Origin of the sequence: Actibacterium sp. XHP0104, assembly GCF_025751515.1 — a bacterium.
Lineage (GTDB): Bacteria > Pseudomonadota > Alphaproteobacteria > Rhodobacterales > Rhodobacteraceae > Actibacterium_D.
In genome coordinates, this window is record NZ_JAOWLE010000001.1 from 112,993 (window position 1) to 553,556 (window position 440,564).

General features: G+C 64.1%; 453 protein-coding genes, 8 tRNA genes, 2 other RNA genes and 1 pseudogene (2 of these 464 only partly in view). 256 read left to right on the forward strand and 208 right to left on the reverse strand.

The genetic code is table 11. The annotated features are described in order from the left end of the window. Positions 1–1,147: the 3' portion of a formate--tetrahydrofolate ligase gene (locus tag OE856_RS00535; RefSeq protein ID WP_263714093.1), read on the forward strand. 527 nt of this gene lie to the left of the window's left edge; only the last 1,147 of its 1,674 coding nucleotides appear in the window; the start codon falls outside the window, past its left edge; its stop codon occupies positions 1,145–1,147. A 98-nt stretch (positions 1,148–1,245) separates the two neighbouring features. Continuing rightward, positions 1,246–2,151, forward strand: a complete 906-nt coding sequence (gene folD, locus OE856_RS00540; RefSeq protein ID WP_263714094.1) for a bifunctional methylenetetrahydrofolate dehydrogenase/methenyltetrahydrofolate cyclohydrolase FolD — start codon at positions 1,246–1,248, stop codon at positions 2,149–2,151. A gap of 6 nt (positions 2,152–2,157) precedes the next feature. Here folD and OE856_RS00545 read toward each other — a convergent pair whose 3' ends face one another. Further along, the gene (locus OE856_RS00545) at positions 2,158–2,598 is read right to left on the reverse strand and encodes a PaaI family thioesterase (RefSeq protein ID WP_263714095.1); all 441 of its coding nucleotides are present in this window, start codon (positions 2,596–2,598) and stop codon (positions 2,158–2,160) included. A gap of 110 nt (positions 2,599–2,708) precedes the next feature. Between OE856_RS00545 and OE856_RS00550 the strand changes: the two genes are divergently transcribed. Beyond that, the gene (locus OE856_RS00550; protein ID WP_263714096.1) at positions 2,709–3,482 is read left to right on the forward strand and encodes a LytTR family DNA-binding domain-containing protein; all 774 of its coding nucleotides are present in this window, start codon (positions 2,709–2,711) and stop codon (positions 3,480–3,482) included. Between the two features lie 60 nt (positions 3,483–3,542). On the opposite strand, the gene OE856_RS00555 is transcribed toward OE856_RS00550, so the two are convergent. The 15 genes from OE856_RS00555 to OE856_RS00625 form a co-directional block, all read right to left on the reverse strand. Beyond that, complete coding sequence (locus OE856_RS00555) at positions 3,543–4,853, reverse strand: ATPase (RefSeq protein WP_263714097.1); 1,311 nt, start codon at positions 4,851–4,853, stop codon at positions 3,543–3,545. Positions 4,854–4,943: 90 nt separating this feature from the next. Next, a complete protein-coding gene (locus tag OE856_RS00560) occupies positions 4,944–5,429 on the reverse strand; it encodes a prepilin peptidase (RefSeq protein ID WP_263714098.1) in 486 nt (161 codons plus the stop codon). A 15-nt stretch (positions 5,430–5,444) separates the two neighbouring features. Further along, positions 5,445–6,305 (reverse strand): tetratricopeptide repeat protein, encoded by an 861-nt coding sequence (locus OE856_RS00565; RefSeq protein ID WP_263714099.1) that lies wholly within the window; start codon positions 6,303–6,305, stop codon positions 5,445–5,447. Between the two features lie 27 nt (positions 6,306–6,332). Continuing rightward, the gene (locus OE856_RS00570) at positions 6,333–6,896 is read right to left on the reverse strand and encodes a tetratricopeptide repeat protein (protein WP_263714100.1); all 564 of its coding nucleotides are present in this window, start codon (positions 6,894–6,896) and stop codon (positions 6,333–6,335) included. 7 nt (positions 6,897–6,903) lie between these two features. Then, complete coding sequence (locus OE856_RS00575) at positions 6,904–7,911, reverse strand: type II secretion system F family protein (RefSeq protein ID WP_263714101.1); 1,008 nt, start codon at positions 7,909–7,911, stop codon at positions 6,904–6,906. 10 nt (positions 7,912–7,921) lie between these two features. Further along, positions 7,922–8,890 (reverse strand): type II secretion system F family protein, encoded by a 969-nt coding sequence (locus OE856_RS00580; RefSeq protein ID WP_263714102.1) that lies wholly within the window; start codon positions 8,888–8,890, stop codon positions 7,922–7,924. 6 nt (positions 8,891–8,896) lie between these two features. Then, complete coding sequence (locus OE856_RS00585) at positions 8,897–10,330, reverse strand: CpaF family protein (RefSeq protein ID WP_263714103.1); 1,434 nt, start codon at positions 10,328–10,330, stop codon at positions 8,897–8,899. A gap of 18 nt (positions 10,331–10,348) precedes the next feature. Then, positions 10,349–11,593: an AAA family ATPase gene (locus tag OE856_RS00590; RefSeq protein WP_263714104.1), complete on the reverse strand. Its 1,245-nt coding sequence runs from the start codon at positions 11,591–11,593 to the stop codon at positions 10,349–10,351. A gap of 229 nt (positions 11,594–11,822) precedes the next feature. Next, positions 11,823–12,488 (reverse strand): OmpA family protein, encoded by a 666-nt coding sequence (locus tag OE856_RS00595; RefSeq protein WP_263714106.1) that lies wholly within the window; start codon positions 12,486–12,488, stop codon positions 11,823–11,825. 5 nt (positions 12,489–12,493) lie between these two features. Then, the gene (locus OE856_RS00600; RefSeq protein ID WP_263714107.1) at positions 12,494–13,918 is read right to left on the reverse strand and encodes a type II and III secretion system protein family protein; all 1,425 of its coding nucleotides are present in this window, start codon (positions 13,916–13,918) and stop codon (positions 12,494–12,496) included. A gap of 208 nt (positions 13,919–14,126) precedes the next feature. Next, positions 14,127–14,969 carry a Flp pilus assembly protein CpaB gene (cpaB, locus tag OE856_RS00605; RefSeq protein ID WP_263714108.1) on the reverse strand — a complete coding sequence of 281 codons (843 nt, stop codon included), beginning with the start codon at positions 14,967–14,969 and terminating at the stop codon, positions 14,127–14,129. 155 nt (positions 14,970–15,124) lie between these two features. Continuing rightward, positions 15,125–15,313 (reverse strand): hypothetical protein, encoded by a 189-nt coding sequence (locus tag OE856_RS00610; protein WP_263714109.1) that lies wholly within the window; start codon positions 15,311–15,313, stop codon positions 15,125–15,127. Between the two features lie 200 nt (positions 15,314–15,513). After that, entirely contained in the window at positions 15,514–15,708 is a 195-nt protein-coding gene (locus tag OE856_RS00615; protein WP_263714110.1) for a Flp family type IVb pilin, read from the reverse strand. Between the two features lie 303 nt (positions 15,709–16,011). Beyond that, complete coding sequence (locus OE856_RS00620; protein WP_263714110.1) at positions 16,012–16,206, reverse strand: Flp family type IVb pilin; 195 nt, start codon at positions 16,204–16,206, stop codon at positions 16,012–16,014. A 303-nt stretch (positions 16,207–16,509) separates the two neighbouring features. Further along, positions 16,510–16,704 (reverse strand): Flp family type IVb pilin, encoded by a 195-nt coding sequence (locus OE856_RS00625; RefSeq protein WP_263714110.1) that lies wholly within the window; start codon positions 16,702–16,704, stop codon positions 16,510–16,512. Positions 16,705–17,018: 314 nt separating this feature from the next. Between OE856_RS00625 and OE856_RS00630 the strand changes: the two genes are divergently transcribed. Beyond that, entirely contained in the window at positions 17,019–17,843 is an 825-nt protein-coding gene (locus OE856_RS00630) for a lytic transglycosylase domain-containing protein (RefSeq protein ID WP_263714111.1), read from the forward strand. A gap of 51 nt (positions 17,844–17,894) precedes the next feature. Here OE856_RS00630 and OE856_RS00635 read toward each other — a convergent pair whose 3' ends face one another. The 5 genes from OE856_RS00635 to tldD form a co-directional block, all read right to left on the reverse strand. Next, complete coding sequence (locus OE856_RS00635; RefSeq protein ID WP_263714112.1) at positions 17,895–18,524, reverse strand: CoA transferase subunit B; 630 nt, start codon at positions 18,522–18,524, stop codon at positions 17,895–17,897. Positions 18,525–18,536: 12 nt separating this feature from the next. Further along, the gene (locus OE856_RS00640) at positions 18,537–19,235 is read right to left on the reverse strand and encodes a CoA transferase subunit A (RefSeq protein WP_263714113.1); all 699 of its coding nucleotides are present in this window, start codon (positions 19,233–19,235) and stop codon (positions 18,537–18,539) included. Positions 19,236–19,351: 116 nt separating this feature from the next. Continuing rightward, the gene (gene topA, locus OE856_RS00645) at positions 19,352–21,880 is read right to left on the reverse strand and encodes a type I DNA topoisomerase (RefSeq protein ID WP_263714114.1); all 2,529 of its coding nucleotides are present in this window, start codon (positions 21,878–21,880) and stop codon (positions 19,352–19,354) included. A gap of 133 nt (positions 21,881–22,013) precedes the next feature. Then, positions 22,014–23,135 carry a DNA-processing protein DprA gene (gene dprA, locus OE856_RS00650; RefSeq protein WP_263714115.1) on the reverse strand — a complete coding sequence of 374 codons (1,122 nt, stop codon included), beginning with the start codon at positions 23,133–23,135 and terminating at the stop codon, positions 22,014–22,016. A gap of 158 nt (positions 23,136–23,293) precedes the next feature. Beyond that, entirely contained in the window at positions 23,294–24,715 is a 1,422-nt protein-coding gene (tldD, locus tag OE856_RS00655; RefSeq protein WP_263714116.1) for a metalloprotease TldD, read from the reverse strand. A 170-nt stretch (positions 24,716–24,885) separates the two neighbouring features. Between tldD and coxB the strand changes: the two genes are divergently transcribed. The 10 genes from coxB to OE856_RS00705 all read left to right on the forward strand — a co-directional run bounded on the left by coxB (position 24,886) and on the right by OE856_RS00705 (position 33,805). After that, the gene (gene coxB / locus OE856_RS00660) at positions 24,886–25,743 is read left to right on the forward strand and encodes a cytochrome c oxidase subunit II (protein WP_263714117.1); all 858 of its coding nucleotides are present in this window, start codon (positions 24,886–24,888) and stop codon (positions 25,741–25,743) included. 65 nt (positions 25,744–25,808) lie between these two features. Further along, positions 25,809–26,744: a heme o synthase gene (gene cyoE, locus OE856_RS00665; protein WP_263714118.1), complete on the forward strand. Its 936-nt coding sequence runs from the start codon at positions 25,809–25,811 to the stop codon at positions 26,742–26,744. A gap of 1 nt (position 26,745) precedes the next feature. Next, positions 26,746–26,937 carry a hypothetical protein gene (locus tag OE856_RS00670; RefSeq protein ID WP_263714119.1) on the forward strand — a complete coding sequence of 64 codons (192 nt, stop codon included), beginning with the start codon at positions 26,746–26,748 and terminating at the stop codon, positions 26,935–26,937. Beyond that, positions 26,934–27,521, forward strand: coding sequence for a cytochrome c oxidase assembly protein (locus OE856_RS00675; protein ID WP_263714120.1), 588 nt, complete (start codon positions 26,934–26,936; stop codon positions 27,519–27,521). Before OE856_RS00670 ends, OE856_RS00675 begins: the two co-directional genes overlap by 4 nt. 30 nt (positions 27,522–27,551) lie before the next feature. Further along, a complete protein-coding gene (locus tag OE856_RS00680; RefSeq protein WP_263714121.1) occupies positions 27,552–28,352 on the forward strand; it encodes a cytochrome c oxidase subunit 3 in 801 nt (266 codons plus the stop codon). Positions 28,353–28,442: 90 nt separating this feature from the next. Continuing rightward, positions 28,443–29,114: an SURF1 family protein gene (locus tag OE856_RS00685; protein WP_263714122.1), complete on the forward strand. Its 672-nt coding sequence runs from the start codon at positions 28,443–28,445 to the stop codon at positions 29,112–29,114. Between the two features lie 15 nt (positions 29,115–29,129). Further along, positions 29,130–30,521, forward strand: a complete 1,392-nt coding sequence (gene thrC / locus OE856_RS00690) for a threonine synthase (protein ID WP_263714123.1) — start codon at positions 29,130–29,132, stop codon at positions 30,519–30,521. Continuing rightward, a complete protein-coding gene (locus OE856_RS00695; protein WP_263714124.1) occupies positions 30,518–31,780 on the forward strand; it encodes a M16 family metallopeptidase in 1,263 nt (420 codons plus the stop codon). The genes thrC and OE856_RS00695 overlap by 4 nt, the downstream gene beginning before the upstream one ends. Next, the gene (locus OE856_RS00700; protein WP_263714125.1) at positions 31,780–32,370 is read left to right on the forward strand and encodes a GNAT family N-acetyltransferase; all 591 of its coding nucleotides are present in this window, start codon (positions 31,780–31,782) and stop codon (positions 32,368–32,370) included. The genes OE856_RS00695 and OE856_RS00700 overlap by 1 nt, the downstream gene beginning before the upstream one ends. 19 nt (positions 32,371–32,389) lie before the next feature. Further along, a complete protein-coding gene (locus OE856_RS00705; RefSeq protein WP_263714126.1) occupies positions 32,390–33,805 on the forward strand; it encodes an FAD-binding oxidoreductase in 1,416 nt (471 codons plus the stop codon). On the opposite strand, the gene arsC is transcribed toward OE856_RS00705, so the two are convergent. From arsC to OE856_RS00720, 3 genes are read right to left on the reverse strand one after another with little or no spacing between them, the layout of a single operon-like run. After that, positions 33,802–34,149: an arsenate reductase (glutaredoxin) gene (arsC, locus tag OE856_RS00710; protein WP_263714127.1), complete on the reverse strand. Its 348-nt coding sequence runs from the start codon at positions 34,147–34,149 to the stop codon at positions 33,802–33,804. The genes OE856_RS00705 and arsC overlap by 4 nt on opposite strands. After that, on the reverse strand, positions 34,146–35,204 hold the full coding sequence (locus tag OE856_RS00715) for a quinone-dependent dihydroorotate dehydrogenase (protein ID WP_263714128.1): 1,059 nt from the start codon (positions 35,202–35,204) through the stop codon (positions 34,146–34,148). The genes arsC and OE856_RS00715 overlap by 4 nt, the downstream gene beginning before the upstream one ends. After that, on the reverse strand, positions 35,201–35,539 hold the full coding sequence (locus tag OE856_RS00720; RefSeq protein ID WP_263714129.1) for a DUF952 domain-containing protein: 339 nt from the start codon (positions 35,537–35,539) through the stop codon (positions 35,201–35,203). The genes OE856_RS00715 and OE856_RS00720 overlap by 4 nt, the downstream gene beginning before the upstream one ends. Before the next feature lie 139 nt (positions 35,540–35,678). Between OE856_RS00720 and OE856_RS00725 the strand changes: the two genes are divergently transcribed. Continuing rightward, positions 35,679–37,244: a bifunctional metallophosphatase/5'-nucleotidase gene (locus OE856_RS00725; protein WP_263714130.1), complete on the forward strand. Its 1,566-nt coding sequence runs from the start codon at positions 35,679–35,681 to the stop codon at positions 37,242–37,244. Between the two features lie 57 nt (positions 37,245–37,301). On the opposite strand, the gene OE856_RS00730 is transcribed toward OE856_RS00725, so the two are convergent. The 4 genes from OE856_RS00730 to lgt all read right to left on the reverse strand — a co-directional run bounded on the left by OE856_RS00730 (position 37,302) and on the right by lgt (position 41,275). Continuing rightward, complete coding sequence (locus tag OE856_RS00730; RefSeq protein WP_263714131.1) at positions 37,302–38,096, reverse strand: Hint domain-containing protein; 795 nt, start codon at positions 38,094–38,096, stop codon at positions 37,302–37,304. A 496-nt stretch (positions 38,097–38,592) separates the two neighbouring features. Then, positions 38,593–39,354: a peptidoglycan editing factor PgeF gene (gene pgeF / locus OE856_RS00735; protein WP_263714132.1), complete on the reverse strand. Its 762-nt coding sequence runs from the start codon at positions 39,352–39,354 to the stop codon at positions 38,593–38,595. Then, positions 39,351–40,415 carry a class I SAM-dependent methyltransferase gene (locus OE856_RS00740; RefSeq protein WP_263714133.1) on the reverse strand — a complete coding sequence of 355 codons (1,065 nt, stop codon included), beginning with the start codon at positions 40,413–40,415 and terminating at the stop codon, positions 39,351–39,353. The genes pgeF and OE856_RS00740 overlap by 4 nt, the downstream gene beginning before the upstream one ends. After that, entirely contained in the window at positions 40,412–41,275 is an 864-nt protein-coding gene (gene lgt / locus OE856_RS00745; protein ID WP_263714134.1) for a prolipoprotein diacylglyceryl transferase, read from the reverse strand. Before lgt ends, OE856_RS00740 begins: the two co-directional genes overlap by 4 nt. 95 nt (positions 41,276–41,370) lie before the next feature. Here lgt and OE856_RS00750 point away from each other — a divergent pair, with 95 nt between their 5' ends. Next, positions 41,371–41,619, forward strand: a complete 249-nt coding sequence (locus tag OE856_RS00750; RefSeq protein WP_263714135.1) for an accessory factor UbiK family protein — start codon at positions 41,371–41,373, stop codon at positions 41,617–41,619. Here OE856_RS00750 and OE856_RS00755 read toward each other — a convergent pair. Continuing rightward, complete coding sequence (locus tag OE856_RS00755) at positions 41,616–41,852, reverse strand: hypothetical protein (RefSeq protein WP_263714136.1); 237 nt, start codon at positions 41,850–41,852, stop codon at positions 41,616–41,618. The two genes, OE856_RS00750 and OE856_RS00755, sit on opposite strands and share 4 nt — an antisense overlap. A 252-nt stretch (positions 41,853–42,104) precedes the next feature. Between OE856_RS00755 and OE856_RS00760 the strand changes: the two genes are divergently transcribed. From OE856_RS00760 to OE856_RS00780, 5 genes are all read left to right on the forward strand, one after another. Then, positions 42,105–42,698 (forward strand): hypothetical protein, encoded by a 594-nt coding sequence (locus OE856_RS00760; RefSeq protein ID WP_263714137.1) that lies wholly within the window; start codon positions 42,105–42,107, stop codon positions 42,696–42,698. 215 nt (positions 42,699–42,913) lie between these two features. Continuing rightward, the gene (locus OE856_RS00765) at positions 42,914–43,417 is read left to right on the forward strand and encodes a YbjN domain-containing protein (RefSeq protein WP_263714138.1); all 504 of its coding nucleotides are present in this window, start codon (positions 42,914–42,916) and stop codon (positions 43,415–43,417) included. Positions 43,418–43,447: 30 nt separating this feature from the next. After that, the gene (proC, locus tag OE856_RS00770; protein WP_263714139.1) at positions 43,448–44,260 is read left to right on the forward strand and encodes a pyrroline-5-carboxylate reductase; all 813 of its coding nucleotides are present in this window, start codon (positions 43,448–43,450) and stop codon (positions 44,258–44,260) included. Further along, positions 44,257–44,592 (forward strand): tRNA-binding protein, encoded by a 336-nt coding sequence (locus OE856_RS00775; protein WP_263714140.1) that lies wholly within the window; start codon positions 44,257–44,259, stop codon positions 44,590–44,592. The genes proC and OE856_RS00775 overlap by 4 nt, the downstream gene beginning before the upstream one ends. Next, positions 44,592–45,554, forward strand: a complete 963-nt coding sequence (locus OE856_RS00780; RefSeq protein ID WP_263714141.1) for a 2-hydroxyacid dehydrogenase — start codon at positions 44,592–44,594, stop codon at positions 45,552–45,554. The genes OE856_RS00775 and OE856_RS00780 overlap by 1 nt, the downstream gene beginning before the upstream one ends. On the opposite strand, the gene OE856_RS00785 is transcribed toward OE856_RS00780, so the two are convergent. Continuing rightward, on the reverse strand, positions 45,551–46,138 hold the full coding sequence (locus OE856_RS00785) for a thymidine kinase (RefSeq protein ID WP_263714142.1): 588 nt from the start codon (positions 46,136–46,138) through the stop codon (positions 45,551–45,553). The genes OE856_RS00780 and OE856_RS00785 overlap by 4 nt on opposite strands. 345 nt (positions 46,139–46,483) lie before the next feature. Here OE856_RS00785 and OE856_RS00790 point away from each other — a divergent pair, with 345 nt between their 5' ends. The 3 genes from OE856_RS00790 to OE856_RS00800 all read left to right on the forward strand — a co-directional run bounded on the left by OE856_RS00790 (position 46,484) and on the right by OE856_RS00800 (position 48,169). Next, the gene (locus OE856_RS00790) at positions 46,484–46,942 is read left to right on the forward strand and encodes a hypothetical protein (RefSeq protein ID WP_263714143.1); all 459 of its coding nucleotides are present in this window, start codon (positions 46,484–46,486) and stop codon (positions 46,940–46,942) included. A 125-nt stretch (positions 46,943–47,067) separates the two neighbouring features. After that, the gene (locus OE856_RS00795; protein ID WP_263714144.1) at positions 47,068–47,445 is read left to right on the forward strand and encodes an antitoxin Xre/MbcA/ParS toxin-binding domain-containing protein; all 378 of its coding nucleotides are present in this window, start codon (positions 47,068–47,070) and stop codon (positions 47,443–47,445) included. Between the two features lie 22 nt (positions 47,446–47,467). Beyond that, positions 47,468–48,169: an RES family NAD+ phosphorylase gene (locus OE856_RS00800; RefSeq protein WP_263714145.1), complete on the forward strand. Its 702-nt coding sequence runs from the start codon at positions 47,468–47,470 to the stop codon at positions 48,167–48,169. Here the strand turns inward: OE856_RS00800 and OE856_RS00805 are convergent. After that, positions 48,144–48,749, reverse strand: a complete 606-nt coding sequence (locus tag OE856_RS00805; protein ID WP_263714146.1) for a flavin reductase family protein — start codon at positions 48,747–48,749, stop codon at positions 48,144–48,146. The two genes, OE856_RS00800 and OE856_RS00805, sit on opposite strands and share 26 nt — an antisense overlap. 84 nt (positions 48,750–48,833) lie before the next feature. Here OE856_RS00805 and OE856_RS00810 point away from each other — a divergent pair, with 84 nt between their 5' ends. Both OE856_RS00810 and OE856_RS00815 read left to right on the forward strand, forming a co-directional pair. Beyond that, entirely contained in the window at positions 48,834–49,325 is a 492-nt protein-coding gene (locus OE856_RS00810) for a GNAT family N-acetyltransferase (RefSeq protein ID WP_263714147.1), read from the forward strand. 40 nt (positions 49,326–49,365) lie between these two features. After that, a complete protein-coding gene (locus OE856_RS00815) occupies positions 49,366–50,139 on the forward strand; it encodes an EcsC family protein (protein ID WP_263714148.1) in 774 nt (257 codons plus the stop codon). Between the two features lie 44 nt (positions 50,140–50,183). Here OE856_RS00815 and OE856_RS00820 read toward each other — a convergent pair whose 3' ends face one another. The 5 genes from OE856_RS00820 to OE856_RS00840 all read right to left on the reverse strand — a co-directional run bounded on the left by OE856_RS00820 (position 50,184) and on the right by OE856_RS00840 (position 55,147). Beyond that, a complete protein-coding gene (locus tag OE856_RS00820; RefSeq protein WP_263714149.1) occupies positions 50,184–50,702 on the reverse strand; it encodes a hypothetical protein in 519 nt (172 codons plus the stop codon). Beyond that, positions 50,699–51,013, reverse strand: coding sequence for a hypothetical protein (locus OE856_RS00825; RefSeq protein WP_263714150.1), 315 nt, complete (start codon positions 51,011–51,013; stop codon positions 50,699–50,701). Before OE856_RS00825 ends, OE856_RS00820 begins: the two co-directional genes overlap by 4 nt. Before the next feature lie 93 nt (positions 51,014–51,106). Continuing rightward, positions 51,107–53,365, reverse strand: a complete 2,259-nt coding sequence (gene ptsP, locus OE856_RS00830) for a phosphoenolpyruvate--protein phosphotransferase (RefSeq protein ID WP_263714151.1) — start codon at positions 53,363–53,365, stop codon at positions 51,107–51,109. Between the two features lie 12 nt (positions 53,366–53,377). Then, positions 53,378–54,616 carry an aspartate kinase gene (locus tag OE856_RS00835; RefSeq protein WP_263714152.1) on the reverse strand — a complete coding sequence of 413 codons (1,239 nt, stop codon included), beginning with the start codon at positions 54,614–54,616 and terminating at the stop codon, positions 53,378–53,380. Positions 54,617–54,721: 105 nt separating this feature from the next. Further along, positions 54,722–55,147, reverse strand: a complete 426-nt coding sequence (locus tag OE856_RS00840; protein ID WP_263714153.1) for a DUF1178 family protein — start codon at positions 55,145–55,147, stop codon at positions 54,722–54,724. Between the two features lie 118 nt (positions 55,148–55,265). Between OE856_RS00840 and OE856_RS00845 the strand changes: the two genes are divergently transcribed. Both OE856_RS00845 and thpR read left to right on the forward strand, forming a co-directional pair. Continuing rightward, positions 55,266–56,396, forward strand: a complete 1,131-nt coding sequence (locus OE856_RS00845) for an acetoin utilization protein AcuC (protein WP_263714154.1) — start codon at positions 55,266–55,268, stop codon at positions 56,394–56,396. Next, a complete protein-coding gene (gene thpR / locus OE856_RS00850) occupies positions 56,393–56,932 on the forward strand; it encodes an RNA 2',3'-cyclic phosphodiesterase (protein ID WP_263714155.1) in 540 nt (179 codons plus the stop codon). The genes OE856_RS00845 and thpR overlap by 4 nt, the downstream gene beginning before the upstream one ends. Here thpR and OE856_RS00855 read toward each other — a convergent pair. Beyond that, the gene (locus OE856_RS00855) at positions 56,910–58,139 is read right to left on the reverse strand and encodes a 3-deoxy-D-manno-octulosonic acid transferase (RefSeq protein ID WP_263714156.1); all 1,230 of its coding nucleotides are present in this window, start codon (positions 58,137–58,139) and stop codon (positions 56,910–56,912) included. The genes thpR and OE856_RS00855 overlap by 23 nt on opposite strands. 591 nt (positions 58,140–58,730) lie before the next feature. On the opposite strand from OE856_RS00855, the gene OE856_RS00860 reads away from it, so the two are divergent. The 7 genes from OE856_RS00860 to OE856_RS00890 all read left to right on the forward strand — a co-directional run bounded on the left by OE856_RS00860 (position 58,731) and on the right by OE856_RS00890 (position 66,515). Next, positions 58,731–59,402, forward strand: a complete 672-nt coding sequence (locus OE856_RS00860) for an adenylate kinase (RefSeq protein WP_263714157.1) — start codon at positions 58,731–58,733, stop codon at positions 59,400–59,402. 61 nt (positions 59,403–59,463) lie between these two features. Then, the gene (locus OE856_RS00865) at positions 59,464–59,724 is read left to right on the forward strand and encodes a DUF4212 domain-containing protein (protein WP_263714158.1); all 261 of its coding nucleotides are present in this window, start codon (positions 59,464–59,466) and stop codon (positions 59,722–59,724) included. Between the two features lie 14 nt (positions 59,725–59,738). After that, positions 59,739–61,523: a sodium:solute symporter family protein gene (locus tag OE856_RS00870; protein ID WP_263714159.1), complete on the forward strand. Its 1,785-nt coding sequence runs from the start codon at positions 59,739–59,741 to the stop codon at positions 61,521–61,523. A gap of 155 nt (positions 61,524–61,678) precedes the next feature. Next, positions 61,679–63,517 carry a putative nucleotidyltransferase substrate binding domain-containing protein gene (locus tag OE856_RS00875; RefSeq protein WP_412174843.1) on the forward strand — a complete coding sequence of 613 codons (1,839 nt, stop codon included), beginning with the start codon at positions 61,679–61,681 and terminating at the stop codon, positions 63,515–63,517. 18 nt (positions 63,518–63,535) lie between these two features. Then, positions 63,536–64,045 (forward strand): hypothetical protein, encoded by a 510-nt coding sequence (locus OE856_RS00880; protein ID WP_263714161.1) that lies wholly within the window; start codon positions 63,536–63,538, stop codon positions 64,043–64,045. An 18-nt stretch (positions 64,046–64,063) separates the two neighbouring features. Then, positions 64,064–64,450 carry a response regulator transcription factor gene (locus OE856_RS00885; protein ID WP_263714162.1) on the forward strand — a complete coding sequence of 129 codons (387 nt, stop codon included), beginning with the start codon at positions 64,064–64,066 and terminating at the stop codon, positions 64,448–64,450. Continuing rightward, positions 64,443–66,515: an exonuclease domain-containing protein gene (locus OE856_RS00890; RefSeq protein WP_263714163.1), complete on the forward strand. Its 2,073-nt coding sequence runs from the start codon at positions 64,443–64,445 to the stop codon at positions 66,513–66,515. Before OE856_RS00885 ends, OE856_RS00890 begins: the two co-directional genes overlap by 8 nt. Before the next feature lies 1 nt (position 66,516). Here the strand turns inward: OE856_RS00890 and urtE are convergent, their stop codons facing one another. The 5 genes from urtE to urtA form a co-directional block, all read right to left on the reverse strand. Beyond that, positions 66,517–67,212 carry an urea ABC transporter ATP-binding subunit UrtE gene (gene urtE / locus OE856_RS00895; protein WP_263714164.1) on the reverse strand — a complete coding sequence of 232 codons (696 nt, stop codon included), beginning with the start codon at positions 67,210–67,212 and terminating at the stop codon, positions 66,517–66,519. Between the two features lie 3 nt (positions 67,213–67,215). Further along, positions 67,216–67,956 (reverse strand): urea ABC transporter ATP-binding protein UrtD, encoded by a 741-nt coding sequence (urtD, locus tag OE856_RS00900; protein WP_263714165.1) that lies wholly within the window; start codon positions 67,954–67,956, stop codon positions 67,216–67,218. Continuing rightward, positions 67,953–69,185 carry an urea ABC transporter permease subunit UrtC gene (gene urtC / locus OE856_RS00905; protein ID WP_263714166.1) on the reverse strand — a complete coding sequence of 411 codons (1,233 nt, stop codon included), beginning with the start codon at positions 69,183–69,185 and terminating at the stop codon, positions 67,953–67,955. The genes urtD and urtC overlap by 4 nt, the downstream gene beginning before the upstream one ends. A gap of 3 nt (positions 69,186–69,188) precedes the next feature. Continuing rightward, on the reverse strand, positions 69,189–71,150 hold the full coding sequence (gene urtB / locus OE856_RS00910) for an urea ABC transporter permease subunit UrtB (RefSeq protein WP_412174844.1): 1,962 nt from the start codon (positions 71,148–71,150) through the stop codon (positions 69,189–69,191). A gap of 70 nt (positions 71,151–71,220) precedes the next feature. Continuing rightward, a complete protein-coding gene (urtA, locus tag OE856_RS00915) occupies positions 71,221–72,486 on the reverse strand; it encodes an urea ABC transporter substrate-binding protein (RefSeq protein ID WP_263714167.1) in 1,266 nt (421 codons plus the stop codon). A 136-nt stretch (positions 72,487–72,622) separates the two neighbouring features. On the opposite strand from urtA, the gene OE856_RS00920 reads away from it, so the two are divergent. Next, on the forward strand, positions 72,623–73,531 hold the full coding sequence (locus tag OE856_RS00920) for a LysR family transcriptional regulator (RefSeq protein ID WP_263714168.1): 909 nt from the start codon (positions 72,623–72,625) through the stop codon (positions 73,529–73,531). Here the strand turns inward: OE856_RS00920 and dtd are convergent. From dtd to OE856_RS00960, 8 genes are all read right to left on the reverse strand, one after another. After that, entirely contained in the window at positions 73,528–73,965 is a 438-nt protein-coding gene (gene dtd / locus OE856_RS00925) for a D-aminoacyl-tRNA deacylase (protein WP_263714169.1), read from the reverse strand. The two genes, OE856_RS00920 and dtd, sit on opposite strands and share 4 nt — an antisense overlap. A gap of 208 nt (positions 73,966–74,173) precedes the next feature. After that, positions 74,174–75,292 carry a TFIIB-type zinc finger domain-containing protein gene (locus tag OE856_RS00930; RefSeq protein WP_263714170.1) on the reverse strand — a complete coding sequence of 373 codons (1,119 nt, stop codon included), beginning with the start codon at positions 75,290–75,292 and terminating at the stop codon, positions 74,174–74,176. 9 nt (positions 75,293–75,301) lie between these two features. Beyond that, positions 75,302–76,411 (reverse strand): SPFH domain-containing protein, encoded by a 1,110-nt coding sequence (locus OE856_RS00935; RefSeq protein WP_263714171.1) that lies wholly within the window; start codon positions 76,409–76,411, stop codon positions 75,302–75,304. A gap of 30 nt (positions 76,412–76,441) precedes the next feature. Continuing rightward, complete coding sequence (locus OE856_RS00940; RefSeq protein WP_263714172.1) at positions 76,442–77,377, reverse strand: DUF2927 domain-containing protein; 936 nt, start codon at positions 77,375–77,377, stop codon at positions 76,442–76,444. Between the two features lie 3 nt (positions 77,378–77,380). Next, positions 77,381–78,574, reverse strand: coding sequence for a toxic anion resistance protein (locus OE856_RS00945; RefSeq protein WP_263714173.1), 1,194 nt, complete (start codon positions 78,572–78,574; stop codon positions 77,381–77,383). A gap of 3 nt (positions 78,575–78,577) precedes the next feature. Beyond that, positions 78,578–79,447: a 5-bromo-4-chloroindolyl phosphate hydrolysis family protein gene (locus OE856_RS00950; RefSeq protein ID WP_263714174.1), complete on the reverse strand. Its 870-nt coding sequence runs from the start codon at positions 79,445–79,447 to the stop codon at positions 78,578–78,580. Between the two features lie 138 nt (positions 79,448–79,585). Then, the gene (locus tag OE856_RS00955) at positions 79,586–80,407 is read right to left on the reverse strand and encodes a TerC family protein (RefSeq protein ID WP_263714175.1); all 822 of its coding nucleotides are present in this window, start codon (positions 80,405–80,407) and stop codon (positions 79,586–79,588) included. Between the two features lie 63 nt (positions 80,408–80,470). Continuing rightward, positions 80,471–81,271, reverse strand: coding sequence for a pseudouridine synthase (locus tag OE856_RS00960; protein WP_263714176.1), 801 nt, complete (start codon positions 81,269–81,271; stop codon positions 80,471–80,473). Between the two features lie 75 nt (positions 81,272–81,346). Between OE856_RS00960 and OE856_RS00965 the strand changes: the two genes are divergently transcribed. Then, complete coding sequence (locus OE856_RS00965) at positions 81,347–81,799, forward strand: nucleoside deaminase (RefSeq protein WP_263714177.1); 453 nt, start codon at positions 81,347–81,349, stop codon at positions 81,797–81,799. Between the two features lie 69 nt (positions 81,800–81,868). On the opposite strand, the gene OE856_RS00970 is transcribed toward OE856_RS00965, so the two are convergent. Further along, positions 81,869–82,561 (reverse strand): metal-dependent hydrolase, encoded by a 693-nt coding sequence (locus OE856_RS00970; protein WP_263714178.1) that lies wholly within the window; start codon positions 82,559–82,561, stop codon positions 81,869–81,871. A gap of 141 nt (positions 82,562–82,702) precedes the next feature. On the opposite strand from OE856_RS00970, the gene gatC reads away from it, so the two are divergent. The 4 genes from gatC to OE856_RS00990 are packed head-to-tail and all read left to right on the forward strand — an operon-like array spanning position 82,703 to position 85,815. After that, complete coding sequence (gene gatC / locus OE856_RS00975) at positions 82,703–82,990, forward strand: Asp-tRNA(Asn)/Glu-tRNA(Gln) amidotransferase subunit GatC (RefSeq protein ID WP_263714179.1); 288 nt, start codon at positions 82,703–82,705, stop codon at positions 82,988–82,990. Next, positions 82,990–84,471 carry an Asp-tRNA(Asn)/Glu-tRNA(Gln) amidotransferase subunit GatA gene (gene gatA, locus OE856_RS00980; RefSeq protein ID WP_263714180.1) on the forward strand — a complete coding sequence of 494 codons (1,482 nt, stop codon included), beginning with the start codon at positions 82,990–82,992 and terminating at the stop codon, positions 84,469–84,471. The genes gatC and gatA overlap by 1 nt, the downstream gene beginning before the upstream one ends. 31 nt (positions 84,472–84,502) lie before the next feature. After that, a complete protein-coding gene (locus tag OE856_RS00985) occupies positions 84,503–85,138 on the forward strand; it encodes a hypothetical protein (protein WP_263714181.1) in 636 nt (211 codons plus the stop codon). Positions 85,139–85,143: 5 nt separating this feature from the next. Continuing rightward, positions 85,144–85,815, forward strand: a complete 672-nt coding sequence (locus OE856_RS00990) for an N-acetylmuramoyl-L-alanine amidase (protein WP_263714182.1) — start codon at positions 85,144–85,146, stop codon at positions 85,813–85,815. On the opposite strand, the gene OE856_RS00995 is transcribed toward OE856_RS00990, so the two are convergent. Next, positions 85,800–86,165, reverse strand: coding sequence for a hypothetical protein (locus tag OE856_RS00995; protein ID WP_263714183.1), 366 nt, complete (start codon positions 86,163–86,165; stop codon positions 85,800–85,802). The two genes, OE856_RS00990 and OE856_RS00995, sit on opposite strands and share 16 nt — an antisense overlap. A gap of 103 nt (positions 86,166–86,268) precedes the next feature. Between OE856_RS00995 and rnpB the strand changes: the two genes are divergently transcribed. Both rnpB and rpmG read left to right on the forward strand, forming a co-directional pair. Continuing rightward, positions 86,269–86,655, forward strand: an RNA gene (gene rnpB, locus OE856_RS01000) — RNase P RNA component class A. Positions 86,656–86,786: 131 nt separating this feature from the next. Then, a complete protein-coding gene (gene rpmG / locus OE856_RS01005; protein ID WP_009159342.1) occupies positions 86,787–86,954 on the forward strand; it encodes a 50S ribosomal protein L33 in 168 nt (55 codons plus the stop codon). 206 nt (positions 86,955–87,160) lie between these two features. Here the strand turns inward: rpmG and OE856_RS01010 are convergent, their stop codons facing one another. Then, positions 87,161–87,901 (reverse strand): Bax inhibitor-1 family protein, encoded by a 741-nt coding sequence (locus OE856_RS01010; RefSeq protein ID WP_263714184.1) that lies wholly within the window; start codon positions 87,899–87,901, stop codon positions 87,161–87,163. Between the two features lie 398 nt (positions 87,902–88,299). On the opposite strand from OE856_RS01010, the gene OE856_RS01015 reads away from it, so the two are divergent. After that, a complete protein-coding gene (locus OE856_RS01015; protein WP_263714185.1) occupies positions 88,300–89,181 on the forward strand; it encodes a LysR family transcriptional regulator in 882 nt (293 codons plus the stop codon). Here the strand turns inward: OE856_RS01015 and OE856_RS01020 are convergent. Continuing rightward, complete coding sequence (locus OE856_RS01020; RefSeq protein ID WP_263714186.1) at positions 89,168–90,130, reverse strand: NADPH:quinone oxidoreductase family protein; 963 nt, start codon at positions 90,128–90,130, stop codon at positions 89,168–89,170. The genes OE856_RS01015 and OE856_RS01020 overlap by 14 nt on opposite strands. Positions 90,131–90,449: 319 nt before the next feature. Between OE856_RS01020 and OE856_RS01025 the strand changes: the two genes are divergently transcribed. The 3 genes from OE856_RS01025 to OE856_RS01035 all read left to right on the forward strand — a co-directional run bounded on the left by OE856_RS01025 (position 90,450) and on the right by OE856_RS01035 (position 93,048). Beyond that, entirely contained in the window at positions 90,450–90,821 is a 372-nt protein-coding gene (locus OE856_RS01025) for a helix-turn-helix domain-containing protein (protein ID WP_263714187.1), read from the forward strand. Between the two features lie 85 nt (positions 90,822–90,906). After that, complete coding sequence (locus tag OE856_RS01030; protein WP_263714188.1) at positions 90,907–91,707, forward strand: inositol monophosphatase family protein; 801 nt, start codon at positions 90,907–90,909, stop codon at positions 91,705–91,707. Between the two features lie 3 nt (positions 91,708–91,710). Then, positions 91,711–93,048 (forward strand): 8-oxoguanine deaminase, encoded by a 1,338-nt coding sequence (locus OE856_RS01035; RefSeq protein WP_263714189.1) that lies wholly within the window; start codon positions 91,711–91,713, stop codon positions 93,046–93,048. 10 nt (positions 93,049–93,058) lie between these two features. Here OE856_RS01035 and guaD read toward each other — a convergent pair whose 3' ends face one another. Beyond that, positions 93,059–94,351, reverse strand: coding sequence for a guanine deaminase (gene guaD, locus OE856_RS01040; RefSeq protein WP_263714190.1), 1,293 nt, complete (start codon positions 94,349–94,351; stop codon positions 93,059–93,061). A 118-nt stretch (positions 94,352–94,469) separates the two neighbouring features. Between guaD and mgtE the strand changes: the two genes are divergently transcribed. The 7 genes from mgtE (at position 94,470) to OE856_RS01075 (ending at position 101,263) form a co-directional block, all read left to right on the forward strand. Continuing rightward, positions 94,470–95,855: a magnesium transporter gene (gene mgtE, locus OE856_RS01045; RefSeq protein ID WP_263714191.1), complete on the forward strand. Its 1,386-nt coding sequence runs from the start codon at positions 94,470–94,472 to the stop codon at positions 95,853–95,855. Beyond that, positions 95,852–96,406 (forward strand): 5-formyltetrahydrofolate cyclo-ligase, encoded by a 555-nt coding sequence (locus tag OE856_RS01050; protein WP_263714192.1) that lies wholly within the window; start codon positions 95,852–95,854, stop codon positions 96,404–96,406. Before mgtE ends, OE856_RS01050 begins: the two co-directional genes overlap by 4 nt. A gap of 37 nt (positions 96,407–96,443) precedes the next feature. Beyond that, positions 96,444–97,256: a TIGR00282 family metallophosphoesterase gene (locus OE856_RS01055; RefSeq protein WP_263714193.1), complete on the forward strand. Its 813-nt coding sequence runs from the start codon at positions 96,444–96,446 to the stop codon at positions 97,254–97,256. A gap of 82 nt (positions 97,257–97,338) precedes the next feature. After that, positions 97,339–99,117, forward strand: a complete 1,779-nt coding sequence (locus OE856_RS01060) for an SLC13 family permease (protein WP_263714194.1) — start codon at positions 97,339–97,341, stop codon at positions 99,115–99,117. 77 nt (positions 99,118–99,194) lie between these two features. Beyond that, positions 99,195–99,935: a YebC/PmpR family DNA-binding transcriptional regulator gene (locus OE856_RS01065; protein WP_263714195.1), complete on the forward strand. Its 741-nt coding sequence runs from the start codon at positions 99,195–99,197 to the stop codon at positions 99,933–99,935. A 90-nt stretch (positions 99,936–100,025) separates the two neighbouring features. Beyond that, entirely contained in the window at positions 100,026–100,937 is a 912-nt protein-coding gene (locus OE856_RS01070; protein WP_263714196.1) for a DMT family transporter, read from the forward strand. A 77-nt stretch (positions 100,938–101,014) separates the two neighbouring features. Continuing rightward, on the forward strand, positions 101,015–101,263 hold the full coding sequence (locus tag OE856_RS01075; protein WP_166499753.1) for a YdcH family protein: 249 nt from the start codon (positions 101,015–101,017) through the stop codon (positions 101,261–101,263). A 32-nt stretch (positions 101,264–101,295) separates the two neighbouring features. Here the strand turns inward: OE856_RS01075 and OE856_RS01080 are convergent, their stop codons facing one another. Together OE856_RS01080 and OE856_RS01085 are read right to left on the reverse strand one after the other, a co-directional pair. Then, positions 101,296–102,699 (reverse strand): helix-turn-helix domain-containing protein, encoded by a 1,404-nt coding sequence (locus OE856_RS01080; RefSeq protein ID WP_263714197.1) that lies wholly within the window; start codon positions 102,697–102,699, stop codon positions 101,296–101,298. A gap of 63 nt (positions 102,700–102,762) precedes the next feature. Next, a complete protein-coding gene (locus tag OE856_RS01085; protein ID WP_263714198.1) occupies positions 102,763–103,989 on the reverse strand; it encodes a multidrug effflux MFS transporter in 1,227 nt (408 codons plus the stop codon). 178 nt (positions 103,990–104,167) lie between these two features. Between OE856_RS01085 and OE856_RS01090 the strand changes: the two genes are divergently transcribed. The 6 genes from OE856_RS01090 to OE856_RS01115 all read left to right on the forward strand — a co-directional run bounded on the left by OE856_RS01090 (position 104,168) and on the right by OE856_RS01115 (position 109,993). Next, positions 104,168–105,700 (forward strand): acyl-CoA carboxylase subunit beta, encoded by a 1,533-nt coding sequence (locus OE856_RS01090; RefSeq protein ID WP_263714199.1) that lies wholly within the window; start codon positions 104,168–104,170, stop codon positions 105,698–105,700. 425 nt (positions 105,701–106,125) lie between these two features. Then, positions 106,126–106,257, forward strand: a complete 132-nt coding sequence (locus OE856_RS01095) for a hypothetical protein (RefSeq protein WP_263714200.1) — start codon at positions 106,126–106,128, stop codon at positions 106,255–106,257. Positions 106,258–106,326: 69 nt separating this feature from the next. Continuing rightward, positions 106,327–106,686 (forward strand): hypothetical protein, encoded by a 360-nt coding sequence (locus tag OE856_RS01100; RefSeq protein WP_263714201.1) that lies wholly within the window; start codon positions 106,327–106,329, stop codon positions 106,684–106,686. A 325-nt stretch (positions 106,687–107,011) separates the two neighbouring features. Continuing rightward, positions 107,012–107,212, forward strand: coding sequence for a hypothetical protein (locus OE856_RS01105; RefSeq protein WP_263714202.1), 201 nt, complete (start codon positions 107,012–107,014; stop codon positions 107,210–107,212). Between the two features lie 132 nt (positions 107,213–107,344). Next, positions 107,345–109,390 carry an acetyl/propionyl/methylcrotonyl-CoA carboxylase subunit alpha gene (locus OE856_RS01110; RefSeq protein ID WP_263714203.1) on the forward strand — a complete coding sequence of 682 codons (2,046 nt, stop codon included), beginning with the start codon at positions 107,345–107,347 and terminating at the stop codon, positions 109,388–109,390. Between the two features lie 3 nt (positions 109,391–109,393). Beyond that, complete coding sequence (locus OE856_RS01115; protein WP_263714204.1) at positions 109,394–109,993, forward strand: hypothetical protein; 600 nt, start codon at positions 109,394–109,396, stop codon at positions 109,991–109,993. 40 nt (positions 109,994–110,033) lie between these two features. Here the strand turns inward: OE856_RS01115 and OE856_RS01120 are convergent, their stop codons facing one another. Next, positions 110,034–110,501 (reverse strand): DUF4174 domain-containing protein, encoded by a 468-nt coding sequence (locus tag OE856_RS01120; RefSeq protein WP_263714205.1) that lies wholly within the window; start codon positions 110,499–110,501, stop codon positions 110,034–110,036. A gap of 102 nt (positions 110,502–110,603) precedes the next feature. On the opposite strand from OE856_RS01120, the gene scpA reads away from it, so the two are divergent. Next, the gene (scpA, locus tag OE856_RS01125) at positions 110,604–112,736 is read left to right on the forward strand and encodes a methylmalonyl-CoA mutase (protein WP_263714206.1); all 2,133 of its coding nucleotides are present in this window, start codon (positions 110,604–110,606) and stop codon (positions 112,734–112,736) included. A 66-nt stretch (positions 112,737–112,802) separates the two neighbouring features. On the opposite strand, the gene OE856_RS01130 is transcribed toward scpA, so the two are convergent. Further along, complete coding sequence (locus tag OE856_RS01130) at positions 112,803–113,426, reverse strand: RNA ligase family protein (RefSeq protein ID WP_263714207.1); 624 nt, start codon at positions 113,424–113,426, stop codon at positions 112,803–112,805. A 254-nt stretch (positions 113,427–113,680) separates the two neighbouring features. Here OE856_RS01130 and OE856_RS01135 point away from each other — a divergent pair, with 254 nt between their 5' ends. The 3 genes from OE856_RS01135 to OE856_RS01145 are packed head-to-tail and all read left to right on the forward strand — an operon-like array spanning position 113,681 to position 115,780. Next, entirely contained in the window at positions 113,681–114,364 is a 684-nt protein-coding gene (locus OE856_RS01135; RefSeq protein ID WP_263714208.1) for a molecular chaperone DjiA, read from the forward strand. Next, complete coding sequence (locus tag OE856_RS01140; protein WP_263714209.1) at positions 114,364–115,407, forward strand: endonuclease/exonuclease/phosphatase family protein; 1,044 nt, start codon at positions 114,364–114,366, stop codon at positions 115,405–115,407. The genes OE856_RS01135 and OE856_RS01140 overlap by 1 nt, the downstream gene beginning before the upstream one ends. A 37-nt stretch (positions 115,408–115,444) precedes the next feature. Continuing rightward, positions 115,445–115,780 carry an AAA+ family ATPase gene (locus tag OE856_RS01145; protein ID WP_263714210.1) on the forward strand — a complete coding sequence of 112 codons (336 nt, stop codon included), beginning with the start codon at positions 115,445–115,447 and terminating at the stop codon, positions 115,778–115,780. Between the two features lie 6 nt (positions 115,781–115,786). On the opposite strand, the gene OE856_RS01150 is transcribed toward OE856_RS01145, so the two are convergent. Genes OE856_RS01150 through OE856_RS01160 form a run of 3 tightly spaced genes read right to left on the reverse strand, consistent with a single transcriptional unit; the run spans position 115,787 to position 119,133 of the window. Next, positions 115,787–117,340, reverse strand: a complete 1,554-nt coding sequence (locus OE856_RS01150; protein ID WP_263714211.1) for a Ppx/GppA family phosphatase — start codon at positions 117,338–117,340, stop codon at positions 115,787–115,789. 52 nt (positions 117,341–117,392) lie between these two features. Beyond that, entirely contained in the window at positions 117,393–118,064 is a 672-nt protein-coding gene (locus tag OE856_RS01155) for a chromosomal replication initiator DnaA (protein ID WP_263714212.1), read from the reverse strand. A 1-nt stretch (position 118,065) separates the two neighbouring features. Further along, positions 118,066–119,133 carry an AI-2E family transporter gene (locus OE856_RS01160; RefSeq protein ID WP_263714213.1) on the reverse strand — a complete coding sequence of 356 codons (1,068 nt, stop codon included), beginning with the start codon at positions 119,131–119,133 and terminating at the stop codon, positions 118,066–118,068. Between the two features lie 132 nt (positions 119,134–119,265). Here OE856_RS01160 and proS point away from each other — a divergent pair, with 132 nt between their 5' ends. The 10 genes from proS to modC all read left to right on the forward strand — a co-directional run bounded on the left by proS (position 119,266) and on the right by modC (position 127,562). After that, positions 119,266–120,603 carry a proline--tRNA ligase gene (gene proS / locus OE856_RS01165; RefSeq protein ID WP_263714214.1) on the forward strand — a complete coding sequence of 446 codons (1,338 nt, stop codon included), beginning with the start codon at positions 119,266–119,268 and terminating at the stop codon, positions 120,601–120,603. A 98-nt stretch (positions 120,604–120,701) separates the two neighbouring features. Next, the gene (locus OE856_RS01170; RefSeq protein ID WP_263714215.1) at positions 120,702–121,694 is read left to right on the forward strand and encodes a Hint domain-containing protein; all 993 of its coding nucleotides are present in this window, start codon (positions 120,702–120,704) and stop codon (positions 121,692–121,694) included. Between the two features lie 134 nt (positions 121,695–121,828). After that, positions 121,829–123,076 carry a lipoprotein-releasing ABC transporter permease subunit gene (locus tag OE856_RS01175; protein ID WP_318527618.1) on the forward strand — a complete coding sequence of 416 codons (1,248 nt, stop codon included), beginning with the start codon at positions 121,829–121,831 and terminating at the stop codon, positions 123,074–123,076. Beyond that, entirely contained in the window at positions 123,069–123,746 is a 678-nt protein-coding gene (locus OE856_RS01180) for an ABC transporter ATP-binding protein (RefSeq protein WP_263714217.1), read from the forward strand. Before OE856_RS01175 ends, OE856_RS01180 begins: the two co-directional genes overlap by 8 nt. Positions 123,747–123,820: 74 nt before the next feature. Then, positions 123,821–124,222, forward strand: coding sequence for a c-type cytochrome (locus tag OE856_RS01185; RefSeq protein WP_263714218.1), 402 nt, complete (start codon positions 123,821–123,823; stop codon positions 124,220–124,222). Positions 124,223–124,246: 24 nt separating this feature from the next. After that, positions 124,247–124,690: a potassium channel family protein gene (locus OE856_RS01190; protein WP_263714219.1), complete on the forward strand. Its 444-nt coding sequence runs from the start codon at positions 124,247–124,249 to the stop codon at positions 124,688–124,690. After that, the gene (locus OE856_RS01195; RefSeq protein ID WP_263714220.1) at positions 124,680–125,045 is read left to right on the forward strand and encodes a winged helix-turn-helix domain-containing protein; all 366 of its coding nucleotides are present in this window, start codon (positions 124,680–124,682) and stop codon (positions 125,043–125,045) included. Before OE856_RS01190 ends, OE856_RS01195 begins: the two co-directional genes overlap by 11 nt. A 57-nt stretch (positions 125,046–125,102) precedes the next feature. Continuing rightward, positions 125,103–125,825, forward strand: a complete 723-nt coding sequence (modA, locus tag OE856_RS01200; protein WP_263714221.1) for a molybdate ABC transporter substrate-binding protein — start codon at positions 125,103–125,105, stop codon at positions 125,823–125,825. Next, on the forward strand, positions 125,818–126,489 hold the full coding sequence (modB, locus tag OE856_RS01205) for a molybdate ABC transporter permease subunit (protein ID WP_263714222.1): 672 nt from the start codon (positions 125,818–125,820) through the stop codon (positions 126,487–126,489). The genes modA and modB overlap by 8 nt, the downstream gene beginning before the upstream one ends. Then, entirely contained in the window at positions 126,486–127,562 is a 1,077-nt protein-coding gene (gene modC, locus OE856_RS01210; RefSeq protein WP_263714223.1) for a molybdenum ABC transporter ATP-binding protein, read from the forward strand. The genes modB and modC overlap by 4 nt, the downstream gene beginning before the upstream one ends. Here modC and OE856_RS01215 read toward each other — a convergent pair. From OE856_RS01215 to OE856_RS01225, 3 genes are read right to left on the reverse strand one after another with little or no spacing between them, the layout of a single operon-like run. Then, positions 127,559–128,182, reverse strand: coding sequence for an ATP-binding cassette domain-containing protein (locus OE856_RS01215; protein ID WP_263714224.1), 624 nt, complete (start codon positions 128,180–128,182; stop codon positions 127,559–127,561). The genes modC and OE856_RS01215 overlap by 4 nt on opposite strands. After that, positions 128,179–129,858 carry an ABC transporter permease gene (locus OE856_RS01220; RefSeq protein ID WP_263714225.1) on the reverse strand — a complete coding sequence of 560 codons (1,680 nt, stop codon included), beginning with the start codon at positions 129,856–129,858 and terminating at the stop codon, positions 128,179–128,181. The genes OE856_RS01215 and OE856_RS01220 overlap by 4 nt, the downstream gene beginning before the upstream one ends. A 1-nt stretch (position 129,859) precedes the next feature. Further along, positions 129,860–131,071, reverse strand: a complete 1,212-nt coding sequence (locus OE856_RS01225) for an ABC transporter substrate-binding protein (RefSeq protein WP_263714226.1) — start codon at positions 131,069–131,071, stop codon at positions 129,860–129,862. Between the two features lie 229 nt (positions 131,072–131,300). Between OE856_RS01225 and OE856_RS01230 the strand changes: the two genes are divergently transcribed. The 6 genes from OE856_RS01230 to OE856_RS13715 all read left to right on the forward strand — a co-directional run bounded on the left by OE856_RS01230 (position 131,301) and on the right by OE856_RS13715 (position 135,317). Continuing rightward, positions 131,301–131,933, forward strand: a complete 633-nt coding sequence (locus tag OE856_RS01230) for an ATP-dependent Clp protease proteolytic subunit (protein WP_263714227.1) — start codon at positions 131,301–131,303, stop codon at positions 131,931–131,933. 138 nt (positions 131,934–132,071) lie between these two features. Next, a complete protein-coding gene (clpX, locus tag OE856_RS01235; protein ID WP_263714228.1) occupies positions 132,072–133,340 on the forward strand; it encodes an ATP-dependent Clp protease ATP-binding subunit ClpX in 1,269 nt (422 codons plus the stop codon). Between the two features lie 153 nt (positions 133,341–133,493). Further along, a complete protein-coding gene (locus tag OE856_RS01240; RefSeq protein ID WP_263714229.1) occupies positions 133,494–133,883 on the forward strand; it encodes a RidA family protein in 390 nt (129 codons plus the stop codon). A 70-nt stretch (positions 133,884–133,953) separates the two neighbouring features. Continuing rightward, positions 133,954–134,337 (forward strand): NADH:ubiquinone oxidoreductase subunit NDUFA12, encoded by a 384-nt coding sequence (locus tag OE856_RS01245; protein ID WP_263714230.1) that lies wholly within the window; start codon positions 133,954–133,956, stop codon positions 134,335–134,337. Between the two features lie 6 nt (positions 134,338–134,343). Next, positions 134,344–134,814 (forward strand): outer membrane lipid asymmetry maintenance protein MlaD, encoded by a 471-nt coding sequence (gene mlaD, locus OE856_RS01250; RefSeq protein ID WP_263714231.1) that lies wholly within the window; start codon positions 134,344–134,346, stop codon positions 134,812–134,814. After that, complete coding sequence (locus tag OE856_RS13715; RefSeq protein WP_318527609.1) at positions 134,811–135,317, forward strand: DUF2155 domain-containing protein; 507 nt, start codon at positions 134,811–134,813, stop codon at positions 135,315–135,317. The genes mlaD and OE856_RS13715 overlap by 4 nt, the downstream gene beginning before the upstream one ends. Here OE856_RS13715 and aat read toward each other — a convergent pair. The 4 genes from aat to OE856_RS01275 form a co-directional block, all read right to left on the reverse strand. Beyond that, positions 135,281–135,913 (reverse strand): leucyl/phenylalanyl-tRNA--protein transferase, encoded by a 633-nt coding sequence (aat, locus tag OE856_RS01260; RefSeq protein ID WP_263714827.1) that lies wholly within the window; start codon positions 135,911–135,913, stop codon positions 135,281–135,283. The genes OE856_RS13715 and aat overlap by 37 nt on opposite strands. 15 nt (positions 135,914–135,928) lie before the next feature. Then, complete coding sequence (gene accC / locus OE856_RS01265; protein ID WP_263714232.1) at positions 135,929–137,278, reverse strand: acetyl-CoA carboxylase biotin carboxylase subunit; 1,350 nt, start codon at positions 137,276–137,278, stop codon at positions 135,929–135,931. Between the two features lie 10 nt (positions 137,279–137,288). After that, the gene (gene accB / locus OE856_RS01270; protein WP_263714233.1) at positions 137,289–137,780 is read right to left on the reverse strand and encodes an acetyl-CoA carboxylase biotin carboxyl carrier protein; all 492 of its coding nucleotides are present in this window, start codon (positions 137,778–137,780) and stop codon (positions 137,289–137,291) included. A 180-nt stretch (positions 137,781–137,960) separates the two neighbouring features. Beyond that, positions 137,961–138,575 carry a TetR family transcriptional regulator C-terminal domain-containing protein gene (locus OE856_RS01275; RefSeq protein WP_263714234.1) on the reverse strand — a complete coding sequence of 205 codons (615 nt, stop codon included), beginning with the start codon at positions 138,573–138,575 and terminating at the stop codon, positions 137,961–137,963. A 179-nt stretch (positions 138,576–138,754) separates the two neighbouring features. Here OE856_RS01275 and OE856_RS01280 point away from each other — a divergent pair, with 179 nt between their 5' ends. Beyond that, on the forward strand, positions 138,755–140,080 hold the full coding sequence (locus OE856_RS01280) for an aspartate aminotransferase family protein (protein WP_263714235.1): 1,326 nt from the start codon (positions 138,755–138,757) through the stop codon (positions 140,078–140,080). Between the two features lie 59 nt (positions 140,081–140,139). Continuing rightward, entirely contained in the window at positions 140,140–140,355 is a 216-nt protein-coding gene (locus OE856_RS01285) for a hypothetical protein (protein WP_263714236.1), read from the forward strand. 127 nt (positions 140,356–140,482) lie between these two features. Here OE856_RS01285 and acs read toward each other — a convergent pair whose 3' ends face one another. From acs to OE856_RS01315, 6 genes are all read right to left on the reverse strand, one after another. Further along, positions 140,483–142,435 (reverse strand): acetate--CoA ligase, encoded by a 1,953-nt coding sequence (gene acs / locus OE856_RS01290; RefSeq protein WP_263714237.1) that lies wholly within the window; start codon positions 142,433–142,435, stop codon positions 140,483–140,485. A gap of 71 nt (positions 142,436–142,506) precedes the next feature. Further along, positions 142,507–143,262, reverse strand: a complete 756-nt coding sequence (locus tag OE856_RS01295; protein WP_263714238.1) for an ABC transporter ATP-binding protein — start codon at positions 143,260–143,262, stop codon at positions 142,507–142,509. A 21-nt stretch (positions 143,263–143,283) separates the two neighbouring features. After that, positions 143,284–144,039 (reverse strand): ABC transporter ATP-binding protein, encoded by a 756-nt coding sequence (locus OE856_RS01300; protein ID WP_263714239.1) that lies wholly within the window; start codon positions 144,037–144,039, stop codon positions 143,284–143,286. Between the two features lie 12 nt (positions 144,040–144,051). Then, positions 144,052–145,260: a branched-chain amino acid ABC transporter permease gene (locus tag OE856_RS01305; protein ID WP_263714240.1), complete on the reverse strand. Its 1,209-nt coding sequence runs from the start codon at positions 145,258–145,260 to the stop codon at positions 144,052–144,054. A gap of 3 nt (positions 145,261–145,263) precedes the next feature. After that, entirely contained in the window at positions 145,264–146,295 is a 1,032-nt protein-coding gene (locus tag OE856_RS01310; protein ID WP_263714241.1) for a branched-chain amino acid ABC transporter permease, read from the reverse strand. A 105-nt stretch (positions 146,296–146,400) separates the two neighbouring features. After that, on the reverse strand, positions 146,401–147,747 hold the full coding sequence (locus OE856_RS01315; protein WP_263714242.1) for a substrate-binding protein: 1,347 nt from the start codon (positions 147,745–147,747) through the stop codon (positions 146,401–146,403). A 222-nt stretch (positions 147,748–147,969) separates the two neighbouring features. Between OE856_RS01315 and OE856_RS01320 the strand changes: the two genes are divergently transcribed. The 5 genes from OE856_RS01320 (at position 147,970) to OE856_RS01340 (ending at position 153,737) form a co-directional block, all read left to right on the forward strand. Continuing rightward, the gene (locus OE856_RS01320) at positions 147,970–149,271 is read left to right on the forward strand and encodes a short-chain fatty acyl-CoA regulator family protein (protein ID WP_263714243.1); all 1,302 of its coding nucleotides are present in this window, start codon (positions 147,970–147,972) and stop codon (positions 149,269–149,271) included. A gap of 83 nt (positions 149,272–149,354) precedes the next feature. Beyond that, the gene (locus OE856_RS01325; RefSeq protein ID WP_263714244.1) at positions 149,355–149,723 is read left to right on the forward strand and encodes a response regulator transcription factor; all 369 of its coding nucleotides are present in this window, start codon (positions 149,355–149,357) and stop codon (positions 149,721–149,723) included. After that, the gene (locus tag OE856_RS01330; RefSeq protein WP_263714245.1) at positions 149,720–150,019 is read left to right on the forward strand and encodes a hypothetical protein; all 300 of its coding nucleotides are present in this window, start codon (positions 149,720–149,722) and stop codon (positions 150,017–150,019) included. The genes OE856_RS01325 and OE856_RS01330 overlap by 4 nt, the downstream gene beginning before the upstream one ends. Further along, the gene (locus OE856_RS01335) at positions 150,006–152,708 is read left to right on the forward strand and encodes an ATP-binding protein (protein WP_263714246.1); all 2,703 of its coding nucleotides are present in this window, start codon (positions 150,006–150,008) and stop codon (positions 152,706–152,708) included. The genes OE856_RS01330 and OE856_RS01335 overlap by 14 nt, the downstream gene beginning before the upstream one ends. Before the next feature lie 69 nt (positions 152,709–152,777). Then, positions 152,778–153,737, forward strand: coding sequence for a FliM/FliN family flagellar motor switch protein (locus OE856_RS01340; protein WP_263714247.1), 960 nt, complete (start codon positions 152,778–152,780; stop codon positions 153,735–153,737). On the opposite strand, the gene OE856_RS01345 is transcribed toward OE856_RS01340, so the two are convergent. From OE856_RS01345 to OE856_RS01355, 3 genes are read right to left on the reverse strand one after another with little or no spacing between them, the layout of a single operon-like run. Continuing rightward, positions 153,734–154,153 carry a DUF6691 family protein gene (locus OE856_RS01345; protein ID WP_263714248.1) on the reverse strand — a complete coding sequence of 140 codons (420 nt, stop codon included), beginning with the start codon at positions 154,151–154,153 and terminating at the stop codon, positions 153,734–153,736. The two genes, OE856_RS01340 and OE856_RS01345, sit on opposite strands and share 4 nt — an antisense overlap. Further along, positions 154,153–154,578 (reverse strand): YeeE/YedE family protein, encoded by a 426-nt coding sequence (locus OE856_RS01350; protein ID WP_263714828.1) that lies wholly within the window; start codon positions 154,576–154,578, stop codon positions 154,153–154,155. The genes OE856_RS01345 and OE856_RS01350 overlap by 1 nt, the downstream gene beginning before the upstream one ends. 20 nt (positions 154,579–154,598) lie before the next feature. Beyond that, complete coding sequence (locus tag OE856_RS01355) at positions 154,599–155,462, reverse strand: MBL fold metallo-hydrolase (RefSeq protein WP_263714829.1); 864 nt, start codon at positions 155,460–155,462, stop codon at positions 154,599–154,601. 147 nt (positions 155,463–155,609) lie between these two features. Here OE856_RS01355 and OE856_RS01360 point away from each other — a divergent pair, with 147 nt between their 5' ends. The 3 genes from OE856_RS01360 (at position 155,610) to OE856_RS01370 (ending at position 158,148) form a co-directional block, all read left to right on the forward strand. Next, on the forward strand, positions 155,610–155,927 hold the full coding sequence (locus OE856_RS01360) for a TraR/DksA family transcriptional regulator (RefSeq protein WP_263714249.1): 318 nt from the start codon (positions 155,610–155,612) through the stop codon (positions 155,925–155,927). A 27-nt stretch (positions 155,928–155,954) separates the two neighbouring features. Further along, positions 155,955–156,167 carry a hypothetical protein gene (locus OE856_RS01365; RefSeq protein WP_263714250.1) on the forward strand — a complete coding sequence of 71 codons (213 nt, stop codon included), beginning with the start codon at positions 155,955–155,957 and terminating at the stop codon, positions 156,165–156,167. Between the two features lie 124 nt (positions 156,168–156,291). Continuing rightward, entirely contained in the window at positions 156,292–158,148 is a 1,857-nt protein-coding gene (locus OE856_RS01370; RefSeq protein WP_263714251.1) for an enoyl-CoA hydratase-related protein, read from the forward strand. Here the strand turns inward: OE856_RS01370 and OE856_RS01375 are convergent. Further along, positions 158,145–158,360 (reverse strand): hypothetical protein, encoded by a 216-nt coding sequence (locus tag OE856_RS01375; protein WP_263714252.1) that lies wholly within the window; start codon positions 158,358–158,360, stop codon positions 158,145–158,147. The genes OE856_RS01370 and OE856_RS01375 overlap by 4 nt on opposite strands. A gap of 133 nt (positions 158,361–158,493) precedes the next feature. Here OE856_RS01375 and OE856_RS01380 point away from each other — a divergent pair, with 133 nt between their 5' ends. Then, positions 158,494–158,751, forward strand: a complete 258-nt coding sequence (locus tag OE856_RS01380; protein ID WP_263714253.1) for a DUF2312 domain-containing protein — start codon at positions 158,494–158,496, stop codon at positions 158,749–158,751. 167 nt (positions 158,752–158,918) lie between these two features. Further along, positions 158,919–160,082 carry an isovaleryl-CoA dehydrogenase gene (locus OE856_RS01385; RefSeq protein WP_263714254.1) on the forward strand — a complete coding sequence of 388 codons (1,164 nt, stop codon included), beginning with the start codon at positions 158,919–158,921 and terminating at the stop codon, positions 160,080–160,082. A gap of 59 nt (positions 160,083–160,141) precedes the next feature. On the opposite strand, the gene OE856_RS01390 is transcribed toward OE856_RS01385, so the two are convergent. After that, on the reverse strand, positions 160,142–160,744 hold the full coding sequence (locus tag OE856_RS01390) for an OmpW/AlkL family protein (protein WP_263714255.1): 603 nt from the start codon (positions 160,742–160,744) through the stop codon (positions 160,142–160,144). Between the two features lie 134 nt (positions 160,745–160,878). Here OE856_RS01390 and OE856_RS01395 point away from each other — a divergent pair, with 134 nt between their 5' ends. From OE856_RS01395 to OE856_RS01540, 30 genes are all read left to right on the forward strand, one after another. After that, complete coding sequence (locus tag OE856_RS01395; RefSeq protein ID WP_263714256.1) at positions 160,879–161,385, forward strand: lysozyme inhibitor LprI family protein; 507 nt, start codon at positions 160,879–160,881, stop codon at positions 161,383–161,385. 16 nt (positions 161,386–161,401) lie between these two features. Next, the gene (locus OE856_RS01400) at positions 161,402–163,009 is read left to right on the forward strand and encodes a carboxyl transferase domain-containing protein (RefSeq protein ID WP_263714257.1); all 1,608 of its coding nucleotides are present in this window, start codon (positions 161,402–161,404) and stop codon (positions 163,007–163,009) included. Positions 163,010–163,020: 11 nt separating this feature from the next. Beyond that, on the forward strand, positions 163,021–163,524 hold the full coding sequence (locus OE856_RS01405; protein WP_263714258.1) for an O-acetyl-ADP-ribose deacetylase: 504 nt from the start codon (positions 163,021–163,023) through the stop codon (positions 163,522–163,524). Next, the gene (locus tag OE856_RS01410) at positions 163,517–165,472 is read left to right on the forward strand and encodes an acetyl/propionyl/methylcrotonyl-CoA carboxylase subunit alpha (protein ID WP_263714259.1); all 1,956 of its coding nucleotides are present in this window, start codon (positions 163,517–163,519) and stop codon (positions 165,470–165,472) included. Before OE856_RS01405 ends, OE856_RS01410 begins: the two co-directional genes overlap by 8 nt. Then, entirely contained in the window at positions 165,469–166,131 is a 663-nt protein-coding gene (locus OE856_RS01415; RefSeq protein ID WP_263714260.1) for a glutathione S-transferase family protein, read from the forward strand. Before OE856_RS01410 ends, OE856_RS01415 begins: the two co-directional genes overlap by 4 nt. Before the next feature lie 3 nt (positions 166,132–166,134). Continuing rightward, positions 166,135–167,001, forward strand: coding sequence for a hydroxymethylglutaryl-CoA lyase (locus OE856_RS01420; RefSeq protein ID WP_263714261.1), 867 nt, complete (start codon positions 166,135–166,137; stop codon positions 166,999–167,001). 19 nt (positions 167,002–167,020) lie between these two features. Beyond that, entirely contained in the window at positions 167,021–167,806 is a 786-nt protein-coding gene (locus OE856_RS01425; protein ID WP_263714262.1) for a crotonase/enoyl-CoA hydratase family protein, read from the forward strand. 220 nt (positions 167,807–168,026) lie between these two features. Continuing rightward, positions 168,027–168,392 carry an NADH-quinone oxidoreductase subunit A gene (locus tag OE856_RS01430; RefSeq protein WP_263714263.1) on the forward strand — a complete coding sequence of 122 codons (366 nt, stop codon included), beginning with the start codon at positions 168,027–168,029 and terminating at the stop codon, positions 168,390–168,392. Continuing rightward, positions 168,383–168,916 (forward strand): NuoB/complex I 20 kDa subunit family protein, encoded by a 534-nt coding sequence (locus OE856_RS01435; RefSeq protein WP_263714264.1) that lies wholly within the window; start codon positions 168,383–168,385, stop codon positions 168,914–168,916. Before OE856_RS01430 ends, OE856_RS01435 begins: the two co-directional genes overlap by 10 nt. A 3-nt stretch (positions 168,917–168,919) precedes the next feature. Continuing rightward, entirely contained in the window at positions 168,920–169,522 is a 603-nt protein-coding gene (locus OE856_RS01440) for an NADH-quinone oxidoreductase subunit C (RefSeq protein ID WP_263714265.1), read from the forward strand. Between the two features lie 13 nt (positions 169,523–169,535). Next, positions 169,536–169,892, forward strand: a complete 357-nt coding sequence (locus OE856_RS01445; RefSeq protein ID WP_263714266.1) for a hypothetical protein — start codon at positions 169,536–169,538, stop codon at positions 169,890–169,892. A gap of 5 nt (positions 169,893–169,897) precedes the next feature. Continuing rightward, positions 169,898–171,112, forward strand: coding sequence for an NADH-quinone oxidoreductase subunit D (locus tag OE856_RS01450; protein ID WP_263714830.1), 1,215 nt, complete (start codon positions 169,898–169,900; stop codon positions 171,110–171,112). 118 nt (positions 171,113–171,230) lie between these two features. Beyond that, entirely contained in the window at positions 171,231–171,542 is a 312-nt protein-coding gene (locus tag OE856_RS01455; protein WP_263714267.1) for a hypothetical protein, read from the forward strand. Beyond that, positions 171,542–172,615: an NADH-quinone oxidoreductase subunit NuoE gene (gene nuoE / locus OE856_RS01460; protein ID WP_263714268.1), complete on the forward strand. Its 1,074-nt coding sequence runs from the start codon at positions 171,542–171,544 to the stop codon at positions 172,613–172,615. Before OE856_RS01455 ends, nuoE begins: the two co-directional genes overlap by 1 nt. Before the next feature lie 140 nt (positions 172,616–172,755). After that, positions 172,756–172,998 (forward strand): DUF5337 domain-containing protein, encoded by a 243-nt coding sequence (locus OE856_RS01465; RefSeq protein WP_263714269.1) that lies wholly within the window; start codon positions 172,756–172,758, stop codon positions 172,996–172,998. Positions 172,999–173,008: 10 nt separating this feature from the next. Continuing rightward, positions 173,009–174,307 carry an NADH-quinone oxidoreductase subunit NuoF gene (gene nuoF, locus OE856_RS01470; protein ID WP_263714270.1) on the forward strand — a complete coding sequence of 433 codons (1,299 nt, stop codon included), beginning with the start codon at positions 173,009–173,011 and terminating at the stop codon, positions 174,305–174,307. A 118-nt stretch (positions 174,308–174,425) separates the two neighbouring features. Further along, a complete protein-coding gene (locus tag OE856_RS01475) occupies positions 174,426–174,842 on the forward strand; it encodes a DUF5333 domain-containing protein (RefSeq protein WP_263714271.1) in 417 nt (138 codons plus the stop codon). Between the two features lie 6 nt (positions 174,843–174,848). Continuing rightward, positions 174,849–176,858, forward strand: a complete 2,010-nt coding sequence (nuoG, locus tag OE856_RS01480) for an NADH-quinone oxidoreductase subunit NuoG (protein ID WP_263714272.1) — start codon at positions 174,849–174,851, stop codon at positions 176,856–176,858. A gap of 11 nt (positions 176,859–176,869) precedes the next feature. Next, positions 176,870–177,277, forward strand: coding sequence for a hypothetical protein (locus OE856_RS01485; protein ID WP_263714273.1), 408 nt, complete (start codon positions 176,870–176,872; stop codon positions 177,275–177,277). 14 nt (positions 177,278–177,291) lie between these two features. After that, complete coding sequence (gene nuoH, locus OE856_RS01490) at positions 177,292–178,329, forward strand: NADH-quinone oxidoreductase subunit NuoH (protein ID WP_263714274.1); 1,038 nt, start codon at positions 177,292–177,294, stop codon at positions 178,327–178,329. Positions 178,330–178,331: 2 nt separating this feature from the next. Further along, the gene (gene nuoI / locus OE856_RS01495; RefSeq protein WP_263714275.1) at positions 178,332–178,823 is read left to right on the forward strand and encodes an NADH-quinone oxidoreductase subunit NuoI; all 492 of its coding nucleotides are present in this window, start codon (positions 178,332–178,334) and stop codon (positions 178,821–178,823) included. After that, entirely contained in the window at positions 178,820–179,227 is a 408-nt protein-coding gene (locus OE856_RS01500; protein ID WP_263714276.1) for a carboxymuconolactone decarboxylase family protein, read from the forward strand. Before nuoI ends, OE856_RS01500 begins: the two co-directional genes overlap by 4 nt. After that, positions 179,224–179,838: an NADH-quinone oxidoreductase subunit J gene (locus OE856_RS01505; protein ID WP_263714277.1), complete on the forward strand. Its 615-nt coding sequence runs from the start codon at positions 179,224–179,226 to the stop codon at positions 179,836–179,838. The genes OE856_RS01500 and OE856_RS01505 overlap by 4 nt, the downstream gene beginning before the upstream one ends. Before the next feature lie 88 nt (positions 179,839–179,926). Further along, positions 179,927–180,232, forward strand: coding sequence for an NADH-quinone oxidoreductase subunit NuoK (nuoK, locus tag OE856_RS01510; protein ID WP_263714278.1), 306 nt, complete (start codon positions 179,927–179,929; stop codon positions 180,230–180,232). Positions 180,233–180,238: 6 nt separating this feature from the next. Continuing rightward, positions 180,239–182,611: an NADH-quinone oxidoreductase subunit L gene (gene nuoL / locus OE856_RS01515; RefSeq protein ID WP_263714279.1), complete on the forward strand. Its 2,373-nt coding sequence runs from the start codon at positions 180,239–180,241 to the stop codon at positions 182,609–182,611. Next, positions 182,611–184,158, forward strand: coding sequence for an NADH-quinone oxidoreductase subunit M (locus tag OE856_RS01520; protein ID WP_263714280.1), 1,548 nt, complete (start codon positions 182,611–182,613; stop codon positions 184,156–184,158). Before nuoL ends, OE856_RS01520 begins: the two co-directional genes overlap by 1 nt. 11 nt (positions 184,159–184,169) lie before the next feature. Then, positions 184,170–185,609 (forward strand): NADH-quinone oxidoreductase subunit NuoN, encoded by a 1,440-nt coding sequence (gene nuoN / locus OE856_RS01525; protein ID WP_263714281.1) that lies wholly within the window; start codon positions 184,170–184,172, stop codon positions 185,607–185,609. After that, the gene (locus OE856_RS01530; protein WP_263714282.1) at positions 185,599–186,375 is read left to right on the forward strand and encodes a biotin--[acetyl-CoA-carboxylase] ligase; all 777 of its coding nucleotides are present in this window, start codon (positions 185,599–185,601) and stop codon (positions 186,373–186,375) included. Before nuoN ends, OE856_RS01530 begins: the two co-directional genes overlap by 11 nt. Beyond that, positions 186,376–187,155 carry a type III pantothenate kinase gene (locus OE856_RS01535; protein WP_263714283.1) on the forward strand — a complete coding sequence of 260 codons (780 nt, stop codon included), beginning with the start codon at positions 186,376–186,378 and terminating at the stop codon, positions 187,153–187,155. Beyond that, entirely contained in the window at positions 187,152–188,828 is a 1,677-nt protein-coding gene (locus tag OE856_RS01540; protein WP_263714284.1) for a ribonuclease J, read from the forward strand. Before OE856_RS01535 ends, OE856_RS01540 begins: the two co-directional genes overlap by 4 nt. 39 nt (positions 188,829–188,867) lie before the next feature. On the opposite strand, the gene OE856_RS01545 is transcribed toward OE856_RS01540, so the two are convergent. The 4 genes from OE856_RS01545 to OE856_RS01560 all read right to left on the reverse strand — a co-directional run bounded on the left by OE856_RS01545 (position 188,868) and on the right by OE856_RS01560 (position 194,471). Further along, positions 188,868–190,301: a DEAD/DEAH box helicase gene (locus OE856_RS01545; RefSeq protein WP_263714285.1), complete on the reverse strand. Its 1,434-nt coding sequence runs from the start codon at positions 190,299–190,301 to the stop codon at positions 188,868–188,870. A gap of 144 nt (positions 190,302–190,445) precedes the next feature. Then, entirely contained in the window at positions 190,446–192,053 is a 1,608-nt protein-coding gene (locus OE856_RS01550) for a peptide chain release factor 3 (RefSeq protein ID WP_263714286.1), read from the reverse strand. A gap of 44 nt (positions 192,054–192,097) precedes the next feature. Next, positions 192,098–193,366 (reverse strand): pentapeptide repeat-containing protein, encoded by a 1,269-nt coding sequence (locus OE856_RS01555; protein WP_263714287.1) that lies wholly within the window; start codon positions 193,364–193,366, stop codon positions 192,098–192,100. 64 nt (positions 193,367–193,430) lie between these two features. Beyond that, positions 193,431–194,471, reverse strand: a complete 1,041-nt coding sequence (locus OE856_RS01560) for a Hint domain-containing protein (RefSeq protein ID WP_263714288.1) — start codon at positions 194,469–194,471, stop codon at positions 193,431–193,433. A 152-nt stretch (positions 194,472–194,623) separates the two neighbouring features. Between OE856_RS01560 and OE856_RS01565 the strand changes: the two genes are divergently transcribed. The 6 genes from OE856_RS01565 (at position 194,624) to OE856_RS01590 (ending at position 199,324) form a co-directional block, all read left to right on the forward strand. Continuing rightward, positions 194,624–195,403, forward strand: a complete 780-nt coding sequence (locus OE856_RS01565) for an SDR family oxidoreductase (RefSeq protein ID WP_263714289.1) — start codon at positions 194,624–194,626, stop codon at positions 195,401–195,403. 117 nt (positions 195,404–195,520) lie between these two features. Continuing rightward, positions 195,521–196,567 (forward strand): ABC transporter ATP-binding protein, encoded by a 1,047-nt coding sequence (locus OE856_RS01570; protein ID WP_263714831.1) that lies wholly within the window; start codon positions 195,521–195,523, stop codon positions 196,565–196,567. A 156-nt stretch (positions 196,568–196,723) separates the two neighbouring features. Further along, positions 196,724–196,933 (forward strand): twin-arginine translocase TatA/TatE family subunit, encoded by a 210-nt coding sequence (locus OE856_RS01575; protein WP_263714290.1) that lies wholly within the window; start codon positions 196,724–196,726, stop codon positions 196,931–196,933. A 32-nt stretch (positions 196,934–196,965) separates the two neighbouring features. After that, the gene (gene tatB / locus OE856_RS01580) at positions 196,966–197,529 is read left to right on the forward strand and encodes a Sec-independent protein translocase protein TatB (RefSeq protein ID WP_263714291.1); all 564 of its coding nucleotides are present in this window, start codon (positions 196,966–196,968) and stop codon (positions 197,527–197,529) included. After that, complete coding sequence (tatC, locus tag OE856_RS01585; RefSeq protein WP_263714292.1) at positions 197,526–198,485, forward strand: twin-arginine translocase subunit TatC; 960 nt, start codon at positions 197,526–197,528, stop codon at positions 198,483–198,485. Before tatB ends, tatC begins: the two co-directional genes overlap by 4 nt. Further along, on the forward strand, positions 198,482–199,324 hold the full coding sequence (locus OE856_RS01590) for an ATP-binding protein (protein WP_263714293.1): 843 nt from the start codon (positions 198,482–198,484) through the stop codon (positions 199,322–199,324). Before tatC ends, OE856_RS01590 begins: the two co-directional genes overlap by 4 nt. A 96-nt stretch (positions 199,325–199,420) precedes the next feature. On the opposite strand, the gene OE856_RS01595 is transcribed toward OE856_RS01590, so the two are convergent. From OE856_RS01595 to OE856_RS01610, 4 genes are all read right to left on the reverse strand, one after another. After that, positions 199,421–200,566: a peptidoglycan DD-metalloendopeptidase family protein gene (locus OE856_RS01595; RefSeq protein ID WP_263714294.1), complete on the reverse strand. Its 1,146-nt coding sequence runs from the start codon at positions 200,564–200,566 to the stop codon at positions 199,421–199,423. Positions 200,567–200,615: 49 nt separating this feature from the next. Further along, on the reverse strand, positions 200,616–201,257 hold the full coding sequence (locus OE856_RS01600; RefSeq protein ID WP_263714295.1) for a protein-L-isoaspartate(D-aspartate) O-methyltransferase: 642 nt from the start codon (positions 201,255–201,257) through the stop codon (positions 200,616–200,618). Further along, positions 201,254–202,039 (reverse strand): 5'/3'-nucleotidase SurE, encoded by a 786-nt coding sequence (gene surE / locus OE856_RS01605; protein WP_263714296.1) that lies wholly within the window; start codon positions 202,037–202,039, stop codon positions 201,254–201,256. The genes OE856_RS01600 and surE overlap by 4 nt, the downstream gene beginning before the upstream one ends. Positions 202,040–202,106: 67 nt before the next feature. Next, positions 202,107–202,763: an SDR family NAD(P)-dependent oxidoreductase gene (locus OE856_RS01610; RefSeq protein ID WP_263714297.1), complete on the reverse strand. Its 657-nt coding sequence runs from the start codon at positions 202,761–202,763 to the stop codon at positions 202,107–202,109. 85 nt (positions 202,764–202,848) lie between these two features. Between OE856_RS01610 and OE856_RS01615 the strand changes: the two genes are divergently transcribed. Beyond that, positions 202,849–203,508, forward strand: coding sequence for a histidine phosphatase family protein (locus tag OE856_RS01615; protein WP_263714298.1), 660 nt, complete (start codon positions 202,849–202,851; stop codon positions 203,506–203,508). 29 nt (positions 203,509–203,537) lie between these two features. Here OE856_RS01615 and purF read toward each other — a convergent pair whose 3' ends face one another. The 4 genes from purF to OE856_RS01635 all read right to left on the reverse strand — a co-directional run bounded on the left by purF (position 203,538) and on the right by OE856_RS01635 (position 208,029). Beyond that, entirely contained in the window at positions 203,538–204,995 is a 1,458-nt protein-coding gene (purF, locus tag OE856_RS01620; RefSeq protein ID WP_263714832.1) for an amidophosphoribosyltransferase, read from the reverse strand. Between the two features lie 118 nt (positions 204,996–205,113). Continuing rightward, on the reverse strand, positions 205,114–205,671 hold the full coding sequence (locus OE856_RS01625) for a CvpA family protein (protein ID WP_263714299.1): 558 nt from the start codon (positions 205,669–205,671) through the stop codon (positions 205,114–205,116). A gap of 21 nt (positions 205,672–205,692) precedes the next feature. Next, positions 205,693–207,060, reverse strand: coding sequence for a DNA repair protein RadA (radA, locus tag OE856_RS01630; RefSeq protein ID WP_263714300.1), 1,368 nt, complete (start codon positions 207,058–207,060; stop codon positions 205,693–205,695). Between the two features lie 87 nt (positions 207,061–207,147). Beyond that, positions 207,148–208,029 carry a LysR family transcriptional regulator gene (locus OE856_RS01635; protein ID WP_263714301.1) on the reverse strand — a complete coding sequence of 294 codons (882 nt, stop codon included), beginning with the start codon at positions 208,027–208,029 and terminating at the stop codon, positions 207,148–207,150. An 89-nt stretch (positions 208,030–208,118) separates the two neighbouring features. Between OE856_RS01635 and OE856_RS01640 the strand changes: the two genes are divergently transcribed. The 6 genes from OE856_RS01640 to OE856_RS01665 all read left to right on the forward strand — a co-directional run bounded on the left by OE856_RS01640 (position 208,119) and on the right by OE856_RS01665 (position 214,986). Beyond that, positions 208,119–209,570: an aldehyde dehydrogenase family protein gene (locus OE856_RS01640; RefSeq protein ID WP_263714302.1), complete on the forward strand. Its 1,452-nt coding sequence runs from the start codon at positions 208,119–208,121 to the stop codon at positions 209,568–209,570. After that, positions 209,567–210,580: a dipeptidase gene (locus OE856_RS01645; protein WP_263714303.1), complete on the forward strand. Its 1,014-nt coding sequence runs from the start codon at positions 209,567–209,569 to the stop codon at positions 210,578–210,580. The genes OE856_RS01640 and OE856_RS01645 overlap by 4 nt, the downstream gene beginning before the upstream one ends. A 35-nt stretch (positions 210,581–210,615) precedes the next feature. After that, on the forward strand, positions 210,616–212,163 hold the full coding sequence (locus OE856_RS01650; RefSeq protein ID WP_263714304.1) for a BCCT family transporter: 1,548 nt from the start codon (positions 210,616–210,618) through the stop codon (positions 212,161–212,163). Positions 212,164–212,229: 66 nt separating this feature from the next. Then, positions 212,230–213,906 (forward strand): hypothetical protein, encoded by a 1,677-nt coding sequence (locus OE856_RS01655; RefSeq protein ID WP_263714305.1) that lies wholly within the window; start codon positions 212,230–212,232, stop codon positions 213,904–213,906. After that, the gene (locus tag OE856_RS01660; RefSeq protein ID WP_263714306.1) at positions 213,903–214,613 is read left to right on the forward strand and encodes a DUF3726 domain-containing protein; all 711 of its coding nucleotides are present in this window, start codon (positions 213,903–213,905) and stop codon (positions 214,611–214,613) included. Before OE856_RS01655 ends, OE856_RS01660 begins: the two co-directional genes overlap by 4 nt. A gap of 16 nt (positions 214,614–214,629) precedes the next feature. Then, complete coding sequence (locus OE856_RS01665) at positions 214,630–214,986, forward strand: RidA family protein (protein WP_263714307.1); 357 nt, start codon at positions 214,630–214,632, stop codon at positions 214,984–214,986. A 58-nt stretch (positions 214,987–215,044) separates the two neighbouring features. Here OE856_RS01665 and OE856_RS01670 read toward each other — a convergent pair whose 3' ends face one another. The 8 genes from OE856_RS01670 to pyrC all read right to left on the reverse strand — a co-directional run bounded on the left by OE856_RS01670 (position 215,045) and on the right by pyrC (position 222,559). Further along, complete coding sequence (locus OE856_RS01670) at positions 215,045–215,491, reverse strand: paraquat-inducible protein A (protein ID WP_263714308.1); 447 nt, start codon at positions 215,489–215,491, stop codon at positions 215,045–215,047. 3 nt (positions 215,492–215,494) lie between these two features. Next, positions 215,495–216,463, reverse strand: a complete 969-nt coding sequence (locus OE856_RS01675) for a DUF2971 domain-containing protein (RefSeq protein ID WP_263714309.1) — start codon at positions 216,461–216,463, stop codon at positions 215,495–215,497. Between the two features lie 21 nt (positions 216,464–216,484). Then, positions 216,485–217,231 carry an ABC transporter ATP-binding protein gene (locus tag OE856_RS01680; protein ID WP_263714310.1) on the reverse strand — a complete coding sequence of 249 codons (747 nt, stop codon included), beginning with the start codon at positions 217,229–217,231 and terminating at the stop codon, positions 216,485–216,487. Then, the gene (locus OE856_RS01685; protein WP_263714311.1) at positions 217,228–218,007 is read right to left on the reverse strand and encodes an MlaE family ABC transporter permease; all 780 of its coding nucleotides are present in this window, start codon (positions 218,005–218,007) and stop codon (positions 217,228–217,230) included. Before OE856_RS01685 ends, OE856_RS01680 begins: the two co-directional genes overlap by 4 nt. Continuing rightward, a complete protein-coding gene (gene alr, locus OE856_RS01690; protein ID WP_263714312.1) occupies positions 218,007–219,056 on the reverse strand; it encodes an alanine racemase in 1,050 nt (349 codons plus the stop codon). The genes OE856_RS01685 and alr overlap by 1 nt, the downstream gene beginning before the upstream one ends. A gap of 54 nt (positions 219,057–219,110) precedes the next feature. Further along, positions 219,111–220,601 (reverse strand): replicative DNA helicase, encoded by a 1,491-nt coding sequence (locus OE856_RS01695; protein ID WP_263714313.1) that lies wholly within the window; start codon positions 220,599–220,601, stop codon positions 219,111–219,113. 193 nt (positions 220,602–220,794) lie between these two features. Beyond that, on the reverse strand, positions 220,795–221,475 hold the full coding sequence (locus tag OE856_RS01700; RefSeq protein WP_263714314.1) for an orotate phosphoribosyltransferase: 681 nt from the start codon (positions 221,473–221,475) through the stop codon (positions 220,795–220,797). 46 nt (positions 221,476–221,521) lie between these two features. Continuing rightward, positions 221,522–222,559, reverse strand: a complete 1,038-nt coding sequence (gene pyrC / locus OE856_RS01705) for a dihydroorotase (RefSeq protein ID WP_263714315.1) — start codon at positions 222,557–222,559, stop codon at positions 221,522–221,524. A 198-nt stretch (positions 222,560–222,757) separates the two neighbouring features. Here pyrC and OE856_RS01710 point away from each other — a divergent pair, with 198 nt between their 5' ends. From OE856_RS01710 to ureG, 13 genes are all read left to right on the forward strand, one after another. Further along, positions 222,758–223,588, forward strand: a complete 831-nt coding sequence (locus tag OE856_RS01710) for an urease accessory protein UreD (protein ID WP_263714316.1) — start codon at positions 222,758–222,760, stop codon at positions 223,586–223,588. 9 nt (positions 223,589–223,597) lie between these two features. Beyond that, the gene (locus OE856_RS01715; RefSeq protein WP_263714317.1) at positions 223,598–223,900 is read left to right on the forward strand and encodes an urease subunit gamma; all 303 of its coding nucleotides are present in this window, start codon (positions 223,598–223,600) and stop codon (positions 223,898–223,900) included. 10 nt (positions 223,901–223,910) lie between these two features. After that, the gene (locus tag OE856_RS01720) at positions 223,911–224,084 is read left to right on the forward strand and encodes a hypothetical protein (protein WP_263714318.1); all 174 of its coding nucleotides are present in this window, start codon (positions 223,911–223,913) and stop codon (positions 224,082–224,084) included. Next, complete coding sequence (locus OE856_RS01725; RefSeq protein WP_263714319.1) at positions 224,081–224,392, forward strand: urease subunit beta; 312 nt, start codon at positions 224,081–224,083, stop codon at positions 224,390–224,392. Before OE856_RS01720 ends, OE856_RS01725 begins: the two co-directional genes overlap by 4 nt. Before the next feature lie 17 nt (positions 224,393–224,409). Then, the gene (locus OE856_RS01730) at positions 224,410–225,120 is read left to right on the forward strand and encodes a hypothetical protein (protein ID WP_263714320.1); all 711 of its coding nucleotides are present in this window, start codon (positions 224,410–224,412) and stop codon (positions 225,118–225,120) included. Next, positions 225,117–225,458: a hypothetical protein gene (locus OE856_RS01735; RefSeq protein ID WP_263714321.1), complete on the forward strand. Its 342-nt coding sequence runs from the start codon at positions 225,117–225,119 to the stop codon at positions 225,456–225,458. The genes OE856_RS01730 and OE856_RS01735 overlap by 4 nt, the downstream gene beginning before the upstream one ends. Before the next feature lie 21 nt (positions 225,459–225,479). Then, a complete protein-coding gene (gene ureC / locus OE856_RS01740) occupies positions 225,480–227,189 on the forward strand; it encodes an urease subunit alpha (protein ID WP_263714322.1) in 1,710 nt (569 codons plus the stop codon). Positions 227,190–227,352: 163 nt separating this feature from the next. Continuing rightward, complete coding sequence (locus tag OE856_RS01745; protein ID WP_263714323.1) at positions 227,353–227,586, forward strand: hypothetical protein; 234 nt, start codon at positions 227,353–227,355, stop codon at positions 227,584–227,586. 119 nt (positions 227,587–227,705) lie between these two features. Next, on the forward strand, positions 227,706–227,912 hold the full coding sequence (locus tag OE856_RS01750; RefSeq protein WP_263714324.1) for a DUF1127 domain-containing protein: 207 nt from the start codon (positions 227,706–227,708) through the stop codon (positions 227,910–227,912). A 142-nt stretch (positions 227,913–228,054) separates the two neighbouring features. Beyond that, positions 228,055–228,192 (forward strand): hypothetical protein, encoded by a 138-nt coding sequence (locus OE856_RS01755; RefSeq protein WP_263714325.1) that lies wholly within the window; start codon positions 228,055–228,057, stop codon positions 228,190–228,192. Positions 228,193–228,261: 69 nt separating this feature from the next. Then, on the forward strand, positions 228,262–228,720 hold the full coding sequence (locus tag OE856_RS01760; protein WP_263714326.1) for an urease accessory protein UreE: 459 nt from the start codon (positions 228,262–228,264) through the stop codon (positions 228,718–228,720). After that, on the forward strand, positions 228,710–229,360 hold the full coding sequence (locus tag OE856_RS01765) for an urease accessory protein UreF (RefSeq protein WP_263714327.1): 651 nt from the start codon (positions 228,710–228,712) through the stop codon (positions 229,358–229,360). The genes OE856_RS01760 and OE856_RS01765 overlap by 11 nt, the downstream gene beginning before the upstream one ends. Beyond that, positions 229,357–229,968 carry an urease accessory protein UreG gene (ureG, locus tag OE856_RS01770; protein ID WP_263714328.1) on the forward strand — a complete coding sequence of 204 codons (612 nt, stop codon included), beginning with the start codon at positions 229,357–229,359 and terminating at the stop codon, positions 229,966–229,968. Before OE856_RS01765 ends, ureG begins: the two co-directional genes overlap by 4 nt. On the opposite strand, the gene OE856_RS01775 is transcribed toward ureG, so the two are convergent. Continuing rightward, the gene (locus tag OE856_RS01775) at positions 229,969–230,928 is read right to left on the reverse strand and encodes a GAT domain-containing protein (protein WP_263714329.1); all 960 of its coding nucleotides are present in this window, start codon (positions 230,926–230,928) and stop codon (positions 229,969–229,971) included. It lies immediately after the preceding gene. A 234-nt stretch (positions 230,929–231,162) separates the two neighbouring features. Here OE856_RS01775 and OE856_RS01780 point away from each other — a divergent pair, with 234 nt between their 5' ends. The 3 genes from OE856_RS01780 to OE856_RS01790 are packed head-to-tail and all read left to right on the forward strand — an operon-like array spanning position 231,163 to position 234,335. Beyond that, positions 231,163–232,413 (forward strand): efflux RND transporter periplasmic adaptor subunit, encoded by a 1,251-nt coding sequence (locus tag OE856_RS01780; RefSeq protein ID WP_263714330.1) that lies wholly within the window; start codon positions 231,163–231,165, stop codon positions 232,411–232,413. Further along, positions 232,413–233,123 carry an ABC transporter ATP-binding protein gene (locus OE856_RS01785; protein ID WP_263714331.1) on the forward strand — a complete coding sequence of 237 codons (711 nt, stop codon included), beginning with the start codon at positions 232,413–232,415 and terminating at the stop codon, positions 233,121–233,123. Before OE856_RS01780 ends, OE856_RS01785 begins: the two co-directional genes overlap by 1 nt. A 3-nt stretch (positions 233,124–233,126) precedes the next feature. Continuing rightward, the gene (locus OE856_RS01790; protein ID WP_263714332.1) at positions 233,127–234,335 is read left to right on the forward strand and encodes an ABC transporter permease; all 1,209 of its coding nucleotides are present in this window, start codon (positions 233,127–233,129) and stop codon (positions 234,333–234,335) included. A gap of 314 nt (positions 234,336–234,649) precedes the next feature. Here the strand turns inward: OE856_RS01790 and infC are convergent, their stop codons facing one another. After that, on the reverse strand, positions 234,650–235,195 hold the full coding sequence (infC, locus tag OE856_RS01795; protein ID WP_263714833.1) for a translation initiation factor IF-3: 546 nt from the start codon (positions 235,193–235,195) through the stop codon (positions 234,650–234,652). Positions 235,196–235,389: 194 nt separating this feature from the next. Here infC and OE856_RS01800 point away from each other — a divergent pair, with 194 nt between their 5' ends. Beyond that, the gene (locus tag OE856_RS01800) at positions 235,390–235,965 is read left to right on the forward strand and encodes a hypothetical protein (RefSeq protein WP_263714333.1); all 576 of its coding nucleotides are present in this window, start codon (positions 235,390–235,392) and stop codon (positions 235,963–235,965) included. Between the two features lie 60 nt (positions 235,966–236,025). On the opposite strand, the gene OE856_RS01805 is transcribed toward OE856_RS01800, so the two are convergent. Further along, a complete protein-coding gene (locus OE856_RS01805; RefSeq protein WP_263714334.1) occupies positions 236,026–236,847 on the reverse strand; it encodes a ferredoxin--NADP reductase in 822 nt (273 codons plus the stop codon). A gap of 227 nt (positions 236,848–237,074) precedes the next feature. On the opposite strand from OE856_RS01805, the gene OE856_RS01810 reads away from it, so the two are divergent. The 6 genes from OE856_RS01810 (at position 237,075) to OE856_RS01835 (ending at position 244,055) form a co-directional block, all read left to right on the forward strand. Next, positions 237,075–237,536 carry an Lrp/AsnC family transcriptional regulator gene (locus tag OE856_RS01810; RefSeq protein WP_263714335.1) on the forward strand — a complete coding sequence of 154 codons (462 nt, stop codon included), beginning with the start codon at positions 237,075–237,077 and terminating at the stop codon, positions 237,534–237,536. A gap of 51 nt (positions 237,537–237,587) precedes the next feature. Beyond that, entirely contained in the window at positions 237,588–239,381 is a 1,794-nt protein-coding gene (locus OE856_RS01815; protein WP_263714336.1) for a sensor histidine kinase, read from the forward strand. Beyond that, complete coding sequence (locus OE856_RS01820; RefSeq protein WP_263714337.1) at positions 239,378–240,616, forward strand: sigma-54-dependent transcriptional regulator; 1,239 nt, start codon at positions 239,378–239,380, stop codon at positions 240,614–240,616. Before OE856_RS01815 ends, OE856_RS01820 begins: the two co-directional genes overlap by 4 nt. Before the next feature lie 255 nt (positions 240,617–240,871). Next, positions 240,872–241,876, forward strand: coding sequence for a DctP family TRAP transporter solute-binding subunit (locus tag OE856_RS01825; protein WP_263714338.1), 1,005 nt, complete (start codon positions 240,872–240,874; stop codon positions 241,874–241,876). A 91-nt stretch (positions 241,877–241,967) separates the two neighbouring features. Continuing rightward, entirely contained in the window at positions 241,968–242,654 is a 687-nt protein-coding gene (locus tag OE856_RS01830; RefSeq protein WP_263714339.1) for a TRAP transporter small permease, read from the forward strand. Positions 242,655–242,657: 3 nt separating this feature from the next. Then, positions 242,658–244,055, forward strand: a complete 1,398-nt coding sequence (locus tag OE856_RS01835; protein WP_263714340.1) for a TRAP transporter large permease — start codon at positions 242,658–242,660, stop codon at positions 244,053–244,055. A 54-nt stretch (positions 244,056–244,109) separates the two neighbouring features. On the opposite strand, the gene tpiA is transcribed toward OE856_RS01835, so the two are convergent. The 5 genes from tpiA to rimK form a co-directional block, all read right to left on the reverse strand. Next, complete coding sequence (gene tpiA, locus OE856_RS01840; RefSeq protein WP_263714341.1) at positions 244,110–244,850, reverse strand: triose-phosphate isomerase; 741 nt, start codon at positions 244,848–244,850, stop codon at positions 244,110–244,112. A gap of 77 nt (positions 244,851–244,927) precedes the next feature. After that, positions 244,928–245,278, reverse strand: a complete 351-nt coding sequence (locus tag OE856_RS01845; RefSeq protein ID WP_263714342.1) for a HesB/IscA family protein — start codon at positions 245,276–245,278, stop codon at positions 244,928–244,930. Between the two features lie 90 nt (positions 245,279–245,368). Continuing rightward, positions 245,369–246,583: a glycerophosphodiester phosphodiesterase family protein gene (locus tag OE856_RS01850; protein WP_412174845.1), complete on the reverse strand. Its 1,215-nt coding sequence runs from the start codon at positions 246,581–246,583 to the stop codon at positions 245,369–245,371. Positions 246,584–246,662: 79 nt separating this feature from the next. After that, positions 246,663–247,025, reverse strand: coding sequence for an SUF system Fe-S cluster assembly protein (locus OE856_RS01855; protein WP_263714344.1), 363 nt, complete (start codon positions 247,023–247,025; stop codon positions 246,663–246,665). A gap of 66 nt (positions 247,026–247,091) precedes the next feature. Continuing rightward, positions 247,092–248,501, reverse strand: coding sequence for a 30S ribosomal protein S6--L-glutamate ligase (rimK, locus tag OE856_RS01860; protein WP_263714345.1), 1,410 nt, complete (start codon positions 248,499–248,501; stop codon positions 247,092–247,094). A gap of 167 nt (positions 248,502–248,668) precedes the next feature. Here rimK and tgt point away from each other — a divergent pair, with 167 nt between their 5' ends. Then, entirely contained in the window at positions 248,669–249,799 is a 1,131-nt protein-coding gene (gene tgt / locus OE856_RS01865; RefSeq protein WP_263714346.1) for a tRNA guanosine(34) transglycosylase Tgt, read from the forward strand. Here tgt and OE856_RS01870 read toward each other — a convergent pair. Further along, positions 249,796–250,218, reverse strand: a complete 423-nt coding sequence (locus tag OE856_RS01870; protein WP_263714347.1) for a hypothetical protein — start codon at positions 250,216–250,218, stop codon at positions 249,796–249,798. The two genes, tgt and OE856_RS01870, sit on opposite strands and share 4 nt — an antisense overlap. A gap of 331 nt (positions 250,219–250,549) precedes the next feature. Between OE856_RS01870 and lon the strand changes: the two genes are divergently transcribed. The 9 genes from lon (at position 250,550) to OE856_RS01915 (ending at position 258,353) form a co-directional block, all read left to right on the forward strand. Beyond that, positions 250,550–252,958, forward strand: coding sequence for an endopeptidase La (gene lon, locus OE856_RS01875; protein WP_263714348.1), 2,409 nt, complete (start codon positions 250,550–250,552; stop codon positions 252,956–252,958). Between the two features lie 156 nt (positions 252,959–253,114). Then, positions 253,115–253,462, forward strand: a complete 348-nt coding sequence (locus OE856_RS01880; protein WP_263714349.1) for an HU family DNA-binding protein — start codon at positions 253,115–253,117, stop codon at positions 253,460–253,462. 19 nt (positions 253,463–253,481) lie between these two features. Beyond that, positions 253,482–253,556: transfer RNA gene (locus OE856_RS01885), tRNA-Val, on the forward strand. A gap of 690 nt (positions 253,557–254,246) precedes the next feature. Further along, positions 254,247–254,783, forward strand: coding sequence for a hypothetical protein (locus OE856_RS01890; protein ID WP_263714350.1), 537 nt, complete (start codon positions 254,247–254,249; stop codon positions 254,781–254,783). Positions 254,784–254,987: 204 nt separating this feature from the next. Continuing rightward, complete coding sequence (gene ade / locus OE856_RS01895; protein WP_263714351.1) at positions 254,988–256,682, forward strand: adenine deaminase; 1,695 nt, start codon at positions 254,988–254,990, stop codon at positions 256,680–256,682. Positions 256,683–256,768: 86 nt separating this feature from the next. Beyond that, positions 256,769–257,701, forward strand: coding sequence for a pirin family protein (locus tag OE856_RS01900; protein ID WP_263714352.1), 933 nt, complete (start codon positions 256,769–256,771; stop codon positions 257,699–257,701). 235 nt (positions 257,702–257,936) lie between these two features. Further along, positions 257,937–258,013 (forward strand) — tRNA-Asp (locus OE856_RS01905). 29 nt (positions 258,014–258,042) lie between these two features. Next, positions 258,043–258,119: transfer RNA gene (locus OE856_RS01910), tRNA-Asp, on the forward strand. 18 nt (positions 258,120–258,137) lie between these two features. Continuing rightward, entirely contained in the window at positions 258,138–258,353 is a 216-nt protein-coding gene (locus OE856_RS01915; protein ID WP_263714353.1) for an RND transporter, read from the forward strand. Here the strand turns inward: OE856_RS01915 and OE856_RS01920 are convergent. After that, positions 258,350–259,708 (reverse strand): dipeptidase, encoded by a 1,359-nt coding sequence (locus OE856_RS01920; RefSeq protein ID WP_263714354.1) that lies wholly within the window; start codon positions 259,706–259,708, stop codon positions 258,350–258,352. The two genes, OE856_RS01915 and OE856_RS01920, sit on opposite strands and share 4 nt — an antisense overlap. Positions 259,709–259,827: 119 nt before the next feature. Here OE856_RS01920 and OE856_RS01925 point away from each other — a divergent pair, with 119 nt between their 5' ends. The 4 genes from OE856_RS01925 to ispG all read left to right on the forward strand — a co-directional run bounded on the left by OE856_RS01925 (position 259,828) and on the right by ispG (position 264,451). Beyond that, positions 259,828–260,403, forward strand: coding sequence for a 5-aminolevulic acid synthase (locus OE856_RS01925; protein WP_263714355.1), 576 nt, complete (start codon positions 259,828–259,830; stop codon positions 260,401–260,403). Positions 260,404–260,742: 339 nt separating this feature from the next. After that, positions 260,743–261,966: a 5-aminolevulinate synthase gene (gene hemA, locus OE856_RS01930; protein WP_263714356.1), complete on the forward strand. Its 1,224-nt coding sequence runs from the start codon at positions 260,743–260,745 to the stop codon at positions 261,964–261,966. A gap of 115 nt (positions 261,967–262,081) precedes the next feature. Further along, positions 262,082–263,260, forward strand: a complete 1,179-nt coding sequence (locus tag OE856_RS01935; protein WP_412174846.1) for a helix-turn-helix domain-containing protein — start codon at positions 262,082–262,084, stop codon at positions 263,258–263,260. A 66-nt stretch (positions 263,261–263,326) separates the two neighbouring features. After that, positions 263,327–264,451: a flavodoxin-dependent (E)-4-hydroxy-3-methylbut-2-enyl-diphosphate synthase gene (gene ispG, locus OE856_RS01940; protein ID WP_263714358.1), complete on the forward strand. Its 1,125-nt coding sequence runs from the start codon at positions 263,327–263,329 to the stop codon at positions 264,449–264,451. Here the strand turns inward: ispG and OE856_RS01945 are convergent, their stop codons facing one another. From OE856_RS01945 to OE856_RS01970, 6 genes are all read right to left on the reverse strand, one after another. Next, entirely contained in the window at positions 264,452–265,132 is a 681-nt protein-coding gene (locus OE856_RS01945; RefSeq protein ID WP_263714359.1) for a M48 family metallopeptidase, read from the reverse strand. Between the two features lie 52 nt (positions 265,133–265,184). Beyond that, positions 265,185–266,369, reverse strand: coding sequence for a vWA domain-containing protein (locus OE856_RS01950; RefSeq protein WP_263714360.1), 1,185 nt, complete (start codon positions 266,367–266,369; stop codon positions 265,185–265,187). 4 nt (positions 266,370–266,373) lie between these two features. After that, a complete protein-coding gene (locus OE856_RS01955; RefSeq protein WP_263714361.1) occupies positions 266,374–266,538 on the reverse strand; it encodes an apolipoprotein acyltransferase in 165 nt (54 codons plus the stop codon). Further along, on the reverse strand, positions 266,535–267,890 hold the full coding sequence (locus tag OE856_RS01960) for a DUF2927 domain-containing protein (protein WP_412174854.1): 1,356 nt from the start codon (positions 267,888–267,890) through the stop codon (positions 266,535–266,537). The genes OE856_RS01955 and OE856_RS01960 overlap by 4 nt, the downstream gene beginning before the upstream one ends. Positions 267,891–267,895: 5 nt before the next feature. After that, on the reverse strand, positions 267,896–268,342 hold the full coding sequence (locus tag OE856_RS01965; protein ID WP_263714363.1) for a GNAT family N-acetyltransferase: 447 nt from the start codon (positions 268,340–268,342) through the stop codon (positions 267,896–267,898). A 94-nt stretch (positions 268,343–268,436) separates the two neighbouring features. Continuing rightward, complete coding sequence (locus tag OE856_RS01970; protein WP_263714364.1) at positions 268,437–269,279, reverse strand: AAA family ATPase; 843 nt, start codon at positions 269,277–269,279, stop codon at positions 268,437–268,439. Positions 269,280–269,469: 190 nt separating this feature from the next. Between OE856_RS01970 and dksA the strand changes: the two genes are divergently transcribed. The 6 genes from dksA (at position 269,470) to OE856_RS02000 (ending at position 274,828) form a co-directional block, all read left to right on the forward strand. Beyond that, a complete protein-coding gene (gene dksA, locus OE856_RS01975) occupies positions 269,470–269,892 on the forward strand; it encodes an RNA polymerase-binding protein DksA (RefSeq protein WP_263714365.1) in 423 nt (140 codons plus the stop codon). A 71-nt stretch (positions 269,893–269,963) separates the two neighbouring features. After that, positions 269,964–271,133 (forward strand): FAD-dependent monooxygenase, encoded by a 1,170-nt coding sequence (locus OE856_RS01980; protein ID WP_263714366.1) that lies wholly within the window; start codon positions 269,964–269,966, stop codon positions 271,131–271,133. Positions 271,134–271,194: 61 nt separating this feature from the next. Continuing rightward, positions 271,195–272,157 carry an agmatinase gene (gene speB / locus OE856_RS01985; RefSeq protein WP_263714367.1) on the forward strand — a complete coding sequence of 321 codons (963 nt, stop codon included), beginning with the start codon at positions 271,195–271,197 and terminating at the stop codon, positions 272,155–272,157. A 30-nt stretch (positions 272,158–272,187) separates the two neighbouring features. Beyond that, on the forward strand, positions 272,188–273,240 hold the full coding sequence (prfA, locus tag OE856_RS01990) for a peptide chain release factor 1 (RefSeq protein ID WP_263714368.1): 1,053 nt from the start codon (positions 272,188–272,190) through the stop codon (positions 273,238–273,240). Beyond that, positions 273,237–274,073 (forward strand): peptide chain release factor N(5)-glutamine methyltransferase, encoded by an 837-nt coding sequence (gene prmC / locus OE856_RS01995; protein WP_263714369.1) that lies wholly within the window; start codon positions 273,237–273,239, stop codon positions 274,071–274,073. Before prfA ends, prmC begins: the two co-directional genes overlap by 4 nt. 221 nt (positions 274,074–274,294) lie before the next feature. Next, positions 274,295–274,828, forward strand: coding sequence for a DUF4167 domain-containing protein (locus OE856_RS02000; protein ID WP_263714370.1), 534 nt, complete (start codon positions 274,295–274,297; stop codon positions 274,826–274,828). A 6-nt stretch (positions 274,829–274,834) separates the two neighbouring features. Here the strand turns inward: OE856_RS02000 and rsmA are convergent, their stop codons facing one another. The 6 genes from rsmA to lptF are packed head-to-tail and all read right to left on the reverse strand — an operon-like array spanning position 274,835 to position 282,274. Beyond that, positions 274,835–275,677, reverse strand: coding sequence for a 16S rRNA (adenine(1518)-N(6)/adenine(1519)-N(6))-dimethyltransferase RsmA (gene rsmA, locus OE856_RS02005; protein ID WP_263714371.1), 843 nt, complete (start codon positions 275,675–275,677; stop codon positions 274,835–274,837). Between the two features lie 12 nt (positions 275,678–275,689). Beyond that, the gene (pdxA, locus tag OE856_RS02010; RefSeq protein ID WP_263714372.1) at positions 275,690–276,661 is read right to left on the reverse strand and encodes a 4-hydroxythreonine-4-phosphate dehydrogenase PdxA; all 972 of its coding nucleotides are present in this window, start codon (positions 276,659–276,661) and stop codon (positions 275,690–275,692) included. Beyond that, positions 276,658–277,869 (reverse strand): peptidylprolyl isomerase, encoded by a 1,212-nt coding sequence (locus OE856_RS02015; protein ID WP_263714373.1) that lies wholly within the window; start codon positions 277,867–277,869, stop codon positions 276,658–276,660. Before OE856_RS02015 ends, pdxA begins: the two co-directional genes overlap by 4 nt. A 24-nt stretch (positions 277,870–277,893) precedes the next feature. Beyond that, positions 277,894–280,041 carry an LPS-assembly protein LptD gene (locus OE856_RS02020; protein WP_263714374.1) on the reverse strand — a complete coding sequence of 716 codons (2,148 nt, stop codon included), beginning with the start codon at positions 280,039–280,041 and terminating at the stop codon, positions 277,894–277,896. Next, the gene (gene lptG / locus OE856_RS02025) at positions 280,041–281,141 is read right to left on the reverse strand and encodes an LPS export ABC transporter permease LptG (protein WP_263714375.1); all 1,101 of its coding nucleotides are present in this window, start codon (positions 281,139–281,141) and stop codon (positions 280,041–280,043) included. Before lptG ends, OE856_RS02020 begins: the two co-directional genes overlap by 1 nt. Beyond that, complete coding sequence (gene lptF, locus OE856_RS02030) at positions 281,138–282,274, reverse strand: LPS export ABC transporter permease LptF (protein WP_263714376.1); 1,137 nt, start codon at positions 282,272–282,274, stop codon at positions 281,138–281,140. The genes lptG and lptF overlap by 4 nt, the downstream gene beginning before the upstream one ends. A gap of 125 nt (positions 282,275–282,399) precedes the next feature. Here lptF and OE856_RS02035 point away from each other — a divergent pair, with 125 nt between their 5' ends. Together OE856_RS02035 and OE856_RS02040 are read left to right on the forward strand one after the other, a co-directional pair. After that, positions 282,400–283,869: a leucyl aminopeptidase gene (locus OE856_RS02035; RefSeq protein WP_263714377.1), complete on the forward strand. Its 1,470-nt coding sequence runs from the start codon at positions 282,400–282,402 to the stop codon at positions 283,867–283,869. Further along, positions 283,869–284,330, forward strand: a complete 462-nt coding sequence (locus tag OE856_RS02040) for a DNA polymerase III subunit chi (protein ID WP_263714378.1) — start codon at positions 283,869–283,871, stop codon at positions 284,328–284,330. The genes OE856_RS02035 and OE856_RS02040 overlap by 1 nt, the downstream gene beginning before the upstream one ends. A gap of 93 nt (positions 284,331–284,423) precedes the next feature. Here the strand turns inward: OE856_RS02040 and OE856_RS02045 are convergent, their stop codons facing one another. The 4 genes from OE856_RS02045 to OE856_RS02060 are packed head-to-tail and all read right to left on the reverse strand — an operon-like array spanning position 284,424 to position 287,855. Next, positions 284,424–285,005 (reverse strand): TIGR02281 family clan AA aspartic protease, encoded by a 582-nt coding sequence (locus tag OE856_RS02045; protein WP_263714379.1) that lies wholly within the window; start codon positions 285,003–285,005, stop codon positions 284,424–284,426. 58 nt (positions 285,006–285,063) lie between these two features. Then, positions 285,064–285,684 carry a MarC family protein gene (locus OE856_RS02050; RefSeq protein WP_263714380.1) on the reverse strand — a complete coding sequence of 207 codons (621 nt, stop codon included), beginning with the start codon at positions 285,682–285,684 and terminating at the stop codon, positions 285,064–285,066. A gap of 4 nt (positions 285,685–285,688) precedes the next feature. Beyond that, positions 285,689–287,539 carry an ABC-F family ATP-binding cassette domain-containing protein gene (locus tag OE856_RS02055; protein ID WP_263714381.1) on the reverse strand — a complete coding sequence of 617 codons (1,851 nt, stop codon included), beginning with the start codon at positions 287,537–287,539 and terminating at the stop codon, positions 285,689–285,691. Between the two features lie 31 nt (positions 287,540–287,570). Continuing rightward, positions 287,571–287,855, reverse strand: a complete 285-nt coding sequence (locus OE856_RS02060) for a hypothetical protein (protein ID WP_263714382.1) — start codon at positions 287,853–287,855, stop codon at positions 287,571–287,573. 158 nt (positions 287,856–288,013) lie between these two features. Here OE856_RS02060 and ndk point away from each other — a divergent pair, with 158 nt between their 5' ends. After that, entirely contained in the window at positions 288,014–288,436 is a 423-nt protein-coding gene (ndk, locus tag OE856_RS02065) for a nucleoside-diphosphate kinase (RefSeq protein ID WP_263714383.1), read from the forward strand. 54 nt (positions 288,437–288,490) lie between these two features. Here ndk and OE856_RS02070 read toward each other — a convergent pair whose 3' ends face one another. The 5 genes from OE856_RS02070 to OE856_RS02090 form a co-directional block, all read right to left on the reverse strand. Further along, on the reverse strand, positions 288,491–289,462 hold the full coding sequence (locus OE856_RS02070) for an MBL fold metallo-hydrolase (RefSeq protein WP_263714384.1): 972 nt from the start codon (positions 289,460–289,462) through the stop codon (positions 288,491–288,493). A 35-nt stretch (positions 289,463–289,497) separates the two neighbouring features. After that, a complete protein-coding gene (locus tag OE856_RS02075) occupies positions 289,498–289,701 on the reverse strand; it encodes a DUF2892 domain-containing protein (protein ID WP_263714385.1) in 204 nt (67 codons plus the stop codon). Positions 289,702–289,807: 106 nt separating this feature from the next. Then, complete coding sequence (locus OE856_RS02080) at positions 289,808–290,278, reverse strand: MarR family winged helix-turn-helix transcriptional regulator (protein ID WP_263714386.1); 471 nt, start codon at positions 290,276–290,278, stop codon at positions 289,808–289,810. A gap of 145 nt (positions 290,279–290,423) precedes the next feature. Continuing rightward, positions 290,424–291,173, reverse strand: coding sequence for a DsbA family protein (locus tag OE856_RS02085; protein ID WP_263714387.1), 750 nt, complete (start codon positions 291,171–291,173; stop codon positions 290,424–290,426). Between the two features lie 89 nt (positions 291,174–291,262). Next, a complete protein-coding gene (locus OE856_RS02090; RefSeq protein ID WP_263714388.1) occupies positions 291,263–292,612 on the reverse strand; it encodes a M48 family metalloprotease in 1,350 nt (449 codons plus the stop codon). Positions 292,613–292,670: 58 nt separating this feature from the next. Here OE856_RS02090 and OE856_RS02095 point away from each other — a divergent pair, with 58 nt between their 5' ends. Both OE856_RS02095 and OE856_RS02100 read left to right on the forward strand, forming a co-directional pair. Next, on the forward strand, positions 292,671–293,816 hold the full coding sequence (locus tag OE856_RS02095) for a pyridoxal phosphate-dependent aminotransferase (protein WP_263714389.1): 1,146 nt from the start codon (positions 292,671–292,673) through the stop codon (positions 293,814–293,816). Further along, on the forward strand, positions 293,813–295,033 hold the full coding sequence (locus OE856_RS02100; protein ID WP_263714390.1) for an N-acetylmuramoyl-L-alanine amidase: 1,221 nt from the start codon (positions 293,813–293,815) through the stop codon (positions 295,031–295,033). The genes OE856_RS02095 and OE856_RS02100 overlap by 4 nt, the downstream gene beginning before the upstream one ends. On the opposite strand, the gene OE856_RS02105 is transcribed toward OE856_RS02100, so the two are convergent. Next, complete coding sequence (locus tag OE856_RS02105) at positions 295,023–295,619, reverse strand: class I SAM-dependent methyltransferase (RefSeq protein WP_263714391.1); 597 nt, start codon at positions 295,617–295,619, stop codon at positions 295,023–295,025. The two genes, OE856_RS02100 and OE856_RS02105, sit on opposite strands and share 11 nt — an antisense overlap. 152 nt (positions 295,620–295,771) lie before the next feature. Here OE856_RS02105 and OE856_RS02110 point away from each other — a divergent pair, with 152 nt between their 5' ends. From OE856_RS02110 to OE856_RS02120, 3 genes are all read left to right on the forward strand, one after another. Then, a complete protein-coding gene (locus OE856_RS02110) occupies positions 295,772–298,324 on the forward strand; it encodes a penicillin-binding protein 1A (RefSeq protein WP_263714392.1) in 2,553 nt (850 codons plus the stop codon). Positions 298,325–298,401: 77 nt separating this feature from the next. Continuing rightward, entirely contained in the window at positions 298,402–299,529 is a 1,128-nt protein-coding gene (gene prfB / locus OE856_RS02115; protein ID WP_263714393.1) for a peptide chain release factor 2, read from the forward strand. Between the two features lie 108 nt (positions 299,530–299,637). Beyond that, positions 299,638–300,408 (forward strand): DUF2189 domain-containing protein, encoded by a 771-nt coding sequence (locus OE856_RS02120; RefSeq protein ID WP_263714834.1) that lies wholly within the window; start codon positions 299,638–299,640, stop codon positions 300,406–300,408. A gap of 75 nt (positions 300,409–300,483) precedes the next feature. Here the strand turns inward: OE856_RS02120 and OE856_RS02125 are convergent, their stop codons facing one another. From OE856_RS02125 to bcp, 4 genes are all read right to left on the reverse strand, one after another. After that, positions 300,484–300,999 (reverse strand): bactofilin family protein, encoded by a 516-nt coding sequence (locus OE856_RS02125; RefSeq protein WP_263714394.1) that lies wholly within the window; start codon positions 300,997–300,999, stop codon positions 300,484–300,486. Beyond that, positions 300,989–302,314: a M23 family metallopeptidase gene (locus tag OE856_RS02130; RefSeq protein ID WP_263714395.1), complete on the reverse strand. Its 1,326-nt coding sequence runs from the start codon at positions 302,312–302,314 to the stop codon at positions 300,989–300,991. The genes OE856_RS02125 and OE856_RS02130 overlap by 11 nt, the downstream gene beginning before the upstream one ends. Positions 302,315–302,477: 163 nt before the next feature. Next, a complete protein-coding gene (locus OE856_RS02135) occupies positions 302,478–303,323 on the reverse strand; it encodes a ferritin-like domain-containing protein (RefSeq protein WP_263714396.1) in 846 nt (281 codons plus the stop codon). Further along, entirely contained in the window at positions 303,320–303,781 is a 462-nt protein-coding gene (gene bcp, locus OE856_RS02140) for a thioredoxin-dependent thiol peroxidase (protein WP_263714397.1), read from the reverse strand. Before bcp ends, OE856_RS02135 begins: the two co-directional genes overlap by 4 nt. 108 nt (positions 303,782–303,889) lie before the next feature. Between bcp and OE856_RS02145 the strand changes: the two genes are divergently transcribed. From OE856_RS02145 to lpdA, 5 genes are all read left to right on the forward strand, one after another. Next, positions 303,890–307,177, forward strand: coding sequence for a DUF3971 domain-containing protein (locus OE856_RS02145; protein ID WP_263714398.1), 3,288 nt, complete (start codon positions 303,890–303,892; stop codon positions 307,175–307,177). Further along, positions 307,174–308,223 carry a tRNA preQ1(34) S-adenosylmethionine ribosyltransferase-isomerase QueA gene (gene queA, locus OE856_RS02150; protein ID WP_263714399.1) on the forward strand — a complete coding sequence of 350 codons (1,050 nt, stop codon included), beginning with the start codon at positions 307,174–307,176 and terminating at the stop codon, positions 308,221–308,223. Before OE856_RS02145 ends, queA begins: the two co-directional genes overlap by 4 nt. Positions 308,224–308,312: 89 nt before the next feature. Then, positions 308,313–309,575, forward strand: coding sequence for an MFS transporter (locus OE856_RS02155; protein ID WP_263714400.1), 1,263 nt, complete (start codon positions 308,313–308,315; stop codon positions 309,573–309,575). Positions 309,576–309,639: 64 nt separating this feature from the next. After that, complete coding sequence (locus OE856_RS02160; RefSeq protein ID WP_263714401.1) at positions 309,640–310,212, forward strand: DUF924 family protein; 573 nt, start codon at positions 309,640–309,642, stop codon at positions 310,210–310,212. Between the two features lie 230 nt (positions 310,213–310,442). Then, a complete protein-coding gene (lpdA, locus tag OE856_RS02165) occupies positions 310,443–311,837 on the forward strand; it encodes a dihydrolipoyl dehydrogenase (RefSeq protein ID WP_263714402.1) in 1,395 nt (464 codons plus the stop codon). Positions 311,838–311,891: 54 nt separating this feature from the next. Here the strand turns inward: lpdA and OE856_RS02170 are convergent, their stop codons facing one another. Further along, the gene (locus OE856_RS02170) at positions 311,892–312,179 is read right to left on the reverse strand and encodes a DUF1330 domain-containing protein (protein WP_263714403.1); all 288 of its coding nucleotides are present in this window, start codon (positions 312,177–312,179) and stop codon (positions 311,892–311,894) included. Between the two features lie 101 nt (positions 312,180–312,280). Here OE856_RS02170 and OE856_RS02175 point away from each other — a divergent pair, with 101 nt between their 5' ends. Then, a complete protein-coding gene (locus OE856_RS02175) occupies positions 312,281–313,174 on the forward strand; it encodes a LysR family transcriptional regulator (RefSeq protein WP_263714404.1) in 894 nt (297 codons plus the stop codon). On the opposite strand, the gene OE856_RS02180 is transcribed toward OE856_RS02175, so the two are convergent. Continuing rightward, positions 313,171–313,533 (reverse strand): rhodanese-like domain-containing protein, encoded by a 363-nt coding sequence (locus tag OE856_RS02180; RefSeq protein WP_263714405.1) that lies wholly within the window; start codon positions 313,531–313,533, stop codon positions 313,171–313,173. The genes OE856_RS02175 and OE856_RS02180 overlap by 4 nt on opposite strands. Before the next feature lie 245 nt (positions 313,534–313,778). Here OE856_RS02180 and uvrA point away from each other — a divergent pair, with 245 nt between their 5' ends. Next, on the forward strand, positions 313,779–316,640 hold the full coding sequence (gene uvrA / locus OE856_RS02185; protein WP_263714406.1) for an excinuclease ABC subunit UvrA: 2,862 nt from the start codon (positions 313,779–313,781) through the stop codon (positions 316,638–316,640). 122 nt (positions 316,641–316,762) lie between these two features. Here the strand turns inward: uvrA and OE856_RS02190 are convergent, their stop codons facing one another. The 8 genes from OE856_RS02190 to OE856_RS02225 form a co-directional block, all read right to left on the reverse strand. Beyond that, positions 316,763–317,086, reverse strand: a complete 324-nt coding sequence (locus tag OE856_RS02190; RefSeq protein WP_263714407.1) for an excinuclease ABC subunit A — start codon at positions 317,084–317,086, stop codon at positions 316,763–316,765. A 90-nt stretch (positions 317,087–317,176) separates the two neighbouring features. Next, complete coding sequence (locus OE856_RS02195; protein ID WP_263714408.1) at positions 317,177–317,383, reverse strand: DUF2892 domain-containing protein; 207 nt, start codon at positions 317,381–317,383, stop codon at positions 317,177–317,179. 83 nt (positions 317,384–317,466) lie between these two features. Beyond that, positions 317,467–318,132 carry a Crp/Fnr family transcriptional regulator gene (locus OE856_RS02200; protein WP_263714409.1) on the reverse strand — a complete coding sequence of 222 codons (666 nt, stop codon included), beginning with the start codon at positions 318,130–318,132 and terminating at the stop codon, positions 317,467–317,469. Further along, a complete protein-coding gene (gene mmsB, locus OE856_RS02205; RefSeq protein WP_263714410.1) occupies positions 318,132–319,004 on the reverse strand; it encodes a 3-hydroxyisobutyrate dehydrogenase in 873 nt (290 codons plus the stop codon). The genes OE856_RS02200 and mmsB overlap by 1 nt, the downstream gene beginning before the upstream one ends. Beyond that, entirely contained in the window at positions 319,001–320,047 is a 1,047-nt protein-coding gene (locus OE856_RS02210; RefSeq protein ID WP_263714411.1) for an enoyl-CoA hydratase/isomerase family protein, read from the reverse strand. The genes mmsB and OE856_RS02210 overlap by 4 nt, the downstream gene beginning before the upstream one ends. Beyond that, on the reverse strand, positions 320,047–321,192 hold the full coding sequence (locus tag OE856_RS02215; RefSeq protein WP_263714412.1) for an acyl-CoA dehydrogenase family protein: 1,146 nt from the start codon (positions 321,190–321,192) through the stop codon (positions 320,047–320,049). Before OE856_RS02215 ends, OE856_RS02210 begins: the two co-directional genes overlap by 1 nt. Before the next feature lie 111 nt (positions 321,193–321,303). Then, complete coding sequence (locus OE856_RS02220; protein WP_263714413.1) at positions 321,304–321,876, reverse strand: L,D-transpeptidase; 573 nt, start codon at positions 321,874–321,876, stop codon at positions 321,304–321,306. A 77-nt stretch (positions 321,877–321,953) separates the two neighbouring features. After that, positions 321,954–323,087 (reverse strand): carboxylate-amine ligase, encoded by a 1,134-nt coding sequence (locus OE856_RS02225; RefSeq protein WP_263714414.1) that lies wholly within the window; start codon positions 323,085–323,087, stop codon positions 321,954–321,956. A 191-nt stretch (positions 323,088–323,278) separates the two neighbouring features. Between OE856_RS02225 and OE856_RS02230 the strand changes: the two genes are divergently transcribed. Beyond that, positions 323,279–323,635 carry a YkgJ family cysteine cluster protein gene (locus tag OE856_RS02230; RefSeq protein ID WP_263714415.1) on the forward strand — a complete coding sequence of 119 codons (357 nt, stop codon included), beginning with the start codon at positions 323,279–323,281 and terminating at the stop codon, positions 323,633–323,635. Positions 323,636–323,793: 158 nt separating this feature from the next. Continuing rightward, the gene (locus OE856_RS02235) at positions 323,794–324,480 is read left to right on the forward strand and encodes a VPLPA-CTERM sorting domain-containing protein (protein WP_263714416.1); all 687 of its coding nucleotides are present in this window, start codon (positions 323,794–323,796) and stop codon (positions 324,478–324,480) included. 64 nt (positions 324,481–324,544) lie between these two features. Here OE856_RS02235 and OE856_RS02240 read toward each other — a convergent pair whose 3' ends face one another. Then, positions 324,545–326,044, reverse strand: a complete 1,500-nt coding sequence (locus OE856_RS02240) for a CoA-acylating methylmalonate-semialdehyde dehydrogenase (protein ID WP_263714417.1) — start codon at positions 326,042–326,044, stop codon at positions 324,545–324,547. Positions 326,045–326,146: 102 nt separating this feature from the next. Between OE856_RS02240 and OE856_RS02245 the strand changes: the two genes are divergently transcribed. The 3 genes from OE856_RS02245 (at position 326,147) to coaD (ending at position 328,124) form a co-directional block, all read left to right on the forward strand. Further along, on the forward strand, positions 326,147–327,067 hold the full coding sequence (locus tag OE856_RS02245; RefSeq protein ID WP_263714418.1) for a LysR family transcriptional regulator: 921 nt from the start codon (positions 326,147–326,149) through the stop codon (positions 327,065–327,067). A gap of 54 nt (positions 327,068–327,121) precedes the next feature. After that, on the forward strand, positions 327,122–327,556 hold the full coding sequence (locus OE856_RS02250) for a CBS domain-containing protein (protein ID WP_263714419.1): 435 nt from the start codon (positions 327,122–327,124) through the stop codon (positions 327,554–327,556). Between the two features lie 67 nt (positions 327,557–327,623). Then, the gene (gene coaD, locus OE856_RS02255) at positions 327,624–328,124 is read left to right on the forward strand and encodes a pantetheine-phosphate adenylyltransferase (RefSeq protein WP_263714420.1); all 501 of its coding nucleotides are present in this window, start codon (positions 327,624–327,626) and stop codon (positions 328,122–328,124) included. Here the strand turns inward: coaD and OE856_RS02260 are convergent. The 3 genes from OE856_RS02260 to tkt all read right to left on the reverse strand — a co-directional run bounded on the left by OE856_RS02260 (position 328,121) and on the right by tkt (position 331,559). Continuing rightward, positions 328,121–328,264 (reverse strand): hypothetical protein, encoded by a 144-nt coding sequence (locus tag OE856_RS02260; RefSeq protein WP_263714421.1) that lies wholly within the window; start codon positions 328,262–328,264, stop codon positions 328,121–328,123. The two genes, coaD and OE856_RS02260, sit on opposite strands and share 4 nt — an antisense overlap. A 38-nt stretch (positions 328,265–328,302) precedes the next feature. Continuing rightward, positions 328,303–329,301, reverse strand: coding sequence for a type I glyceraldehyde-3-phosphate dehydrogenase (gene gap, locus OE856_RS02265; protein WP_263714422.1), 999 nt, complete (start codon positions 329,299–329,301; stop codon positions 328,303–328,305). 242 nt (positions 329,302–329,543) lie between these two features. Next, a complete protein-coding gene (gene tkt, locus OE856_RS02270; RefSeq protein WP_263714423.1) occupies positions 329,544–331,559 on the reverse strand; it encodes a transketolase in 2,016 nt (671 codons plus the stop codon). Between the two features lie 194 nt (positions 331,560–331,753). Here tkt and OE856_RS02275 point away from each other — a divergent pair, with 194 nt between their 5' ends. Both OE856_RS02275 and OE856_RS02280 read left to right on the forward strand, forming a co-directional pair. Continuing rightward, on the forward strand, positions 331,754–332,230 hold the full coding sequence (locus OE856_RS02275; protein WP_263714424.1) for a hypothetical protein: 477 nt from the start codon (positions 331,754–331,756) through the stop codon (positions 332,228–332,230). Then, a complete protein-coding gene (locus tag OE856_RS02280; protein ID WP_263714425.1) occupies positions 332,223–332,609 on the forward strand; it encodes a cell division protein ZapA in 387 nt (128 codons plus the stop codon). Before OE856_RS02275 ends, OE856_RS02280 begins: the two co-directional genes overlap by 8 nt. Before the next feature lie 76 nt (positions 332,610–332,685). Here OE856_RS02280 and grxD read toward each other — a convergent pair whose 3' ends face one another. From grxD to OE856_RS02300, 4 genes are all read right to left on the reverse strand, one after another. Further along, positions 332,686–333,048 (reverse strand): Grx4 family monothiol glutaredoxin, encoded by a 363-nt coding sequence (grxD, locus tag OE856_RS02285; RefSeq protein ID WP_263714426.1) that lies wholly within the window; start codon positions 333,046–333,048, stop codon positions 332,686–332,688. A 21-nt stretch (positions 333,049–333,069) separates the two neighbouring features. After that, positions 333,070–333,306, reverse strand: coding sequence for a BolA/IbaG family iron-sulfur metabolism protein (locus OE856_RS02290; protein WP_263714427.1), 237 nt, complete (start codon positions 333,304–333,306; stop codon positions 333,070–333,072). Between the two features lie 79 nt (positions 333,307–333,385). Then, positions 333,386–335,545, reverse strand: a complete 2,160-nt coding sequence (gene purL, locus OE856_RS02295) for a phosphoribosylformylglycinamidine synthase subunit PurL (protein ID WP_263714428.1) — start codon at positions 335,543–335,545, stop codon at positions 333,386–333,388. A gap of 447 nt (positions 335,546–335,992) precedes the next feature. Further along, the gene (locus OE856_RS02300; protein WP_263714429.1) at positions 335,993–336,898 is read right to left on the reverse strand and encodes a LysR family transcriptional regulator; all 906 of its coding nucleotides are present in this window, start codon (positions 336,896–336,898) and stop codon (positions 335,993–335,995) included. Between the two features lie 155 nt (positions 336,899–337,053). Between OE856_RS02300 and OE856_RS02305 the strand changes: the two genes are divergently transcribed. The 12 genes from OE856_RS02305 to OE856_RS02360 all read left to right on the forward strand — a co-directional run bounded on the left by OE856_RS02305 (position 337,054) and on the right by OE856_RS02360 (position 348,835). Beyond that, positions 337,054–340,455 (forward strand): indolepyruvate ferredoxin oxidoreductase family protein, encoded by a 3,402-nt coding sequence (locus tag OE856_RS02305; RefSeq protein WP_263714430.1) that lies wholly within the window; start codon positions 337,054–337,056, stop codon positions 340,453–340,455. A gap of 97 nt (positions 340,456–340,552) precedes the next feature. Beyond that, positions 340,553–341,365 (forward strand): glutamate racemase, encoded by an 813-nt coding sequence (murI, locus tag OE856_RS02310; RefSeq protein WP_263714431.1) that lies wholly within the window; start codon positions 340,553–340,555, stop codon positions 341,363–341,365. 57 nt (positions 341,366–341,422) lie between these two features. Then, the gene (gene argC, locus OE856_RS02315; RefSeq protein WP_263714432.1) at positions 341,423–342,451 is read left to right on the forward strand and encodes an N-acetyl-gamma-glutamyl-phosphate reductase; all 1,029 of its coding nucleotides are present in this window, start codon (positions 341,423–341,425) and stop codon (positions 342,449–342,451) included. 11 nt (positions 342,452–342,462) lie between these two features. Next, the gene (gene ccmE, locus OE856_RS02320) at positions 342,463–342,909 is read left to right on the forward strand and encodes a cytochrome c maturation protein CcmE (RefSeq protein ID WP_263714433.1); all 447 of its coding nucleotides are present in this window, start codon (positions 342,463–342,465) and stop codon (positions 342,907–342,909) included. Between the two features lie 84 nt (positions 342,910–342,993). After that, positions 342,994–343,605 (forward strand): holin-associated N-acetylmuramidase, encoded by a 612-nt coding sequence (locus tag OE856_RS02325; RefSeq protein WP_263714434.1) that lies wholly within the window; start codon positions 342,994–342,996, stop codon positions 343,603–343,605. Then, on the forward strand, positions 343,596–344,138 hold the full coding sequence (locus OE856_RS02330; RefSeq protein ID WP_263714435.1) for a holin family protein: 543 nt from the start codon (positions 343,596–343,598) through the stop codon (positions 344,136–344,138). The genes OE856_RS02325 and OE856_RS02330 overlap by 10 nt, the downstream gene beginning before the upstream one ends. Continuing rightward, on the forward strand, positions 344,135–344,284 hold the full coding sequence (locus tag OE856_RS02335) for a hypothetical protein (RefSeq protein WP_263714436.1): 150 nt from the start codon (positions 344,135–344,137) through the stop codon (positions 344,282–344,284). Before OE856_RS02330 ends, OE856_RS02335 begins: the two co-directional genes overlap by 4 nt. A gap of 87 nt (positions 344,285–344,371) precedes the next feature. Next, positions 344,372–346,345 (forward strand): heme lyase CcmF/NrfE family subunit, encoded by a 1,974-nt coding sequence (locus OE856_RS02340; protein ID WP_263714437.1) that lies wholly within the window; start codon positions 344,372–344,374, stop codon positions 346,343–346,345. Positions 346,346–346,349: 4 nt separating this feature from the next. Then, positions 346,350–346,808: a cytochrome c-type biogenesis protein CcmH gene (locus OE856_RS02345; RefSeq protein WP_263714438.1), complete on the forward strand. Its 459-nt coding sequence runs from the start codon at positions 346,350–346,352 to the stop codon at positions 346,806–346,808. Positions 346,809–346,880: 72 nt separating this feature from the next. Then, entirely contained in the window at positions 346,881–347,657 is a 777-nt protein-coding gene (locus OE856_RS02350) for an enoyl-CoA hydratase-related protein (RefSeq protein WP_263714439.1), read from the forward strand. 64 nt (positions 347,658–347,721) lie between these two features. After that, on the forward strand, positions 347,722–348,288 hold the full coding sequence (locus tag OE856_RS02355; protein WP_263714440.1) for a YceI family protein: 567 nt from the start codon (positions 347,722–347,724) through the stop codon (positions 348,286–348,288). Positions 348,289–348,295: 7 nt separating this feature from the next. Next, on the forward strand, positions 348,296–348,835 hold the full coding sequence (locus OE856_RS02360) for a cytochrome b (RefSeq protein WP_263714441.1): 540 nt from the start codon (positions 348,296–348,298) through the stop codon (positions 348,833–348,835). 60 nt (positions 348,836–348,895) lie between these two features. On the opposite strand, the gene gltA is transcribed toward OE856_RS02360, so the two are convergent. Then, positions 348,896–350,191 carry a citrate synthase gene (gene gltA / locus OE856_RS02365; protein WP_263714442.1) on the reverse strand — a complete coding sequence of 432 codons (1,296 nt, stop codon included), beginning with the start codon at positions 350,189–350,191 and terminating at the stop codon, positions 348,896–348,898. 67 nt (positions 350,192–350,258) lie between these two features. Further along, positions 350,259–351,662 (reverse strand): glutamate--tRNA ligase, encoded by a 1,404-nt coding sequence (gene gltX / locus OE856_RS02370; RefSeq protein ID WP_263714443.1) that lies wholly within the window; start codon positions 351,660–351,662, stop codon positions 350,259–350,261. A gap of 77 nt (positions 351,663–351,739) precedes the next feature. Here gltX and OE856_RS02375 point away from each other — a divergent pair, with 77 nt between their 5' ends. Next, positions 351,740–353,767, forward strand: a complete 2,028-nt coding sequence (locus OE856_RS02375) for a ComEC/Rec2 family competence protein (protein WP_263714444.1) — start codon at positions 351,740–351,742, stop codon at positions 353,765–353,767. Here the strand turns inward: OE856_RS02375 and lexA are convergent. The 6 genes from lexA to OE856_RS02405 form a co-directional block, all read right to left on the reverse strand. Next, positions 353,761–354,450: a transcriptional repressor LexA gene (gene lexA / locus OE856_RS02380; protein WP_263714445.1), complete on the reverse strand. Its 690-nt coding sequence runs from the start codon at positions 354,448–354,450 to the stop codon at positions 353,761–353,763. The two genes, OE856_RS02375 and lexA, sit on opposite strands and share 7 nt — an antisense overlap. A 92-nt stretch (positions 354,451–354,542) precedes the next feature. Continuing rightward, entirely contained in the window at positions 354,543–355,715 is a 1,173-nt protein-coding gene (glp, locus tag OE856_RS02385; protein ID WP_263714446.1) for a gephyrin-like molybdotransferase Glp, read from the reverse strand. Next, positions 355,712–356,185 carry a cyclic pyranopterin monophosphate synthase MoaC gene (gene moaC, locus OE856_RS02390; RefSeq protein ID WP_263714447.1) on the reverse strand — a complete coding sequence of 158 codons (474 nt, stop codon included), beginning with the start codon at positions 356,183–356,185 and terminating at the stop codon, positions 355,712–355,714. Before moaC ends, glp begins: the two co-directional genes overlap by 4 nt. Continuing rightward, complete coding sequence (trpC, locus tag OE856_RS02395; protein ID WP_263714448.1) at positions 356,185–356,985, reverse strand: indole-3-glycerol phosphate synthase TrpC; 801 nt, start codon at positions 356,983–356,985, stop codon at positions 356,185–356,187. The genes moaC and trpC overlap by 1 nt, the downstream gene beginning before the upstream one ends. Beyond that, entirely contained in the window at positions 356,982–358,007 is a 1,026-nt protein-coding gene (gene trpD, locus OE856_RS02400) for an anthranilate phosphoribosyltransferase (RefSeq protein WP_263714449.1), read from the reverse strand. The genes trpC and trpD overlap by 4 nt, the downstream gene beginning before the upstream one ends. Then, entirely contained in the window at positions 358,004–358,585 is a 582-nt protein-coding gene (locus tag OE856_RS02405) for an anthranilate synthase component II (RefSeq protein WP_263714450.1), read from the reverse strand. Before OE856_RS02405 ends, trpD begins: the two co-directional genes overlap by 4 nt. A 138-nt stretch (positions 358,586–358,723) precedes the next feature. Between OE856_RS02405 and OE856_RS02410 the strand changes: the two genes are divergently transcribed. Further along, positions 358,724–360,148 carry a divergent polysaccharide deacetylase family protein gene (locus OE856_RS02410; protein ID WP_263714451.1) on the forward strand — a complete coding sequence of 475 codons (1,425 nt, stop codon included), beginning with the start codon at positions 358,724–358,726 and terminating at the stop codon, positions 360,146–360,148. 221 nt (positions 360,149–360,369) lie between these two features. Here OE856_RS02410 and OE856_RS02415 read toward each other — a convergent pair whose 3' ends face one another. The 6 genes from OE856_RS02415 to fabI all read right to left on the reverse strand — a co-directional run bounded on the left by OE856_RS02415 (position 360,370) and on the right by fabI (position 366,234). Continuing rightward, on the reverse strand, positions 360,370–360,711 hold the full coding sequence (locus OE856_RS02415; protein ID WP_263714452.1) for a hypothetical protein: 342 nt from the start codon (positions 360,709–360,711) through the stop codon (positions 360,370–360,372). Positions 360,712–360,807: 96 nt separating this feature from the next. Further along, positions 360,808–362,322 (reverse strand): anthranilate synthase component I, encoded by a 1,515-nt coding sequence (trpE, locus tag OE856_RS02420; protein ID WP_263714453.1) that lies wholly within the window; start codon positions 362,320–362,322, stop codon positions 360,808–360,810. Between the two features lie 11 nt (positions 362,323–362,333). Further along, complete coding sequence (locus OE856_RS02425) at positions 362,334–364,175, reverse strand: peptidyl-prolyl cis-trans isomerase (RefSeq protein ID WP_263714454.1); 1,842 nt, start codon at positions 364,173–364,175, stop codon at positions 362,334–362,336. 85 nt (positions 364,176–364,260) lie between these two features. After that, positions 364,261–364,779: a xanthine phosphoribosyltransferase gene (gene gpt, locus OE856_RS02430; RefSeq protein ID WP_263714455.1), complete on the reverse strand. Its 519-nt coding sequence runs from the start codon at positions 364,777–364,779 to the stop codon at positions 364,261–364,263. An 11-nt stretch (positions 364,780–364,790) separates the two neighbouring features. Further along, positions 364,791–365,408 (reverse strand): LysE family translocator, encoded by a 618-nt coding sequence (locus tag OE856_RS02435; protein ID WP_263714456.1) that lies wholly within the window; start codon positions 365,406–365,408, stop codon positions 364,791–364,793. 7 nt (positions 365,409–365,415) lie between these two features. Then, positions 365,416–366,234 (reverse strand): enoyl-ACP reductase FabI, encoded by an 819-nt coding sequence (gene fabI / locus OE856_RS02440; RefSeq protein ID WP_263714457.1) that lies wholly within the window; start codon positions 366,232–366,234, stop codon positions 365,416–365,418. Positions 366,235–366,401: 167 nt separating this feature from the next. Between fabI and pdxH the strand changes: the two genes are divergently transcribed. The 6 genes from pdxH to OE856_RS02470 all read left to right on the forward strand — a co-directional run bounded on the left by pdxH (position 366,402) and on the right by OE856_RS02470 (position 372,960). Beyond that, complete coding sequence (pdxH, locus tag OE856_RS02445; protein ID WP_263714458.1) at positions 366,402–367,007, forward strand: pyridoxamine 5'-phosphate oxidase; 606 nt, start codon at positions 366,402–366,404, stop codon at positions 367,005–367,007. Between the two features lie 118 nt (positions 367,008–367,125). Next, positions 367,126–367,674: a cold-shock protein gene (locus tag OE856_RS02450; RefSeq protein WP_263714459.1), complete on the forward strand. Its 549-nt coding sequence runs from the start codon at positions 367,126–367,128 to the stop codon at positions 367,672–367,674. After that, entirely contained in the window at positions 367,632–368,117 is a 486-nt protein-coding gene (locus OE856_RS02455) for a DUF192 domain-containing protein (RefSeq protein ID WP_263714460.1), read from the forward strand. Before OE856_RS02450 ends, OE856_RS02455 begins: the two co-directional genes overlap by 43 nt. Before the next feature lie 40 nt (positions 368,118–368,157). Continuing rightward, positions 368,158–368,234: transfer RNA gene (locus OE856_RS02460), tRNA-Pro, on the forward strand. Between the two features lie 495 nt (positions 368,235–368,729). Beyond that, entirely contained in the window at positions 368,730–372,419 is a 3,690-nt protein-coding gene (locus tag OE856_RS02465) for a vitamin B12-dependent ribonucleotide reductase (RefSeq protein ID WP_263714461.1), read from the forward strand. A 295-nt stretch (positions 372,420–372,714) separates the two neighbouring features. After that, positions 372,715–372,960, forward strand: a complete 246-nt coding sequence (locus tag OE856_RS02470; RefSeq protein ID WP_263714462.1) for an EF-hand domain-containing protein — start codon at positions 372,715–372,717, stop codon at positions 372,958–372,960. 50 nt (positions 372,961–373,010) lie between these two features. Here the strand turns inward: OE856_RS02470 and aroQ are convergent, their stop codons facing one another. Then, positions 373,011–373,451 (reverse strand): type II 3-dehydroquinate dehydratase, encoded by a 441-nt coding sequence (aroQ, locus tag OE856_RS02475; protein WP_263714463.1) that lies wholly within the window; start codon positions 373,449–373,451, stop codon positions 373,011–373,013. 54 nt (positions 373,452–373,505) lie between these two features. Further along, positions 373,506–374,417, reverse strand: a complete 912-nt coding sequence (locus OE856_RS02480; RefSeq protein ID WP_263714464.1) for a pirin family protein — start codon at positions 374,415–374,417, stop codon at positions 373,506–373,508. A 322-nt stretch (positions 374,418–374,739) separates the two neighbouring features. Here OE856_RS02480 and OE856_RS02485 point away from each other — a divergent pair, with 322 nt between their 5' ends. Continuing rightward, a complete protein-coding gene (locus OE856_RS02485) occupies positions 374,740–374,997 on the forward strand; it encodes an EF-hand domain-containing protein (RefSeq protein ID WP_263714465.1) in 258 nt (85 codons plus the stop codon). A gap of 47 nt (positions 374,998–375,044) precedes the next feature. Here OE856_RS02485 and ilvN read toward each other — a convergent pair whose 3' ends face one another. The 6 genes from ilvN to OE856_RS02515 form a co-directional block, all read right to left on the reverse strand. Beyond that, complete coding sequence (gene ilvN, locus OE856_RS02490) at positions 375,045–375,608, reverse strand: acetolactate synthase small subunit (protein WP_263714466.1); 564 nt, start codon at positions 375,606–375,608, stop codon at positions 375,045–375,047. 13 nt (positions 375,609–375,621) lie between these two features. Further along, positions 375,622–377,376: an acetolactate synthase 3 large subunit gene (locus tag OE856_RS02495; RefSeq protein WP_263714467.1), complete on the reverse strand. Its 1,755-nt coding sequence runs from the start codon at positions 377,374–377,376 to the stop codon at positions 375,622–375,624. A gap of 333 nt (positions 377,377–377,709) precedes the next feature. Continuing rightward, a complete protein-coding gene (locus OE856_RS02500; RefSeq protein WP_263714468.1) occupies positions 377,710–378,057 on the reverse strand; it encodes an antibiotic biosynthesis monooxygenase family protein in 348 nt (115 codons plus the stop codon). After that, positions 378,054–378,761 carry a hypothetical protein gene (locus tag OE856_RS02505; RefSeq protein WP_263714469.1) on the reverse strand — a complete coding sequence of 236 codons (708 nt, stop codon included), beginning with the start codon at positions 378,759–378,761 and terminating at the stop codon, positions 378,054–378,056. The genes OE856_RS02500 and OE856_RS02505 overlap by 4 nt, the downstream gene beginning before the upstream one ends. Next, positions 378,758–379,402 carry a response regulator gene (locus OE856_RS02510; RefSeq protein ID WP_263714470.1) on the reverse strand — a complete coding sequence of 215 codons (645 nt, stop codon included), beginning with the start codon at positions 379,400–379,402 and terminating at the stop codon, positions 378,758–378,760. Before OE856_RS02510 ends, OE856_RS02505 begins: the two co-directional genes overlap by 4 nt. Next, positions 379,399–380,814 (reverse strand): cache domain-containing protein, encoded by a 1,416-nt coding sequence (locus OE856_RS02515; protein WP_263714471.1) that lies wholly within the window; start codon positions 380,812–380,814, stop codon positions 379,399–379,401. The genes OE856_RS02510 and OE856_RS02515 overlap by 4 nt, the downstream gene beginning before the upstream one ends. Positions 380,815–381,060: 246 nt before the next feature. Between OE856_RS02515 and OE856_RS02520 the strand changes: the two genes are divergently transcribed. The 3 genes and pseudogenes from OE856_RS02520 (at position 381,061) to OE856_RS02530 (ending at position 385,415) form a co-directional block, all read left to right on the forward strand. Further along, positions 381,061–382,146 (forward strand): TRAP transporter substrate-binding protein, encoded by a 1,086-nt coding sequence (locus OE856_RS02520; protein WP_263714472.1) that lies wholly within the window; start codon positions 381,061–381,063, stop codon positions 382,144–382,146. Between the two features lie 93 nt (positions 382,147–382,239). Next, positions 382,240–383,052 (forward strand): annotated as a pseudogene (locus OE856_RS02525) (TRAP transporter small permease subunit); the annotation flags it as partial. Positions 383,053–383,063: 11 nt separating this feature from the next. Further along, entirely contained in the window at positions 383,064–385,415 is a 2,352-nt protein-coding gene (locus tag OE856_RS02530) for a TRAP transporter large permease (protein ID WP_263714473.1), read from the forward strand. 49 nt (positions 385,416–385,464) lie between these two features. Here the strand turns inward: OE856_RS02530 and OE856_RS02535 are convergent, their stop codons facing one another. The 4 genes from OE856_RS02535 to OE856_RS02550 all read right to left on the reverse strand — a co-directional run bounded on the left by OE856_RS02535 (position 385,465) and on the right by OE856_RS02550 (position 387,862). Then, positions 385,465–386,292 (reverse strand): arginyltransferase, encoded by an 828-nt coding sequence (locus OE856_RS02535; protein ID WP_263714474.1) that lies wholly within the window; start codon positions 386,290–386,292, stop codon positions 385,465–385,467. A 69-nt stretch (positions 386,293–386,361) separates the two neighbouring features. Beyond that, a complete protein-coding gene (locus OE856_RS02540; protein WP_263714475.1) occupies positions 386,362–386,820 on the reverse strand; it encodes an RDD family protein in 459 nt (152 codons plus the stop codon). Between the two features lie 56 nt (positions 386,821–386,876). Beyond that, positions 386,877–387,281, reverse strand: a complete 405-nt coding sequence (locus tag OE856_RS02545) for a DUF2852 domain-containing protein (protein WP_263714476.1) — start codon at positions 387,279–387,281, stop codon at positions 386,877–386,879. A 110-nt stretch (positions 387,282–387,391) separates the two neighbouring features. Further along, on the reverse strand, positions 387,392–387,862 hold the full coding sequence (locus OE856_RS02550; protein WP_263714477.1) for a YbaK/EbsC family protein: 471 nt from the start codon (positions 387,860–387,862) through the stop codon (positions 387,392–387,394). Between the two features lie 88 nt (positions 387,863–387,950). Between OE856_RS02550 and OE856_RS02555 the strand changes: the two genes are divergently transcribed. Together OE856_RS02555 and OE856_RS02560 are read left to right on the forward strand one after the other, a co-directional pair. After that, positions 387,951–390,746, forward strand: a complete 2,796-nt coding sequence (locus OE856_RS02555; RefSeq protein WP_263714478.1) for a bifunctional [glutamine synthetase] adenylyltransferase/[glutamine synthetase]-adenylyl-L-tyrosine phosphorylase — start codon at positions 387,951–387,953, stop codon at positions 390,744–390,746. Then, positions 390,743–391,006: a hypothetical protein gene (locus OE856_RS02560; RefSeq protein WP_263714479.1), complete on the forward strand. Its 264-nt coding sequence runs from the start codon at positions 390,743–390,745 to the stop codon at positions 391,004–391,006. Before OE856_RS02555 ends, OE856_RS02560 begins: the two co-directional genes overlap by 4 nt. Here OE856_RS02560 and eda read toward each other — a convergent pair. From eda to OE856_RS02580, 4 genes are all read right to left on the reverse strand, one after another. Further along, positions 391,003–391,644, reverse strand: coding sequence for a bifunctional 4-hydroxy-2-oxoglutarate aldolase/2-dehydro-3-deoxy-phosphogluconate aldolase (eda, locus tag OE856_RS02565; protein ID WP_263714480.1), 642 nt, complete (start codon positions 391,642–391,644; stop codon positions 391,003–391,005). The two genes, OE856_RS02560 and eda, sit on opposite strands and share 4 nt — an antisense overlap. Before the next feature lie 75 nt (positions 391,645–391,719). Beyond that, positions 391,720–392,463: a hypothetical protein gene (locus tag OE856_RS02570; protein WP_263714481.1), complete on the reverse strand. Its 744-nt coding sequence runs from the start codon at positions 392,461–392,463 to the stop codon at positions 391,720–391,722. A gap of 37 nt (positions 392,464–392,500) precedes the next feature. Then, on the reverse strand, positions 392,501–393,793 hold the full coding sequence (gene serS / locus OE856_RS02575; protein WP_263714482.1) for a serine--tRNA ligase: 1,293 nt from the start codon (positions 393,791–393,793) through the stop codon (positions 392,501–392,503). A gap of 21 nt (positions 393,794–393,814) precedes the next feature. Continuing rightward, positions 393,815–395,293: a pentapeptide repeat-containing protein gene (locus tag OE856_RS02580; protein WP_263714483.1), complete on the reverse strand. Its 1,479-nt coding sequence runs from the start codon at positions 395,291–395,293 to the stop codon at positions 393,815–393,817. A 207-nt stretch (positions 395,294–395,500) separates the two neighbouring features. Here OE856_RS02580 and yajC point away from each other — a divergent pair, with 207 nt between their 5' ends. The 11 genes from yajC to OE856_RS02635 all read left to right on the forward strand — a co-directional run bounded on the left by yajC (position 395,501) and on the right by OE856_RS02635 (position 403,715). After that, positions 395,501–395,827: a preprotein translocase subunit YajC gene (gene yajC / locus OE856_RS02585; RefSeq protein ID WP_263714484.1), complete on the forward strand. Its 327-nt coding sequence runs from the start codon at positions 395,501–395,503 to the stop codon at positions 395,825–395,827. Positions 395,828–395,836: 9 nt separating this feature from the next. After that, on the forward strand, positions 395,837–397,498 hold the full coding sequence (gene secD / locus OE856_RS02590; RefSeq protein ID WP_263714485.1) for a protein translocase subunit SecD: 1,662 nt from the start codon (positions 395,837–395,839) through the stop codon (positions 397,496–397,498). 10 nt (positions 397,499–397,508) lie between these two features. Continuing rightward, positions 397,509–398,477, forward strand: coding sequence for a protein translocase subunit SecF (gene secF, locus OE856_RS02595; protein ID WP_263714486.1), 969 nt, complete (start codon positions 397,509–397,511; stop codon positions 398,475–398,477). Then, complete coding sequence (locus tag OE856_RS02600; RefSeq protein WP_263714487.1) at positions 398,470–399,222, forward strand: TSUP family transporter; 753 nt, start codon at positions 398,470–398,472, stop codon at positions 399,220–399,222. Before secF ends, OE856_RS02600 begins: the two co-directional genes overlap by 8 nt. Positions 399,223–399,230: 8 nt before the next feature. Further along, a complete protein-coding gene (locus OE856_RS02605; protein WP_263714488.1) occupies positions 399,231–399,584 on the forward strand; it encodes an Mth938-like domain-containing protein in 354 nt (117 codons plus the stop codon). A gap of 61 nt (positions 399,585–399,645) precedes the next feature. Continuing rightward, positions 399,646–400,263: a heme ABC exporter ATP-binding protein CcmA gene (gene ccmA, locus OE856_RS02610; RefSeq protein ID WP_263714489.1), complete on the forward strand. Its 618-nt coding sequence runs from the start codon at positions 399,646–399,648 to the stop codon at positions 400,261–400,263. Beyond that, positions 400,260–400,916, forward strand: coding sequence for a heme exporter protein CcmB (gene ccmB, locus OE856_RS02615; RefSeq protein ID WP_263714490.1), 657 nt, complete (start codon positions 400,260–400,262; stop codon positions 400,914–400,916). The genes ccmA and ccmB overlap by 4 nt, the downstream gene beginning before the upstream one ends. A 56-nt stretch (positions 400,917–400,972) precedes the next feature. Next, positions 400,973–401,704 (forward strand): heme ABC transporter permease, encoded by a 732-nt coding sequence (locus OE856_RS02620; RefSeq protein ID WP_263714491.1) that lies wholly within the window; start codon positions 400,973–400,975, stop codon positions 401,702–401,704. Further along, positions 401,704–401,865: a heme exporter protein CcmD gene (gene ccmD / locus OE856_RS02625; protein WP_412174847.1), complete on the forward strand. Its 162-nt coding sequence runs from the start codon at positions 401,704–401,706 to the stop codon at positions 401,863–401,865. The genes OE856_RS02620 and ccmD overlap by 1 nt, the downstream gene beginning before the upstream one ends. Further along, positions 401,852–402,391 (forward strand): DsbE family thiol:disulfide interchange protein, encoded by a 540-nt coding sequence (locus OE856_RS02630; RefSeq protein ID WP_263714492.1) that lies wholly within the window; start codon positions 401,852–401,854, stop codon positions 402,389–402,391. The genes ccmD and OE856_RS02630 overlap by 14 nt, the downstream gene beginning before the upstream one ends. Before the next feature lie 595 nt (positions 402,392–402,986). Further along, positions 402,987–403,715, forward strand: a complete 729-nt coding sequence (locus OE856_RS02635; protein ID WP_263714493.1) for a DUF1223 domain-containing protein — start codon at positions 402,987–402,989, stop codon at positions 403,713–403,715. Here OE856_RS02635 and OE856_RS02640 read toward each other — a convergent pair. The 9 genes from OE856_RS02640 to OE856_RS02680 form a co-directional block, all read right to left on the reverse strand. After that, positions 403,712–404,638, reverse strand: coding sequence for a lysophospholipid acyltransferase family protein (locus OE856_RS02640; protein ID WP_263714494.1), 927 nt, complete (start codon positions 404,636–404,638; stop codon positions 403,712–403,714). The genes OE856_RS02635 and OE856_RS02640 overlap by 4 nt on opposite strands. A 14-nt stretch (positions 404,639–404,652) precedes the next feature. Beyond that, positions 404,653–405,525 carry a DMT family transporter gene (locus OE856_RS02645; RefSeq protein ID WP_263714495.1) on the reverse strand — a complete coding sequence of 291 codons (873 nt, stop codon included), beginning with the start codon at positions 405,523–405,525 and terminating at the stop codon, positions 404,653–404,655. 81 nt (positions 405,526–405,606) lie between these two features. Then, positions 405,607–406,662 carry a flagellar motor switch protein FliG gene (locus OE856_RS02650; protein WP_263714496.1) on the reverse strand — a complete coding sequence of 352 codons (1,056 nt, stop codon included), beginning with the start codon at positions 406,660–406,662 and terminating at the stop codon, positions 405,607–405,609. Between the two features lie 60 nt (positions 406,663–406,722). Continuing rightward, a complete protein-coding gene (locus tag OE856_RS02655) occupies positions 406,723–406,866 on the reverse strand; it encodes a hypothetical protein (protein WP_263714497.1) in 144 nt (47 codons plus the stop codon). Between the two features lie 76 nt (positions 406,867–406,942). Next, the gene (gene purB, locus OE856_RS02660; RefSeq protein WP_263714498.1) at positions 406,943–408,250 is read right to left on the reverse strand and encodes an adenylosuccinate lyase; all 1,308 of its coding nucleotides are present in this window, start codon (positions 408,248–408,250) and stop codon (positions 406,943–406,945) included. Positions 408,251–408,322: 72 nt separating this feature from the next. Further along, positions 408,323–409,546, reverse strand: coding sequence for a bifunctional alpha/beta hydrolase/OsmC family protein (locus tag OE856_RS02665; RefSeq protein WP_263714499.1), 1,224 nt, complete (start codon positions 409,544–409,546; stop codon positions 408,323–408,325). 162 nt (positions 409,547–409,708) lie between these two features. Then, a complete protein-coding gene (locus OE856_RS02670) occupies positions 409,709–410,728 on the reverse strand; it encodes a hypothetical protein (RefSeq protein ID WP_263714500.1) in 1,020 nt (339 codons plus the stop codon). Between the two features lie 198 nt (positions 410,729–410,926). Next, entirely contained in the window at positions 410,927–412,333 is a 1,407-nt protein-coding gene (glnA, locus tag OE856_RS02675) for a type I glutamate--ammonia ligase (RefSeq protein ID WP_263714501.1), read from the reverse strand. 74 nt (positions 412,334–412,407) lie between these two features. After that, the gene (locus tag OE856_RS02680; protein ID WP_263714502.1) at positions 412,408–412,746 is read right to left on the reverse strand and encodes a P-II family nitrogen regulator; all 339 of its coding nucleotides are present in this window, start codon (positions 412,744–412,746) and stop codon (positions 412,408–412,410) included. Positions 412,747–412,924: 178 nt separating this feature from the next. On the opposite strand from OE856_RS02680, the gene OE856_RS02685 reads away from it, so the two are divergent. Next, on the forward strand, positions 412,925–414,502 hold the full coding sequence (locus OE856_RS02685) for an NAD(P)H-hydrate dehydratase (RefSeq protein ID WP_263714503.1): 1,578 nt from the start codon (positions 412,925–412,927) through the stop codon (positions 414,500–414,502). On the opposite strand, the gene OE856_RS02690 is transcribed toward OE856_RS02685, so the two are convergent. Further along, positions 414,499–414,825, reverse strand: coding sequence for a Hint domain-containing protein (locus tag OE856_RS02690; RefSeq protein ID WP_263714504.1), 327 nt, complete (start codon positions 414,823–414,825; stop codon positions 414,499–414,501). The two genes, OE856_RS02685 and OE856_RS02690, sit on opposite strands and share 4 nt — an antisense overlap. Positions 414,826–414,972: 147 nt before the next feature. Between OE856_RS02690 and OE856_RS02695 the strand changes: the two genes are divergently transcribed. The 3 genes from OE856_RS02695 to OE856_RS02705 all read left to right on the forward strand — a co-directional run bounded on the left by OE856_RS02695 (position 414,973) and on the right by OE856_RS02705 (position 416,482). Next, positions 414,973–415,057: transfer RNA gene (locus OE856_RS02695), tRNA-Leu, on the forward strand. 51 nt (positions 415,058–415,108) lie between these two features. Next, positions 415,109–416,242, forward strand: a complete 1,134-nt coding sequence (locus OE856_RS02700; RefSeq protein WP_263714505.1) for a DUF5677 domain-containing protein — start codon at positions 415,109–415,111, stop codon at positions 416,240–416,242. Positions 416,243–416,367: 125 nt separating this feature from the next. Next, positions 416,368–416,482 (forward strand) — tRNA-Leu (locus OE856_RS02705). A 150-nt stretch (positions 416,483–416,632) separates the two neighbouring features. Here the strand turns inward: OE856_RS02705 and OE856_RS02710 are convergent. Continuing rightward, positions 416,633–416,707: transfer RNA gene (locus OE856_RS02710), tRNA-Asn, on the reverse strand. 70 nt (positions 416,708–416,777) lie between these two features. Further along, the gene (locus OE856_RS02715) at positions 416,778–417,680 is read right to left on the reverse strand and encodes an MBL fold metallo-hydrolase (protein ID WP_263714506.1); all 903 of its coding nucleotides are present in this window, start codon (positions 417,678–417,680) and stop codon (positions 416,778–416,780) included. A 44-nt stretch (positions 417,681–417,724) separates the two neighbouring features. Here OE856_RS02715 and OE856_RS02720 point away from each other — a divergent pair, with 44 nt between their 5' ends. Beyond that, positions 417,725–419,065, forward strand: coding sequence for an ATP-binding protein (locus OE856_RS02720; RefSeq protein WP_263714507.1), 1,341 nt, complete (start codon positions 417,725–417,727; stop codon positions 419,063–419,065). A 5-nt stretch (positions 419,066–419,070) separates the two neighbouring features. Here the strand turns inward: OE856_RS02720 and OE856_RS02725 are convergent. Next, positions 419,071–419,146: transfer RNA gene (locus tag OE856_RS02725), tRNA-Ile, on the reverse strand. Positions 419,147–419,258: 112 nt separating this feature from the next. Here OE856_RS02725 and purM point away from each other — a divergent pair. The 3 genes from purM (at position 419,259) to rnd (ending at position 422,107) form a co-directional block, all read left to right on the forward strand. Next, on the forward strand, positions 419,259–420,305 hold the full coding sequence (gene purM, locus OE856_RS02730) for a phosphoribosylformylglycinamidine cyclo-ligase (RefSeq protein ID WP_263714508.1): 1,047 nt from the start codon (positions 419,259–419,261) through the stop codon (positions 420,303–420,305). Beyond that, complete coding sequence (gene purN, locus OE856_RS02735; RefSeq protein WP_263714509.1) at positions 420,302–420,892, forward strand: phosphoribosylglycinamide formyltransferase; 591 nt, start codon at positions 420,302–420,304, stop codon at positions 420,890–420,892. Before purM ends, purN begins: the two co-directional genes overlap by 4 nt. A 63-nt stretch (positions 420,893–420,955) precedes the next feature. Further along, complete coding sequence (gene rnd / locus OE856_RS02740; protein ID WP_263714510.1) at positions 420,956–422,107, forward strand: ribonuclease D; 1,152 nt, start codon at positions 420,956–420,958, stop codon at positions 422,105–422,107. A 6-nt stretch (positions 422,108–422,113) separates the two neighbouring features. Here the strand turns inward: rnd and OE856_RS02745 are convergent, their stop codons facing one another. Continuing rightward, positions 422,114–422,581 carry a hypothetical protein gene (locus OE856_RS02745; protein ID WP_263714511.1) on the reverse strand — a complete coding sequence of 156 codons (468 nt, stop codon included), beginning with the start codon at positions 422,579–422,581 and terminating at the stop codon, positions 422,114–422,116. A gap of 130 nt (positions 422,582–422,711) precedes the next feature. Here OE856_RS02745 and OE856_RS02750 point away from each other — a divergent pair, with 130 nt between their 5' ends. Next, on the forward strand, positions 422,712–423,140 hold the full coding sequence (locus OE856_RS02750) for a SufE family protein (protein WP_263714512.1): 429 nt from the start codon (positions 422,712–422,714) through the stop codon (positions 423,138–423,140). On the opposite strand, the gene OE856_RS02755 is transcribed toward OE856_RS02750, so the two are convergent. The 10 genes from OE856_RS02755 to OE856_RS02800 all read right to left on the reverse strand — a co-directional run bounded on the left by OE856_RS02755 (position 423,137) and on the right by OE856_RS02800 (position 430,997). Then, complete coding sequence (locus tag OE856_RS02755; protein ID WP_263714513.1) at positions 423,137–423,364, reverse strand: ribbon-helix-helix domain-containing protein; 228 nt, start codon at positions 423,362–423,364, stop codon at positions 423,137–423,139. The genes OE856_RS02750 and OE856_RS02755 overlap by 4 nt on opposite strands. Further along, on the reverse strand, positions 423,361–423,537 hold the full coding sequence (locus OE856_RS02760) for a DUF4169 family protein (RefSeq protein WP_263714514.1): 177 nt from the start codon (positions 423,535–423,537) through the stop codon (positions 423,361–423,363). The genes OE856_RS02755 and OE856_RS02760 overlap by 4 nt, the downstream gene beginning before the upstream one ends. Positions 423,538–423,700: 163 nt before the next feature. Further along, the gene (locus OE856_RS02765; RefSeq protein ID WP_263714515.1) at positions 423,701–424,318 is read right to left on the reverse strand and encodes a VOC family protein; all 618 of its coding nucleotides are present in this window, start codon (positions 424,316–424,318) and stop codon (positions 423,701–423,703) included. A 201-nt stretch (positions 424,319–424,519) separates the two neighbouring features. Continuing rightward, positions 424,520–425,911, reverse strand: a complete 1,392-nt coding sequence (gene fumC, locus OE856_RS02770) for a class II fumarate hydratase (RefSeq protein ID WP_263714516.1) — start codon at positions 425,909–425,911, stop codon at positions 424,520–424,522. 81 nt (positions 425,912–425,992) lie between these two features. Beyond that, on the reverse strand, positions 425,993–426,463 hold the full coding sequence (locus OE856_RS02775; RefSeq protein ID WP_263714517.1) for an SspB family protein: 471 nt from the start codon (positions 426,461–426,463) through the stop codon (positions 425,993–425,995). Positions 426,464–426,545: 82 nt separating this feature from the next. Beyond that, positions 426,546–427,790 (reverse strand): chromate efflux transporter, encoded by a 1,245-nt coding sequence (gene chrA / locus OE856_RS02780; RefSeq protein WP_263714518.1) that lies wholly within the window; start codon positions 427,788–427,790, stop codon positions 426,546–426,548. Positions 427,791–427,894: 104 nt separating this feature from the next. Further along, positions 427,895–428,245, reverse strand: a transfer-messenger RNA (tmRNA) gene (gene ssrA / locus OE856_RS02785). After that, on the reverse strand, positions 428,238–428,945 hold the full coding sequence (locus tag OE856_RS02790; RefSeq protein WP_263714519.1) for a DUF1287 domain-containing protein: 708 nt from the start codon (positions 428,943–428,945) through the stop codon (positions 428,238–428,240). Before OE856_RS02790 ends, ssrA begins: the two co-directional genes overlap by 8 nt. 168 nt (positions 428,946–429,113) lie before the next feature. Beyond that, positions 429,114–430,160, reverse strand: coding sequence for an ABC transporter substrate-binding protein (locus tag OE856_RS02795; RefSeq protein ID WP_263714520.1), 1,047 nt, complete (start codon positions 430,158–430,160; stop codon positions 429,114–429,116). A gap of 96 nt (positions 430,161–430,256) precedes the next feature. Then, complete coding sequence (locus OE856_RS02800; RefSeq protein ID WP_263714521.1) at positions 430,257–430,997, reverse strand: FadR/GntR family transcriptional regulator; 741 nt, start codon at positions 430,995–430,997, stop codon at positions 430,257–430,259. Positions 430,998–431,092: 95 nt separating this feature from the next. On the opposite strand from OE856_RS02800, the gene OE856_RS02805 reads away from it, so the two are divergent. From OE856_RS02805 to OE856_RS02850, 10 genes are all read left to right on the forward strand, one after another. Continuing rightward, complete coding sequence (locus OE856_RS02805) at positions 431,093–431,863, forward strand: DUF2182 domain-containing protein (RefSeq protein ID WP_263714522.1); 771 nt, start codon at positions 431,093–431,095, stop codon at positions 431,861–431,863. Between the two features lie 15 nt (positions 431,864–431,878). Beyond that, positions 431,879–432,502 (forward strand): DUF1326 domain-containing protein, encoded by a 624-nt coding sequence (locus tag OE856_RS02810; protein ID WP_263714523.1) that lies wholly within the window; start codon positions 431,879–431,881, stop codon positions 432,500–432,502. A 163-nt stretch (positions 432,503–432,665) separates the two neighbouring features. After that, positions 432,666–433,532 carry an alpha/beta fold hydrolase gene (locus OE856_RS02815; RefSeq protein ID WP_263714524.1) on the forward strand — a complete coding sequence of 289 codons (867 nt, stop codon included), beginning with the start codon at positions 432,666–432,668 and terminating at the stop codon, positions 433,530–433,532. A 17-nt stretch (positions 433,533–433,549) separates the two neighbouring features. After that, entirely contained in the window at positions 433,550–434,542 is a 993-nt protein-coding gene (locus OE856_RS02820) for an MDR family oxidoreductase (protein ID WP_263714525.1), read from the forward strand. A gap of 200 nt (positions 434,543–434,742) precedes the next feature. After that, a complete protein-coding gene (locus OE856_RS02825) occupies positions 434,743–435,165 on the forward strand; it encodes a universal stress protein (protein WP_263714526.1) in 423 nt (140 codons plus the stop codon). 43 nt (positions 435,166–435,208) lie between these two features. Continuing rightward, complete coding sequence (locus OE856_RS02830; RefSeq protein WP_263714527.1) at positions 435,209–436,846, forward strand: BCCT family transporter; 1,638 nt, start codon at positions 435,209–435,211, stop codon at positions 436,844–436,846. 60 nt (positions 436,847–436,906) lie between these two features. Then, entirely contained in the window at positions 436,907–438,313 is a 1,407-nt protein-coding gene (locus tag OE856_RS02835; protein WP_263714528.1) for a cryptochrome/photolyase family protein, read from the forward strand. 82 nt (positions 438,314–438,395) lie between these two features. Then, complete coding sequence (locus tag OE856_RS02840; protein ID WP_263714529.1) at positions 438,396–438,839, forward strand: TrgA family protein; 444 nt, start codon at positions 438,396–438,398, stop codon at positions 438,837–438,839. Positions 438,840–438,843: 4 nt separating this feature from the next. Next, on the forward strand, positions 438,844–439,935 hold the full coding sequence (locus tag OE856_RS02845; protein WP_263714530.1) for an NUDIX domain-containing protein: 1,092 nt from the start codon (positions 438,844–438,846) through the stop codon (positions 439,933–439,935). 51 nt (positions 439,936–439,986) lie between these two features. After that, positions 439,987–440,564 carry the 5' portion of a cysteine synthase A gene (locus tag OE856_RS02850; RefSeq protein ID WP_263714531.1) on the forward strand. Its footprint extends 454 nt past the window's final position, so only the first 578 of its 1,032 coding nucleotides appear in the window; the start codon lies at positions 439,987–439,989; the stop codon falls past the right edge of the window.

Sequence of the window (440,564 nt, forward strand, 5' to 3'; positions counted from 1 at the left end):
CGACATCGTCACCAGCCTGGGCGGCGTGGCCAACGGCTTTCCGCGCCAGACCGGGTTCGACATCACCGTCGCCTCCGAGGTCATGGCGATCTTGTGCCTGGCGCGCGATCTGGATGACCTCGAGCATCGGCTGGGCAATATCATCGTCGCCTATACCCGCGACCGAGAGCCGATCACCTGCCGCGATCTCAAGGCCGATGGGGCGATGACGGTGCTGTTGCGCGACGCGATGCAGCCCAACCTGGTGCAGACGCTGGAACATACCCCGGCCTTTGTGCATGGCGGCCCGTTCGCCAATATCGCGCATGGCTGCAACTCGGTCATTGCCACCACCACGGCGCTGAAGCTGGCCGATTACGTGGTGACCGAGGCGGGGTTCGGTGCCGATCTGGGGGCCGAGAAATTCATGGATATCAAGTGCCGCAAGGCCGGGCTGGCGCCGTCGGTGGCGGTGCTGGTGGCCACGGTGCGGGCGCTGAAGATGAACGGCGGCGTCGCGCGCGCCGATCTGGGGGCCGAGAACGTGGCGGCCGTGCAAAAGGGCTGTGCCAACCTGGGCCGCCATATCGAGAACCTGAAATCCTTTGGCGTGCCGGTGGTGGTGGCGATCAACCATTTCACTGGCGACTCTGAGGCTGAACTGGCCGCCGTGCAGGCCTATGCCACGACCAAGGGGTCCGAGGCGATCTTGTGCACCCACTGGGCCGATGGCGGTGCCGGGACCGAGGCCCTGGCCCGGCGGGTGGCGCAGATTGCCGATGCCGATCTGGCCAGTTTCGCCCCGCTTTATGCTGACGACATGCCGCTGTTCGAGAAAATCGAAACCATCGCCAAGCGCATCTATCGCGCCGATGAGGTGCTGGCCGACATGAAGGTGCGCAAGCAGCTGCGCGAGTGGGAGGCCGCCGGTTATGGCAACCTGCCGATCTGCATGGCCAAGACCCAGTACAGTTTCTCGACCGATCCCAACCTGCGCGGTGCGCCCACCGGCCATTCCGTGCCGATCCGCGAGGTGCGGCTAAGCGCGGGCGCCGGGTTCGTGGTGGTGATCTGCGGAGAGATCATGACCATGCCGGGCCTGCCGCGCGTGCCCTCGGCCGAGGCGATCGGGCTGAACGACGCCGGGCTGGTCGAGGGGCTTTTCTGACACGTGATGGCGAAAAGGGCGGCTGGTGCATGGAAACTCGGGCCGAGATGCTGTTAATGGGCGCCAACGACTCGGGCATGACTATCGGAGGCCTTGGCATGGCATCAGCGCAAATCATCGACGGTAAGGCATTTGCTGCAAATGTGCGGGAAAAGGTGGCGGCCCATGTCGCCCGCCTGAAAGAGGTGCATCACATCACCCCCGGCCTGGCCGTGGTGCTGGTGGGCGAAGACCCGGCCAGCGAGGTTTACGTGCGCTCGAAGGGCAAGCAGACGGTCGAGGTGGGGATGAAGTCGGTCGAGCACAAGCTGCCCGAGCAGACCTCGGAGACCGAGCTGCTGGCGCTGCTGGATCAGCTGAATGCCGATCCGTCGATCCATGGGATCCTGGTACAGCTGCCGCTGCCCAAGCATCTGAACGAAGACCTGGTGATCAACCGCATCGACCCGGCCAAGGATGTCGACGGGTTCCATATCTCGAATGTGGGCCGTCTGGCGACCGGGCAAAAGGCGATGGTGCCTTGCACGCCGTTGGGTTGCCTGATGATGCTGCGCGAACAGCACGGGTCGTTGGCGGGGCTGAATGCCGTTGTGGTGGGCCGCAGCAACATCGTGGGCAAGCCGATGGCGCAGCTGCTGCTGCGCGACAGTTGCACCGTTACGATCGCCCATTCGCGCACCAAGGACATTGAAGAGATCTGCCGCCGCGCCGATATCGTCGTGGCCGCCGTGGGGCGCCCGCAGATGGTGCACGGCGACTGGATCAAGCCGGGCGCGACGGTGATCGACGTGGGCATCAACCGCATCGACGCGCCCGAAAAGGGTGCTGGCAAGACCCGTCTTGTGGGTGATGTCGATTTCGACAGCGCCGCGCAGGTGGCCGGGGCGATCACGCCCGTGCCGGGCGGGGTGGGGCCGATGACCATCGCCTGCCTGCTGGCCAATACGCTGACCGCCTGTTGCCGGTCGCATGGCCTGCCCGAACCCGACGGGCTGACCGCCTGATACCGCTTATTTCAGCCGCATCGGAATGATGGTGCCCAAAAGGGTCGCGACATGGGTTTCGCGGCCTTCGGCGTCGCGCGCGTGAACATCGGCGCGGGTGATGATCAGCCGGCGGCCCGGGCGGATGACCTCTCCGCGTGACACCAGCTCGACGCCTTGCGCGGGGGCCAGCAGGTGAATCTTCATCTCGCTGGTCAGCACATCATGCTGATCGTCCAGCAGGCTGAGCGCCGCGTAGCCACAGGCGTTGTCGCCCAAGGCGAATGTCGCGGCGGCATGGGCAAAGCCGTGCTGCTGGCTGAATGCGGGCTGCACCGGCGCCGCCAGAGAGCAGTGGCCGGGCGCCAGATTCTCTAGCCGCGCCGACATGCTTTGCATCAGCCCCTGGGCGGCAAAGCTTTGCTCGATCCGTTGTCGCGTGGACGGGGTCAGCGTCTGTTCGGTCATCTCAAGTTCCTTCCCCTTTTGTTTCCACCATGGCATAAATGTATGGGAAAGATGTGTAATTTCTTCGGCTGCGGTTGCATGGCCGACTGAACGAGTGAACCGGGACGGGAATGACTGAACTGAAAGAGGCGCTTTGGGCGGCGTTTTTCTCGCGCAAGCCATGGCTGATATGGGCGGTCTTATCCGTCATTGTCACGTTTCTGGGGCCTTTCGGCACCTATACGGACATGCCGCTGGTACCGCGATTCATCTATTGGTTTGTCGTGGTCGGTGTGTCGGTTGTGATCGGCATGACCGTTCGCATCACCCTGTCACATCTGATGAAGGGCTTTCCGTACTGGCAACTCACACTGGTGACGGCGGCGGCGGTTTCGGTGATTCTGTCGGGGCCGCTTTACTGGTTCAGCCAGTTCTATCTGTCCATGAACCGCAGTGCTGCGCCAGTGCTGCAAGAGCTGATGTTCATCGTGTTCAATGTGTCGGTCATGGTGGGCACCGTGCGTTGGCTGCTGCGCGAGGCGCCTTGGCGGGCAAGTAGCGCCACCACGCCCGAGATCAGAAGCGTGCGCCTGATCGAGAGGCTGGAGCCCGAGATGCAGGGGCCGATCCTGCGTTGCTCGGCCGTGGGGCACCTGGTCGAGGTGCAGACCGACAAGGGCGTATCCAAGCTGCGGATGCGGTTCTCGGATGCCTTGGCAGAGCTGGATGGTATTGCAGGAATGCAGGTTCACCGGTCTCATTGGGTGTCGCGTCATGCAGTTTCTGGACATCTGCTCGAGAAAGGTCGGGTGTTTCTCAAGCTACAGGATGGCAGCCTGATCCCGGTCAGCCGGAATTTCCGCGATAATGTCGCGGAGAACGGCCTGCTTGGCGGCTCTGAATAGGTATATGCGCAAAGCAACCAGGGGATTTCCCGTCGTCGCTTTGCGAAATTTTGCCTGCGATCAGTGGATGATCTCTTCGTCGCTGACGAACATGTTGGCCCAGGCGCGGTCGATCAGGTCGGGGTTCATCTGGTAGGGGATGCCCTCGAATTCGCAGATCGACATCATCTGGTCGATCAGGAAGACCGGCTGATAGTTGGCATATTCGTTGTTGATGGTCGGGTATTTCTCTTTCAGCAGATAGATCAGCGTGCGCTCGTCCAGCGGCATCTTTTTCTTGCGCGCGACCATGGCAAAGATTTTCAGGTAATCGTCCTGGCAGGGGCCGTCGATCTTGATCTTGAAGAAGATCCGGCGCAGCGCGGCGCGGTCGAAGATCTCGTTCGGGTGGAAGTTGGTCGAGAAGATCACCAGCGTGTCGAACGGCACCTCGAATTTCTCACCCGATTGCAGGGCCAGAATATCGCGGTTTTCTTCCAGCGGAACGATCCAGCGGTTGACCAGCGACTGCGGCGGTTCGGTCTGGCGGCCAAGGTCGTCGACGATGAACACGCCACCGGTCGATTTCATCTGCAACGGCGCCTGATAGGTGCGGGCCGTGGGGTTGTAGACCAGGTCCAGCATCGACAGCGACAGTTCACCGCCGGTGATCACGGTGGGGCGGTCGCACAGCACATAGCGCGTGTCATAGCGCCCCGAACTGCGGCGCAGCGAGGTCGGGTCATCCTCTTGCTCTTGCGCGGCGGTATGGACGATCGGGTCATAGACGGTGATCACCTGACCGGCATATTCGACGGCGCGGGGGATATAGATCTTGTCGCCCAGGGCGTCGCGGATACCGTTCGAGATCGACGATTTACCGTTGCCCGGCGGGCCATACATCAGGATCGAGCGCCCGGCCGACACGGCGGGGCCCAGGTGGCTGAGCAGCTCGTTCGGCAGGATCAGATGCCCCATCGCGCCGGTCAGCTGGTCGCGGGTGACCTGGATGTTGCGGATCGACTGGCGTTTGACCTGTTCCGAGTAGACCTCCATCGGAACGGGCATGGCGCCGTAATATTCGGACTGCGCCAACGCATCCAGCGCGCGGGCCTTGCCGGCATCGGTCAGCTGATAGCCCATCTCGTTGCCAGAGTTGGCGTGCAGGGTGCCGGTGGCCTCGATCAGCTTTTGGCCGCGGGCCATGTCGATCAGTTCCTGCGTTACCGGAATGGGCAGGCAGATCGCCCGGGCGATGGCCGAGACGTTTTCGACGTTCTTGCGAAAGATGGTTTTCAGAACGATGTCACGCATCATCACGATCGGCAGGCGCATCTCTTCGATGGTGCGCGGGGCCGGGGGCGCGATGACGTTGTTGACCTGCATATTCATGACGGTGCCTCAATCCGGTTTTTGTTCCGGATCGTGATACCGTGCCGGTATGGCAAATTTTTGGCGCCTAACGGAGGAGTTTGCGGCGCCTCAGATCAGTGGCAGGGCAAGATGCAGGAACAGCGACACCCCTAGCGCCAGGCCCATGGGGAAATCCTTGCGCTCCCACGACTCCCAGCCGGGCGCGGTGTTGCGCAGGGCGGGGACGCGCCGCGCGACGCGGTGCAGCAGGAAGGTCGCCACCAGGACAACGGCGAAAAGCGTAGCGAAATCAGGTAGATCTGCGATTGCGATGAAGGGGGCCATGACGGCCGCGAACTTGGCATCACCGGCGCCGATCGCACCGATCATGTTCAAGATAAAGCCCACGATCAGCACGACAACCAGGTGGGCATAGCGCCACAGATAGGCGTCAAAGGGCAGGGCGATCAGGCCGACCACGGCAAAGACCACGAACAGGGCCAGCACGGCCTTGTTGGGGATCAGCATGGTTTTCATGTCGCTCCAGGCAACCCAAAGCGCGATCGGGGTAACAAAGGGAAGGAACCACATGGCGGTGGAGATTGTGGTGCTCATGTCAGGCCCGTTTGGTTAGTTGCCGATATTGGATTCAAGCGCTTTCAGCGCGCGTGCTGCCGCTTCGAAATGCTGCGGATGGGTGTCGATCGCGTCTTCCAGCAGGCCCTGGCCGATCGCCACATCGCCTTGCTTGATCGCGGTCAGCGCCATCGTATAGAGCAGTTGCGCCCGCTCGGTCTGGCTGACCTCGATCACCGGCATCTGATAGTTGCGCTGCGCGCCGCGGGCCAGGATCAGGTTGTTCTTGGCGGTGAACAGCGTGTCATCATAGGTGATTGCCTCGATGAACAGGCGCTCGGCCTCTTTGTAGTCGCCGCGGCTAAGTTTCGAATAACCCCAGTTGTTCAGAACGCCCGAGGGTTTCGTGGTCAGACCGATGGCGATTTCATAGAAACTGTCGGCCTTTTTCCATTCCTTGTTGGCGTCAGCCACCATCGCCTCGAGGCGATAACGCCGGTAGGTCTCGTAGGTGGGCGGGGTGTTGTCGAGAACCGTTTCGGCCTTGTCCCAGTTGCCGGCGCGGATCAGCGCATCGGCATATTCGACGCGGTCGTCATTGGTGGCCTCGGGGTGTTCGATGACGCGGCCCCAGGTCGCGGAGGCCTCGGTGTATTGCTTGGCGCGGACCAAAGCGCGGCCCAAACCACGTTGAAAATCAATGCGTTCCGGCTGGCTGGCATGGGCGCTTCTGAAATAGGCGACAGCTTCGGACGGGTCGGCGACCGCCAGCATCAGCTCGTTCATGCTGTTTTCGTCCGAGGCGATCACGTCCTGGATCGCGCGCTCGACGTCTTCCTGGCTTTGCTTGGTGGCACAGCCCGCAACCGTCAGCGCGGTGCCGACGCACAGGGAAATAAGGGTAAGATGGCGCATTTTTGCGTCCTACTTGCTGCTCTGTCCTCACGGTGTCGAGAGAAGAAGGTATCGCCCGTCGCCCCTCCGCACCAACTCGAAATTATCTTTATTGCCGTCATCATAGGCAGAAATTTCGGTTTTAGCGATAGCTAAGCGCAGATTGTCACGGATTTGGTCCGAATTGCCACTATCCAGCGCAAAGGCCACTTCGAAGACGCGACGAGCCTCGCCGGTCTTGCCCTGTTCCATCAGGGCGGCGCCCAGATTGTTCCAGGCGGGCACGAATTTCTCGTCCTTTTCGATGGCGCGGCGCAGCAGGGCCTCGGCCTGGCCAAGGCGGCCCAGTCGCAGGTTGGCCGACCCCAGCGCCGACAGCACATCCGCCGTCAGCCCCTGGTCGCTGCCCGCGCGCAGATAGGCGCGCAGGGCCAGCTCGTATTCGCCCGCCGCCATCAGGCGATGCCCCACGATCAGGCCATCGACGGCCTCGTCAACGGCGGGGGTGCCGGGGGGCGGTTCAAGACCCTCGTAAATGGGATCAAGGCCGCCCGTCGATTGACAGGCGGCCAGTAAGACAAACAGGGCCGGGGCCGTAAAACGTATCAGCATAAAAGCCTTATCGTGACATCATGTCGCCCATCTGGGCCACACGGTAAACCGCAGGTCCGATCAGAATAACAAGCAATGGCGGCACCGTGAACAGCATCGTGCCCAAAGTCAGCTTTGTCGGCAGTTTGTTGGCCTTTTCCTCGGCACGCATGACGCGTTTGTCACGCATCTCGGCGGCGTAGACGCGCAGCGACTCGGCGATCGAGGTGCCGAAGGTGGCCGATTGCACCAGCACGGTCACAAAGGCCGACACGTCGTTCACGCCGCAGCGTTCGCCCATGTCTTTCAGCACCTGCACCTTGTCCTTACCGGCCTTCATCTCATGGCTGACCATTTCATATTCCTCGGCCAGGGCCGGGAAGCCGGCGCGCATTTCGCGGGCCACGCGGACGATGGCCTGATCCAGCGACTGGCCGGCCTCGACGCAGACCAGCATCATGTCGAGACTGTCGGGAAAGCCGTTGACGATTTCCTCTTGGCGCGACTGCAGGCGGCGTTCGACCCAGTATTTGGGCAGGTAGTAACCCACGCCGCCCGGGATCAGGATCGACAGGATCATGGCCTGGGTTTCCATGCCGCCCTTGGAAATCGAGGTCAAAATGGCATAAAGCACGCCCAGCATGAGGAAGCCGATGCCAAGCGCGAACTGGGCAAAGTGAAAGGCCCGAACCGCCGATTTCGAGCGATAGCCGGCACGCATCAGCCGCAGGCGGGCGGCCGACATTTCCTCTTCGTCCTTGGGTTCAAGGAAGTTGGCGTATTTGTCCAGCTTCTGCGCCGATTTCGATTTCTGGCGCAGGGTTCTCTCGTTCTTCTCGCCCTTGGTGGGTTTGGCGACCTTTTGCTTGGTGCGTGCCTCGCCCTTGAGGCGGTCCAGCGGATCGACGCGTTTGCGCAGAAAGATCGGCAGGGTCACCGCGATGAAGGCCACGCCCAGCAGGCCCATCGCATAAAGCGGCCCCAGTTCGCCGAAACGGGCGGTGAGGGCATCGTTCAGGGGTTGCATAATGCTCATGACAAATGCCTCAGACTTTGATGTTGACCATGATCTTCATGAAAATGAAGTTGATCGCCAGACAGACCCCCACGGCCAGGGCCAGCGGGATGAACAGCGAGGTCTCTTTGACCTCGTCGTAATAGTCGGGTTTCAGGATGCTCAGGCCGATCACCACGATCACCGGGAAGGCCGACAGGAAGTTGCCCGACCATTTCGATTCAGCGGTGATCGCCTTGACGCGGCGGAACAGCTTGAACCGGGCACGGATCACACGGGCCAGGCCTTCGAGGATCTCGGCCAGGTTACCACCCGATTGCTGTTGGATGGTCACGGCCACGGCCAGAAAGCGCAAATCCTGCATGTCCATGCGTTCGGCCAGGTCTTTCAGGCTGTCGGAAATATCGCGGCCATAGGCGGCCTCGTCCGAGATCATGCCGAATTCCGAACCCAGCGGGTCGGCCACCTCTTTGGCGACGATGGCCACGGCCGACGAGAACGGGTGCCCCACGCGCAGCGAGCGCACCATCAGTTCGATCGCCTCGGGCAGTTGCTCTTCGATCAGCGCCAGACGCTTGCGCGCCTTGTTCGACACCCAAAAGAACACGCCGCCCACGCCCATGGCCACGGCCACCAGCGTGCGCACGGGTGCGCTGGCCTGTGTGCCCACGGTCATGCCCATAAAGGCAATGGCCGTCAGCAGGATCATCACCATGATCAGCTGTTTGGGGCTGAAGGCGATGTTGGCCTTTTGCGCCTTGTCGGCCAAAAGCGAGTAGAGCGGAATGCCCTTGGCATTCATGTGCTGCGACATTTCCTTGCGCAGCTGTTCCAGAACCTCTTCGCGTGCGGCGCCTTTTTCCAGCATGTCCAGGCGGCGGTTGACGCGGCTGTTCAGGCTGATCGACTTGCCGAAAACCGTCAGATACAGGCCCTCGACCAGGGCCAGCACGCCCAGGAAGATCAGAAGATAGATGATTGGTTCGGCGCTCAGTTCCATGTCTCGTTACTCCGCTGCGACCGGTTCAAACAGGCTGGCCGGCAGGTCGTAACCCCACTGGCGGAACCGTTCCGAATAATGGGACCGCACGCCCGTGGCGTTGAAACGGCCGATGATCTTGTTGTCGGGGGTGATGCCGAGGCGCTCGTACCGGAAGATTTCCTGCATCGAGATCACTTCGCCCTCCATGCCGGTGATTTCGGTGATCGACACCATTCGGCGTGAGCCATCTTGCAGACGGCTGGCCTGCACGATCAGGTTCACGGCCGAGGCGATCTGGCTGCGCACCGCTTTCAGGGGCATCTCGATCCCGGCCATGGCGACCATGTTTTCCAGACGGCTGACACCGTCGCGGGCGCTGTTGGCGTGGATCGTGGTCATCGAGCCGTCGTGGCCGGTGTTCATGGCCTGCAACATGTCGATGACTTCCTCGCCGCGGGTCTCACCCACGATGATGCGGTCGGGGCGCATCCGCAGGGCGTTGCGCAGACAGTCGCGCTGGGTCACGGCGCCCTTGCCCTCGACGTTGGCGGGGCGGCTTTCCATCCGGCCCACATGGGTCTGTTGCAGCTGCAATTCGGCCGTGTCCTCGATGGTGAGGATGCGTTCCGAGTTGTCGATGAAAGACGACAGCGCGTTCAGCGTGGTGGTCTTACCCGAGCCCGTCCCGCCCGATACGATCACGTTTAGCCGGCAGGCCACGGCGGCTTGCAGGTAAACGGCCATTTCCTCGGTAAAGGCGCCGAATTTCACCAGGTCATCAATGCCCAGCTTTTCCTTTTTGAACTTACGAATCGACACCAGCGAGCCATCGACCGCGATCGGCGGCACCATGGCGTTGAAACGCGAGCCATCAGCCAGGCGGGCGTCGACATAGGGGTTCGATTCATCGACGCGGCGGCCCACGGCGGTCACGATCTTGTCGATGATCCGCAGCAGGTGCCGTTCATCCTTGAAGGTGATGTCGGTAATTTCCAGCTTGCCGGCGCGCTCGACAAAGATCTGCTGCGGGCCGTTGACCAGAATATCGTTGACGCTGTCGTCTTTCAGCAGCGCCTCGAGCGGGCCAAGGCCCATCACCTCGTCGAACAGATCCTGGTGCAGCGCGGCGCGTTCGTCCTTGTTCAGGACGATGCCCATTTCCTGCAAGGCCTCGCCCGAGATCGACTGGATCTCGGCCTTGAGGTCGGTCTCGCTGGCATGTTCCAGCGCGGCGAGGTTCAGGTTTTCCAGCAGGCGCTTGTGCAGTTCGACCTTGATTTCGGCCATGCGTTCCTTGCGCTTGCGCTCTTTGTCCATCGGCGCGGGCGCGGCTGCCACCTTGGGGGTGACGGGCGCGCGTTTGATCGTGGCGCGGGGCTTGGACGCGGTGGCGGTGGCAGACTGAGCGGCAGCAGGGGCGCCGCCGGTCTCAGAGGGCTTTTTGTAGCGTGAAAACATGGTCGGTTCCCGGGCGAATTAAGCTGTTTCGGCATGCGAGCGCGCATGCTCGTACAGCGACTGGGCCAGTTTCTGAATTTCCTTGCGCAGCGGCAGCTTGCCGGCGGTTTCCGACAGCGGCAGGCCATGGTCGGCGGCCTGGACGACCGCCTTGCCGCCCTCGGGCAGTTGCAGTTCGATCTCGATGTCGAGGTTCTCGGCCAGACGCTTGACGCGGCTCTTGCCGGTCAGGTCGGTGAAGCGCGGGGCGCGGTTCAGGGCGAATCGCAGCTTTTCATAGGGCAGGTCTTCGCTTTTCAGCGCGCGGATCAGGCGCAGGGCGTTCTGGGCCGAGCGCATGTCCAGCTCGAGCACCGCGAAATAGACCTGCGACAGGCCCAGCACGGTTTCGGTCCACTGAACGAGGGTCTTGGGCATGTCGACGATCACGAAATCGAACTGCCGGCGGGCGGTTTCGATAATGGTGGTGACGTCGTCGGGGCCCAGCATATCCAGCGGCAGCATGTCGGCCGGGGCCGTCAGCACATGGAGCTTGTCGTTAAAGGTCATCAGGGCCTGCTGAAAGCTGGAATCATCCATCGACGCGGTGTCGGACAGCAGTTCATACACGACCTCACGGCGCGGCAGGTCGAGATAGGTCGAGGCCGAGCCGAATTGCAGGTCGAGATCCAGCAGGCAGACACGCGGGCCGCCTTCTTTTTCCAGCGTGGCCAATTCCCAGGCCAGGTTCACCGCCAGCGTCGAAGAGCCGACGCCCCCCGCCAGGCCATGCACCGGCAGCACGACGCCTTCGCGATCGCGGCCGCCCAGCATGGCAGATGCGCCACCCTGCGGCGCCATCGCGGCAGCGGGTGCAGGTTTGCGCAGGTTCTCGATGGCCTCGTGCAGCGCGTTCTCGGGCAGGGGGTAGGGCACAAAAGTGTCGGCCCCCATCCGCAGCAGCTGGTGCAGCGCCATCGGGCTGACTTCTTCGGCGATCAGGATCACATGGATGCGGGCCTTTTTCGCGGTGCGGATCAGGTCGCCGATTGCTGGCAGCTGATCCTCGTCGCGGTCATCCACCGCGATCGCGATGAATTCCAGCTCGGCGGCGTCGGGCTGTGACAGAAAGGCGGCGGCGTCGTCGAAGGACAGATCGCCCCAGGCCTCGCCCAGCTCGTTCTCCATGTCTTCGATCAGCAGATCAAAGTTCTGAACATCCCGCGAGACCGTGCAGGCAATGATTCTTGCCGGTTCTGGCTGCAATGCTGCGCTGCTCGTCATTCCCCAATTCCTTCCAAGTTCGTTGGGCCCTGAAATTCACGCCCTGAAATCAGGGGTTTGGTCCGGGGCCATGGCACCGCACATGGCGATGCCTCTGCTACCTCAAGGGAAAAGATGAATAGAAATCTGGGCAACATTACGGCTGAAATTCCGTAATTGTTTGGATTTCAGAGAAAAGGGCGGGCCGTTATGGCCCGCCCTTTCCCAGCGTAGATATAAGATTCGCGGTTTAACGCTCTTCCGAATTGGCCTCGGGATCGTTCTCGGCCGAGTAGCCCGGGATCTCTTCGTAGGCGCTGCGGACATATTCATCGTAGATGAACAGCCCGTATTTGCCGTCAAGGCGCTGTTCGCGCGGCTTGATGAAGCCCGACACCTCGGTCACGGTGCGGCGGTTGGCGCGTTCGCGGCCCTCGGTCACGATCAGAGGCTGTGTCTCGCCATACGAGACGACCGCTTCGAGGCGTTCACGCTCAATGCCTTGCGACACCAGGAAGTTCACCGCAGCACGGGCGCGGCGCATGCCCAGGGCCTTGTTGTAGGCATCCGAGCCGACCAGGTCGGTGTGACCATAGACGCGGAACTTGACCTGCGGGTATTGCGCGATCCAGGCGGCCTGCTGGCGCAGGGCCTCTTCGGCGGCGGCGTCGAGATTTGCCTTGTTGAACTCGAAGTTCACGGTGCTGGGCACCTCGTCGGCAAAGCGGTTCGACAGGTTCACGATGGCACGACGTTCACCAGTCATCACCTGGATGTTGTTCATCGTCGCGTTGCCAAAGTTGCCGTCGTCGATCGAATCGCCGGCGGGCGAGTAGAAATCGACGACACCGCTGGGGGTACAAGCGCCAAGTCCGATCAGGGATGCGGCCGTGAGGAATGCAATCTTGGTTTTCATGGTGCTTACTCCATCACATAGCCGTAGGAGCCCGAGAAGTCCTGACGGGCGACTTCACCGGCGGCGCCGGTTTTCGGGCGACGCTGCTCGGCGACCTTACCACCAAGGAACAGCTCGCTTTCGGTCGGCGGGCGAATGCGGTCGGTCGGCAGGGCATAGGCCTCGCCGGTGGTCGGCGTCACCAGATGGGCCGAGATGATGATCACCAGCTCGGTCTGGTTGCGCTGATAGCTAGAGCTGCGGAACAGCGCGCCGATGATCGGGATGTCGCCCAGCCAGGGGATCTGGCCGATATCGGCGTTGAAGTCATCCTTGAGCAGGCCGGCGATGGCGAAGCTTTCGCCATCATGCATCTCGACGGTGGTTTCCGTGGAGCGGGTCGAGAAGCCCGAGATCGACAGGCCGCCGTTCTGGTAGGAAACGGTCGGGTCGATGCCGCTGACTTCGGCCATGAGGTTCAGGTTGATGTTCTTGCCAACCACGCGCGGGGTAAAGTCGAGGCTGATGCCGAATTCCTTGAACTCGACCGACACGTTGCCGCTGTCGTCAACCACCGGCACGGGGTATTCGCCGCCGGCCAGGAAATGTGCGCGCTGACCGGACAGGGCGGTCAGGTTCGGCTCTGCCAGGGTGCGGACAAAACCTTTGGTTTCAAGAGCTTCGAGAAGCATATTGAATTGCAGGCTGCCCGAGCCAAAGCCCAGCGACAGAACGCCGGCGGATTCATCGCCCAGCGTGACGTTGGTCGTCGGGTCGCCGTCGAACAGGTTCACCAGGTTGTCGCCGTCGATGTAGGTGCCCGATCCGCCCAGAGCGCCCCATTTGCCCGAGCTGCCACTGATGGCGATGCTCGACGACAGGCTCTTGCGCACGGCGCGGTTCATTTCGGCAAAGCGGACCTTGAGCATGACCTGCTGGCTGCCGCCGACGGTCATCAGGTTCGACACCCGCGAGGGGGCGTAACGCTGGGCCAGGTCCAGAGCGCGGTCAACGACGGTGACCGACGAGACCAGCCCCGACAGCACGATGCCGTCATTGGCCGGACGCACCTCGATTGCCTCGCCGGGCAGAACCTCGCGCAGACGTTCTTTCAGCTCGGTGACATCGGCGGTGACGCGGACATCGACGTTGGTGATCAGGCGACCATCAGGCCCCAGCAGGGTCAGAGTGGTCAGGCCGGGCTGTTTGCCCAGCACATAGATCGTGCGATCCGACAGGGTGGAAATGTCTGCGATCGAGGGGTTTGCAATCGACAGTTCCGAAAACACGACGTCGCTTTCGATCACGACTGCCCGGTTCATCGGTACGTTCAACTGCGAGTTCGTCCCCCCCTCCATCACGCGAAGGGTTTCGGCAGCAGCCCCGCCAAGGGTTGCTGTCGCTACAACGACGCCAAGCAGCGCCGCCTTGAAAAGCGTTCCAATTTTCATGTGATCTTGCCTCTCTGATCACGCCTCGTTCGTGGGTCTGAATGCCCTTATGCGGGTGAGGATGCGCCAGTTCCCCTTTTTTTGCAATAATCAAGCGCTTGCACGGGGGTGCTTATGTGGAGAACCTGCAACGGATGCAGGTGCAGAAAATAACGATGGCGCGCCGTCCGGTCGGGATGCGGCGCGCCATCTTCATGATTTTTCTGGCTCAGTTGGTGCAGGGAATCTTGATCTCTACAACATCTGCCCCTTTCCGGGTGCGGATTACGCAATCCTCTTTTTCGGGGGCAGAGGCCACTTCTTCGATGCCCAACAGCTCGCGCTGGTCGACCTCGACATCGCCGGAAACGGTTTGATCCAGCGCGCCGACCAGCGAAAGCGACAGCTTGCCGCTGGATTGGGCCTGCGCCAGGGCGGCGGCCTGTTCGGCGGTCGCTTCGGCGGTTACGGTGCGGGCGATGGTGGGTTCGCCACGCTCCAGGTCGGTCGATTGGTCGACGGCGACCAGGTAAACATTCGCCTCGATCAGCTTGGTGACCTGCTTGCGGTCACGGCCATTGCCGACGATGCCGGTCCAGTAGACATCAACGCGGTCACCGGGGCGCAGGAAGCCCGAGACACCCGAGGTGGCATCGACGTTGATCGTGAAGGCGCGCTTGCCAGAGCTGAGGCGCGAGGTGATGCCCGCATCCTTGCCCGGTTCGGACACCTTGTTCGCCAGCAGGGGCTCGTTCGCCTTCATCGCGGTCATCACCGTGCGGAAGATCGGCGACCCCTCGGGGAACAGATCCTCGGCCTTGAAGAAATTGCCCTCGGGCAGAGAGTCGGCGGGCCATTTCATCAGCTTGGCGTTTTCCAGGGTAAGCCGCTGGCCAAAGTTCAGATCTTCTTTCGCGACATAGATGTCGACCAGTTTGATCTGCTCTTCCTTGGCCGCGTTCGCTTTCGCCAGTTGCACCTGATAGTTCGAGAACAGGCCCTGGGCCATATAGACGGCAAAACCCGCAAGCCCCAGCCCGACGATGAGAACCACCCCAAAGATCAATCGCATGACGTTTCCTTTCACTGCTCGCCCGGCCGTTTCCCGGCACGGGCGCACCCATCTTGAGGATCATCATTCCCTGCAATTGAGGCAAAATATGGAACGAAGCGCGGCGATTAGGCGGATTTTTTCCATTCCGTCAACGCTGCGAGTTGTATCGTGCCTCAGTTGCCTGCATCAGGAGTGATCGCAGCCACCTTGCCCGACATGGAGTCGGCCAGCGTGGTGTTGCCATCGGCGAAGATATAGACCAGCGAGAACGCCAGTCCGACCACCGCAGCGGTGAGCACGACCCAGTCGACGGTTACCGCGCCGGTCTGATCATGCAAAAAGTTTTTCAACATAACGCGCATGGCGTCCCTCTTCCCAAAATGCGCCCCGATTCGTCTGGTCTGGCAGGCAGGCAGACTTCACCACGATCAGTATGCTGCACGATTGTGGAGATTCTGAGGCGGGTCGCGGTATGGCCCGTGATTGGGCGGAAACCCGCAAGGAAAACGCCGCGCCCGGTTTGGGCGCGGCGTCAATGGCTTGGCGTATCGCCGATGCGGGCTTAGTTGCCGGCGTCGGGGGTGATGCCGCTCAGCTCGGTGGTGATGGCGGTGGCCAGGGTGGTCATGCCGTCGTCGGCGGCATAGATCACTGCAAAGCCCAGGCCAACCACGGCTGCGGTCAGAACGACCCAGTCAACGGTCACGGCGCCGGATTCGTCATTGTGGAATTTCTTGATCATGTCGAACAGTTTCATTTCAGGTCCCTTTCCAGGATTTCAGGTCAAAGTCTCTTACCGCGACGGACCTTGCTCCAACCTGAGTTTGTGGTCGGTCACCGCCTTGGTATGAGGCTATTTAGCCGCGACTTTGAGGCGGGATTTGGGCAGGTCAACGAAAGTTTTCGTATTATTTTACGGAAAATTTACGCAATCAGGCCCGGATTCAGGGTTTGTTAACTCAGAGTAAACAACCGGGGGCGCACGAGGGATCGGGCAAAAGAAAACGCCGCGCCCGGTTGGGGCGCGGCGTCAATGGCTTGGCGTATCGCCGATGCGGGCTTAGTTGCCGGCGTCGGGGGTGATGCCGCTCAGCTCGGTGGTGATGGCGGTGGCCAGGGTGGTCATGCCATCGTCGGCGGCATAGATCACTGCAAAGCCCAGGCCAACCACGGCTGCGGTCAGAACGACCCAGTCAACGGTCACGGCGCCGGATTCGTCGTTGTGGAATTTCTTGATCATGTCGAACAGTTTCATTTCAGGTCCCTTTCCAGGATTTCAGGTCAAAGTCTCTTACCGCGACGGACCTTGCTCCAACCTGAGTTTGTGGTCGGTCACCGCCTTGGTATGAGGCTATTTAGCCGCGACTTTGAGGCGGGATTTGGGCAGGTCAACGAAAGTTTTCGTATTATTTTACGGAAAATTTACGCAATCAGGCCCGGATTCAGGGTTTGTTAACTCAGAGTAAACAACCGGGGGCGCACGAGGGATCGGGCAAAAGAAAACGCCGCGCCCGGTTTGGGCGCGGCGTCAATGGCTTGGCGTATCGCCGATGCGGGCTTAGTTGCCGGCGTCGGGGGTGATGCCGCTCAGCTCGGTGGTGATGGCGGTGGCCAGGGTGGTCATGCCGTCGTCGGCGGCATAGATCACGGCAAAGCCCAGGCCAACCACGGCTGCGGTCAGAACGACCCAGTCAACGGTCACGGCGCCGGATTCGTCGTTGTGGAATTTCTTGATCATGTCGAACAGTTTCATTTCAGGTCCCTTTCCAGATTAAGACACGTCTAGATCCTCGACCCCATTCCTTGTTCGAGGTCTGTCGACATTTGGCTCTGGCTTTGTGGCCGGAATTTGGCGCGCTCGGGACAATTTGAAAGCGAGTGCTGAAATTCACTAATATCTTGATAATGATGTGAAAAAATATGTGCGCTTGCATCGTTTCCCGCCTGAGATCGGCGCCAAACACGCCTGACGTGTGGGTTTTGGGGCGATTCCGCCGTTGGGGATGGCTTTTCAACAGTGATTCTGCGACTCTGTGCGAAAGTCACAACGAGGGCCGGGCAGGGCGCATGAAGCAGGTGGCAGCAACAGCCGCAATCGCGGCGGTGATCATCACGGCAGGGGCGGCGCTGGCCGAGACCCCGCCGCCTTATCCCGATTTCACCTTTCGGCGGGTCAAGCCGCCCGCCTCGCAGGCGGAAAAGCGGATTACCGTTCAGATCGCGCCGCAGGTCGTGGTGCCCGATCTGCCGCCGGTGGTGCATATCCCCGACACGCCGTTTACCCCGGGCGGGCCGGTCGGATCGCTGGCCTGGTATTGGGATGTGGTGTCGCCTGCGATGACCGATAGCGGGCCGGGGCGTCTGGCACCCGCGGTCGAGGCGTTGCGCAATGGCCCCGGTGGCAGCAATGTGCCCGCGCCGCGTTTGCAGATGATGCAGAACCTGGCCACCGCCTATCGCGCCGAGATTCTCAAGGCCACGATCGGCACGCGGGTGTCGCCGGCGTTGGTGCTGGCGGTGATGGGGGTGGAAAGCGGCGGGCGTGCCAATGCGGTTAGCCCCAAGGGCGCCACCGGCCTGATGCAGCTGATGCCAGCCACGGCCGAGCGGTTCGGCGTGACCGATATATCGGACCCGGCCCAGAACATCCGCGGCGGCGTGGCCTATCTGGATTGGCTGATGAAGGAATTCGAGCGCGACCCGATTCTGGTGCTGGCCGGGTATAATGCGGGCGAGGGGGCGGTGAAGGGCAACAATGGCGTGCCGCCCTATGCCGAAACCCGTGATTACGTGCCCAAGGTTCTGGCCGCCTGGGCCGTGGCGCGCAGCCTGTGCGCGACCCCGCCCGAGCTGATCACCGACGGCTGTGCGCTGAACATTCCGGGGCAGTGAAACGCGAACGGGGGCCCGAAGGCCCCCGCTGTCAGCCATATCGGGCCCAGATCAGTTGACGATGGTCGCCTCGGTCGAGGCGCGCAGCTCGTCCTCGGTGACGCCATCGGCGCATTGGACGATCTTCAGCCCACCTTCGACCACGTCGAACACGCCCAGGTTGGTGATGATGCGATCGACCACCGCCTTGCCGGTCAGCGGCAGCGTGCATTCACGCAGCACCTTGCTTTCGCCATGCTTGTTGGTGTGGTCCATTACGACGACCACGCGGCCGACGCCGGCCACCAGGTCCATCGCGCCGCCCATGCCCTTGACCAGCTTGCCGGGGATCATCCAGTTCGCCAGGTCGCCGTTCTCGGCCACTTCCATCGCGCCCAGGATGGCCATGGCGATCTTGCCGCCACGGATCATCGCAAAGCTTTGCGAGCTGTCGAAATAGGCCGAATGCGGCAGTTCGGTGATGGTTTGCTTGCCGGCGTTGATCAGGTCGGGATCCTCTTCGCCCTCATAGGGGAAGGGGCCGATGCCCAGCATGCCGTTTTCCGATTGCAGCGTCACGTGCACGCCATCGGGGATGTGGTTGGCCACCAGCGTCGGGATGCCAATCCCGAGGTTCACATACCAGCCGTCTTGCAGTTCTTGTGCCGCCCGCGCGGCCATCTGATTGCGGTCCCATGCCATGATGAGGTCTCCTTAGGCTGCCGGGCGCGTGGTGCGCTGTTCGATGCGTTTCTCGTGCTCGCCCTGGATCAGGCGGTGCACATAGATGCCGGGCAGGTGGATGTGATCGGGATCCAGCGAGCCGGTGGGCACGATTTCCTCGACCTCGACGACGCAGATCTTGCCACAGGTCGCCGCCGGCGGGTTGAAGTTGCGCGCGGTCTTGCGGAAGATCAGGTTACCGGTTTCATCGGCTTTCCAGGCCTTCACGATCGACAGGTCGGCAAAGATGCCCTCTTCGAGGATGTATTCCTTGCCGTTGAAGATCTTGCTTTCCTTGCCCTCGGCAATGACGGTGCCCACGCCGGTCTGGGTGTAGAAACCGGGGATGCCGGCGCCGCCGGCGCGCATGCGCTCGGCCAGGGTGCCCTGCGGGTTGAATTCCAGCTCCAGCTCGCCCGACAGATACTGGCGCATGAACTCGGCATTCTCGCCCACATAGGACGACATCATTTTCTTGATCTGCTTGGTGTCCAGCAGCTTGCCCAGGCCAAAGCCGTCAACGCCGCAGTTGTTCGACGCGATGGTCAGATCCTTGACGCCGCTGTCGACGACCGCGTCGATCAGCAGTTCGGGAATACCGCACAGGCCAAAGCCGCCAGCGGCGATGAGCATGCCGTCGAACAAAAGCCCGTCGAGGGCCTCGCTCGCGCTGCCGTAAATCTTCTTCATGGATATCTCCCCAGTTCCTTTCGGCGAAGTTGTGACGCGGCTGTCGGGCAGAGTCAAATATTTGTCGTCCGAGAGGTCAGACAATGGCGCTTTGCCGGTCCGACCCTGCCAGATGCCTATGATTTCTTCTTGCGGCCACCCTTTTTGGTGGCTTTTTCCGCGATCAGCTGCAGGGCCATTTCCATGGTCACATCCGCGGGCTCTGTGCCCTTGGGCAGTGTCGCGTTGACCTTGTCCCATTTCACGTAGGGGCCATAGCGCCCGTCCATCACGTTGACGGGGCCGCCCTTTTCGGGGTGCTCGCCCAGCTCGCGCAGCGGCGCGGCTGCGGCGGCGCGGCCCCTGCGGCCCGGATTGGCGCGCTTCTCGGCCAACAGCTCGACCGCGCGGTTCATGCCCAGTTCGAACACGTCGTTGGGGTCTTTCAGGTTGGCATAGACCGGTTTTGCCTCGTCGGGCAGCTGATGCATCACATAGGGGCCGTAGCGGCCGAAATTGGTCGACATCATGCCGCCCTCGGGATGCATCCCGATCTCGCGCGGCAGGGTCAGCAGCATCTGCGCCTTGTCGAAATCCATCGCCTCGGGCTCCCAGCCCTTGGGCAGGCTGGCGCGGGGCGGTTTGGGGGTGTCTTCGGTGGCTTCGCCCTTTTGCACATAGGGGCCAAAGCGGCCCATGCGCAGGGTGATCTCATCCTCGCCGTCATGGCCCAGAACCTTGCCGTCCAGCTCGGCGGCGGCCTCGTCGACCTGGGTCGAGAGCGCGCGGGTATAGCGGCATTCGGGATAGTTCGAACAGCCGATGAATGCGCCACCAGAGCGCGCGGTTTTCAGGTTCAGACGACCGGCGCCGCATTTCGGGCAGACGCGCGGGTCGCTGCCATCGGCCGTGGGCGGGAAGAGGTGGGGCGCAAGCACCTCGTCGATCTTGTCCAGCACCTCGGTGATGCGCAGATCGGCGGTTTCGGCCAGCGCGGCCGAGAAATCGCGCCAGAACCGGTCGAGCACGTCGATATAATCACGCTCGCCGGCCGAGATATCGTCCAACTCGTCCTCGAGGTTGGCGGTGAATTCGTAGCCCACGTAGCGCTTGAAATAGTTGCTGAGGAACGCCGTGACCAGGCGGCCCTTGTCTTCGGGGATCAGACGGTTCTGATCCTTGTTTACATAGCCGCGATCCTGGATCGTGGTGACGATCGAGGCATAGGTCGAGGGTCGGCCGATGCCCAGTTCCTCCATCCGTTTCACCAGCGTGGCCTCGGTATAGCGCGGCGGCGGCTGGGTGAAATGCTGTTCGGGGGTCACGCTGCGCTTGTCGGTGGGCTCGCCCTCGGACATCTGCGGCAGGCGCTTGTCGTCGTCATCGACGACCACGTCGTCGCGGCCTTCCTCGTAGATCTTGAGGAAACCGTCGAACAGCACCACCTGGCCGGTGGCGCGCATCTCGATCTGGGCGTCCTTGCTGGCGATATCGACGGTGGTGCGCTCCATCCGGGCGGCTTCCATCTGGCTGGCCAGGGTGCGTTTCCAGATCAGGTCATACAGCTTGCGCTGATCGGCGTCGCTGATCTTGAGGCTGGCGGCATCCATCGTCATGTCGGTCGGGCGGATACATTCGTGCGCCTCTTGCGCGTTTTTGGCCTTGTTCTTGTAGATGCGCGGGCTGGCGGGCACGTAATCGGCGCCATAGCGATCCTTGATCGCGTCGCGGGCGGCGGTCACGGCCTCGGGCGCCATGTCGATGCCGTCGGTTCGCATATAGGTGATGTGCCCGGCCTCATAGAGGCGTTGCGCGGCGCTCATGGTGTGGCGGGCGCCAAAGCCGAACTTGCGGCTGGCCTCTTGTTGCAGGGTCGAGGTCATGAACGGCGCGCTGGGGTTGCGGTTGGCGGGCTTGGCCTCGACCGATTTGACTGACAGGTCGCGGCTGTTGATCGCCTGCACGGCCAGTTCGGCCGAGGTGGTGTTCTCGAGGTCGAACTTGTCCAGCTTCTTGCCGCCCAGAACGGTCAGGCGGGCCTCGAATTCCTGCCCGCGCGGAGTGCCGAGCAGGGCCTTGACCGTCCAGTATTCACGCGGCTTGAAGGCCTCGATCTCCATCTCGCGTTCGACGATCAGGCGCAGGCAGACCGATTGCACCCGGCCGGCCGATTTCGCGCCGGGCAGTTTGCGCCACAGAACCGGCGACAGGTTGAAGCCCACCAGGTAATCCAGCGCGCGGCGCGCCAGATAGGCATGCACCAGCGGTTGGTCGACCTGGCGCGGGTTCTTCATCGCCTCGGTCACGGCCGATTTCGTGATGGCGTTGAACACCACGCGGCTGACGGCGGTGTCTTTCTTGATGGCCCGGCGCTTGCGCAGGGCCTCTTCCAGGTGCCAGCTGATCGCCTCGCCCTCGCGATCGGGGTCGGTTGCGAGGATCAGTTCGTTGTCGTCCTTCAGCGCGTCGGCGATGGCCTTGACGTGCTTGCGCGAGTCGTTGGCGATCTCCCATTTCATGTCGAAATCGTTGTCTGTGTCGACCGAGCCATCCTTGGGCGGCAGGTCGCGGACATGACCATACGAGGCCAGAACAGTGTAGTCGCTGCCCAGATACTTGTTGATCGTTTTGGCTTTGGCAGGGGACTCAACAACGACGACCGGCATGAAAATCCTTTCGAGTCGGGCAATGCAATCGGCGGGGATAGATGTGCGGGTGTCGCGGCGGTTGTCAATGCGCCGGGGAACATTGCCGCGCGCCGCCCCTACGGGGCGAATAATTTTCGCCCGATCGCGCCGCTTAGGACAGGCGGGTCTTGGTGGCGGGGATGGCGGCCAGCATGCCGCCGGGCTGGCGCGCGATGCGTCCGTCCAGTTCCAGGGTGACAAGTTCGGGCGCGACCTGCCGTGCGGGCAGGTTCAGATCGCGGATCAGCTGGTCCTCTGCCAGGGGGCTGGGGCCCAGCCGGTTGAGGATCTGCGCATGCAGGGCCGGGATGTCGGCCACGCGGGTCGAGCGGCGCGGCGGGCCTTCGGGGATGTCTTGGAACAGCGTTCGCTGCGGCTCGGGCTGGGGTTCGGGCCGGGGCGCGATCGGGGTCAGCGCCTCTAGCACGTCATCTGTGCCCCGCACCAGCGTGGCGCCATCGCGGATCAGCATATTGCAGCCCGAGGCGCGCGCATCCATCGGGTGGCCCGGCACGGCCAGCACCTCGCGCCCCTGGTCCAGGGCGTTGCGCGCGGTGATCAGGCTGCCCGATCGGGCGGCGGCCTCGATCACGATGACCGCTTGCGCGAGGCCCGAGATGATCCGGTTGCGGGCGGGGAAATGGCGGGCCTGCGGGGTGGTGCCTGGGGGCTGTTCGCTGAGCAGCAACCCGCGTTCGGCGATTTGTCGGGCCAGATCGGTGTTCTCGGCCGGGTATATAATGTCGATGCCCCCGGCCAGCACGGCGATGGTGCCGGTGTCCAGCGCAGCCGTATGGGCGGCGGTGTCGATGCCGCGCGCCAGGCCCGAGGTGCAGACCAGCCCGGCCTTGCCCAGCCCTGCCGCCAGGCTGCGCGCCATCCGCGTGCCCAGCGACGACGCGTTGCGCGCGCCCACCAGCGCGATTTGCGGGCGCATCAGCAGTGACAGGTCGCCCCGCGCCCAGATCAGCGGCGGCGCGTCCGAGATTTCGGCAAGGCGGGCGGGGTAGGCGGCAGACCTGAATGCCACCAGCCGCGCGCCGGCCTCGCGGCCCGCCTCGATCTCGCGCAGGGCCAGATCACGGGGGCAGGGAGAGTAATCCTTGACGCCGGCGGCCCGGGCAATGTCGGGCAGGGCGTCCAGTGCCGCCTCGGCCGACCCGTGTTCGCCCATCAGGCGGTGAAAGGTCGTGCTGCCGACGCGGCGAGACCGGATGAGACGGAGCCAGGCCACCAGGTGGTCTTCCTGGGTGGGTGGTGCGAGGGGGTGGGTGGAAGAATTAATGTCCACTGGTCGCTAGGCTCCGCTCATCCGTGGGGCCACACTGAACCGGGGAAGGTTAACGGCGGGTGAACAGCCGCAAATTTTTTTCAAATCCGACGATTTTTTTGTCAGGTGGCCGAACCGCCCACCGTCAGCCCGCCGATCATCAGCGTCGGTTGCCCCACGCCGACCGGCACCCACTGACCCGCCTTGCCGCAATTGCCGATGCCGGGGTCCAGCGCCAGGTCGTTGCCGATGGCGCGGATCTGGTTCATCGCGGTGGCGCCGTCGCCGATCAGGGTCGCGCCCTTGACCGCCGCGCCGACCTTGCCGTTCTGAACGCGGTAGGCCTCGGTGCAGCTGAAAACGAACTTGCCATTGGTGATGTCGACCTGCCCGCCGCCAAAGCCCACGGCATAGATGCCATCCTTGAGGTCGGCCAGAATGTCGGCGGGGTTAGCATTGCCCGCTTCCATGATGGTGTTGGTCATGCGCGGCATCGGCGCGTGGGCATAGCTTTCGCGGCGGCCATTGCCGGTGGGGGCGACGCCCATTAGGCGGGCATTCTGGCGGTCTTGCATATAGCCGACCAGGATGCCGTCTTCGATCAGCACGGTGCGCGAACTGGGCGTGCCTTCGTCGTCGAAACTGAGGCTGCCGCGCCGGTCGGGGATGGTGCCGTCATCGACCACCGTCACCCCGGGCGAGGCCACGCGTTCGCCCATACGGCCGGCAAAGGCCGAGCTGCCCTTGCGGTTGAAATCGCCTTCCAGCCCGTGGCCCACGGCTTCGTGCAGCAGGATGCCGGGCCAGCCGGAGCCAAGAACAACGTCCATCTGCCCGGCGGGGGCGGGCTGGGCGCCAAGGTTGACCAGCGCGATGCGCAGGGCCTCGCGGGTGGTGGCCTGCCAATGCGCGGGGTCGATCAGCCCGGTCAGGCCAGCGCGCCCGCCGCCGCCATGGCTGCCGGATTCGCGGCGGCCCTGGTCTTCGACGATGACCGAGACATTCAGCCGGGTCATCGGGCGGCTGTCTTGCAGCAGGGTGCCGTCAGGGCGCAGGATGACCACCTCTTGCAGCGAGGCCGCCAGCGTGGCCGAGACCTGCACAATTCGCGGGTCAAGGTCGCGGGCAAAGGCGTCGATCTCGCGCAGGGTCTCGATCTTGACCGGAAACTCGGCATCGGCCATCGGGTCGGCGTCGCTGTAAAGCCGCCGGTTGGTGGATTGCGGGGGCGGGGCCATGGTGCCGCCGCCATCGCCCACGGCCAGACGCGCCGTTTCGCTGGCCCGCGCCAGGGCCGCGTTGCTGATTTCCGACGAATGGGCATAGCCCGCGGTTTCGCCTTTGACCGCGCGCAGGCCGAATCCCTCGGTTGCGTCGTAGCTGGCGGTCTTGATTCGCCCGTCATCGAACACCAGAGCCTCGGATCGGCGGCGTTCGAGGAACAGCTCGCCATCATCGGCCCCATCGGTGGCCTGTCGCAAGGTCAGCAGGGCGCGATCCAGATCAAGCGCGTCATTGAAAGGGCTGAAACGGCCGTTCGGCATGGATTGGTCCCGGTTTTATGGGGCATTCGAGGGCGCCAGAGGCCTTCGCATGCACAGAATATCTTGTCTCATCCGGCCTAATATGGTTTTTGGGGGCCGGGAACTCAACGGCTAACCTACTGGAAGGCCGTTCAGCGGCCGTTGGGCCGTACATTGGACAGGGAATGACAATGCGGATTTTTAACAAGCTTTCCGGCCTTTGGGCCGCAGGTGCGGCTACCGTTTCGGCCTCGGCGGCCTATGCTCAGAATCTTGAGGTGATCGGCAAGCCGCTGCCCGGCCTGACCGGGTTCCAGCCCCCCGCGACCGAACTGGCGCGTGATATCCAGGGCCTGGACGACATGATCAACCTTATCATCGCGGCCATCGTGGTCTTTGTGATGGTGCTGATGCTGATCGTGATCGTGCGCTACAACCGTCGCGTCAACAAGACGCCGGCAACCTTTACCCACAACACCCCGGTCGAGGTGGTCTGGACCATCGTTCCGATCCTGATCCTGGTGTTCATCGGCGCGTTCTCGCTGCCGGTTCTGTTCAAGCAGCTCGAGATCCCCGAGGCTGACGTGACCGTCAAGATCACCGGCTACCAGTGGTACTGGGGCTATGAATATGTCGACCACGAATTCGCCTTCGACAGCTTCATGCTGCCGCGCGAAGAGCTGGCTGAAAACGGCTATACCGATGACCTGTATCTGCTGGCCACCGACACCGCCATGGTGGTGCCGACCGGCAAGAACATCGTGATCCAGGTGACCGGCGCCGACGTGATCCATTCGTGGGCGATCCCTGCATTCGGTGTGAAACAGGATGCCGTTCCGGGTCGCCTGGCCGAGCTGTGGTTCAATGTCGACGAAGGCATGGAAGGCATCTACTTTGGTCAGTGCTCGGAACTGTGCGGCAAGGACCACGCCTATATGCCGATCACCGTCAAGGCCGTTACCCCGGCCGAGTACGAGCGCTGGCTGGCCGGCGCCATCGAGGAATATGCGGGCAAGCCGCGTGACCTGACCGTGGCTGCGGCCAACTGAGCAACCGTTGTAAGGGCAGGGGCCGTGCGTCCGCACGCGGCCCCGTTCCCGTTTCGGAGCAAGTGATGACCGACGCGACCAACATCTATGATCATGCTGGCGAGCCCAGCTTTGGCGACTATGTCGCGCTGCTCAAGCCGCGTGTCATGTCGCTGGTCGTGTTCACCGCGCTGGCCGGGCTGATCGTGGCCCCGGTCGCGGTGCATCCGTTCATCGCCTTCATGTCGATCCTGTGCATTGCCGTGGGCGGCGGCGCCTCGGGCGCGCTGAACATGTGGTGGGACAGCGATATCGACGCGGTGATGAAACGCACCAAGGGCCGTCCGGTGCCCTCGGGCCGCGTGACCCGCCAAGAGGCGTTGGCCGTCGGCCTGGCCCTGTCGGGCTTTGCCGTTGTCATGCTGGGGCTGGCCGCCAACTGGGTGGCGGCGGGCCTTTTGGCCTTTACCATCTTCTTCTATGCCGTGGTCTATACGATCTGGCTGAAACGCTCGACCCCGCAGAACATCGTGATCGGTGGCGCGGCGGGCGCGTTTCCTCCGATGATCGGCTGGGCCGTGGCCACCGGCGGCGTCAGCATCGAAAGCGTGCTGATGTTCGTGTTGATCTTCATGTGGACCCCGCCGCATTTCTGGGCGCTGGCCCTGTTCATGAACGATGACTACACCAAGGCCGGCGTGCCGATGCTGACCGTGACCCACGGCCGCAAGGCGACGCGCGTGCATATCCTGGTCTATACGCTGCTGCTGGCCCCGATGGCGCTGGCGCTGGCGGCGACCTCGATCGGCGGGCCGGTCTACCTGGCGACCTCGCTGGTGCTGAACGCGCTGTTCATCCTCGGGGCGATCCGCCTGTGGCGCCGTGACGAGGATCAGGCCGGCGCCGACAAATACGCTGCGGAAAAGAAATTCTTCCGCTTCTCGCTGCTCTACCTGTTCCTGCATTTCGTCGCGCTGATGGTGCAGTCCTGGATCGCGCCCTTTGGCCTGGGGGGCTGGTAAGATGTCGTTCCACCCCGAGCATGAACTGCACAAGCGCCGTTTCGGCCGTAACCTTGGGCTGCTGGCGGTTCTGTGCGGCTTTGTCGCGCTGGTCTTTGTGCTGACCATCGTCAAGGTGTCCGAGGGCGGCAAGATGGAGGCGTTCGATCACAGCGTGCGCCCGTCGCTGACCACGCCGGAGGCCGGGCAATGACCGGCGCCAAGAACAAGACGCTGATCCGCCTGCTGGCGGTGGTGGTGATCATGGGCGGCCTGTCCTGGGCGGCGGTGCCGATGTACGACCTGTTTTGCAAGGTGACCGGGTTCGGCGGCACGACCGTGCAGGCCGATGCCGGGTCGGACGTGGTGCTGGATGAAACCGTGACCGTGCGGTTCGACGCCTCGAAAGAGGCCGGGTTTGAATGGGAGTTCAAACCGATGCAGCGCACGATGGAACTGAAGCTGGGCGAAACCGGTCTGGCCTTTTACGAGGCCTACAACCCCACCGACCGCGTGATCGCGGGATCGGCCAGCTATAACGTCACCCCCTTTGCGGCGGGTGGCTATTTCACCAAGATCGACTGTTTTTGCTTTACCATGCAGGTGCTGCAACCGGGCGAACGGGTGCAGATGCCTGTGACCTTTTACGTCGATCCGGAAATTTTGCAGGATCGTGAAGCAAAGTATGTGCATACGATCACTTTGAGCTATACGTTCCATGAGGCCGATCTTCCGGCCGAAGAGGGACAGGAACAGGCGGCGCTGGATCAGGGAAAATCCAGCACCGTGAAACGTTGACGGCACGTCAGGACGAGGGAGCGTAACGGAATGGCGCACGAAAAGAACCACGATTATCATATTATCAACCCGTCGATCTGGCCCCTTCTGGGTTCGGTCGCGGCTCTGGTCATGCTGTATGGCGCGGTCCAGATGTTCCATGACAACGGCCCCTGGATGTTCCTGATCGGCCTTGTCGGCGTTCTGTACGTCATGTTTGCCTGGTGGTCCGAGGTTGTGGCCGAAAGCCATGCGGGCGATCACACTCCGGTGGTGGTCATCGGCCTGCGCTATGGCTTCATCCTGTTCATCATGTCCGAGGTGATGTTCTTCTCGGCCTGGTTCTGGAGCTTTTTCAAGCACGCCATCTACCCGATGGGCCCCGACAGCCCTGGCATTGACGGCCAGTTCCCCCCGGCGGGTATCGAGACCTTCGACCCCTGGCACCTGCCGCTGATCAACACCCTGATCCTGCTGTGCTCGGGCGCCGCGGCCACCTGGGCGCACCACGCCCTGGTGCATGAGAACAACCGCAAAGACCTGCGCAACGGCCTGATCCTGGCGATCCTGCTGGGCCTGGTTTTCACCTATTTCCAGGCTTACGAATACAGCCACGCCGCCTTTGGCTTCTCGGGCAACATCTATGGCGCCAACTTCTTCATGGCCACCGGCTTTCACGGTGCGCATGTGATCATCGGCACCATCTTCCTGTTCATCTGCCTGCTGCGGGTGCTGCGGGGCCATTTCACCCCCGAGCGTCACGTCGGTTTCGAGGCCGCCGCCTGGTACTGGCACTTTGTTGACGTCGTGTGGCTGTTCCTGTTCGCCGCCGTCTACGTCTGGGGCCAGTAAGGCCGTTCTGCCCGGCCGCCACGGCAGGGCAGGGACAACATTCAAGGCGCGGGGGGAAACCCTCGCGCTTTTTCACATCGGGGAACGAGCATGAACAAACGGATGATCCTACCGCTGATCTTTGGGCTGGTGGGCGCGGCGATCCTGGTATCGCTGGGCACATGGCAGTTGCGGCGGCTGGACTGGAAGGAAACCGTGCTGGCCGAGATCGACGCCCGCATCACCGCCGCCCCCGTCGCGCTGCCCGCGCAACCTGACCCTGAACAGGACCGGTTTCTGCCGGTGACGGCCACCGGCACGCTGTTGCCAGGCATTCAGGTGCTGTCCAGCGTCAAGAAGGTCGGCGCCGGGTTTCGGGTGATCGACGTGCTGGACAGTGACGGCCGGCGGGTGCTGGTCGATCGCGGGTTCCTCAAGGTGCAGGACGACCCCGGCCCGCGCCCTGATGGCCCGGTGACGATTATCGGCAACCTGCACTGGCCCGATGAGGTCGACAAATACACCCCCGCGCCCGATATCGAAAAGGGCGACTGGTTTGCCCGTGACCTGCCGGTCATGGCCGATCACCTGGGCGCCGAGCCCGTTCTGATCGTTGCGCGCGACATCACCCCCGCCAGCCCCGCCATCCGGCCGCTGCCGGTCGACAGTTCGGGCATTCCCAATGATCATCTGCAATACGCGATCACGTGGTTTTCGCTGGCTTGTGTCTGGCTGGGGATGACAGCGCTGTTTCTGTGGCGTATCAGGCGTGGAACCGAGTGAAGGCAGACGAATACAATGCGCTATGTGTCGACCCGGGGGCAGGCCCCGGTACTGAGTTTCGAAGAGGCAATGCTGACGGGTCTGGCCCGTGATGGCGGGCTGTACCTGCCCGAAACCATCCCCACCCTCAGCTCTGACGAGATCGCCGCGCTGGCGGGCAAAACCTATGAAGAGGTGGCGTTCACCATCATGCGCCCCTTCATCGGCGACACGTTCACCGATGATGAATTCCGCGCCATCATCGCCCGCGCCTATGAGGGCTTTGGCCATGACGCCCGCGCGCCCCTGGTGCAGCTGGGCGCGAACCATTTCCTGCTGGAACTGTTCCACGGCCCCACGCTGGCCTTCAAGGATTTCGCCATGCAGCTGATCGGTCAGCTGTTCCAGGCGGCCCTGTCGCGCTCGGGCAAGAAGGTCACGATCGTGGGGGCCACCTCGGGCGATACCGGCTCGGCGGCGATCGAGGCCTTCAAGGGCCTCGACAACGTCGATGTCTTCATCATGTTCCCGCATGGCCGCGTGTCCGAGGTGCAGCGCCGCCAGATGACCACGCCGCCGGAAAGCAACGTGCATGCGCTGGCGCTGGATGGCGATTTCGACGATTGCCAGGCGCGCGTCAAAGACATGTTCAACGATTTCGATTTCCGCGATGGCGTGGGCCTGGCGGGTGTCAACTCGATCAACTGGGCGCGGGTGCTGGCACAGGTGGTCTACTATTTCACCTCGGCCGTCAGCCTGGGCGCGCCGCAGCGCAAGATCAGCTTTACCGTGCCCACGGGCAATTTCGGTGACGTGTTCGCCGGCTATATCGCCCAGCGGATGGGCCTGCCGATCGAGCAGCTGATCGTTGCCACAAACCAGAACGACATCCTGCACCGCGCGCTTAGCACCGGCGGCTATGTGACCAGCGGCGTGACGCCCTCGATCAGCCCGTCGATGGATATCCAGGTCAGCTCGAATTTCGAGCGGGCGCTGTTCTATGCCTATGGCGGTGACGGCAAGGCCGTGGCCCAGCTGATGGACGAGCTGAAAACCAAGGGCGGGTTCCAGATCAGCCAGGGCGCGTTGCAGGCCCTGCGCGAGATCTTTGCGTCGGGCCGCGCCTCTGAGGACGAAACCAGCGCCACCATCACCGGCATGTTCGCCCATACCGGCGAGATCATGTGCCCGCATACCGCCGTGGCCGTGAAGGTCGCCAACGAACAGCCCGTGACCGCGACGCCGATGATCTCGCTGTCGACCGCGCATCCGGCCAAGTTCCCCGACGCGGTCGAGGCCGCCACCGGGCAACGCCCGCCGCTGCCCGCGCGCATGGCCGATCTGATGGATCGCCCCGAACGCGTGACCCGCATCGCCAATGACCTGGCCGCCATCGAGGCGCTGATCCACGAAAGGCGCCGTGCGTGAGCGTAGAACTGCATCGCCTGTCCAACGGGTTTCGCATCGTCACTGAAAACATGCCGGGGCTGCAATCGGCCTCGCTGGGCATCTGGGTGACGGCGGGCGGCCGGCACGAACGGATCGAACAGAACGGCATCGCGCATTTCCTTGAACATATGGCGTTCAAGGGCACGCGCCGTCGCAGCGCGCTGGAAATCGCCGAGGCGATCGAGGATGTGGGCGGCTATATCAACGCCTATACCGGCCGCGAGATGACCGCCTATTACGCCCGCGTGCTAGAGGCCGACGTGCCGCTGGCGCTGGATGTGATCTCTGACATCGTGCTGAACCCGGTCTTTGACCCTGCCGAGATCGAGGTCGAGCGCGGCGTGATCCTGCAAGAGATCGGCCAGGTTCTCGATACGCCCGATGACGTGGTCTTCGACTGGCTGCAAGAGGCGGCTTTCCCCGAGCAGGCGCTGGGCCGCACCATTCTTGGCCCGGCCGAGCGCGTCAGCGCCTTTTCGCGCGACGATCTGGCCGGGTTCGTGCGCGAACGTTACGCGCCGGGCCAGATGATCCTGGCCGCGGCCGGCGCGGTCGATCACGATGAAATCGTGCGCCTGGCCGAGGCGCTATTCGGCCATCTGCCCGCGCAGGATGTCGATCAGGCCAGCCCCGCCCTGTTCACCGGTGGCGAGCGCCGCGAGACCCGCGCGCTGGAACAGGCGCATTTCGCGCTGGCGTTCGAGGGGCCGGGCTATCGTGATGACGCGATCTATGCCGCGCAGATCTATGCCAGTATCATCGGCGGCGGCATGTCCTCGCGGCTGTTTCAGGAGATCCGCGAAAAGCGCGGCCTGTGCTATTCGATCTTTGCCCAGGCTGGCGCCTATGCCGATACCGGCCTCTTGACGCTTTATGCCGGCACAAGCGAGGCCCAGCTGGGCGAGCTGGCCGAACTCAGCGTCGTTGAAATGGCGCGCGCCGCGCAGGATCTGACCCCGGTCGAGGTCAGCCGTGCCCGCGCGCAGATGAAGGCCGGTTTGCTGATGGGGCTGGAAAGCCCGTCGTCGCGCGCCGAGCGCCTGGCGCGGCTGATGGCGATCTGGGATCGTGTGCCCGAGGTCGAGGAAACCGTCGCGCGCATCGATTCTGTCACCACCGATGACGTGCGCGCCTTTGGGGCCGGGCTGATCACCGGTGGCAAGGCGGCGATGGCGCTATATGGGCCGGTGGCCAATGCGCCCCTGCTGGCCGATCTCAAGGGGCGTCTGGCGGCCTGATGCTGACACGAAAGCGTAAAGTCCGGATCGAGACCGAGCGCATGTCGCTGCGCCTGCCGCAGCAGGGCGACTATCACGCCTGGACCGGGCTGCGCGCCGAAAGCCGCGAGTTTCTAAAGCCGTGGGAGCCGATCTGGGCCGATGATCATCTGGCGCGGCGGGCCTTTACCAACCGCGTCTACTGGGCGCAGCGGGCGGTGGGCAACGGCTCGGCCCTGCCGCTGTTCCTGATCCGGCGCGACGACCAGGCGCTTTTGGGCGCGATCACGCTGGACAATATCCGCCGCGGCCCGTCGCAGGCCGGGATGCTGGGCTATTGGATCGGCGAACGCTTTGCCCGTCACGGCTATATGCGCGAGGCGATCAAGGCCGTCGTGCATTACAGTTTCACCCAGCTCGACCTCAGCCGGATCGAGGCCGCCTGCCTGCCCGAAAACCAGGCCTCGCGCGGGGTGCTGGAAAGCTGTGGCTTCAAGTATGAGGGCGTGGCGCAAAGCTATCTGCAAATCAACGGGCGCTGGCGCAATCATGTGCTCTATGCCAACCTGCGGACCGACCGGCGGGGCCGCACCGAGATCGGGCCCGCCTGAGCTATCCGAAAGGCATCCGATGCCCCTGAACGCCGCCGATGACGCTTTTGCCGCCCGTTTGCGGGCTGCGCTGCCGGATGTGATCCGCCCGCTGACGCCTGCCTATCTGCAAGAGCCGCGCGGCCGGTTTGCCGGGCAGGGCGGGGTGCTGGTTGCGCCGCGTTCGACCCAAGAGGTGGCGCAGGTGGTGCGCCTTTGCGCCGAGGCCGGCGTGGGCGTCGTGCCCTATGGCGGCGGCACGGGGCTGGTCGGCGGGCAGGTCATGCCCGATGGCCCCGCACCGGTGATCGTGTCGCTAGAGCGGATGCGCGCGGTGCGTGCGGTGCACCCGACCGAGAACGTGATCGTGGCCGAGGCGGGGGTGATCCTGGCCGATCTTCAGGCCGCCGCGTTTGATGCCGACCGGCTGTTCCCGCTGTCGCTGGCGTCCGAGGGATCGGCGCGGGTGGGGGGTGTTTTGGCCACCAATGCGGGCGGGGTGAATGTGCTGCGCTATGGCAATGCGCGCGATCTGTGCCTAGGCATCGAGGCGGTGCTGCCCGATGGCTCGGTGCTGAATACGCTGGGCCGTTTGCGCAAGGACAACACCGGCTATGATCTGCGTAATCTGCTGATCGGGTCAGAGGGCTCGTTGGGCATCATCACCGCCGCTGCGCTGAAACTGTATCCGCGCCCCGCGGTCGAGGGCGCGGCGCTGTTCGTGACGCGCGACCCGCAGGCGGCGGTTGACCTGCTGGCCATGGCGGGGCGACGGCTGGGCGGGGTGATCTCGGCGTTTGAGCTGATCTCGGGCGTCAGTTTGCAGTTTTTGGCCGAAACCATGCCCGATATCCGCCAGCCCTTTGCGAAAATGCCCGACTGGATGGTGCTGATCGACCTTGGGATGGGCGCGGGCGCCGATGCGCAGGTGGCGCTAGAGGGCCTGTTTGCCGAGGCCGTGCAGGCCGGGCTGACCGACGACGGCGTCATCGCGCAATCGGGTCAGCAGCGGGCCGAGTTCTGGGCGCTGCGCGAACATATTCCGCTGGCCAACCGGGCGATCGGCGCGATCGGGTCGCATGACGTGTCGGTGCCGATCAGCCTGATCCCCGAATTCATCACGCGCGGCGGCACGGCCCTGGCGGCGCTGGGTGACATGCGGGTCAATTGCTTTGGCCATCTGGGCGACGGCAACCTGCATTACAACGTCTTCCCCGCCCGCGGAAAAACCCGTGACGACTATGATGCGCAGCGCAGTGCCATCAAGACCTGCGTGCATGATCTGGTGCATCAGATGGGCGGATCTGTCAGTGCCGAGCACGGGGTGGGACGGCTGAAGGTCGATGACCTTGAACGCTATGGCGACCCGGCGAAACTGGCCGCGATGCGCGCGATAAAGGCGGCGCTTGATCCGCGCGGCATCATGAACCCCGGCGTGATCTTGCGCGCGGGTTAAAGGATATCCAGCACCGCCTCGGGCGGGCGGCCAAGCGCGGCCTTGCCATTGGCGATCACGATCGGGCGTTCGATCAGTCGCGGCGTGGCGGCCATGGCGGCCAGCAGCGTGGCGTCGTCATCGGTTTTCGACAGGCCGGCCTCGGCGAATTCCTTGTCGTTGACCCGGCAGAATGCGGCGGCGGGCAGGCCAAGGGCCTGTTGCACCGCTTGCAGCTCGGCCAGGCTGGGCCCGTCGGTCAGGTAAACCCGCACGTCGGGCTGGATGCCATTTTCTTCAAGCAGGGCAAGAGTTTGCCGCGATTTGCTGCAGCGCGGGTTGTGCCAGATGGTGACGGTGCTCATAGCCAGTCCTCTCGTTTGCTGCCGACCGCATCGGCGACAGTGGCGTGGCCGTCGCGGGCCAGCAGATCTTCCAGCCCGTGCACGATGCGCGGCACCAGCGACAGGCCCTGATAGACCATGGCCGAGTAAAGCTGCACCGCGCTGGCCCCGGCACAGATCTTGGCATAGGCCTGTTCGGCCGAGCCAACGCCCCCCACGCCGATCAGGGGCAGCTTGCCCTCGGTCAGGCGCGACAGCTGTGCCAGAACGCGGGTGGATTTCTCGAACAAAGGCGCGCCCGACAGGCCGCCGGCCTCGCCCTTATGGGCGCTGGCCAGCCCGTCGCGCGAGAGGGTGGTGTTGGTGGCGATGATCGCGTCCAGCCCCGAGTCCAGCGCGACTTCGGCGATTTCGGCCAGCTCATCGGCGTTGAGATCCGGTGCGATTTTCAGGAAGACCGGGATCGGGCGCGCCAGTTCGGCGCGGGTGTTCATAACACCGGCCAGCAGGGCCGAGAGCGCCGCCTTGCCCTGTAATTCGCGCAGTTTTTCGGTGTTGGGCGAGCTGACATTGACCGTGGCAAAATCGATATGCGGGCCGCAATGGGCCAGCACGCGGGCGAAATCGGCGGCGCGGTCGTCGCTGTCTTTGTTGGCGCCCAGGTTCAGCCCGACGATCGGGCCGGGCTGGCGGGCGGCAAGGCGGGTGGCGATGGCCTCCATGCCTTCGTTGTTGAAGCCGAACCGGTTGATGACGGCGCGGTCCTCGGTCAGGCGAAAGAGGCGGGGGCGCGGGTTGCCCGGTTGCGGGCGCGGGGTGGCGGCGCCGACCTCGATGAAACCGAACCCGGCGCGGGCCAGCGGCGCCAGCGCGACGGCGTTCTTGTCATAGCCCGCCGCCAGACCCAGCGGGTTGGGCAGGGCCAGACCGGCCACATTGGTCGCCAGCCGGGCCGAGCTGTGCACGCCCGGCAGCGGCACCAGCCCCGTGTTCAACGCGTTCAGCGACAGGCCATGCGCGCGCTCGGGGTCGCATTTGTGCAGTAGCGACAGGCCCAGTTTTTCGATCAAGCTCATACGACACCCATCGGGAAAATATGGCCGGTGGCCCCCAGCGGCAGGGATTTGTCCCACACAACATCCTTGATGCTAAGCGCCCGGTAAAGATGCGGGAACAGCGCCCCTCCGCGCGAGGGTTCCCACCGCAGCTGCGGGCCCATGACATCGGCCTCGCAGGCGACCAGAACCAGGTCGCTTTCGTCAGCGAAATGCTTGGCGGCGGTCTCGGCCACCTGCTGGGCGGTCGAGAAATGGATATAGCCGTCAGCCAGGTCGACCGGCGCGCCCAGCGTGTTGCCGTTCTGACGAAGCTCGTCCCATTCGGGGCGGCGGAGGATCTTGAAAATCAGCATGTGCCTGACATGCCCTGTGGCGCGCGCACCGTCAATGCCGCGACGTTACTGCGCGGGCGTCAGGACGAAGGTTTTGACAGCTTTGCCGCAAGGGCGCAGCCTTGGCGCATAACAGCGAAAACCAACCCGGAGAGTTCCCATGTTCGCACGCGTTCTGGCTGCGACAACCGCAACGCTGGCCCTGACGGCTGGCATGGCGGTGGCCGATTACCAACTGACCATTCTGCACACCAATGATTTCCACGCCCGGTTCGAGCCGATCTCGAAATACGACTCCGGCTGCTCGGCCGAAGACAATGCCGAGGGCAAATGTTTCGGCGGCACCGCGCGGCTGGTGACGGCAATCGCCGATGCTCGTACGCGCAGCAACAACGTGATCCTTGTCGATGGCGGTGATCAGTTTCAGGGCACGCTGTTCTACACCTATTACAAGGGCAAGGTCGCGGCCGAGTTCATGAACAAGCTGGGCTATGACGCGATGACCGTGGGCAACCACGAATTCGACGACGGCCCCGAGGTGTTGCGCGGCTTTATGGATGCGGTCAGCTTTCCGGTGCTGATGTCGAATGCCGATGTGTCGGGCGAACCGGCGCTGGCCGATGTGCTGATGAAATCGACGGTGATCGAACGGGGCGGAGACCGGCTGGGTCTGATCGGCCTGACGCCGCAGGACACGCCCGAACTGTCCAGCCCGGGCGCGAATATCGTCTTTACCGATCCCTCTGATGCCGTGCAGGCCGAGGTCGACAAGCTGACGGCGGACGGGGTGAACAAGATCATCGTGCTGTCGCACTCGGGCTATGGGGTCGATCAGGTGGTGGCGGCCAATACCACCGGCGTCGATGTCATCGTGGGCGGGCATACCAACACCTACCTGTCCAACAGTTCCGACCGGGCCGAGGGGCCATATCCAACCATGGTGGGCAGCACCGCGATCGTGTCGGCCTATGCCTATGGCAAGTTTCTGGGCGAGTTGAATGTGACGTTTGATGATGCCGGCAACGTGACCGCCGCCAGTGGCGAGCCGCTGATCATGGACGGCGCCGTTGCCGAGGATATGCCCACCAAGGACCGCATCGCCGAGTTGGCCGTACCGCTGGACGAGATCCGCAACAAGGTCGTGGCGCAGGCGGCGGACGCCATTGATGGTCAGCGCGAAAACTGCCGGGTCAAGGAATGCGCGATGGGTAATCTGGTGGCCGATGCGATGCTGGCACGGGTGGCCGATCAGGGTGTCCAGATCGCCATTCAGAACGGCGGCGGGCTGCGTGCCAGTATTGACGCCGGCGAGGTGACGATGGGCGAGGTCTATACCGTTCTGCCCTTCCAGAACACGCTGGCCACGTTCCAGACCAGCGGCCAGACGGTGATCGACGCGCTTGAAAACGGGGTCAGCCAAGTCGAAGAGAGCGGTGGGCGGTTTCCGCAGGTGGCGGGGCTGAGCTTTGTGTTCGATCCGGCGGCCCAACCCGGCAGCCGGGTGTCGCAGGTGATGGTCGGCGGCGCGCCGATCGACCCGGCGGCGACCTATGGCGTGGTGACCAACAACTTTGTCCGCAATGGTGGGGATGGCTATAAGATGTTCACCGCAGACGCGATGAATGTCTATGATTTCGGCCCCGATCTGGCTGATGTGGTGGTGGCCTATATGGCGGAAAACGCACCCTATTCGCCCTATCTGGATGGGCGGATCGCGGCAAAGTAGGCCTGAGAAAATGAAAAGGCCCGGATCAGTGTCCGGGCCTTTTTCAATGCGGTGCGATCAGGCTGCGCGCAGATCGTGTAGGTCGTCGATGCCGATGCGCGGCAGGGTCATCGGCCCGAAATCATGCAGGCAGCGCGCATGCGGGAACATGGTCAGGAACAGCTCCCAGCTTTGCGGCACCATCTCCAGGTCGGCGGTGCGGCCGGGGTGAAAGCTTTCAACCTCTAGCCCGTTGGCGCGGATGATGTGCTGGCCGTGCAGCGCCAGGTGATAGACGCGCACCGGGGACATCGGGCGGATCGACAGGGCGGTAAACCCGTCCTCGAACCCTTGCGCGGGGGTAAAGGCGGCCTGGGTGCCCAGGCGATCGGCCAGGCCGGAATTGCGATAAAGCAGCCGGGCGCCGGGGCCCAGCATCAGGTCGGACATCGGGCGCGACAGGCCAAAGGCATCGGCGGTGACGCGGGTCAGATGGGTGCGCGAGCTGTCGAGGCCCGGCATGTCGGGAAACAGCATCATCGACCCCGACCACAGCAGCATCTTGGGGCCGGCATCGACGGTTTCGATCATCATGCCCGGTTCAAGATCCTGAACGGCCACCGGGCCGCTGTCGGTGTTGATCAGCGTGCCATGGGCAAAGCTGCTGCTGGTTTCCTCGAAGGCAGGGGTGGCAGGGGCAACGATCCCGAATTCGGCGATCTGGCCGTCGCGCGTCAGGCCGCGCACCTCATAGCGGCGGGTGATCGGCGTCGCAAGCGGCGCCTTGCCCGGCCGGTGGGTCGGGTTCGGATTGACAGATCCAACGCTCTTGCCCTTCGCGATCTGCGTCGCGGGCAGGTGGGGATACGACATGTGCTCAGTCCCTTCAGGTCTGGTCACATCTGCAACGGCCCCCACCGTGCAAGCAGAATGACTGTCCCAATATTGCCTTAATTTCCTTCAAACTGTCAAAATTCCCCGGCTATTGGACGGTGGCTTGTGACCAGTTCCCGCGAGGCGAAGATACTGTTTCGCGAATCTTGGGAAACGCTGCCACATTTCACCGACCCGGATATTCGAATCGATCAGCCCGGCCTGCGAATGCGGCCTAGGCTGCCTTCTTTGCCTGTGCGCGTTGCGGGCGATTGCTGCGGGTCCAGGGCATTGCGGGGGTTTGCTTGGCGCTTTCTTCCAGCACCCAGGTCATCCAGCGGCGTTTGGCTTTCATTGTCGTTCTCCTGCTCGGTTTCCGGCCTGATCGGGCCAGAGGGCGTAATCCCATGGGATCAATATCCATGCGATTCTGGGCAGGTTCGTGGCCGCGAATGTGTCGTTTCTGGGTGAGTTTGCGGTCGAATTGGGGCGCGGGTTACAGTCGGATGACCGAAATTAGACGTCCGTAATCGGCCTCGCCGGCATGGGTGGTGCGACGATAGGAATAGAACCGGGCGGGGTCGGCATAGGTGCAGTAGCGAATCCACTGGGCCTGTCCGATACCGGCGGTGCGCAGCCGGTGCAGCCCGTAGGCGGGCAGGTCGAACTGTTTCTTGTCGGGGCTGGCCCCGTTGGCGAAAAACCGTTGGTTGTCAGAGTCGTCGGCCATGAAGTTCTCGAAGAATTCCTGGCTGACCTCGTAGGCCTCTTGGCTGATGCAGGGGCCGATGACGGCGGTGATGTCCTGGCGGCGGGCGCCCAGGCCCTCCATCGCGTCCAGCGTGGCCTCAAGCACCCCGTCCATCGCCCCGCGCCAGCCCGCATGGGCCGCGCCGATCACGCCCGCCTGGTGGTCGGCGAACAGCACCGGCTGACAGTCGGCGGTCAGGATGGCCAGCGCCACGCCCGGCGTTGCGGTCACCAGCGCATCGGCCACGGGCGGCGCGCCGTCTTGCGGGCCGTCGATGACGGCGACATCGGCGGAATGCACCTGATGCACATGCGCCAGATGCGGCAGGTCGACCTCCATCGCCTTGGCGACGCGGCTGCGGTTGATCTGCACCACTTCGGACAGGTCGGATGACCCCTGACCGCAGTTCAGCCCCTCGAACACGCCAGACGATGCGCCGCCGCGACGGGTAAAGAACCCGTGGCGGATCGGGTCCAAGGCGTCGGCGGTCAGAATCTCTAGGGTCATGCGGCGAATCCCGGTGGCATGGGGGTATCATGCGGCACAAGCGCCAGCGATTTAAAGAGGCTTCCCATCTCATCGGCATGGATCAGGCGGCGATGCGCCGCGATATGGCTGTCCAGCGCGGGCCCCGACAGGTTGCGGGCCAGGGCTTGGGCGCGCTGGGTGATGCCGAGGCGTTCAAGAAACACGCCTTGCGGTGTCATTGGCGTGACCTGAACGCCCTGGGCGGCGCGGGCGAGGGCCTCGAAATCGACATGGGCGGTCAGGTCGGCCTCGCCGCAATGGGTCAGCGGGTCGACCATCTGATGCGCCTTGAGCGCCTGCAACGTGTCGCCCAGCGAGTGCCAGCCGCCATAGTCAATGAACAGCGCCGCGCCGCCATGGGCCGCGATGCGGGTGGCGATCTGGTCGACGATGGGCGCGGCGGCGGGGCAAATTTCCACCAGGTCGCCGGGGCTTGTGTCGTCCAGCCGGTGATCCAGCAGCGCGATGGGCGCGGGGGCAGACAGGCCCATGGCCAGCACCCCGCCCGATTGCGTGACCTGCACCTCGCGCCAGCCGGCGGCATCGCGCTGAAACTGGCGGATGGGCAGGGCGTCGAAAAATTCATTCGCCACCAGAAACAGCGGCGCGTCGGGCAGGGCGCCGGCGCTGTCCAGCCATGTCACCGGGTGATCGCCCAGCGTCTGGCGCTGCACCTGCCGCAAGGTGGCCGAGGCCTCGACCAGGTGCACCTGAGCGGCATCAAGGAACCCCGGCGCCGCGCGGCCCACCCGCAGGATATCGGCCATCAACGTGCCGCGGCCGGGGCCGATTTCCGCCAGGGTAAAGGGCGCGGGGCGGCCCTGGTCCATCCAGACCTGCGCCAGCCACAGGCCCAGCATTTCACCGAACATCTGGCTGATCTCGGGGGCGGTGGTGAAATCGCCCGCCGCGCCGAAGGGATCGCGGGTGGCGTAATAGCCGTGCTCGGGGTGCAGCAGGCAGTCGGCCATATAGTCGGCCAGGCTGATCGGCCCGGTCTTGGCGATGCGCCGCAGGATGATCTCGGTCAGCGGGGTCATGCGGGGTTGCGTCGCGCGACCAGCCACAAGATTACCCCCAGCCCGATCATCGGCAGAGACAGAACCTGGCCCATGGTGATGCCCATGCCGCCGGCTTGGATGACCCAGCCGGCCGGGTTCTCGGCGGAGATGTAATGCGCGTCGGGCTGGCGAAAGAATTCGACGATGAACCGCGATAGGCCATAGCCCACAAAGAACGTGCCCGCCGTCATGCCGGGGCGTTTCAGCAGCCCATGCCGATAGACCAGATAGAGCAGCACCGCGCCCAGCAGCAGGCCCTCTAACCCCGCCTCATACAATTGCGAGGGGTGGCGGGGCAGGCCCAGCGGATCGGTGGGAAACACCATCGCCCAAGGCGCGTCCGTGGGGCGGCCCCAGAGCTCGGCGTTGATGAAGTTGGCCAGCCGCCCGAACAGCAGCCCCGGCGGGGTGGCCAGCGCCAGCGCATCGGCGGCGGGCAGCAGCGCGATGGAATGCTTGCGGGCGAACAGCAGCAGCGCCACCATCACCCCGACCAGCCCGCCGTGAAAGGCCATGCCGCCCTGCCACAGCATCGGGATCTCGGCCGGGTTCGACAGGTAATAGCCGGGCTTGTAGACCAGCACATAGCCCAGGCGCCCGCCCAGGATGATGCCGAAAATCACCCAGGTCAGCAGTTCCTCGACCTGGTCGGGTGTCATGGGGGGGCGATTTTGCGGCCACAGCCCGTCATTGCGCACCAGCCGCACCACCAGCCGCCAACCGATCAGGATGCCGGCGATATAGGCCAGCGCATACCAGCGCAGCGCCAGGTCAATGCCAAACAGCGAGATCGAGAAGATCTCGGAGCCGATATCGGGATAGGTAATGATTGCCTGCATGGGGGCCTCTTGCCTGTTGAAACGGGGGCAAGTCAACCTTGAGCTTGCCCCCTGTTACGCCCATATAGGCATGGAGCGAAACACCGGAGGCGGCAATGCAGACGCGCAACAAATTTTTCGAAGATATGTCCCAGCTGATGACCAATGCCATGGGCGTGGCTCAGGGCGCGCGGGAAGAGGCCGAGAGCGCATTCAACAGCATGATCGAGCGCTGGCTGGCCGATCGCGATTTCGTCACCCGCGAGGAATTTGACGCCGTGCGCACCATGGCGCAGAAGGCGCGCGAGGAAAACGAGGCGCTGAAGGCCCGTATCGAGGCGCTGGAAGGCGCCGCCAAGGGCTAATCGCCCCGGCCCGGTGCAGGGCGGCTGAGGGCCGACAGGCCCACCCCGCGCCGCATGGCCTGTAACTGCATGAACATTTTGTCCAGCATCCGGGCGTATCGTACGGCGGCGATATCGCGTGCCTGCGGGTCTGTGGTGTTGCGCATGACGTATTGCGCCAGTTCCGCCGCGCGCAGGGTCTGATCCAGCGCGCCCAGGTCTTGTGGCGGGGGGCTGTTGGGTGGCTGTGTCATGACTATGCGTCTTAACCTCGTGTTCATGGCGGCCGCGCAAACTGCCCGAAAGAGAATTTTCCAGCTTGCCGCACAACTCAAGGCATATTTATCTTGTATCATCAAGATAAATATGCCTTATATGCGTTGTCCGATTTATTTGTCGTGCGCGCCGTGCCATTCTGCGCCGCGATGATGCTGAATTCGATGCGCACTGCGGCCATGGCCGCCAGGGTTCGTGAGCTTGTGGAAGACGGGCTTGCGCGGAAAGGTGTGTCCGCACGCCGCGCGTCGATGGATGTGGTCGGGCATGATGGGTTGGTTCGCGATATTCGCGCCGGGCGTATGCCCAGTTTCGACCGGCTGATCGCATTGTTCGAGTATCTCTCTGTGCCTTTCGACTTTGGCGAGGTCACAGAGCCCAAGGTTGCTGGTATGGCCGAAGGCGAAACTTCCTCTCATCACAGCGATTTCTCGCGGCCCGAAGGGCTGAGGGCGGGGTTTTTGCCTTTTCCCTGGCACCCTGCGCTGATGCGCCGCGGGGTGGGGCCGGTGGCCCTGTCGGCCGAATGGCTGGCCTCGCGCAATCTGGCGCCCGACAGCCTGGCCGTGGTCGAGGCCCGGCATGACGGCGCTCAGATTCTGGCGCTGGTGGACGGCGCCGCTTCGCGCCAGGGGCAATCCGATCTCTGGGCGACGCTGGAAAACGGTGTGTGCGCCCTTTGTCGCGTCAACTGGCAGGCACCGCAGGTGGTGGTTCTGGCCGGTGACCGCGATCACCCGGCCCGCGCCCTGACCGGGGCCGACCACGGTGTGCGTTTCCTGGGCCGCGTGGTCTGGATGGGCGGGGCCCCGTCGCAGATCTAGCGCCCGGCCCGGCGATTTCCCTGATCCTCTCTGTTGTGGTGTTAACTTTTTCATCCACAACTTGCTGTGGTTATCCACAAAATAATGCTTTACAGCTGCGCCCTTTCATCACACCATATCTTGTAAGGACGGGGTGCAAAGCATCTGTCCCTTGAGCAGGCACCAAGGCGTTGTGGGGCTGCCACCCCGCTGAGCTATAATGAATGAGGCCGGGCATGTCACTTTCCGAAGATTTCCTTCACACCGAGGAATTGCATCCGATCGATATCGTCGAGCATCTTGCCGAACACCACGACTGGGAGTTCGACCGCGTTGCCGATGATCAGATCGCCATGGCGGTCGAAGGGCAGTGGCGGACCTATTCGCTGACGCTGGCCTGGTCGGGCTATGACGAGACGCTGCGGCTGATCTGCACCTTTGAAATGGAGCCGCCGCAGGACAAGCTGCCGGCGCTTTACGAGACCCTGAACCGCACCAATGACATGTGCTGGTCCGGCACCTTCACCTATTGGAACGAGCAGCGGCTGATGGTCTTTCGCTATGGTTTGGTTCTGGCGGGCGGGCAGCTGGCCAGCGCCGAACAGATCGACCGGCTGATCGGGGCCGCCGTGGTGAATTGCGAACGGTTCTACCCGGCGTTCCAGCTGGTGTCCTGGGCCGATCAAAGCCCCGAAGAGGCGCTGAATGTAGCCATTGCAGAGGCCTACGGTCGCGCCTAACCTGCCCCCGAGGCAATATCGGGGGTCACCATGGATATCAACGAACGCGGGCTTGTGCTGCTGGGCTGTGGCAAGATGGGGTCCGCCATGCTGACCGGCTGGCTGGCGCAGGGCGTGCGTCCCGATGCGGTCTGGGTGGTCGATCCCTATCCGTCCGACTGGCTGCGCGATCTGGCGGCTCAGGGGTTGCGGCTGAATGTCGGTCTGCCCGCCAGCCCCGCCATCGTTCTGGTCGCGGTCAAGCCGCAGATGATGGCCGAGGCTCTACCGCAGCTGGTGGCGCTGGGCAATGGTGACACGCTGTTCCTGTCGGTCGCCGCAGGCACGCCGATTTCCTATTACGAGGGCGTTCTGGGCGCCGATACGCCGGTGATCCGCGCCATGCCCAACACGCCCGCCGCCGTGGGCCGGGGCATCACCGCGATCATCGGCAATGACCGCGCCTCTGACGCGCATCTGCGCGCGGCCGAAACCCTGCTGGGCGCGGTCGGGCAGGTGGTGCGGCTGGACGACGAGGGGCAGATGGATGCGGTGACGGCCGTGTCGGGCTCTGGCCCGGCCTATGTGTTCCACCTGATCGAAACCCTGGCCGCCGCTGGCGAGGCCGAGGGGCTGCCCGCCGATCTGGCGATGGCGCTGGCCAAGGCGACGGTGGGCGGGGCCGGGCAGTTGGCCGAAGATGCCTCTGACGACCCCGCGCAACTGCGGGTCAACGTGACCTCGCCCGGTGGCACGACGGCCGCCGCGCTGGGCGTTCTGATGGATGCCGACACCGGCTTTCCGGCCCTGCTGCGCCGCGCGGTCAAGGCCGCCGCCGATCGCAGCCGGGAGCTGGGCCAATGACCATCACATTCGACGATTTCCTCAAGGTCGATATCCGCGCCGGCCGCGTGACCCGGGCCGAGCCTTATCCAGAGGCGCGCAAGCCCGCGATCAAGCTGTGGGTCGATTTCGGCCCTGACCTGGGAGAGCGCAAGTCCTCGGCACAGATCACCCGGCATTATGCGCCAGACGAACTGGTCGGCCGCATGGTCATGGGGGTGGTGAACTTTCCGCCGCGCCAGATCGGCAAGTTCATGTCCGAGGTTCTGGTGCTGGGCGTGCCTGATGACGACGGCGAGGTGGTGCTGCTGGTGCCCGATCAGACCGTCACCCCCGGCGCAAGGATGTTCTGATGACCCGTATTCTGATCACCCGCCCGCTGCCCGAGGCGATTTGCGAGGCCGCGCGCCTGTTGCCCGGTGTCGAGGTCGAGGTGCGGCAGATGACCACCCCGATGAAGCCGGGAGAGATGCGCGGCGCGCTGGTCATCTTTGATGTCATTCTGCCGACGCTGGGCGATCTGTTTGCCGCCGATATCTTTGCCGATGTGCCCGAGCCACGCACCAAGCTGCTGGCCAATTTCGGGGTTGGCTATAACCATATCGATGTTGCCGCGGCCCGCGAGGCGGGGGTGGCGGTGACCAACACGCCCGGCGCGGTGACCGATGCGACGGCCGATATCGCCATGACCCTGATGCTGATGACCTGCCGCCGCGCGGGCGAGGGCGAGCGTCTGGTGCGCGCTGGCAACTGGCAGGGCTGGCACCCGGCGCAGATGCTGGGCACCCATGTGACGGGCAAGACCGTCGGCATCATCGGCATGGGCCGCATTGGCAAGGCCGTGGCGCGGCGCTGTCATTATGGGTTTGGCATGGATGTGGTGTTCTTTAACCGCTCGGCTGTGGCTGATCCGGGGATGCCCGCCGAACAGATGGACTCGATCGAGGCCGTGGCCCGCCGCGCCGATATCCTGGTGATTGCCGTGCCCGGAGGGGCCGAGACCCGCCACCTGATCGGGGCGCCGGTCTTTGCTGCGATGAAACGCTCGGGCATTCTGGTCAATATCTCGCGCGGCGATGTGGTGCATGAATCCGCGCTGGTCAAGGCGTTGCAGGCCAACCGGATCGCCGGTGCGGGGCTGGATGTCTACGAGTTCGAGCCGCAGGTGCCCGAGGCGCTGAAGCTGATGGAAAACGTCACCCTGCTGCCGCATCTGGGGACTGCCGCACAGGATGTGCGCGAAGCCATGGGCCTGATGGCGGTGGAAAACATCCGCGCCCATCTGGCGGGCCAGCCGTTGCCCAACGCGGTTTAAGCCGGGCTGTCGCCGACCGCTTGTCGCCAGTGACGCCGGCAAAGCGAGACGTAGGTCTCGTTGCCGCCGATCTGCACCTGCGCCCCGTCGCGCAGCGCCGTGCCGTCGGCGCCCTTGCGCATCACCATCGTGGCCTTTTTCCCGCAATGGCAGATGGTGCGCACCTCGCGCATTTCATCCGCCAGCGCCAGAAGGGCGGCAGAGCCGGGGAAAAGTTCGCCCCTGAAATCGACGCGCAGCCCATAGCACATCACGGGTATGCCCAGGTCATCGACCGCGCGGGCCAGTTGCCAGACCTGGCCGTGGCTCAGGAACTGGGCCTCGTCGATAAAGACGCAGGCGCAGGGCGCTTGCGACAACCGGTCGCGGATCATGTCGAAGAGGTTCGTAGTCGCGTCAAAGGTCTGGGCGTCTTCACCGATGCCGATGCGCGATTCAATGCGCCCCGGCCCGGCCCGGTCATCCAGGCGCGCGGTGATCAGCAGGGGCTGCATCCCGCGTTCGCGATAGTTATGCGCGGCCTGCAACAGGATCGTCGACTTGCCGGCATTCATGGTGGAGTAGTGGAAGTATAGCTTGGCCATGGCCGCTTATCCCGCCGGTGACGCGATCAATCAAGCGGCAAACCGAGATGCCCGGACCCCGGCAAATGGGGATGAGACCAAAGGCCCGGACATCTCGTAATAAATACTGTCACCAATACTGAATGGGTAGGACCGCCGCCCATGCCGATACCGGCTGGAGCATCCCCCCTAGATGCTGAACGACGCTCCCCAACCTCAATACCAGCGGCGGGGTCGCTGGACACTCGCACCGATCTTCATCTCCTGAAGACCTATTTCTATATGACAAATCCTTCGCGGGCGATTAATGGGAAAAGGGGGGCGAGTTTCCCCGTAGCGGTAACAATGTTGAATTGGATGAGGTAGATGGCTGGTATCGGGAGTTACCTGAAGAAGCACACCGAGGCGTTGGTCAAGGATGTCGGCATCGAGACAGCGTGCCGTCTGACCGGGCGATCCAAGGCGACCCTTGGTCGTTACTATTCGGATTCCGAGGAACATACCGACCGTTTCATGCCCATTGATGCCGTTGCCTCATTGGAAAAAGAGGCGCGTTTCCCCCATGTCACCACCGCCCTGGCCGAGCTGCAGGGCATCACGCTGTCGTATAACGAGGGCGCCAAGAAGAACACCGAAACGGGTGGGGTGAACTCGGATGTGGTGGCGCTGTCGCAGCGGTTTGCAATGCTGATGGCCGAATACAACCAGTCGATCGAGGATGGCATCATCACCATCAACGAGGCCAAGCGCCTGCTGCGCGAAACCAACGCGTTGCAGCATGTTTTGCTGGATATGAAGCTGCATCTCGAGGAAGAGGCGACCTGATTGCGGGCATGTGACGCAACGAAATCTGTCTGGAAAGGCGCTGCGGCGCCTTTTTTCTTGGCTGATTGTTGATTTGTAAACTTTACCGCCTAATATTACACATGTAGACAATTCTAGGGGTGATCATGCAATCTGCCGTCCTCCGACCCGCGCCCGATCCGGTTGCCGTGCTGACCAAGGCGGTTTGGCGCGCCTCGCGTATCCTGCGTCTGTCGCAAAGCGATCTGGCCGCCGTTCTGGGCGTGTCGCGATCGGCCGTGTCGAACGTGGCGACCAAGGGCGCGCTCTTGCCGCGCGATCGCAACACCCAGGAACTGGCCAAGACCTTTCTGCGTATCTTTCGGTCGCTGGATGCGATCGTGGGGGGCGATGAACGGGTCGCGGGCGACTGGCTGCGCAACCACAATACCGTGCTGGGCCGGCCGCCGCTTGAGGCGATGAAAACCATCGCCGGTATCGTGCATGTGATGGATTATCTCGACCAGCGCCGTGCCCCGCTTTGAGTTAAGCGCCGCCTCCGGGCGGGTGGCCCGTTTCGCCGAGGCGCAGCACCGCGTCGCCACGATGAAGCTGGTCGATGATCTGGACGAACAGGCGCTGCTCGAGGATCTGCTGGATGACAGCAAGCCGCCGGTGCCGCGCGACTGTGCACATCTGCACTATCTGTTCTACACGCCGTTCCGTTACGTTCCACACAGCGCCTCGCGGTTTCGCGGGGCGGGGGATGCGCGTGGGGTGCTTTATGCCGCCGAAACCCTGCGCACTGCCGCGGCCGAGGCCGCGTTTCATCTGTTGCGATTCTATATCGAAAGCCCCGACACGGGCTTTCCGTCGGGGCCAACGGAAAAGACCGCGTTCCGGCTGGGCTATGAAACGGCGGCGCGGTTCGATCTGACCGGCACGACCGACCCGGCGCTGACCGACCCGGTTGATTACACCGCCACCGTCGCCCTGGCCGAGGCGCTGCGGGCCGAGGGGGCCGAGGTGATCCGGTATCGGTCGGTGCGCGACCCGGATGCGGGGGCGAATATCGCCATCCTGACCTGCGCCGCCATCACCAGCACCGCGCCCGAAGACCGCGCGATCTGGCATTTCTGGCTGAAATCCGACCGGGTGATCGCGCGCGAACATGCGGGTGGCGGCGAAAGCCACGAGTTTTCGCACACCGCGTTTGACGGTGACCCGCGCGTGCGCGACTGGCTTAGTCGTCGGGACGCGTCAGGGTAAAGGTCTCGGTAATCGTGGCATAGTCGCGATAGCCCAGCCGGGCCAGCGCGCCGAATGTGGTGATGTCGAACTTGCCGTCGCGCAGGCAGTCGTCACGCAGATGCACGCCGGTGACCTGGCCAAAGATCACGTTGTTCGACTTGCCCTCAAGCTGCACGATCTGGGTCAGCTTGCATTCCAGGCTGGCGGGCGCGCCGGCGATGCGCGGGCAGGGGATGGTTTCGCAGTCGGCCTTGGCGATGCCGGCCTTGTCAAACTCGTCGACCTCGCGCGGCCAGCCGCCCGAGCTTTCGTTCATCGGGTGCATCATCGCGTATTCGACCATGTTCACGCAGAACACGCCGGTGGCGCGGATATGGGCCAGCGTGTCTTTCTCGGGGGTGCCATCGGGCTTGGTGCCGGTGGTGGCGAACATGATCTGCGGCGGCGAATAGGCCGCGCCGTTGAAGAACGAGAACGGGGCCAGGTTATCCTGCCCGTCGGCGCCGCGGGTCGACACCCAGGCGATCGGGCGCGGGGCGATGATGGCGTTGAACGGGTTATGGGGCAGGCCGTGGCCGTCTTGCGGGCGATAGAACATCGGGTTTCCTTTGCGCGTCCTGTTTGCCCAAGACCTAGCCCCGTGATAGGCCGGATTCCAGAAGGAATGTGAACGGGGCAGGGCGTGATCCGTCTTGAGCAGGAAACACCCGCCGACTGGTGGGAGGTCGAGGCACTTTATGACCTGTGCTTTGCGCCCGGGCGCGAGGCGCTGTCGTCCTATCGTCTGCGCGACAATGTGGCGCCGGTGCCCGAGCTGTGCGTCGTGGCGCGTGACGAACATGAGATCGTCGCGGGGGCCATCCGCTATTGGCCGGTGCTGGTGGGCGGACAAAAGGTGCTGTTGCTGGGCCCGGTCGCCGTGCACCCCACCCATCAGGGCGAGGGGCTGGGCGCGTTCCTGATCCAGGATTCGCTGGATCGCGCGGGGCGCGCGGGCTGGGCACGGGTGATGCTGGTGGGCGATGCCCCCTATTACAGCCGCTTTGGGTTCTCTCGGCTAAGCGAGGTCGAGATGCCGCCCCCCACCAACCCCGACCGGGTGCTGGGATACGAGCTGGTCGACGGCGCCTGGGATGGTGTGACCGGCACGGTCACCCGCTTTGAGGCGCCATAGCAGGCTTGCAGCACCGGCCACGCGGCCCCATCTTGGGCGCATGAGCAACCTAGTTCCCCATAACCCGATTCCCGATGTCGATGCGGCGCTGGATGCGCTGGCCCGGCGCTATCGCCAAGCCGGCGGGTTCGGGATAGAGGCGCTGAACATGGTCGGCGGGCAGGCCGAAAACCTGCTGGAACGCCTGCCGGCCCCGGTCAGGTCGCGGCTGGACACGGCCACCGCGCAAGCCTTGCGCGCGGCCTTTGACGTGGCGCATCTGTCGCGCGGCGGGCGCATTCCCGATGGCACGGGCTGGCAAAACACGCTGGTGACGGGCGCGATGGGCGCGGCGGGTGGTCTGGGTGGGTTGCCCACGGCGCTGGCAGAGCTGCCGGTCACGGTGACCGTTCTGTTGCGCGCGATTCAGGGGATCGCCGCCAGCCACGGCTTCGACCCGGCCGACCCGGCGGTGCGCGCGGCCTCGGTGCAGGTATTCGCAGCGGCGGGGCCGCTGGCGCGCGATGACGGGGCTGATCTGGGGTTTGTTGCCACGCGGGTTACGCTGACCGGCCCGGCGCTGAACGGGCTGATCGCGCGGGTTGCGCCCCGGTTGGCGGCGGCGCTGGGGCAAAAGCTGGCGGCGCAGACCGTGCCGGTGCTGGGCGCGGTGGCGGGTGCGGCGACCAACATGGCCTATACGCGCTATTACCAGCAGATCGCGCATGTGCAGTTCGGGTTGATGAACCTCAGCCGCGACAGCAACATCCCGCTAGAAGAGCTGAACGAGCGCCTGCGTCGCAGGTTGGAACGCCGGATCCCGCTGCGCTCGTAAAGCTGCGATTAAGGTCGCAAATGACAAATGGCTATTGGATTTCGCTATGCAGCTGCACCGTTGAGGCAGTGAATGGATTTCTTGTCGGCAACCTTTTTGACTAGTTGGGCAGTGTACGGCGTGAAGCGCTCGTCTCTTACAACCCGCTTCCCTAAGGCGTTACGGATCAGGAATCTAGCGAACAAATTCTTGTTCGAGACAAAGAGAACCCAACCATGAACTAGATCAGTGAATACCTTTTCCAGCTCAGTTCTCATGGGCTTTGATTGTAGAGGTGACGGACGGTGTCGGGTGTTGTTTCCGTCCTGCAAGGAAGCAGCAAGTATGAACTCGATGCCTTTGATATTAACACTTTTTATCATCCATGATGCTAGTACCAAGATCTCATCGGGAACATCCTGAGACCTTTTGGACTTCGCTTCGATTAGAGTGTTAAGGTTTTTAAACATTACTTCTATCGCATCGCCCTTATGGGCTTCGGCGCGAAGCTTCTGCTCGTTTCGCTTCTGGAGCAAGATGGCCAGAACAACAGCGATCAAGGTGCAGATAAGAAGTTCACTCATAGATGCTTCCCGTATTCTGAATCGAGGCTGCCATTCCCCTTAAATTTGGATTTTCGTTCCAGTTTCTCTTCCATCAGTTTGAGCTTATGATCGGTCTTCTTGTCAAGATTGTTATATTTACGCTTGGTTTCGTATTTCTGAACATGAATCTGATAAATCCCCTTTGCGTTCATCAGTAGAACGATACCCAACATCAGGAATATTAGTTGCCAGGGTGTAAAGTCTGCGTTCTTAACGGCTTCGGCAAGGGACTTGGATACCTCATCGAGCGTGCTCGCAGATACATCTGTGGAAGTAGAAGCCTTCGACAATACTTGCTCTCTAAGTTGTGAGTTCTGGGGTTGTACTAATAGCAGGGTTCACAATTACGTCGATAGTGAACTTTAGAATCTCTGGCGCCGCGCCTAAAGCGCCCAGCCGCCCTTGCTGAGATGTTCGATCACCGCGCCGCGGGCCGAGGCCTGACCCAGCCGCCCGGCATCGTCGATCACCGCTTTCAGCTCGCCCAGATGAACCTTGCGCAGCAGGTGCTTGACCGGCCCGATCGAGGCCGGGCGCATCGACAGAATACGGAACCCGATCGCCGCAAGGCACAGAGCCTCGACGGGGCGGCCGGCATCCTCGCCACAGAAAGACAGCGCCGTGCCCGTGGCGTTGCAGCGCTCGACGATCTGTTCAAGGAATTGCAGGAAGCTGACATTCAGCGTGTCATAGCGCCGCCGTACCAGCTCGTTTTCGCGGTCGGCGGCGAAAAAGAACTGTTTCAGGTCATTGCCGCCGATCGAGATGAAATCGACCGACTCGAAGAAACGGTCGGGCGCGTAGGCCAGGCTGGGGGTTTCCAGCATTGCGCCGATCTCGATCTTTTCGGGCACCGGGCGGCCCAATTTCTGCTCCTGTTTCAGAACATGGTCGAGATGACCCTTGGCCTCGTAGAATTCCGACGCCTCGGCGACAAAGGGGAACATGATGGTCAGCGGTCGCGTGCCTGCCGCGCGCACCAGCGCCTGCAACTGCATCCGCATCACGCCGGGCTTGTCCAGGCCGACCCGGATCGCGCGCCAACCCAGGGCGGGGTTGGGTTCCTCTTCGCGCTTCATATAGGGCAGCACCTTGTCCGACCCGATGTCGAGCGTGCGAAAGGCCACGCGTTTGCCGCCCGCCGCGTCCAGCACCCGCGAATAGAGCGCGGCCAGCTCGGCCCGCTGGGGCATCTGGCTGCGGACCAGGAATTGCAGCTCGGTTCGGAACAGGCCCACGCCCTCGGCGCCTGAGCCCGACAGCGACGGCAGATCGGCCATCAGCCCGGCATTCATATGCAGCGCGATGGTCTGGCCATCGAGTGTGAGCGCAGGCTTGCGCCGGATCGAGACATAGCGTTGCAGCGCCTTGGCATGCATGGCCATCTTGTCGTGAAAGGCGGCCGCGACGCTTTCCTCGGGGCGCAGATGCACCACGCCCTGTTCGCCGTCCAGCAGCACATAGTCGCCGTTCAGCGCCTCGGTGGTGATGCGCTCGGCGTGGATGATCAGCGGAATGGCCAGCGCGCGCGCCACGATGGCGGCGTGGCTGCCGACCGAGCCCTCTTCGAGGATGATGCCCTTCAGCTTGCGGCCATAGGACAGCAATTCGCCGGGGCCGATGTTGCGGGCGATCAGAACCGGGTCTTTGGGCAGGCTGGCGCCGGTGTCATGGCCCTGGCCGGTCAGGATGCGCAGCAGGCGGTTCGACAGGTCGTCGAGATCTTGCAGGCGCTCGCGCAGATAGGGATCGGGCACGGTTTCCATGCGGGCGCGGGCGGCGGATTGTTCCTTTTCCACGGCCGCTTCGGCCGACAGGCCGCGGGCGATGTCCTCTTCCATGCGGCGCATCCAGCCGCGGGAATTGGCGAACATGCGATAGGCCTCGAGCACCTCAAGCTGCTCGGCATCGCCCGATCCGGCGATCGACAGCATGTCATCGACCGACAGGCGCAGCTGATCGACGGCGGCGTGCAGGCGGATGCTTTCGGCCTCGGGGTCGTCGGCCACAAGGTTGGTGATGACCACGCGCGGCTCGTGCAGCCAGACATGGCCGGCGGCCACACCTTCCTGGCCGACGCCGCCGCGGAACATGACGGGCTGTTGGTGCAGGGCGGCCATGGCGGGGTCGTCGCCGACAAAGGCGCCCAGCTCGGTCATCTCGGCCACGACCATGGCCACGACTTCCAGGGCATAGACCTCGTCTTCGGAATATTGCCGGGCCTCTTTCGACTGCACGACCAGCACGCCCAGCCGTTCGCCAAGGCGCTGGATCGGCACGCCCAGGAACGAGGAATAAATCTCTTCCCCGGTTTCCGGCATATAGCGGAAACCCTTTTCGGCGGGGGCGTTGCCCGAGTTGATTGGACGCTGTTCACGCGCAACGCGGCCGACCAGGCCTTCGCCCACGCGCATCCGGGTCTTGTGCACGGCTTCGGGCTTGAGGCCCTCGGTCGCGCACAGTTCCAAAGTATCGGCGTCGCGGAACAGGTAGATCGAGCACACCTCGGTGCGCATCGAGTCGGCGATGATATGTGTGATGCGGTCAAGCCGTTCCTGCCCCTTGCCCGGTTCGGCAAGGGTGTCCCGCAAACGGCGTAGCAGTTTGCGGCTCTCGCTTTCACTGTCCGTGCGTTCGGACATTCACTCCGTCACTCAGGCTGTTTTTTCCAGTCCGAACGCATCATGAAGGGCTTGGACGGCAAGTTCCATATATTTCCGGTCGATCAGCACGGAAATCTTGATTTCCGAGGTCGAGATGACCTTGATGTTCACGCCTTCGGCAGAAAGCGATTCAAACATCTTGGCGGCAACGCCGGTATGGCTGCGCATGCCGATGCCCACCACCGAAACCTTGGCGACATCCTTGTCGGCGACCAGGCCGTGGAAATTGATCTCGCCGTCATCCTTGGCCTTCAGAACGGCCTGTTCGGCGCGGGCGACCTGGTTGACCGGGCACGAGAAGGTGATGTTGGTGCGGCCTTCTTCGCTGATGTCCTGAACGATCATATCGACGTTCACGCCGGCCTCGGCCAGCGGGCCAAAGATCGCCGCGGCGACGCCGGGGCGGTCGGCGACCGAGATCAGGGTCATTTTGGCCTCGTCGCGCGAGTAGGCGACACCGGAGACTACATTGCTTTCCATGATTTCCTCCTCCGAGCAGACCAGAGTGCCGGATGTTTCATCGTTGTCTTCAAAGCTCGACAGCACGCGCAGGCGCACGTTGAACCGCATCGCCAGCTCGACCGAGCGGGTTTGCAGAACCTTGGCGCCGAGGCTGGCCAGTTCCAGCATTTCCTCGAACGCGATCTTGTCCAGCTTGCGGGCCTTGTCGGTGATGCGCGGATCGGTGGTATAGACCCCGTCCACGTCGGTATAGATGTCGCAGCGCTCGGCGTCGAATGCGGCGGCAAAGGCCACGGCGGTGGTATCGCTGCCGCCCCGGCCCAGCGTGGTGATGCGGCCCTCGGGGCTGATGCCCTGGAACCCGGCGACCACGGCCACCTTCATGCCTTCGGCGAACTTGGCGTCGATATTGTCGCGCGGAATTTCTTCGATGCGGGCGGCGGCGTGGGCGCTGGTGGTTTTCAGCGGCACCTGCCAGCCCTGCCAGCTGCGGGCGGGTACGTCCATTTCCTGCAGGGTCAGCGCCATCAGGCCGGCGGTGATATTCTCGCCCGAGCTGACCACCGCATCATATTCGCGCGCGTCATACAGGGGCGAGGTGGTCTCGACCCAGTTCACCAGCTCGTTGGTCTTGCCCGACATGGCCGATACGATGACGATCACGTCATAGCCGCGCTCGACCTCGCGTTTGACCTTTTCGGCCGCGTTCTTGATGCGGTCGAGGTCGGCAACCGAGGTGCCCCCGAATTTCATAACTAGAAGCGGCATCACTTGCCCCTGTGCTTTTCCGTCGGGCGCTCTCTAGGTCAAGAGGGGCCTCAGGGCAAGTGGGCACAGGGGGGATTCGCGCCGCGGGGGGCCGAAAATCAGGGCCTAGTTGGTCTTGCGGCCCGACATGAAGGGCAGGGGGGCGATCGGCACGCCTTCTTCGATCAGGGCGCGGGCCTCGTCCAGCCTGGCCTCGCCGTGAATCACGCGTTCCGGCGCGTCGCCGGAATGGATGCGCCGGGCCTCGTCGGCAAAGTTGTCGCCCACGTAATCCGAGTTTTCCTCGATCTTGCGGCGCAGTTCGGCCAGGGCCTGTTCGGCGGGGCTGGCGGGGGCACTGAGCGGGCGATCGGGGGTGTCGTCGCGCGATTGCGACAGGCGCGGCGCCATCAGGCCCTTGGTCACCTCGGTGCCGCCGCAGACCGCGCAAGACACCATCCCCGCCGCCAGCAGCTTGTCAAAGGCGTCGGCGGACTGGAACCAGCTGTCAAAGCTGTGGCCCTTGTCGCAATTCAGCGCGTAACGGATCATCGGTCTTCCCGGTTTGGTGCGGACTCTTAAAATAAGCATTCCGCGGGCGCGATCAATCCGTCAGGCGCGTAGTGGACAATCGGCGCACGCGGGCTAGCATGCCCGGCAGGAGGCGCGGATGCCGGAACAGAGCAGCGATATTCCCCGGTTCATCGGGTCCGAGATCTATCGGAATTCGAGCTATGGCAAGTGGCATCCGCTGCGGGTGCCGCGGGTATCGACGGTGATGGATCTGGCGCGCGCCATGGGCTGGCTGGCGCCGGGGCAGTTCGTGCAAAGCCCGCGCGCCAAGCCCGAGGCGCTGGCGCTGTGGCATGACCCTGATTACCTGGCGGCGCTGGTCCGAGCCGAGGACCGGCAAGAGGTCACCGAGGCGGATAGGGCGCGGTATGGTCTGGGCACGGCCTCGAACCCGGTCTTTGCCGAGATGTACCGCCGTCCGGCCACCGGGGCGGGCGGGTCGCTGCTGGCGGGCGAGATGCTGGCCGGGGGCGGGGTGGTCTATCACCCGGCCGGGGGCACGCATCACGGGCTGCGCGGGCGGGCCAACGGGTTTTGCTACCTCAACGATCCGGTGCTGGCGATCCTGTCCCTGCGGCGCAACGGCGCCCGGCGGGTGGCCTATGTCGATATTGATGCCCACCACCCCGACGGCGTCGAAGAGGCCTTTGCCGATGACGGCGACGTGCTGATGATCAGCGTTCACGAAGAACACCGCTGGCCCTTTACCGGCGCGCTTGAGGATCAGGGGGTGGGCAACCTCTTTAACCTGCCGGTGCCGCGCGGGCTGAATGATACCGAGTTCGCGGCCATTCTCGATCAGCTGATCTTGCCGTGCGTGGCCGCGTTCAGGGCCGATGCGGTGGTGCTGCAATGCGGGGCTGACGCCGTGGACGAAGACCCGCTGTCGCGGCTGGCCCTGTCGAACAACGCGCATTGGGCGGCCGTTGCGGCGCTGCGGCCCATGGCGCCACGGTATCTGGTGCTGGGCGGGGGCGGCTATAACCCGTGGTCGGTGGGGCGGCTTTGGGCCGGTGTCTGGGCGACGCTGGCGGGGCATGACATTCCCGACCGTCTGCCCCCTTTGGCTGAGGCGGTGCTGCGTGGCCTGACATTCGAGGGCAACAGCCGCGGCCGCAACCCGCCCGATCATCTGTTCACAACCCTGCGCGACACACCGCGCCCGGGCCCGCTGCGTGACGAGATCCGCACCCGGCTGGCCCGGCTTGGCGAAAGGCCCGCCCCATGATCCGCAGCTTTGTTGCCCTTGCTATCCCCGATCCGGCCACTGACGCGCTGGCCGATCTGCAACGGCATCTGCCCGCGCCGCGCCTTGTGCCGCCCGAGAACATGCACCTGACGCTGGTGTTTCTGGGTGATCTGAATGACGGCCAGCTGGACGAGCTGCATATGCAGCTGTCGGCCATCCGCGCCAAACGGTTCGATCTGTGCGTAGCCGGGCTGGACGTGTTCGGCGGCGACCGGCCCCGGCAGGTGCATGCGGTGCCGCATCGCTGCGAGGCGCTGGATATGTTGCAGGCGGCGGTGACGCGGGCCGCGCGGCGCGCCGGTCTGACGCCCGAGCGGCGCCGGTTTCGCCCGCATATCACCTTGGCGCGGCTGAACCTGCAGGCCGATTTTGCTGCGATCGGGCGGTTCGTGGCCACGCGGGCGGTGCTGCCGGGGCCGCAATTCGGGGTGGATGCGTTTCATCTTTATTCATCGCACCTGTCACCCAAGGGGCCGCGCTATGACGTGATGGCTAGTTATCCGCTGAGTGAATGACGTTCAAAATGCGGTCGGCCAGATCGCCCAGGGCCTCGGTGCCGCGCATCGGGTCGATCACGGCACGGGCGCGGTCGGGCAGGGGATCGGTGCGGGCCGGGTCGCGCAGGATGTCGGCCAGATCGACCGCGTCACGCACCAGTAGGCTGGCCCCGGCCTGTTGCAGGGCCGCGTAGGCGTCGGCGAAATTGTCCAGATGCGGGCCATGCACGATGGCACTGTCATAGGCGGCGGGCTCGAACGGGGTGTGGCCGCCGCGCGGCACCAGCGAGCCGCCGACGAATGTCACCCCGGCCAGCGCATACCACAGAGGCATCTCGCCCATCGTGTCGGCCAGATGCACGGGCTGATCGGGCATTTGCCCCGCCGATTGACGTGAACATCCCAGCCCGCCCTCGGTGATCATCGTGGCCAGATCATCGCCCCGTCGCGGGTGGCGCGGGGCCAGGATCAGCCTTAGCTCGGGCCGGTCGTGGCGGGCGCGGACAAAGGCGCTGAGGATGATCTCGTCCTCGCCCTCGTGGGTCGAGGCCGCCAGCACCGTCGCCGCGCGTGGCAGCAGCGGGCGCAACCGCGCCAGCGTGTCGGCCGGGGGGGCGGGGATGTCCTGGGTCAGCTTGAGGTTCACCACAGGCGCGATGCGGTCAGGTGTCAGGCCCAGCTGGGCAAAGCGGCGTTGCGACGCGGTATCTTGTGCCGACAGCAGAGTGATCGCCGACATGATGCGCTCAGCCATCGCCGGGCGGCGGGCCCAGCCGCGGGCGCTGCGCTGTGACATCCGGGCCGAGGCCACGATCACGGGCTTGCCAGCGGCCTGCATCATGGTCAGGCGGTTGGGCCAAAGTTCGTTCTCGATCACGATCAGCGCTTGCGGGCGCAGGTTTGCCATGAACCGGCGCAGCGCCCAGCGGAAATCCAGCGGCGCCAACCGGGCCGCGACACCGGGCAGCCCCCAACCCGCGACCAGATCACGCCCGGTGGTGGTGTTGCAGGTGACGGTGATGGTCAGGTCGGGGGCCTTGGCCAGCATCGCCTCGATCAGAGGGCGGGCGGCCATGGCCTCTCCGTTCGAGGCGGCGTGCAGCCAGACCGTCGGGGCGGGTTCCCGGTCGCCGCCGCCCAGCCGTTGCGACAGCCCGCCTGCCCGCGCCGCGCGGATCAGCAGGGCGGGTGCCAGAAAGCAAAGCAGAAGGCGGTAGAAAAGCACGTCGGGCCCCGGAACAGTTCGTCCCCAGCACTAAGCCCAGCCACCGGGCCATGCAAGCGATGCGGTGCCCGTGTTCGAATCGAGATTTCCGCTCAATGGGTTCGCGCCGAGGATGAAGGTGCGGAGCTTTGATCGGGTTTTGCGTGGGATTTGCCCGCCCGCCGGTCCGGCGCGGGAAACTATCTGTCGTGTCGCCGCAGTAAAGTTTCGTTGTATTTCAAGGAGAATTTGAAAGGATGTGAAGAAATTTACACAAATTTTCAGGTAAGCGGTAAGTAAATTCACAAAATACTGTAAGAAATTCAGAGCCTAATTCCTTGCGGGGGGTGTGTTTGGTAAAGTGACCGTGATTTTTTGCTGTGCAATTGGCGAAAATTGGCCGATTGTGGGCCGGCATGCGCCGATTTCGAGGGGGAAGCTTTATCCGAGCGATCCGATAGGCATGAGTAGGCGGGCTGCCGTTTGCTTGTCTGTCGTGATGCGGACCTGAAAACGGCAATTCACCTGCGGTCCGCGACCCGATGATCGGGCGGCGCCGCAAAAGAAAAGAATACCTGGCGCAAACGCGCCTCGACGGGAGGACAGACCGGCATGAGTGCCACCGACACCGCTACCAACGTGATTCTTTTGGGCCCCCCGGGGGCCGGCAAGGGCACCCAGGCCCGTATTCTGATGGACAAGTTTGGTCTTGTTCAGCTGTCGACGGGCGATCTGCTGCGTGGCGCCGTTGCCGCCGGCACCGATGCCGGCAAGGCGGCCAAGGCGGTGATGGAAGCGGGCGGCCTTGTGTCCGACGACATCGTCATCGCCATCGTGAACGACCGCCTGGACGAGCCGGATGTCGCCAGCGGTGTGATCTTTGACGGCTTTCCGCGCACCGTTGCCCAGGCCGGCGCGCTGGACAAGCTGCTGACCGACAAGGGCATGAGCCTGGACGTGGTGATCTCGATGGAAGTCGACGATGCCGCGATGGTCGAACGTATTTCCGGTCGTTACACCTGCGCCAAATGCGGCGAAGGCTATCACGACACGCACAAGAAGCCCGCGAAAGAGGGTGTGTGCGACAGCTGTGGCGGCACAGAGTTCAAACGCCGCGCCGATGACAATGCCGAAACGGTGGCAGAGCGTCTCAAGGCCTATCACGCCGAGACCGCCCCGTTGATCGCCTACTACAGCGATTCCGGCAAACTGAAGGCCATTGATGCAATGGCCGATATCAACCTGGTTTCTCAGTCCATGGCCGACGCGCTCGGGAATGGCTGAAACGTCCTGATCGTCGCGGCAGGAGGGCTGCGGCTTCAGATCAAAAGTAAGGGAGACTTTCATGGCAGAAACATCCGCTAGCGATAAGGCCTATTGGGCTGCCAACATCCGCATTGTGAAGTGGTGTATGGTGCTCTGGCTTATCGTTCCGTTCGGATTCGGTATTCTCCTGCGGCCGATGCTTTCGGGCATCTCCGTGGGTGGTTCGGATCTTGGCTTCTGGGTTGCTCAGCAGGGTTCGATCCTGCTGTTCCTGGGAATCATCTTTTTCTACGCCTGGCGTATGAACAAGCTCGACGCCGAATACGGCGTTGAGGAATAAGAGGGACAGCAACGATGAGTCAGTTTGCAATTAACTTGATCTTTGTGGGGGCGTCGTTCGCGCTCTACATCGGGATCGCAATCTGGGCCCGCGCGGGCTCGACCTCTGAATTCTACGCCGCTGGTCGTGGCGTTCACCCCGTCGTCAACGGTATGGCGACTGGCGCTGACTGGATGTCGGCGGCGTCGTTCATCTCGATGGCGGGTCTGATCGCCTTCGTCGGTTACGACAACTCGACCTTCCTGATGGGCTGGACCGGTGGTTACGTGCTGCTTGCACTGCTGCTTGCCCCCTATCTGCGCAAGTTCGGCAAATTCACCGTGCCGGAGTTCATCGGCGACCGCTTCTACAGCCCGACCGCGCGCCTTGTGGCCGTGATCTGTCTGATCGTGGCGTCGGTGACCTATGTTATCGGTCAGATGACCGGTGTTGGCGTGGCCTTCGGTCGCTTCCTGGAAGTGTCCAACACCACCGGTCTGCTGATCGGTGCCTGCGTGGTGTTCGCCTACGCTGTGTTCGGCGGCATGAAGGGTGTGACCTACACCCAGGTGGCCCAGTACTGCGTGCTGATCACCGCCTACACCATCCCGGCGATCTTCATCTCGCTGCAGCTGACCGGCAACCCGATCCCGGCCCTGGGCCTGTTCGGCGATCACGCTGCTTCGGGTGAACCGCTGCTGGCCAAACTGGACGCCGTCCTGCTGGAGCTTGGCTTTGCCGAGTATACCGTGCACAGCGCCGATACTCTGAACATGGTGCTCTTCACCCTGTCGCTGATGATCGGTACCGCTGGTCTGCCCCACGTTATCATGCGCTTCTTCACCGTGCCGCGCGTGGCTGACGCCCGTTGGTCGGCTGGCTGGGCGCTGGTGTTCATCGCGCTGCTGTATCTGACTGCCCCGGCTGTTGGTGCAATGGCTCGCCTGAACATCGTCGACCAAATGTGGCCGAACGGTACCCAGGGTGAACCCGTCTCGCTGGCCCAGATCGAAAGCGATCCGGCCTACCAGTGGATGGAAAACTGGGAAAAGACCGGCCTGCTGGGTTGGGAAGACAAGAACGGCGACGGCAAGATCCAGTTCTACAACGACGCTTCGCCCGCTATGGCTGAACGCGCCGCTGCGAACGGTTGGACCGGTAACGAACTGACCAAGTTCAACCGCGACATCCTGGTTCTGGCCAACCCCGAAATCGCCAACCTGCCCGGCTGGGTTATCGGTCTGGTGGCTGCGGGTGGTCTGGCTGCTGCTCTGTCGACGGCTGCCGGCCTGCTGCTGGCGATCTCGTCGGCCGTGTCTCACGACCTGATGAAGGGTCAGCTGACCCCGAACATGTCGGAGAAAAACGAGCTGCTGTCGGCACGTATCGCCATGGCCGTTGCCATCGGTGTTGCGACCTACCTGGGTCTGAACCCCCCGGGCTTCGCCGCTCAGACCGTGGCTCTGGCCTTTGGTCTGGCTGCTGCGTCGATCTTCCCGGCTCTGATGATGGGTATCTTCAGCAAGCGCGTGAACAACAAGGGTGCCGTTGCCGGTATGCTGGTTGGTCTGGGCGTGACCATCGTCTACATCTTCCTGCACAAGGGCTGGTTCTTTGTGCCGGGCACCAACAGCTTTGACGACAGCGACCCGCTGCTGCTGTCGATCAAGTCGACCTCGTTCGGCGCTGTTGGCGCGGCTCTTAACTTCCTGGTTGCGATCGTTATTTCGAACGCCACCGAAGAGCCGCCGGCAGAGATCCAGGAGCTGGTCGAAAGCGTCCGCATCCCGCGTGGTGCCGGTGCCGCTGTCGATCACTAAGGTTCGATAAAAAGCCGGAGAGGACATTCTGTCCTCTCCACCTTTCCGGCGGTGTGGGCTAGACTCATGCCGCCGGAATGCCCTCTAGCCCCTGGTTGGTCTGGGCCGCCGCGATGGCCCGGCAGACGCACACGCGACCCCACAAGTGCAGGAGGATGTCCGTGCAGGACGATCAAAGCCGAATTCTCGCCAATCTGTTGCAATATGCGCCCTTCGACGCCCTTCCGCGCGAACTGGGTGCGGACCTGGCGCCCAAGCTGGAATGCCGTGATGTCGATCAGGGCAACGTTCTGTTCGCCAAGGGTGATGCGCTGAGCGGCCTTTTCCTGGTCACGACCGGCCGTTTCGACGTCATCGGCGATGGCGATGAGGTCGTGTCGCATCGCGGCCCGGGTGATATCACCGGCGAACGCGGGCTGCTGCGCGATGGCAAGGCCATCCTGACCGTGCGCGCCGCGGTCAAGTCGCGGGTCATCCTCATCCCGTCGACCTCTTTCCACGATCTTCTCAAGCGCGACGACGGTTTTGCCGCCTGGTTCGAACGCTCGGCCCCCACTGCGGTGGTCGAACCCGACACCGCCGCCACCGGTCTGACCGCGCTGCATGTGTCCGACCTGATGGTCAACACGCCGATCACCTGTTCGCAAAACAGCACCATCACTGAGGTCGCGCGGATCATGCGCGATAACGGCATTTCGTCCGTGATGGTCACCGAGGGCGATGCCCTGAGCGGGATCATCACCAAGCACGACCTGACCAACAAGGTGCTGGCCGAGGGCCTGAGCGGCGACACGCCGGTCTCGCAGGTGATGACCGCCAACCCGATCACCGTATCGCCCGCCGCGCTGGGGCTGGATGCGCTGATGATCCTGGCCGAGAAAAAGATCAATCACCTGCCGGTGCAGGACCACGGCCGCCTGGTGGGCCTGATCGGCACCACCGACCTGGTGCGCCAGCAGGCCACCACGGCCAGCCATATGGTGGCAGAGATCGCCCGCTGCGACAGCGCCGAGGACATGGCGCGGCACATGAAGAACGTGCCCCAGTTGCTGGTGCAGCTTGTCGGCTCGGGCACCCGGCACGAGGCGATCACCCGCCGCATCACCGATATCACCGACGCCATCACCCGGCGACTGCTGACGCTGGCCGAACAGAAATTCGGCCCCGCGCCCGTGCCCTATCTGTGGGCCGCCTGTGGCAGCCAGGGCCGGCGCGAACAGACCGGGGTGTCGGATCAGGACAACTGCCTGATCATCGACGACAGCATGTCGCCCGGCGACGACGCCTATTTCAAGGAGATGGCGAGTTTCGTGTCCGACGGGCTGGATACCTGCGGGTTCGTCTATTGCCCCGGCGACATGATGGCCACCGCCGACCGCTGGCGCCAGCCGATGCGGGTGTGGCGTGACTATTTCTCGAAATGGATCGGGCAACCCGACAACGAGGCGCAGATGCTGGCCTCGGTCATGTTCGATCTGCGACCGATCGGCGGCAACGGTGCGCTGTTCGATGCGTTGCAGGACGAGACCCTGCACATGGCGCGCGGCAACTCGATCTTTGTTGCGCATATGATCGCGAACTCGCTGAAACATACGCCGCCGCTCAGCCTGTTCCGGGGGTTCTCGCTGATCCGCTCGGGTGAGCATAAGAACATGGTCGATCTGAAACATAACGGCGTGGTGCCGGTGGTCGATCTGGGCCGGGTCTATGCGTTGCAGGGTGGGCTAGAGGCCGTGAACACCCGTGACCGGCTAGAGGCCGCCCGTGATGCGGGCGTGGTATCGGCCTCGGGCGCGCAGGATCTGCTGTCGGCCTATGACCTGATCGCCGAAACCCGGCTGCGCCATCAGGCCGCGCAAATCCGTGCGGGCGCCAAGCCCGACAACTTCATGGCGCCCGATGCGCTTTCAGACCTTGACCGAAGCCACCTTCGCGATGCCTTTATGGTGGTCAAGACAATGCAATCGGCGCTGGGCCAAAGCCGCGGCGCCTAAGAAAAAGACGGGACAGGGATGTTTATTGAACTGATTGCCACCGTGGCCGCGGGGCTGGGCGCTGCGGGCATTATTCTGCTGCTCAACAAGATTCTGCGCGGGATGCTGCCGCGCTGGTTTCTGCCTGCGGGCGCGGGCCTGGCAATGATCGGTTTTTCGGTCTGGTCGGAATACACTTGGGCCGAGCGCACCATCAACCAACTGCCCGAAGGGGTGGTGGTCGTGCGCGAGATCGAACAGACCGCCGCGTGGAAGCCCTGGTCCTATGCCAAGCCGCAGATCACGCGGGTGATCGCGGTTGATCTGGCCGGGGTGCAACGCCGCGACGACATGCCCGATCTGAGGCTTTTCACCATGCTGCTATACGGGCGGTGGCTGGCTCCCAGCCAGGTTCCGCAGCTGTTTGACTGTTCCGCGCCCGCACGCGCGGATGTGACCGACGCCGCCTTGGCCAATCCGATGGAGGATGCGAATTGGCAACCGGTGCCGGCTGATGACGAGTTGTATGAGGTGCTGTGCAACGCCTGAGGAAAGAGGAGGTTCCGAATGGCGCAGAAAAAAGTTCTTCTGGTAGAAGACGAAGACAATATCGCCCTGGCTTTGGGCTATCTGATCGGCAAACAAGGCTATGAGATGCACCGCGTCGCTGATGGCGATGCCGCGCTGACCGCAGTCGAAGAACACAAGCCCGATCTGGTGGTTCTGGACGTGATGCTGCCCGGGCGGTCGGGATACGAGGTGTGCCAGGTCATTCGCCGCGACCCGGCGTTGAACAACATGCGTATCCTGATGATGACCGCGCGCGGAGGAGAGGTCGAACGCCGCAAGGGGCTGGCGCTGGGGGCGGATGCCTTCATGACCAAGCCGTTCTCGGCCAAGGATCTGGCCGCCAAGATCGACGAGTTGCTGTCGGGAGGGGTTGCCGATGGCTGAGAAACTGGGGCTGCGCGCCCGGTTCGCGCTGTTCTTTGCAGCGCTGGCGCTGGGCGGGACGGTGGCGATTGCCGCTGGCCTGTGGTGGGGGCACAGCCGCTCGGGCGGGGCCGCGCCGATCGACAGCTACATCATTGCCGGCGTGGCCGCGGTGGCGGGGTTGATCGGGCTGACCGTCTGGGTCGCCTTTCTGTTCGATGAAAACGTGGCCAAGCCCATTCTGGGGCTTGCCTCTGACCTGCACACCCGGGCGCAGGCCGATGTCTCGATAGAGATCGACCAGGCCCAGGGTCGCTATCTGGGCGCGCTAGCACCGGCGGCCAATGCCATTCACCACGCCCTGGCCGAGACCCGCGCCGCACAAGAACGTCTGATCGCCGAGGAGACCGCGCGGCTGAACAGCGAAAAGGCGCTGTTCGCGGTGCTGTTGCGTGACCTTGCCGAAGGCGTTGTCGTGGCCACGCCCGACCTGCGGGTGATGCTGTATAACCGCGAGGCCCACGGCCTGTTGGGCAATCTGGGGCTGGGGCGGCCGGTCAAGGCGTTCTTGCGGCCCGAGCCGCTGCTGCACGCGCTGGACCGGCTCGAGGCGCAGCTGGCGCGCGGGGTGGAAGAGGCCGAAAAGTTCCTGACCGCCAGCGCCGACGGATCGCGCATGTTGCTGGCCCGGGTCAGCCCGGTGATCAGCGAGGGCGAGCGCAAGGGCTATGTGCTGATGTTCCACGATGCCACCGAGGATCTGGAATCCCATGCCGAGCGCGACCACCTGTTTAACACGCTGCTGGAACGCGTGCGCCGGCGCACGGCGGCGCTGAACATGGTGCTGGACGTGGTGGATGCCGAACCCGACATGGCCGCCGAGGCGCGCGGCGTGTTCCGCACCGCGATGATGGACGAAGTGGCCGAGATGACCGACACGCTCAGCGAGATGAGCGCCCGCCACGAAGAGGCGCTGGCGCGGCACTGGCCGATGTCGTCTGTGGCCTCGAGCGACATTTTCGACGCGCTCAAGGCGCGGCACGACCGGGTGTTCACCATCGAGGGCGACGAGCAGTTCCTGAAATGCGACGGCTTTGCCGTGCTGGAAATGATGGACATGATCGTGCGCGGGCTACGGTCCGAGGACGGGCGCGAGGGCTTTACCCTGCGGGCCGAGCCGCAGGGCAAAGAGGTTTGGCTGATCCTGGAATGGGCCGGGGCCGAGGCCAGCGACGGCATGATCGACCGCTGGCTTAGGGCGCCCTTGTCCGAGGGCTATGGCCAGTATTCGGGGCGTGACGCCCTGGAAGGGCACCGCACCGAGATCTGGCCCGAACGCGGCAGTGACAGCAACAGCCACCGCATCGTTCTGCCGCTGCATTCGGCGCAGGTGCGCGAGCTGACGCCGGTGGATGCGCGGCCCGAGTTCTATGATTTCAACCTGTCGCAGGTTGAGATCGATTCCGACTGGGCCGATCAGAAGCTGTCGGAAATGAGCTTTGTCGTGTTCGACACCGAAACCACCGGTCTGACGCCCCGCCAGGGCGACGAGATCGTGCAGATCGCCGGGGTGCGGATCGTCAACGGGCGGATGCTGAAGGGCGAGGAATTCGACACGCTGGTCGATCCCAAGCGCAACATTCCGGCCGCCTCGACCGCAGTGCATCACATCAGCAATGACATGATCAAGGGCGCGCCCGATATCGCTACGGCGGGGCGCGAGTTCCATGATTTCTGTCATGGCTCGGTTCTGGTCGCGCATAACGCGCCCTTCGACATGACCTTCCTGAACCTCAAGGAAGAGGTGATCGGCCGCAAGTTCGATCAGCCGGTTCTGTGTACGGTTCTGCTGTCGGCGCTGCTGTTCGACCACTCGTCCCAGCATACGCTCGACGCGCTGGCCGAACGGTTCGGCGTGGTGATCCCGCCAGAGCTGCGGCACACGGCGATGGGCGACACCCGGGCCACGGCCGAGGTGTTCCTGCAGCTGATCCGCCTGCTTGAGGCTGACGGGATCACCACGCTGGGCGAGGCGATCAACGCGGCCAACCGCATGGCGCAAATCCGCAAGATGCAGAACTACTAGGTCAGACCGAGACCGCCGCCAGCAACCTTTCCTCAGCGACGTCAGCCTTGGCGCCGCTGAGGGTCACACGGCCCTGGTTCAGCACGTAGAACTCGTCAGCCAGCCCATAGGCGAATTTGAAGAACTGCTCGACCAGCACGATGGCCATCGTGTTCTGGTCGCGCAGATATTCGATCACGCGCCCGATCTGCTGCATGATATTGGGCTGGATGCCTTCGGTCGGCTCGTCCAGCAACAAGAGCTTGGGCTTGGTGATCATCGCGCGGGCGATGGCCAGCTGTTGCTGTTGGCCGCCTGACAGATCGCCACCCCGGCGGTTCTGCATTTCCTTCAGCACCGGGAACAGCTCGTAGATCTCATCAGGGATCATGTGTTCGCCACGGGGCAGGCAGGCATAGGCGGTTTCCATGTTTTCCCTGACGGTCAGCAGCGGAAAGATCATCCGCCCCTGCGGCACGTATCCCACGCCCTTGTGTGCCAGGTGATGGGCGGGCGGCCTGGCCAGGGTTTCGCCGTTCAGTACGATGTCGCCGCCTGATCGGTGATGTGTGCCCGACAGCGCCTTAAGCAGGCTGGTCTTGCCCACGCCATTGGTGCCCATGACGCAGGTGATCTTGCCGGTCTCGGCCACCATGTCGATATCATAGAGGATCTGGCTGCCGCCGTAATGCAGGGTCAGGGTCTTGGTTTCCAGCATGGTTCAGCGTCCCAGGTAAACGTCGATGACGTGTTGATTGGCGGTCACGTGGTCCAGGCTGCCTTCGGCCAGAACCGAGCCTTCGTGAAAGACCGTGACCTTGCAGTTCAGCCGGCGCACGAATTCCATGTCATGTTCCACCACGACAACCGCGCGGGTCTTGGCGGCCTCGACCAGCAGGGCGGTGGTGTGCTCGCGCTCGGCCGGGCTCATGCCGGCGGCGGGTTCGTCGACCAGCAAAAGGCGCGGTTCCTGGGCCAGCAGCATGCCGATTTCCAGCCACTGCTTTTGCCCGTGCGCCAGCTCGCCCGATTTGCGCGGCAGCTCGGCGCGCAGGCCGATCTCATCCGCCAGGGCTTCGACCCGGTCGATATCGTCACTGCTGCGGCGATAGCCCAGAACCGACAGCGGGGTGCGGGTCTTTTTCAGCGCCATCACCAGGTTTTCAAGAACGGTCTGATCCTCGAACACGGTGGGGCGCTGGAACTTGCGGCCGATCCCCGCGCGGGCGATCTGGCTTTCGTTCATTTTCAGCAGGTTGATGGATTTTTCGCCCCAGATCACCCGGCCCTCGTCGGGGCGGGTCTTGCCGGTGACGATATCCATGAAGGTGGTCTTGCCCGCGCCGTTCGGCCCGATGATCGCCCGCATCTCGGCCGTGCCGATGCGGAACGACAGGTTGTTGATGGCGCGGAACCCGTCAAAGGTGACAGAGATGCCGGAGACTTCGAGAAGGGTGCTCATTTCTCGGCCTCCTGTTCGCGCAGCGATCCCATGCCGGGCCCCAGATCGGCGCCGTGGCGGTTGGGTGCGATGCGGCCCGAGATCAGGTCAAAGAGGCCGCCGATGCCCTTGGGCGCGAAAAGCGTGACCAGCACAAAGCTGAGCCCCAGCAGAACCAGCCACCAGTCGACCCATTTGACCGTGTAGAACCCCAGCGGGATGTCGGGGGCCTGACCGCCGGTGAACCAGGTCGACACCAGCGACACGAACCCCGCGCCGATCACCGCGCCATAAAGCCGCCCACGCCCGCCGATCGCCACCCAGACAGCCAGGTAGATGCTGGCGATGGGGGCCATTTCGGCCGGGTTGATGATGCCGGCCTGCGGGTAATACAGCGCACCCGCGATGGCTGCGATGATGGCGGTGACGGTAAAGATGAACAGCTTGTAGCTTTCGACGTGATAGCCAAGAAAGCGCACGCGGGCCTCGTCATCGCGGATGCCGCGGATCACGCTGCCGAACTTGCCGCCGACGATCCAGGCCGCCAGAACATAGCCCAGCCCCAGCGCCAAAGCCGACGCCCAGAGGAAATAGACCGACAGTTCCGATTGCGGCACGCCCTCGGCTCCGGGGATGTTTTGCAGCCCCGACAACCCGTTGTTGCCGCGCAGCCCGCTGTCGTTCTGGAACAGGTAGAGTGCCAGCGCCAGCGTCATCGCCTGGGTCAGGATCGACAGGTAGACGCCGGTCACGCGCGAGCGGAAGGCCAGCCAGCCAAAGACAAAGGCCAGGATGCCGGGGATCAGCACCACCAGCGCCAGCTGCATGGTCAGGCTGTCGGCAAAGACCCAGATCGGCGGGATCTCGGCGCCGCCCACCACACCAAAGATTTGGGTGCCGATGCCTTCGCGGATCTCGTTCGGGGTCGGGGGCAGGGGCGCCTCGGCCAGCGAGTTGACGACGATGGCCTTGGTGCGCTCATACATCAGCCACATGCCGACCATGTAGCCGCCCAGCCCGAAAAAGGCGAAATGGCCCAGCGACAGGATGCCGGTGTACCCCCAGACCAGATCCATCGCGAGGGCGATCAGGCACAGGCAGAGCGTCTTGCCCAGCGTCTTGACCATCGAGGTCGAGATCACGTCGATGCCAAAGCCTTGGCTAAGGATGGTCACGCCGATGGTAAAGGCGGCCAGCAGGGCGACAAAGATCATCACCGACGGGTTGCGGATAAAGAAGGGTTTCTGCATGGCTCAATCCCCCGCCGCGCGGCCCTTGAGGGCGATGATGCCCTTGGGGCGGAACTGGATGAAGATGATGATGAAGATGATCATGTAGGTCTGGGCGGCCAGCGTGTTGCTGGGGTTCAGCCACTCGATGCCCTTTTGCAGGAAGCCGATCATCGTGGCGCCCAAGAGGGTGCCCCAGATGTTGCCCACGCCGCCCACGACCACGGTCATAAAGCTTTGGACGATATAGTCGGCGCCCAGCTCGGATGTGACCTTGGCATAAAGGCCGATGGCCACGCCGGCGATGCCCGCGATGCCCGAGCCCAGGCCAAAGGTCAGCATGTTCACCTTGTCGGGGTTGATGCCCATGCTGGCCGCCATGCGCGGGTTCTGCGTGACCGCGCGGGTTTCAAGGCCCAGGCGGGTCTTGTTCAGCACGAACAGCAGCAGCACCAGGAAGATCAGGCTGAGCCCGAAAATCGCGATGCGGATATAGCTGATCGACACGACATCGTTCAGCACCAGCGCGCCGTCCAGCCAGCCGGGGCTGGTCAGCGGGCGGGCCTGGGTGCCAAAGATGTTCTTGGCGATCTGTTGCAGGGCAATAGAGATGCCAAAGGTCGCCAGCAGGGTTTCCAGCGGCCGGTTATACAGCCAGCGGATCACCAGACGCTCCATCGCGACACCGGCGGCAAAGGTCACCGCAAAGGCCAGAGGCAGCGCGACGATGATCGACACGGTGTAGTTCGGGATGAACTGCTGAACCACATAGCCGGTATAGGCGCCCATCATGATGAACTCGCCATGGGCCATGTTGATCACGCCCATCACGCCAAAGGTGATGGCAAGGCCGATGGCGGCCAGGAAATAGATCGAGGCCAGCGACAGCCCGTCCAGCGCGAGGTCCAGCGCCTGGTTCAGGCCGACGCGGGTCTTGATCGAGGTCAGCGCCTTTTCGGCGGCATCGGTCACGGCGCTGTCGGGTTCGGTGTAGAGGTCGTAGAACACATGGCGGGCCAGCGCGGCGTCGATATCGGCCTCGGTCACGGTCGGGGGCGCCAGCCCTTGACCCGCGAGTGTGGCATAGGCGCGGGCGCGGGCCGCGTCATTGTCCAGTTGCCGTAGTTTAATACCCCCCACCTGGCCATTTTCGATATTTGCGATCAGCGCGGCCTTTTGCTCGGAAAGCGGCACCAGAGGCGGGGCCAGCCTGGCCTCGACCAACAGGTCATAGGCGGCGCTGCGGCTAAGGTCGTCCGAGCCGGGTTTCAGCGTCTTGGCCACGTTCTGGCCCTGCGGCAGGCCGGGTGCGGCCTTGCGGGTGGTGGCCAGCAGAGGGTTCAGCGCGGCGCGGGCATCGACGCCCAGATCGGTTGAAAAGCTTTCAATCGCGGCCACGCGCGCGGCGCTGTCTGTGTCATAGGAAATCGTCAGGATACGTTCCAGCCGCTGTTTGCGGGCCAGCAGGGTGGGGTCGTCCTCGCCGTCGATCGAGGCGCGCAGGGCCTTCAGGTGCGAGGGCTCGGCGTTGCGTTCAATGGCTTGCAGACCCCTGGCACGTTTGATCGGGTCGGGATCGGTCAGTTGAAACTGGACCAGCGCGTTGGCGATCACACCGCGCACGCCCGCGTTCGGCTTTAGCTGGGTGACGGCCTTCCTGTCATACTCGCCGACGCTCTGCCCGGTGGCGATGTCGATCAGGCGGTAGCTGTCATTGCCGGCATCTTCGGCGAAAAAGAACAGGCCGTCCTCGTTGCGCTGAAACAGATCCTTGTTCTGCCACTTGAACAGCACTTGCCGGGTTTCCGGCAGGCCGGACGCGATCAGCGCGTCAACGACGGTGTCGATCGACTTGCGCGACGGTTTTGCAACCTCGGTCTGATAGGTTTGCAAAAGGTCCTGAATGGGCGTTTGCGCCAGCGCGACCAATGCGGTCATCATCCAGAACAGGGCCGCCCGAAGCCCGATGAGTATGAGTTTGGTCATGCTGCCCGAACCGGAGGGGGCCGTGACGCCCCCTCCTAACTTGACGTGATTGGCTAAGCCGGGGATCGGCTTAGTAGTTCGATTTCAGCTGCACGCAGCTTTCGGTCTCGGTGTTGTACATACCGCAGCCCAGATCCTTCCAATCGGACTTGAGCACCGCCGATTCCGGCAGGAAGTCGGTCCAGGCATCGCCCGGCACTTCGGCAGTCTGGCTGATGATATCGAACTGGCCATCCGCGAGGATCTCACCGATCAGAACCGGTTTCGCCAGGTGGTGGTTCGGCAGCATCACGGCGGTGCCGCCGGTCAGGTTCGGCACTTCAAGCCCGTACATCGCGCTGCGCACCGCATCGACATCGGTGGTGCCTGCGGCCTCGACCGCCTTCACCCACATGTTGAAGCCGATATAGGTGGCTTCCATCGGGTCGTTGGTCACGCGCTCTTCGCCGGCAAAGGCTTTCCACGCGGCGATGAAGTCATCGTTGGCCTCGGATTCGGCCGACTGGAAATAGTTCCACGCGGCCAGGTGGCCGACCAGGTTAGCGGTATCCAGGCCCGACAGTTCCTCTTCGCCGACCGAGAAGGCCACGACGGGGATGTCCTCTGCCGAGACGCCAGCGGCGGCCAGTTCCTTGTAGAAACCGATGTTGGCGTCGCCGTTGATGGTCGAGATCACGCCGACCTTTTTGCCGTCGGCACCCAGGGCCACGACGTCAGCCACGATTTTCGACCAGTCCGAGTGGCCGAACGGGGTGTAGTTCACAAAGATATCTTCCTCGGCGATGCCTTTGTCTTTCAGGTACTGTTCGAGGATCTTGTTAGTGGTGCGGGGATAGACATAGTCGGTGCCCAGCAGCGCGAATTTCTCGACGCCCAGCTCTTCGAGGTAATAGTCGGTGGCCGGGATGGCCTGCTGGTTGGGGGCGGCGCCGGTGTAAAAGACGTTTTTCGAGCTCTCCTCGCCCTCGTACTGAACAGGGTAGAACAGCAGGCCGTTCAGTTCTTCGATCACGGGCAGAACCGATTTGCGCGATACGCTGGTCCAGCAGCCAAAGATCACGTCGACCTCTTGGTCCGAGATCAGCTCGCGCGCTTTTTCGGCAAAGAGCGGCCAGTCGGATGCCGGGTCGACCACCACCGGCACCAGCATCTCGCCGTTGATGCCGCCCTTGGCGTTCTGCTGTTCGATCATCATCAGAACAGTGTCTTTCAGCGTGGTCTCGGAGATGGCCATCGTGCCCGACAGCGAGTGCAGCACGCCCACCTTGATGTCGGCTTGGGCGGCGCCGGCCAGGGTGGCGGTCAGGGCGGTTGCGGTAAGAAGGTGTTTGATCATCGGTTTCGTGTCCCTCGTGTCAGATCGCGGGGAAGGCCCCCGTCGCCGCATCACCCTGTTAAGAATTCGGGGTTGCCGTCTTGTTCATAATTTGCGTAATCCTGTTGCAATAATTGCAACACTTAAGGGGCAGACCATGCGACATCTGGCATTGTATCGGGCGATACGCGAGGTTGTTCGTGAGGGATCAATCCGAAAAGCCTCTGAAAAACTTGCAATTTCTCCGTCCGCCCTGAACCGGCAGATCCTCGCGCTAGAGGCCGAGATCGGCGCGCCGTTTTTCGACCGATTGCCGGTGGGGGTGCGGCTCTCGACTGTCGGAGAGATCTACTACCGCCAATTTATTGAGCATCTTGCCGATATCGACCGCGTTCTTGAAACGGTTGCCGACCTGTCGGGCACCAGAATCGGGCATGTGCGCATCGCCATGAGCCGGGTGTTTGAGCAGGGGATGCTGCCGGCGCATGTGATGGCCTTTCGGGCCGATCACCCGAATGTGGTGTTTTCGCTGTTGCCCGCAGGGCCCGAAGAATTCGCCGAATTGCTGGCCGAGGACGAGGCCGACCTGGCGCTGATCGCCCAGCCGCAATACCGCGACGGTATCGAGACCCTGCAATCAGAGGAGCTGCCGGTTCAGGTGCTGATGGCCGATCAGGGCGTTTCGGGCCCGGTTGGCCTGGCCGAGCTGATCGACCTGGATATGGTGCTGCCGCCGGGGGCGTCGGGCCTGCGGGCGCATCTGGACATGAACTTCAAACTGCAGCGCCTGCCGCTGCGCCCGGCGGTGGAAAGCGCCTATCTGTTGCCGCCTTGGGGGGCGGGGGCGGGGGGGCTGGCGCCTAGCGCGCAGTTCTGCCTGGGCCCGTCCATCGATCCGCGCTGGCTGGGCGCGATCGGTGGCGTGGTGCGCCCGGTCGCGCGGTTCCGCCCGGCGCGCGTCGCCCTATGCAAGCGCGAGGGGCGGATCTTGCCGGTTGCGGCCGAGAAATTCGCCATGCAACTGGGTGCGGCTTTGGCCGATGCAGCGACCGCGCCGCGCGCCTAGAGGTCGATCCACAGCGTTACAGGCCCGTCATTGACCAGTGACACGGCCATATCGGCGCCGAACTCTCCGGTCTGGGTCGGAATGCCCAAGGCGGCCAGGTCGGCCGCGAATTGTTCATACAGCGCCTTGCCCTGATCGGGCGGGGCGGCGGTCGAAAAGCCGGGGCGGTTGCCGCGCGAGGTGTCTCCAGCCAGGGTGAACTGGCTGACCACCAGCGCGCTGCCGCCGATATCCAGGACCGAGCGATTCATCTTGCCGGCCTCGTCCTTGAAGATCCGCAGTTTCGAGATCTTGGCCGCCATGGCGCGCGCCTGGTCGGGGCTGTCGCCCTGCATGGCGCAGATCAGGATCATCAGCCCCGGCCCGCATTCTCCGATCTTTTGACCTGCGACGTGAACTTGGGCCTGGCTTACACGTTGGACGACGGCGCGCATTGGGGGCTCCTGCCTTGGGGTGGTTTCCCTATTTGTCTTAGATCAATGACCGGGGAATGAAAAATGCTCAGAAGGGAAACGTTATTCGTGGTATCATGAACAATTGATCATGGAACAAGCACCCGGCGCAGGGAGGAGAACCGGCGCTTTCATTCGTGAACAGGGTGCTGCGCGGCCCCGGGGCAACCCGGGGTCGCAGCAGTTAGGGCTATTGGTTCTGGGCGATGATATAGCCGACGATCCCCGCAACAATGGCCCCCGCCACCACGGCCAGCGCGATCTTCCAGGCCGACCAGGGCCGTTCGCCCTGCACGCGACCGGTGCGGCCGTTGACGACAAAGCGATAGGTTTTGCCGCGGTATTTATAGGCGGCCAGCCAGACCGGCAGCAGGATATGCTTGAAGGTCACGTCCGAAATCGCGGTATCGAGCGAATGAATGCGCTGCCGGTCGCCGCCGATGTCGAATTTCACATCACGCTCGATCACCCGGTCCATCTGGGCGCGGGCTTCGGTATAGCCGTCGGTCAGTGCGACCGTATAGCCCTCGGCCTGAAAGCCTGCCAGGTATTCTGGGGTATAGGGTTCCAGCGCCGACAGATCCCAGGGCTCCAGCGCGTCGGTGAACCTTTTGGGCAGGCTGCGTGAGGCCAGAACCAGCACATCGTCGAACCAGCGCGCGACGCGGCCCGAGGCCGGGCGCCAGCGGATTTTCTGAACCTGCACTCGTTGGGGTTTGCCGTCGCGCATCACGGTGTGGGTCTCATAGTAGACCGTTCCGCGCTCGCCGCGATAGGCGGTGCGGGTGTCGGCGTCAAATGTCCAGTAAGGCACATAGATTCCCTGCATCCGCCGGCCCTTGCGGGCATAGTCCTGCAATCCGTTCGGCGCGAACCACAGCCGGCCCAGCCAGTTGGTCATCGCCTGGCGCGCGGCGGGTTCGTCCAGGGCAAAGGGCAACAGGCCCTTGGGCTTGATATGCCGGTGCGTGCCCGTATCGGTGACGATGGGTGTGGCGCAGAAGGGGCATTCGCTGGCGTGCCGGTCTTCGGTGAACTCGATCTGGGCGCCGCAGTTGGGGCATTGCGAGACGCGGGTTTCCTCGATCTCGGCCTCGGGCAGGCGGGCCTCGATCGCGGCACGGAAATCCAGCTCGCGGATGGCGCGGGGCGCGCGGGGGGCGGTGACCGGGTGTTCGTTGCCGCAATGGTCGCAAACCAGCGTGCCGCCGCCGGGCGAAAACCGCATATCCGCGCCGCATTGGTCGCAGGGAAAGCGGTGTTCCTCGATCACCCCGTTGGCAGGGGCAGGGGGCGGCATCTGGGGCATGGGCGGAGGTTACGCGCCGGGCGGCGGGGGCGGCAGGATGGTGAAGAGCTGGGCCAGCTCGGCCACCTCGCTTGCGCGTTTCCAGCCGTCCTGGCCCGGCGTCCAGACATGGCTGTCGCGGGTCAGGCTGCCATCTGCGGCCATGCGGCCCATGGCGGCCTTGGAATAGGGCCCGCGCGTTTCGCCGTTTTCGGCGATATGCCAGACATGTTCGACGGGCGGCGGCGGGGGCGGTGCGGGGTGTGCGGCTGCGGCCGGGACTGCGCCCCAGGGGCCCATCTGATGCGCCATGGCCATGCCCATACCGGCGCCGATGCCTGCGCCCATCGCGCCTGCGCCGCCGGGGTTACGGGCGGCGGCGGTCATGGCCTCGGCAGCGGAATACTGGGTGAACCGGCCCAGGTCACCCGCCATGCCCATCGAGGTGCGCTTGTCCAGTGCCTGTTCAACAGCGGGCGGCAGGCTGATGTTTTCAATATAGAATTCCGGCATGCTGAGGCCGTATTCGGCCAGCACGGGCGCCACCTGCGCGACGATCAGCTTGCCCAGATCGGCGGTGTTCGCGGCCATGTCCAGCACCGGGATGCCGGCGCTGGCGATGACGCGGCTGAACTCTTGCACGATGATGTTGCGGATCTGATAGCTGATCTCGTCCATGGTGAATTCGCCGTCGGTGCCGACGATCTCGGTCAGGAAGCGGGCGGGGTCGGTCACGCGCGTGCTGTAGGTGCCAAAGGCGCGGATGCGCACCGGGCCGAATTCGGGGTCGCGGCAGATGATCGGGTTCTTGGTGCCCCATTTCAGATCGTTGAACCGGGTGGTGTTGACGAAATAGATCTCTGACTTGAACGGGCTTTTGAACCCGTGATCCCAATGCTGGATCGTTGTCAGGATCGGCATGTTGTTGGTTTCCAGCATGTAGAGGCCGGGGGTGAAGACATCGGCCAGCTGGCCCTCATGCACGAACACGGCCGCCTGGCCCTCGCGCACGGTCAGCTTGGCGCCGTATTTGATCTCATGGTCTTCGCGCTCGAACCGCCAGACCATCGTGTCGCGGCTGTCGTCCGTCCAATGGATGACGTCGATGAATTCGCCGGACAGAAAATCGAAAATACCCATGGTCAGGTCCTCATACTTGGCGTGGCACGGTCAGCTTTCGCCGCCCATCAGGTCGGCGGCAATCTCTGGCAGGATCGGGCGCGCCTGGGCCGGGGTCATGCCGGGGGTCAGGCGCGGGTCGTATAGCATTTGCAGCAGCAATTCATCCTGGCGCGTCAACAGGGCGAATTCCTCGTCGTCATTGAAAATCGACGGGCGCGCGCTGGGGCTGTCATTGGCCAGGCCCATGCCTTGGGCCAGTTCCTCGTGGATGCAGGTCTGGCGCAGCAGGTCGGGCTGTTCGGCGCGGATGATGGCGATGGCGCGGTAATAGGTCGAGGCATTGTCGATCGAGAAGGCATAGACCGTGCAGAAGGTCGAGCGCGACATGTCGGTGATCGACCGCACCAGCCCGTCGGTCAGCCCCGGCACCAGTTCCTTGAGCGTGGGGCCAAGCGCGCGGCGCTCGTCCTCGTGCACGAAGAACACATGGAAATTGGCGGCGGTGGGTGTGGACAGCGTGACCGGGGTGCCGGTCAGGTGAGACAGTCGGCGGGCAAAGGATGTCACCTCGGCCTGATCCTTGCGGCGCTTCTCGGCCGGGACGGTTTCGCCGTAGCTGACATTCAGGCGCACCGGGCTTTCCCAGCGGCGCAGGCGGCTTTCCGAGCGGCGCGCGACCAGAAAGCCCGAGCTGACGTCATATTCGTTATACAGCGCGATCTGGACGAAATTCTCGATCAGGTGGCGACGCGAGAACGGCGTGTCGGGGCCGCCGCCATCGGTGCGGGCCAGGCCGCGATCGACCAGATCGGCCTCGACGCGGGCGTAATAGGCCTCGAGCGCCTTGCTCTCGGCCGATTGCATCGGCGGGGCCTCGGGCCGGGCCGGGGGAATGGGGGTGGGCGTGACCATCTGGCAGGCCGACAGCCCCAGCGCAAGCGCCAGGGCGGTCAGACCGCGAAAGGGGGGTACGCCCGGCTTCATGGCCTAGGCCTTGGGTACGGCGGTGCCGGCATTGTCGCCGATCCCGTCGCGGCGCGACTTGGCGGCGGCCAGGGTGTCGCGCAGCTCGGCCTCCATCTTTTTCAGCTCGATCTCGGCGGCGGCGCGGCGGGCCTTGCCTTCGTCGGCGATGGCCAGGCTTTCGTTGATCGTGTCGATCAGCGTGGCATTGGCCTGCTTGACCGCCTCGATGTCGAACACGCCACGTTCCATTTCCTCGCGCACGATGCGGTTGGCCTGTTGCAGGTTCTCGGCGTTCGAGGTCAGCAGCTCGTTCGTCAGGTCGTTGGCGGCGCGCACAGCCTCGGCCGCCTCGCGCGAACGTTGGATCGTAACCGACTGGGCCAGCTGGGTTTCCCACAGCGGCACGGTGTTCACCAGGGTCGAGTTGATCTTGTTGACCAGCGACTTGTCGTTTTCCTGCACCAGCCGGATCGAGGGCAGCGACTGCATCGTCACCTGGCGGGTCAGTTTCAGGTCATGCACCCGGCGTTCCAGGTCATCGCGCGCGGCGCGCAGGTCGCGCAGCTCCTGCGCTTTGATCACCTGCTGGTCCTCGGGTGCCTTGGCCAGCACAGCCTCAAGCGCGGGGATGTCGGTGCTGTCGAGCTCTTTCAGCTTTTCCTCGCCGGCGGCGATGTAAAGCGCCAGCTCGTCATAGAAAGTGAGAGTCTTTTCATAGAGTTTGTCGAGGGACTTGATGTCTTTCAGCAGCTTGTGCTCATGCGTCAGCAGGTTGTCAGTGATCTTGTCGATCTGGTCCTGCACCTCTTCATAGCGGGCGACGAATTTGGCGAAAGGCGCGGCGCGGCCCAGCAGTTTTTCCCACCAGCTGCGTTCGCGGCGCACGTCCAGCTCAGAGATCGAGAAGCCGCGGATCGTGGTGACGATATTGCGCAGGCTGTCACCGGCGGGGCCGACATCCTTGTTGCGCACGTCCGCCAGCATCGACTGGCTGATCTCTTGCAGCTCGGCCTGGGCGCTGGACCCGAATTCGATGATCGAGGTGGTGTTGCCCATGTCGATCTCGTTCATGCGGGCGCGGATCTCGGCGGCGACGGGGGCCTTGGCGGTGGCCAGCGGCACGATCTCGCCGGCGGGTTCGGGCAGGATCACGGCGGTGACTTCTTGAACCTCGGCCAGGGCCTGGGTGGCTTTTTGACGAATGGTGTCGGACATGGGTTACTCTCCACTCTGCGGGCGCAGGCCCTCACGCTGCAATCTTTCGCGCAGCAGTTCAATCTCGACATCGAGATCAGATTTGTCTTCCAATAGCATTTGCCGGGTGCGGGCGGCGAAATTCTGCTCAAGATCGGTCAGCAGGGCCTCGTAATCGGCACGCGCCTGCGGGTCGCGGGTGCGGCCATAGACATCGGCGAACTTGATCGTCGCGTCGCGCGCGCCCAGCAGATAGACCACCAGGAACTTGCGCGCCGAGGTCAGGTCGCGCGGGTCTTCCTCGACGCTGCGGAACATGTCGCGGGCGGTTGTTTGAAAGCCTTCGACCCGCGCGGCCAGCTGTCGGTCGCCCGCGCGGGTGATGGCGTCGCGCATGGCGGTCAGGTGTTTCTCGGCCTCGTCGATCACGCGGGCGACGCGATCTTGCTGAAAGGTATCGACGCCCTCCATCCCCTTGTCGCGCATCGGGTCCAGGCCAAAGGCAAAGCCGTGCAGCACCGTGCCCAGCACCGCCAGGATCACCGGCGCGATTGACCCGCCACCGGCGGCATAGCTGGCGACGAACAGCCCGGTACCCGTCAGCACCGCGCCAAACAGCTTGCGCGGGATGGCGGGGCGGCGGGCGATCTTGCGGGCGTGATAGGCGTCTTCGGCCTTTAGCCCCTCACGGGTCAGCCATGCGGCCAGAACAAGCAGGCCAAAGGCCCCCAGATTGGCGGCCAGCCCCACGGCATCGGATGTAAAGGCCCGCACCAACAGGGGGAAGGGCGCGAAGAACAGGAAATTCACCCGCCCGCCCGCGCGGCTGCGGCGCTTGCCGTGATAGGGGTGGGCCCGGTCGGGGCTGAACTGTCCGCCGAAACGCTGGGCCATCACATGCCCCCCGTCGCGGCGACGTAAAAGATCAGCGCCAGCAACAGGAAGAACGCCAGCTTTTGCAGGCCTGTCTCACTCATGCATACCCCCGATCCTTTCGGTCATTAGGCCCCCGCCGCAGCTGTGTGGCAAGGGTCAGCGGTGCGTCTGTTCGGCGCGGCGTTCGGCATTCAGCTTGCGCTGATATCCCGATTGCAGGAATTCCACCGCGAACAGCACCACCACAGCAAAGTAGAAGGTGGTTTTCGACATGGGAATCAAGTCGTAGCCAAAGATTTTAAGCTGCAACGTGTCGTCATGCATGGCATGTGCCGCCGCCGGGCCAGCCTCGCCCAACAGCACGACGCCGACGATCAGCAGGATGAACAGGCCCAGAACCTCGTACATGCGGTTCTTTTGAATGAAGGCCGTCACCCCGTCGGCCATCGCGATCATCGCCGCGCCGGACAACAGGATTGCCGTCGCAAGCACCGGAAAGACATCGGTGATCGCCAGCGCCGACAGGATCGAGTCGAAGCTGAAGATCAGGTTCATCGTCACGATCAGCGCAATCACCTGCAAGCCGCTCTTGCCGCTCTTGCCCTCGATGTCGTGGTCCAGATGCTCGACCGACAGCATGTGCGAAATCTCTTTCACCGCCGTGTAGATGATGAAGATGCCCCCGATGATGAACACGATCGTGGAAAAGTTCACCCCGCCCTCAAGAATACCGGGCCAGTTCAGCACGAAGAAGGGCTCTGACAGCGCCGAGATCAGCCGGATCATCACGAACAGCAGAACGACACGCAGCGCGACCGCGATGATGATGCCCCAGAACCGCACCGCCTTTTGCTGGGCCAGCGGCGCGCGCTGGCTTTCGATGCTGATGTAAAGCAGGTTGTCAAACCCAAGAACCGCCTGCAGGAAACACAGCATCACCAGGTTTCCGAGGTTCTCTAAGGTCAGTAGATCGGCCATCGTCACGCCCTCATGAATTCGTTTTCCTAACAAAGACATGATGGGCGGTGGGCGGCAAGGTGCCTATCGGCGGGGTTTTCCCCGTTGCGGCCGGGTGACGCGGGGTTTCGGGTTGGGGGCAGGTTTGAATTCGGTGTCCAGGCCCAGCTGGTCGCGCATCACCCGCGATCTGACTTCCTCAACCTCGCCCGCTTTCAGCTCGCCCAGGCGGAACGGCCCGTAAGAGACCCGCAACAGCCGGTTCACCACCAGGCCCACGGCCTCCATCGCGCGGCGGATCTCGCGGTTGCGGCCCTCGCGGATGCCGATGGTCAGCCAGGCATTGGCGCCCTGCTGACGGTCCAGCACGACCTCCATCGGCTGGAACCGCTCGCCCTCGATGGTGATGCCCTTGCGCAGCGGGTCCAGCGTGGCATCCTCGGGCGTGCCCTTGACGCGCACCCGGTACTTGCGCAGCCAGCCGGTCGAGGGCAGCTCGAGCCGCCGCTTGATTTCGCCGTCGTTGGTCAGCAGCAACAACCCCTCGGAATTGAGGTCAAGCCGCCCCACCGACATCACCCGCGGCATGCCTTCGGGCAGGTTCTCGAACACGGTCGGGCGGCCCTTTTCGTCGCGCTCGGTGGTCACCAGGCCGGTAGGCTTGTGATAGAGCCACAGCCGGGGCGGTTCGGCCTCGGCGATGGGCTTGCCATCCACGGCGATGCGGTCGCGCGCCGTGACGTTCAGCGCGGGGCTGTCGATAACCTTGCCGTTCACGCTGACACGGCCGATCTGAATCATACGCTCGGCCTCGCGGCGGCTGGCGACGCCGGCCCGGGCCAGAACCTTGGCGATGCGATCGCCCGGAGGGGTATTTGTGCTCATAGGCCCCCTTTACGCCTTTGCGCGGCCAAGCGAAAGCGCCTTGCGCAAGGCGCGGGCAGGGGGCAAGAACGACACATGACGCGCTTTACCAGCCATATGGATATCGCCTTGGCCGAGGCCCGCGCCGCTGCCGCACGCGGCGAGGTGCCCGTGGGCGCGGTGATCGTGGCGCCCGATGGCAGCGTGCTGGCCCAAGCCGGCAACCGCACGCGCGAACTGAACGACCCCACCGCCCATGCCGAAATCCTTGCCATTCGCGCCGCCTGCACGGCGCTGGGGTCGGAACGGCTGCCGGGCTGCGATCTCTATGTCACGCTCGAACCCTGCCCGATGTGCGCCAGCGCCATCAGCCAGGCCCGCATTCGCCGTCTTTATTACGGCGCGGCCGATCCCAAATCGGGCGGCGTGGCGCATGGCCCCCGCGTGCTGTCCCACCCGCAAAGTCACCACCGCCCCGAAATCTACGACGGCATCGACAGCGCCCAGGCCGAGGCCCTGCTGAAAACCTTCTTCGCCACCCGCCGCTAACCCGCCTGGCTTCTTCTTCGCGAAAATATCCCGGGGTGAATTGGCCGCAGGCCAAGAGGGGCGGCGCCCCTAAAGCTCGATTGCCTCCAGCACCTGCGGTTCGATCACATCCACCCCCGGCAGGCTGTCCTTCAGCACCTCGGCCGATTGTGCCAAAATCGGGAAGGTGCGGTAGTGGCAGGGGATGACGGTCTTGAAATCAAAGAACTCGCGCGCGGCATAGGCGGCGCGGCGCATGTCCATGGTGAAATGCCCGCCCGCGCACAGGATGCCGATATCGGGGGCGTGCAGGTCGTTGAGGATCTTCATGTCGGCCATCACGTCGGTGTCGCCCGAGAAGTAGATCGTGCGATCCTCGCCCGCGATCATGAACCCGGCCTCGGCACCGGCATAGACCGGACCCTGCGGCGAACTGATCGAGGACGAATGCACCGCGTTCACCATGGTGATGCGCAGGTCGCCCAGTTGAATCGTGCCGCCCTTGTTGAAGCCCACGGTCGCGATGCCCTCGGCCTCTTCCCAATGCGACATCAGGTCGTAGATACCGACCACCGGCACATCCAGCTCGCGCGCCAGCGCCAGCGTGTCGGCGGAATGGTCGCCATGCCCGTGGCTGAGCAGAATGGCGGTGGTGCCGGCGATTGCCTCGGCGCGGCGGTCCATGGGGAACATCGGGTTGCCGGTCAGCCAGGGGTCAACCAATAGCACCTGGTTCCCGATCTCGATGCGAAAGCCGGAATGGCCCAACCATGTGATTTTCATCTTTGCCTCCTGTTTTTCGCGCATATCGTATCATTCGCGCGGCGTCTGTCACCCGTGATTGCGGGGCGGGGCGGCCTTGCCCTTGCGGCCTGCGGATTGCGGCGCTAAACCCGTCGCGATCTCTTGGACGGAGCCTGAAACATGTCGATCGACATTGATACCGCCCGGCGCGTGGCCCATCTGGCCCGCATTGCCGTGGATGAAAAAGACCTGCCGGCGCTGGCGGGCGAGCTGTCGAACATTCTGGACTTCATGGAGCAGCTGAACGAGGTCGATGTCGAGGGCATCGAGCCGATGACCAGCGTCACCCCGATGCGGCTGAAACGGCGCGCGGATGTGGTGACCGACGGCGGCATGCAAGACAAGATCCTGTCGAACGCGCCCGACGCGCGCGAGGGCTTTTTCGCGGTTCCGAAGGTGGTTGAATAATGTCCGAGCTGTCCAAACTGACGATTGCCGAGGCCCGCGATGCGATGCGCAAGGGCGATGTGACCTCGGTCGAGATCACCGAGGCCTGCCTGGCCGAGGTCAACGCCGCCGACGCGCTGGGCGCGTTTGTGCACAAGACGCCCGAGATCGCTCTGGATCAGGCCCGCGCCGCCGATGCGCGGATCAAGGCGGGCGATGCGCCGGGCATGTGCGGCATTCCGCTGGGCATCAAGGATCTCTTTTGCACCAAGGGCGTCGACAGCCAGGCCGCGTCGAACATCCTCAAAGGCTTCAAGCCCGAATATGAATCGACCGTGACCAGCCAGCTGTTTGGCGCCGGCGCGGTGATGCTGGGCAAGCTGAACATGGACGAATTCGCCATGGGCAGCTCGAACGAGACCAGCGCCTATGGCAATGCCGTCAACCCGTGGAAGATCGACGATCGCCAGCTGACCCCGGGCGGCAGCTCGGGCGGGTCGGCTTCGGCCGTGGCCGCCGATCTGTGCCTGGCCGCGACCGGCACCGATACCGGCGGCTCGATCCGTCAGCCCGCCGCCTTTACCGGCATCGTCGGGCTGAAACCGACCTATGGCCGCGTGTCGCGCTGGGGCACGATCGCCTTCGCCAGCTCGCTGGACCAGGCCGGGCCGATGACCAAGACCGTGCGCGATGCGGCGATCATGCTGCAGGCCATGTCGGGCCATGACCCCAAGGACAGCACCAGCGCCGATCTGCCGCTGCCCGATTTCGAGGCCGCGCTGACCGGCGACATCAAGGGCAAGAAGATCGGCATTCCGCGCGAATACCGCATGGATGGCATGCCCGAAGAGATCGAAACCCTGTGGCACGAGGGTGCCGAGATGCTGCGCGCCGCGGGGGCCGAGATCGTCGATATCTCGCTGCCGCATACGAAATACGCGCTGCCCGCCTATTATGTGATCGCGCCCGCCGAGGCGTCGTCGAACCTGGCGCGCTATGACGGGGTGCGCTATGGCCACCGCGCCAAGCTGGCCGCCGGTGACGGCATCGTGCAGATGTACGAAAAAACCCGCGCCGAGGGTTTCGGCCACGAGGTGCAGCGCCGCGTGATGATCGGCACCTATGTGCTGTCGGCCGGTTTCTACGACGCCTATTACAACCGCGCCCGCAAGGTGCGCGCGCTGATCAAGCGCGACTTTGACCAGGCCTTTGCGGCCGGTGTCGACGCGATCCTCACGCCCGCCACGCCGTCGTCGGCATTCGGTCTGGGCGAGATGGCCGAGGCCGATCCGGTGCAGATGTATCTGAACGACGTGTTCACGGTGACGGTCAACCTGGCCGGCCTGCCGGGGATCTCGGTTCCGGCCGGGCTGGACAGCCAGGGCCTGCCGCTGGGCCTTCAGCTGATCGGGCGCCCCTGGGCCGAGGATGATCTGCTGAACACCGCCTATGCGCTTGAGAGTGCCGCCGGGTTTGTTTCCAAGCCCGCGAAATGGTGGTAAACCGGGCAAAACGACAAAGAGCAGGTCACTGATGCGTTATCCCGTTGCGATCCTTGCCGTTCTGGCCGCCGCCGCTTGTGAGCCCGAGATCCCGGATTCGGGCCGGGGCGTGGGTTTTGGCGATTATGACAGCTATGAGGCCCAGCGCGAGGCCCGCCTGCAAGGCGACACCACGCTGGACGAGGTGAACGTTCTGCCGCCCGAGACCATGGGCACCGCCGACGCGACCCCGGTGCAAGAGCCGCTGCCGGCCCGCACCGCTGTGGTCGATGTCAACAATCCCGGTATCTCGGACGAGCAGGATTTCAGCGCCGTGTCGGCCCGCGAAAGCATCGAAAGCGATGCCGCGCGGCTTGAGGCGCAGCGCGAGCAATATGTGGTGATCGAACCCACCGCGCTGCCGTCGCGTGTGTCGACCGGGCCGAACGTGGTGGAATATGCGCTGAGCACCTCGAACCAGGTGGGGCAGAAGGTCTATCGCCGTCTGAACCTGCTGGGCGGCTCGCAACTGGCGCGGAACTGTTCGAAATACGCCTCGGCCGATCTGGCGCAGCAGGCGTTTCTCAAGGCCGGCGGCCCCGAGCGTGACCGGCTGAACCTTGATCCCGATGGCGACGGCTTTGCCTGCACCTGGGATCCGACCCCGTTCCGCAGGGTGGCGAACTAGGGCCCATGCCGGGCCTGACGCATCCGTCGCCCAATTTCGGCCCCCGGCGCGACGGCGCCCGGCCCGATCTGATCGTTCTGCATTACACGGCCATGACCAGCGCGAGGGCGGCGCTGGAACGGCTGTGCGACCCGCTGAGCGAGGTTTCGGCCCATTACCTGATAGACGAGCGCGGGGCGCTAGCGTCGCTGGTGGATGAGGCCGAGCGCGCCTGGCATGCCGGGGCCGGGGCCTGGGGGCCGGTCAGCGACGTGAATTCACGCTCGATCGGGATCGAGCTGGCCAATACCGGCGCGCATCCTTTCCCTCAGCCGCAGATGGCGGCGCTAGAGCGCCTGTTGGCCGATGTCATGGGGCGTTGGGCGATTCCGCCCGAGCGGGTAATCGGCCATTCCGACATGGCGCCCGGGCGCAAGGGTGACCCCGGCGCGCGGTTCGACTGGAGACGCCTGGCACGGACCGGTCTGTCGGTCTGGCCCATTGCGGGAATGCCCGGTGATTTCGCGCAGGATGCGCGGGTGTTTGGTTACGCGGCGGACGTGCCGCTTGATCTGCTGTTGCAGGTGTTCCGGCTGCGGTTCCGGCCCTGGGCCGAGGGCCCGCTGGACGACACCGACCGGGCGCTGATGGCCGATCTGGCGGCGCGCTATCCGGTGGCGGGTTATCTGACGGTGTAGGTAAAGCTGCCGCCGCGGCCCTGGTCACGGGTGACGTAGAACTGGGTGTGGCGGCCATTGACCATCCACAGCTGACAGTCGGTATTGGTGGCCGGGATGATCAGCGAGCGGCACAGGTAGCCCTCGCGCCATTCCCAGGCGCCTTTCAGCTTGATGCCATCCCACTGGCCGGCGATGCGGCCGTTTTCCCGCAGGAAGATGTGGTTGTTTCCGCTCCACAGGTATTTGCCCACGGCGGCCTGGCGAAACCCGGCCTCGGACGCGATGCGGGTGAACTTGTCGGCGGCCATGGCGGCGACGGGCAGTAGGGCGGCCAGGGCGAGGGCGATCAGGAAACGGGGCTTGGGCATCGGTCGGGTCTCTTGCTGGTGGTGGGGGCCCAGTATCGTGATCTTGATGGCAATCTTATGGCGCGGTTGCCTTTGCGCCCGCGCGGGCCTAGATAGGCCGGGCGCGGATGGCCGGATGACCGCGGGGCAACTCGAGGAAAGTCCGGACTCCACGAAGCAAGGGTGCCGGGTAACGCCCGGCCGGGGAAACCCGAGGGAAAGCGCCACAGAGAAGAAACCGCCCGCGGAAAGGTCGGCCTGGCCGATACCGCCGCAGGTAAGGGTGAAACGGTGGGGTAAGAGCCCACCGCGGCCCTGGTAACAGGGACGGCACGGCAAGCCCCACCCGGAGCAATGCCGAATAGGGGTCTCACGCGGTTCGCCGCAGGGTCGCTTCGGCCCCGAGACCCGGGTTGGCAGCTAGAGCGCGTCGGCAACGGCGGGCCCAGAGGAATGGTCATCCAAGGGGGCAACCCCTGGACAGAATCCGGCTTACAGGCCATCCGCGCATATGATTTGGGGTTTTTCGCTGTTGCGGCAGGAAAACCCCGCGATAGCAGTTGACTCGGCGCGCCGGACCAGTAAAAGGCGGGCTTCAAGGATTTACCGGGCAGATTGCTGCCCGCGCGACGGAGACATGAAATGGCGAAACCCACCACGATCAAGATCCGCCTGAACTCGACCGCGGGTACCGGCCACTTTTACGTGACCAAGAAAAACGCCCGCACCATGACCGAGAAGATGGTGGTGAACAAATACGATCCGGTTGTGCGCAAGCACGTCGAATACAAGGAAGGCAAGATCAAGTAAGATCGCCCCTTTCCGGATTATGACTGAGGCCGCGCTTTGCGCGGCCTTTTTCGTTTGGGCGGTGCGCGCGTGCCGCGCGCAAGAGGGGCCTCGGCACCTGCGGTGCCTCAGGGGCCTCCGGCGGGGATATTTGTGCGAAGAAGAAGGCCGGAATCAAAAAGGGCCGGCGCTGGGCCGGCCCTTGGGATTTGTCTGGTGCGGGCGGGTTACTCGCGATTGCCGAGGAACTGCAGCAGGAACATGAACAGGTTCACGAAGTCCAGGTACAGGTTCAGCGCGCCCATGATTGCCGATTTGGCCAGCCATTCTTCGTCCATCGCGTGGGCGTGGCTGATGTAGTCGGTCTTGATGCGCTGGGTGTCATAGGCGGTAAGGCCGGCAAACAGCAGCACACCGATCACCGAGATCGCGAAGTGGATCGCGGGCGAGCCCAGGAAGATGTTCACGATCGAGGCGACCAGGATGCCGATCACACCCATGATCAGGAACGAACCCCAGCCCGAGATGTCTTTCTTGGTGGTATAGCCCCACAGCGACAGACCGGCGAAGGCGATCGAGGTGATCACGAAGGTCTGGGCGATCGAGATGCCGGTAAAGGCGATGAAGATCCAGCTGAGCGACAGGCCCATGACAGCGGCATAGACATAGAAGAACAGCTGTGCGCCGGCCGCCGACAGGCGGTTGATCACGGCGCCAAAGGCAAAGACCATGACCAGCGGCGCGAACATGGCGGCCCAGCCCAGAATGGTCATCTGGCCGGTCTGCACATTGCGGAAGATGCTGAGCAGCGCGTCGTTCGAGCCAACGGCCCAGGCCACCAGCGCGGTCATCAGCAGGCCGACGGACATGGTGCCGTAGACCTTGTTCATGTGGGCGCGCAGCCCCTGGTCAATCTGCGCGGCACGGGTGCCGGCCTGGCCTGCGCGGATCGTGTTGTAGTCAGCCATCTAAGCCTCCGAGTTGAAGTCACCACCCCGTGCGCGGCTGGCACACAGGTCATTGCCTTGGAATATCGGCAAGGGGGGCGGGTATTTCAAGGCTTTGCGCGCCGATTTCCGACGATCTTTCAGCGGGTCCAGGCGTCGGGGGCGTTCCAGCTTTGATGATGGGGGCGCGTGCGGGGCTGCGGGGGCTTTGCGGGGCTGGGTCGGCGCAGCCGCCGCAGCCAGGCCAAGGGGCGACGCAGCGGGGCGTGTCGGGGGATTCGGAGGGTGCTCATGGCGTTCTTTCCATTCCTGTATGGAATACAATGTGGGGATTTGATGGTAATGCTTGATATATTCTGCAATGTCGTGCTTGATGTATCAAACGAATGATTGTCATCCCGCCCATAAGGAAACGTGATATGCCCAGAAACCTTGACCTGACCGCGCTGCGGTCTTTCGTGGCGGTGTCCGAGGCGGGCGGCGTGACGCGGGCGGCGGGATTTCTGAACCTGACGCAATCGGCGGTGTCGATGCAGATCAAGCGGCTGGAAGAGGCGCTGGATCTACAGTTGCTGGATCGCTCTGCCCGGCAGATCGCGCTGACGGCCTCGGGCGAGCAATTGCTGGGCTATGCCAAGCGGATGCTGGCGCTGAACGACGAGATTTATGCCCGGCTGACCGCGCAGGAGTACGAGGGTGAGATCATGCTGGGGGTGCCGCATGACATTGTCTACCCGTCGATTCCGCAGGTGATGCAGAGGTTTCATGCCGATTATCCGCGCATGAAGGTGCATCTGCTGTCGTCTTTTACCAAAGAGCTGAAAGCGCAGTTCGCGCGGGGCGAGGTCGATGCGATCCTGACCACCGAGGGCCTGCCGGACGAGGGCGGAGAGACCTTGATCGAACTGCCGCTGGTCTGGGTCGGTGCGCAGAACGGGCAGGCCTGGCGGGGGCGGCCGCTGCGGCTGGCCTATGAATACAACTGCCGGTTCCGCGCCCCGGTGCAGCAGGCGCTGGATGCGGCGGGCATTCCCTGGGAGATGGCGGTGGAGAGCAATTCCAGCCGCACGGTCGAGGCCACCGTGACGGCCGATCTGGCGGTGCATACGGTGATGGAGGGGGCCGAACCGCCCCATCTGGAGCGGATCAATCATAACGGCGCCTTGCCCGACCTGCCGACCTTCAAGGTCAATCTGTATGTGGCGGGCATTGGCACCAAGGGGCCGTTGCAGGATCTGGCGGAACTGATCCGCCAGACCTATCGCAACGGGTGGTCGGCGCGCGGGCTTAGCCGGTCGTGACCACGACCTTGCCGGTCGACCGGCGGCTGCGCAGGAACTCGATCGCCTCGCCGGCCTGATCCAGCGGGAAGGTCTGGCTGATGTGGGGTTTCAGCGCGCCCTGGTCATACCAGGCGAACAGCTGTTTCATGCTGTCGGTCAGAACCGAAGGCCGGAAATTCAGGTAGCCGCCCCAATACAGGCCCAGCACCGCGATATTCTTGACCAGCAGGTGGTTGGCCGGAATTTGCGGCACGTCGCCGCTGGCAAAGCCGATGGCAAGGATGCGGGCCTCGGGGTTGCAGGCGCGGAAGGCGGCGCGGAACAGATCGCCGCCCACGGCGTCATAGACCACATCGGCGCCGCCCAGGGCCTTGAGCTGCTCGCGGATATCGGGGGCGTCGGCGTCGATCAGGTGCGTGGCACCGGCGGCGCGCGCGACCTCCAGCTTGTCGGCGCCTCGGGCGATGGCGATGACGGTGGCGCCCATGCGCGCGCCGATCTCGACGGCGGTCAGGCCAACACCGCCGGCCGCGCCCAGTACCACCAGGTTTTCGCCTGCCTGCAGATGGGCGCGATGGTCCAGCGCGACGTGGCTGGTGCCATAGGCGATCTGAAAGGCGGCGGCGTCCTCAAAGCTCATGCTGTCGGGCAGGACGGTGCAGCGATCGGCGGGAAAGGCGCCGTAATCGGCCAGGCCGCCCGATCCGGCAAAAACCGCCACCCGCTTGCCCAGCAGATCGGCCGGTGCGTCGGGGCCGACGGCGGTGACGGTGCCGGCAATCTCCATCCCCAGGGTAAAGGGGTAGGGCGGGGTGTCCTGGTACTTGCCTTGAATCATCAGCATGTCGGCAAAATTCAGCCCACAAGCGGCGATTTGCACCTGAACCATATCGCCCACGGGTTGAGGTGTGGCACACTCTGTCAGTGTTGGGGTTCCACCGGCTTCGGCAATCTGAAACGCGCGCATCCTTGTCTCCGTCTGTCGTGTCGGGCTGAACCTAGTCGGCCCGGGCGCGGTTGACCAGACAGGCAATTGGTATTCGTAAAGGTTGGGCGCTCGGGTTGTTGCAAAATGCATTGCAAAATGCAAAACACGCCTAGGGTGAAATTGCAATGTGCGTCACGCGTTAGCTGGTTAAGGTTAACCTTGTAGGCGAAATTGTGACGGCCAAAAAATAAACTTAACAAAAACATGAACGTAGTGTATTTTCGATTGATAGCACCTGTGATTTGGCACGGTTGGCATGAAACTTGCTTTAATACAGGGTAAAGACAGGAGACCGTCCATGAAGCACCCAGTAGACGTCCATGTAGGCAAGCGAGTCCGCCACCGCCGTTGGATGGTTGGCATGACCCAGCAGCAGCTGGCCGAGCGTGTCGGCATCAAGTTCCAGCAGATTCAGAAATACGAAACCGGCATGAATCGCGTCAGTGCGTCCCGTCTGTGGGATATCGCCGATGCGCTTGAAGTGCCGGTCAGCTTTTTCTTTGAAGGGCTGGATGCCAAGCAGGCCGAGCGCGAAGTGCCCGAGGGCGTTCCCGCCGATATCCTGTCGGACAAAGAGGCGCTGGAGCTGGTGCGGTCTTACTACGCCATTCCGGAAAACCAACGCCGCCGCCTGTTCGAGCTGGCCCGCGTTCTCAGCGACGCGGCCTAAGCCTATGCCTTGACGTGCCGCCCGGCGGGGGCTACCGCCAAAGGGCGGCACGGGGCTCTCCCGGCCGGATGCCGGGGTGTTTTCCATGATTGATCAAGACCGTGACCAGCTGATCGCCACCGCTCGCGCGCTGGCCGATGTCGCGCGCACCGAGACCCTGGCGCATTTCCGGGGCGGGGCGCTGGGCATCGAAAGCAAGCTGTCGGGCGGGTTCGATCCGGTCACAGTGGCCGATCGCGGGGCCGAGGCCGCCATGCGCGCCATCCTGGCCGAGGCGCGGCCGCAAGATGCCATCCTGGGCGAAGAATTCGGTACGCAGGCGGGCACGTCGGGCCTGACCTGGGTGATTGATCCCATCGACGGCACGCGCGGCTACATGTCGGGCACGCCCACATGGGGCGTTCTGATCGCCGTATCCGACGATACCGGCCCGCGACTGGGCATCATCGACCAACCCTATATCGGCGAGCGGTTGATCGGCGGCCTTGGCCTTGCCGAATTCACCGGCCCGCATGGTGCGCGCGCGCTGAAAACCATGGCGCCGCGTGCGCTGGACCAGGCGGTAATCTTTACCACCTTCCCCGAGGTCGGCACCGAGGCCGAAGGTGCGGCCTTTCACGAGCTGGCCCGCCACTGCCGCCTGACGCGCTATGGGATGGATTGCTATGCCTATGCGCTGTTGGCGCTGGGGCAGATCGACCTTGTGGTCGAGGCTGGCCTCAACCCCTATGACATTCACGCCCCCATCGCGGTGATCGAGGCCGCGGGCGGCATTGTCACCGACTGGCGCGGGCGGCCTGCTCATGCGGGCGGGCGGGTGCTGGCGGCGGCGAACCCGGACATCCACGCAGCGGCGCTGGAGTTTCTTTCACAAGCCGGCGAATAAGCCATGACACACATCCTGATCCGCGGCGCCGACACGATCCTGACCATGGACGACGCGCGGCGTGAGCTGTCGGGTGCCGACATCCGGCTGCAAGGCGGGGTGATCACCGAGATCGGGCAGGGCTTGCATCCCGGCGATGCCGAGCTGGTGCATGCGCAGGGCTGTGTCGTCACGCCGGGATTGGTGAACACCCATCACCACCTCTATCAGACGCTGACCCGCGCGGTGCCGGGCGGGCAGGATGCGCTGTTGTTTGGCTGGCTGAAAACGCTCTATCCGATCTGGGCGCGGTTCGGGCCCGATGAGATGTTCACCTCGGCGCAGGTCGGGCTGGCAGAGCTGGCCTTGTCTGGCTGCTCGATGACGTCCGATCACCTCTATCTTTACCCCAATGGCGCGCGGCTTGATGACACGATCCATGCCGCGGCCGAGGTGGGGCTGCGGTTTCACCCGACGCGCGGGGCCATGAGCATCGGCGAAAGCGCGGGCGGGTTGCCGCCCGACAGTCTGGTCGAGCGCGAGGCGGATATCCTGAGTGATTGCATCCGCGTGATCGACGCCTTTCACGATGCGCGCGAGGGCGCGATGGTGCGGGTGGGCGTGGCGCCCTGTTCGCCGTTCTCCGTCAGCCGAGAGCTGATGCGCGATGCCGCGTTGCTGGCGCGCGACAAGGGGGTGATGCTGCACACCCACCTGGCCGAGAATGACGAGGATATCGCCTATAGCCAGGCGCAGTTCGGCTGTCGGCCCGGCCAATATGCCGAAGATCTGGGTTGGACCGGCGCCGATGTCTGGCATGCCCATTGCGTCAAGTTGGACGGGCAAGAGCTTGACCTGTTTTCGAAATCTGGCACCGGAGTCGCTCATTGCCCCTGTTCGAACTGCCGCCTTGGCAGCGGTATTGCGCCGGTGCGTGCAATGCGGGATGCGGGTGTCAAGGTGGGGCTGGGCGTTGATGGCTCGGCCAGCAATGACGCGGGTAACCTGGTGCTGGAGGCGCGGCAGGCCATGCTGTTGCAGCGGGTCGCCAATGGCGCCGTTGCCATGAGCGCGCGCGAGGCGTTAGAGATCGCCACGCGCGGCGGGGCGCAGGTTCTGGGCCGCGATGATTGCGGGCAGATCGCGGTTGGCAAGCGCGCCGATATCGCGCTTTGGGATGTCAGCGGCATCGACAGCGCCGGCAGCTGGGACAAGGCGGCGCTGTTGCTGGCAGGCCCGACCCGTGTGCGCGATCTGTTTGTCGAAGGCCGCCAAGTGGTGCGCGGCGGGCAGATGGCAACGATCGACCTGCCGCGCGTGATCGAGCGGCAGAATGCGCTTGCCGAAGCTTTGGCTTGTTAGTCCCTGATACCTAACGGGAAACCCGTTTTCCATTCACCCAGACATCGGCAATCGCGCGGTCGTCGCCCATCATGATCGTTGGGAACAGCGCCTCCCACAGGTCATTGGCCTGGGCCGCGCGCTGGGCGATGGCGGGGGTCGAGGACAGGTTCAGCACGATCAGGTCGGCCTCTAGCCCCTCGGCTAGGTTGCCGATCAGGTGATCCAGGTGCAGCGACCGTGCGGCGCCCTGTGTGGCTAGCCAATACAGCTGGGACGGATGCAGAGGGTTGTGGCGCAGCTGGGCGATCTCATAGGCGGCGGCCATGGTGCGCAGCATCGAAAAGGACGACCCGCCCCCGGTATCGGTGGCCAGCCCGATGCGGTGGCCCTCGGCCATCAGCCCGCCCATGTCGAACAGGCCCGACCCGATGAACGTGTTCGAGGTGGGGCAGTGGATCAGGCTGGCATCGGCCTCTTTCAGGCGGTCGCGCTCGCGGTCTTCGAGATAGATCGCGTGGCCAAACAACGCGCCGCGCCCCAGCAGCCCGTGCTGTTCGTAGGTGTCCAGATAGTCGCGCGCGTCGGGGAAGAGGCCGCGCACCCAGGCGACCTCATCGACCTGCTCGCTAAGGTGGGTCTGCATCAGGCAGTCGGGGTATTCGGCCCATAGCGCGCCCAGCGCGGCCAGTTGTTCCGGGGTTGAGGTCGGCGAAAAACGAGGGGTAATAACGTAATGATTACGGTTATATCCGTGCCATTGTTCAAGTAATGCCTTAGATTGATCATAGGCGATTTGCGGCGTGTCGCGCAGGCCTTCGGGCGCGTTGCGGTCCATGCAGGTCTTGCCGCCCAGCACCCGCATCCCGCGCGCGCTGGCGGCGGTGAAATAGGCATCGACGCTGGCCGGGTGGATCGTGCAATAGCTGCATACGGTGGTGGTGCCATTGGCCAGCAAAAGGTCGAGATAGCGGTTGGCGATCTCGGTCGCATAGGCGGGATCGGCGAATTTCATCTCTTGCGGAAAGGTGTAATCGTTCAGCCAGTCGATCAGCCGCTTGCCCCAACTGGCGATCATCGCGGTCTGGGGGTAATGCGCGTGTGCATCGACAAAGCCCGCCGTGATCAGCGCGTCGCCGTAATCGTGCAGGGTGGCGTCGGGGTGCGCGGTGCGCAGGGTGGCGCCATCGGCCACGGCCTGAACCCGTCCGTTTTCGATCAGCACGCCGCCATGGGCCATGTGCCGGGCCGCGTCGGGGCCCTCGGCAAACGGGTCGGCCTGATAGGCCAGCGTCTGGCCAAGTAGCAGGGTTTTTCCGGTCATCTCGCACCTCTTGTCGGAAACAGCCTAGGGGGCTGCCGCCGCAAGGTAAATCTGCTTTCGGGCCTGTTGTTGCGTCAAAGCTTTCGCTAATGTTCGGGCAAATCAGCGGGGGCCGGTCATGGCGGATGGCATCGAGGACATCGAGGAACGCGAAGACGACAGCTATGCGCTGAACAGTCGTGTTGTGTCTGCGATCCGCCTGGCCATTGCGGCCGGTGATCGTGACCGGCTGGGCGAGCTGCTGGACGAGCTGCATGCCGCCGACATCGCCGACCTTCTGGAACAGATCGACAGCGCGCAGCGGCGCGAGATCCTGCTGCTGGGCGCGGGCCATATCGACGGCGAGGTTCTGACCGAACTGGATGACGCGATCCGCGAAGAGGTGATCGAGTTTCTGCCCAAGGAGCTGCTGTCCGAGGCGGTGCGGGATCTGGATTCGGATGACGTTGTCGATCTGGTCGAGGATCTGGAAGAGCCGCAGCAGGCCGCGATTCTGGAGGTTCTGGAAGATGCCGACCGTGTGGCGGTCGAGCGGGCGCTGAGCTACCCGGAATACTCGGCCGGCCGTCTGATGCAGCGCGAGGTCGTTGCCGCGCCCGAGCATTGGAACGTGGGCGAGGCGATTGATTACCTGCGCAAGAACAAGGCCGATCTGCCCGATCAGTTCTACCACCTGATCGTGGTCGATCCGCGGATGCGGCCGGTGGGATATGTCACGCTGGGCAAGCTGTTGTCTTCGTCCCGCAAGGTGACGCTGCTTGAGATCCTGGAAGACAGTTTCCGCACCATCCCGGTGATGCAGCCCGAATCCGAGGTCGCCTATGCGTTCAACCAGTATCACCTGATCTCGGCCCCGGTGGTCGACGACGACGGGCGGCTGGTGGGTGTCATCACCATCGACGACGCGATGATCGTTCTGGATGAAGAGCACGAAGAAGACATCATGCGCCTGGCCGGTGTCGGTGAAAGCAGCCTGTCGGACCGCGTGATCGAAACCACCAAGCGGCGCCTACCCTGGCTGGGGGTCAACCTGGTGACGGCGATCCTGGCGTCGCTGGTGATTGACCAGTTCGAAGACACCATCGCCCAGCTGGTGGCGCTGGCGGTCTTGATGCCGATCGTGGCCTCGATGGGCGGCAATGCCGGCACGCAAAGCCTGACCGTGGCGGTGCGCGCGATTGCGACCAAGGACTTGACCGGCTCGAACCTGTGGCGCGTCGTTCGACGCGAGGTTCTGGTGGGCGCGGTGAACGGGGTGATCTTTGCGGTGGTCATGGGGCTGGTCGGGCTGTTGTGGTTCAGCTCGCCCATGCTGGGCGCGGTGATCGGGATCGCGATGGTGGTGAACCTGGTGATCGCCGGGCTGGCCGGGATCGTGATCCCGGTGACGCTGGAAAAAGCGGGGGTCGACCCGGCGCTGGCCTCGGGGGCGTTTGTGACGACAGTGACCGATGTGGTGGGCTTTTTCGCCTTCCTTGGTCTTGCGTCTGTGATGCTGCTGTGACCGACGCGGCCGCGCAGAAGGCGCAGCTGCGCAAGACCTGTCTGGCCGCGCGCGGGGCGCTGAACACGCCCGAACGCGCGGCGGCTGCGGCAGAGCATCTCTATCAGGCTTTGTTGCCCCATCAGGGCAAGGTGATCTCGGGCTATGCCGCCATGCGGTCCGAGGTTGACCCGATGCCGGCGCTGGCGCGGCTCGATGCGCAGATCTGTCTGCCGGTGGTGGTGGGCAAGGCGCAGCCGCTGGCCTTTCGCGAATGGCGCCCCGGCACCGAGATGGTCGAGGGTGCCTTTGGCGCGATGATCCCGGCCCATGGCGCCGAGCTGGAGCCGCAGGTGCTGGTCGTGCCGCTGGCCGCCTTTGACGGGCGCGGTCTGCGGCTGGGCTATGGCGGCGGGTTCTACGACCGCACGCTGGAAAAGCTGCGCGCCGCCGGGCCGGTGCTGGCGGTGGGGTTTGCCTTTGCCGGGCAGAGGGTTGCGGCCCTGCCGCCCGACCCGCATGATCAACCGCTTGACCTGATCGTCACCGAGGACGGTCTGCACCGGTTCTAGTCTTGCCCTTGGGCCGTTCAGGCCCTAGGCATGGGGCATGAAGATCCTGTTTCTGGGCGATGTGATGGGCCGGGCCGGGCGCAAGGCCATCACCGAACGCCTTCCCAAGCTGCGGGCCGATTGGGGCCTCGATTTCGTTGTCGTCAACGCCGAGAACGCGACCTCGGGCGCGGGCGTCAGTGCGGAGCATGCCAAGGCTCTGCTGGATGCGGGGGCCGATTGCCTGACGCTGGGCGATCATGCCTTTGACCAAAAGGACATGCTGAGCTTCATCAACCAGGAGCCGCGCATCATCCGCCCGCTGAACTACGCCACCGAGGCCCCTGGTAAGGGCGCCCGGCTGTTCACCGCGGCTGGCGGGCGCAAGGTTCTGGTGGCGCAGGTGCTGGGCCAGGTCTTTATGAAACGCCCCTTTGCCGATCCGTTTTCGGCCATCGATGCCGAACTGCGCCGCCATCCGCTGGGCGGGCTGGCGCAGGCCACGCTGGTCGACATGCATTGCGAGGCCACGTCGGAAAAGATGGCCATGGGTCATTGGTGCGACGGGCGGGCCAGTGTGGTGGTGGGAACCCATACCCATGTGCCCACGGGCGACGCGATGATCCTGCCGGGCGGCACGGCCTATCAGACCGATGCCGGCATGTGCGGCGATTACAACTCGATCATCGGGATGGACAAGGCCGAGCCGATGCGCCGGTTCATCACCGGCATGGCCAAGTCGCGCTTTACCCCCGCCAATGGCGAGGCCACGCTGTCGGGTCTTTATGTCGAGACCGACGATCGCACCGGTAAGGCAAAACGCCTGGAAATGGTGCGCCAGGGCGGGCTGTTGCAGGCGTCAAACCCCTGAGGGCGCGGGCCATGCAGTCTGTACTTGTGTGGGGACGGGGCCACGCTAAAGTGGGCGTGATGCGGAGCAGGGCCCTCACAGAATGATCAATCTTTCCATTTCGGCGACCTCCAGTGCGATTCTGGCGCTGACCGTCGTGGCGGTGATGTTCGTTCTGTTCGTGCGCGAACGCTACCCCGCCGAGGTGATCGCGGTGTCGGGCGCGGCGGTGATGCTGTTCCTGGGAATTCTGCCTTATGACAACGCGCTAGAGGTGCTGTCGAACCCCGCGCCGTGGACTATTGCCGCCATGTTCGTGGTGATGGGGGCGCTGACGCGGACCGGGGCGTTGGAGGGCGTGATCGGCTACGCCGAACAGGCCACCGACAAGGCGCCGATGCTGGGTATCGCGGGGCTGCTGGGCTTTGTGGTCATGGCCTCGGCCTTCATGAACAACACGCCGGTCGTGGTCATGATGATCCCGATTTTCGTCAAGCTGGCACGGCGGATCAACCGCCCGGTCAGCAAGCTTCTGATCCCGCTCAGCTATGCCTCGATCCTGGGCGGCATGACCACGCTGATCGGCACCTCGACCAACCTGCTGGTGGATGGCGTGGCGCGCAACGCGGGGCTAGAGCCGTTCACCATTTTCGAGGTCACGCCGCTGGCGCTGATCCTGGTGCTGTGGGGGATGCTTTATATCGCGCTGATCGGGCGCAAGCTGTTGCCGCGGCGCGATTCCATGGCCGATCTGCTGTCGGATCGCAGCCGGATGAAGTTTTTCACCGAGGTCGCCGTGCCCGAGGATTCCGAGCTGATCGGTGAACCCGTGCGCGGGATTGATCTGTTCAAGCGCGACGGGGTGCGGCTGGTCGACGTGCTGCGCGGTGACGCTTCGCTGCGCCGTGACCTGAGCAATGTGAGGCTGGAGGCCGGCGACCGCGTCGTTCTGCGCACCGAGATGTCGGAGCTGCTGGGCCTGCAGAAATCGAAAAGCCTGCGCCTGGTCGACAAGCTGTCCTCGGTGCAGACGACGACGGTCGAGGCGCTGATCTCGCCCGGATGCCGGATGATCGGCCGATCGCTGGGCGAGCTGCGCCTGCGCCGCCGCTATGGCGTCTATCCGCTGGCCGTGCACCGCCGGAACCAGAATATCGGGCGCAAGCTGGATGACCTTGTGGTGCGCGTGGGCGATACGCTGCTGCTGGAAGGCGCGCCCGAGGATATCCGCCGCCTGTCCTCGGACATGGAACTGGTCGACATCACCGAACCCACCGCGCGCGCCTATCGCCGCAGCCATGCGCCGGTGGCGCTGGTCTGCCTGGCGGCGATCGTGCTGCTGGCGGCGCTGGGTGTGGCGCCGATCCTGTTCCTGGCGGTGATGGCGGTGGCGGTTCTGTTGCTGACCCGCTGTATCGACAGCGAAGAGGCGTTCTCGGTCGTCGATGCGCGTCTGTTGGTGCTGATCTTCTCGATGCTGGCCGTCGGCGCGGGGCTAGAGGCCTCGGGCGCGGTGGCGATGCTGGTGGGTGCTGTCAGCCCGTTCCTGGCCACGCTGCCGCCCTTCCTGTTGATCTGGGCGATCTACCTGATGACCTCGATCCTGACCGAAACGGTGACCAACAACGCCGTTGCGGTTGTGGTCACCCCGATCGCGATCAGCCTGGCCCAGGCGCTGGGCGTCGATCCGCGGCCGCTGGTGGTGGCGGTGATGCTGTCGGCCTCGACCTCGTTCGCCACGCCGATCGGCTATCAGACCAACACGCTGGTCTACGGCCCCGGCGGCTATCGGTTCACCGACTTTATGAAAGTCGGTATCCCGCTGAACCTGTCGATCGGGCTGTTGGCCTCGGTGCTGATCCCGTTTTTCTGGCCGCTATAGGCGGGCTGGTTACTTGCAGGCATGGGGCGCGCTGATCTATAGAGGCGCGAACAGATTTTCCGAGCGTGGAGCGTGTCATGGCAGGCCATTCAAAATGGGCGAACATTCAACACCGCAAGGGCCGGCAGGATGCCGCCCGGTCGAAGTTGTTTTCAAAGCTGTCAAAGGAAATCACCGTCGCCGCCAAGATGGGCGACCCCGACCCCGACAAGAACCCGCGCCTGCGTCTGGCGGTGAAAGAGGCCAAGTCGGTTTCGGTGCCCAAGGACGTGATCGACCGCGCGATCAAGAAAAGCCAGGGCGGCGATGCCGAGAACTATGACGAGATCCGCTATGAGGGCTACGGCCCCAACGGCGTGGCCGTCATTGTCGAGGCCATGACCGACAACCGCAACCGCACCGCGTCGAACGTGCGCTCGACCTTTGGCAAGCATGGCGGCAACCTGGGCGAGACCGGGTCTGTCGCGTTCATGTTCGACCGCATGGGTCAGGTCACCTATCCGGCCAGCGTGGGCGATGCCGACACGGTGATGATGGCCGCGATCGAGGCCGGCGCCGAGGATGTCGAAAGCAGCGAAGACGGCCACATCATCTGGTGCGCCGATACCGACCTCAGCGAGGTCAGCATCGCGCTGGAGGCCGAACTGGGTGAATCGGATTCGACCAAGCTGGTCTGGCGCCCGCAAACCACCACCGAGCTGGATCTGGACGGCGCGCAAAAGCTGATGAAACTGATCGAGGCGCTGGAAGATGACGATGACGTGCAGAACGTCACCGCCAACTTTGAAATCTCGGACGAGGTGATGGCCCAGCTCTAAGCCGCGCCACCCGCGTTTGATCACAGGCCCTGCGGGGCCTGTTTTCGTTTCCGGCTTGCGCTGGCGGGCGGCATCGGGTCAGGTCGCGCCATGACCGATACGCAGACCACGACCCATCGACCGCTGACCGGCATCCTGTGGATGCTGGTGACGGGGGCGTGTTTCGTCTGTGTGACGGCGATCGTCAAACATGTGGGCAGCGACGTGCCCGCGGCGCAATCGGCCTTTCTGCGCTATGTGTTCGGGCTGGTGGCGTTTCTGCCGGTGCTGCCGCAGATCTTGCGCCACAGGCTGACGGGGCGGCAGGCGCTGATGTTCTCGGCGCGGGGCGGGGTGCATACGCTGGGGGTGTTGTGCTGGTTCTATGCCATGACCCAAATCCCGATCGCCGAGGTCACGGCGATGAATTACCTCAGCCCGATCTATGTCACCATCGGCGCGGCGCTGTTTCTGGGCGAACGCCTGGCCGCGCGCCGGATCGCTGCCATCGCGGTGGCCTTCCTGGGGGCGATGGTCATTCTGCGCCCCGGTTTTCGCGAGGTCACACCGGGTCATCTGGCGATGCTGGTCACGGCGCTGATGTTCGGGGTGTCCTACCTGATCGCCGGCCGGATGAGCGCGCAGGTCAGCGCCGCGACGGTGGTGGCGATGCTGTCGCTGACGGTGACGGTGGGGCTGGCGCCCTTCGCCTGGGCTGTGTGGGTGCCGCCGACCCTGGCGCAGCTGGGCTGGCTGGCGCTGGTGGCGGGCTTTGCCACGGCGGGGCATTTCAGCATGACGCTGGCCTTTCGCGCAGCCCCGATGACGGTGACACAGCCGGTGACCTTCCTGCAACTGGTCTGGGCCACGGCTTTGGGCTGGGCGGCGTTCGATGAGGCGGTCGATATCTGGGTCATCGCGGGCGGCGGGCTGATCCTGGCCTCGGTCAGTTTCATCACCTGGCGCGAGGCGCGGTTGCGCCGCCGGGCGATCACGCCGGCGCCCGAGGCCACGAAAAGCTAGGCAGTTTGATCCGGGTCAAGGTTGGCGCCGGGGCGCTGCTCTAGCGTGAGACAAACGTCACAGGAAGGAGACTGAAAATGTCGCATACCCCCCATGAACTGGCTGAAGAATTCCCCGATCAGGCCGAGGCCATCCATGCGCTGAAAACCAGCGACAGCCACTTTGCCCGGCTGGTGGAGGAATATCACGAGATCAACCGCGCCATTCACCGCGCCGAGACCAATGTCGAGCCCACCGAAGAGCTGCACGAGGTCGAAATGCGCAAGAAACGCATGGCGCTGAAGGATGAGATCGCCCGCGCCCTGTCAGCGGCCGCAGGCGCCTGATACATGTGGCCCCGTCCGCCGGGCGGGCGGGGCTATTCGGCAACCTCGTAGGGCAGGATGCCGCGTTTGTTCGGGTCGATGGTCAGGCGTCGCTCTAGCGGCGGAACCGACCGCTGGGCGCAGTTGCGGCGCTCGCAGATCCGGCAGGAAATCCCGATCGGCTCGAACGCTGAGGCGCGGGTGATGTCCATATCATCGGCATAGACGATCTGGCTGGCGTGCTGCACCTCGCAGCCCAGCCCGATGGCAAAGCGCCGGATCGGTGCGCCCCAGGCGCCGCCGCGCTTGGTCACGTCATGGGCCAGACAGAAATAGCGCGCGCCGTCCGAGGTTTCGGCCAGCTGCCGCAGGAACCGGCCCGGCGCTTCGAACGCATGGTGGGCGTTCCACAGCGGGCAGGCGCCGCCAAAGCGCGCGAATTGCAACCGCGTGGCCGAGTGGCGCTTGGTGATCGTGCCGGCCTGATCGACGCGGGCAAAGAAGAACGGCACGCCCTTGGCGCCGGGGCGCTGCATGGTCGACAGGCGATGCGCCACCTGTTCCAGCGAGGCGCCGAACAGGTCGATCAGGCGTTCCAGATCGTGGCGGGTGCTTTGCGCGGCATCCAGGAACCGTTGATAGGGCAGCAGCGCGGCGCCGGCGAAATAGTTGGCCAGGCCGACGCGGGCGATGGCGCGGGCCTCTTCGCTTTGGAACCGGGCCATGTCCAGCGTCGCATCCAGCAGGTCGGGATATTTCATGATCGCGACCTGGTGCAGCAGCTGGAACCGCTGCGTCGCGGGGGTAGAGCGCGAGTTCAGCGTCAGGACGTTGTGTTCGAAATCAAAGCGCCGCAGCCCGGCATTGTGATCGTTGCGGACGGTAATCCCGATATCTTCCAGGGCTTTACGTGCCAGCGCCATCGGGTCGCCCCGGTTGCCGCCCGGACAGGCAAAGCGTTCGGCGGCGCGGTCGACCGCGTCGATGTAGTTGTCGCAATAGTGGAAGAAATCGCGCACCTCTTCCCAGGGGCTGGGGCGCACGCGGGCGTCGTCGCGGCCCAGCGCCTCGTCCAGCTGGGCCAGGCGTTCATGGGTCTGGCGATAGGCGCGATGCAGGTCGAGAAAGGCCCGCGCCAGTGCCGGCGCGTTCGAGGCCGTCAGCCGCAGATCGGCCAGCGGCGGCGCGGCATCGGCAAAGACCGGATCGGCCAGAGCCTCGCGCATGTCGGTGATGATGCGCTCGGCATCGCCGGCCGACAGTTCGGTTACGTCAAAGCCGAACTCCTGTGCCAGCGCCAGCACCACCCCGGTGGAAACGGGGCGGTTGTTGTTCTCCATCTGGTTCAGGTAGGGCAGGCTGATGCCCAGCTTGGCGGCAAAGTCCTTTTGCGTGATCCCCAGGCGTGTCCGCGTCTCGCGCAGCTTGACCCCGGCATAGAGTTTCTGATTGGCCATCGACACACCTTTGCATTTTGCTGAAGGCATCGTGCCGTTTGCAAATCGACCGCGCAAGGGGGCTTATTGGCCGGGCAGGGGGCCTTGGGCGCGATTGATGTGCTGGACATAGAGGGTAAAACCGATTCCCGCGGCCGCGGTCAGCAGCATGATTGCCAGCAACGGGTAGACCCCCCAGCCGGGTTTCAGGAGCGCGCCCGCCGCCGCCGACAGGGCCGCCCCGCCGCCGATCATGATCGCGCCGCTCAGCCCGCTGGCGGTGCCCGCCAGCCGGGGCCGCACCGACAGCGCGCCCGCCGTCGCGTTCGGCAGCACCATGCCATTGCCCAGGCCCACCATGCTGGTCAGGCCGAAAAATGCCAGCGGATGCGTGGCGCCGCCGAGGAACAGCGCCAGAGACACCGCCAGCCCGGCAAAGACGATGATCGCGCCCGTCAGCATCATCCAGGTGATGCCCATGCGGGTCGAGAACCGGGCAGAGATGAAATTGCCCGCAATATATCCGAATGCCGGCGCGCCGAGATAAAGGCCCAGCAGGGTCGGGCCCAGCGCGAACACCGCCGAGCCCACCAGGGGCGCGCCGCCCAGAAAGGCAAAGAAGGTGCCCGAGGACATGGCCGCGGCCAGCGTATAGCCCCAGAACCGGCGCGAGGTCAGCAGCTCGGGGTATTCGCCGAACTGGGCAAGCAGCGTGATATCGCTGGGTTTCCCGGTTTCTCCGAGGTCGAACCAGGTCAGCGCCATCACCGCCAGCCCGGCCACCAGCAGGGCGACAAAGCTGGCCTGCCAGCCGAACTGGTCATCAAGAACGCCGCCCAGCATAGGGCCCAGCATCGGGACAAGCGCCATGCCCATGGTGACATAGCTGATCATCGAGGCGGCCTCTTCATCGGGGACGATGTCGCGCACCACCGCGCGTGACAGCACCATGGCTGCCGCGATGATGGCCTGGGCCATGCGGCAGGCCAGGAAGATTTCGATGTTGGGGGCGAAAAGACAGCCCAAAGTGGCCAGCAAAAACGCCCCGCAAGCCCAGAGAATCACCGGCCTGCGACCGTATTTGTCGGCCACCGGACCGATGAAAATCTGCAAAACACCGTTCATGCCGAGGTAGAGCGCGACCGACAGTTGCATGAGCCTGTAATCGGTATGAAAAAATTCTGTCATCCGCGGCAGGGATGGCAGAAAAATGTTCATTGATAGCGCCGAAATACCGGCTAATAGCACCAAGGTGACGATATGCGGCGGGGTGGCGCGATCGAGAAAGAGGATCGCGGGTTTCTGTGACATTTCTATGACTTAGGCTGTTGTGGTGAGCTTGTCCATATGTTCATATGGGGAGGCGATTTGCAGATTTTGCAATTCGCAACTCGACGCCTGACAAAACTTTGCAAATACGCTCAAATTTCCTTTGTAGAGTGCGTCAGAGGCTGTAGGGTGTTGTGAATTCGGCATGGGAAGGGTCAAAATGAAAGATATCCTGCAAGAACTAGAAGACCGCCGTTCCGCTGCCCGCTTGGGAGGTGGACAGAAGCGGATCGACAGCCAGCACGCCAAGGGCAAGCTGACGGCGCGTGAACGTGTCGAGCTGCTGCTCGACGAGGGCTCGTTTGAAGAGTTCGATATGTTCAAGGCGCATCGTTGCACCGACTTCGGCATGGAAGAAGACAAACCCGCCGGCGACGGCGTGATCACTGGCTGGGGTACGATCAACGGTCGTATGGTCTATGTGTTCTCTCAGGACTTCACGGTTCTGGGCGGGTCGGTTTCGGCGACCCACGCACAGAAGATCTGCAAGATCATGGACATGGCCGTGCAGAACGGCGCGCCGGTCATCGGTCTGAATGACTCGGGCGGTGCCCGTATCCAGGAGGGCGTCGATGCTCTGGCCGGTTATGCCGAGATCTTCCAGCGCAACATCATGGCCTCGGGCGTGGTGCCGCAGATCAGCGTGATCATGGGCCCCTGCGCCGGTGGTGCGGTGTATTCGCCGGCGATGACCGACTTCATCTTCATGGTCAAGGACACGTCCTACATGTTCGTGACCGGCCCCGACGTTGTGAAGACCGTCACCAACGAGGTCGTCACCGCCGAGGAACTGGGCGGTGCCAGCACCCACACCAAGAAATCCTCGGTTGCCGATGGCGCCTTCGACAACGATGTCGAAGCCCTGGCCGAAGTGCGCCGTCTGGTGGACTTCCTGCCGCTGAACAACCGTGAAAAGCCGCCGGTGCGTCCGTTCTTTGACAAGCCGTCGCGCCTGGAAGACAGCCTCGACACGCTGATCCCCGACAACCCGAACCAGCCCTACGACATGAAAGAGCTGATCCTGAAGGTTGCCGACGAGGGCGATTTCTACGAGATCCAGGAAGATTACGCCAAGAACATCATCACCGGTTTCATGCGCCTCGAAGGCCAGACCGTGGGTGTTGTCGCCAACCAGCCGATGGTGCTGGCCGGCTGTCTCGACATCGACAGCTCGCGCAAGGCGGCCCGTTTCGTGCGCTTCTGTGACGCGTTCGAAATTCCGATCCTGACCCTGGTCGACGTGCCCGGCTTCCTGCCCGGTACCAGCCAGGAATATGGCGGCGTCATCAAGCACGGTGCCAAGCTGCTGTTCGCCTATGGCGAAGCCACCGTGCCGAAGGTGACCGTGATCACCCGCAAGGCCTATGGCGGTGCCTATGACGTTATGGCGTCCAAGCATCTGCGCGGCGACTTCAACTATGCCTGGCCGACCGCTCAGATCGCGGTGATGGGTGCCAAGGGCGCGACCGAGATCCTGTATCGCTCGGAACTGGGTGATGCGGACAAGATCGCCAAGCGCACCGAGGATTACGAAGGCCGCTTTGCCAACCCGTTTGTCGCGGCCGAGCGTGGCTTTATCGACGAGGTCATCATGCCCCATTCCACCCGGAAACGGGTTGCGCGCGCCTTTGCGTCGCTGCGGGGCAAACAGCTGACCAACCCGTGGAAAAAGCACGATAACATCCCGCTTTAATCAAGCGTGACAGGGAGGAGCCCCATGCGTGACGCGTGGCAGAACATCCGGAAGGACGGCGTGAGCACGTGTGCCCGCCATCTGGCCTGGCAAAGTGCCGGGGCAGCCGGGATGGCGCTGCCGGGTGCCGGGGTGTGGGGCTTTTCCAACAACGAGATCCGTCTGGGATCTGTGGCGCACTCTCCGGCGCCTGAGCAGGTTCTGGGCGGTGATGCGGATCAAGGAGGAGGGTTCGCATCACAAGGTCCGGGCGGGGGGTCGTGTTCACGCCCGGACCTTACCCTTATTTCCCAGCGCCATGCGGTTGAGTCTTTCCCGCAACAGCGCAACCGGTCGCGAAAAGCGGCATGTGACAACGCTTCTGTTTGGGCTATCATTAGGGGTGTGCCCCTTATTCGGGCCCTTAACAGTAACAGGAGTGAACTATGTCGAATCCGGTCAAAACCCTCGTCGCCCTTTGCCTGGTCGCCTTTGCGGCAGCCTGCGCAGCCGAGGAAGAAACCGTGTATGTCGAGCCCGAGCCCGTCATGTCGGAACCGGCCTACACCAAATACTGAGTTTTCTGCGGGGCAGGGCCTGCGTCCTGCCCCGACCAGACGCCCCCTTCGGGTCGCGGAGGGCGCGTCATGCTAAAGCACAAAGGCTTTCCCGGCCGTTTGCCGGGCACTGATTTCCAGTTCACGATCCGTCGTGGCAACAAGGATGGCGCCACGCCCCTGATTGCCCGCGAACGCTTTGCCGACCGCCGTCCGGCCGACCGCCGGGCCGATGCGGGGTTCATGCAGGCGCTGTGGGAACAGTTCGGCGACGCCCCGTTCGAGCGCGGCAACCTGGACGCCGGCCGGCTGAGCTGGCTGTTCGGCCGCGAGGTCGTGGCCGCCGAAGACCCGTTTGATCCGACAAGCTATGAGGCGCTGCTGCAAATCGACGTGGCCCGCGCCCAAGCCAGCTTTCCCGAGGTGTTCAACGGGGAGTTTTCGGCATGATCTTGCTTGCGGGTGGCGATTTTGGGCAAGAAATGGCCCAGCTTCAGGGGCGTGCGGATCCGTGCTTTGACGCGGGCCGAGTCTGGGTCAGTGTGGATGTCAGAGAGGGGTTCCGCCCTGTTTGCGGCGCAGCTCTCTGTGCAAACCGTTACCCTTCCCCTTCCAGCTGGTCTGACCCTTTCGGGGTCAGGCCAGACCTTTTTGCCGCCGCCGATCGGCGCCGCATTGCCGATGCCCCGGACGCGCCGCGTTCGTGCTTGGCAAATGAACGCGCGCGGTCGCATAGTGAGGGTATCAAAACCCTTCAACGAAAAGGCGGAGCAGAATGCGTAAACTCAAACTTCTCGCTGCACCGGCGCTGGTTCTGGCGCTGGCAGGCTGTCTGGAATCCGACGGCGAGCGTGCCGTCGCAGGCGCGCTGGGCGGGGCGCTCATCGCTGATGCAACCGGCGGCAGCGCGATCACTGGTGCGGCCATCGGTGCGGCCGGCGGCGCCCTGTGCGACGACGCAGGCGTGTGCAACTGATCTGAAAAACCGAGCCGTCCGTCGGGCGGGTCGTAACTCAATGCGCGCCATCGGGGCTAAAGCCCCCGGTGGCGTTTGTCGTGTTTCGGCAGGGGCCATTCGGTCTCTGCCCACTGCAGGAAGGGACTGACGATGTTTAACAAGATCCTGATCGCAAACCGTGGCGAAATCGCCTGCCGGGTCATCAAGACCGCGCGCAAGATGGGCATTTCGACGGTGGCGATCTATTCGGACGCTGACAAGAACGCACTTCACGTGCAAATGGCGGATGAGGCCGTTCATATCGGCCCGCCGCCGGCGAACCAGTCGTATATCGTCATCGACAAGGTGATGGACGCCATTCGAAAGACCGGCGCGCAGGCCGTGCACCCGGGCTATGGCTTCCTGTCGGAAAACAGCAAATTCGCCGAGGCGCTGGCCGCCGAGGGCGTTGCCTTTGTTGGCCCCCCCAAGGGTGCCATCGACGCGATGGGTGACAAGATCACCTCGAAGAAGATCGCCCAAGAGGCCAATGTCAGCACCGTGCCCGGTTACATGGGTCTGATTGCCGACGCCGATGAGGCCGTGAAGATCTCGAACGAGATCGGCTATCCGGTGATGATCAAGGCATCGGCCGGCGGTGGCGGCAAGGGCATGCGGATTGCCTGGAACGACGAAGAAGCGCGCGAGGGCTTCCAGTCGTCCAAGAACGAGGCTGCCAGCTCTTTCGGTGACGACCGGATCTTTATCGAAAAGTTCGTAACCCAGCCGCGCCACATCGAAATTCAGGTTCTGTGCGACAGCCACGGCAATGGCGTCTACCTGGGCGAGCGTGAATGCTCGATCCAGCGCCGCAACCAGAAAGTGGTCGAAGAGGCGCCGTCGCCCTTCCTGGACCAGGCCACCCGCAAGGCAATGGGCGAACAGGCCGTCGCCCTGGCCAAGGCCGTGGGCTATAGCAGCGCCGGCACCGTCGAGTTCATCGTCGATGGCCAAAAGAACTTCTACTTCCTCGAGATGAACACCCGTCTGCAGGTGGAACACCCCGTGACCGAACTGATCACCGGCGTCGACCTGGTCGAGCAGATGATCCGTGTCGCCAATGGCGAACCGCTGTCGATCACCCAGGACGATGTCAAGCTGACCGGTTGGTCGGTTGAATCGCGCCTCTACGCCGAAGACCCCTATCGCGGCTTCCTGCCGTCGATCGGTCGTCTGAGCGTCTATCGCCCGCCGGCAGAGGTTGCCGCCGGTCCGATGCGGATCAACGGCAAATGGGCTGACAAGGCGATCGAAGGCGAGACCGCCGTGCGTAACGATACCGGCGTCTACGAGGGCGGCGAGATCAGCATGTATTACGACCCGATGATCGCCAAGCTCTGCACCTGGGCCCCGACCCGCGAAGAGGCGATCGAGGGCATGCGGATCGCGCTGGACAGCTTTGAGATCGAAGGCATCGGCCACAACCTACCGTTCCTGTCGGCGGTGATGGATCACCCGATCTTTATCGCGGGCGACATGACCACTGCCTTTATCGAAGAGCAGTATCCCGACGGGTTCGAAGGCGTGACCCTGCCGGCCGCCGCTCTGCGCAAGGTGGCTGCCGCGGCTGCTGCCATGTATCGCGTGGCCGAAATCCGCCGCACCCGCGTGTCGGGCCGGATGGACAACCACGAGCGCAAGGTTGGCAATGACTGGGTTGTGGTGCTTCAGGGCGAAAGCTTCCCGGTGACGATCGAGGCCGATCATGACGGTTCGACCGTGCGCTTTGCCGATGGCAGCAGCCATCGCGTGGCGTCGGACTGGGCTCCGGGCGACAGCCTGGCGAACCTCGATGTCGACGGCGACCCGCTGGTTCTGAAGGTTGGCAAGGTCACCAGCGGTTTCCGCATCCGCACCCGCGGCGCGGACCTGGCGGTCAAGCTGTATACCCCGCGTCAGGCCGAGCTGGCCGCGCTGATGCCCGAGAAACTGCCGCCCGATACCTCGAAGATGCTGCTTTGCCCGATGCCCGGCCTGATCGTGAAGGTCAGTGTCGAGGTCGGCGACGAGGTTCAGGAAGGCCAGGCGCTGTGCACCGTCGAGGCGATGAAGATGGAAAACATCCTTCGCGCCGAGAGAAAGGGCACCGTTTCCAAGATCAACGCCGTGGCAGGCGACAGCCTTGCCGTGGACGAAGTGATCATGGAGTTCGAATAAGCCATGGGCTTTGCCGTCACCCTGATTGCTACGCCGGCCGGGCAGCGCGATGCGCTGCTTGGCACGGCGCGGGCAACGGTGACGGGCACCAATGATGCAGAGCTTTCCAGCCCGGTCTCGGCCGGGCTGGTGGGCGACCACTTTGTGATCTGGCGCAACATGCGCGCGTTCAAAGGCTATGACCTGCCCGACGGGCGGGCCTTGTCGCGGGGCGGGGCGGATGTGCTGGTGTTGCATGTGGTCGATACGGCCGGGGCGCAGGAACTGGGGTTCTATCGCGACGGTCAAGAGGTCTGGACCGTGACCTATTCCGAACAGAACCCCGATTTTCTGGCCAGCACCGGCACGCCCCCGCATGATCCGCAGGCGATCGTGGCGGAATTGCAGGCTGCGGATGACCAGGCCGACGACGATGTCGATGCCACGGTCTATTACGGCGGCGAAGTGCCCGGCCTGATCTTTCAGCGCATCGTGGGCGCCAACCACGAAACGATTGATGCCGACGGGTTTTGCGCGCTGTCGGGCGACCTGCCGCTGACCGGCGCGCAGATCACGCCCATGCCGGCGCCCTCGTCGCGCAAGCCATGGTGGAAATTCTGGTGAGCGGGCTGGGCGGATATCCCTTGGGTTATGCGAGCGATGGCTATTCGGCCGCGCGCCTGTCGCGGACCTCTTGCTGGCGCAGCGGCATCTTGTCGATGGCGCGGGTCAGTTCGCGCACGTCCCACGGGAACGGTTTGCGCAGCGCCACGGTGCCGTCCTTGGCCAGCACCGCCAGCATGAACCCGCGCGGGCGCAGCTGTTTGCGGATCTCGGACATGGTGCCGGGGTCGGCGTCGGTCAGGATGACCACGTCGCGCTCGGCCAGATCGGCGGCGCGGGCCTGCAACAATTCGATCTGCTGGCGAAAGCGCGGATCGGCCGAGGTATCGGCGAACACCACCACGGGCCGCGCGAGCCACTGGAAATCTGCCAGTGTGACCTCTTGCGCGGTGAAAACGGTTTCGGGTGCGGCCTGCCACAGTGCTACCGGATCTTGCGAGGCGGCATCGGTCGCCAACGCGGGCAGGGGCAGCAGCACGGCAACGGCGAAAATTGCGAGTGATTTCATGACACCTCCGATCCTGTCTCATATAGGCGGTGATCAAGGAATTTCGAAGGCCGGGAGGATGAAAACTATCCCCGCGCCCAAAGAGAGGAAAGGAACGATCCGATGACGGACAAGAAACAAGCCTGGTCTGATCTGGCCGCAAAGGAATTGCGCGGCAAGCCCTTGGACGATCTGAACTGGGAAACCCGCGAGGGGATCACGGTCAAGCCGCTCTATACCGAGGACGACACCCAGAACCTGGAACATATGGGGTCGATGCCGGGCATGGCGCCGTTCACCCGTGGCCCCAAGGCCACCATGTATGCCGGTCGTCCCTGGACGATCCGTCAATATGCCGGGTTCTCGACGGCCGAGGAATCGAACGCCTTTTACCGCCGCGCGCTGAATGCCGGTCAGCAGGGCGTGTCGGTCGCCTTCGACCTGGCCACGCACCGCGGCTATGACTCGGATCACCCGCGCGTTGTCGGTGACGTCGGCAAGGCCGGCGTGGCCATCGACAGCGTCGAGGACATGAAGATCCTGTTCGACGGCATCCCGCTGGACAAGGTGTCGGTCTCGATGACGATGAACGGCGCGGTGATCCCGATCCTGGCGAACTTTATCGTCGTGGGCGAAGAACAGGGCCATGACCGCAGCCTGCTGTCGGGCACCATTCAGAATGACATTCTGAAAGAGTTCATGGTGCGCAACACCTATATCTACCCGCCCGAGCCGTCGATGAAGATCATTTCGGACATCATCGAGTATACCTCGACCGATATGCCGAAATTCAACTCGATCTCGATCTCTGGCTATCACATGCAAGAGGCGGGCGCGAACCTGGTGCAAGAGCTGGCCTTTACCCTGGCCGATGGTCGCGAATACGTGCGTGCCGCTCTGAACGCTGGCATGGATGTCGACGCCTTTGCGGGCCGTCTGTCGTTCTTCTTTGCGATCGGCACCAACTTCTTCATGGAAATCGCCAAGCTGCGCGCCGCGCGCTTCCTGTGGCACCGCATCATGAGCGAGTTCAACCCGAAGAACCCCAAGTCGCTGATGCTGCGCACCCACTGCCAGACCTCGGGCGTGTCGCTGCAAGAGCAGGACCCCTATAACAACGTGGTCCGCACCGCCTACGAGGCCATGTCGGCCGTGCTGGGCGGCACCCAGTCGCTGCACACCAACGCCTTTGACGAGGCCATCGCGCTGCCCACCGATTTCTCGGCCCGGATCGCGCGTAACACCCAGCTGATCCTGCAAAACGAGACCAAGGTGACCAAGGTCGTCGATCCGCTGGCAGGGTCGTATTACGTCGAGAAACTGACCGCCGACCTGGCCGAAGAGGCCTGGAAGATCATTCAGGAAGTCGACGAAATGGGCGGCATGACCAAGGCCGTGGCCACCGGCATGCCCAAGCTGCGCATCGAAGAGGCCGCTGCCCGTTACCAGGCCGCTGTCGACCGCGGCGAAGAGGTCATCGTGGGCGTGAACAAATTCCGCCTGGCCAAGGAAGATCCGATCGACATTCTGGAAATCGACAACCAGAAGGTCCGCGACTCCCAGATCGCCCGGATCGAGAAAACCCGCGCCAACCGCGATCAGGCTGCCTGTGATGCCGCCCTGGGCGCGCTGGAACAGGCCGCTGCCAGCGGCAAAGGCAACCTGCTGCGCTTGGCGGTCGAGGCTGCCCGCGCCCGTGCAACCGTTGGGGAAATCAGCATGGCAATGGAAAAATCGTTCGGCCGCCACCGCGCCGAGGTGAAAACGCTGGCCGGCGTCTATGGCGCCGCCTACGAGGGTGACGAAGGCTTTGCCGCGATCCAGAAATCGGTCGAGGACTTTGCCGAGGTCGAAGGCCGCCGTCCGCGGATGCTGGTCGTCAAGATGGGCCAGGACGGTCACGATCGCGGCGCCAAGGTGATCGCCACCGCATTCGCCGATATCGGCTTTGACGTGGACGTTGGCCCGCTGTTCCAGACCCCCGAAGAGGCCGCTCAGGATGCCGTCGACAACGACGTGCACGTGGTCGGCATCTCGTCGCAGGCCGCCGGTCACAAAACGCTGGCGCCGAAACTGGTCGAGGCTCTGAAAGCGGCCGGTGCGGACGATGTTATCGTGGTCTGTGGCGGCGTGATCCCGCAGCAGGATTACGATTATCTCTATGAGCGCGGTGTGGCGGCCATCTTTGGCCCGGGCACCAACATCCCGCAGGCTGCCGAGAACATCCTGAATCTGATCCGCGACTCTCGCAAATAACGGGTGACCACTCACGGTGAAAGGCCCGCGCCGATTGGCGCGGGCCTTTTTCGTTTGGGCTGCTGGCTATGGGGTCGCCAAACCGTTCGGGACAAGTTCCGCTTTGGTCCAATGTGTCTCGGTTTGCACGTGCCCTTCCCGGACATATTTGCCGATGCATTCGGACATCTTTGTTTCGGGAAATGCCCCAGCGATCCGCGCCACGAACCCTTCTTGTTTGTTCAGATCAAGCTCTGAGGCAATTCTTGGAAAGAGGTCGTCCGAATAGGGACCACGATAGAGCGTTGGAACGGGCAGAACACCCAGTTCCTTAAAGCGGATCAAAGTCTGGTCCCAAGGCTGAAACGTGTCGCCGACGATATATCCGAAACCCAGAAAGTAAGAGGGCAGCGCGTCATACCCGAGGGCATGCCTGGCATAGAGGTTTTCGCCCACGATGCGCTCGTCCGGCGACAGGTGGATCGAGACCCCGGCCGCGAAGGCCTTTAGCCAATCGCGCGAAGGGTGATAGCGGCTGTCGGGGCTGCGCGCATGGGTGCCGCCGGCATGAATGGTTGTGTTTTCACCATCCATCTTTTCGGTCACGACAAGGTCTTGGACCATCAACCCGTCCAGGGAGCTCATGATTTTGTCATCGCTTGTCGCGCCCGGTGATATGGGCAGATGAAAGGTGCGGCCGTATTTCTTCATGTCGATCTATCGTTCTTAGACTTGCAAAGTGAAGGCCGCGCGGAGGTGTCCACACGGCTGAATGCATCTTATGCGGGTATCCTAGTTTTATTCGCTTATCATGTCACGCCATCGCCAAGGGCGTCTGTTCGTCGTCAGACGCGCAGCCATGGTCAGGTCAAGAGTGGGTCAGCTGCTTTTCCCCTTTTGCTGCGCCTGCGTGGTGGGCGCAGAAAATACTGTGCAATTGCGGCAACACATCCTAGGGTGCGGGCATGTCGTTGTGGTCGCGCATATCTGATGCCATTGCGGCCCTCGCCAAGGGCGAGGGGTTGTCAGCCGTGTTCGATCGTCTGCGCACCCCGCCCGAGCGCAGCGTGGCCTTTACCATCGCCGTGATCGCGCTGGGGGCCAAGATGGCCAAGGCCGACGGGCGCGTCACGCGCGACGAGGTCACCGCCTTTCGCGAGGTGTTCACCATTCCGCCCTCCGAGACCGAGAACGCGGCGCGGGTGTTCAACCTGGCGCGTCAGGACGTGGCCGGTTTCGAAGAATACGCCCAGCGCATCGCCCGGATGTTCAACGAGGATGACGCGCCGCTGACCGACCTGCTCGAAGGGCTGTTTCACATCGCCATCGCCGATGGCGAATACCACCCCGCCGAAGACCTGTTCCTGGCCCGCGTGGCCGAGATTTTCGGCCTGTCCAGCCGCTGCTTCACGGCGATGCGGGCGCGGTTCGTGGCCGATGCGCATCCCGATCCCTATGACGTTCTGGGCGTGTCGCACGAGGCCGAGACCGCCGATATCCGCAAGGCATGGCGCGCGGCGGTGCGCGAGACGCATCCCGACCGGATGATCGCCCGCGGCCTGCCCGAAGAGGCGGTGAAACTGGCCGAGAAGCGCCTGATCGCGCTGAACCGCGCCTGGGAGGAAATCTCGATGGAGCGCGCCGGCTGATGCGGATCGCCACCTACAACGTCGAGTGGTTCAACAACCTGTTCGATGATCAGGGCCATCTGATGGACGACAATCGCTGGTCGGGCCGGCAGGATGTCAAACGGGGTGAACAGCTGGCGGCGTTGGGCATCGTGTTCACGGCGCTGGATGCCGATGCGGTGATGATCATCGAGGCGCCCGACCAGAATTCGCGCCGCTCGACGGTGCGGGCGCTGGAAAATTTCGCTGGCGTGATGGGGCTGCGGGCGCGCCGCGCGATCATCGGGTTCGAGAACGAGACCCAGCAGGAAATCGCGCTGCTTTATGACCCCGATGCTTTGACGCCCCGGCATGATCCGCGCGGGGACGAGACCGGCAAGAAGGGATCAAATGATGCGCCCCGGTTCGACGGGGTGTTCCGCTGGGATCTGGATATCGATACCGCGCCGGAACTGATCCGCTATTCCAAGCCGCCGCTCGAGCTCGAGGCCGTCAGCGCCGCCGGCAACCGCTTTCGCATGATCGGCGTGCATGTCAAATCCAAGGCCCCGCATGGCGCCAAGGGCCGCGAAGAGATCATGCGCGTGTCGATTCAGAACCGGCGCAAGCAGTTGGCCCAGTGCATCTGGCTGCGCCAGCGGGTCGAGGCCCATCTGCGCCAGGGCGATCCGATGATCGTGATGGGCGATTTCAACGACGGCCCCGGTCTGGATGGCTATGAAAAGCTGTTCGGCCATTCGGGGGTCGAGATCGTGCTGGGGCTGGATGGCGATCATGCCACCGACGAGGCGTTGCGCATGTATGACCCGCATGCGCGCGCCGCCTTGCAGGGGCCGCTTTGCGCGAAACCCGCGACCGCGCGGTTCATGCTGCCGGGGGCGCAGCAATACATGTCGGCGCTGCTTGACTACATCATGGTGTCGCCCGACCTGGTGGCGCGTGCCCCGCAATGGCGGATATGGCATCCGTTCGATGATCCGGCCTGCTATGCCATCCCCGAGTTGCGCGAGGCGTTGCTGATGGCGTCGGACCATTTCCCTGTGACGATTGATCTCGATCTGTGATCTTCAACCGGGGCGGGGGGCGCCCTATATTGGGGGCATGAAACAGATTGCGATCCTCTGTGTTGCGGCGATTCTCGCGCTGTCTCCGGCCCAGGCCGAAACGGTCGACGGCAAGGGCGACATGGACGAGGGCCTGAGCCTCTTGGAAGAGGGGGCGCGGCTGCTGCTTAAGGGGCTGGCCGAAGAGATGGAGCCGGCGCTTGAGGATCTGACGCAAAAGCTGCAACCGGCCGTGGTCGAGCTGTTGCGCCTGATCGACGATTTCGACGCCTATCACATGCCCGAACGTCTGCCGAATGGTGACATCATCATCCGCCGGAAAGATCCGCTGCCATTGCCCGAGCCCGGTGAGGGCGGCGAGATCGAGATCTGACCTCCCTCAGGCGTCGCCCTTTTCGAACACCACCCGCGTTTCCACGCCCAGCGCCTTGGCCAGCGAGGCCAGCCTTGCCTCGGCCACTTCGCCATAGAGGCCCTGCGCGCGCGGGGCCAGGTGCAGCTCGAGCCGTTTCTTGATTGGGAAATAGCGCAGCGTCACCAGCTCTTCGGGGCCCTCGGTCGAGAACATCGCGCCAAAGCGCATGGCCTTGCCCAGAACCTCGGCATCGCGGGTCTGCTTGTCGTCAAGCAGGCTGAACAGCGGTTCGAACCGGCTGCCGGACCGGCTGTTCTTGTAGCGGTGCAGCAGCGCCAGCCCAAGGAAGACCCGGCCCGGATGATCCAGCCCGCCCAGGTTGGCGCGGGTGGCGTTGTCGAAACAGACCTCGTGGCGGTAATCGGGATGGGCGCGCCAGGCGGTGTCATGCAGCAGGCAGGCGGCCTTGACCAGGCGCTTGCGCTCGTAGGGGGCGTTCTTGAACAGCGGCTGCACGAAATCGTAAAGCTGTGCGCCAAAGCCCGGAATGCGGGCCTGGCTGACCTCGGCAAAGCGGCAGGCCTCGATCAGCGGGTCGCGGTCGCGCAGGTGCCCGGGCATTTCCTCATACAGCAGGCCCTCGCGGATGCCATAGCTGGACACATAGATCTCGGCCGGATGAAAGGTGTTCAAAAGCTGCCGCAGCACCTTGGTCGCGGTCGGTACCAGGGCGATGCGTTCGGCGGATGTGCCGGTCAGGGCGCGCAGCTCGTCCAGGCTGTGCTCGTCGATCCATTTCAGCGTCGCGCTGACATTCTTGCGGGTCAGCTTGTATTCGTGCTGCACCAGCAGCGGATAGTTGCGCCGCACCATGTCCATCCGGGCAATGGCGCGCCACGAGCCGCCGACCAGGAACAGGCGCTTGTGATCGGTGCCCATCTGCGCGGCCAGATCGTCGATCACGGTTTTTATGTGCTTTTTCAGGCCCTTCTTGCCGCCCGGCACGTCGCGCAGTTTCAGCGGACCCAGGGGCGAGGTGACGCGGTTGCCGACCTGTCCATCCTTCAACTCGGCCAGTTCCATCGAAGAGCCGCCGATGTCGCAGACCAGCCCCTCGGCGCCGGGCCAGCCCAGCAGCACGCCCTGGGCTGACAGGCGCGCCTCTTCGCGGCCGTCGATGACGTGGATTTTCAGGCCGGTTTCGCGCTCGACCTCGGTGCGAAACTCGGGGCCGTCCTCGGCATCGCGCACGGCGGCGGTGGCGACCACGGTCAGCGGGGCGGCGCCCATGCCCTCGGCCAGCAGGGCAAAGCGGCGCAGGGCGGAAAGCGCGCGTTTGCGGCCCTCGGGGTTCAGCCGGCCGGTCTGGCCCAGCCCGGCGCCCAGGCCGCACATCAGCTTTTCGTTGTAGAAATAGGCCGGGCTGCGGGCGGCGCCGTCAAACACCACCATCCGCACCGAGTTCGACCCCACGTCGACAACGCCCACGCGCGACAAGGCCAGGGCAGAGGGGTCATTGAAAATAGGGCGGCCGAACGGGCCCCAGTCGTCATGTGCTGGTTCGGTCGTGCCGTCCATCGGCCTCCCCCTGTTTGCGCCGGTCGAGTTTGCCCGCATCGGGTCTGCCGGGTCAATCATCGGATGCGCCCAGAATTTCCGCGGCCAGGCGGTCGCTGATCTTGCGGCCTGTCGCCAGGGCGCGGCGGTCGAGTTCGGCCACGATATGCTGGGCGGCGGCGAAGGATCGCTCCATCCGGGGCAGCAGATAGGGCAGCAACCGCGGCGGAATGGCCAGTTGGCGGTCAGCAAAGAGCTTGACCAGCAGAGCGGTCAGCAGCGCGTCGTCGGGCGCATCCAGCGTGGCGGTGGCGGTGCCCTCCATCCGGCTTTGCAGGTCGGGCAGGGTCAGCGGCCAGAGATTGGGCGCGCTGCGCGCCGTCAGCAGCAGGCTGCCGCCTTCGGCCAGGATCAGGTTGTGCAGGTGAAACAGCGCGGGCTCGGCCTCGGGCGGAATGCGGTCGGCATCTTCGATCACCACGGCGCCGCTGGTTGCCAGGGCAGGGATGTCGGCGTCGGGCAGGTCGCGCGCGGCGATGATCTCGGCCCCGGACTGGGCGGCCCAGACATGGGCCAGGTGGGTCTTGCCCGCGCCCTTTGGCCCCACCAGCACCAGCTTGCGCTGCGGCCAGTTTTGCCAGTCGTCGATCTGCGCCACGGCCAGCGCATTGGCCGGAGTGACGAAAAAGTCGTCGCGCCCCCGTGCCGCGCGCTGGGGCAGGTCGAATACCAGCTGTTCGGCCAAGTCAGAGATCCTCGCGCCCGGAGATACCCTTGTAAAGGCGGCTGTCCTTGTATTGCGCGGTGGCCCAGCGGGCCACGACCCCGATCGAGGCTGACACAGGCACCGCGATCAGCATGCCGACAAAGCCGAAGAGGCTGCCAAAGGCCGACAGCGCAAAGATCAGCCAGACCGGGTGCAGCCCAACCGAGCCGCCCACCAGTTTCGGCGTCAGGATGTTGCCCTCGACCACCTGGCCGATGGCAAAGACCGCGCCCACGGCGCCGATCATCCACCATTCGCCCCAGAACTGGAACAGCGCCAGGCCCAGAGCCAGCGCGCCGCCGATGATCGCCCCGACATAGGGGATGAACGAGATCAGCCCCGCCAGCGCACCCACGATCAGGCCGAATTGCAGCCCCGTCAGCATCAGCCCGATGGCGTAATAGACCCCCAAGATCAGGCAGACCGTGCCCTGGCCGCGGATGAACGAGGCCAGCGTGGCGTCGATCTCGCGTGCCAGGCGGCGGATCACCGGGGCCGGGTCGCGCGGCAAGAGCTTGTCAATCTCGGCGACCATGCGGTCCCAGTCGAGCAGCAGGTAGAAGGTCACAACCGGAACCAGCACGATCAGCGCGACCACGTTGATCAGCGACAGCGCCGAGGCCAGCACGCCGTTCAGCAGCTCGCCGCCCTTGGATTTGATGGTCTCGCTGATGCCTTGCAGCGACTCGTTCAGGGTGGAACCCTCGACCATCACCGAGGGGAAACGCTCTTGCAGGAAGGTCTGAAAATTGCGGATCAGTTCGGGCATCACGTTGATCAGCGCCCCGGCCTGACGGGTCAGTTCGGGCACGACCAGCAACACCATCAGCGTAAAGACCACCGCTGCGATCAGGGTGATCGTCACCGTGGCCCAGGCGCGGGTGAAACCGTGCTCTTCCAGCCAGTCGGCGACCGGGTCAAGGAAATAGGCAATCGCGGCCCCGACGACAAAGGGCAACAGCACCCCGCTGAGCAGCCACAGCAACAGCAGGAAGACCACCGCGGCGATCCCCCAATATTTCAACTGATCCCGGACTGGCAGGGCCATGATCGCTCCTTGTTCTCTGGGCACAGTCTTGGCCGATGGTTGGGCCGGTTGCAAGGCCGCTCGGCGCTTGTCTGCATCGCGCCAATCGCATAGACGCTAGGGCCAAAGGTTCAACTCAAGAGGCCCGCCCGCATGCGCCTGTCCCGTTATTTCCTGCCCGTTCTCAAGGAAAACCCCGCCGACGCCCAGATTGTCAGCCACCGGCTGATGCTGCGGGCCGGCATGATCAAGCAGCAGGCGGCGGGTATCTATTCCTGGCTGCCGATGGGCTTCAAGGTGCTGCGCAAGCTGGAAAACATCGTGCACGAGGAACAGGTGCGCGCCGGTCACATCCCGATGCTGATGCCGACGCTGCAATCGGCCGATCTGTGGCGCGAAAGCGGGCGCTATGACGATTACGGCGAGGAAATGCTGCGGATCAGCGACCGCCACGGGCGCGACATGCTGTATGGGCCGACCAACGAGGAAATGATCACCGACATTTTCCGCAGCCATGTCAGCAGCTACAAGGATCTGCCGCTGACGCTGTATCACATCCAGTGGAAATTCCGCGACGAGATCCGCCCCCGGTTCGGCGTGATGCGCGGGCGCGAGTTCCTGATGAAGGATGGCTACAATTTCGACCTGACGGTCGAGGATGCGCTGCATGCCTATAACCGCCATCTGGTCAGCTATCTGCGCAGCTATGAGCGCATGGGCCTGCAGGCCATTCCGATGCGCGCCGATGGCGGCCCGATTGGCGGCGACTATACCCATGAATTCCTGGTGCTGGCTGAAACCGGCGAATCCGAGGTGTTCTATGACAGCGCTGTCACCGACCTGACCTTTGGCGACCGCGAGATTGATTATGACGATGTCGCGCAATGCCAGTCGATCCTCGAAGAGTTCACCTCGAAATACGCGCGCACCGATGAGACCCATGACGAGGCGCTGTTCAACCAGATCCCCGAAGAGCGCCGCCGCGTTGCGCGCGGGATCGAGGTTGGACAGATCTTCTATTTCGGCACCAAGTATTCCGAGGCCATGGGCGCCACGGTGCAGGGCCCCGATGGCAAGCCGGTGCCGGTGCAGATGGGCAGCCACGGCATTGGCGTGTCCCGTCTGGTGGGCGCGCTGATCGAGGCCAACCACGACGACAAGGGCATCATCTGGCCCGAGGGCGTGACGCCCTTCCATGTCGGTATCGTGAACCTGAAACAGGGCGACGACGAGGCCGACGCCGCCTGCGACGCGCTGTACAAGAGCTTTACCGCGCTGGGGCTTGATCCGCTTTATGACGACCGCAATGAGCGTGCTGGCGGCAAGTTCGCGACGATGGATCTGATCGGCCTGCCGTGGCGCATCACCGTCGGCCCGCGCGGGCTGAAGAACGGGGTGGTCGAACTGACCTGCCGCCGCAGCGGTGTCAGCGAGGAACTGCCGCCCGAACAGGCCGTGGCCAAGGTCGCAGCTATTTACGCGGCGCTGTAGGCGTCAGGCTTGTTCCGCACGGGAGGGTTGTGTTAGCCTTTCACCAAGCACCGAACCGGCGTCAGATCGGTCGGGCGAGGCGGTGAAAGAGCAGACACATGCCCTCTAGAAACGGTAATGGCAACGGACCTGGGTCCGGTAATCCTGTTGGTAATGGCGGCGGCAACGGCGGCAATAACAACGCCACGACCTATACCGATACGTTTTACCTGTTAGATCCGATGGCGCCGCCTGCGCCCGGGTCTACCCTGACGGCGATCACTCTGACGCTGTCCGATCACCGCAGCGACAACCTGTTCGGGCTGCAAGGCCAGGATAAAATCGACGGCGTGGATATCCGCTCTACCTATGTGGGCGATACGATCACGGTCGAATATCCCGATGGCTCGACCCAGACGATCACCGGCGTGACCTTTTACCTGGCCGACGGGCGCGAGCTGTTCACCCCCATTGACGGCACAGATCTGACCGACGCGGTTCTGGTTTCGACCAGCTATTCCACCACCACCGACAAGGTCACCACCCAGCAGCTGGGCATCACCTGTTTCACCCCCGGTGTGCGCATCCGCACGCCCTCGGGCACCTGCGAGATCGAAAAGCTGCAGGTGGGCGATCTGGTCGTGACCAAGGATCGCGGCGCCCGTCCGGTGCGTTGGATCGGCAAGCGCACGATTGATGCCTCGGGCGATCACGCGCCGATCTGTTTCGCCAAGGGGGCGATCGGCAACCGGCGTGAATTGCTGGTCTCGCCGCAACACCGGATGCTGGTGCGCGACTGGCGGGCACAGGTCTATTTCGGTCAGCGCGAGATGCTGATCGCGGCCAAGCATCTGATCAATGACACCACCATCACCCGCAGCCCGCGCGACAGCATCACCTATATCCACCTGCTGTTCGACCAGCACGAGATCATCTATGCCGAGGGCGTTGCGACCGAGAGCTTTCACCCCGGCGACTACATCCTCGACACCGATGCGGGCATCCGGGCCGAATTGCAGGCGCTGTTCCCCGAACTGTCGCAGGACAAGGGCGGCGTTTTTCCCGTGGCGCGGCCGGTGCTGCGCGGGGCGGACAGCCAGCTTTTCGCCTGAGCGCCCGCGCGCGCGTTCACCCGCCCATGCGTCGGCCATCGGCTTGACGCCGCCCGCCGCGCGCCGCACTGTCGCGCAAAATGACAGGAGCAGTCTTGGCCAATCGAACAGCCCCCTTTGCCGCCTATGAATGGATGATCGCCTGGCGATACCTGCGCGCGCGCCGGTCCGAAGGTGGCGTCAGCGTGATGACATGGATCTCGCTGATCGGCATCACCCTGGCCGTGGCCGCGCTGATCATCACGCTGGCCGTGCGCGCCGGGTTCCGGGCCGAATTCGTCGATACGATCCTGGGCGCCAACGCCCATGTCACCGTCTATTCGGGCGCCTATGTCGATGAGAACGGTCAATCCACCCGCGTTATCCCCGACTATGCCGAGATGACCCAGCGCATCGCCGCCATTCCCGGCGTCACCCGCGCCGCGCCTCTGGTCAAGGGGCAGGTGATGGCGAACATGCGCTCGAGCAATGCCGGGGTCGAGGTGTTCGGTATTTCGGCCGCCGATCTGATGACCATTCCCCGCGTCGCCAACCCCGAGGAATCCTTGGGCGATATCGCGCGCTTTGACGAGGGTATCGCCATCGGCAATGGCGTGGCGCGCGCGCTGGGGGTGCAGGTCGGCGACCGGATCAAGCTGATCTCGCCCAACGGGGTCAAAACCGCCTTTGGCACCTCGCCGCGCGTGAATGCCTATGAGGTGGTCTATATCTTCCAGGCCGGCCGGTACGAGGTCGACCGCACCCGCGTCTACATGCCCTTTGCCGATGCGCAGTCCTATTTCGACCGCGAGGGCGTGGCCGACGAGATCGAGATCTTTGTCGAGAACCCCGAGCAGATCGAGGATTACACCATCCCGCTGTTGCGGGCGGCGGGCGACAGGGCGCTGGTCTGGACATGGCGTGACAGCGCCTCGGCCTTTCTGAGGGCGCTGGATGTCGAAGACACGGTGATGTTCGTGCTGATGTCGGTGTTGGTGCTGATCGCTTCGATGAACATCATCTCGGGGCTGGTGATGCTGGTGAAAAACAAGGGCCGCGACATCGGCATCCTGCGCACCATCGGCCTCAGCGAGGGCGCGGTGCTGCGGGTGTTCTTTCTGTGCGGGGCGCTGGTGGGGTTGGTCGGCACGGCGATGGGTGTGGTTCTGGGCTGTCTTTTCGCCATCTATTTCGACCCGATCCTGGCCTTCCTGAATGGTGCCTCGAATGGCGGTGTGTGGGATCCGTCCATTCGCGGCATCTACAAGCTGCCCGCCAAGCTGATGCTGGGCGATGTGCTGGCGGCGGTGGGGCTGTCGCTGTTTTTGTCCTTTGTCATCACGATCTTTCCGGCCCGCCGCGCGGCGCGGATGAACCCTGTCGAGGCGCTGCGCTATGAGTGAACCGGTTCTTGTGCTCGACCAGATCGAGAAAACCTATAACCGCGGCAAGGCCAATGCCGTGCCGGTGCTGCGCGGGGCCTCGGTCACGTTGCAGCCGGGCGAGGTCGTCGCGCTGGTGGCGCCGTCGGGGGCGGGCAAGTCGACGCTGCTGCATATCGCCGGGCTGCTGGACACGGCCGATGCAGGCGAGGTGCGGATCGCCGGGCAGGGGGCAAGCGCGCTGTCTGACCGCCGGCGCACCGCGATCCGGCGCGACCGGGTGGGGTTCGTCTATCAGTTTCACCACCTTTTGCCGGAGTTCACCGCGCTCGAGAACATCGTTCTGCCGCAGCTCGCCAATGGTGCCAGCCGCGCCGATGCCGAGGCGCAGGCCCGCGATCTTTTGGCCCGTGTCGGGCTGACGGGGCGGGCCGATCACCGCCCGGCGGCCCTGTCGGGGGGCGAGCAACAGCGGGTGGCCTTTTGCCGGGCGCTGGCCAACCGGCCGGCTTTGCTGTTGGCGGATGAACCCACGGGCAACCTTGACCCCGCGACATCCGACACGGTGTTCGCGGCAATGATGGAGCTGGTGCAGGAAACCGGCCTGGCGGCGTTGATCGCGACGCACAATCCCGACCTGGCCGCGCGCATGGATCGCACCGTGCGGCTGGATAACGGGGTGCTGGTCTGATTTGATCGGCGTCAAAGCCGGGGGCCGGGCTGGCCCCTAGTCTGAATACAGGGGCAACAGCCGGAGGCCATGCCATGACCGCACGCAAAACATTCCTGACCCTCGCCGCCTGTCTTGCAGCGCTGCCCGCCCTTGCCGAAGAGATGGACCCGGGCCAGGCGCTGTTTTTGGACAATTGCGCCACCTGCCACGGTGCGGGGGCGCGGGGCGACGGGCCGATGGCCGAGTTCATGACCCTGCCGGTGCCCGACCTGACCGGGCTGACCGAACGCTATGGCGGGCAGTTCCCGCTGCTAGAGGTGATTCACGTGATCGACGGGCGCCAACTGCTGCGTGGCCATGGCGGGCCGATGCCGATCTTCGGACTCGAGCTGGGCGGCGACAGTGTCGCGCTGGACGGCCCCGAGGGCACGGTGACAGAAAGCCCGGCCGAGATCGTCGCCATTGTCCGGTGGCTTGAAACGATCCAGCGCTGATCGCGTGCGGGCGGTCGGGCGGCCATGATCCACGAGATCGCCATAAGCACGGTTCTGATCCTGATGACCGTTCTCTTGGCCGGGCTGGCCTTTTGGGCGGCCGAGTCCCTGGTGACGCTGGTCAGCCCCTGGCTGGTGCGGCGCCCGCATCCACCCAAGATCGCGCTGGTGCTGGTGGGGATCGTGCTGGTGGTTCTGGCGGTGCTCAGCGCCTCGGTCTGGATCTGGGCCGCCGCGTTCAAGATGCTTGAGCTGTTTCCAACATGGGAGGCGGCGGTGTATTTCTCGATTGTCGTCTTCACCACGCTGGGGTTCGGCGATGTGCTGCTGCCCGAGGGCTGGCGCATTCTGGGCGGGCTGGCGGCGGCGAACGGGCTTTTGAACATGGGGCTTTATACGGCGATGATGGTCGAGATCCTGCGCCGCGTGCGCCAAGAACAGATCGCGGGGCGCAGTGATGACGGATGATCTGCCGCCGCTGCGCATTCGGCTGACCCTGCCGGGCAATGTGCCGTTCGGGCCGGGCAAGGCCGATCTGTTGCAGGGCATTTCCGAGACCGGGTCAATCTCGGCGGCGGGGCGGCAGATGGGCATGAGCTATCGCCGGGCCTGGTCGCTGGTCGAGGCGATGAACAACGCCTTTGCCGATCCGCTGGTGGAAACCAGCAGGGGCGGGGCCGAGGGCGGCGGCGCGCGGCTGACACGGGCCGGGCTGGCGGTGCTGGCGCTTTATCGCCGGATGCAGCGCGAGGCCGAGGCCGCCACGGTCGATCTGCGTGGCGGTGTGGCCGGGATGCTGCGCGATATATCTGACGAAACATAACGCTTGAGCACGCCGGTGGTTTCGTTATGTTCGGGTGAACATAACGAGGTGCCTGCCGTGTTTCGCCCCCTGCTGTTGATCCTTTTGCTGGCGACATCCGCCACCGCCCAGGGGCGGCCCGAGGTGCTGGTCGCCGTCGCCGCCAATTTCGCCGGCACGCTGGAGCGGCTGGAGCCCGCTTTCGAGGCCGCCCATCCCTATGACCTGCGCATCGCTGTCGGCTCGACGGGCCAAGCCTATGCCCAGATCCGGGCCGGGGCGCCCTATGACGCCTGGCTGGCCGCCGATCAGGACCGCCCCGCGCGGCTGGAGGCCGAGGGCGGCATCGTGGAAGGCAGCCGCTTCACCTATGCCACGGGGCGGCTGGTGGCCTGGTCTGCGCGCGATGATCTGCCCGCCGATCTGGCCCATGCGCTGGCCGATCCGTCGGTGCGCTTTATCGCCATCGCCAACCCCGACCTAGCCCCCTATGGCGCGGCGGCGCAGGCGGTGCTGGCAGCGCTGGGGGTCGATCCCGGCGGGCGTCTGGTGCAGGGGCAGAACGTCGGGCAGGCCCATGCGATGGTTGCCACCGGCAGTGCCGATATCGGGTTTGTCGCCGCCGCGTCCGTGCAGGGCGGGCAGGTCTGGGCCATTGATCCGGCGCTTTACCCGCCGATCCGGCAAGATGCGGTGCGGCTGCGCGACACCCCCGGCGCGGCGGCCTTTATAGCATTCCTGCGCAGCGACGCGGCACGCGTTGTGATCGCGGCCGATGGCTATGAGGGCGCGGATGATTGATCTGGCGCCTTTGTGGCTGACACTGAAACTGGCGGGGCTGACGACGCTGATCCTGGTGGTGATCGGCACGCCGCTGGCCTGGGTGCTGGCGCGCGGGCGGGGCTGGTGGAAACCGGTGCTCGAGGCCGTGACCGCGCTGCCGCTGGTGCTGCCGCCGACGGTGATCGGGTTTTACCTGCTGGTCACGCTCAGCCCCTCGGCGCCGCTGGGCGCGGTGTGGCGCGATGTGACCGGCGAGGCGCTGACCTTTTCGTTCAGCGGGTTGGTGCTGGCCTCCTGCCTCTATTCGCTGCCTTTCATGGTGCAGCCCCTGCAAGCCGCGTTCGAGGGCCTGGGCCGCGCCCCGCTTGAGGCTGCCGCCAGCCTGCGCGCGGGCCCGTGGGACGCGTTCTTTTCGGTGGTTCTGCCGCTGTCGGCGCGGGGCTATCTGACCGCGCTGGTGCTGAGCTTTGCCCATACGGTGGGCGAGTTCGGCGTGGTGTTGATGGTGGGCGGCAATATTCCGGGCCGCACCAAGGTGATCTCGATCGCGATCTATGAACATGTCGAGACGCTGAACTATGCGCAGGCGCATCTGTGGTCGGGCGGGATGCTGGTGTTTTCCTTTGTGATCCTACTGCTGGTCTATGGGTTGAACCGGCGCTTTCCGGTGCATGTGTCATGACGCTGTTGTCGCTGGATATCACCGCGCAGGCGGGTGGGTTCGACCTGGCCGCGCGGGTTCAGGCCGAGCTGAGCGGCGTGACGGCCCTCTTCGGCCCGTCGGGTGCGGGCAAGTCGACGCTGCTGCGCGCGATTGCCGGGTTTGAACCGGTGCAGGGGCGCATCGTCTTTGACGGGCAGGTCTGGCAGGACGGCGCGCAGTCGTTGCCGCCGCATCGGCGCGGGGTGGGCATGGTGTTTCAGGATACGCGGCTGTTTCCGCATCTCAGCGTCGCGGGCAACCTGCGCTACGCGGCCCGGCGCGCGCAGGGGGCGATCCATCAGGATGATGTGATTTCGGCGCTGGATCTGGGGCCGCTGTTGGCGCGCCGGCCCGGTGGCCTGTCGGGGGGCGAGCGGCAGCGCGTGGCGATTGGACGGGCCTTGCTGGCACAGCCGCGGCTGATGCTGATGGACGAACCCTTGGCCGCGCTGGATGCGGCGCGCAAGGCGCAGATCCTGCCGCTTATCGCGCGTCTGCCGCAGGTGTTCGGCATTCCGGTCATCCATGTGACGCACTCGATCGAAGAGGTGACCCAGATCGCCGACCGGCTGATCGCGATGCAGGACGGGCGCATCGTGGCCTCGGGGCCGCTGGCGGAAACCTTTGCCCGGCTCGACCTGGGCGCGGGTGGCAGCCGGTTCGAGGGCGGGGTGATCCTGCGCGGGCGGGTCAGCGGCGGGGATGCGCGTTATCACCTGACGCGGTTGCAGGTCGCCGGGCATGAGCTGATCATGCCCGAGGCCGGTTTGCACGCGGGCGATGAGGTGCAACTGCGTATCCGGGCGCGGGACGTGATGCTGGCGACGGTGCGGCCCGAGGGGCTGAGCGCGCAGAATGTGCTGCCGTGCCGGATAACGGAAATCGTGTCCGAGGCCGAGACCGCCTTTGCTGAGGTGTTCCTGGACGTGGACGGGCAGGTGCTGCGCGCGCGGGTGACGCGGGCGGCGGTCGATCAGATGGGCCTGGCCGTGGGCGGGCAGGTTTTCGCGGTGCTCAAGGCGATCTCGTTCGACCGGCGGCTGGCGGCCTAGGGCAGCGTGACCAGCGCGCCACCGGCGGCGCGGGCATCCTCGGCGTCATGGGTGACCATCAGCACCGGCAGGCCGCGCGCGCGGGCGCGGGAAAATACCATGTCGCGCATCTGGTCGCGCAGGGCGGCGTCGAGCCGTGAAAAGGGTTCGTCCAGCAACAGCGCCTGCGGCTCTGACAGCAGCATCCGCATCAGCGCCACACGGGCCTTTTGCCCGCCCGACAGGGTGGCGGGGTCGCGGTCGGCAAAGCCCTCGAGGCCGATCTCGGCCAGCGCGGCGTCGATGGCGGCCTTGCGGTCGCGCGCGCCCGACGGCAGGCCAAAGCCCAGGTTGCCGCCCACCGACAGATGGGGGAACAGCAGGTCGTCTTGGAACAGGATGCCCACGCGGCGCCCCTGGGGCGGCAGGCCGGTCAGGTCGCGCCCGTTCAGCGCGATGCGCCCGGTGCAACGAAAGGCTGGGGCCAGCGTGCCGGTGATCGCCGCCAGCAGTGTCGACTTGCCCGACCCCGACGGCCCCATCACCGTCAGCACCTCGCCCGGTGCCACGGTCGCCGTCAGCGATACCAGCGGCGCGTCGCCCAGGTGGATGGTCAGGTGGTCGAGGATCAGTCCGCTCATGCTGCCCCCCTTAGCCCGCGGCGGTTGGCCCAGACAAGGCGCGGCAGCCCGATCGCGGCGGCAAAGCCCAGCACCACCACCCCGGTCTGGGCCAGCGCATAGATGCCGATCACGCGGCGGTCGCCGCCGGCGGCAAGGGCCACGGCCTCGGTCGTCAGGGTCTGCACCCGCCCGCCGCCGATCAGCAGGGTCGGCAGGTATTGCCCGACCGACACGGCAAAGCCCACGGCGGCGGCGGTCAGCGCGGGCGCCAGCAGCATCGACAGCCGCAGCCGCCAAAAGATGCGCCGGGGCGAGGCGCCAAGGGCGGCGGCGACGGTGGCCTGGCGCGCATCCCAGCCGTGATAGGGGTCGGCCAGCGACAGCATCACATAGGGCAGCACGAAAACCAGATGCACCAGGGTCACCGCCACTCGTCCCATATCGGCGCCCCAGTTCAGCGCCAGCGTTTGCAGCCCCGGCAGAAAGGCGATCTGCGGGATGATCAGCGGCAGGTACAGCAACCACAACGCCCGCCCTTCGAGGCGCAGCCTCAGGCGGATTTCGGTCTCGAGGCAGGCGATGACCAGCACCAGAGCGGCCAGCGTGGCACTTGCCGCGATCAGCACCGTATCGGCCAGCGTCGGCAGCACCATCGGCCCGTGCCGTGCCCAGTGGCTTAGCGTCAGCGCGTCGGGCAGGGCCTGAGGAAAGCGCCAGACGCTGGTGATCGACCACAGGCCCAGCCCCGCCAGCCCGGCAAAGATCGCCGCGGCCGACAGTGCGGCCAGCGCCATGGCCAGCACCCGCAGCGCCGGGTCGCCATTGCTGCGCGCGCCGCCCGTGGCCCAGCGGCGCCCGGCGCGGGCCAGGGCCATTTCGGCCAAACGCCAGGTGATCAGCGCGCCGACCACCAGCCCGGTTTGCAGCAAGGCCCCGGCGGCCGCGGTCAGGCGCAGGGTCAGGTCGGGCTGGCTCATCCAGCGCACCACCTGCACCGACAGGGGCGGCGGCGTGTTGGGGCCAAGGATGATCGCCACATCGACCACCGACATCGAATAAGCGAGCACCGCGTAGACCGGCAGGCGGATCAGCGGGTAGAGCCGCGGCAGCACGGCCTTGAGCCACCCGGTGACCCGGCCATAGCCCATCGACTGCGCCACGGTCAGGCTGCGGCTGGGCTGGCATTGCGGCAGGGCGGCCAGCGCCATCAACAGCAGGAACGGCACCTCTTTCGCGACCAGCCCCAGCACCATGGCGATGCCCAATGGGTCTTGCAGGATCAACAGGTCGGGCGGGCGGGTCCAGCCGGTCAGCCAGGGTGAAATGGCGCGTACGATCCAGCCCGAGGGCGCGATCAGAAAGGCGATGCCAAAGGCGGCGGCGGCATGGGGGACGGAGAGCAGGGGCGAGAGGGCGCGCTCGATCCAGCGAAAGGTGCGGGTGCCCGACCAGGCCGCCAGGATCAGCACCGTCACCGCCAGGGCTATGGCCGTGGCGGCCAGGCCGGTGGTGACGCTGAGGCGGATCGCGGTGCTGATGCCGGGCCAGTCAAAGAGCGCGCGAAATGCGCCAAGGCCCCAGTCATTCGCCCCGATGGCGGGGAAATATCCCAGCGCCGGTGCCACCACCCCTGCCAGCCCGGCCAGGACAGGCCCGGCCAGAAACAAGAGGGTCAGCAGCGGCGCCAGGCGCATCTTACTGGGCCACGCCGTAGCGGGCGGTCCAGTCTTCGGCCAGTTTCACCGCCCAGCTGGGATGCGGCTCGGGCAGGGCGGCGCCCAGCTCGGCCGGGGTCAGCGTGGCGATGCCAAGATCAAGCGCATCAAAGGCGGCGCGTTGGTCGTCGGTCAGCGTGGCCATGTCCAGGACCGTGCCATAGCCCAGCACATTGGGGTCCTGCGCGCGGGTCTGGGCCTCGGGCGAGAGCAGGAAATCGGCCAGAACCATCGCGCCGGCCTTGGCATTGGCGTTGTAGGGAATGGCGACAAAGCTGGCATTGCCGATGGTCCCGCCGTCCAGCACAAAGCTGCGCACGCTGTCGGGCAGCTGGCCGTTGGCGATGGCGGTCGAGGCCTCGCCGGGGCTGAAGGAAATGGCCAGGTCGATCTCGCCGTCGGACATCAGCTGTAGCTGGCGCGGGCCGGTCTGCGGATAGGCGCGGCCCTCGCGCCACAGGTTGGGGGTAAGGTCATCAAGCCAGGCCCAAAGCGGCGCGGTGACGGCATCGTAATCGACCGCGTCAACGGGCTGTTGCAGCAAGGCCGGGTCTGCGGCCAGATCGTAAAGCGCCTGTTTCAGGAAGGTCGTGCCCAGGAAATCGGGCGGCTGCGGAAAGGTGAACCGGCCCGGATTGGCGGCGGCCCAGTCGGCCAGCGCGGCGGCCGATTTCGGAGGCTCGGGCAGATGCGCGGTGTCGTGGTAGAACACCACCTGCGCCATGGCCCAGGGGCTTTCAAGGCCCTCGGTCGGCACGGTGAAATCGCTGGTCACGGCCGGTTTTCCGGCCACGTCGACATAGCGCCAGTTGGGCAGATCCTGCGCCCAGGGGCCGAACAGCAGGCCGGCCTCTTTCATCGCGGCGAAATTGGCGCCGTTGATCCAGATCAGGTCGATCGCGCCGCCCTCATCCTTGCCGGCGGTTTTCTCGGCCAGCACGCGGCTGACCGCATCGGCGGTGTCCGACAGTTTCACATGTTCGACGGTGACGCCGTAGCGATCCTGCACCTGCTGACCGGCCCAGGCGATGAAATCATTGGTCGCGGTCGCGCCGCCCCAGGCGTTCCAGTAAACGGTCTGTCCACGGGCCTGTTCCAGAACCGCGTTCCAGTCGGACGGGTCGGGATCGGCAAGGGCGGGGGTGGTCAGGGCGAGGGCGGCGGCGCCAAGGGCGGCGGTCCAACGAAACATTTCTGGCATTCCTCCGGGTTTTGTCGGCTTTCTTGAAACCGTATTACGCGGGCGGGTGCCACACAAAAAATCGTGTAATCCTGCAACTCTATCGCAAGATTTTGCTGTGATCTTGCGGTTGCGCGGCCAAGCCGTGCGCCGCAGGGCCTTGCAGCCGCCCGGACGCGGCCCTAAGACTCTTTTCAGGTTTCCTATCCCTATCATGGGCAAATCCAACAGGCGGGCGAGAATGAACGATCCTATTGATACATACATGAACACCCTGGTTCCGATGGTGGTCGAGCAGACCTCGCGCGGGGAACGGGCATATGACATCTTTTCGCGCCTGCTGAAGGAGCGGATCATTTTCCTGTCGGGCCCGGTGCATGACGGCATGTCCAGCCTGATCGTGGCGCAGCTGCTGCACCTTGAGGCCGAGAACCCCAGCAAGGAAATCAGCATGTATATCAACAGCCCCGGCGGTGTCGTGACCTCGGGCCTGTCGATCTATGACACCATGCAATACATCAAGCCCAAGGTCAGCACGCTGGTCGTGGGGCAGGCGGCCTCGATGGGGTCGCTGCTGCTGGCGGCGGGCGAGCCGGGGATGCGGTTCTCGCTGCCCAACTCGCGCATCATGGTGCACCAGCCCTCGGGCGGCTATCAGGGCCAGGCGACGGATATCATGATCCACGCGCAAGAGACCCAAAAGCTGAAGGACCGGCTGAACAGCATTTATGTCAAGCATACCGGCCGCAAGATGAAAGAGGTCGTGGATGCGCTGGAACGCGACAATTTCATGGATGCCGAGCAGGCCAAGGAATGGGGCCTGATCGACGAGATCGTGGAAAACCGCGCCCGGGGCACCGAAGGCGACAGCTGATCCCCGGATCATTCATCGGGCGCAGCGCGGATTTTTGGCGTTGTGCCCGGAAAATCTCTGGCCTAGGCTGACAGGGTAAACAGTTGGCCGGGCCATCCGCGGATCGCCGCGACACGTGCAAAGCCTCAGAGGAAGACCATGGCGAATAATTCAGGCAGCGACTCGAAAAACACGCTCTACTGCTCGTTTTGCGGCAAGAGCCAGCACGAGGTTCGCAAGCTGATCGCCGGGCCGACGGTGTTCATCTGTGATGAATGCGTCGAACTGTGCATGGACATCATCCGCGAAGAAACCAAATCTTCGGGGCTGAAATCCACCGACGGCGTGCCCACGCCCAAGGAAATCTGCGCGGTTCTCGATGATTACGTGATCGGTCAGATCCACGCCAAGCGCGTGCTGTCGGTCGCCGTTCACAACCATTACAAACGCCTCAACAACGCCGGCAAGACCGGCGAGATTGAACTGGCGAAATCGAACATCCTGCTGATCGGCCCGACGGGCTGTGGCAAGACGCTGCTGGCGCAGACGCTGGCGCGCATTCTGGATGTGCCCTTTACCATGGCCGATGCCACCACGCTGACCGAGGCCGGTTACGTGGGCGAGGATGTGGAAAACATCATCCTCAAGCTGTTGCAGGCCAGCGAATACAATGTCGAACGCGCGCAGCGCGGCATCGTCTATATCGACGAGGTCGACAAGATCACGCGCAAGTCGGACAACCCCTCGATCACCCGCGACGTGTCGGGCGAGGGCGTGCAGCAGGCGCTGTTGAAGATCATGGAAGGCACCGTGGCCTCTGTGCCGCCGCAGGGCGGGCGCAAGCATCCGCAGCAGGAATTCCTGCAGGTGGATACCACCAACATCCTGTTCATCTGCGGTGGTGCGTTTGCCGGTCTCGACAAGATCATCGCGCAGCGCGGCAAGGGCTCGGCCATGGGCTTTGGTGCCGATGTGCGCGATGACAGCAAAAAGACCGTGGGCGAGCATTTCAAGGAGCTCGAGCCCGAGGATCTGTTGAAATTCGGCCTGATCCCCGAATTCGTCGGCCGCCTGCCGGTGATCGCCACGCTTGAGGATCTGGACGAAGAGGCCCTGGTCACCATCCTGACCGAGCCCAAGAACGCCCTGGTCAAGCAGTACCAGCGCCTGTTCGAGCTGGAGGATACCCAGCTGACCTTTACCGAGGATGCGCTGAAAGCCATCGCCAAGCGCGCCATCGAGCGCAAGACCGGCGCGCGCGGCCTGCGCTCGATCATGGAGGATATCCTGCTGGATACCATGTTCGACCTGCCGGGCATGGACGAGGTGACCGAGGTGGTCGTCAACGAAGAGGCCGTTATTCACTCGGAGGCCAAGCCGCTGATGATCTATGCCGAGAGCAAGAAAGAAGGCGCCAGCGCCGGCTAGGCGCGGCCGACATGAGACAACGGAAAGGGTGGCTTTGGCCGCCCTTTTTCTTTGGCGGATGGGGCTTGCCCGGCGGCCAAGGTTTGAGTATCCGGCGGATCATCTGCTGCGGCGGATCTGGCCGCCGCGGCCTATCATTCAGAGGAAGAATTCATGTCACGCGAACTGATTTCGTCGGGGTCCCCTTTCGAGGCCGAGATCGGCTATTCCCGCGCCGTGGTCTGTGACGGCTGGGTGTTCGTATCGGGCACCACCGGCTATGACTATGCCACCATGTCGATGCCCGAAGACGTGGCCGACCAGTGCCGCAACGCGCTGAACACCATTGCCGGGGCGCTGGCCAAGGCCGGCACCGAGATGACCGATGTGGTGCGCGTGCGCTATATCCTGCCCGACGGACAGGACTTTCAGAAATGCTGGCCCGTGCTCAAAGAGTTCTTTGGCGAGGTGCGCCCGGCCGCAACGATGATCTCGTGCCCGCTGATGGAACCCGAGATGAAAATCGAAATCGAAGTCACCGCGCGGCAGCCGCAACAGGCGTGATCATGCCATAGGCACTGGACCTCGGCGCGCACATGGTCCATATGAATAGGAACGACTGCCGGAGGTTTTCATGGGCATTATCAGAACCGCTCTTCGTCTTGTGACCTGGTGGAACGACCAGACGCTGGGAACCCAGCTGTTCACCTCGCGCAAGGGGGTGAAAGTGGGCGAGGATAACCAGGGCAACGTCTATTATGAAACCCGTGACGGCAAGCGCCGCTGGGTGATCTATAACGGCGAGGTCGAGGCCAGCCGCGTAGGCCCCGAATGGCATGGCTGGCTGCATTTCACCTTTGCCGAGCCGCCCACCAAGGCCCCTTTCGTGCACAAGACCTGGGAAAAGCCGCATCAGGAAAACCTGACCGGCACCGCGCTGGCCTATGCGCCCTCCGGGTCGATCCGTCAGGCCTCGCCTGCCGCGCGTGCCGATTACGAGGCATGGCAGCCGGAATAGGCTAAGATGTCTGAAAACAAAGCAGAAATTCTGGTTGGTGGCGCTGTTCTCGCGGTTGCGGCGGGGTTTCTGTATTACCTGACCAGCACCACCGGTATCGGTGGCCAAGGGGCCGACAGCTACGAGCTGACGGCCTCGTTCCGGTCGATTCAGGGCGTGTCAGTGGGCACCGATGTGATGATGGCCGGCGTCAAGGTCGGCACGGTCACCTCGCTCGAGCTGAACCCCCAGACCTTTCGCGCCGATGCCCGGTTCTCCGTGCCGCAAGAGCTGGAACTGCCCGATGACAGCGCGATCCTGATTTCGTCCGAGGGGCTGTTGGGTGGCAATTTCGTCGAGATCGTTCCCGGCGGGTCGCCTTTCAACCTGGAACCCGGCGCCGAGATCGAAGACACCCAGGGCGCGGTCAGCCTTGTGACCCTGCTGATGAAATTCGCAGCCGGCGGAGGCGAGGGCGAGTCGGAGACGGTGGAATGACCCGTCTTGCGGCCCTGTTCTGGGTGATGCTGGGCCTGCCGGCGCTGGCGCAACAGGGGGCGATTGAGGTCGCGCCGCTGGAAGAGCCCGCAGCCGAGACCGAGCCCTTTGTCCCCGATTACTCTGCTCCCGGTTTCGTGCCGGCCGATCGTGGCGATATCGGCTTTCGTGGCGAGGTCATCATTCCCAATATCGAGGAAGAGCGCGCCGAGACCGCCTCTGGGGGCATTGTGCGCGTGCTGGATCGTGTGTCGGGGCGGCTGAGCGATCTGGAACTGGCGAATGGCCAGACCACCACGATGGGACGGATCGAGATTTCGCTTAGTGAATGCCGCTATCCGGCCGATAACCCGGCGTCGGATGCCTATGCCTATCTGACGATCCGCAATGCCGGCGAGGCGGCGCAGGTGTTCGAGGGGTGGATGATCGCCTCTAGTCCCGCGCTGAACGCGCTGGACCATTCGCGCTATGACGTCTGGGTCATGCGCTGCACCAGCTCCTGAGGTGAGGGCGTCGCGGGGCGGTTGAAATGCCCCGCCACCCGTAGCGCATTGGCCAGCATGGTGCGATAGTGCGCGCGCGGGATTTCGACCCCGCCAAGGCTGGCCAGATGCGGCGTCAGGAATTGCGTGTCGAGCAGGCGATAGCCGCCCTGGCGCAGCCGGTCGACCAGATAGGCCAGCGCGATCTTTGACGCGTCGCGGCGGCGCGAGAACATGCTTTCCCCGAAAAACGCCCCCATCAGCGCCACGCCATAGCAGCCGCCGATCAGCTCGTCGCCGTCCCAGATCTCGATCGAATGGGCGTATCCCATCTGGTGCAGTTGCATGTAGAGGTCATAGATCGTGTCGTTGATCCAGGTTTCGTCGCGTGCGGCGCAGGCCTGCACGACCGCCGCGAAATCGCGGTCGACATAAACCTGGTGGGGGCTTTGACGGATGGTCTTGCGCAGGGATCGCGACAGGTGGAACCCGTCAAGCGGCAGGATGCCCCGCTCGCGCGGATCGACCCAGAAGATCTCCGGGTCGTCGCGCGAGTCGGACATCGGGAAAATCCCGGCCGCGTAGGCATTGAGCAACAGGTCTGGAGTCAGCTCCAGATCGCTCATCCGGGGTTACCCCTGCAGGTTGGTTTCCAGCCAGTGTTCCAGCCAGTGGATGTCGTAATTGCCCGAATGGATATCGGGCTCGTCCAGCAGGGCGTGGAACAGCGGCAGCGTGGTGTCGATGCCGTCGATGATCAGCTCGCTGAGCGCACGTTTAAGGCGCGACAGCGCCTCGGGGCGGTCGCGCCCGTGCACGATCAGCTTGCCGATCAGGCTGTCGTAATAGGGCGGGATCGAATAGCCGGTATAAAGCGCCGAATCCATCCGCACACCCAGACCGCCCGGCGCGTGGAACGCGGTGATCTTGCCCGGGCAGGGGGTGAATTTCGGCAGTTTCTCGGCGTTGATCCGCACCTCGATGGCGTGGCCGTTCAGTTCCAGATCGTCCTGGGAAAAGGACAGCGAGTGCCCTTCGGCCACACGGATCTGTTCACGCACCAGGTCGACGCCAAAGATACCTTCGGTGACCGGGTGTTCGACCTGAAGGCGGGTGTTCATCTCGATGAAATAGAACTCGCCATTCTCATACAGAAACTCGATCGTGCCGGCGCCGATATAGTTGATCTGGGCCACGGCGTCGGCGCAGATCTGGCCGATGCGGGCGCGGGTTTCGGCGTCGATGGCGGGGCCGGGGGCCTCTTCAAAGACTTTCTGGTGGCGGCGCTGCAGAGAGCAGTCGCGTTCGCCCAGATGCACGGCCTTGCCCTTGCCGTCGCCAAAGACCTGGATCTCGATATGACGGGGCTTGCCGAGATATTTCTCGATATAGACCTCGTCATTGCCGAAGGCGGCCTTGGATTCCGAACGCGCGGTCTGGAATGCGGTGTCGATATCCTTGGCGGTCTTGGCCAGCTTCATGCCGCGGCCGCCACCACCGGCGGTGGCCTTGACGATGACCGGATAGCCGATTTCCTCGGCGACCTTGCGGGCCTCTTCAAGGGTGGGCACGCCGCCGTCCGAGCCGGGCACACAGGGCACGCCCAGGTTCTTCATGGTGTCCTTGGCGGTGATCTTGTCGCCCATCATGCGGATATGTTCGGCGGTGGGGCCGATAAAGGCGATATCGTGATCCTCGAGCACCTGAACGAAATTGGCGTTCTCGGACAAGAAGCCATAGCCCGGATGGATCGCATCCGCGCCGGTGATCTCGCAGGCCGAGATGATGGCGGGTACGGACAGGTAGCTTTGGTTGCCGGGGGCGGGGCCGATGCACACGGCCTCGTCGGCCATGCGCACATGCATCGCGTCGGCATCGGCGGTGGAATGCACCGCGACCGACTTGATCCCCATCTCGCGGCAGGCGCGGATCACCCGCAGTGCGATTTCCCCACGGTTGGCGATCAGGATTTTCTCGAACATGATCGTCGCCTTATTCGATGATCATCAGGGGCGCGCCGTACTCGACCGGGGTGCCGTCTTCGACCAGGATGCGCTTGACGGTGCCGGCACGCGGCGAGGGGATCTGGTTCATCGTCTTCATCGCCTCGATGATCAGCACGGTCTGGCCTTCGCTGACGGTATCACCGACCGCGACAAAGGATTTCGCGCCGGGTTCGGGCTGAAGATAGGCGGTGCCGACCATCGGAGAGGTCACAGCGCCCGGATGCTGGGCGGGATCACCCGAAGAGGGGGCGGCGTCGGCTGCGGGGGCCGCGGGCGCGGCGGGGGCCGCTGCGGCGACAGGCGCCGGGGCCGCGGCGATGGTGGTTACCACCTGCTGCTGGCGGGCGACGCGCACGTCCAGGCTGTCGTCTTCGCCGTATTCACGTTTCACCTGCAGCTCGGTCAGGTCGTTGTCACGCAGCAATTCTGCGAGTGCCTGAACGAAAGCCACATCCGCTTCGTGGGAGTGTTTAGTCATGCCGTCCTCGATCGGTGATCATTGGCCCGCTGGATGCGGGTCTGCATTCGTATGTGGGCCGCTTATACGCCAGCGCAAGGCCAAGGAAAAGCGTTCCAACCCGATTTATGGCCCGCTTCGCCGCCCTGCGCCAGAGGGGACATGCCCGGAAACCGATGAAAAGCGGGAGAAATCGCGCGTTCAGGGGTTCAGCAGCCGGGTGAAAAGCGTTGTCAGATAGGTTTCGGCCTCGGGAAAGGGGTCTTGGTCGGCGCCCCCCAGCGTGGCCCGCACCTGGGTGTCGAAATCGGCGTAATGCTGGGTCATGGCCCAGATCGAAAAGATCAGGTGATAGGGGTGCAAGGGCGGAATACGGCCCTGATCGGCCCAGTCGGCGATGACGGCGGCCTTTTCATCGACCAGCGTTTTCATCTCGGTCTGGATCATCTCGCCGATATGGGGCGCGCCTTGCAGAACCTCATTGGCGAAAAGCCGGCTTTCGCGGGGGTATTCGCGGCTCATCTCCAGCTTGCGGCGCACATAGGTCAGGATTTCCTCGACCGGGTCGCCATCGGGATTCATGGACCGCAGGGGGGCCGTCCAGTGGCCCAGCAGGCCGCTCAGCAATGCCGAGTGGATGGCCTCTTTGGTGGGGAAGTAATACAGCAGGTTCGGTTTCGACAGCCCGGCCGACTGGGCGATCTGATCCAGCGTGGCGCCGCGAAACCCGTATTGCGAAAAGACATCCAGCGCGGCCTCGAGAATGGCCTGGCGGTTCTTTCGCTGGATGCGTGTGCGCTGTTGGTCATGCGGCATCTGTTCGCTCCGTCCTGGCGCGGCGGCGGCCCGCCGCATGGCGCTTTCAGCACAGCGTTGGTCGGACCTGCGCTTGACTGCCCCTCTAGCTCTGCTAGCGTGATCCTGACCAATTGGTCAAACAAAAACGATATGCTGGCCCGCCGAGGGCCGATCCCTTTGACTGTCGGAGACCCTAGATGGCGCTTGATCGCAAACCCGTGCCCAATGACCTGTCGGCATTCTGGATGCCGTTCACCGCGAACCGGCAGTTCAAGAAGGCGCCGCGGATGTTCGTTTCGGCCGACCGGATGACCTATAAGACATCCGATGGCCGCGATGTTCTGGATGGCACGGCCGGGCTGTGGTGCTGTAACGCGGGCCACAACCGCCCCAAGATCGTCGAGGCGATCCGCCAGCAGGCCGGAGAGCTGGACTATGCCCCCGCCTTCCAGATGGGCCACCCCAAGGCGTTCGAACTGGCCACCGCGCTGCGCGACATGTCGCCCGACGGGATGGAACATGTGTTCTTTACCAACTCGGGGTCTGAATCGGTTGAAACCGCGCTGAAGATCGCGCTGGCCTATCACCGCGCCCGCGGCGACGGGGCGCGCACCCGCCTGATCGGGCGCGAGCGCGGCTATCACGGCGTCAATTTCGGCGGCATTTCGGTGGGCGGCATCGTCAACAACCGCAAGGTTTTCGGCAGCCTGCTGACCGGGGTCGATCACCTGCCGCATACCCATCTGCCCGAGAACGCCTTTACCCGCGGCCAGCCCGAACACGGCGCCCATCTGGCCGACGACCTGGAACGCATCGTCGCCCTGCACGGGGCCGAGACCATCGCCGCCGTCATCGTCGAACCCATGGCCGGATCGACGGGCGTGCTGCTGCCGCCCAAGGGCTATCTGGAAAAGCTGCGCGAGATCTGCACCCGCCACGGCATCCTGCTGATTTTTGACGAGGTGATCACCGGGTTTGGCCGGCTGGGGTCGTCCTTTGCGGCCGAACATTTCGGCGTTATGCCCGACATGATCACCACGGCCAAGGGCCTGACCAACGGGGTGATCCCGATGGGCGCGGTGCTGACCACTGCGGCGATTCACGATGCCTTCATGCAGGGCCCGGAACACATGATCGAGCTGTTCCACGGCTATACCTATTCGGGCAGCCCGATCGCGGCTGCCGCCGGCCTTGCGACGCTGGAAACCTATCGCGAAGAGGGTCTGTTCGAGCGCGCCGCCGAGCTAGCCCCCTATTGGGAGGACGCGCTGCATTCGCTGAAAGGCGTGCGCCACGTGATCGACATTCGCAACATGGGCCTGATCGGCGCGATCGAATTGCAGCCGATCGCCGGAGAGCCGACCAAGCGCGCCTTCCAGGCCTTCCTCGATTGTTACGATCGCGGCGTGCTGATCCGCACCACCGGCGACATCATCGCCATGTCGCCGCCGCTGATCATCGAGAAATCGCATATCGACCAGCTGATCGGCACGTTGCGGGATGTGTTGCAGAACCTCGATTAACCAATCGGGATGGGGGCAGACCAAGAAGGCAGACCATGACGACAAGAATGATACCACTGATGCTCGCTGGCCTGGTGCTGGCGGGCTGCATGTCCACCCAGCCCACGCCCTATATTTCCGAAAAGGCGCGCGCGGCGTTGAAACCGGGCACCGATCTTTCCACCGTGTGGCGGCGAGATGACGGGTGCTATTTCATCCAGACCCGGGACGAGCTGACCGGCTATCTGATCATGGTCAGGGATGAGACCGGCAGGCAGGTTTGCGACGACGTGTAACGCGATGGAAATGAACGGAAAAGGGCGCCTTAAGGCGCCCTTTTTCATGGCCGGTGGCCCGAAAAAAACGGGCCGGTACAAGACCGGCCCGAGGGTGAGGCTGGCGGAAACCAGCCCCAGGGGAAATTTATTCGCTGCGGTTCATGCGGTTCTCGATCAGATCGTCGACAACCGAAGGATCCGCCAGGGTCGAGGTGTCGCCCAGTGCGCCATAGTCGTTTTCGGCGATCTTGCGCAGGATGCGGCGCATGATCTTGCCCGACCGGGTTTTCGGCAGGCCGGGGGCCCACTGAATGAGGTCGGGGCTGGCGATCGGGCCGATCTCGGTGCGGACCCAGGTGCGCAGCTCTTTCTTGAGCTCGTCGGTGGGCTCGACCCCGTTCATCAGGGTGACGTAGCAATAGATGCCCTGGCCCTTGATGTCGTGCGGATAGCCAACCACGGCGGCCTCGGCGACCATGGCGTGGGCGACCAGGGCGCTTTCCACCTCGGCGGTGCCCATGCGGTGGCCCGACACGTTGATCACGTCATCGACGCGGCCGGTGATCCAATAGTCGCCATCGGCGTCGCGGCGGCAGCCGTCACCGGCAAAGTAGTAGCCCTTGTAATCCGAGAAATAGGTTTTCTCGAACCGCTCGTGGTCTTGCCAGACGGTGCGCATCTGCGACGGCCAGCTGTCTTTCATGCACAGCACGCCCTCGGTCGGGTAGGAGTGGATTTCCTCGCCCGACTGCGGGTCCAGAACCACCGGCTGCACGCCAAAGAACGGCTTCATCGCCGAGCCGGGTTTCAGCGCATGGGCGCCCGGCAGCGGGGTCAGCAGGTGGCCGCCGGTTTCGGTCTGCCACCAGGTGTCGACGATAGGGCAGTTCCCTTTGCCGATGACCTCGTTATACCAGTTCCAGGCTTCGGGGTTGATCGGCTCGCCCACGGTGCCCAGCACGCGCAGCGACGACAGATCACATTTTTCCACAAAGCTGTTGCCCTGGCCCATCAGCGCGCGCAGCGCGGTGGGGGCGGTGTAGAACTGGTTGACCTTGTGCTTTTCGCAGACTTCCCAGAAGCGCGATGCGTCGGGGTAGGTCGGCACACCTTCGAACATCAGCGTGGTCGCGCCGTTGGCCAGCGGGCCGTAGACGATATAGCTGTGGCCGGTGACCCAACCCACGTCGGCGGTACACCAGTAGATGTCGCCCTCGTGGTAATCGAAGACATATTCATGGGTGATGGCCGCATAAAGCAGATAGCCGCCCGAGCAATGCACAACACCCTTGGGCTGTCCGGTCGAGCCCGAGGTGTAGAGGATGAACAGCGGGTCTTCGGCGTTCATCTCGGCGGGGGCGCAATAGTCGTCGGCCTCAAGCGCCATTTCGTTATAGTCGTAGTCACGGCCGTCGACCCAGGTGGTCTGACCGCCGGTGCGTTTCACGACCAGGCATTTGACCGTGTCCTTGCAATGCAGCAGGGCGGCGTCGGCGTTCGATTTCAGCGGGGTCTTGCGGCCGCCGCGCGGGGCATAGTCGGCGGTGATCACGACCTTGGCGTCCGAGCCGTTGATACGGGCGGCCAGCGCGTCAGGCGAGAAGCCGGCGAACACGATCGAGTGGATCGCGCCGATACGGGCACAGGCCAGCATGGCATAGGCGGCTTCGGGGATCATCGGCAGATAGATGACAACGCGGTCGCCCTTGCGCACACCCATGCTTTCGAAGATGTTCGCCATCTTGCAGACGCTGCTGTGCAGCTGCTTGTAGGTGATGTGCTGGGCGGCTTCGTTCGGATCATCGGGTTCAAAGATGATCGCGGTCTGGTCGCCGCGGGTTTCAAGGTGACGGTCGATACAGTTGGCCGAAACGTTCAGCGTGCCGTCTTCGAACCATTTGATCGAAACATTGCCCGGTGCGAACGATGTGTTCTTCACCTTCGTGTAGGGCTTTATCCAGTCCAGGCGCTTGCCGTGTTCACCCCAGAAAGCATCCGGGTCGGCGATCGAAGCCGCATACATTTCCTCGTATTTCTCGGAATTGATGTGGGCCTTTTTCACCATTTCGGCACTGGGCGGATAAGTCGTGTCACTCATGGGTTATCTCCCCCGATACATGAGATATTATGTTTTTAGGTCTTCCCGGGCCGGACCCCGGGAAGACCTGATTAGATTGCCAAGTACTCGGCGCGCAGCGCCTCGTTCTCCAGCACTTCGGCAGCCGTACCGTCAAACACGATCTGCCCGGTGTCAAGGATAACCGCCCGATCCGACAGTTCGAGCGCACGAACGGCGTTTTGCTCGACAATCACGGTAGTTATGCCTTGCTCCTTGATGTGGATGAGGGTCTTTTCGATCTCGTCCACGATCACCGGCGCCAGCCCTTCATACGGCTCATCAAGGAGGAGGACCTTGATATCCCGAGCCAGGGCCCGGGCGATGGCCAGCATCTGCTGCTCGCCGCCCGAGAGGGTGACACCTTCCTGCTTGCGGCGCTCGCCCAGACGCGGGAACAGCTCGTAGAGCCGCTCCAGCGACCAGCCGATCGGCGGTGCGATCTGCGCCAGTTGCAGGTTTTCCTCGACGGTGAGGCCGGGAATGATCCGACGGTCTTCGGGCACCAGGCCCATGCCGACGGATGCGGCCTCGTACGAGGTCATGCGGTGAAGCGGCTGGTGATCCAGCCAGATCTCACCATGGGTCGCCTGCGGGCTGTCGAGACGGGCGATGGCCCGCAGGGTCGAGGTCTTGCCGGCGCCGTTGCGGCCCAGAAGCGCGAGGATCTCGCCTTCGTGGACGTTAAACGACACGCCCTGCACGATATAGCTTTCGCCGTAATAGGCGTGCAGGTCCCACACCGACAGAAATGCCGGTGCGGTGGTTGCCTGGTTGGCGTTCTTGGAAAAGTCGGGTTTGACGTTCATTTCGTTTCCTTTCCCTACGCCTTAGTGGGCTTCGCCCAGATAGGCTTCGCGCACCTTGGGATGGCCTTTGATGTTTTCCGGCGTGTCCTCGACCAAGGGCGTGCCCTGGGCCAGAACGGTGATCCGGTCGGCCAACGAGAACACGACGTGCATGTCGTGCTCGATGATCGCCATGGTGATGTCGCGCTTCTCCTTGATCTCCTTCAGCAGGTCGATCGTGTTGTTGGTGTCGGCGCGGGCCATGCCGGCGGTGGGCTCGTCCAGCAACAGCAGCTTGGGCTCTTGCACAAGGCACATCGCCATTTCCAGACGCCGCTTGTCACCGCGTGACATCGAGGATGCGATCATGCCCTTCTTGTCGGCCATGTTCACGTCCTCCAGCATGGTCATGGCCTTTTCGATCATGTCCTTGTTGCTGCCCACCGACTGGATGCCGTTCATCTTGAACGAGCCGTTCTTGCGGGCAAAGCAGGGGATAAGCACGTTTTCCAGCACCGTGAGATCACCAAAGATCTCGGGGGTCTGGAACACGCGGCTGATACCCATCTGGTTGATCTCGAAGGGCTTGCGACCCAGCACCGACTGGCCGTCGAACATGACGGATCCGGTGTCGGGGATAAGCTTGCCCACGAGGCAGTTCAGAAGGGTGGATTTACCGGCCCCGTTGGGGCCGATGATGGCGTGCACCGTGTTCTGCTCGACCGAGAGGTTCACGTCGCCCAGGGCTTGCAGGCCGCCGAAGCGTTTGCCGACACCTTTGACTTCAAGGATTCCCATGTTCAGTTCTCCTTATTCGGCCACATGCGGCGCTTCTTTGGGGTGATGCTCGGCGTCTTTGCCGCCACCACCGCCCTTTTTCTTGCCAAAGCGTTCGCGGATGCGTTGACCGCCTTCCATCAGACCGCCGGGCAGGAAGATCACCACCAGCATGAACAGCAGGCCCAGCGTCAGGTGCCAGCCCTTGCCCACGAAGGGGTGGATGATGCCGACAAGCAGGTTCTCCAGCCCGTCGGGCAGGAAGCTGAACCAGCCATGCAGGACGTTGTCGTTGATCTTCGAGAAGATGTTCTCGAAGTATTTGATGAAGCCCGCGCCCAGCACCGGACCCAAAAGGGTGCCGACACCGCCGAGGATGGTCATCAGAACGACTTCGCCCGATGCGGTCCACTGCATGCGCTCGGCGCCTGCAAGCGGGTCCATCGCGGCCATCAGGCCACCAGCCAGGCCGGCATACATGCCCGAGATCACAAACGCCGCCAGCGTGTAGGGGCGCGAGTTCAGGCCGGTATAGTTCATCCGGGTCTGGTTGGTTTTCACCGCGCGCAGCATCATGCCAAAGGGCGAGCGGAAGATGCGGATCGACAGGTAGAACACGATCAGCAGGATCACGGCGCAGAAGTAGTAGCCGTTGTTGAAGGTGAAGTCCCAGCCGGCAATGCTGAGGTTGGCCGACTTGTTCATCACGATGCCGAACAGATGCGGGCTGGTCGGGTCACCGGCGCTCATCAGGATCTGCTTGTCGTTGTTATAGACCTGCAGACCGGTTTCCCCGTTGGTGATCGGGGTCAGCACCGAATAGGCCAGGTTGAACGACATCTGCGCAAAGGCCAGCGTCAGGATCGAGAAGTAGATCCCCGATCGCCGCAGCGAGACAAAGCCGATCAGCAGGGCAAAGATACCCGCGGTGATGACGGCCAGCACAAGGCCGGGCAGGATGTTGTAATCCAGCAGCTTGTACATCCAGACCACCGAATACGATCCCACACCCAGGAATGCGGCATGGCCGAAGGACAGGTAGCCGGTCAGGCCGAACAGAATGTTGAAACCGATGGCGAAGATGCCAAAGATCACGAACCGCTGCATCAGGTCGGGATAGCCCGCGTTGAACTGGGCCAGACCGCTTTCGGTGGGGAAGGGGTTCAGGATGAACGGGGCGAACAGGGCCAGAATGGCCACGATCACCAGAAGCGAGGTGTCTTTCTTTTCGAGACCAAACATTGATTAATCCTCCATCACGCCCTTGCGACCCATCAGGCCACGCGGCCGGGTCAGCAGGATGACAATCGCGATCACGTAGATGATGATCTGGTCGATACCCGGGATCAGGCTCTTGATGGCGTTCATCGACGCAAAGCTTTCCAGGATGCCCAGCATGAAGCCGGCCAGAACGGCGCCGGGCAGCGAGCCCATGCCGCCGACCACGACCACGACGAAGCTGAGAACCAGGAAGTCCATCCCCATGTGGTAGTTGGGCGAGTTGATCGGCGTGTACATCACGCCCGCCAGGCCCGCCACGGCGGCGGCGATTCCGAACATGATGGTAAAGCGGCGGTCGATGTTGATGCCCAGCAGGCCCACGGTTTCACGGTCGGCCATGCCGGCACGCACAACCATCCCGAAGGTGGTGAACTGCAGGAACGAGAAGACCGCGCCGATGATGGCGGCAGCGAAGAAGAAATAGACCATGCGCCAGACCGGGTAGATGACCACGTTCGGGTCCATCCCGATCAGCACGCCCAGATCCGCCGACCCGCGAAACGCCATGGGGGCGGGGGTGGGGATGGGGTTGGCGCCAAAGAAGTATTTCACCACCTCTTGCAGCACGATCGCCAGGCCGAAGGTCACCAGGATCTGGTCGGCGTGCGGGCGCTTGTAGAAGTGCTTGATCAGGCCGCGCTCCATGGCAAAGCCGATGAAGATCATGACCGGAATGGCAAAGATGATCGATAGCGGAACCGCCCAGTCGATCAACGTGCCGCCCAGTTCGGGGCCGAACCAGCCTTCGAGATACGGGGTTTTGACTTTCAGGGGGTTGCCCAGAAAGTCTTTCTTCGTCGGGTCCAGCGTCTCGTATGAGAGGCTGAACAGACGGCTGAAGGTGACCGCGCAGAATGCGCCGATCATGAAAAGCGCGCCGTGGGCAAAGTTTACCACGCCCAGCGTGCCGAAAATAAGTGTCAGCCCCAGCGCGATCAGCGCATAGGCCGAGCCTTTATCAAGCCCGTTGAGGGTTTGCAGAAGGATTGCGTCCATCGTCCCCACCCTGTCCTTTTTTATGGATGAACGCCCGGCGCCGTTGTGGCCCGAGCGATGGATAACCGGCCGCGCATTGCTGCGCGACCGGCGGGAGATGCCTTATCAGGCGCCCGGATTGCAGGTGCCCAGATCGCCACCGGCGAACATCGGGTGGTCGGGGGCGTACTCGACCTGAGCGCGCGGGGTGACTTCCACGATTTCCAGGGTGTCGTATTCCGAGGTCGGGTTGTCCGAGCCCTTCATGACCAGCACGTCTTTGAAGCACTGGTGGTCTTCGGCGCGGTACAGGGTCGGACCGTTGCCCAGACCGTCGAATTCAAAGCCTTCCAGGGCCTCGACGACGGCGCAGGGGTTGAACGAACCGGCGCGCTCGACGGCGTCTGCATAGAGCAGGGTCTGTGCATAGGACGTCTGGGCGGCGTTCGACGGCGGGAAGCCGTATTTCTGGCCGAACGACTGAACGAAAGCCTTGGTGCCTTCGTCACCCAGCTGCCAGTTCCAGTTCATCGAACCGTACACGCCCTTGATGTTCTCGCCGGCGCCCTTGGCCATCAGCTCCGAGTACAGCGGAACGACGATCTCGAACTGCTTGCCGTTGACCATCTTGTCGCGCAGGCCGAACTGAACGGCGTTGGTCAGCGAGTTCACCATGTTTCCGCCGTAGTGGTTCAGAACCAGAACGTCGGCGCCCGAGTTCAGCACGGGGGCGATGTAGGACGAGAAGTCGGTGGTCGCCAGCGGGGTCAGCACGTTGTTGACAGTCTGCCAGCCCATGGCCTCGGTTGCGGCCTGAACCGACTCTTGCTGGGTCCAGCCCCAGGTGTAGTCGGCGGTCAGGTGATAGGCGCGGCGCTCGGCACCATAGGCGTTTTTCAGCACCGGAGCCAGGGCAGCGCCCGACATGTAGGCGTTAAAGAAGTGGCGGAAGCCGTTGGCTTTCTTGTCTTTACCGGTGGTGTCGTTCGAGTGGGTCAGAGCGGCCATGAAGATCACGCCGGCCTCTTGGCACAGGCCCTGAACGGCCACGGCCACGCCCGAGGACGAACCGCCGGTGATCATGATGGCGCCGTCTTTTTCGATCATCGACTTGGCCGATGCGCGGGCTGCGTCCGATTTGGTCTGGGTGTCGCCGGTGACGTATTCGACTTTCTTGCCCAGGATGCCGTTGCCCTTGAGGGCCTTGGACGAGAAGGTGTTCAGCATGCCGCCGTCGCCTTCGCCGTTCAGATGTTCGACTGCCAGCTGATAGGCGCGCAGTTCGTCCGCGCCTTCTTCGGCATAGGGGCCGGTCTGGGGCACGTTGAAGCCCAGGGTGACCGAGCTGCCGGTGGGTTCGTTGGTAAAGGCCGAGGCCGAACCGGCGGTAAAGATCGTCGGCACGGCCAGGCTGCCGCCCGCGATCGCACCGGTTTTCAGCACGCCGCGGCGTGTGAAGTTCGAATTGGACATGAAATCCTCCCGTATTGTGATTTGCGGCTTCACGCCTCCTCTGCGCGTACCGCTTTCCCTTTTACAAGGTGGGGATATTATCGGTGAGAGACCGAAAATTGCGCAACAACTGCTTTTCGTAAAACATTTTTTTTGTAAATTGTTACACAGGGTGTTAATCGTTCTTGTAAAGTAATTGTCACGCGGGCGCAGAAAGCCCTTGTAAAGACCGAGGTTTTCCACATGGCCAGCAGCCATATGACCGGCAGTCGTATCCGCGAGAGGCGCCTTGTGCTGGGGATGCGTCAATCCGATCTGGCCAAGGCGGTCGGTATTTCGCCGTCCTACCTCAATTTGATCGAACATAACCGCCGCAGAATCGGGGGAAAGTTGCTGGTTGACCTGGCGCGCACCCTCGAAGTCGAGGCCTCTTTGCTGACCGAGGGCGCCGAGGCCGCGCTGCTGGAAGAGCTGCGCGAGGCGGCCGCCGGCAATGCCGAGGCGCGCGACGAACTGGCCCGGATCGACGAGTTCGCCGGGCGCTTTCCGGGCTGGGCGCAGCTTTTGGCCGAAAAGCACCGCCGCGTCGGAGAGCTGGAGCGCATTGTCGAGACCCTGACCGACCGGATGACTCATGACCCGTTCTTGTCGGCATCGCTGCACGAGGTGCTGTCGACCGTCACCGCGATCCGCTCGACCGCGGCCATTCTGGCCGATACCGAGGATCTGGATCGCGACTGGCAGATCCGGTTTCACCGCAACCTGCGCGACGAAAGCCAGCGCCTGGCCGAGGGCGCGCAGGCGCTGGTGTCGTATCTTGATGACAACTCTGCCGATGCCAGCCAGCAGCAATCGCCCCGCGAAGAGGTCGAGGCCTTCTTGCAGCGGCACGAGTTCCATTTTGCCGAGCTTGAGGGCCGTCCGGGCAATGTCGAGGCGATCCTGGCGGGCGGGGTCGAATTGACCACACCCGCCGCGCGCGACATGGCGCGGCGGCATCTGGAACGCTATGTGCAGGACGCGCAGATCCTGCCGCTGGAGACCTTTGCCGAGGCCGCACAGCAGATGCAGCTTGATCCGGGCCGGCTGGCGCAGCATTTCGCCACCGATCCGGGCATGGTGTTCCGCCGGCTTGCGGCATTGCCAGAGGACAAGCTGCCGGTGCGGGTCGGTCTGGTGATCTGCGACGGGTCGGGCGCGCTGACGTTCCGGCGTCCGCTGCCGGGGTTCGCGCTGCCACGGTTCGGCGCGGCCTGTCCGCTGTGGCCGCTCTATCAGGCGCTGTCGCGGCCGATGGCCCCGATCCGCGCGGTAATCGAACAGCCCGCGCGCCCGCCGCAGCGTTTTCTGACCTTTGCCTTGTGCCAGCCCGTGCGGATGTCGGGTTTCGGCGGGCCCCAGGTGCTGGAAGCGGCGATGCTGATCCTGCCCGATCTGTCCGAGGGCGCCGAGCAGACCCAGCTGGTGGGCACCAGTTGCCGCATCTGCCCGCGCGAAAGCTGCCCGGCGCGGCGTGAGCCGTCGATCCTAAGTGCGGGAATCTGACGGCCGATTGCCTGTGCCTCTTGGCCTTTGCAGAGTTTCGGCAGTATACATGGGTTAAACCGCTGCACCGGAAGGGGAGACGGATGGGGCGCAACGTTCTGCTCATAGAGGACGAACCGAATATCATCGAGGCGATCCGGTTCATCCTGTCGCGTGACGGATGGTCGGTCATGACCCATTCGGACGGGCGCAATGCCTATCAGGCCGTATGCCAGCGCAAGCCCGATCTGGTGATCCTCGACGTGATGCTGCCGGGGCGCAGCGGGTTCGACATCCTGCAGGATATCCGCGCCGACGAGGCGCTGGCCGGTGTGCCGGTTCTGATGCTGACCGCCAAGGGCCAGAGCAAGGATCGCGACATGGCCGGACTGTTGGGGGCCAGCAAGTTCATGACCAAGCCGTTCTCGAATGCCGAGGTTCTGGCGGCGGTCAGGGAACTGGCGGGATCATGAAGCCGCCGGGCCGCCCTCTGTTCCTGGCGCGCCGAAACTACAGCGCGCGGCGGGCGACGGATGCGGCCAGGCTGCTGCCCCTGGTGGGGCTGTTCCTGTTCCTCATGCCCCTGCTGTGGCAGGCCGATGGCGGCGCGCGCAGCCTGACCGGGCAGTTGATCTACATTTTCGGGCTGTGGGCCTTGCTGATCCTGGGGGCGTTCCTGCTGACCAAGCGGCTGTCGCGCGCGGCGGATGGTCAGGATGCCGCCGCCGGGCGCCCCGTCAGCACAGGGGGCAGCGATGATCAGCTTTGACGTTCTGGTCGCAGTCTGTCTGGCCTATGTGGTGCTGCTGTTCATCGTGGCCTTTATCGCCGAGCGGCGGGCGGGCAAGGGGCAGATCGGCTGGCTGCGCAGCCCGCTGATCTATACCTTGTCGCTGTCGGTCTATTGCACCGCCTGGACGTTTTACGGCGCGGTCGGATACGCCGCGCGGTCGGGGCTGGAATTCGTGACCATCTATCTGGGGCCGACGCTGATGTTGGTTGGCTGGTGGTGGGCGCTGCGCAAGCTGGTGCGTATCGGCAAGACCCAGCGTATCACCTCAATCGCCGATCTGATCTCGTCGCGCTATGGCAAGTCGAACCTGCTGGGCGTGCTGGTCACGCTGATGGCCGTGATCGGCACCACGCCTTATATCGCGCTTCAGCTTCAGTCCGTAACCCTTTCATTTTCAGTGTTTTCCACAGCCAACAGCCGGGGCTGGGATCTGCCTGACCAGAACGCCACCGCGCTGTGGGTTGCGGCCGGGCTGGCGCTGTTCACGGTGCTGTTCGGCACCCGCAACCTGGATGCGAACGAGCGTCACCACGGCGTTGTCACCGCTATCGCGCTCGAGGCCGTGGTCAAGCTGGTGGCGCTGTTGACGGTGGGTATCTTCGTCGTCTGGGGCGTGGCCGGCGGCATTGGCGAGATGGCCGAACGCATCGCCGCTTCGCCCATCGCCGAGACCGCGTTCCGGCCCGGTCGCTGGGTTGGGCTGATGGCGATTTCCGCTATGGCGATCATCGCCTTGCCGCGCATGTTTCAGGTGTTGGTGGTGGAAAATGCCGACGAGCATCACCTGGCCACCGCGTCCTGGGCCTTTCCGCTTTATCTGTTCCTCATGAGCCTCTTTGTCGTGCCGATCGCGGTGATCGGCCTGTCGACCCAGCCGGCGGGCTCGAACCCGGATTTCTTTGTGCTGTCGGTGCCGCTGAGCCATGGGCGTGAGGGGATTGCGATGCTGTCGTTCCTCGGTGGGTTCTCGTCGGCGACCTCGATGGTGATCGTGGCCGCGATCGCGCTGTCGACCATGGTGTCGAACCATATCGTCATGCCGCTGTGGCTAAGCTGGCAGTCGAAGGGCGCGGCCAGCGTGTCGGGCGATGTGCGCAACCTGGTGCTGCGGTCTCGGCGGTTCTCTATCGCGGGCGTGCTGGCGCTGGGCTATTTCTATTTCCGCATCACTGGCGGGTCCGAGGCTCTGGCCAAGATCGGCCTGATCTCGTTCACCGGCGTGGCGCAGGTGATGCCGGCGCTGTTGGGCGGGATCTTTTGGCGCGGCGCGACCCGGCGCGGGGCGGCGGTCGGTCTGGTGCTGGGCTTTGTGGTCTGGGCCTATACGCTGTTCCTGCCCAGTTTCGGCCCCGACGCGATCATGAGCGCGGCGCTCTTGTCCGAGGGGCCGTTCGGCATCGGCTGGCTGCGGCCCGAGGCGCTGTTCGGCGTGGGCGGGATGGACCCGCTGGTGCATGCGATGTTCTGGTCGCTCAGCCTGAACGCGTTTGCGTTCTTCGCGCTGTCCCTGACCGGGTTCCCGTCGCCGCTGGAACGCTTGCAAGGCGCGCAGTTCGTCAATGTGTTCGAACATTCCGCCGCCGCCCGCGGCTGGACCCAGGGCGCGGCCGAGGCCGAGGACCTGCTGGTCATGTCGCAGCGTATTCTTGGCCCCGACGAGGCGCAGCAGCTGTTCCATCAGGCCGCCGAAAAGCAGGGCAAGAAAAGCTTTCTGCCCGACACCACGCCCGATTTCCTGGCCCATCTCGAACGCGAGCTGTCGGGCTCGGTCGGGGGTGCCACGGCCCATGCGATGATCGGCCAGATCGTCGGGCGCAGCTCGGTCTCGGTCGAGGATCTGATGGCGGTGGCCGATGAGACCGCGCAGATGCTGGAATATTCCAACCAGCTCGAGGCCAAGTCCGAAGAGCTGTCGCGCACCGCCCGCCAGCTGCGCGAGGCCAATGACAAGCTGACCGAGCTGTCGATCCAGAAAGACACGTTCCTTAGCCAGGTCAGCCACGAATTGCGCACGCCGATGACCTCGATCCGCGCGTTTTCCGAGATCTTGATGGAGGGCGGCAGCGAGATGTCGCCCGAGGAACTGACCCGCTATTCGGGCATCATCCACGAAGAGGCGATCCGCCTGACCCGTCTGCTGGACGATCTGCTGGATCTGTCGGTGATGGAAAACGGGCAGGTCACGATCAATGCGCAGGACGGCAATCTGCGGTCGCTGCTTGATCGGGCCGTCGCGGCAACCGGGTCTTTGGACGGGCGTGGGCGCATTCGCATCCTGCGCGACAAGATGCACGAGGACGTGGCCCTTTACACCGACACCGACCGGCTGAGCCAGGTGTTCATCAACCTGATCACCAATGCGCAGAAATACTGCGATGCGTCAGTGCCCGAGTTGCGCATCCGCGCCCGGCGCTCGGGCGGAATGGTGGCGATTGATTTCATCGACAATGGCAGTGGCATCCCCGAGAAAAGCCAGGCGGTGATCTTCGAGAAATTCGCCCGGCTCTCGGATCGCAACTCGGCCGGCAGCGCCGGGCTGGGCCTTGCGATCTGCCGCGAGATCATGGCCCGGCTGGGCGGCGACATCAGCTATTTGCCGGGGCAGGGCGGGGCGGCCTTTCGCGTGACATTGCCGGTGGCCGAGGCGGCGAAAGCGGCGGAATAGCGGCGCGGCTAACGATTTGTGAACCATCGCCGGGTCATGGTGGGGCAAAGGATTCTGAATTTCTGCCCCATGTCACAGGATACCCCTGAACCCAACGTCTTGCGCCGCATGCTTGCGGCCTCGTCTTCGCCCCCGCCGCGGCGCGAGGGCGGGGGCGGTGTGCTGCGGCGGCTGGCGCTTGCGCTCTGCCGCGCCATGCAAGAGGTGGCGGGCCTGGCCATCACCATCTCGGGCCAACAGCAGGGCGTGCATGATCTGGACGGGGTCGAGAAAGAGGCGCAGGCGCCGGAACACGCACTGATCACGCTGGTCGAGGCGCCGGGCGGTGCGGCCGGGCTGGTCGTCGTGTCGGCGCCGGTTGTGGGCGCGGTGGTCGCGCGGCGGATGACTGGGCGGGTGCCTGCGGCCTTGCCTGCGTCCCGCGCGCCCACCCGCACTGACGGAGAAATGCTGCGCGATGTGATCGACGGGTTCCTGGCCCATGCGGCCGAGGCCGGCCCGTGGCTGGCGGGCTATGGCTATCGCGGTATGCTGTCAGATGCGCGCCTGGCGCGGTTCACGCTGACGGATGGGCTGTATCATTCTGTGCGGCTGGATGTGGCGCTGCCCGGCGGATTGGGAGAGGGCGAGATCTTGCTGCTCTTGCCCCAGCACGAGGCGCGCCAGCCTGTGACCGAGGCCGGGCAGGGCTGGTCGCGGGCAGTGTCGGACAGGGTGATGGGCGCGGCGATGCCGTTGCAGGCAGTGCTGACGCGGTTGCAGGTGCCCTATGCGCGGGCGCTGCGGCTGGCTCCGGGTGACGTGTTGACCATCCCCGTTGCGGCGATTGATTCGCTGTCGCTTGAAGGTGCGGGCGGGGCTGTTGTGGCGACCGGGCGGCTGGGGCAATCGCGCGGCGACCGGGCGGTCAGGATTTCGCAGGCGGGGCTGTCGGGCAAAAGAACTGCGCCCCCGGCGATGGCTGGGGGCGCAGAGGAGGAGGGCTTTGATTCACCCCAGAATACACCGCCGCCGGCCTTGGAAGCTTAGGTCGTGTTAAGGCGCGAACGAAACGGTGCAGCCGCCACCATACCTGCTATCATAGCGATAAGAAACAACCAATGCCCCGATCCGCCATAGCTGAGAGATGCCAGCGCAGGGCCTGGGCACAGGCCCGCCAAGCCCCATCCCGCCCCGAACAGGACCGAGCCCAAAACCAGGTTGCGGCCCAGTTTCTGATCGGCGGGGCGGGGGAAATCTCCGCCCAGGACCGGGCGGCGCCCGCGGGTCAATTGCCAGGCGATGGCCATCGGGATCAGCGCCCCGCCCATCACAAAGGCCAGCGTCGGATCCCAGTCGCCAAACACGTCAAGCCAGCCCTGCACCTTGGTGGTGTCGGTCATGCCCGAAATGAACAGGCCCGCGCCGAACAGCGCGCCGGCGAGAAAGGCAAAGAGGGCGCGCATCAGATCACCCCCAGCATATGGCGGAACAGGGCGATGGTGACGCCGCCCGCCAGAATGTAGAACACGGTCGCCGCGATGCCGCGCAGCGACAGGCGCGAGATGCCGCAGACCCCGTGCCCCGAAGTGCAGCCATTGGCCAGCCGGGTGCCGAACCCGACCAGCAGGCCGGCCGCGATGATCACCAGCCAGTTGCCGGTGATATGGGTGTCGACCTCTCGGTAAAGGGGGTAAAGCGGGATGGGCATCAGGATCACCCCGGCCAGAAAGGCCAGGCGTTCGCCCATGGTGCGCAGCCCGGTGCCATCGACCAGCGCACCCAGAATGCCACTGGCACCCATGATCCGCCCGTTCACCAGCAGATAGAGCGCACCGCCGGTGCCGATCATCAGGCCTCCGACAAAGCCCCAGATCCAGTCTTGTTCCATCATCGGTTCCCCGCCGCCCGTTACAGCTTGTTGATCGGCACTTTCAGGTAGACGGTGCCGTTGTCCTCGGCCTTGGGCATCTGGCCCGCGCGCATGTTGACCTGCAAAGACGGCACGATCAGCCGCGGCATGTCGAGCGTGGCATCGCGCTCGGTGCGCATGCGGACGAAATCGTCCTTCTTGTTGGTGCCGCCGACATGGACATTCTTGGCGCGCTGCTCGCCCACGGTGCTTTCCCAGGCATAGACCTCGCGGCCGGGGGCCTTGTAGTCGTGGCCGACAAAGATGCGGGTCTGGTCGGGCAGGGTCAGAATCTTTTGCACCGATTCATACAGCATTTCGGCCGATCCACCGGGGAAGTCACAGCGCGCCGTGCCGAAATCGGGCATGAACAGCGTGTCGCCGACGAATGCCGCGTCACCGATCACATAGGTCAGGCAGGCCGGGGTGTGGCCAGGCGTATGCAGCACGTCGCCGCGCAGCTGGCCGATGTGAAAGCTGTCGCCTTCGCGGAACAGCTGGTCGAACTGGCTGCCGTCACGCTGGAACTCGGTGCCTTCGTTGAAGACCTTGCCGAAGGTGTCCTGCACGACGGTGATTTTCTCGCCGATGCCGATCTTGCCGCCCAGGTGTTGCTGCAGATAGGGCGCGGCCGACAGGTGGTCGGCATGGACATGGGTTTCCAGCAGCCACTCGATCTCTAGGCCTTCGGCGCGCACCCAGGCGATGATCTCGTCGGCCGAACGGGTATCGGTGTGCCCCGACGCGTAATCGAAATCGAGAACGGAATCGATGATCGCCGCCTTGTTCGACATCGGGTCGCGCACAACGTAAGATACGGTATTCGTGGCCTCGTCGAAAAAGGCCTGCACTGCGGGTGACATATCTTTGTTCTCCATCAGGGTTCCGAATACATATGCGTTTTTGCTTATGTGTTTCAACATATTCCTGATCCGCAGTTGACGTGTGTCAATGTGGGGCAGTGGCCAGAGTGTAACATCCGATGAAATGAGTCAGGGAAGGAAATGCCAATGACAACGATAGCCGAGCGCAAACAGGTGCTTGAGGCCCGTCTGGCCGAGCTTGACCAGCGGCTGCATGTGATCGACGAGGAATTGGATGCACATCAGTCGAAAGACTGGGAAGAGCTGGCCGTCGAGCGGGAAGAGGATGAGGTGCTGGAAAGCATGGGCACCTCTGGCTTGCACGAAATCGAACAGATTCGCGCGGCTTTGGCGCGGATTGAGGCCGGCGAATACGGCTATTGCGTCAAATGCGGCGAAGAGGTCGAGCCCAAGCGCCTTGATCTGCTGCCCGCCACGCCGTTTTGCAGCCGCTGCGCTATCTGACCGCGAAACAAGCCTCAGGAGGAAATCATGGCTTTTGAACAAATCAAGGCAGGCATCGCGCTGCTGATGGATGAAATCGAAAAGCGCCCCGAGGATCGGCATGTGCTGCTGGAGGAGCTGCGCGAGAAGCTGGCCGAGATGCGCGGCCTTGGCTTGCCGGTGCCCGAGGATCTTGAGCTGCTGATCGACCGTCTGGACGATGACGATGCGGACGATCTGTTCGACAACATGCCGGTCTGATCCGGCAGGATAGCCGAATACAATCAAATTCTTGCGTTTCGCCCTGTCGCCGATACAAATGGTGGCAGGGCGTTGTGTATGACGGGGCGGTGATGCCCCCGGTGCCGAACAGGGGTTGGCGGCGATGACAGAGCAGGTGCGGGTGATCTCGGGCAGGGCGGGTGTTGCGCGGATCGTGCTATGTAATCCGCCGCTGAATGCGATCACGGGCGCGATGCGCGCCGGGATCATGCAGGCCCTCAATATGGTTTTGTCCAACCCCGCCACGCGCGCGGTTCTGCTGCTGGCCGAGGGGCGCACCTTTCCCAGCGGCGCCGAGATGTCGGATGCCGATGCCACGCCCACATTGGGCGAGGTCTGCGCCGCGCTTGAGGGCGCGCCGGTGCCGGTGATTGCTGTTGTGCATGGCACCGCGCTGGGCGCGGGTTGCGCGCTGACGCTGGGCGCGCATTTCCGGATTTGCGGGGCGCAGGCGGCGTTCGGCTTCCCCGAGGTGACTTTGGGCCGGGTGCCCGATGCGGGCGCGACACAGCGCCTGCCGCGTCTGGTCGGGGCGCAGGCGGCGCTGGAGCTGATGTTGGCCGGGCGGCCCGTCGCGGCGCCCGAGGCGGCGCGGCTGGGTCTGGTCGATCAGGTCATCGAGGGTGATCCGCGCGGTGCGGCGCAAGACTATGCCGAGGCGCTGATCGCGCAGGGGCAGGGGCCGCGCCCGATCGCGCCGCGTATCGACCATCTGACCGACGGGCGCAGTTTTCAGTCGGCGGTTTCGGCGGCGCGGCTGCGGCTGCGTGGCGCGGCGGTGCCCGCGATGGGGCGGATTGTCGACTGCATCGAGGGCGCGCAGCTGCTGCCATTCGAGACTGGTGTTGAATATGAACGTGCCGCCGCCGCCGAATGTGCGGCCAGCCCGGCTGCGGCCGGTCTGTTCCATATGTATCAGTGCGAGCGCCGCCTGACCCGCCTGCCCGAGGTTTCGGGCGATGATCCGGGCCGGATCGAGCGGGTCGAGCTGCGCGGGCGCGGGGCCATCGTGGCGGGTTGGGCGGTGATCACCGCCGATAGCGGCACGCCGGTTCTGGTGCCCGATGCCGAGGATCGCGCCGATATCCTGGCGCGGATGCGGGCGATTTATGACGAGGCCGTCGGGCGCGGCCGTCTGGCCGAGGCTCAGCGCGACACGCGACTGGCGCTGGTGGCGGATGATGTCGCCGGGGCCGATGACCTGGTGATCGATTTTACCGGCAAGACCCCGGCGCAGGCCGCGGCCGGGCTGGCCGACGGGGCGCTGCTGGCGCTGCATGGGCAGGGCGATCTGGTGGCCGAGCTTGACCCTGACACGCCCGATATGGTGGCGCTGGCCGGATCGGGCGCGCCGCATCTGTCACGTCTGACCGAGATGTTAGAGCCCGAAGGTTTGGAACCCGGCGCGCGGCTGCGGCTGTTGCGGTTCATGAAACGGGTGGGGCGCATTACCGTGCCCGGCCCGGTCGATGGCGGCGGTCTGGGTGGTGCCTTGTGGGGCGCGTGCATCTGGGCCGCGAATGAAATGGCCCTGCGCGGTGCCGATCCGGCGCGGATCGACGAGGCGCTGCGGGCCTATGGCCTGAACCGGTCTCCGTTCCAGGGCCGGAAGGCCCCGGCGGCGCAATCGGACGAGGATGCGATGCTGCGCCCCGAGGAAATCGCCCTGCGCTGCGAGGCGGCAATGGCCAATACCGGTGCGCTGCTGATCGAGGCGGGCATGGCGCGGGTGCCGGGGCAGATCGACCTGGTGATGGTGCACGGCTATGGCTTTCCGCGCTGGCGTGGTGGGCCGATGCTGGCCGCCGATCAGCGCGGGCTGTTGGCGATGCGCAAGCGGCTGCGGGCGCTGGCCCAGGGCGGCGATGCCGATTTCTGGGCGCCCTCGGCGCTGTTCGACAGGTTGATCAAGAATGGTCTGCGGTTCGATGACCTGAACACGGGGGATGTGCGGGCCTAGCCCAGCATGATCCCCAGCACGACCAGCATCAGCCCCACGGCCGACACCGCCAGCGCGCCCATGTTCAGGGCCACGATCTTTTGCAGGCGCGCGCGCATTTCCGCGTCAGGCAGGCCCGCGCGTTTGGCCTTGAGCGCCAGCATGATACAGCGCATCAGCCCTGCCAGCCCGATCAGCGATACCGCCGCGCCGCCCCAGATCAGTGCCTCCATCGGGTGTCCTCCTGCATTCCGTTGCCAAGGCTGCTAGCCGATCATCTGGCGCGGTGCAAGCGGGCAGGGGCTTGCAGCGGGGCGGACCCGACGCTATCCGGGGGGCAACCCAACCGAACACCAAGAGGCAGAGATGGAAGACATCGTCACCGACAGCACCTATCGCGTTACCGCCGACGAGCTGCGCCAGTTCATCGAGCGTGTCGAGCGACTGGAAGCCGAGAAGAAGGACATCGCCGAGCAGATCAAGGAAGTGATGGCCGAGGCCAAGGGCCGGGGCTATGACACCAAGGTCATGCGCAAGGTGATCGCGCTGCGCAAGCGCGACCAGAACGACATCGCCGAGGAAGAGGCGGTGCTGGAGATGTATAAAGAGGCGCTGGGCATGTGACCCGCTGCCCCGGTGCCTGACGCGCCGGGTGTCCGCCCATCGCGACATGAAAGACCCGTCCCGGCCAACCGGGGCGGGTCTTTCGCGTTGCGTAAAACCTGTTGACCCGACTCACCTTTCTGCATTAACTGAACAAGTGTTCAATAAATTCGCGGGGAGGAGAGCATATGTTCAACGCGGTGATGAAGTTCGATCTGGGTGAGGATGTCGATGCGCTGCGGGACATGGTTCATCGCTGGGCCCAGGACCGGGTGAAACCCCTGGCCGAGCAGGCTGACAAGACCAACGAATTCCCCAACGAGCTGTGGACCGAGATGGGCGAGCTGGGCCTGCTGGGCATTACCGTGCCCGAGGAATACGGCGGCGCCGGCATGGGCTATCTGGCGCATGTGATCGCGGTCGAGGAAATCGCCCGCGCCAGTGCTTCGATCAGCCTCAGCTATGGTGCGCATTCCAACCTGTGCGTCAACCAGATCAAGCGCAACGCGTCTGAAGAGCAAAAGCAGAAATACCTGCCCAAGCTGATCTCGGGCGAGCATGTCGGCGCGCTGGCCATGTCCGAAGCGGGCGCCGGTTCGGATGTCGTCAGCATGAAGCTGCGCGCCGAAAAGCGGAACGGCTATTATGTGCTGAACGGCACCAAATTCTGGATCACCAACGGCCCCGATGCCGATGTTCTGGTGGTTTACGCCAAGACCGACCCGGAGGCCGGCCCCAAGGGGATCACCACCTTCATCATCGAGAAGGACATGAAGGGTTTCTCGACCAGCCCCCACTTTGACAAGCTGGGTATGCGCGGGTCGAACACCGCCGAGCTGATCTTTGAAGATGTCGAAGTGCCGTTCGAAAACATCCTGGGCGAAGAAGGCAAGGGCGTGCGCGTTCTGATGTCGGGCCTCGATTACGAGCGCGTGGTGCTGTCGGGCATCGGCGCCGGGATCATGGCCAACTGCATGGACGAGGTGATGCCCTATATCTCCGAGCGCAAGCAGTTCGGCGAGCCGATCGGGAACTTCCAGCTGATGCAGGCCAAGATCGCGGACATGTATACCGCGATGAACTCGACCCGCGCCTATATCTACGAGGTGGCGAAATCCTGTGACCGTGGTGAAGTGACCCGTCAGGATGCGGCGGCTTGCGTGCTTTATGCCAGCGAGCAGGCCATGGTTCAGGCGCATCAGGCCGTTCAGGCGATGGGTGGCACCGGTTTCATGAACGAAACCCCGGTCAGCCGTCTGTTCCGCGATGCCAAGCTGATGGAAATCGGCGCCGGCACTTCGGAAATCCGCCGGATGCTGATCGGCCGCGAGCTGATGGGATCGATGCGGTGATACGCATCCCAAATGAAAGGCGCCCCGCTAGGGGGCGCCTGACATTCTCTGATTTCAGATCAGAACTTGTGGATATACGACACGCCGACGACCACCGGGTCGATCTTGGCGGTTCCGATGGCGCTGCCGTTCAGGCTGACATCGGTGTCGATGTCCATCCAGCGCACATCGGTGCGCAGCGCGCCGTTGTCCGAGATGGCGTAGTCAAAGCCGGCATGCACGGCCAGGCCGAACGAGTCCTTCATCTTGACGGTGCCCAGGGCCGATTTTTCCTGGAAGAACGTGGTGTAGTTCAGGCCCGCGCCCAGGAAGGGCGTGACCTTCGAGCTGTTCGCGAAGTGATAGTTCAGCGTCAGGGTCGGCGGCAGGTGTTTGGTCGTCGCGGTGCCGACGCCGGAAACGGTCGCGGTGTGCTCGAACGGGGTCGCGGCCAGCAGCTCGATGCCCAGGTTGTCGCGGATAAAGTATTCAACGGTGAGGGTCGGGCGCAGGTCATCATTGACCGAGGTCGCCGCGCCGGCCAGCAGGCCGTTATTCGATTTGGGGGCCACGTAGCCGATACCGACACCGACGGTCAGATCGCCAGCCGACTGGGCCAGCGCGGCAGTGCCCGTCAGGGCCATGGCGGATGCGGTGAGCAGGGCGAGGATATTGCGTTTCATTGTTTTTCCTTTGTCTTCGTCGCGCCGGATCGTTCTATGCCTGCCCCTTCGGGCTGCTTTGATGTGCATCAATCCGCGCATGTTCGCGGGTGCGACATCTTGTCGACCGGGGTTGAATGCCGGGGGATGAGCACATGAAGCGGCTTTTCATTGCCACCGCCATGGCGGTTTGCGCGGGCGCTGCGGCTCAGGCGCAGGATATCCGCTTTGATATCGCGTTGACCCAGGCCTGCCTGGCCGGTCTGCCTGAGGGCGCGGCGCCTGACGCCTGTATCGGCGTTTCGGCGAATGCCTGTATCGAGGCGACGCCGGATGGCTATACCACCGTGGGCATGGGCATCTGCCACGGGCAGGAGCTGGGCTATTGGGATACCCGGTTGAACGCCGCCTACGGGCAGTTGCGCGACCGCCACCAGGCCGCGGATGCCGAACTGGACCAGCTGGGATCGGCCGCGCCGCGCCGCGCGCCCGCCCTGCAAGAGATGCAGCGGGCGTGGATCGCCTATCGCGATGCGACCTGTGACTATGAACGCAGCTATTGGGGCGGCGGCACGGGCGGTGGCCCGGCCACCGTGGCCTGCCATATGCGGCTGACCGCCGGGCAGGCGCTCTATCTTGAAACCGAACTTTTGGCCGACTGATTGCGAGGCAGAAACGATGACCAAACTCCAATCCAAGATCATCACCGGCTCCGAGGACTTCCTGGCCAACCGCCGGGGGCATCTCGAGATGCTGGATACGATTGCGCAGGCCGCCGGGGCCGCCGCGATGGGCGGTGGCACCAAGGCGCGCGATCGCCACGTGAGCCGGGGCAAGATGCTGCCGCGCGACCGTGTTGCGAACCTGCTTGATCCGGGTTCACCCTTCCTCGAGGTTGGCGCGACCGCCGCGCATGGCATGTATGACGGCGCCGCGCCCTGTGCCGGTGTCGTGGCCGGGATCGGCCGCGTGCATGGCCAAGAGGTGATGGTGGTCTGCAACGACGCCACCGTCAAAGGCGGCACCTATTACCCGATGACGGTGAAAAAGCACCTGCGCGCGCAGGAAATCGCCGAGGAATGCCATCTGCCCTGCGTCTATCTGGTCGATAGCGGCGGCGCCAACCTGCCCAACCAGGACGAGGTGTTCCCCGACCGCGACCATTTCGGCCGCATCTTCTACAACCAGGCCCGCATGTCGGCCAAGGGCATCCCTCAGATCGCTGTGGTGATGGGTTCGTGCACCGCGGGTGGCGCCTATGTGCCGGCCATGTCGGACGTGACCATCATCGTCAAGGAACAGGGCACGATCTTCCTGGCCGGCCCGCCGCTGGTCAAGGCCGCCACCGGCGAGGTGGTGACTGCTGAGGATCTGGGCGGCGGTGACGTGCATACCCGCCTGTCGGGTGTGGCCGATTACCTGGCCGAGGACGATGCCCACGCCCTGGCGCTGGCCCGCCGCGCGGTGAGCAACCTGAACCGCGGCAAGCCCTCGACCGTGCAATGGCAGACGCCCGAAGATCCGGCCTATGACCCTGACGAGCTGTTCGGTGTCGTGCCCGCCGATCTGCGCACGCCCTATGACATCCGCGAAGTGATCGCGCGCATCGTCGATGGCTCGCGTTTTGATGAGTTCAAGCCGCGCTTTGGCGAAACGCTGGTCACCGGCTTTGCCCATGTGATGGGCTGCCCGATCGGGATCGTGGCCAACAATGGCGTGCTGTTCTCGGAGGCCGCGCAAAAGGGCGCGCATTTCGTCGAGCTGTGCAGCCAGCGCAATATCCCGCTGGTTTTCCTGCAAAATATCACCGGCTTCATGGTCGGCCGCAAATACGAGAACGAAGGCATCGCGCGCCATGGCGCCAAGATGGTGACCGCCGTGGCCACCACCAATGTGCCCAAGATCACCATGCTGGTGGGCGGCTCTTTCGGGGCCGGCAACTATGGCATGTCGGGTCGCGCCTATCAGCCGCGTTTCCTGTGGACCTGGCCCAATTCGCGCATCAGCGTGATGGGCGGCGAACAGGCGGCGGGCGTGCTGGCCACCGTGAAACGTGACGCGATCGAACGTTCGGGCGGCAGCTGGAGCCCCGAGGAAGAGGCCGAGTTCAAGCGCCCCACCATCGAGATGTTCGACCACCAGTCGCACCCGCTTTATGCCTCGGCACGGCTGTGGGATGACGGCATCATCGACCCGCGCAAATCGCGCGAGGTTCTGGCGATGTCGCTGTCGGCGGCGCTGTGTGCCCCGATCGAGCCGACGAAGTTCGGCGTGTTCCGGATGTAACGGGGGGCATCATGCCGATCGAGTTCGTCCGGGCTGACATCACCACGCTGAACGTGGATGCGATCGTCAACGCCGCCAACCGCTCTTTGCGCGGGGGTGGCGGGGTCGATGGTGCGATCCATCGTGCGGCGGGGCCGGGTCTGCTGGACGAATGCCGAACCCTGGGCGGTTGCGAGACCGGCCAGGCCAAGATTACCGGCGGTTACGACCTGCCCGCGCGCCACGTGATCCATGTGGTCGGGCCGGTCTGGCAAGGCGGCGGGGCCGACGAGGACTCGCTGCTGGCCAGCTGCTATCGAAACGCGCTGGGCCTTGCGGAACGCAACGGTTGCCGGTCGATCGCCTTTCCGGCGGTTTCGACCGGAATATTCGGCTTTCCGCCGGATCAGGCCGCCCGCATTGCCCTGCGAGAAGTCAAGAAAACTGAACTGCGCTGCCTGATGGTCTCGTTCGATGAACTGACCGAGTATCACCTGCAAGTCGCCGCAAAAGAGGAAGGATTGCGCGATGTTTAACAAGATCCTGATTGCCAACCGGGGCGAGATCGCCTGCCGCGTGATCGAGAGCGCCCGCAAGCTGGGTGTGCAGACCGTGGCGGTGTATTCCGACGCCGATGCGGGCGCCAAGCATGTGGCGCTGGCCGATGAGGCGGTGCATATCGGCGCGCCCGCGCCTGCCGACAGCTATCTGCGCGGCGATGCGATCATCAATGCGGCCCGTGTGACCGGGGCGCAGGCGATCCATCCGGGGTATGGCTTTCTGTCGGAAAACCCCGATTTCGTGGATGCGGTCGAGGCCGCGGGCCTGGTCTTTATCGGCCCCTCGGCCAGCGCCATTCGCGCCATGGGTCTGAAGGATGCCGCGAAAAAGCTGATGGAAGAGGCCGGCGTGCCGGTCGTGCCGGGCTATCACGGCGCCAACCAAGACCCCGAACACCTGTCGGGCGCGGCCGATGCGATCGGCTATCCGGTGCTGATCAAGGCTGTCGCCGGTGGCGGCGGCAAGGGGATGCGCCTGGTGACCAAGGCGTCCGAGTTCGCCGACGCTCTGGCCAGTGCCCGCGGCGAGGCCAAGACCGCCTTTGGCAACGAGGCCGTGCTGATCGAGAAATACATCGAAAAGCCGCGCCATATCGAATTGCAGGTCTTTGGCGATGGCGAGGATGCGGTACATCTGTTCGAACGCGACTGCTCGCTTCAGCGCCGCCACCAGAAGGTCATCGAAGAGGCCCCCGCGCCGGGCATGACCACCGAGATGCGCAATGCCATGGGCGAGGCCGCCGTGCGTGCCGCCAAGGCCATCGGCTATAAGGGTGCGGGCACGGTCGAGTTCATCGTCGACGGATCCGAGGGTCTGCGCCCCGACCGGTTCTGGTTCATGGAAATGAACACCCGCCTTCAGGTCGAACATCCGGTGACCGAGGCGATCACCAATGTCGACCTGGTGGAATGGCAGCTGCGCGTGGCCTCGGGTGAGGCGCTGCCGGCGGCCCAGGATCAGATCAAGCTGACCGGCCACGCCTTTGAGGCCCGTCTTTATGCCGAGGACGTTCCGGCGGGCTTCCTGCCCTCGACCGGCACGCTGAGCCATCTGGAATTCAGCCCGATGGCCCGCAACGACAGCGGCGTGCGCGCAGGCGATACGATCAGCCCCTGGTATGACCCGATGATCGCCAAGATCATCACCCATGGGCCCACCCGCGAGATTGCGCTGGCGCGTCTGGCGCGGGCGCTGGACGAAACCCGCGTGGCCGGCTCGGTCACCAACCTGGCCTTCCTGGGCGCGCTGACGCGTCACAAGGGCTTTGCCGTGGGTGATGTCGATACCGGCCTGATCGCGCGCGATATCGACGGGCTGACCGCGCAGGCCGGGGCGACCCCGCGCCAGATGGCGCTGGCCGCTCTGGTTGCCACCGATCTGGTCGGCAACCGGCCCGCTATGTCGGGCTTTACCCTGTGGGATGCGCTGAACCGCACCGTCATGCTGGACCATGCGGGCGAACGCTTTGACGCCGTCATCAGGGCGCATAGCGCCGATTATTGCTCTGTCTGGGCGGGCGAGACCGAGGTCGAGGCCAAGCGCATCAACGGCAGCTGGCTGCTGGATGGCGAGCCCGCACCGGCATTCTCGCGCAATGGCGACACGATCACCGTGTTTGCCGATGCCGGGCATATCTTCCACGTCATCGACCCGATCAATCAGGATGCGGGCGCCGGCGCGGCGGGCAATGTCATCGAGGCGCCGATGCCGGGCCTGGTCAAGGCGGTCTTCGTGGCCGAGGGCGATGTAGTCGAGGCCGGTCAGCGCCTGGCCATCCTCGAAGCCATGAAGATGGAGCACACCCTGACCGCCGGCCGTGACGGCACCGTGGCCGAGCTGTTGACCTCGGCCGGGGCGCAGGTCGAGGCCGGTGCGGCGCTGATCCGCCTGGCCGACGAAGACGAGGGCGAGGAGGCCGCATGATCCGTCTGCATCATGTGCCGTTCTCGCGCTCGTTCCGGGTGCTGTGGCTGCTCGAGGCGCTGGGCCTTGATTTCGAGATCGTCGAATACAGCATCCGCGACGGGTCGTTGCGGGCGCCGGGCTATCTGTCGCATTCTCCGGCGGGGCGCGTGCCCGCGCTGGAAATCGACGGCATGGTGCTGAATGAAAGCGGGGCGATCGTGCAGTATCTGTGCGAACGCCACCCCGAATCCGGCTTTGGTCGCCCCGCCGGCCACCCGGAACGGGCGCGGTTTCTCGAGGCGATTCATTTCTCGGAAACCATGGGGACGCTGCTGGAGCAGCTGAACCTCAACCACATCTTCCTGCGCCCGCCGGCCAAGCCCAGCCCGGCGGTGGTCAAGCTGAACACGCGGCGGCTGGAACAGACGCTGCGCGCCTTCCAGACGATGCTGGGTGATCAGGATTTCATATTGCCGTCAGGGTTTTCCGCGGCAGACATGATGATGGGCTTTAACATTTTCGAGGCCCCCTATTACGTGCGTTTCGACGATCTGCCCGGCCTTGTGGCCTATCGCGCCCGGCTTGAGGCGCAGCCGTCCTATGCTCCGGCGCGGGCGCGCGACGGTCAGCAGGATTTCTTTACGCAGGATTTCTACCCGATACCGGAAGAGGGCTGAGACATGGGTGAATATGTCGAGATTTTCGAAGTAGGGCCGCGCGACGGGCTGCAGAATGAGAAACGCCTGATCCCGGCGGCGGAAAAGATCGCGCTGATCGACACGCTGTCGGGTGCGGGGTTCCGCCGGATCGAGGTCGCCAGTTTCGTCAGCCCCAAATGGGTGCCGCAGATGGCCGACGGGGCCGAAGTGCTGGCCGGGATCACCCGCGCGGCGGGCGTATCCTACGCGGCGCTGACGCCGAACCTGCAAGGGTTCCAGCGCGCGGTTCAGGCCCGTGCCGACGAGATCGCGATTTTCGGCTCGGCGTCTGAGGGCTTCAGCCGCGCCAATATCAACGCCACGATCGAGGAAAGCCTGGAACGCTTTGCCCCGGTGGCCGAGGCGGCGGTCGAAGAGGGCATTCCGGTGCGCGGTTATATCAGCTGCGTCACCGATTGCCCCTATGACGGCGCGACCGATCCGGCGCAGGTGGCCCGCGTGGCCGAACGGCTGCTGGCACTGGGCTGCTACGAGATCAGCCTGGGCGACACGATCGGCAAGGGCACGCCCGAAACCATCACCGCCATGCTGCGCGCCGTGCTGGACGTGGTGCCGGCAGAGCGCATCGCCGGGCATTACCACGACACCGGCGGCCGGGCGCTGGACAATATCGAGGCCTCTCTGGCGCAGGGCGTGCGGGTGTTCGATGCCGCCGTCGGCGGGCTGGGCGGCTGCCCCTATGCCAAGGGCGCGACCGGGAACGTTGCGACCGAAGCCGTGGCCGCGCGGCTGGCCGAGCTGGGCTATGAGACCGGGCTGAACGCCGGCGTGATCGCGCGTGCGGCCGAAATGGCGCGGATGATGCGCGCCCCCGCCGCAGACGAATAAGGGACAAGGATACCAGGCCATGAGCGACATTCTGACTATCGAGACCGATTCCCGCGGCGTCGCGGTGATGACCCTGAACCGCGCCGACCGGCACAACGCGCTGTCGTCGGACCTGATGGATGCCCTGACGCAGGCCGCGGCCGATCTGGGTGCCGACCCGTCGGTGCGCGTGGTCGTTCTGGCCGGGGCAGGGGAAAGCTTTTGCGCTGGCGGCGATCTGCGCTGGATGGCGCAGCAGTTCGAGGCCGGCCCTGATCAGCGTGACGCCGCCGCGCGCAAGCTGGCCAACATGCTTTATGCGCTGAACACCATGCCCAAGCCGCTGATCGGCCGCGTGCATGGCCAGGCCTTTGGCGGTGGCGTCGGCATGATGTGCGTCTGTGACATTGCCATCGGTGTCGAGGGCGCCAAGTTCGGCCTGACCGAGACCAAGCTGGGCCTGATCCCGGCCACGATCGGCCCCTATGTCATGGCCCGCATGGGCGAGGCGCGGGCGCGCCGGGTGTTCATGTCGGCCCGGCTGTTCGATGCCGCCGAGGCGCGCGAGCTGGACCTGCTGGCGCGGGTCGTGCCGGCTGAGGAACTGGACGCCGCCATCGAGGCCGAAGTGCGCCCCTATCTGTCGGTTGCGCCGGGGGCGGTGGCTGCGGCCAAGGCCCAGCTGCGCGGCCTGGGCATGCCGATCGACAGTACTGTCATCGACCGTTCGGTGGCGCAGCTGACCGAGCGCTGGGCCAGCGCCGAGGCGCAAGAGGGCATCAAGGCCTTTTTCGACCGCAGCAAGCCCTCCTGGGTCTCGAAATAGGCTGATCGGCCACTGCATCTGGTGAATCACTCGCCCTTTGCGGGGCGCGCCCGCAATATTTTGCAATGTTTCGGCATACATTCGTGTGCCGAAAACGCATTTTCATGAAAACTAAGCGTCCTGTTAGCGCCGCCTTCGGTTGACCCGGCCATGTGCGGAGAGTAAACCGGCAACAAGATGACAGGCGCCGCGCGAGTCCGGCCAAAGAGGGAGACCAGCCTTGGAAGATCTGCTGCGAGAGTATCTGCCAATCATCATTTTCCTTGCTATGGCTGTTGCGTTGGGGCTGGTTCTGCTGCTGGCCGCCTTCGTTCTGGCCGTGCGCAACCCCGACCCCGAAAAGACTTCGGCCTATGAGTGCGGGTTCAACGCCTTTGATGACGCGCGGATGAAGTTCGACGTGCGCTTCTACCTGGTGTCGATCCTGTTCATCATCTTCGACCTTGAAATCGCGTTTCTTTTCCCCTGGTCGGTGTCGTTCGGCGACATGAGCGACGTGGGGTTCTGGTCGATGATGGTTTTCCTGGCCGTGCTGACCATCGGCTTTGCCTATGAGTGGAAAAAAGGAGCCCTGGAATGGGAGTGAGCACCAACGCCAATACTGCTGGCGCTGACCGCGAACATGGTGTGCAGCTTCTTAACAAAGAGCTGCAGGACAAGGGTTTCATCCTTACCTCGACCGAAGACATCATCAACTGGGCGCGCACCGGCTCGCTGCACTGGATGACCTTTGGTCTGGCTTGCTGCGCCGTCGAGATGATGCACACCTCGATGCCGCGCTACGATCTCGAACGCTGGGGCACCGCCCCGCGCGCCAGCCCGCGTCAGTCGGACCTGATGATCGTGGCCGGCACGCTGACCAACAAGATGGCCCCCGCGCTGCGTAAGGTTTACGACCAGATGCCCGAGCCGCGCTACGTGATCTCGATGGGCTCGTGCGCCAATGGCGGCGGCTATTACCACTATTCCTATTCCGTTGTGCGTGGCTGCGACCGGGTTGTGCCGGTTGATGTCTATGTGCCGGGCTGCCCCCCGACCGCCGAGGCGCTGGTTTACGGCATCCTGCAACTGGCGCGCAAAATCCGCCGCACCGGCACGATTGCGAGGTAAGCGATGACCGAGGCCCTGAACGAGCTTGGCGCCCATATCAGCCTGAAACGCCCCGATGCGGTGGTCGGCTATGAGATCGCCTTTGGCGAGCTGAATGTCGATGTCACCCTGGCCGGCCTGGTCGAGCTGATCGATTTCCTGAAGACCGACGCCACCTGCCGGTTCTCGACCTTGGTCGACATCACCGCGGTGGACTACCCCCAGCGCGAGGCGCGCTTTGACGTGGTGTATCACTTCCTGTCGATGTACCAGAACCACCGCATCCGCCTGCGGGTCGCGGTGCGCGAGGACGACATGGTGCCGTCGATCGTCGATGTGCACCCCGCCGCCAACTGGTTCGAGCGCGAAGTCTTCGACATGTTCGGGATCATCTTCACCGGCCACCCGGATCTGCGCCGCCTGCTGACCGATTACGGTTTCCGCGGCCATCCGCTGCGCAAGGATTTCCCGACCACCGGCTATATCGAAGTTCGCTATGACGAAGAGCAAAAGCGCGTCGTCTACGAACCGGTCAGCCTGGTGCAGGAATACCGCCAGTTCGATTTCATGAGCCCGTGGGAAGGGGCCGAATACATCCTTCCCGGCGATGAAAAGACCGGCGCCTGAGGACGGAACATAAATGATGGGCAAGACACGCAAGATGATGATCACCGACCGGCAAGACGATGCCGGCCTTGATCATGCCTGCGTGGCCGTGGCCGCGGGCCGCACCTGCCTTAATGCTGACATAACTGAAACCTATGATGTGCGGGATGAGGGGCGTCTGGAACGGATGGCCAAGATGGCTGTTTGCAAGCGCTTTACGACCGTGCTGCGTGACCTGATGGTGCGCAGCCATTCCCGCGTCGGCACCTGTGCGGCCGACGTGCAGGGCGCGCTTATCCGCATCACCCAAGGGTTTCACCTGCTTTACAACTGCAAGGCCGACCTGGGCCGTATCCCCGCCATGCGGGGCGAATACAGGGTAGGGGTGTAAGGATGATGGACGGAAATTTCGACGACGCTCTGACTGGCGAGCAGAAGATCCGCAACTTCAACATCAACTTCGGGCCGCAGCACCCTGCGGCGCACGGCGTGCTGCGGATGGTTCTCGAGCTGGACGGTGAAATCGTCGAGCGTGCCGACCCGCATATCGGCCTGCTGCATCGCGGCACCGAAAAGCTGATGGAAAGCCGCACCTATCTGCAGAACCTGCCCTATCTCGACCGTCTGGATTACGTGGCCCCGATGAACCAGGAACATGCCTGGTGCCTGGCCATCGAAAAGCTGACCGGCGTGGAAATCCCGCGCCGCGCGTCGCTGATCCGAGTTCTGTATTCGGAAATCGGCCGTATCCTAAACCACCTGCTGAACGTGACCACCCAGGCCATGGACGTGGGCGCGCTGACCCCGCCGCTGTGGGGCTTTGAAGAGCGTGAAAAGCTGATGGTGTTCTACGAGCGCGCCTGTGGCGCCCGTCTGCACGCCGCCTATTTCCGCCCCGGCGGTGTTCACCAGGATCTGCCGCCCGAGTTGCTGAACGACATCGAGGAATGGTGCGATCCCTTCCTGGGCGTGCTGGATGACCTGGACGGCCTGCTGACCGAGAACCGGATCTTCAAGCAGCGCAACGCCGATATCGGCATCATCACCGAAGAAGATATCCTGAACTGGGGTTATTCGGGCGTCATGGTGCGTGGTTCGGGCCTGGCCTGGGACCTGCGTCGTTCGCAGCCCTATGAATGCTATGACGAATTCGATTTCCAGATCCCGATCGGCAAGAACGGCGACTGCTATGATCGCTACCTGTGCCGCATGGAAGAAATGCGCCAGTCGGTTCGCATCATCCGCCAGGCCATCGACAAGCTGCGTGCCCCCGAAGGGCAGGGCGACGTTCTGGCCCGCGGCAAGCTGACACCGCCGAAGCGCGCGGACATGAAGACCTCGATGGAGGCTCTGATCCACCACTTCAAACTGTATACCGAAGGCTTCCATGTGCCTGCCGGCGAGGTTTACGCCGCCGTCGAGGCGCCCAAGGGCGAGTTCGGCGTCTACATGGTGGCCGATGGCACCAACAAGCCCTACCGCGCCAAGCTGCGCGCGCCGGGCTTCCCGCATCTTCAGTCGATGGATTACGTGGCCAAGGGCCACCAGCTGGCCGACGTGTCGGCGATCATCGGCACAATGGACATCGTGTTCGGAGAGATCGACCGTTGATCAATCGCGCCGGACATAAACGGAATGTTGGGTGGGGACCCACTGGGCAGGGGCGTTTCGCGCCGCTGGCCCGCAATCTGTGCGTCGGTATGACCGTGCGCGCAAAGGAGATGGACCCATGAAACTCAAGACCATTCCCAGTGTTCTGGCGCTGTCGGCTCTTCTGGCCGCCCCTGCCTTTGCCCAGGATACCTCGGCCAGCCAATATGTTCCCACCGAGGACGAGCTGGACGTTGTGCGCGTTGCGCTGACCAAGATCGGCTGCACCGTCGAAACCGAAGACCAGGCTGCCCTGGTCGAAGAATACACCGGCTATGATGCGGCGTCGCTTGAGGCGATCGTCGATCTGCTGCGGATTTATCAGGAAGTCGTGGATGCCACCAATGACACGGGTGGGATCACGCTAGTCTCGGGAGATTGTGCCGTCTAATGCTGCGCCGTTTGCACCATGAACAACCCGACAGCTTCGAGTTTACCCCGGCCAACCTGGCCTGGGCCGAAGCTTGGATAAGCAAATACCCCGAAGGCCGCCAGGCCAGCGCGATCATTCCGCTGCTTTGGCGTGCTCAGGAACAGGAAGGGTGGCTGACCCGTCCGGCAATCGAATACGTGGCCGACATGCTTGGCATGGCCTATATTCGTGCGCTCGAGGTGGCCACCTTTTACTTCATGTTCCAGCTTACCCCTACGGGGTCGGTTGCTCATGTGCAGATTTGCGGCACGACGTCCTGCATGATCTGCGGCGCCGAAGATCTGATCGCGGTGTGCCGCGAAAAGATCGCGGACAAGCCCTTTACGGTGTCTGCCGATGGCAAGTTCACCTGGGAAGAGGTGGAATGCCTGGGTGCCTGCACCAACGCGCCGATGGCGCAGATCGGCAAGGATTTCTACGAGGATCTCACCGCCGCCAAGCTGGCCGAGATCCTGGACAAGATGGCATCGGGCGAAGTGCCGGTGCCGGGTCCGCAGAATGGACGCTATTCGTGTGAACCGATTGGCGGCCTGACCGCCCTGAAGGAATTCACCAGCGGCCAGACCCAGTATAACGCCTCGGTGCAGCGCGCCGTGGATCTGGGCGATACGGTCAAGCGCATCGACGGCACCGAAGTGCCGATCCTGACGCCCTGGCGTCGCGATGGCGGTGCTGCCGTGGCCACGAAACCCGCCGCAGCCAAACCCGCCCCTGCCAAAGCTGCCCCCGCGGCCGCCGCGGAAGGTGTGCGCCCGGCTGCGCTGGCAGAGGCCCGCGAGGGCGGCGCCGACGATCTGAAACAGATCAAGGGTGTCGGCCCCGCGCTGGAGCAGCAGCTCAACGAGCTGGGCTTTTACCATTTCGATCAGATCGCCGCATGGACCGCCGCAGAAGTGGCCTGGGTTGATGAGAACCTGATCAAGTTCAAAGGCCGGGTCAGCCGCGATGGCTGGGTCGATCAGGCGAAGATTCTGGCTGCCGGTGGGCAGACCGAGTTTTCGAAGAAAGTGAAAGAAGGCGACGTATACTGAGCTGAAAACAGCCAGGGTCTGGGGGACAGAAACGTGACAGTCGTTTGGGGGCAACGGGGCAACCCGATTTGCAAGGCCAAAGCCGCAACCGGCACTTTGGCCCCCATGCTGTCGTCCAAGACCTGTGCAGGGATCGGCCGATGACGGGTGTGGGAGCTATGAACCGCGACGAGGAACAGCAACAGGCGTTCGCACGCAAGGGCCGCATGGTGGCCCTGGTGATGGCGGGCGCGGTTCTGCTCTGGCTGGCGGCTCAGTGGTTGGGCGGCTATTTCGGTCTGCCACCGCGCTATGTCTTCCTGTTCGATTTTGCCGCGCTGGCGGCGCTGTTTTGGGCGCTGGTGGTGACTAATCAGATCTGGCGCGACAGCCGGAAGAAGTGAGGGTAAGCTGATGCTGAAGGACGAAGATCGTATCTTCACCAATCTCTACGGGATGGATGACCGCACCCTGGCCGGAGCGCGGCGCCGTGGCCACTGGGATGGCACTGCCGATATCATCGGCAAGGGGCGCGACTGGATCATCAACGAGATGAAAGCCTCGGGCCTGCGTGGCCGTGGCGGCGCGGGTTTCCCGACCGGTCTGAAATGGTCGTTCATGCCCAAGGAAAGCGACGGTCGCCCGCATTACCTGGTCATCAACGCCGACGAATCCGAACCGGCGACCTGTAAAGACCGCGAAATCATGCGTCATGACCCGCATACGCTGATCGAGGGCGCGCTGATCGCCTCGTTCGCGATGGGGGCACATGCGTCCTACATCTATATCCGTGGCGAATTCATCCGCGAGCGCGAGGCCCTGCAGGCCGCGATCGACGAATGCTATGACGCCGGGCTGCTGGGCAAGAATGCTGCCGGCACGGGCTGGGATTTCGACCTCTACCTGCACCACGGTGCTGGCGCCTATATCTGTGGCGAGGAAACCGCGCTGTTGGAAAGCCTCGAGGGTCGCAAGGGCATGCCCCGCATGAAGCCGCCGTTCCCGGCGGGCGCGGGTCTTTATGGCTGCCCGACCACGGTGAACAACGTTGAATCGATCGCCGTTGCGCCGACCATCCTGCGCCGTGGCGCCTCGTGGTTCTCGTCGTTCGGCCGCCCCAACAACGTGGGCACCAAGCTGTTCGCCATGACCGGCCATGTGAACACCCCCTGCGTCATCGAGGAATCGATGTCGATGTCGATGCGCGAGATGATCGAAAAGCACGGCGGCGGCGTTCGCGGCGGCTGGGACAACCTCAAGGCCGTGATCCCCGGCGGGGCGTCCTGCCCGGTGCTGCCCAAGCATATGTGCGAAGAGGCGATCATGGATTTCGACTGGATGCGCGAGAACCGCTCGTCCATGGGCACCGGCTGCATGATCGTGATGGATCAGTCGACCGACGTGATCAAGGCGATCTGGCGTCTGGCCAAGTTCTTCAAGCATGAAAGCTGCGGCCAGTGCACCCCGTGCCGCGAGGGCACCGGCTGGATGATGCGGGTGATGGAGCGCCTGGTGACCGGCGAGGCCGAGGTCGAGGAAATCGACATGCTGCTGTCGGTGACCAAGCAGGTCGAAGGCCACACCATCTGTGCGCTGGGTGACGCGGCCGCATGGCCGATCCAGGGCCTGATCCGCCACTTCCGTGACGAGATCGAGGATCGCATCAAATACACCAAGACGGGCCGGGTTTCGGCAGCCGTGGCAGCAGAGTAATCATGCGTTTGACGGGGGCATATCATCTGACAGACCGGCGGCTCTCCGCCGGGTCAGAGGCGTGCTATTGCATAGCGGCGGCCCCCGCCGATCTCCTTTCGATGAAAGGAGATCCGTCATGACCATTCTGAAAGCACTGCCCGTTATCGCCGGTATCGCGATGGTTGTCACAGCCGGGCCCAGCCTGGCCATCGCCGGCAGCCTGCGCGACGTCAAAGAGGTGGAACAGGGCCTGTTCGTCATCGCCGCCGGTGACATGATCGCTGACAACTGCGCGACGATCGAGCCGCGCATGTTCAAGGCCTATACCTTTGCCAAGGGGCTGGAGCGCGTCGCGAACAAAGCGGGCTACAGCTACAAAGAGATCGAAGCCTATGTCACTGACAAGGAAGAGAAAAAGCGCGTGAAAGCGATTGCGCGCAACTATCTTGTCGGGCAGGGCGTCAACTTGGATGATCCGCAAAGCTATTGCACTGCGGGCATCGCGGAAATTGAGAGAAACAGCCAGATCGGCGTTTTGCTGAGAGTGAAGTGAGAGCATATGTCGGACCTTCGGAAAATCATCATTGACGGGAACGAGGTCGAGGTCGAAGGGGCCATGACCATCCTTCAGGCCTGCGAAGTGGCCGGCATCGAGGTGCCGCGGTTTTGCTACCATGAACGTCTGTCGATTGCCGGCAACTGCCGCATGTGCCTGGTCGAGGTCGTCGGCGGCCCGCCGAAGCCCGCCGCCTCTTGCGCGATGCAGGTTCGCGACCTGCGCCCCGGCCCCGAAGGCCAGCCGCCCGTGGTGAAAACCAACAGCCCGATGGTCAAGAAGGCCCGCGAGGGCGTGATGGAATTCCTGCTGATCAACCACCCGCTGGATTGCCCGATCTGCGACCAGGGCGGCGAATGCGATCTGCAAGACCAGGCCATGGCGTATGGCGTTGATTTCTCGCGCTATCGCGAACCCAAGCGCGCCTCGGAAGATCTGAACCTCGGCCCGCTTGTGGCCACGACCATGACCCGCTGCATCAGCTGCACCCGCTGCGTGCGCTTTACCACCGAGGTCGCGGGCCTGACCCAGATGGGCCAGACCGGTCGCGGCGAGGATTCCGAGATCACCAGCTATCTGAACGAGACGCTGGCCTCGAACATGCAGGGCAACATCATCGACCTGTGCCCGGTCGGCGCGCTGACCAGCAAACCCTATGCCTTTAGCGCCCGCCCGTGGGAGCTGACCAAGACCGAAACCATCGACGTGATGGATGCGCTGGGGTCGAACATCCGCGTTGATACCAAGGGCCGTGAGGTCAAGCGTATCCTGCCGCGCAACCATGACGGCGTGAACGAGGAATGGATCTCTGACAAGACCCGTTTCGTGTGGGACGGCCTGCGCCGTCAGCGTCTGGACACCCCCTATATCCGCCAGAACGGCAAGCTGCGCAAAGCCAGCTGGGGCGAGGCCCTGGTTGCCGCCGCCGCCGCGATCAAGGGCAAGAAGGTTGCCGGCCTGATCGGCGATCTGGCCCCGGTCGAGGCCGCCTTCGCATTGAAGCAGCTTGTTCAAGGGCTTGGCGGCAATGTTGAATGCCGCACCGACGGCGCGAAACTGCCGGCCGACAACCGCTCGGCCTATGTGGGCTCGGCTGCGGTCGAGGATATCGACAGCGCCAAGGTGATCTATCTGATCGGCACCAACCCGCGCGACGAAGCGCCCGTGCTGAACGCCCGCATCCGCAAGGCCTGGCTGTCCGGCGCCGAGGTGCATGTGGTCGGCGCTGTCGGCGATCTGACCTATGACGTTACCGCTCATGGCACGGGCCGCGAGGCGCTGAACGGCCTGGTCTCGGATGCCAAGGCCTCTGACGGGGCGCTGGTCATCATCGGCCAGGGCGCTATTTCCGAAGGCGATGGCGAGGCTGTTCTGGGCCAGGCCATGCAACTGGCCGACAAGATGGGCGCGGGCTTTATGGTTCTGCATTCGGCCGCGGGCCGCGTGGGTGCCATGGATATCGGCGCCGTGACCGCTGGCGGCATTGATGCCGCCGTGGACGGGGCCGAGGTTGTCTATAACCTGGGCGCCGACGAGGTGGATATCGCCGCCGGTGCGTTCGTGATCTATCAGGGCAGCCATGGTGACCGCGGTGCGCATCGCGCCGACATCATCCTGCCGGGCGCCGCCTATACCGAGGAATCGGGCCTGTTCGTCAACACCGAGGGCCGTCCGCAGCTGGCACAGCGCGCCAGCTTCCCGCCGGGCGACGCCAAGGAAAACTGGGCGATCCTGCGGGCCCTGTCGGCCGAGCTGGGGGCCCAGCTGCCCTATGACAGCCTGGCCCAGCTGCGCCAGGCGCTGGTCGCCGAGGTGCCGCATCTGGGCGCGCTTGACGCGGTTCCGGCCAACGAGTGGCAACCGCTGCCGGGCGCCGAGCTGAAAAACGGCCAGTTCCGCATGGCGGTGCAGGATTTCTATCTGACCAACCCGATCGCGCGCGCCTCGAGCCTGATGGCCGAGCTGAGCGCCGGCGCCAAGGCCCGCGCGAACGCGCCGGTCGCGGCAGAGTAAGGGTAGGGCGGATGCAGGCAGCTCTCTCTCCGATCATCTCGCTGGCCCTTCTGGCCGGCGCGACGGGCTGTGCCCCGACCGGAGAAGGCGTGTCTGCGCAAGACGACTATCGGCCCAGCTATATGGGGGTCGAAACGCGGCTTTTGGACAGCGATCTGGTGAATTTCGTTGTTCAGATGCAGGGCGCACGCACGCAAGACGATGTGGCGGCCTATGCGGAATGTGCGGCAGCAGGTTACACGCTGATCCGGGGTTACGGATTTGCGCGTCACGTGCGGACAAATGTCGCAGAAGAGGGTGGCCTTTGGCGGGCAGATGCTGTTTACACCATCTCGCCGGCACTGCCACGCGGCGTACAGACGATCGACGCAGAAGTCGTTGTCGATCACTGTGCCAATGAAGGGATACCGACGGTCTGAGGGTATGAGGCAAAATGGCTGAATTTCTAAATACTGGCTTGGGAACACTCGTGCTGATCGCGGCGCAAGGGCTGCTGATCATTGCGTTTGTCATGCTTTCGCTTCTGTTCCTCGTTTACGGCGACCGGAAGATCTGGGCGGCTGTGCAGATGCGCAAAGGCCCCAACATCGTGGGCGCGTTCGGCCTGCTGCAATCTGTGGCGGACGCGTTGAAATATGTGGTGAAAGAGGTTGTCGTGCCCGCGGGCGCCGACAAACCGGTCTTTTTCCTGGCGCCGATGCTGTCTTTCGTTCTGGCGGTTCTGGCCTGGGCGGTGATCCCGTTCGGAGACACCTGGGTTCTGGCCGATATCAACGTGGCGATCCTGTTCGTCTTTGCCGTGTCCTCGCTTGAGGTTTACGGCGTGATCATGGGCGGCTGGGCGTCGAACTCGAAATACCCGTTCCTGGGCTCGCTGCGCTCTGCCGCGCAGATGATTTCCTACGAGGTGTCGATCGGCCTGATCATCATCGGGGTGATCCTGACGACCGGCTCGCTGAACTTTGGCGATATCGTGCGCGCGCAGGATGGCGATCTGGGCCTGTTCAACTGGTACTGGCTGCCGCACCTGCCGATGGTGGTGCTGTTCTTTGTCTCGGCCCTGGCCGAAACCAACCGCCCGCCGTTCGACCTGCCCGAGGCTGAATCGGAACTGGTTGCGGGTTTCATGGTTGAATATTCCTCGACCGCCTACCTGCTGTTCATGGCCGGCGAATACATCGCCATCTTCCTGATGTGCGCCCTGATGAGCCTGCTGTTCTTTGGTGGCTGGCTGTCGCCCATTCCCGGCCTGCCCGACGGCGCGCTGTGGATGGTTGGCAAGATGTGGATCTTCTTCTTCTTCTTCGCCATGGTGAAGGCCATCGTGCCGCGCTATCGCTATGACCAGCTGATGCGTATTGGTTGGAAAGTGTTCCTGCCGATGTCGCTGGGCTGGGTCGTTCTGGTGTCGTTCTTCGCTCATTTTGAACTGTTCGGCGGGGCCTATGCCCGCTGGGCGATCGGAGGCTGATCATGGCAATCGACTATACCCGCGCTGCCAAGTATTTCCTGCTGGCCGACTTCATCAAGGGCTTCAAGCTGGGGATGAAATATTTCGTCCAGCCGGCGGCGACGCTGAACTACCCGCATGAAAAGGGGCCGCTGTCGCCCCGTTTCCGCGGCGAACACGCGTTGCGCCGTTATCCCAATGGCGAAGAGCGCTGCATCGCCTGCAAACTGTGCGAGGCCATCTGCCCCGCACAGGCGATCACCATCGACGCCGAGCCGCGCGAGGATGGCAGCCGCCGCACCACGCGCTATGACATCGACATGACCAAGTGCATCTACTGCGGTTTCTGCCAAGAGGCCTGCCCGGTCGATGCCATCGTCGAAGGCCCGAACTTCGAATTCTCGACCGAAACCCGCGAAGAGCTGTTCTATGACAAGCAGAAGCTGCTTGATAACGGCGCCCGCTGGGAGGCCGAGATTGCGCGCAACCTCGAACTGGATGCGCCCTACCGATGACCGATCTGAGCAAAATCTTCGAGCGCATGTTGGAACAAAGCCACGCCATGGCGAAGGCTTTCAATCCGGCGTTGGAAAGCTTTCAGGTCACCGGTTTTGACAAGCTGATGCCCACCATGCCCAAGGATTTCATGGACATGATGTGGGGCAACGCCTTCAACAAGGACGGGCTGGATGCCAAGACGCGGCTTTTGGTCGTGCTGGCGGGCCTGACCGTTCTGGGCGCCCAGGCCGAGCCGCAGTTCAAGCTGACGGTGCGCCATGCCCTCGAGGCGGGTGCCACGCAGAAGGAAGTGGCCGAGGTCATCTATCAGATGTCCATGTTGGGCGGCATCCCCGCAATGACTCACGCTTTGCGCCTGGCGCAGGAAGTGTTCAAGGAAACCCAGGAGGACGACGCATGAGCGTGGCCGATTTTGTCTTCTATCTGTTTGCCATCACCACGGTGACGGCGGGCTTTTTCGTGGTTGTCTCGCGCAACCCGGTTCACTCGGTGCTGTGGCTGATCCTGGCATTCCTGTCTTCGGCCGGCCTCTTCGTGCTGCTGGGGGCGGAATTCGTCGCGATGCTGCTGATCATCGTCTATGTGGGCGCGGTCGCGGTGCTGTTCCTGTTCGTGGTGATGATGCTGGATGTCGACTTTGCCGAGCTCAAGGGCGAGATGGCGCGCTATGTGCCGCTGGCCGGCCTGATCGGCGCGATCCTGCTGCTAGAGCTGGGCATGGTCTTTGGCGTCTGGGAATTCGGTGACCAGGCCATGGCAATGCGCGGCGCGGTCGCTCCCGAGGTGACCGAGGTCGAGAACACCCGCGCGCTGGGGAACCTGATCTACGACCAGTATATCTACCTGTTCCAGGCCGCCGGGATGATCCTGCTGGTCGCCATGATCGGCGCCATCGTTCTGACCGTGCGCCATCGCAAGGACATCAAGCGTCAGGACATCCTGGCCCAGATGTATCGCGACCCGGCCAAGGCGATGGAACTGAAAGACGTGAAACCGGGGCAGGGGCTGTAAGCCCCCCGGTACAAGAATGACAGGCTCCGGCATGGTCGGGGCTACGACAGGAAAGACGGAAAATCGGGCATAAGCCCGGAGGGACGACATGATCGGATTGCACCATTACCTGACAGTCGCCGCGGCGCTTTTCGTCATCGGGATTTTTGGCATCTTCCTGAACCGGAAGAACGTCATCGTGATCCTGATGTCGATCGAACTCATGCTGCTGGCGGTCAATATCAACTTCGTCGCCTTCTCGTCCTATCTGGGCGATCTGGTGGGGCAGGTGTTCACCCTGTTCATTCTGACCGTCGCTGCCGCCGAGGCCGCGATTGGCCTGGCGATCCTGGTCTGCTTCTTCCGGACCCGCGGCTCGATCGCGGTCGAAGATGTCAACGTGATGAAGGGGTAATCGAGCATGGAAAGCATCATTCTCTTTGCCCCGCTGGTGGGCGCCATCATCGGCGGCTTTGGCTGGCGCATCATCGGTGAAAAGGGCGCGATGGTCCTGACCACCGGCCTGCTGTTCCTGGCCTGTGCGCTGAGCTGGATCGTCTTCCTGGGTTTTGATGGCGAAACCCAGCACATCCAGATCCTGCGCTGGATCGAATCCGGCACGCTGGCCACCGACTGGTCGATCCGTCTGGACCGCCTGACCGCGATCATGCTGATCGTGGTGACCACCGTTTCGGCGCTGGTGCACCTCTACAGCTTTGGCTACATGGATCACGACCCGCAATGGGGCGAGGGCGAGACCTACAAGCCGCGCTTCTTTGCCTATCTGTCGTTCTTTACCTTCGCCATGCTGGCGCTGGTGACCGCCGACAACCTGGTGCAGATGTTCTTTGGCTGGGAAGGCGTGGGCGTTGCCTCGTATCTGCTGATCGGTTTCTACTGGAAGAAACCCTCGGCCGGTGCTGCCGCCATGAAGGCCTTTATCGTCAACCGCGTGGGTGACTTTGGCTTTGCCCTGGGCATCTTTGGCCTGTTCTTCCTGACCGACAGCATCGACTTCGACAATGTCTTCGCCGCCGCCCCGATGCTGGCCGAGACCAATCTCAGCTTCCTCTGGACTGACTGGAACGCCGCCAACCTGCTGGCCTTCCTGCTGTTCATTGGTGCGATGGGTAAATCGGCGCAGCTGCTGCTGCACACCTGGCTGCCCGACGCGATGGAAGGCCCGACCCCGGTGTCGGCGCTGATCCACGCCGCGACCATGGTGACCGCGGGCGTGTTCCTGGTCTGCCGCATGTCGCCGCTGATGGAATATGCGCCCGCCGCGATGAACTTCATCATCATCATCGGCGCCACGACCGCGTTCTTTGCCGCGACCGTGGGCCTGGTGCAGAACGACATCAAGCGCGTGATCGCCTATTCGACCTGTTCGCAGCTGGGCTATATGTTCGTGGCCGCTGGCGCCGGTGTCTACTCGGCCGCCATGTTCCACCTGCTGACCCACGCCTTCTTCAAGGCGATGCTGTTCCTTGGCGCCGGTTCGGTGATCCACGCGATGCATCACGAGCAGGACATGCGCAACTACGGTGGTCTGCGCAAAAAGATCCCGCTGACCTTCTGGGCGATGATGATCGGTACGCTGGCCATCACCGGTGTCGGCATCCCGCTGACCACGATCGGTTTCGCCGGCTTCCTGTCGAAAGACGCGATTATTGAAAGCGCCTATGCCTCTGGCTCGGGCTATGCCTTCTGGCTGCTGGTCGTGGCCGCGTGTTTTACCAGCTTCTACAGCTGGCGCCTGATGTTCCTGACCTTCTACGGCAAGCCGCGTGGCGACAAGCATACCCATGATCATGCGCATGAAAGCCCCTCGGTCATGACGATCCCGCTGGGCGTGCTGGCCATCGGCGCGATCTTCTCGGGCATGGTCTGGTATGGCTCGTTCTTTGGCGATCATGACCAGGTGAACAAATTCTTTGGCATTCCGACGCATCACGCCGAGGAAACTCATGGCGAGGCCCCGGCCGACAGCCATGCCGCAGCGGACACCCATGCCGCCACCGAAGAGCATGCGGCCGCTCCGGCAGAGCAGCCCGCCTCGGCGCTGGAGCAAGAAGCCGGGCATGAGATCGTTGAGGCTGCCAAGCAACTGGCCGGTCACGCCGAAGAGGCTGCCGATGCCGCCCATGGCGCCGTTGCCGAGGCTGCCGAGCATGTGGCCGAAGCCGCCGATCATGCCGCTGCCATGGTCACCGGCGACCACGCCGCGACCGAAGAGCACGCCGCCGCTGCCGGTGACCACGCCCCCGCGGCGATGGCCGAGGCTGCGCATGGTGATGACGCCGCCGCCCATGGCGAAGATGTGGCCCATGCCGCCGCGCCGCAGGGTGCGATCTTCATGCATCCCGACAACCACACCATGGACGAGGCCCACCACGCTCCGACCTGGGTCAAGGTATCGCCCTTCATCGCGATGCTGATCGGGTTCGTGACGGCCTATCTCTTCTACATCGTCAACCCGTCGATCCCCGGCCGTCTGGCAGAACAGCAGCGCCCGCTGTACCAGTTCCTGCTGAACAAATGGTATTTCGACGAGATCTACGATTTCATCTTCGTTCGTCCGGCGAAATGGCTGGGGGCCTTCCTGTGGAAGCGCGGTGACGGCAACGTCATCGACGGCACCATCAACGGTGTCGCCATGGGGATCGTGCCGTTCTTTACCCGGCTCGCGGGCCGGGCCCAGTCTGGCTATCTGTTCCACTATGCATTCGCCATGGTGCTCGGGATCGTGGTCCTGGTGACCTGGATGACTATTACCGGCGGGGGAGCCCACTGATGGGAAACAATCTTCTTTCCATGATCACCTTCATCCCGCTGATCGCAGCGGTGGTGCTGGCCCTGTTCCTGCGCGGTGAAGACGCCGCCGCGCAGCGGAATGCAAAATGGGTGGCCCTGCTGGCCACCGGCACGACCTTCCTGGTGTCGCTGTTCCTGCTGGCAGGGTTCGATCCGTCGAACACCGGCTTCCAGTTCGTGGAAGAGCGCGACTGGCTGATGGGCCTGACCTACAAGATGGGCGTGGACGGTATCTCGATCCTGTTCGTGATGCTGACCACCTTCCTGATGCCGATCACCATCGCCGCCTGCTGGGGTGTCGAGCACCGCACCAAGGAATACATGATCGCGTTCCTGCTGCTGGAAACTCTGATGCTGGGCGTGTTCTGTGCGCTGGACCTGGTGCTGTTCTACGTCTTCTTCGAGGCTGGCCTGATCCCGATGTTCCTGATCATCGGCATCTGGGGCGGTGCCAACCGCATCTATGCCTCGTTCAAGTTCTTCCTCTATACCTTCCTCGGCTCGGTGCTGATGCTGGTCGCCATGATCGCCATGTATATGGACGCGGGCACCACCGACATCGCCCAGCTCTTGACGCATGAGTTCAGCTCTGGCCCGATCAACCTGCTGGGCTGGCAGATCATGGGCGGGTTGCAGACGCTGCTATGGCTGGCCTTCTTTGCCTCGTTCGCGGTGAAAATGCCGATGTGGCCGGTGCACACCTGGCTGCCCGACGCGCACGTTCAGGCGCCGACCGCGGGTTCGGTCATCCTGGCCGCCGTGCTGCTGAAGATGGGCGGCTATGGCTTCCTGCGCTTCTCGCTGCCGATGTTCCCGGTGGCCTCAGATATCCTGGCGCCGCTGGTGCTGTGGATGTCGGCCATCGCCATCGTCTATACCTCGCTGGTCGCGCTGGCGCAGTCGGACATGAAAAAGCTGATCGCCTATTCGTCGGTGGCGCACATGGGCTACGTGACCATGGGCATCTTTGCCGCCAACCAGCAGGGCATCGACGGCGCCATCTTCCAGATGCTGTCGCACGGCTTTATCTCGGGCGCGCTCTTCCTTTGCGTCGGCGTGATCTATGACCGCATGCATACCCGCGAGATCGACGCCTATGGCGGCCTCGTGAACCGCATGCCGGCCTATGCGCTGATCTTCATGTTCTTCACCATGGCTAACGTGGGCCTGCCGGGCACCTCGGGCTTTATCGGTGAATTCCTGACCCTGATGGGTATCTTCCAGGTCAACACCTGGGTGGCCGCCGTGGCGACCTCGGGCGTGATCCTGTCGGCCGGTTACGCGCTGTGGCTGTATCGCCGCGTCGTGTTCGGTGACCTGATCAAGGAAAGCCTGAAGTCCATCACCGACATGACCACCCGCGAGCGCGTGATCTTTGCGCCGCTGGTGGCGATGACCCTGCTTTTGGGCGTCTACCCGTCGCTGGTGACCGATATCATCGGCCCCTCGGTCGAGGCGCTTGTTTCCAACCATCAGATGGCGGTGCTGAATAGCGACTCCGCCGTCCAGATCGCACAACAGCACTGAAGGGGAGAGCGATGATCTCTGCCGATATCTCCACCGTTCTGCCGGAAATCCTGCTGGCCGTTTACGCCATGGCAGCGCTGATCTTTGCGGTTTACACCGGCAAGGACAAAACCACGCCGCTGCTGACCTGGGCGACCGCCGCCGTGTTCGTCGTGCTGGCCCTGTGGATCGGCCTGTCGGGTGACACCGGTGCGACCGCCTTCAACGGTGCCTTTATCGCCGACGGGTTCGCCCGGTTCGCCAAGGTCGTGATCCTGATCTCGGCCGCTGCCGTGCTGATCATGAGCCAGGGCTACATGGCCCGCATGAACCTGGGCCGGTTCGAATATCCGGTGCTGATCGCCCTGTCGGTTCTGGGCATGATGATGATGGTTTCGGCCGGCGACCTGATGGCGCTGTATATGGGGCTGGAGCTGCAGTCGCTGGCGCTTTACGTCGTGGCCTCGCTGCGCCGTGACAGCGTGAAATCGACCGAGGCCGGCCTGAAGTATTTCGTGCTGGGCGCGCTCAGCTCGGGGATGCTGCTTTACGGCGCGTCGCTGATCTATGGCTATACCGGCACCACGCTGTTCTCGGGCATCATTGAGGCCGCTCATGCTGGCCTGCCGCTGGGGCTGCTGGTGGGTCTGGTCTTCCTGATCACCGGCCTGGCGTTCAAAGTGTCGGCCGTGCCGTTCCACATGTGGACGCCCGATGTCTACGAGGGCTCGCCCACCCCGGTCACCGCTTTCTTTGCCACCGCGCCGAAAATGGCCGCGATGGGCCTCTTTGCCCGCGTGCTGCATGACGCCTTTGGCCATGCCGCCCAGGACTGGGGCCAGGTCGTCGCGCTGATCGCGCTGCTGTCGATGTTCGTCGGCGCCATCGCCGCGATCGGCCAGCGCAACATCAAGCGACTGATGGCCTATTCGTCGATCGCCCATATGGGCTTTGCCCTGATGGGCCTGGCTTCGGGCACCGAGGCCGGCGTGCAGGCGATGCTGATCTACATGACCATCTATGTCACCATGAACATCGGCACCTTTGCCTTCATCCTGTCGATGGAGAAGGACGGCAAGCCGGTGGTCAGCATCGACGCGCTGCACATGTATTCGCGCCGCGAGCCGATCAAGGCGCTGGCCATGCTGGTGCTGCTGTTCAGCCTGGCGGGCGTGCCGCCGATGGTGGGCTTCTTCGGAAAGCTGGCCGTTCTGACCGCCGCTGTTGACGCCGGTATGACCTGGCTGGCAATCGGCGGTGTGGTCGCCTCGGTGATCGGCGCGTTCTACTACCTGCGCATCGTGTTCTACATGTATTTCGGCGACGAGAACAAAGCCGGCCTGGACGGCACCATGAACCCGGTGCAGTGGGCCATGCTGATGGCCTCGGCGCTGATCATGATCGTCGGTGTCGTGAACCTGTTCGGTGTCGAAGGCCTGGCAGCTGCGGCGGCCCAGACCCTTGTCCACTAAGATCGACTGGTCGGGATGGCCGGCGGCCTATGACCGCGTCATCCTGGACGAGATTGACAGCACAATGACCGAGGCGGCGCGTCGCGCGCCGTCTCTGACCCGCCCCACCTGGATCCTGGCGCTGCGCCAGACCGAGGCCCGCGGCCGACGCGGGCGGGCCTGGTCGAACCCTGACGGGAATTTCTCGGCAACATTGGTGATGCGCCCGAACGGGCCGCCCGACCAGGCGGCGCTGCGGTCATTCGTGGCCTCGATGGCGCTGTATGAAACGCTGGCCAAGGTGGTCGACCCGGCCAAGCTGTCGCTGAAATGGCCCAATGACGTGCTGCTGAACGGCGGCAAGGTGGCGGGCATTTTGCTCGAGGCTTCGGGGCAGGGCACGGGCACTGACTGGCTGTCGGTGGGGGTGGGGATCAACCTGCAAACCGCGCCGCGACCGGCCGAGGTCGAGGCGCGCGCGCTGCCGCCGGTCGCGCTGGCCGATCATACGCCCGCGCAGCTGCCGCCCGAGGGTGTTTTGTTCGAACTGGCTTGTGCCTTCGAACGCTGGGAGACCAGCTTTCGCACCTACGGGTTCGACCCGCTGCGCCAAAGCTGGCTGCGCCACGCCGCGCGTCTGGGCCAGCCCATCATCGCGCGCACGGGCAACTCGCAGGTCGAGGGCATCTTTGATACGGTCGACATTGCGGGCAATCTGATTTTGACCACGGCGCAGGGCCGACAGGCGATCGCCGCGGCGGATGTCTATTTTCAAGGGGAGGGCTGAATGCTTCTCTGTATCGACTGCGGCAACACGAACACGGTGTTTTCGGTCTGGGACGGGCAGAAATTCCTGTGCACCCTGCGCACCGCCACCGAGCATCAGCGCACGGCCGACCAGTATTTCACCTGGTTCTCGACGCTGGTCCGTCATTACGGCATCGACGCCGACATCACCGATGTGATCATCTCGTCGACCGTGCCGCGCGTGGTGTTCAACCTGCGTGTCTTTACCGACCGCTATTTCAACACCCGCCCCATGGTCGTGGGCAAGCCCGAATGCCTGCTGCCCCATGCACCGCGTGTGGACGAGGGCACCCAGGTCGGGCCCGACCGTCTGGTCAACTCCGAGGGCGCCTATGACCGCCATGGCGGCGATATCATCGTTGTCGATTTCGGCACGGCCACCACGTTCGACGTCGTGGCCGAGGATGGCGCCTATGTCGGCGGGGTGATCGCGCCGGGGGTGAACCTTAGCCTCGAGGCCCTGCACATGGCCGCCGCGGCGCTGCCGCACGTCGATGTGACAAAGCCCACCCAAGTGATCGGCACCAATACGGTGGCCTGTATGCAATCGGGTATCTTTTGGGGCTATGTCGGGCTGGTGCGTGGTATCTGTGACCAGATCCGCGCTGAATACAACAAACCGATGCAGATCATCGGCACGGGCGGCCTGGCATCGTTGTTTGCCCAGGGCGACGGCCTTTTCGATTTCCTCGAAGACGATCTGACCATGCACGGCCTGACCGTGATCCACGCATATAACAAGGAACACGGAACCCAATGAGCAGCAAGAACAACCGGCTGATTTACCTGCCCCTCGGCGGCGCGGGTGAAATTGGCATGAACGCCTATGTCTATGGCTATGGTCCGCAGGGCAAAGAGCGATTCATTCTGGTCGATATCGGCGTGACCTTTCCCGATATGGATGGTTCGCCCGGCGTTGACCTGATCTTTGCCGATATTTCCTGGCTGGTGGAACGGGCCGACCGGCTTGAGGCGATTTTCATCACCCATGGCCACGAAGACCATCTGGGCGCGCTGGCCATGGCGTTGCCGATGCTGAAGGTGCCGGTCTATACCCGCGCCTTTACCGGCAATCTGGCGGTGCGCAAGCTGGAAGAAAAGGGCATGAACCCCGATGTGGTGCAGGTCGTCGCGCCCTATCCCCATCATGTCGAGGCGGGGCCGTTCAAGGTGTCGTTCCTGCCGGTGTCGCATTCGATTCCCGAAAGTTCGGGCCTGGTGATCGACACGGCCGCAGGTCGCATCGTGCATACGGGTGATTTCAAGATCGATGAGACCCCCGTGGTGGGCGAGGCCTTTGACCACGCGCTGTGGGGCCAGGTGGCCAAGGGCGGGGTCAAGGCGCTGATTTGCGATTCCACCAACGTGTTCTCGCCGGCGGCGGGCCGGTCCGAGGCCACGCTGGCCCCAGCCATTCAGCAGCTGGTGCAAAAAGCGCCCAAGATGGTGGTGGCCACCACATTCGCTTCGAACGTGGCGCGGGTGAAAACCCTGGCCGAGGCCGGGCGCGCGGCGGGGCGGCAGATCGTGCTGCTGGGCCGGGCGATGCGGCGCATGGTCGAGGCGGCGGTGCAGTCGGGCGTGCTGGTCGATTTCCCGTCGACGATCAGCCCCGAAGAGGCCGCGACCCTGCCGCGTGAGCGCGTGATGCTGATCGTGACCGGCAGCCAGGGCGAACGCCGGGCGGCCTCGGCGGCGTTGTCGCGGGGGAAATACCTGGGAATGGAACTGGAAGAGGGCGATCTGTTCCTGTTCTCGTCCAAGACCATTCCGGGCAATGAAAAAGAGGTGATCCGCATCGTCAACGCGCTGTCAGAGCGCGGCGTCGACGTGGTTGATGACGGGGCTGATCTGTATCACGTGTCGGGCCATGCCAACCGGCCCGACCTGCTGCGCATGCATCGCCTGATGCAGCCGCAGATCCTGATTCCGATGCATGGTGAACACCGCCATCTGCGCGCCCATGCCAATCTGGCGCGGGAAAACGGCATCGCTTCAGAGATTGTCGTGAACGGCACCATGATCGACCTGACCGGCGACGAGCCGCGTGTTGTCGAACATATCGAGGCAGGGCGCACCTACAAGGATGGCAGCGTGCTGATCGGGGCGCTGGATGGCATCGTGCGCGACCGTATCCGCCTGGCGCTGAACGGCCTGATCATCGTGACGCTGATCATCGACGAAGAGGACGAGCCCCTGGGCGAGCCCTGGATCGAGCTGCGCGGCCTGGCCGAGACCGGCGTGTCGGGTACCGGTTTTGCCGATCTGGTTGAGGATGACCTGGGCCAACTGCTGAACCGCGCCGATGACAAGACCCTGGCCAATGACGACAAGCTGGAAGACGCGCTGCGCCGCCGTGTGCGCCAGATGGCGGTCGAGGAACTGGGCCGCAAGCCCGAGGTGCAGGTGATCATCAGCCGCCTGATGTCCTAACATCAGGCGGGCGACCACTTACAAAGGGCAGGGGGCGGCTTAGGCCGGCTTGAACGACCGCAGGATAAAGGCGGGCACGTGATCGCCCATGCCGACAACCTGGTCGTCGCGGCCACGGCCCGAACGGCCACGCGACGATTTCGACCGCGACGAGGATTTCGTGCTTTCGCTGGCGCTGGGGGCCGTTGCGGCCACTGGCTGCGGGGCCTCGACCTGGGGCTGCTCGTCCTTGGGGGCGGGCTTGCTGCGCGAGCGCGAGCTGCTTTTGGCCTTGGGCTTGGGCTGCTCGTCCTTGGCCGTGTCCGTCGCCTTGGGGGCCGCCGTTTTCAGCGGGTTCTCAAGGCGCGGGATTTCTTTTTTCACCAGATTTTCGATATCGGCGAAATTCTTTTCGTCATGGGGCACGCAGATCATCATCGCCTTGCCCTTGCGCCCGGCGCGGCCGGTGCGGCCGATGCGGTGAACATAGTCCTCGGCATGGCTGGGCACGTCGTAGTTGAACACGTGGCTGACGGCGGGCACATCCAGGCCGCGCGCGGCCACATCGGATGCGCACAGGAAGCGCAGCTTGCCTTCGCGGAAGGCGTCAAGGGTTCTCATCCGCTGGCTCTGATCCAGGTCGCCATGGATGGGCGCCGCGTCATAGCCGTATTTGTTCAGCGATTTCGCAACGATATCGACCTCGGTCTTGCGGTTGCAAAAGATGATCGCGTTGGTGCAGGCCTCGCCCTCGCCATCGATCAGTGCGCGCAGCAGGGCGCGTTTTTCGCTGGCCTGCTTGTCCTTGCGCGAGGCTTTGAACATCACCACGCCCTGTTCGATATTCTCGCCCGTGGTCGCGGCGCGGGCCACTTCGATCTTTTCGGGGTTCGACAGGAAGGTGTTGGTGATGCGCTCGATCTCGGGGGCCATGGTGGCCGAGAAGAACAGCGTCTGGCGGGTAAAGGGCGTCATCTGGAAGATGCGCTCGATATCGGGGATGAAGCCCATGTCGAGCATCCGGTCGGCCTCGTCGACCACCATGATCTGCACGCCGGTCAACAGCAGCTTGCCACGCTCGAAATGGTCAAGCAGGCGGCCGGGGGTGGCGATCAGAACGTCGACACCGCGATCGATCAGGGCGTCTTGCTCCTTGAACGACACGCCGCCGATCAGCAGCGCCTTGGTCAGCTTGGTGTTCTTGGCATAGATGTCAAAGTTTTCAGCCACCTGCGCGGCCAGTTCCCGCGTCGGGCACAGCACCAGGCTGCGCGGCATACGGGCGCGGGCGCGGCCCTTGGCCAGCAGAGTGATCATCGGCAGGGTAAAGCTGGCGGTCTTGCCAGTGCCGGTCTGCGCGATCCCCAGCACGTCACGGCCACGCAGCGCATGGGGAATCGCACCTGCCTGAATGGGGGTCGGGGTTTCATAGCCGGCGTCGGAAACAGCGGCGAGAACTTTGGGATCAAGTCCCAAGTCGGAGAATTTGGTCATAAAGGCCCTTTTGGGGTTAGCGGCGAGTTGAATGGCCGCAAGTCCGCGCGGCCCGACCGGCCGTATTGCCGATCTTTCTGACTGGGCGTTCCATAGGCCAAGCAGCGGCGACAGTCAAGTTTGTGCCGCCGCGGTCCGTGCAGGTCAGACCTGCATCTCCTTGGTGGCCGACAATTTCAGGTCGGGATAGTCGCGCGCGACGCGGTCGATATCCCATTGCAGGCGGGTCATGAACACGATGTCGCCGTCATGGTCATGGGAAATATGCTGCTTGTTGGCGTTGACGAATTTGTCGACGGCATCGCGCGGGCCGGTGACCCAGCGGGCGCTGGTGAACTGGGTGGGCTCGAACCGCACGGGCAGGCCGTATTCCAGCTCGATCCGGCTGGCCAGAACCTCGAATTGCAGCTGGCCGACAACGCCCACCACAAAGCCCGCGCCCATCATCGGCTTGAACACCTTGGCGGCGCCTTCCTCGGCGAATTGCATCAGCGCCTTGTCTAGGTGCTTGGCCTTCATCGGGTCGCCCGCGCGGCAGTTTTGCAGCAGCTCGGGCGCGAAGGACGGGATGCCGGTGACGCGCAGGGCCTCGCCCTCGGTCAGGGTGTCGCCGATGCGCAGCTGGCCATGGTTGGGGATGCCGATGATATCGCCGGCCCAGGCCTCTTCGGCTAGTTCGCGGTCAGAGGCCAGGAACAGCACCGGGTTCGAGATTGCCATGGGTTTCTTTGACCGCACATGGGTCAGTTTCATGCCGCGCTGAAAATGCCCCGAGGCGAGGCGCACAAAGGCCACGCGGTCGCGGTGTTTGGGGTCCATGTTGGCCTGAACCTTGAACACGAAACCGGCGACTTTCTTTTCCTCAGGGGCGATCTTGCGCGGCTCGGCGGCCTGCACCTGCGGCTCGGGGCCATAGGCGGCGATGCCGTCCATCAGTTCCTTGACGCCGAAACTGTTGATCGCGCTGCCGAACCAGATCGGGGTCATGTGGCCCTCGAGCACCGATTGCGGGTTCAGCGCGGGCAGCAGCTCGCGCGCCATCTCGACCTCTTCGCGCAGCTGTTCCAGCAGATGCGCCGGGATGTGCTGTTCCAGCGCGGGGTCGTCCAGGCCTTCGATCTTGATGCTTTCGGCCACCTTGTTGCGGTCGGCGCGGTCCATCAGCTCCAGCCGGTTGCGCAGCATGTCGTAACAGCCCAGGAACTCGCGCCCCATGCCGATCGGCCAGCTGGCGGGGGTGACGTCGATGGCCAGGTTTTCCTGGATCTCGTCGATGATCTCGAACGTGTCGCGGCTTTCGCGGTCCATCTTGTTACAGAAGGTCAGGATCGGCAGATCGCGCAGGCGGCAGACCTCGAACAGCTTTTGCGTCTGGCTTTCCACACCCTTGGCGCCGTCGATCACCATGATCGCGGCATCCACCGCCGTCAGCGTGCGGTAGGTGTCTTCGGAGAAATCGCTGTGGCCGGGGGTGTCGACCAGGTTGAACCGGTAGTTGCCGAAATCGAACGACATGGCCGAGGCCGAGACCGAAATGCCCCGGTCCTGTTCCATCTTCATAAAGTCCGAGCGCGTGCGCCGCGCCTCGCCCTTGGCACGCACCTGACCGGCCATCTGAATGGCACCCCCGTAAAGCAGGAATTTTTCGGTCAAGGTCGTCTTGCCCGCATCGGGGTGCGAGATGATCGCAAAGGTGCGGCGCCGCGCGATTTCAGGCGGCAATTCGGGGCGGTTCTGGGTGCTGTCCAACATGCGCGCGATATAGGGCAGGGCGGGGCAAAGGGCAATCGGGATGATCAGATTGATGTCGTAGGGGGCAGCGTCGGTGGGGGTGGTGCTGGCGGCAGTCCGCTTGTTGTTAACACGTCCCAGATTTTTGAAACCAGCTCGGCACCGTCTGGCCCGAAAAGATACCCGCAAGTGCCGACAAGGGCGGTCGCTCCTGCGCTACCTAGAGCGGCGATGAGTATTTGACGGCGAGCGGAGGGCTGGTTGGCCAGCAGCCCGACCAACCGTTCAATCTCGTCCTTTTGCTGGGCAACGATTGCCTCCAGCTCTGCAATCCGCAGGTCCTTGGCGTCGGCCTGTTTCAATGCGCCCGCAACCGATCGTAAGGCTGTGGCGAACCCAAGCAGCAGCTCTGGGTCTTCGGGAGAGTTTATCCGGGCGTCGCAAACGGCCTGTTCGATCTGGGCAGCAACATGTTCCGCAGTACCCGCCGATGCCGGGGCTGTTTTGAGAAGAAAGGCAACATGCGCGCGCAGTTCCGGAGTCGCGGAGGCGGGCGATGGTGCAATGCCATTTTCTTTGCCTGTCAGGACTGGCGATTGATCCAGCGGTTCGTTGGCACCGTTGGGTGCGGCACTTTCCGGATCATCCGCGTTGGTCTCGTCGAGTTCCTCTGGCACATGGGGATCAGGCCAATGGGGGGGATGTTCCAGACCCTCGGGCAGAATGGTGCCGGTATCACCGTCCATCATATCGACCTGTTCTTGGGTGAGGCCGATGGAAGCGGATAAGTCTGTGTAGGTTGGCGTTCCACCATCCGTCGGCCCTAACTTTGTGTAAATTGTTGTTACCTTGACACCAGTTAGGTCAGCCTCTCTCAGGTTTGTTTCCCCAAGGCGGCATATTCGTAGGTCCGCGTTTGTGAGGTTAGCCATCATTATGCTGGCGTCCTCGAGGTTCGCCCCGCTGAGGTCAGCCGCCGTGAGGTTAGCTCCTTTGAACTCTGCCTCTGTAAGTTTTGCTCTTACTAAGAGCACTCGATGGAGGTTGGCCTGTTCGAGGTTGGCCCTGACAAGATCTGCGGTTCTGAAGCGGGCATAACTAAGGTCTGCCCATCTTAGATCGGCCCCAGTGAGAATTGCATCCTCAAGGTTTGCATGTCGAAGGTTTACCCCTTTTAGTGGAATTCGAACGTTCGCAGGCCGTATTCCAGCCTCGTAATATGCGCCACGAATATCAAACCCCGACAAATCCGGCTCAAAATCCTCCCATTCCCGCCGCGCGTTCCAAGCCTCGACGCCTTCCAGCAGCCATTCCAGATGTTGTGGGTTGCCCATCTTTGCCCCTTGCCTGACGGGAAAAGATTAGGCGGGGTGCGGCGGGCTGTAAATGTCTGATGGCTCAGGTTTTCTTGCCCTTCAGCCGTTCCAGCGCGCTGCGGTCGGCCTCGGTGCCGAAATGGGGTTGCTGGTTGCGACTGGGCAGGGTGCTGGTGACGTCGCGGGCCATGTCTTCGGGCAGGCGGGCCAGGTTGGCGGCGTTGACCAGCAGGCTCTCGGTCGGGATGTATTCGGCATAGATGATCTCGTGCCGGTCAAAGGCCAGGTGGAAATATTCGACGAACCCGCCGCGGCGGATGAACACCGTGTCGTCATCCACCAGGTCGCGGGCCTTGATCAGGGTTTCGGGGGTTTCCGACAGTCTTAGCGGGCCGCGCCGGTAGATGAACACGCGCTGGTTCTGGCTGACGATCAGGTCGGATTCGTTCGACAGCGTGCCTTTCGAGATCACCACCGGGGCGCAGGCGCCCACGGCGCGCATGGTGCGGCGGCCGATCCAGCGGACGGGCTGGGGGCCGTTGTCGCGGGTCAGGACGGTATCGCCGGGGGACAGGTCCTCGACCGTGCGCTGGGTGCCGTCGGCCAGGGTGATCTTGGTGCCGCGGGTAAAGGCGACGGGTGTGGTGTCGGTCAGGCGCACCTCGCCCGCGTCGGGGGCGGCGGCCAGCAGCGTGTAGGGCACGCGCGGCTCGATCGGGGTCAGGGGCAGGACATAGAGGCTGGCCTCGGACCCGTCGGCGGGGCTGTGGCCGATCAGGATCAGGTCGATCTTGTCGCCATCGGGCGCCAGCAGGGTCAGCCGCCCCTCGAGCAGCAGCGCATCGCCCGGCGCGCCGACCTCTGATCCGGCGGCGACCTGGTGGCCCGCGGTGCGGTCCATGAAGCGGTTGCCGGGGTGATCGGCGTGGCCGGTGGTGTCGTGCACGGTCAGGTCCAGCGCGCGGCGGTCATCATAGAGCGTGTAGACATCGCCCAGGCAAAGCTCATCAACCAGCCCAAGCGGATCGCCCAGGTTCGCGCCAGAGGTGACCTCGAAATCGGCGGCGGAAAAGATCAGGGCGGAATAGCTGGCCGCGATGCCTGTGCCGCTGGTTCCTGCCACTTGTTACACCTCCCGCCGGGATGGGCCTGTTGCCCGATCCTCGTTTGGCGGATCATAGAAACAGGTGACGCGGCGGTCAACGCGCTGGCAGGGGTTTTCCCAGTTGGGGCAGGGTGATAACCATGGGAAAACGCAGGATCGGGAGGTTTGCAATGGATCTGGGGATTGCAGGAAAACGGGCGCTGGTCTGCGCGTCATCCAAGGGTCTGGGGCTGGCTTGCGCACGGGCGCTGGCCGAGGCCGGTGTCGCGCTGGTGATGAACGCGCGCGGGGCCGAGGCGCTGGAAGCGGCGGCCGAGGCCATTCGTGATGAGTTCGGCGTGCCGGTCACCACGGTGGCGGCGGACGTTACCTCGGATGCGGGGCGCGCGCAGGTTCTGGCCGCGGCGGGGCAGGTTGATATCCTGGTGACCAACGCCGGCGGGCCGCCGCCCGGCATGTGGACGGATTGGGAGCGCGAGGATTTCATCAAGGCGCTGGATGGCAACATGCTAACCCCGATCGCGCTGATCAAGGCGCTGGTGCCGGGGATGATCGATCGCGGCTGGGGCCGGGTGGTCAACATCACCTCGCAGGCGGTCAAGGCGCCGATCCCGGTGCTGGGGCTGTCAAACTCGGCACGGGCCGGGCTGACGGGCTATGTGGCGGGCACGGCGCGGCAGGTGGCGCCGCACGGCGTGACGATCAACAATCTGCTGCCCGGCATTCACGCGACCGCGCGGTCCGAGGGGCTGGATGCGGGTGCGGCGCGTGATCAGGGCATTACCCCCGACGAGGCGCGCGCCCAGCGGCAGGCGACCATCCCGGCCCGCCGCTATGGACGCCCCGAGGAATTCGGCGCCACCTGCGCGTTTCTGTGTTCACAACACGCCGGGTTCATCGTCGGGCAGAACATCCTGCTGGATGGCGGCGCGATCAATACGACGCTCTGAGGCGGGCTTGCCGGGGCGGGCGCGGGGTGCTATGCCCGGCCCAATCCCGACAGGTTCGCTCGGGTATGAGGGCCGCACGTGACCGAAACCAAACCCCGGCTGGAAATCCGCAACATCATGCGTCGCTTTGGCGGTCGCACGGTGGTGGATGACGTGTCGCTGCGGGTGATGCCGGGGCAGGTGACCTGCCTGCTGGGGCCGTCGGGCTGCGGCAAGTCGACGACGCTGCGCATCATCGCCGGTGTCGACATGCAGGACAGCGGCGAGATCTATATCGACGGCAAGCTGGTCTGCGACACCGTGTTCCGCATCCCGCCCGAACGGCGTTCGGTGGGCCTGATGTTCCAGGATTTCGCGCTGTTCCCGCATCTGACTGTCGGTGAAAACGTGGCCTTTGGCCTGACCGGCCCCAAGGATCAGAAACGCGCTCGCGCCGAAGAGATGCTGGCCCGCGTCGATCTGATGCGCTTTATCGACAACTATCCGCACCACCTGTCGGGCGGCGAGCAACAGCGCGTGGCCCTGGCCCGCGCCCTGGCGCCCCGGCCCGGCGTGATGCTGATGGACGAGCCCTTTTCCGGCCTCGACAACCGGCTGCGCGACGATATCCGCGATGAAACACTGGGCCTGCTGAAAGAAGAGGGCGCGGCCGTGCTGTTGGTGACGCATGAGCCCGAAGAGGCGATGCGCATGGCAGATGAAATCGCCCTGATGCGCGGCGGCAAGATCGTTCAGGATGGCGCGCCCTATAACATCTACAACGCCCCTGTTGACCGGGCGGCAGCGGCGTTCTTTTCCGACGTCAACGTGATCAGCAGCTGTGTTCAGGGGCTGCTGACCGACACCGCCTTTGGCCAGTTCATGACCCCCGCCATCCCCGATGGCACCGAGGTCGACATCATCATCCGCCCCCAGCACGTCAAGATCGAGTTCGACCGCAACGGCAACCCGCCCGCGCCGACGCCCGAAAACGGCGTGCCGGCCCGCGCGCGGGTGGAACGGGCGCGGTTCATGGGGTCCGAAAGCCTGGTCGAGTTCCGGTTGGAGTATGACGGCTCGATGATGAAGGCGACGGTGCCGGGCGTTTTCCTGCCCAAACCCGACACGCCGATGTGGCTGATGATCCGCCGCGATCGCTGTTTCGTCTTCCCGCATGGGACGTGATTTGCGCCGGGGGCAAGAGATATGCAAAATATTGCAAGAAAAGTGTCTGACCGTGCGGAATCGGGCTTTGATCTGCCGCCCAGACTTCATAAATGTGTCAGGCAGAAAGAATAACACGGCGCGGGGCCGATCGCCCGCGCTTTTGGGAGAACTGAAATGCTCAACAATATCGGCCTTCCCGGCCTGCTGCTGATCGCCGTTGTCGTGCTGGTGCTGTTTGGCCGTGGCAAGATTTCGTCGCTGATGGGCGAGGTTGGCAAAGGCATCACCGCCTTCAAGAAGGGCGTCAAGGATGGCACCGAAGAGCTGAACAGCGTCGAGAATGCCAAGGACGTGACCCCGGAAACCGACAAGGACAAGGTCTGATCCAGACCGTCCGATCCTTTCGCGGGTGAAACATGTTTGATCTCGGCTGGTCCGAACTTCTTGTCATCGGGGTTGTGGCGCTGATCGTGGTGGGTCCGAAAGACCTGCCCGGCATGTTCCGCACGCTTGGCCGGTTCACCGCCAAGGCCAAGCGCCTGGCGCGCGATTTCCAGCGCGCCATGGACGAGGCCGCGGACGAGGCCGGGGTCAAGGATGTGGCCACCGATCTGCGCACCCTGTCGAACCCGCGCAAGATGGGCATGGACGCGCTGAAAGACGCCACCGCCGAATTCGAGAAGTGGGAGCCCAAGTTCAAGGACGAGGGCCTGTCGGACGACCGCGCCGAGGCCGCGCGCAAGATCAGCGAGGCCGCCGCCAAGAAAGCCTCGGACCGCAAATCCGCCGAGGCCGCAGCCGCCGAGGCCGAAACCGACGCCGCGCCACAGCCCGACGTGCCGCCCGCGCCCAAGAAAGCGCCCGCCAAGAAGGCCCCCGCGAAAAAGGCCACGGCAAAAAAGGCGCCCGCCAAGAAGGCCGCTCCGAAAAAGACCGCCGCCAAGGCCGGCCCAAAATCCGCCAAGAAGAGTGACGCATGAGCGAAGCCGACAACCTGGATGATTCCAGCGCCCCGCTGATCGAGCATCTGGCCGAGCTGCGCACGCGGCTCATCCGGTCTGTTCTGGCCTTTGTCGTGGGCATGGTGATCTGCTTTTCCTTTGGTGGCACCATCCTCGATTTCCTGCTGGTCCCGATCGAGAACACCATGCGCGCGCTGGGCAACCCGAACCCGGTGATGCAATACACCGCGCCGCAGGAATATTTCTTTACCCTGATCCGCATCTCGATGGTGGGCGGCCTGGCGATTTCCTTCCCGGTGATCGGTTATCAGCTGTGGCGCTTTGTGGCGCCGGGGCTTTACCGGTCGGAAAAAGACGCGTTCCTGCCCTTCCTGCTGGCCTCGCCGCTGCTGTTCCTGCTGGGGGCATCCTTCGCGCAGTTCGTGGTCGTTCCGCTGGCGATGCAATTCTTCCTGGGCTTTGCCGACCTGCCGTCGATGGTCGCGGCCATGGTGACGGGCGCCGAGGCAACTTCGGACACGCCCGATCGCGGCATCGACATCGTGTTCAACGGTAAGGTCAACGAAACCCTTGATATCACGCTGAAAATGATCGTGGCCTTTGGGCTGTGCTTTCAGCTGCCGGTGCTGCTGACGCTGATGGGCAAGGCCGGGCTGGCTTCGGCCAACGGGCTGCGCACCACGCGCAAATACGCCGTGGTGGGCATTCTGGCCGTTGCCGCTTTGGTGACGCCGCCCGATGTCACCACCCAGATCATCCTGTTCGCCGTGGTCTACGGCCTGTACGAAATCTCGATCTTCCTGGTCGCCCATGTCGAGAAAAAGCGCGAGGCCGACCTGCGCGCCCAGGGCCTGTGGGATGACGACGAGGACGAAGACGACGAAGAGGCCGCCGACGAGGTCAACGCCGCCTTTACGCCCACCAAGGACGACCCTCTGCTGGATGAATTCGACGACGACGAGCCGAAAAAATGACCGAGCACGAGGCGCTGACCCGGATTGCCGAGGCGCTGGAACGCCTCAGCCCGCCGCCCTCTGACGCGCCCGATATTGCCGCCGCAGATGCCTTCGTGTGGCATGTCGCGCCCGACCGCCTGACGCCGGTGCCCCGGGTCAACCGGGTGGACCTGTCGCTGCTCTTGGGCATCAACCGCGTCCGCGACATCCTGCTCGAGAACACCGCGCAGTTCGCCCGCGGCCTGCCCGCCAACAACGCCCTTCTGTGGGGCGCGCGGGGGATGGGAAAATCCTCTCTGGTCAAGGCCGTGCATGCCGAAGTGCGCGCAAGGGGCCTGCCGCTGAAACTGGTCGAGATCCAGCGCGAAGACCTGCCCTCGGTCGCGCGCCTGCTCAACCACCTTCGGGCCTCTGACGCGCGGTTCATCCTGTTCTGCGATGACCTGTCGTTCAGCCATGACGACCAGCATTACAAATCGCTCAAGGCGGTGCTGGACGGCGGCATCGAAGGTCGGCCCGACAATGTGGTTTTCTACGCCACCTCGAACCGCCGCCACCTGATGCCACGCGACATGATCGAAAATGAACGCTCCAGCGCCATCAACCCGTCCGAGGCGGTCGAAGAAAAGGTCTCGCTCTCCGACCGGTTCGGCCTCTGGCTGGGCTTCCACCCCTGCAGCCAGGACGAATACCTCGCCATGATCCGCGGCTATTGCAACGCCTATGGCGTGACAATCGACGACGAGACCCTGCGGGCCGAGGCGATCGAATGGCAGGCCACCCGTGGCAGCCGTTCGGGCCGCGTCGCCTGGCAATATTTCACCGACCTAGCCGGGCGCCGGGGCGTGAGAATCTGACCTCTTTCATCTTGGCGAAAATACCTCTGCCAGAGGCACCTGAGCGGCCCCCGAAGGGGCCGCGAGGCATGAACATGACCGGCCGACAGGCCGGTCTCAGTTCAGATAGGGCATCGGATCGACACTGTCGAACCCTTCGCGCACCTCGAAATGCAGGAAGGGCGCCGCGCCGCCGCGAACGGCCGCGATGGTCTGGCCACGGCTGACCTTGTCGCCCTTGGACACGGTGATGTTGTCAATATTGGCATAGACGGTCAGCAGGCTGTCGTCGTGGCGAATGACCAGGATCGGCACCTGCTCGGTGTCGCGGGTGATCGCGGCCACGGTGCCCGAGGCGGCCGCCTTGACTGGGCTGCCGGCGCTGGCGGCGATGTCGATGCCTTCGTTCTTTTTCGCCTCGAATGCCCGGATGATCGACCCGTTCACCGGCATGGTCATGCGGCCATCGTCGGATTTGTCCTCGGACAGATCGGTCTGCGGCACGGCCACGGGGGCGGTGCGGGGGGCCTCGTCGCGGGGCAGGGGGCGCGCGGCGCTGGGCGGGGTCGGCACCGGGCTAGTGCCTCCGGGCGGCGTTGCTGCGGCAGTGTCAAAGCCGCCCTCGGTGCCGGTCGGGATCAGCAGATACTGGCCCTCGCGCACGGCATAGCCCGGCCCCAGCGCGTTCCATTCGGCCAGGCTGCGCACGGTCACGTCATAGCGGCGGGCGATGGAATAGGCGGATTCGCCGCGTTCCACGCGGTGGCGGATCGGCTCTGGCCCGACGGCGACCATGGTGCCGTCGGTGGTGGTGGCAACGCCGGTCTGGCCGCCATCGGCGCGTTCGATCGCGCCACCGGCCAGGGTGGTGATATCAATCGAGTCAGCCGACTGGATCGGCCCGGTGGTGATCGAACCGGTCAGCGGCGAGGGTTCCTCGACGCGGTTGGGCAGGGCCAGCAGCTCGCCCTCACGCAAGGGCGCGCCGCGGTTGATGCCGTTATAGCGGCTCAGCTCTTCGGGCGAGAGCCCAAGCCGCATGGCCACATCGTCAACCGTGTCGCCACGCTGGGCGACGGCCACCTGATAGGTGGGATAGGAGATCACGCCGCGGGCGTCGGGCTCGGGGCGGGCCATGCGGGTTTCGCGGGCGGCCGCTGCGGTGCTGGCACCGCCCGGGCGCAGGTCGATGTCGAAATCATTGCACGCCGTCAGCGCCATCAGCGCGACAAGCGGCAGGGTCATACGCGGGGAAAACGCCATAGCTCTGTCCTCAATCCGGCCGCCCCGCGTTGATCCGGGGTTCGGCTGTTCACTCTTGCCCGATGCCTTCGACCAGCGGCACGAACCGCACGGGGCGCAACTCTTCATACTCTAGCCCGGTTTCGCTGCGCGTGACCTTGATCAGGTGCTGCACGGCGTCCGACTGCCCGACGGGCACCACCATGATACCGCCTATGCGCAACTGCGCCAAGAGGGGGCCGGGCGGGTCTTCGGCGGCGGCCGTCACGATGATGCGATCAAAGGGTGCCTGATCGGGCAATCCGAACGATCCGTCGCCCAGCATGGCGGTGACATTGGTCAGCCCCAGCGCATCGAACCGGTCCTGCGCCTCGCGCACAAGGCGGCGGTGGCGCTCAACCGTATAGACCCTGCGCGCCAGCTGGCTGAGGATCGCGGCCTGATAGCCCGACCCGGTGCCCACCTCGAGAACCTTGTCGCGCGGCTGCACCCGCAGGGCCTGGGTCATCAGCCCCACGACCGAGGGCTGGCTGATCGTCTGGCCGCAGGAAATCGGCAGGGGCATGTCTTCGTAGGCGCGCGGCTCAAACAGGCCGCGCACAAAGGCGCCGCGATCGATCTTTTCCATGGCGGTCAGAACGCGGCTGTCTGTCACCCCGCGCGAGCGCAGCGCGAACAGGAATTGCATCTTGCGTTCTGCGGCGTCGCTCATTCCAGGCGGTCTTTCAGTGCGGCCAGCGTGTCATGGGCGGTCAGATCGGCGCGCATCGGCGTGACGGCGATATAGCCCTCGAGGTTGTTGGCGACGTCGGTGCCGGGCAGGGTGGGGGTACGCTGGCTGCCGCCCTTGATCCACAGGAACCGCCGCCCCGAGGGCGAGATATGCGGCTCGACCGCGAAGAATGAATCGCGGCGATAGCCCTGCGGGCTGACGCGCAGGCCCTTTGTCTGGCCCTTGCGCACCGGCGGAAAGTTCACGTTGTAGAACACGCGGTAATCCTCGGCCTGCCAATGGCCGTGATCCAGCAGTTTCCGCACGGTTTCGGCGCCATGTTCGATTGCTGATTCAAAATGCAGGTCGCGCAGGTGGTTATCGGGGCCTAGATATTGGGAAAGTGCAATCGCCGGCAGGCCCTGCAGAGCCGCCTCGAGCGCCGCGCCCAGCGTGCCAGAGTAAAGCGCGTTCTCGCCGGCGTTGTTGCCGCGGTTAACGCCCGACAAAACCAGGTCGGGCCGGCGGTCGGACAGCACGTCATAGATGCCCGCCATCACGCAATCGGCGGGAGAGCCCTCGGCGGCAAAGCGGCGCTCGCCCAGCTGGGCGATCATCATCGGATGGGTATAGGAAATCTTGTGCGCGACGCCCGATTGTTCAAAGGCGGGGGCCACGGTCCAGACCTCGCCGGTGGGGCCGGCAAGCTGGTTCGCGATGTCTTCCAGAACCTTCAGCCCGGGGGCGTTGATGCCGTCGTCATTGGTGATCAGAATGCGCATATCGCCGCCCCGGGTTGCCTGCCTGTTTCCTCAATAAGCGAGCAGACCCATGGCGGCAAGCGATGCGTCAGCCCAGCTCGGCCAGCAGGCGCTGTGCCTCATCGGCGGGCTGGGTCAGAGGGCTGCGGTCTTCGCCGGGATAGAACCGGGCGCGGGTCGCGGTGGGCATCGGTGCGGGGGCAAAACGATGCACGCGCATCTGACCGGTTTTCGCGGTTTCCTGCGCCCAGGCGTCAAACAGCGCACGCTGTGCCGATTTCGCGGCAGCATAGGCGCCCAGGAATTTGCCCGCGTTGGGATCGTCGACAAAGACGGCCGTGCCGGCGCCCGAGGCGATCAGCAGCGGCGACACGAACGGGATCAGCACGCCGGTCGCCTGCACGCCGGTGGTGACGACCTTGGTCCAGTCCTTGACGTCGAGGTGATCGGCCGGGGTCAGCGGCGGCACATGGATGGCCGTGTGCACCCACAGGTCCAGCTTGCCCCAGCGGTCATGAACCGAGCGGCACAGGTGGCGCATGGCGTCGGGGTCGGTGACATCCATCGGGGCCAGGGTCGGCTGTTCGCCGCCGCGGGCCTTGATGCGGTCGTCCAGTTCCTCGAGCGCGCCGGTGGTGCGCGCCACGGCGATGACATGCCAGCCATTGACGGCCAGCTCTTCGGCAACCGCCGCGCCAAAGCCGCGCGAGGCACCGGTGACAAGGGCAAGTTTCTGTTCACTCATGCGGGCGGTTTGCTGTGCTTTGGGCTAGAGGTCAAGGCCCAAGCGCGCTAGACCCGACAATAGGCAAGAGGCAGAAAGACGCAGCATGGTCGAGATCACCTTTGTCCGGCATGGACAGGCCCAGACCGGGGCCCCCGACGAACACAGCTATGACCATCTCAGTGACCTGGGGCGGCAACAGGCCGACTGGCTGGGCCAGTATATGGCCGAGTGCGGGCATGGGTTCGACCATGTGATCTCGGGCACGCTGAACCGCCAGCGCGACACGGCGCAAATCGTGGCCGGGCATCTGGGGCTGGACGTCAGCCAGGATGCGCGTCTGAACGAGATGGATTATTTCGGCCTGTCCAATTCGCTGAAGGAAACTCACGCGCTGGATATTCCCGACAGCCGCGAGACGTTCGTTGCCCATGTGCCCCAGGTTCTCAGCGCCTGGCAGCAGGGCCAGATTCACAGCCACCTGGAACGGTTCGACCAGTTCCAGACCCGCGTGCACGAGATGATCGCGGTGTCAGAGGATCTGGGCGGGCGGGTGATGCTGGTGACTTCGGGCGGGGTGATCAGCATGGCGATGCGGCTGCTGTTGCAGTTCGAGGTGCAGGTGCATGCGAATATCCTGCTGCAGATCTTCAACACCTCGATCCATCGGTATGTGAAAACCGACGGGATGCTGGCGCTAGAGACCTTCAACGCGGTGCCGCATCTGGATCTGCCGTCGCGCCAGGAGGCGCGCACACGCATCTAGCGGCAGGATGCGCGCACCCGGATCTAGGCTTATTCGGCGGCTTTCAGTTCAAACCCCTTGGCGATCATGTCGCGCGGGGCCACGGGGTATTCGCCCGAGAAACACGCATCGCAATATTGCGGGCAGGCGGCGTTGCGGCCCTTGGTTTCGCCCACGGCGCGGTAAAGGCCATCAAGCGAGATGAATTTCAGGCTGTCCACGGCCAGGTGGTCGCGCATTTCCTCTTCGGACATGGTCGCGGCCAATAGCTTGTCGCGCTGCGGGGTATCGACGCCGTAGAAGCACGGCCAGGCGGTCGGCGGGCTGGCGATGCGGAAATGCACCTCGGCGGCGCCTGCGTCCAGGATCATTTCCTTGATCTTGCGGCTGGTGGTGCCGCGCACCACGCTGTCATCGACCAGGATGACGCGCTTGTCCTTGATCAGGGCGCGGTTGACGTTCAGTTTCAGGCGCACGCCCATGTTGCGGATCTGTTCGGTCGGCTCGATGAAAGTGCGGCCCATGTACTGGTTGCGCACGATACCCATCGCAAAGGGAATGCCGCTTTGCTGGCTGAACCCGATGGCCGCCGGGGTGCCGCTGTCGGGTACGGGGCAGACCAGATCGGCCTCGACCGGGCTTTCCTTGGCCAGTTCCACGCCGATCTGGCGGCGGGTTTCATAGACCGAGCGCCCGCCCAGAATGCTGTCAGGGCGCGAGAAATAGACATGTTCGAAGATGCAGAACCGCGGCTGGGCGCGCTCGAACGGGTGAAAGCTTTGCACCCCTTCCTTTTCCGAGATCACGACCATCTCACCCGGCGCCACTTCGCGCACGAATTCGGCGCCGATGATGTCCAGGCCGCAGGTTTCCGACGACAGCACCCAGCCCTGACCCAGGCGGCCCAGAACCAGCGGGCGCACGCCCATCGGGTCGCGCACGCCGATCAGTTTCGTGCGGGTCATGGCGACGACGCTAAAGGCGCCCTCGACCCGGCGCAGCGCGTCCTTCATCCGCTCGGGGATGTTGGTTTGCAGGCTGCGGGCCATCAGGTGGATGATGCATTCGCTGTCAGAGGACGACTGGAAGATCGAGCCACGCCCGATCAGTTCCTTGCGCAGCGCATCGGCGTTGGTGATGTTGCCGTTATGGGCAATCGCCGCGCCGCCCATCGAGAATTCGCCAAAGAACGGCTGCACGTCGCGGATCTGGGTGTTGCCCTTGGACCCGGCGGTGGAATAGCGCACATGGCCGATCGACAGGGCCCCGGGCAGGGTCTCCATCAGCGAGGCCTTGGTGAAATTGTCGCGCACATAGCCGAAGCGGCGTGCCGAGCTGAAGCCAAAGGCGGGGTCATGGGCGACGATGCCACCGGCCTCTTGGCCGCGGTGCTGAAGGGCATGCATGCCGAGGGCAACAAAGTTCGCCGCGTCGGCAACGCCGATCACGCCGAATACGCCGCATTCCTCTTTCAGCTTGTCATCGTCGAACGGGTGACTGGGGGGCATCTCGCGCATCTCAGCGGGGCTCCGAATCCGTTTCAGGTCAGGTTGGGCCTTACTTAGTCGGTTGTGCCGCCGGTGTCACGAAAGGATCACAAAACAATTCGTGCCACCTGTGCGGCGATCAACTGGCGCCGCAGGTGCCCACCAGGATGTCATAGCGGTTGGTCAGCCAGCCAAGGGCCTGCGCGGGGTCGCGTTCCTGGATCTTGTCGGTCAGCAGGGCGAACACCTGGGCCGACCGGCTGTCGTCGATCTCGGCAATCGGGTCGCCGACCAGAACGGCCTCGTAGATGAAAAAGGCGACAGCGACCAGCAGGATGCCACGCGCAACGCCAAAGAGCATGCCCAGCCCCTGATCGACGCCACCAATGGCCGAGCGCTGCACCGCCGAGGACAAAAGCGGCGTGAACAGCGACACCAGGATCAGGGCGGCGGCAAACACGGCGGCAAAGGCGGCCAGAATGCTCAGCTCGCAGCTGTCGCCGATGATTTTATCGATGACCGGCACCTGCTTGATTAGCGGTTGTGCCTGGGGGGCGAACATAAAGGCCAGAATCGCGGCGGCGATCCACCCGGCGATGGCCATGCCTTCGCGCACAAGGCCGCGCGAGTAGGCCAATAGCGCAGAGAGAATGATGACGGCAGCCACCACCCCGTCCACAATGGTGAAACCTTCCATGCCTGCTCCTTCCGTGGCGCCCTACCCAGCCCCGAATGTCTCTCCAACAAAGGCCGTGAGGTCCGCCATCTGGCGCAGTTTCAGGCCCGCCCCGTCGCCGGTCTTGCCGCGCGCGGGGGTTATAGCATTGGTGAAACCAAGTTTTTGCGCTTCTTTCAACCTGTTTTCGGTCTGGCCGACGGGGCGTAATGCCCCCGACAGGCTTATCTCGCCGAAAATGACGGTGTCGGCGGGCAGGGCGATGTCCTCGCGCGCGCTGAGCAGGGCGGCGGCAACGGCAAGGTCGGCGGCGGGTTCGGTGACTTTCATGCCGCCCGCGACATTCAGGAAAACGTCGAGCCCGGCAAAGGGGATGCCGCAGCGCGCCTCGAGCACGGCCAGCGTGGTCGACAGGCGGCCGCTGTCCAGCCCCACCACCGTGCGGCGCGGGGTGCCAAGGGGCGAGGGCGCGACAAGGGCCTGGATCTCGGTCAGCACGGGGCGGGTGCCCTCGATGCCGGCAAAGACCACCGAGCCGGGGGCGGGGGTGTCGCGGTCGCTGAGGAACAGGGCCGAGGGGTTGGGCACCTCAGAGAGGCCCTCGCCGGTCATTTCGAACACGCCGATCTCATCAGCCGGGCCAAAGCGGTTTTTGACCGCGCGCAGGATGCGGAACTGGTGGCCGCGCTCGCCCTCGAAATAGAGGACCGTGTCGACCATGTGTTCGACGACGCGGGGGCCGGCGATCTGGCCTTCCTTGGTGACATGGCCCACCAGGATGACGGCGATGCCGGTGCGCTTGGCGAATGTCACAAGCTCATGCGCGGCGGCGCGCACCTGGGCGACGCTGCCCGGCGCGCTGTCGACATTGTCGGCCCACATGGTCTGAATCGAGTCGATGATGGCCAGCTGCGGGCGCTCGGCCTCAAGCGTGGTCAGGATATCGCGCAGGTTGGTCTCAGCCCCCAGCTTGACCGGCGCATCGGCCAGTCCCAGCCTTTGAGCGCGCATGCGCACCTGGGCGCTGGCCTCTTCGCCCGAGATATAGATGCATTTGAGGCCCGCGCAGGCAAAGCGCGCGGCGGCCTGCAACAGCAGGGTGGATTTGCCGATGCCCGGATCGCCGCCCACCAGAATGGCCGAGGCCGGCACCAGCCCGCCGCCTAGCACGCGGTCGAGCTCGCCCAGGCCGGACTGGCTGCGCGGCGGCGGGGCCTCGTGCCCCGACAGATCGGACAGGGCCATGGCGCGGCCCCGGCTGGCGCCAAGGGATTTCGCGGCCGGGCCAGAGGACAGCGGGGCCTCTTCGATGATGCAGTTCCATTCGCCACAGGCGTCGCAGCGGCCGGCCCATTTCTTGTGCGCGGCGCCGCAGGAGGTGCAGGTAAAGGCATTTGCGAGTTTAACCATGTTGCATTTGTGCATGGTTTGTTCTTATTTGTCCAGCGCGGAAAATGGGCGCCGCGCGGTCTCTGATGCGTCGGTCAAGCCGGATCGTCAGTTCCCCGATGCCCGAGATTTCGCAAGCGCGTTCCACAGCTGTTCAGCGGCGGGGTTCAGGCGGCGCTCGGGGTTCGAGATCATGCGCAGCTCGCGGCGCGCAACGGGTGTTTCAGGGCTGAGATACCCGATGTCTTGACGGTTCAGCATCAGGCTGTCGGGCAGCACCGTCGCGCCAAGCCCCTCGCGGACAAAGGCGATCAGGGCGGTGGTGTTGCGGGCCTCAAGGTTGCACGAGTCCACGAGGTCACGCACGACAGGGTGGGGGACGAGGTCGCACAGGGGGTTGCCGATGAGCGGCTCCAGGCCAAGAAGCGTCCAGTCGGGCGCGGCCCCGTCAGCGATGGCCTGGGCGATCTTGCCGCGCGGAGAAAACGCGATTCCCAGTTTGTCGCGCAGGATGGCAACGCCGTCGGTATCGTCATCAATCGCGCCCGTAACGATGCCGATATCCGCCTCTTCCAGCCGCACGCGCCGGCGCACCGATGCACTGTCGACATCGCTGATTTCGAGCCTCACGCCGGGATGGGTCTGGCGGAACGCGGCCAGGGCTTGTGGCAACAGCGCCGCCGTCGCAGAGGGGACGGCGGCAATCCGGACCGTGCCCGCGATCGAGGTCGTCAACCGGCGGATGGCGTCGGTGCTGGTCTGAAAGACATCGGTGGCGCGGATGGCCTCGGCCAGGACCATCTCGCCCAGCAGGGTGAGCTGGTTCTTGCGATCTCCCTCGAACAGGGGCGCGCCGATATTGGCCTCGAGCTGCGCAAGCGTCATCGACACGGCCGAGGGCGTTCGCCCCAGCACAGCCGCGGCCTGTGAGAGCGCGCCCTTTTCGGCCACCACGCGAAAGGTGCGCAACATTTCGAGTTTGATTGCCATTTCAAAAATCCTGAAAAAACGTTCAATAGTTCAAGATTGCCTGAAATGAACCATCGCGTCTAGGGTCTCTCTGACAAAGGGAGTTCAGCATGATTCACAACACGGGCATTCATATCGCAGGGCGTTGGGAGCAAGGCGCATCACTGGTCGAGAACCGCAATCCCTCGGATCTGGCGGATGTGATCGGCGAGTATGGTCAGGCTGACGCCGCGAAACTGGATGAGGCTCTGGCCGCGGCGCGCAAGGCGCAGGTCGTCTGGTGGCGTGCCGGCGTTCAGAAACGCCATGACGTTCTGATGGCGATCGGCACCGAGCTGATGGCGCGGGCCGATGAGATCGGCCAGATGGTATCGCGCGAAGAGGGCAAGCCGCTGGCCGAAGGCCGTGGCGAGGTCTATCGCGCCGGGCAGTTCTTTACCTATTATGCCGCCGAGGCCCTGCGCGGCCATGGCGACCTGGCCGAAAGCGTGCGCCCGGGCGTCGAGATCGATGTGCGCCGCGAGCCGGTCGGCGTTGTGGCGATCATCAGCCCCTGGAACTTTCCCGTGGCCACTCCGGCCTGGAAAATCGCCCCCGCGCTGGCCTTCGGAAACGCCGTTGTGTGGAAGCCCGCGAACCTGACGCCCGCATCCGCCTGTGCGCTGACCGAGATCATCGTGCGCCAGGACATTCCCGCGGGCCTGTTCAACCTGGTGACCGGTCCGGGCCGCGAAGTCGGTCAGCGGCTGGTCGAAAGCCGGGAAGTCGACGCAATCAGCTTTACAGGGTCGGTTTCGGTCGGGCGCGGCATCGCTGCCAGTGCGATTGCGAACATGACGAAGATCCAGATGGAGATGGGTTCCAAGAACCCCATGCTGATCATGGACGATGCCGACCTCGATCTTGCTGTGTCGCACGCGGCCAACGCGGCGTTCGGCGGCACCGGGCAGAAATGCACCGCGGCCTCGCGCCTGATCGTGCACGAGGCGGTGCATGATACGTTTGTCGAGAAACTGACCGCGGCAGCCAGGGCCTTTACGGTCGGTCACGCGCTGGCTCAGGGCACTCAGATCGGGCCGGTCGTGTCCGAGGGGCAGCTTGCGCAGAACCTCGGATTTGTTGAACTGGGCAAGTCCGAAGGGGCAGAGCTGCTGTGCGGCGGCGACCGCGTTCAGCGCGAGACCGAGGGCTATTTCCAGGCCCCCGCCGTCTTTGCGAACACCCGCAACGACATGCGGATCAACCGCGAGGAAATGTTCGCGCCGATCACCTGCGTCATCAAGGCGGGCAGCTATGACGAAGCGCTTGCGCTAGCCAATGACAGCGAGTTCGGCCTGACCGCCGGGATCATGACCCGCTCGCTTTCGCGCGCCAGCCATTTCCGCGCCAACATGCGCGCGGGCTGTGTGATGGTGAACCTGCCGACTGCCGGAACGGATTATCACGTTCCCTTTGGCGGGCGCGGGGCTTCGTCTTACGGACCGCGCGAACAGGGCCGCTATGCCGCCGAGTTCTACACCACCGTCAAGACCGCCTATGTCGCGGCGGGGGTGCCGGAATGACCCCGCTGATTGATGGTCTGCAATATGCGAACTGGTCGGAAAAGATCTTTCGCCAGATGCGCGATGGCGGCGTTGATGCCGTCCATGTGACGATCACCTATCACGAGACCTTTCGCGAAACGGTGCTGAACATCGAACGCTGGAACCGTTGGTTCGAGCAATTTCCCCACCTGATCTTTCTCGGACGCACGGCGGCGGATGTCGCCCGGGCGCGCGAAACCGGGCGCACGGCGATCTTCTTTGGCTCGCAAAACCCGTCATGCATGGAAGACGATATCGGGCTGATCGAGGTGCTGCACACGCTGGGTCTGCGGTTCATGCAGCTGACCTATAACAACCAGTCGCTTCTGGCGTCGGGCTGTTACGAGGCCGATGACACCGGCCTGACCCGGATGGGCCGCGAGGTCGTGGCCGAGATGAACCGCGTGGGTCTTGTCGTGGATATGAGCCATTCGGGCGAGCGCTCGACCCTGGAGGCGATCGAGCATTCGACCCGTCCGATCGCGATCACCCATGCCAATCCACATGACTGGCATCCGGCGCTGCGCAACAAATCCGAGACCGTGCTGCGTGCCCTGGGGCAAAGCGGCGGGATGCTGGGCTTTTCGGTCTATCCGCATCACCTCAGGGGCGGCAGCGCCTGCGACGTGACCGACTATTGCGAGATGATCGCGCGCACCGCCGATCTGATGGGTATCGACCATGTCGGGATCGGCACTGACCTGTGCCAGGATCAGCCTGACAGCATCGTCGAATGGATGCGTGTCGGCCGCTGGACCAAGGTCATCGACTATGGCGAGGGCAGCGCCGCCGCCCCGGGCTTTCCGCCGATGCCCGAGTGGTTCGCCGACAACCGCGATTTCGGCCGCATAGCCGCCGGCCTTCGGGCCACGGGGATGGCCGAGGCCGATGTCGCCGCCGTGATGGGCGGCAACTGGCTTCGTTTCTTCGAAAAGAGTTTCGCACCGAAGACCAAGGAGGGGTCGACGCTGCATCGCGCCGCCGAGTGACGGCCCGAACCTAACGATCTTTAAGGGAGGAGATCATGACTGACACCACCGAGACCCGCACCCGAGGTGCGTGGCTGGGCCGCGTGGACAAACCGCTTTTCGCGGTTACCGGAGGCTTTATCCTGCTGTTCTGCGCGCTTGCGCTGATCAGCATCGACACCCTGTCGGCCATGGTCGACTGGGGGTTCAATTTCGCGGCCACTTATTTTGGCCTTTACTGGCAGATCCTGCTGTTGGCGACCTTCGTCATCGGTATCGCGATCTGTTTCCTGCCGGGCAGCCGTTCTGTTCTGGGCCGTATGGAGCGCCCGGAATTCACCACCTTCCAATGGGCGGCGATGATCATGTGCACGCTGCTGGCCGGGGGCGGGGTCTTTTGGGCCGCGGGCGAGCCGATCGCGCATTACCTGTCGACCCCGCCGCTGTTCGGAGATCTGAGCAGCGACCCGCAGGCGCAGGCCAATGCCGCGCTGGCGCAGTCCTACCTGCACTGGGGTTTCCTGGCCTGGGCGATCCTTGGGTCGCTGACCACGATCATGCTGATGCATTATCACTATGACAAAGGTCTGCCTCTGGCGCCGCGCACGCTGCTTTACCCGGTGTTCGGGGATCGCGCGATCAATGGCCCGATCGGGCTGATCGCGGATGCGTCCTGCATCATCGCCGTGGTTGCGGGGACGGTGGGGCCGATCGGTTTCCTGGGGCTTCAGATGTCTTACGGGCTGAACGCGCTGTTCGGCATTCCCGATGGCTTTACCACCCAGGCCGTGATGATCCTGGCGCTGGCCGGCATCTACACGATCTCGGCGATCTCGGGCCTGGAAAAGGGTATCCAGTTCCTGTCCAAGGCCAACGTGATCCTGGCATTTGCGCTGCTGGCCTTCATGCTGATTGCCGGGCCGACCGTGTTCATCTTCAAGGGCTTTTTCGGAGGCTTGGGCACCTATGTGTCGAACTTCGTCGACATGGCGATGTATCGTGGCGATGCGGGGATGTTCGGCGCGCCCGGCTGGCTGGGCTGGTGGACCGTGTTTTTCTGGGGCTGGTTCCTGGGCTACGGGCCGCTGATGGCGATCTTTATCGCCCGTGTCAGCCGTGGCCGTTCGATCCGCTCGATCATCATCATGCTGTCGATCATCGCGCCGCTGATCACCAACTTCTGGTTCACGATCATCGGAGGGTCGGGCATCGCGCTTGAGCAGATGACCCCGGGCATCATCTCGGGGCCGTTCGAAGGGTTCAACCTGCCCGCCGGTCTGCTTGCAATCACCCAGGCCATGCCGCTTGGATTTATCCTGTCGGCGCTGTTCCTGGTGCTGACGATGATCTTCGTGGCCACCACCAGCGACTCGATGAGCTTTGTCATCGCGACCGCGATGTCCAGCGACAACCCCTCGACGCCGCTGCGCGCCTTCTGGGGGATCGCGATGGGGGTCATGGCCCTGATCCTGATCTCGACAGGGGCGGGCGGTATCGGCAAGCTGCAAAGCTTTATCGTCGTGACCGCGGTGCCGGTGTCGCTGGTGTTGCTGCCTTCGATCTGGGACGCGCTGCGCATCACGCTGGCGCTGGGCCGCAAGTAAGTGAAGCGCCGGGCGGGGTTCGCCTTGCCCGGCAGCATCTTCCGCTCAATGAAAGGCATCCGAGCCATGCAAGCCGGAAACACTCTTGCCACTGATGGCGGCACCCCGCAGCCCCGGTCCCCGCAGGTCGTCATGCGCCTGGAGCGGATGGGATCTGCGCATCCGACCCGCCTGTCATTCCTGCGCGTGCTGCTTCGGCGGATGGCCAACGAGGGCTGGCGGTTTGATCGCCCGGTCTGGGAGATCGACGATCATGGGGTTGGTCGGGCGGTTTATCGCGCCGCCGGTCCGAAACGCAGCTACAGCCTTGTTGCCTTTGCGCATGACCTGCCCGCCGAAATGCGGTCGGATCGCGTGATCGCTACGGCCTGGGATGCCACGTTTGCCCTGTTCGACGGCACGCCAAGCGCGGCCGATCTTGACCGCTTGCAGGCCAATGTGCCCCTGCAAGAGGCCGGCCGGGTGTCGTCGCAAGAGCTGTCGCTCAGCCGCGCGAACCGCTCGGTCCGGCTGTGGGCGCATGTGGTTGACCGGCTGGCGGCCGGGCAGCAGCCCGACCCCGAAGAGATCGCGGCCGTCGGCTATCTGATGCGCACCACGGCCGTCTATGGGTCGGGCAAGTTCGGTGCCGCCGACCGACGGGATATCGCCGACCGGCCCGAGCTGGCAGAGCCGTTTCAGCCCGAGATGCTCTCGGTCTGGCTGACGCGCCAGTTCACGGTCGATATCGTCGAACACCTGGCAATGGTCAAAGGCGGGGCGAATGCCGTGCGCCTGGAGCCCGCGATCAAGGCGGCCTTTGGTGTCGGAAACTCTACCGGGCTTGGCATGGCGCCGTATCTGGTGCGGCACCCGTTGCTGCTGAACAACTGGTCGGCGGCACGGGAAGAGGCCCTTACACGGGTGCGCGGTGTCGCGGGGGCGGCGCCCGAGGCCGTGCGCTGCCTGCGCCAGACCTATCAAGAGGCCCGCCGCAATGCCGCCGATTGGCGGTCGGAGCATCCGATCCAGGTCGCCAAGCTGGCCGATCTTTGTGCGGATCTCGACCGGATCGGGGCGCGGCTTGATCAGTTTCCGGGCACGGCGGCGTTCCCGTGGGATGAGCTGTGGCGCTGGGGCGAGGCAACCCTGTCGGTCGAGGGGCAAGAGCAGCTTCTTGCGCTGCTGATCGAGCCCCACGGCGATCTTGTCGATGATCTGTCGGCCTGCATGAGCGCCGATGAGACCGTCGCCGCCCCCCTGAACGGGTCAATGACGGTCGGGCGCCTGCGCGAAATCCTGCGCCAGCGTTACAGTTGGGCCCTGGCAACGGATTTCACGCAGCCCGAAAACATGGCGCGGTTCTGGTATGTTTCGGAAGAAAAGCTGGAGCCCCGGCTGGGAGAGCGTGCATCCGACGAGGGCGCAGAGCTTGAACAGCCCCTGTGTATCGCCCGTTTCGCCTGGGAGCTGGATGCTGACCTGGCGCAAAGCCCCGCGACCGAGACCGTGGCGGCATTCGTCATGCGCCACCCCCGGCACCGCTATATCGTGCGCCGCGCCCAGATCGCCGAGACCCATCCCTATGCCGAAGTGCATGACAACCTGATCGCCGCCGACATGCTGCCCATCGACCTGATGCGCTGCAAGCTGGCCTTTTTCGGCGCGACCCACTTCGACCCGCGCTCGGACAAATGGGTGCGTATCAGCCTGTTTCAGGGCGCGCCTTATCCGCTGGATCCAGAGGGAGGGTCCCTGTCATGATGACTGAACCGAATGATCCGACGCAGTCCGGGCCCGACCTGTCGGGCCTGGCCACCCGGACCCGGCTGTCGCGCAACGAGATCGAAGGCGCCTGCACCAAGGCCGCTCGCGGCGCCGGCCTAAGCTGGGGCCACGCCGAAGAGGCGGGGTTTGCCGCCGGGTGGCTGCATGCGCATGGTATCGATGGCGCGGCGGCGCTGTTGGCGCATCTTGAAAAGGCCGCGGGTAAGCCCTGGGACGAGCTGTGCCCCAAGGTCGCCGCCGGGCTTTGGCTGCCCGCGGGCAAGGGGGCGATCTGCCCCTTGATCCTTGGATCGTCACTCAGCGACTACGGCAGCCTTCCCGAGGGCTCGCTGGACGCGGGTCTCGCGATCGGGCCGGTCAGCCAGCCCGTCCTTGTGGTGCCGTTCCTTGCGCGCCTGGCACGCAGCAGCGGGCACCCCATCGCCATGCGTTTCGCCACCGGCACGGTTTACGTGGGGGGCGACCATATTTCAGGTGATATCAAGGTCTTGGTCGATCTGGCCGAGACCCGCGCCGACCTAAGCGCCGCCGACACCGTGCCCGAAACCGCACCCTGCCAGGCCGACTATGAATGCGACGCTGCGACCCTGGCCGCGCTGGGCGTGTTTGCGATGCGCACAACTGTTCCCCCGTCCGAACGCTCGCGCAGCGATGCGGGGGCGGGCACCGATGACAATGACTGAACAACAAGGATCCAAGATGACCATTTCCCGCCTTAACCCCGGCCCGCGCATGAGCGAAGCCGTCCGCGCAGGCAATATCGTTTTCCTCGCAGGGCAGATCCCCGACGATCTGAGCGCCGATATCGAAACCCAGACCCGTCAGGTTCTGGACGGTATCGATCAGGTGATGGCCGAACTGGGTGGCAGCAAATCGGATGTCGTGTCGGTGCAGGTCTGGCTGACCGATATGGCGGATTTTCCGGGCATGAATGCGGTGTGGGACGCCTGGGTCGACAAGGGCAATCCGCCGGCTCGCGCGACCTGTGGCGTGGCATTGGCGCGCCCCGGAATGCGGGTCGAAATGGTCGCCGTGGCGGCCCTGTCGCAGGACTAGTGCAGGTTGAAACGGGTCGCGCAGCCGCGGCCCGTACCCCGGGCGTCATTCGAAGGGGCTAGCGGGGCCGTGATTTCTCGAGCCGAGAGATGGTCAACGAGACCAGCACGCAGGCCGTGAAGAGGTAGAGCCCCCAGGCGGTTTCGACCTTGCCCACGCCCACGCCCTTGGCGATCACCACGTAAAGCGCGATCAGAAAGACATCGGCCATGGCCAGCCGCCCCAGCGCCGAGATGGCGGGCAGCCAGCGGTGCGAGGCGTGGCCGAACTGGATCAGCGCCAGGCCGATGGTTTTGGCCATGGGCGCGATGATGGCAAAGAGGGTGACGATCAGGGCAAGGAAGATGTCGCTTTGCCAAAGGCTGATCAGGCCCGAGACCACGCTGATTTCATCAAGCCCAAAGAAGGGCAGCCCCAGCCCCGCACGCATCAGGGGGGCGATCCAGGCGATGGGGAAGAGGATCAGCAGGGCGAGATTGGTGTATTTGGCTGCGCTATTACTCAAACCTCACCTCCGAAGTGGGATGTCAGATACTCTGACTTTGAGATGGGGGTCGGTCACGCCGGCATTTCCAAGCGAGATGATAAGGGCCTCACGCATTGGCTGAGGGTTATCGGTTGGGCCGATGAGGATCTCTTCAATAAGGTCGGGAATTGTCGCGCCTGTGAACCCTTCTTCGGGATAATCCTTCAGGGGAAGGACAAACACTTTTTGCGGGACCCCGTTTATAATTTCGATCTTTGGGATAAGCTTGTCAGAGGGCCAGATGCTGGGCGAGTAGCATACACGCCATTCACGTTCTTCTTTAAATCCCGGGTGTTTGGCTGAAAGAACGGCGAAATGACATGCTGCAAATAACATGTTTGAGAAAAACTGGGGATTTATAGACTGAACGAGCCCAATATTCGTTTCCAAGCCTGTAACAACCTCATCAAACAGCACGGAAAACTCTGCCGGTGTGCCATATGAGACGGGAGAGGTGAACGCATTCAGCGTATTTGTATCAGACATGAAAGGCCTATTGTTCAGGACCAAGGCGACGTTCGTAGTGCCGCCATATGCCCTCCACATCGACAACCTGCCGAATTTGTCTTCGTGGTTTTCTACATCACCGTGTTCAGACAATGAGAGCAAAAAGGTCTGAGTGAACTGCTCAGACAGTCTTGTATTGAAATGCTCTACGAACTCCTGAGATTTTCCTTTTTGGACTTGGTCCAAGACTACCTTTAGTCTTTCGCCCGCGTTACTGTTGTTCCACGCGTGAAGGAGGCATTGGTGGCCGTATCGAACCTCGGAGAGGTCGTTCATTACGCTTGCGCTGCGGAGCCATACAGAGTTGCTTGCGATGATGTTCATCGCCGCTTCGGCGCTAGTGTAATGAACAAATCTAGTATGTTTGTCCTTGACGTCCTGTGCGCGCCGCAGCGCGTATGGAAAAAGCAGCTCTGATATTTTTCTGTGTGTTTCAGGCGTCATCCAGTTTTGCTTTCAGCTAGCCTAGCGCACCGCCTCGATCGGGCCTTCGGCGCGGCCGTGGATGAACTGGTCGAGGTAGGGGTCGCCCGAGTTGTCCATCTGGGCGACGGGGCCCGTCCATTTGATCACACCGTCATGCAGCATGGCGACCTTGTCGGCGATGGCGCGCACGCTGGTCATGTCATGGGTGATGGTCATGGCGGTGGCGCCCATTTCGACGACGATCTCGCGGATCAGCTCGTTGATGACGCCGGCCATGATCGGGTCAAGCCCGGTGGTGGGTTCGTCGAAGAAGATGATCTGCGGGTCGGCGGCGATGGCGCGGGCCAGGCCCACGCGCTTTTGCATGCCGCCCGACAGTTCGGCCGGGAAGAGATCGGCCACATCGGGTTTCAGGCCGACGCGGCGCAGTTTCTCGATGGCGATCTCGCGGGCCTCGGGTTTGGGGCGTTTGAGGCGGCCGCGCAGCAGGCGGAAGGCGACGTTCTGCCAGACGGGCAGGCTGTCGAACAGGGCGCCGCCCTGGAACAGCATGCCGAAATGCGACAGGAACTCGTCGCGCTCGGCCTTTTCGACGTTCTGGCCGTCAACCAGGATCTGGCCCTGGTCGGGTTTCACCAGCCCCAGCACGCATTTCAGCGTGACCGATTTGCCGGTGCCGGAACCGCCGATGATGACCATGCTTTCGCCCTTGGGCACCACTAGGTCGACGCCTTGCAGCACCCGTTTGGGGCCGAATGATTTATGAACGTCGCGCAGCTCGATCATTGGTTAAAGAAGGCCTCGGTCAGGATGTAGTTCGAGGCCAGGATCAGCACCGAGGCCGTCACCACCGCCGATTTGGTGGCGCGGCCCACGCCCTGGGCGCCGCGGCCCGAATTCATGCCGAAATAGCAGCCCACCAGCGCGATGATGGCACCGAACACGGCGCCTTTGACCATGCCGGATGCGACGTCCCAGAATTCAAGAAAGTCAGTGGTGTTCTTGAGATAGGCGGCAGAGTTGAAGCCCAGCCGGCCGATGCCGACCGAATAGCCGCCCAGAATGCCGATCGCGTCGCCCACGCCCACCAGCACCGGCAGGGCCAGCACGGCGGCCAGCACGCGCGGTACGGTCAGATAGCGCATGGGGTCGGTCGAGAGGGTGACAAGCGCGTCGATCTGCTCGGTCACTTTCATCGTGCCGATCTCGGCCGCGATCGAGCTGGCGACACGGGCCGCGACCATCAGCCCGCCCAGAACCGGGCCCAGTTCGCGGGTCATGCCGATGGCGACGATCGAGGGCACCACGGCCTCGGCCTGAAAGCGCGAGCCGCCCGCATAGATCTGCAGGGCCAGCGCGGCACCGGTGAAAATAGCCGTCAGCCCGACAACAGGCAGGCTGAGATATCCAATGTGCAGAATGGCTTGCAGGAATTCTTTGATGTAGAATGGCGGGCGCAGGGCGGCCGAGATCGTGGCCAGCACGAACATGGTGCCGCGCCCGATACCCGCCAACAGGCCCAGCGTGCCGCGCCCGATACCCGCCGTCGCCCGGACGATCATCAGCCCATATCCCCGATGTAGCGGCGCTTGTAGCGGTTGCCCAGCGAGGTCAGGATTTCATAGCCGATGGTACCGGCGGCATCGGCCAGGTCATCGACCGTCTGTTCGGGGCCGAGGATATCCAGAGCGCGGGGCACGGTGTTCAGATGGGTGACGTCGACGGTGATCAGATCCATCGACACGCGGCCGACGATCGGGCAGGGAATGCCCTCGAAAAACAGGTGACCGCGCCCACTCATCGCACGGATGAGGCCATCAGCGTAACCGCCTGACATAGTTGCGATAACCGAATTCTCTTCGGCGATCCATGTGGCGCTGTAGCCCACGCTTTCGCCCTGTTCAAGCTCGCGGCTTTGCACCACTGGCAGGGCCAGGTTCACCACCGGCTCGGCGGCCTCGAACGGCAGGCCGCCGTAAAGGCCCACGCCGGGGCGGGTGACGTCGAAATGATAGTCGGGGCCCAGCAGGATGCCGCCGGTGGCCGACAGGCTGCGCGGCGCGCCGATACCGTCGGTCATGGCGTGAAAGGCGTCGAGCTGTTGCTGGTTCTGCGGGTGGCCGGGCTCGTCGGCGCAGGCCAGGTGGCTCATGACCAGGCGCGGGCCGGCTGCCAGGGCGATCTCGGCCACGGCGGCCCATTCGGCCATTTCCATGCCCAGACGGTTCATGCCGGTATCCAGCTGAATGCCGAACCCGGCGCCGGGCAGGGCCTCGAAGTGACGGGTCAGCTGATCGACCGAGTTCAGCATCGGGATCAGGTCAAGGTCGTTGATCATGTCGGTGTCGCCCGACATGTGGCCGCTGAAGACGAAGATCTCGGGGCCGCGGCCCAGAACCTCGCGCACGGCGGCGCCTTCCTCGGCGGTGGCGACAAAGAACTTGCGCGCGCCAGCCTCGGCCAGGGCGCGGGCGACGCGGCCCGATCCCAGCCCATAGCCATTGGCCTTGACCACGGCACCGGTTTCAACACCGCTGCCGGATTTCGCGTCCAGAGCCGCCCAGTTGCGCTTGAGCGCGTCGAGATTGATATTCAGAGATCCTGTAGCCATGCCTAGGGTTTCCGTCGCACGCGGCGCAACGTCAAGGGGAAAGGCGGGGGGCGATCAGAAATCGCCCGCGCCCTGTTGCCACGGTTTCACGAGGTTGCCAAAACGGGTGAACTGCGCCTCGAAGCTAAGCTCGACGGTGCCGATCGGGCCGTGACGCTGTTTGCCGATGATGACCTCGGCCTTGCCGTGCAGGCGGTCCATTTCCTCGGCCCATTTGGCCATGGCCTCGAGGTTCTCGTCGCCGGGTTTTTCGCGCTCTTTGTAGTATTCGCCGCGATAGACGAACATCACCACGTCGGCGTCCTGCTCGATCGAACCCGATTCACGCAGGTCCGACAGCTGCGGGCGCTTGTCTTCGCGGCTTTCGACGGCCCGGCTGAGCTGTGACAGGGCGATGACGGGGATGTCCAGTTCCTTGGCGATGGCCTTCAGGCCCTGGGTGATCTCTGACACCTCGTTCACGCGGCTGTCCTTGGCCGATGCCGGGCGCACCAGTTGCAGATAGTCGACGATCAGCACGTCCAGCCCGTGGGTGCGTTTCAGGCGGCGGGCGCGCGCGGCCAGCTGGCTGATCGGCAGGGCTGGGGTGTCGTCGATGAATAGCGGGCAGGATTCCAGCCGTTTGGCGGCCTCGACGAAACGGCGGAATTCCTCTTCGGTCATGTCGCCTTGCCGAATTTTATGCGAGGAAATCTCGGACGCCTCGGCCAGAATCCTGCCTGCCAACTGCTCGGCGCTCATCTCAAGACTGTAAAAACCCACGACGCCGCCCTCGAGCGCGCCCTCGGTGCCGTCGGGGCGCTGGCCTTTGCGATAGGCCTTGGCGATGTTGTAGGCGATGTTGGTGGCCAGCGAGGTTTTACCCATCGACGGACGACCGGCCAGGATCAACAGGTCGGACTTGTGCAGCCCGCCCAGCTTGCCATCCATGTCGATCAGCCCGGTCGAGATGCCCGCCAGCCCGCCGTCGCGCTGATAGGCGGCGTTGGCGACGTTCACCGCATCGGTGACGGCACGCAGGAAGGACTGGAACCCGGTTTCCGACTGACCCTGTTCGCCCAGCTTGTAGAGCGCCTGTTCGGCCTCGACGATCTGGCTTTTGGGGTCGCTGTCGATCGACACGCGTGCGGCCTTGTCGGAAATGTCGCTGCCAAGGCGCATCAGCTCACGGCGGATCGCGAAATCATAGATCATCTGCGCATAGTCGCGCGCGGCAAAGGATGAAATGGCGGCCCCGGCAAGTCGTGCCAGATAGGCGGGGCCGCCCAGCTCTTTCAGCCCTTCATCGTCTTCCAGGAACGCCTTTAGCGTGACCGGCGAGGCCAGGGCGTTCTTCTGGATGCGCGAGGCGGCGACCTCGTAGATGCGGGCGTGCACGGGTTCGTAGAAATGATGCGGCTGGATGACCGACGCGATGCGGTCATAGACATCATTATTCGTCAGAATCGCGCCCAAGAGCTGCTGCTCGGCCTCGATGTTATGCGGCAGCGTGCCCGACGCGGCGTCCTCGTCCGCGTCCTGCCGGATCGTTGTGATCTCGTTCATTTTTGGTCCCTGTCTCCGAGCGGTGTCATAGCGCCAGGCCCGGGCAAAAGGCAAAATGTATGTTTCTGTGGATCGCCTTGTGGATAAGTTGCACCCTACCTCATTTCGAGGTCGGGTGCGAGCTTGTGTCCACATGTGGGGGCGAATGGCCGTGGCCGGGTCGCCCGGATGTGCGGGTTTCCGCCGTGTCAGGTCAGCTTTTCTGACGTGCCTCTTGCCAGGCGCGGGGCGCCTTGAGGAAGGCCTCGACCTCGGCCAGGGTGTTCGAATCGAAGGCGCCCTGGGCGCGGGCCTCGGCCAGCACGTCCCACCAGGTGCACAGATAGTGCAGTTTCACACCGTGATCGCCCAGGCGCTGTTCGGTGTCGGGGAAGATGCCATAGTAGAAAATCACCGCCGTATGGCCGCAGGTGGCGCCGGTGTCGCGGATCGCATCGACAAAGGATAGCTTGCTGCCGCCATCGGTGGTCAGATCCTCGACCAGCAGCACGCGCTCGCCTTCGGACATGGCGCCCTCGATGCGGGCGTTGCGGCCGTACCCCTTGGGTTTCTTGCGCACATAGGTCATGGGCAGGGCCAGACGCTCGGCCACCATGGCGGCAAAGGGGATGCCCGCGGTTTCGCCGCCGGCGATGTTGTCAAACGCCTCGAACCCCGCGTCGCGCATGACGGTGACGGCCATGAAATCCATCAGGGTGCTGCGGATGCGCGGATAGCTGATCAGCTTGCGGCAGTCGATATAGGTGGGCGAGGGCAGGCCCGAGGCCAGGGTGAAGGGCTCGTCCGCATTGAAATGCACGGCCTTGATTTCCAGCAGCATCCGCGCGGTCAGGCGGGCGATTTCTTCCTTGGCGGGAAACGAGGTGGGGATCATGGCGTGTCTCGATGTCTGTGATGCGTTTCAGATGGGCGGGCGGCGGTCAGGCGACGCGCCAGTGCAGCGGAAAGCCGGGGTCGAACACCGTGACCGGCCCGGCGCCGGTCTCCAGCTTGGCCGGATAGGTGACCGGATCGCCCTTGGTCAGGGTGATCGTGGCGTCATTGGCGGGCAGGCCGTAAAAGGCGGGGCCATTTAGGCTAGTAAAGGCCTCGAGCTTGTCCAGCGCGTTCGCGGCCTCGAACACCTCGGCCAGGCACGACATGGTGTTGGTCGCGGTGAAACAGCCGGCGCAGCCGCAGGCATGTTCCTTGAGCGCGTCGATATGGGGCGCGCTGTCGGTGCCCAGGAAGAACCGCGCGTCGCCCGAGGTGGCGGCCTGCACCAGCGCCTGGCGATGGCTTTCGCGCTTGGCCACGGGCAGGCAGTAGTAATGCGGCTTGATCCCGCCAACCAGGATGTGGTTGCGGTTGATGATCAGGTGATGGGTGGTGATCGTGGCGCCCAGGTCGCGGTCATTGGCCTGCACATAGGCCACGCCGTCGGCGGTGGTGATATGCTCCATCACCACGCGCAGGCCGGGGGTGGCGCGGCGGATCGGATCAAGCACGCGGTCGATGAACACCGCCTCGCGGTCGAAAATGTCGATCTCGGCATCGACGACCTCGCCGTGCACACACAAGGGGCAGCCGATCTCGGCCATGCGTTCCAGCACCGGGCGGACCTTGTCGAAATTCTTGACGCCCGAGGCCGAGTTCGTGGTCGCGCCTGCCGGGTACAGCTTGACCGCCGTGATCAGCCCCGAAGCGTGCGCCGCGGCCAGATCGTCGGCATTGGTGTCCTCGGTCAGGTACAGGGTCATCAGCGGCGTGAAATCCATGCCCTCGGGCAGGGCGGCCATGATGCGATCGCGATAGGCGGCGGCATCGGCGCCGGTGACGACGGGCGGCACCAGGTTGGGCATGATGATTGCACGGCCGAAATGGCGCGCGGTTTCGGGCAGAACGCCCTGCAACATGGCGCCGTCGCGCAGGTGCAGGTGCCAGTCGTCGGGGCGGCGGATGGTCAAGCTTTGGGTCATGAGGCAGGCGTTACACAATTGGACGCCCGGTTTCCAGTGTTCTTCGCGTCTTGGGCGCGGGTTGGGGGCGATTCAACGCTGCGCAATTCTTGGGCGCGGGCGCCCAAGCGTTGGGCGGAAGCGGCGCGACGGCGGTTTGGGCGGGCCAAAGCGGCCGAACTCGCTTCGCGCCGGTGCGGTCTGCGTTACACCGAGGGCATGTTGGACACGACCCAGACCCATATGCAGATGCAACGCACCCGCGGGCGCGCCGTGGTCGAGCTGCTTGCCGCGGCGCAGGGCGCGCGGTTGGGGCGGCTGCATCAGTCGGGGTCGGCCAAGGCGATGCTGCCGCGCACCCATGGGCCGGTGCCCGAGGTGGTGTTTCTGAACACGGCCGGCGGGCTGACGGGCGGCGATCATCTGACCTATGAATTGCGGCTGGCCGATGGCGCGCGCGCCGTTGCCGCCACCCAGACGGCCGAGCGCGCCTATGCCTCGTGCGGGGGCGTGGCGCGGCTGGATGTCGATATCGATCTGGGCGCGGGCGCGGCGCTGGACTGGCTGCCGCAAGAGACCATCCTGTTTCAGCATTCGGCACTGAGCCGCCGCAGCCGGGTCCGCATGGCGGGCGATGCGCGGTTCCTGATGTGCGAAACCCTTGTGTTGGGCCGTGCCGCGATGGGCGAGGTGCTGGCTGACATATCCCTGTCAGACAGGCGCGAGATACTGCGCGACGGGCGGCCGATTCTGGTCGAGCCGCTGGCGCTGGACGCCGCCAGCCTGGCCCGGCGCGACTCGGGCGCTGGGCTGAGCGGGGCGCGCGCCTTTGCCACCGTGGCGCTGATCGCGCGCGGGGCCGAGGATGCGGTCGCGCCGCTTCGGCGGGTTCTTGCCGGGTGCACGGGCATCAGTGCCGGTGTGTCGGGCTGGGACGGGAAATGCGTCGCGCGGCTGATGGCCGCCGACGGGCTGCCGCTGCGCCGGGCGCTGGCGGCCGCATTGACGACATTGCGCGGGGCGCCCTTGCCCCGTGTCTGGCAGATCTGAGGGGGGCGCATGCACCTGACGCCACGGGAAAAAGACAAGCTGCTGATCAGCCTTGCGGCCATGGTCGCGCGCGGGCGCCTGGCGCGCGGCGTCAAGCTGAACCACCCAGAAGCCATTGCGCTGATTACCGATTTCGTTGTCGAGGGTGCGCGCGACGGACGCTCGGTTGCCGATCTGATGGAGGCGGGCGGCCATGTGATCGCCGCCGATCAGTGCATGTCGGGCATCCCCGAGATGATCCATGAGGTGCAGGTCGAGGCGACCTTTCCCGACGGCACCAAGCTTGTCACCGTTCACCACCCGATCCGCTGAGGAGAGAGCCATGAAGACCATCCTGATCATTCTGGCAGCCCTGGCCCCGTCTGGCCCCGCCTTTGCCCATGCCGGCGCGCATCTGCATCCCCATGCCGATCACACCGGCCTGATGCTGGGGGTTTTGGCCGCTCTGGTTGTGTTTGCAGGTGCAGCAACTGTTGTGATCCGGGGGCACAAGTGATACCGGGAGAGCTGTTTCCGCTAGAGGGTGAGGTCACCCTCAATGCTGACAGAGAGGTGCTGAATCTCACCGTTTCCAATACCGGCGATCGACCGGTTCAGGTGGGCAGCCATTATCACTTTGCAGAAACCAATTCTGCGCTGGAATTTGACCGCACTGCCGCACGCGGCATGCGTCTGGACATCGCGGCGGGCACTGCCGTGCGGTTCGAACCCGGTCAAAGCCGCGAGGTGGCGCTGGTGCCACTGTCGGGCGCGCGCAGGGTTTTTGGTTTCAACCACGAGGTAATGGGCGTTCTCGACGCCTGATCGAAAGGAAAAGACCGATGGTCTGTGTTACCCCTTACGCAATGAAACACCCGTATTCCGACTATATCCATGTCTGGGCGTCAGCCGTGAACATGCAGATGTCGATGACCAACGCCTGGTTCGACCTGGCGCGCCGTTTCAACCCGATGATGCCGGTGATCGACATCCGTGCCGTCAGCCGTGGCTATACGCCCCCCGTACGCGCGGAAGAGCTGAAGGACGTCACCCCGCTGGTCCAGGCTGTGGCCGAGGTGATCGAGGTCAAGCCGGCCGCAAAGCCTGCTCCGGCCAAGGCCGCCGAACCCGCCGTTGCGCCCAAGCCCGCTGCCAAGAAAGCCGCGCCCAAGCCCGCCGCCAAGCCTGTGGCCAAAACGGCCGCGCCCGCTCCGAAACCGGCCGCCCCGAAGGCTGCGCCCGTTGCCGAGGCTGCGACGCCCGCGGCCCCCAAGCCCGCTGAGGCTGCCAAGCCTGTTGAGGCCGTCAAGACCGCTGAGGCCGTCAAGACCGCTGAGGTTGCCAAGACCGTTGAGGTTGCCAAGACCGTTGAGGCCGCCAAACCCGTTGAGGCTGCCCAGCCCGTTGAGGCCGTGAAACCGGCCGTGGCGCCCAAACCTGCGGCGGCTCAGGCCGAGGCCGTGAACTCTGCGGTTGCAAAGGCCGATACCCCCAAGCCCGCCACCCGCAAGCGCCGTCAGCCTTCGGCCCCCAAGCAGCCCTTCTCTGAATGAAGCCGCTGAACAATTTGGGTGCTCCGGGTCCGCTGGATATCTGGCGGGCCTGGCTGGAGGTCGGCCATCTGGCGGTCGAGTCGCATATGGTCGTCTCGATGCGCGTGCTGGGCCTGATGGGTCTGTGGCCCGTCAGCAATGGCGAAAACCAGCGCATGGTGGGCGAAAAGCTGCGCGCCATGGCCGAGGTGTTCGAGGCCTCGCAACGCTCGATCTGGCGCGGGGATCGCCCCGACGAAATGGCCACCGCCGCGCTGCGTCCGATCCGTCGGCGCACCTATGTCAATTCGCGTCGCCTGACCCGGCGAAGCGCCAAAACAGCCAGCCCCACGGGGTAACACAACAGGAGACACCGCCCCATGCCCGCCAGAATTTCCCGCGCCGCCTATGCCGACATGTATGGTCCGACCACAGGCGACAGGGTGCGACTGGCGGATACCGATCTGATCATCGAAGTCGAGCGCGACCTCACCGCCTATGGCGAAGAGGTCAAGTTCGGTGGCGGCAAGGTGATCCGTGACGGCATGGGGCAGTCGCAGGTTTCGCGCGCGGGCGGGGCGGTCGATACCGTCATCACCAACGCGCTGATCCTGGATGTGACGGGCATCTACAAGGCCGATATCGGCCTGCGCGACGGGCGTATTCATGCCATCGGCAAGGCCGGCAACCCCGACACCCAGCCCGGCGTCGATATCATCATCGGCCCTGGCACCGAGGTGATCGCGGGCGAGGGCAAGATCGTCACCGCCGGCGGGTTCGACAGCCATATCCATTTCATCTGCCCGCAACAGGTCGAGGATGCGCTGCATTCGGGCCTGACCACGATGCTGGGGGGCGGCACCGGCCCTGCGCATGGCACGCTGGCCACCACCTGCACGCCGGGGCCCTGGCATATCGGGCGGATGCTGCAGGCGCTGGATGGGCTGCCGATGAATTTCGGCCTGGCGGGCAAGGGCAATGCCAGCCAGCCCGAGGCGCTGGTCGAGATGGTGAATGCCGGCGCCTGCGCGATGAAGCTGCACGAGGATTGGGGCACAACGCCCGCCGCCATTGATTGCTGCCTGTCGGTGGCCGACGCGATGGATGTGCAGGTGATGATCCATACCGACACGCTGAACGAAAGCGGCTTCGTCGAGAACACCGTCAAGGCGCTTAAGGGCCGCACGATCCACGCGTTCCACACCGAGGGCGCGGGCGGGGGCCACGCGCCCGACATCATCAAGGTCGTGGGCGAGCAGCACGTTCTGCCCAGCTCGACCAACCCGACCCGGCCCTACACGGTGAACACGCTGGAAGAGCATCTGGATATGCTGATGGTCTGCCACCACCTGGACAAGGCCATCCCCGAAGACGTGGCCTTTGCCGAAAGCCGGATCCGCAAGGAAACCATCGCCGCCGAGGACATCCTGCACGACATGGGTGCGTTCTCGATCATCGCGTCCGATAGCCAGGCCATGGGCCGGGTGGGCGAGGTGATCATCCGCACCTGGCAGACCGCGCACAAGATGAAGGTTCAGCGCGGGCGGCTGGACGAGGAAACCGGCGCCAATGACAACGTGCGTGTCAAACGCTATGTGGCGAAATACACGATCAACCCCGCGATCGCCCATGGCATCGCGCATGAGATCGGCAGCATCCAGCCCGGCAAGCGCGCCGATCTGGTGCTGTGGAGCCCGGCATTCTTTGGTGTAAAGCCCGAGATGGTGCTGTTGGGCGGGTCGATCGTCGTGGCGCAGATGGGCGATCCGAATGCCTCTATCCCGACGCCGCAGCCGGTCTATTCGCGCCAGATGTTCGGCGCGCTGGGCCGCGCGGTGGAACGCTCGGCGGTGCTGTTCGTTAGCGAGGCGGCGCGGGCGAACGGCATCGGCGATACGCTGGGCCTGGCTAAGTCGACCGTGGCGGTACGGGGCACCCGCAGCATCGGCAAGTCCGACATGGTGATGAATGACGCGACCCCGCAGATCGAGGTGAACCCCGAAACCTACGAGGTGCGCGCGAATGGCGAACTCTTGACCTGTGCGCCTGCGACCGAGCTGCCGATGGCGCAGCGTTACTTTATGTTCTAGCCGGGTCGCGGTGTGGAAAGGCGGGCTTATCTGTTTGCCGCAAAAGGAAAATACCAGCTCTTCGCGCCGCGCAATCCCGTTATGCGGCTTTGGGGGTAACAAAGCCCGGTCAGATCGTCGATATGGCGCACAGGGAGGAAACCAGAGACGACGAGGTTTCCTGATGAACGATGCAGATCACAACGTGGACGATATCGTTCCGCTGATTCAGCTGGATATGATGCTTGCCGAGATGGGGCAGGGTTTTAACGCCTATCTCGAACGCCGCGCCGCGCAGGACCTGCTGCGCCGTCTGCAGGCCATGAGCGACGCCGATCTGGCGCGCATGGGCCTGGCCCGCACCCAGATCGTATCGCATGTGGCCTGCCAGCTGGGCGCCGGCACCCTGGCAGCTTAGGCGCTAACGCCGCAATGCAGAAATCGCAGGGCAGCCATGCAAATACGTTGGTTGTCAGCGGCTTCGGGGCATATCAAGTCTATGCACAGGGAGGAAACCTCTGTGTGAAGGAGTTTCCGATGGAACTGGTTAACACAACTCATGGCTTCAACATTTCCGCCCTCTTTGCAGGCGTGGGACGCCTGTTCGTGAAGATGGGCGAAGCCAGCCCGGCATACAAACGCGTAGAACAGCTGAACAAGCTTTCTGACGCTGAACTGGCCGAGATCGGCCTGACCCGCGAAGAAGCCGTCATGCGCCTGTTCAACGGCCGCTGCTTTTTCTGAGGCGAATGTTTCGAATTGACCCGCCGCTGTCGCTGCCCGTTGGGGCAGGGGCGGCGGGTTTCAAATCAGTCCTGCGGGCGCGTGCATGCCCCAGCAAATGGGCGCAGGCGTCGTTGCCCCGGCATAACGACAGAGGCCTTTCATGACCGACACCACCCCCAAACCCGCATCGTTCCTGCAGCGTATCAAGGCATTGCTCAGCCGTTTCCGCACCGGGAACGAGGTCAGCCTTCAGGCGGCTGCTGAAAAAATGTGCTATCGCACGACCGAACGGCTCTGACGGTCGGTAAAAACTTTTATCGCCTTGCCGCGCCTCATATTCTGCACCTGCAAACAGGCGGAGAAGCAGATGATGACGGTGCCCTGTGCATATCGGGTTGCGCGGCAAGGCGACTGGCAAACGGCCGATGACAGCCTGACGCTGGATTATCAGGCGCGTTTTTTGCGCCGAAGAAAGCTGACAACTGATGGCGGGCAGGACATTCGTGTCGATCTGCCCGAGACCACCAGCCTGGATGCGGGCGATGCGCTGATCCTTGATGACGGTCGCACCATCGCCATTCGGGCCGCCCCCGAGACCCTGTTGCGAGTGCGGGGCGAGAACCTTTCGCGGCTGGCCTGGCATATCGGCAACCGCCACACCCCCTGCCAGATTGCGGACGACCACCTTTTGATCGCGCATGACCATGTGCTGGCCGGCATGCTGGCCGGTCTGGGCGCGCAGGTCGATCATGTGACTGCGCCCTTTACCCCCGAAGGCGGCGCCTATGGCCATGGTCGCGCGATGGGCCATGATCATGCCCATTGAGACCGGGGCGAATGCTGATCTGCTGACGCTGGTGCAATGGCTGTCGCCCGCCTTTCCGCTGGGCAGCTTCGCCTATAGCCACGGGCTGGAACACGCGATTTCGGTCGGGCTGGTGCGGGATGCGGCAGCGTTGGGCGACTGGCTGGCGACCGTGCTGCAAGAGGGCAGCGGCGCGGTGGACGCAACGCTTTTGTGCCTTGCGCAAAAGGGTGGCGATGCCGATCATTTGGCCGATATGGCGCGGGCCTTGGCCGCCTCGCGCGAGCGGCTGGAGGAATCCCAGGCCCAGGGCCGCGCCTTTGTCAGCACTGTGAACCAGATTACCGGATCAGATCATCCCGCCCGCCCGTTGCCTGTCGCCGTGGGCGTTGCGGCGCGGCGGCTGGGCCTGCCCCCGGCGCAGGTTGCGGCGTTGTATCTGCATGCCTTCGCGTCGAACCTGGTGTCGGCGGCGGTGCGGTTCGTGCCGCTGGGCCAGACCGAGGGCCAACGGGTGTTGGCGCAACTGCACCAGCCCATTCAGGCCGTGGCCAGCCGGGCTGCCACTGCCGGGTTGCCCGATCTAACCTCTGCCGCCTTGGGCGCCGATCTGTCGGCCATGCGGCACGAGGATATGGATGTAAGGATTTTCAGAACATGACCAGCCCCAACGGCCCGCTTCGCATCGGCATCGGAGGCCCGGTGGGCGCCGGCAAAACCACGCTGACCGAGCAGCTGTGCCGCGCCCTGGCGCCCGATCATTCGATCGCCGTCATCACCAACGACATCTACACATCCGAGGATGCCGAATACCTGATGCGGGTGCAGGCCTTGCCGCTGGAACGCATTCGCGGGGTCGAGACCGGTGGCTGCCCGCATACCGCCATCCGCGAGGATGCCAGCATCAACCTCGCCGCCGTGGCCGATCTGCGTGCCGATTTCCCCGATCTGGAAATGATCCTGATCGAAAGCGGCGGCGACAATCTTGCCGCCACTTTCAGCCCCGAACTGGCGGATGTGACGCTCTATGTGATCGACACGGCTGCCGGGCAGGATATTCCGCGCAAAAAGGGGCCGGGGGTCACGCGGTCTGATCTGCTGGTCATCAACAAGACCGACCTGGCGCCCTATGTGGGCGTCGATCCCGACCTTTTGGAACGTGATGCGCGCGCGGCGCGGGGTGGGCTGCCATTCGTGATGGCCGCGCTGAAATCGGGCAAGGGCGTCGATCAGATCGTCGCCTTCATCCGCGAACAGGGCGGTTTCTGATCACTGGTCGGCCATGGCCTCGGGGTTGATCCAGCCGGGCACCTCGCCGGCCTGGGCCAGCTTGGTTACCGCGATGCGGAACCGTTTGCGGAACAGCGGGGCGCGCAGGCGTTCCGCCACGCTTTGGCACAGCAGGGCCGTCAGATAGGGGCGCTCTTCGTCTTCGAGCGTTTCCATCAGGCGGCGCAGATAGGGTTTGTAATCGCGCCGCGCGCGATAGAGCTGGTGAAAGACCTCTTCGGTCAGGTGGCCTTCGCAGGCGGCATCCAGCATCTCGGACAGCACGCCCATCTTGATCAGGTCGGCCTCGACGGTGCCGTTCAGCCAGCGGCAGCGCAGCTTGGTCACGTTGGGGCGGGTAAAGAGCGCGGCGTGCACCGAATCCAGCGACACGTCGGGATCATAGAGGATAAAGGCGCGCTCGGCGGCCTCGAGCATGTCGGGCGCATAGCCGTAGCGGTCGGTGAACGACAGCCGGCGGAACTGGGCAAAGCGCGGGTCCCATTCGGTGACGCGCGGATCAAGCGTGGCCTGCGGGCAGATCGCGATCACGGTTGCGCCGGGGGCGGCCACCGAAAAGGCGGTGGCGGCATAGCCGCACATGCCCGAGCCATAGAACACCACGCGGTCGAAATCTTCGAAAAAGCCGTCATCGACCAGGCGATCGAAATAGCCGAAGACGCGCCGGTCGCGGAACCAGGTGTCGCCGTCGCACAGCACGCTCAGCAGCGACCAGCCCGCATCCTCGGCCAGGTCATAGGCCAGCGGCATGGCGCCGTCGGCGTCACCGATGCTGTCGGCGGTTTCGAAACTGACCAGCAGCGTGGGGGTTTCGTCGATGAACAGCGCGGCATGGCTGTCGCCCAGGCGCTCAAAGCTGCCACGTTCCAGGCCCATAGCGTCCAGCTTGCCGTACCAGGGGCGTTCGCTGATTGGTTTTCCGACGCTATCAAGCTGCATGTATCGCCTCGTTATCTCGTGGACGGGTCAGTTCTGCCCACGGTTGTTTATGTGTCGCTCTACATTCTGTTTTGACTGAACAATTGGGCAGAAATTGGCGAGGGGCAGGGCATTTTTACGAGATCAAGCGGGCGTAGTGACGGCGCGTCATGCCGGGGGCTTTGATACGGGTCAATTTCCGCCGATCCGCAAGCAGCGATAGTATCGTCTGAGGATCCCAGACAGGAGGCCGCGATGGGCGCCCCGCGTGAAAAGATCGAGAAAACACTGCAAATCGGGCGGCACCGCCGGCGCTGGCCGGTATGGCTGCGCTGGGGTTTGGGGGTGGGCGCGCTGGGTCTTGTGGCGTTGGTCATGCTGGGGCGCGGGGGCGAGGATGCCGTGCGCTATCTGACCGAAGAGGCGCGGCGCGGCCCCCTTTCGGTCACGGTTTCGGCCACGGGCACGGTCGAGCCGACCAATCTGGTCGAGGTGTCGTCGGAATTGTCAGGCACGCTGGCCGAGGTTCTGGTCGATCACAATGACCCGGTGGCGGTGGGGCAGGTGCTGGCCCGGCTGGATACGCGCAAGCTGCAGGCCGAGGTCGATGTGCGGCGCGCGGCGCTGATCGCCGCCGAGGCGCGGGTCGAACAGGCTCAGACCACGCTGGACGAGGCCTATGACAATTTCGCCACCGCCGAAGAGCTGGAGACCCGCGGCGTGACCTCGCATCAGGCGCTGGTGGCGGCGCGGGCGGCCTATCTGCGCGCCAATGCGGCCTTGCAGATCGCCGATGCCGACCGGGCTCTTGCCGAGGCGACGCTGGATCTGACGCGGGCCGATCTGGAAAAGGCGGTGATCCTGTCGCCGATCAAGGGCGTGATCCTGGAACGTGACGCCGATGCGGGGCAGATCGTGGCCTCGGCCCTGTCGGCGCCGACGCTCTTTACCATCGCCGAGGATCTGGCCAGCATGGAGCTGCGCGTCGATGTCGACGAGGCCGATATCGGGCTGGTGGGCGTTGGCAACCGGGCGGTGTTCACGGTCGACGCCTATGACGATGAAAGCTTTCCCGCCCGCATCACGCTGATCCGCTATGCCCCCGAAAGCACCGAGGGAGTGGTGACCTACAAGGCGGTTCTCAGCATCGACAACAGCCATCTGCGGCTGCGCCCCGGCATGACCGCGACCGCCGATATCATCGTGCAGGAACTGGATGATGTGCTGATGGTGCCCAACGCGGCACTGCGGTTCGTGCCGCCGGCAAGTGCCTCGGGCGAGGGCGGCGAAAAGGGCAGCGGGCTATTGGGTCTGCTGGTGCCCGACCCGCCCGGTGGCGATACCCCCGAGGGCGGCTATGGCAACAGCCTGTGGGTCTTGCGCGACGGGCAGCCGGTGCTGGTCAAGGTCACGACGGGCCTTAGCGACGGGCGGTATACGGTGGTGCTGAGCGGCGAGCTGGCCGAGGGTGACCTGGTTATCACCGACCAGGCCGAGGACGAGTGATGTCTGACGGCGCCCCCCAGATCCAGCTGCGCGGCATCTGTCGCTATTACGGCGCCGGCGAAACCGAGGTGCGGGCGCTGGACGATGTCGATCTGACCATCCGAAGCGGCGAGTTCGTGGCGATCATGGGGCCCTCGGGGTCAGGCAAGTCGACGGCGATGAACGTGATCGGCTGCCTCGATACGCCGACCGCGGGCAGCTATCATTTCGAAGGGGTCGAGGTGGGCGATCTGGACCAGGACCAGCGCGCGCTGTTGCGGCGGCATTATCTGGGCTTTGTGTTCCAGGGCTATAACCTGCTGGCGCGCAGCACGGCGCTGGAAAATGTCGAGCTGCCGCTGATCTACAAGGGCATGGCGCGTGACGAAAGGATCGCGCGGGCGCGCGAGGCGCTGAGCCGGGTCGGGCTGGCCGATCGCTGGCACCATGACCCGTCGGAACTGTCGGGCGGCCAGCAACAGCGCGTGGCGATCGCGCGGGCGCTGGCGGGGCGGCCCGATGTGCTGTTGGCGGATGAACCCACGGGCAACCTCGACAGTGCGAAATCGCGCGAGATCATGGAGCTGCTCAGCGATCTGAACCGGCAGGACGGGCTGACCATCGTCATGGTCACGCATGAGGAAGACATGGCCGCCTATGCCGGGCGGCTGGTGACGTTTCTGGACGGGCGCATTGCCAGCGACGCGCCGACCCGGCGGGCGGGGGGCTAGGATATGCTGAGGGAAACCATCCGCCTGGCGCTAAGCGCGATCTTTCGCAACACGATGCGGTCATTCCTGACGGTGCTGGGCATCGTGATCGGCGTGGCGGCGGTGATCGCCATGGTGACGGTCGGGCAGGGCTCACAGCAGCAGGTCACAAAGGACATCGAGAAACTGGGCACCAACACGCTGATGGTGATGCCGGGGCAGGGCGGGATGCGGTCGGGCGGGTTCACCTCTGACCGGGCGTTTACCCGTCGCGACGCCGAGGCGATCGAGTCTGAACTGTCCAGCGTGCGCATCGCCGCGCCCTATTCGACCTCGATGATCACCGCCATCTATGGCAGCGAGAACCACCTGACCGGGCTGGCCGGCGCCGATACCAGCCTGCTGGATGCGATGGATTGGCCGGTGCGGCTGGGCCGGCGGTTCACCGGTGCCGAGGAACGCGCGGGCCGGGCGGTGTGCCTGATCGGGGAAACCGTGCGCGGCAAGCTCTTTGGAAATGTCGATCCGCTGGGCCATTCGATCCGGCTAAAGGCGCTGTCTTGCGAGGTGATCGGGGTTCTGGACGCCAAGGGCGTGTCGAGTTTCGGCGAGGATCAGGACGATCTGGTTCTGCTGCCGCTGCGCAGCTATCAGCGCCGGATTGCCGGGAATGACGAGGTTGCGCTGATCTATGTCTCGGTGCGCGAGGGCGTGTCGACCGACCGCGCCGCGCGCGAGATCCAGGCCCTGATGCGTGAGCGCCGTCGGATCTCGTTGGGCGAAGAGGATGATTTCAGCGTCATGGACATGAAACAGATCGCCTCGATCCTGTCGGGGATCACGGCGGTGCTGACGGGGCTGTTGTCGTCTGTTGCGGCGGTCAGCCTGGTGGTGGGGGGCATCGGCATCATGAACATCATGCTGGTCTCGGTGACCGAGCGCACCCGCGAAATTGGCATCCGTCTGGCGGTGGGCGCGCAGGCGGGGCAGGTGCTGATGCAATTTCTGGTCGAGGCGATCGTGCTGTCACTGATGGGCGGGGCGCTGGGCATCGCGCTGGGGCTGGGGCTGGCGGCGCTGGCGGCACGGCTGTTGTCGATACCCTTTACGCCCGATCCGCTGGTCGTGCTGCTGGCGGTGGGATTCTCGGGCGGGGTCGGGGTGATCTTCGGCTATTTCCCGGCTCGCCGCGCCGCGCGGATGGACCCGATCCAGGCGCTGCGCCACGAATGAGCCCGAAAAAAAGATCGCCGGAGGCGCAGAAATCCGCATGGCTTGACTTGGATCAAGGATGCATGCCGCGTTGCCGCGTACATAGAATCTGCACATGGCCGAACCTGGTGAGTAGGGTAAGGCGATTGCAGCTTCGACCGTGGTATTTCCCTGCACGGAATGGGTGTGCCGGCCCTCCCTCTGGCACAATCCGTCGAAGTTCCCCCAGGCGCTGCGGGCCTTCCCTCCTGCGGCGCCTCAAATTTTTCAGGCCTCCTGAAACGAAAAAGCCCCCGTCACTGCGGGGGCTTTTCTTCATGCGCCTGGCGCCGGGGTCACTTGGGCAGCGGCCCGATCATCATGATCATCTGGCGGCCTTCCATCTTGGGCATGTTCTCGACCTTGCCGATCTCTTTCACGTCTTCGGCGACACGCTCCAGCAGCTCGCGGCCCAGGTTCTGGTGCGCCATCTCGCGGCCACGAAAGCGCAGGGTAATCTTAACCTTGTCGCCTTTTTCGAGGAACTTGATCACGTTACGCATCTTGACTTCGTAGTCATGCGTATCGGTCCCGGGACGGAACTTGACCTCTTTGACCTCGATGATCTTCTGCTTCTTGCGAGCCTCGGATTCGCGCTTTTGCTGTTCGTATTTGAACTTGCCGAAATCCATGATCTTGCAGACAGGGGGCGTGGCATTGGGAGAAATCTCAACCAGATCCAGCCCGGCCTGTTCGGCCAACGCCATTCCGCGTTCCGGCGTGACAACGCCGATATTCTCGCCTTCGGCACCGATCAGTCGGATTTCGGGCGACCGGATACGTCCGTTGATGCGGGGGCCGGTGTCGCGCGTCGGGGGCGCGTTGTGAGGTCTGCGGGCTATGACGTTGTTCCTTCTGTCATTGAACTTGCGTGGCGCGCAAAATAGTCGCGGTGCCCGGGTCTTTCAACCAGTTATTCTGGGCAAAAAACGGGCGATTTGCCGCCGATTTGCCGAATAGCTGTTTTCTTTCCCCGCGCACGGTGCCACATCGTTGGATATTCAATATCGGTACGAGTCCGAAAAGGAAGACGAGTATGAACAAATCGGTAATCACTGTAGCCATCCTGGTCGCCATCGCGGCTGGTGGATATGTTTTCATGCAGAAACAAGGTGGCGAGGCCGAAGCGCCCGTGACCCAGGCCGCCGAGCCGGCCGTGCAAGAGTCGGCCGCTGACGCCGCAGCCACCGCCGTGGAAGAGGCCAAAGAGGCCGTTGACGCCGCCAAGGATGCCGCCGGCGCCGCCGTTGAAGAGGCCAAAGAGGCTGTTGCTGACACGGCTGCCGCCGTCGAAGAAGCCGCCGATGCTGCCAAAGAGGCCATGACCGAGGCCGCCAATGGTGCCGTTGAAGAGGCCAAGGAAATGGTGCAGGGCGCAGCTGACGCCACTGCCGACACCGCCGGCGCGGCTGCCGAGGCCACCGACGGCGCGATCGACGGTCTGCTGACCGCCGACACGTTCGATGCAGACAAGATCGTGGCCTATATCGAGGGCTCGGATCTGGGCGAGGTTGAAAAGCAGGCCCTGGTCGCGACCGTCAAGAAGGCTGCCGAAAGCCCCGAGCTGGTTGACGCTGCCATCGCGTCGGTCAAATCCGCGCTGAACATGTAAGCGTCGGATACCCGAAACAAGCGGCGCGCATGGCATAGGCTGTGCGCGCCGTTTTTTTGCCTACCCCACGAAAGCCTTTTCAACGACGAACTCGGCGGGTTCGGAATTGGCGCCTTCGCGCAGGCCAAAGCCTTCCAGAATCGCCATGATGTCCTTGTTGAAGGCCAGCGATCCGCAGACCATGCCGCGGTCGTGTTCGGGGTCCATGGGCGGCAGGCCCAGGTCGGCGAACACCTTGCCCGAGGTCAGGTTGTCGGTGATCCGGCCCATACGCGGGCTCTGTTCGCGGGTGGTGGTCGGGTAATAGCGCACCTTGTCGCCCACCAGCTCGCCGATCAGCGGGTCCTCGGCCAGGCCCTCGACCAGTTGCCGGCCGTATTCCAGCTCACCGACCTCGCGGCAGGTGTGCATGACCACGACCTCGTCGTAGCGCTCATAGGTGTCGGGGTCGCGCAGCAGCGAGGCAAAGGGCGCGATGCCGGTGCCGGTGGCGAACATCCACAGCCGCTTGCCGGGCAGCAGCGCATCCAGCACCAGCGTGCCGACGGGCTTGGGCCGCAGGATGATCTGGTCGCCCACCTCGATATGCTGCAGGCGGCTGGTCAGCGGGCCGTCGGGCACCTTGATCGAGTAGAATTCCAGCTCTTCGTCCCAGCTGGGCGAGGCGATGGAATAGGCGCGCAGAATGGGCTTCTGCTTGCCGGTCTTGGGGTCAGGGTCGCCCATCAGGCCGATCATCACGAACTCGCCCGAGCGAAACCGCAGCGACTGCGGCCGCGTCACCCGAAAGGAAAACAGACGGTCCGTCCAGTGCTGAACAGACGTCACGGTTTGCGCGTCGGGAAGGGTGGCGGGCTTGGGAAGGGGCGATGTCTGGTCCACGGGGCTTGCTCGATCTGATCAAAGGGCGTGTGCGTTACTAGCGCGCCTGCGGGCGCGGTGAAACCCCGCCTGCCTGCGCCATATGGTCGGGGCATAGCGCGGAAGCGCAGAAAACATCCATGACATATGTCAAATTGAATATGTGCGCGCCCTCTGGATTGTGGGAAAATATTCTGCTATGGGCGGGCGCATCTGCTGAGTTTGGAAAAATATTCCAAGGAGGGCATATGTCGACCACGCTTGATAAGATTGATCGGAAAATTCTGGCAGAGCTGCAGCGCGATGCCGGAAAATCGCTGGACGAGATCGCCAAGGCGGTCGGTTCGTCGAAAACGCCGGTCTGGAACCGTATCCGCAAGATGCGCGACGGCGGTGTGATCACCGGGCACACGATGCTGGTCGATCCCGAGGCGCTGGGGCTTGAGGCCTGTTTCTTCGTGCTGATCCGCACCTCCGAGCATGATTCCGACTGGCAGCAGAAATTCCTTTACGCGTTGCAGGCCCGGCCCGAGGTTCTCGAGGCGCACCGGCTGGCGGGGGATATCGATTATATCCTCAAGGTAAGGGTTCCCAATGCCCGCGCCTATGACCAGTTTTACCAGGCTTTGATCGCCGAAGTGAAGATTCACAACGTCACCGCGCTGTTGTCGATGGAAGAGATCAAGGCGACCACCGTGCTACCCGTCTGAGGGCTGGTCAAGCTCAGGCGCGCTTTCTAGAGTGTTCCCAAGGGAGGACATATGAAGCGGCTGTGGTCGATTGCGATCTATCTTGGACTCGCGACCGCGTTCACCGCGGGCGTGTGGTGGTTCGCCTATAGTTCGGCGCTGGATCAGATGGCCGAGCGCGGCCGGTCCGACCTGTCGCTGGCCTCTGATCGCCTGGTCAGCCAGTTGCAGCAATATCGCGAGCTTGTCGTGTTGATGGCCGATCATCCGGTGGTGGCGGCGGTTCTCAACGGCCAGGCCGCGCCCGAAGAGGCGGGCGAGCTGTTGCTGAAAGTGTCGGACCAGACCGGCGCGCTGAACCTGCATCTCAGCGATGCGACGGGCGCGGTGATCGCCAGTTCGAACCGCAAGAATGGCGCTCTGCCCCCCAACCAGGCGGGTAAGCCGTCTTTCGTGCGCGCGATGCAAGGCGCACTGGGGTCGCATCACGAACGCACGTCTGAAACGCTGGGGCGGTCTTACATCTTTGCCGCGCCGGTCTTTGCCGGGCAGGCGGTGCCGCAGGGGGTGATCACGGTCGATGTGAATATCTGGGCGATCGAATCCGCCTGGAGCGGCGATCCCCATGCGGTGTTCTTTACCGATGATGCGGGCGTGGTGTTCGTCACCAACCGGTCAGAGCTGTTGCTGACCCAGCGGGCGCCGGCCCCGGATGAGCGTCTGGCGCGCTACAATTACCACACCCATCCCCTGAACGATTTCCCGCCGGTCCAGCCGAGCGATGTGGCCGGGCACGAGGTCTGGGCGGTGAATGGCGGGCCCTACCTGCCGGCGCGGGCCTTGCATCTGTCGATGCCGCTGCCGGTGATCGGCATCACCGGAGAGATCATGATGGACGTGGCCCCGGCGGCGCGGCTGGCCCGCTTGCAGGCCATCGTGGCGGCGGCGGTGGCGCTGGTCTTTGGGGCGGTTCTGGTGCTGCTGCAACAGCGGCGGGATGCGCTGAGCCATCGCCTGCAGGTCGAGGAAGAGGCCAAGGCGCAGCTTGAGGTGCGCGTGGCCGAACGCACGCGCGAGCTGTCCGAGGCCAACCGCGCGCTGCGCCACGAGGTGACCGAACGCACCGAGGCCGAGGCCGCGCTGAAACGCGCGCAGGATGAGCTGGTGCAGGCGGGCAAGCTGTCGGCCCTGGGCAAGATGTCGGCGGGCCTCAGTCACGAGTTGAACCAGCCGCTGATGGCGATTCAGACATTCGCCGACAATGCCACGCAATTCATGGATATGGGCGCCCCGGACAAGGCTGCCAGCAATCTGGGCCGGATTTCCGAGATGGCCCGGCGCATGGGGCGGATCATCCGCAACCTGCGCGCATTCGCCCGCCAGGAAAGCGAGCCGATGACCAATGTCGATCTGGTCGCGGTGGTCGAGGCGGTGCTGGACCTCAGCGAAACCCGGCTGACCCAATCTGGGGTCGAGCTGACCTGGCGGCGACCGCCCGCGCCGGTCTGGGTGCGGGGCGGCGAGGTGCGGTTGCAGCAGGTGCTGCTGAACCTGGTGTCGAACGGGCTGGACGCGATGGCGGGGCAGGCGGTGCCGCGCATCGGCATCGCGATCGAGCCGGGCCAAGGCGTGGTGCGGCTGATCGTGCGCGACCACGGCCCCGGCATCGCCGAGCCGGAAAAGATCTTTGATCCGTTCTACACCACCAAAGAGGTGGGCCAGTCCGAGGGCATGGGGCTGGGCCTGTCGATTTCCTACGGCCTGGTGCAAAGCTTCGGCGGGGCGATCCGTGGCCGCAACCACCCTGATGGCGGGGCCGAATTCACGGTTGAACTGACCGCCGCCCAACTGGAGGACGCCGCATGATCCGCAAGGTTCTGCTGGTCGATGACGAACCCGCCGTGCGCGAGGCGCTGGGCCAGACGCTGGAGCTGGCCGGGCTGCGGCCGATCACCGCCGGCAGCTATATCGAGGCCAAGGATCACATCACCGACCGGTTCGCCGGGGTCGTGGTCAGCGATATCCGGATGCCGGGCAAGGATGGCTATGCGCTGTTGGAGTATGCCCACAAGGTCGATCCAGAGCTGCCGGTGATCCTGCTGACGGGCGAGGGTGATATTCCGATGGCGGTGCGGGGCATGGCGTCGGGGGCGTTTGATTTCCTGGAAAAGCCGTGCCCGACCCGGGCGCTGCTGGATGTGGTCGAACGGGCGATGAAGACCCGTAACCTGGTGCTGGAGAACCGCCGGCTGAAGCTGCAGCTCGAGGCGGGGGATGCGGCCTCGCGGCTGCTGCGCGGGCAATCGGCGCAGGCCGAGGCGATGCGCCAGCAGGCGCGCATCTTTGCCCGCAGCCAGACCGATGTGCTGATCACCGGAGAGCCGGGCACGGGCACCTCGAAGATCGCAGAGGTGGTGCATCTGTTATCGGCGGATTCGCACAAGCCTTTTCTGAAATTCGCCGCCGCCTCGCAGACGCCCGAAAGCCTGTCCGACGCGTTCGAGAGGGCCGAGGGCGGGTCGATCTTTCTGGACGAGATCGCCGCGATGGGGGCCGCAGCTCAATTCGCGCTGTTGGGGCTGATCGAGAGGCCCGGAGGCACGCGCTTCATCGTCGGCACGGCGCGGGACCTGGGGGCCGAGGTCGAGGCGGGGCGGTTCAACGCCGATCTGTTCTACCGGCTCGAGGCGGCGCAGATCCGCATTCCGCCCCTGCGCGAACGCCCCGAGGATATCCCCGTGCTGTTTCGCCATTACGTCTCGCTGGCCTGCGAACAGGCGGCGTTACCCGAACCCGACGTGTCGCCCGAGGTGGTGGCGCGGTTGTTGGCGCAGGACTGGCCGGGCAACTCGCGCGCGCTGATGAATGCGGCGATGCGCTTTGCCATGGGGCTAGCCGACGTGGACGCGGCCGAGGAAGAGGCGATGGGCCTGGCCGAGCAATTGGCGCGGGTCGAGCATTCGCTGCTGATCGACGCGCTGCGCCGCGCCGAGGGCAACGCGACCGAGGCCGCACGCATTCTGAAACTGCCGCGCAAGACCTTTTACGACAAGCTGGCGCGCCACGGCATCCGCCCCGAGCTGTATCGCGACCACGCCTGAGGGGCCCGAGTCGCACTGTGTGGAAAACCGCACAGACCCGTATTTGCGTTGTGCGGAAATTCGCCCAGCCTGATTGGCGCAGATTTCAGGGTGGGTCGAAAATTGCGCTTAAGCATTTGTAACAAAACGGTAAATAATTAGTTTTCCGTAACGTCATTTTCCTTTTGGAGGGCCGGTATCGCTGCTGGCTAAATGTTGAGTGAGCGCCATTGAGGAGGCGCGATCACTCAACTGAGACTTCTGGGAGGAGACTCGATGAAACTCATTACCGCTGCCGCAGCAACTGCCGTTGCCCTGACCATGACCTCGGGCGTTGCCTTGGCCGCCTGTGACGAGGGCGAAATCGTCATCAAGTTCAGCCACGTGACCAACAGCGACCGTCACCCCAAGGGTCTGGCCGCCTCGCTGCTGCAAGAGCGTGTGAATGCCGAGATGAACGGCAAGGCCTGTATGGAGGTCTATCCGAACTCGACCCTCTACAACGATGACCAGGTTCTGGAAGCGATGCTGCAGGGCGACGTGCAACTGGCCGCGCCCTCGCTGTCGAAATTCGAAGCTTTCACCAAGCAGTTCCGCATTTTCGACCTGCCGTTCATGTTCAAGAACATCGAATCCGTCGATGCTTTCCAGGCATCCGAGACCGGTCAGGCCATGAAGGAATCGATGGCCCGCCGCGGGCTGATGGGGCTGGATTTCTGGCATAACGGTATGAAGCAGTTCTCGGCCAACAAGCCGCTGCTGACCCCCGAGGATGCTGCCGGCCTGAAATTCCGGGTTCAGACCTCGGACGTTCTGGTTGCCCAGATGAAGGCGCTGAACGCCTCGCCGCAGCCGATGGCGTTCTCTGAGGTCTACGGCGCCCTGCAGACCGGCGTTGTGGATGGGCAGGAAAACACCTGGTCGAACATCTATGGCCAGAAATTCTTTGAGGTTCAGGACGGCACCACCGAAACCAACCACGGTGTGCTGGACTATCTGGTCGTGACCAGCGTCGATTGGTGGGACAGCCTGCCCGCCGACGTGAGTGACCAGCTGCGCACCATCATTGCCGAAGTCAGCGCCGAGCGTAACGCCGCCGTTGGCCAGGTCGATATGGAAGCTCGCCAGGCGATCCTGGATGCGGGCGGTGTGATCCGCGAGCTGACGGACGAACAACGTCAGGCCTGGCTGGAAGCGATGAAGCCCGTATGGGCCGAGTTCGAAGCCGATGTGGGGGCCGATAACATCGCCGCTGCCCAGGAAATCAACGCCGCGCACTAACGCCTCACCGGGCGTCTGGTAAGTCCGGCCCGGTGCGACCAACGCGCCGGGCCGTTTTGCGAACATTGAACGGCTGGAAGGGAACCGAGCGATGAGCAAGGAAACACATACCTCCACCCGCAGCCCGCTTGGGCGTTTCATCGACCAAATCGAAGAAACCCTGATCGCGACCCTGCTGGGTTTCATGACACTGATCACCTTTATCAACGTCGTTTTGCGCTATGGGTTCGGCGACTCGCTGATCTGGGGGCTGGAACTGGTGTTGATCCTGTTTGCCTGGCTGGTGCTGCTGGGCATCAGCTATGGGTTCAAGCACACCACCCATCTGGGCGTCGATGCGCTGTTGAACATCGTGCCCAGCCGCGGACGCCGGATCATGGTGCTGCTGTCGGCGGTGGCCTGCGTGATCTACGCGGCTCTGCTGATGAAAGGGGCCTGGGATTACTGGGCGCCGTTCGCCGGGTTTGACGCGACCTCGGGGCGCTGGTTCCCGACCGGGTTCGAAAACTCGCGCGATCAGGCCTGGTACGAGACCGAGCAGGTGCCGATGCTCAGCTGGCTGCGCTGGATGGAAGACGTGTTCAACCAGGGCGAGGCCTATGACAAGATGCCCCGCTTTATCCCGTATTTCGTTCTGCCCTTCGGGTCGGCGCTGATCCTGCTGCGCGTGGTTCAGGCCACGATCCGCATCGTCACCGGCCAGCAGGACAGCCTGATCGTCAGCCACGAAGCCGAGGATGCGGTCGAAGAAGCCGCCGCCCTGTCCGAGGAGAAATAAGCCATGAGCGTTCTGATCCTTTTCCTCATGATCGTCGGCCTGCTGCTGATCGGTGTTCCGATCGCGGTCAGCCTCGGTCTCAGCTCGATGATCTTCCTGCTGCTGTTCTCGGATACCTCGCTGGGCTCGATCGCGCAGTCGATGTATCAGGCGATGGCGGGTCACTATACCCTGCTGGCCATTCCGTTCTTCATCCTGGCGTCCAGCTTCATGTCGACGGGCGGCGTGGCCAAGCGGATCATCCGCTTCTCGATCGCCTGCGTGGGTCATATGCGTGGCGGTCTGGCGATCGCGGGCGTCTTTGCCTGTATGCTGTTCGCGGCGCTGTCGGGCAGCTCGCCCGCAACTGTTGTGGCCATCGGCACGATCGTGATCGCGGCCATGCAGAAGGCGGGCTATTCCAAGGATTTCGCCGCTGGCGTCATCTGTAACGCGGGCACGCTGGGCATCCTGATCCCGCCGTCGATCGTGATGGTGGTCTATGCCTCGGCGACCGACGTGTCGGTTGGGCGGATGTTCCTGGCCGGGGTCTTCCCTGGCCTGCTGGCGGGTTTCCTGCTGATGGTGACCATCTATGTGATGGCGCGTATCCGCAACATGCCCAAGGGCGAATGGCTGGGGTGGGGCGAGGTGCGTTCCAGCTTTGGCGAGGCGTTCTGGGGCCTGATGCTGATCGTCATCATCATGGTCGGTATCTACGGCATCCCCGGCATCACCGGCGCGATCTTTACCCCGACCGAGGCGGCCGCCGTGGCATCGGTCTATGCCTTCCTGATCGCGGTTTTCGTCTATCGCGACATGGGGCCGCTGGCCGCACGTGGCCCGGACGAAAAGCCGATCTCGCTGCTGCGCAAGCCGCAGGCGCTGTTGACCGCCTTTGTCCACCCCGACACCAAGCACACGCTGCTTGAGGCCGGCAAGCTGACGATCATGCTGATGTTCATCATCGCCAACGCGCTGATCCTGAAACATGTGCTGACCGACGAGCAGATCCCGCAGCATATCGCTGGGGCAATGCTTGAGGCCGGGTTTGGCAAGATCATGTTCCTGATCGTGGTCAACGTGATCCTGCTGATCGGTGGTCAGTTCATGGAGCCCTCGGGCCTGATCGTGATCGTCGCGCCGCTGGTGTTCCCGATCGCCATCGAGCTGGGCGTCGATCCGATCCACCTGGGTATCATCATGGTGGTGAACATGGAGATCGGGATGATCACCCCGCCGGTTGGTCTCAACCTCTTTGTGACCTCGGGCGTGGCGGGGATGCCGATGATGCGCGTCGTGAAAGCGGCACTGCCCTTCCTGGCTGTCCTGTTCGCGTTCCTCATCCTGGTGACTTACGTCCCGGTGCTGTCGACATGGCTGCCGATCACCTTGATGGGACCCGAAATCATCACGAACTAGGCAACACTCACGGAAGAAGAGGCGGCCCCGCAGAAATGTGGGGCCGTTTCACGTTCAGGCGGCGTCGAGCGCGGAGATGATGGCCGAGAAATCCGCAGCCTTTAGCGAGGCCCCGCCCACCAGCGCGCCATCGACATTGCCGACGGCAAAGATCTGCGCGGCATTGTCGGGTTTGACCGAGCCGCCGTAAAGCAGGCTGAAATCCTGCCCGGCAAAGCGGTCGTTCAGCCGGGCGCGGATGAAATCATGCACTTCGGTGATCTGGTCGAGCGAGGGCACGCGGCCGGTGCCGATGGCCCAGACCGGCTCATAGGCGATCACGGTATTGGCGGCGGTGCAGCCCTGCGGCAGCGACCCGTCCAGCTGCGCGCCGATCACCGCCAGCGTGTCGCCTGCGTCGCGCTGGGCCTCGGTTTCGCCGATACAGACCACGGCGATCAGACCGGCGCCATGGGCGGCAAGGGTCTTGGCGGCCACCTCGGCATCGGTCTCATTGTGATCGGTGCGGCGCTCGGAATGGCCAAGGATGACATGGCTGGCGCCCGCGTCGGCCAGCATCGCCGCCGCGATGTCGCCCGTGTGTGCGCCCGATGCATTGGCGTGGCAATCCTGCCCGCCGGTCTGTACGGCGCTGCCCTGCGCAGTGTCCGACAGGCGCGACAGCAGCGTCGCGGGCGGGCAGATCAGGATGTCGCAGGCGGGGGCAGGGTGGGCCGCGATCAGCGCGGAGACCTCGGCCAGATCGGCGGAGGTTCCGTTCATCTTCCAATTGCCGGCGGCCAGTTTCTTACCCATGTTCCCTCGTCCTTTTTGATTTCGGGCGAGAAAACCCCAAACGGGCGGGGCAGGCAAGGGCCGGGGGGCGGAAAAGCCTAGCTTTCGGCGAACTTGATCGACTCGCCGCAGCCGCAGGCCTCGACCACATTGGGGTTGCGGAACCGAAAGCCGCTTTCCAGCAGCGAGGTCTCATAGTCGATCTCGGTGCCAAAGAGGAACATCTGCGCCATCGGCGCGATCATCACGCGCGCGCCGGCCTGTTCGACCACCTCGTCCAGGGGGTCGATCTCGGACACGTAGTCCATCGTGTATTCCATGCCTGCACAGCCGCCTTTCTTGACGCCGATACGCAGGCCCTGGCTGTCTTTCTGGGCCATCAGCCGGGCGATCTGCTTGGCGGCGGCGTCGGTCATGGTGACGGCCTGTTTGCCGGGGATCGAGAACATGCGCGTTTCTCCTTTCCCCTGAATTTAAGGGCTCGGGCGGGGCGGCTCAAGGGGCGTTCGTCGATTAGAGCCGCCCCGCCCGTATCAGGCCTAAAGACCCATGCAGTTGGCGTAGAAGGTCACGGTGGCCGGCCAGTCCGAGAACACGCCCTTCACGCCGACATCCTGGGCCAGAACGTCGAGCAGTTCGAAGTAGACGCCGTCATTGTCGGTGACGTCCTTGATCGACTGAAAGTACCAGCCCCCGCCACCGTTCAGCGGGCCCGAGCGTTCCAGCGTCCAGGTGATGATGTTCAGGTCGGCCTCGCGGGCGGCGCGGGCAAGGGTCGAGGGCACGATGCGGCCGTCCTCGACCGTGACCAGCATCCACATCGGCGGTGCGATATAGTTGATGCCCATGGCCTTGAGCTCGGGCATGGTGTTGGGCCAGGTCGCCGCATCATGGGGCGAATAGCCCTCGATGTCATACTCATCCATCAGATACACGGCCTGAGCGCCAAACTCGGGCTCGTTCTTGATCCAATAGCGGATCACATCCAGGTTGAAGCTTTGCGCCCAGACCTGCGAGGCGGGCACCCCGGCGGCCTTGTATTCGTCGATCATCTTTTGCGCGTAGTCGTCCATCGTGAACCCGTCAAAGGGCATGTCCACGGCGGGGTCTTTCAGCTCGGGCGTGAATTTCGCCCCAAGCGCGCGGAACAGCTCGATCGACTGGGCGTGGGTCATCGTCTGGGCACCGGCCGTGTAGAGATCGGTGCGGAACCCCGCGATGCCGCCCTGATAGGCCTGGGGCGTCGTGGCAGACCCGTCGGCCGCATCCATCTTGGGGCTCAGCGTCTTGAACTGGGCCAGGGTGATGTCTGAGGTGCGGCACTCGGCCTTGGCCTTGTCTTCGCCCATGGCGGGCTGAAAGGGCATCACGCAGGTGTCGGCCAGATCGGTCAGCAGAATGTTGGTGGTGGTGTGCAGATCGTTCTGGGCGTGGCGGCAGACCAGTTCCTTGTCCTTGGTAAAGGTCACGTCGCATTCAAGAATGCCGGCCCCCATGCGGGCAGCGGCCCGGTTCGATTCGACGGTATGTTCGGGGAACATCAGCGGCGCGCCGCGGTGGCCGATCGAAAAGTCGGTGCGTTTGGGGGTTTGACCGATGCAGGATTGCAGCTTGTCCTTCAGCGGGCTGCTGTCCATCTTGTCGATCAGGTAAGAGGGGCGCGGGCCGTAGTCGAGACCGGTTTCGGCAGCGGCGGGCAGGGCGCAAACCGTGGCAAGCGCCAGGGCGGCGAGACGGGCGTGGGGCATTGTCATCCTCCGTTGAGACATCCGCGAACCTGATGCCCGATGGGAATGACAGCCGCACGTCACGCCTGTAACGGCGCGGTAAAGCTTACATGAAGCCCAGTTCTAGCCGGGCCTCGTCGCTCATCATGTCCATACCCCAAGGCGGGTCCCAGGTGATGTCGACAGTGACATGTTTCACGCCCGGCACCGGGCTGATGGCGTCGACCAGCCAGCCGGGCATGTCGCCCGCAACCGGGCAGCCCGGCGCGGTCAGGGTCATGATGATGTGCACCTCGTTTTCGCCGCTGATCTCGATCGTGTAGATCAGGCCCAGGTCATAGATGTTCACCGGGATCTCGGGGTCGAACACGCTGCGGCAGGCGTCAACCACGGCGTCGAACAGCGGGTGTTCGTAGTTTGACGGCTTGATGAGGGGGGCGCCCTCGATCTGATTGCTGGCGTCGGTCATGCGCGGAATCCTAATTGTTGAGTGATCATATAAGGATTATGTCGCGGGCCGTAAAGTGGCTGCCTCTCAGGCTGCCGATTTGCCGCGCTTTCGCACCGGGGCGGGGCGGACGCGTTTCTCGATGTCATCATACAGCAGCCGCGCCACGTTCTTGCCGCTGGCCTGCTCGATACCTTCCAGGCCGGGGCTGGAATTGACCTCCAGCACCTTTGGCCCATCACTGCTGCGCAGCAGGTCGACGCCGGCCATGTTCAGCTTGAACGCCTTGGCCGCACGAATTGCGGTTTCGCGCTCGGCCTTGGAAATGCGCACAGGCTCGGCGCTGCCGCCCTGGTGCAGGTTCGAACGGAACTCGCCCGCCGCCGCGACCCGCCGCATCGAGGCCACGACCTTGCCGCCGATCACCATGCAGCGGATGTCTTCGCCGGCGGCCTCTTTGACGAAATGCTGCACCAGAAAGCTGGCCTTGAGGCCGCGAAAGGCCGAGATCACCGATTGCGCGGCCTTCTTGGTTTCGGCCAGCACCACGCCCTTGCCCTGGGTGCTTTCCAGCAGCTTGACGATCAGCGGCGCGCCTTCGACCAGCTCGATCAGGCTGTCATTGTCCTGGGGCGAGGCGGCAAAGGCGGTGGTGGGCATGCCGATGCGGTGACGCGCCAGGATCTGATGGGCGTGCAGCTTGTCGCGGCTGGCGGTGATGCCTTCAGAGCCGTTCACGCAAAACGTGCCGATGGTTTCGAACTGGCGGATCACGGCGGTGCCATAGGCGGTGATCGAGCTGCCGATCCGAGGGATCACGGCGTCATAGCGCGGCAGGCGCTGGCCGTCGTAATAGATCTCGGGCGAGAGGGCATTCAGAGCCATGTAACAGCGGGTGGTGTCGATCACCTCGACCACATGGCCGCGTTTCTCGCCCTCGATCACCATGCGCCGGGTGGAATAGTTGTTCCCCTCGCGCGACAGAACGGCGATGCGCAGGGCGCGGGCGGGGGCCTCGGCGCGCATGGCGGTGGAATGATAGACATCGTAGTCCAGGATCGGCTGGCAAAAGCTTTCGCCGGGGCTGATGACGATATCGTCGCCAAAGGCCTGACGGCCCAGCAACATGCGATAGGCCATCGACCCGCGATCGGTCAGGGTCATCTCGATCGGCCATTGCCGGTCGCCCATCATGATCTCGGTGCGGATGACATAGCGCAGCTCTGTCTCGCCGTTCGAGCTGGTGACTTCGCGGCGGTCGACGATTTCGGCCGAGCACGGGATCGACAGGTCGTTGCGGCCCGGAATCGGGTGAATGGCAAAGCGCACGCGCGGGCGGTTGGCGGGGCCGAAGGGCTCGATGTCGAAGGCATGCAGGGCCGAGGTCTTGGCCCCCGTATCGACCTTGACCTTAAGCGCGGGCAGGCCCAGCCCGGGCAGGGCGGCCCATTCCTCCCACCCCAGGCGGAAACCGGGGATAATCGGCTGTGCAGTCATCGTCGAACCTTTCGAGAAGATGGCCCCGAGTCAGCCCCGGAAAACCAGACGTGCCCAGTGTCATTGTGCGGGCGGTATGGCAAGAGGGTATGAGAGTTTCGTGACGGCCCGTGCCGCCATGGCATGGCAACTGGCCCCCGGCGCGGCTTCGCGCTATTTCCTGCCTTATGACACAGCGATTCTCGTTCTCTTTGCATGCCACCGACGGCAAGGCCCGTCTGGGCACGATCTCCACACCGCGCGGCGATATCCGCACCCCGGCCTTCATGCCGGTGGGCACGGCGGCGACCGTCAAGGCGATGCTGCCCGAAAGCGTGGCGGCCACGGGTGCCGATATCCTGCTGGGCAATACCTATCACCTGATGCTGCGCCCCACCGCCGAGCGGATCGACCGGCTGGGCGGCTTGCACAGGTTCATGAACTGGGAGCGCCCGATCCTAACCGACAGTGGCGGGTTCCAGGTGATGTCGTTGGCCGGGCTGCGCAAGCTGACCGAAAAGGGCGTGACGTTCAAATCGCATATCGACGGGTCACGCCACGAGCTGACGCCGGAACGCAGCATGGAGATCCAGCGCCTGTTGGGCAGCGATATCGTGATGTGTTTCGACGAATGCCCCGCTTTGCCCGCCGACCGCGACCGCATCGCGGACAGCATGCGCCTGTCGATGCGCTGGGCCGCGCGGTCGAAAGAGGCGTTCGGTGACCGTCCCGGTCATGCGCTGTTCGGCATCATGCAGGGCGGGCTGGAACGCGATTTTCGCGAGGAAAGCGCTGCCGCGCTACGCGAGATCGGCTTTGATGGCTATGCTATCGGCGGCTTGGCCGTGGGCGAGGGCCAAGAGGCGATGTTCGACACGCTGAATTATGCGCCCGATCTGCTGCCGCAGGACAAGCCGCGTTACCTGATGGGCGTGGGCAAGCCCGATGATATCGTGGGCGCGGTCAAGCGCGGCGTGGACATGATGGATTGCGTGCTGCCGTCCCGATCAGGCCGGACGGGGCAGGTGTTCACGCGCCGGGGGGTGGTGAATATCAAGAACGCCCGCCATGCCGATGACCCGCGCCCGCTGGACGAGGCTTGCACCTGCCCGGCCTGCCGCAGCTATAGCCGCGCCTATCTGCATCACGTGTTCCGCGCGAACGAGATGATCTCGGGCATGCTGCTGACCTGGCACAACCTGCATTATTTTCAGGAAATCATGCAGGGCATGCGCGACGCGATTGCCGAGGCGCGCTTTGATGCCTGGGAGGCCGATTTTCACGCCACCCGCGCGCTGGGCGATATCGAGCCGGTTTAACGGGCCAGGGCGTAGATCGGGGCCGGGGGAGTCAAATAGGGCTCTTCCAGCCATGCGCGAAAGCCGTGCCAGGCGGGCAGGCGCTGCAACAGCAGGGCGCCCGCGACAACCAGCGTGGCATTCAGCACCGGGGCGGCCATGACCGCGTGGCCAATATCGGGGAACTGCACCACCATCAGCGCCAGCGCGATGCGCGTGACGGCCGCGCCCTCAGAGAGGGTGACCAGCGAGGGCGCGAACAGCCCCATCACAAGGCAGGCCCCACCGACACCAGCCGCGTAAAGCAGCCCGGCAAAGACCGGCACCGGCAGACCAAAGGCCAGGCCGGGATAGTCGGCGTAAAGGATGACACCCGCCAGAAAGGCCAGCGGCGTGACAAAGGCCAGCCTGCGGCGTTCCTCAACCAATCGTGCGAGCATGTGTTCCATCCGGTCCCCATTCGTGGCAGTCAGGCCTGTCTAGCCGCCAAAATGGCCAAAAATAGGTTGCGAATGGGTAAAGCCCCGCCACATTTCACGGGCTGCCGCGAAAATAGCCGGGGCGGGTCAGAGTTTTAGCCAAATTCTATGGAAACGCTTTGTGATCGCTCTTGTTCAGGCGGCGCGGCGCGGGCATGCTGACGCAAATGCCGTAACAGGTCGTGGTTGAAAATCCGGGTGGATCCCCCAGATATAGAGGCCGAGACCGGAGATGGACGAGAGCTGCCGATAGTCGGGGCCGGGACATCTTGCCAAGAGCCAAGGAACAAGTATGAACGAGCAACTCAGCCAAACCTATCCAGTTCTGCCACTGCGCGATATCGTGGTGTTTCCGCATATGATCGTGCCGCTGTTTGTTGGGCGCGAGAAATCGGTGCGTGCGCTGGAAGAGGTGATGGCCGATGACAAGCAGATCTTGCTGTCCAGCCAGATCGACCCGGCGGTCGATGACCCGACCACCGACGGGATCTACCGCACCGGCGTGCTGGCCAATGTTCTGCAACTGCTGAAACTGCCCGACGGCACCGTCAAGGTGCTGGTTGAGGGGCGGTCGCGCGTGGGCATCACCGAATTCCTGCCCAATGACGATTTTTTCGAGGCCCAGGCCGAATTCCTGCCCGAGGAAGAGGGCGAGCCCGACACGATCGAGGCCTTGCTGCGCACCGTCGGCAAGGAATTCGAGCGCTATGCCAAGGTCAAGAAGAACATCCCCGAAGAGGCCCTGTCGGCGATCGCCGAAACCCAGGATCCGGCCAAGCTGGCCGACCTGATTTCGGGCCATCTGGGCATTGATGTCGACCAGAAGCAGGAGCTGCTGGAAACCCTCAACGTCGCCGAGCGTCTGGAAAAGATCTATGGGCTGATGCAGGGCGAGATGTCGGTTCTGCAGGTCGAGAAAAAGATCAAGACCCGCGTCAAAAGCCAGATGGAGCGCACCCAGCGCGAGTATTATCTGAATGAGCAGATGAAGGCCATTCAGAAGGAGCTGGGCGATGGCGACGAGGGCCAGAACGAGATCGCCGAGCTGGAAGAGCGCATCGCCGACACCAAGCTGTCGAAAGAGGCGCGCGAAAAGGTCGATGCCGAGGTCAAGAAACTGAAATCCATGTCGCCCATGTCGGCCGAGGCGACCGTGGTGCGCAATTATCTCGACTGGATCCTGTCGATCCCGTGGGGCGTCAGGTCGCGGGTCAAGAAAGACCTGCACCGTGCCCAGGACGTGCTGGATGCCGATCACTATGGCCTGGAGAAGGTCAAGGAGCGCATCGTCGAATACCTGGCCGTGCAACAGCGCAGCAAAAAGCTGAAAGGCCCGATCCTGTGCCTTGTCGGCCCGCCGGGCGTGGGCAAGACCAGCCTTGGCAAATCGGTGGCCCGCGCCACCGGGCGCGAATTCATTCGCATCAGCCTTGGCGGCGTGCGTGATGAAAGCGAAATCCGCGGCCACCGCCGGACCTATATCGGCTCGATGCCCGGCAAGATCATCCAGGCGCTGAAAAAGGCCAAGACCACCAATCCGCTGATCCTGCTGGATGAGATCGACAAGATGGGCCAGGATTTCCGGGGCGACCCGGCGAGCGCGATGCTTGAGGTGCTGGACCCGGAACAGAACTCGACCTTTGTCGATCACTATCTCGAGGTCGAATATGACCTCTCGAACGTGATGTTCCTGACCACGGCCAACAGCTATAACATGCCGGGCCCGCTTCTGGACCGGATGGAGATTATCCCTCTGGCCGGTTACACCGAGGACGAAAAGCGCGAGATCGCGCGTCAGCACTTGATCGCTAAGCAGGTCAAGAACCACGGCCTGCGCAAGGGCGAGTTCGAGCTGACCGATGAGGCGCTGACCGACATCATCCGCCTTTACACCCGCGAGGCGGGCGTGCGGAACCTTGAGCGTGAGATCGCGAAACTGGCCCGCAAGGCGGTGACGCAGATCATCAAGGGTGATGTCAAGAAAGTCACGGTAGGCCCTGAAAACCTTGAGGAATTCCTGGGCGTCGAACGGTTCCGCTATGGGTTGGCCGAAAAGGATGACCAGGTGGGTGTCGTGACCGGGCTGGCCTGGACCAGCGTCGGTGGCGACCTGCTGTCGATTGAGGCGCTCAAGCTGCCCGGCAAAGGCCGGATGAAAACCACCGGCAAGCTGGGCGATGTGATGAAGGAATCGATCGAGGCTGCCTCGAGCTTTGTGCGCTCGATCTCGCCCGAGATCGGGGTCAAGCCGCCCAAGTTCGAAAAGGTCGATATCCACGTGCACGTGCCCGAGGGCGCCACGCCCAAGGATGGCCCCTCGGCCGGGGTTGCCATGGTGACCTCGATCGTGTCGGTGCTGACCGGCATTCCGGTGCGCAAGGATATCGCCATGACCGGCGAGGTCACGCTGCGCGGCAATGTGCTGGCCATTGGCGGGCTCAAGGAAAAGCTGCTGGCGGCCCTGCGGGGCGGCATCAAGACCGTGCTGATCCCCGAGGAAAACGCCAAGGACCTGCCCGAGATCCCCGACAACGTCAAAGAGGGTCTGGATATCATCCCGGTCAGCCATGTGCGCGAGGTGCTGAAACAGGCGCTGGTGCGGACGCCAGAGCCGGTGGAATGGGACGAAGAAGCCGAAGAGGCCGCCGCTCAGGCCGCTCTGGCCGCCAAGGGCGAAGGGCACGGCGCCACGGCGCATTGACCGCCTGATCCGACCAAGACAAAGGCGCGCCCCGGTGGCGCGCCTTTTTCGTCTTGGGCGTGCAAGACCAGTGGCGGCAGGCCGAAAAACAGGGTAGCCTTTTCCCACGAGCAGCCCGGGGAGAGGCCCTGCCACCCCCATTTACAGGATAAGAACATGGCAACAGAAAAACCCAAGCAGACGACCCTGCGCACAGTGCCCGAAAGCGGCGAGGGTGACACTGCCGAGAAAACCGTCTTCGTGCAAAAGAAAGACCTGATCGAACGGGTCGTGCAGGAAAGCGGCCTGAAGAAAAGCCAGGTCAAGCCGGTGGTCGAGGCCACGCTGGCGGTGCTGGGCAAGGCCCTGTCCAACGGCGAGGCGCTGAACATCCGCCCGCTGGGCAAGGTGCAGGTCAACCGCCGCAAGGATATGGCCAAGGGGCATGTGCTGACCACCCGGATCCGCCGCGCCGAACCGGGCGATATTCCTGCGCAAGACCCCCTTGCAGAACCTGCGGAGTGACGCTATTACGCCCGTCACCGGGTGATTAGCTCAGTGGTAGAGCGCTTCGTTCACATCGAAGATGTCAGGAGTTCGAATCTCTTATCACCCACCATGAATCAATGTGGAAAAGGCGTTTAAGATCAATATTTTGGTCTCGCGCCTTTTTTGCTTTTCATGGTAACGGACCGAGAAATCCATAGTAATCAACGATCTAGATTTATCAGGATTCGTATCTAGCGCCGCCGTATCCTGACCGGTCGGGTCGACGGGTGCTCAGTGCAACCGTGGTTCCGCCGTCCGCTCAGGCAATACTGTCAGGTGACTACTCAAGTTTGATGACGCGTTCCGCGCGCGAAATCTTTCGTAGACAGCTGGATATGGACGGTGATTGAGAATGGGTTCAGCCAGAACCTGTTTGGCGTGGGTCCCCGACTTTCCGACCGCTATCACGCACAGCTCGTCGTATTTGTCGCGGGCGCCAAACAAGTGTTGGTTTGAACTTAGCGAAAAAAATCATCTGATTAGGATTGTCCAGCATCTGTGATCTGCCTCCAGCTACCGGGAATTCGATGATTGGGAGGGCAACCGAGATGGACTATCGGTCGTCTTTAAGTATTCTTCACACGTATAAGGTGGTGGGGTGATTTGGTATGCAATCATCCGGTGTCGATATTGTTGGGTTGAGTTGTGCTGATAATGCCATGGTTCATATGGCTCCGTTTGCGGGCTCTCGTTTTCCAAATGAATGGAGGCTGGGCGTGATGTGTGTCCTGTGCGCAAGGTCGGTTGCAGGGGGGGAGCGATGACTGAGGTCCCAGACTGGACAAACAGGCCCATGGGGATGCGAGTTATTAGCTGGATCTGTGCTGGCTATTGGGGGGTGGCCCTACTCGTACATTTGGCTGGGTTCTCCATTTTAAAATATTTCGACAGCGGGTTTACCTCTCAGGAGATCAGCCAGATGTCTGCGCCAGCCAAAAGCTTCCTTTCATATTTCCTCATGATGCAAGCGATGTGGTGGGTTGGTTCTGTGGCGACTTCGATTTTGGTTCTGCGGCGTTTGCTAAAAATCGTGTTATGGCGAATTCAGGCTGAATCTCTGCTATTTTTGGCAGGAGGTATTTACTTCGGGTTTTTGACGTATAAAGGCTTATTTTGGGATGATCTTGTGCAACAGGCTATTGCTCAAGGGCCGGCATGGGTTTGGGGAGGTGTGATGGGATTTGCGACCATGGCGTATATGTTAGGGTCCATCTTGGCGATTCTATACCCACGCTTCTGTTCAGTAAGTCGTAAAGAAATGCGCGATCTTAATCTTCGCCGCCTTAAAGGTGAATAGGGCGCACAGTTGCGCCGCAGGTGAAAAATTTCTGGAATTGAGCTTTAGGCTCTGACGGGTGTTCGGGGGCTAAGCTGATCTCTGGCAGATAATTTCTATAGTCCAAAAGTTCCAACCTTTACCGCGAATTGACCCCGCCGCGGGGCAGGCGACTTGCCAGCGCGGCCCATGCCTGCGAACCTGATCAAAAGGCCGGGGGTGATCATGCAGGACCTGTCAAAACTCATCGATCAGGGCGCCGGGCGCGAGCCGGCCGATCTGGTGCTGCGCGGCGGGCAGGTGTTCGACCTGGTGACCGGCGCGATGATCCCGGGCGATGTGGCGATCTGCGGCGACACGATCGTCGGCGTGGGCGAGGAGTATGAGGGCCGCCGTGTCATCGACGTGACCGGCCTGACGCTGGTGCCGGGGTTCATCGACACGCATCTGCATATCGAAAGCTCGCTGGTCACGCCCTATGAGTTCGATCGCTGCGTGCTGCCGCGCGGGGTGACGACGGCGATCTGCGACCCGCATGAGATTGCCAATGTGGTGGGCGTGCCGGGGATCGAATATTTCCTAAACGCCTCGGCCCGCACGGTGATGGATATCCGCGTGCAGCTGTCATCCTGCGTGCCCTCGACCGACATGGAAACCGCCGGCGCCCGGATCGAGGCGGATGAACTGGCCGCGCTCAAGGACCATCCGCGGGTGATCGGGCTGGCCGAGTTCATGAACTACCCCGGCGTGATCCACAAAGACCCGGGCGCCATGGCCAAGCTCGATGCCTTTCGCGGGCGCCATATCGACGGCCATTGCCCGCAGCTGTCGGGCCGCGACCTCAACGCCTATATCAGCGCCGGTATCCGCACCGAACACGAGGCCACGACCGCCGCCGAGGCGCTGGAAAAGCTGCGCAAGGGGATGCGGGTGCTGATCCGCGAGGGCTCGGTTTCAAAGGATATGCTGGCGCTGCAGCCGGTGCTGACCGACACCACCGCGCCCTACATGTGCCTGTGCACCGATGACCGCAACCCGCTGGATATCGCCGAGCACGGCCATCTTGATTTCATGATCCGCAGCCTGATCGCCCTGGGCTGTTCGCCCCTGGCCGTCTATCGCGCGGCCAGCCTGTCGGCGGCCGAGGCCTTTGGCCTCAAGGATCGCGGCCAGATTGCGCCGGGCAAACGCGCCGATATCGTCGCGCTGCGCTCGCTGGCCGACTGCCAGGCCGAGATGGTGTTTTCCGGCGGCGTGCTGGCCGAGGATGCGGCCTTTGCCGCGCGCGAGGTGATCGCGCCGGTCGCGCGCCATTCGGTCAAGGCGCCGCGCCTGAGCGCCGCCCATTTCCGCAGCACCGCCAACCGGGCCGAAACCGATGTAATCGGCATCTTGCCCGGCAAGATCATCACCGAACATCTGCACGAGGTGATCGCGGTGGAAGAGGGGGATAAACGCCCCGATATCACCCGCGACCTGGTGAAAATCGCCGTTGTCGAACGGCACGGCAAAAACGGCAACATCGCTACCGGGTTCGTCAAAGGGTTCGGTCTGAAACAGGGGGCGATTGCCTCGACCGTCTGCCATGACCATCACAATATCGCCTGCGTGGGGGCCGACTACGCCGACATGGCGCTGGCCGCCAACCGGCTGGGCGAGATCGAGGGCGGCTTTGTTGTCACTCAGGGCGGCAAGGTTCTGGCCGAACTGGCGCTGCCCGTGGCGGGCTTGATGAGTCTCAAGTCTTTCGAAGAGGTCGAAACCGACCTGCGCGCCCTGCGTACGGCGGCGCGCAATCTCGGCGTGACGTTGGAAGAGCCGTTCCTGCAACTGGCCTTTCTGGCCCTGCCGGTCATCCCGGCGCTGAAGATCACCGACCGGGGCATGGTCGACGTCACCCGGTTCGAGATCATCGCCTGACCTGTGCATCTGCGCAGGGCCCCTGTCCGGCTATGGGTCTTTGACGGGGCACCGAGGGGCGCTAGATTCCGGTCAGGAGGCCCAAGATGAGCTGGAACCCGCTTCTCGATCCGCAAACGCCTATCGGCGACCAGGTCGACAGTATCGAAACCGTCATCATCCCGCGCGCCAGTGATATCGGCGGCTTCGAGGTGCGCCGCGCTCTGCCGGTGGCGCGCCGCAAGATGGTCGGCCCGTTCATCTTCTTCGACGCCTTCGGCCCGGTCGAATTGCTGACGGGGCAGGGGATCGACGTGCGCCCGCACCCGCATATCGGTCTGGCGACCGTGACCTACCTGTTCCAGGGGCGGCTGCATCACCGCGACAGCCTGGGCACCGATCGCTGGATCGAGCCGGGCGCGGTGAACTGGATGGTGGCGGGCAATGGCATTACCCATTCGGAACGCACTGATACGCCAGACCGCCCGCTGACCATGTCGGGGCTGCAAACTTGGGTCGCCCTGCCAAAATCGCACGAAGACACTGCCCCGCGCTTTGACCACGCCGCCAAGGCAGACCTGCCCCTTCTGGAGGGCGAGGGCAAAAAGCTGCGGCTGATCCTTGGCACGGCTTACGGCGAACGCGCGCCTGTGCCCGTCTACTCCGACACTGTCTATGCCGATGCCCTGCTTGATCCCCGCGCGACGCTGCCCTTGCCCGATGATCACGAAGAACGCGCGGTCTATATCCTGTCGGGCGAAGTGACGACCGCCGGCCAGACATGGCAAGCGGGGCGGATGCTGGTGTTCCGACCGGGTGATGCGATCACCTTGCGGGCGGGCGCGACTGGCGCCCGGCTGATGATCCTGGGCGGCGCAGCGATGGATGGGCGGCGCTATATCTGGTGGAACTTTGTCGCCTCAAGCAAAGATCGGATTGACGCCGCCAAAGAGGCGTGGCGCGCGGGTGACTGGGCGCATGGGCGGTTTCAGCTGCCGCCGGGTGATGGTCAACACTTTGTTCCTGCGCCTGAAGTTTAAGCCAGCCGGGGCTCTGCCCCGGACCCCGGGATATTTATGCGAAAAAGAAATGGGCTTCTTCTTCGTGAAAATATCCCCGCCGGAGGCCGCCTGACGCGCCGCAGGCGCGGAGGTGAAAAACATGCGCGCGAAGCGCGCGCAATTTGATTGCAAGAAAGCGCATATCGCCGCTTGACGCCAGTGGGCGCCGCGCCTAAAACCCCCCTCACGCCGGGCCAAGCCCGGGGCAAGCAGAGCGGTTGTAGCTCAGTTGGTTAGAGTACCGGCCTGTCACGCCGGGGGTCGCGGGTTCGAGCCCCGTCAACCGCGCCACTGCTTCCCCGAGATGCCCGCCGAGATGCGCGGTTGTAGCTCAGTTGGTTAGAGTACCGGCCTGTCACGCCGGGGGTCGCGGGTTCGAGCCCCGTCAACCGCGCCACTTCTCCACGGAATGCCCATGACAAAGATCGATGACATCCCGCTGAGTCTTGCGGTTCTGGCGGCGTTGACGCTGGGGCTGGCGCCGTTTTTCCCCGAGCCGCATATCTGGCAGAAGCTGAAGATGCTGGCCGCGGGGCAGCTGGTGCGCCCCATCGACATTTTCGATTTGTTGCTGCACGCCGCGCCTTGGGGGCTGTTGGTGGTCAAGCTGGCGCGCGGCGCGCGCGGTTAGGACAGTGCCGCCAGGATTCGCGCCCAACTGCGAATGCCTTTGTGAAAGCTTTCGATGTCGTATTTCTCGTTCGGGCTGTGGATGGCGTCGTCATCCTTGCCGAACCCGATCAGCATGGCATCGACGCCGAGGATATCCTTGAAATAGCCCGCGATCGGGATTGATCCGCCGCAGCCGACATAGGCGGCCTCAATCCCCCATTCGTCCGACAGGGCACCGCGTGCGGCCTCGAAGGCCGGGTCTTCGGTCGACATTTGGGCCGCCGGCGAGGCGCCGTGTTCGTGGAACTCGACCGAGCAGTCGGCGGGCAGTTGCGCGCGCACCAGCGCACGAAAGTTTTCGCGGATCTTGTCGGGGTTTTGCTGGCCGACCAGGCGAAAGCTGATCTTGGCGCTGGCTTTCGAGGGCAGCACGGTCTTGAACCCGTCGCCGGTATAGCCGCCCCAGATGCCGTTGACCTCGCAGGTGGGGCGCGACCACAGCATCTCCAGCGGGGTGTGGCCGGTTTCACCGGCGGGCTGCGACAGGCCTACTGCGTGCAGGAAATCGCCGTGATCGAACTTGAGCGCCTGCCATTGCGCCGCCAGTTCGGGCGGCAGGTCGGGCACGCCGTCGTAAAAACCGGGGATGGTCACGCGGCCCTGGTCGTCATGCAGGCCCGCGATGATGCGGGTCAGCACGCGGATCGGGTTCATCGCGGCGCCGCCATACATGCCCGAATGCAGGTCCTTGCTGGGGCCGGTAATGGTGATTTCCTCGCCCACCAGCCCGCGCAGCATGGTGACGATCGCCGGGGTGCGGCTGTCGAAGAGGCCGGTGTCGCAGATCAGCGCGATGTCGGACTTCAGCTCTTCTGCGTTGTCGCGCATGAAGGGGATCAGCGAGGGCGATCCGGATTCCTCTTCGCCTTCGAAGAAAAAGCTGATGCGGGCGGGCAGGGTGCCGTGCACGGCTTTCCAGGCGCGGCAGGCTTCGACAAAGGTCATCAGCTGGCCCTTGTCGTCGCTGGCGCCGCGGGCATAGATCTTGCCGTCGTCGATCACCGGTTTGAACGGGTCGCTGGTCCACAGGTTCAGCGGGTCGACGGGCTGAACGTCATAATGGCCGTAGAACATGATATGCGGGCCGGGGCCTTTGCCATGGGCCACGACCATCGGGTGACCCGGCGTGGGGCGCTTGGTGGCGTCAAAGCCGATCGAGGCCAGATCGGCCACCAGCCAGTCGGCGGCGGTGTCGCAGTCGCCCTTGTAGGCGGGGTCGGTCGAGATCGAGGGGATGCGCAGCAGTTTCTGCAGGCGTTCCAGCGCCTGGGGCAGGTCGGCATCGATTCGGGCGAGAACGGGCTCGAGGGTCATGGTGGCCTCTGATCAGATAGGGTTCGTCGTAGCGTAACAGGCGTGGGGCGGCTGTCCAGAGGGTGGCGGGCCAAGGCGGCAAAGGGTAGCCTGAAGAGGTGTGTTTCAGGAGGTTCAGGATGCGTATCACCCCCGTTTGCTTGATGGCCGCGATGGCCGCCCTGCCGGCCGTGGCTGAACCGGTGGATGGCAAGGCCGCCAAGGCGGCGCTGTTCAAGCCCGCCCCGGCAGAGGCGGTTTTGGTGCCTCAGGATGTGCTGGACGAAAAAGAGGGGCAGATCGCGGTGCAGGTGGCCGGGCAACAGCCCTATTACGGTGCCATGGCGGTGGCGCCCGAAGACGGGTTGCTGAGCGATGCGACGGTTGCCGCGACCAACTATCACGACGTGGATGCCGCCCGCGAGGCGGCGCTAGAGGGTTGCAATGCGCGGCGAAAAGGGGCCGCGGCCTGTGTGATCGTGGCCGAAATCCGCCCCATGGGTCATGAGGCGCGGCCGCTGCAATTGTCGTCCGCCGCGACCGAGGCGTTCCACGGCTATTATCGCAAGCAGCGCGGTGCCAAGGCGATGGCGATCTCGCTGTCGACGGGCAAATGGGCCGTGGCCACGGGCGAGGGGGCCGAGGCCCAGGCGCTGGCCGATTGCGCGCTGGCCGCCCGTGCCGAGGACTGTTTGGTGGCGATTCTGGACGACTGAGAGGTGTGGAATTTGACCGAAATCAAAGTGGCGCGGGCGGGCTGCGCCTAAAGCAAAAGGGCAAGGCCCGCATTGGTTGAAATTCAGGACGCAGGGGCGCGACAAAAACGCGCGAACAGTTTTTGTTTTCTGAATGTGAAAAATGTGCATAAAGGACATGCCTTAGGGCGACGGGAGGGCTTTTGCACAGATCAGGTGGTCTAAAGGCTGCTTTGTGGCCAGACCAAGCCTTGCCGCAACGGGGTGAGGGGGGTAAACCGTTTTGGTCCCCGCGCCCATGTCGGTGCGATGCTCTGGCACGGCCCGTTCGGGCCGGACGCAGAATGAAGGAGAGATAGAGTGGATTATACCGCTGGTTTGGACAAAGCCCTGAACAGCCTTCACGAGGAAGGCCGCTATCGCACCTTTATCGATATCGAGCGTCGCAAGGGCAATTTCCCCCATGCGGTCTGGAAACGCCCTGACGGCACCGAACAGGACATCACCGTCTGGTGCGGCAATGACTATCTGGGCATGGGCCAGCACCCCGCCGTTCTGGCCGCCATGCACGAGGCCATCGACGCCACCGGCGCCGGCTCGGGCGGCACGCGCAACATTTCGGGCACCACGGTCTATCACAAGCGCCTCGAGGCCGAGCTGGCCGATCTGCACCAGAAAGAGGCCGCGCTGGTCTTTACCTCGGCCTATATCGCCAATGACGCCACGCTGAGCACGCTGCCCAAGCTGTTTCCGGGGCTGATCATCTATTCGGATGTGCTGAACCATGCCTCGATGATCGAGGGCATCCGCCGCAACGGCGGCGCCAAGCGCATCTTCCGCCACAACGACGTCGCCCATCTGCGCGAGCTGCTGGAAGCCGACGACCCGAACGCGCCGAAACTGATCGCGTTTGAATCGGTCTATTCGATGGATGGCGATTTCGGCCCGATCGAGGAACTGCTTGATCTTGCTGACGAATTCAACGCGCTGACCTATATCGACGAGGTCCATGCCGTGGGCATGTACGGCCCCCGCGGTGCCGGTGTGGCCGAGCGTGACGGCCTGATGCATCGCATCGACATCATCAACGGCACCCTGGCCAAGGCCTATGGTGTGATGGGCGGTTACATCGCCGCTTCGGCCAAGATGTGCGACGCGATCCGGTCTTATGCGCCGGGCTTTATCTTTACCACCTCGCTGCCGCCGGCGGTTGCCGCCGCTGCTGCCGCGTCGGTGCATCATCTCAAGACCGATCAGACCCTGCGCGATCAGCACCAGCTGCAAGCCAAGATCCTCAAGATGCGCCTGAAAGGGCTGGGCCTGCCGATCATCGATCATGGCAGCCATATCGTGCCGGTCATCGTTGGCGACCCGGTGCACACCAAGAAACTGTCGGACATGCTGCTGGAACGCTTTGGCATTTACGTGCAGCCGATCAACTATCCGACGGTGCCGCGCGGCACCGAACGGCTGCGGTTCACGCCCTCGCCGGTGCATGGTCCCAAAGAGATGGACAAGCTGGTCAAGGCCATGGACGAGCTGTGGAGCCATTGTGCGCTGAATCGTGCCGAACTGAGCGCGTAATCGTTTCTGCGGATGCAACCCGCCTTGTTCTGTGCTAAAAAAAGCCTAAGAGAGGCATGATACTACGGAATCGTAGGAATCGTGACCATAAGGCAACAGGCATGGGACAGGGCAGATGATCAGGCGCAAGCGTCCGCCGGTCGAAACACTCACGGATGAACCGCGTGGTTTTGATTCGTACGAGCTAAAGCTCGGCGACATCATGCGTGGTGAACGTGCGACCATGGGCAAATCGCTCTTGGATGTTCAGCGCGAGCTGAAGATCCGTGCCACCTATATCGCCGCCATCGAAAATGCCGATCCGACCGCGTTCGAGACGCCCGGCTTCATCGCCGGTTATGTTCGGTCTTATGCACGATATCTAGAGTTGGACCCCGAGTGGGCCTACAAGAAATTCTGTGCCGAGGGCAATTTCGCCGTCGCGCACGGGTTGGACAAGGCCGCATCCAGCGCCCGCGTGTCCACCGAGAAAACTGCCAAGAAACCGCGCAATGCCGACCCGCTGGCCAACCCGAACGCCAGCTTCGTGCCGCGCTCTCCGGCCACCTTTGGCCATGTCGAGCCGGGGGCTATCGGCTCGGTTCTGGTGCTGGTGGCGCTGGTCTCGGCGCTGGGTTTTGGCGGCTGGTCGGTGCTTAAGGAAATTCAAAAAGTGCGCCTGACCCCGGTTGAGAATGCCCCGGGACTGCTGGCGCAGGTCGATCCGCTGAACGACATGGCAATTGTGGCAGAGGCCGCCCCCGTGGTCGAAGGCCAAGAGCAGCCCGGCGCCGATGCGCTGGCGCGGCTTTACCGTCCGCGCCCGCTGGACGTGCCGGTCATGGTGGCCCGCGACGGCCCGATCTCGACGCTTGAACCGGGTCAGCTGAGCGCGCTGGACGAGCAGCCGCAAATGGCCGCCGCCCTTCCGCCCGCGTCCGACATTCTGGATGCCCCGGTGCAGGTGGTCGATGCCGACGTGCCCGAGGTGGTTCTGTTCGCCGTGCGCCCGGCCTGGGTGCGCGTTGCCGCCGCTGACGGCACGGTGGTGTTCGAAAAGATTCTGGATGCGGGCGAGACATACGTTCTGCCCGCCACCGAAGAGCCGCCCGTGCTGCGCACCGGCAATGGCGGGGCGGTCTATTTCGCGGTCAATGGCCAAACCTACGGTCCGGCGGGTGTCGGGGGCGAGGTGGTCAAGAACGTGGTCATGGCCGCCGATGCGCTGACCGGGCAGTATCAGGTTGCCGATGTGACCGAGAATGCCGAGCTGGCGCGCGTTGTGGCGCAGCTGTCGCAGCCCGCCGGCCAATAGCGCCGTTGCGCGTGCGGCCCGGCGGGTCTATCTAACACCATAACAGCATTGACCGGGAGAGGGCGGATGTCGCTCAACCAGGTGCGCCCCTGGCGCAATATCTATCGCCGCAAATCGCGCATGATCCACGTGGGCCCGGTGCCCGTGGGGGGCGATGCGCCGATTTCGGTTCAGACCATGACCAATACGATCACGTCGGATGCCAAGGCGACGATCGAACAGGTTCTGCGCTGTGCCGAGGCGGGGGCGGATATCGTGCGGGTGTCGGTGCCCGATCAGGACAGCGCGCGCGCACTGCACGAGATCGTGCGCGAAAGCCCGGTGCCGATCGTGGCGGATATTCATTTCCACTATAAGCGCGCGATTGAATCGGCCGAGGCGGGCGCGGCCTGTCTGCGGATCAATCCGGGCAATATCGGCGACGAGACCCGCGTCAAGGAAGTGATCCGCGCGGCGCGCGATCATGGCTGCTCGATCCGGATCGGGGTGAATGCCGGGTCGCTGGAAAAGCACCTGCTGGAGAAATACGGCGAACCTTGCCCCGAGGCGATGGTCGAAAGCGGGCTTGAGCATATCAAGATCCTGGAAGACAACGATTTTCATGAATTCAAGATCAGCGTAAAGGCCAGCGACGTGTTCCTGTCGGCCGCCGCCTATCAGGCCCTGGCCGAGGCGACGGATGCGCCGATTCACCTTGGGATCACCGAGGCGGGTGGCCTGACCAGCGGCACGATCAAATCGGCGATCGGGCTGGGCAACCTGTTGTGGATGGGCATTGGTGATACGCTGCGCGTGTCGCTGTCGGCCGACCCGGTCGAAGAGGTCAAGGTCGGTTACGAGATCCTGAAATCGCTGGGCCTGCGCCATCGTGGCGTGAATATCATCAGCTGTCCGTCCTGCGCGCGGCAGGGGTTCGACGTCATCAAGACCGTCGAGGCGCTGGAAAAGCGGCTGGAACACATCAAGACCCCGATGAGCCTGTCGATCATCGGCTGTGTGGTGAACGGCCCCGGCGAGGCGCTGATGACCGATGTCGGGTTCACCGGCGGCGGGGCAGGCAGCGGCATGGTTTATCTGGCGGGCAAGCAAAGCCACAAGCTGTCGAATGACCAGATGATCGACCATATCGTCGAGCAGGTTGAAAAACGCGCCGCCCAGATCGAAGAGGGCGAGGTCAAGGCGGCCGAGTGATCAGCCGCGCCAGCGGGCCTCATTCGTCTCGATGGCCTTGATGCGCTCGGCGGTCTTTGGGTGGCTCATCAGCCAGGCGGGCACGGGGCCGTGGCCACCGGTCAGGGCCTCTAGCTTTTCGAACAGCGATTTTTGCGGCGCGGTGCCGATCCCGGCCTTGACCAGCAGGGCGCTGGCATAGGCGTCGGCCTCGTATTCATCCTTGCGCGACAGTTTAGCCGCCAAGAGCGAGGTCAGAATATTGGCGATGTAGACGCCCAATCCGGGGATCAGCCGCGACAGCACCATCCCCAGCGCGGCGCGCATGGCATTCTGGCCGGAAAAGTCGATCATCCGCCGCCGTGTATGGCCCAGGGCGACATGGCCCAGCTCATGCGCGATGACGCTGGCCAGCTCTTCGGCGCTGACCTCGCCCGCGCGATATTTGTCGTAAAACCCGCGGGTTATAAAGATGCGCCCATCCGGCGCGGCCAATCCGTTCACCGGCGCGATGTCGTAAAGATGCACCCGGATGCGCGGCAGATCAAGCGCACGGGCCAGGCGGTCGGTGGTGGCCTTGAGGCCGGCATCGGCCAGTTCGGCTGACCGCGCGTCGAGCTCGCGCGCGGTGCGCCAGACCGAGAACCGGTACATGACGAACCCGTAGGCCAGCGCCAGAAGGATTGGGGTCAGCTTGAGCATGGGGTGAATATGGGGGCTGGTCGCGCGCAAGGCCAGCGGCGTCGCGCAGATTTTAGCGCCCCAGTTCCTTCATCCCGCGCTCGATACCCTCTAGCGTCATGGGCACCATGCGGTTTTCAAAGATTTCCTGGATCATGCGGATCGACTGGGTGTAGTCCCAATAGCGTTCGGGCACCGGGTTCAGCCACATGTGGTTGGGCCATTTCTCGCGGGCGCGTTGCAGCCAGACCTGCCCGGCCTCTTCGTTCCAGTGTTCATTCGCGCCGCCGGGATAGGCGACCTCGTAGGGGCTCATGGATGCGTCGCCCACGAAGATGCATTTGTAGTCAGAGCCGTAGGTGTTCAGCACCTCCCACGTGGGGGTCTGCGCGTTCCAGCGGCGGCGGTTGTCGCGCCACACGCCCTCATAGAGGCAGTTGTGGAAATAGTAATATTCCAGGTGCTTGAACTCGGACCGGGCGGCCGAGAACAGCTCTTCGACCAGCTTGATATGCGGGTCCATGCTGCCGCCCACATCAAGGAACAACAGCACCTTGACGGCGTTGCGGCGCTCGGGGCGGGTTTTCACGTCGAGATAGCCGTGATCGGCGGTGGCCTTGATGGTTCCGTCCAGGTCCAGCTCTTCGTGGGCGCCGTCGCGGGCCCATTGCCGCACGCGTTTCAGCGCGACCTTGATGTTGCGGGTGCCCAGCTCGACGCTGTCGTCGAGGTTCTTGAATTCGCGCTTGTCCCAGACCTTGACGGCGCGGCGGTGGCGGCTTTCCTTTTGGCCGATGCGCACGCCTTCGGGGTTATAGCCATAGGCGCCGAAGGGCGAGGTGCCGGCGGTGCCGATCCACTTGTTGCCGCCCTGGTGGCGGCCTTTCTGTTCCTCAAGCCGTTTTTTCAGCGTTTCCATCAGCTTGTCGAACCCGCCCAGGGCCTCGATCTCGGCCTTTTCCTCGGGGCTGAGATGCTTTTCGGCCATCTTGGTCAGCCAGTCGGCGGGCAGCTCGACCGCCTCCAGCACATCTTCGAAGGCCACGTTTTCAAGCCCCGAAAAGGCCGTGGCAAAGGCGCGGTCGAACCGGTCGAGGTTGCGCTCGTCTTTGACCATCGCGGTGCGGGCCAGATAGTAGAACCCTTCGATGTCGTAGATGACGATGCCTTTTTTCATCCCTTCCAGAAAGGCCAGGTATTCGCGCAGGGAAACCGGCACCCCGGTGTCGCGCAATGTCTGGAAAAAGGGGATGAACATGGGATCAGGCCAGTTTCTCGATGATGATGGTGATGATCAGCCCCAGCAGCGAAAAGGCCAGAGCATAGCCGATGGCGTATTGGGCGATGTCAAAGCCCTTGCCGCCGCGGCGTTTGGCGGTCAGGCCGCCCAGAATGGCGCCCAGGGTGAATCCGGCGATCACGATCATTGTTGCTGCCTCCGTGGCGCAAGCGCCGCGATTTCATTCAACCGCGCGCGCACTTCCTTGTCCGAGCCGAAGCCATAACGCGCCCAGCCCAGACTGTCGAGCCGCACCGCCCGCGCCTCGGCCGGTCGGTTCATCGCATCCAGCGCCTCGGCCTTGACCATCAGCATCGAGGCCATAAGCGCGGCGTTCTGGGCTTGGGTCGCGGCGGGCAGGGCGCTGTTGATCAGCGAAAGGGCCTTGTCGGCATGGCCGCCCGACAGGGCAAAGGCGGCCAGGTGCAGGCTGACATGGGCGTCCTGCACGCGGGTCAGGCTAGAGGCGGTGTAGATGCTTCTCGCCTCGAGGAACGAGGCCAGCGCCAGGGCGGGATCTTGGGCCAGCATCAGGCGGCCCTGCGCGAACAGGGCAAAGCCCAGCCGCGTGTCCTGCCAGCCCGCATTGCGAGCGATCGAAACTGCGCGGGCGGCCTCGAAGCGGCGGCGGGAATTGCTGGTGTTGGGGCCATAGGCGGTTTCGATCGCGTCGATCCAGGCCCGCGGCGTGGTGTTGGGCGTCGATCCACCCCCGGCGCGCTGGCCGCGCGGGTTCAGCCGGGCCAGCACGCGGGGCAGGCGGGCGGCCGCCTGGTCGCGGGTCAGGCCGTTGGTCATTTCGGGCGCGTAATAGGCGCGCAGGATCAGCATGTCGAACCCGGTCAGCACGGTATGGAAATTGTCGTCGTTAAACACGCTGTCGGGCAGGCTGTAGAGATCGTTGAGCGGCCCCAATGCCTGGGCCAGTTCCTCGTGCAGGCAATCGCGGATTTCCTGCGGGCTGACGTCCGAGGGCAGAAAGATCGCCGCCGTGTCGCGGCGGGTCAGTGCGGCCCAGTTCACCCGATCGCCGCGGCGGTGGCGTTGATAGTCGGTCCAACTGCTGACGCCGGGCACCACGAAACAGGCGGCCTGGGGCACCAGACGTTGAATGCTGGCGTGGGGCAGGGCCTGAATGGTGATCTGGGCGGGTTCATCGCCCTGGACCTGGGTGATATTGATCCCTGCTTCGCGCCGCAGCCGGTGCAGCAGCGCCGCCAGGTCGGGGGCCAGCGTCGAGGGCGCGCCGGGCACGACGCGCACGCGGATCGGGCCTTCGAACCGGGTCATCATGTCCAGGCGGCGGCCGCTTTCCATCTCGAAGGCGAGGCTGAGAAAATCGTTGGCGATCTGCGCGTTGGGGCGTTGCGGGGCCGTGACGGCAGGCGCGGCGAACCGTTTCATCGGCGGCAGGTCCAACGCGGGCGCGGATGACTGCACCGGTGCGGTGCCGCAGGCCGCAAGGGCACCCAGGCATAGGGTCAGGGCCAGTTTTCGCAGCACACTCAACTCCGCTGATACTTGATAAAGGGCGTCACCTTGGCCACCTGATCATAAAGCCCGCGCGCTGTCTTGTTGAAATCCTGCGTCAGCCAATAGAGGCCCGGCGCACCGGCGGCGTCGGCCTCGGCATAGACGGCCTCGATCAGGGCGCGGGCCACCCCGGCGCGGCGCACGGCCGGGTCGACATAGAGATCCTGCAGATAGCAGACATTCTCGATTTTCCAGCCGTGGCGGTGAAACAGGAAATGCACCAGCCCGACCGGTTCGCCATCCAGAATCGCCAGCCGGCCCTGAAATTCGTTCGGGGCGCCGGACAGCATCCGGGCAAAGCTGCTCTCGTAAATGTGATCGGGCAGCGTGGTCTCGTAATAGGCGAGATAGCCCTGCCAGAGCCGCGCCCAGGCCTGTCGATCCGAAGAGTGCAGCGGTCGGATGATGAGATCGGGCATCTTGGCTCCTGTGGGGCTAGTGAGATTCCGATCTGACTGTTCGCAATATGGAAACAGTCAGATCGAAAAATTGCACAATTGCGACTTCCCGGCCCTAACGCTGGGCGCGCCGCGCCATGAAGGCCAGACGCTCGAACAGGTGCACGTCCTGCTCGTTTTTCAGCAATGCGCCATGCAGTTTCGGTAGGGCATTCACGCCGTCGCGCTTCAGGTCTTCGGGGTTCAGATCCTCGGCCAGCAGCAGCTTGAGCCAATCCAGCACTTCGCTGGTCGAAGGCTTTTTCTTGAGCCCCTGCGTGTCGCGGATTTCATAGAATTGCGTCAGCGCCTCGGTCAGCAGCTTGGCCTTGATGCCGGGGTGATGCACTTCGACGATCTGGCGCATCGTGTCGATGTCGGGGAAGCGGATGTAGTGAAAGAAGCAACGGCGCAGAAACGCGTCGGGCAGCTCTTTTTCGTTGTTTGACGTGATGATGACCACCGGACGGACCTTGGCGCGGACGGTTTCGCCGGTCTCGTAGACGTGGAATTCCATCTTGTCCAACTCTTGAAGCAGGTCGTTGGGGAATTCGATATCGGCCTTGTCGATCTCGTCGATCAGCAGCACGACTTTCTGGTCGGCCTCAAAGGCCTGCCACAGCTTGCCCTTGCGGATATAGTTGCGCACGTCATGCACGCGCTCGTCGCCCAGCTGGCTGTCGCGCAGGCGGCTGACGGCGTCGTATTCATAAAGGCCCTGCTGGGCGCGGGTGGTCGATTTGATGTGCCATTCGATGATCGGCAGGCCCAGGCTGGCGGCGACCTGCTTGGCCAGTTCGGTCTTGCCGGTGCCGGGCTCGCCCTTGACCAGCAGCGGGCGCTCCAGCGCGACGGCGGCGTTCACGGCGACGGTCAGATCCTCGGTGGCGACATAGGAATCGGTAGAGGTGAATTTCATTGGGTTTCCTGTCTAAAAGGCGTGTCTTGGCTGCGTGTTTAGCGCAACTCCCGGCAGACTTCAAAAAGCCATAAAGCGGCACTATATGCTAGTGACAACCCCCCAGCATTGGGGTAAGCCAACCCGCGAGGAGTGCCGGGTGACTGACGTTGCGACAACATTCGGGCCCGGCCTGCGAAAGGGAGCAGGTATGAAGGCCGAATCTTTCTTGCCAGACGATTATCGTCCCGCAGAGGACGAACCGTTCATGAACGAGCGCCAGCTCGAATATTTCCGACGCAAATTGCTAAGCCTCAAGGCCGAGTTGCTGGATGAAAGCAAATCGACCATCGAAGGTCTGCAGGATGGTGCGCGCAACATCCCCGATCTGGCCGACCGCGCCAGCGAGGAAACCGATCGCGCGCTTGAGCTGCGTATCCGTGACCGCCAGCGCAAGCTGGTGTCCAAGATCGACGGGGCGCTGCGCCGCATCGACGAAGGCGAATACGGCTATTGCCAGGAAACCGGCGAGCCGATCTCGCTGCGTCGCCTGGATGCGCGTCCGACCACGACCCTCAGCCTCGAGGCGCAGGAACGTCACGAACGCCGCGAAAAGGTGCATCGCGACGACTGATCGCGACATGCGGTTCTGAACGTTTTCGCACCGGGGCCACCGCGCCCCGGTGTCGTTTTCTGGGGGCAGGTATGCTGATCGGGCAAAAGATTTCCGTCATCGGGGCCGGGGTGTCCGGTCTGGCCGTGGCCACGCTGCTGGCGCAGCGCGGGGCGCAGGTGACCGTTCTGGAACAGGCCGAGGCCATTCGCGAGGTTGGCGCGGGGTTGCAGATTTCCCCCAACGGCGCGGCGGTTCTTCGGGCCATGGGGCAGGGGGATCAGCTAGAGACCCTTGGCCAGCGCGGCCGCATGGTCGAGCTGCGCGATGGCGCCAGCGGGCAGCGGGTGTTGCAACTGGATCTGACCCGTGGCGGGCAGGGCTATTACTTTTTCCACCGCGCCGATCTGATCGAGATGCTGGCCGAGGCCGCGCGCGAGGCGGGGGTGCGCATTCGCCTGCTGCAACAGATCTCGGATCTGCAATTCGATACTGACGGCGCGCATCTGACCACCGCGCAGGGCGCGCAGATGCAGGCCGATCTGGTGCTGGGCGCCGACGGGCTGCACTCGGTGGTGCGGGCCCAGCTGAACGGTGCGGCCCGGCCCGCCTTTACCGGCCAGGTGGCCTGGCGCGCGACCGTGCCCATGGAAAAGGCCCCCGATCCGCTGGTGCGGGTCTATATGGGGCCGGGGCGGCACCTGGTGCGTTACCCGCTGCGTGGCGGCAAGCTGATGAATATCGTCGCCGTCGAAGAGCGTGACGCCTGGGCGGTTGAAAGCTGGTCGCATACCGACAATCCCGACAACCTGCGCGCGGCTTTCGCCGGGTTCGCGCCCGAGGTGCGGCAGCTGCTGGATCAGGTGAATGACGTGTTCCTGTGGGGGCTGTTCCGCCACCCGGTCGCGCCGGTCTGGCACAATGATCACGCCGCCATTCTGGGCGATGCCGCGCATCCGACGCTGCCCTTCATGGCGCAGGGTGCGAATATGGCGCTTGAGGATGCCTGGGTTCTGGCGGCGGCGCTGGCGGGGCATGACGACCGTGCCGAGGCGCTGAGCAATTATCAGATCGCCCGGCGTGAACGCTGTATCGACATCGTCGATGCGGCCTCAAAGAACGCCCGCAACTACCACCTGACCGGATCGAAACGCACGTTGGGGCATCTGGCGCTGCGGGTGGCGGGGGCGGTTGCGCCCGATATGATGCTGAAACGGTTCGACTGGATCTATGGCTATGACGTGACCCGGCTTTATCCCTAGTCTGGCCATGCCGCCGGATTTGCCGCTAAGCTTGACCATCACAGCAGACGGAGCGCCGCACATGGCCCTGGAAGACGCCGCCAAACAGATCGACACCGCCTTTACCCGCGAGGGCTATCGCGGGCTGGCCTTTGAGAACACATTCGGGGGCGCGACCTCGTTCCTGCGCCGCAGCTATACCAAGGATCTGACCGGCGTCGATCTGGCGGTCACCGGGGTGCCGTTCGATCAGGCGGTGACCAACCGCCCCGGCACCCGCCTGGGCCCCCGTGCCATCCGCGAGGCCAGCGCGTTGCAGGCCTTTGATCCGCCCTATGGCTGGGGGTTCAACCCGGTCGACGAGTTCAACGTCGCCGATTACGGCGATCTGGCCTTTGACTATGCCGATACGCGCAAGTTTCCCGCCGCGCTGACCGCCCATATCGCCGGTATTCTGGATGCAGGCGCGGGCAGTCTGACGCTGGGCGGCGATCATTATATCTCGTTCCCGATCCTGCGGGCCTATGCGCGCAAGTTCGGGCCGCTGTCGCTCTTGCATTTCGATGCGCATTCCGACACCTGGGCCGATGATGATTTCGACCGCATCGACCACGGCACCATGTTCTACAAGGCGGTCAAAGAGGGGCTGATCGACCCGGCGCGCAGCGTGCAGGTCGGCATTCGCACCGAAAACCCCGACACGATGGGCGTCAATATCATCGACGCCCGTGAGGTGCATGAGGGCGGCACGGCGGCGGCAGTGGCGCGGATCAAGTCGATCCTGGGCGATCACCCCACTTATGTGACCTTTGACATCGACGCGCTTGACCCGGCCTATGCGCCCGGCACCGGCACGCCCGTTTGGGGCGGGCTGACCAGCGCCCAGGCCGCGCATATGCTGCGTGACCTGGCCGGCATCAACATGGTCGGCGGCGATGTGGTCGAGGTCTCTCCGCCCTTTGATACCACCGGTGCCACGGCGATTGCCGGTGCCCATGTCGCGGTGGAACTGATGTGCCTTTACTGCTGGAACAAGCGGGGTTGACCGCGCCGCACGGCTGGGCAAGACAAGCGCATGGTTCCCTTTGATAAACTTGATCAGATCACCCAACGGTTCGAATTCCTCGAGGCCCAGATGGCCCAGGGGGCGACCGGCGATTTCGCCCGCATCAGCCGCGAATATTCCGAGCTAAAGCCCGTGGCCGACCAGATCGCCGCCTATCGTCAGGCGCTGGATGATCTGGCCGAGGCGCAGCTGATGCTGAAAGACCCCGAGATGCGCGAGTTGGCCGAAGAGGAACTGCCTGCGCTCAAGGCCCGCATTCCCGAGATGGAAGAGGCGCTGCAACTGGCGCTGTTGCCCAAGGATGTCGCCGATGCGCGCCCCGCCATCATCGAGATCCGCCCCGGCACCGGCGGCGACGAGGCCGCGCTGTTCGCCGGCGATCTGCTGCGCATGTATCAGCGCTATGCCGAGGCGCGGGGCTGGCGGTTCGAGATCATCGAAGAATCGCAAAGCGAGCTGGGCGGGATCAAGGAAGTCATTGCAAACGTGCAGGGCGAGGGCGTGTTTGCCCGGCTGAAATACGAATCCGGCGTGCATCGGGTGCAGCGCGTGCCCACTACCGAAAGCGGCGGGCGCATTCATACCTCGGCCGCCACCGTGGCGGTGCTGCCCGAGGCCGAAGAGGTCGATATCGACATCCCGACGACCGACATCCGCATCGATACGATGCGCGCCTCGGGTGCGGGCGGCCAGCACGTCAACACCACCGACAGCGCTGTGCGGATCACCCACATCCCGACTGGCATCGTGGTTACCAGCAGCGAGAAATCGCAGCACCGAAACCGCGAGATCGCCATGCAGGTGCTGCGCACCCGGCTATATGATCTCGAGCGGCAAAAGCTGCATGATGAGCGCTCGGAAACCCGCAAAAGCCAGGTCGGCTCGGGCGACCGGTCGGAACGCATCCGCACCTATAATTTTCCGCAGGGCCGCATGACCGATCATCGCATCAACCTGACGCTTTATAAGCTGGATCAGGTGATGCAGGGCGATCTGGACGAGGTGATCGACGCGCTGATCTCGGACGATCAAGCCCGCAAGCTGGCCGAGATGAACGGATGACGACCGGCGCCCAGGCGCTGGCGGCGGCGGTGGTGCGGCTGCGCGCGGCGGATGTGCCCGATGCCCCACGCGATGCGCGCCGCCTGCTGGCCCATGCAATGGGGATCGCGCCGGGGCGCCTGACGCTGGCGCTGCATGATCCGATGTCCTCGCAGGCCCTGGCGGATTTCGAGGCCGCCATTGCCCGCCGCGCATCGCGCGAGCCGGTATCGCATATCACCGGCACGCGCGCCTTCTACGGGCGTGACTTCTCTGTGACATCCGACGTCTTGGACCCGCGCCCCGAAACCGAAACCCTGATCGCGCTGGCGCTGGAAGAGCCGTTTGACAGCGTTCTGGACTTGGGCACGGGCTCGGGCTGTATCCTGCTGACGCTGCTGGCCGAACGGCCAGAGGCGCGCGGGCTGGGGGCCGATCTGTCGGATGCGGCGCTTGCCGTGGCGCAGCAAAACGCCCGGCGGTTGGGTGTCGAGGCCGATTTCATCCGCTCGGACTGGTTTGCGGCGATCGACGGCCAGTTCGATCTGATCGTGTCGAACCCGCCCTATATCACCGAGGCCGAGATGGCCGATCTGTCGCCCGAGGTGCTGCACGAGCCGCGCATGGCGCTGACGCCCGGCGGTGACGGGCTGGATGCTTACCGCGCGATTGCGGCGGGGGCGGGGGCGTATTTGCGGCCCGGCGGGCGCCTGATGGTGGAAATCGGCGCGGCCCAGGGGCCAGACGTGGCGGGGCTGTTTAAGGCGGCGGGCCTTGGCGAGGTGCAGGTGCATCCTGATCTTGATGGGCGTGACCGCGTGGTCAGCGCCCGCGCGCGAACCGCAAAAACCTGAGAAAACTGCAATTTTCGGGACGCTAACACGGGAAATAGTGTGTTTTCTGCACATTTTTCGCTTGTTTGGGGGGGCGGGCAAGGTTATCTCAGAAAGGCGAGGGGCGGGACGTGCAAGTCCCCCTCGACAGCAAGCCAGAAAGATATCGGATCAAAATTGCGGCTGGAAACGCTATCCGGTCAGGGTCCGAAAAGCCAAAACAAGGCTGGAAAAAAACAAACATGAGATCATCTAAGTCACGTTCGCGGTCGAAATCGAACCGTTCGCGCTCGGTCGGCAACATCGTCAACCGCGTGTTCGACAGCTCGGGCCCCGAGGGCAAGGTGCGCGGCACTCCGCAGCAGATCATCGAGAAATACAACCAGCTGGCACGCGATGCCCAACTGGCCAATGATCGCGTTGCCGCCGAGAACTTTCAGCAGCATGCCGAACATTACACCCGCCTTCTGGGCGAGGCGCAGCGCGAGATGGACGCCCGCCGCGAACAGCAAGAGGCCCAGCAGAACCGTGACCGCCCGAACCAGGGCGATGACGGCAACCAGCGGGCCGATATGGGTGAACAGCCCAAGGGCGATGCATTGGATGTCGCCGATACCGGGTCGGATTCGGGTGACAGCGGGCTGGTCGAAACGCCCGAGCAAAAGCCCGTCGAAAAGCCCGCTCCGCGCCGTCGCGCCCGCAAGCCCAAGGCGCAAGGCGGTGACGATCAGGCCGAGAAACCGGCCGGCGAACCGCAGGCCCCGGCCGCGGAATAACGCGGCCTAGCCCTCGGCCACGGCACGGGCGAGGGCGCAGAATTCTTCGATTGATAGCTGTTCGGCGCGCTCGGTGGGGGCAATCCCTGCCGTGCGCAGGCGGTCCTCGATATCGGGGGCCACGCCTTTCAGGCTGGCGCGCAGCATCTTGCGGCGCTGGTTAAAGGCGGCGGCCACGACGCGGCTAAGCACCGCAGGATCGGCGGGGAACAGCGGTTCGGGCCGGGCCACAAGATGCACCACGGATGAATGGATCTTCGGCGGCGGGGTAAAGGCCTCGGGCGGCAGAGACATGACGATTTTCGCGTCCGAACGCCATTGCGCCAGGATCGCCAGCCGGCCATAGGCCTTGCCGCCGGGCTGGGCGGTGATGCGCTCGGCCACTTCTTTCTGGAACATCAGCGTCAGGCTTTGCCAGACGGGCGGCCATTGCGGCGGCGTCAGCCAGCGCACCAGCAGTTCCGTGCCCACGTTATAGGGCAGGTTGGCGACGATGCGGATCGGCGGCGTCAGGTGTTCCAGCGGGTTCAGCGTCAGCGCGTCGGCGTTGATGACCTCTAGCCGGCCCGGATAGGCGGCGGCGACCTCGGCCAGCGCGGGCAGGCAGCGGGCGTCTTTTTCAACGGCCAGCACCCGGCGCGCGCCTTCGGCCAGCAGGCCACGGGTCAGCCCGCCCGGGCCGGGCCCGATTTCCAGCACGTCGCATTGCGACAGATCTCCGGCCTGACGCGCGATCTTGGCGGTCAGGTTCAGGTCGAGCAGAAAGTTCTGCCCCAGCGATTTCTTGGCCGATAGCCCGTGCGTGGCGATCACCTCGCGCAGGGGGGGAAGGCCGTCGATGGCTGCCATGGTCGGTCTCCTTCAGCCGCGCGCCTGCGCCATGCGGTCGGCCATGCGCAGCGCCGAGATCAGGCTGGTGGGGTCGGCCTTGCCCTGGCCGGCGATATCGAACGCGGTGCCGTGATCGGGCGAGGTGCGGATGAAGGGCAGGCCCAGCGTCACGTTCACGCCGCCCGCGAAATCCAGCGTCTTGATCGGGATCAGCGCCTGATCGTGATACATCGCCACCGCCACGTCATAGCGCGCGCGGGCTCCGGCATGGAACATCGTGTCGGCGGGCAGGGGGCCAAAGACGTTCATGCCGTCGGCGCGCAGCCGCGCGATCAGGGGGGCGATCATGTCGATTTCCTGATGCCCCATCTTGCCGCCTTCACCCGCGTGCGGGTTCAGACCTGCGACGGCGATGCGCGGCGTGTCGATGCCGAAATCGCGGATCAGCGCGTCGCGGGTGATGCGCAGGGTGGTTTCCAGCAACTCGGGGGTCAGGGCGGCGGGCACATCGGCCAGCGGGATGTGAATCGTGGTGGGCACCACCCGCAGCGCGTCGCAAGCCAGCATCATCACCACACGATCCACCCCGGCCAATGACGCCAGGTATTCGGTGTGGCCCGGATAGGCGAACCCGGCGCCGTCTTGCAGGGCCTGCTTGCTGATCGGGTTGGTGCAGACGGCGCTGGCGCGGCCTTCCTGCACCAACTCGACGGCGCGGGCGATGCTGGAGATCACTCCGGCGGCATGGTCCGGGTTGGGTTGGCCGGGGGTCAGGCGGCCGGGCAGGTCATGGCGCAGCACCGGCAGGGCGCGGGCCGAGACATGCAGCGCGTCCTCGGGCGCGTGAATCTCCACATGCGGGGTGCCGGCGGGCAGGTGGCCGGGATCACCGATCCAGAAAAACGGCAGCCGCGCGCCCAGCGTATCCCAGGCTCGGGCGGTGATTTCGGGGCCGATGCCCGCGGGCTCGCCGCAGGTCAGCGCGATGGGCGGTCGGGTCATGGTTCGCGGATGATGGCGTCGGCGCGCAGCTCGGCCAGATAGCTGTCGGCGTAGCTGCCCATGCGCTGGCTGACCAGGCGCTGGCGCAGCGCGCCGCGGTCGAATTCCTGATCCAGCGCCGGAGTGCGGCCGCACAGCATCAACAGCTCTGTCGCGCCGTTCCGGGCAAGGATCGTGGTCTCGCCGTCATCCATGCCGGCCAGCTGCGTGGCCAGATCGCCCGGCACATCGGCAACCGACTGGGCCTCGCGCAGCAATTGCTCGGGGGGCAGTTTTTCGTCCAGCGCGATCCCGTAAAGATCGTCGCAGACATCGACCTCCAGGGCCAGATCCGCAGCGCGCTGGGTGGCGCCCTCGGGCAGCAGCAGGCGGGCGTATTCGACGGCCAGGGTCTCGGGTTCGCGCGGATCCTCCTCTTCGATCGCGCGCAGCTGGAACAGGCCGATGGCGTTGTTCAATGGGATCGGGTCGGTCACCTCGCCGGGGCCAAGCGACAGCACCTGTGCCGCGATGGCAGGCGGCAGGCGCGACAGGTCAAGCCAGTCGACACGGCCGCCACGACCGGCCGATTGCGATACCGAATACTGGCGCGCGGCGGCGGCGAATTCGACGTCGCTGTCGATGTTGCGGGCCAGCTGCTGCGACAGTTCCTGCGCCTGAGCCTTGTATTCGGGCGTGTCGGCGCGAAGGATGATTTCCGACATCAGGATGCGGGCGCTGCCGGCGCGGGTGGTCAGCGCGATGGCGCGGTCGATTTCCTGTTCGGTGATTTGGGCGCGCGGGCCAAAGCGGGTTTGCACCACCTGGCGCCAGGCCAGGCCGGCCTCGACGAAATCGCGGAAACTTTCCGTGGCGACGCCGTTCTGGGCCAGAAAGCCCGCGAACTGTTCGGCGCTCAGCCCGCCACGGGCGGCGAATTCTTCCATCCCGGCGTCAACGGCCTCGGGGGTGACTTCCAGCCCCATGGCGCGCGCGGCGTCCATGCGCAGGCGGTCTTCGACCAGCCCTTCCAGCGCCTCGGTTTCCAGGTCGCCGGGGCTGTTGAGCGCCACCATCATGCGGATGCGCTGATCGACCTCCCAGTTGGTGATGGCGCGGTCATTGACGATCAGCCGTGGCGCGTAGGGGCCACCCTGTTGGGCCAGGCCAAGCGCGGGCGCGACGGCGGCAAGGGTCAACGCGATGAGAAAGCGGGTCAGTCGGGTCATGTCACCTGTCCGTTCTGCTCGGTTCTATAGGCCGCAGGTGCGGCGATGGGTTGATCCTTTGGCACCCCCGCCCACACCGATCAGCGAAATCCTGAGACCAAAGTCGGTTGTTGGTCTCACACTAGTCGATGAGGTGAAGCGGCGCGAGAGGGAAAGATCGACGCTGACGCATTCATTGGCGTATTCCAGCCCGACCCCGGCCTCGGCGGCGCGGTCGGCGGTCAGGTCATAGCGCCAGCTGGCGCGGCCGGTCCAGCCGGGGGCGACCTCATAGCCGGCATCCATCAGCCATTCATGGCTGGCCTCGAACCTCATCTCGGTCGGGTCGGCCTCTTGCCAGATATAGCTTGACCCCAGGTCGAACGTATCGCGCGACCAGTCCAGCCGCAGCTCGTTGCGGGTAAAGGTCAGGTTGTCGTCGAACAGGGCGCGGTTGGTGATGGTGAAATCATCCGAAGTGTTCAGCGAGGCCGCCACCAGCCAGTCGCTGGTGTCGCCGCTCAGGCCCGAAGGGGCGGAAAACTGGTTCGCGTCGTCAAAGCGGATGATCCGGCCCAGCGTGGCCGAGGCCGACCAGCCCTGTGGGTCATAGCGTGTCCAGCTGAGGCCCAGGTTGGCGCGCAGCCCCTCTTCGCGGACATCGGCGCCGGGAAAGCGGCTGAGCGAGAACAGGTTGCCCTCGTCAAAGGCGGTCGAAAGGCTGTCTTCGTTGGGCAGGCTGTCGGTGTTGGATTTGCTCCAGACCAGCTGGGCCATGGGTTCCAGCACCTGCACGGCGCCGCCGGTTTCGGTGCGCGACATGGGCCAGCGCAGTTCGGCGGCCAGAAACGGGGTGCTGCGCAGCACGCCATCGGGGGTGGCCGCGTCATCCGAGACGTTGACGTAATCCAGCGCCAGCGCGCTTTGCAGGCCGAACAGCATGCCGTTGCGCAGGGTCCAGTCGCGCTGCCAGTCGGCCTCGACCGTCAGCCGCGCCAGGTCGCGCCCGATCACATCGGCGCCCGAACGGCGATTGAAGGCAAAGGCCTCGGCGCCCAGGGTTGCGATGCCGCCGATGCCACCCGGCTCGTAACGGCGCTCGATCAGGGCCTGCGCGACCGTCGAGGGAATGGTGCGGTTCGATTCGGAGGCGCGCAGCGTATGCAGGTAGGTCAGCCCGCCCTGCACATATTCGTCGCGCCGGGTGCGGCTGATGGTGATGCCGCTGCGCAGGCGGTCAGCCCCGGAATAGTCGTAATCCGACAGGTATTTCGGGTCTTCGACCCCTTGCAGCTGGAACCGCAGCTCATAGTCGCGCGGCAGGTCGAACTGGCCCTGGGCAAAGATATAGGCGCGGGTTTGGTCGGGCAGAAGGTCATCGCGCGAGACTGCGCCCTTCACCTCGATCTCGCCATTCACAAAGGCCTTGCGCAGGCGCAGCTCTAGCGTGCGGGTGAAGTCATGGGCCAGGTAGGGCGTCACGGTGATGTCGGCATGGGGGCCAAGCGTCAGGAAATACGGGATCTTGATGCCGACGCCCAGGCGGTTGGTCGCCCGGATCGAAGGGGTCAGGAACCCGCTGCTGCGTTCCAGCGTCGGGTCGGGCAGGCGTAGGCGCGGGGCGTAAAAGATCGGCAGGCCAACCACCTCGAAGCGGGCCTGGTCGAAATACAGCTGGCGCGCCTCGGTGTCATGGATCACCCGGCGGGCGCGGATTTGCCACAGCGGCACGGGCTCGCCCACGCAGATGCGGCAGGACGAGGCGACGGTTTTGTTCAGAACGGTATAGCGGCCCTCGATCCGCAGCATTTCCGAGGCGGCCAGTTGCAGGCGCGAATCCAGCACCATCCGGGCCGAGCGCAGCAAGCCGTCGCGCATGTCGGCCGACAGGCGGGCGCTGTCGGCGGTGATCACCGAGCCGGTGTCGAGAATGATGCGCATCGGGCCCTCGATCGACAGCTGGTCGCTGGGCCGGTCATAGGTCACACGGCTGGCCATCAGGCGATAGCCGTCGAACAGCACCTCGACATTGCCCTCGGCCACCAGCGTGCCGCCGGGCGCGACAAGCACGCGGTCGGCGATCAGCGTCGCCAGTCGGGGATCGTCCGCGGTTTCGGCGCGGGCCGTCGGGGTCAGGCCGATGACCAGGCCGACGAACGCGGCTATGATCCAGGAAGTCACCCGCAGGGTCATCATCCATCCTCCAGGTGCAGGAGCAGCCCGACCGCCAGCAGCATCGCGACCAGGGGCGGGGACCAGGCGGCCAGCTCGGGCGGGATCTGACCGTTTTCGCCCATGACCTGCGCAAAGTCGCGCAGGAAGAACAGCCCCAGCCCCAGCCCGAAGGCCATCAGAACCATCGGCCCGGTGCGGCCGAACCGGGTGTGGCGCATGGTAAAGACCGCCGCCAGCAGCACCATCGCCACGAACATCAGCGGCAGCGCCAGTTCCATGTGGAACCAGACCTTGTGACGCCGGGCGGAAAAGCCGGCGGCCTCGAGATCGTTGATAAAGGCCGGCAGCGCCCAGATCGGCACCGCATCGGGCGATCCGAAACTGTCGCGGATGCGTTCGCGCGTCAGGTCCGAGGGCAGCGACAGCGTGTCATGCCGGGTGGCGGTGCGTTCGGGGTTGCGCGTTTCGGGCGCCAGATCCCATTGCTTGGCATTGGTCAGCGCCCAGGCGCCATCGCCCAGCTCGGCGCGCGCGGCCTCGATGCGGCTGACGGGGCCGTCCTGGGCAGAGAAGGTGATGAAGGTGACATCGAACAGCACCGTGCCGTCCTGGTTGGCGCGCGGGGCGCGGATCACGGTCTGGCCATTGGCGCTGCTTTGGCGCAGCCACAGGCCTTCGACGGTGATCGACAACGCGCTGCTGGTGCCGCTGCGATAGGTCTCGAGGCGTTCTTCGTAGATTTTGCCGGTGGCCGCGACCAGCGGGTTGAACACCGCCACCGCCAGACCGCCCGCAAGCAGCGCGGTGGTGATCGGAGCCAGCAGCGATTGCAACGCCGAGCGCCCGGAGGCGCGCGTCACCACCAGCTCGGACGAGCGGGCCAGACGCAGATACAGCGTCAGCGTCGCCAGCATCACGATCAGCGGCAGAATGCCATAAAGCGCCTCGGGCGTGTTCAGCAGCGACAGGCCAAAGAGCTGGGTAAAGGTCACGGTGCCGATCTCGAAGCGGCGCACCTGCTCGACCACGTCCAGCATCAGCACGATCATCGCGAAGGCGGCCAGAACGGCCAGCAGGCTGACCGCGAATTTGCGCGCGAAATAGAGGTGCAGCTTCATGCCGGGGCCTCCGTCGCGGGGGGGCGGGGGCGGCGCATGGGTGGGCGGCTGGCGATCCACAGCAGCAGCATCGCCCCGCAAATGCCGATCAGCGGCGACAGATAATGCGCCCACCACATCCGTTCGTCGCTGCGCGCCAGGTCTGTACAGGCGTTGTCCAGCAGATGGCCCGCGATCAGCAGCCCGATCGCGAAGGCGATCTGCCGCCACAGGCCGAACCGGCTGAACCCGCCCAGCATCAGCGCGCTGAAGCCCAGCAACACCGAGGACAGCGCCGTAAAGGGCTGGGCGAACCGCGAATGCCCCTCGCTAAGCAGGTCGGCGCGGGTCTTGCGCGTGGCCTCGATCGTTTCGGGCGTAGCGGCCAGCAGGGCGGCGGTCGACAGCTCGTCGATCTTGGTGCGCCGGGCGTTCTTGGTGCCGATGATCCCGCCGATATCGAAAACCGCGTTCTCGAAATGGGTGACGGCCAGGCTTTGATCGGCCAGGCGCAGGGTCTGGGCCAGGCCCTCGAACATCACCAGTTTGGGCGTGCCGTCATCGCCGGGCACCAGCAGGGCCCGCTTGGCCGAATAGGTGGTGCGTCGCGCCGCATCGCGGGCGTCCGACAGGAAGATGTCGCGTAATTCGCCCAGGCTGGTGATCTCGCCGATATAAAAGGTGACGCCCTTGGTCGGGTGCAGGAACCGGCCCTCGGTCAGCAGCCGCGCCGTGACGTTTTCGGACACTTCGGCCTGGCGCTCGGTCATGCGCTCGCGGCTGATGGGCACCAGCACATGCGCCAGGATCAGCAGCAGAACGCTGATCAACAGCCCGAATAGCGCCACCGGCCGCGCCATGCGAAAGGGCGACAGCCCGCTGGCCTGCGCCACAACCAGCTCGCTTTCCGACATCAGCCGGTTCACCGCGTAAACGGTTGCCGCGAAAGCGGAAATCGGCAGTACCAGTTTGATGACATAGGGCAGCGACAACAGGGTGATTTGCAGGAAGACGCCCGCGCTTTGGCCGTCACCGATCAGCTGGTCGAACAGCCGCACGGCCCGGTTCAGCCAGTAGACGGCCACCAGCACCAGGGAAAAGAACCCAAACAAGACCATCAGCTGAGACAGCAGATAGCGATCGAAACGCGGCACGAGCACCCCCAAAGGCCCCAGGAATTGCCGGCGACACTAGACCAATTGCCGGGCGGGTAAAACTGCTATCTGGTCAAGCGGCGGGTCACAGCTTAGGTATTTGGGGAACCAACCAGGAGAGCACCATGACAACCCCGCCCGAGATCAATTTCCGTGACACCGATCTGGATGCCATCGACCGCGCCGCGGGCCGGGTGGCGGTGCTGATTGGCGCGGGGGGCAAGCTGGATGCCGCCGGGCGCCGGGTGAACAAGCTGACGCGCGGGGCGCTGCTGCGCTTTGCCGAGTCAGAGGCGTTCGAGAAGATGAAGCCGGGCGAGGTGCGCTCGCTGGCGTGGCCGTCGGGCATGGGGGCCGAGGCCATCGATCTGGTGCGCCTGGACGCGCGCGCCGATATCGAACAGGCCCGCAAGGCCGGCGCCGCGCTGGCCAAGCTGCGCAATGCCGCCGACATGCTGGTTGCGGCGGGCAATCATAAACATGCCGATCAGATCGCCTTTGGGCTGGCGCTGCGGTCCTACGGGTTCGACACCTACAAGACCGATGCCAAACCCGCCAAGGGCGCGGTCAGCGTCATGTGCGCGAAGCCCGAAGAGGTCGCCGCCGCCTCGGCCGCCCATGCCGCCGTGGCCGAAGGCGTGTTCTTTACCCGCGATCTGGTCAATGAGCCCGCCAACGTGCTGACCACCAGCGATTTCGCCGCCCGGCTGGCCGCGATGCAGGAACTTGGGCTCGAGGTCGAGATCCTCGAAGAGGACGCGCTGCAAAAGCTGGGCATGCGGATGCTGCTGTCGGTGGGGCAGGGCTCTGTCAGCCCGTCCAAGGTGGTGGTGATGCACTGGAACGGCGGCAAAAAGGGCGACGCCCCGCTGGCGCTGGTCGGCAAGGGCGTGGTGTTCGACACTGGCGGTATCAGCCTGAAACCCGCCGCCGGCATGGAAGACATGACCATGGACATGGGCGGCGCGGGCGTCGTGGCGGGCGTGATGCGCACGCTGGCCCTGCGCAAGGCCAAGGCCAATGTCGTGGGCCTGGTGGGTCTGGTCGAAAACATGCCCTCGGGCGAGGCCACGCGCCCCGGCGATGTGGTCAAATCGATGAAGGGCGACACGGTCGAGATCATCAACACCGATGCCGAAGGGCGCCTGGTGCTGGGCGATGTGCTCTGGTACGCGCAAGAGCGGTTCAAACCGGCGGGCATGATCAACCTCGCGACGCTGACCGGGGCGATCATTATCGGCTTGGGCCATGAAAACGCAGGCGTCTTTTCGAACGATGACGCGATCTGCGGCCAGTTCCTCAAGGCCGCCGAGGCCGAGCAAGAGGGCGCCTGGCGCATGCCGCTGTCGCCCGCCTATGACAAGCTGATCGAAAGCCGCATCGCCGATATCAAGAACACCGGCGGCCGCCCGGCCGGCTCGATCACCGCCGCGGCTTTCCTCAAGCGCTTTGTCAAAGATGATACCCCCTGGATTCACCTCGACATCGCCGGGGTCGCCAGCGTCAAATCCGACACCGCCTATGCGCCCAAGGGCGCCACGGGCTGGGGTGTGATGGCGCTGAATCGCATGATCCGCGACAATTTCGAGACCTGATGGGACAGGTCTATTTCTATCACCTGACCCGAAACCCGCTCGAGGTCACGCTGCCGCTGCTGCTCGAGAAATCCCTGGCGGCAGGCTGGCGCGTGGCCGTGCGCGGCACCCGCCCCGACCGGATCAAATGGCTCAACGACCGTCTCTGGCTGATCGGTGATGGCAGCTTCCTGCCCCATGGCGTCGCGGGCGGCCCCTATGACGCCGACCAGCCGATCCTGCTGACCACGGCCCACACCGCGCCCAACGCCGCGCAATGCCTGATGGCAATCGACGGCGCCGATGTCACCGCGCCTGAAATCGCCAGCCATGAACGCACTTGCATCCTGTTCGACGGCAACGACCCCGATGCCGTCGCCCATGCCCGGCAGCAATGGAAATCGCTCACCGATGCCGGCGCGGCGGCGCAATACTGGTCCGAGGAAAGCGGCCGCTGGGAGAAAAAGGCCGAAAGCGGCTGATCTTTCATCTTGGCGAAAATACCTCCGCCGGAGGCACCCGAGCGGCCCCTGGGCCGCGAGACATGACCGCGCGCGCGGCACGCGCGCACCGCTTTACCGCGACAGGATCAGCTCTGACCCGGTGATCTCGATACGCTCGAACAGGTTGAGATACCCCATTCCCATCAACGACATATCCATCTCGCCGCCATTGACCCAGGCGCGCTGGTTGCGGTCGGTGAAGGGGCCAAAACGCACCTCGTCCAGCTTGACCGGGGCCGTGGCCACGGTGCCGTTGGCGGTGCGGGCCTGCCCGAAATAGCGTAGCTCATCGGGCTTCAGCCCCGCCCGCGCGGCATCTTGGCGCGTCAGAACCATCTCGCCCGCGCCGGTATCGACCACAAAGGGCACGGTGACCCCGTTGACCTGCGCGGTGACATAGTAATGCCCGTCAGGGGCGCGGGGCACGATGATGCGGCCCTCTTCGGCGATCACGGTCTGGCGCGGCGCGACGGTGTGGCGGATATCGCCCCACAGCCCATAGGCCGCGATCACCCCCAGAAAGATCAGCCCCCAGATCGCCGCTTGCTGGGCCATCTGGGTTTTGCGGCGGCGGTTATGGGCAATGAAATACCCGCCCACCGCAGCGGCAAGCAGGACAAGATAGATCAGGCTGGCATAGTCGTTGCTGCTCATGCGGCCCCCGAAACGGTTACGGGTTCAATATAGGGCAGGCGCGGCAGAGTTTGAGGTGTCAAACTGGCGCAAGGCCAAAATCGCGCAGCCCGTCGAGGACGAACTGCACCGACAGCGCCGCCAGCAGCATGCCCAACAGGCGCGTCACCACGTTGATGCCGGTCTTGCCCAGAACCCGCTCTAGCAGGCCCGATGACACGAACATCAGCGCCATGATCGTCAGCACCCCAAGCATCACCAGATGCACGCCAACCAGCATCGGCAGATTGCCCTCGGCCTCGCCCGCCAGCAGGATCATCGTCGCCATCGAGCCGGGCCCGGCGATCAGCGGCGTGGCCAGTGGAAAGACAGACGGGTCGGGGCGGTCTTCGTGGGTCTGGTCTTCGCGGCGCTTGGTGCGGCGCTCGAACAGCATTTCCAGCGCGGTCAGGAACAGCAGGATGCCACCCGCGATGCGGAAGGCGGCCATCGAGATGCCGACAAAGCCCAGAACGGCCTCGCCTAACAGGCCGAACATCGTCAGCAAGATCGCCGCCGTCAGCGTTGCGCGCAGGGTGATGGCGCGGCGTTCGCGTGGGGTCATGCCCTGGGTGATCGCCACGAACAGCGGCGTCAGGCCGACAGGGTCGATGATCACGAAAAGCGTGACAAAGGCGCTGATGTAGAATGTCAGGTCCAAGCGGTTATCCCCCGGCGGCGTCCAGCCGCTCCATGGCATCCATCCACAATGCCTCGGCGCGGGCCAGCCCGTCCATCACCTCGGCATGTTTCTGCTGCCACTTGGCAATCTCGTCGGATTTGCCGGGCTCGTAAAGGGCGGGATCGGCCAGCTTGGCATCCAGCTTTTCGCGCATCTCGGTCAGCTTGCCGACGCGGTCTTCGCATTTGCGCAGATCGGCGCGCAGGGCCTGCATGATGTCACGATCGGCGCGCTTGGGTTTGTCGGGGGCGGGTTCGGCGCGTTTGGCGGGCTTGTCGCTGGCCAGCAGCAGCGCGCGGTAACTGTCGAGATCGTCTTCATAGGGCGTGACCAGCCCGTCTTTGACCAGCCACAGCCGGTCGGCCACCATCGACAGCAGGTGCATGTCGTGGCTGACCAGAATGACCGCGCCCGAATAGGCGGTCAGGGCTTCGACCAGGGCTTCGCGGCTTTCGATATCCAGGTGGTTGGTGGGTTCGTCAAGGATCAGCAGGTGCGGCGCGTCAAGCGTGGCCAAGAGCAGCGACAGCCGCGCCTTTTGCCCGCCCGACAGGCGGCCGACCTCGGTTTCGGCCTGATCGGCGCCCAGGCCGAACCCGGCCAGCTGGGCGCGCAGTTTCGATTGCTGCACCTCGGGGCGTTCGCGTTGCAGGTGCTGCAGCGGCGTTTCGTCGATATGCAGCTCGTCCACCTGGTGCTGGGCGAAAAAGCCGATCCGCAGCTTGTTCGCCCGCGTCATCCGCCCGCCCATCAGCGGCAGCCGGTCGGACAAGAGCTTTGACAGGGTCGATTTGCCCTGACCGTTCTTGCCCAACAGCGCGATGCGGTCGTCCTGGTCGATGCGCAGGTTCATCTTGCGCAGCACGACCGTGTCGCCATAGCCGCAGGACGCGCTTTCCAGTGCGATGATCGGGGGGCTCAGCTCCTCGGGGTTGGGAAAGGTGAACACGGTGCGCGCCGCCTCTTCGGGGGCGGTGATCGGTTCCATCTTTTCCAGCATCTTGACGCGGGCCTGCGCCTGTTTGGCCTTGCTGGCCTTGGCCTTGAAGCGATCAACGAATTTTTGCAGATGGGCGCGGTGGTCGGCCTGTTTCTTGGCCTGCGCGGCCTGCACGGCGCGCTGTTCGGCGCGGGTGCGGGCAAAGGTATCATAGCCGCCCTGATAAAGCGTCAGCTTACGCTCATCGAGATGCAGGATCGCCCCCACGGCCCGGTTCAGCAAGCCGCGGTCGTGGCTGATGATGATGACCGTATGCGGATAGCGCGCCAGATAGTTTTCCAGCCACAGCGCGCCCTCGAGGTCGAGATAGTTGGTCGGTTCGTCCAGCAGCAGCAGGTCGGGCTGCGCGAACAGCACGGCGGCCAGAGCGACGCGCATCCGCCAGCCGCCCGAAAACGCAGAGCAGGGCATGCGCTGATCGTCATCGTCAAAGCCCAGGCCCTTGAGGATGCTTGCGGCGCGGGCCTCGGCCGACCAGGCGTCGATATCGGCCAGGCGGGTCTGGATCTCGGCGATGCGGGCGGGGTCGGTGGCGGTGCCGGCCTCGGCCATCAGGGCCGCGCGTTCGGTATCGGCGGCCAGAACGGTATCAATCAGGCTGACATCCGATCCGGGCACTTCCTGGCTGACGCCGCCGATGCGGGCGCGGGAGGGCAGGGTGATGCTGCCGCTTTCAAGCGAAAGCTCGCCCCGGATCAGGCGGAACAGCGTGGTCTTGCCCGCGCCGTTGCGGCCCACAAGCCCCACCTTGTGACCGGTTGGAATAGTGGCGCTGGCGCCCGTGAAAAGGGGACGTCCAGAGATGGAATAGTGAAGGTCGTCGATCCTGAGCATGGGCGTGCTGTGGACCAGCGCCGAGGACAAGTCAATCAGGCAAAGGGGTTTTCAGCAGGCTGTGCAGATCCGAGGCATCATAGCTTTGGAATGCCACCAGTGGCGTGTCGCCCGCGTCGTCAAAGGCGAACACGTTCAGCGCATCAAGGTGCAGCGTCGCGCGGCAAAAGCGGTTCTCGCCGGCCAGTTCGGGCGGGCATTCGGCCAGGTCGGCATGAGTGACCGCGCTTTCGAACATCTCGTAGGTAAAGGTCAGAGGCTCGGTGCCATACGCGGGGGTGGCAAGCAATGCGACCAGCGGCAGAACACGTTTCATGGCGGAAAATCCCCTTGTTGGTGAAATCGGCTTATTTCTGATTAAAATAGTCAGAAATGTCAAGAGCGGTTTCCGACCCGCCGCGACTCCGCTCTTTATCCTGTCTGGTCCCCGTGTTAGAGGCGGGCCAGCGAAACCCACCAACAGGAGCGAGCCCGATGGCCATTCAACGCACCTTCTCGATCATCAAGCCCGACGCGACCAAGCGCAACCTGACTGGCGCCATCAACGCCAAGCTCGAGGCCGCCGGCCTGCGCATCATCGCGCAGAAACGCATTCACCTGACCCCGGCCCAGGCCGGCGTGTTCTATGCCGTTCACAAAGAGCGCCCCTTCTACGGCGAACTGTGCGAGTTCATGGCATCCGAGCCGATCGTCGTTCAGGTGCTGGAAGGTGAAGACGCCATCGCCAAGAACCGCGAAGTGATGGGCGCCACCAACCCGTCTGAGGCCGCCGAAGGCACCATCCGCAAGGAATTCGCCCTGTCGATCGGTGAGAACTCGATCCACGGCTCAGACGGCGAAGACACCGCCGCCACCGAGATCGCCTATTTCTTCTCGGGTCTCGAACTGGTCGGCTGATCGGTTCACCCTGGCTGAAACGTGAAACGCCCGCCATTTCGGCGGGCGTTTTCGTTAGCCCCAGTTCCAGATTGCCGGGACGAACCTGAAGGCGTCGCCGTCGCGCATGACGTGACCCACGCCGGGGAAGGGGAAGTGATAGCCCAGCACCGCCATGCCGTCGGCGGCAGCCATGTCCAGCAGGCGGTGGCGGGTTGCGGCGGCCATGGGGCCGTCCTGGTCGAAACCGCCATGCCAGTCGGGGCGTTCAAAGCTGGCATAGGCGTGGGTCATCGCGTCGCCCAGCGCGATCAGCTGTTTGCCCTCGCTTTCGACCACGACCGACAGGTGGTTCAGCGTGTGGCCTGGCGTCGCGATCATGCGCACGCCCGGCACAACCTCGAACCCGTCCTCGGCGCGGGTCCAGTCGACGCCATCGGTGCCCAGCGCGTTGACCGCGCCGACCACGAATTGCTGCATCTCAAGCGGCACGGTATTGGCCAGCCCGTCCTGCATCCACCAGTCATACTCGGCCCCGCCGATGACATATTGCGCGTCGGGAAAGAGCGGCTCGTCGAAGTCGTCGCGGATGCCCCAGACATGATCGGGGTGGGCATGGGTGATCACCACATGGGTGATGCTGGCCGGGTCGATGCCGGCGGCATCGAGATTAGCCATCAAGCGCCCCGCGGTGGGCAGGAACCGGCTGCCAGAGCCCACGTCGATCAGCACCACGGCCTCGCCGGTGTCGATCACCAGGTGGTTGGTGTGGGAATAGTTGTTGTCGACCGACAGCTGATGCGACTTGAGAAAGGCGATGACATCGTCTTGTGACGCGTTCGGGAAACTGCCGGCGGGCAGGTCGAGATAGCCGTCGGACACGACCGTCAGCCGGGTCGTGCCGATCGAAAAGCGGAAATAGGGCGCGTTGCCTGCCGCACCCGGCCCCCCGACATTGGCCAAAAGGGGTGCGGCAGGCAGTGCAAGCGCAGGGGCCGCCGCGGCCAGTTTCAACAGACGGCGACGGGTCGGGTCAAAATGGGGCATCGTTTCCTCCCAGAACGGATGCGAACTCTATCCGCTTAGTTAAACGCGGTTCCGGGCTTTACGCCAAGCTTTTTGAAGATGTTGGCCGCGGGGCAGAAGCCGGTGATCGAGGCCTGGAACATGTTCACGCCGATGAATGCGGTGAACAGGTGCCACAGGGGCGACACGAAATAGGCCAGTGCCACCGAGATCAGGATCATCACGCCGGCAAACATCATCACAGCACGGTCAAGGGTCATGGGATACTCCATCAGCAGGCCACGGGGATCGGGCCTTTGGGCGCAATATGCCCGCTGGCGAAGATAAATTCAAGTATGCGAATGTGACTGGGAAACGATTTCCGCGTCAGGCGAGGGGCTGGCGCAGGGGCGCACGGCTTAGCTTGTTACCGGCCTCGGCGGCCTTGCGCATCAGTTGCAACAGGGTCTCTTGTTCCTCGGGGGTGAGGCCCGACAGAACCTCGCGTTGCAGCGACTGCACCACGACCTTGACCTGCTCGAACTCGTCCAGGCCGATCTCGGTCAGATGCAGCACCTTCGCCCGGCGGTCGCGTTCCGAGATCTCGCGCCGCACCAGGCCCTTTTGTTCCAACCGGTCGATCACGCCGCCGATGGTGACGCGGTCATAGGCGATCAGCCCGGACAGGGTGGCCTGGTCGATGCCGGGATTGCTGGCGATGGCCGAGATGGCGGCGAATTGCACCGGCGTCAGGGCGTGACCCGCGCGGGCCACGCGGTCGGCAAAGACCGAGACGGAAATCTGGTGCAGCCGACGGATGTAATGCCCGGGCATGTTATAGATTTCAGGTGCTTCCATGATGACCCCCATTCTTTTTTCCCGATACTAGGCGAGATTTCGGATGCCGGTCGATCCGAATTTGCCTGAGGCGGGAAAAAAGGACAGCGGGGGGATATCGGCCGGGGAGATGAGAACCCCGGCCCATGGAAAGGCTGCGCGCGGGTTACTGCGCCCGCACCTCGGCCACGATCTGTTGCATCGCCGCCAGCGGCACATAGCCGCGCAGCATCTGTTCCTCGAGCACGAAGGTGGGCGTGCCGCTGATCCCAAGGCGCTGGGCCAGGGCGTGGTTGGCGGCGATCACCTGGTCAACCTCGGGCGAGGTCATGCGGGCGATGACGGCATCGGCGTCCAGGTTCAGCTTTTCGGCCAGATTGGCCAGGCTCTTGACCGAGACCTTGCCGCGAAAGGTGATCAGCTCGTCATGGGCCTTTTCATAGGCCTCGTCGCCCGCGATCTGCTGGGCGGCGATGGCAAAGCGCGATGACAGGTCGGATTCTTCGCCCAGGATCGGGAATTCCTTGACCACGAAACGGATGTTGCCGTCGGTCTTGATCAGGGTATTCACGTCGTCATAGGCCTTGCGGCAATAGCCACAGCGGTAATCCATGAATTCAACCAGGGTGATGTCGCCGTCGGGGTTGCCGCCGACCCAGGAATAGCCGTCGTTGTAGATCTCGTCGGAATTGGTGGCCACCAGGGCCACATCCGCCGCGACTTGCTGATGGGCCTGGCGTTCCTCAAGAACGGCGATGGCCTCCATCAGCACTTCGGGGTTGTCCAGCAGATAGGCCCGCACCTCGGCGCGAAAGGCCTCGCGCTCGGACTGGGACATCGAGGCAAGGTCGGTTGCACCGGCAGGGGCGGCCAGGGTCAGGGCCGCCAGGGCGCCGGCAAGCAGAAAGCGGGTCATCGGGTCTCTCCGTGGTTTCGGTCGGGACAGCTATTTCATAGGCCGGGACGGGGGGCAACGGCTATGCACAATGACGTTATGTGCCTGCGTCACTGTGCCTGTTTGGCGGCGCGCAGGATGTCCTGGGCCCGGCGCCAGCCCGGAGATCCGTTGGGCAACAGCCCGGCTGCGCGGCTGGCATGGATCGCGGCATCCCTCAGCTGACCCATCACCGCATAGCGTTCCGCCGTCGACAGCGAGGCCATGCCGTTATTGCCCGCGCGCGCATAGGCCACGGCCAGGTCGCGCAGCATCCGCGGGTCATATGGGTCGCGCGCGCGGGCCTTTTCCAGCGCGGCCAGCGCCTTGCGGTTGCCGTCGGCGGTATCCAGCGCCAGCAGCGACCTGCCATAGCCCGCCAGGATCAGCGCATCGCCGGGCCGCAGGTTCACCGCGCGGGCATAAGCATTCACGGCAGGCGCGAAATTGCGCGATTCCAGCAAGATCTGCCCGCGCAGCTCATGCGCAAAGGCGTCTTCGTGGCGCATCTGCACCAGACGGTCGGCCTCGCGCAGGGCAGCCTTTGGGTCGGGCTTGCGGTGATAGGCGATGGCGCGGCGCATCACGGCAATATCTGAATTGTCGCCCTTGGCCACCTTGCGCAGCGTGTAGGACGGCGCCTGTGTAAAGGCGCCCAGCTTGCCCTGGGCGCGGGCGAACCAGTAATCGGCCTGCGGGTTGGGTCGGGCCTTGTCGCCATAGGCGGCGGCGAAACCGGTGAGGGCGCGGATGCGATCTTGCGATAGCGGGTGGGTCAGCACGTAAGGGTCCTGCCGCGCGGGGCCCAGGGCCGCCTGACCGCGAAACAGTTCCAGCACGTCCAGCATGGCGCCGGGGTCGATACCCGCCCCGGCCATATAGCGCGCGCCTGCCTGGTCGGCCGAGCTTTCCTCGGCCCTGGTATGGGCCAGGAACAGCCGCTGCGCGGTCGAGGTCGACCCGATCGCCAGCCCGCTGACCGCGCGCCCGTCGGCCCCGCCTATGGCCGCCGCCGCCGACAGGATCAGCGCCATCTTGGCGATGTTGTTGGTGCTGCGTAGATTGGCGATGCGGCGCGAAAGATGACCGTTGGCGATATGGGCCAGCTCGTGTGACAGCACGGCCTGCACCTCTTGCGCGGTCTTCAGGCGCAGCAGCAGGCCGGAATGCATGACGATGGTCTGGTTGTCTCCGACGAAGGCGTTCATCGAGCTGTCATTCACCACCAGCACCCGCATCTGCCCGCCGCCCATGCCCGCCGCCCCGGCCAGCGGGGTCAAAAGCTGGTTCAGCGCGTATTCGATTTCGGAATCGCGGATCAGCCCCTGGGCCGAGGCCGCCAGCGGATGCAGCAGCATCAACAGGCCGCACAGCAGGGCCGCGACCGGGCGGCGCACAGAGATCTGGGGGAGGGCTGGCATTGACTGTCCGCTTGCGCACTGAAAAAAGGTCACCATGTGCGCAGTCTGAGAGGGTTCCATGCGAAGTTCAAGCCGGGGCGATGTTGATCCCTTTATCGTGATGGATGTGCTGGAGGCCGCTCGTCAGGCCGAGGCCACGGGCCGCCACATCATCCATATGGAGGTCGGCCAGCCCAGCACGCCCGCGCCTGCCGGCGCCCGCTCGGCGCTGACCGACGCGCTGGGGCGTGATCCATTGGGCTATACCGTTTCGCTGGGCATCCCAGAACTGCGGGAACGGATCGCAAAGCTTTATAAAGACTGGTATAATGTCGATCTTTCGCCCGATCGGGTGATTGTCACCTCGGGGTCGTCTGGGGCGTTCTTGCTGGCCTTTACGGCGCTCTTTGACACCGGCGACAAGGTGGGCATCGGCGCGCCCGGATATCCGTCCTACCGGCAGATCCTCAAGGCGCTTGGCATCACGCCGGTGATGATCGAGACCGCGGCGGAAAACCGCCTGCAACCGGTGCCCAGCGAACTGCCGCCTGATCTGGCGGGGCTGATGGTGGCTTCGCCCGCCAACCCGTCGGGCACGATGCTGGGGCGCGATGAACTGGCCGCCCTGATCAAGGCCTGCGCCAAGAATGGAACGGCGTTCATCAGTGACGAGATCTATCACGGCATCGAATATGACAAAAAGGCCGTCACCGCGCTGGAGATCAGCGACGATGTCTATGTGATCAATTCCTTCTCGAAATATTTCTCGATGACCGGCTGGCGCGTGGGCTGGATGGTGGTGCCGCCCGATCATGTGCGCCGGGTCGAACGGCTGGCGCAGAACATGTTCATCTGCGCCCCCCATGCGGCGCAGGTTGTCGCGCTGCATGCGATGGATTGCGACGATGAATTGCAGGCCAACATGGATGTTTACCGCGCCAACCGCCAGCTGATGATGGAGGGCCTGCCGCGCGCGGGCTTTGACCGGATCGCGCCGCCCGACGGGGCGTTCTATGTCTATGCCGATGTCAGCCACCTGACCGATGACAGCCGCGCATTCGCGGCCGAGATCCTGGACAAGGCGGGTGTGGCGGTGACGCCGGGGCTGGATTTCGACCCCGATCGCGGGGCAGGGACGCTGCGCTTTTCCTATGCGCGCGCGACCGAGGATATCCGCGAGGGGCTGCGCCGTCTGGGCGATTTCATGCGTGACCGGCAGGTATGATCCGCCTGGCCGCCATAGGCGCCGCGCTGTGGCTGGCGCTGGCGGGGGGCGCTGCGGCGCAGGATCTTTCCGCGCTGGCGCGGGTCGATGCCGGGGCCTCGGCGGTGATGGATGCGGGCGAGGGCGTCGATCTGACGCTGACCCTTAGCCAGCCCGTGCCCTATGCCATTCGCCTGTTGGATCAGCCCGTGCGGCTGGTCGTCGATTTCCGCGAGGTCGACTGGGCAGGGTTTGACGGGGCGGTGTTTGATCGTTCTGATCGGGTAACCGGTGTGCGCACCGGCCCGGTGCGGCCGGGCTGGTCGCGCATGGTGATCGAGCTGGATCAGCCGCTGGGCCTGCGCCGCGCCGAGCTGAGCCGCGACGCTGACAGCGGGCGCGGGGTGCTGACACTGCGCCTGGAGCCGGTCACGCCAGAGGTCTTTGCCGCGCAGGTTACGGTGGCGCAGTCGGCGCTGTGGGGCCTGCCCGAACCCGTGCGGATGGACCCGCCGCATCGCCGTCAGGATGGCTCGCGGCCGGTGCGGGTGGTGCTGGACCCGGGCCATGGTGGCATCGATCCGGGCGCCGAGCGCGACGGGGTGATCGAGGCCGACCTGATGCTGACCTTCGCGCGCGAGCTGCGCGACGAGCTGCGCCGCGCCGGGTTCGAGGTGGTGCTGACGCGCGAGGATGACAGTTTCGTGCCGCTTGAGGCGCGGGTGTCGATCGCGCGGGCGGCGGGGGCGGATGTGTTCCTGTCGCTGCATGCCGATATCGTGACCGAAGGGCGCGCCAGCGGGGCCACGATTTATACGCTGGCCGATAGCGCGTCGGATCGCGCGTCCGAACTGTTGGCCGAACGCCATGACCGCGCCGATCTGCTGGCGGGGGTCGATCTCAGCCACCAGGATGACGTGATCGCCGGGGTGTTGATGGATCTGGCCCGCACCGAGGCGGCGCCACGGTCGCAGGCGCTGGCGCAGGCGCTGGTGGCGGGGCTGAAGCAGCATATCGGGCGCATGCACAAGCGCCCGCATCAAGAGGCGGGGTTCTCGGTGCTCAAGGCGCCCGACATCCCGTCGGTGCTGGTTGAAATCGGGTTCATGTCATCGCCGCGCGACCTGGAAAACCTGACCGACGCCGAGTGGCGCGCCAAGGCGGCACAGGGCATCCGCGCCGCCTTGCAGGACTGGGCGCAAAGTGATGCCGCGCAGGGCGCGTTGCTTAGGCAGTAAGGCGTGCCAGCCAGACCGAATGGCCCCGGCAATCGGGGTCTTCGGGCACGAATTTGACCACTTCGAACCCGTGTTCGGCCAGCAGCTTGCGGTATTCGCGCGGGGCGAGGCTGGCGTGATAGACCGGCTCTCCCTCGACCTCGCCGATGGCCTCGCCGGCGGCTTGCCCCGAGGTGAACATCAGCACGGCCTTGGGTGCGGCATGGGCGGCAAAGACCGCGAACATCGCGCGCTGATCTTCGGCCGAGAGGTGGAAAAAGCTGTTCCAGGCCAGGATCGCATCGAACTGTTCGCCCAGGTCCAGCCCGCGCATATCGGCATGCACCGCATTGGCGTGGGGCAGGTTGGCCTGAAACATCTCGATCATCTCGGCCGCGCCATCGACGCCGGTGATGTCGGCGCGGCGATCGGCCAGGTAGGTCGCGATCGGCTTGCCGGTGCCACAGCCCAGGTCCAGCACCTTGCGGCCGGGGGCATGGGCCAGCATCCGGTCAAGCCAGCGCCGTTCGAACAATGATTTATCGCGGCTACGGGCAAAGCCCTGCGCGACTCGGGAATAGGTGGAAAGGATATCTTCTGCTCGCATGGTGCCGGGCTAGGGTTTTGTGCGGCGATACACAAGGGCCTCGCGCATCCGTGAGCGCGACGCGGCGTTTTTTGGCCGATGGGCGGGGCGGTTGTTTTTGACCCTGACCCCTGACGCGCCTATATAACCGGGGTCAAGTTTGGGAGCGCGCAGTGATCCGGTTCATCCTGTCCTTTTTCGGGGCTGTCTTCACCTTTGTGACGGTGGGGGTGGTTGTTGGCGCGCTGATGCTGGGCGCGATCTTCTGGATGTATGCGCGCGATCTGCCCAATCACGAGGAACTGGCCAATTACGCGCCCAAGACCATCAGCCGAATCTATTCGGGCGAGGGCCGCCTGATTGACGAATTCGCGCATGAGCGCCGCCTGTTCGCGCCGGCCGATGAAATCCCCGATGTGGTCAAGGCCGCGTTCATCTCGGCCGAGGACAAGAACTTCTTTGTGCATCCGGGCTATGACCTGCGGGGGATCGTTGCTGCCGGTGTCGAGGCCGTGCGCACCCGTGGCCAGCGCGTTCGCGGTGCGTCGACCATCACCCAGCAGGTGGCCAAGAACTTTCTGCTCAGCAGTGATCGCACCGCCGAGCGCAAGATCAAGGAGCTGATCCTGGCCTCGCGCATCGACGATGCGCTGTCAAAGGACCAGATCCTGGAGCTGTATCTCAACGAGATCTACCTGGGTCAGAACTCTTATGGCGTGGCCGCCGCCGCGCAGACCTATTTCAACAAGTCTCTTGAGGAACTGAGCGTCGCCGAGGCGGCATTCCTGGGCGCGCTGCCGCAAAAGCCGGCCCATACCCACCCGGTGCGGGACCGCGAGTTTGCCGTCTCGCGGCGCAACTACGTGCTGCGCGAGATGTTCGAGAACGGCTATATCGACGCCGCCACCCGCGATGCCGCGCAGGCCGCGCCGCTGCTGAGCGTGCAGAATGGCGATTTCCCCGCCTTCCGCGACAGCCTGCCCGACCGCGACTATTTCACCGACGAGATCCGCCGGCAGCTGAGCCAGAACTTTGGCGAGGGAGAGTTCTTTGGCGGTGGCCTGACCATTCGCGCCACCATCGACCCCGAGATGCAGGGGCATGCCGCTGCGGCCCTGCGCGCCGGGCTGGAAGGCTATGACCGCGAACGTGGCGTCTGGCGCGGCACGGGGCTGACCGTTGCCGCCGATCAGTTGGGCAGCGAAGAGGCCTGGCGCGCGGCGCTGGCCGCCATTGACGTGCCCCGCGACATCGAGGGCTGGTATCCGGCGGTGGTGCTTGAGCTGGGCAAGACCTCGGCCCGCATCGGCATCGAGCGCATCGCCGAGGATGACGACGGCCACTGGATTCCGGCCGAAGACGTGTCCTGGGCGCGCAAGCTGCGCGCCGACGGCAGCCTTGGCCCCAAGGCATCAAAAGTGGCCGATCTGGTCTCGGTGGGCGACGTGGTTCTGGTGCGGCAGATGACCAAGGACGCGGATGGCTCGTTCATTCGCTGGACGCTGCGGCAGGTGCCCGAGGTGCAGGGCGGCTTTGTCGCGATGGATGTGAATACCGGCCGCGTTCTGGCGATGCAGGGCGGGTTCAGCTATCAGGCCTCGGTCTTCAACCGCGCCACCCAGGCGACGCGCCAGCCTGGTTCCAGCTTCAAGCCCTTCGTCTATGCGGCGGCGCTTGATTCCGGTTTCACCCCGGCGACGATCGTCATCGACGCGCCGATCGAGGTGGAAACCGCCGCCGGTATCTGGCGTCCCAAGAATGCCACCAACAAATTCTACGGCCCCACGCCGCTGCGCACGGGTATCGAATGGTCGCGAAACCTGATGACGGTGCGGCTGGCGCAGGAGATCGGTATGGAAACCGTCGCCGGCTATGCCGAGCGGTTCGGCGTCTATGACCGGCTGGATCCGTTCCTGGCCAACGCGCTGGGCAGCCAGGAAACCACGCTTTACAAGATGGTCTCGGCCTATGCGATGTTTGCCAATGGCGGCGAGCGGGTTGAGCCCACGCTGGTTGACCGGGTGCAGGATCGCTGGGGCAAGACCATCTATCGCCACGACCCGCGCGATTGCGTCGATTGCGGCGTGGCCGATCTGGTCGACGGCAAGTCGCCCACCATCCGGTCGTCGCGCCAGCGGGTGATCAACGCCATCACCGCCTATCAGCTGACCTCGATGATGCGGGGCGTGGTGGATCGCGGCACGGCCTCGGGCACGGTCAACCTGCCGGTGCCCACCGCCGGCAAGACCGGCACCACCAACGAGGCCAAGGACGTGTGGTTCGTGGGCTTTACCTCGAATATCGTCGCGGGCTGCTACATCGGCTACGACACGCCGCGGCCGCTGGGGCGCGGGGCAGGGGGCGGCACCATGTGCGGCCCGGTCTTCAACGATTTCATGCTGCACGCGGTCGAGAAATACGGCGGCGGCAAGTTCAAGGTGCCCCCGGGTGGCCATTTCATCAAGATCGACCGCTATACCGGCGCGCGCCTGCCCAATGACGTCGAGGGCGAGTTCGTGGTGGCGGAATATTTCCGTGACGGCGAAGAGCCGCTCTTTGGTCTGGCGGCGCTGGTCGATGGCGGCTTTGCCATGGGATCGAACCTGCCGCTGTTCGAGCCGGGCGAATTCGACAATGGCGAGGTGGTGACCACCTCGACCGGGAAAAAGGCCACCGTGGGGCCCAAGGCCAGCTTTGGCACGGTCAGCTCGGGCGGGCTGTACTAGCCCCTCGGGCCTTGCCCGTGCCTGCCCAAGCCGCTATCAACCCGCTCTGAACACCAACCAAGTCGAAGGTCATTCCCATGCGCGCCGAGACGCAAAACACGGTCGAGGATATCCGCAAGTCGCTCAAGCTGCTGGCGCAGCGGCTGGATTGGGAAACGGCGGAATACCGGCTGGAAGAATTCAACGCCCGCGTCGAAGACCCCGACCTGTGGAACGACCCCGATGCCGCGCAAAAGCTGATGCGCGAACGGCAGGCGCTGGTCGATGCGATCGATACCTACAAGTCCATCACCCAGGACATGGAAGACAATATCGAGCTGATCGAACTGGGCGAGATGGAGGATGACGCCGAGGTCATCAAAGAGGCCGAGGCGTCGCTGAAATCGCTGCGCGAGAAGGCGGCCGCGAAAGAGCTGGAGGCCCTGCTGGACGGCGAGGCCGATGCCAATGACACCTTCCTTGAAATCAACTCGGGCGCAGGCGGCACCGAAAGCTGTGACTGGGCCTCGATGCTGGCGCGGATGTATGTGCGCTGGGCCGAAAAGAAGGGCTATAAGGTCGAGCTGCAATCGGAAAGCGCGGGCGAAGAGGCGGGGATCAAGTCCGCCGCCTACAAGATTTCGGGTCACAACGCCTATGGCTGGCTCAAGTCGGAATCGGGCGTGCATCGCCTGGTGCGGATTTCGCCCTATGACAGCGCGGCGCGGCGGCATACCTCGTTCAGCTCGGTCTGGGTCTACCCGGTGGTGGACGACAATATCGAGATCGAGGTGAACCCGGCCGACATCCGTGTCGATACCTACCGGTCGTCGGGCGCGGGCGGGCAGCACGTCAACACCACCGACTCGGCGGTGCGGATCACCCACATGCCGACCGGCATCGTGGTGACCAGCTCGGAAAAATCGCAGCACCAGAACCGCGACATTGCCATGAAGGCGCTGAAATCGCGCCTTTACCAGATGGAGCTGGACCGGCGGAACGAGGCCATCAACGCCGCGCATGAGGCCAAGGGCGAGGCGGGCTGGGGCAACCAGATCCGGTCTTACGTGTTGCAGCCCTACCAGATGGTCAAGGACTTGCGCACCGGGGTCGAGACCTCGGACACCCAGGGCGTGCTGGATGGCGACCTCGATCAGTTCATGGCCGCCACGCTGGCGCTGAAGGTCGCCGGCAAGAGCCGCGCCGAGGCCAATGCCGAAGACTAGGCCCGGTCTATAAAAACCTGCGTCTAACATTCCGTTTTAGTTGATTGATCGGCATTTGCCCGGCATTCTCGGCCTGCCCACAGGGCAAGGGAGGAGACTGACATGACGATGACCGATGCCCCGCATCCTTCGGCACCGCCAAAGATCCAGGTGATCGAGGGCAAGGACCTGCGCAAGGCGCTGGCCGCGGGCTGGCGCGACTTTCTGGCCGCGCCGGGCTATGGGGTGTTTTTTGGCGGATTCTACGTGATTTGCGGGATGTTTCTGTTCTGGCTGACCCGCGCCACCGGCCAGACCTATTGGCTGGCGCTGGCGGCGTTCGGTTTTCCGCTGCTGGGGCCCTTCGCGGCCGTTGGCCTATATGAGGTCAGCCACCGGCTGGATATCGGTCAGCCGCTGAACTGGCGCGAGATCCTGGGCGTGATCTGGCGGCAAAAGGACCGTCAGCTGCCGTCGATCAGCGCGATCATCATCCTGATCTTCCTGTTTTGGACCTTTATCGGCCACATGATCTTTGCCCTGTTCCTGGGCTTGTCGACGATGACCAATATTTCCAGCTCGTACGAGGTGTTCCTGACGCCGAACGGCATGATGATGCTGGCGGTGGGGTCGGTCGTGGGCGGTATCATCGCGGCGCTGCTGTTTGCCATCACGGTGGTCGGGCTGCCGCTGCTGCTGGATCGCGAGATCGACTTTGTGACGGCGATGATCGTCAGCTATCAGGCCTGCCTGCGCAACATGGGCGTGATGGCGGTATGGGGCGTGCTGGTGACGGTGCTGCTGTTCATCGGGATGCTGCCGATGTTCATGGGGCTGCTGCTGGTGCTGCCGGTGCTGGGCCATGCGACCTGGCATCTTTACCGGCGCACGATCCGCTAGATGCTTTGATCAAATAAAAGAAAACGGGCGCCCCAGGGGCGCCCGTTTTGATTCCGGATGGCCGGAAAGGGGTGCTTAGTCGGCCTTGGGCGCAGCAGCGGCCGGTTTCTTGACCGGGGCGCCCTGGGTCGACAGCGGGTCTTCCTGGCGCTGGACCGAACCCTCGAAATGGGCGCCGCTTTCGATGGCGATGGTCTTGTGGATGATGTCGCCTTCGACGCGGGCGGTCGAGGTCAGGCGCACCTTGAGGCCGCGCACGCGGCCGATCACGCGGCCATTGACCACGACGTCATCGGCCATGATTTCACCGCGGATGGTGGCGCCTTCGCCGACGGTCAGCATATGGGCGCGGATGTCGCCTTCGACGGTGCCTTCGACCTGGATATCGCCGGTGGTGCGCAGGTTGCCCTTGACCGTCAGGTCCGAGGACAACACCGACGCCGGCGGTTTGGGCTTGGCGGCGGGCATTGCGGGTTTCTCGCTGATCGGGGCCGCGGGGGCCGCCGGAGCCGCAGCTTCGGGTGCTTTGGCTTTGTCAGCTTCATTGGCCTGCTTGGGGCCGGGCTCGTTGATCCTGCTTTTAGAAAACATCTCTGGCTGCCTTGATGTAGGTCATGGGATTGACGGATTTGCCTCCGACGCGCACCTCATAATGCAAATGAGTGCCAGTGGAGCGGCCGGAGTTCCCCATATCACCGATCCGCTCTCCGCGCGAGACCCTTTGGCCGACCTTCACGCGGATTTTGGACATATGGGCATATCGGGTCTCGATGCCGAAGTCGTGTTGGATCTTTACCAGGCGACCGTAACCGGAGGACCAGTCGGCGTGAATCACCACGCCATCGGCCGTGGAATAGATCGGGGTGCCGTGGGCGGCGGCAAAATCTGTGCCCTCGTGCATGCGGCCCCAGCGCTGGCCGTAACCGCTGGTATAGCGGAAGGCCGATTTGAGCGGCAGGGCAAAGGGGGCCTTTTCGGCCGCCATGCGATACATGTTCAGCCGGTCGAGATCGCGCAGGATCTCGTTCGCGCGCAGGCTGTCGGGATCGGTCGCATCCTCGCCGCGGGTCGACAGCGCGATCGGGGTAAGCGGGCCGCCCTGGCCGGAATAGCCGCGGCGCACCTGTTCCAGCAGGTCATCGGTATCGTGACCGGCAGCGCGGAACATCTTGTCCAGGGGTTCAACCGTGATGGCCATCGCGTCTTCGAGCTGGCCAAAGATGCGGTCGTTGCGGTCTTGCTGCAGCTGGCGGTCGTAATCCAGCGCGCTGGCCAGCTCATAGGCCTGGGCGGCCTCGGCGGCGATGGCGTCACGCTCGGTGGCGGTCAGGTTCAGCGCCTCGGACAGGAAGGTCACGGTCTGGCGCATGTCTTCGACACGGCCCTCGCCGGTGCGGTCGGACCCGGACTTGCTGGCCAGCGCCAGTTCCAGATCACCGGCCTTGGCCAGCGCGTCGTCGCGTTCGCTCATGGTGCGGCGCAGGGTCGACTGGATCACCTCGATGCCGGTTTCCAGCTCGCGGCGGCGATCCTCGGAGGCCAGCAGTTCGGACTGCATCTTCGACACTTCGGTCAGAGCCAGGCTGAATCGTTTCTGCGCCCGTTCTGCCTCAAGCGCGCGCTGATCGCGTTCTTCGGCCAGGGTGTTGAGGCGTTCTTCGTAATGGGCCTGTTCACGCTGGGCCTGGTCACGCAGGCTGCCCGCGCCGATATTGTCCATCAGCAGAACGGCGGTGGCGATGATGGTCCAGGCAACGGTCAGCGAGCTGCCCACGAAGATGGCCAGCTGGGTCTCGGAACGCAGGCGGATAAACCGGGTCTCGTCATCGGACCGCAGGAACATGCGCTGTTCCGGCAAGTAACGTTCCAAGGCTGCGTGCAGCCGCATCATCAGAGAAGTTCTCAATCGTCTCGTGCCCCGTCTGTCTCATCCCCATGGCGATGATGTCATCGCCGCCCCAGTCGTGGTTCGGGATTGAATAGGCCAAACTGCGGCATGGCTGCAACATTTTTGGCCGATTTTCTTTGGCGAATAGGGCCTTAGGGGGCGCTAACAGGCGAGATTTCGCCTATCCGTCGGCGGGATTCCGGCGCGAGGGCGGGGTTTCGGCGGCCAGCGGCCAGTAAAAATCGGGCGGAATTCCGGCCTCGGCGCGCTTTTCCTCGTTGAAGGGCGGCTTGAGATCGCCGTGGAAATAGCGCCGCACCAGCGCGTGAAACGCGTCCTTGGGGTCGGTGTTTTCGCGCCCGCACAGAAAGTGAAACCACTTGGACCCATAGGCCACGTGGCCCACTTCCTCGGCATAGATCACGTTCAGAGCCTCGACGGTCCTGTCTTCGCCGGCTTTCTCGAACAGGGCGATCATGCCGGGGGTCACGTCCAGCCCGCGCGCCTCGAGCACCATCGGCACCACGGCCAACCGGCCCATCAGATCATCGGCGGTATCCTCGGCCGCGCGCCACATGCCGGCATGGGCGTCCAACGCGCCATAGTGGCTGTCCATCGCATCAAGACAGTCGCATATCAGGTTGAAATGCTTTGATTCCTCGTCGGCAGCCTTGACCCAGTCGTCATAGAATCCGGGCGGCATTTCGATATGGCCGAACCGGGCGATGATATCCCAGTGCAGGTCAACGGCGTTCAGTTCGATATGGGCAACGGCGTGCAGGATCGCCATGCGCCCGGCGCGGGTGCCGGGGCGACGGCGCGGCACGTCGCGCGGATCGAGCAGGGCGGGCTTGTCGGGCCTTGCGGGGTGGTCGGGCGGCGAGGCGGTGCCCACGGGCAGGGGCGTGCCCGCCTGACGCGCGGCGAACCATGCGGCGGCATGGCGGCGCGACAGGGCGGTTTTTTCCTGCGGGTCGGCGGTGCGCAGCACCTGGTCGGCCATCTGGGCCAGGGTCAGATCGGTCATAGGGCGCGCACGGCCTCGAGCACCTCTTCGGCGTGGCCGGTGACCTTGACCTTGGGCCAGATGCGGGCGATGCGGCCCTCGGCGTCGATCAGGAAAGTGGCGCGGGTGATGCCCATGTAGGTGCGGCCATACATGTTCTTTTCGCCCCAGACGCCGTAGCTTTCGCAGACCGTGCCGTTTTCATCGGACAAGAGCGGAATGCCCAACCCGTGCTTGACGCAGAACTTTTCGTGCTTGGCGACGCTGTCTTTCGAGATGCCAAAAACCTGCGCGCCGGCGGCGGCGAACTGGTCTTTGAGGGCCGTGAAATCCAGCGCCTCGGTGGTGCAGCCGGGGGTGTCGTCCTTGGGGTAGAAATACAGCACCACGGGGGCCGGGCGCAGGGCCGACAAGGTGACATCCTGGCCACCATCACGGGGCAGGGTGAAATCGGGCGCGATCTGGCCGGTCTCGGGCATTGGTCGTCCTTTCCTCTTTGGCAAAGCCGTTGAGATGATTTAGGCTTTGAGGCGCGAGGATAGAGCGGCGGCCCACAGAGGCAAGAGCAACAGGCGCCCTTTCGGCACATGACAGAGCACAAGACCCAGCCACCCCAAACTGCCCCGCCGCGCGGGCCGCGTCCGCGCGGGCGGTTTGTCATATGGCTGATGATGGCGCTGGCGGTGATGGCTTGCGTGTTTCTGGTGGCGGTGATGTCGCTGACGGGGCGGGTGGTGATCCTGCCCGACTGGATGAGCGCGCGGATCGAGTCGCGGCTGGATGCGGCGCTGGCCCCGGCCGATCTGACGATTGGCCGCACACGGGTCGAGTTTTCGCGCCGCGGCGTGCCGGGGGTCTATTTCAGCGATGTTTCGGTGATGGATGGCGCTGGCCGCCCGCTGGCGCAGTTGCCCGAGGTCAGCATCACCCTGGCCGGCAAGGCGCTGCTTGAGGGCCGGATCGAATTGCGGCGCGTGGCGCTGAACGGGGCCTCGATCGTGTTGCGGCGCAGTGCAAGCGGCCAGTTCGACCTGGCCATGGGCGACACGATGCGCCCGGTGCAGGCGCAGTCGCTGGGCCGGGCGCTGGATCAGATCGACCAGGCCTTTGCCCAGCCGATGCTGGCGGGGGTCGAAACGGTCACCGTCGAGGCGCTGCATGTCAGTTACACCGATGCGCGCGCCGGGCGGTTCTGGCAGGTGCGTGACGGGCTGATGACGCTGGACCAGACCGACGAGAACCTGTCGGCGCAGCTGTTCTTTGCGCTTCGCAGCGATGTGGGCGTGCCGTCCGAGGTGGCGATGAGTTTCGAGACGGTCAAGGGATCGCCCGAGTCGCGGATCTCGGCCAATTTCAGCGATGTTCCAGCGGCCGATATTGCCACGCAATCGCCGGCGCTGGCGTTTCTGGGGGTGTTGCAGGCGCCGATTTCGGGGGCGATGCGGGGGGGCGTTGCGGCCGATGGCACGCTGGCGCCGCTGAACGCGGCCTTGCAGATCGGGGCAGGCGCGCTGCGCCCCGAGGCCGACGCCGCGCCGATCCGGTTTGAGCGGGGCCGCGCGTATTTCAGCTATGACCCCGCGCAGGGGCGGATCAACCTTAGCGAGGTTTCGGTGAAATCGGATGCGCTGAGCCTGACCGCCGAGGGGCATGCCTATCTGAAAGACCATGAAAACGGCTGGCCCAGCAGCCTGACCACCCAGATCCGCATGCGCCAGGTCGAGCTGACGCCCAAGGGTGTCTTTGCCGAACCGGCGCGGTTTTCCAGCGGGGCGGCCGATTTCAAGCTGACGCTTGACCCGTTCTCCGCCACCATCGGCCAGGCGGTTCTCAGCGATGAGAACGGCGCCGATTACCGTGGTTCGGGTAAGGTGTCGGTGTCGGATGCGGGCTGGGCGGTGGCGCTGGATCTGGCGCTGAACCAGATCGAGGATCAGGCGCTGTTGCAGCTTTGGCCGGTGGATGTGGTGCCCAACACGCGCGAGTGGGTTGCGAATAACGTCAATGACGGGCTGATCTATGATGTGCGCGGCGCGCTGCGGCTGATACCGGAGGCCGAGCCGGTCGCCAGCCTGACATGGGAATTCCGCGATGCCTCGGTGCGGTTCCTCAAAACCATGCCGCCGGTGGAAAACGGGTTCGGCTATTCTTCGATCAGCGATAACGCCTTTACGATGGTTCTGGAAAGCGGTTCCGTCACCGCGCCCAGCGGGGGCCAGGTCGATCCGGCCGGCACGGTGGTGCGGGTGCCCGATATCCGCCAGCGCCCGGCGGTGGGCCATATCACGCTACGCACCGACAGTTCGATCGAGGCCATGTTGTCGCTGTTGGATCTGCCGCCGCTGAATGTCATGTCGCGCGCCGGCCAGCCGGTGACGCTGGCCAAGGGGCGTGCCCGGGTCGAGGTCGATCTGCGGCTGCCTTTGCTCAAGAAGGTTCAGACCAAGGACGTCACCTATGATATGCGCGGCACGCTGACCGGGGTGCGCTCGGAAACCCTGGTCAAGGGCCGGGTGCTGACCGCCAGCCAGCTAGAGCTGCACGCCGACAACCAGGTGCTGACGATCGGCGGTCAGGCGGCGCTGGACGGGGTGCCGGTGCAGGGCAGCTGGACCCAGAAGATGGGCCCCGAGCATCGCGGCATCAGCCAGGTCGACGGCGTGGTGATGCTGTCGCAACAGGCGTCGGATGCGTTCCGGCTGGGCCTGCCGCCGGGCAGTCTCAGTGGTCAGGCCGAAGGCCGGGTCACGCTGTCGATGACCAAGGGGCAGCCGCCCGAGTTCACGCTAAGCTCTGATCTAGAGCGGCTGGGGATCTCGCTGGCCGGGGTGGGCTGGACCAAACCCCCGGCCGAAAAGGGAACGCTTGAGGTGGCGGGCCAGCTGTCGCAGCCGGCGGTGATCAACCGGTTTGACCTGTCGGCGGCCGGTATGACCGCCAGCGAGGGCCGCGCGGTGATGCATGCCGATGGCTCGCTGGACCGGCTGAGTTTCGGCCGGGTTTTGATGGGCGGCTGGCTGGATGCGCCGGTCAGCCTGGTCGGACGCGGCGCCGGTGTGCCGCCCGAAATTCAGGTCACCGGTGGCGCGCTGGACCTGCGGGCCAGCCCGATGCTGAAAGGCGGCGGTGGCGGCGCGGGCGGTCAAAGCCCGATCCGGCTGGCGCTGGATCAGTTGACCGTCTCGCGCTCGATCGAGCTGTTGGGGGTCGAGGGGGTGCTGGAGCCGGGAGGTGGGCTGCAGGGTAAGCTAAGCGCCGTTCTGCGCGGCGGTGGGCCGGTTGCCATCACTTTGGCGCCAACCAAACGCGGCACCGCGATCCGGGTGCGCTCGAACGATGCGGGCGGGGTGCTGCGCGGGGCGGGGATCTTTGAGAAATCGACCGGCGGCTCGATGGATCTGTTGCTGGCGCCGCTGGGCAAGCCGGGCCATTACGATGGTCAGATTCGCATCGAACGCACACGCGTGCAGGGCGCCCCGGCCTTGGCCGAATTGCTGAGCGCGGTCTCGGTCGTGGGCTTGCTGGATGGCGAGGGGCTGGTCTTCACCACGGTCGATGGCCGCTTTCGCTTGACCCCCGCCGGGCTAGAGGTCAAACGGAGCAGCGCTGTCGGTCCGTCGCTGGGAATTTCGATGGCAGGGGTGATGGATTTCGGAACCGGAAAGATGCACATGCAGGGCGTGATTTCGCCGGTCTACATGATCAACGGCATCGGCCAGATCTTCAGCCGCCGGGGCGAGGGGCTGTTCGGGTTCAACTATGCGCTGCGCGGCGACGCCAAGGCGCCCGAGGTCAAGGTCAACCCGCTGTCGATCCTGACGCCGGGCATGTTCCGCGAGATTTTCCGCAGTGCCCCGCCGGAGTTGCCCGAATGAAGCTGTCCGATTTCGATTTCCACCTGCCGGATGAGCTGATTGCCACCCGGCCGGCCAAGCCGCGCCCCTCGGCGCGTTTGCTGGTGGCGCAGGGCGATACGATCACTGACAAGCATGTCTATGACCTGCCCGAATTCTTGCGCCCGGGCGACCGGCTGATCCTGAACAACACCAAGGTCATCCCCGCGCGGCTGTTCGGCCGCCGCCCGCGCATGACCCCGCAGGGCCCGGTTGAGGCCAAGGTCGAGATCACCCTGATCGAGCCGCGCCCCGGCGGGCAATGGGCGGCGCTGGCGAAACCGCTGCGCAAGCTGCAAGAGGGCGAAGAGATCCTGTTCTCGGACGCGCTAAGCGCCCGTGTGGCCGAGCGCGGCACGGATGGCGTTGTGCTGTCGTTCAACCTGACGGGCGATGATTTCGACGCGGCGCTGGCCGAGGCCGGCGCGATGCCGCTGCCGCCCTATATCGCCGCCAAACGCCCCGCTGACGCGCAGGACAAGGACGATTACCAGACGGTCTTTGCCCGCCATTCCGGCGCGGTGGCGGCGCCCACGGCCAGCCTGCACTTTGATCAGGCCCTGCTGGCCACGCTGCGCGAGCGCGGCGTCGAATTCACCGAGGTGACGCTGCATGTGGGGGCGGGGACCTTCCTGCCGGTCAAGGTCGATGACGTCAGCCAGCACAAGATGCATGCTGAATGGGGCGAGGTCACCGCCGAGGCCGCCGCGCAGATCAACGCCACCCGCGCGGCCGGTGGGCGGATCATCCCGGTGGGCACCACCGCGCTGCGCCTGATCGAAAGCGCGGCCCAGGCTGATGGTACCATGCAGCCCTGGCAGGGCGAGACCGACATCTTTATCACGCCGGGCTACGGGTTCCGGGTGACCGATGCATTGATGACCAATTTCCACCTGCCCAAATCGACGCTGATGATGCTGGTCTCGGCGCTGATGGGCCCCGACCGTATCCGGGCGATCTATGCCCATGCGGTTGACCGGGGGTACCGGTTCTTTTCTTATGGGGATGCGTCGCTGCTGATCCCCTAGCGGCGCGTTTGGACGACAGGATGTCGTGCGTGGCCCTTGATGGGGGCCGCGACGCTGCTAGATCGTGCCGCATGTGATTGGAGTATGCCGTGATCAAGGTGTTGGGCTCTTCGTGGGCGTTGCTGCTGGGCGTGCTGTTGCTGATGATCGGCAACGGCCTGCAAGGCACGTTGCTGGGCCTGCGCGGCGAGATCGAGGGCTTTTCCACCTTCGAGATCTCGCTGGTGATGTCGGGCTATTTCCTGGGCTTCCTCGGCGGTTCGCGCCTGGCGCCCGAGATGATCCGGCGGGTGGGGCATGTGCGGGTGTTCGCCGCGCTGGCCTCATTCATCTCGGCGGCGCTGATCCTGTTTCCGGTGGTTGCCGATCCGTGGGTCTGGATCGGGCTGCGGATTATCGTCGGGTTCTGCTTTTCGGGCGTTTACGTGACCTCGGAAAGCTGGCTGAACAACTCGGCCAGCAATGAAACGCGGGGCCAGGCGCTGTCGGCCTATATGATCGTGCAGATGCTGGGGCTTGTGGCGGCGCAGGCGATCCTGACGCTGGGCGATCCGTCGGGGTTCGTGCTGTTCATCATTCCCTCGGTGCTGGTGTCGATCGCCTTTGCGCCGATCCTGCTGTCGGCCCAGCCGATGCCGGCCTTTGGGCGCACACAGCCGCTAAGCATCGCGCGGCTCTATCGCATCTCGCCCTTGGGCTGCGTCGGCATGTTTCTGGTCGGCGGCATCTATTCGGCCCTGCTGGGCATGGCCTCGGTCTATGGGGTCAAGGCCGGGCTGAGCGTGCCCGAGATCTCCACCTTTATCGGCGCGATGTTCGTGGGCGGGCTGTTGTTGCAATACCCGATCGGCTGGTTGTCGGACCGGATGGACCGGCGGCACCTGATCTTTGGCGCAGCCGTGATCGGGGCCCTGGGGGCGCTGGCGGGGCTTGCTATGGGCGGGGTTTTGCCTGCGCTGGTCGTTGCTTCGGCGGTGATCGGGGGGATGACCAACCCGCTTTACGCGCTGCTGATTGCCCATACCAACGATTTCATCGAGCACGAGGACATGGCCGCCGCATCGGGCGGGCTGATCTTTCTGAACGGTATGGGGGCCGTCGCTGGCCCGCTGATCACCGGCTGGATCATGGGGCAGCTTGGGCCGGGCGGGTTTTTCGTGTTCATTGCCGCGCTGATGGGCGCGCTGGCCGCCTATGCCGCCTGGCGGATGACCCGGCGCCCGGCGCCTGACACAGACCATACCGGCGCCTATGCGCATGTCATGGCGGCCTCTTCGCCGGTCGCGGTCGAGCTGGCGCAAGAGGTGTTCCAGGATGGGCTGGATGAGGCCGCCGAAGAGCGAAACCATTAATTTCCTTGCGGGATTGCCCGAGTTCTGAAACGCTGATTTCAGCGAACAGGCACGGGAGGTGCAGATGACCACAGCGCAAGAGGTCAGGGATTTCTGGCTGGGCGAGGTCGGGCCAGAAGGGTGGTATGCTGGCGGCGACGAATTGGACGCGCGCATCCGGGACCGGTTCGAGGATCTGTGGCTTCAGGCGCGCAAGGGCGGGCTGCATGATTGGCTGGCCAACCCGGCCGATACGCTGTCCTATCTGCTGCTGACCGACCAGTTTCCGCGCAACATGTTCCGGGGCGACGCGCAGGCTTTTGCCACCGATGCCATGGCGCGCACCGCAGCCAAGAATGCCATCGCCAAAGAGTTCGACATGCGCATTCCCACGCCTGAAAGACAGTTCTTTTACCTGCCGCTGATGCATTCGGAAACCATGACCGATCAGGACCGGTGCGTTCGGCTGATGATGCTGAGCATGCCCGGCGATGACGGCGAAAACCTGCTGCATGCGCGTGCCCATCGCGAGATCATTCGGCGCTTTGGGCGTTTCCCCTACCGCAATGCCGCCTTGTCCAGAGAGACTAGCCCGGCCGAGCAGGATTTCCTTGATAAGGGCGGATATGCCAAGATTGTCGCCCGTCTAAAAGGGTGATTATGGCTGGCATCTTGCCGATAATAGTCTGAAAACAAGTCATAAATATAGAGTATAGAAATATAATTTAATGATTAAGTTAATTTTTTGATAACCTTGCCGTGATGGCGCTGATGGCGGTGGATCTGGGCGGTTTTGCCCGAGATCTGGGTACCATCCTCAGCAGCGGCGTTGAGTGTTGTTCAGAAATAGTTTAATGGCACAACAGTTTCAGGCTTGAGGAGGGGCTGATGGCTGCCAAGGAATATGATCTGATCGTGATCGGCGCAGGGCCGGGCGGATATGTCGCCGCGATCCGTGGCGCTCAGCTGGGGCTGAAGGTCGCGATCGTCGAGCGCGAGCATCTGGGCGGGATCTGCCTGAACTGGGGATGCATACCGACCAAGGCGCTGCTGCGCAGTTCCGAAGTTTTTCACCTGATGCACCGGGCCAAGGAATTTGGTCTCAAGGCCGACAATCTGGGCTATGATCTGGATGCCGTGGTCAAGCGGTCGCGCGATGTGGCCGCGCAGCTGTCGGGCGGCATCGGCCATCTGATGAAGAAGAACAAGATCGATGTGGTCATGGGCGCGGCGACCCTTCCCGCCAGGGGCAAGGTCTCGGTCAAGACCGACAAGGGCGCCCAGGATCTGGCCGCCAAACACATCATTCTGGCCACCGGCGCCCGCGCGCGCGAGTTGCCGGGGCTTGAGGCCGACGGCGATCTGGTCTGGACCTACAAACACGCGCTGAAACCGGTACGGATGCCGAAAAAGCTGCTGGTCATCGGCTCGGGCGCGATCGGGATCGAGTTCGCCAGTTTCTACAACACGCTGGGCGCCGACACGACCGTGGTCGAGGTGCTGGACCGCGTGCTGCCCGTCGAAGACGCCGAGATCAGCGCCTTTGCCAAGAAGCAATTCACCAAGCAGGGCATGAAGATCATGGAGAAATCCGCGGTCAAGAAGCTGGATCGCGGCAAGGGCAAGGTGACCGCCCATATCGAAACCGGCGGCAAGGTGATCACGCAGGACTTCGACACGGTGATTTCGGCCGTGGGGATCGTGGGCAATGTCGAGGGTCTGGGGCTAGAGGCCCTGGGCGTCAAAATCGACCGCACCCATGTGGTGACCGACGAATATTGCCGCACCGGTGTCGATGGCCTTTATGCCATTGGCGACATCGCCGGCGCGCCCTGGCTGGCGCACAAGGCCAGCCACGAGGGCGTCATGGTGGCCGAGCTGATCGCGGGCGGCAAGCCGCATCCGGTCAAACCCGAAAGCATCGCCGGCTGCACCTATTGCCATCCGCAGGTGGCAAGCGTCGGCTATACCGAGGCCAAGGCCAAGGAGCTGGGCTATGAGGTCAAGGTCGGGCGCTTTCCGTTCATGGGCAACGGCAAGGCGATTGCATTGGGCGAACCCGAGGGCATGGTGAAAACCGTGTTCGATGCAAAGACCGGCGAGTTGCTGGGCGCCCATATGGTCGGCGCCGAGGTGACCGAGATGATCCAGGGCTATATCGTCGGCCGCACGCTGGAAACCACCGAGGCCGAGCTGATGGAAACCGTTTTCCCGCATCCGACGCTGAGCGAGATGATGCATGAAAGCGTGTTGGACGCCTATGGCCGCGTGATCCACATGTGATCGGGCCGAAACGGCAGATCAGAACGGCGCCCCCAAGAGGGGCGCCGTTTTTCGTTACATCGGGTCGAGCAGGGTGATGGTGGTCTGTGCCCCGGCGCGACGCAGCGCGTGGGTGTCGGCCAGCTCGGGGTCGTTGATCCAGTCGCGCGCGGCCTGGGCGTCGGGAAAGCTGAGGATGACATGCGCCTGCGCGCCGCCGCCGTTTGATTCAAGGATCTCACGGCTGCCGCCGGCCAGGGCCTTGCCGCCGTGCTTTTTCACGGCCGCGCCGCCGACCTTGAAATAGGCGGCAAGGGTGTCGGGATCGGTGGGGGCAAGGTTTACGACGACGAAATGTGGCATGGCGCGCTCCGCTGAGATGTAGGGCTTTCAGCTTATGTTTGGTCGGGCTGTGGGAAAATTGTATAAGCCTGCAATACACCTGATCGAAAATAGGGGTAGTCATGCAGGATTGGGACGGGTTGCGATACGTTCTGGCGGTCACGCGTGAGGGCGGGCTAAGTGGCGCCGCGCGGGCCTTGGGTGTGACACATGCGACGGTGTCGCGGCAGGTGGCGCGGGCCGAGCAGGCGGCGGGCACGCCGTTCTTTACCCGGCTGGCGACCGGGCTGGTGCCGACCGAGGCCGGGGCCGAGGCCGCCGCCCGTGCCGCCCGGATCGAGGCCGAGATATTGGCGCTGGATCTGGCGCTGGCGGCGCGGGACGACCGCGCCACGGGTGATCTGACCGTGACGGTGCCGCCTTTGCTGATGCTGTCGGGGCTGGCCGAGGACCTGACCGAGTTTCGGCAGATGTTCCCCGGCATCTCGCTGTCTGTTCTGGGGGGGAATGCGCCGCTGAACCTGCATCGGCGCGAGGCCGACATCGCCATCCGCGTTGCCCGAGACCCGACCGATAGCCTCTGGGGCAGGGTGATCGCCCGTCAGCGCGCGGGCTGGTTCGCCACCCCGGGTTTTCTGCGCGATCACAGCGCGGCCATGGCGTCGGGCGGGGCGGTGCCGGTGGTATCGTTCACGGCCTATTCCGACCCGCTGCCGCCCAGCCTGGTGCAGCACCTGCCGGGCGCCGAGGTCGTGGTGGTCAGCGATGACATGGTCGGCGCCGCGGCGTTGGCGCGGGCGGGTATGGGGCTGGTTCGGATGCCCTGGTTTCTGGGCGAGGGCGACCCCGACCTGGTTCCGGTGCCCGGCGTGCCGCTGATCGACTACATGCCGATCTGGGTGCTGACGCATCCCGACCTGCGCCGCCTGCCGCGGGTGGTTGAATTCATGCGTTTCGTCGCGGGGCGGTTTGCCGGGCGGGCCGATCGCTATTACGGGCCGCCCGAGGTGCCTTAGGCGTGACTAAGCGCGCCGCCGGCCACCTGCCAGTGGTGCAGCCCGCCGATGTTGTAGACCTGCTCATAGCCCATCTGCATCATCATCTGCGCCGCCATCTGCGACCGCCCGCCCGACGCGCAATAGAGCGCGATGGGCCGGTCCAGGGTCAGCTCGGGCAGGTGCTCGGGGCTGCGCGGATCGACCTTCATCTGCAACACCGGCAGCGGAATATGCAGCGCGCCTGCCGCATGGCCCGTGGCCCGCAGCTCGGCCGCGTCGCGCACGTCGATCAGGGTCATCTCGCCGGCGGCGACTTTCTGCACCGCCTCGGCCGCATCCAGAACGGCGACGCGCGGGCCAGAGAACATCGAAAACATGGTCGGTTCCTTGTCTGGTTGGTCCCGCGGGGGCGGGGGTGGCGGTGATATATATTCATGTTGGCGAATGTGAAGAGTCGCGCAAGGCTTGTCTCACGATTTCGGGAAGAAATAGCGGGATGGCGCGCGAAATGGCAGTAGAAAAGGGGCGCAGGCGGAAAAGTTCTTGCAATGTTCCTGCTTTTCGGTTGGAGACTCGCCTGCGGTAAACTATTTCTTAATCACCGTGGGTCCGGGGGTGGTGTATGGCCGAGTTGAAACAGATCGAGGTGCGCGGCGCGCGCGAGCATAACCTCAAGAATATCGACGTGGACATTCCCCGCGATCAGCTGGTGGTGATCACCGGTCTGTCGGGCTCGGGCAAGTCGTCGCTGGCGTTCGACACGATCTATGCCGAGGGCCAGCGCCGTTATGTCGAGAGCCTGTCGGCCTATGCGCGGCAGTTCCTCGACATGATGGAAAAGCCCGATGTCGATCACATCAGTGGCCTGTCGCCCGCCATTTCCATCGAGCAGAAAACCACCAGCAAGAACCCGCGCTCGACCGTCGGCACCGTGACCGAGATCTACGACTATATGCGCCTGCTGTTCGCGCGGGTCGGCACCCCCTATAGCCCCGCCACCGGCAAGCCGATCGAGGCGCAGCAGGTGCAGGACATGGTCGACCGGATCATGGCGATGGAGGAGGGCACGCGCGCCTATCTGCTGGCCCCGATTGTGCGTGACCGCAAGGGAGAGTATCGCAAGGAATTCCTGGAACTGCGCAAGCAGGGCTTTCAGCGGGTCAAGGTGGATGGCGCCTTTCACGAACTCGAAGAGCCGCCCGTGCTGGACAAGAAATTCCGCCATGACATCGACGTTGTGGTCGACCGGATCGTCGTGCGCGAGGGGCTGGAAACCCGTCTGGCCGACAGTCTGCGCACCGCGCTGGATCTGGCCGACGGCATCGCCATTCTGGAAACCGCACCCAAAGAGGGCGACCCCGAGCGCATCACATTCAGCGAAAATTTCGCCTGCCCGGTGTCGGGCTTCACCATCCCCGAGATCGAGCCGCGGCTGTTCTCGTTCAACGCGCCCTTCGGGGCCTGCCCCGATTGCGACGGGCTGGGGATGGAGTTGTTCTTTGACGAACGCCTGGTCGTGCCCGATCAGGCGCTGCGCCTTTATGACGGGGCGCTGGCGCCCTGGCGCAAGGGCAAGTCGCCCTATTTTCTGCAAACGATCGAAGCCATCGCCCGCCATTACGAGTTCGAGAAGAATACCCCGTGGAAGGATCTGCCCGCGCATGTGCAGCAGGTATTCCTCTATGGGTCTGGCGAGGAAGAGATCGATTTCCGCTATGACGAGGGCGGCCGCGTCTACCAGATCAAGCGCAACTTCGAGGGCGTGATCCCGAACATGGAGCGCCGCTATCGCGAGACCGATTCAAACTGGGTGCGCGAGGAATTCGAGCGGTTCCAGAACAACCGCCCCTGTCACACCTGCGAGGGCTATCGCCTGCGGGCCGAGGCGCTGGCGGTGAAAATTGCCGGGCTGCATGTCGGGCAGGTGGTGCAGATGTCGATCCGCGAGGCCTATGACTGGTGCCTGACGGTGCCCGATCACCTGACCGCGCAGCGCAATGAAATCGCCCGCGCGATCCTGAAAGAGATCCGCGAGCGGCTGGGATTCCTGAACAATGTCGGGCTGGAATATCTGACGCTGTCGCGCAGTTCGGGCACCTTGTCGGGCGGCGAAAGCCAGCGTATCCGCCTGGCCAGCCAGATCGGGTCGGGCCTGACCGGGGTGCTTTATGTGCTCGACGAACCGTCGATCGGGCTGCATCAACGCGACAACGGGCGGCTGTTGCAGACGCTCAAGAACCTGCGCGATCAGGGCAACACGGTGATCGTGGTCGAACATGACGAAGAGGCGATCCGCGAGGCCGATTTCGTGCTGGATATCGGCCCCGGCGCCGGTGTGCATGGCGGGCAGATCGTGTCGCAGGGCACGCCAGCGGAAATCGCCGCCGATGCGGCCTCGGTCACCGGACAGTATCTGTCGGGCACGCGCGAGATCCCCGTTCCGGCCAAGCGCCGCAAGGGCAAGAAGGGCAAGGCTGTGACGGTCGTGCGCGCCACCGGCAACAACCTGCGCGATGTGACGGTCGATTTCCCGCTGGGCAAGTTCGTCTGCGTCACCGGCGTGTCAGGCGGGGGCAAGTCGACGCTGACGATTGAAACGCTGTTCAAAACGGCCTCGATGCGGCTGAACGGCGCGCGCCAGACCCCCGCGCCGTGCGAGACCATCAAGGGGCTAGAGGCGCTGGACAAGGTGATCGACATCGACCAGCGCCCGATCGGGCGGACCCCGCGATCGAACCCCGCCACCTATACCGGGGCCTTCACGCCCATCCGCGACTGGTTCGCCGGTCTGCCCGAGGCCAAGGCCCGCGGCTATAAGCCGGGGCGGTTCAGTTTCAACGTCAAGGGCGGCCGCTGCGAGGCCTGCCAGGGCGATGGTGTCATCAAGATCGAGATGCATTTCCTGCCCGATGTTTATGTCACTTGCGAGACCTGCAAGGGCGCGCGATATAATCGCGAGACTTTGGAAATTAAGTTCAAAGGCAAAAGCATAGCTGACGTTCTTGATATGACGGTTGAAGATGCGCAAGAGTTCTTCAAGGCCGTTCCCAGCATCCGCGACAAGATGGATGCGCTGATGCGTGTGGGGCTGGGTTATATCAAGGTCGGGCAACAGGCGACCACCCTGTCGGGCGGCGAGGCGCAGCGGGTCAAGCTGTCGAAAGAGCTGGCCAAACGGGCCACGGGCCGCACGCTTTATATCCTCGACGAGCCCACGACAGGTCTGCATTTCGAGGATGTACGCAAGCTGCTTGAGGTGCTGCACGAGCTGGTGGATCAGGGCAACTCGGTCGTGGTGATCGAGCATAACCTTGATGTCATCAAGACCGCAGACCACATCATCGATATCGGCCCCGAGGGCGGCGATGGCGGTGGAATGGTGGTTGCGACTGGCACGCCCGAAGAGGTGGCCGAGGTCGAGGCCAGCCATACCGGGCGTTATCTCAAGGACATTCTGAACGCGCGAAAAGTGGCGGCGGAATAGGCGCCGCACATTGCCTTGCCCAAGGTCGGGCATGTGGTCGACGGCCACGGATGTTATAGCCGTGGACCGCGTTCATTGCCCGTAAGGCGGCTGCCCGAGGCAGTTACCGTAGAGGTATGTGCCTATTCCATCAGGTCGGCAATCGCGCCGATCAGGTTCAGAACCTTGCGTGTCTCGGGATCGACCCGCAGCACATAGCCATCGCGGTGATAGTAGGTGCCACGCGGATCCAGACCATAGCGGTCGGGGTAGAGGATGCGCACATAGTCGTCATCTTCGAAATGGTCACCGGGGTGATAGTCGACGCCCTTTTTCGCCTGCCCCGGCGGCACGCAGGGTGGGTTTTTCTTGGCCAGTCCGGGCGGGCAATGGCCCGGCCCGGCGAGGGACACGACAGGTGTCATGGCAAGGGCGGTGGCGGCGATCAGGGCGGGCAAAAGGCGCATGGGTGTCTCCATTGGTTGCCCATAAAGAAAGGGCCGGCGCTGGAATTGTCCAGTGCCGGCCCCGGTCTTGCGCGGAAACCCGCGCGAGCGTCAGTTTTTCTTCATCGGGCAGCTGTTGAGGCCCAGGATCGAATAGACCGGGCAGCTCGACATCAGGCCGGTGGCCAGCGGCACGATCCCGATCAGATAGAGCCAGCGCATGCCGGCGTCGGCGTTCAGGAAGAACCCGACCAGCAGAGCAAGGCCAACGACGATACGCAGAATGCGGTCGATGCCGCCAACGTTTTTCTTAAGCATTTCCATTCTCCTGTCATTCCTAACGACTCGGTGTCGCGCGGTATGTCCAGGATTATGCCGCAACTGCATTGCCGCGTCTGTGACTAGGTCACGAAAGGCGCATCTATTTCGGAAAGGGCGATCAGGGCAGGGCGGTTGACGATGGTCACGATGCCGCGATCAAGCTGCACCAGCCCGCGTTTGGCCATCGCGTCCAACCGGCGCGAGACCACCTCGCGGGCCGATCCGATGCGGGTGGCCAGCTCGGCATGGGTGGCGCGCACGATGTCGTCCTGGGACTGATCCAGCAGGGCGGCGGCCAGGCGGCTTTCGACCTTTTGAAAGGCGACCTTTTCCAGCAGGGTCATCATGCTTTGCATGCGGGTGGCGAAGGCGCCAAAGACGAAATGGCGAAATGCGGCAGAGCTGTCCATCAGCGCCAGGAACATGTCGCGCGGCACAAAGACCAGCTCGACCTCGGAGGTGGTCAGCGCCTCGCCGGTATAATCGGCGCCGCCCAGCAGGCCCAGCGTCGACTGGACGCAGGATTGGCCGGGCTCGACGGCATAAAGCAGGATGTCGCGACCGGTGGGGCCGGTCAGATAGACCTCGACCCGGCCGCGCAGCACGATGGCAAAGCCACGCGCGGCCTCGCCGGGGTGAAACAGGGCCTGGCCCTTGGGCAGGGTGGCCGCTGGCAGGGTATCAAGCGTGGCGCGCGCGGGCGCTTCGAGCTGTTCCAGCCCTTCGGCCCGCGCCGCCCATCCCATCAGCCGCGACCGCGCTTTTCGAACCGGGGCAGCATGGCGCTAAAGTCGCGGCCCTTGCCGTCTTCGGTCTCGACAAAGGTGGTGTAGAGCGCGGCGGCCAGCTGACCCATCGGCGTGTCGGCATCGGCCGATTCCGCCGCCTGCTGCGACAAGCGCAGGTCTTTCAGCATCAGCTCGGCGGCAAAGCCGGGCTTATAACCGTTGTCGGCGGGGCTTTGCGGGCCGACGCCGGGGGCGGGGCAATAGGCGTTCATGGACCAGCTATAGCCCGAACTGGTGGAAACGACATCAAACATTTTCGCGCGGTCCAGGCCCAGCTTGTCGGCCAGGGCAAAGGCCTCGCAGGTGGCGATCATGGTGACGCCCAGGATCATGTTGTTACAGATCTTGGCGGCCTGGCCCGCGCCCGAGGCGCCGCAATGCACGGCCTTTTGGCCCATGATGTCGAACAGGGGCTTGGCGATCTCGAACGCCGCGTCCGAGCCGCCCGCCATGAAGGTCAGCGTGCCCGCGGCGGCGCCGCCGACACCGCCCGACACGGGCGCGTCCATGCCCAACACGCCTGCGGCCTCGGCCTGGGTGGCCACGGCGCGGGCGCTGTCGACATCGACGGTCGAGCAGTCGAGGAACACCGCGCCCTGATCCATCACCGGGATGATCTGGTCGGCCACCGCGCGCAGGATCGCACCGTTGGGCAGCATGGTCACGACGACCTGTTGGCCCTTTGCGGCGGCTTCGGCGCTGTCGGCCTTGGTGACGCCCTCGGGGCAGGGGGCGGTGAGGTCAAAGCCCGTCACCTCGTGGCCAGCCGCGGCCAGGTTGGTGGCCATCGGCCCGCCCATGTTGCCCAGTCCGATAAATCCGATTTTCATGCCAGCTCCTCCTCAAGCTTGAGTCCTTGTGCCCCCAGTGGCATCAGCATCCGGCTGACGTCGATGCCCAGCACCGTTTCCATGTCGGAATGCTGCCAGCGGGGGGATTTGTCCTTGTCGATAATGGCCGCGCGGATGCCTTCGATAAAGTCACCCTCTTCGGCCGAGCGATAGGTAAAGCGATATTCCTGCCGCAAGGCGGCGCGAATGGTGTCCTTGCCGCGCAGCCGGTGCAGCATCTCGATGGTGCAGGCCATCGAAAGCGGGCTGTTGCGGCCCAGCATTTTCAGCGTGGCGGCGGCGAAATCACTGTCTTCGGCGCGCAGCGACCGGGCGATGTCGCCCATGGTCTCGCCGCCGAAATGCGCGTCGATCTGCGGGCGCAGGGCGGCCAGCGGGGCCTGGGGGGCGGGCTGAGCCGCGCGGTCGACGGCCGAGGGATCGCCGGTCTTTTCCAGCTCTGCGATCAGGGCGGGCCAGCTGGCCTCGGGGATATAATAGTCGGCGAACCCCACAAGGATCGCGTCACCCGGCCCCATGCGGCCCGCGGTGGTGCCCAGGTATTCGCCCAGGCGCCCCGGTGCGCGCGACAGGATCAGCATACCGCCCACGTCGGGCACCAGGCCGATGCCGCATTCGGGCATGGCAACCTGGCTGGTGTCGCCGACGATACGGTGGCTGCCGTGACAGCCTACACCGACGCCCCCGCCCATGGTAAAGCCCTGCATCAGGCTGACCACGGGTTTGGGATATTCGAACAGCTTGGCGTTCATGCGGTATTCGTCGCGCCAGTATTTGCGGCCATATTCATAGTCGCCCGCCTTGGCGGTTTCATACATGACTGCGATGTCGCCGCCGGCGCAAAAGGCGCGCTCGCCCACGGCGTCGATGACGATCAGCGCGACATCGTCGTCGTCGCGCCAATCGTCCAATGCGGCTTCGATCGCCAGGCACATGTCATAGGTCAGGGCGTTGAGCGCCTCTGGCCTGGTCAATGTGATCCGCCCGGCCCGTGCGACCTTGCGAATATCGATGTCTGGCATCAGCCGCGATCCTCCAGCAACGAGCGCGCGACGATCAGGCGCATGATCTCGTTGGTGCCTTCCAGGATCTGGTGCACGCGCAGGTCGCGCACGATTTTCTCGATGCCGTAATCGGCCAGGTAGCCGTAACCGCCATGCAGCTGCAGACAGTCATTGGCCACGTCAAAGGACACGTCCGTGACGTATTGCTTGGCCATGGCGCAGAACTTGGTCGCGTCAGCGGTTTTCTGGTCCAGCTTCCAGGCGGCCTGACGCAGGAAGGTGCGGGCCGATTGCAGCTTGACCTCGTTGTCGGCCAGGCGGAATTGCAGCGCCTGGAACTGGTCGAGGGTTTTGCCAAAGGCCTTGCGCTCGCCCATATAGGTCACGGCAGCATCCAGCGCAGCCTGTGCGCCGCCTAGGGCCGAGGCCGCGATATTCAGGCGGCCGCCGTCGAGGCCGGCCATGGCATAGCTAAAGCCGCGGCCTTCTTCGCCGACCAGGTTTTCGGCGGGAATGGCGCAATCGTCGAACTGCACCTGCGCCGTGGGCTGCGATTTCCAGCCCATCTTGTGTTCCAGCGCGCCAAAGCTGAGGCCGGGGGTGCCGTCCTCGACCACCACGGTCGAGATGCCCTTGGGGCCGTCCTGACCGGTGCGGCACATCACGACATAGGCGTCGGAATAGCTGCCGCCCGAGATGAACGCCTTGGTGCCGTTCAGCACATAGCCGTCATTGGTCTTGGCGGCGCGGGTGCGCAGCGAGGCCGCATCACTGCCCGAGCCGGGCTCGGTCAGGCAGTAGGAAAAGATCTTGGTCATCGAGCAGAGATCAGGCAGCCATTTCTGCTTGGTCTCGTGCGAGCCGAACTTGTCGATCATGCCGCCGCACATGTTGTGGATCGACAGCAGTGACCCGACCGAGGGGCAGGACATGGCCAGAGCCTCGAACACCAGAGTGGCATCCAGCCGGTTCAGGCCAGATCCGCCATACTCCTCAGAGACATAGACGCCGCCCAGGCCCAGCTCGGCCACTTTCGACCACAGCTCTTTGGGGATGGTGCCCTGATTTTCCCATTCGCGGGCATTTGGCGCGATATGTTCGGCCCCGAAATCGCGGGCCATTTCAAAAATCGCTTCCTGCTCTTCGCTGAGTGCAAAATCCATGTGATCCTCCGCTGGCGTCAAAAATTGAACGGATGTTAATTTAAGACTGTTGCACAAGTTTTGCAGGCCGAAACATGCAAAGGCAAGTGGAGGATTTTCAAAGCCGTTTTGCTAAATTACCCGAACCTGTGCGCCGACGGGCACCAGGTCGAACAATTCGGCGATTTTGTCGTTGTAAAGACCGATACAGCCCGAGGACGACCGGCGCCCGATCTTGCGCGTGTCATGGGTGCCGTGGATCAGGTAGGCGGGCCAGCTGAGATAGAGCGCATGTGTGCCCAGCGGGTTGCCGGGGCCTGCGGGCATGAATTCGGGCAGGCTGGGGTCGCGCTCGCGCATGCTGGTGGTTGGGGTCCAGGTCGGGCCGACCTTCTTGCGCACGACCTCGGTGTAGCCGCGCTTGGTCAGGTCTTCGCTCATCGGCACCGAGGTGGGGTAGAGGCGATAGTCCGCCCCATCGGCCGACCAGAAATGCAGCGCCCGCGAGGTGGTATCGGCCAGCAGGGTCACGCGGCCAAGGCTGTCGAAATGGTCTTGCCAGTTCTGGGTGGCAAAGCTGGACACGTTATGGCGGGTGGGGGCCGGCTCGTCGGGGCCTGCGGTCAGCGCCTGGGCGCGCAGGATCGACGGCGCGGCGATCAGGCCGGCGCTTGCGGTCAGGAAATGGCGGCGGGAAAGGGTCATCGGGCTGCTCCTTTTCTTTTGCGCCTGACTGTCAGGTCAGCGCATCCGGGTCCACTCAAATCCCCGTGTGTGGCGGGTTACAGCCCGTTCTGGAACTCGTCGATCAACAGGCGCACCACGTCGCGCAGCGCCTCGCGATCCTCTTTGCCATCGGCCAGCGCGGCCTCGTAGGTGCGGCGCTGGCGGTCGGCGCTGGTGCCATGGGCGATGATGTCGCGGGTGGCCTGCAATTCGGACAGGCATCCCAGCGCGGCGGCATCCTCGGACAAAAGCTCGATCATTTCCTCGACCAGTGCGGCCATCGGCGTGATGCAGCCCTGGCCCAGGTCGATCAGCCCCTCGGTGATGCCGTAACGCTGGGCGCGCCAGCGGTTTTCGGCGATCAGGAACGGATCATAGAGGCGCCATTGCTGGTTGCGCTGTTTCAGCCGGTACAGCATCCGTGCCATGCATTGCGCCAGCGCCGCCAGCGACAGGGCGTGTTCCAGCTTGGGGCTGACGTCGCAGATCCGCACCTCGAGCGTGGGGAACCGGGCCGAGGGGCGCAGGTCCCACCAGATCTTGCTGCTGTCCTCGATCAGGTTCAGGTCGATCAGCGTGTCGACCATCTGGCGATAATGGTCCCAGCTTTGGGCGCGCGGCGGCAGGCCGGTGCGGGGCAGGTTGTCGAACACGGTCAGGCGATACGAGGCCAGGCCGGTGTCGATGCCCTGCCAGAACGGCGACGAGGTGCTGAGCGCCAGCAAGTGCGGCAGGAAATACGACATCTGGTTCATCAGGTCGATGCGGTCGGATTCGTCGTCGATGCCGATATGAACATGCATGCCGCAGATCAGCATCCGCCGCGCGACGCCGGCCAGCAGCTTGCTCAGCTCGTTATAGCGCTGCTTGTCGGTATGGTGCTGCTGTTTCCAGTCGGCAAAGGGGTGGCACGAGGCGGCGATCGGGGCCAGGCCGTGTTTGTCGGCGATGCGGGCGACGGTGCGGCGCAGGTGGCGCAGGTCGTCGCGGGCCTCGGACACGGTCTTGCAGACATGAGTGCCGATCTCGACCTGGCATTGCAGGAACTCGGGGCTGAACTGGCCGGCCAGTTCGGCGGTGCATTCCTCCATCAGCTCGGCCGGCGCCATGGCCAGGGCGCAGGTCTCTTTGTCGACCAGCAGGTATTCCTCTTCGACGCCGATGGTGAAGGCGGGCATTGTTTTGGCCATGGGTGTGTCCCCCTGTTTTTGGCAGGTAAGCAAAGCCTTGGCCGCAGGTCCAGCGTTTAACCGTCGCAGGGACGGAAAATGGCGGCCTCTCGCGGGCTCTTGCGCGACTCGCGGCGGCGCAGTAATGGCGCGCGTGTTGCATCGTCCGGCGGCGCAGGGTCCGTCCGGACCGGCACCTTTCCGACAGTGTGATGATGGCTCTGACAGAGTTTGACTGCACCCAATGTGGCGCCTGCTGTTTTGGTGGGCATGACCGCTATATCGTTCTGCTTGAACAGGACACCAACCGTAACATTCCGCCCGCACTGACCAATGAGATCGACGGCCGGCGCTATATGAAGATGCAGAACGGGCATTGCGCGCAGCTTTGCGCGGCGCCCGGCGGCCAGCTGAACTGTGGCGTTTACGACCAGCGGCCCGAGGCGTGTCGGGCGTTCCGTTCGGGCAGTTTCGAATGCACCCGCGCCAGGATGCATCGGATGGCGCAGGCGGATGCCATGCGCATTGTTGCCGGATCAGGGATTATGCCTGGGGCAGAGGTGGCATAGCGCAAATAGCGCGAACAATGCCCATGTGCCGCTGCGGAATGTGGCGAAAATTTGTCTTTCTTAGTGATCAGTAAACTGCGTAAATATTCGCGCTTATGTTCCCGTCATGCCATTTCGTATGCGCGGGAGGTATCTAGTATTAACGGATGGGGGTTTAGATGAACCGAATTGCACTTAAATCCGCGATTGCGGCGCCGTTTGTCGCTGCGGTTGCCATGGCTGGCGCGAGCGCCGCCTCGGCTGCGGAAATCACGTTTGACCTGGCTGGCGGCGGTGGCTGGACCGCCGGGTCGTATTCCTGGACGGATATCGGCAGCGGAGTTTCGCTGACCGCGACCGGGCATCTGGAAAATGCAGATGGCAGTTTTGGCAATCAGGTCTGGCTGGGCCAGTGGGGCAACGGTCTGGGCGTCGGGGTTGACTCGAACGACCAGCATTTCGTTGACAGCACGGGCCCGGATGAGCTGATCAAGCTGTCGTTCTCGGCTGCCGTATCGATCGTGTCGGCGACCTTTTCCTATTGGGACGGTGACGATGATTTCTCGTTCGGACGCTACACCGATGTCGGCGGCGTTCTGGGCTATACGCTGACGCTGTTTTCCAGCTGTGACGTGGTGTCCTGCGTGGGCGACGGGGGCAGCTTTGCGACCTCGGACAACCTGACCAGCTATGGCACGCATTCGCTGTTCTCGATCGGTGCGTCGGGCGATGGTGATGAATTCAAGCTCAAGTCGATCACCGTGTCCTACATGCCGCCGTCGATCGTTCCGCTGCCGGCCGGTGCGCCGCTGCTGCTGGGCGGGCTGGGTGTGCTGGCGGCCCTGCGGCGCCGCAAAAAGGCCTGAGCCAGATCTGAAAACGAAAAAAGGCGCCGTTTCCGGCGCCTTTTCTCTTTTGGGCGGGGGGTCGTTAGTCCATCGCTTTGAAGTGGAATTCGCCGCCTTCCTTGATACCCGAGAACCAGCGCGCCGTGACGGTTTTGGTTTTCGTGTAGAAACGGAATGCGTCGGGGCCGTACTGGTTGAGATCGCCAAAGCCCGATTTCTTCCAGCCGCCAAAGGTGAAGTACGACAGCGGAACCGGGATCGGGAAGTTGATCCCCACCATGCCGACATTCACGCGGCTGGCAAAGTCGCGCGCGGTGTCGCCATCGGCGGTGTAGATCGAGGTGCCGTTGCCGTATTCGTTGCCCGACACCAGGTCCAGCGCTTCCTCGTACGATTCAGCGCGGACGGTCGACAGGACGGGGCCAAAGATTTCCTCTTTGTAGATGTCCATGTCGGGGGTGACGCGGTCGAACAGGCTGGGGCCGACAAAGAAGCCGTCTTCATAGCCCTGCAGGCTGAAGTCGCGGCCGTCGATGACCAGCTCGGCGCCTTGCTTGACACCCGAGTCGACCAGGCCGTTGATGCGCTGCTTGGCGGCGGCGGTGATGACCGGGCCGAAATCGACGCCTTCACCAGCGGTGTAGGGGCCAACTTTCAGCTTTTCGATACGGGGCACCAGTGCCTCGATCAGGCGGTCGGCGGTTTCCTCGCCCACCGGCACGGCAACCGAGATCGCCATGCAGCGTTCGCCGGCCGCGCCGAAACCGGCACCCACCAGCGCGTCGGCGGCCTTGTCGAGGTCGGCGTCGGGCATGATGATCATGTGGTTCTTGGCACCGCCAAAGCACTGGGCGCGTTTGCCGTTCGCGGTGGCGCGGCTATAGATATACTGCGCGATCGAGGTCGAGCCGACAAAAGCCACGGCCTGGATGGTTTCGTTGTCCAGCAGCGCATCGACCGACTCTTTGTCGCCGTGCACAACCTGCAGCACACCCTCGGGCAGGCCGGCTTCGATGATCATCTCGGCCAGCATCATGGCGGTGGTGGGCACACGCTCGGACGGCTTGAGGATCATGGCGTTGCCACAGACCAGCGCGCCGGCCAGTTTCCACAGCGGGATCATCGCGGGGAAGTTGAACGGGGTGATGCCGGCGACCACGCCCAGGGGCTGGCGCATCGAGTAGAGGTCGATGCCGGGGCCGCCATTGTCGACGAACTCACCCTTCAGCAGGTGCGGGGCACCCATGCAGAATTCGACCACTTCCAGGCCGCGCTGAACGTCGCCGCGGGCGTCGGGCAGGGTTTTGCCGTGTTCGCGGCTGACGGCCTCGGCCAGCTTGTCCATGTCGCGGTTGATGAGGTCAGCGAACTTCATCATCACGCGGGCGCGGCGCTGGGGGTTGGTGGCGGCCCAGGCCTTCTGGGCCTCGGCGGCCTTGGCGACGGCGGCGTCGACTTCGGCTTTGGTGGCCAGCGGCACCTTGGCCTGCACTTCGCCGGTGGCGGGGTTGAAGACGTCGGCAAAGCGACCCGAGGTGCCGGCCACGTGCTGACCGTCGATGAAATGGCAGAGTTCTTGCATGGAATCCTCCTGAATATCCTGAAGACGAGAATAGCCTTGCAATTTTCAATGCAAAAGAAGCAGTATTCCAAAAAGGTTTTGCAATAATAGGGGTACGACGGGATGGAACCCAACTGGGACGATATGCGGGTCTTTCTGGCCGTGGCACGGGCCGAAAGCCTGTCGGGCGCCGGAAAAACGCTGAAACTCGACCCCGCGACCGTGGGGCGGCGCATCCAGCGGCTGGAAGAGGGGCTGGGCGTGCCGCTCTTTGCCAAGTCGCCGCAGGGCTATACCCTCAGCGCCGAGGGCGAGCGGATGCTGACCCGCGCCGAACAGGCCGAACAGGCCATCGCCCTGGCCGCCGACGAGATCACCGGGCAAGAGGGCCATATCAGGGGCGCCATCCGCATCGGGGCGCCCGATGGCTGTGCCAGCTATGTGTTGCCGCAGGTCTGTGCGCGGATCTGTGACCGCCATCCCGGGCTTGAGGTGCAGATCCTGTCCTTGCCGCGGGTCGTCAACCTGTCGCGGCGCGAGGCCGACATGGCGATCACCGTCAGCCCGCCCAATGCCGGACGTCTGACCGTTCAGAAGATCACGGATTACAAGCTGCACCTGGCCGCCAGCCGTCGCTATCTGAAACGCAGCCCGCCGATCGAAACCCTGGCGGATCTGCGCGGCCACCGCACCGTCGGCTATATTCAGGACATGATCTTTGACAAGGAACTGGACTATCTGTCAGAGGTTCCCATCGACCCGCCGCTGCTGGTGTCGAACTCTATCACCGTTCAGATGAACTATATCCGCCAGCATGCCGGGCTTGGCATCGTGCATGACTTTGCCCTGCCGACGGTGCGCAATGTGCTGCGGATTCTGACCGATCAGCTGTCGCTGACCCGGTCGTTCTATCTGGTTCGTCATGCTGATGACCGCAAGGTCGAGCGTCTGAACCGCTTTGCCGCCGAGCTGGTGGACGAGGTGCGGCGTGAAGTCGCGCGGCTTGAGCAGATCAATGATCGTGAAGACATGACAGTTACTTGACAGAACCTCGCCGTTAAGGCGAGGGTTGAGGAAAGCACAGGGAGGCTCGCTTACATGCAAGTTCAGCACATTCTCAAATCCAAACCCGAAGGTGGCATCATCACCATCGCTCCTGGCACGACCGTGGCGGATGCCGCTGCGATTCTGTCGCAAAAGCGGATCGGTTCGTTGGTGGTTTCGGCGGATGGTGAGACTGTCACGGGTATCATTTCCGAGCGCGACATCGTTCGCGAGTTGGGGCGCCGTGGCCCGGCCTGCATGTCGGACAAAGTCGATGACCTGATGACCAAAGAGGTGATCGGCTGCCGCATGGATCAGGACGCCCAAAGCGTTCTGCAACAGATGTCCGATGGCCGTTTCCGCCACATGCCGGTGATGGATGGCGACAAGATGGTCGGCCTGATCTCGATCGGTGACGTGGTCAAGGCCCGCCTGTCGGAACTGACGATGGAAAAAGACGCCCTGCAAGACATGATCATGGGCCGCTGAACAGCGGCCCTTGCAAAGTCTGACGTAATATTGTTGCCTTCGAGAAAACAGAACGAGGGGAACACATATGCGGATCGGCCTTTATCCCGGCACATTCGACCCGATTACACTGGGCCATATCGATATCATCAAGCGCGCGTCCACGCTGGTTGACCGCTTGGTGGTCGGTGTGGCCATCAACCGCGACAAGGGGCCGCTTTTCTCGCTGGAAGAGCGCGTTGCCATGGTCGAGGCCGAATGCGCCAAGATGACCGTGCCCGGCGGGCCGGAATTCGTTGTGCATCCGTTCGAGAACCTGCTGATCGACTGTGCCCATGACGTGGGTGCGTCGATGATCATCCGCGGCCTGCGCGCGGTGGCCGATTTCGAATATGAATTCCAGATGGTCGGGATGAACCGCGCGCTGGATTCCAGCGTCGAGACGGTGTTCCTGATGGCCGATGCGCGCCGGCAGGCGATCGCATCCAAGCTGGTCAAGGAAATCTGCCGGCTGGGGGGTGATGTGTCGAAATTCGTGCCCGACGAGGTCAACACCGCCCTGATGGAGCGGCTGCACGGCAAGGCTTAGCGCCAGAACGCCAGGTAGTCGATCAGATCGACCATCTTGCGGGCCAGGAACATGCTGGCCTGCCCATCATTTGCAACCTGATCGGCGATCAGGCCGACTGCTATCAGCAGCGCAAGGATGAGGGCGGACCGGTTGCTCATGTCAGGGCAGGGCGCGCCGGGGCGCGCCCTATGCGATCTTACTTGTTGGCCATCAGCACGGCCAGGTCGGCCATGCGGCAGCTAAAGCCCCATTCGTTGTCATACCAGGCCAGCACGCGCACCAGGCGGCCGCCGATGACCTTGGTCTGGTCGGCGGCGAAATACGAGCTTTCGGTGGTGTGGTTGAAATCGACCGACACCAGCTTTTCCTCGGTATAGCCCAGGATGCCTTTCATGGCGCCCTCGGAGGCCTCTTTGATGATGGCGTTCACGTCGGCTTCGGTCACGTCTTTCTGAGCGATGAAGGTCAGGTCAACGGCCGACACGTTCGGCGTGGGCACGCGCACGGCCGAGCCGTCGAGCTTGCCTTTCAGGGCGGGCAGCACTTCGCCCAGGGCCTTGGCGGCGCCGGTCGAGGTGGGGATCATCGACATGGCGGCGGCGCGGGCGCGATACAGGTCCTTGTGGCGGCGGTCCAGCGTCGGCTGGTCGCCGGTATAGGCGTGGATCGTGGTCATGATGCCCGATTCAATGCCGATGGCGTTGTGCAGCGCCTTGGCCACCGGGGCCAGGCAGTTGGTGGTGCACGACCCGTTCGACACCATCGTGTCGGCGGCGGTCAGCTCGTCATCGTTGACGCCCACGACCACGGTGCGGTCGACGTTCTTGGCAGGGGCCGAGATCAGCACCTTTTTCGCGCCCTGGCCCAGGTGCACCTTGGCCTTTTCGCCATCGTTGAACTTGCCGGTGCATTCCAGAACCACGTCGCAGCCCGACCAGTCCAGTTCGGTCGGCTCGTAGGTCGAGAAGACCTTCATCGGGCCGGCGCCCATATCCATCGTGTCGCCGTCGACGGTGATCTTGTTGGGGAAGCGGCCATGCACGCTGTCATAGCGCATCAGGTGGGCGGCGGTCTCGATCGGGCCGGTGGCGTTGATCTTGACGACCTTCACGTCCTCGCGGCCGGACTCGACGATATGGGCCAGGGTGCAGCGGCCGATACGGCCATAGCCATTGATGCCAACAGTGATGGTCATGTTCACAAACTCCGTGTTCGCTGATGTCGCGTTGGGGGCTGAATACCCCCGTTGCGCCGTATTAGAAAGGCGCAAAGGCGTTCGGGTGCGGGCTGTTAGCGCAAATTTCCGTGGGGTGCGGCGTGGTGGCGCTAACGCCACGGGGTGCGACCGCTAACGACTTTCTGCATTCGCAGCATGGGGAATCAATAGGGGCGCCCCGGCAGATGCGGGACGCCCCTGAATGTGGTTCACGGCCGCGATCAGAGCAGCGACTTGACCTTTTCGGCCACGGCCTCGGCGGTGATGCCGAACATTTCGTACAGCTCTTCGGCCGGGGCCGAGGCGCCAAAGCCCTGCATGCCGACGAAACCGGCCTTGGCTTCGCGGCCACGCTCGCCCAGCAGCCACTGATCCCAGCCAAAGCGCACACCGGCCTCGACGGCCACGCGCACGGGGCCCGCGGGCAGGACACGCTTGCGATAGGCCTCGGGCTGGGCCGCGAAAAGCTCCCAGCAGGGCATGGACACGACGCGGGTGCCGATGCCCTCGGCCTGCAGGATGTCGCGCGCCTTCATGGCGATCTCGACCTCAGAGCCGGTGGCCATCAGGATGGCCTGGCGCTTGCCCTCGGCCTCGGCCAGGACATAGGCGCCCTGGGCGGTCAGGTTCTTGGTGGTGTGCTGGGTGCGCACGGTCGGCAGGTTCTGGCGCGACAGGGCCAGCGTGCTGGGCGTGGTTTTCGAGGTCAGGGCGATTTCCCAGGCCTCGGCGGTTTCCACGGTGTCGGCGGGGCGGAACACGTTCATGTTCGGCGTCGCGCGCAGCATGGCGACATGTTCCACCGGCTGGTGGGTCGGGCCGTCTTCGCCCAGGCCGATGCTGTCATGGGTCATGACATAGGTCACCGGAATGCCCATCAGCGCCGACAGGCGGACCGAGCCGCGCGCATAGTCGGTAAAGCACAGGAAGGTGCCGCCATAGGGGCGCACGCCGCCATGCAGGGCCATGCCGTTCATCGCGGCGGCCATGCCGTGTTCGCGGATGCCGTAATAGACGTAACGGCCGCCCCGGTTATCGGGCATGAACACGCCCAGATCGCCGGTCTTGGTGTTGTTCGATCCGGTCAGGTCGGCCGAGCCGCCCACGGTTTCCTGCATGATCGGGTTGATCACTTCCAGCACCATCTCGCTGGATTTGCGGGTGGCGACCTTGGGGGCCTCGTCGCTGATCTGTTTCTTCAGCGCCTTGATGGTGGCCGACAGTTTCTTGGGGGCGTCCATGTCATAGGCGCGCAGGAAGTCGTTGCGCTTGGTCTGCGACAGGGTTTGCAGGCGGGCCTCCCAGGCGGCGCGCTCGGATGCGCCACGGGCGCCGATGGCCTCCCACTGGGCCTTGATGTCGGCGGGGATGTCAAAGGGGGCGTGGGTCCAGCCATAGGCGGCCTTGGTGTCGGCCACGACCTTGGCGTCGGTCAGGGCGCCGTGGCCCTTGGGCGTGTCCTGCGCGGCCGAGCCCAGGGCGATATGGGTCTTGCAGGCGACCAGCGTCGGGGTCTTGGTGCCCTTGGCGGCGGTGATGGCGCGGTGAATGTCGTCGGGGTCATGCCCGTCGCATTCGAACACCGACCAGCCCGAGGCCTCGAACCGTTTCAGCTGATCGGTCTTGTCGGCCAGATCAACGGTGCCGTCGATGGTGATGTTGTTGTTGTCCCACAGCACGATCAGCTTGCTCAGCTCGTGCTTGCCGGCAAGGCCGATGGCCTCTTGGCTGATGCCTTCCATCAGGCAGCCGTCGCCGGCGATAACATAGGTGTGGTGATCGACGATCTTCTTGCCGTAGCGCGCACGCTGGATCTCCTCGGCCATGGCGAAACCGACGGCATTCGAGATGCCCTGACCCAGCGGGCCGGTGGTGGTTTCAACGCCGGTGGCATGGCCATATTCGGGGTGGCCCGCGGTGATCGCGCCTTTCTGGCGGAAGTTCTTGATCTGCTCGATCGTCATGTCGGCATAGCCGGTCAGGTGCAGCAGCGAATAGATCAGCATCGAGCCATGCCCCGCCGACAGAATGAACCGGTCGCGGTCGGGCCAGTTGGGGGTCGAGGCATCGAATTTCAGGTGTTTCTCGAACAGAACCGTCGCAACATCGGCCATGCCCATCGGCATGCCGGAATGGCCGGAATTCGCGGCGGCGATGGCGTCAAGCGTCAGGGCGCGGATCGCGCAGGCCTTGGACCAGTGTTCGGGATGTGCTTTGGCAAGGGCTTGGATGTCCACCTGAGTGATCCTTCGATGAATACTGTTTGCGGGGTCATAGGCAGCGCGCGCCACAAGATCAAGCAATAGCCGCGCGGACGTGACGGGAAAGGGGGGCGCATTTCCCCAAGGCATTGGGTAAGATCGCCAAAACCGGTGCCCACCCGCGATTCGTGCGGGGCATCAGACAAAAACCAAGACCTGGACAGGCAGAGATGAGCGATATCAACGATTTTGAGCACCGCATCACCGCCGCGCTAGAGCGAATCGGAAAAGGCATTGCCACCATCGCCCCCGGTGGGGCCGGTGGCGATCAGGTGGCACAGCTGACGGCCGCGCTGGCCGATGAGAAAAACGCCAATGCCCAACTGGAAGAGCGCGTGCGCGCAATCCAGGAAAAGCAGGACAAGCACCTTGCCCAGCTCGAGGCCCGGCTGACCAAGCTGAGCGCCCGTGCCGAGGCCGCCGAGCGCGAGATCGACCGCATGCGCCGCGTCAACGCCGAGTTGCGCGCCAGCAATGCCGCCCTGCGCGAGGCCAATGCCGGCGGGCTGGGCGACGACAGCCTGATCAATCAGGCCATGCAGGCCGAACTGGACGCCCTGCGCGCCGTGCGCGACAGCGACCGCGCCGAGCTGGACCAGATCCTGGCCGAACTGACCCCCCTTGTTCAGGGAGAGACCCATGCCTGACGTTCAGATTCACATTGGCGGCCGCACCTTCGAGGTGTCGTGCCAGCCCGGCGAAGAGGCTTATCTGCGCTCGGCCGCGGGGCTGTTGGATGCCGAGGCCTCGGTTCTGGTCGAACAGATCGGGCGTCTGCCCGAGGCGCGGATGCTGTTGATGGCAGGGCTGATGCTGGCCGACCGCACCGCCGGGCTTGAGGAAAAGCTGCGCCGCTCCGACGAGGAAAAGCAGGCGCTTGAGGCACAGCTGTCTGCGCTGCAATCGGCCCCGGCCGAGCGCGTCGAGGTGCCGGTCATTCCGCAGGCCGTGCGTGAAACCATGGCCGAGCTGGCCGCCCGCGCCGAGGCGCTGGCCGATGCGGTCGAGGACAAGCTGAGCGCCTGACGCCGCTGCCCCCCGAAAAACACAAAGCCCGCCCCGGATGACCGGCGCGGGCTTTTTCATGCGGTGAGGGGCGCGATCAGGCGTTCGCTTGGCGAATCTTGTCGGCCGCTTCCTTGTTGTAGGCAATGCCGTTGTCATCAAACAGCTGGTCCAGCTCGCCCGAGAGGGTCATCTCGGTAACGATGTCGCAGCCGCCGACGAATTCGCCTTTGACGTAAAGCTGCGGGATGGTCGGCCAGTCGCTGAATTCCTTGATGCCCTGACGGACCGCCTCATCGGCCAGAACGTTCACATCGGCAAAGTTCACGCCCATGTAGTTCAGCACGCCAGCCACGCGCGAGGAAAACCCGCACTGCGGCATTTCCTTGGTGCCCTTCATGTAGAGGACGACGTCATTGCTGGTGATCGTGTCCTGAATAATGTCTTTAGCATCAGCCATGTGCGGCTCCTTTTTGATGTTTCAGCCGGGCGCCTTGGTGGTCAGGGCCAGGGCATGGATTTCGCCCTGGGCGCCGTCCATCTTGCCTTTCAGCGCCTTCATTACCGCCCGCTGCTGCTGCACCCGGTTCATACCGCGAAAGCTTTCGTCGATGACCATGGCCGAGAAATGCACGCCGTCATCGCCCTGCACCTCGATCTGTGCATCGGGAAAGGATTGACGGATCAGGTGTTCGATCTCGGTGGCGGTCATTGGCATGTCGGGTGATCCCTGTGTTGGTCTTGGCCTAAATCTAGGTGAGCCACGCCCGGCGCACAAGCACCGGGCGCAAGTGGCCTTAGGCGATGGCTGCGGCAAAAGCGCCGCGATAGGTGTCACGCAGCTGGGCCAGCGGCGCCTCGGAGGCGCCATAGCGTATCGCGTCACCGCCGAACTTGCCCACGGTCGTGACCGGCACACCGGCCTGACCGGCGGCGGCGATCAGCGCCTCGGCTTGATCAAAGTTGCAGGCCAGCAGGTAGCGCGCCTGGTCTTCGCCAAACAGGGTGGGGGTGTCGTCGGCATCCAGCGTGACGCCCACGTTGCCGGCCTCGGCCATCTCGAAGGCGGCCAGTGCCAGCCCGCCATCGCCCAGGTCGGTGCAGGCGCCGATCAGCGCGGCATTGGCGCGGATGAAATCACCGTTGCGGCGTTCCACGTCCAGATCGACATGCGGGGCGTCGCCGTCTTCGCGGCCGAACATCTCGGCCAGCAGGGCCGACTGGCCCAGGTGACCGGCGGTGTCACCGACCAGCAGCGCGATCTGGCCGTCCTGCGCCACGCCGGCGATCAGGTCGTCCTGGCTGGCCAGCAGGCCCACGGCGCCGATGGTGGGGGTGGGCAGGATGCCCTTGCCGTCGGTTTCGTTATACAGCGACACGTTGCCCGACACGATCGGCATGTCCAGCGCGGCCACGGCGGCGCCGATGCCTTTGATGGCGCCGACGAACTGGCCCATGATCTCGGGCTTTTCGGGGTTGCCGAAGTTCAGGTTGTCGGTGGTGGCCAGCGGCTTGGCGCCGACGGCGGTCAGGTTGCGATAGGCCTCGGCCACGGCCTGTTTGCCGCCCTCGAAGGGGTTGGCTTTGACGTAGCGCGGGGTGACGTCGCTGGTAAAGGCCACGGCCTTGTCGGTGCCATGCACGCGCACGACGCCGGCGCCCAGGCCGGGGGTGCGGATCGTGTCGGCCATCACCTGGGTGTCGTATTGCTCATAGACCCACTGTTTCGCGCCGTAGTTCGGGCTGCCGATCAGGGCGCGCAGGCCCTCAATGGCGTCGATGGCGGGCACGTCGGCCAGCGGCGCGGCGGCCGGGGTTTCCACCCAGGGACGGTCATACTCGGGGGCCGAGGACGACAGTTTCGACAGCGGCAGGTCGGCCTTGCAGTCGCCGTTATGCATGATCAGGAAGCGGTCTTCGGCGATGGTTTCGCCGACGATGGCGAAATCGAGATCCCATTTGTCAAAGATCGCGCGGGCCTCGGCCTCTTTCTCGGGCTTGAGCACCATGAGCATGCGCTCCTGGCTTTCCGAGAGCATCATCTCATAGGCGGTCATGTGGGTTTCGCGCTGGGGCACGTTTTCCAGGTCAAGCCGGATGCCCAGGTGGCCCTTGTCGCCCATTTCTACGGCCGAACAGGTCAGGCCCGCGGCGCCCATATCCTGAATCGAGATCACCGCGCCCGAGGCCATCAGCTCAAGCGTGGCTTCCATCAGGCGTTTTTCGGTGAAAGGGTCGCCGACCTGAACGGTGGGGCGCTTTTCCTCGATCGTGTCGTCGAATTCGGCGCTGGCCATGGTGGCGCCGCCGACGCCGTCGCGGCCGGTCTTGGCACCCAGATAGACAACGGGCATGCCGACGCCCGAGGCGGCGCAGTAGAAGATGCTGTCGGTATTGATCAGGCCCGCCGCAAAGGCGTTGACCAGGCAGTTGCCGTTATAGGCCGGGTGGAACCGCACCTCGCCGCCCACGGTGGGCACGCCGAAACAGTTGCCATAGCCGCCGATGCCCTCGACCACACCGTTGACCAGCTGGCGGGTCTTGGGGTGGGAGGTTTCGCCGAACGACAGCGAGTTCATCGCCGCGATCGGGCGGGCGCCCATGGTGAACACGTCGCGCAGGATGCCGCCGACGCCGGTGGCCGCGCCCTGGTAGGGCTCGATATACGAGGGGTGGTTGTGGCTTTCCATCTTGAACACCACCGCCTGACCGTCGCCGATATCGACGATGCCGGCGTTTTCACCGGGGCCACAGATGACCTGCGGGCCCTCGGTGGGCAGGGTGCGCAGCCATTTCTTGGACGACTTGTAGGAACAGTGTTCGTTCCACATCGCCGAGAAGATGCCCAGTTCGGTAAAGGTGGGTTCGCGGTTCAGCAGCCGCAGGATCTCGGCATATTCATCGGGCTTGAGGCCGTGTGCGGCAATCAGCTCTTCGGTGATCTGCGGTTCTTCCATGTTGTCCCCCTGGGCCGAAAACTGGCGTTCTCATAGGACATGGCGGCGCGATGGGAAAGGGGGCGCGCGGGTCAAACGGGCGGTTCGGGGCGATTTGTTTGTAATTTCATGCAGGCCGGCCGGTTCGAGCCGGAAATGTTGCAGTTGCAATAACACGCAATAATTGTGCGGCGGGGTGGGGCCAGCGCCTGCATTTTGCGCATCATGCGGTGGTGGGGCGATTTCTTGCGTGTCGTCGCTTGAAGAAACCTGACAGGAAAACAAAGATTTACGGGCAGGGGATGCGCGAAAAAAAAGGCCGAGACAAAGCTCGGCCAAAGTCCAACAGGGAGGTAAAGACCAGCGGGTCAACCGCTGCCTTCACAGCCCAAATAAGTTGCGCAGAGATTCCCTTCAAGAAAAAAATGCCGCAAGTGCAGCATGGCCGCTATGCCTGTTGCGCATATCTCACATCTTGGCTGCTTCTTTTTTGCGGCGGCGGTGCTCGAAGATCTCTTCGGTGACGAAATCGCGGAAGGCGGCAATGCGCTTGGAATGGCGCAGTTCCTCGGGATAGGCGAGGAAGGCGGGCACCTCGTTGCTTTCGATCTCGGGCAGGACGCGCACCAGATCGGGGAAGTCCTCGGTCAGATAGTCGGGCAGCACCCCGATGCCGAGATTGTTGATCACGCCCTGAAGGATGCCAAAGTAGTTGTTCACCGACAGAACCGAAGCAACCTCATGGCTCATCAGTTCCTGCGCCAGGGCGGCACCGGCGGCGACCTGGGCGGCGCGCGGGTTCTGGCAGATCAGACGGTGGGCCTTGAGATCCTCGACCGTGGTGGGTGTGCCATGGGTCTCCAGGTAGGACCGCGAGGCATAAAGCCGGATCCGCACCGTCATCAGGCGCTTGCGGATCAGGTCGGCCTGGCTGGGCTCTTTCATGCGGATGGCGACATCGGCCTCGCGCATGGGCAGGTCAAGCAGGCGTTCCTCAAGCATCAGGTCGATTTTCAGATCGGGGTATTTCTCGTAGAACTTGGGCAGGCGCGGGGCCAGCCACAGCGTGCCAAAGCCCAGCGTGGTGGTGACGCGCAGCTCGCCCACCATTTCCTCTTCGCTGTCACGGATGCGGGCCTCGGCGGCCTCGAGGCATTTGGTCATGGCGACGGTGGCGTCGAACAGCAATTCGCCCTGTTCGGTGAGAATCAGTCCGCGGGCATGGCGGTGGAAAAGGGTGGTGTTCAGGCTTTCTTCGAGCGCGCGAATCTGGCGGGACACCGCCGATTGCGACAGGTGCAGCACGTCGCCCGCATGGGTCAGACTGCCGGCATCCGCCACCGCGTGAAATATTCTGAGCTTATCCCAGTCCATGTTGCAATACTCGCAATGCTGCCATGCGTTTACGGTAAGATAACTAGGTGCCCAAATACTCGTTTGCAAATGAAGACTTATCAAAAATTGATTTTGTAGGTCAGGTTTTTTGACCTATTATGGGACAAAGTCACATTGGCATGGGGAGATGCGCGATGAGCAGGCAGGACGTCACACTACACGACAAGTACGATCTGGATAAGGATCGGGTGCTGCTGAACGGCACTCAGGCCTTGGTGCGATTGATGCTGATGCAAAAGGCCCGCGACCGCGCGGCGGGGCTGAACACGGCGGGCTATGTGTCGGGCTATCGCGGCTCGCCGCTGGGGGCTGTCGATATCCAGATGACCAAGGCCCGCTCTGATCTCGAGGCCAATGACATCATCTTTCAGCCCGGCATGAACGAGGATCTGGCCGCCACCGCGATCTGGGGCACCCAGCAGGCCGAGCTGCGCGGCGAGGGCAAGTTCGATGGCGTATTCGGCCTGTGGTATGGCAAGGGGCCGGGCGTCGACCGCACCGGCGACGTGATGCGCCATGCCAACATGGCCGGCACCTCGCAATATGGCGGCGTGCTGATGGCGATGGGGGATGACCATACCGGCGAAAGCTCGACCACATGCCATCAGTCCGACTGGGCGCTGGTCGATGTCTACATGCCGGTGCTGTCGCCGGCGGGGGTGCAAGAGATCCTCGATTACGGGCTCTATGGCTTTGCCCTGTCGCGCTATGCCGGGGTCTGGGCCGGGCTGAAGGTGATGAAAGACACGATCGAGGTGACATCGGTCGTCAATGCCCGCGTGCCGGACACGCCCTTTGTCATTCCCGATCTCAAACTGCCCGCCGACGGGCTGAACATCCGGCTGGGGGATCACTGGATTCCGCAAGAGGCGCGGCTGCATGATTACAAGAGGTTCGCCGCAGAAGCCTTTGCAAGAGCTAATAAAATCGACAAACGTGTCTGGGGGCGTTCGGGCGCCAAGATCGGCCTTGTGGCTGCCGGAAAGAACTGGCTCGATCTGACCCATGCGCTGGCGCTGATGGGCATCGACGCGGCCGAGGCCGAGCGCCTGGGCCTGACCACCTACAAGGTCGGGCAGACCTGGCCGCTGGACATGACCAGCTTTCACGACTGGGCCGAGGGTCTGGATCTGATCATCGTGGTCGAGGAAAAGCGCAAGCTGATCGAGGTTCAGGTCAAAGAGGCCATCTTTGACGACCGGCAGGGCCGGCGTGTCTATGGCTGGAAAGACGGCGAGGGCAACGACCTGTTCCCGACCCGTTTCGCGCTGAACCCGGTGATGATCGCGCGCAAGTTGGGCGATATCCTGATTCAAGAGGGCCGCGGCACCGAGGCGGTCAAGGCCGCGATGCAGCGGCTAGAGGCCGCCGAGAAGGCCGAGAACGCCGAGGAAGTGGCGGCGCGGATTCCGTATTTCTGTTCGGGCTGCCCGCATAACACCTCGACCAAGCTGCCGCAGGGCTCGCGCGCCTATGCCGGTATCGGCTGTCACATCATGGCGCTGTGGATGGATCGCGAGACCTCGGGCTATACCCATATGGGGGGCGAGGGGGCGAACTGGATCGGCGAGGGAGTGTTCTCGAACACCGATCACGTGTTCCAGAACCTGGGCGATGGCACCTATAACCACTCGGGCCTGATGGCGATCCGGGCGGCCCATGCCGCGGGCACCAACATCACCTACAAGATCCTGTTCAACGATGCCGTCGCCATGACCGGCGGTCAGGAAAACGAGGGCGATCTCAGCGCCGACCGCATCGCGCGGGAATTGCTGGCGATGGGCCTCAAGGACGTGTTCGTCGTCTACGACCCCAAGGAAGAGCCCGAGCGCAAGATGTTTCCGCAGGGCCTGTCCTGGCATGAGCGCGATCAGCTGATGAGTGTTCAGGAAAAGTGTAAAAAGATCAAAGGTGTATCGGCTATTATTTACATCCAGACCTGCGCCGCCGAGAAACGCCGCCGGCGCAAGCGCGGCACCTTCCCCGATATCGACAAACGGGTGTTCATCAACACCGATGTCTGTGAGGGCTGCGGCGATTGCGGGGTGCAGTCGAACTGCGTGTCGATCATTCCGGTCGAGACCGAACTGGGCCGCAAACGCGCGATCGACCAGTCGAGCTGCAACAAGGATTTTTCCTGCGTGAACGGGTTCTGCCCGTCCTTTGTCACGCTCAAGGGCGCCGAGATCCGCAAAGAGGCCAGCGCCGAGATCGACCTTCCTCATCTGCCCGATCCGGTGTTGCCGGCCATCGACGGCACCTGGAACATCGTCGCCACCGGCGTAGGTGGCACGGGCGTTGTGACCGTGGGGGCCATTCTGGCCATGGCCGCGCATCTGGATGGCAAGGGCGTAGGCATGATGGAGATGGCCGGGCTGGCGCAAAAGGGCGGCGCGGTTCTGATCCATTGCCGCATCGCCAATGACCCCGCCGATATCAGCGCCATTCGCGTCGCCACGGGCGAGGCCGACGCGGTGATTGGCGGCGACCTGGTGGTCAGCGCCGGGGCGAAATCGCTGGGGCTGATGACCACGGGGCGCACCGGCGCGGTGGTCAACAGCCACGAAATCATCACCGGCGCCTTTACCCGCGACCCCGAGTTCCGCCTGCCGACGGGCCGGATGCACCTGGCGCTCGAGGCGCGGCTGAAGGACGGGTTAAGCCTGTTCGACGCGTCCGAACTGTCGCGCGTGCTGATGGGCGACACGATCTATTCCAACATGATGGTGCTGGGCGCGGCCTGGCAGCGGGGTCTGGTGCCGCTGGGCCATGACGCGCTGATCCGCGCGATTGAGCTGAACGGCGCCGCCGCCGAGCGCAACAAGCGCGCGTTTGAAATCGGCCGCTGGGCGATCGCTCACCCGACCGAGGCCGCGCGCCTGATCGACGGGCCGGGGCAAGAGGCGCCGCTTAGCCTGGACGAACGCATCAGCATCCGCGCCGATCACCTGACCGCCTATCAGGGCCGGGGGCTGGCGCGCAAATACCTACGCCTGGTCGAGCGGGCCGAGGACGAGGAACTGCGCGAGGCGATCGCCAAGGGCTATCACAAGCTCTTGGCTTATAAGGATGAATACGAGGTCGCGCGGCTGCATCTGGAAACCCATGCCAAGGCGCAAGAGGAATTCGGCGGCGATTTCGAGATGACCTTTCACCTGGCGCCGCCGATCTGGTCGAAAACCGGCGCCGATGGCCGGCCGCAAAAGCGCGAGTTCGGGCCTTGGGTGCTGCGGCTCTTTCGGGGGCTGGCGCGGCTCAAGCGGCTGCGCGGCACGCCGCTGGATGTGTTCGGCTATAGCGCCGAGCGCAAGATGGAACGCGGCCTGATCAAGCAGTATGAGCGCGACATCGAACGGGTGCTGCTGGCGCCAGCGGGGGCGCGCGAGGCGGCGCTGGCGCTGGCCGAGCTGCCGCTGTCGATCCGGGGCTTTGGGCCGGTCAAAGAGGCGAATGCCGACAAGGCCGCGAAACGGCGCGAGGAACTGTTGGCGGTGATCGCCGCCGGTGGCCCCGAGATACGCAAGGCCGCCGAATAGCGCAGATGGCTTATGGATTTCCGCCCTAAAGCACCGTAAAGGTTTGCCTTACCGCCCGGCTGGCGCAAGAATGGCCACCGGGGGCAGGAGGCAGGCTATGGCAGTTGGTGTATTCGATTCTGGTTTGGGCGGGCTGACCGTTCTGGATGCCGTGTCCAAGCGGCTGCCGGACGTGCCATTTGTCTATTTCGGGGATAACGCCCATGCGCCTTACGGGGTGCGGGATGCCGATGACGTGTACAACCTGACCACGGCGGCCGTTGAACGGCTGTGGGAGGCGGGCTGTGATCTGGTGATTCTGGCCTGTAACACCGCCTCGGCCGCCGCGCTGAAGCGGATGCAGGAAAGCTGGGTGCCCAAGGACAAGCGGGTGCTGGGCGTGTTCGTGCCGCTGATCGAGGCCCTGACCGAACGCCACTGGGGCGACAACAGCCCTCCGCGCGAGGTTGCCGCGAAACATGTGGCGCTGTTCGCCACGCCCGCGACCGTGGCCAGTCGCGCGTTTCAGCGTGAACTGGCGTTTCGGGCCGTGGGCGTCGATGTCGAGGCACAGCCCTGTGGCGGCGTGGTCGACGCGATCGAGCAGGGCGACGAAATTCTGGCCGAAGCCATGGTGCGCAGCCATGTCGAGGCGCTGCTGCGCCGCATGCCGCACCCGGATGCCGCCATTCTGGGCTGCACCCATTACCCGCTGATGCAGCATATCTTTCAGGATGCGCTGGGGGACGGGGTCAAGGTGTTCTCGCAGGCCAATCTGGTGGCCGAAAGCCTGGCCGACTATCTGGAGCGCCACCCCGACATGCTGGGCAGTGGCACGGACTCGATGTTCCTGACCACGGGCGACCCCAAGAAAGTGTCGAACAAGGCCACGCAGTTCCTGAAGCGACGCATCGAATTTCAGGCCGCCTGATTGCAGGCGGGGCCGTGATGGCCTAAATCCCAGTTAAACCACCGCAAAGGGCATGACATGACCCATAAAATCGCCGTTCTTGGCGCTTCGGGCTATACCGGGGCCGAACTTGTCAGGCTGATCGCCACCCATCCGTCGATGGAAATCGTCGCGCTGTCGGCTGACCGAAAGGCCGGGATGGAGATGGGTGATGTGTTCCCGCATCTGCGTCATATGAAATTGCCGAAACTGGCGACGATCGAGGATATCGATTTCGCGGGCGTCGATCTGGTGTTCTGCGCGCTGCCGCACGGGCTGAGCCAGGCCATCGTCAAGGACCTGCCCAAGACCGTCAAGGTCGTCGATATGGGCGCCGATTTCCGGCTGCGCGACCCGGCGGATTACGAGAAATGGTATGGCCGCCCGCATGACGCGCCCGAGATCCAGCCCGAGGCCGTCTATGGCCTGTCCGAGTTTTATCGCGACGACATCCGTAAGGCGCGGCTGGTTGCGGGCACGGGCTGTAACGCGGCGACGGTGCAGTTTGCGCTGCGCCCGGTGATCGAGGCCGGGTTGATCGACCTTGATCAGATCGTCTGCGATCTGAAGAACGGCATTTCCGGCGCGGGCCGCAGCCTGAAGGAAAACATGCTTTATGCCGAGCGCTCGCAGGATGTGCTGGGCTATTCGGCAGGCGGCAAGCACCGGCATCTGGGCGAGTTCGACCAGGAATTCAGCCTGCTGGCGGGCCGCAAGGTGGAAATCATCTTTACCCCGCATCTGGTACCGGCCAACCGGGGCATTCTGGCGACCTGCTATGTGCAGGGCGACGCGCAGGCTATCCATGCCGCGCTGGCCGCGCGTTATGCGGATGAGCCGTTCATCGTGACGCTGCCCTTTGGCGAGCTGCCCGGAATGTCGCATGTTCAGGGCTCGAATTTCTGCCATATTGGCGTGGTTGGCGACCGGGTGTCGGGGCGCGCGATCATCGTGTCGACGCTGGACAACCTGAACAAGGGCTCGTCGGGCCAGGCGATGCAGAACGCCAACCTGATGCTGGGCGAGGATGAAACCGCGGGGCTGATGCTGGCCCCGGTCTTCCCGTAAGGAGTGGGCGCATGCGCGGGCTGAAGAAACAGCGGCGAATTCAGATCATCATCGTGGCCTTCGTGGCCCTGGCGATCAGCACCGGGCTGATCGGTTATGCCATGCGCGATGGGATCAACTTTTTCCGCTCGCCCACGCAAGTCGTCGAAGAGCCGCCCGCGCCCAGCGAGACCTTTCGCATCGGCGGGTTGGTCGAAGAGGGCAGCCTGATCCGCGGCCAGGGCGAGACCGTGCGCTTTTCGGTGACCGATGGCGGTGCTTCGGTGCCGGTGACCTATACCGGCGTTCTGCCCGACCTGTTTGGCGAAAACCAGGGCATGATCGGCACCGGCAAGCTGGTCGACGGGGTGTTCGTCGCCAACGAGATCCTGGCCAAGCATGACGAGACCTATATGCCGAAAGAGGTCGTCGACGCGCTGAAAGAGCAGGGCATCTACCAAGAGCCCGGCGATAGCTGACCGCCTGCGCACGCTCGGCCCCGACAATTTTAACAAAATGCCCAGCAGTATCCCCCGTGATCCAACAGTCACGGGGGTTTGCTTATGGTATCGGTTCAAGACATCGCCAAACAGATCGTCGCCCGCGAAGGCGGTTATGTGAATGACCCGGATGATCCGGGCGGGCCGACGAAATACGGGGTGACGCTGGCCACCCTGCGCCGTCTGGGGCTGGATATCACCGGTAATGGGCGCGTTGATACGCATGACCTGCGCCGGCTGACCCGCGACAAGGCAGCCGAGATATTCGTGCAGCACTACTTTCACCGTCCCGGTCTCGATGCTCTGCCCGAGATGCTGCAACCGCCGGTTTTCGACATGTATGTCAATGCGGGTGCCAATGCGGTGCGGGTGCTGCAACGGCTGCTCAATGACATGGGGCAGGGGCTGGTGGTGGATGGGGTGATCGGCCCGCGCACCGCCGCCGCCGCCCATTCGGCCGCCGAGGCCGCGCCGGGTCATCTTGTTGACGCCTATGGGATCGCCCGGCGAAATTATTACTATGCCCTCGGCGACCAGCGCCCGGCCAGCCGCAAATACGCAAAGCGCCGCGATGGCGGCAAGGGCGGCTGGATCACCCGGGCCGAGGAATTCATCGCGCCGCGCTATCATTTGTCGGCGGCCCAACATGCGGAACGGGTGGCGTCATGGGGTTGATCACACAGGTGATGGGGCTGTTGTTCGGCCCCGGCGGCAACATGGTGCGCGAGACGGCCGAGGTGTTTCGCGTGAATGCCGAGGCCTCGGACATGCGGGCGGCCGAGGTGCAGCAGGCGGTGCTGAAACAGTTCGCGGCCGAGTTCGCGCAGATGCGGCCGGGCCTCTTTGACCGGCTGATCGACGCGCTGAACCGCCTGCCGCGCCCGATGCTGGCGCTGGGCACGCTGGGGCTGTTCGTCTCGGCCATGTTCGACCCGATCTGGTTTGCCGCGCGAATGCAGGGCATCGCGCTGGTGCCCGAGCCGCTTTGGTGGCTGCTGGGCGCGATCATCAGCTTCTATTTCGGCGCGCGTCATCAGGCCAAGGGGCAGGAATTTCAGCGATCAGTCATGGAAACCATGGCCCGGGTGCCGGTGATGACGGGCAACCTGCGAACCCTGCGCCAGTTCGACTGGCAGGCCGAAAACGATCTGCCCGCGCCCCAGACCGGCCCCAACCCGGCGCTTGAGGATTGGAGGGCGGGCGCATGATGGCGATGATTCCGGCCATGGCGGCGCTGGTGTCGGGCCTTAGCGCGGTCACGCTGTTCGATATCGCCCAGCGGCGTAAACAGCGCGATGCGCTGTCGCTGGCGGTGCTGGCGGCGGGGGCGATGCTGGTGCTGCTGGCGCTTTAGCCACTTCACGCAAGCGTCACCGCGTCGCATTCGAAACCGGTGATTTGACCGTTGGCCTTGGCGCGGGTTCGCCATAGTATCCGCGCCATGATTGTAGAGCTTGGCCACTTTGCCCTTATCCTCGCCTTTGCCACTGCCATTGTGCAGATGGTGATCCCCTTGATCGGTGCCCATAAGGGCTGGCCGGGCTGGATGGCCGTGGCCGAGCCCGCCGCCAGCGCGCAATTCGTTCTGACTGCGGCCAGTTTCGCGGCGCTGACCTATGCGTTCGTAACCTCGGATTTCTCGTTGCAAATCGTGGTGGCGAACTCGCATACCGCGAAACCGATGCTCTACAAGGTGTCGGGCGTGTGGGGGAACCACGAGGGCTCGATGCTGTTGTGGGTGCTGATCCTGGCGCTGTTCGGGGCGATGGCCGCGTGGTTCGGCGGCAACCTGCCGCCTAGCCTGCGCGCGCGCGTTCTGGGGGTGCAGGCGGCGGTGGGTGTCGCGTTTTTCGCGTTCATCCTCTTCACCTCGAACCCGTTCACCCGCCTGGCGGTGCCGCCTTTTGACGGCAAGGATCTGAACCCGCTGCTGCAAGACCCCGGATTGGCCTTTCACCCGCCGTTCCTCTACCTGGGCTATGTTGGTCTAAGTCTTTGTTTTTCCTTCGCTGTTGCTGCGCTGATCGAGGGGCGGATTGATGCCGCCTGGGGGCGCTGGGTGCGGCCCTGGACGCTGCTCAGCTGGCTGTTTCTGTCGATCGGCATCGGGCTGGGGTCGTGGTGGGCCTATTACGAGCTGGGCTGGGGCGGTTTCTGGTTCTGGGATCCAGTTGAAAACGCGTCGTTCATGCCCTGGCTTTTGGCGGCGGCGCTGCTGCATTCGGCCATCGTCGTGGAAAAGCGCGAGTCGCTGAAAAGCTGGACGATCCTGCTGGCGATCATGGCGTTCAGCTTCTCGCTGATCGGCACGTTCATCGTGCGCTCGGGCGTGATCACCAGCGTGCATGCCTTTGCATCCGACCCCACGCGCGGGGTGTTCATCCTGGGCATTCTGGCGCTGTTCACGGGCGGGGCGCTGACGCTGTTTGCCGCACGGGCCGGCGCGATGCAGGCCAAGGGTGTGTTCGGCATGGTCAGCCGCGAAAGCGCGCTGGTGCTGAACAACATCCTGCTGGCGGTTGCGGCGCTTGTGGTTTTTGTCGGCACGATCTGGCCGCTGGTGGCCGAGATGGCCTTTGGCCGCAAGCTGTCGGTTGGCGCGCCGTTCTTTGACATGGCGTTCACGCCCTTCATGGTCATGCTGGCGCTGGTCCTGCCGATCGGGGCGATCATTCCGTGGAAGCGCGCGCGGCTGGGCCGTGCCGTGAAACAGCTGGCCCCGGCGCTGATGCTGGCGCTGGCGGTCGGGGCGCTGGTCTGGGCGATGCAGACCGGGCGTTCGGCGCTTGGGCCGGTGGGCATGTTCCTTGGCACCTGGCTGGTGACCGGGGCGGCGGTCGATCTGTTCACCCGCTCGGGGCGCGGCGCCTTTGGGGCGCGTCTGGGGCGCATCTGGCGCCTGCCGCGGGCCGACTGGGGCAAGGCCGTGGCCCATTCGGGGCTGGGCATCACCATGATGGGCATTGCCGGGCTGACCGCCTGGGAAGAAGAAGACATCCGCGTCACCCAACTGGGCGAGCGGTTCGAGGTCGGCGCCTGGGGCATCAGCCTGGATGAGGTCAACCGCGTGCAGGGGCCGAACTATTTCTCGACCACCGGCACCATGACCATCTGGAAGGGTGAGAATGCGCTTTACACCCTGCACCCGGAAAAACGCACCTATCCCGTGGCCAAGATGCCGACGACCGAGGCGGCGATTCACAACGGGTTCTGGCGCGATATCTACGTGGTGATCGGCGATCCGCAGGATGGCGGCGGCTGGGCCGTACGCACCTATATCAAGCCGCTGGCCAACTGGATCTGGGCCGGTACCATCATCATGGCCCTGGGCGGCTTGCTCAGCCTGTCGGACCGCCGCTACCGCGTGGCGGCCGGGGCGCGCAAATCGGCCCCCGATGCCGTGCCTGCGGAGTGACGCGATGAAACGCCTGATCCTAACCCTGTGCCTGATCCTGACCGCGCCGATGGCGCAGGCGGTTCTGCCCGATGAAATCCTGCCCGACCCGGCGATGGAGTCGCGGGCGCGCGAGATTTCGAAAGATCTGCGCTGTCTGGTCTGCCGGAATGAGAGCATCGACGATTCAAACGCCGAACTGGCGCGCGATCTGCGCCTTCTGGTGCGCGAACGGCTTGTGGCCGGTGACAGCAACGATCAGGTCGTTGATTTCGTGGTCGATCGCTACGGCGAATATGTGCTGCTCAAACCCACCGCCTCGGGGGCCAACCTGGTGCTGTGGATCGCGGGGCCGGCGATGCTGATCATCGCGCTGGGGATCGGGTTCGTCTATCTGCGCGGCCGTCGCCGGGCCGATGATAGCGCGCCCCAGGCCCTGTCGGATGACGAGGCCGCGCGGCTGAAGGAAATCATGGGCGAGTGACCCGGCGTTGCGCTTTCTGACGCAGCGCCGCCCGCCTATTCTGCCCGCAGGATCACCCAAGGAGACACCGTCATGGATTATGAGGCAATCACCTATGCGCTGACCGACGGTGTCGCGGTTCTGACGCTGAACCGCCCCGACAAGATGAATGCGCTGAACACCCAGATGCGCGCCGAGATTGCCCATGCGATGCGTGTCGCGGGCGACGAGGCGCGGGTGGTGGTGATCACCGGGGCCGGGCGGGCCTTTTGCGCGGGTCAGGATCTGGGCGATGGCGGCAATGCCGCGACGCTGAACATGGAACGCACCCTGCGCGACGAATACGAACCCATGCTGCGCCGGATCATGGATTGCCCGGTGCCCACCATCGCCGCCGTCAACGGCGCGGCGGCGGGGGCAGGGGCCAACCTGGCGCTGGCGGCGGATGTGGTCATCGCCTCCGAGGCCGCCAGTTTCACCCAGGCCTTTACCCGCATTGGCCTGATCCCCGATGCCGGTGGCACCTATTGGCTGCCGCGCCAGGTGGGCTTTGCCCGCGCCATGGGGGCCGCGCTATTCGCCGAGCCCGTCAGCGCCCATCAGGCGGTCGAATGGGGCATGATCTGGGAGGCCGTCGCGCCTGACGCCTTTGACGCCCATTGGCGCGCGCGCGCGGCCAAGCTGGCGCAGGGGCCAACCGTGGCCTATTCCAAGGTCAAAGAGGCCCTGCGCGCCAGCGGACAAAACGATCTGGAACAACAGCTTGCGCTCGAGGCGCGCCTGCAGGGCCATTGCGGCGCGACCCGCGATTTCAAAGAGGGTGTTCTGGCCTTTCTGGAAAAGCGCGCCGCGCAGTTCGAGGGCCGCTAGTCTCACGTCAAAATGACACGCGCCGCGCCGCTTTCGCCCTATACTGGGTGAAAGGAGGCCGCCGATGCGCGCGTTGACACTTGCGATCTTGCTGACTTGGTACGGCCTGTCCGCATGGGCCGCGCCCCGGCAGTATGTGCTGGACGCGCCGCGGTCGCTGGTCGTCTTCACCTGGTTTCTGGGCGATGACCCGGTGCGCGGGTCAATGTCGGTGCGCCAGGCCGATCTGCAGATCGATTTTGACCAGGTTGCCAATTCGACGATCGATGTGGCTCTGGATGCGACGCAGGCGCAGGCCGGGTTTGCCTTTGCCACCCAGGCGATGAAGGGCCCCAAGATCCTGCGCGTGGCCGATTACCCCGATATCACCTTTCGCAGCACCCGCATCCGCCCCGAAGGGCAGGGCGCCGTGGTCGAGGGCGAGCTGACCATCCGTGGCATCAGCCGCCCGGTTACCTTTACCGCCCAGCTCTACCGCCAGCGCGATACCCAGCCGGGCGATCTCAGTCGGCTCAGCGTGTTGCTGAAAGGCGCGGTCAGCCGGTCCGAATTCGGCGCGACCGGTTGGAGCGACATGGCCGGCGACCGCGTGGAATTCGAGGTTCTGGCCCGTATCGAGCGGGCCCGCTGAGATGGGCGTGCGCAACAGGGCCGACGGGTTTGGCTGGGTCAGCCGCACGATCCACTGGCTGATGGCGGCGGGCATCATCGGGGCGCTGATCCTGGGCACGGTGATTGCCGACATGAAGGTCAACCTCTCCAACCTGTGGCTGTTCGGCCTGCATAAAAGCGCTGGCATCGCCTTGCTGGCGCTGTTCGTGCTGCGGCTGGGCTGGCATCGACTGACGCCGCCACCTGCGCCCATCGCCGAGGGCACGCCTGAGTGGCAGCTTGCGCTGGCGGCGGGGGTGCATCGGGGGCTGTATCTGCTGATGGGGCTGGTGCCCCTGACCGGCTGGGCGGCCAGCGGGGCAAGCGGTCTGGATGTGGTCGTGTTCGGGGGCGTGACCCTGCCGCCGCTGGCCCCGGTGTCAGAGGCCTGGGAAAAGGGTCTGTTCGCGCTGCACTGGGGGCTGACACGCCTGTTGATCGGGTTGCTTGCGTTGCATGTGGCCGGGGCGCTTTACCGGCATTTCATCAAACGCGACCGCAGCCTGCGCCGGATCATCGGCGGCTGAGGCGCATGAAAAAGGCCACCCCGCGGGGTGGCCTGATCCTGTTGCGATCCGGGATGCGGATCAGCGGGTCTCGATTTCGGTGTAATCGCGCATGGCGTGACCGGTATAAAGCTGACGCGGACGGCCGATTTTCAGGCCCGGCTCCGAGATCATCTCTTTCCACTGGCTGACCCAGCCGACGGTGCGCGACAGCGCAAAGATCGGGGTGAACATCGAGGTCGGGAAGCCCATGGCCTCGAGGATGATGCCCGAATAGAAGTCGACGTTCGGGAACAGCTTCTTCTCGGCGAAATACGGATCTTCCAGCGCCTGGCGCTCCAGCTCCTTGGCGACTTGCAGGGTCGGGTTGTTCTCGACGCCCAGCAGGTCCAGCACTTCGTCGGCCGACTGTTTCATCACCTTGGCGCGCGGGTCAAAGTTCTTGTACACGCGGTGGCCAAAGCCCATCAGGCGGAACGGATCGTTCTTGTCCTTGGCGCGGGCGATGAACTCGGGAATGCGATCAACACTGCCGATGGTGCGCAGCATTTCCAGGCAGGCCTGGTTGGCGCCGCCATGGGCCGGACCCCACAGGCAGGCGATGCCGGCGGCGATCGACGCGAACGGGTTGGCACCCGAGGACGAGGCCAGGCGAACGGTCGAGGTCGAGGCGTTCTGCTCGTGGTCGGCATGCAGGGTAAAGATGCGATCCATGGCGCGGCTGAGGATCGGGTCGACCTTGTATTCCTCGCAGGGCACGGCGAAGCACATGCTGAGGAAGTTCGAGGCGTAATCCAGATCGTTGCGCGGATACACGAAGGGCTGACCGACGGTGTATTTATAGGCCATCGCGGCGATGGTCGGCATCTTGGCGATCAGGCGGATCGTGGCGACCTCGCGCTGCCAGGGGTCCGAAATATCGGTCGAGTCGTGATAGAAGGCCGACATCGCGCCGACCACGCCGACCATGACGGCCATCGGGTGCGCGTCGCGGCGGAAGCCCGAGAAGAACTTGTGGATCTGCTCGTGCACCATGGTGTGGCGGGTGATACGGCTTTCGAAATCTTCGAGTTGCGCGGCGGACGGCAGTTCCCCGTAAAGCAGCAGGTAGCAGACTTCCAGGTAGTGCGACTTTTCGGCCAGTTGGTCGATCGGATAGCCGCGGTGCAGCAGCTCGCCTTTTTCACCGTCGATGAAGGTGATGGTCGATTCACAGGACGAAGTCGAGGTAAAGCCCGGGTCGTGGGTAAACACACCGCCTTGACCATACAGTTTGCTGATGTCGATCACGTCAGGCCCCGCGGTGGGGGTGTACATCGGCAGCTCAAGCGTTTTATCGCCGATGGTCAGCGTGGCGGTCTTGGTGCTTTCAGGCATTCTCGTCCCTCTCTGAGAGACCGGCAGCGCGCCGGTCGGTGACTAGCAGCTTTGCGGGGGGGCCCGCTTATGGCTTTACATCGGCGATCCGGGCCAAAGTCTCCTCCCGGCCGATGAGCAGCATCATATCGAATACGCTTGGCGATACTGTGCGTCCCGCCAAGGCGGCGCGCAAGGGTTGAGCGAGTTTTCCCAGCTTTACTCCCCGAGCTTCGGCAAACCCAGCAACCGTCTCTTCCAGCGCCTCACGCGACCAGCTAGCATTTTGCAATTCATGCGTCAATTCGTTCAGTATACCACGGGATACATTATCCAGCGCCTTGGCGGACTTTTCATCCGGTTCAAAGGGTCGCGAAGCCAGAATAAAGTGCGCTTTTTCAATAAGTTGAAAGAAAGATCGACTGCCCTGTTTGACCAGCGGCAGCGCCTTGGTCAAATCTTCTTTTTGACGCTCTGTCAGCGGGTTCAGCCCGGCAGAGGGCAGGAAAGCCTGCAATTCGGTCATCAGCAGAGAATCCTCTGCGGCGGCGATGTGCTGGCCCGACAGGTTTTCCAGTTTCTTGAAATCGAAACGCGCAGGTGATTTGCCGATTCCATCCAGCCCGAACCATTCGCGGGCCTGGGCATCGGTAAAGAATTCATCGTCGCCATGGCTCCAGCCCAGGCGGGCCAGGTAGTTGCGCATCGCGGCGGCCGGATAGCCCATGGCCTGGTATTCATCGACCCCCAGCGCGCCGTGGCGTTTCGACAGTTTCTTGCCGTCGGGGCCGTGGATCAGCGGGATATGCGCCCAGACCGGCACGTCCCAGCCCATCGCGTCATAGACCAGCTGCTGGCGCGCGGCATTGTTCAGGTGGTCATCGCCACGGATGGCGTGGGTCACGCCCATGTCATGGTCATCTACAACGACTGCCAGCATGTAGACCGGGGTGCCATCCGAACGTAACAGGATCATGTCGTCCAGCTGATCGTTTCGGATCGTGACATTGCCCTGCACCTGGTCGCGGATCACGGTCTCGCCGTCTTGCGGGGCCTTGATGCGGATCACATAGGGCGCGTCGGGATGGGTGGCCGGGTCGGCGTCGCGCCAGGGGCTGCGATAAAGGGTCGAGCGTTTCTCGGCCTGGGCGGCGTCGCGAAAGGCCTGGATTTCCTCTTGGGTCGCGAAACATTTATAGGCCTTGCCCTCGGCCAGCAGCTGATGCGCCACCTCGGCATGGCGGTCGGCGCGGGCGAACTGGCTGATCGGTTCGCCGTCCCAGTCAAGGCCCAGCCAGGTCAGGCCCTTCAGGATCGCCTCGGTCGCCTCGGGGGTAGACCGGGCGCGGTCGGTGTCCTCGATCCGCAGCAGGAACTTGCCGCCACGCCCGCGCGCGAACAGCCAGTTGAACAGCGCCGTGCGCGCCCCGCCGATATGCAGATAGCCGGTGGGCGAGGGGGCGAAGCGGGTGACGACCGGCGTGTCGGACATGGGGCGTTAACCTTCTGGAAACCAATTGCGGAATAGCGTTGGGGCCTGAGTAATCAATCGGGCGGGAGAGAACAAGCATGGCCCGCGCGCTAGAGGCCATCGAGGCGCAGAGAGGGCACCTTTTCCCGTGGGTTCCGGTTGGGCTTGCGCTGGGGATCGGGGCCTATTTCGCTTTGCCCTCCGAACCGGGCGGGGCGGCATGGGCCGTGCTGGCCTGTGCCTTGGCGGTCGGGATGCTGATCTGGCTGCGGGTGCCCGATAGCTGGGCGCCGCCGGTGCTGATGCTGGTGTTGATGCTGGCGGGGCTGGGGTTGGCGGGGTTGCGCACGGCGCAGGTGGGCGCGCCGGTGCTGCCTTACCGTATCCATGGCCCGGTCGAGGGGCGGATCGTCGCGATCGACCGGTCGCAATCCCACGCGCTGCGGCTGACGCTTGACCGGGTCTGGATCGGGCGCGTTGCCCCCGCAAAGACCCCGGCGCGCATCCGGGTGTCGCTGCACGCGCCGCCGGCGGGGTTCGACCCGGCGCCGGGGCAGGTGATCGGCCTGACCGCGATGCTGTCGCCGCCCCCCGGCCCGGCAGAGCCGGGCGGCTTCAGCTTTCGCCGCATGGCCTATTTCGACCGCCTGGGGGCGGTGGGTTATGCGCGGGTGCCGCCGGTTTTGCTGGACCGGGCCGAAGGCGGCGTGATCGTCGCGCTGCACCGGGCGCGGCTGGGGCTGTCAAAGGCGATCCGGGCGCGCCTGCCGGGCGATAAGGGTGCGTTTGCCGCGGCGATCCTGACCGGCGACCGGTCGGCCATCACTCAAGACACCGTGCAGGCGCTGCGCGACGCCAACATGGCGCATCTGTTGGCGATCTCGGGCCTGCATATGGGGCTGTTGACGGGGGTGGTCTTTTCCGGGCTTCGGATGCTGATGGCGTTGGTTCCGCCGCTGGCGCTGCACTGGCCAACGCGCAAGATCGCGGCCATCGGTGCGCTGGCGGCGGCGGTGGTCTACCTGGCGCTGTCGGGGGGCAACGTGGCGACACAACGCGCGTTCATCATGGTGGCGGTGATGCTGGGCGCCGTGCTGGCCGACCGCCGCGCGCTGACGCTGCGGGCGGTGGCGCTGGCGGCGGTGATCGTTCTGTGCCTGCAACCCGAAAGCCTGACCGAGCCCGGTTTTCAGATGTCCTTTGCCGCGACCACCGCGCTGGTGGCAGTGTTCGGTGCCCTGCGCGGCTGGCCCGAGGGGCGCTGGCAGCCGCCCCGCTGGATGCGGCCCGTTCTGGCGGTGGTGCTGTCCTCGGCCGTGGCCGGGGCGGCGACGGGGCCGATCGGGGCCGCGCATTTTAACCAGGTGGCGCAATACGGGCTGCTGGCCAACGTGGTCAGCGTGCCCTTGATGGGACTGTGGGTCATCCCGCTGGCGCTGATCGCCGGGCTGGTGGCGCCGCTTGGCCTGTCGGGGGTGGCGCTGACGGCGATGGGCTGGGGCATCGGCTGGATCCTGGGCGTGGCGCGCTGGGTTGCGGGGCTGGACGGCGCGACCTGGCCGGTTGTGGCGCCGGGGGGCTGGGTTCTGCCGCTGATGGCGCTGGGGGCGCTTTGGCTTATCCTGTGGCGCGGGTGGGCGCGTTGGTCAGGTCTGGCACCGGTTCTGGTGGCCGCCGCGCTTTGGCCCCTCGCCGAGCGCCCGGCCTTGCTGATCGCGGAAAGCGGCGGGCTGATGGGGGTGATGACGTCTGAGGGCCGGGCGCTCAGCAAGCCGCGTGGCGACGGGTTTGTCGCCGGTGTCTGGTTGGAAAATGACGGCGATGCGGCGGGGCAAGAGGCGGCATTCACGCGATACGCGCCGGAGCAGCCCTGGCACACCACGGTTGCGGGGCAAATATTCGTGCATCTGGGCGGGAGGGGCTGGCGCGACCAGGTGGCCCAGGCCTGCGCGTTAGGTGTGGTCGTCGCCCGCGCGACGCCCGAACAACCGTTGCCCGAGGGCTGTCAGTTCTGGGGGCCGCGCCAGATGGCGGCCAGCGGCGCGGTGGCAGTCTATCCGGGCGCCGATGGCCCCCGGATTGTCACGGCGCGGCAGCGCGAGGGCCGCCGGCCCTGGGTTCAATAGCTGCGGATCAGCCCCACAAGCCGGCCCTGCACCTTGACCTGGTCGGCGGGCAGAACACGGTCTTCATAGGCGGCATTCGCGGCCTCAAGCGCGATCATGTCGCCCCGGCGGCGAAACCGTTTCAGCGTCGCCTCATAGCCTTCGACCAGCGCGACGACGATATCGCCATTGTCGGCGGTGCCCTGTTCGCGGATCACCACGACGTCGCCGTCATTGATACCGGCCTCGATCATCGAGTCGCCCTTGACCTCAAGCGCATAGTGCCGGCCCTTGCCCGACAGCATGCTGCCCGGCACGGCAACCGTGTGCGAGACCTCGGAAATCGCCTCGATCGGGACACCGGCGGCGATACGGCCCATCACGGGCAGCTCCAGCGCATGCACCGCGTCGACCGGCATGGCCGAGGGCGGCGGCGGCGGGGGCGCGTCGCCTTCGATCACGCGCAGGGTCATACCCTTTTTCTCAAGCGCGTCGGGCAGCTTGACGATCTCGATCGCACGGGCGCGGTGGGCCAGGCGGCGGATAAAGCCGCGCTCTTCCAGCGCCGTGATCAGCCGGTGGATGCCCGATTTCGAGCGCAGATCCAGCGCCTCTTTCATTTCGTCGAACGAGGGCGGCACGCCGTCCTTTTGCAGCCGTCTATGAATGAACTCCAGCAATTCCAGTTGCTTACGGGTAAGCATCAACGCCTCCTGCATAGGTGGCCCCGGAACAAAACAGGGGCATCGTTCGCCCTTGTTCTTATCATGTTCCTGTTTTGTGTCAACCGTCGCGATCAGATCGGCAGGTAATCCACCACGTCGCCGGTGCGGCGGGGGCCGTCATTGGGGGGGCGGACGATCAGCGCATTGGCCTCGGACAGGATGGTCAGCAAGGCGCTGTCCTGGCTGTCGAAGGGCGTGACCCGGCCATCGCAGAGCCGGGCGCGCATGTAATGTTCGCGCGGGCCGTTCTCGCGCAGATCGGCGGCCAGGGTCGCCTGGGCGCGCGGGGCGGGCCGGGCATGCAGGCCCAGCATGGCGCGGATCGCTGGCAGCACGAAGATATGCCCGCAAACCATTGAGGAAACGGGATTACCTGGCAGGCCAACCATCACTGCGCCACCCATCTGCCCCGCCATCAGCGGTTTGCCGGGGCGCATCGCGACCTTGTAGAACGCCTGTTCCATGCCTAGCTCGGCCGCGACCGGGGCCACGATGTCATGATCGCCCACCGACGCGCCGCCGATAGTCAGGATCATGTCCGCGCCCTCGGCCAGCTTGAACACGGCGCGCAGCGCGGCCTCGGTGTCGCGGGCGATGGGCAGCAGGCGAGCCTCGGCCCCGGCCTGTTCCACCAGCGCCTTTAGGCCAAAGCCGTTCGAGGCGATGATCTGAGCGGGGCCGGGTTCCTCGCCCGGCATGACCAGCTCGTCGCCGGTGGCGATGATCGCCACGACGGGGCGGCGGCGCACCGGCACATCTGCGATGTTCATCGAGGCCAGCAGGGCCAGGTCGGCGGGGGTCAGCAGGCGCGGAGCCTTGAGCTGATCGCCCACGCGGAAATCGGCGCCGGCGGGGCGCACATGCGGGCCGACATCCAGCCCATGGTTCAGCGTGATGATGCTGCCCGAGACGGTGACGTCTTCCTGAAGGATCACGCGGTCGGCGCCTTGCGGCATCGGTGCGCCGGTAAAGATGCGCACTGTCTGGCCGGGGCCGATCTTGCCGTCAAAGCCGTGACCCGCGGCCGAGGTGCCGATGACCATAAGCTGCGCATCCACCTCGGCCTCGACCGAGTTCAGCGCATAGCCATCCATGGCCGAGGCGGCAAACGGCGGCTGATCGCGGCGGGCGGTGACGGGTTCGGCCAATACGCGGCCTGCGGCCTGGGCCAGCGGCACGGTTTCAACGCCGGTCGGTGTGACCAGATCAAAGATGCGCGTCAGGGCGTCGTTGACGGAGATCATGCCTCGTACCGGCCCGATTTGCCGCCGTCCTTGAGGCGCAGGCGGATGTCGGTGATTTCCATGTCTTTCTGGGCAGCCTTGAGCATGTCATAGATCGTCAGAGCGGCGACGTTGACGGCGGTCAGGGCCTCCATCTCGACGCCGGTCTGGCCGGTGGTTTTCACCGTGGCCTCGATCCGCACGCCGGGCAGGGTTTCGTCCGGGGTCAGTTCGATCGCGACCTTGGTGATCGGCAGCGGATGGCACAGCGGGATCAGGCTGGCGGTCTGTTTCGCGCCCATGATCCCGGCCAGGCGCGCGACGCCCAGAACATCGCCTTTCTTGGCGGTGCCGGATGTGACAAGGGCCAGCGTCTCGGCCGACATGCGCACCACGCCTTCGGCCACGGCGATGCGCGATGTGACCTCTTTGCCCGACACATCGACCATATGGGCGCGGCCTTCGCCGTCGAAATGGGTCAGATCGGCCATCAGGCGGGCACCGGGTTGGCCAGCAGGTCGCGGGTGGCGGCGGCCACGTCGTTCTGGCGCATCAGGCTTTCGCCGATCAGGAAACAGCGCGCGCCGTATTCGGCCATGTCGGCCAGATCGGCGGGGGTGAAAAGGCCGCTTTCCGAGATCACCATCCGGTCGCCGGGGATGCGCTGTGCCAGTTCCCGCGTGGTATCCAGCGTGGTCTCAAACGTCTTGAGGTTGCGGTTGTTGATGCCCACCAGCGGCGATTTCAGCTCTAGCGCGCGGTCCAGTTCGGCGCCGTCATGCACTTCGATCAGCACATCCATGCCCCAGCCAAAGGCCGCGTCTTCCAGCTCGGCCGCCTGGGCGTCGGACACGGATGCCATGATGATCAGGATGCAATCTGCCCCCAGCGCGCGGGCCTCGGCCACCTGGTAGGTGTCATACATGAAATCCTTGCGCAGCGCGGGCAGGGTGGTTGCCTCGCGCGCTTGCACCAGAAATTCCTTGGCGCCCTGAAAGCTGGGCGTGTCGGTCAGCACCGACAGGCAACTCGCGCCGCCCTGCTCATAGGCCTGGGCCAGCAGGGGCGGGTTGAAATCGGCGCGGATCAGGCCCTTCGACGGGCTGGCCTTTTTCACCTCGGCAATCAGGCCGTATCCGCTGGCCGTCGCGCGTTTCAGCGCCTCGGCAAAGCCGCGGACGGGGCTGGCGGCGCGGGCCTCGGCCTCGACGGCAGAGAGCGGTTTTGCGGCCTTGTCGGCGGCGACCTCTTCCAGCTTGTAGGCCTTGATCTTGTCGAGGATGGTGCTCATGCGGTGGCGGCCTCCGAGGTGATGCGGGCAAGGCCCTTGATCTTGTCCAATGCGGCGCCGCTGTCCAGCGCCTGCGCGGCCATTGCGACACCATCGCGCAGGTCGGTGACCTTGCCCGCGATCAGCAGCGCGGCGGCGGCATTCAGCAGCACCGCGTCGCGATAGGCGCCGGTTTCGCCCGACAGGACCGCGCGCAGGGCCGCGCCGTTTTCCTGCGGGGTGCCGCCGGTGATCGCCTCGAAGGGATGGACGGGCAGGCCGGCCTCTTCGGGGTGCAGCTCGCGGTCGGTGACCGTGCCGTTCTCGACGGCGGCGATCCAGCTGGTGCCGGTGATGGTCAGCTCATCCGTGCCGTCCGAGCCATGCACCAGCCAGGCCTTTTCCGACCCCAGCGCCAGCAGGGTTTCGGCCATCGGGCGGATCATCGCGCGCGAGAATGCGCCGGTCAGCTGGCGCTTGACCCCGGCGGGGTTGGTCAGCGGGCCAAGGATGTTGAAGACGGTGCGGGTGCCCAGTTCAAGCCGCGTCGGCATCACGTGGCGGATGGCGGGGTGATGCATCGGCGCCATCATGAAGGCGATGCCGATCTCGGCCAGGGCGCGTTCCACGACCTGCGCGTCGACCATGACGTTGACGCCCATCTGGCCCAAGGCATCCGCCGCGCCCGACAGGGACGAGGCCGCCTTGTTGCCGTGCTTGGCCACCGGCACGCCGCAGGCGGCGACGGTAAAGGCCGTGGCGGTAGAGATGTTCAGCGTCTTTTTCCCCGAGCCGCCGGTGCCGACGATGTCGATCGCGCCGGCGGGGGCTTTGACGGGGTTGCATTTGGCGCGCATCGCCTGGGCGGCGCCGGTGATTTCATCCACGGTTTCGCCACGGGTGCGCAGCGCCATCAGGAACCCGCCGATCTGGCTGGGCGTCGCGGAGCCGTCGAACAGGATCTCAAAGGCGGCTGCTGCCTCGGCGCGGGTCAGGGGCCGGTCGGCGGCGGCGGCGATCAGGGGTTTGAGGGCATCGCTCATGCGGGCACCTTTACCAGGTCGAGGAAATTCTTGAGCAGGGCGTGGCCATGTTCCGAGGCAATTGATTCCGGGTGGAACTGCACGCCGTGAATGGGCAGCGTCTTGTGGCGCAGGCCCATGATCAGCCCGTCATCCAGCCAGGCGTTGACTTCCAGGCAATCGGGCAGGGTTTCGCGCTCGACGATCAGCGAGTGATAGCGGGTGGCGTCAAAGGGCGAGGGCAGGCCGGCAAAAACGCCGGTGCCGTCGTGATGCATCGTGCCCATCTTGCCATGCACGATCTGCGGCGCGCGCACGACCTTGCCGCCAAAGGCCTCGCCGATGGTCTGGTGGCCCAGGCATACGCCCAGCAGGGGGGTGCGGGTCTCGGCCGCGGCGGCGGTCAGCGCCAGGCAAATGCCCGCCTGGGCGGGATCACAGGGGCCGGGCGACAGCAAGATCGCCTCGGGTTTCAGTGCCATCGCCTGTTGCACATCCATCGCGTCATTGCGCACCACTTTGACGTCCGACCCCAGCTCGCCCAGGTAATGCACCAGGTTGTAGGTAAAACTGTCATAGTTATCGATCAGAAGTAGCATCTTCGGCGGCCTTCGTGTGAAATGGGGGTGAACCCGGCGCGTGGTCGGGCTATACATGTTCAGAGCCGCAAGCCGGGGTCAAGGGCAAGAGCGGCCAACAGGTCTGAAAGGCCGGGGCAGTCGGAGGCAAATGATCGCATGTCGAGCGTGGTGAAAGGTCTTATCTGGGGGTCGGTCGCAACCGCGGCCGGGCTGACGGTTTTGTCGCTGGCCGGGCCAGTGGTTCGGGTTGCGCCCCAGCAGGTTGCGGCCCCGGTTGAACAGCCGGTGGAAACGCCCGTCGAGAAACCCGCAGAGCAGGTTGCCGAAACGCCCGCGCCACTGACACCGGCGCCGCAGCCCGATGCCACCCCCGCCGCGCCCGAGGCCGCGCCGTCGGCCCCGGCTGAGCAGGCCGGCCCCGCGCCGCAGACCGGCAATATCATCGTATCCCCCGGCTCTGAATTCGTGCGCCCGCCCGCCGATGGCCCGGCGCAGTTGCCAGGCGAGACCGCGCCCGCGCCCGCCGTGGTGGCCACGCCGCCCGTACCGCCGCAATCGGCACCCGATGCATCCGCGGGCGAGGGCGACACCGCCGCCGCGCCCAGCCCGGCCGTGGCGACCGCCATGCCCGAACAGATTGCCCAGCCCGAAACCGCTGCGGTCGAACAGCCCGCCCCGGTCGAGGAAGAGCCCGTGCTGCCCAGCCCCGCCGTGCCCGTGCCCGAGCCCGAGGCGCCCAAGGCCGACAGCACCCCGGTTGTGCCGCGCCCGGCCACCGGTATCGGCGTACCCGTACCGCCGATCAATGGCGACGCGTCCGGCGTCACCACCGGCCGCCTGCCGACCGTGACCGACCCCGCCGCCCAGCAGCCCGACACCGCCGAGGTTCAGGGCGAACCCGCCGACCTGGGCGCGATGGCGCGCAATTCGGTGCCGTTCCTGCGCGAAGAGGGCAAGCCGCTGTTCTCGGTCATCCTGATCGATGATGGCGCGGCCGGTCTTGACCGCGCCACCCTGTCGACCTTTACCTTCCCGGTGACCTTCGCCATCGACGCCAGCCGCCCCGACGCGGCCGAGGCCGCCGCCGAATTTCGCCGCGCCGGGTTCGAGGTGGTGCTGATGCCCGCCGCGCTGCCCGAAGGCGCTACGGCCAAGGATATCGAAACCAGCCTGGCCGCCAGCCTGGCCGCCGTGCCCGATGCCGTCGCGATCATGGAGCCCGAGACCCGCGCCCTGCCGTCCGACCGTGTGCAGCTGCGCCAGATGGTGCAGATCCTGGGCGACAGCGGCCACGGGCTGATCAGCTTTGACCGCGGCCTCAACAGCGCCCGCCAGATCGCCGAGGGCGCCGACGTGCCCGCCGGTCTGATCTTTCGCACGCTGGATGCCGATGACGAAAGCGCGCCGGTTATCCGCCGCTATCTCGACCGCGCGGCCTTCAAGGCGGGGCAGGATGGCCAGGTGATCATGCTGGGCCATTCACGGTCGGAAACGGTGAAGGCGCTGTTCGCCTGGACGCTGGAGAGCAAGAGCCCCGATATCCAGATGGCACCCGCCTCGGCGGTATTGCGCGAGCAGTAAGAGGCGCCCTTTGGGGGCAAGTATTATGCCAGAAGTGTTGCTGATCCTGTTTGGGACGGGCGGCGATAAGCAACGGGGTTGTGTCCATTTCGACAAATGCGACAAAGTCGATGAACGTCCGTTCGTAGAGTTTTGGTATCAAGTAGAGCGTTCCAGAAATGACAATTCACGTCATCCCATTCCTGATCGGCGTATGCGGATTTTCCTATCTGATTTTGGCGCTACAGGTCGAGAGCGGCTTCCCGCCATTCTATAGAAAGGGAAATGATGAGTATGAACCGAGTGTTGAGTTTCATTTCATGCTCGCTGTCTTGTTGCTCTTGGCCGTATCCGTCGTAGTCCCCCATCTCTTTATCCTTTTTGGCGCAGTGTCGGCGTGGGGCGGTATAGGTGCTAGGCGACGGGTTAAAAAGCGGACGAATGGCCCGCTCCCATGGCTTCTGACTCCACTTACTATCGGTGTGATGAATCGCTGGCCAATGCTTCTGTTTGATGCTTGGACTATCGGATTTGCTGCGCTGATGGGCCTTTCTCTGCTTGCCGGATAACCGCTGCCAGCTCATGACTGTAAGCGCCGGTCGCGCCCGGCGTTGTGACAAAGGCCCGACACTTCTGGTAAGCGGTATGCCCTCAGCGCGCTTTCTCGGCCCGGCGCGCGTCTAGCTGTTGCCGTTGCGCACGAACAGGCCGGCGTCTTCTGCGGCGCGGCGGATGGCCTTGGATTTGTTGACGGTTTCCTGGAACTCCGACTCGGGGTTGCTGTCGTAGACAACGCCGCCACCGGCCTGGATATACAGCTTTTCGTCCTTCAGCACGGCGGTGCGTAGGGCGATGCACATGTCCATGTCGCCATTGGCGGCGAAATAGCCGACACCGCCGCCATAGACGCCGCGCTTTTCGGGTTCCAGCTCGTCGATGATCTGCATCGCGCGGACCTTGGGCGCGCCCGACACGGTGCCTGCGGGCAGGCCGGCCAAGAGGGCCGACAGGGCGTCGTGATCGTCCGACAGCTCGCCCACCACGTTCGACACGATATGCATCACGTGGCTGTAGCGTTCGATGATGAATTCCTCGGTCGGGCGCACGGTGCCGATCCTGGCCACGCGGCCCACGTCGTTGCGGCCCAGATCCAGCAGCATCAGGTGCTCGGCCAGTTCTTTCTTGTCAGCCAGCAGGTCGGCCTCTAGCGCGCGGTCTTCCTCGGGGGTGGCGCCGCGCGGGCGGGTGCCGGCGATGGGGCGGATCGTGACCTCGTTGTCAAAGACCCGCACCAAGATCTCGGGGCTGGCGCCGATCACCTGGAAGCCGCCGAAATTGAAGAAGAACATGAAGGGCGACGGGTTGGTGCGCCGCAGCGAGCGATAGAGCGCGAAGGGCGGCAGTTTGAAATCCTGCGTCCAGCGCTGCGCCGGGACGACCTGAAAGATGTCGCCCGCGCGGATGTATTCCTTGGCCTTCTCGACCGCGTCCAGATAGCCCTGATGGGTAAAGTTCGACACCGGCGCGCCGACCTGGGCGGCCTCTCCCAGATCGCGGCTGGCCGAGGGGACAGAGCGCTCCAGCTCTCGCACGGCATCCATCACGCGCTCGGCGGCCTGGGCATAGGCGGCGCGCGCCGACAGGCCCGAATTGGTAAAGGCGGGCGACACCACGATGACCTCGCCCTTGACGCCGTCCAGCACGGCCACGACCGAGGGGCGCATCAGCACCGCATCGGGCAGGCCCAGCGGGTCGGGGTTCACGTCGGGCAGATGTTCCACGAGGCGGATCATGTCATAGCCCAGATAGCCGAACAGCCCCGCCGCGATCGGCGGCAGGCCCTCGGGCAGGTCGATCCGGCTTTCGGCGATCAGGGCGCGCAGGTTGGTCAGCGGGTCGCCATCCTGGGGGGCAAAGGCCTCGGCGTCGATGCGGGCCTGACGGTTGATGCGGCTTTCGGTGCCGTGGCACTGCCAGACCAGATCGGGTTTCATGCCGACGACCGAATAGCGGCCGCGCACCTCGCCGCCGGTGACCGATTCCAGCATGAAGCTGTCCTTGCGGGCATCGGCGAGCTTCAGCATCAGGCTGACGGGCGTGTCCAGATCGGCGGCCAGGCGGGCATAGACGACCTGGTTGCGGCCAGCGTCATAGGCGGCCTCGAAGGCCTCGTAATCGGGGAAGAGCGCGGCCATGTCGTCGTGCCTTATGGAAGTTGTGCATGCACCGCGTTGATCGCGGCCTGGTCAAGGGTCAGCCCGGCCTCGTTCAGGCGCGACTGGGTGAAATAGATCATCAGATCCTGCGCCACGGCCTGGGCCGACTGCGCCTCGAGCGCGCTGAGCGTATAGCGGATCGCGTCGTCCTGGGTGTCGGCCGGTTCGATCGCGTCGAGGCTGATCACATAGACCGCGCCGTCCTCGGCCGCGACCACGGCACTGGCGCCGGGCTGGGGCAGGGCAAAGAGCGGCTCGGTCAGGGCGCGGGGCGCGATGGCGCCGCGGGTGGCGGGGGCGAGGGTCTGCACCGGCAGGCCCAGATCGGCGATCGGGGTGCCCTGATCCAGCTGGGTTTTCAGCGCCTCGGCGCGGGCGCTCAGCTGACGGCGGGTTTCCTCGGCCTGCCAGCCGGCGATGGCCTGATCGCGCACTTCGTCCAGCGGGCGCAGATGGGCGTCGGTGATTGCATCGACGCGCAGGGCCATGATGCCGCCATCGTCCAGCTCGATCACCTCGGGGAAGTCGCCGGGCTGGGCGGCATCGGCGGCGGCGCGGAAGGCGTCATAGCCGGTGATCGTGGCATCTTGCGCCGGGAAATAGGATACGGTGCCCAGTTCCATGTCGGTGTCGCGGTCCAGCTCTTCCAGCGTGGCGCCGGCGGCCAGCAGGTCATCGACCTGGGTGATACGATCGGTGATGTCGCGGCGGGCGGCGTCCTGGGCCAGTTCGTCGCGCAGATCGGGCTGGGCGTCCTCAAAGCTGGTTTCCTGCGCCTCGAGCACGGCATTCATGCGGATCAGCGCGGGGCCGAGGTCGGTTTCGAGCGGGCCGGCGATGCCGGGACCGGCCAGGGCAAAGACCGCCTCTCCGGCGGCGCCCAGATCGGCCTTGGCCACATCGCCCATGTCGATATCCGACAGTTCCAGCCCGCGCTCGGCCACCAGATCTTCGAAGCTGGCGGTGCCGGCGTCCAGACGGGCGCGGGCCGCCTGGGCGGCCGCGGCATCGGGATAGACCAGGCGTTCGACAATGCGGCGCTCGGGCTGGACGTATTCGTCGATGCGCTCGTCATAGAGCGCGCGCAGGCTGGCCTCGTCGATCGCGACCTTGTCCAGCAGCATGTCGGGCGTCAGCAGCGCATAGGTGATTTCCTTGGTCACAGGCGCGGTGAACGTGTCGGCATTGGCGTTGTAATAGGCGGTCAGGGCGGTCTCGTCGGGGGTGCCGACCGGCGCGTCCAGCGCGGCCTCATCCAGCATCACGGCGCTATAGCCGCGGCGTTCGCCCAGATAGGTGGTGATCACCTTGCCGTAAGAGGCGGGCAGGGCGCGGCCCGACATGACGGCGCCCTGCAGCAGGGCACGGGAGGTATCGGCGCGCAGCTGTTCCTCGAACTCGGCCTCGGTCAGGCCGTTCTGTTGCAGGGTAAAGCGATAGGTCTCGCGGTCGAACTTGCCGTCAGTGCCCTGGAAGGCGGCATATTCCTTCAGCGCGCGCGCAACCTCGGCGTCGCCCACCGACAGGCCGACGCGGGCCAGTTCGTTATCCAGCGCGGTGTCGGAAATGGAGCGGGCGCGGGCGTTGAACACCAGGCCGAATTCCTGCGCCTCGGCCAGGGTCAGGCGGCGGTCAAGCTGGGCCTCGGCGGCGCGGATTTCCTGCATCAAGGCGCGGTAATAGCGATCGGTGGAAATAGGCGTGTCGCCCACATTGCCGACGCTGCGCACCGAGCCGCCGAAATTGGTGACACCAAAGCCCGTGAGGCCAATCATCAAAAGGCCCAGGATCCCCCAGACGAAGATGTTGCCGGTTTTCTTGGCTGCGCTCATTGGGGGTGCCTTTCCCTTGGCCGAAACGGTTGTTGCGGGTTGTGTAAGCCCTTGGCCGCAGGGCCGCAAGCATCATGCCCGCGCGTCAGTCCTTGCCGCGATAGGGCTCGACATATTGCAGGGCCATGTCCCAGGGGAAGAAGATCCACGTGTCCTGGCTGACCTCGGTGATATAGGTGTCGACCATCGGGCGGCCCTGGGGCTTGGCATAGACGGTGGCGAAATGCGCCTTGGGATAGATCTGGCGCACCAGCTCCAGCGTCTTGCCGCTGTCGACCAGATCGTCGATCACCAGAATGCCCTCGCCGTTGCCCATCAGCTCGGCGTCGGGCGATTTGATCACCTGGGCCTCGCGGCGCTGATCGGCCTTGCCGCCGCCCGAGTGGTAGGATTTGACCGAGATCGTATCGACGGTGCGGATGTCCAGCTCGCGGCTGACGATCATCGCGGGGGCCATGCCGCCGCGGGTGATGGCGACGACGGCTTTCCAGTCGCCATTGTCGGGGCCTTGCCCGTCCAGCCGCCATGCCAGTGCGCGACTGTCGCGATGCAGCTGGTCCCAGCTGACATGAAAGCCTTTTTCATGGGGCAAACGATCGCTCATCGGGGCGCTCCTCAGGTTAGTGCAAGTTTCAGACCCAGCAGCGCGAGCAGGCTGCCAAAGGTCCGGTCAATGACGGTTTTCAGGTTCAGATAGCCCCGGCGCGTGCGGTCGAGCGAGAATATCCGGCTGACAATGATGTTCCAACCGGTGTCGTTGAACAGGATCATGCCCAGCAGCACCGGGTAGACCCAGGTCTCGGTCTCGGGGGGGACAAAGGTCAGAAAGATCGTGCCGAAGAACACGGCCGGTTTCGGGTTGGCCAGCTGCGTCGCGATGCCCAGCCAGATCAGGGCCAGCGGCGAGCGGGCTCGCGCGGTTTCGGTCAGATCGGCCTGCAACGGGTCGGGCGCGTGTTTCCACATCTTCCAGGCCAGATACAGCAGATAGCCCGCGCCCGCGATTTTCATCACACTCAGCAGGGCGGGGGCGACCTCGAACAGCAGCGCCAGACCAAACAGCGCCGCGAGCGCCCAGATGCAGGCGCCCAGACCGATGCCCACGGACAGCCAGGCGCCGCGGGCCATGCCCTCGCGCAGGCTGGTGCGCGCGGCCAGCAACACGGCTGGCCCCGGCGACATGGCCGCCGCCAGATGCACCACGTAGAAAGCAGCAAGGGCGGCCAGCGTCATGGCGGTGTTACTTGCGTCCGGTGACGGCGTCGATATCGGGCGCGTCCACGGCCTTCATGCCGACCACGTGATAGCCCGCATCCACATGCAGGTTCTCGCCGGTGACGCCCGAGCCCAGATCGGACAGCAGGTAGACGGCGGATTTGCCGACCTCATCCTGGGTCACGTTGCGGCGCAGGGGCGAGTTCAGCTCGTTCCACTTCATGATATAGCGGAAGTCGCCGATGCCGCTGGCCGCCAGGGTCTTGATCGGACCGGCCGAGATGGCGTTGACGCGGATGTTCTGTTTGCCCAGATCCTCGGCCAGGTATTTCACGCTGGCCTCAAGCGCGGCCTTGGCCACGCCCATGACGTTGTAATGCGGCATGACCTGTTCGGCGCCGTAATAGGTCAGCGTCAGGCACGACCCGCCATCGGTCATCATCTTTTCCGCCCGGCGCACGACCGAGGTGAAGGAATAGACCGAAATGTCCATCGTCATGCGGAAGTTCTCGGGGCTGGTGTCGACATAGCGACCGCGCAGCTCGTTCTTGTCGGAAAAACCGATGGCGTGGACGATGAAATCCAGCTTGCCCCATTTTTCCTGAAGGGCGGCGAACAGCCCGTCGATCGAGGCCTCGTCGCTGACATCGCATTCCAGCACGATATCCGAGCCCACCTGGTTGGCCAGCGGCTCGACCCGCTTTTTCAGCGCATCGCCCTGGTAGGAAAAGGCCAGTTCGGCCCCGTGATCGGCACAGGCCTTGGCAATGCCCCAGGCGATGGACTTGTCATTGGCAAGCCCCATGATCAGGCCGCGCTGGCCCTGCATCAGTTTGGTTGACATCAGGTATCCCTCGACATCTTTTGAATTTCACTTGGGCAAAGGTGTAGGGCAATCGCCGGGGGCCATCAAGGCCAAGGAAAACGCTGCTTGGCAGTCACTGACGCAGCGGCAGAATTGATCAAGTGGTAAAATCTGCGCATAGGCTGCACCGCTGAAGGAGATGCAACATGACCGACCGGACGGGACTATTTGCCGGCGATGATCCGTTCGCGATCGCGCGCAGCTGGCTGGCCGAGGCCGAAAAGACCGAACCCAACGACGCGAACGCCATTGCGCTGGCGACGGTCGATGCCGGCGGGCTGCCCAATGTGCGCATGGTTCTGCTCAAGGATATCGAGGACGCCGCCTTTGTTTTCTACACCAATTACGAAAGTGCCAAGGCTGGCGAAATAGACACGGGCAGCAAGGCCGCTTTTGTGCTACATTGGAAATCACTGCGGCGGCAGATCCGTGTCCGGGGGGTGACCGAACGCGAAGACGGGCCGCAGGCGGATGCGTATTACGCGTCGCGATCCCTGAAAAGCCGGCTGGGGGCATGGGCCTCGAAACAGTCGCGCCCATTGGCGTCGCGCGCCACGCTTATGGCAGAGGTGGCCAGGGTCACCGCCGACAAGGGACTGAACCCTGACCGCCCGCCCTTTTGGGGAGGTTATAGAATTCACCCTCTGGAAATAGAGTTCTGGGCCGATGGCGCATTCCGGTTGCATGATCGTTTCGTCTGGCGGCGCCAGACATTGGGCGATCCGTGGCAAATTCAGCGGCTGAACCCGTGATATTCGTGTAGCGTGAAATGCAAATGCCCGAAAATATTGGGTAAATTTGTCTTGCAGATTGCGCCGGGTCTGTCACAACGGTCTAGGGACACTCACGAACTTTTTATGCGTAACCAAAATGAACAAACAGGACGACACCACCATCTGCATTATTACAGGGCGGGTGAAATGGTTTGACCCCGGCAAGGGGTTCGGATTCGTGCTGGCCGATGACGGCGGGCCCGATATCCTTTTGCACGCCAACGTGCTGCGCAATTTCGGACAAAGCTCGGTTGCCGATGGGGCGGCGATCGATGTGCAAGTCCAGACGACCGAGCGCGGCATGCAGGCAGTACAGGTGCTGAAGATTGAACCGCCTGCCGGCAGTGACATGCCGCCGCTCGAGGATCTGGCCACGGTCGATGCCGAGGCTCTGGCCTCTGCGCCGCTGTTGCCGGCGCGGGTCAAATGGTTCGACAAGGGCAAGGGGTTCGGCTTTGCCAATCTCTTTGGCAGTGCTGACGACGTGTTCGTGCATGTCGAGGTTCTGCGCCGGTCGGGCCTGGCGGATCTGCAACCGGGCGAGGCGATCAGCCTGCGCGTGGTCGAAGGCAAGCGCGGTCAGATGGCGACGATGGTCTGCTCATGGGAAAGCGCGATTTCCTCCGAGCCCTCTTCCTCGGATTAAGCCTGGCGCTGGCGGCTACGGCCGCCGGGGCGATGTGCGAGGCCGATGAAATCACCCTGCGCGGGGCGCGGGGTGAGATGCGTTTTCATGTCGAACTTGCCGATAGCCACGAGACACGCGCGCGCGGGCTGATGTTCGTCGAGAACCTGCCGATGGGGCAGGGGATGCTGTTCGTCTATCCGGCGCCGCAGCGGGCCACCTTCTGGATGAAGAACACGCTGATCCCGCTGGACATGGTGTTCATGGATGCGCAGGGCCGTGTCACGCGGGTGCATGAGAACGCGGTGCCGCATGATCTGACCCCGATCGACGGCGGCGAGGGCGTGCGCGCGGTTCTCGAGATCAATGGCGGGCTGGCACGGGCGGCGGGGATCGAACCCGGTGCGGTGGCGCGTCACCCGGCATTCGGCGCGGGCGCGCTCTGGCCCTGCGCGACGCCTTAGGGCTTTTCATCGGACGCGCGCGCCTGTAATCAGGCGCCATCGGGGCGTAGCGCAGCCTGGTAGCGCGTCTGTTTTGGGTACAGAAGGTCGTGAGTTCGAATCTCGCCGCCCCGACCATTTGCCGCCTTTGATGCGCGGCAGCAAAAAAAACCCAAAAAAACCGGATCTTAACCTTCTGCGCCGCAGCGAATGCTGAAGCTTTGTGGCCGGTTGGGTGCGTAACCCCATATATTGTGTGGTCTTTTCCAGATCGCCCCCAGATTTACCCACAGGTGGGGCGGTAAGCGTGAATCACCCCATGCAGGACGCGGTTCAAAACCGGCGTGTCCGGTCAATCACAAAAAGCCGGGGTTAGCTCAAATTTTTCCGTTGACCTGCCCCCGTCCTATACGCCAGTTTGTGTGAGCGGTCGGGGATAGCCACTAGATGTAGTGGCCGCGCCGCAGACAGAAGGATCACCAGACATTCCGGATACAAATCCGGGTTTCGCCCATGGCTTCATGTGGCGGGGGGTGTTGTTTTGTCTGCGAAACGTCCCGGCCGCACGAAACAAGGGGCAGGGCGTAACATCGTTCAAAGCCTCGGGGACGGCACAGTGAAACGGGGCGGACAATGAAGATCGAACGCAAATTTACCACCGACAAGACCGGCGCTTATGGCGCGCTGGAATTCAAGATGACCTCGTCCGAGATTCGCAATCCGGATGGCAAGATCGTGTTCGGTCTGGACAATGTCGAGGTGCCGCAGGGCTGGAGCCAGGTGGCCAGCGACGTGATCGCGCAGAAATATTTCCGCAAGGCCGGCGTGCCCGCGCGTCTGAAGAAGGTGCGCGAAAAGGATGTGCCGGAATTCCTGTGGCGCTCGGTCGCGGATGAAAAGGCCCTGGCAGAGCTGCCCGAAGATCAGCGCGTCGGCGGCGAGACCTCGGCCAAGCAGGTGTTCGATCGTCTGGCCGGCGCCTGGGCCTATTGGGGCTGGAAGGGCGGCTATTTCACCACCGAGGCCGACGCCCGCGCCTATTACGACGAGATGCGCCACATGCTGGCCACCCAGCGCGCCGCGCCCAACAGCCCGCAGTGGTTCAACACCGGCCTGCACTGGGCCTATGGCATCGATGGCCCCGGCCAAGGCCACTATTACGTCGATCACAAGTCGGGCAAGCTGACCAAATCGACCTCGGCCTATGAGCACCCGCAGCCCCATGCCTGTTTCATCCAGTCCGTGGGTGACGATCTGGTGGGCGATGGCGGCATCATGGATCTGTGGGTGCGCGAGGCACGGCTGTTCAAATACGGCTCGGGCACCGGCACCAACTTCAGCTCGCTGCGCGCGGCCAACGAGCCGCTGTCGGGCGGCGGCAAATCCTCGGGCCTGATGGGCTTTTTGCGGATCGGTGACCGGGCTGCCGGCGCGATCAAGTCGGGCGGCACCACCCGCCGCGCCGCCAAGATGGTGATCTGCGATGTCGATCACCCCGATATCGAGGAATTCATCAACTGGAAGGTCAAGGAAGAGCAGAAGGTTGCCAGCCTTGTCGCCGGCTCCAAGATGCACGAGGCCCGTCTGAACGACATCTTCGCGGCGATCCGTAGCTGGGATGGCGCCGAGGCCGATGCCTATGACCCGGCCAAGAACGACAGCCTGAAATCGGCCATTCGTGCGGCCAAGAAACAGGCGATCCCCGAGGCCTATGTCAAACGCGTGCTGGATTACGCCAAGCAGGGCTATGCCAGCATCGAATTCCCGACCTATGACACCGACTGGGATTCCGAGGCCTATGCCACCGTTTCGGGGCAGAACTCGAACAACTCGGTCCGGGTGACCGACGCCTTCCTCAAGGCGGTCAAGGATGACGGCGAATGGGAGCTGCTGCGCCGCACCGACGGCAAGGTCGCCAAGACCATCAAGGCGCGCGAGCTGTGGGATCAGATCGGCCACGCCGCATGGTCCTGCGCCGATCCGGGCATCCAGTTCCACGACACCGTCAACGCCTGGCACACCTGCCCCGAAGACGGCCCGATCCGCGGCTCGAACCCGTGCTCGGAATACATGTTCCTCGATGACACGGCCTGTAACCTGGCCTCGATGAACCTGCTGACCTTCTTCCAGGATGGCGAATTCCAGGCCGAGGACTATATGCATGCCTCGCGTCTGTGGACCGTGACGCTGGAAATCAGCGTGATGATGGCGCAGTTCCCGTCCAAGGAAATCGCGCAGCTGTCCTATGACTTCCGCACGCTGGGGCTGGGCTATGCCAACATCGGCGGCCTGCTGATGAACATGGGCCTGGGCTATGACAGCGACGAGGGCCGGGCGCTGACCGGCGCGCTGACCGCGATCATGACCGGCGTGGCCTATGCCACCTCGGCCGAGATGGCGGGCGAGCTGGGCGCCTTCCCGGGCTATGCCCGCAACGCCGACCACATGCTGCGCGTCATCCGTAACCACCGCACCGCCGCCTATGGCAAGACCGAGGGCTATGAGGACCTGGCCGTCAAACCGGTGGCGCTGGATCTCAAGAACTGCCCCGATGCGCGTCTGGTTGAACTGGCGCAGTCGTCTTGGGACGAGGCTCTGGCCCTGGGTGAAAAGCACGGCTATCGCAACGCCCAGACCAGCGTGATCGCGCCCACCGGTACGATCGGCCTGGTGATGGATTGCGACACCACCGGCATCGAGCCCGATTTCGCGCTGGTGAAGTTCAAGAAACTGGCCGGTGGCGGCTATTTCAAGATCATCAACCGCTCGGTGCCTGCAGCCCTTGAAAAGCTGGGCTATGGCAGCGCGCAGATCGAGGAAATCATCGGCTATGCCGTCGGTCACGCCAGCCTGGGTAACTGCCCCGGCATCAACACCACCTCGTTGATCGGCCATGGCTTTGGCCCGCGCGAGCTGGAAAAGATCGAGGGCGCGCTGGCCTCGGCCTTTGACATCCGGTTCGTGTTCAACCAGTGGACCCTGGGCGAAGAGTTCTGCACCAAGACGCTGGGCATTCCGGCCGAAAAGCTGAACGATCCGTCCTTTGACCTGCTGCGCCACCTGGGCTTTACCCGCGCCCAGATCGAGGCCGCCAACGACCATGTCTGCGGCACCATGACCCTTGAGGGCGCGCCGCATCTGAAGGACGAGCACCTGTCGATCTTTGACTGCGCCAACCCCTGCGGCAAGAAGGGCACGCGCTATCTGTCGGTCAACAGCCACATCACCATGATGGCCGCCGCGCAGTCGTTCATCTCGGGCGCGATCTCGAAAACGATCAACATGCCCAACGATGCCACGATCGAGGAAACTCTGGCCGCCTATGAGCTGAGCTGGAGCTTGGGCATCAAGGCGAACGCGCTGTATCGCGACGGCTCGAAACTGTCGCAGCCGCTGGCCGCCGCGCTGGTCGAGGATGACGAAGAGGCCGAGGAAATCCTGGCCTCGGGCAGCCAGCAGGAAAAGGCCGCCGTTCTGGCCGAGAAGATCATCGAAAAGATCGTGGTCAAGGAAGTGGCCCGTGGCCGCGAAAAGATGCCCGAGCGCCGCAAGGGCTATACCCAAAAGGCGATCGTGGGTGGCCACAAGGTCTATCTGCGGACCGGCGAATATCAGGACGGGTCGCTGGGCGAGATCTTTATCGACATGCATAAAGAGGGCGCCGGCTTCCGCGCGATGATGAACAACTTTGCCATCGCGGTATCGGTCGGCCTGCAGTACGGCGTGCCGCTGGAAGAGTTCGTCGATGCCTTTACCTTTACCAAGTTCGAACCGGCCGGGATGGTGCAGGGCAATGACAGCATCAAGAACGCCACGTCGATCCTGGATTACATCTTCCGCGAACTGGCGGTCAGCTACCTTGACCGCACCGATCTGGCCCATGTGAAACCCCAGGGCGCGACCTTCGACGATCTGGGTCGCGGCGAGGAAGAGGGCGTGTCGAACGTCAAGGAACTGTCGGAAACCGCCGCTTCGCGCAGCCTTGAGGTGCTGAAACAGATCAGCTCGACCGGCTATCTGCGCAAGCGGGTGCCGCAGGAACTGGTGGTGCTGAACGGCGGCATGGGTGCCACGGCGTTCACCGGCACCGGCGATCCGGTGGCGGCGCTGCAGACGCTGGTGCCCGAAACCGGGCAGGCCAGCGTGGCCAAGTCGGGCAGCACCGCGCTGGCCAGCGGTTCGGTCACGATGGATGCCCGCACCAAGGCCAAGATGCAGGGCTACGAGGGCGATCCCTGCGGCGATTGCGGCAACTACACGCTGGTGCGCAACGGCACCTGCATGAAATGCAACACCTGCGGCGCAACCAGCGGGTGTAGCTGACGGGGTCCGCCCGCTGCCGACCCCAAGCGGCGGCGGGCGGGACACTGTACCGGGGCGGGTGCGCTCGCCCCTGACGCGGATAAGGCCGCAGGCAACAAACCGAGCGGTAATAATGAGTGAGCCTTATCAGCAAAACTGGGGTGCCTTCGGGCGCCCCTTTTTCTTTGCCGTAACCGACTGCGAATAAGGAAATTTTCCCGGGGGGTCCCCCATTGCGCGACTCGCGGCACAGGCATATCTGCCGCGCGACGGCGACATGTGCCGTTTACCATCTGAATGCAGGAGTTTTTCAGATATGACTTCGAAATTTGCAGTTTTCGCCGCCGCTCTCGCTCTGGCCGGCACCGCCGCTTTCGCATCGACCGATGTGGCCGCGCTGGACGCCAACGCTGACGGCGTTCTGAGCATGGAAGAGCTGGCTGTGGCTTACCCCGCCCTGACCGCCGACGATTTCGCCGCTGTTGACACCGACGCCGATGGCTTTGCCTCGGCCGAAGAAGTTGCCGCTGCCGATGAGGCTGGCGTTCTGCACGCCGAATAACCCGCGATCCGCACGTTCTGACAGCGCCCCGGCCTAGTGCCGGGGCGTTTTCATTTGGCCAGCAGGGCGCCCATCTGGCGCATGGCCAGCACATAACCATGGGTGCCACAGCCCGCGATCACCGCGTCGGCGCGGTGGCTGACATAGGAATGGTGGCGGAAGGCCTCGCGCTTGTGGACCTGGCTGATATGCACCTCGATGACGGGGCCGTCGAAAGTATTCAGCGCATCCAGAATCGCGACCGAGGTGTGGGTATAGGCGGCGGGGTTGATGATGATCCCGGCGGCCTGGTCGCGGGCCGCGTGGATCTGCTCGACAATCTCGCCTTCATGGTTCGATTGCATCAGCGCGCAGTCGAGGCCCAGCTCGGCCGCAACCGCACTGCACTCGGCCTGAACATCGGCCAGCGTGGCGGCGCCGTAGATCTCGGGCTGCCGTTTGCCTAGCAGGTTCAGGTTGGGGCCGTTCAGAATGTGGATCATCTGTGCCATGTCGCGGTCCTTTGGTCGCTGTGCCAAAGGTTTACCGCGATTGGCGCCCTACGCCTAGCCTTGCGATTTGATGAAGGTGCCGTTGTTGAGTTCCTGCATCGCCTGTATCAGCTCGGCGCGGGTGTTCATCACGATCGGGCCGTGCCAGGCGACGGGTTCCTGAATGGGTCGGCCCGCCACCAGCAGAAAGCGCACGCCCTCAGAGCCGGCCTGCACGGTGATCTCGTCGCCATTGCCAAAGCGCACCAGCGTGCGGTTGCCGGTCATGTCGCGGATGTTCAGCTCTTGGCCGGCGAATTCCTTTTCGACGCGCACGCCCTGGGGCGCGGCGGCGTCGGTGAATGATCCGGCCCCGGCAAAGACATAGGCAAAGGCATTGGCGCGGGTGTCGATGGGCAGGGTCTTGCGGGTGTTGGGCGGCACCGAGACATCCAGATACAGCGGCTCGGCCGCGATGCCGTCGACGGGGCCGGTCTTGCCCCAGAATGTGCCGGTGATGATTTTCACGCGCGTGCCGTCGTCGTCGATGATTTCCTCGATATCGCTGGCCTGAATGTCCTGATAGCGCGGGGCGGTCATCTTCAGGCTTGATGGCAGGTTGGCCCAGAGCTGAAATCCGTGCATCTGGCCGGCGGTGTTCCCCTTGGGCATCTCCTGATGCATGATGCCCGACCCGGCGGTCATCCACTGCACCGATCCCGCGCCCAGCGTGCCCTGGTTGCCCAGGCTGTCGCCATGCTCGACCGTGCCGGCCAGCACATAGGTGATGGTCTCGATGCCGCGGTGGGGGTGCCATGGAAAGCCGCGCTGATAGAAGCGCGGGTCGTCGTTGCGGAAATCATCCAGCAGCAGGAAAGGGTCGGTCTCGGCCGTGTCGCCAAAGCCGAAGACGCGGTGCAGATGAACGCCGGCGCCCTCCATGGTGGGCTGGGCCTTGGTCTGGGCGGCGATGGGGCGGAATGTCATGGCGAGTCTCCCTGTTGCATCCCCAGTATATGGGGTGTTCGGCCAATCGGGGGAGGCCGATCGACGAACATCACATGTGCGCGAATGCGAACCTGCTGCGAAAAGGCGCCGGTTTTGCGGTTTTGCCTGTGCGAAACGCCGCCTGCGCCGGTTAGGGCCTGTTTTTGCGCAAGAAACCGCACAGGCTGGCGGGCGGTTTTGGCGGTGCCCAGCGCATGGCGGAAAGCCCCGGCGGTGTGCTCTTTTCCTTTCGCGACGGGGGGCGCATCTGTCTCGTCGATGGCCGACGCGCCATCAGGTTCAACAGAAAGGAAACCTGAAAATGAATAAGATGATCGCCATGTTCGCCGCCGCCCTGACCGTTGCCGGTGCCGCCACTGCCAGCGAAGAGGGTGTTGTGCAAATCGACTCTGATGCCGATGGCGTGTTCTCGATCGAAGAACTGACCGTCGCCTATCCCGAGCTCAGCGCCGAAACCTTTGCCGCGCTGGATGCCAATGCCGATGGCTCGGTCGACGAGGCAGAGCTGGCCGCCGGTCAGGAAGCAGGCCTGCTGCCTGATGCGGCAATGAAAGAATAATCTGTCGAGCAAAGCGCCCCGGCCCGTTTACGCGGGCCGGGGCAATCTCATACGGCGCCGCGGGACAGGGCCGCCACGCCGGTACGGGCAACCTCGGACAGGCCGAGGGGGCGCATCAGTTCGGCAAAGGCGTCGATCTTGCCGGGGGTGCCGGTCATCTCGAAGACAAAGCTTTCCAGCGTGCTGTCGACCACATTGGCGCGGAAAATCTCGGCCAGGCGCAGCGCCTCGATGCGCTTGTCACCCTGACCTGCCACCTTGAACAACGCCAGTTCGCGCTCGACGGCGGGGCCTTCGACGGTCAGGTCGTGGACCTCGTGCACGGGCACGATGCGGCCCAGCTGGGCCTTGATCTGTTCGATCACCGAGGGCGTGCCACGGGTGACGATGGTGATGCGCGAGGTGTGGCCGGTGTGGTCCACCTCGGCGACGGTCAGGCTATCTATATTGTAGCCGCGCCCCGAGAAAAGGCCGATCACCCGCGCCAGGACACCCGGTTCGTTATCGACGATCACCGCCAGGGTATGGGGTTCATCGACATCGGCATTGGGGTCGCGCAGGTCGTAGGCAGAATGTTTCGACACGCCTTTTTTTAGTTTTAGAGCAGACATTTGCAGATCTTCCTTAAACCATAACCGCGCCTTTGGCGCCGATCGCGTTGGTGGCGTTGGCGTCGCCCAGCAGCATTTCGTTATGCGGCGAGCCCGACGGGATCATCGGGAAGCAGTTCTCGTGCTTTTCGACCAGGCAGTCGAAGATCACCGGACCGTCATATTTGATCATCTCCATGATCGCGTCATCCAGATCCTTGGGGTCGGTGCACAGGATACCCTTGGCGCCAAAGGCCTCGGCCAGCTTGACGAAATCGGGCAGCGATTCCGACCACGAATGGCTGTAGCGCTCGCCATGCAGCAGCTGCTGCCACTGGCGCACCATGCCCAGGCGTTCGTTGTTCAGGATGAACTGTTTCACCGGCAGGCGATACTGTGTGGCGGTACCCATTTCCTGCATGTTCATCAGCCACGAGGCTTCGCCCGCGACGTTGATGACCAGGCTTTCGGGATGTGCCAGTTGCACGCCGATCGATGCCGGGAAGCCATAGCCCATCGTGCCCAGGCCGCCCGAGGTCATCCAGCGCTTGGGCTCGTCAAAGGTCAGGAACTGGGCGGCCCACATCTGGTGCTGGCCCACCTCGGTGGTGATGTAGCGATCCATGCCCTTGGTCAGCTCTTCGAGGCGCTGCAGGGCGTATTGCGGTTTGATGACGGTGTCGCTGTTGCGATAGGTCAGGCAGCTGACGGCCTTCCAGTCGTCGATCTTTTTCCACCACTTGGCCAGACCTTCCTTGTTGGTCTTGCGGCCGCGCGATTTCCAGACCCGCAGCAGGTCTTCCAGCACATGCGCCACGTCGCCGACGATCGGCAGGTCGACGTGGATGATCTTGTTGATCGAGCTGGGGTCGATATCGATATGGGCCTTCAGCGACTTGGGGCTGAAGTCAGCGACGCGGCCGGTGATACGGTCGTCAAAGCGGGCGCCGATGTTGATCATCAGGTCGCAGCCATGCATTGCCATGTTGGCCTCGTAGAGACCGTGCATGCCCAGCATGCCCAGCCAGCCCTTGCCGCTGGCGGGGTAGGCGCCCAGGCCCATCAGGGTCGAGGTGATCGGAAAGCCGGTGGCGTCGACCAGTTCACGCAGCAGCTGCGAGGCCGCATCGCCCGAGTTGATCACGCCGCCGCCGGTGTAGAACACGGGGCGCTCGGCGCTTTCCATGGCGTCGACCAGCTGGGTGATCAGCTCGATATCGCCCTTCATGCGGGGCTGGTAATGCGAGGTCACGGTCTTGCGCGGCTCGACATATTTGCTGCTGGCGAACTGCACGTCCTTGGGGATGTCGATCAGCACCGGGCCGGGGCGGCCCGAGGTGGCGACGTGAAAGGCCTCGTGGATCGTGCCGGCCAGGTTGGCGGTGTCCTTGACCAGCCAGTTGTGCTTGGTGCAGGGGCGGGTGATGCCCACGGTGTCGGCTTCCTGGAAGCCGTCGGTGCCGATCATGAAGGTCGGCACCTGGCCGGTCAGCACGACCAGCGGGATCGAGTCCATCAGCGCGTCGGTCAGGCCGGTCACGGCGTTGGTCGCGCCGGGGCCAGAGGTCACCAGCACCACGCCGGGCTTGCCGGTCGAGCGGGCATAGCCTTCGGCCGAGTGCACGGCGGCCTGTTCATGCCGAACCAGAATGTGACGAATGTCATTCTGCTGGAAAATCTCGTCATAGATCGGCAGGACGGCGCCGCCGGGGTAGCCGAACACCACCTCGACGCCCTGATCCTTCAGGGCCTGAACCACCATCTTTGCGCCGGTCATTGTCTGTGCCATCGTTTCATCCTTCACGCCACGTCTTGCGAACAAAAAAGCCCCCGGGGCTATCCGGGGGCGCATGGGGTACCATTATGGTGTCCGTTACCGGCCCATGCGCCTGTCTCCTACCAGTACGAGTACGGGGGTCATTCCCTTACGGCCTTTCTTTCGCGTGCGCGGCGACATTATGAGCGGGGGCTGGGGGCGTCAACCGTGAAAACGCTGAATTTTGTGTCGTCGGGCCAGATTTTTCTTTTCGAATGTTGCGCAAAAGCCCGGTTGCGCGACATATGGCGGAACAGATGCCACCCAGGGGCCGGATCTGCGCGCTTATGCCGCGCTGCGGCGGGCTTAGGCGCCATGGGCCGCGCGGCTGTCGGCGGGGGCCTGGTCGCGCTCATTCATGCCATAGTCGCGCAGCACATGCGCCACGCGCAGGCGATAGCCGGCAAAGACACCGCCGCGCCCGGCCTGTTGCGCGGCGCGGTGATGGGTCGTTTCGCGCCAGCGCTTCACGGCCTCTTCGTCCTCGAAAAACGACAATGACAGCACCTTGCCGGGGGTGGTCAGGCTTTGGAACCGTTCGACCGAGATGAACCCCTCGATCTTTTCCAGCTCGGGGCGCAGGGTGGCGGCAATGTCGAGATAGTGGTCGCGCTGGCCCTCGGCGGGGGTGACTTCGAAGATAACGGCGATCATGCGGGGGTCTCCTTGAGGCGGGTCAGCAATGCGGGCAGCTGCGCCTGGGCGCGCAGCGGGTTTCGGGGCCACAGGTGCAGCAGGTTCAGCGCCAGAGCGGCGGCGGTTTCGGCGTCTGACAGCGATGTGCCCAGCGCCGCCCGGTCGATCAGGGCCAAGTCGCGCCGAGCCTGTGCCCATCCGGTCAGAACGGGCGCGGCACCCGCGCGCAGCAAGACCCGCGTGCCGCGCAGGTCGCCATGGATCACGGTCAGGCGGCGGGCGCGAAACGGGGCCAGGGCGCGGGCGATTGCCCCGGCCATCGTGTCGGGCATGTCGGCGGGGGTGGGCTGGTCAAGGGCCGCGGTCATGCCGGGGCGCTGGGGCAGGGCCTCGGCAAAGCTGTGGAACCGGCCCAAAGGGATGTCGATCTCGTGCAGCAGGTTGGCCGGGCAGGGCCGGGCGTCGAGATAGGTCTCGAGCGACCACCCCCCCGCCACCAGCGCCCCCGATTGCGCAGGGATCATCGGCGCCATGGCCAGCCCGGCGCGGGTCAGCTGCGGCGCCAGGTCGGCCAGCCAGGCCATGGCGGGCGCGTCATGAGGGCAGGGGCGGGCCACGGCGCAGGCCGCGCCCTGTTGCACCAGCCAGACCGTGCCGTCCGAGCCGTCGCGCAGGGGGCGCAGCAGTGTCCAGTCGCCAAAGCCCGACAGGTCGGGTTTCACAGGTTGACCCCGGTGCCCTGCAAGACCCCGTGTTCCAGCGCGTAACGGGTCAGCCCCGCGGTCGAGCTGATGCCCAGCTTGCGCTTGATGTTCTTGCGGTGGGTCTCGACGGTGCGGACCGAGATATCCAGCTCTGCCGCCACCTCTTTGTTGGATTTGCCCTGCGCCAGTTGCAGCAGGATCGTCTGTTCGCGGTTGGTCAGCTGTTCGCGCCCGTCCTCGGTGACCGGGGTAAGCTGCGCGGTGGCGCCGGTGCACAGATAGCGTTCGCCCGCCATCACCGCGTCGATGGCGCGCTTGATCTCGTCGGTGGGCACGTCCTTGAGGATATAGCCCATGGCGCCATGGTTCAGCGCCGTGCTGATATATTCGCCGCTGTCATGCATCGACAGGATGACGATCCGGGTGCCGGGGCGGCGTTCAAGGATGATCTCGGTCGCGCTAAGGCCGTTGACCCGCGGCATGTTCAGATCCAGCAGGATCACGTCGGGGGCCAGGTGCTCGACCTGGTCGATGATTTCCTGCCCGTTCGACAGGGTGCCGACAACGACCAGATCGTCATAGGTTTCAAGGATGGCCTGAATGCCCTCGGCCACCATCGGGTGGTCATCGACGATTGCCACTTTGATCGGATCAGTCATGCGTTTGCTTTCGTTTGTCCTTCGGGGGGCAGCATGTGTGTCAGCGGGACCTGAGCCTCGATCACGGTGCCGTCGCGAGTGCTGAGAATGCGGAGCGAGCCGTTCAGGCGCTCCATGCGTTCCTGCATGTTGCGCAGGCCCAGACCGGCGCCGCCCGCGCGCTCTGAGATGCCGCGCCCGTTATCCTCGATCCGCATGATCGCGCCTTTGCGGTTGCCGCGCAACAGCATGCGAACCCGGGTCGCGCCCGAATGGCGCTCGATATTGGTCAGGGCCTCTTGGGCGATGCGATAAAGCGCGATCTTGGCGTCCTGGTCCAGGCGGTTGCGGAAGACCACGGTCTTGTAGTCGATCTCGATACCCGAGCGCGCCGCGAATTCCTCGGTCAGCGACTGGATCGCGGGGCCAAGGCCCAAGTCATCCAGAACGCCGGGGCGCAGGTCGCGGCTGATGCGGCGGACCTCTTGAATGGCGCCGTTCAGGCCCGCGATGGATTTCTCGACGCTTTCGCCGGCGCGGGCGTCGCCGGTCGTCAGCCGCCGGCGCGCCAGTTCCAGCATATAGCGCACACCCACCAGCATCTGGCTGATACTGTCGTGCAACTCGCGGGCGACGCGGCTGCGCTCTTCTTCCTGGGTTTCAAAGATACGTTGCGTCAACTCTTTCAGCTTGACGTCGGCCAGACGGCGTTCGCGAATATTCAGCATGAGGCCCGACCCAAAGACCAGCATCAGCGCCCCCAGGGTGATGGCGCTGATCCACAGAAAGGTGGTGGCCACACGGCGCTCGGTCTCGGCGCGGGCGGCGGCGACGGTGTCGAGGATGTCGTCGATGAAGATGGCCGTGCCGACTGCCCAGCGCCAGTCTTGCAGCCCGACCACATAAGAGATCACCTGTGCGTCTTCGCCGGTCGAGGGCTTGCGCCATTTATAGCTGTGATAGCCGCCGCCACTGCGCGCGATGCGGATCAACTCATCCACCACCGGGGTGCCGTCGCTGTCCTTGAGACCGGCCCAGTTTCGGTTGATAAAGGCGGTCTGTCGCGGGCTGACAAGGTTTGTTCCATCATATTGATAAACAAAGAAATACCCGTCCTGACCATAGAGCATCGCCGCCAGGATCTGCTTGACCTTTTCCTTGGCGATCTCGTCATCGGGCAGGGCGTTGCCATAGATCGCGCCAAAGGCCGTGCGGGCCAGCGACAGGTAGTTGCGCAGCTCGTCCTTCTTGGCCTCGATCAGCTGGGCCTGAAGCGCCGCGATCTCGCGCTCGGCCAGCTGCCGCGACTGGTGAACGACCAGAACAGAGATCGCCGCGACCGCCAGCAACAGCGGGATCGTCGCCAGAAGAAACAGCTTCTGGGCATAGGTCGTGCGGGTCTGGTTGCGCTGCGATGCGCGGGGCTGAAACACGCTGCCGGTTGTCCTTTTGGGCCGAGTCGGATCGCGGGTGGGCGTCAGGATGGGCGCTGGATCAGCCCGCGTCAATTCCGCGGCATTGCGTCGCGATAGTTAAAACTTGAACGGGATTCAGGCAAAAACCGCGCGCTCTACGTAGTTGCGGGTATTTATCCGTTCACCTCTGCTGGCTAGGCTCCGGCCACGAACAATCAAGAGCCGCCACAGGGGCGGACATCCTATCGGGAGGAGATAGAGACCATGGATCGTCGTTCTTTTCTGAGAACTTCCGCGCTGGGCGGGGCCGCTGCCGCCACCACAACCGCGCTGGCCGCCCCGGCCTATGCCCAGGGCAAGCGCACCCTGACGCTGGTCACCACCTGGGGTCGCGGCCTGGCGGGGGTGCATGACAGCGCCCAGCGCTGTGCGGATTCGATCACCGCGATGACCGACGGCCAGCTGACCGTCGAACTCAAGGCCGCTGGCGAACTGGTCGGCGCGTTCGAAGTATTCGATGCCGTGACCTCGGGTCAGGCCGACATGTATCACGGCGCCGACTATTACTTTGTGGGCCAGCATCCGGGCTATGCGTTCTTTACCGCCGTGCCCTTTGGCATGACCGCCCAGGAACTGGTCAACTGGTACTATCAGGATGGCGGCCACGAGCTGCATGACGAGCTGGGTCAGATCTTTGGCCTGAAATCGTTCCTGGCCGGCAATACCGGCGCGCAGGCCGGTGGCTGGTACAGCCGCGAAATCAACAGCCCCGAAGACTTCAAGGGCCTCAAGTTCCGCATGCCGGGCCTTGGCGGCAAGGCGCTGGGCAAGCTGGGCGCCTCGGTTCAGAACCTGCCGGGCGGCGAAGTGTATCAGGCCCTGGCCTCGGGCGCGATCGACGGCACCGAGTGGATCGGCCCCTGGGCCGACGAGAAGGCCGGCTTCCAGGAGATCACCAAGATCTACTACACCGCCGGTTTCCACGAGCCGGGCGCCGGCCTGTCGCTGGCCACCAACCGCGATGTCTATGACAGCCTCTCGCCCGCCCATCAGAAGGTGATCGAGATCGCCGCCGGCGAGGCGCATCAGTGGAACCTAGCCCAGTTCCTGGCCAATAACGGTGCCGCTCTGCAGCGTCTGCAGGCCTCGGGCGTCAAGCTGATGGAATTCCCCGACAGCGTTTGGGATGCCTTCGGCGCCGCCTCGATGGAGGTGCATGCCGAGAACATGGGCGACGAGCTGTACAAGAAGATCCACGACAGCGCGATGGCGTCGATGAAATCGTCGTCGGCCTGGCTGGAAAAATCCTCGGGCGCCTATACCAAGCAGCGCGACCGCGTGCTGGGCTAAACCCGCCAAAACCTGCTATTATCTCCCGGCCTTCGGGCCGGGGGATGACCGCGTGGCCGTTTGGCGCGCGCGGGGTGGCCCAGAATGGGGAGGCTGGCCATGGAACTGTCCGAAAAGCAGCAAATCATGTGGATCGTCTATCACGGCGGATCGTCGGCCTTGCTGGCGGTCGTGCTGGGGATATTCGTCGCGCTGACGGTCATCGGCATATTCCGGCGTGAAATCATGTGGGCCTATGTGCGCGTGCTCGAGGGCTTTGCGAACACGGTCGGGCGCTTCTTTGCCTGGGCGGGCCTGTTGATGGTGTTGCAGCAGATCGTGATCGTGTTCCTGCAACGTATCTTCCGGGTCTCGGAAATCTCGCTTGGGCCGCTGGGCTATGCCTTTACCAAGGATCTCAGCTGGTGGTCCGAGGAACTGAAACTTTACAACGCCATGATCGTCGCGCTCTGCGCCACCTACACTTTCGTGCAGGGCGGGCATGTGCGGGTTGATCTGGTCTATTCCGGCGTGTCGCACCGTACCAAGCGGATGATCGACATGGCCGGGTCGCTGCTGTTCATGATGCCGGTCGCGATCCTGACGTGGAAATACGCCTGGTTCTTCATGTGGCGCAGCCTGATCACGCCGGCGACCTCGGCCTCTGACACGCTGGAACGGCTGATGCTCAAGGCGCGGGCCGTGCGTTGGAACGTCGAGACCATCGGGTTCTCGCCCAACGGGTTCAACGCCTACATCCTGTTCAAGGTGCTGCTGGTGGCCTATTGCGCGATGATTTTCCTGCAGGCGATGGCGTTCTTCTGGCGATCATACCTGGAACTTGTCGAGGGCGAGGCTTCGGCCGGCAAATATCTCGACAAAGACACCCTCGGCGAGGGTGAAGAAGCCTTTGAAGGCACGCATTAAGGGGCAGGGCAATGTTTGGACTTGATGGCGTAGAGATCGGCCTGATCATCGTATTCCTCTGCCTTTTCGGGGGGATCCTGTCGGGCTTTCCGGTGGCCTTTGCCATCGGCGGCGCGGGGGTGATCTCTTTCGCGATCATCGCCGGGCTGGATAGTGCGGGCCTGTTGATCCATCAGGCGGTGGATACCGGCAGCCAGGCCTATAACGCGCTGATTGCGCAGGGTATTCACCCCGAGGCGATATCAACCTTCCGATACCCAGAGCTGCCACGGGTAGCCGAGGCGGTATTCCCCAGTGGTTGGGAACAGGCGATGGACCGCAATATCGCCTTTGTCGTCAACCGCATGAACGAGCGCGTGCTGGCCGGTCAGTCGATCGAGACCCTGCTGGCAGTGCTGATGTTCGTGCTGATGGGCATCACGCTGGAACGGTCGAAAATCGCGAACGACCTGCTGACCACGATGGCGCGGGTGTTCGGCCCGCTGCCGGGCGGTCTGGCCGTGTCGGTCGTGGTGGTGGGCGCGTTCCTGGCGGCCTCGACCGGGATCGTGGGCGCCACCGTGGTGACCATGGGCCTGCTCAGCCTGCCGACCATGCTGCGCAACCGCTATTCGCCGGAACTGGCGACGGGGGTGATCGCGGCCTCGGGCACGCTGGGGCAGATCATTCCGCCCTCGATCGTGATCGTGCTGCTGGGCACGCTGGCGGGCGATATCTATGCCACTGCACAGGAAACACGGGCCCAACTGGCCGGCTGTTCCGATGCGCTGACCTATCTGGGACAAGCGGCGGTGGTATCGGTGGGCACGCTGTTCCAGGCGGCCATTCTGCCGGGCGTGATGCTGGCGGTGCTTTATGGCGGCTATGCCTTCGGCTATGCGCTGTTGCGGCCCGAGCATGCGCCGCCCGTGGCGGTCGAAGGGGGCGCGCGCGGCACTGCGTCGCGCGGGCAGACGCTGACCTGGTTCCTGTTCGTGCCGCTGGGGCTGATCGCGGCCGTTGTTCTGGCCACCAGCGTCAATATCGTTGGCAGCCAGGATATCTCGGTCAGCAGCTATTCGGATGCGGGCAAGACCGCGGTGCTGCGCACCAATGTATCCGAGCAGTGCCAGGCCTCGATGATCGACCTGCACGGCCAGGAGAAATGGGATGCCGCCCTGGACGAGCAGCGCGCGATTGACGCCGCCGGCGGTGTGGCGACCAGCCATCAGCTGAGCGATGAGGAAATGCAGGCCGCGATCGCCGACAAGGTGGCCGCCGCGGCGCCCCTGTCGACGCCGATCACGGTGGGCTTTTTGCTGCTGGCGCTGGTGCTGGCCTGGGCGCGCGGCCAGGCACCCACCGCCGATATGCGGCCCATCCTGATCGGGGTCGGCGGCATTGTTCTGGCGCTGATTGTCGATGCGCTGTTCCTGCCGCCCACGGCCAGCCCGGGGCAGGTGGTTGTGCGGCTGGCCATTCCGCTGCTGATGGCGCTTTACGGCGTGCGCTATGCGATGGGGCTGCTGTCGCGCAACGATCTGCTGCGCGTGGTCTTCCCGCCGCTGGTGCTGATCGTTGCGGTGCTGGGCTCGATCCTGGGCGGGATCACCAACCCCACGCCGGCGGCGGCGCTGGGTGCGGGCGGGGCGATCATGCTGGCCGCCTATCGCAAGCTGCAGGATGAGCAGAAATCCGGCAAGATCATCATCTGGTCATCGCTGGCGGTGCTGATCATGATCCTGGCCGGCACCGGGTTCGACCTGCGGATCGGGGTTGAAACCGCCCGGTTCGAGGATTGGGTCGCCTTCATCGTTGCACAGGGTGCCTATCACTTTGCCATCTTCGGGCTGCTATATGCCTGCTGGGTGCTGTGGCGTACCGGCGTGCTGAAGGTGGTGGTGCGCGAAACCGCCAAGGTCACCTCGATGGTGTTTACCATCCTGATCGGGTCGCAGCTGTTGAACTTGGTGGTGATCTCGTTCGGGGGCGAACATTACATCCAGGGCTTCCTGCGCAGTTTCGACAACGAATTCACCGTGTTCCTGTTGGTGATGCTGGTGCTGTTCGTGCTGGGCTTTGTTCTGGATTTCCTCGAAATCATCTACATCGTCGTGCCGATCGTGGGGCCGGTGATCTATGGCGGCACCTTTGACCCGAAATGGGTGACGATCATGATCGCGGTGAACCTGCAGACCAGCTTTCTGACGCCGCCCTTCGGGTTCGCACTGTTCTACCTGCGCGGGGTCGCGCCGCCAGAGGTGACGACCGGCCATATCTATCGCGGGATCGTGCCCTTCGTGCTGATCCAGGTGCTGGGGCTGGCGGTGCTGTGGTTCTTCCCGTCGATCGTGACGATCGTGCCGAACCTGCTGGCGAACTGAAACGAAAGCGGGGGCCGAAAGGCCCCCGTTTGCGTCTGGCGGTCGCGTCTCAGGCGCGGGTGTCGGGCAGGGTGATGCGGGCCACCTGTTCGGCGATGGGCGGCACCGACAGGGGGTGGGTTTCCTCTTCGTGGCCATCGGGGTCACCGATCGGCTGCCATTCACCGCCCTTGAAAATTTCCAGCCCCGAGAAATTGGACTTGTAGCCCATCTTCTGGCTGCCCGGCACCCAATAGCCCAGATAGACAAAGGGCAGCCCGGCCTCGCGCGCGATATCGACATGGTCGAGAATGGCCCAGGTGCCCAGCGAGCGCGCGGTCTGATCGGGGTCGTAAAAGGAATAGACCATGCTGAGGCCGTCATCGAGCACATCGGTCAGGCTGACGGCGATCAGATCGCTTTCGCGCCGGTCCGATTGCGAGGGCGCGGTATATTCCACCACGCGGGTGCGTACCGGCGTTTCCTCGATCATGGCGGCGAATTCAAAGATATCCATGTCGGCCATGCCGCCATCGGCATGCCGGCTTTCCAGATAGCGGCGGAACAGCGCGTATTGATCCTCGGTCGCCCAGGGCGAGGTGGCGTTGCGCCGCAGATCGGTATTGCGCCGCGCGGTTTTGCGTTGGCTGCGGTTGGGCTCGAACTCTGAAACCCGGATGCGTGCCGACATGCAGGCGCAGCAATCGGCGCAAGACGGGCGATACAGCACGTTCTGCGACCGGCGAAAGCCCTGTTTGCTAAGGGAATCGTTCAGCTTTTCCGAATGCTCGCCCTGCAGCGCCGTGAACAGCTTGCGCTCCATCCGCCCGCTCAGATAGGGGCAGGGTTGCGGAGCCGTCACATAGAATTGCGGCGCTAGGGGCAGTGTGTGGCGCATTGAGAGGCATAACCTTTGCTGTCACACAAACGCTAGCAAAGCTTCCCGCGCTCGCCAAGCCCCTCGCGCTTATTGCCCCGCAGCACGGTTAACGGCGGCACTGCCCAGCAGCAGGTCGGGCAGGCCCTGACGGCGCGGGCCGGTCAGCATCAGCATCACAGAGGCCAGGTGCAACAGGATCGTGCCGAAGAAAAAGGTAAAGAGCGCGGTGTGCCAAAAGGCCTGTGACAGGTCGAACCGACGGCCGCGCGCGTCGCGAAACTCGATCGCGGCCAGGCGCATGCCCCAGGTGGCAGACCGCCCGGTCAGCGTGGCCACGCGATAGACAAAGCCGACCATCAGCATCAGCAGCGGAAAGAAGAACAGGCCCGTGAAGGCGGTGAAGGGCACCACCAACAGCGACAGCAGCACGATCACGATCGTATCGACGACAAAGGCGATCAGCCGTTTGGTCGGCACGTCGTCATAGAATTCGGCATGCAGGTCGGGGTCAGGCAGGCCCCAGTATGGATCGGTCATGTGGCTCATCTAGGTGCTCTGGGTCGCGTGGTAAAGGCCCGCCATGGGGCGGGCCGTTGGTGTTATCAGGCCTCGACGGTGGCGTCAGGGGCGGTGTCGCGGGCCTTGCGGGCGCGTTCGTCCATGAAGTCGTCGAACTCGGATTTGTCCTTGGCATCGCGCAGCCGCTGCAAGAAGGTCTCAAAGGCCTCTTGTTCCTCTTCGAGGCGGCGCAACGTGTCGGCCTTGTAGGCGTCAAAGGCGGTGTTGCCCGACGAGGCAAAGCCGTGGGCCCGACGGTGATGGGCCCGGTTCTTGTGCATTCTGCAACCAGTAAACATGCGTTTGCTCCAGATCATGTAGGCCAGGATGGCCAGGCCGACGGGCCAGAAAAAGACGAAACCGAGAACCATGGCCGCGATCCAGGCGCCCTTGCCGCGCTGATCAAGCCAGGTTTCGGCCTGCGAGGGCCAAGTGGCGACGGTGCTCATATGTGGTTTCTCCCGTATCGAAGGTTAATGTGAATGTCTTTCACATTGCATAGATTGGGATTGGGGGTGCCTGGGTCAAGAGCTAATGTAAACAAAATTTACATTAGCTTTCATTCCTCAATGAAATCAGATAATTGCGCGCCGGTCAGGGCGTGAATTCTTGCCGGATTGGCCGGAAAGATGTGCCGGGGCGTGCCGGCGGCGGCCCAGATCTGATCGAAGTCCAACAGGCGCGGGTCGAAAAAGGCCCGTGGCGGGGTCAGGTGGCCGATGGGGGCCACGCCGCCGATGGCAAATCCGGTCTGGGCGCGGATCAGTGCCGCATCGGCCTTGCCCAAGGGTTCCCCGGCCAGGGCCGAGGCCTTGGCGGCGCAGACCCGGTTGCCGCCAGCCGTCAGAAACAGGATTGTCTGCCCGCTGTTCTGGCCACGAAAGATGATGGATTTCATGATCTGGTCCACCTCGCAGCCCGCCGCGCTGGCGGCCTCGGCGGCGGTGCGGGCCTGTCCGACCTCGATGATGTCGTCGGCCATGCCGGCCTCTTGCAGAGTGCGACGCACGCGGTTCAGGCTTTTGCTCATGTTCCACTCCTTTGCTGCGACTATTGGTGTTCATACCGGACGCTGCAACCCCGTTGACCACGGCGCGCGGGCGCGGCATCACTGAGCCATGAACTTCCAATCCCGCATCACCCGCGCCCCCATTCCCTATGACCTTGATCGCGCCGCCGAATTGCCCGAGCGGCTGCAAAGCCTTGCGCCCGAGATGCGCGAGGTGTTGCAGGGCACGTTAGGGTGCAGCCCCTATCTGAAAGGGCTGACCGAGAAAGAGGATGAATGGCTGGAAGGCGCGCTGGCGCGGGCGCCCGAAGACGCATTCGCAGCGATTCTGGCCGATATGCGCGCGCTGGAACTGGACCAGCTGTCCTCGGGCCTGCGCCAAGCCAAGCGGCGCGCGGCGCTGTTGATCGGCTTGGCCGATGTGGCTGGTGTCTGGCCGCTAGAGGACGTGACCCGCGCGCTGACCGATCTGGCCGATACGGCGGTCGATTGCGCCTTTCGCCGGCTGGTCGCGGCCGAGATCAAGCGCGGCAAGCTGCCCGGCGCCCAGCCCGAAGATGCCGAGACCGCCGGCGGCATGGTGGCCCTGTCGATGGGCAAGCAGGGCGCGCATGAGCTGAACTATTCGTCCGATATCGACCTGATCTGCCTGTTCGATCAGGACCGGTTCGAGCCCGACGACTATCACGATGCCCGCGCCAGTTTCATTCGGGTCACGCGCAAGATGACCTCGCTGTTGTCGGATCAGACCGGCGAGGGCTATGTGTTCCGCACCGACCTGCGCCTGCGCCCCGACGCTGCCGTCACCCCCGTCTGCATGGCGATGGAGGCGGCCGAGCGATACTATGAAAGCCTGGGCCGCACATGGGAACGCGCCGCGCACATCAAGGCGCGCCCCGGTGCCGGTGATATTCAGGCGGGCTGGGATTATCTGGAACGGCTGCGCCCCTTCGTGTGGCGAAAGCATCTCGATTTCGCCGCCATCCAGGATGCCCATGACATGCGTATGGCGATCCGCGACCACAAGGGCCTGCATGGCAAGCTGGTGCTGGAAGGCCATGACATGAAGTTGGGCATGGGCGGCATCCGCGAGATCGAATTCTTTACCCAGACCCGGCAGCTGATTGCCGGCGGGCGCGACCCCGATCTGCGGGTGCGTGGCACGGTCGAAGGGCTTGCGCGGCTGGCCGAGAAGGACTGGGTGCCGCAGGCGGTGGCCGAACAGTTGACCGCCGATTACCGCGCCCATCGCGAGGTCGAGCACCGTTTGCAGATGGTGGCCGACGCCCAGACCCATCGCCTGCCCAAGAGCGACGAGAACATGGACCGAATCGCCCGCTTCATGGGCTTTGGCGATACCGCCGTGTTCCGCGCCGAACTGACCGAGCGCCTGCGCCGGGTGGATGAGCTGACCGAGGGGTTCTTTGCGCCGGGTCAGCCCTCGGGCAAGCCCGACATGCCGACGCTCAGCGAGACCTCGGCCCAGGTGGTCGAGCGCTGGCATACCTATCCGGCGCTGCGCTCGCAGCGCGCGGTCGAGATCTTTGCACGGCTCAAACCCGAGATCCTGACCCGTCTGCAAAAGGCCGCCAAACCGGATGAGGCCCTGGCCGCCTTTGACGGGTTCCTCGAGGGGCTGCCGGCGGGGGTGCAGATTTTCTCGCTGTTCCAGGCCAATCCGCAACTGATTGATCTGATTGTGAATATCGCCGCCACCGCGCCTGAGCTGGCGCGGTATCTGTCGCGCAATGCGGGGGTGCTGGATGCGGTGATCGGCGGCGATTTCTTTGCCGACTGGCCCGGTGTCGAGGCGCTGACCGAGGATCTGACCGGGCAGTTGTCGGTGTTGGGCGATTATGAAAAAGAGCTGGACGCCGCGCGGCGCTGGAACAAGGAATGGCATTTCCGCATCGGCGTGCATTTCCTGCGCGGGCTGATTTCGGCGGATGAGGCCAGCGGCCAGTATGCCGATCTGGCGCAGGCCGTTCTGGCCGCGGTCTGGCCCTGCGTGGCCGCCAATTTCACCACCAAGCACGGCACGCCACCGGGCAAGGGCGCGGTGGTGATGGGCATGGGCTCGCTTGGGGCGGGGCGGCTGACGGGGCGGTCCGATCTTGATCTGATCGTGATTTATGACGCCGACGGGGTCGAGGAATCGGATGGCCGCCGCCCGCTGGCCTCGCGCGCCTATTACGCCCGGCTGACGCAGGCGCTGGTCACGGCGCTAAGCGCGCCGATGGCCGAGGGCAAGCTGTATGAGGTCGACATGCGGCTGCGGCCGTCGGGCAACCAGGGGCCGGTGGCGACGTCCTTTGCCGCCTTCCAAAGCTATCAGCGCGACGAGGCCTGGGTGTGGGAACACCTGGCGCTGACGCGGGCGCGCGCGGTGGCGGGTGCCGCCGATCTGGCGCAGGAGATCGAGGATTTTCGGCGGCAGCTGTTGGTGGAAAAGGGCGATAAAAACAAGATCGTAGACGGTATTGTTGATATGCGTGCCCGGTTGGCTGAGGCCAAGCCATCAAAGGGGGACTGGGATGCGAAACAGGGTGCGGGCGGCGGGCAGGATATCGAGCTGATCGCCTCGGCGGCGGCGTTGATGGTGGCCAGCCCGGCAACCCGCGTCGTAACCCAGCTGCGCGATGGTGCGGCGGGCTCGGGCTGGATTGGGGCCGAGGATGCCGAGGCGCTGAGCGCGGCCTATGAGCTGTTCCGCAAGGTCGAGATCGCGGCCAAGCTGCTGACCGCCAAGCCCTTTGATCCCGAGGCCATGGATGAGGGCGCGCGCGCGTTCTTTCTGTCGGCCACCGGGGCTGAACGGGTGCGCGATCTGCATGACCAGATGCGGGCCGCGCTGGCCGATAGTGCGGCGCGGATCAATGCCTTGCTGGGCGGAGCTGCGCCATGACCCCGGGCGAGGCCGATCAGCGCGGCCTGATCCGCGAGGCCTATCGCATCGAGGGCATCACCGAGGATCAGTGCCGGTCGATTTTCGTCGACTGGGCGATCAGCGTGCCGGGTGACATGAAGGCGGCGGTGCTGGTGTTGTTGCAGGTTTATGGCGGCGAGATGCCCGATCATCCGATGACCGGCGTGTTGCGCGCCGCCGTTCAGGACGCGCCCGCGCCCAGGCGGCGGGGCGGTCGGCGTGGCCGGATGGACAGCTAGCGCCCCAGCGCGGCCGCGGCGCGGGCCAGGTCGGTGATCGCGCCCCAATCACCCGCCTCGACCAATGCCTTGGGCGCCACCCATGACCCGCCCACGCAGGCCACGTTGGGCAGCGCCAGGTAATCGGGCGCATTGGTCGCGCTGACCCCGCCCGTGGGGCAGAATGTCACCTGCGGCATGGGCGCGCCGATGGCCTTTAGCGCCGCGATGCCGCCGTTGATCTCGGCGGGAAAGAATTTCTGCACGCTATAGCCCTGTTCCAGCAGCGACAGCACCTCGGACGGGGTGGCGGCGCCGGGCAGGGTGGGCAGGCCCGCGTCCTCGACCGCGTCGAGCAGGCGCGAGGTGCAGCCGGGGGTGACGGCGAACCGGGCGCCAGCGTCCTTGGCCGCATAGGCGTCATCGGGGCACAGCACGGTGCCCGCGCCGACGATCCCGCCCTTGACGGTGGCCATCTCGGCGATGACCTCCAGCGCGGCGGGGGTGCGCAGCGTGACCTCGAGCACCGGCAAGCCGCCCGCCACCAGCGCTTCGGCCAGCGGGCGGGCATGGGCCGGGTCCTCGACCACCAGCACCGGGATGACCGGGGCCATCCGGCACAGCTCGGCGGTTTTCTTGCTGGCTTGAAAGGGTGTCATGGCTGCTCCCTCTGTTCGAGTTCGGGTTCAGGCTAGAGCAACGCGCGGCTTGCGAATAGGGGGAAGCGTGAAAACTCAGCCCCTTTCAGGGGGCTGGGCCTGTTGCGCATGTCTGAGCGCCAGGAAAACGATCCCGCCCGCTGCCAGCCCGGCCACAGCCGCAACCAGGGGGGCGCCGGGCAGGTTGGCCACCACCACCGCGACCAGCGCCCAGATCAGCGCCGCCGCATAGCCGACCGCGGGCAGGGTGCTTACGATATAGGCGCCGGTGGCGAATGCCCCCGACAGCGCGAACAGCGCCCAGCCGGTTTCGCCCGGCCCAATGCCCCAGCCCGCGCCGATCAGCCCGACCGACACCCAGGATGCCGCCGTCAGCCACCCGGCATAAAGCCCCACGGGGAATCGCAGCCACAGCCAGTCGTCGTCTGGCGTTTCCGCCAGCGCCCAAAGCGCGGTCAGCAGCATCCACCAGATCAGCACCGTGGCCCAGATCGGGCTAAGCTGCGCCACGCCGATCCAGGCCGCGCCGGGCGCCAGCGACAGGATCAGCGGCAGGCGCGCGCTTTCCCATGCGGGATCCTTGGCGCGCTTGAACAGGCCGAACCCGGCCGAGACCATCAGCCAGGCATAGATCAGCCCCCAGATCGCAAAGGCATAGCCAGCGGGCTGCACCGGCGGTCGGTCTTGCGGCACCGGAAACTGATCGGGTGTGAACCCGGCAAATCCCGTTGTCACCAGCGGCGACAGCACAAAGAACAGCGCGGCGCAAAAGGTGAAAATTGCGCGGATCGGGTCGATCTGGGTGTCTTCGGTGTCCATGCCCTTAAGATGGTGCAGGCATGGGAAAAATCCAGCCCTAGGCCAGCACGCCCTCGGCGGTGATGCGGGTCTTGCCGCCCAGATAGGGGTGCAGAACCTCGGGCAGGGTGACCGAGCCATCCTCTTGCTGGCCGTTTTCCAGCACCGCGATCAGGCAGCGGCCCACGGCCAGGCCCGACCCGTTGAGCGTATGCACATATTGCGGCTTGCCGCCCTCGCCGGGCTTGAACCGCGCGTTCATGCGCCGCGCCTGGAAATCGCCGCAGGTCGAGACCGAGCTGATCTCGCGATAGGTGTCCTGACCGGGCAGCCAGACCTCGATGTCATGGGTGCGGCGCGCGCCAAAGCCCATGTCGCCGGTGCACAGAACCACGGTGCGATAGGGCAGGCCCAGCTTTTCCAGGATGCCCTGCGCGCAATCGGTCATGCGCTGATGTTCGGCGTCGCTGTCCTCGGGGCGGGTGATCGAGACCATTTCGACCTTTTCGAACTGGTGCTGACGCAGCATGCCCGAGGTGTCGCGGCCCGCGCTGCCGGCCTCGGAGCGGAAGCACTGCGTATGCGCCACGTAGCGGCGGGGCATGTAATCCTCGGCCACGGTGACGTTGTTGACGATGTTGGTCAGCGTCACCTCGGCGGTGGGGATCAGCCACCAGCCGTCATTGGTCTGATAGCTGTCTTCGCCGAATTTCGGCAGCTGCCCGGTGCCATACATCATTTCCTCGCGCACCAGCACGGGGGTGATCGCTTCGGTCAGGCCGTTTTCATCGACATGGGTGTTGATCATGAACTGCGCCAGCGCCCGGTGCACGCGCGCCACGGCGCCCGACAGCAGCACAAAGCGCGAGCCGGACAGTTTGGCGGCGGTCTCGAAATCCATGCCGTCCTGCACGGCGGGCAATTCGTAATGCTCGCGCGGCTTGAATGTGAACTCACGCGGAGTGCCCCAGCGGCGGATTTCCACGTTGTCGGCCTCGTCCGCGCCTTGGGGGACGTCATCGGCGGGCAGGTTCGGGATGGTCAACAGCAGGTCATTCAGCGCCGCATCCATCGCCTTGGCCTCTTCGGTCAGGGCGGCGACCTCGGCCTTTTTCTCGGCCACAAGGGCGCGCAGGCGCTCGAACTCGGCCTCGTCGCCGCTGGCCTTGGCGGCGCCCACGGATTTCGAGGCCTTGTTCTGCTCGGCCTGCGCGGTTTCGGCGGCCAGGATCTTGGCGCGGCGTTCCTCGTCCAGCGTCAGCACCGCGCCCGACATCGGATCATCCCCGCGACGGGCAAGCGCCGCGTCAAAGGCGGCAGGGTTCTCGCGGATGGCTTTGATGTCATGCATGGGCTGCGTCCCGTTGGTGATTCACTTGGGGGGATGCTTTATCGTAAATGTTTCCCGATCAAAACCGATCTCATCCTGCCATGCACGCCAGGCCTTGTGGAATTCGGATTCGGATTCGTCTGGGTGCCAATAGAGATCCTCTTTTGGCCAATGTGCGGGCCAGTCGTCGCTGTCCGGGCCTTTGCCGCCGGGCCATGTGACAGACGCATCGCCAAACATCTGTGCCAATCGCGCGGGTTTAATGCTACAGTTTGTAAAATCTACCTCCTTCACAGCCACACCTTGGAAAGTAGCGGCAGTGAAGGTGGTGAGATTGTCGAACTTCGCCACGCTCAGGTCCGCCCCCTGCATCTCCGCCCCACTCAGGTCCGCTCCCTGCATCTCCGCCCAGCGCGGGCGCGCCCCCTGCATCTTCGCCATGCTCAGGTTCGCCCCCTGCATCTTCGCCTCGATCAGGTGCGCCCCCTGCATCTTCGCCCAGCTCAGGTGCGCCCCCTGCATCTGCGCCCCGCTCAGGTTCGCCCCCTGCATCTTCGCGTCCATCAGGTCCATCCCCTGCATCTCCGCAAAGCGCAGGTCCGCCCCCTGCATCTTCGCCCTACTCAGGTCCGCCCCTTGCATCTTCGCCCAGCGCAGGTCCGCTTTGTTCAGGTCACGGGCTGACAGGTTCAGGCCGCGGAAATCGGCATAGCGGAAGTTCAGGCGGAATTTTTCCGCCTCTTCGATTTGCCGCAGGGTTTCGCCGCGTCGATCGATCACGTCAAAGGCCGTTACCAGATCATCGCGCAAGGTGATGGCTTGATATGCCTTGTTTATGGGGATGCCGTCGTCATCCAATTCCACCTCCTGCGCCACCTGCTGCCGAGCGTTCTCGCGGATATAGGCGCAGAGGATTTCCATGATCTGCACGTGATCGTCGTGGCTGGATTTGCTGATCCGCTCCAGGGCCAGGATACCGCCGATGCGGACCTCGAGGTTGGGCACGTGCCGCTCATTCCCGTTGGCATCTTTCAGGGTGCGGGTCGCGCCAAGGTTCTCGACCGCCTTGTTGATCTGGTCGGTGATGTGGCCTTGTTCGGCGGTGCGGGTCTGGCGCTCGGTTGTGAAGACCCGGATCAATGCCAGCGGTGTGCCGACCAGCCCGGCAAGCGCAGTCATCAGCCCTACGATGGCAAGGTAATGCACGCGGTAGGCCAGCGCGCCGTCGGTATCGGTGACTTCGGGCGGGTTTGCGAATAGCCCGAACAGATTGAAGATCGTCAACAGTAAAAGCGCCAGCCAGATCGGGGACAGAACGATCGCGAACCAGGCAAGGCTGTTCAGCCCGCGTTTGGGGTGGAGTTGCAGGCGTTTTAGCCACTCGGGTTGGGCGGTCCACGCGTTGAAGGCCCACACGACAAGGGCAAATGCCGCCCCCATGCCAAACAGCATGACAAAGACCAGCAAGCCCTGCGTGAATGGAATGCTCAGCTCTAGCTGGCTGTCTTGATATCGAAACATGTTCTGGCCCCGCGCGCCCCTCAACCCACGGGTGCAACATGGGCGATATTTCAGCGTGTGAGAAGGGGGAATGGCCGGGGTGGTCTTGCCTGTTTGGCGCGTCGCCCCATATCGGTCTCATCGCCTTGCCAAGCCTTTGGGGCGCGGATAGGGTGCGCGCCAATCTTTCCGGGGTCTGTGCGCCCCTTTCAACACGGGAACAACCATATGTTTGCTACGCCTGCTTACGCTCAGGCCGCCGGGGGTGCCGGCGGTGCGCTGACCAGCTTTGCACCTTTGCTGCTGATTTTCGCGATCATGTATTTCCTCATGATCCGTCCGCAGCAGAAAAAGATGAAGGAACACAAGGCCATGGTCGAGGCTCTGCGTCGCGGCGACCAGATCGTGACCGCGGGTGGCCTGATCGGCAAGGTGTCGAAGGTCAAGGACGACACCGAGGTCGAGGTCGAGCTGGCCGAAGGCGTCAAGGTGCGGGTCGTGCGCTCGACCATCGCGCAGGTGATGAACAAGACCGAACCGGCCGAAGCTGCCTGAGCCTGACTGATGCTTGATATCCCCCTCTGGAAACGGCTGCTGATCGTGGCAGCCTGCCTGTTGGGTCTGGCCTCGGCCATGCCCAACCTGTTTTACACCCGCGTCGAGGGCCACAACGACGCGGTCAAGGCGATCGAGGTGTCGGGGTCCAACCCGGTGCTGGACGCCGCCAGGGGGGCGTGGCCGGAATGGCTGCCGTCGGGTCTGGTCAATCTGGGGCTGGATCTGCGCGGCGGCGCGCATCTGCTGGCCGAGGTTCAGGTCGAGGATGTCTATGCCGACCGTCTGGACGGGATGTGGCCCGATGTGCGCGATGCGCTGCGCGAAGTGCGCAACAGCGTCGGCACCATCCGCCTTCAGGACGGCGCGCCCGATGAGCTGCGCGTGCGGATCTCGCGCCCCGAGGGCATGGCCGATGCGCTGGCCGCGGTGCGCGAACTGGCGCGGCCGGTTGTGTCACTGACCGGGGTGGGCTCGAATGATATCGAGGTCACGGGCGACGGGCCGGATGTGGTCGTGCGCCTATCCGAGGCCGAACAGCAGGCCACTGATGACCGCACCATCCAGCAGTCGCTGGAGATCATCCGCCGCCGTGTGGATGAGGTCGGCACACGCGAACCCACCATCCAGCGCCAGGGCGAGGATCGCATCCTGATCCAGGTGCCGGGCCTCGGCTCTGCCGCCGAGCTGAAGGCGCTGATTGGGACCACCGCGCGGCTGACTTTTAACCCTGTTGTCGGACGCACCTCGAACCCCGACCAGGCGCCGGGCGCGCGCAATATCATTCTGCCCTCGCTGGATGAAGAGGGGGTGTTCTACATCATCGAGCAGACCCCGGTCGTAACGGGCGAGGACCTGACCGATGCCCAGCCGGGTTTTGACCAAAACGGCCAACCGGTGGTGACCTTCCGCTTCAACCCCTCAGGGGCGCGCAAGTTCGGGGATTACACGGTCGAAAACGTCGGCTCGCCCTTTGCCATCGTTCTGGATGACGAGGTTGTCTCGGCCCCGGTGATCCGCGAGGCGATCCGGGGTGGCTCGGGCCAGATCTCGGGCAATTTCACCGTTGATGAAAGTAACCGGCTGGCGATCCTGTTGCGTGCAGGTGCGCTGCCGGCCGAGTTGACCTTCCTCGAAGAACGCACCATCGGCCCCGAACTGGGCGCCGACAGTATCGAGGCCGGCAAGATCGCCTGTATCGTTGCCGGTATCGCGGTGCTGGTGTTCATGGTACTTAGCTACGGCCTGTTCGGGGTGATCGCCAATATCGCGCTGATCATCAACGTGGGCCTGATCTTTGGCATCCTGTCCGCCATTGGCGCCACGCTGACCCTGCCGGGGATCGCGGGTATCGTGCTGACCATCGGCATGGCGGTCGATGCCAATGTTCTGGTGTTCGAGCGCATCCGCGAAGAGCTGAAAACCGCCAAGGGCCCGGCGCGGGCGATTGATCTGGGCTATGAACGCGCGCTGAGCGCCATCATCGACGCCAACATCACCACGCTGATCACCGCCGCGATCCTGTTCATGCTGGGCTCGGGCCCGGTGCGGGGCTTTGCGGTGACGCTGGGCGTGGGGATCATGACCTCGGTCTTTACCGCGATCTTCGTCACCCGCCTGCTGATCGTGTGGTGGATGGAACGCCGCCGCCCGAAATCCATCGAGGTTTGAGGAGAGAAAGATGCGACTGAAACTTGTCCCTTCTGAAACCAACTGGGATTTCTTCCGCTTTGCGCGCTTTACCTTTGGCGCATCGGTTCTGGCGGTCGTGCTGTCGATCGTGGCCTTCTTTGCCTTCGGGCTGAATTTCGGCATCGACTTTCGCGGCGGCACGACGATCCGGACCGAAAGCACGCAATCGGTGGACGTGGCGGCCTATCGCGCCGCGCTGACGCCGCTGGGGCTGGGCGACGTGTCGATCTCTGAGGTGTTCGACCCGACTTTCGGCGAAGACAAGCACGTGACCCAGATCCGCATCCAGGCCCAGGACGACCAAGAGGCGATCACCTCGGACACCGTCACCGCCGTGCAAGAGGCGCTCAAGGTCAACGACCCGAGCATCCGCTTTACCTCGGTCGAAAGTGTGGGCCCGAAAGTATCTGGCGAGCTGATCCTGACCGCGGTCAAGGCGGTGGTTCTGGCGATGTGCGCGGTGCTGATCTATATCTGGCTGCGGTTCGAATGGCAGTTCGCGCTGGGCGCGGTTGCGGCGCTGATCCACGATGTGATCGTGACGATCGGCGTCTTCGCGGCGTTCCAGATCCGGTTCGACCTGGCGATCATCGCGGCGCTGCTGACCATCGTCGGCTATTCGATCAACGACACGGTCGTGGTGTTCGACCGTCTGCGCGAGAACCTGATCAAGTACAAAAAGATGGAACTGCGGCAGGTGATGAACCTGGCCGTAAACGAGACCCTGTCGCGCACGGTGATGACCTCGGGCACCACGCTGATTGCGCTGATCGCGCTTTTGGTGCTGGGCGGCGACGTGATCCGCGGGTTCGTCTTTGCGATGACCTGGGGCGTGATCGTCGGCACCTATTCGTCGGTTTTCGTGGCCAAGAACATCGTGCTGTTCCTGGGCGTCAAGCGCGACTGGTCGAAACCGTCGGGCGACGCGGGGACGCAGTTCGGCAATATTGATGCCTGAGGCCCTTGCCGCGGCGCTGAGCGCGCCCGGCCTGGTCTGGCTTGTCCTGACATTCCTGATCGCGGGCGTGGTGCGCGGCTTTACCGGCTTTGGCACGGGGCTGATCTTTATGCCTGTCGCGGCGCGGTTCATCCCGCTGGCCGATGCGATCGTGGTGCTGAACGTTACCGGCATTCTCAGCCTCCTGGTCCTGATGCCCCGTGCCTGGCGCGAGGCCGACCGGGGGCAGGTCGGTGTGCTGGCGCTGGCGGCGCTGGCGACGGCGCCCTTGGGGGTGATGCTGCTGACCTGGCTGGATGGCGGCACGGTGCGTTGGGCGCTGTCGCTTGCGGCCCTTGTCACACTGGTGGCGCTGATGGCGGGGTGGCGTCACGCGCGCCGCCTGGGTTGGCCCGGCCTGGGGGCGGTGGGCGGCGCGGCCGGGGTGCTGGGTGGCATGACCGGGCTCAGCGGGCCGCCGGTGATCCTGTTCTACCTGTCCGGGCCGGGGCGCGTGGCGCAGGTGCGGGCCAATACGGTGCTGTTCCTCAGCGTGCTCGATGCCGGGATCATCGCCAATCTTTTCGCGCGCGGGCTGGTTGGGATGCATGCCATTGGGCTGGGCCTTTTGCTGTCGGTGCCCTATCTTGTCAGCGTGTTCATCGGGCAGGCGCTGTTCCGGCCCGAACGAGAGCGCGCCTATCGCCATGCCGCCTATGCGGTGATCGGGTTGGCCATCGCCACGGGCCTGCCGCTTTTTGACTGAGGACAACCATGCGTCTGAACCAGGTAAACTTTTCGAATGCCAAGCCCGTCGATGGCTATGGCCCCGGTTTCTTTCGGATCGGGGGGGCGGTCGTGACCGGCGCGGTTCTGGTGTCCGAGGCAGGGTTTGCGCCCTGGGGCGGCTATGACGATGCCAAGGCCCTGCTGGCGCTGGCGGGTCAGATCGATGTGATCCTGGTTGGCACCGGGGCCGAGATCGCGCCGCTGCCCGCAGACCTGCGCCGCGCGCTGGAAGAGGCGGGCCTGGGCGTCGAGATCATGAACAGCCCCGCCGCGGCGCGCACCTATAACGTGCTGATGGCCGAGGGCCGTCGTGTGGCCGCGGCGATGCTGCCGGTCTGAAACCGGCCCCTGCGCCTGATTGCCGCTTTCTTGGGGCGGGGGAATGGGTTAAGCGAAATCCATGGTGTTGCGTGTCAGCGATCTAGCCTGCGCCCGAGGCGGCGTGCCGGTTCTGGAAGGGGTCAGTTTCGAACTGACGCCCGGGCAGGCGCTGTTTCTGCGCGGGCCGAACGGGATCGGGAAAACCACGCTGTTGCGCACGGTTGCCGGGTTGCAGCCCGCGCTGGCGGGGCAGGTCGAGGCCGCGCCCGACGCGATTGCCTATGCCGCCCATGCCGATGGCCTCAAGGCCACGCTAAGCGTGTGCGAGAACCTGACTTTCTGGTCGCAGATCTTTGGCGGGCCCGGCATCGAGGGCGCGCTGGATGCGTTCAACCTGCGCGATCTGGCCGACCGGCAGGCGCAGAACCTGTCGGCCGGGCAAAAGCGCCGGCTGGGGCTGGCGCGGCTGTTGGTGACGGGACGCCCGGTGTGGATGCTGGACGAGCCGACGGTGTCGCTTGACCGGGCCTCGGTCACGCTGTTCGCCGAGGCGGTGCAGGCGCATTTGGCCAATGGCGGCGCGGCGCTGATCGCCACCCATATCGATCTGGGCTTTGACGCCGCCGTGCTGGACCTGTCGCCGTTCAAGGCGCGGCCCGAAACGGCGGTGGATCACTTTGACGAGGCCTTTCTATGATCGCGCTGCTCAAACGCGACCTGGCGCTGGCGGTGCGCGCGGGCGGGGGCTTTGGCCTGGGGTTGGCGTTTTTCCTGATCGTCACGATCCTGGTGCCGTTCGGCGTGGGGCCCGACAGCGGTGTGCTAGAGATCATCGCGCCGGGCATTCTGTGGGTGGGCGCGCTGCTGGCCTGCCTGTTGTCGCTTGATCGGATCTTTGCGCTCGATTTCGAGGATGGCTCGCTTGACCTCTTGGCCACGGCGCCGATCCCGCTGGAAGGCGTGGTGGCGATGAAGGCGGTGGCGCATTGGCTGACCACGGGCCTGCCGCTGGTTCTGGCTGCGCCAGTGCTGGGTACGCTCTTGCACCTGCCGCTACCGGCCTATGTCTGGCTGATGGCCAGCCTGGCGATCGGCACGCCGGCGCTGTCGATGATCGGCGCGTTTGGCGCGGCGCTGACCGTGGGGCTGAAGCGCGGCGGGCTGCTGTTGTCGCTGCTGGTGCTGCCGCTTTACGTGCCGACGCTGATCTTTGGCGCCGAAACCGTGAAACGCGGGGCCGAGGGGCTGGCGACCGGCACACCGGCCCTGATGCTGGCGGGGATCACGCTGGCCAGCTGCGCGCTGCTGCCCTTCGCCGCAGCCGGGGCGTTGCGGGTGAACTTGCGTTGAGGCGATCACGCGCTATTCAGTTGAGCGGCACGATTTGAGGAATTAAAGACAGGCCCATGGCATCGATCTGGCAATATGCGAACCCGCGCAAGTTCATGGAAACCACCGACAAGGTGCTGCCCGCGCTGACCGTGCTGGCGGCGGCGGTTGTCGTGGTGGGTCTGGTCTGGGGGTTCTTTTTCACGCCCGATGATTACAAGCAGGGCTCGACCGTCAAGATCATCTTTATCCATGTGCCCGCCGCGATCATGGCGACGGGGGCGTGGTTCATGATGCTGGCGGCCTCGCTGATCTGGCTGATCCGGCGCCACCACGTGTCGGCGCTGGCGGCGCGGGCGGCGGCGCCCGTGGGGATGACATTCACGCTGATCGGCCTCTTTACCGGCGCGATCTGGGGCCAGCCGATGTGGGGCACTTGGTGGGAGTGGGATCCGCGGCTGACCTCGTTCCTGGTGCTGTTCCTGTTCTACATTGGCTATATCGCCCTGTGGGAGGCGATCGAGAACCCCGACGCGGCCGCCGATCTGACCAGCGTGCTGTGCCTTGTGGGGTCGGTCTTTGCCTTTCTCAGCCGCTATGCCGTCTATTTCTGGAACCAGGGCTTGCACCAGGGGTCGTCCATTTCGATGGATAAAGAGGAACACCTGGCCGACGCCTATTCCAACCCGCTGTGGGTCTGCCTGATCGGCTTTGGCCTGTTGTTCGTGGTGCTGGTTCTAGGCCGTACCCGCACCGAGATCCGCGCCCGCCGTATCAAGGCGCTGGAAGCGCGCGAAAGGATGGCCTGATGCCCGATCTGGGGAAATATGCGGGGGCCGTTCTGGGCTCTTACGCGGTGTCGCTGGGCCTGCTGGCGGGGCTGATCATTCTGACATTGTGGCGCGGCGCGCGGATCAAGCGCCAGCTGGCGGCCATGGAAAACCGGCGGGGCGACGATGGCCAAGCGTAAGTTTCCGATCCTGATGATGTTGCCGCCCGTGCTGTTCATCGGGCTGGCGGTTCTGTTCTTTCTTGGGATGGAGCGCGAGAACCCGAACGAGCTGCCCTCGGCCTTTGTTGGTCGCGCGGCGCCGGCAGTGCAGCTGACGCCGCTGGGTGAAGGCGCGACGATCACCGATGCCGATATCGCCGCCGAGGGTGTCAAGCTGGTGAATTTCTGGGCCTCGTGGTGCGCGCCGTGCCGGGCCGAGCATCCGATGCTGGAAGATCTGGCCGCCGAGGGCGTGACCATCTATGGCATCAACTACAAGGACGAGCCCGCGAACGCACTGGGGTTTCTTGACGAGCTGGGCAACCCCTATACCGCCATCGCCGCCGATGCCCAGGGGCGCACCGCGCTGGAATGGGGCGTTTACGGCGTGCCCGAGACCTATGTGATCGACGGGCAGGGCCGCATTCTGCACCGCACCGCCGGGCCGCTGACCCGCCAGATCGTCGAGCGCGACATCCGCCCGTTGCTGACCGGCACCCGCTGAGCGGACAAAAAACAAGCCGCCGCGGCAGGGCCGGGCGGCTTGTCGAGTTTGACCTGAAAATTAAACCCTACTGCGAGCCGAAGAGCAGCAGCAGGAATGCCGTCGCGGCCATGGCCTCGAACACCGGCATCGATAACGCGAATCTGTTAACTTGTTCCAACATGCCTACAACCATAGCGGATGACCTCCACATTTTCGCCCAATTTCTGCCACAGGGCCTTTGAGACGCTTTGTTTCGAGACAATCCGGGGCGATGGCCGGTTTTGTGGCCAAAGGGGCAATGAACAGGCGCAAACCGGTTTGCTTTCATGACAGATGACGTTGCGACTCACTGTGCCAGCCCTGTGGTGAATGTGGGGTAAACGGGGAACAAAGAAAGGCGGCCGATCGGGGCGCCGAACCATCACGGCCTGGGGGACGACCGGACCAGTTCGCCCGAAACGGGAGGGTGCTCGCGGCATGGTCGCGCATGATGGCGGGCACCGCGTCGGCGCTTTTGAGAAAATGCTCGCGCGTGTCTCTCGAAACCTTGATTGGCATGGCGGGATGCTGTGATCTAGGTAGGGAGTGCGACCAAACCGATATGGAAAACCACATGACCCTGTTTGCCCGGGCACGATACATTCTCAGCGCCAGCTTTCTGGCGGGTGGCCTGGCCCTTGGGGCGGTGCCGGTGATGGCGGCGGATGTGTCCAACCCGGTTGTGGTCGAGCTTTACACCTCGCAAGGGTGCAGCTCTTGCCCGCCGGCCGATGCGCTGCTGAATGACCTGGCCGCAAGGGACGATGTGATCGCCCTGTCGCTGCATGTGGATTACTGGGATTACATCGGCTGGAAGGATGTCTTTGCAGACCCCGCCTATACCAAGCGGCAAAAGGCCTATGCCCGCGCCGTGGGCAGCCGTACGGTCTATACTCCGCAGATGATCATCGCCGGCGATGAACACGTCGTCGGCGTGCGCCCGATGGAGGTGATCGAGCTGATCCAGCAGCACAAGGCACGCCCCGGCTCGGTGGCGATGAGCCTGCGCCGCGAGGGCGGCAAGGTGGTGGTTTCGGCCCGCGCCCTGCGCCCCCTGCGCGGCGAGGCGGTATTACAGCTGGTCAGCTATGAGCCACAGGCCGTGGTCGAGATCACCCGCGGCGAGAATGCCGGCCGCACCATCCGCTATTCGAATATCGTCCGCAGCTGGACACCGGTGGCGCGCTGGACGGGCGAGGATGCCTTGAACATGAGCTTTGACGTGCCGGCCGATCAGCCGATCGTGGCGATCCTGCAGGAAAAGGGCCCGGGCGCGATCCTGGCGGCTGCGCGGCTGCGCTAGTCCGTCTCGCGCGCGGCCCGCGCGCGTTCGATCTTGGCCAGCTTTTCGGGCTTCCAGCGGCGGTGAATCCAGAACCACTGATCCATATGCGCGCGCGTGATGGCCTCGAGGCTGTCGTTCAGTGCCTGGGTCATCTGTGTCGGGTCGGTATGGGGGATGGGCGGTTCGACCACGATCTCGAACCCGATGCCGTCGGGCTGGCGCACGCCATAGATCGGGATCAGCAGAGCATCGTATTTCATCGCCATCTCGGCCGCGGATAGCGCGGTCAGGGCCGGTTTGCCGAAAAAGTTCAGCGGCTCGCCCCGTTTCATGAACTGATCGACCAGGATGCCGACGGTGCCGCCTTCGGACAAAAAGCGCAGCATCTGCGCCAGCCCCTTGCGCCCGCGCGGGAACATCGGCTTGCCGATTTCCTCCATCGCGTCGGTGTAATGGCGGTTGAAAAAGGGGTTGCGCATCGGGTTATACAGCGCGCCCACCGGGTGGCCGCGCGCAAACAGCGCGGCGCGTGGCACCATGTAATTGCCGAAATGGCCAGTCACCAGCATGATCGGGCGTTTCTCGGCCATGGCGGTTTCCAGCGTTTGCGCGCCGGGGCCGGTCAGGGGCAGCGGGCGCACGCGGTCCATGAATTGCGGGCCGGAATAGATCTCGATCAGGGTGCGGCCGACATTGTCGGGCACGGCGCGCACAATGCGGCGGACCTCGGCATCGGGCAGGTCGGGCATCACATGGCGCAGGTTCTCGCGGATGCGGCGGTCATAGCCCGCGATCGGCGAGATGATGCGCGCGGTGATCCATCCCATCAGTCGCACGCGCGTGTTCCACGGCAGCGCCAGCATCAGCGCGAACACGCCCCGGATCAACCGGTCTGTCAGCCAGAGAGAGGCCTTCTGGCCGGTCGTGAATTGTTTGGGCATGGGGCCTTCGCGGGTCAGCTGGTGGCGCGGGTTTCTCGATACCACACATAAATCCCGGCCAGAATGATCACAAGGCCCCCCGTCAGCGTCAGCACATCGGGGTATTCGCCAAAGAACAGCACGCCCCAGAGCGTGGCGAAGATCAGCCCCGAATAGATGAAGGGCGCGACCTGGCTGGCCTCGGCCCGCATCAGTGCCGAGATCATCAGGAACTGGCCGATCGCGCCGCTGAATGCCAGCGCCAGCATCAGCAGCATGACCGACCCCGAGGGCGTGACCCAAAAGAACGGCTGTATCGCCGTCAGCAGCGTCGAGCTGATCAGCCCGGTATACAGCATCGAGGTCCAGATGCTTTCCGAGGTGCCGAGATAGCGCGAGGTCAGGGCAAAGCCGCTAAGGCAGACCGCGCCGATCAGGGGCAGGATGGCGAAGGCGGTGAACACGTCCGAGCCGGGCTTGATCACCAACAGCGCGCCGACCAGCGCCGCCGCGATGCCAAAGAGCCGCCGCCGGCCCAATGTTTCGCCCAGGATCAGCGCAGCGCCCAAGGTCATGAAGACCGGGTTGAGGCTGATGATGGCGGTCGCCTCGGCCAGACCGATATGGGCGAGGCCGGTAAAGAACATCGCCGTGGCGATCAGGATGAAGGCCGTGCGCAAAAGGTGCAGCCCGACCCGTTTGGTGCGCAGCTCGGCCGGGACGCGGCGGTTGAGAAACAGCAGCACCAGCGTGGTCTGGCCGGCATATCGGGCCCACAGGATCTGTGGAATGGGCAGGCTGTCGGACAGTTCCTTGGCGCAGGCATCCATCAGGCTGAAGCACAAGATCGCGCCCAGCATCAGCATGATCCCCTGCGAGGCAGGGTTGGCAGTGCCGGGGCCGGTCATGGCCGACGCAATTGATCAGTGTGCGACATGAGTCTGCTTTAGGCGCGTTGTCTGGCGCTGACAAGCGTTATCAGGTGAACGTCAGGTCGGTTCCTCCTCTGGCTGGATCAGGGTCAGCTCGCCCGAGGTTTCCAGAGTGCGGATAGCGGCGATGACCTGGGTCATGGCGGCCTCGGTATCGGCGGGGCGCGGGGTGCCGCGCTCGGCCATTTCCTCGCGCAGCTGGTCTGCCATGCGGCGCGACATGTTCGACAGGATGAACTCGGCCGTTTCCGTCAGGCCCGCGGCCTGGGCGCCGGCCAGCGCGGTGATCAGGTCGTTGGGGTCGACGCCACGGGTGACATTGGGCACATCGCGCGGCTCGATCCGCGAGGGGATGTCGGCAAAGGTAAAGATCGCGCGGCGCACGGTTTCGGCAAAGGCGCTGTCGTCCTCATCAAGCCCGGCCAGCAGGCCGTCGCGGGTGGCGGCGGGCGCCAGGTTCAGGATCGCGCCCATGCGCGCGCCGGGGGGCGTGTCAAAGGCGCGGGGCGGGGCGGCGTCCATCTGCTCGGCCAGAACGCGGCCGATACGGGCGACCATCTCGGGCGGCACGGTTGCCGTTTGCGAGACGGCGCAGGCGATCCGCCGGGCCTGATCGCCGGGCAGCAGGCCCAGCAATTCGGCGGCCTTGGCGGTTGGCAGTTTCGACAGCAGGATCGCGGCGACCTCGGTGCTTTCGGCATCCAGCAGTGGCACCAGCGCGGCGGTATCCTGGGCCGAGATCCGCGCCCATGGGTCGGGCGCGGCGCGCGCGTCCGACCGGCGCAGCCCCGAGGCGGCGGTGGTGCTGATATGGCCCTCGAGCAGTTCCAGCGCGCCTTCGATCCCGCCGGGAAAGCTGAGGCCGATGCGTTCCAGCTCTTCGAGAAACTCGGCCACGACGGCGCGCAGCGTGTCGCCGTCGATATAGCGCATGGCGCCGATCTCGGCGGTCAGGGCGGCCTGCATGTCCTCGGGCATATCGCCCAGCGGCAGGCTGGCGCCTTCGCCCAAGAGCAGGCGGACGATGATCGCAGCCTTGCGGCGGCGGCTGAAGGGCGCACGGGCCGGCAGGCCGCGGGTGGCGGGCGGGCTGGTGAGGGGCTGGGCGGTCACGCGACTCTCCGTAATCAGATACGGACAGGGTGCGCCCTGGTGGTTAATCCGCGGTTAGCGTCAGCTGGAATTCGGCACGCATTGGCGGGTTTCCTCGTTCATCTGCGTGCCCTCGGGGCATGTGGGATGATCGCTGCATTGGGCCGATGCCCCAAGGGCCGACAGCAACAGGACACAGGCGGTAAGGATGGGTTTAAGGGTCATGGCGGATCTCCGGCATATGGGGTGATCCTAGCATGAAAGGGCCGGCGCACGAAGTCCCGCGCGCCGGCCTTGCACGTCAGCTGTCGCCGAAGACGCGCTTGAAGATCGTGTCGACATGTTTGGTGTGATAATCCATGTCGAATTTCTCGTTGATCTGGTCGACGCCCAGGGCGGCAACCACATCGGCATCGGCCAAGAGCTGCTCGCGGAAATCGACGCGCTCTTCCCAGACTTTCAGCGCGTTGCGCTGCACCATGGAATAGGCGTCCTCGCGCGACACGCCAGCCTGGGTCAGGGCCAGCAGCACGCGCTGCGACATCACCAGACCGGGGAATTTGTTCATGTTATCAAGCATGTTCTCGGGGAAGATCAGCATCTTGTCGACGACGCCGGCCAGACGGTGCAGGGCGAAGTCCAGCGTGACGGTGGCGTCGGGGCCGATGCCGCGCTCGACCGAGCTGTGGCTGATGTCGCGTTCATGCCAGAGGGCCACGTTTTCCATCGCGGGGATCACGGTCATGCGCACCAGGCGCGCGAGGCCGGTCAGGTTTTCGGTCAGCACCGGGTTCTTCTTGTGCGGCATGGCCGACGAGCCCTTTTGGCCCATCGAGAAGAATTCGGCGCCTTCCAGCACTTCGGTGCGCTGCATGTGGCGAATCTCGATCGCGATGTTCTCGATCGAGCTGGCGATGACGCCCAGCGTGGCAAAGAACATGGCGTGGCGGTCGCGCGGGATGACCTGGGTGCTGATCGGCTCGGGACGCAGGCCCAGTTTCTCGCAAACATGTTCCTCGACGCGCGGGTCGATGTTGGCGAAGGTGCCGACCGCGCCCGAGATCGCGCCGGTGGCCACTTCCCAGCGGGCCTTTTCCAGACGGTTCTTGTTGCGGTCCATCTCGGCATAGAAGCGGGCAAAGGTCAGGCCCATGGTGGTGGGCTCGGCGTGGATGCCGTGGCTGCGGCCGACGCGCACGGTCATCTTGTGTTCCGTCGCGCGTTTCTTGAGCGCGGCCAGAACCTTGTCCATGCCATCCAGCAGGATGTCGGCGGCGCGCACCAGCTGCACGTTCAGGCAGGTATCGAGCACATCCGACGAGGTCATGCCCTGATGAACGAAACGCGCCTCTTCCGAGCCGACATGTTCGGCCAGATGGGTGAGAAAGGCGATGACGTCGTGCTTGGTCACGGCCTCGATCTCGTCGATGCGGGCCACGTCGAATTCCACGTCCTTGGCCTTCCAGACGGCCTCGGCGTTCTCGCGCGGGATCACGCCCAGATCGGCCATGGCGTCACAGGCGTGGGCCTCGATCTCGTACCAGATCTTGAACTTGGTCTCGGGCGACCAGATGGCAACCATGTCGGGGCGGGCGTAACGAGGGATCATGTGGCAGACCTTGGATTGTGAGGTTTGCCGGTCTCATAAACCCTGACCGCCCGGGCGGCAAGCAGGTGGGGGCTAGTCGTCGTCAACCAGGCGCGTTTCGACGATGCTGCTTTGGGTCAGCGTGTGGTGCACCGGGCATTTGTCGGCGATCTGCAACAGGCGGTCGCGCTGGTCGGGGGTCAGGTCGCCCTCCAGCACGATCTCGCGGGTAAAGCGGTCGGCCTTGGCGTCGCCGCTGGTGTGGCAGGCATCCTGCGCGTGCACCTTGTCATGGCTGACATCGACACGCACATGGGTCAGCGGCCAGCCCTTGCGCCGGGCATACATGCGCACGGTCATCGAGGTGCAGGCGCCCAGCCCCGCGGCCAGATAGCCATAGGGCGACATGCCCTTGTTGGTGCCGCCATAGGCCAGGGGTTCATCGGCCAGCATGTGGTGCCAGGGGCCATGCTGGACATCTTGCAAGAAGCCGGCGGGGTCGGATTCAGACACGCGCACGATGCCCTCGGGCGCGCCGGGGGGCGGTGGCGGAGGGGTCATGGGCAGATAGCGCCCGGCCCAGGCGGCGATCACCTCGGCGGCATAGTCGGCATCCTCGCGCGTTGAAATCAGGTGATCGGCGTCATCGAGGGTGACAAAGCTTTTGGGGTGCTTTGCGGCGGCAAAGATCTGGGTGGCATTGTCGATGCCGACGATCTCGTCTCGGGGGGCGTGCATGATCAGCAGCGCCCGGTCCAGATCGGTGATGGCCTGTTCGAGGCTGGCCTCGGTCACATCACGGATGAACTCGCGCCCGATGGTGACGGTGCGCCCGCCCAGTTCGACCAACATGCTGCCGTCGCCGCGCAGGCGGGGATGGGCCACGGCAAAGTTGCGGGTGACATGGGCCGGATCGAAGGGCGCGCCCAGCGTCACCACCGCGCGGGCCGAGGGGATGTCGGCGGCGGCGCGCAGGATGGCGGCTCCGCCCAGGCTGTGCCCGATCAACAGGCCCGGCGCCATGCCGCGATCCGTGAGGTGCCCGGCGGCGGCGACCAGATCCGCGACATTGGTGGAAAAGCTGGTGTTCTCGAACTCGCCGCCTGAATGGCCCAGCCCGGTGAAGTCGAAGCGCAGCACCGCGATGCCCATCGCCGCCAGCCGTTGCGAGATGCGGCGCGCGGCGTGGATATCCTTACCGCAGGTAAAGCAATGCGCGAACAGGGCGGTGGCTAGGTGCGGGCCTTCGGGCAGGTCAAGGCGCGCGGCCAGCCGGTCGCCGGAATGGCCCGGAAAGGTGATCTTTTGCATCGGCATATCGGTCCCCGTGATGTTCCCCAAAAGGTGACCGTTGGCGCCGCGGTGGACAAGCCATGCGCCGCGCAGGTCACGGGCTGTTGACCGGGCGCGAGCAACCGGCAAGAGAAAACCCCGCGCTTTGGGGCGCGGGGTCTTGTCTGCTCGGGTCTGTGTGGCTGGTCAGACCAGCTGCATCAGGGCCTGTGTAAATGCCGGAGAGGTGCAACCGACGCCGATACCGGTCAGGGCCATGGCGCGGGCGGTCATGTTCAGATTCTCGCCGCGAAGCACGGTATAGACCAGCATCGCGAACCCGGCCGGGAAGGACAGGATCATGATGGTCACGGTCATCAGATAGACGGCCAGCTGCTCCATCAGGCCGATCTCTTCGCGCGGGGGCGGGCGGCGGCTGTCGCGGCTGCGGATCAGGTCATCGGCGAACAGGTTGTTGCGGCTGCTGCGCAGGCGCGCTTCGTGCTGGTCGCTGTCCTCGTAGGTTTCGCGCAGGCGCTGGCGGGTGGCCTCGCCGGCATCGCGCATGTTCACGGCGTTGACAAAGCTGCGGTCAAGCCGCGCATGGGTGGCGTCGACCTCGAGATCGGCACCGGCAAAGGCGGTGCGGGCGGCCGCGCTGAAGCCGTCAAGCGCGGGGCGCGCGGCGCTGCGCACGGCAGAGCGGCGGGTGCGGCGCGCCTGGGCGATTTCGCCGGCGTCCTGCTGCTGCATCATCGCGGTCGGGTTTTCGAATTCTTCGGTGGTGAACAGCGTGTCGCTGAGATCCCAGTGCACCAGGCTGGCCTGATGGTTGCGCAGCAGGTGGCGCACGACATGATAGCAGGCGGCGATCCGGGTGCGCGGAGACACGGTGCGCGACGGGCCGTCCTCGATGGTGACCTCGATCGCGGAATGCACATCCTCGAGCAGGGTCGAGATCATCGCGGCCGAGACCTTGCCCTGGCTGGGGCGTTTGGCCTTGGCGAATTTCTGCGACCATTCGGTCTTGGCGGCGTGGCCCACGCGCACGACCATGGATTCGCTGATAAACATGACGTGGCTGTCTTCGGCCACGGCGGTTTGCTCGAATTCAAGGGCGATGTTGCGGAAGGGGCGCTGCAGTTCGGTGGCGAGTTCAACGAAATCGAGGCGTGGCAGGCCATCGAACATGATCGTCGCGCGGTTGCAGCTCTTTTGTTCCGACATTTCTTGTCTCCAGCTCGTCACCGATTCCCTTTCATGGATCGGTTCCTAGCGTCGAACATCCCAAGGAAATGGGGAGACAGTTTGACGAATTCACACTTTGTTTACCTCATCAGCGCCACAAAGTTCCAATTGTTGCCACAAACATGAATGGGGCGCCAAGCGGCGCCCCATTGTAGAAATTTGCATCTGCCAGTTGAATTAGCAGCTGTAATACATCTGGTATTCGATCGGGTGGGGGGTGTGCTCGTAGGCATAGACCTCTTCCCACTTCAGGTTCGCATAGCCCTGGATCTGGCTCTTGGTGAACACGTCACCGGCCAGCAGGAACTCGTGATCCTTCTCCAGTTCGTCCAGGGCTTCGCGCAGCGAGCCGCAGACGGTGGGGATGCCGGCCAGTTCTTCGGGCGGCAGATCGTAGAGGTTCTTGTCCATGGCTTCGCCCGGATCGATCTTGTTCTTGATGCCGTCCAGGCCGGCCATCAGCAGGGCGGCAAAGCACAGGTAGGGGTTCGCTGCCGGATCGGGGAAGCGGGCCTCGACGCGCTTGGCTTTCGGGCTTTCGGTCCACGGAATACGGACGCAGCCCGAGCGGTTGCGGGCCGAATAGGCGCGCAGAACGGGGGCTTCAAAGCCCGGGATCAGACGCTTGTAGCTGTTGGTCGACGGGTTGGTGAAGGCGTTCAGGGCCTTGGCATGTTTCAGGATGCCACCGATGAAATACAGCGCTTCCTGCGACAGGTCGGCGTATTTGTCGCCAGCAAAGAGCGGCTTGCCGTCTTTCCAGATCGACATGTTCACGTGCATGCCCGAGCCGTTGTCGCCCTTCATCGGCTTCGGCATGAAGGTCGCCGTTTTGCCATAGGCGTGGGCCACGTTGTGGATCACGTACTTGTATTTCTGCAGGTGGTCGGCCTGGGTGGTCAGGGTCCCGAAAATCAGGCCCAGTTCGTGCTGACAGGTCGCCACTTCGTGGTGGTGCTTGTCGACCTTCATGCCCATGTGCTTCATCGTCGACAGCATCTCGGCGCGGATGTCCTGTGCTTCGTCAACGGGGTTGACCGGGAAATAGCCGCCCTTGTGCTCGGCGCGGTGGCCCAGGTTGCCGGTTTCGAATTCGGCGTCGGTGTTCCACGAGGCCGCTTCGGCGTCGATCTGGAACGACACTTTCGACGGTTTGACCGAATAGCGCACGTCATCGAACAGGAAGAATTCGGCCTCGGGGCCGAAATAGGCCACATCGCCGATGCCCGACGAGATCAGATAGGCCTCGGCCTTCTGGGCGGTGCCGCGCGGATCGCGGTCATAGGCTTCGCCGGTGTCGGGTTCGACGACCGAGCAATGGATGGCCATGGTTTTCTCGGCGTAGAACGGGTCGATGTAGACACTGTCGGTGTCGGGCATCAGTTTCATGTCCGAGGCTTCGATCGATTTCCAGCCGGCGATCGACGAACCGTCGAACATAAAGCCTTCTTCGAGGAAATCTTCGTCAACCAGGTCGGCGATGACGGTGACGTGCTGCAACTTGCCGCGCGGATCGGTGAAACGGATGTCGACGTATTCGACACCATCTTCCGCGATGGCCTTGAGAACTGCGTCCTTGCTCATATGACCTTTTCCCTTCTCTGAATTGGTCGCTGTCAGGCCGGGGCGGCTGCCCGGCCGGGTTGTGATGTGTCGGATCAGAGGGCGTCTTCGCCCGATTCTCCGGTACGGATACGAATGGCCTGCTCGACGGGCGAGACAAAGATCTTGCCGTCGCCGATCTTGTCGGTCTTGGCGGCGTTGATGATGGCCTCGATGGCGGCATCCACCTGGTCGTCGGACAGAACCACCTCGATCTTCACCTTGGGCAGGAAGTCGACGACATATTCGGCGCCGCGATACAGCTCGGTGTGGCCTTTCTGGCGGCCAAAGCCTTTCACCTCGATGACGCTCAGACCCTGAACGCCGATTTCCTGGAGGGCTTCCTTCACCTCGTCAAGCTTGAAGGGCTTGATGATCGCTTCGATCTTTTTCAACGGACTCGACTCCCTGGACAGTTGCGAATTTGAATGGTGTCAGACCACTTTCGCCGGGCGGCTACAATTGACTAAGGTGACGCAAGCGGGCGGTCTGGCGGGAAACCGAGTGTGGTGATTAAATTTTGTGCATGTTGATCAAAAAACATGCGATCTGAAAATTTCAAGGGGCGGTCCGATGGCTGAACTTCTGACATCTGCACAAATGCGCGCCATCGAGGGTGCGGCGATTGCATCGGGTGCCGTGACCGGGCTGGAGCTGATGGAGCGCGCGGGCAGGGGTGTCGTCGAGGCCATTTTCGAGACCTGGCCCGACCTGCAAATCGTGCCGCATCGGGCGGTTATCCTGTGCGGCCCCGGCAACAATGGCGGCGACGGGTTCGTCATCGCGCGGCTGTTGCGTGATTGGGGCTGGCGGGTCGAGACATATCTTTACGGCGACCCCGACAAGCTGCCGCCGGATGCGCGGGCGAACTATCTGCGCTGGTGCGAGCGCGGGCCGGTCGAGCGGATCGGGTCGGGCGAGGACGCGCTGCCTCGGGGCGCCGATCTGTTCGTGGACGCCGCCTTTGGTACCGGCCTGACGCGGGCCACTCCCCCCGAGGTCAGCGCCTTTCTGGCCAGTGCGAACCACTCGGATCTGGCCGGGTTGCAGGTGGCGGTCGACATGCCCTCGGGCCTGTGCAGCGACAGCGGCCGGCCGTTGCTGGCGGATGAGGACGATACGGTCGATCCGGTGGTTTCGGGCCAGGTCGGGGCGCCTGATCTGGTGGTGACGTTTCACCGGATGAAGCTGGGCCATGTGCTGGGCGAAGCCTATCGTCTGGTGCCGCGGGTGGTGATCAAGGATATCGGCCTGGATGGGCCCTTGCCGTCTGAGACGCAAACGGTCGTGGCGCGGGTGGCGACGGGTGGTGCCGGCGATTTCCGCAAGGGGGCCGGGGCGCATAAATACGCGCATGGCCATGCAGTGGTTCTGTCGGGGCCGCAGGGGCGTTCGGGTGCGGCGCGGCTGGCGGCGCGGGCGGCGTTGCGCGTGGGCGCGGGGCTGGTGACGGTTGGCGCGCCGCCCTCGGCCATGGATGAATGCGCGTCCCAGCTGACGGCGGTGATGCTGCGGCAGGTGCGCGACGCCATGGCGCTGGACGAGTTGCTGCAAGATCAGCGGCTGAACGCGCTCTGCCTGGGGCCGGGAATGGGCGTGTGCCGCGACACCCGCGAGATGGTCGAGGTGGCGTTGGCGTCCGGTCGTGCTTCCGTGCTGGATGCCGATGCGCTGACCGTTTTTGCCGATGATCCCGAGGCCTTGTTCGGGATGCTGCACGGCAATTGTGTGCTGACACCCCATGCGGGCGAGTTCGCGCGTCTGTTCCCCGATCTGGCGGAAAAGCTGGCCGGTGCTGCGGTGCAGGGGCCGGCCTGGTCCAAGGTCGATGCGGCACGCGAGGCGGCGGCGCGGGCCGGGTGCGTCGTGCTGTTCAAGGGGGTCGATACGGTCATAGCGGCGCCCGATGGCGGGTGCCGTGTCAATGCCGCGACAGGAGACCGCGCGGCGCCGTGGCTGGCCACGGCCGGGTCGGGCGATGTGCTGGCCGGGTTGATCACCGGCCTCTTGGCGCGCGGAAAGATGGCGCCCGATGCGGCGGCGCTGGCGGCCTGGCTGCATGTGGAATGCGCGCTGGAATTCGGTCCCGGCCTGATTGCCGAGGATCTGCCCGAGATGCTGCCGCAGGTGTTTCGGCGGCTTGGCGTCTAGTGCAGCCGCACCTGTCGCGTCGCCATCGGTTTGCACGCCAGGTAGAACCCGTCGCCCAAGACCACCTCGTCAATATCGAAATGCAGCGCGAACAGACGGGCGCGGGGCGGAAAGCCGTCGCGCTGATCGACCCGCACGCTGACCCGGCGCAGGATGCGCGCGCCGTTGCGGGTAATGACCTGATCACCGGGCGAAAGATATTCGATCGGCAAGGTGCCATCGAGCGTATGGATCAACGTGCCGCTTGGCACGGCGCCGCGCAAAACGGAATCGGGCCGGAACGACGCCTGCCGCGTCGCGCGTCCCTGGGACATTCTGGTCATGTGAAACCTGCTCGTTTCATTTTATCGTTTTGCGACAGGCTACGTTAAAAAACCCTTTCGGGCGAGCGTTTTCTTGTCGCTTTTGCTCTCGCCAGCGTGGGCGGGCTTTGCTAGAAGGGCGCGGTTTCGGGCCAGCGCCCGACGGATGCGGGTGTGGCGAAATTGGTAGACGCACCAGATTTAGGTTCTGGCGCCGCAAGGCGTGGGGGTTCAAGTCCCTCCACCCGCACCATCTCATATCAGCTAGAACTATTTTTCTGCGCAGAACTGATGGTGGGTCGTTGTGGGCATTATTGAAGATGAGTTTTTAAAGACGATTGAAAAAGAAATCGAAGAGGCGCTGGAAAGACACACAGAGCTTATACCTGATGACCTAGACAAGGTGACGGAAGAAACAATCCAGTCATCTCTTTCCGAACTTATCGATGTCTTTCCAGACGCGCTGGAAAGATCATCCACAAAGATCGTTCAAAGGGGTAGACGGGACCAACTCGGTTTCGAAAAAAGGTGCTACCGAAGATGGCGTGGAGCTTTTGAACTTTACGACATCATCCTTGGGGTTGCCACGGAAGTGGGTGAAAAGCACGCGCAAGAGCATTTTGAAGAAAGCCAAGTGGGGCCGGATTATATATTTGGGGCGCTTACTTTTCTGCATCCTCGAATGCTGCTTGTTGCGAGTGAGATCGGAGCGCTGCTTAGAGCAGGATTTCCAGATGGTGCTCTCGCTCGGTGGAGAACCCTCCACGAGATTTCGGTTGTTGCGATGTTCATATCGCAGAACGATCAGGACACTGCGAAGCGCTACTTGGCGAGCTTCCAGTTCAACGATCACCGCGCGGCACTTCAGGTCAACGAATACGCGGACCGTGCAAACCTAACGCCGTTTTCTCCTGAAGAGATAGCGGAGATGAGGGCAGTATGCTCAGCCATTGAGGGTGATTTGGGACGGGCCATTGGTAAAGATTATGACTGGGCAAAGGAAGCATTGGACACGAAGCACGTAACGCTTTTTGATCTGGAGAAAGCAACTGGGTTGGATCACTGGAGGCCCCGCTACCGATGGGCCTCTCAGCACACACACGCGGGCCATCGTCCACTTGATCGACTGCTTGGAATGGTAGAAGCAAAGCGACCGGTAAACCTTGTTGGCTCCTCGAACTCAGGGTTTGTCGACCCGCTCTCGATGGCTGGGATTTCAATTGCGATATGTTGCACGGCCTTCTTCGGCACAAAACCCACAATGGACAGCGTTGTGGCGATGAAGTCTGTCGAAGTCTTGGGAGACAGGTTGGGGCAAGTCGCTCTCAGATTGGAGGCAGAAACTTTGGAACCTCACGAGCAGCGACGGGCAATCTTTGGTCTTCCTAAACGGCTATTGGATTGGTTGGGAGCGCTCGTTTCGAGAGGTTTTTCCTAGGTGCCACCTGCGCGATTTCTCATTGCCGCGCCAAAACCGATGATACTGTAAAACCCGTGGCGCACTCAGACACCCTGTCTGTGGACATCGCAAGTGCAAATCACAGTGATATAGTTGGTAACGTGGTGGGTAACGCAGTGACTCGTGAAACCCTTCAAATTCAAAAAGTTACGTGGTGAGTGCCAGACTTAGATTCTGGTGCCTCAAGGCGTGGGGGTTCAAGTCCCTCCACCCGCACCAAGCTGAATTCAACGGAAATGTAAGCGCCGGAATGATGGCAGTGGGTTGGCTGCAGGGATCTGGTATTGCCCTGTGCCCGATATGCGCGGATCTCAACACCAAAGACCGCCAGTGGCGGCCTTGATACGTAGCTTATCCATTTGGGATTTTTGGCTCCGGCGGTAGGGATCGAACCTACGACCAATTGATTAACAGTCAACTGCTCTACCGCTGAGCTACGCCGGAACACGGGGGGCGATATAGCAAGCTGGTTTCGTGGCGTCCAGAGGGTTTGCCAGAAAAAGTCGAAGAAAGTTCACCTGAGCGAGTAATGCGTTTCCAGCCCGTGTTCTCCTTCGGGTTCGGCCAGGTTTCTGTCTGTCAAATCAATGAGATGCGCCAGCACGTTCCGGGTGGCGGCGCCGATCAGGCCGGTGGGGATGTCGGTATAGATGCGTTGGGCCAGGGCGCGGGGGGTGGCGGCGTCGCGGCCCAGGGTGGCGCGGATTTCCGCTTCGCGGCCCTGACGGTGGGTCAGCAGTTCGCGCACCCGGTCCTGGGGCGCATTGATCGGGTCTCCGTGGGCGGAATAGAACACGCGGTCAGTGCGCGGTTCAAGTTTGCGCAGCGAGTCCATAAAGGCGCCCAGGTCGCCATCGGGGGGCGAGACCATCGAGGTGGCCCAGCCCATGACGTGGTCGCCCGAGAACAGCGCGTCGCCCCAGGCCAGGCAGATATGATTGCCCATATGGCCCGGCGTCCAGATCGCGTTCAGAGACCAGCCATCGCCGTGCAGCGTGTCGCCGTCGCCCAGCAGCTCGTGCGGGGCGAAGTCGCGGTGTACGCCTTCGCCGCCGCCCAGCCCCTGCAGTCCGACCAGGTCTTCGCGCCGGCCGGCGGTGCTGTCGCCAAAGGCCACCAACGGCGCGCCGGTGGCCTGATGCAGCGCCGGCGCCAGCGCGGTGTGATCGATGTGGGAATGGGTGCAGACGATGTGGCTGATCGTTTCGCCGGGCGCCAGGGCGCCCAGAATCGCCGCCATATGGGCCGGATCATCGGGGCCCGGGTCGATCAGCGCCACGCGGCCTTCGCCGACGATATAGGTGTTGGTGCCCAGATAGGTCATGGGTGAGGGATTCGGCGCCAGGATGCGGCGCAGACCCTCTTCGGGCCGGTCCACGCGCCCCGGCTGCGGATCATTCTTGTCGGTCGCATTCATGTTCCGCTTCCTTCTGCTGCGGTGGCCCGATACGCTTGTAGCCGATGTCGACCGGATGGATCAAACGCACCTTGCCGCGCAGCCTATATGGCCGCGCCGCATTGATTCTGATCGTGCCGGTGCTGACGATTCAGCTGGTCGTGTCGGTCGTGTTCATCCAGCGCCATTTCGAGGATGTCACGCGGCAGATGTCAAACAATGTCGCGCTTGAGGTGCGGCATGTTCTGGCGCGGATCGACGCCGCAACAGGCATCGAGGACGCGCTGCTGGCCAATGCTGATCTGGCGCAGGGGCTGGATCTGGGGCTGGACCGCGTGCCGGCAGGCGAGGTGCCGCGCGACCGGCGCCGGCTGTTCGATCTGTCGGGCCGCGTTGTCATCGAAACGCTGCGCAGGCAGGTGCCGCAGATCATGGCGATCGACCTTGTGGGCCAAGAGGGCTGGTTCTCGGTGGCGCGGCGGTTCGACGTGGCGGCCGACACCCGGCACGGGCCGGTGCGGCTGACAATCGACCGGCGGCGGGTCTCTGCCTCGAATCCGCATCAGCTGTTGGTGCTGATGGTGGCCACGGGCCTGTTGATGACGCTGATCGCGTTTATCTTTCTGCGCAACCAGCTGCGCCCGATCAAGCGTATGGCCGCCGCGGCCGAGGCCTTTGGCCGCGGGCGGATCAAGCCCTACAAGCCTTCGGGCGCCACAGAGGTGCGCGCGGCGGGCAATGCCTTTCTCGACATGCGCAACCGGATCGAACGCCATATCGAGCAGCGCACGCTGATGCTGTCTGGCGTCAGCCATGACCTGCGCACGCCGCTGACCCGACTGCGGCTGTCGCTGTCTTTGATCGATGACACCGAGGATACCCGCGCCATGCTGCGCGACGTGGCGGATATGGAGAGGATGCTGGACGCCTTCCTCGATTTCGCGCGCGGCGATTTCATGGATGATCCCGAAGAGGTCGACCCGGCCACGCTGCTGCGCAATCTGGTGGCGAAATCCGAACGGTTCTCGCTGGGCGTTACCTTGGGCGACATGCCCGAGGGGGTAAAGGTGATGATGCGCCCTCTGGCGGTCGAGCGCGCGGTGCAGAACCTTGTGAACAACGCGCTGAACTATGGCACCAAGGCCCGCGTCGGGCTGGAGGTGGGCGAGCGCATGATCCGCATTTCGGTCGAGGATGACGGCCCCGGCATTCCGCCCGCCCGGCGCGAGGCCGCGATGCAGCCCTTTACCCGGTTGGATGCCGCCCGCAACCAGAACAACGCGGCCGGGGTGGGGCTGGGCCTGGCCATCGCCAGCGACATCGCCCGCAGCCATGGCGGTATTCTGCGGCTGGGCGAAAGCGAGGCCCTGGGCGGTCTCAAGGCCGAACTGGTGCTGGCGCGGTAGGAAATTGGTAGGCCCGGCAGGATTCGAACCTGCAACCAAAGCGTTATGAGCGCTCTGCTCTAACCGTTGAGCTACAGGCCCGCCTGTTGCAGATCACTATCAGACAGCACCAGCAGGTCAAGTATCGCGCGCGCCCCGTGGACTCGGGGCGGGCAATCGTCTATCCGCTGCGCAAACGAACAGAGGACCGACCATGACCAACGGCAAGAACGGGCTGACCTACGCGGATGCGGGTGTGGATATCGATGCGGGCAATGCGCTGGTGGACCGGATCAAACCGGCCGCGAAACGCACGGCGCGCCCTGGCGTGATGTCGGGGCTGGGCGGGTTCGGCGCGCTGTTCGACCTTAAGGGCGCGGGCTATACCGACCCGGTTCTGGTTGCCGCCACCGATGGCGTGGGCACCAAGCTGCGGATCGCGATTGATACCGGCAATGTCTCGACCATCGGCATCGACCTTGTCGCCATGTGCGTCAACGATCTGGTCTGCCAGGGTGCCGAGCCGCTGTTCTTTCTCGATTACTTTGCCACCGGCAAGCTGGAGCTGGACAGCGCCACCGCCATCATCGAGGGCATCGCCAAGGGCTGCGAGCTGTCGGGCTGTGCGCTGATCGGTGGCGAGACCGCCGAGATGCCGGGCATGTATCACGATGGCGATTTCGATCTGGCAGGCTTTGCCGTCGGCGCGATGGAGCGCGGCGCCGATCTGCCCGCCGATGTGGCCGAGGGCGACGTGCTGCTGGGCCTTGGCTCGAACGGGGTGCATTCGAACGGCTATTCGCTGGTGCGCAAGGTGGTCGAGGTCTCGGGCCTGGGCTGGGACGCCGATTGCCCGTTTGGCGAGGGCACGCTGGGCGAGGCCCTGCTGGCCCCCACGCGGCTTTATGTCACCCAGGCGCTGGCCGCGGTGCGGGCAGGGGGCGTGCATGCGCTGGCCCATATCACCGGCGGCGGCCTGACCGAAAACCTGCCGCGCGTGTTGCCCGAGGGGCTGGGCGCCACCATCGACCTGTCGTCCTGGGATCTGCCGCCGGTGTTCCGCTGGCTGGCCGAAACCGCCAAGATGGAAGAGGCCGAGCTGCTGAAGACCTTCAATTCGGGCATCGGCATGATCGTTGTCGTGGCCGCCGACCGCGCCGACGCGCTGGCCGAGCTGCTGACCGCCGAGGGTGAAACCGTCACCCGCATTGGCACCGTGACCAAGGGGCAGGGCGTTGCCTACGAGGGCGCGCTTCTGTGACGCGCGTCGCGATCCTGATTTCCGGGGGCGGCTCGAACATGGTCGCCCTTGCCCAAAGCATGACCGGCGATCACCCGGCGCGGCCCTGTCTGGTCTTGTCGAACGTGCCCGGCGCGGGCGGTCTGGCCAAGGCAGCGGCTATGGGCATCGCCACCGCCACGGTCGATCACAAACCCTTTGCCAAGGATCGCGAGGCCTTTGAGGGCGCGCTGATCGAGGCCATCGACGCCCATCAGCCCGATTTCCTGGCACTGGCCGGGTTCATGCGGATCCTGACGCCCAAGTTCATCAACCATTACGCGGGCCGGATGCTGAACATCCATCCCTCGCTCTTGCCCAAATACAAGGGCCTGCACACCCATGCCCGCGCGATCGAGGCTGGCGACACGCAGGCCGGGTGCAGCGTGCACGAGGTCACGGCCGAGCTGGATGGCGGCCCGATCCTGGGGCAGGCGCATGTGCCGATCCTGCCCGGCGACACGTCCGACGATCTGGCCGCGCGTGTCCTGCCGATGGAGCATCAGCTATACCCCGCCGTCCTGCGCCGCTTTGTTATCGGCGACCGCACGCCGGTCATCTTGCCGTGACCCTTTTCATTTCCCCCGGATTTGCGTAGACCTGCGCAAATTTTACAAAAACATCACACTCGTATGCGCACACTCACCACGACCCAAGAACTTGCCGACTTTTGCAAGGCCGCTCATGACGGCCCTTATGTGACGATCGATACCGAGTTTCTGCGAGAACGGACCTATTACGCCAAGCTCTGCCTGGTGCAGCTGGCGCTGCCCGGCGATGGCGAGGCGGTGCTGGTCGACCCGCTGGCGGGCGACATGTCGATGGAGCCTCTCTACGAGCTCTTTCGCGACACCAGCGTGGTCAAGGTGTTCCACGCCGCGCGGCAGGATCTGGAAATCTTTTTCGTCGAGGGCAAGGTCTTTCCCGACCCGCTGTTCGACACCCAGGTCGCCGCGATGGTCTGTGGCTTTGGCGAACAGGTCGGATACGAGACCCTGGTGCGCAAGATCGCCAAGGCGCCGCTCGACAAGACCTCGCGCTTTACCGACTGGTCGCGCCGCCCGCTGTCCGAGGCGCAGAAAACCTATGCGCTGGCCGATGTGACCCATCTGCGGGTTATCTATGAATTCCTCGCGCGCGAGCTGGAAAAATCTGGCCGTGACAAGTGGTTGCGCGAAGAGCTGGGCGTGCTGACCGACCCCGAAACCTATATCGTGCGCCCCTCCGAGGCGTGGCAGCGTGTGAAAACCCGCACCCATTCCGGCAAGTTCATGGCCGCCGTGCAGGAGCTTGCGCGCTTTCGCGAGGGCTATGCCCAGTCGCGCAACATCCCGCGCAACCGGGTGTTCAAGGATGACGCCCTGCTGGAGCTGGCTTCGACCAAGCCCAAGACCCTTCAGGATCTGGGCCGCTCGCGCCTGCTGCTCCGCGAGGCCCGCAAGGGCGAGATCGCCGATGGCATTCTGGCCGCGCTGCAAGTCGCCGCCGATATGAACCCCGACGCCTATCCCAAGCCCGACAAGATCAATGACAAGCTGCAGGTGAACCCGGCGCTGGCCGACCTGCTGCGGGTGTTGCTGAAATCCAAGGCCGAGAACGAGGGCGTGGCGCAAAAGCTGATCGCCACGTCCAGCGAGCTGGACCAGATCGCGGCCGGGCAACGTGATGTCAAGGCGCTGACTGGGTGGCGGGCCGAGGTGTTCGGCAATGACGCCATGCGCCTGTGCCGGGGCGAGCTGGCGCTGGCCGCCAAGGGCAGCACCGTCAAGGTGGTCGAGCTGTAAAGCGCCCTAGCGGCGGCTGGACCGCTGGTTCGAGGCGCCCTTGACCACGATGCTGCGCACACCCTCAAGGGTTTGATCCGACACGAAATGCGCCGCGGTCAGTTCGCGCGTGCGCGGGCTGCCTTCGGGCAGGCGGGCCAGCGGCGGATAGGTGCGGAACTGATAGCTCAGCACGCCGTCGACGGGCTTTTCATCATATTCGGCCACCAGTTCGGCATCCCAATAGCCCTGGGTGCGGGCAAGGCCCGTGGCGGTGATGATCGCGCCGCCGGGCATCTTGTCGATGCGCAGGCTGACGACCTCGGCCACCATCGGGCGGCTGTCGATCACGCCGTCTTCGGGGATGACGATCTCGACCGCTTCTTCGCGGTCCTTGCCGAACCAGTTGAACGGGTTGATGCGCGACTCGCGCACCTTGCCGCAGGAACTCAGCAGGGTGGCGGCCAACAGGGCGACAAGCAGCGGTTTTTTCATCGTGATCCCCTCGGGTTGCCCTTACGGGTTAGCCGAAACCGGCCTCGAAGGAAAGCCGTCTCGCGCCTCGGGCTGGACCTTTGAGCGCGGGCGTCGTAGGGAAAGGCCGTTGCAGCAAGGGAACGCAGCCATGGCCACCGAAGCGTTTGAAGAGATCGTCGACACGTTCGAGTTTCTCGAGGACTGGGAAGAGCGCTATCGCCACGTGATCGATATGGGCAAGGCGATGCCGCCGCTGGACGAGGCCGTCAAGGTGCCCGCCACCAAGGTCGAGGGCTGCGCCAGCCAGGTCTGGCTGTTGCCGCGGATCGACGGCACGGGCGCGGGGGCGGTGTTCCATTTCGAGGGCGAAAGCGACGCGATGATCGTGCGCGGGCTGATCGCGGTTCTGCATGCGCTTTATGACGGGCTGAGCGTGGCCGAGGTGCTGAAGGTCGATGCGCTGGCCGAGATGGGCCGGTTGGGGCTGAATGATCACCTGTCGGCGCAGCGATCGAACGGGCTGCGCGCCATGGTCGAGCGTATCCGCAAGCTGGCCGGAGAAACCGCCGCCGCCTAGGTGTCGGCCTTGGCCATGTAATGGCCCAGCACGAACAGCCGGATCGCCGTGGCCAGCCCGGTTTCCATGTCGCGCTCTGCATCAATTTCAGCCGCCAAGGCGTTGACAGCCTTTTCTTTTTCGCGCGCGATCTTTCGGAATGCCTGCCAGAATTCATCCTCCAGCGACACGCTGGTTCGATGGCCGCGCAGGGTCAGCGAGCGTTTGACGGGCCGCGTGTTCATTCCTTGAGGTGCCCGTCGAGGTCGCGCTCGGCCTTGTCGTTGCGCAGTTTCTCCAGGGCCTTCTCCATCTTGGTGCGGCCGTATTTCACCGCGTTCACATCCGCCTCGGCGCGCTTGGTGTCGCGCGTGGCCTGTTTGCGAAACTGGTTAAGATTGATGATCTTGGCGTTCACGAAACGGGCCTCAATGGTTACTGGCGCAAGGGTTTGGCGCAACCCCCTACGGTTCTTCGGGCCACAGGCGGTTACGCGTGCATAAAGTCTATCCGACCAATTGATTCCCTTCAATGCGAGGGGAGGAACGCCGCCTTCGAGGTCGGCTCTGGCATTCGCATCTTCAGGTTAGTTCCCGCATACCTTCTGGCGTCTGGATGACGGCGGAGATCTTCATCTCTGGCCCCCGTCGGAAGGTGATCAGATCTCGGTTGATATGATGTCCGAACAGGCTTTCAAGCTCGGCGACTTGCGGATGTTCGATGGTCAGAGAAATCAAGCGGCATCCCAGATCTGTCATTCGTGATGCCGGGTGTGGGCCCACGGGCCATTGGATCAACGCTGGGCAAGCCCCGTCAAGCGGCATCGTTCCGTCATCAGAGATCGAGATAAGCCACTTCAGATCACCGCGAGTGATCTCTGTTGCGCGTCCGCTGCCCGGATGCGCCTCGCGCAGCGATGCCTGAATGTCATCCGTTCCCAGAACCCATGTGCCCAACCGTGGGGCCTTGTCAAAGGCATCCAGGTTGAACCATCTTGGCCGGTCTGGCGCGCTAGCGGCCGGATCAATCGCGATCAACTCAAGAAAACTGTCATCCCCCAGCGACAGAAGCCGGTTATGCGTCCCCATCCTTGGATGCGCGCCACCGTCGGGCATGTCTATGCCAAGCGTGTCTTTGATGTGTTTGCACCCTTCTTCAAGGGTGCGCGCGACAACCGTAATGTGATCTAATTTCAGCATTGTACGCACTCTTGTTCTCTGCTTGTCGCAAGGTTTCGTGATGTCCGCGTGACCTTGATGATCATGTAGCACAGTGCAGCAACTATGAATGATCAAAAGGCCTGGTTCTTGTGCGCCTGCCACACATTGGCATGAATGCGCGCGCCGGCAAAGAAAAACCCCCGCCGGTGGCGGGGGTTTGCGATTGGTATGTGTCGGCGCTTATTTCGGGCCGATCATGTCTTCGGGGCGCACGACGCGGTCAAAGGTTTCCTCGTCCACGAGGCCCAGGTTGATCGCCTCTTCCTTCAGCGTGGTGCCGTTCTTGTGCGCGGTCTTGGCGACCTTGGTGGCGTTGTCATAGCCGATGGTCGGGGCCAGCGCGGTGACCAGCATCAGGCTTTCCTTCATCAGCTTGTCGATGCGGGCCACGTTGGCCTGGGTGCCGACGACCATGTTGTCGGTAAAGGCCGAGGCCGAGTCGCCCAGCAGCTGCATCGACTGCAGCACGTTATACGACATCATCGGGTTATAGACGTTCAGTTCAAAGTGGCCCTGGCTGCCGGCCATGCCGACGGCGGCGTCATTGCCCATGACATGGGCGCAGACCATGGTCAGCGCCTCGGCCTGGGTCGGGTTCACCTTGCCCGGCATGATCGACGAGCCGGGCTCGTTTTCGGGCAGGATCAGCTCGCCCAGACCCGAACGCGGGCCCGAGCCCAGCAGGCGCAGGTCGTTCGCGATCTTGAACAGCGAGGCGGCGACGGTTTTCAGCGCGCCCGAGAACATCACCATCGCGTCATGGGCGGCCAGCGCCTCGAACTTGTTCGGCGCGGTCACGAAGGGCAGGCCGGTGATTTCGGCGATCTGGGCCGCGACGCGGGTATCCCAGCCCACACGGGTGTTCAGGCCAGTGCCGACGGCGGTGCCGCCCTGGGCTAGTTCGTAGATATGCGGCAGGCACATTTTCACCCGCTCGATGCCGCGCTCGACCTGCTTGGCGTAGCCCGAGAATTCCTGGCCCAGCGTCAGCGGTGTGGCGTCCTGGGTGTGGGTGCGGCCGATCTTGATGATATCCTTGAATTCCTCGGCCTTCGCGGCGAGGGCGGCGTGCAGTTTCTCGAGGCCCGGCAGCAGCACGTCACGCGCCTGCATGCCGATGGCGACGTGCATCGCGGTCGGGAAGGTGTCGTTCGACGACTGGCCCATGTTGCAATGGTCGTTCGGGTGCACGGGCTTTTTCGACGCCATGACCCCGCCCAGCATCTCGATCGCGCGGTTCGAGATCACCTCGTTGGCGTTCATGTTCGACTGGGTGCCCGAGCCGGTCTGCCAGACGACCAGCGGGAAGTTGTCGTCGAACTTGCCGTCGATGACCTCGGTCGCGGCGGCGGCGATGGCGTCGGCGATTTCGGGGGCCATGTCGCCCTGAGCCTTGTTGACCAGCGCACAGGCCTTTTTGATCACACCGAGCGCGCGGATGATCGGAACCGGCTGACGCTCCCAGCCGATCGGGAAGTTCATGATCGAGCGTTGGGTCTGGGCGCCCCAATACTTGTCGGCGGGAACTTCGAGCGGGCCAAAGCTGTCGGTTTCGGTGCGGGTCTGGGTCATTGAGTGCTCCTCCGGCATAAGACGCTCACGGTTTATCCTTGCCGTGGCGTCAAGACAATCTCTCTGGCGGCGCCGTTAGCGCTATTTGCGGAAACTATCGAGGCTGACGATCTCGGCATCCTTGTGGGCCGAGGCATCGTCATCGTCCTCTGCGATATCCAGCAGGTCTTCGTCATCCTCGTCTTCGTCGTCATCATCGGCATGCGTCTCGAAACGCAGGCCGAATTCGACCGAGGGGTCGACGAAAGTGCGGATCGCATCAAAGGGGATATACAACGGTTCGGGGCTGTTGCCGAAGTTCAGCGTGATGCCGAACCCGTCTTCGCTGACATCGAGGTTTTCATACCAGTGCTGGATGACCACGGTCATCTCTTCGGGATAGCGTTCGCACAGCCATTCGGCCAGTTGCGCATCGGGGTGACGGGTGTCGAAGGTGACAAAGAAATGGTGCTCGCCCGGCAGGCCGTGATCGGCCACTTCGCCCAGGACGTGGCGGATCAGACCACGCATGGCGTCATGCATCAGATTTCCGTAATCAATCCCGCGCGACATGCAAAACCTCTGGTGTCTTTATCGGCAGCATAGGGGATTCGACGGTTAATGAAAGGGGGTCGCGGGCCGAATTTTCCGGCCCTCAGATCAGCCCCGCGGCCAGCGCGGTAAAGGCCAGCGCGGCGGGCAGCGGCCAGCGCCGCCAGATCAGCAGCAGGCTGGCCAGCGCCGCCAGACCCAGGGCCGGAACCGACAGGCTGGACAGCAGCGGCGCGGGCAGGGTGATGGCCCCGGCCGAGACCTGGCCCACCTCGCCGAAAAAGACGTGGATGGCGAACCACAGCGACAGGTTGGCGATCACGCCCACCACCGCCGCCGTCACGGCCGCCAGAGCGCCCGACAGGCGCGGCGCGCGGGCCAGCCGGTCGATATGGGGCGCGCCGGCAAAGATCCACAGAAAGCAGGGCGTGAAGGTGACCCACAGCGTCACCAGCGCCGCCGCGACGCCCATTCGCCACCCGCCCGCGCCGTGGCCGGCCAGAAAGCCCACGAACTCGGTCACCAGGATCAGCGGGCCCGGTGTGGTTTCGGCCAGCCCCAGCGCATCCAGCATCTGGCCCGTGCTCAGCCAGCCATGGGTGGTGACGACCTCTTGGGTCATGTAGGCCAGCACCGCATAGGCGCCGCCAAAGGTCACCACCGCCAGTTTCGAGAAGAACAGCGCCACCTGCGCCAGGATGGGCGGCCCCCACAGCCACAGCGCGCCTACGGGCAACAGCCACAGCGCCAGCCAGGTCGCGATCGTTGCGACGTTCCTGGTGCGCGGGGGGGCGGGGGTGTCATCGGGGACGGGTTTGCCGCGGGTCACGGCAAAGCCCCAGGCCGCCGCCGCCGCCACGATCAGCGGAAAGGGCAGCCCCAGCGCAAAGATCGCGATAAAGGAGGCCACCGCCACCCACAGCGCGCCGGGCCCGCCCAGCGCCTTGCGCGACAACCGCCACAAGGCCTGCGCCACGATCACCACCACCGTGGCCTTGATGCCCAGGAACATCGCCTGAACCATCGGCAGATTGCCCCAGGTCACATAGGCCAGCGCCAGCGCCAGCACGGTCGCCGCGCCCGGCAGCACGAACAAAAGCCCCGCGATCAGCCCGCCCGGAATGCCTCGCAGCCGCCAGCCCGCGTAGGTGGCCAGTTGCATCGCCTCGGGGCCGGGCAGCAGCATGCAGAAGGACAGCGCGCGCAGGAATTGCTCTTCGCTTAGCCAGGGGCGCTGTTCGACCAGTTCGCGATGCATCAGCGCGATCTGCGCCGCCGGGCCGCCAAATGACAGCAGACCGATGCGGCCAAAGACGCGAAACAGGTCGACAAGGGAATATGCGGGCATGCGGGGCGCGTCCGATCATCAGGCTTTGCCACAGCTCTAGCGGCTTGCGCGCAGGGCGCAACCCCGGCGCGGTGCAAAAGGCTATTCGAGGACTGGTAGAGGAAAGTGCAGGCTTCTGTTGCCAGGTGCCTGCGAACCCCGCCAGACGCTGCTAGGCGACTGGACTTAAGAAATCGGCTTTTGGCACTGCATTAAGCAGCGACAGCAACCGGAGCATGATTGTTATTGGCAATTATGCATAGCGAACCGATAACGGTGGTATCTCACCGGGACAAAGCTAACACCTTTAGACGTTCGTCGATCCTGTTTCGGCCCCAAGATCCGCCAATAACGGATGTTTGGTGGAGCCGCCGGGTACCGCCCCCGGGTCCGATCCGCTTATTACGAGCGCGTTTATGTCCATAGTTCCGAAGAACACTAAAGAGATAGGCCATGCGCGGGGCCGTTTCAAGGGATCTGTTGCGCCGTGTTCAACCGGTAATGGCCTGTGATCGGGTAGGCAAAGAGAAACCTCTGCTCGCGCGTGCCAGCCCCGGCATTGTGCAGGATCAGCGGCTCGCCGGTCAGGGCCGACACCCGGTCGGACACGATGCCGATATGGGGTTGTCCGGGGGCGAACATCCAGGTGACCAGATCGCCGGGCAGGTAATCTTGCGCCTCGTCGCTGACCGGCAGCGATTGGGCGTGGCGCTCGAAATAGCGGCGCAGATTGGGCACGCGGCGGTGGTCGATATTGCGGTCGGGGCGGGTCAGCCCCCATTTGGCCGGATAGGCCGAAAACGCGCCGCGCATGTCCTGATGCACCAGGGCCTGCAGGTCGATCCCATGCGCATCGCGTAGCGCGCGGATCACCACGTCGGTGCAAACGCCGGTCTGGCGCGGCACGTCGCCCATCGGATAGGCCAGCGATGCATAGGCCCCGTCATATCCGGTGGTCACCCCGATCTGGGCGCGGGCGGCGGTGATCAGAGCGGCCTGCCACGGCGAAACCGGATGCGCCGAACGGGGCGGCGCGACGAGGCCGGCATCGCCAATCTGCGGCACGGTGTCGGACAGACGCGCCTGAACATAGGCGCGATCGCCGGGCGACAGCGCGGCATAGACCGCTGCCGCAGCAAGGCACAGGCCAATACACCCAAAGACAAATCGTTTCATGGTTGGATTTTACGTGGCCGGGCCATGGGGTCGAGCCGAAAGATGTGCAGATTTCCCGCATGCGCGGGAGCTTGCGCAGGCGGGGCATCCCCTTGCGTGCCGCCAAAAGAAACCGCCCCGTCATTGCTGAGGGGCGGCATCATGTTCAGCTGGTCAGAGGCCGTGGCCTCAGAAGCCCGCCTTGATCTTTTCGAACTCGGCCGACTGCTTTTCACGCAGCTCACCGCTCATCGGCAGCTGGGCCAGAACCGGCGCGCTGATCGGGCCAAGGCCGACGGCGGTCAGGGCCTCGTCGCCAAAGGCGGCCATGGCGGTGGCGTTCGACTGGCCGTAACCGGCATCCAGCAGGGCCTCGGTCGAGCTGGGGTCGAGCATGGCGTTCAGGAAGTCATAGGCCTTGTCTTCCACGCCGTCGCTGTCCTTGAGGTTCACATAGCCGCACAGCCACAGCGACGAACCCTCGGATGCTTCGCGCTGAAAGCCGATCGGGAAGCCTTCTTCGACCATGGTGGGCAGGGTTTCGTTCCAGGCCCAGCCGGCCAGAACCTCGCCAGTGGCCAACAGCTGAGCCAGTTCGGCCGGGTCGGTCCAGTAGGTGCGCAGGTTCGGGTGCACCTGGCGCAGCCAGTCGGATGCGGCGGCGAATTGCTCGTCGGTGGCGTTGGTCCAGTTGGTCACGCCGGTGGCCAGATAGGCCAGCGCATAGGCGTCATCGACGTTGTCGGGCAGGGTCAGCCGGCCCTCGTATTTCGGGTTGAGGTAGATATTCAGCGAGGCCACGTCCTCGGCCGGCACCTCGTTGGTGTTATAGGCCGTCGCGGTCGAGCCGAAATCGGTGGGGATGAAGTAGACATCCGCCGCCGCCGCGGCCACGTCGGTGCCCACGAGATCGGCGTTAAGATCCTTGAACGCGGTGATCTTGGCGGTATCCCAGGGCTCCAGGATGCCCGATTCAACCCATTTGGTCACCGAGCCCGCACAGACATGGCTGACATCGGCCTTGAACCCCGAGCGCAGCTTTTGAAACGCTTCTTCCTCGTCACCGAAAAACGCAAAGCGCGGGCTGTCGCCGTGCTTGGCGACATAGGTGCTGTGGAAGGCCGGATCTTCAAAACCGGAATAGTCGAAAACCAGCAGATCGCCGTCTTCAGCGAAAGCGGCCGTGGCCAGGGCGCTGAGAGCGATGCCGCCCAGCAGAGACTTGGTGAGTGTCATATACATCCCTCCTTTGGGGTGCGGTTAAAGCACCAAGACGCTAGGGCCAGACGGTTGCGCTCACAAGAGGGGAAATGATGACGCTGGGTCAGAAAATTACGCGGTTCCCGGGCGTTGCTGACGGGCTTCCTTGACCTGCTCGGCCATCTGCTTGGTTTCCTGGCAGAGCGCGTCCAGCGCGGTCTCGATCCCAGAGGCATTGCGGGCCTCGAGCGCGTCGGTCAGCTTGGCGTGCAGATCGATGATCCGGGCCCGGTCGCGCGCCGAGAAGGTGATCATGTTCATCAGGGGCTGCATGCCCTCGATCGCGCCGGCCAGGTGCCACGACAGAACCGGGTTTCCGGCCCCGTCCACCAGTGCCCGGTGAAAGGCCACGTCCGAGGCGCAAAAGCTTTCGTCGCTCAGGCCCGGCTGAGCCTGCCGGTGAATTTCGGCCCGCATCGCGGCCAGGTGATCGGCGCTGCGGCGTTCCGAGGACAGGGCGGCGGCGCTGCGTTCCAGGGCGAATCGCGCGTCGCAGGCGGTTTCGAAATCGACCTCGTTCATCGACAACAGCAAGGTCGCGGTGCTGACCTGCTGGCCATAGGCGTCGTCATAGCTGATGCGGTTGACAAAGGCGCCGCCGGACGCGCCGCGCTGGGTGCGGATCAGGCTTTGCGCGGCCAGCCGTTTTAGCGCCTCGCGCACTGTCGGGCGGGAAACACCATAAGAATCAGCCAGTTCGGCCTCGGACGGCAGGCGTTCGTCGATCAAAAGACGCCCTTCGATGATGGCATTTCTAAGCACATCGGCAATCTGAGCCGACAGGTCGCGATCTTGTCTGAGTTCTGTTTTCATAACTTTTCATTTGTCAGACATTTAAAAGTCTGACATTTGTATTCCTCGAATCCTAGGGGAGGTTTAGCATGCAGGTGGGTTCCAGGATACGGGCAATGCGCGGGGGGCACTGGCTGGGCACCTACGGCCTGATCCTCGTGGCCTGGGCTGTGCTTTATGCGATGGCGCTGCCTGCCGATCTGCAACGGGCGGGTGCGCGATTCGGGGCCGAGTTCTGGGCCGGGCTGTGCATCGTGACGCCTGACGGGGCCGGGCTGGCGAAACTCTTCCTGATGTGGGTCGCGATGTCGGCGGCGATGATGCTGCCCACGGCGTTGCCGGCGCTGGCCACCTATGAAGACCTGGCCTGGACCGGCGCGGGCGGCGGACGCCGGACCGTGCTGCTGATGGCGGGGTATCTGGCGATCTGGTTCGGCTTTTCGGCGCTTGCTGCCATGGCGCAGATGACGCTGACCCAGAGCGCGCTGGTCTCGCCCGCGGGCCGCAGCCTGTCCGACGTGATGTCGGCGCTGCTGCTGCTGGTGGCGGGCGGGTACCAGTTCTCTACCCTCAAAGAGGCCTGCCTGTCCAAGTGCCGCCGCCCGATCAGCTTTTTCATGCAGTATTGGCAGCCGGGCAACTGGAACCCGGTCGCGCTGGGCCTGCGGCTGGGCGCCTATTGCCTGGGCTGCTGTTGGGCGCTGATGCTGCTGGGCTTTGTCGGCGGCACGATGAACCTGGCTTGGATGGGCCTGGCGACCATCATCATGATTACCGAAAAGCTGCCGCAGATCGGCGCATATGTCACCCGCCCTCTGGGTGTGATGCTGCTGTGCGGTGCTGTCTATTTCACTGCACGGGCCGCCGGGCTTGTGCCAATCCTGTAAGGAAAGGGAGAAACCATGAGCGATATGACTCCATGGACCATTAAGGGAGAACTGCTTCTGAACTGTAACTGCACGGTGTTTTGTCCCTGTGTGGTCAGCCTGGGAGCGCATCCGCCCACCGAGGGCCATTGCCAGACCTGGGGCGCCGTGCGCATCGATCAGGGCGCCTATGGCGATATCGACCTGTCCGGCCTGAACCTGGGCCTGATGATCGAGATCCCCGGCAATATGGGTCGCGGCAACTGGAAAGTCGCGCTGTTCATCGATGATCGCGCCAGCGACGAGGCCTATGACGCGCTGGTCACGGTCTTTTCGGGTGCCGCCAAGGGCACGACCGGCCTGTTCCAGCTGCTGGTCGGCGAGTTCCTGGGCGCCGAGCGTCAGCCCATCACCTATGAAACCGAGGGCAAGACGCGTCACATCACCGTGGGGCGCCGGATTCAGGGCGCGATCTATCCGGTCGCGGGTGCGGATGGCGACAAGGATATTGTCATCAGCAACACCCAGTACTGGATGGGCCCCGATATCACCGTTGCGACGGCGTCGAAAGGCAAGCTGCGCGCATACGGACGGGTCTGGGATTTCGACGGCCGTTCGGCCGAGATCTGCCAGATCGACTGGAAAGGTCCGGGCAAGTAAGGCCGGATCTCTTCCGCAAGGATCGATGGGGATCCGAGGGGTTCGATCCTTGCGGAGCCGGCTTGCCGGCGTGAAAGCTGGCCGCCTCCCATATCGGCCAGCTTTCATTTGTCAGACAATTTATTCTGTGACAGTCTGCTTAAACCCCCAATAGGGTAAGCGGATGAGAGCGGGAAAGAACGACGTGGATCACATCGCTATCGCAGACAAAAGCATCGCGCTGCGCCGGGCGGGGCTGCAAGGGCCGCCGGTGATCTGTCTGCACAGCTCGGCCAGCCATAGCGGCCAGTACCGGGCTCTGCTGCAAGAGCTTGGATCGCGCTATCGCGTGGTTGCGCCTGATCTGCACGGCTATGGCCGCAGCGAGGCGTTTACGCGGGATGGGCGGCCGTGGTTCGAGCACGATACCGCGGTGGTCAAGGCCTTGCTTGACGAGTTCGATGGCGAACAGGTGCATCTGGTCGGCCATTCGCTGGGCGGTGCAGCGGCGGTGTTTTCCGCCTGCCGCTGGCCCGGGCGGATCGCCAGCCTGACCCTGTATGAACCGGCTCTGTTTGGTCTGTTGCCTCAGCATGGTCATCCCGCTGCGGCCGAGGCCGACATGGTTTCGGCTGCGGTGCATGGCTATCTGGTGCTGGGGCAGCCCGAGCAGGCGGGCCGGTCGTTCGTCGATCACTGGGCCGGCACGGGCACGTTCGATGCGCTGGATGCGCGCAGCCGCGACTATATCGCCCGCACCATTGGCCGGGTGGCCGATGACTGGGCGGGCACGTTGCCTGATCTGCCGGGGCAGTTCCGGCTGGGCGATTGCGCCGGGTTCGAGATGCCCGTTCAGGTGCTCAGGGGTGCCGAGACCCGTCCCTCGACCGGCGCCATCGCCGATCTGTTGTCTGACACCATTCCGGGGGCGGTGACGCATGTCGTGCCCTCGGCCGATCACATGGGTCCGGTCACGCGGCCGGACCTGGTTAACCCATTGATCGTCCGGTTTCTGGACGAGTTGACACAACGCGCCGGACTGTCGGCGTAAGAAAGGAAGAGAAGATCATGTTCAACGCTCTGATCGTGGAAAAGGACGAAGACGGCAGCACCCGCGCCGCCGTGCGTCAGATCAACACCGGCGAGCTGCCCGAGGGTAACGTGACCGTCGCGGTCGAATACTCCACGGTGAACTACAAGGACGGCCTGTGCATCGGTCCCGGTGGCGGTCTTGTGCGCAGCTACCCGCATGTGCCCGGCATCGATTTCGCCGGCACGGTCGAGACCTCGGATGATCCGCGCTATTCGCCTGGCGACAAGGTCGTTCTGACCGGCTGGCGCGTGGGTGAAAACCGCTGGGGCGGCTATGCGCAAAAGGCACGCGTGCCGGCCGATTTCCTGGTGCCGCTACCCGAGGGCATGAGCACCCGCACCGCCATGGCCGTGGGCACGGCGGGCCTGACCGCGATGCTGGCGATCATGGCGCTGGAAGATCACGGGCTGAAACCCGGCGATGGCCCGGTGCTGGTCACCGGCGCCGCCGGTGGCGTGGGCTCGGTCGCCGTTGCGGTTCTGGCCAGCCTTGGCCATGAGGTCGCCGCCGTGACCGGTCGTCCCGATCAGGCGGATTACCTCAAATCTCTGGGCGCGACCGAGATCGTGGCGCGCGAAGAGCTGACCGAGGTCACCCGCAAGCCGCTGGAAGGCGAGCGCTGGGCCGGCTGTGTCGACGCGGTTGCCGGCGCGATGCTGGGCCGTGTGCTGAAACAGATGAAATACGGCACCTCGGTTGCCGCGATCGGTCTGGCCGGTGGCGCCGCGATCGACGGCGCGCTGATCACGCCGTTTATCCTGCGCGGGGTCAACCTGCTGGGCATCGACAGCGTCATGCAGCCGTTTGAGAACCGCCTGCGCGCCTGGAAGCGCCTGGCCGCCGATCTGCCGCTGGACAAGCTCGAGGCGATGATCCAGCCCGCGACGCTGAATGATTTGCCGGGCCTGGGGGCCGATATCCTCAAGGGGCAGATCAAGGGCCGTGTGGTTGTTGACGTGAACGCCTGACGAAACGCAGATAGCCGAATGCGACATGCCTTTGTCGCTTTTGGCGCATAAGTGTGCGCTGGTGGCAACCCGGCGCATTCTGAGGCCGCTACCCTGAAAACGGGTCGCGGCCTTTTCATTGCGCCCGTCCCGTCGGAACGCGCGGTCTGCCCTGCGCCTTGCGGTTGCGCAGACCCGCGAAACATAAGGGAGGGCATTTGGTGTTCACGAAAATCATGGCTCCGGTCGATCTGTCGCATGTCGACCGGCTGGGGCGCGCGCTGGGGGTGGCGGCCGATCTGGCGTGTCACTACGACATCGCGGTTGTCTACGTGGCGGTCACCGCTCCGACACCGGGGCCGCATGGCCATACCCCCGAGGAATTCGCACAGACCCTGGCGGCCTTTGCTGCCGATCAGGCCGCACAGCACGGGCATCGGGCCGAGGCGCACGCGATGGTCACACCCGACCCGGCGATCGACCTTGACGGCACGCTGTTAGAGGCGCGGCACCAGATCGGGGCCGATCTGGTCGTCGTGGCCAGTCATGTGCCGGGGGCGACGGGATATCTGTTCCCCTCGCATGGCGGCAAGCTGGCCTCGCATTCGAAAGTCTCGGTGATGGTGGTGCGCGAAGAGGGCTGAGGCCCCCCGCGCATCCGCAACCACAAACAGGGAAAGCACCACTATGACGGAACAACAAACACAGGGAATCCCCGAACCAGAGGGGCATTCCGAGCTTATCGAGACCGACTATGAGATCGGTCAGGACAATGTCGAAGGCAATGTCGGGCCCTTCGGCTTTGACATTCACAACCCGGTCTTTCTGATCTCGGGCCTGTCGATCATGGCCTTCGTGTTCTACGCGCTGGCGTTGCCCGAACAGGCGGGCGATCTGTTCGGCAAGATGCGGCCCTGGCTGACATCGACATTCGATTGGTTCTTTCTGGGCGCGGCTAATATCTTTGTGCTGTTCTGCCTGGCGCTGATCGTGCTGCCGGTGGGCAAGGTGCGGCTGGGCGGCAAGGATGCGACGCCCGACTATAGCTATATCGGCTGGTTCGCGATGCTGTTCGCGGCGGGCATGGGCATCGGGCTGATGTTCTTTGGCGTGCTGGAACCGGTCTATCACATGGCCATATCCGAGCCCCTGGGCGTGCCATCGCCCATTGCCGAGGACGGCAGCATCATCGCCGCCAATGTCGATGCCGCCAAGAGAATGGGCTTGGCCGCGACGATCTATCACTGGGGGCTGCACCCCTGGGCGATCTATGCGGTTGTGGCGCTGGCGCTGGCGCTGTTCTCGTTCAACAAGGGCCTGCCGCTGACCATCCGTTCGGCCTTCTACCCGATTTTTGGCGAGCGCGTCTGGGGCTGGACGGGCCATATCATCGACACGCTGGCGGTGTTTGCCACGCTCTTTGGCCTGGCCACCTCGCTGGGGTTCGGCGCGCAGCAGGCCAATGCGGGGCTGAACCATGTGTTCGGCGTGCCGGTGGGTATCACGACGCAGGTTCTGCTGATCACCGGCATTACCGGTGTGGCGCTGATCTCGGTACTGCGCGGGCTGGACGGCGGGGTCAAGATCCTGTCGGAAGTCAACATGGGGCTGGCGGCGCTGTTGCTGCTGTTCGTGCTGATTGCCGGGCCGACGGCGCTGATCTTTTCGGATTTCGGGGCGGGGCTCGCGACCTATGTGGCCGAGATCATTCCGCTGTCGAACCCGATCGGGCGTGAAGACACCGGATACATGCAGGGCTGGACGTCGTTCTACTGGGCCTGGTGGATCAGCTGGTCACCGTTTGTGGGCATGTTCATCGCCCGCGTCAGCCGCGGCCGCACGGTGCGCGAATTCGTGACCTGCGTGCTGATCATCCCGTCGCTGGTCTGCGTGCTGTGGATGGCGGTGTTCGGCGGCGTGGCCATCGACCAGGTTCTGTCCTCGCCCGAAACCAGCGCGGTCAAGGCGCAGGTGATCGACAGCTACAACCCGCCGCTGTCGCTGTTCGCGATGCTCGAGGGCCTGCCGCTGTCGTCGATCACCTCGGTGCTGGGGATCATCCTGGTCATCGTGTTCTTCGTCACCTCGTCGGACTCGGGCTCGCTGGTGATCGACACGATCACGGCGGGCGGCAAGGTCGACGCGCCGGTGCCGCAGCGGGTGTTCTGGTGCACGTTTGAGGGCGCCGTGGCGATCGTGCTGCTGATCGGCGGCGGCTTGGGGGCGTTGCAGGCGATGGTGATTTCCACCGGTCTGCCGTTCACGGTCGTGCTGTTGTTGATGTGCTGGGCGATCTATAGCGGCCTGCGGTCGGAACCGCGCTAAGCCAAAATGATCTGCCGCGGGGCTTGACCTGCGGCAGATCCCCCTAGATCGCTGGTGAGGATGTCTGACACCACCCCGATCATTTTGTGGCTCCGCCGAGACCTGCGTCTAAGCGACCACCCGGCACTGACCGCCGCCTGCCGGACGGGCCGGCCGGTCATTCCGGTTTTCGTCCATGATGATCAGGTGCAATCGCTGCCCGCCGCACCGAAATGGCGGTTGGGGCTGGCGCTGGATCATTTTGCGCGGGTTCTGGCGGATAAGGGCAGCCACCTGATCCTGCGTCGCGGCCCCGCGGTTGAGGTGCTGCGCGATCTGATTGCCGAAACAGGGGCGGGCGCGGTTTACTGGCTGCGCGCCTATGATGCGGATGCAATCGCACGGGACACCGACGTTAAATCCGCCCTCATGGATAGGGGCGTCGAGCCCCGCAGTTTTGCAGGCAACTTGTTGTTCGAGCCCTGGACGGTGCAGACCGGGCAGGGCGGGTATTACAAGGTCTACACCCCCTATTGGAACGCGGTGCGGGGGCGCGATGTGGATGTGCCCCTTATAGCCCCTGACGTTATCCCCGCCCCGCAAAACTGGCCGCGCAGTGATGACCTAAGCGACTGGCAGATGGGCGCGGCCATGGATCGGGGCGCGGCTGTGGTCGCGCCCTATGTGGTGGTGGGCGAGCGGGCCGCGCAGGGGCGGCTGGGCGCGTTCATTTCGCATCGGATCGAGACCTATAAATTGCAGCGCGACATGCTGGCCGAACCGGCCACATCGGGCCTGTCGGAAAACCTGACCTATGGCGAGATCAGCCCGCGCACCATCTGGCACGCGGGCCAGCGCGCCCGCGCCGAGGGCGCCGCAGGGGCCGAACATTTCCTCAAGGAACTGACCTGGCGCGAGTTCGCCTGGCACCTGATGTATCATTGCCCCGATCTGGGCGCCGAGAACTGGCGCGCGGGCTGGGATGCCTTTCCGTGGAACGCCGACGCCGACCGCCCCGAGGTGATCGCCTGGAAACAGGGCCGCACCGGCGTGGCCGTGGTCGATGCCGCCATGCGCCAGATGTACGTGACCGGCACGATGCATAACCGGGCGCGGATGATCGTGGCCTCTTACCTGACGAAACACCTGCTGACCGACTGGCGGGTGGGGCTGCGGTGGTTTGCTGACTGTCTGATCGACTGGGACCCGGCCGCCAATGCCATGGGATGGCAATGGGTGGCGGGTTGCGGGCCGGATGCCGCGCCCTATTTCCGGGTGTTCAACCCCGACACCCAGTCCGCGAAGTTCGACCCCGACGGCGCCTATCGTGACCATTGGCTGGGGCAGGGCGCGGCGGCGCGCAGCTATTATGACGCCATCCCGCGCGCCTGGGCCCTGTCGCCCGATGACGCCCCGCCGCAGCCGCTGATCGGGTTGAAACAGGGCCGCGATCGGGCGTTAGAGGCCTATCAGGGCCTCAAACCCTGATTGTTGACGGGATTGGGGCTTGTCTAATCGGGCCTGCTTGCTGAAACTGTTAAGCAGAAAAAATGCAGTTACAGGCCCCGACATGCCCACAGCAGCCCGCCTTGTTGCCTTTGTGACATTCGCGATCGTGACCTATATCGCGACCGATTACTACATCATGGAACTGCCCGAGGGCACCAAGGTCAAATGGTTCCGCGAGATGAACGCGGTCATCGGCGGGATCGCCGCGTGGCGGTCAATGGGTGTGCTGGCGGGCCAAGGGTACAGCCGCGCCCTGACTTCGGGGTTTCGCGCGATCTGCACCATCTTGTTCTACCTGCTGCTGACCCACGGCATCATCCAGATGATCAAGAAGGCGATGAAGCTGCTTTATGACGGCCCCGGCGACGCGCTGATTGGTCTGGGCGAGTTGATCCTGAAATACGGTCTGCTGATCGTCGATTCCGGGCCGGTGATGATCGTCCTTGGGGTGGGCGGGGCGTTGGCGGCGCTGATCACCGAGTGGACAAGCCACCGCTGGAACTGATGCCATGAACCTGTTTCTCTGGGGGCCTCTGGCCGGGGGCGATTTGCTGACCCGTGTGGTGGGCGGGCCGGTCGAGACGGGTGCAGGGGCGCTGCGGGGTTATGGGCTGCGCGTGGCGGGTAACGGGCCGTGGCCCATGCCGTGGCCCGATGCGGCCGCGACGCTATGCGGGCTTGTCTGGTGCGATCCTTCTGCGCAAGGGCTGGCCCGGCTTGATTACTACATGCGCGGCCATGGCTTTGACCGGGTGGCGCTGGGGCAGGGGCAGGAAACCTACCTGGCCGATGCTTCGGTCGTGGCGGGCGCGGCCTGGGATGCCGATCACTGGCGCGCCAACTGGGCCGAGACCACCGCGCTGGCGGCGGGTGAGGTGATGCGCCACTATCCGGCGCGGCCCGTAGAGCAGACCATGGCGCGTTACCCTTCGATCCTGTCGGCGGCGGCCTCGCGGGTGATGGCGCGTGACGGCGGGCCCACCACGCTGCGCCGTCACGCGGGCGCGGCCGATGTCGAGGTGATCGCGCAGGATCAGCCCTATGCCGGGTTCTTTTCCATCGAGGATTACACCCTGCGCCACATCCGTTTCGATGGCCGCATGAGCAGCCCGATCCGCCGCACGGCGTTCCTGTCAACGGATGTGGTGACCGTGCTGCCCTATGACCCGGTGCGCGACCGGGTGCTGCTGGTCGAACAGTTTCGCATGGGGCCGTTCGCGCGCGGTGATCGCCAATGCTGGAGCCTGGAGGCCATCGCCGGTCGCTGTGAACCGGGCGAGCCGCCCGAGATCACCGCCCGCCGTGAGGCCGAGGAAGAGGCGGGCCTGACCCTGGCGCGCCTGATCAAGGTGGGGCGCTATTACCCCACGCCGGGCGCGAAAACCGAATATGTGCACGCCTATCTGGGTCTCGCCGATCTGCCCGATGACATCACCGGGATTGCCGGGCTTGATGCCGAGGGCGAGGATATCCGCTCGCATCTGGTCGCCTATGACGCGGTTGCCGCGCTGCTGGAAAGCGGCGAGATCGAGAACGCGCCGCTGATCCTGTCGCTGCACTGGCTGTCACAACAACGCGAAAGCCTTCGCGCGGGTGCTTGAGTTCCGCCGGATCGCCGGATAGTCAGGGACAGCAAAGAGCGGAGGGAAACCATGAACATGCGCAGCGACCTGGCCGATCTGATCGGCAACACCCCCCTGGTCAAGCTGAACGGCCCGTCCGAGGCTACCGGCTGCACCATCCTGGGCAAATGCGAGTTCATGAACCCCGGCCAGTCGGTCAAGGACCGCGCCGCGCTGTATATTATCCGCGATGCGGTAGAAAAGGGCCTGCTGCGCCCCGGTGGCACCATCGTCGAGGGCACGGCCGGCAATACTGGCATCGGCCTGGCGCTGGTCGGCGCCTCGATGGGCTTTCGCACCGTGATCGTCATCCCCGAGACCCAGAGCCAGGAAAAGAAGGACATGATCCGCCTGGCCGGGGCCGAGCTGGTGCAGGTGCCCGCGAACCCCTATCGCAACCCCAACAACTATGTGCGCTATTCCGGCCGTCTGGCCGAGGAACTGGCCAAGACCGAGCCCAACGGCGCGATCTGGGCCAACCAGTTCGACAATGTGGCCAACCGGCAGGCTCATGTGGAAACCACCGGCCCCGAGATCTGGGAGCAGACCGGCGGCAAGGTTGACGGCTTTATCTGCGCGGTTGGTTCGGGTGGCACGCTGGCCGGTGT

Excerpts from the sequence above, each read along its gene's own strand:
- folD (WP_263714094.1), top strand. The coding sequence starts at position 1,246 with ATGGCATCAGCGCAAATCATCGACGGTAAGGCATTTGCTGCAAATGTG.
- OE856_RS01340 (WP_263714247.1), top strand. The coding sequence starts at position 152,778 with ATGTCACAGGATACCCCTGAACCCAACGTCTTGCGCCGCATGCTTGCG.
- OE856_RS02190 (WP_263714407.1), bottom strand. The coding sequence starts at position 317,086 with ATGCGCCTTTTGCCCGCCCTGATCGCCGCCACCGCCCTTGCCATGACA.
- OE856_RS01345 (WP_263714248.1), bottom strand. The coding sequence starts at position 154,153 with ATGCGCGCCCTCTTTGCCTTTCTCGCCGGCGCGCTGTTCGGCGCGGGC.
- OE856_RS02720 (WP_263714507.1), top strand. The coding sequence starts at position 417,725 with ATGTCGACCGGATGGATCAAACGCACCTTGCCGCGCAGCCTATATGGC.
- OE856_RS01300 (WP_263714239.1), bottom strand. The coding sequence starts at position 144,039 with ATGGGAATCCTTGAAGTCAAAGGTGTCGGCAAACGCTTCGGCGGCCTG.
- OE856_RS00865 (WP_263714158.1), top strand. The coding sequence starts at position 59,464 with ATGGCAGAAACATCCGCTAGCGATAAGGCCTATTGGGCTGCCAACATC.
- fabI (WP_263714457.1), bottom strand. The coding sequence starts at position 366,234 with ATGTCAACCAAACTGATGCAGGGCCAGCGCGGCCTGATCATGGGGCTT.
- OE856_RS01825 (WP_263714338.1), top strand. The coding sequence starts at position 240,872 with ATGAAACTCATTACCGCTGCCGCAGCAACTGCCGTTGCCCTGACCATG.
- OE856_RS01760 (WP_263714326.1), top strand. The coding sequence starts at position 228,262 with ATGATGACGGTGCCCTGTGCATATCGGGTTGCGCGGCAAGGCGACTGG.
- OE856_RS01850 (WP_412174845.1), bottom strand. The coding sequence starts at position 246,583 with ATGACAATGCCCCACGCCCGTCTCGCCGCCCTGGCGCTTGCCACGGTT.
- OE856_RS01970 (WP_263714364.1), bottom strand. The coding sequence starts at position 269,279 with ATGAAATTCACCTCTACCGATTCCTATGTCGCCACCGAGGATCTGACC.
- OE856_RS02095 (WP_263714389.1), top strand. The coding sequence starts at position 292,671 with ATGCGAAGTTCAAGCCGGGGCGATGTTGATCCCTTTATCGTGATGGAT.
- prfA (WP_263714368.1), top strand. The coding sequence starts at position 272,188 with ATGGTTCCCTTTGATAAACTTGATCAGATCACCCAACGGTTCGAATTC.
- OE856_RS02180 (WP_263714405.1), bottom strand. The coding sequence starts at position 313,533 with ATGTTTTCGATGTTCTCTGGCCCGCGCGTCGCCGTTCTGGATGCGGCC.
- OE856_RS02060 (WP_263714382.1), bottom strand. The coding sequence starts at position 287,855 with ATGAAACGTGTTCTGCCGCTGGTCGCATTGCTTGCCACCCCCGCGTAT.
- nuoK (WP_263714278.1), top strand. The coding sequence starts at position 179,927 with ATGATCGGATTGCACCATTACCTGACAGTCGCCGCGGCGCTTTTCGTC.
- OE856_RS02605 (WP_263714488.1), top strand. The coding sequence starts at position 399,231 with ATGCGTCTGAACCAGGTAAACTTTTCGAATGCCAAGCCCGTCGATGGC.
- OE856_RS01615 (WP_263714298.1), top strand. The coding sequence starts at position 202,849 with ATGGTCGAGATCACCTTTGTCCGGCATGGACAGGCCCAGACCGGGGCC.
- pgeF (WP_263714132.1), bottom strand. The coding sequence starts at position 39,354 with ATGACCCTAGAGATTCTGACCGCCGACGCCTTGGACCCGATCCGCCAC.
- OE856_RS00580 (WP_263714102.1), bottom strand. The coding sequence starts at position 8,890 with ATGGAACTGAGCGCCGAACCAATCATCTATCTTCTGATCTTCCTGGGC.
- OE856_RS02015 (WP_263714373.1), bottom strand. The coding sequence starts at position 277,869 with ATGACCCGACTGACCCGCTTTCTCATCGCGTTGACCCTTGCCGCCGTC.
- OE856_RS00585 (WP_263714103.1), bottom strand. The coding sequence starts at position 10,330 with ATGTTTTCACGCTACAAAAAGCCCTCTGAGACCGGCGGCGCCCCTGCT.
- OE856_RS02560 (WP_263714479.1), top strand. The coding sequence starts at position 390,743 with ATGACCCCGGGCGAGGCCGATCAGCGCGGCCTGATCCGCGAGGCCTAT.
- OE856_RS02820 (WP_263714525.1), top strand. The coding sequence starts at position 433,550 with ATGTTCAACGCTCTGATCGTGGAAAAGGACGAAGACGGCAGCACCCGC.
- OE856_RS00685 (WP_263714122.1), top strand. The coding sequence starts at position 28,443 with ATGAACAAACGGATGATCCTACCGCTGATCTTTGGGCTGGTGGGCGCG.
- OE856_RS02300 (WP_263714429.1), bottom strand. The coding sequence starts at position 336,898 with ATGGACTGGGATAAGCTCAGAATATTTCACGCGGTGGCGGATGCCGGC.
- OE856_RS01185 (WP_263714218.1), top strand. The coding sequence starts at position 123,821 with ATGACCGCACGCAAAACATTCCTGACCCTCGCCGCCTGTCTTGCAGCG.
- OE856_RS02555 (WP_263714478.1), top strand. The coding sequence starts at position 387,951 with ATGAACTTCCAATCCCGCATCACCCGCGCCCCCATTCCCTATGACCTT.
- OE856_RS00940 (WP_263714172.1), bottom strand. The coding sequence starts at position 77,377 with ATGAAGCCGGGCGTACCCCCCTTTCGCGGTCTGACCGCCCTGGCGCTT.
- OE856_RS01785 (WP_263714331.1), top strand. The coding sequence starts at position 232,413 with ATGTCTGACGGCGCCCCCCAGATCCAGCTGCGCGGCATCTGTCGCTAT.
- eda (WP_263714480.1), bottom strand. The coding sequence starts at position 391,644 with ATGACACCCTTTCAAGCCAGCAAGAAAACCGCCGAGCTGTGCCGGATG.
- OE856_RS00950 (WP_263714174.1), bottom strand. The coding sequence starts at position 79,447 with ATGGCCCAGCGTTTCGGCGGACAGTTCAGCCCCGACCGGGCCCACCCC.
- OE856_RS00640 (WP_263714113.1), bottom strand. The coding sequence starts at position 19,235 with ATGAAGAAGATTTACGGCAGCGCGAGCGAGGCCCTCGACGGGCTTTTG.
- nuoE (WP_263714268.1), top strand. The coding sequence starts at position 171,542 with ATGCTGCGCCGTTTGCACCATGAACAACCCGACAGCTTCGAGTTTACC.
- OE856_RS01980 (WP_263714366.1), top strand. The coding sequence starts at position 269,964 with ATGCTGATCGGGCAAAAGATTTCCGTCATCGGGGCCGGGGTGTCCGGT.
- OE856_RS02250 (WP_263714419.1), top strand. The coding sequence starts at position 327,122 with ATGCAAGTTCAGCACATTCTCAAATCCAAACCCGAAGGTGGCATCATC.
- OE856_RS01915 (WP_263714353.1), top strand. The coding sequence starts at position 258,138 with ATGACAAAGATCGATGACATCCCGCTGAGTCTTGCGGTTCTGGCGGCG.
- OE856_RS01095 (WP_263714200.1), top strand. The coding sequence starts at position 106,126 with ATGTCGAATCCGGTCAAAACCCTCGTCGCCCTTTGCCTGGTCGCCTTT.
- OE856_RS01190 (WP_263714219.1), top strand. The coding sequence starts at position 124,247 with ATGATCCACGAGATCGCCATAAGCACGGTTCTGATCCTGATGACCGTT.
- OE856_RS01465 (WP_263714269.1), top strand. The coding sequence starts at position 172,756 with ATGACGGGTGTGGGAGCTATGAACCGCGACGAGGAACAGCAACAGGCG.
- OE856_RS01365 (WP_263714250.1), top strand. The coding sequence starts at position 155,955 with ATGGCTTTTGAACAAATCAAGGCAGGCATCGCGCTGCTGATGGATGAA.
- mmsB (WP_263714410.1), bottom strand. The coding sequence starts at position 319,004 with ATGAAAATCGGATTTATCGGACTGGGCAACATGGGCGGGCCGATGGCC.
- OE856_RS02535 (WP_263714474.1), bottom strand. The coding sequence starts at position 386,292 with ATGCGCCACACACTGCCCCTAGCGCCGCAATTCTATGTGACGGCTCCG.
- chrA (WP_263714518.1), bottom strand. The coding sequence starts at position 427,790 with ATGCCCGCATATTCCCTTGTCGACCTGTTTCGCGTCTTTGGCCGCATC.
- OE856_RS01010 (WP_263714184.1), bottom strand. The coding sequence starts at position 87,901 with ATGGCTGACTACAACACGATCCGCGCAGGCCAGGCCGGCACCCGTGCC.
- OE856_RS02075 (WP_263714385.1), bottom strand. The coding sequence starts at position 289,701 with ATGACCCTTGACCGTGCTGTGATGATGTTTGCCGGCGTGATGATCCTG.
- secD (WP_263714485.1), top strand. The coding sequence starts at position 395,837 with ATGCTTGATATCCCCCTCTGGAAACGGCTGCTGATCGTGGCAGCCTGC.
- OE856_RS01920 (WP_263714354.1), bottom strand. The coding sequence starts at position 259,708 with ATGACCCTCGAGCCCGTTCTCGCCCGAATCGATGCCGACCTGCCCCAG.
- modB (WP_263714222.1), top strand. The coding sequence starts at position 125,818 with ATGATTGATCTGGCGCCTTTGTGGCTGACACTGAAACTGGCGGGGCTG.
- lgt (WP_263714134.1), bottom strand. The coding sequence starts at position 41,275 with ATGCAGGCAATCATTACCTATCCCGATATCGGCTCCGAGATCTTCTCG.
- OE856_RS01115 (WP_263714204.1), top strand. The coding sequence starts at position 109,394 with ATGGGCTTTGCCGTCACCCTGATTGCTACGCCGGCCGGGCAGCGCGAT.
- OE856_RS00560 (WP_263714098.1), bottom strand. The coding sequence starts at position 5,429 with ATGAGCACCACAATCTCCACCGCCATGTGGTTCCTTCCCTTTGTTACC.
- OE856_RS01485 (WP_263714273.1), top strand. The coding sequence starts at position 176,870 with ATGCAGGCAGCTCTCTCTCCGATCATCTCGCTGGCCCTTCTGGCCGGC.
- OE856_RS02350 (WP_263714439.1), top strand. The coding sequence starts at position 346,881 with ATGGATTATGAGGCAATCACCTATGCGCTGACCGACGGTGTCGCGGTT.
- OE856_RS00780 (WP_263714141.1), top strand. The coding sequence starts at position 44,592 with ATGACCCGTATTCTGATCACCCGCCCGCTGCCCGAGGCGATTTGCGAG.
- OE856_RS00610 (WP_263714109.1), bottom strand. The coding sequence starts at position 15,313 with ATGCGCGTTATGTTGAAAAACTTTTTGCATGATCAGACCGGCGCGGTA.
- OE856_RS00945 (WP_263714173.1), bottom strand. The coding sequence starts at position 78,574 with ATGTCCGACACCATTCGTCAAAAAGCCACCCAGGCCCTGGCCGAGGTT.
- gltX (WP_263714443.1), bottom strand. The coding sequence starts at position 351,662 with ATGTCCGACACGCCGGTCGTCACCCGCTTCGCCCCCTCGCCCACCGGC.
- OE856_RS00680 (WP_263714121.1), top strand. The coding sequence starts at position 27,552 with ATGGCGCACGAAAAGAACCACGATTATCATATTATCAACCCGTCGATC.
- OE856_RS01570 (WP_263714831.1), top strand. The coding sequence starts at position 195,521 with ATGCGTCGCTTTGGCGGTCGCACGGTGGTGGATGACGTGTCGCTGCGG.
- OE856_RS00620 (WP_263714110.1), bottom strand. The coding sequence starts at position 16,206 with ATGAAACTGTTCGACATGATCAAGAAATTCCACAACGACGAATCCGGC.
- purM (WP_263714508.1), top strand. The coding sequence starts at position 419,259 with ATGACCAACGGCAAGAACGGGCTGACCTACGCGGATGCGGGTGTGGAT.
- OE856_RS02280 (WP_263714425.1), top strand. The coding sequence starts at position 332,223 with ATGCCTGACGTTCAGATTCACATTGGCGGCCGCACCTTCGAGGTGTCG.
- urtC (WP_263714166.1), bottom strand. The coding sequence starts at position 69,185 with ATGCAGAAACCCTTCTTTATCCGCAACCCGTCGGTGATGATCTTTGTC.
- OE856_RS02545 (WP_263714476.1), bottom strand. The coding sequence starts at position 387,281 with ATGAGCACCGTCGCCACTTGGCCCTCGCAGGCCGAAACCTGGCTTGAT.
- OE856_RS01220 (WP_263714225.1), bottom strand. The coding sequence starts at position 129,858 with ATGCGCCTGGCGCCGCTGCTGACCCTCTTGTTTCTGGCCGGGCCTGTC.
- OE856_RS02800 (WP_263714521.1), bottom strand. The coding sequence starts at position 430,997 with ATGAAAACAGAACTCAGACAAGATCGCGACCTGTCGGCTCAGATTGCC.
- gpt (WP_263714455.1), bottom strand. The coding sequence starts at position 364,779 with ATGAGCGATCGTTTGCCCCATGAAAAAGGCTTTCATGTCAGCTGGGAC.
- glnA (WP_263714501.1), bottom strand. The coding sequence starts at position 412,333 with ATGAGCAAGGACGCAGTTCTCAAGGCCATCGCGGAAGATGGTGTCGAA.
- secF (WP_263714486.1), top strand. The coding sequence starts at position 397,509 with ATGCGACTGAAACTTGTCCCTTCTGAAACCAACTGGGATTTCTTCCGC.
- OE856_RS02175 (WP_263714404.1), top strand. The coding sequence starts at position 312,281 with ATGCAGGATTGGGACGGGTTGCGATACGTTCTGGCGGTCACGCGTGAG.
- OE856_RS13715 (WP_318527609.1), top strand. The coding sequence starts at position 134,811 with ATGACCCGTCTTGCGGCCCTGTTCTGGGTGATGCTGGGCCTGCCGGCG.
- OE856_RS02070 (WP_263714384.1), bottom strand. The coding sequence starts at position 289,462 with ATGCCCCATTTTGACCCGACCCGTCGCCGTCTGTTGAAACTGGCCGCG.
- OE856_RS01020 (WP_263714186.1), bottom strand. The coding sequence starts at position 90,130 with ATGCGCGCGTTTCAGATTGCCGAAGCCGGTGGAACCCCAACACTGACA.
- gap (WP_263714422.1), bottom strand. The coding sequence starts at position 329,301 with ATGACCATCACTGTTGGCATCAATGGCTATGGCCGTATCGGCCGCTGC.
- OE856_RS01790 (WP_263714332.1), top strand. The coding sequence starts at position 233,127 with ATGCTGAGGGAAACCATCCGCCTGGCGCTAAGCGCGATCTTTCGCAAC.
- nuoG (WP_263714272.1), top strand. The coding sequence starts at position 174,849 with ATGTCGGACCTTCGGAAAATCATCATTGACGGGAACGAGGTCGAGGTC.
- urtA (WP_263714167.1), bottom strand. The coding sequence starts at position 72,486 with ATGATCAAACACCTTCTTACCGCAACCGCCCTGACCGCCACCCTGGCC.
- tatB (WP_263714291.1), top strand. The coding sequence starts at position 196,966 with ATGTTTGATCTCGGCTGGTCCGAACTTCTTGTCATCGGGGTTGTGGCG.
- OE856_RS02690 (WP_263714504.1), bottom strand. The coding sequence starts at position 414,825 with ATGACCAGAATGTCCCAGGGACGCGCGACGCGGCAGGCGTCGTTCCGG.
- OE856_RS02530 (WP_263714473.1), top strand. The coding sequence starts at position 383,064 with ATGTTTGGACTTGATGGCGTAGAGATCGGCCTGATCATCGTATTCCTC.
- OE856_RS00955 (WP_263714175.1), bottom strand. The coding sequence starts at position 80,407 with ATGGCCGATCTACTGACCTTAGAGAACCTCGGAAACCTGGTGATGCTG.
- OE856_RS01130 (WP_263714207.1), bottom strand. The coding sequence starts at position 113,426 with ATGAAGAAATACGGCCGCACCTTTCATCTGCCCATATCACCGGGCGCG.
- OE856_RS01105 (WP_263714202.1), top strand. The coding sequence starts at position 107,012 with ATGCGTAAACTCAAACTTCTCGCTGCACCGGCGCTGGTTCTGGCGCTG.
- OE856_RS02485 (WP_263714465.1), top strand. The coding sequence starts at position 374,740 with ATGAATAAGATGATCGCCATGTTCGCCGCCGCCCTGACCGTTGCCGGT.
- rnd (WP_263714510.1), top strand. The coding sequence starts at position 420,956 with ATGCGCACACTCACCACGACCCAAGAACTTGCCGACTTTTGCAAGGCC.
- OE856_RS00845 (WP_263714154.1), top strand. The coding sequence starts at position 55,266 with ATGCCGGAACAGAGCAGCGATATTCCCCGGTTCATCGGGTCCGAGATC.
- OE856_RS01070 (WP_263714196.1), top strand. The coding sequence starts at position 100,026 with ATGACCGATACGCAGACCACGACCCATCGACCGCTGACCGGCATCCTG.
- OE856_RS01410 (WP_263714259.1), top strand. The coding sequence starts at position 163,517 with ATGTTTAACAAGATCCTGATTGCCAACCGGGGCGAGATCGCCTGCCGC.
- OE856_RS00990 (WP_263714182.1), top strand. The coding sequence starts at position 85,144 with ATGCCGGGCCTGACGCATCCGTCGCCCAATTTCGGCCCCCGGCGCGAC.
- OE856_RS01855 (WP_263714344.1), bottom strand. The coding sequence starts at position 247,025 with ATGACCGACGCCAGCAATCAGATCGAGGGCGCCCCCCTCATCAAGCCG.
- OE856_RS02830 (WP_263714527.1), top strand. The coding sequence starts at position 435,209 with ATGACGGAACAACAAACACAGGGAATCCCCGAACCAGAGGGGCATTCC.
- murI (WP_263714431.1), top strand. The coding sequence starts at position 340,553 with ATGGCAGTTGGTGTATTCGATTCTGGTTTGGGCGGGCTGACCGTTCTG.
- OE856_RS02210 (WP_263714411.1), bottom strand. The coding sequence starts at position 320,047 with ATGCCAGACATCGATATTCGCAAGGTCGCACGGGCCGGGCGGATCACA.
- OE856_RS00625 (WP_263714110.1), bottom strand. The coding sequence starts at position 16,704 with ATGAAACTGTTCGACATGATCAAGAAATTCCACAACGACGAATCCGGC.
- OE856_RS01610 (WP_263714297.1), bottom strand. The coding sequence starts at position 202,763 with ATGAGTGAACAGAAACTTGCCCTTGTCACCGGTGCCTCGCGCGGCTTT.
- OE856_RS02500 (WP_263714468.1), bottom strand. The coding sequence starts at position 378,057 with ATGATCGCCGTTATCTTCGAAGTCACCCCCGCCGAGGGCCAGCGCGAC.
- tldD (WP_263714116.1), bottom strand. The coding sequence starts at position 24,715 with ATGCCGAACGGCCGTTTCAGCCCTTTCAATGACGCGCTTGATCTGGAT.
- arsC (WP_263714127.1), bottom strand. The coding sequence starts at position 34,149 with ATGAGCACCGTCACCATCTGGCACAACCCGCGCTGCAGCAAATCGCGG.
- OE856_RS01455 (WP_263714267.1), top strand. The coding sequence starts at position 171,231 with ATGAAACTCAAGACCATTCCCAGTGTTCTGGCGCTGTCGGCTCTTCTG.
- OE856_RS01295 (WP_263714238.1), bottom strand. The coding sequence starts at position 143,262 with ATGAACGTCAAACCCGACTTTTCCAAGAACGCCAACCAGGCAACCACC.
- OE856_RS01275 (WP_263714234.1), bottom strand. The coding sequence starts at position 138,575 with ATGCCGCATGACCAACAGCGCACACGCATCCAGCGAAAGAACCGCCAG.
- OE856_RS02170 (WP_263714403.1), bottom strand. The coding sequence starts at position 312,179 with ATGCCACATTTCGTCGTCGTAAACCTTGCCCCCACCGATCCCGACACC.
- OE856_RS02570 (WP_263714481.1), bottom strand. The coding sequence starts at position 392,463 with ATGGACACCGAAGACACCCAGATCGACCCGATCCGCGCAATTTTCACC.
- OE856_RS00805 (WP_263714146.1), bottom strand. The coding sequence starts at position 48,749 with ATGTTCTATCGCCCGCAAGACGGCCACGGCCTGCCCCATAACCCGTTC.
- OE856_RS01600 (WP_263714295.1), bottom strand. The coding sequence starts at position 201,257 with ATGAGCGACGCCGCAGAACGCAAGATGCAATTCCTGTTCGCGCTGCGC.
- OE856_RS01735 (WP_263714321.1), top strand. The coding sequence starts at position 225,117 with ATGAAGCCGCTGAACAATTTGGGTGCTCCGGGTCCGCTGGATATCTGG.
- ccmB (WP_263714490.1), top strand. The coding sequence starts at position 400,260 with ATGATCGCGCTGCTCAAACGCGACCTGGCGCTGGCGGTGCGCGCGGGC.
- OE856_RS01665 (WP_263714307.1), top strand. The coding sequence starts at position 214,630 with ATGACCATTTCCCGCCTTAACCCCGGCCCGCGCATGAGCGAAGCCGTC.
- acs (WP_263714237.1), bottom strand. The coding sequence starts at position 142,435 with ATGAGTGACACGACTTATCCGCCCAGTGCCGAAATGGTGAAAAAGGCC.
- OE856_RS01830 (WP_263714339.1), top strand. The coding sequence starts at position 241,968 with ATGAGCAAGGAAACACATACCTCCACCCGCAGCCCGCTTGGGCGTTTC.
- OE856_RS01375 (WP_263714252.1), bottom strand. The coding sequence starts at position 158,360 with ATGGAGGCACTGATCTGGGGCGGCGCGGCGGTATCGCTGATCGGGCTG.
- OE856_RS01215 (WP_263714224.1), bottom strand. The coding sequence starts at position 128,182 with ATGAGCGGACTGATCCTCGACCACCTGACCATCCACCTGGGCGACGCG.
- OE856_RS02450 (WP_263714459.1), top strand. The coding sequence starts at position 367,126 with ATGAACAAACAGGACGACACCACCATCTGCATTATTACAGGGCGGGTG.
- OE856_RS01240 (WP_263714229.1), top strand. The coding sequence starts at position 133,494 with ATGTCACGCGAACTGATTTCGTCGGGGTCCCCTTTCGAGGCCGAGATC.
- OE856_RS00670 (WP_263714119.1), top strand. The coding sequence starts at position 26,746 with ATGTCGTTCCACCCCGAGCATGAACTGCACAAGCGCCGTTTCGGCCGT.
- OE856_RS01420 (WP_263714261.1), top strand. The coding sequence starts at position 166,135 with ATGGGTGAATATGTCGAGATTTTCGAAGTAGGGCCGCGCGACGGGCTG.
- OE856_RS01595 (WP_263714294.1), bottom strand. The coding sequence starts at position 200,566 with ATGGCGTTTTCCCCGCGTATGACCCTGCCGCTTGTCGCGCTGATGGCG.
- moaC (WP_263714447.1), bottom strand. The coding sequence starts at position 356,185 with ATGGCCGATCTGACCCATTTCGACGGCGAAGGCCGCGCCCATATGGTC.
- OE856_RS02805 (WP_263714522.1), top strand. The coding sequence starts at position 431,093 with ATGCGCGGGGGGCACTGGCTGGGCACCTACGGCCTGATCCTCGTGGCC.
- radA (WP_263714300.1), bottom strand. The coding sequence starts at position 207,060 with ATGGTTAAACTCGCAAATGCCTTTACCTGCACCTCCTGCGGCGCCGCG.
- OE856_RS02520 (WP_263714472.1), top strand. The coding sequence starts at position 381,061 with ATGGATCGTCGTTCTTTTCTGAGAACTTCCGCGCTGGGCGGGGCCGCT.
- OE856_RS01835 (WP_263714340.1), top strand. The coding sequence starts at position 242,658 with ATGAGCGTTCTGATCCTTTTCCTCATGATCGTCGGCCTGCTGCTGATC.
- OE856_RS02455 (WP_263714460.1), top strand. The coding sequence starts at position 367,632 with ATGGGAAAGCGCGATTTCCTCCGAGCCCTCTTCCTCGGATTAAGCCTG.
- glp (WP_263714446.1), bottom strand. The coding sequence starts at position 355,715 with ATGATCTCCGTCAACGACGCCCTGACGCGCATCTTTGATCTGGTCACA.
- OE856_RS02600 (WP_263714487.1), top strand. The coding sequence starts at position 398,470 with ATGCCTGAGGCCCTTGCCGCGGCGCTGAGCGCGCCCGGCCTGGTCTGG.
- OE856_RS02355 (WP_263714440.1), top strand. The coding sequence starts at position 347,722 with ATGCGCGCGTTGACACTTGCGATCTTGCTGACTTGGTACGGCCTGTCC.
- OE856_RS00725 (WP_263714130.1), top strand. The coding sequence starts at position 35,679 with ATGTTCGCACGCGTTCTGGCTGCGACAACCGCAACGCTGGCCCTGACG.
- OE856_RS01135 (WP_263714208.1), top strand. The coding sequence starts at position 113,681 with ATGTCGTTGTGGTCGCGCATATCTGATGCCATTGCGGCCCTCGCCAAG.
- OE856_RS01180 (WP_263714217.1), top strand. The coding sequence starts at position 123,069 with ATGAGTGAACCGGTTCTTGTGCTCGACCAGATCGAGAAAACCTATAAC.
- OE856_RS02630 (WP_263714492.1), top strand. The coding sequence starts at position 401,852 with ATGGCCAAGCGTAAGTTTCCGATCCTGATGATGTTGCCGCCCGTGCTG.
- OE856_RS02745 (WP_263714511.1), bottom strand. The coding sequence starts at position 422,581 with ATGAAAAAACCGCTGCTTGTCGCCCTGTTGGCCGCCACCCTGCTGAGT.
- OE856_RS01550 (WP_263714286.1), bottom strand. The coding sequence starts at position 192,053 with ATGTTGGACAGCACCCAGAACCGCCCCGAATTGCCGCCTGAAATCGCG.
- OE856_RS02375 (WP_263714444.1), top strand. The coding sequence starts at position 351,740 with ATGGCCCGCGCGCTAGAGGCCATCGAGGCGCAGAGAGGGCACCTTTTC.
- OE856_RS02845 (WP_263714530.1), top strand. The coding sequence starts at position 438,844 with ATGAACCTGTTTCTCTGGGGGCCTCTGGCCGGGGGCGATTTGCTGACC.
- gatC (WP_263714179.1), top strand. The coding sequence starts at position 82,703 with ATGTCGATCGACATTGATACCGCCCGGCGCGTGGCCCATCTGGCCCGC.
- alr (WP_263714312.1), bottom strand. The coding sequence starts at position 219,056 with ATGGCTACAGGATCTCTGAATATCAATCTCGACGCGCTCAAGCGCAAC.
- thrC (WP_263714123.1), top strand. The coding sequence starts at position 29,130 with ATGCGCTATGTGTCGACCCGGGGGCAGGCCCCGGTACTGAGTTTCGAA.
- OE856_RS02145 (WP_263714398.1), top strand. The coding sequence starts at position 303,890 with ATGACAGAGCACAAGACCCAGCCACCCCAAACTGCCCCGCCGCGCGGG.
- OE856_RS01890 (WP_263714350.1), top strand. The coding sequence starts at position 254,247 with ATGACTGAGGTCCCAGACTGGACAAACAGGCCCATGGGGATGCGAGTT.
- lptG (WP_263714375.1), bottom strand. The coding sequence starts at position 281,141 with ATGAAGCTGCACCTCTATTTCGCGCGCAAATTCGCGGTCAGCCTGCTG.
- OE856_RS00555 (WP_263714097.1), bottom strand. The coding sequence starts at position 4,853 with ATGAATATGCAGGTCAACAACGTCATCGCGCCCCCGGCCCCGCGCACC.
- OE856_RS01080 (WP_263714197.1), bottom strand. The coding sequence starts at position 102,699 with ATGGCCAATCAGAAACTCTATGCCGGGGTCAAGCTGCGCGAGACGCGG.
- OE856_RS02480 (WP_263714464.1), bottom strand. The coding sequence starts at position 374,417 with ATGACATTCCGCCCCATCGCCGCCCAGACCAAGGCCCAGCCCACCATG.
- OE856_RS02040 (WP_263714378.1), top strand. The coding sequence starts at position 283,869 with ATGGGACAGGTCTATTTCTATCACCTGACCCGAAACCCGCTCGAGGTC.
- OE856_RS02470 (WP_263714462.1), top strand. The coding sequence starts at position 372,715 with ATGACTTCGAAATTTGCAGTTTTCGCCGCCGCTCTCGCTCTGGCCGGC.
- OE856_RS01505 (WP_263714277.1), top strand. The coding sequence starts at position 179,224 with ATGAGCGTGGCCGATTTTGTCTTCTATCTGTTTGCCATCACCACGGTG.
- OE856_RS01950 (WP_263714360.1), bottom strand. The coding sequence starts at position 266,369 with ATGTTCATCCCCTTTTTCCAGACATTGCGCGACACCGGGGTGCCGGTT.
- OE856_RS01590 (WP_263714293.1), top strand. The coding sequence starts at position 198,482 with ATGACCGAGCACGAGGCGCTGACCCGGATTGCCGAGGCGCTGGAACGC.
- fumC (WP_263714516.1), bottom strand. The coding sequence starts at position 425,911 with ATGACCCAGACCCGCACCGAAACCGACAGCTTTGGCCCGCTCGAAGTT.
- modC (WP_263714223.1), top strand. The coding sequence starts at position 126,486 with ATGACGCTGTTGTCGCTGGATATCACCGCGCAGGCGGGTGGGTTCGAC.
- OE856_RS01060 (WP_263714194.1), top strand. The coding sequence starts at position 97,339 with ATGATCAATCTTTCCATTTCGGCGACCTCCAGTGCGATTCTGGCGCTG.
- OE856_RS00840 (WP_263714153.1), bottom strand. The coding sequence starts at position 55,147 with ATGATCCGTTACGCGCTGAATTGCGACAAGGGCCACAGCTTTGACAGC.
- OE856_RS01150 (WP_263714211.1), bottom strand. The coding sequence starts at position 117,340 with ATGGACGGCACGACCGAACCAGCACATGACGACTGGGGCCCGTTCGGC.
- OE856_RS01700 (WP_263714314.1), bottom strand. The coding sequence starts at position 221,475 with ATGATCCCCACCTCGTTTCCCGCCAAGGAAGAAATCGCCCGCCTGACC.
- thpR (WP_263714155.1), top strand. The coding sequence starts at position 56,393 with ATGATCCGCAGCTTTGTTGCCCTTGCTATCCCCGATCCGGCCACTGAC.
- OE856_RS02105 (WP_263714391.1), bottom strand. The coding sequence starts at position 295,619 with ATGCGAGCAGAAGATATCCTTTCCACCTATTCCCGAGTCGCGCAGGGC.
- urtD (WP_263714165.1), bottom strand. The coding sequence starts at position 67,956 with ATGAGCACCCTTCTCGAAGTCTCCGGCATCTCTGTCACCTTTGACGGG.
- pdxH (WP_263714458.1), top strand. The coding sequence starts at position 366,402 with ATGACCGACCGGACGGGACTATTTGCCGGCGATGATCCGTTCGCGATC.
- OE856_RS02335 (WP_263714436.1), top strand. The coding sequence starts at position 344,135 with ATGATGGCGATGATTCCGGCCATGGCGGCGCTGGTGTCGGGCCTTAGC.
- OE856_RS01815 (WP_263714336.1), top strand. The coding sequence starts at position 237,588 with ATGAAGCGGCTGTGGTCGATTGCGATCTATCTTGGACTCGCGACCGCG.
- OE856_RS01745 (WP_263714323.1), top strand. The coding sequence starts at position 227,353 with ATGAACGATGCAGATCACAACGTGGACGATATCGTTCCGCTGATTCAG.
- OE856_RS01230 (WP_263714227.1), top strand. The coding sequence starts at position 131,301 with ATGAACGATCCTATTGATACATACATGAACACCCTGGTTCCGATGGTG.
- OE856_RS00675 (WP_263714120.1), top strand. The coding sequence starts at position 26,934 with ATGACCGGCGCCAAGAACAAGACGCTGATCCGCCTGCTGGCGGTGGTG.
- OE856_RS02275 (WP_263714424.1), top strand. The coding sequence starts at position 331,754 with ATGAGCGATATCAACGATTTTGAGCACCGCATCACCGCCGCGCTAGAG.
- OE856_RS01380 (WP_263714253.1), top strand. The coding sequence starts at position 158,494 with ATGGAAGACATCGTCACCGACAGCACCTATCGCGTTACCGCCGACGAG.
- OE856_RS01360 (WP_263714249.1), top strand. The coding sequence starts at position 155,610 with ATGACAACGATAGCCGAGCGCAAACAGGTGCTTGAGGCCCGTCTGGCC.
- yajC (WP_263714484.1), top strand. The coding sequence starts at position 395,501 with ATGTTTGCTACGCCTGCTTACGCTCAGGCCGCCGGGGGTGCCGGCGGT.
- OE856_RS02120 (WP_263714834.1), top strand. The coding sequence starts at position 299,638 with ATGACCGATGCCCCGCATCCTTCGGCACCGCCAAAGATCCAGGTGATC.
- OE856_RS02715 (WP_263714506.1), bottom strand. The coding sequence starts at position 417,680 with ATGAATGCGACCGACAAGAATGATCCGCAGCCGGGGCGCGTGGACCGG.
- OE856_RS02260 (WP_263714421.1), bottom strand. The coding sequence starts at position 328,264 with ATGAGCAACCGGTCCGCCCTCATCCTTGCGCTGCTGATAGCAGTCGGC.
- OE856_RS01730 (WP_263714320.1), top strand. The coding sequence starts at position 224,410 with ATGGTCTGTGTTACCCCTTACGCAATGAAACACCCGTATTCCGACTAT.
- OE856_RS02405 (WP_263714450.1), bottom strand. The coding sequence starts at position 358,585 with ATGCTACTTCTGATCGATAACTATGACAGTTTTACCTACAACCTGGTG.
- OE856_RS00995 (WP_263714183.1), bottom strand. The coding sequence starts at position 86,165 with ATGCCCAAGCCCCGTTTCCTGATCGCCCTCGCCCTGGCCGCCCTACTG.
- OE856_RS01100 (WP_263714201.1), top strand. The coding sequence starts at position 106,327 with ATGCTAAAGCACAAAGGCTTTCCCGGCCGTTTGCCGGGCACTGATTTC.
- tpiA (WP_263714341.1), bottom strand. The coding sequence starts at position 244,850 with ATGGGTAAGAAACTGGCCGCCGGCAATTGGAAGATGAACGGAACCTCC.
- OE856_RS01660 (WP_263714306.1), top strand. The coding sequence starts at position 213,903 with ATGATGACTGAACCGAATGATCCGACGCAGTCCGGGCCCGACCTGTCG.
- OE856_RS01195 (WP_263714220.1), top strand. The coding sequence starts at position 124,680 with ATGACGGATGATCTGCCGCCGCTGCGCATTCGGCTGACCCTGCCGGGC.
- lpdA (WP_263714402.1), top strand. The coding sequence starts at position 310,443 with ATGGCTGCCAAGGAATATGATCTGATCGTGATCGGCGCAGGGCCGGGC.
- OE856_RS00965 (WP_263714177.1), top strand. The coding sequence starts at position 81,347 with ATGACGCGCTTTACCAGCCATATGGATATCGCCTTGGCCGAGGCCCGC.
- OE856_RS02195 (WP_263714408.1), bottom strand. The coding sequence starts at position 317,383 with ATGCTTAAGAAAAACGTTGGCGGCATCGACCGCATTCTGCGTATCGTC.
- OE856_RS01385 (WP_263714254.1), top strand. The coding sequence starts at position 158,919 with ATGTTCAACGCGGTGATGAAGTTCGATCTGGGTGAGGATGTCGATGCG.
- OE856_RS00985 (WP_263714181.1), top strand. The coding sequence starts at position 84,503 with ATGCGTTATCCCGTTGCGATCCTTGCCGTTCTGGCCGCCGCCGCTTGT.
- OE856_RS01925 (WP_263714355.1), top strand. The coding sequence starts at position 259,828 with ATGCGTATCACCCCCGTTTGCTTGATGGCCGCGATGGCCGCCCTGCCG.
- OE856_RS01635 (WP_263714301.1), bottom strand. The coding sequence starts at position 208,029 with ATGGCAATCAAACTCGAAATGTTGCGCACCTTTCGCGTGGTGGCCGAA.
- OE856_RS00790 (WP_263714143.1), top strand. The coding sequence starts at position 46,484 with ATGGCTGGTATCGGGAGTTACCTGAAGAAGCACACCGAGGCGTTGGTC.
- OE856_RS02045 (WP_263714379.1), bottom strand. The coding sequence starts at position 285,005 with ATGAGCAGCAACGACTATGCCAGCCTGATCTATCTTGTCCTGCTTGCC.
- OE856_RS01710 (WP_263714316.1), top strand. The coding sequence starts at position 222,758 with ATGTTGGACACGACCCAGACCCATATGCAGATGCAACGCACCCGCGGG.
- purL (WP_263714428.1), bottom strand. The coding sequence starts at position 335,545 with ATGGAAGAACCGCAGATCACCGAAGAGCTGATTGCCGCACACGGCCTC.
- OE856_RS01945 (WP_263714359.1), bottom strand. The coding sequence starts at position 265,132 with ATGCTCAAGCTGACCCCAATCCTTCTGGCGCTGGCCTACGGGTTCGTC.
- uvrA (WP_263714406.1), top strand. The coding sequence starts at position 313,779 with ATGGCCGAGTTGAAACAGATCGAGGTGCGCGGCGCGCGCGAGCATAAC.
- ptsP (WP_263714151.1), bottom strand. The coding sequence starts at position 53,365 with ATGTCCGAACGCACGGACAGTGAAAGCGAGAGCCGCAAACTGCTACGC.
- trpE (WP_263714453.1), bottom strand. The coding sequence starts at position 362,322 with ATGGCCGCGCTCTTCCCCGATTACGAGGCCTTCGAGGCCGCCTATGAC.
- guaD (WP_263714190.1), bottom strand. The coding sequence starts at position 94,351 with ATGACCGGAAAAACCCTGCTACTTGGCCAGACGCTGGCCTATCAGGCC.
- trpC (WP_263714448.1), bottom strand. The coding sequence starts at position 356,985 with ATGAGCACCATCCTCGACAAGATCAAGGCCTACAAGCTGGAAGAGGTC.
- nuoN (WP_263714281.1), top strand. The coding sequence starts at position 184,170 with ATGATCTCTGCCGATATCTCCACCGTTCTGCCGGAAATCCTGCTGGCC.
- OE856_RS00820 (WP_263714149.1), bottom strand. The coding sequence starts at position 50,702 with ATGAGTGAACTTCTTATCTGCACCTTGATCGCTGTTGTTCTGGCCATC.
- OE856_RS01225 (WP_263714226.1), bottom strand. The coding sequence starts at position 131,071 with ATGTTTCGTTGGACCGCCGCCCTTGGCGCCGCCGCCCTCGCCCTGACC.
- OE856_RS01315 (WP_263714242.1), bottom strand. The coding sequence starts at position 147,747 with ATGTCCAATTCGAACTTCACACGCCGCGGCGTGCTGAAAACCGGTGCG.
- prmC (WP_263714369.1), top strand. The coding sequence starts at position 273,237 with ATGACGACCGGCGCCCAGGCGCTGGCGGCGGCGGTGGTGCGGCTGCGC.
- tgt (WP_263714346.1), top strand. The coding sequence starts at position 248,669 with ATGACACAGCGATTCTCGTTCTCTTTGCATGCCACCGACGGCAAGGCC.
- OE856_RS01680 (WP_263714310.1), bottom strand. The coding sequence starts at position 217,231 with ATGATCGAGCTGCGCGACGTTCATAAATCATTCGGCCCCAAACGGGTG.
- lexA (WP_263714445.1), bottom strand. The coding sequence starts at position 354,450 with ATGCTTACCCGTAAGCAACTGGAATTGCTGGAGTTCATTCATAGACGG.
- clpX (WP_263714228.1), top strand. The coding sequence starts at position 132,072 with ATGGCGAATAATTCAGGCAGCGACTCGAAAAACACGCTCTACTGCTCG.
- nuoI (WP_263714275.1), top strand. The coding sequence starts at position 178,332 with ATGGCAATCGACTATACCCGCGCTGCCAAGTATTTCCTGCTGGCCGAC.
- OE856_RS01780 (WP_263714330.1), top strand. The coding sequence starts at position 231,163 with ATGGGCGCCCCGCGTGAAAAGATCGAGAAAACACTGCAAATCGGGCGG.
- OE856_RS01175 (WP_318527618.1), top strand. The coding sequence starts at position 121,829 with ATGATCGCCTGGCGATACCTGCGCGCGCGCCGGTCCGAAGGTGGCGTC.
- OE856_RS01500 (WP_263714276.1), top strand. The coding sequence starts at position 178,820 with ATGACCGATCTGAGCAAAATCTTCGAGCGCATGTTGGAACAAAGCCAC.
- OE856_RS01650 (WP_263714304.1), top strand. The coding sequence starts at position 210,616 with ATGACTGACACCACCGAGACCCGCACCCGAGGTGCGTGGCTGGGCCGC.
- OE856_RS02465 (WP_263714461.1), top strand. The coding sequence starts at position 368,730 with ATGAAGATCGAACGCAAATTTACCACCGACAAGACCGGCGCTTATGGC.
- OE856_RS00565 (WP_263714099.1), bottom strand. The coding sequence starts at position 6,305 with ATGCGCCATCTTACCCTTATTTCCCTGTGCGTCGGCACCGCGCTGACG.
- OE856_RS01425 (WP_263714262.1), top strand. The coding sequence starts at position 167,021 with ATGAGCGACATTCTGACTATCGAGACCGATTCCCGCGGCGTCGCGGTG.
- speB (WP_263714367.1), top strand. The coding sequence starts at position 271,195 with ATGGCCCTGGAAGACGCCGCCAAACAGATCGACACCGCCTTTACCCGC.
- OE856_RS01820 (WP_263714337.1), top strand. The coding sequence starts at position 239,378 with ATGATCCGCAAGGTTCTGCTGGTCGATGACGAACCCGCCGTGCGCGAG.
- OE856_RS01955 (WP_263714361.1), bottom strand. The coding sequence starts at position 266,538 with ATGATCGTGATCGCCGGATTCACCCTGGGCGCCATTCTGGGCGGCCTG.
- OE856_RS01330 (WP_263714245.1), top strand. The coding sequence starts at position 149,720 with ATGAAGCCGCCGGGCCGCCCTCTGTTCCTGGCGCGCCGAAACTACAGC.
- OE856_RS01035 (WP_263714189.1), top strand. The coding sequence starts at position 91,711 with ATGACACACATCCTGATCCGCGGCGCCGACACGATCCTGACCATGGAC.
- OE856_RS02085 (WP_263714387.1), bottom strand. The coding sequence starts at position 291,173 with ATGACCCGCTTTCTGCTTGCCGGCGCCCTGGCGGCCCTGACCCTGGCC.
- OE856_RS01450 (WP_263714830.1), top strand. The coding sequence starts at position 169,898 with ATGGACGGAAATTTCGACGACGCTCTGACTGGCGAGCAGAAGATCCGC.
- OE856_RS01335 (WP_263714246.1), top strand. The coding sequence starts at position 150,006 with ATGATCAGCTTTGACGTTCTGGTCGCAGTCTGTCTGGCCTATGTGGTG.
- OE856_RS02055 (WP_263714381.1), bottom strand. The coding sequence starts at position 287,539 with ATGCTCAGGATCGACGACCTTCACTATTCCATCTCTGGACGTCCCCTT.
- OE856_RS02080 (WP_263714386.1), bottom strand. The coding sequence starts at position 290,278 with ATGGAAGCACCTGAAATCTATAACATGCCCGGGCATTACATCCGTCGG.
- OE856_RS02100 (WP_263714390.1), top strand. The coding sequence starts at position 293,813 with ATGATCCGCCTGGCCGCCATAGGCGCCGCGCTGTGGCTGGCGCTGGCG.
- OE856_RS02000 (WP_263714370.1), top strand. The coding sequence starts at position 274,295 with ATGAGATCATCTAAGTCACGTTCGCGGTCGAAATCGAACCGTTCGCGC.
- OE856_RS01030 (WP_263714188.1), top strand. The coding sequence starts at position 90,907 with ATGATTGATCAAGACCGTGACCAGCTGATCGCCACCGCTCGCGCGCTG.
- OE856_RS02810 (WP_263714523.1), top strand. The coding sequence starts at position 431,879 with ATGAGCGATATGACTCCATGGACCATTAAGGGAGAACTGCTTCTGAAC.
- OE856_RS01575 (WP_263714290.1), top strand. The coding sequence starts at position 196,724 with ATGCTCAACAATATCGGCCTTCCCGGCCTGCTGCTGATCGCCGTTGTC.
- OE856_RS01305 (WP_263714240.1), bottom strand. The coding sequence starts at position 145,260 with ATGTTTGGTCTCGAAAAGAAAGACACCTCGCTTCTGGTGATCGTGGCC.
- OE856_RS02330 (WP_263714435.1), top strand. The coding sequence starts at position 343,596 with ATGGGGTTGATCACACAGGTGATGGGGCTGTTGTTCGGCCCCGGCGGC.
- OE856_RS01435 (WP_263714264.1), top strand. The coding sequence starts at position 168,383 with ATGGGAGTGAGCACCAACGCCAATACTGCTGGCGCTGACCGCGAACAT.
- OE856_RS00815 (WP_263714148.1), top strand. The coding sequence starts at position 49,366 with ATGAGCAACCTAGTTCCCCATAACCCGATTCCCGATGTCGATGCGGCG.
- OE856_RS02620 (WP_263714491.1), top strand. The coding sequence starts at position 400,973 with ATGGCATCGATCTGGCAATATGCGAACCCGCGCAAGTTCATGGAAACC.
- OE856_RS02245 (WP_263714418.1), top strand. The coding sequence starts at position 326,147 with ATGGAACCCAACTGGGACGATATGCGGGTCTTTCTGGCCGTGGCACGG.
- OE856_RS02020 (WP_263714374.1), bottom strand. The coding sequence starts at position 280,041 with ATGACCCTGCGGGTGACTTCCTGGATCATAGCCGCGTTCGTCGGCCTG.
- OE856_RS01405 (WP_263714258.1), top strand. The coding sequence starts at position 163,021 with ATGCCGATCGAGTTCGTCCGGGCTGACATCACCACGCTGAACGTGGAT.
- OE856_RS01415 (WP_263714260.1), top strand. The coding sequence starts at position 165,469 with ATGATCCGTCTGCATCATGTGCCGTTCTCGCGCTCGTTCCGGGTGCTG.
- OE856_RS00885 (WP_263714162.1), top strand. The coding sequence starts at position 64,064 with ATGGCGCAGAAAAAAGTTCTTCTGGTAGAAGACGAAGACAATATCGCC.
- OE856_RS01540 (WP_263714284.1), top strand. The coding sequence starts at position 187,152 with ATGAGCAGCAAGAACAACCGGCTGATTTACCTGCCCCTCGGCGGCGCG.
- coaD (WP_263714420.1), top strand. The coding sequence starts at position 327,624 with ATGCGGATCGGCCTTTATCCCGGCACATTCGACCCGATTACACTGGGC.
- coxB (WP_263714117.1), top strand. The coding sequence starts at position 24,886 with ATGCGGATTTTTAACAAGCTTTCCGGCCTTTGGGCCGCAGGTGCGGCT.
- OE856_RS01370 (WP_263714251.1), top strand. The coding sequence starts at position 156,292 with ATGACAGAGCAGGTGCGGGTGATCTCGGGCAGGGCGGGTGTTGCGCGG.
- OE856_RS02305 (WP_263714430.1), top strand. The coding sequence starts at position 337,054 with ATGAGCAGGCAGGACGTCACACTACACGACAAGTACGATCTGGATAAG.
- OE856_RS02655 (WP_263714497.1), bottom strand. The coding sequence starts at position 406,866 with ATGACCCTTAAACCCATCCTTACCGCCTGTGTCCTGTTGCTGTCGGCC.
- accC (WP_263714232.1), bottom strand. The coding sequence starts at position 137,278 with ATGTTCGAGAAAATCCTGATCGCCAACCGTGGGGAAATCGCACTGCGG.
- OE856_RS01685 (WP_263714311.1), bottom strand. The coding sequence starts at position 218,007 with ATGATCGTCCGGGCGACGGCGGGTATCGGGCGCGGCACGCTGGGCCTG.
- OE856_RS00590 (WP_263714104.1), bottom strand. The coding sequence starts at position 11,593 with ATGACGAGCAGCGCAGCATTGCAGCCAGAACCGGCAAGAATCATTGCC.
- OE856_RS01695 (WP_263714313.1), bottom strand. The coding sequence starts at position 220,601 with ATGAACGAGATCACAACGATCCGGCAGGACGCGGACGAGGACGCCGCG.
- OE856_RS02125 (WP_263714394.1), bottom strand. The coding sequence starts at position 300,999 with ATGTTTTCTAAAAGCAGGATCAACGAGCCCGGCCCCAAGCAGGCCAAT.
- ilvN (WP_263714466.1), bottom strand. The coding sequence starts at position 375,608 with ATGTCTGCTCTAAAACTAAAAAAAGGCGTGTCGAAACATTCTGCCTAC.
- OE856_RS01715 (WP_263714317.1), top strand. The coding sequence starts at position 223,598 with ATGCACCTGACGCCACGGGAAAAAGACAAGCTGCTGATCAGCCTTGCG.
- OE856_RS00600 (WP_263714107.1), bottom strand. The coding sequence starts at position 13,918 with ATGAAAATTGGAACGCTTTTCAAGGCGGCGCTGCTTGGCGTCGTTGTA.
- OE856_RS02750 (WP_263714512.1), top strand. The coding sequence starts at position 422,712 with ATGGCCACCGAAGCGTTTGAAGAGATCGTCGACACGTTCGAGTTTCTC.
- gatA (WP_263714180.1), top strand. The coding sequence starts at position 82,990 with ATGTCCGAGCTGTCCAAACTGACGATTGCCGAGGCCCGCGATGCGATG.
- OE856_RS01900 (WP_263714352.1), top strand. The coding sequence starts at position 256,769 with ATGAGCTGGAACCCGCTTCTCGATCCGCAAACGCCTATCGGCGACCAG.
- nuoH (WP_263714274.1), top strand. The coding sequence starts at position 177,292 with ATGGCTGAATTTCTAAATACTGGCTTGGGAACACTCGTGCTGATCGCG.
- argC (WP_263714432.1), top strand. The coding sequence starts at position 341,423 with ATGACCCATAAAATCGCCGTTCTTGGCGCTTCGGGCTATACCGGGGCC.
- topA (WP_263714114.1), bottom strand. The coding sequence starts at position 21,880 with ATGCCGGTCGTCGTTGTTGAGTCCCCTGCCAAAGCCAAAACGATCAAC.
- OE856_RS01775 (WP_263714329.1), bottom strand. The coding sequence starts at position 230,928 with ATGCAGCTTGATAGCGTCGGAAAACCAATCAGCGAACGCCCCTGGTAC.
- ispG (WP_263714358.1), top strand. The coding sequence starts at position 263,327 with ATGTCGCTCAACCAGGTGCGCCCCTGGCGCAATATCTATCGCCGCAAA.
- OE856_RS00960 (WP_263714176.1), bottom strand. The coding sequence starts at position 81,271 with ATGAGCACAAATACCCCTCCGGGCGATCGCATCGCCAAGGTTCTGGCC.
- OE856_RS01065 (WP_263714195.1), top strand. The coding sequence starts at position 99,195 with ATGGCAGGCCATTCAAAATGGGCGAACATTCAACACCGCAAGGGCCGG.
- OE856_RS02235 (WP_263714416.1), top strand. The coding sequence starts at position 323,794 with ATGAACCGAATTGCACTTAAATCCGCGATTGCGGCGCCGTTTGTCGCT.
- OE856_RS01355 (WP_263714829.1), bottom strand. The coding sequence starts at position 155,462 with ATGTCACCCGCAGTGCAGGCCTTTTTCGACGAGGCCACGAATACCGTA.
- OE856_RS02215 (WP_263714412.1), bottom strand. The coding sequence starts at position 321,192 with ATGGATTTTGCACTCAGCGAAGAGCAGGAAGCGATTTTTGAAATGGCC.
- OE856_RS00890 (WP_263714163.1), top strand. The coding sequence starts at position 64,443 with ATGGCTGAGAAACTGGGGCTGCGCGCCCGGTTCGCGCTGTTCTTTGCA.
- OE856_RS01075 (WP_166499753.1), top strand. The coding sequence starts at position 101,015 with ATGTCGCATACCCCCCATGAACTGGCTGAAGAATTCCCCGATCAGGCC.
- OE856_RS01845 (WP_263714342.1), bottom strand. The coding sequence starts at position 245,278 with ATGTTCTCGATCCCCGGCAAACAGGCCGTCACCATGACCGACGCCGCC.
- OE856_RS02815 (WP_263714524.1), top strand. The coding sequence starts at position 432,666 with ATGAGAGCGGGAAAGAACGACGTGGATCACATCGCTATCGCAGACAAA.
- OE856_RS00700 (WP_263714125.1), top strand. The coding sequence starts at position 31,780 with ATGCTGACACGAAAGCGTAAAGTCCGGATCGAGACCGAGCGCATGTCG.
- OE856_RS02200 (WP_263714409.1), bottom strand. The coding sequence starts at position 318,132 with ATGGGATGGGCGGCGCGGGCCGAAGGGCTGGAACAGCTCGAAGCGCCC.
- OE856_RS01765 (WP_263714327.1), top strand. The coding sequence starts at position 228,710 with ATGCCCATTGAGACCGGGGCGAATGCTGATCTGCTGACGCTGGTGCAA.
- OE856_RS00835 (WP_263714152.1), bottom strand. The coding sequence starts at position 54,616 with ATGCCGCTTCTAGTTATGAAATTCGGGGGCACCTCGGTTGCCGACCTC.
- dksA (WP_263714365.1), top strand. The coding sequence starts at position 269,470 with ATGAAGGCCGAATCTTTCTTGCCAGACGATTATCGTCCCGCAGAGGAC.
- OE856_RS02540 (WP_263714475.1), bottom strand. The coding sequence starts at position 386,820 with ATGAGCCACATGACCGATCCATACTGGGGCCTGCCTGACCCCGACCTG.
- OE856_RS00875 (WP_412174843.1), top strand. The coding sequence starts at position 61,679 with ATGTCCGTGCAGGACGATCAAAGCCGAATTCTCGCCAATCTGTTGCAA.
- OE856_RS00970 (WP_263714178.1), bottom strand. The coding sequence starts at position 82,561 with ATGAAAATCACATGGTTGGGCCATTCCGGCTTTCGCATCGAGATCGGG.
- gltA (WP_263714442.1), bottom strand. The coding sequence starts at position 350,191 with ATGCCTGAAAGCACCAAGACCGCCACGCTGACCATCGGCGATAAAACG.
- OE856_RS01140 (WP_263714209.1), top strand. The coding sequence starts at position 114,364 with ATGCGGATCGCCACCTACAACGTCGAGTGGTTCAACAACCTGTTCGAT.
- OE856_RS02550 (WP_263714477.1), bottom strand. The coding sequence starts at position 387,862 with ATGAGCAAAAGCCTGAACCGCGTGCGTCGCACTCTGCAAGAGGCCGGC.
- OE856_RS00615 (WP_263714110.1), bottom strand. The coding sequence starts at position 15,708 with ATGAAACTGTTCGACATGATCAAGAAATTCCACAATGACGAATCCGGC.
- OE856_RS00635 (WP_263714112.1), bottom strand. The coding sequence starts at position 18,524 with ATGGCATGGGACCGCAATCAGATGGCCGCGCGGGCGGCACAAGAACTG.
- OE856_RS00545 (WP_263714095.1), bottom strand. The coding sequence starts at position 2,598 with ATGACCGAACAGACGCTGACCCCGTCCACGCGACAACGGATCGAGCAA.
- ccmA (WP_263714489.1), top strand. The coding sequence starts at position 399,646 with ATGGTGTTGCGTGTCAGCGATCTAGCCTGCGCCCGAGGCGGCGTGCCG.
- urtB (WP_412174844.1), bottom strand. The coding sequence starts at position 71,150 with ATGACCAAACTCATACTCATCGGGCTTCGGGCGGCCCTGTTCTGGATG.
- OE856_RS02225 (WP_263714414.1), bottom strand. The coding sequence starts at position 323,087 with ATGGCCAAAACAATGCCCGCCTTCACCATCGGCGTCGAAGAGGAATAC.
- rsmA (WP_263714371.1), bottom strand. The coding sequence starts at position 275,677 with ATGGCAGCCATCGACGGCCTTCCCCCCCTGCGCGAGGTGATCGCCACG.
- cyoE (WP_263714118.1), top strand. The coding sequence starts at position 25,809 with ATGACCGACGCGACCAACATCTATGATCATGCTGGCGAGCCCAGCTTT.
- mlaD (WP_263714231.1), top strand. The coding sequence starts at position 134,344 with ATGTCTGAAAACAAAGCAGAAATTCTGGTTGGTGGCGCTGTTCTCGCG.
- ureG (WP_263714328.1), top strand. The coding sequence starts at position 229,357 with ATGACCAGCCCCAACGGCCCGCTTCGCATCGGCATCGGAGGCCCGGTG.
- tatC (WP_263714292.1), top strand. The coding sequence starts at position 197,526 with ATGAGCGAAGCCGACAACCTGGATGATTCCAGCGCCCCGCTGATCGAG.
- cpaB (WP_263714108.1), bottom strand. The coding sequence starts at position 14,969 with ATGCGATTGATCTTTGGGGTGGTTCTCATCGTCGGGCTGGGGCTTGCG.
- OE856_RS02160 (WP_263714401.1), top strand. The coding sequence starts at position 309,640 with ATGACCACAGCGCAAGAGGTCAGGGATTTCTGGCTGGGCGAGGTCGGG.
- OE856_RS02495 (WP_263714467.1), bottom strand. The coding sequence starts at position 377,376 with ATGGCACAGACAATGACCGGCGCAAAGATGGTGGTTCAGGCCCTGAAG.
- OE856_RS01400 (WP_263714257.1), top strand. The coding sequence starts at position 161,402 with ATGACCAAACTCCAATCCAAGATCATCACCGGCTCCGAGGACTTCCTG.
- OE856_RS00935 (WP_263714171.1), bottom strand. The coding sequence starts at position 76,411 with ATGGGTATTTTCGATTTTCTGTCCGGCGAATTCATCGACGTCATCCAT.
- OE856_RS01535 (WP_263714283.1), top strand. The coding sequence starts at position 186,376 with ATGCTTCTCTGTATCGACTGCGGCAACACGAACACGGTGTTTTCGGTC.
- OE856_RS02790 (WP_263714519.1), bottom strand. The coding sequence starts at position 428,945 with ATGAAACGATTTGTCTTTGGGTGTATTGGCCTGTGCCTTGCTGCGGCA.
- OE856_RS01025 (WP_263714187.1), top strand. The coding sequence starts at position 90,450 with ATGAAGCACCCAGTAGACGTCCATGTAGGCAAGCGAGTCCGCCACCGC.
- OE856_RS01880 (WP_263714349.1), top strand. The coding sequence starts at position 253,115 with ATGGCAACAGAAAAACCCAAGCAGACGACCCTGCGCACAGTGCCCGAA.
- OE856_RS01520 (WP_263714280.1), top strand. The coding sequence starts at position 182,611 with ATGGGAAACAATCTTCTTTCCATGATCACCTTCATCCCGCTGATCGCA.
- scpA (WP_263714206.1), top strand. The coding sequence starts at position 110,604 with ATGACGGACAAGAAACAAGCCTGGTCTGATCTGGCCGCAAAGGAATTG.
- OE856_RS01625 (WP_263714299.1), bottom strand. The coding sequence starts at position 205,671 with ATGGAAGGTTTCACCATTGTGGACGGGGTGGTGGCTGCCGTCATCATT.
- OE856_RS02425 (WP_263714454.1), bottom strand. The coding sequence starts at position 364,175 with ATGAGCGCAGCCAAGAAAACCGGCAACATCTTCGTCTGGGGGATCCTG.
- OE856_RS01750 (WP_263714324.1), top strand. The coding sequence starts at position 227,706 with ATGGAACTGGTTAACACAACTCATGGCTTCAACATTTCCGCCCTCTTT.
- OE856_RS01120 (WP_263714205.1), bottom strand. The coding sequence starts at position 110,501 with ATGAAATCACTCGCAATTTTCGCCGTTGCCGTGCTGCTGCCCCTGCCC.
- OE856_RS02090 (WP_263714388.1), bottom strand. The coding sequence starts at position 292,612 with ATGCCAGCCCTCCCCCAGATCTCTGTGCGCCGCCCGGTCGCGGCCCTG.
- OE856_RS02325 (WP_263714434.1), top strand. The coding sequence starts at position 342,994 with ATGGTATCGGTTCAAGACATCGCCAAACAGATCGTCGCCCGCGAAGGC.
- OE856_RS01720 (WP_263714318.1), top strand. The coding sequence starts at position 223,911 with ATGAAGACCATCCTGATCATTCTGGCAGCCCTGGCCCCGTCTGGCCCC.
- ccmD (WP_412174847.1), top strand. The coding sequence starts at position 401,704 with ATGCCCGATCTGGGGAAATATGCGGGGGCCGTTCTGGGCTCTTACGCG.
- OE856_RS01310 (WP_263714241.1), bottom strand. The coding sequence starts at position 146,295 with ATGGACGCAATCCTTCTGCAAACCCTCAACGGGCTTGATAAAGGCTCG.
- OE856_RS02755 (WP_263714513.1), bottom strand. The coding sequence starts at position 423,364 with ATGAACACGCGGCCCGTCAAACGCTCGCTGACCCTGCGCGGCCATCGA.
- OE856_RS02775 (WP_263714517.1), bottom strand. The coding sequence starts at position 426,463 with ATGTCGCGCGGGATTGATTACGGAAATCTGATGCATGACGCCATGCGT.
- OE856_RS00920 (WP_263714168.1), top strand. The coding sequence starts at position 72,623 with ATGCGACATCTGGCATTGTATCGGGCGATACGCGAGGTTGTTCGTGAG.
- OE856_RS02240 (WP_263714417.1), bottom strand. The coding sequence starts at position 326,044 with ATGCAAGAACTCTGCCATTTCATCGACGGTCAGCACGTGGCCGGCACC.
- OE856_RS02640 (WP_263714494.1), bottom strand. The coding sequence starts at position 404,638 with ATGCCCAAACAATTCACGACCGGCCAGAAGGCCTCTCTCTGGCTGACA.
- serS (WP_263714482.1), bottom strand. The coding sequence starts at position 393,793 with ATGCATGACATCAAAGCCATCCGCGAGAACCCTGCCGCCTTTGACGCG.
- OE856_RS02035 (WP_263714377.1), top strand. The coding sequence starts at position 282,400 with ATGACAACCCCGCCCGAGATCAATTTCCGTGACACCGATCTGGATGCC.
- lon (WP_263714348.1), top strand. The coding sequence starts at position 250,550 with ATGAACGAGCAACTCAGCCAAACCTATCCAGTTCTGCCACTGCGCGAT.
- pdxA (WP_263714372.1), bottom strand. The coding sequence starts at position 276,661 with ATGACCCGACCGCCCATCGCGCTGACCTGCGGCGAGCCCGCGGGCATC.
- OE856_RS02670 (WP_263714500.1), bottom strand. The coding sequence starts at position 410,728 with ATGTCGGAACAAAAGAGCTGCAACCGCGCGACGATCATGTTCGATGGC.
- surE (WP_263714296.1), bottom strand. The coding sequence starts at position 202,039 with ATGCGCATTCTGATCACCAATGACGACGGCATCAACGCCCCCGGGCTG.
- OE856_RS01655 (WP_263714305.1), top strand. The coding sequence starts at position 212,230 with ATGCAAGCCGGAAACACTCTTGCCACTGATGGCGGCACCCCGCAGCCC.
- queA (WP_263714399.1), top strand. The coding sequence starts at position 307,174 with ATGAAGCTGTCCGATTTCGATTTCCACCTGCCGGATGAGCTGATTGCC.
- OE856_RS01675 (WP_263714309.1), bottom strand. The coding sequence starts at position 216,463 with ATGACGCCTGAAACACACAGAAAAATATCAGAGCTGCTTTTTCCATAC.
- OE856_RS01170 (WP_263714215.1), top strand. The coding sequence starts at position 120,702 with ATGCCCTCTAGAAACGGTAATGGCAACGGACCTGGGTCCGGTAATCCT.
- OE856_RS01870 (WP_263714347.1), bottom strand. The coding sequence starts at position 250,218 with ATGCTCGCACGATTGGTTGAGGAACGCCGCAGGCTGGCCTTTGTCACG.
- OE856_RS02645 (WP_263714495.1), bottom strand. The coding sequence starts at position 405,525 with ATGACCGGCCCCGGCACTGCCAACCCTGCCTCGCAGGGGATCATGCTG.
- OE856_RS01285 (WP_263714236.1), top strand. The coding sequence starts at position 140,140 with ATGCTCGCTGGCCTGGTGCTGGCGGGCTGCATGTCCACCCAGCCCACG.
- OE856_RS00715 (WP_263714128.1), bottom strand. The coding sequence starts at position 35,204 with ATGAGCTTGATCGAAAAACTGGGCCTGTCGCTACTGCACAAATGCGAC.
- OE856_RS01280 (WP_263714235.1), top strand. The coding sequence starts at position 138,755 with ATGGCGCTTGATCGCAAACCCGTGCCCAATGACCTGTCGGCATTCTGG.
- proS (WP_263714214.1), top strand. The coding sequence starts at position 119,266 with ATGCGCCTGTCCCGTTATTTCCTGCCCGTTCTCAAGGAAAACCCCGCC.
- OE856_RS00765 (WP_263714138.1), top strand. The coding sequence starts at position 42,914 with ATGTCACTTTCCGAAGATTTCCTTCACACCGAGGAATTGCATCCGATC.
- OE856_RS00750 (WP_263714135.1), top strand. The coding sequence starts at position 41,371 with ATGCAGACGCGCAACAAATTTTTCGAAGATATGTCCCAGCTGATGACC.
- OE856_RS00880 (WP_263714161.1), top strand. The coding sequence starts at position 63,536 with ATGTTTATTGAACTGATTGCCACCGTGGCCGCGGGGCTGGGCGCTGCG.
- mgtE (WP_263714191.1), top strand. The coding sequence starts at position 94,470 with ATGGCGGATGGCATCGAGGACATCGAGGAACGCGAAGACGACAGCTAT.
- OE856_RS02345 (WP_263714438.1), top strand. The coding sequence starts at position 346,350 with ATGAAACGCCTGATCCTAACCCTGTGCCTGATCCTGACCGCGCCGATG.
- OE856_RS00870 (WP_263714159.1), top strand. The coding sequence starts at position 59,739 with ATGAGTCAGTTTGCAATTAACTTGATCTTTGTGGGGGCGTCGTTCGCG.
- OE856_RS01800 (WP_263714333.1), top strand. The coding sequence starts at position 235,390 with ATGAACAAATCGGTAATCACTGTAGCCATCCTGGTCGCCATCGCGGCT.
- OE856_RS00575 (WP_263714101.1), bottom strand. The coding sequence starts at position 7,911 with ATGAGCATTATGCAACCCCTGAACGATGCCCTCACCGCCCGTTTCGGC.
- OE856_RS00570 (WP_263714100.1), bottom strand. The coding sequence starts at position 6,896 with ATGCTGATACGTTTTACGGCCCCGGCCCTGTTTGTCTTACTGGCCGCC.
- OE856_RS02580 (WP_263714483.1), bottom strand. The coding sequence starts at position 395,293 with ATGTTTCGATATCAAGACAGCCAGCTAGAGCTGAGCATTCCATTCACG.
- OE856_RS00755 (WP_263714136.1), bottom strand. The coding sequence starts at position 41,852 with ATGACACAGCCACCCAACAGCCCCCCGCCACAAGACCTGGGCGCGCTG.
- OE856_RS00860 (WP_263714157.1), top strand. The coding sequence starts at position 58,731 with ATGAGTGCCACCGACACCGCTACCAACGTGATTCTTTTGGGCCCCCCG.
- ccmE (WP_263714433.1), top strand. The coding sequence starts at position 342,463 with ATGCGCGGGCTGAAGAAACAGCGGCGAATTCAGATCATCATCGTGGCC.
- OE856_RS02635 (WP_263714493.1), top strand. The coding sequence starts at position 402,987 with ATGACCCTGTTTGCCCGGGCACGATACATTCTCAGCGCCAGCTTTCTG.
- OE856_RS02220 (WP_263714413.1), bottom strand. The coding sequence starts at position 321,876 with ATGACCCTTTCCCGCCGCCATTTCCTGACCGCAAGCGCCGGCCTGATC.
- OE856_RS02795 (WP_263714520.1), bottom strand. The coding sequence starts at position 430,160 with ATGACACTCACCAAGTCTCTGCTGGGCGGCATCGCTCTCAGCGCCCTG.
- ureC (WP_263714322.1), top strand. The coding sequence starts at position 225,480 with ATGCCCGCCAGAATTTCCCGCGCCGCCTATGCCGACATGTATGGTCCG.
- OE856_RS02135 (WP_263714396.1), bottom strand. The coding sequence starts at position 303,323 with ATGACCGATCTGACCCTGGCCCAGATGGCCGACCAGGTGCTGCGCACC.
- OE856_RS01475 (WP_263714271.1), top strand. The coding sequence starts at position 174,426 with ATGACCATTCTGAAAGCACTGCCCGTTATCGCCGGTATCGCGATGGTT.
- OE856_RS01755 (WP_263714325.1), top strand. The coding sequence starts at position 228,055 with ATGACCGACACCACCCCCAAACCCGCATCGTTCCTGCAGCGTATCAAG.
- urtE (WP_263714164.1), bottom strand. The coding sequence starts at position 67,212 with ATGCTGGAAACCAAGACCCTGACCCTGCATTACGGCGGCAGCCAGATC.
- aroQ (WP_263714463.1), bottom strand. The coding sequence starts at position 373,451 with ATGGCACAGATGATCCACATTCTGAACGGCCCCAACCTGAACCTGCTA.
- OE856_RS02290 (WP_263714427.1), bottom strand. The coding sequence starts at position 333,306 with ATGCCAATGACCGCCACCGAGATCGAACACCTGATCCGTCAATCCTTT.
- OE856_RS02410 (WP_263714451.1), top strand. The coding sequence starts at position 358,724 with ATGTCGAGCGTGGTGAAAGGTCTTATCTGGGGGTCGGTCGCAACCGCG.
- OE856_RS01645 (WP_263714303.1), top strand. The coding sequence starts at position 209,567 with ATGACCCCGCTGATTGATGGTCTGCAATATGCGAACTGGTCGGAAAAG.
- OE856_RS02435 (WP_263714456.1), bottom strand. The coding sequence starts at position 365,408 with ATGACGCTGGCCGCCCTTGCTGCTTTCTACGTGGTGCATCTGGCGGCG.
- bcp (WP_263714397.1), bottom strand. The coding sequence starts at position 303,781 with ATGCCCGAGACCGGCCAGATCGCGCCCGATTTCACCCTGCCCCGTGAT.
- OE856_RS02415 (WP_263714452.1), bottom strand. The coding sequence starts at position 360,711 with ATGAGCTGGCAGCGGTTATCCGGCAAGCAGAGAAAGGCCCATCAGCGC.
- OE856_RS00720 (WP_263714129.1), bottom strand. The coding sequence starts at position 35,539 with ATGCTGATTTTCAAGATCCTCCGCCGCCCCGAATGGGACGAGCTTCGT.
- OE856_RS01440 (WP_263714265.1), top strand. The coding sequence starts at position 168,920 with ATGACCGAGGCCCTGAACGAGCTTGGCGCCCATATCAGCCTGAAACGC.
- OE856_RS00785 (WP_263714142.1), bottom strand. The coding sequence starts at position 46,138 with ATGGCCAAGCTATACTTCCACTACTCCACCATGAATGCCGGCAAGTCG.
- purF (WP_263714832.1), bottom strand. The coding sequence starts at position 204,995 with ATGCCCCCCAGTCACCCGTTCGACGATGACAAGCTGAAAGAGGAATGC.
- OE856_RS01395 (WP_263714256.1), top strand. The coding sequence starts at position 160,879 with ATGAAGCGGCTTTTCATTGCCACCGCCATGGCGGTTTGCGCGGGCGCT.
- OE856_RS01545 (WP_263714285.1), bottom strand. The coding sequence starts at position 190,301 with ATGACCAAATTCTCCGACTTGGGACTTGATCCCAAAGTTCTCGCCGCT.
- nuoL (WP_263714279.1), top strand. The coding sequence starts at position 180,239 with ATGGAAAGCATCATTCTCTTTGCCCCGCTGGTGGGCGCCATCATCGGC.
- OE856_RS01085 (WP_263714198.1), bottom strand. The coding sequence starts at position 103,989 with ATGTCACAGAAACCCGCGATCCTCTTTCTCGATCGCGCCACCCCGCCG.
- OE856_RS02765 (WP_263714515.1), bottom strand. The coding sequence starts at position 424,318 with ATGCTGAAATTAGATCACATTACGGTTGTCGCGCGCACCCTTGAAGAA.
- OE856_RS01245 (WP_263714230.1), top strand. The coding sequence starts at position 133,954 with ATGGGCATTATCAGAACCGCTCTTCGTCTTGTGACCTGGTGGAACGAC.
- OE856_RS01160 (WP_263714213.1), bottom strand. The coding sequence starts at position 119,133 with ATGGCCCTGCCAGTCCGGGATCAGTTGAAATATTGGGGGATCGCCGCG.
- OE856_RS01110 (WP_263714203.1), top strand. The coding sequence starts at position 107,345 with ATGTTTAACAAGATCCTGATCGCAAACCGTGGCGAAATCGCCTGCCGG.
- OE856_RS01935 (WP_412174846.1), top strand. The coding sequence starts at position 262,082 with ATGATCAGGCGCAAGCGTCCGCCGGTCGAAACACTCACGGATGAACCG.
- purB (WP_263714498.1), bottom strand. The coding sequence starts at position 408,250 with ATGATCCCTCGTTACGCCCGCCCCGACATGGTTGCCATCTGGTCGCCC.
- OE856_RS01565 (WP_263714289.1), top strand. The coding sequence starts at position 194,624 with ATGGATCTGGGGATTGCAGGAAAACGGGCGCTGGTCTGCGCGTCATCC.
- OE856_RS01445 (WP_263714266.1), top strand. The coding sequence starts at position 169,536 with ATGATGGGCAAGACACGCAAGATGATGATCACCGACCGGCAAGACGAT.
- OE856_RS00705 (WP_263714126.1), top strand. The coding sequence starts at position 32,390 with ATGCCCCTGAACGCCGCCGATGACGCTTTTGCCGCCCGTTTGCGGGCT.
- trpD (WP_263714449.1), bottom strand. The coding sequence starts at position 358,007 with ATGAGCGATGCCCTCAAACCCCTGATCGCCGCCGCCGCCGACCGGCCC.
- OE856_RS01810 (WP_263714335.1), top strand. The coding sequence starts at position 237,075 with ATGTCGACCACGCTTGATAAGATTGATCGGAAAATTCTGGCAGAGCTG.
- OE856_RS00595 (WP_263714106.1), bottom strand. The coding sequence starts at position 12,488 with ATGAAAACCAAGATTGCATTCCTCACGGCCGCATCCCTGATCGGACTT.
- dtd (WP_263714169.1), bottom strand. The coding sequence starts at position 73,965 with ATGCGCGCCGTCGTCCAACGTGTAAGCCAGGCCCAAGTTCACGTCGCA.
- pyrC (WP_263714315.1), bottom strand. The coding sequence starts at position 222,559 with ATGACCCAAAGCTTGACCATCCGCCGCCCCGACGACTGGCACCTGCAC.
- OE856_RS00740 (WP_263714133.1), bottom strand. The coding sequence starts at position 40,415 with ATGACCCCGCTGACCGAGATCATCCTGCGGCGCATCGCCAAGACCGGG.
- proC (WP_263714139.1), top strand. The coding sequence starts at position 43,448 with ATGGATATCAACGAACGCGGGCTTGTGCTGCTGGGCTGTGGCAAGATG.
- OE856_RS01145 (WP_263714210.1), top strand. The coding sequence starts at position 115,445 with ATGAAACAGATTGCGATCCTCTGTGTTGCGGCGATTCTCGCGCTGTCT.
- OE856_RS02230 (WP_263714415.1), top strand. The coding sequence starts at position 323,279 with ATGATGGCTCTGACAGAGTTTGACTGCACCCAATGTGGCGCCTGCTGT.
- OE856_RS00930 (WP_263714170.1), bottom strand. The coding sequence starts at position 75,292 with ATGCCCCAGATGCCGCCCCCTGCCCCTGCCAACGGGGTGATCGAGGAA.
- OE856_RS02840 (WP_263714529.1), top strand. The coding sequence starts at position 438,396 with ATGCCCACAGCAGCCCGCCTTGTTGCCTTTGTGACATTCGCGATCGTG.
- OE856_RS00795 (WP_263714144.1), top strand. The coding sequence starts at position 47,068 with ATGCAATCTGCCGTCCTCCGACCCGCGCCCGATCCGGTTGCCGTGCTG.
- OE856_RS00630 (WP_263714111.1), top strand. The coding sequence starts at position 17,019 with ATGAAGCAGGTGGCAGCAACAGCCGCAATCGCGGCGGTGATCATCACG.
- OE856_RS00550 (WP_263714096.1), top strand. The coding sequence starts at position 2,709 with ATGACTGAACTGAAAGAGGCGCTTTGGGCGGCGTTTTTCTCGCGCAAG.
- ade (WP_263714351.1), top strand. The coding sequence starts at position 254,988 with ATGCAGGACCTGTCAAAACTCATCGATCAGGGCGCCGGGCGCGAGCCG.
- ndk (WP_263714383.1), top strand. The coding sequence starts at position 288,014 with ATGGCCATTCAACGCACCTTCTCGATCATCAAGCCCGACGCGACCAAG.
- OE856_RS01090 (WP_263714199.1), top strand. The coding sequence starts at position 104,168 with ATGAAAGATATCCTGCAAGAACTAGAAGACCGCCGTTCCGCTGCCCGC.
- grxD (WP_263714426.1), bottom strand. The coding sequence starts at position 333,048 with ATGGCTGATGCTAAAGACATTATTCAGGACACGATCACCAGCAATGAC.
- OE856_RS01555 (WP_263714287.1), bottom strand. The coding sequence starts at position 193,366 with ATGGGCAACCCACAACATCTGGAATGGCTGCTGGAAGGCGTCGAGGCT.
- rimK (WP_263714345.1), bottom strand. The coding sequence starts at position 248,501 with ATGACTGCACAGCCGATTATCCCCGGTTTCCGCCTGGGGTGGGAGGAA.
- OE856_RS01390 (WP_263714255.1), bottom strand. The coding sequence starts at position 160,744 with ATGAAACGCAATATCCTCGCCCTGCTCACCGCATCCGCCATGGCCCTG.
- OE856_RS01055 (WP_263714193.1), top strand. The coding sequence starts at position 96,444 with ATGAAGATCCTGTTTCTGGGCGATGTGATGGGCCGGGCCGGGCGCAAG.
- nuoF (WP_263714270.1), top strand. The coding sequence starts at position 173,009 with ATGCTGAAGGACGAAGATCGTATCTTCACCAATCTCTACGGGATGGAT.
- OE856_RS02340 (WP_263714437.1), top strand. The coding sequence starts at position 344,372 with ATGATTGTAGAGCTTGGCCACTTTGCCCTTATCCTCGCCTTTGCCACT.
- OE856_RS01015 (WP_263714185.1), top strand. The coding sequence starts at position 88,300 with ATGCCCAGAAACCTTGACCTGACCGCGCTGCGGTCTTTCGTGGCGGTG.
- OE856_RS02835 (WP_263714528.1), top strand. The coding sequence starts at position 436,907 with ATGTCTGACACCACCCCGATCATTTTGTGGCTCCGCCGAGACCTGCGT.
- OE856_RS00730 (WP_263714131.1), bottom strand. The coding sequence starts at position 38,096 with ATGTCGTATCCCCACCTGCCCGCGACGCAGATCGCGAAGGGCAAGAGC.
- OE856_RS01325 (WP_263714244.1), top strand. The coding sequence starts at position 149,355 with ATGGGGCGCAACGTTCTGCTCATAGAGGACGAACCGAATATCATCGAG.
- OE856_RS02510 (WP_263714470.1), bottom strand. The coding sequence starts at position 379,402 with ATGACTGATCCGATCAAAGTGGCAATCGTCGATGACCACCCGATGGTG.
- OE856_RS00775 (WP_263714140.1), top strand. The coding sequence starts at position 44,257 with ATGACCATCACATTCGACGATTTCCTCAAGGTCGATATCCGCGCCGGC.
- prfB (WP_263714393.1), top strand. The coding sequence starts at position 298,402 with ATGCGCGCCGAGACGCAAAACACGGTCGAGGATATCCGCAAGTCGCTC.
- rpmG (WP_009159342.1), top strand. The coding sequence starts at position 86,787 with ATGGCGAAACCCACCACGATCAAGATCCGCCTGAACTCGACCGCGGGT.
- OE856_RS02665 (WP_263714499.1), bottom strand. The coding sequence starts at position 409,546 with ATGCCGATGCAAAAGATCACCTTTCCGGGCCATTCCGGCGACCGGCTG.
- OE856_RS02685 (WP_263714503.1), top strand. The coding sequence starts at position 412,925 with ATGGCTGAACTTCTGACATCTGCACAAATGCGCGCCATCGAGGGTGCG.
- accB (WP_263714233.1), bottom strand. The coding sequence starts at position 137,780 with ATGACTAAACACTCCCACGAAGCGGATGTGGCTTTCGTTCAGGCACTC.
- OE856_RS01965 (WP_263714363.1), bottom strand. The coding sequence starts at position 268,342 with ATGCCCGATCTCATCATCCGACCGCTGCACTCTTCGGATCGACAGGCC.
- OE856_RS01320 (WP_263714243.1), top strand. The coding sequence starts at position 147,970 with ATGGCCAGCAGCCATATGACCGGCAGTCGTATCCGCGAGAGGCGCCTT.
- OE856_RS01350 (WP_263714828.1), bottom strand. The coding sequence starts at position 154,578 with ATGGAACAAGACTGGATCTGGGGCTTTGTCGGAGGCCTGATGATCGGC.
- OE856_RS01640 (WP_263714302.1), top strand. The coding sequence starts at position 208,119 with ATGATTCACAACACGGGCATTCATATCGCAGGGCGTTGGGAGCAAGGC.